Source organism: Halomonas sp. KM072 (assembly GCF_050710315.1).
Classification (GTDB): Bacteria; Pseudomonadota; Gammaproteobacteria; order Pseudomonadales; family Halomonadaceae; genus Vreelandella; species Vreelandella hamiltonii.
In genome coordinates, this window is the sequence record NZ_CP136132.1 from 914485 (window position 1) to 1363352 (window position 448868).

The following is a 448868-nucleotide window of genomic DNA, read 5'->3' on the forward strand; positions in this document are numbered from 1 at the left end:
TGTGGAGCAGACGTGGAAAATAGCCGCAAAAGGTACCACATATTGCCCCCCTCGGGCACTATTGGGCACGACTCGTGCTTGCTGCCAAGGGGTTGCGGTGATACCGTTTGCATCCGCACAGGGTTCCCGGTCTGCACTAGGTAACAACATCCATGTTCAAACGTTTGAGGGGGCTGTTTTCCAGCGATCTGTCGATCGACTTGGGTACGGCCAACACACTGATTTATGTACGCGGTCGTGGCATCGTGCTCGATGAACCGTCCGTAGTCGCCATCCGCCAATCCGGTAGCATGCGCAGCGTGGCTTCGGTCGGCGCCGACGCGAAGCGTATGCTCGGTCGCACGCCTGGCAATATCACGGCCATTCGACCCATGAAGGACGGCGTCATTGCCGACTTTACCGTTACCGAGCAGATGCTCCAGCACTTCATTCGCAAGGTGCATCAGAGCACGTTTCTGACGCCCAGCCCGCGTGTCCTGGTCTGCGTGCCCTGCATGTCGACTCAGGTAGAGCGCCGTGCCATCCGCGAGTCCGCCGAAGGGGCGGGTGCCCGCGAAGTCTTCCTGATCGAAGAGCCCATGGCTGCGGCCATCGGCGCAGGCTTGCCGGTAGAAGAAGCGCAGGGGTCGATGGTGGTGGACATTGGTGGCGGTACCACCGAGATCGCCATCATCTCGCTCAACGGGGTGGTCTATTCCGAATCGATCCGCGTAGGCGGTGACCGTTTTGACGAGGCGATCACCGCGTACGTGCGCCGCCATTACGGTAGCCTGATCGGCGAAGCCACGGCCGAGCGCATCAAGGAAGAGATCGGGTGTGCCTACCCGGGTGGCGAGCTGCGCGAGATCGACGTGCGCGGCCGTAACCTGGCGGAGGGCATCCCGCGCAGCTTCACGCTCAACTCCCACGAGATTCTCGAGGCGCTCCAGGAAACGCTGGGTTCTATCGTATCTGCCGTCAAGAGCGCGCTGGAACAGTCGCCCCCCGAGCTTGCCTCGGACATCGCCGAACGCGGCCTGGTGCTGACCGGCGGTGGCGCGCTGCTGCGTGACCTCGACAAGCTGATCGCCGAAGAGACGGGCCTGCCGGTCATCGTGGCCGAAGATCCGCTGACCTGCGTGGCGCGTGGCGGTGGCAAGGCGCTGGAGATGATTGACCAGCATACCTTTGAGTTACTGTCGAGCGATTGATCGCAGCGGTTTGACGCGGGGGATTGCCTATTAAACCGCTGTTTTCACACGGACCGTTACCCGGTTACCGGCTTTTCTTCTGTGTGCTGGCGGCAAGCGTGCTGATGTTTGTCGACCAGCGTTTCACGCGCATGGAAGATATTCGCGCCCAGATGACCATGGTCGTTGCCCCTATTCAGTGGGTGGTGAGCGTGCCCAGCGACGTCTTGAACTGGGGGGCGCTGGCGCTCTCTGACCAGCAAGCGCTGGTGGATGAGAATCGCCGCCTGCGTGAGCAGATACTGACGCTGTCCCATCGTGGGCAGCGGCTCGCCAACCTGACCGCCGAAAACGCCGAGCTGCGCACGCTGCTCAAGGCGGGCGAGCGTCGTGAGATTCCCTACATCACGGCTGAATTGCTGTCGCTGGACAACGACCCCTTTACCCATCAAATGGTCGTCGACCGAGGGCATCGTAACGGCGCCTATGTCGGACAGCCAGTGATCGATGCGTCTGGGTTGGTCGGTCAGGTGACCGCTGTGTCTGCCTACTCCAGCCGCGTGCTGCTGCTGGTGGATGCAAGTCATGCCTTGCCGGTTCAGGTCAATCGAAACGGCCTGCGTTTCATCGTGCAGGGCACCGGCCGTTATGGCAGCGTCAGCGTGTTGCACGTACCGGATACTGCCGACATTCGCGAAGGAGACTTGTTGACCACCTCCGGGTTGGCGGGTCGCTTTCCTCCTGGGTATCCCGTGGCCCGTGTCACCGAGGTGTACCATGACCCCGGCCAACCGTTTGCACGTGTCATGGCCGAGCCAGCCGCCCAGCTGCAACGCTCACGGCATTTCCTGATGCTCTTTCCACCACCCCGCGAAGAGTTCGACGCGTCTGACTGGGACGAGTCCATGGATATCTCGGCTCAGGCCGTGCATGCCGCTCAGCGTCTGGCTGAGTCTCATTCACAGGAGGCGCCTTGATGGCTAGGGCTCCCGTTGTGCCGCTGTTCGCCGTTTGGCTGAGCCTGCTGCTGGCGCTGTGCTTGCAGGTCATGCCGGTGGCGGATGGCTGGCAGGTGTTTCGCCCCGAATGGGTGGGCCTCATGCTCATCTACTGGAGCATGCGCTCACCGGACCGAGTCGGGGTCTTTCACGGCTTCGTGGTGGGCCTGCTGCTAGACCTGATCGAAGGGACCGCGCTGGGCCAACACGCGCTCATCTTGTCGCTGTTGGCGTTTCTGGCTGCCATGGTCTATCCACGTTTTCGCGCTTACTCGCTGGTGCAGCAGGCCGTGCTGGTGCTGGTGCTGCTGGGGCTGGTGCAGCTGGTCGAGCAGTGGTTGCGTACCTTGACCGGCGAGTTTTCGATCCACCTCTCTTTCTTGATTCCCTCGCTGATGAGTGCGCTGTTGTGGCCTTGGCTGGCCACCATGCTGGTGGCTCTGGAGCGGCGCATGATGAGCAGTGGAACATGAGCGAAGTGATTTCCGGCGCATCCTCCCCGCCGGTGCTCTGCCTGGCGTCTGCGTCGCCGCGTCGCAAGGCGCTGCTGGCGTCGATTGGCGTGCCTGTCAGCGTGCTGCCCAGCGATATCGATGAAACGCCGCTGGCCGATGAGTCGGCCTTGGCGTATGTGGAGCGACTGGCCATCGCCAAGGCCAGCGCGGCCATGGCCCGAACGCACTTGCCGGTGCTCGGGTCGGATACGGCAGTCGTGGTGGCGGGGGATATTCTTGGCAAGCCCCGAGACCAGCAACATGCCGCCGAGATGTTGAAACGGCTCTCGGGGGGCACGCATCAAGTACTGACCGCGGTGGCAGTGAGTGGGCCGCTGGGTATACTCTCATGTTGTGTCACGACTCATGTCACCATGCGCTCATTGAGCCGCGAGGAAATCGCCTGCTACTGGCAGACTGGTGAGCCTGTGGACAAAGCCGGTGGCTATGCCATACAAGGGCTTGCTTCGGTGTTCGTCGAAGAAATTCAGGGCAGTCACTCTGCCGTCGTGGGGCTGCCGCTATTTGAAACCACGCGCTTGCTTGTCCAGCAGGGAGTGCCCGTTTGGGCGGGCCGATATCCAACGTAGCGATTGGGCCCGCACTGGTACCTGGCGACGACCGCTGCGCTGGCAAGGAACCGGATATTCAATAAGGAATTGTGCATGAGCGGTGAAGTCCTTATCAATTTGACGCCCATGGAGACCCGCGTCGCGCTGGTGGAAAATGGCGTGTTGCAGGAGGCGCTCATCGAGCGTTCTCGTCGCCGTGGGATCGTGGGTAATATCTACAAAGGCAAAGTGGTTCGCGTACTGCCTGGCATGCAGGCTGCCTTTGTCGATATTGGCCTTGAACGCGCCGCTTTCATTCATGCCCATGAAGTGATGCCGCCCGGCACCCCTAGCGATGAGCAGCAGACCATCGGGCAGTTGCTGCACGAAGGCCAGGCCCTGGTCGTGCAGGTCACCAAGGACCCTATCGGCACGAAAGGGGCGCGGCTGACTACCCATCTCTCGATTCCTTCGCGTTACCTGGTCTACATGCCGGACTCGCCTCACCATGGCGTTTCCCAGCGTATCGAAGACGAACGCGAGCGTGAGCGGCTGAAAGCGCTGCTGGACAAGAGCATCGCAGAACAGACCATCGACGTGACGGGTGGCTTCATCGTGCGCACGGCGGCAGAAGGCGTGGGCGATGAAGAGCTGGCCAGCGACATGTATTTTCTGCTGCGCATCTGGCGCAAGGTCAGCGAGCGCAAGATCACCGCTTCCCCGCCCAGCGTGATCTACGACGACTTGCCGCTGTTCATGCGCACCCTGCGTGACGTCATGCGCGATGATATCGAAAAAGTACGCATCGACTCCCGGGAAAACTTCATCAAGCTGGTCGAGTTTGCCGAAGAGTTCATGCCCGACGCGGTGGACCGTATCGAGTACTACCCGGGCGAGCGACCGATTTTTGACCTCTACAGCGTCGAAGACGAGATTCAGAAAGCCCTGGGGCGCAAGGTGCAGCTCAAATCCGGTGGGTATCTGGTCATCGATCCTACCGAAGCCATGACGACCATCGACGTCAACACCGGTGGGTACGTCGGCCATCGCAATCTGGAAGAGACCATTTTCAAGACCAACCTGGAAGCCGCGACGGCCATTGCCCGTCAGTTACGGCTGCGCAACCTGGGCGGTATCATCATTATCGACTTCATCGACATGGTGGATGTCGAGCATCAGCGTCAGGTGCTTCGCGTATTGGAAAAGGCGCTGGAGCGTGACCATGCAAAAACCAAATGTACCGGGATAACCGAGCTGGGGCTGGTGCAGCTGACCCGCAAGCGTACGCGGGAAAGTCTCGAACAAACGCTGTGCGAGGCCTGTCCCACCTGCGCCGGCCGCGGTACCTTGAAGACCCCCGAAACCATCTGCTACGAAATCTTCCGCGAAATCCTGCGTGAAGAGCGTGCCTACAGCGCAGAAACCTACATGGTGCTGGCCTCTCAGCCGGTGGTGGATCGTTTGTTGGATGAAGAGTCGGCGGCCGTGGCTGATCTGGAAACCTTCATCAACAAGACCATTCGCTTTCAGGTCGAGCAGCACTACTCCCAAGAGCAGTACGATATCGTACTCATGTGATGGCTGCGTCAAGCTCCTTACTCCGCCTCTTGCTTCGCGTCGTACTGGTGACGCTGGCAGTACTGCTGGGCCTGCTGGCGTTACTGCTGGTGACGCTGCGCGTGGCCCTCAGCCAGAGCGATGCACTCGCGCCACGCATCGAAGCCGTGCTGGAAGCCAGAATCGGTGCGCCGGTGAGTATCGGGCAAGTATCGCTCTCGTTGGCGCGCAATGATCTGCGTTTCCTGCTCGAAGACCTGCGTATCGATACCCCTCAAGGCGACCCGCTGGCTGCCGTCGAGCGCGTGCATTTACGCCTGGATGGTTTGGCGAGCCTGCGCCATTGGGCACCCATTTTCAGCGATGCCCGCATGGCGGGCCTCGAGTTCCACCTCTATCAAACCCCTGGAACCACTTGGGGATGGCCGGCGCCCGCCAGGCTTCCCTTGGGCATGGCCCCGCAGCCGGATATCGATCTGGCGTTGATCGACGCCTGGGCAGGGTTGTTGCTCCGGCAGCGTCTATGGGTAGACAACAGCCGCGTGCTGCTGCATGGGCGTGAGCAGACGGTGCTGTTGCATGCACCGTCGCTGGTGCTGGATGGCGATGAGCGTCGGACGCGGCTCTCTGGCGAGCTGACGGTGGTGGAAGACCCCGACCAGCAAGCCGCGGCGCTGCCTGCCATCACCATGGGCGCCGAGATGCAGCCAGGTGCGCGTGGCTTGAGTGATTTTTCGGCCGCGCTGCAGATGAATATGCAGCTGGATCATCTGGTGGTGCTGGCAGCGCTGTTTCGACCCGAGCAGATGCCGTATCTGGAGCAGGCGGGCGGTCAGGTGCAGCTATGGGGACGCTGGCGAGAAGGGCGCCTTGAGGATGCCCGACTTGCGGTCGATATGCCCGAGCTGACCCTGCGCCGGGATGTGGAGTATGCCGTGCTGCGCAACATCCAGGCCTCCGGGCAGTGGCAGCGCAACGGGGAGGGCGGTGAAGCCTGGCTGAGCGGCAACGCAGAAAGCGTCGAGTGGGCACAGCCAGAGGGCATCAGTGACGGTCCTGCCCTACCTTACCACTGGTATCTGGCCCACGAGCCCGGCCGTTGGGAACTGCGCACCAGCGCCTTCGAACTGGCCTCGCTGGCCGCCTGGCGCGAGTACGCCCTGTTACCCGAGTCGCTGACGCGGGTGCTGCAAACCCTGGCCCCCAGAGGGCAGGTGCAGGGGCTGCGGCTAGGACAGCGTGAAGGGCGCTGGGGGGTCGATGCCGCGCTGACCAACGTCGCGGTCGACCCGTGGCAGCAGGCACCCGGTGGAGGCCCTCTGGATGCCTGGGTGCAGGCGCGTGACCTGCGTGGCCGGGTGACCTTCAGCAGTGCGGGCAGCAGCGAACTCTACTTCCCGCAGCTCTTCGAAGCGCCCATGCAGCTGGGGCATGCCGAGGGGGTGGTGGAGTGGGTCTACGATGGCCCACGTACCATGATCAGCGGGCGTGAGCTTAAAGTCGATTGGGATGGCGCCCGAATCGAGGGTGGCTTTGGCCTGATCACGGGGCAGCAGCGTGGTCAATTTGGTCTCGACCTCGCCTTCGAGAATGTCGATGCCGTGGAGCGCCCGTTAGGGCAATGGTTGCCGCTGGGTGTGTTGGGGCCGGAGTTGCGGGAATGGTTGCAAAAAGACATCGGTGGCCGAGTGCCGCAGGGGGCGCTCAAAATGAGTCTGCCGTTTGGAGAGCCCGGTAGCGCGCCGCCATTCTCTGCCACGCTGGCACTGCTGGTGCGCGAGGGCTACTTGCCGATAGCTGACGGTTGGCCGCTGCTGGAAGAGATCGATGGCCGCTTGATATGGCAGGGGGGAGAGCTGAAGGCGCAGGTGGCGAGTGCCCAGAGTCAAGGGGTCCAGCTGTCTGATGGAGCCGTCCAGCTGGGTGAAGACAACATGCTGCGGCTGTCGGGGCAATTGCACAGCGATGGTGCCTCGCTGTTGCGCTTTCTCAAGGCCATGCCAGAAGCGGGCGAGTTGCCGCTCGACGAGCTCAGCGCTGAAGGCGTGGTCGACGGCAGCCTGGCGGCGGTGGTGCCTTTGGAGCATCCAGAAGGGCTGTCGCTGGATATCAACGTGGTGCCTTCTCTGGAGGTCGTGCGCTACCCACCGATGCCTGTGTCACTGCGCCAGGTCGAAGGCGAGGTGAGCTGGCAGCAGTCGGGCGAGCAGCGGGCGCTGCTGGGCAATCTGCAGGGGCGTTGGCAAGGCGGGGGAATCCGCGCCGACTTTGATGAAGATCAGCAGCGGGTGCGGCTCAGTGGTGAGGTGGATAGCGCGGCGCTCTGGGCGCTGGCGGGCATGCCGGACACGGCACAAGAGGTGCTGCGCGGGCGCACGGCCTGGGAAGGCGTGGTGAACTGGGAAGACACCCCGACCTTGAGTGTGCAAAGCCAGCTGGTTGGGCTGAGCAGTCAGCTGCCCGAGCCGTTCGATAAACGCGCCGAGCAGCCCTGGCCGTTACGGGTGCGCGCTGATTTTTCCAGTGCCAGAGGAGAGGTGCGGATGGCTGATCTGCTGGCCATGCGTCTGGCGCTCAGAGAGCCAGAAGGTGTGATGGGCGAGGTCGCGCTGGGCAGCGTGGCACCGTTGGTGGAATGGCCCCAGCAGCCAGGCTGGAAAATCGATGCATCGCTAAACACCATTGACCCCTTGGCCTGGCAGCAGGCCTTGTCGCCGCTGTTCGACAAGGGGGCGGGGGGGGCGCCGACGTCCGGGGCGTTGCCGACCCTCGAAGCCGTGCTGAGGACGTCCTGTTTACGTTATCGAGACGAGTGTCTGGGCGCCATGACGGCGTCCGGCAGTGCCGAGGCGGACCGAGCGCAGCTGCAAATCAATGGTGAGCTGCTGTCGGGACGCGTGAGCTATCAGCCTCGCGAGGCTCGTCCGCTGGATGTGGTGGTGAGCTATCTGGCCGCTGACCGTCTGCTTGACCTGCCCGGTGAGGAGCAGGCCAACGTCGTCTCTGCACCAGACTCCTGGCTGGATGAGATCACCACCGAATACGCGGCTCCAGCCCCTATCCCCGAATGGCTGGCCTCCGTGCCCGACGGGCGATTGCGACTGGCCGAACTGAGTGTTGGCAATGGCGTTTACGGTCCTCTGACGGCGTATTGGCAAACGAACGATCAGCGTCTCTCGATTGCGCCGGTGGGGCTGACGTTGGGGCAGCTCTCGGCGCGTGGCGAGCTGCACTGGGAAGGTAATCCGGTGACCAGCCGCACGCGCGCTGACCTGACGATCCAGGGGGGAGATCTGGGCACTGCCCTGGAGCGTCTGGGGCAGCCCGTTGCCATGCGCAGCCGCACCACCAACGTGGCCGCCGAGCTTGCCTGGGCGGGGGCGCCCTGGCAGTTTGCGCTGGCCCGCGCAGGTGGGGAGCTGAGCACGGATATTCGTGACGGGCGCTTCGTGATGCTCGACTCGGCACCTGCTCGGCTGGTGGGGCTGCTCAACTTCGATAACATTCTGCGCAGACTGCGCTTTGATTTTTCGGATGTGACCGGGCAAGGGACGGCGTTCGATCGGGTGCATGGCACGGCAGACGTGGCCCAAGGGCAGCTGTTGCTGCGTGGCCCCCTACAAATTGATGCCCCTGCCACGACCTTTACGCTGACAGGAAATGTTAATCTCTTGCAGCGCGAACTCGATCAGCGTCTTGGCGTCACACTGCCAGTGAGCCAAAGTCTGCCTATCGCTGCAATCGCGGTGGGTGCTCCCATCGTCGGTGGGGCGCTCTTTATTGCCGACCGGCTCTTTGGTGACGCACTGGCCCAGGCCACCACCATTCATTATCGCGTGCGAGGTCCTTGGACCTCGCCGCAGGTTACTTTAGAAGGCCCTCAATGACCGCACACACAAGCGATATAGAGTCTGCAATTTCCATTTTGCTAACGCCGGGTGGTCTCGATCTGGAAGCCCTGGATACGGGCCTTGGCTACGCCATGGGGGCAGGCATCGATTATGCTGACCTTTACTTTCAGCGCACCTGGCAGGAGGGGTGGGTGCTGGAAGACGGTGAGGTCAAGGAAGCGAGTTACAACATCGATGGCGGGGTCGGTGTGCGGACGCTGGCCGGCGAAAAAACCGGCTTTGCCTACTCCAACCAGATTACTGCCGATGCTCTGATGGATACCGGACGCACCGCGTCGGGCATCGTGCGCAGTGGCAAGCAGTTGCCTGGCCAGCGTGTCGTGCCGGTAAGCGCAGCGGCGCGCTATGCAGGTATCGACCCGCTGGCAGGGCTGAGCGCCGAGGAGAAGGTGGCCATGCTGAAGCAGGCCGACCGCGTCGCGCGCGCTGCCGACCCCAGCATCAGCCAGGTCAGTGCCTCGCTGTCCGGCACCTACGAAGTCGTGCTGGTGCGCGCTAGCGACGGTACCCTGGCGGCGGACGTGCGACCGCTGGTACGTTTCAATGTCAGCGTGATCGCGGCCAAGAATGGCCGTCGGGAGCGGGGTAGCGCCGGTGGCGGTGGGCGCTACTCCATGGCTCGCCTGCGCGATGAGGGGGTGGCCGAGCGCTATGCCCAAGAGGCCGTGCGTCAGGCGCTTGTCAACCTGGAAGCGGTGGATGCACCTGCTGGACAGATGCCCGTGGTGCTTGGCGCTGGATGGCCTGGCATCCTCTTGCACGAGGCGGTCGGGCACGGCCTGGAGGGTGACTTCAATCGCAAGGGCAGCTCGGCCTTCGCCGGGCGAATGGGCCAGCGCGTGGCGGCCAAGGGCGTCACTGTGGTAGACGATGCCACGGTCATGGATAGCCGCGGGGCGCTCAGCGTCGATGACGAGGGCACGCCAGGCCAGTACACCCCTCTGATCGAGGATGGCATTCTTACCGGCTATATGCAGGACAAGCTGAATGCGCGATTGATGAATATGGCGCCAACCGGCAACGCGCGGCGTGAATCCTTTGCCCACCTGCCGATGCCGCGTATGACCAACACGGTGATGCTGGCCGGGCAGGATGCGCCGGAAGACATCATCAAAAGCGTCAAACGCGGCCTTTACGCGGTCAGCTTCGGTGGCGGGCAGGTAGATATCACGTCGGGCAAGTTCGTGTTTTCAGCCAGCGAAGCCTACCTGATCGAGGATGGGCGCATCACCTCGCCAGTCAAGGGCGCTACGCTGATCGGCAATGGCCCTGAGGCGATGGGACGAGTGTCCATGATTGGCCATGACCTGGCCATGGATACCGGGATTGGCGTATGCGGCAAGGAGGGCCAGGGCGTGCCGGTAGGCGTTGGGCAGCCTACCCTCAAGCTGGACGAGCTGACCGTCGGTGGCACGCAATCCGGCTAGTCAGACAGCGCAGCTCGTCATCGTTGGTGTGGGGGGGTCAGAGCGCCAGCGTATCGCGCAAGTGCTTGAACAGCTTGCGCGCGCTGGTCGGCGGTTTGCCCTGCTCACGCTCCTTGCGGGCGTTACGCACCAGCTGACGCAGGGTCTGGCGGTCGGCATCGGGGTAGTCGGCAAGGAACAGGTCGACGGCGTCGTCACCCTCGTCGACCAGCCGATCACGCCATTTTTCCAGACGATGGAAGGCATGGTCGCGCTGCTCTTTCTCTTGCTCGATGGCATCGAATACCCCCTGGATGGCGGCTAGATCCTCCTTGCGGATCAACTTGCCTACGTACTGCATGTGGCGGCGGCGGCCTTCATGGGAGCGGATGCGCGAGGTTTCCTCGATGGCCCGCAGCATGTCGTCAGACAGCGGAAAACGCGCTCGTTCGGCGGGTTTCATGGCAATCAAGGTTTCGCCAAGCGCCTGAAGAGCATGCATTTCACGCTTGAGCTGGGATTTACTGGGACGCTCTTCCTGCTCGTCAATATCGAGGGGCTCGGGGCGTTGCTTAGGCATACAGACACTCACTGATTTGGATTCGTCGGCAGCATTATATCAGGCTGCGACCATAACATTGATTCGCCAATGCAATTGAGGCGAAAAGGAGACCACATGGCACAGGCATTTGATGCAGCAGCGCAGCAGGCGCTACTGGCGCAGCGGGCGGAAGAAGCCCTTGGCCTGGCGAAAACGCTGGGCGCCGATGCCGCTGAAGTAGGCGCCAGTGTCGACCAGGGGGTGGGCGTCAGCGTACGACTCGGCGAGGTCGAGACCGTCGAGCTTTCCCGTGACCAGGGAATCGCCATTACGGTCTACGTTGGCCAGCGCAAGGGGAGCGCCTCTTCCACGGATGCCAGCAGCGCCTCGCTGCGCGCCACGGTGGAAAAGGCCCTGGCAATTGCGCGCTATACCGGCGAAGACCCTGCTGCCGGATTGGCAGACGCTGCGCTGATGGCGACCCGGTTGCCGGATCTCAAGGTGCACCACCCGTGGGCGCTCTCGACCGAGCAGGCCATCGAGCTGGCGCTGCGCTGTGAACAGGCGGGGCGCAGCGTGGACGGTATTCACCAGTCCGAAGGTGCCTCGTTGTCCAGTGGCGAGGGCGTGCGGGTCTACGCCAATAGCCATGGCTTTCTAGGTACCCAAAAGGGCAGCAGCCATTCGCTGTCCTGCATGCTGATCGCCCAGGATGACAAGGGTATGCAGCGCGACTATGACTACACGTCGGCGCGCAATCCCGTACAGCTGCGTGACCCGGAGGACGTCGGGCGCGAAGCGGCCGCACGCACCCTGCGGCGGCTGGGTGCGCGCAAGCCGCCCACCGGTACGTTTCCCGTGCTGTTCGACCCAACCCTGGCCGCAGGCCTGGTAGGCCACCTGATGGGCGCGTTGGCGGGCGGGGCGTTATATCGTGAAGCATCGTTCTTGTGTGATCGCCTGGGCAGCCCGCTTTTCCCGGAGTGGATGGGGCTGGAGGAGCGCCCCATGGAAGTCGGCGCCACGGCCAGCTCGCCCTTCGACGCCGAGGGTGTGCAGACCCGAGATAACCGTTTCATCGAGCAGGGCAGGATCGCCAGCTACATGCTGTCTGCCTACAGCGCGCGTCGCCTGGGTATGCAGTCGACGGGGAACGCTGGCGGAGCGCGTAACCTGCGTCTGTTGGCCCCGCTGACACCGCGTCACGAGCTGTTGCAGCAGATGGGGCGGGGTATTTGGGTCACCGAGCTGATGGGGCAGGGGGTCAATGCTGTGACGGGTGACTACTCTCGCGGTGCGGCCGGTTTCTGGGTGGAGAATGGCGAGGTACAGTACCCCATCGAAGAGTTCACCATTGCCAGCAATCTCAACACCATGTTCGCTGGCCTGATGGGGATTGGCGATGATACCGATACGCGTGGCAGCATTCATACCGGCAGCTGGCTGGTGGACGCCATGACGGTGGCGGGCAGCTGACGAGGGTTACTGATCCTCGTCGAAGCGGGCGTCGAACAGGGCCTGGATGGCATCGAGGGCCTGGTCGGCGTCTTCACCTTCTGCGGTAATGGTGAGTGACGTGCCGCAGGGGGCCGCCAGCATCAGCAGCGACATGATGTTGGCCGCATCGGCCTTTTGCTGCTGTTTGTACACGTGAATGCGGGCTGAAAACTGCTGGCCGCACTTGACCAGTTTGGTGGCGGCGCGGGCATGAAGGCCGCGTTGGTTGGTCAGCGTTAAGGTTCTTTCAGGCACTCTGGTTCCTTTTTGCCGAGTGATATCAGGGCGACGTCGTGTCGCTGGGAGGGGTGGAAGAAGCGGCATCGACGGTAGCGGGTAATTCGCTCAGCGTGTACTGCAAGCCCAATTCCCGGTGTCTGAGCTGAATAGCGCCAGTGCGCTTGACCAGCGATTGCGCCAGTTGCTCGACCATGTAGACAGAGCGATGCTGTCCGCCGGTACAGCCAATGGCCACGGTCATATAGCTGCGCTGACTGCTTTGGTAAGCAGGTAGCCATTTCTCCAGCCAGGCATGAATATCGTCACGCATGTCATCGACGATGGGGTAGCCTCTCAAGAAGGCCTTGATATTGGCGTCGCGTCCGGTGAACTGCCGCAAGCTGGGGTCCCAGTAGGGGTTGGGCAGGCAGCGCACGTCGAACACGATATCGGCATCCATGGGTACGCCCCGTTTGTAGCCGAAAGATTCGAACGTCAGGGTCAACTGGTCACGCCGCTGATGAGCAACCTGATCGGTGATGCGGCGGCGTAGGTCGTGTACCGAAAGACGCGACGTGTCGATCAGCAGGTCAGCCAGGTCCCGAATCTCGAGCAGGGTTTCTTCTTCTTTGTTGATGGCCTCTTCCAGGGTCATGTCGCTATCCCGCGTCAGCGGGTGGCGCCGACGGGTGGCCGAGTAGCGCTCCAGCAGAATGCGAGCGTCCGTGGTCAGGTAGATGACCTGAAAACGGATCTGACGCTGGCGTAGTTCTTCCAGCAGAGCAGGCAACTGTTCCAGTGCAGTAGGCAAGTTGCGCGCATCGATGCTGACGGCCAAATGAGTACGTCCGCCCTGTTGACGCAGTTCATCGACCAGCGAGCCCAGCAGCATGGCAGGCAGGTTGTCGATGGCGTAATAGCCAAGATCTTCCAGCGCCTGTAGGGCGATGGACTTACCGGACCCTGAACGGCCGCTAATGATCACCAGCTGCATAGCGCATCTCTCTTGGCTTGAGAAGGAATAGAGGGTTACCGTCGGCCTTGCTGCCCGGCAAAGGCTGCGCTAGGCAGCCTGCTCGCGAATCTTGTCGGTCAACAGCGTCAGCAGTTCACGCTGGCTGCTGACATTGCGCAATTGCTGGCGTGTGGCTGCGTCGTTCATGATCGTGGCGACCTGACCCAATAGCGCCAAATGCGTATCATCGGCTTCTTCGGGTACCAGCAGCACGAACACCAGATCGACGGGGTCACCATCGATGGCATCGAAGTCGACGGGTTCGGCCAGCTTGAGAAACCCAGCAATCGGCGTGCTGCAGTGAGGACTGCGTGCGTGGGGAATGGCCACGCCATTGCCGATGCCGGTACTGCCCAGCCGTTCACGGCCAATCAATCGACTGAAGACTTCCTGGCTATCCAGGCTGGGCGTGTTTTGAGCGATAAAGGTGCTGAAAAACTCCAGCACCCTTTTTTTGCTGCCCCCGGGCACGTCGTACAGCACGCGCTCCGGGGGGAGAATGGTTTCCAACATCATCGGGTTAACGCACGCCAGCGCCTTGGGCGCGGGCTTGTGCTTTTTCCTTGTGTTTTACGAGCTGACGGTCGATTTTGTCCGCCAGGGCGTCAATGGCTGCGTACATGTCGTTGTCCAGCGCTTCGGCATGAAGGTCGGCTCCTGCTGCGTGCAGGGTGCAGGCGGCTTGCTGGCGCTCCTTTTCAACAGATAAGGTGACCTGGACGGTCGTGATGTTGTCGTAGTGACGTTCAACGCGTTCCAGCTTTTCGTTTACGTAGTCACGCAAGGCGTCAGTCAGTTCAACGTGATGACCAGTGATGTTTACTTGCATTGACGTGCTCCTTATCCATCGGACTGTACTTCGATTGTAACCCTTTTTGGGCCATTGCAAAGCCCTCGTCGAGAGTTTGTTGGGCGAGAGCGTTTAACTAGCGTAAACGACGGCGCTCACTCGACGAAGGTATACCCATCGACTCACGGTACTTGGCCACGGTGCGGCGGGCCACGGTGATGCCGCCCGCTTCCAGCAGGGTGACCAGACGGCTGTCGGAGAGTGGCTTGCCCGGAGGCTCGTCCTGAATCAGTTTCTTGATGCGTGCTCGAATGGCCGTGCTGGAATGGCTGTCGCCACCTTCCTGGCCGCTGACTTGGCTGGAGAAGAAGTACTTGAGCTCGAACACCCCGCGCGGGGTATGAATGTATTTCTGGGTAGTGACCCGCGAGATGGTCGACTCATGCATCTCCACCGCTTCGGCGATATCGGCCAGAATCAGCGGTTTCATGGCTTCTTCGCCATGCTCCAGAAAGCCGATCTGCCGAGCAATGATCTCGCGCCCCACGCGCAGCAGGGTGTCATTGCGGCTCGAAAGGCTTTTGATCAGCCAGCGAGCCTCCTGGAGATGCTCTTTCAGAAACTGGTTGTCCTGGCTCTTGTCGGCGCGTTTGATCAGACTGGCGTAGTCGGGCTGAATACGCAGTCGAGGCAGCGCTTCCGGGTTGAGTTCCAGGTGCCAGCCCTCGTGATCGTGGCGTACCACCAGATCTGGCGTGACATAGCTGTCGTCGGTGATGCCGTAGGCGCTTCCAGGCCTGGGGTCAAGGCTGCGAATTAAACGGATGACATCGTCCAACTGCTCGTCGTCGAGGCTCAGGCGTCGCTTCAGCAAGCGCATGTCGTCCTTGCCAAGGGCTTCGAGAAACTGGCGTACCAGGCGTTTGGCAGGCATCAGCAGCGGGGTGTCTTCGGGCAGCGAGGCCAGCTGCAGCATCAGGCACTCCCGCAGGTCTCGGGCAAATACTCCGGTGGGTTCGAACTGCTGAAGGCGCAGCAGGGTGTTTTCGACCTCGCGCTGGCTCAGGCCGTCGTGGCCTTGTGCCTTGAGCCCCTCGCGAATGTCGTTGAGAGGCTGGGTCAGGTAGCCGTTGGCATCCAGCGCATCGATGAGGCTTTCGGCGATGGCATGTTCACGGGAGGAGAAGTCGGTCATGGCCAATTGCCAAAGCAGGTGACCGTGCAGGCTCTGCCCCGCCGCCTGACGCTCGAAGTCCGGGCCTTCGCTGCTGCCGCCCATGCTCCCCATGTCCTGGTACGTATCGGACCAGTCGCTGTCTACGGAAAGCTCGCTGGGGATGCTGTCTGCCCACTCGGCTTCCTGAGGCTCGCTGACGGCCTGTTCGCCAAACTCATCTTCCTGCTCGAGCATGGGGTTGGCATCCAGCGCCTGCTGAATTTCTTGACGAAGGTCCAGCGTCGATAGCTGAAGCAGCGCAATGGCCTGCTGCAGCTGAGGTGTCATGGTCAGCTGTGTGCCGATGCGCAGTTGAAGAGAAGCTTTCATGACCATCTGAGAACCACTCGTTAATCAGAAAGCTCCACCCTAGAGCGAGTCTGCGTTTGGTGCAAGTGCAATAAGCATGCCACTAAATAAAATGTCTTCGTGGGCCATTGTTTAAAGCCGGAAGTCGGCGCCCAGATAGACGTCACGTACCTTCTGGTTATTGAGGATTTCCTGGGGGTTTCCACTGGCGATGATGTGTCCGTCGCCAACTATGTAGGCAATATCGCAGATATCCAGGGTTTCACGCACGTTGTGGTCGGTGATGAGGACGCCAATATGACGCTTCTTGAGGGCGCGTATGATCGATTTGATATCGCCCACGGAAATGGGGTCGACGCCGGCAAATGGTTCATCCAGCAGAATGAAGGCAGGTTCGGTGGCCAGCGAGCGAGCGATTTCCACCCGCCGCCGCTCGCCGCCCGAGAGGCTCATGCCCAGGTTGTCGCGAATATGGGTGATGTGAAAATCTTCCAGCAGCGATTCGAGCTTGGCTTCTCGGCTGCTGCGGTCGAGCTCACGACGCGTTTCCAGAATGGCCATGATATTGTCGGCCACCGACAGTTTGCGAAAGATCGATGCTTCCTGAGGCAGGTAGCCGATGCCTGCCAGGGCACGTTCATGCATCGGCGCCCGGGTCAGGTCGAGATCGTCGATGCCCACTTTGCCAGCATCGGCCTTCACCAGGCCGACGATCATGTAGAACGAGGTGGTCTTGCCAGCGCCGTTGGGGCCTAGCAGGCCAACGACACTGCCTTGGGCAATTTCCAGGTTGATATCCTTGACCACGCGGCGGCGCTTGTAACTCTTGGCCAGATGCTGTGCATGGAGCGTCTTGACCGCTGCAGTGTCGGAGCTGATGGCTGTCACGAGGGGCTCTCTCTATTGCTCGGGCTGTAAAGTCATGCGGATGCGTTGCGGTGCGCTGCCGCTGACATCGGAGCGTGCTTGGACCACTCCGCGGTCGATGAAGTATTCGAGCCGTCCACCCTGGAAGCGATCCCCTTGCTGGGTCAGTTCGGCCTGGTCGATCAGCTCTACACGCCGCTCGGACACATGGTAGACGATGCGCCGCGCCCAGCCTTCCATGGGCGTCGTCTGGTCTTCCAGCTGGTTGCGCAGGTAGGCACGCTCGCCCGTGGCGACGGCCCGGGAGAGCTCGCCCGCCTCGTTGCGATGAATTTCGACACGCTCTCCGCGCAGCTGCATTTCACCTTGGCGAATGTCGACGTTGCCGGTATAGACCGCCGTGCCCGCACGTTGGTCCAGGTCCAGGCGGTCGGCTTCCACTTCAACGGGGGCCTGTTGTTGAGCGGCGGCAGGCAGCACGCCTACCACCATGGGAACGGCAAGGGCGAACAGTGCCGTACGAAGCAGGGCGTTCATGGCGACTCCTGAGAAGATTGGGGGGCGGGCGGATGCACGCCGCGCACGTTATCGATCAAACTGACACGGCTGTCGTCCAGCCAGACATCCATGCGTGAGGCTTCGATGCGTTGAGGTGGCTGCTGCAGTATCACAGGGGTGTCGCTCCAGGCATGACGCTCCAGTCCATCATAGTGCAGCAGGTCGGTATCCAGCTGCCAGCCTTCGTCCGGCGCCAGCAGGCGCGCGGATCCGGCCAGGGTCAGCGCCTGGGAGTCCATGTTCAAGGTGCCGGTGTCGGCAATGGCCAGCCATTCACGCTGCTCGCTGTCGAACAGGGTGGCGCGTGGTGACGTGACGTGGGTCATGGCCGCCTGCGGGGTATGTACCAGACGCGGTGCCACCAAGGATTGCTGAAGCGTACCGTCTTCACCGAACAGGGTGATTTCGGCATTTTCCAGCACGTGTCCGGGCTCTTGGGCCTGGGCCTCGGGGTCTACTTCGCGCTGTTGAGGGGCGCGTGGATCCAGCCACACCAACAGCCCACCCAGGGTGATGACCAGGCCCGACAGCCAGATGCGTTTTCTCACCCTGATGCCCATTCAGACGGAACCGTGCAGATAAGTGTCGAGTACGGCGTCCCAGTGCCCCTGGCTGGTGAGCAGCGTGTCACAGATTTCGCGCACGGCGCCATGCCCGCCCAGGCGATCGGTAATCCAGTCGGCGTGGGTGTGCATGTAGTCGGGGGCGTTGGGCACAGTGATGCCGACGCCGGAGCGCTTGATCGGCGCGAGGTCCGGGAGGTCGTCGCCACAGAACGCAACCTGTTCCAGGGTAATGTCTAACCGTTGGCATAGCCCGCGCAGGGTGGCGAGCTTGTCTTCACAGCCTTGGTAGACATGGCTGATGCCCAGCGCTGCGGCACGCTGGCTGACCATGGGAGAGTCACGGCCGGTAATCAGCGCGACGTGAATGCCGACCCGTTTCAGCAGCTTCAGCCCGTGGCCATCCTGGGTGTGAAAGGCCTTGATTTCGATGCCATCGGCCTGGAAGTACAGGCGTCCGTCGGTCAGCACGCCGTCCACGTCCAGGGCCAGCAGTTTTACACGGCGTATACGATCTAAAAGTGCGTCAGGTAGGGCCATAGAGTCTCCGTATCATCCATCATTGGATCATGGGTCAGATAACGCCGCTTGCCAGCAGGTCATGCATATGCAGAGCGCCAATCGGGCGCTGCTGTTCATCGACCACGGCCAGCGCCGTGATACGACTATCTTCCATTATACGCACGGCTTCGGCCGCCAGAACGTCGGGGCCAATGCGTTTGCCAGGCCGTGTCATGACGTCGTCCACCTTGACGTCGCGCAGGTCGTGAAACTGGTCCAGCGTGCGCCGCAGGTCGCCATCGGTATAGACACCGGCCAGCCGACCCTCATTGTCGATGACACAGGTAAAGCCGAGCCCCTGGCGGGTGATTTCCAGCAGGGCATCGCGCAGCGGGCTGCCCAGCGCCACCCGAGGCAGCCGCGCGCCGTCGTGCATCAGATCGCGTACCCTTAGCAGCAGGCGTTTGCCCAGGCTGCCGCCAGGATGCGAGAGCGCGAAATCTTCGGCCGTGAAACCGCGAGCTTCCAGCAGTGCGACGGCCAGCGCGTCACCCAGCGCAAGCGCCGCCGTCGTCGAGCTGGTGGGGGCCAGGTCCAGTGGGCAGGCTTCACGTTCGACGCCGCTGTCCAGGTGGGCCTCGGCATGCCGTGCCAGGGTCGAATCAGGGCGCCCCGTCATGCTGATCAAGGGAGTTCCCAGGCGCTTGAGCAGCGGCAGCAGAGCCGTGACTTCGCCGGTTTCGCCCGAGTTCGACAGGGCCAGTACCACATCGCCCCGGGTAATCATGCCGAGGTCGCCGTGGCTGGCTTCGCCGGGATGAACAAAGAAGGCGGGCGTGCCGGTACTGGCCAGGGTGGCCGCCAGTTTTCCGGCGATATGGCCGGATTTGCCCATGCCGGTCACCACCACACGACCCTTGCAAGCCAGGATCAGCTGGCAGGCGCGGTCGAAGCTCTCGTCCAGCTTGGCTTGCAGGCCGCCAATCGCGGCTTGCTCTATCTGCAGTGTCCGCAGTGCGCTTTCACGCAGTGAGCTGGGTGGGGTGGGGGGCTGGGGCATGGTCGGTCTCGTTCTCGTCATCACGGTTGATAGCCTTCAAGAATAACATCTTGCGGCGGCTTTTAGCCAAACCACTGGCAGGCCGTGGCCAGCAGGCAAGGTGCGCGTGGCTGTTCCTGTGGGTGGCGTTAGGATACGATGTTCGATAATATTTCGAAAACACTGTTTTTTAAACCGCCGATCCGGGCTCGACATGCCCGCGTCGGCGAGCGAACGAGGGGTGTGATGCCCATGACGGATATGCCCTTTATCCAGGTGGAGGATGTGTACTTTTCCCGCGGCGACCACGATATCTTTCGTGGCGTGAGCATGAGCATTCCGCGTGGGAAAGTCACTGCCATCATGGGGCCCAGCGGAACCGGCAAGACCACCCTGTTGAAATTGATCGGCGGGCAACTGGTGCCTGATCGGGGGCGCGTGCTGATCGATGGGCAGGACGTGCATCGGCTGTCTCGCAAGGCGCTGTTTGCGCTGCGCAAGCGAATGGGCATGCTGTTTCAGAGTGGCGCGCTGTTTTCCGATCTGGATGTCTTCGAGAACGTCGCTTTTCCACTACGCGTGCATACCGACCTGCCCGATACCATGATTCGTGACCTGGTGTTGATGAAGCTGCAGGCCGTGGGTCTGCGCGGAGCGCGCCACCTGTCGCCCGCCGAGCTTTCGGGTGGCATGGCCCGCCGCGTGGCGCTGGCACGGGCCGTGGCACTGGACCCGGAGCTGATTCTTTACGATGAGCCGTTCGTGGGCCAGGACCCCATTTCCATGGGCGTACTGGTGCAGCTCATAAAGCGCTTGAACCAGGCCATGTCGCTGACCTCCGTGGTGGTTTCCCATGACATCAAGGAAACCCTGAGCATTGCCGACTACCTCTACCTGATCGCCGATGGTCAGGTGGTGGCGCATGGCACGCCGGCGTCCCTGGATGTCAACGAGGACCCCAGAGTCAGTCAGTTCATGCATGGTGAGCCGGACGGCCCTGTGCCGTTTCACTATCCTGGCAACACCCTTTACCGAGACATTCTCGGTCACGATCCAGCAAGCGGGGCAGGGTAAATGCAGTCAAGACTCTTACAGTGGGTAGCGCCCATCACGCGATTGGGGCGCAAGGGATGCGAGATGGTGGAAGCGCTGGGGCGCGCGGCAGTGTTTCTCGCGCAGTCGGCGGTGGGCGTACCCTCCCGTGAAGGGTGGGCTCTGTGGCTTCGTCAAATGCATTTTGTCGGCGTGCTTTCTCTGGCCATCGTGCTGGTGTCCGGACTGTTCATCGGCATGGTGCTGGCGCTTCAGGGCTACACCATTCTGGTGGACTTTGGTGCCGAGCAGGCATTGGGGCAGATGGTGGCGCTGTCCTTGCTGCGAGAGCTGGCCCCGGTGGTGGCAGCGCTGCTTTTTGCAGGGCGGGCCGGCTCGGCGTTGACTGCCGAGATTGGTTTGATGAAGGCCACTGAACAGTTGACCAGCATGGAAATGATTGGCGTTGACCCGCTGCGTCGCGTAGTGGCCCCGAGGCTTTGGGCCGGATTCGTGGCGCTGCCGATCCTTACGGTGGGGTTCAGTGTGGTCGGTATCTGGGGCGGCTATCTGGTCGGCGTCGAGTGGCTGGGCGTTTTCGAAGGCTCTTACTGGAGCAACATGCAGTCCAGCGTCTCGTTCATCAACGATGTCGGTAACGGCATGATCAAGAGCCTGGTGTTTGCCCTGGTGGTGACCTGGATCGCCGTTTTCCAAGGGTATGATCTGATTCCCACGTCCGAAGGTATTTCTCGGGCGACCACCCGTACGGTGGTGTACTCATCGCTGGCGGTGCTGGGGCTGGATTTCGTTTTAACCGCCGTCATGTTCGGCGGCCTTCAATAGCTGGGGTGGTGTCATGAAGCGCAGTAAAACCATGGAGTTTGGCGTTGGTCTGTTCATGTTGGCGGGGATCATCGGCCTGGTCTTTCTGGGGCTGAGAGTCAGCGGTTTGACGCTTTCGGGCGCGTCTGACACGTTCCGCCTGGAAGCCAACTTCTCCAATATCGGCGGCCTCAAGCCGCGTGCCCGTGTCACCATGGCGGGCGTGACCGTTGGACGTGTCGAGGCCATCGAGCTGGACCGGGAGTGGTACGATGCACGCGTGGTGCTGAGCCTGAACAGTGACCTGGAAGGCCAGCTTTCGCAGGATACCACGGCGGCCATTCTGACGGCTGGGCTGCTGGGTGAGCAGTATATTGGTTTGAGTGTGGGCGGTGCCCCGGAGGTGCTGCAAGACGGTGACACGATTCGCGACACGCAATCGGCCCTGGTGCTGGAAGAACTTATTCAGCAGTTTGTGTCCAATATGGTCAGCAACTAAGCATCCATGGTGATGGTGCGTGATTACAGAGGTGTAACGATGCAAAAGATGGCAGCAACTTTTTCCCGCTGGTTTGCCCTGGCCCTGCTATTGATGGCTTTGCCTGCCTTGGCCAAGGCGCAGTCTCAGTCGCCCGAACAGATGATTCGCGACAACATCGAAGGGTTCATGGCGCAAATCGAAGGGCGTGAAGACTACTATGCCAACAATCTCGATGAGCTGAAGGCGCTGGTCAACGATAGCCTGGATGACATTGCCGATTTCCGTTATATCGGTGCCAGCGTTATGGGCAGCTATTTCCGCAATGCCACGCCAGAGCAGCGCAGCCGTTTTGCGGATGTCTTCCGCCAGACGCTGATCGATACCTACACGCGTGGTCTGGTGACCTTCGACTACGACGAGCTGCGTGTGTTGAGCCAACAGCGTGCCCAGCGTCACGAAGATCAGGCCAGCGTCGATATGGAAGTGGTGGCCAACAATGGTCAGGTCTACCCGGTCAGCTACAGCCTGCGCCTGGCCAATGGTGAATGGCGCGTGGTCAACGTGATCGTCAATGGTATCAACCTGGGCCTCACGTTCCGCAATCAGTTCGATCAGGCCATGCGTGAAAACAATCGCGATTACGATGCGGTCATTCGCGGCTGGTCGCCGGATATCGGCGTCGAAGAGCTGGAGCAAGGGGGCGATGCGTGAGCACGCTGCTCGACCGCCCGAATGTCTCACTGGCCGAGCAACCAGATGGGCTGGTGGTGTCCGGTGACTTGAGCATGAACGCCGCCGCCGATGTGGCGGCGGCAGGAGTAAGCTGGCTGCGAACCACCCGAGCCACGTCGGTTCAGTTCGACTTCAGCGGTGTCGATGGAGTCAGTAGTGCTGCCTTGAGCGTGATGTTCGAGTGGCTGAGAGCGAGCCAGGTCAGGCAGTTGCCGGTGAGCGCGATCGTGCTATCGCCGCCGCTCCAGCGTCTGGCGACGCTGGCAGAGCTGGAGCCCTTGATAGCTCAGCACAGCCCCGTACAGTAATCCTTCTCCATAAAGCAGCCTGCGGGCTGCTTTCTTCTACCCGTCATGCTGCCAACATCGCCAAGCGTGATGCTTTTCTTTATCATGTGGCCTTTCCGCACATTCTTTTCATGACCCCAAAGGAGTTTCCTGGCTTATGCAACCCAACGAGGTCAAAGCACTGCTTGAATCCCGCATCGATGGGTGTGAGTTTCACATCCAGGGAGAAGGCTGCAATTTTCAGGTTATTGCGGTTGGCGAAGCCTTTGAAGGTCTTTCACCCGTAAAGCGCCAGCAACTGGTCTACGCCGCGCTGAGTGATGAAATCGCGTCCGGTGCCCTCCACGCTATCAGCATCAAAACGTTTACCCCGACGCAGTGGCAAACTGCATCGCAAAGCGCTGAGTAACGGCCTGCCCATGGATAAGCTGATTATTACCGGCAACGGTTGCGTTGACGGAGAAGTGTGGGCCAGTGGCGCCAAGAACGCGGCGCTGCCCATTCTGTGTGCCAGCCTGTTGGCCGATGGCCCCGTCGTGATCGGCAATTTGCCGCACTTGCAGGATATCACCACGACGCTGGAGCTGTTGGGCCGGATGGGCGTCGAGCCCGTCATGGGCGAGAAGCTGAGCATTCAGTTGGATGGCTCTCAAGTGACCCAGTGCCATGCGCCTTACGAGCTGGTCAAGAAAATGCGCGCCTCGATCCTGGTGCTGGGCCCGTTGTTGGCGCACTTCGGCAAGGCCGACGTCTCGCTGCCTGGCGGGTGTGCGATTGGTTCGCGCCCGGTGGATCTGCATCTGCGTGGTCTGGAGGCCATGGGTGCCGAAATCCACGTGGAAGCGGGCTATATTCGTGCGCGCGTAGATGGACGCCTCAAGGGTGCCACGATCTTCTTCGATACGGTGACCGTGACAGGCACCGAGAACCTGCTGATGGCCGCGACCCTGGCCGATGGCCGTACCATTCTTGAAAATGCTGCTCGTGAGCCCGAGGTCGTGGACCTTGCCGAGTGCCTGATCAGGATGGGCGCGAAGATCAAGGGGCATGGCACCGATACCATCATCATCGATGGGGTGCCTTCCCTGCACGGCTGTGAACACGATGTGATGCCGGACCGTATCGAAACCGGAACGTTTCTGGTGGCGGCTGCCATGACCGGTGGGCGTGTCAAGGTCAAGCACACTCGCGCCGATATCCTCGAAGCGGTGTTGGCCAAGCTGGAAGAGGCCGGTGCCGAGATCACCAGTGGTGATGACTGGATCGCGCTGGATATGCACGGCAAGCGCCCCAAGGCCGTCAACATCCGCACGGCGCCGTATCCGGCATTTCCCACCGACATGCAGGCGCAGTTCGTGGCCATGAACGCGGTGGCAGAAGGGCACTCGCGTGTCGTGGAAACGATCTTCGAGAACCGCTTCATGCATGTGCAGGAGCTCAATCGCATGGGCGCCAATATCGTGCTGGAAGGTAACGCTGCGCTCATCCAGGGCGTCGACAAGCTGTCCGGTGCACCGGTCATGGCGACGGATCTGCGTGCCTCGGCGTCTCTGGTGATTGCGGCCATGATGGCCGAAGGCGAGACGCTGGTGGATCGTATTTATCATATCGATCGCGGTTATGAGTGTATCGAGGAAAAACTTCAGCTGCTGGGGGCGAAGATTCGTCGCATTCCCGGCTAAGCCATGTGACCAACCATTGGCCTTACATCATGAGTAAGCAATTGATCCTGGCCCTTTCGAAAGGGCGTATTCTGGACGAAACGCTGCCGCTGTTGGCAGATGCGGGCATAACGCCCGCAGAAGATTTGAGCAAGAGTCGCAAGCTGCTGTTCGATACCAACCTGCCGGATGTGAAACTGGTCATCATTCGCGCCACCGATGTGCCTACCTATGTGCAGTTAGGAGCTGCCGATGTGGGCGTGGCGGGCAAGGATGTGCTGCTGGAGCACGGTGCCGATGGGCTGTACGAGCCGCTGGATCTGGACATTGCTCGCTGCAAGCTGATGACGGCAGGCGTGACCGGGCAACCACCGGCACGAGCTCGTCGCCGGGTGGCGACCAAGTTCGTCAACGTGGCGCGCCGCTACTACGCCGAGCAGGGCATTCAGGCAGAGGTGATCAAGCTGTACGGTGCCATGGAGCTGGCGCCGTTGATGAACCTCGCCGATGAAATCGTCGATATCGTCGATACCGGCAATACGCTGCGTGCCAATGGCATGGAGCCAAGGGAATTGATTGCCCATATCAGTACCCGTCTGGTGGTCAACAAGGCGGCCATGACCATGAAGCATGATCGTATCAAGCCGCTGTTGGCGCGTTTGGAAAGTGCCGTAAAGCAACGTCAATTGCAGCCTGCCGAATGACACGAGGTTTGCCATGAGTGAGACAACCACTGCCACCATTGCTCGGCTCTCTACCACTGAGCCGGGCTTCCACCGTCAGCTGGATACGCTGCTGGACTGGGAGGGTGTGTCCGATAGCGCCGTGCAGGCCCGTGTCGATGAAATACTGGCGGACGTCAAACAGCGCGGTGATCAGGCCGTCATCGATGCCACCAACCGCTTCGATCGGCTGGCCGTCGATTCCATGGAGCAACTGCGCCTGTCGCCCGAGCAGTTGAAAACGGCGTATGAGGGCCTGCCGTCGGAACAGCGTGAAGCGCTGGCCGTGGCAGCGGAGCGCATTCGTCGCTACCACGAGCGGCAGAAGCCGGAGTCCTGGCAGTATCAAGAGGCCGATGGCACGGTGCTGGGGCAAAAGGTGACGCCACTGGATCGCGCTGGTATCTATGTGCCGGGCGGCAAGGCGGCCTATCCTTCTTCGGTGCTGATGAATGCGATACCCGCCCACGTGGCTGGCGTGCGTGAGATCGTCATGGTGGTGCCGACTCCTGACGGTGTGCTGAACGATCTGGTGCTGGCGGCGGCACACCTGGCCGGTGTCGATCACGTCTTCACCATCGGTGGGGCGCAGGCCGTTGCAGCATTGGCTTATGGCACCCAGAGCGTACCCCGTGTCGACAAGATCGTGGGCCCCGGCAACATTTACGTGGCCACCGCCAAGCGTGCGGTATTCGGGCAGGTAGGCATCGACATGATTGCCGGGCCGTCAGAAATCATGGTGGTCTCCGATGGGCAGACCGACCCTGATTGGTTGGCCATGGATCTATTCTCCCAGGCCGAGCATGATGAAGATGCCCAGGCGATTCTGGTCAGTTGGGACGCCGAGCATCTGGATGCCGTCGCGGCTTCCATCGAACGACTGCTGCCTACGCTGGAGCGCGAGGAGATTGCGCGTGCTTCGCTCAAGCGCCGGGGGGCGCTGATTCTCTGTCAGCACCCGGCTGACGCCGTCGAGATGATCAATCGCATAGCGCCGGAGCACCTGGAGCTCTCCGTGGCCGAGCCCGAGGTGTGGCTAGAGGAGATCCGCCATGCAGGCGCCATCTTCATGGGGCGTCATACGTCGGAGGCCTTGGGCGACTACTGCGCGGGTCCCAATCACGTGCTGCCGACGTCCGGCACGGCGCGTTTCTCGTCACCGCTGGGGGTTTATGACTTCCAGAAGCGCTCTTCGATCATTCACTGCTCTCCTGAAGGAGCGTCCGAACTGGGCAAAGTGGCGTCGATCCTCGCCCGAGGCGAATACCTGACGGCGCATGCACGCTCAGCCGAGTATCGTATTCGCAGCAAGTGAGGTATGGGTCGAGCGGCTTCAGGAGCCGCTCTGCCGATCTTCGGACGTCGCATTGGTGGGCACGGGGCGCTCGCCCACTTCCAGGGTGACTTCCATGCGCTCACCGCTGCGCACGATGGTCAGGGGAAGCTTGGTGCCCGGTGGGATAGAGGCAATCTCGCTCATGGTGGCACGAGCGTCCATGATGACCTGGTCGTCGATGGAAAGCAGCACATCGCCGGGCTGCAGCCCTGCCTCTGCTGCTGGCCCACCGCTGACCACGCCAGCCACGATGACGCCTTGGGGAGTGCGTAACCCAAACGAGGCGGCCAGTTCCCGCGATAACGCCTGAGCCTCGATGCCTAGCCAGCCGCGAATCACCCGGCCGCGGGTGACCAGTTCGTCGAGGATGCTGTGGGCAAGGTTGGCCGGAATGGCGAAACCGATGCCCTGTGAGCCTCCCGAGCGTGAAAAGATCGCCGTATTGATGCCCACCAGTGCGCCGTCAGGATTGACCAGCGCTCCGCCCGAGTTGCCCGGGTTGATGGCCGCGTCGGTTTGAATGAAATCTTCGTAGGCATTCAGCCCCAGGTGGCTGCGCCCCGTGGCGCTGATGATCCCCATGGTCACTGTCTGGCCAACCCCAAAGGGGTTGCCTATTGCCAGTGCCACATCGCCCACGGCCACCTCTTTCGAATCGGCCAGCTCGATCACGGGCAGGTTGTCCAGTTGAATGCGCAACACTGCCAGATCGCTTTCCGGGTCGGTGCCAATCACTTGGGCCAGGGTTTCTCGGCCATCGCGCAGCGCCACTTGTATCTGGTCGGCCCCGCTGATCACGTGGTGGTTGGTGAGCACGTAACCATCGTCGCTGACAATGACGCCAGAGCCCAGGCTGGAGAGCATGCGTTGATGGGTCGTCGCATCGTCGCCGCTGAAGAACTGCTGGAAGAATGGATCGGACATCAGCGGGTGCTGGTCCCGTGACACGATGCGCGACGAATAGATGTTGACCACCGCTGGCGCGGCCTGATTGACAGCGTTGGCGTAGCTGGCCGGACCCTGGCTGCGAGAGAGCGGTGCTGCCTGACGGATATCTGGGGCAGGGCGGTTGGCCGTTGGTTGGTTGCCAGTCGCGACCAGTGCAGGCTGTGGCTCGACGGTGGTGGGCGTCGCCTGACGAAACGGGTTGGGAATCTGCTGGGGGAAGGCCAGCAGAATGACTGCGGCCAGCAGAAGGCCCGTGGTAATGGGCCAGAGATAGGGCAGCACAAAGCGGTGCATGCAAGCATTCCTCAGCGGATGGCGGTCTTCAGCAGGTCGCGAGGTTCGCGATAACGTGCAGCGAGTTTACAATAGACGATATGGTAACACTTTACGCTGCGCTTCCCCACGGGGCAGCGGCAACTATTAAGGAGTCCGCGTGAACCATCGTGATCAACTCGTCGCTGCTTGTGACCACCAGCTCCGCGCTGGCCAATTCAAGGATTACACTATCAATGGCCTGCAAGTCGAAGGGCGGGAGGAAGTGCGGCGGGTCATGACCGGCGTGACGGCGTGCCAGGCGCTGCTCGATGAGGCGGTGGCCTGGCAGGCAGATATGGTGCTGGTTCATCACGGCTATTTCTGGAAGAACGAGCCAGTGGCGATTACCGGGATGAAGCAGAAGCGCATCAAGACGCTGATGGCCCACGATATGAGTTTGCTGGCGTATCACTTGCCTCTGGATGCCCATGCGGAGTTGGGCAATAACGCCGAATTGGCGCGGCGCCTGGGATGGAAGGTAGAGGGATGTCTGGACGGCGAGCTGGGCGAAGGATTGCTGTGGTCGGGGCGATTGGTGACACCTCAACCTCTGGCCGCGTTGGCGGAGCAGTTGAGCCATACCCTACAGCGTCAGGCGCTGGTCGTCGAGGCGCCGCTGGCGGGGCCAGTGGAGCGAATTGCCTGGTGTACCGGTGGGGCGCAGGACATGATCACGGCTGCCCACGAAGCAGGTGCTCAAGTATTCGTGTCAGGAGAGATTTCCGAGCGTACCACGCACCTGGCGCGCGAGCTGGGTATTCACTACATAGCGGCTGGGCACCATGCCACCGAGCGTTATGGGGTGCAGGCGCTGGGTGATTGGCTGTCTAGCCAGTTCGATGTCGAGCATCGTTTCGTGGATATCGACAACCCGGCCTGACTCGGAGAAAAGTGCACGCTGCCAGGGCGCTCAAAGGCGCCCTGGCGTGCGTAGATCAGTAGCGTGGGGGTTGCGCAAGCGTATCGCTGTCCGATTTCTGATGCTCTTTCAATCCGAACCCTTCGGAAAGCGTGCCGTTCTTGCCAGCGGCGTAATCGCGGGGCATGGCAAGGTCGGCATCGTTTTCTGCCGTGGCCGCTGCTTTATGATGGGAGGCCTTGACGCTGGTGAGCTGCCATTGAGCCGCCTCGTCGGCGATCTGCGCTTCGATCTGATTTGTCTCTTGGCGGATGCTGTCAAGGCGTTGCTGAATGCCGGTCAGGCTGCTGCCCATGGCTTTTTTCAGTTCCGCAATCTTGTGCTCGCGCTCCAGTAGCGTTTGCTTCAGCGCAGCCATGTCTTTCTCGCTCTTGCTGAACAGGCGATAGCAGGCAAGGCCAATGAGAAAGCCAACGACGAGACCTACAACGGCAAAAATGATTGGCGAGCTTGCTTCCACGGTATTCTCCCTGATAGTGGTGCGCGCCATGTCATCGATGGCATGGCGTCACCGATCGCATGGCTGCATGGTCAGCCCCATTATAGGCGCGTCACGGCTGGTTGGGTCAATCCGCTCATGCGCTTAGCGCTCAGTCGGCGTATAATTAGGCTCTTTTTATCGGTCAGGCCGGTGCTCGGCGGATGTGCAGGTGCGCGTCGATGCATACGCCTGGCTACGCGCTGCGGGAGCATTTTAATGTCATCAGTATCTGCACGTCAGGCGTCTGAACACCCCCATCGCTTGACGCCACTGGAGCGTTATCAGCAGGATTTGACGCGCAGTGACTTTCAATACGACCCGGCTCAGGAGCAGGCGGTCAAGCATCTTCAGCGTCTTTACGATGACCTGCTGTCGACCACCACCACCGTGCCCAAAGCAGTGGTCGCCAGTAAAGGCTTGAAGGCGAAGATGGCGGGGCTGCTGGGCAAGCGCAGCGAGCCAGACAAGCCCCCGGTGCCCCAGGTGAAGGGGCTCTACTTTTGGGGTGGGGTCGGACGTGGCAAGACCTACCTGGTGGATACGTTTTATGACGCCTTGCCCTTCCCTGAAAAAATGCGCACGCACTTTCATCGGTTCATGCAGCGGGTGCATAACGAGCTGACGCACTACAAGGGCGAGAAGAACCCGCTGACGCTGATTGCCGGCAAGTTTGCAACCGAAGCCAGGGTGATCTGCTTCGACGAATTTTTCGTCAAGGACATCACGGATGCCATGATCCTGGCCAATCTCATGGAGGCGCTGTTCGAGCGTGGTGTCGTGCTGGTGGCGACCTCCAATATCATCCCTGATGAGCTCTACAAGGATGGCCTGCAGCGCGCTCGGTTCCTGTCTGCCATCGAGCTGGTCAATCGCCACTGTGACGTCGTGAATGTGGACTCGGGGATCGATTATCGGTTGCGGGCGCTGGAGCGTGCGGAAATTTTCCATGCGCCGCTGGATGAGGCTGCTGACAAGGAGCTGGCGCGCAGCTTCAAGGAGATTGCCGGCCAGGCAGGAGAAGAGGGCGCGCCGCTGGAAATCAACCGCCGTGTGCTGAAAACGCGTCGACTGCATGAGGATGTCGTCTGGTTCGAATTTGCCGAACTGTGTGACGGGCCGCGTAGCCAGAACGACTATATCGAGCTTGCTCGAGAGTTTCATACCGTGCTGGTGGCCAATGTGCCGCGCATGGATGCCAAGCGCGACGACCAGGCGCGCCGCTTCATCAATATGGTGGACGAGTTTTATGATCGGGGCGTCAAGCTCTTGATGTCGGCAGAAGTGCCCGTCGAGTCGCTTTACAGTGACGGCAAGCTGACCTTCGAATTTCAGCGGACGCTGTCTCGCTTGCAGGAGATGCAGTCGCGGGAGTATCTGGCGCTGCCGCATAAACCCTGAGCGCCTCTGTAGCCTGGGTGCGATGCCAAGGGCGTGCGAGAAAAGTGAAGATGGCACTTAACTTGTCCACTCTCTTGCTGTAGAATGCCGCCTCGCTGTACGTTGTAGCCGTTTTCTGGCTGGCTGCAACCAAAAAGAATAGGGATGGTGCTTCGCTATCAAGTGGCGCAAGTTACCCAACACACTTAATCTGGTGATTTCATCCATGAAGACGTTCAGTGCTAAGCCGCAGTCCGTCCAGCGCGACTGGTATGTTGTCGACGCTACGGACAAAACGCTCGGTCGTCTGGCAACCGAGATTGCTCGCCGCCTGCGTGGCAAGCATAAGCCCGAATTTACCCCTCACGTTGATACCGGCGACTACATCGTTGTCATCAATGCCGAGAAAGTCCAGGTGACCGGTAACAAGGCGAAGGCCAAGACCTACTACCGCCACACTGGTTACCCGGGCGGTCTGCGCTCCATGACCTTCGACAAGATGCTGGACCACGCTCCCGAGCGCATCATCGAGTCGGCTGTCAAGGGCATGCTGCCGAAAGGCCCGCTGGGTCGCGCCATGTATTCCAAGTTGAAAGTGTACGCAGGTGCCGAGCATCCGCATGCTGCCCAGCAGCCGCTTGAACTGAACATCTGAGGAAATCTTCGCCATGACACAGCAGTATTACGGTACCGGGCGCCGCAAGACTTCCACCGCTCGTGTGTTCCTGAAGCCGGGCTCCGGCAAAATCACTGTCAACAACCGTGAACTCGACGAGTACTTTGGTCGCGTTACCGGCCGCATGGTTGTTCGTCAGCCCCTCGAGCTGACCGAGACCCTGAACCAGTTCGACGTGTATGTGACCGTCGAAGGTGGTGGTGGTTCTTCACAGGCTGGTGCTATCCGTCACGGCATCACGCGTGCCCTGATGAACTACAACGAAGACCTGCGCCCGACCCTGCGCGCTGCTGGCTACGTCACCCGTGACGCACGTCAAGTAGAGCGCAAGAAAGTCGGCCTGCGCAAGGCGCGTCGTCGTCCGCAGTTCTCCAAGCGTTAATTTTACGCTATGCGGCAAAAACGCCCAGGTCCAAGACCTGGGCGTTTTTTATTGGAATATCAAAAAACTATAGTACCTGTACCACCATGGTCCGGGGCGGTTGTTCTTGTGCAGAGCGCTTTGTTTTTTTAACATAGGGCGTATTTGATATTCGTCGCCGCAAGACGCCTTTGCGGCGAAACGGGTAAGCTGATGGGAGAAACCAGAAATGGCAGATAACGGCGTAAACAAAGGCCGGCGCCGTTTCCTCGTGGGCGCCACCTCCGTTGTGGGGGCGGTGGGCGCTGTCGGGGTTGCGGTCCCCTTTGTGGCATCCTGGCAGCCTAGTGCCAGTGCGTTGGCGGCCGGTGCGCCGGTTCGAGCTAACTTTTCCAAGCTCGAACCGGGGCAGCGTGTCACCATCGAGTGGCGTGGGCGGCCGGTATGGATCATCAACCGTACGCCTGAGATGGTCGAGCGTACAGAGAGCCTGGATCCGTCTCGCTTGCGGGATCCAGAGTCCACGGAGCAGCAGCAGCCTGCCTACATCACTGGCCCGTTGCGCTCTGTGCGCCCCGAGGTCGGTGTCATGGTTGGCGTGTGCACCCACCTGGGTTGCTCTCCGTTGTACCGTCCCGAGCCTGAGGCCGCAGTCACAGACAACTGGCCGGGCGGTTTCTTCTGTCCTTGCCATGGCTCGTACTTCGATCTCGCCGGACGCGTCTTCAATAACGTACCTGCACCCCTCAACCTTGAAGTGCCACCCTATCGTTTCGAGGGTGAGGACATCATCGTTGGTGAAGACGAGGAGGCCGCGTAATGGGTAATCCTAATCGAGTCAAGGCTGAACGCGGCATCATGCGCTGGGTGGACGACCGCTTCCCCGCAACGCAAATGATGCAAGACCACCTCACCAAGTACTACGCTCCGAAGAACTTCAACTTCCTCTACATCTTTGGTGTATTGGCGTTGCTGGTGCTGGTCAACCAGATTCTGACCGGTGTCTGGCTGACCATGAGCTACAACCCCACGTCGGAAGGCGCTTTCCGCTCTGTGGAATACATCATGCGTGACGTCGAGTACGGCTGGATCATCCGCTACATGCACTCGACAGGCGCCTCTGCCTTCTTTGTCGTCATTTACATGCATATGTTCCGTGCATTGATGTACGGATCATACAAGGCCCCGCGCGAGCTGGTCTGGATCTTCGGTATGGCCATCTATCTGCTGCTGATGGCAGAGGCTTTCATGGGCTATCTGTTGCCCTGGGGTCAGATGTCCTACTGGGGTGCTCAGGTCATCATCTCGCTGTTCGCGACCATTCCCGGCATTGGCCCGGATCTGGCGCAGTGGATTCGTGGTGACTTCCTGATTTCCGGAATCACGCTGAACCGCTTCTTTGCCCTGCACGTGGTGGCGCTGCCTATCGTGATCCTGGCACTGGTGGTGCTGCATATCATTGCACTGCACGAAGTCGGCTCCAATAACCCAGATGGCATCGAGATCAAGGAGAAGAAAGACGAAACCGGCAAACCGCTGGACGGCATTCCTTTCCATCCGTACTACACCGTGAAGGATCTGGTGGGTGTGGCGGTCTTCCTGTTCGTTTTTGCGGTGGTGCTGTTCTACTTCCCGGAAGGGGGTGGTTACTTCATCGAGCGTCCCAACTTCGAGCCTGCCAACCCGATGGTAACGCCTGATCACATTGCGCCGGTGTGGTACTTCACTCCGTTCTATGCCATCTTGCGGGCCATTACCTTCGACTTCCTGGGATTGCGTGCCGAGTTCCTGGGCGTGCTGGCCATGGGTGGCGCTATCGCTATTCTGTTCGTACTGCCCTGGTTGGATCGTAGTCCGGTCAAGTCCATGCGTTACAAAGGCTGGTTGTCGCGTATTGCGCTCATCATCTTTGCGATCAGCTTTGTGACCCTGGGTGTTCTGGGTGCCATTCCGGCGACTCCGCTGCGTACGCTGGTTGCCCAGATCTGTACGGTGCTCTACTTCGCCTTCTTCATTCTGATGCCGGTGTATACCAGTATCGAGAAGACTAAACCCGTTCCTGAAAGGGTGACTGGCTAATGAAAAAGCAACTGTTCGCACTGCTGTTCGCGCTGCTGCCTTTTATGGCGGTTGCAGCGCCAGGGCCCGATGTGCCTTACTCCATGACGCCGGATCTGCGTGATCAGGACTCTCTGCAGCGTGGTATGCAGCTTTACGTCAACTACTGCATGGGATGTCACTCGCTGGAGCATCAGCGCTTCTCCCGTGCAGCAAATGATCTGGGCATGCCGCAGGACCTGGTCGAAGAGAACCTGATTTTCTCTTCATCGCTGGGTTACAACGACCTGATGCACATCGCCATGCTGCCGGAAGATGGTGAAAGCTGGTTCGGCGCTGCGCCGCCCGATCTGACGCTGCATGGTCGTCTGCGCGGTCCCGACTGGATCTACTCCTACCTGCTGAGCTTCTACCGTGACCCGAGCCGTCCACTGGGCGTCAATAACGCGGTATTTGATCTGGTGGCCATGCCCAACGTGCTGGAGCCGCTGCAGGGTGTTCAGGAGATGGTCTGCTCGGAAACCGACCAGCCGGTAGCAGGGCAGTCGCCCGACCCGCTGTCTGGCAAGTACCAGTCTTGTGAAGTGCTGCAAGTCACTCAGCCAGGTTCCATGGAGCCTGCCGAGTTCGAGGAAGCCGTCTATGACCTGACCAACTTCCTGGCCTACGTCGGTGAGCCTTCCAAGCTGCAGGCTCAGGCACTGGCGCCCAAGGTGCTGATCTTCATCTTTATCTTTGGTGTGATCGCCTACCTGCTCAAGCGTGAGTACTGGCGGGATGTTCACTAAGCATTAGCCTATGCTTGGTGGGCGGGGCGCACGGCGAAAGCCGTGCGCCCTTTGTTTGTTTATGTGCCCCCAGGGGCTTTGCGTCGCTTTACCATAAAAGGCGGCGGGCGTGTTACTATCGTCTATTGTTTTGATGCGAGGATGCTTTCATGGGTGTTGTGGCCAAGCGGTCGTCAATGATCTTTTACTCAGGTAATGATGATCATTTCAGTCATCGTGTGCGCATTGTTCTGGCTGAAAAGGGAGTGGCGGTCGATATCGTCGATGTTGCTGAGGAACAGCCACCTGAAGAGTTAGCGGACCTCAACCCGTACAACAGTGTTCCCACGCTGCTGGATCGTGATCTGGTGCTCTATGAGTCCAAGGTCATGATGGAGTATCTGGATGAGCGCTTTCCTCATCCGCCGCTGTTGCCCGTCTACCCAGTGGCACGTGCTCAAAGTCGGCTGTGGATGCACCGTATCGAACGCGAATGGTGCCCGATGCTCGAGCTGATCCGCACGGGTGGCAAGAAAGAGGCAGACAAGGCGCGTAAAGAGCTGCGCGAAAGCCTGATCGGCATTTCGCCCATCTTCGAAGACATGCCGTATTTCATGAGCGAAGAGTTTACGCTGGTGGATTGCTGTCTGGCGCCCATCCTTTGGCGTCTGCCCGAGCTCAATATCGAGCTGCCGGAGAAGCAGGTGAAGCCGCTGCTGAGCTACATGTCGCGCGTATTCGAGCGTGAAGCGTTCAAGGCCTCCTTGAACGAGCGTGAAAAAGAGATGCGCGCCTGAATTCATATGGCCCCTAGCCTGATGGGCAGGGGCCTCACTTGTCAGGAGGAGGGAGACTTATGAAGTCGAGCCGTCCCTATCTCGCCCGAGCCTTGTACGAATGGCTTCTGGATAACGACCTAACGCCTTACCTGGTGGTGGATGCCACGCAGCCGGGCGTAGAAGTGCCGCGCCAGTTCGTTCAGAACGGTCAGATCGTACTCAATGCCGCGCCAACGGCAGTGCGTGACCTGTTCATGGAGAACCAGGCAATTGGTTTCAGCGCTCGCTTTGGGGGTCAGCCCATGCAGGTGATGATCCCCATCCCTGCGTTGATCGCTATCTACGCTCGTGAAAACGGGGCAGGCATGGTCTTTGGCCATGAGCCGGAACTGGATGCCGACGAGCTAGAGGGGGGTGAGGAGTCCTCAGCTGATGAAGCTGCACGACCCGAGCTGACCTTGACGGAAGCACCTTCCAAAGAGGCGTCGGATGCATCGACTGCGTCTGAAAAGCCCAAGAAGAAACCGGCTCTCAGAGTGGTCAAGTAGCCGGGCTTTTAGCCTGTTATGGCTAAATGGTTATATTAAAAAAGCCTCGCCAGTCACGCTGGCGAGGCTTTTTGTTGCCAGAATGATGCTCAGTTCAGGTAGTCGAAGACCTTGACGATGCGCTGAATGCCAGCCACGCCGGACGCCGCATTGACGATGCGGTCGGCCTCTTCGCGGGTGACCATGCCCATCAGGTACACGGTGGCATTCTCGGTAGTGACTTTCAGCTTGGAAGAGTCGATCTGGTCATTGGTGGCAAGGTGGCTGATGACATTGGTGGTCAACCAGGTGTCGGCCAGGCGCTGGCTGGCGGGCAGGTTGGCGGCAATGGTCAGTTCGTTGTGCAGCTGATTGACGCCGCGCAGGTTGGAGGCCACGTTGCCTGCCATGCTTTTCAGCTCGTCGCTGGGTACCTGCCCAACCAGCAGCAGGGTGCCGTTGTAGCTATGGGCGCGAATCCGCGCATCACCCAGCCGAGCATCGGCGCGTGACAGGGAGCGCTCCGCTTCGCGTTCGATGGTGGCATCGACGGCCTGGACATCGCTGCTGCGCTGGCCGTAGTTGGAGGGGTTGGAACCGCTGTTGTTGGCACAGCCACTGAGCAGAACCGCGCCGCACAGCGTAGCGACCAAGAGGGAGCGAGAAGAAAAACGTAGGGCCATTGAGATGACTCCTTTATCGATATAATTCGTTGACCTGAGCGCGCTGTCAGGCAGCGCCGCCAAACAGCTGTTCGTCAATTAAATCACACAGACAGTGAATGACCAGCAGATGGACTTCCTGTATGCGCGCCGTCGAGGTGGCGGGCACGCGTATTTCACAGTCATCCTGGCCAAGCAGCGACGCCATGTTGCCACCGTCACGCCCTGTGAGAGCCACCACCGTCATGTCGCGATCATGGGCTGCCTGGATGGCTTGAACGATATTGGCGGAGTTGCCGCTGGTCGAGATGGCCAGCAGGACATCGCCCGGTTGACCCAGCGCACGAATCTGTTTGGAAAATACTTCGTTGTAGCTGTAGTCGTTGGCGATGGAGGTGAGCGTCGACGTGTCGGTGGTCAATGCCAGCGCAGGCAGGCTGGGGCGCTCGCGCTCGAAGCGGTTGAGCAGTTCCGAAGAGAAGTGCTGGCTGTCGCCTGCGCTGCCGCCATTGCCGCAGGCCAGGATCTTGCCTTCGTTGACCAGGCACTGAACCATCATTTGGCTGGCCACTTCGATAAACGGTGGCAGCACCTCGCTGGCATAGGTCTTGGTATCAATGCTGGCATTGAAGTGGTTGAGAATGCGAGATTGAAAGTCCATCAGGGCTTCCCGGTTATAGAGTATTAATAAGCGTCAAAAGCCGCTTGTTCCCATTCGAACGTCAGCTCGGGTGGCATGCCTGTGATCGCTAGAATATCAAAGCGGCAAGGGCAGTCGAGGCCATGCCTTGCAACATAGAGCGTGGCGGCCTTTACCAGACGGCGACGTTTCTGTGTCGTCACGGTCTCCAGTGGATGCCCGTGCTCCGTGGTGGCGCGGTGTTTGACCTCGATGAACACCAGAATATCCCGATCATACATCACCAGGTCCAGTTCGCCGCCCTTCACATGGTGGTTGCTGCTCACCAGTCGAAGGCCTTGCTCCTGCAGCCATTGAGCGGCGATTCGCTCAATGGCTGCTCCTCGGTAGCGTGCGCTTTGCGGGCTACGGCTCATTGCCCAAGAGGCCTGGGATCAGGATGGGGGCGGGAGTGCCGTTCTGGAATTTTGCCCAAGGGAGTTCACGGTGAATGCGGCCGTCGCTGGCCAATGACATGCGACCGGTGCTGCCGTTAAGGCCATTGATGTCCGAGAGGTCCGACATGCGTTTGGCCAGCTCGTAGGCATCGACGCCCATGGCCATGAGGCGGAACATGGAGGCGTCGGACTCGTCGCGCAGCTGCTGGTAGGTAGCGTAGAAAGGCAGGACTTCTTCTCCGCCGACAGCCGCATCAGGAATCTGCCAGGGGATGTCCATGAACATGACGTCGTTGAGGTCCTGATCCAGGCGCGTTTGCCGACGGCCTTCGTGCAGGTGCGATGTGGCGTAGATCGGCAGGTCAGGGGCGTAGTAGTAATCCATGGTGGGCGGTACCTGGCGTGCATAGTCAGGTAGGGCGAGCAGGAACAGGGCGTCGATGTTACCCAGACGAGCCCGTTCGCCGCTGACATTCAGCGCTGTTTGTACCGCATTGGACACCGGGCTGCTCGGGTTGTAGCGCACGGCATTGGTGACTTCTCCGCCCAGACGCTGGTACTCGTTCCAGAAGGCTTCGCCTACTCGGCGGCCCCAGTCATTATCCGGCACCATGACGGCTACCTGGCGGTGCCCGTCCTGATAAGCACGGCGAGCTGCCTGGCGCGCTTCGTCTTCCGCTGACAGCCCATACTGCAGCAGGCGCTGGGCCTGGTTACTAGAGTTGTGCCCGTAGTTGAGCGCCAGCGTAGGAAGTGGAACGCTGTCGCGCTCCTCCAACTGGGTCACCTGCTCCTTGTCGAGTGGGCCGATCAGCAGCTGTGCGTTCATCTGCTCGGCACGGCTGTAGATTTCATCCAGAGAGTACTGAGAGGCGTCGATGAAGGTCAGCTGTACGCCATCATTGCTGATTTCATTGTGGCGACGCATGGCCGTGGTCAGCGTGCTGGCCACGCTGCTCAGAGGGCCGGATTCCGGCAGGGCCACGGCGATGCGTCGCACATCGGTGCCTTCCAGCTCCGGCAGTGCGACCTGTACCTCGTCAGGACGCTGATCCAGCGCTTCCTGGGCCCATTGACGGCGCTCTGCCAGCGTTTGCTGCTGGTTGGCTTGCATGGGCAGCTCATCATCCAGCACTTGCGTGGCGCGCAGGACCGCTTGCGGGTCGTTCATGCCGCGGGCCAGTTCCGAAAACAGCATGGCCCAGCGTAAACGGTCAGTATCGCCCAGCTGGGCTTCGTCGATGCTGCTGGCGGCTTCGAAGGCACTTTCTCGCTGGCCCTGGCGGGCCAGGATGTTGGCCGCTTCCAGGCGCGTTTGGGCAGCCTGTTCGGGAGCCTGCTGCTCTGCCTGGCTGAGCAGTCGTCCTGCGTCCTGATCGGGGGCTCGGTCAACGACGCTGGGCGGCTGCATGGCACACCCGGTGATGAGAAGTGCCATGAAGGCAGTGGCCAACAGGCCACGAAGTGACTGTTTCATGTATCCTTCCTTAGTTTCCATTTGCGCTGTCGCGGCCTATGAGCAGGTTGATCTCACGTTGAGTAAGCATAGCGCACCGTCAGGGCAAGCTATTAATAAATCGGGAGTCACGATGACACACCAACCTCCGGGCACATTGTACGTGGTTGCTACGCCAATTGGGAATTTGGACGATCTGTCGCCTCGCGCCGCTCGGATACTTGCCAGTGTGGCGCGCATCGCCGCCGAGGATACGCGCCATAGCGGACGTTTGTTGGCCCATCTGGGGGTCAATACCCCCATGATATCACTGCATGAGCATAACGAAGTGCAGCGCGTGGATAGCCTGGATCGTTATCTTGTGGCAGGGGAAGACATCGCTCTGATCAGTGATGCCGGCACGCCGCTGATCTGTGATCCGGGATTCGTGCTGGTGCGCGAGCTGCGTGCGCGTGGGCGTCATGTGGTGCCCTTGCCCGGTCCTTGTGCCTTGATCGCGGCGCTGTCGGCGGCTGGCCTGCCCACGGATCGCTTCACCTTTGGCGGTTTTTTGCCTGCCAAGTCCAGTGGCAGGCGCCAGGCGCTGGAGCGGTGGGTGGCCCGGGAGGAGACGCTGGTGTTTTACGAGTCGCCTCATCGTATCCTGGCGACGTTGGAGGCGCTGGCAGAGCAGATGCCCGAGCGCAGCGTGGTGCTGGCCAGGGAGCTGACCAAGACTTTCGAGACGTTTTTGCAGGGAACCCCTGCGCAGCTGCTGGAACAGATGGAGCAGGATGCCAATCAGGCGCGTGGTGAGTTCGTGATCGTCATTGCCGGAGCGGCGCCCGTCGAGCGGGGTGATGAGCAGTCCGTGGAGGCAGATGCTCTGCTGGCGGCGCTATTGGCCGAAGGGGTCGGGGTCAAGCAGGGAGCGGCGGTGGCGGCGCGATTGATGGGGGGGCGCAAGCAGCAGTGGTATGCCAGATTGCAGGCAATCAAAGGCGAGCATTGAGGCCAGGGCGGGGCGCTGGTATGCTTGCCGCCGGAGTTGGCCAGACAGTCGCCGCTAATATGCTCGCAAGAGCCGTTGGGGGAGGAAAGTCCGGGCTCCACAGGGCAGAGTGCCAGGTAACGCCTGGGCGGCGAGAGCCGACGGAAAGTGCAGCAGAGAGTAGACCGCCTAAGTTTCTGACATCAACCTCAGGAACCGGTAAGGGTGAAAGGGTGCGGTAAGAGCGCACCGCGCGCCTGGCAACAGTGCGTGGCATGGTAAACCCCACTCGGAGCAAGACCAAATAGGGACCCAATGGCGTGGCCCGCGCTGGGTCCGGGTAGGTTGCTTGAGCGCTGTGGTGACGCAGCGCCTAGAGGAATGACTGTCCACGACAGAACCCGGCTTATCGGCCGACTCCCCATTTCCATGAAAGGCGTGCAGGGCACGCCTTCCCAAATTTTGTGTGAGAGTAACATGCCTTCTGCCGACGCCGATCAGGTCGCTTCCCGTTTTCGTCATACCAGCGTGTTATTGGACGGGGCCGTCGATGCGTTGATCCATGATCCCGACGGTGTCTATCTGGACGGCACGTTCGGCCGCGGGGGGCACTCGCGTCTCATCCTGTCGCGGTTGAGTGAACAGGGCCGCTTGTTGGCCATGGACCGCGACCCACAGGCCATTGCCGCCGCTGCGGAAATCACCGACTCGCGTTTTGAGATCACTCGGCGTGAATTTGCGCGGTTGGCGGAATTCGCCCAAGAGCAGGGCGTCCATGGCCGGTTGTCGGGCATCCTGCTGGATATCGGCGTGTCGTCGCCGCAGTTGGACGATCCCGAGCGTGGTTTCAGCTTCATGCGCAATGGCCCGTTGGACATGCGCATGGACCCCACGCAAGGTGAGAGCGCTGCGAGCTTTCTGGCCCGTGCCAGCGAATCCGAGATAGCCAGCGTCTTCAAGACCTATGGCGAAGAGCGCTACGCCAGGCGGTTGGCCAATGCCGTGGTCAAGCGGCGCGTCGAGCAACCTTTCACGCACACCGTGGATCTGGCCGACGTCCTCAAGGCAGCCCATCCCGCCTGGGAAAAGGGCAAGCACCCGGCGACCAAGGCGTTTCAGGGGCTGCGTATTTACCTCAACGGCGAGCTGGAACAGCTGGATGGCGCTTTGGAGGCGGCCCTGGAGGCCTTGGCGCCGGGTGGGCATCTGGTGGTCATCAGCTTTCATTCGCTGGAAGACCGTCGCGTCAAGCACTTCATTCGCCACCATGTCCGCGGAGATACCCACTTGCCGCGCGGCGTTCCCATCCGTGATGATCAGTTGAATCGCCGTCTCGAGGCCTTGGGCAAGGGGAGCCGTCCCAGCGATGAAGAGGTGGATGCCAATCCCCGGGCCCGCAGTGCCGTCATGCGTGCCGCCCGTAAGCGAGCGTGATCATGAGTCTCGAGCGCTTCGAACGATGGCTATCCACGTTGCAGGCCGAGTGGCCATTTCAAGTGCGCCTGCGTCTCTGGCCGCTGGTGTTGATCGCGCTGTTTGTATTATGCCTGTTGACCGCCTTGTCGGTGGTGATGACCACCCACATGACTCGGGTACAGTTTGCCGAGTTGCAGCGTCTGGAGCAGGAGAAGAATCAGCTGCAAACCGAGTGGGGGCAGCTGTTATTGGAAGAGGGTGCCTGGTCGACACCGGCACGCATCGAGCAAATTGCCACGGAACGGCTAGAAATGCGTATTCCAGACGTCAACGATGTTGAGGTTATTCGTCCATGAGACGCGAAGGTCGGGGAGGGAAGTCCCGTCAATATCCCATTGCACCGCCCTTGGCTGGCGGTCGTTTCTTTTTCATCTTGCTGGTGGTAGGGCTGGCCTCTGCCATTCTGATTGGCCGTATCACGCTGCTCCAGGTCATCGACCGACCCTTTTTGCAAAGCCAAGGTGACGCGCGCACCCTGCGTCATGAAGCCATTCCAGCACACCGCGGCATGATCACCGACCGCAATGGGGAGCCATTGGCCATCTCCACGCCTGTGGTGACCCTGTGGGCCAATCCGCAAGAGCTGCCTGGCGATGCCATTCAGCGAGTCATGCTGGCCCAGGCGCTGGGGATGTCGTTGGATGATTTCGATGCCCGGGTCGCGCGCTTTGCCAGTCGAGAGTTCATGTATCTGCGTCGCCATATGACCCCGGAAGCTGCCCAGCGAGTGCTGGATCTGCGTACCCCCGGGGTGTATCAGCAGCGGGAGTACAAGCGCTATTACCCGGCAGGGGAAGTGGTGGCCCAACTGCTGGGCGTCACCAACGTCGATGACGTGGGCCAGGAGGGGCTGGAGCTTGCCTACCAGCCTTACCTGGCAGGTCACCCCGGCCAGCGGCGCGTCATCAAGGATCGGCGGGGTCGTTTGGTGCGTGAGCTGGGGGTGATCCGTGATGCCCAGCCAGGGGGCGAGCTGACGCTTTCCATCGACCAGCGCATTCAGTACATGGCCTATCGTGAGCTGCGCGCTGCCGTGACCGAACATGAGGCAGACGGCGGCGTGCTGGTCATGATGGATGCACGCACGGGCGAGGTGCTGGCCATGGCCAACCTGCCCTCCTACAACCCCAACAACCGCGCCGGACTCGACCCTCGGGGGCTGCGTAATCAGGCTCTGGTGGATGTCTTCGAGCCTGGCTCGGTCATGAAGCCACTGGCCATGGCAGCCATTCTCGAAAGCGGCGTGTTCGACCGCGATGTGGTGGTCGATACCTCACCTGGCTGGATGCGTATCGACCAGTTCACCATCCGTGATATCCGTAATTACGGGCAGTTGGATCTGGCGGGTATTCTGGAAAAGTCCTCCAATATCGGCATGTCGCGGCTGGCGCTTCAGCTCAGCGATACGGCGATCTGGGAAAAGTACAATCAGTTGGGCTTTGGGCAGGGACCGGGCACCGGTTTTCCTGGCGAGTCCACGGGCAGCCTCCCGGCGCCGGTGCGGTGGTCGCGCAGTGAGCGTGCGGCGCTCTCCTATGGCTATGGCTTATCGACTTCTGCGCTACAGATCGCCAGTGCCTACACGGCATTGGCCAACGGCGGTGAGCGCCTGCCGCCCTCGCTATTGAGGTTGTCCGAACCTCCTCCTGGTATTCCGGCTATTTCGCCCAGCGTTGCAGATGATCTTCTGGACGTGTTGGAAACGTCCGTGGGAGCCTACTCTGGTGGGCGGCGTGCGCGGGTCGAGGGCTATCGGGTGGGTGGCAAGACCGGTACGGTGCGCAAGAGCGGCCAGCAGGGTTACGCCACGGATGCCTACCGCAGCGTCTTTGCTGGCATTGCCCCTATCTCTGATCCGCGCATCGTCACGGTGGTGATGATCGATAACCCCCAGGCGGGGCAGTTTTATGGCGGGGCGGTGGCGGCCCCCGTATTTTCCAGTGTCACTGGCAACGCGCTACGTTTGCTGGATGTGCCGCCCGATCATGACGTTGAATAGCTTTCAAGGAGTAGGCATGACTGTGAGCCTCGACCAGTTTCGGGCCGCCCTGAAGGTGGTGTGGCCAGATGCCGGGTTGCCAGATCTACCGCCGCTGCCCGTGTCGCTCGATCTGGTGACCGATTCGCGCAAGGTGGCAGAAGGGAGTGTCTTCGTGGCGGTGCCCGGTAGTCAAGGGGATGGCCGCGAGTATGTCGAGCAAGCCCTGGAGAGAGGTGCCTCGCTGGTGCTGGCGCATACGCGGCAGGCCGAGTTGACGCTGCAGGGCAGGGTGCTTTCGTTGCCTCATCTGGCACTGCGGCTGGGTGAGCTGGGGCGCTCGCTTTATCAAGTGTCTGATGGCCTGGAGGTAATCGCAGTTACGGGAACCAACGGCAAAAGCTCGGTCACGCATTATATCGCGGCATTGAGTGAGCTCCTGGGCACTCCGGCTGGAGTGATAGGTACTCTGGGCGTTGGACGCCCGGGGCAGCTAATGGATACCGGGCTGACCACGCCCGGGCCGCTGGCGTTGCAGGCTACTCTGGGGCAGTTAGGCCGCCAAGGTGTCCAGCGCGTGGCGCTGGAGGCTTCCTCCCACGCGCTGGACCAGCACCGTCTGGAGTCAGTGAACGTGACGGTCGGCGTGTTCACCAATCTGACCCGAGATCATCTGGACTATCACGGCAGCATGGCGGCCTATGCTGCCGCCAAGGCCAAGCTGTTCCGTCGTCCTGAGCTGACCCTGGCGGTGGTCAACGGTGACGACCCCTTGGCTCGGCTGATGCTGGCAGGGTGCGAATCCCATGTGCGTGTGCTGGCGACGGGCAGCGATGAGGCGGTAACGCTGCGTATCCTCGATTGGCATCCGTTGGAAGCCGGTCAGCAGGCTCTGATTGCCACGCCCGAGGGCGAGAAGGCGCTCGAATTACCGCTGCTGGGGCGCTTCAACCTGGATAACGTGCTGCTGGCCATCAGCGTGTTGTACGGGCTGGGCGAGTCGCTGGACGCGCTATTCGAGGCGGCAGCCAAGTTGAGCCCGGTGCCGGGTCGTATGACGCGCTTTGGCGGGGGCGAAGCACCTTGTGTGGTGGTGGACTATGCCCACACGCCTGACGCGTTGCAAAATGCGCTGGAGGCTCTGCGTGATCACTTGGGGAATCAAGGAAAGCTCTGGTGCCTGTTTGGTTGTGGTGGTGAGCGCGATACCGGCAAGCGCGCGGAAATGGCCAAGGTAGCCGAGCGGCTGGCCGACCGTGTGGTGGTGACCGACGACAATCCTCGCCGTGAATCTGCCGCCCAGATTCGTCAGCAAATTTTGGCGGGTTTTCACGAGCTGCAGCGGGTGAAAGAGATTGGTGATCGGCGTCAGGCCATCCTGCATGCCGTGGCTCAGGCAGGTCCTCAGGATGTGGTGCTGGTGGCTGGCAAGGGCCATGAAGCTTATCAGGAAATCGAGGGCGTTCGACACGCCTACCAGGATGACGAGCAAGTGCAGCAGGCCATTCGGGCGCGAGGTGGTCGCTGATGTGGGCTCTTGACGAAGTGGCTGCGGCGCTGGGTATTCCGTTGGCAGACGATGCGACTGACGTGTCGATCAGCCAGGTAGTGACGGACACTCGCCAGATCGTGCCGGGTTGCCTGTTCATTGCCTTGAAAGGCCCACGCTTCGATGGCCACGATTTCGTCGAGCAAGCCCGAGAGCTGGGCGCCGTGGCGGCACTAGTGGAGCACCCCGTGGATAGTCCGCTGCCGCAATTGCGCTACCCGGATACTCGCTTGGGGCTGGGGCTGTTGGCGGGCGCATGGCGGCGACGCTTTACACTGCCGCTGGTGGCGGTCACGGGGAATAGCGGAAAAACCACGGTCAAGGAGATGGTGGCAGCCCTGTTGGCGCCACTCGGTGAGGTGTTGGCGACCATCGGCAACCTCAATAACGATATTGGGGCACCGCTGACGCTGTTGCGTCTTGGGTCACAGCACCAGGCGGGTGTCATCGAGCTGGGGGCCAATCATTTGGGTGAAATCGCCTGGACCGTTGGTTTGGCGGCCCCCAGGGTGGCCATCATCACCAACGTGACGGGCGCTCATGTAGGTGAGTTTGGTGGCATGGGGCAGATTGCCCAGGCTAAGAGCGAAATTCTGTCAGGGCTCGATCAGGATGGCGTGGCCGTCATCAATGCCGATGATCGCTACTTCCCTTTCTGGGCGGCCTGTGCGGCCCCCCGCCGAGTGGTCAGCTACGGGGTGCAGGGCAATGCGGACGTAAACGCTTCGGCTCTTTCCTGCGACTCACAGGGGCGTTATGCTTTCACGCTCGTTGTCGGAGGTGAGCCGTTGGGGCGCGTAACGCTACCCCTGGTCGGCAAGCATAACGTCAGTAACGCCTTGGCCGCCGCTGCCGCCGCCCTGGCGCTGAGCGTTCCTGCCCCGCAGGTCGTGGCTGGGCTGAATCGGTTGTCGGCATTGCAGGGCCGCTTGAGCGTGGTACCCGGCATTCGCGGCACGACGCTGCTGGACGACACCTACAATGCCAACCCTGGCGCGGTCAAGGCGGCTCTGGATGCCTTGGCGAGCTTTCCTGCCCCTCGCTGGTGCGCCCTGGGCGCGATGGGAGAGCTGGGAGATGAATCTGAACGGCTGCATGCCGACGTAGGAGCGTATGCTGCGTCGCTGGGGCTGGACATGCTGTTGACGGTTGGCGAGGCAGCCAAGGCTGCCTCGGATGCCTTTGGTCGCGGGCTGCACTTCGACGACCACGAGACGCTAGTGCGTCATGTTATTAATTCTCTGCCACCTGACGCCACGCTGCTGGCGAAAGGATCGCGCAGTGCCGGCATGGAAAGAGTCATTGCTGCGCTGCGTGCGGATGACACAAGGTAAGCGCCGTTCATGTTACTTCATTTGGCGAATTTTCTAGCTCAATTCCAAACTGCGTTTCAGGTATTCAACTATTTGACGCTGCGCGTCATTCTCGCTGCGCTCACCGCGCTGATGCTGTGCCTTTGGCTGGGGCCTTGGGTGATACGTCGCCTGGTCGAAGGGCAGATTGGCCAGGCCGTCCGAGACGACGGCCCACAGTCGCATCTTTCCAAGGCAGGTACGCCGACCATGGGCGGCGCCATGATCCTGCTGGCGATTGCGATCAGCACCTTGCTGTGGGGTGACCTGACCAACTATTACGTCTGGATCGTGCTGCTGGTGACGCTGGGCTTTGGCGCCATCGGGTGGGTCGACGATTATCGTAAAGTGGTCGAAAAGAACCCGCGAGGCCTGCCTGCACGTTGGAAGTATTTCTGGCAGTCGGTGGTCAGCCTGGGAGCCGCCATCATTCTGTACGCCACGGCCACCACGCCCGCCGAAACCAGCCTGCTCATTCCGCTGTTCAAGGATGTTGCGCTGCCGTTGGGCTTGTTCTACATCGTATTGAGCTACTTCGTCATCGTCGGTAGCTCCAATGCCGTCAACCTGACCGATGGCCTGGACGGTCTGGCCATCATGCCCACCGTGCTGGTGGCCATGGGGCTGGCGGTGTTTGCCTATGCCAGCGGCAATGCCGTATTTGCCAACTACCTGCATATTCCCTTCATTCAGGGAACCGGCGAGCTGGCCATTTTCTGTGCCACGATTGCCGGTGCTGGCCTCGGCTTTCTGTGGTTCAACACCTACCCCGCCCAGGTGTTCATGGGCGATGTGGGTGCGCTGGCGCTAGGGGCCGCCCTGGGCGTGGTGGCGGTCATCGTGCGCCAGGAGATCGTGCTATTCATCATGGGCGGTATTTTCGTGCTGGAAACCGTGTCGGTCATTCTGCAGGTCGGCTCCTACAAGCTGACGGGGCGACGTATCTTCCGCATGGCTCCGCTGCATCACCATTACGAACTCAAGGGATGGCCTGAGCCGCGCGTGATCGTGCGCTTCTGGATCATCACCGTTGTCCTCGTTCTGCTGGGACTGGCCACCCTGAAAGTGCGTTAGTCATTGGGTAGTCGTGTCAGGGTGGCCGTGTCAGGTTGGACAAGGCCGCTCTGGCTCAGGCACAAGGAGTCGTTCATGGTGAAGGTACCCCAGGGTGTTACCGTTGTTGTCGGGCTGGGCATTTCCGGTCAGGCGATCTGTCGCCACCTGGACCGCCATGGCGTGCCTTTCATGGTGGCCGATACCCGCGAGATGCCGCCTGGCCTCGCCGCGTTCCAGCAGCGTTATCCGGCGATTGATTGCCACTGTGGGCCGCTGAGCGAGCTGGATTTCAGCGATGCGTACGAGGTGGTGGTCAGTCCGGGCGTCGACCCGCATTCGGCAGGCCTCGATGGGCTGTTGGAGCGCGTCAATCCTGCCACTGGCGAGCCGATACTGGTAGGCGAAACGGCGCTGTTCAGGCGTCTGGTGCGTGCCCCGGTGGCGGCGATTACGGGTTCCAATGCCAAGTCCACGGTGACTACGCTATTAGGCGAAATGGCCAAGGCCTCGGGAGTGTACGCTGCCGTGGGGGGTAACCTGGGCACGGCGGCTCTGGATCTGTTGGCCGACCACCCCGATGCCGAGCTTTTCATCCTCGAACTCTCCAGCTTTCAACTGGAAACGACGCCTCGCCTGGGGGCGACGTCGGCTGCGTTTCTCAATCTATGCGATGATCATCTGGACCGTCATGGCGATCTTGCGGGTTACCGTGAGGCGAAGCAGCGCATTTTCATCGGGGCGGAGCACGCGGTGGTCAACGCCGATGACCCCATGACCTGGCCACTGGATGCCCTGGAGCGTGTCGAGCGTTTCGGGGTAGGTGTCCCGTCCGGCAGTGACTGGGGGTTGGCCGATATCGATGGACGCCGCTATTTGATGCACGGCGAGACGCCATGGCTGGCGGTGGATGAGCTGGCCATCACCGGGCAGCACAATCAGTTGAACGCGCTGGCAGCGCTGGCCATGGGCCAGGCGCTGGGCTTCGATCGTCAGGCCATGTGCGAGGTGTTGACCACGTTCAAGGGGCTGCCGCACCGTAGTGAAGCCGTTGCTGAGGTAAACGGGGTTCGCTGGGTCAACGACTCCAAAGGGACCAACGTCGGCGCGACCCTGGCAGCCATCAATGGTATTGGCGTCGCGCTCACAGGCAAGATCATCCTGCTGGCCGGTGGCGTGGGCAAAGGTGCCGACTTTACGCCGCTGGCCGCGCCGCTGGCGAGCTACGCAAAGGCCGCGCTACTCTATGGCGCAGACGCCGAGCGTCTCGACAGCGTGCTTGGCCCTTGCCTTCACACTCAGCGTGTCGAAACGCTGACACAGGCGATGGAAGCAGCATGGCACCTGGCCGAGCCAGGGGATTGTGTGTTGCTCTCGCCAGCGTGTGCCAGCCTGGACCAATTCGCCAACTACCAGGCGCGGGGCGACCTGTTTCGCGACTGGATCGAGCAGAAACAGCGTGAGAGTGCCCCATGAGCGACGAATCAATGAGTAGGGTGCAACGACTGCGTGAAGCGCTGGCAACCCGCCACCTGCCTTGCGATGTCTGGCTGATTGTCGCGGCGGTCGCGCTGGCGGGGCTGGGCTGGGTCATGGTCAGCTCCGCGTCGATAGGGCTACTGGAAAATAGCTATCACTATGCCCGCCAGCACGGCATCTTTCTGGTGCTGGCCATCATGGCATGCCTGTTCATGGTGTGTGTGCCGCTGGAGCTGTGGCGTCAGAACGCGGCATTGCTGCTGCTGTTCAGCATCTTCATGCTGGTCGTGGTGCTGGTCGTGGGTCAAGAGGTCAACGGCAGCAAGCGCTGGATTGCCCTGCCGGGGCCGCTTCCCAGCCTGCAAGTCTCGGAATTCGGCAAGCTGGGGCTGATCTTTTACATGGCAGCGTTCATGTCGCGCTTCACTTACGAATTGCGCCAGCGTGCTTTTACCATGTGGCGCCCCTTGGCGGTACTGACCATTCCTGCCTTCCTGCTGTTTCTTGCCCCGGATTTCGGCGGCATGGTGGTGTATGCCGTCTGTGTGATCGGCATGCTGATGATGAGTGGCGCTTCGCTGACGCTGTTGCTGGGCAGTGGGGGGGTACTGGGGTTTGGTGCCGTGATGATGGTCGTCATGGAGCCGTATCGACTGGCGCGCTGGACCAGCTTCCTGGACCCGTGGGCCGACCAGTTCGCCACCGGGTATCAGCTGACGCAGGCATTGATCGCGTTTGGGCGTGGTCATGTGACCGGCACCGGATTGGGCAACAGCGTGCAGAAGCTGCACTATCTCCCTGAAGCCCATACGGACTTCATTTTTGCGGTGGTGGCCGAAGAACTGGGCATGATTGGAGCGATTGCCGTGGTGCTGCTGTTCACCCTGTTCATCGTGCGGGCCATGTGGGTGGGCCGGCGAGCAGAGTTGGCCGGGCATCTGTTTGGTGCCTACGTGAGTTACGGAATCGGCTTTATCGTGGCGGCTCAGGCGTTTATCAATATGGCGGTGAGCGCTGGCTTGCTGCCGACCAAAGGGCTGACCCTGCCGCTGATCAGCTACGGGGGGTCCAGTCTGCTGGTCACTGGCATGATGGTGGGGCTGTTGCTCCGGGTGGATGCAGAAACTCGGCATCGCCCGCGCCGATTGTCGACGCCTTACCGTGCTCGCCGAGAGCCGCGGTTGACGTAATTATTCAAGGAGCTGTTTGTGGCGATACATGCGGGTCGACGGGTATTGGTCATGGCGGGAGGAACGGGAGGGCACGTCATTCCGGCGCTCTCGCTGGCGCGTGCCCTCCAGGCCCAAGGGGTGACCGTGGAGTGGTTGGGTAGCCCACGGGGAATTGAAAACCGGCTGGTGCCCGAGGCGGGCATTCTGCTGCATACCATTGCGATCAGTGGGTTGCGCGGCAATGGTGCCGCTGGTTGGCTCAAGGCACCGCTCAACCTGTCGCGCGCGGTGCTCCAGGCACGTGGTGTCATCAAGCGTTTCCAGCCGGATGTGGTGGTAGGGCTGGGTGGATTCGCCAGCGGGCCTGGCGGTCTGGCGGCCCGGCTATCGGGTATTCCGCTGGTCATTCATGAACAGAATGCCGTGGCAGGGCTGACCAACAAGGTGTTGTCGCGATTGGCGACGCGGACGTATGCCGCGTTCGAAAATGCGTTTGGCACGCGTGCCGAGGTGATCGGCAACCCGGTGCGTGATGATATCGCCGTGCTGGGCGAGCAGCCCCGCCAGGTGGCCGACATGCAGGGCAGGCCGCTGCGCCTGTTGGTGGTAGGCGGCTCCCTGGGCGCGGTAGCGTTGAACGAGCGCCTGCCTGTGGCCTTGGCTGCGCTGCCGCCGGAGCGACGTCCCGAGGTGCGTCACCAGGCTGGCAAGGAGCGCGATATCGCCACGGCAGAGGCCTATGCTCAACAGGCGGTGGTCGCCGAGGTTTCGCCGTTCATCGATGATATGGCCGCTGCTTATGCCTGGGCAGATCTGGTCGTTTGCCGAGCCGGTGCGCTGACGATTGCCGAACTGGCGGCGGCGGCCAAGCCCGCGTTGCTGGTGCCGTTTCCTTTTGCCGTGGATGACCATCAGCGGGTGAATGCCGAGGTGCTGGTCCGGGCGGGTGCGGCGCTATGTGTCGTACAGGCTGAGCTGACGGCTGACTATTTAAGTGAACTTTTGGACCAATTACTTTACCCAGAGACCCTGGCAGAGATGGCCGCCAAGGCGCGTCAAGCGGCGTCCTTGAACGCGACCGAGCGCCTGGCCCAAGGCTGCCTCTCGCTGGTGAAGCAAGGAGAAACTGCGTGACCGAGTCAGTCAACCATACGTCGCCGCAGCTGAGTGGCCCGAGCGGGCCGGGTATGCGCCGTATCCAGCGGCTTCATTTCGTCGGTATTGGCGGTGCCGGCATGTGCGGCATTGCCGAGGTGCTCGCTAACCAGGGGTACCAGGTCAGCGGCAGTGACATGAAAGCGTCCAGTGTGGTGGAGCGTTTGCGTCAGTGCGGCGTCGACGTGTTCATTGGGCACGCCAAGGAGAACGTGGAAGGGGCGGACGTCGTCGTCGTCTCCAGTGCCATCGATGAAGCCAACCCTGAAATTCGCTGGGCACATGACCACCGCGTGCCGGTGGTGCGGCGTGCGGAAATGCTCGCCGAGCTGATGCGCTTTCGTCACGGCATTGCCGTGGCCGGTACTCACGGCAAGACCACCACGACCAGCCTGACGGCTACCCTGTTGGCAGAGGGCGGCCTGGACCCAACTTTCGTGATCGGTGGCAAACTCACCAGCGCAGGCGCCAATGCTCGCCTGGGGGAGGGCGACTATCTGGTGGCCGAGGCCGACGAATCCGATGCGTCGTTTCTTCACCTTCAGCCCATGGTGTCGATCGTCACCAATATCGATGCTGACCACATGGCCACTTATGGGGGGGACTTCGAGCGTTTGAAAAATACCTTCATCGAGTTCTTGCACAATCTGCCTTTCTACGGCTTGGCGGTGCTGTGTATCGATGATCCCCACGTGCGCGGGCTGTGCGAGCGTATCAAGCGCCAGTTCGTGACCTACGGCTTCGATGAAGATGCCGATTACCGCATCGTGGATTTTAGTCAGCAGGCCGGGGAAGTCTCCTTCACGGCATTGCGGCCCGGTGGTGCGCCTCCGTTGGCCATTCGACTGGCCATGCCTGGCCGTCATAATGCCTTGAACGCCATGGCGGCCATCGTGGTGGCGACCGACGCCGGGGTCAGTGATGACGCCATCCAACGCGGTCTCATGGGGTTTGCGGGCGTAGGGCGGCGCTTTCAGGTCCATGGCCACTATCCGGCACCGGTCGGCGAAGGCGAGATCATGCTGGTCGACGATTACGGTCACCATCCGCGTGAAGTGGACATGGTCATTCAGGCGGTGCGTGCCGGCTGGCCCGAGCGCCGGCTGGTGATGCTCTACCAGCCCCACCGTTACAGCCGGACCCGCGATCTCTACGAAGACTTCGTACGCGTACTGTCTCAGGTGGATACGCTGGTGCTGCTCGACGTTTACAGCGCTGGCGAGGCGGTGCTGCCGGGTGCTGAAGGCAAGACCCTGGCAGGCTCCATCCGTCAACGTGGCGATGTCGATCCGCTGTTCGTGGAGCACAAGCACGAGCTGCCTGCCCTGCTCAACAACGTGCTGCGTCCAGGCGATATTCTGATTACCCAGGGCGCGGGCGATGTGGGTGGCATTTCACTGCGCCTTGCCCAAGCCAAGCTGGTCATGAAAGAGGTGGTGCTATGACATCAGGGAAAACGCAGCAGGCTGGCCTGGAGCGTGTCGTTGTGGTCTACGGCGGCATGTCGGCCGAGCGGGAGGTGTCGCTCAAGAGTGGTGCCGCCGTGTTGAGCGCCTTGCAGCGTCAAGGCGTGAATGCGCAGGGTTATGATCTCAAAGAGGGTGGGCTGGCGGGCCTCGAGCGCCTTGACCCCACCGTGGTGTTCATCGCACTGCATGGGCGTGGCGGTGAAGATGGTGCGCTGCAGGGGGCGTTGGAGTTGCTTGGTTTGCCTTACACCGGTAGTGGTGTACTGGCTTCGGCGTTGGGCATGGACAAGCAGCGTACCAAGCAGGTGTGGCAAGCCGTTGGCCTGCCCACGCCGGAGTGCATCATGCTGAATGCCGCTTCGGACTGGGAGGCAGTAGTAGCCCAGCTAGGACTACCCATGATGGTCAAGCCGGTCCACGAAGGCTCGACTCTGGGGATCAGTATCGTCCGCAGCCACGATGAGCTGAAAGCGGCCTATGCCCAGGCCGCCACTTTCGATGCCAGGGTCATGGCAGAGCGCTTCATCACGGGGGACGAGTACACCGTCGGCCTGCTGGGCGATGACGTGTTGCCTGCCATCCGTGTCGAGGTGCCGGGTGGGTTTTATGATTATGAAGCCAAGTATCTGACCAACACCACCCAGTACCATTTGCCCTGTGGCTTGTCGCCGCAAGACGAGCAGGCGTTGGCCGCGCTGTGCAAAGAGGCCTTCCTGGCCGTAGGCGGAGAGGGCTGGGGGCGTATCGATGTGATGCGTGATGCCGCGGGCGATTTCTGGCTGATCGAAGTGAATACCGTGCCCGGCATGACCGACCATAGCCTCGTGCCTCAGGCGGCGGCCCACGCCGGTATCGATTTCGACCAGCTGGTGATGCGTATTTTAACCACGGCACTGGCGCGCGATTCGTGACGGGGCATGGCATGAGTTTTTTATGAAGAAGCGCAATGCGTGGCTCGGTATCGTTCTACTGGCATTGCTGCTGGGGGCGGGGAGTCGAGCGCTATGGCTTTGGCTGGATCGCCCGATCGAGCGAGTGTCCATTCGAGGCGAGTGGGAGTATTTGAGCGCGGACTATCTGCGCTCACAGCTGGCCCCGCTGGTCCAGAATATCACTTGGCTGTCGGCAGATTTGGGCGAGCTGCGCCGCGATGCGCTGGAGATTGGTTGGCTGGATGAAGTGCGAATTTCCCGAGAGTGGCCCAACGCGCTGGTTTTCGAGTTGATAGAACAGACGCCGGTAGCCCGCTGGAATGACGGCTTCCTGCTTAACCCGCGAGGCGAACCCTTCTCCTATGCGCCTCTTGCCGCGCCCCCTGGGTTGCCCGATCTGGCGGGCCCTCAGGAAAGCAGTGCGGAAGTGCTGGCCTATTATCAGCGCTTGACGCCGCACTTTGCCGGGCTGTCGTTGACGCTGGCTCAGCTCCGCCTGGAGCCTCGTGGTGCCTGGCGACTTCAACTTGATCAAGGCACCTGGGTAATGTTGGGGCGTCGTCACCATGGCGAACGACTTGCCCGGCTGTCGGCCTCCTGGCAGCGTGAGCTGGGTAGCCTGGGCGAGCATATTCGCTATATCGACTTGCGCTATCCCAATGGTGTGGCGGTGGCGTGGCACGGTGAAACCGAGGTTCCGGAGGAGGAGGGCGAGTCACTATAAGGCGCAATGTGCAAAAAATCGGGTAAATGGGCAGGTCGGCCCGCTAAAAAACCCTTTTATGGGGTTTAAAATGCTTTCCAAGCCAATTATCGTTGGTTTGGGCTAGTCGTATTGTGGCTATTGTTTCTATACTATGTCTCAGACGATGCTGTGGGTCAGTATTTATTGTTCGGTCGCGGTTAGCGGCGCTATACAGTTTTAGTCAACTTATTTATTTTATCTTCGGGTTTTGCCTGCTTTTCGTTTAAGCGTTAAAAGGCGACCCCCGTTCTTATAAAACGACGACAAGGAGATTTACCGACTCATGGCAGGCTCACCCAACGCATCCAATATGGTTGTCGGGCTGGACATTGGAACGTCCAAGGTCGTCGCGATAGTCGGTCAACCCACCGATGATGGTGGGATTGAAATCGCCGGTATCGGTTCTCATCCTTCTCGCGGCATGAAGCGAGGAGTGGTCATCAATATCGAATCCACGGTGCAGTCGATTCAGCGTGCTGTCGAAGAGGCAGAGCTGATGGCGGGCTGCGATATCCACTCTGTCTATGTGGGTGTGGCAGGCAGCCATATCAGCTCCATGAATTCCGACGGCGTGGTGGCCATCAAGGAGCGCGAAGTCACTCCTTACGATATCGAACGGGTCATTGATTCCGCGCGGGCACGGGCCATTTCCGAAGGGCAGCGAGTGCTGCATGTATTGCCCCAGGAGTTTTCCATCGACGCCCAAGGGGGCATCCGCGAACCGTTGGGCATGTCCGGGGTTCGTCTGGAAGCTCAGGTGCATCTGGTCACGGCTGCCTTGAATGCCGTGCAGAACATCGAAAAGTGCGTGCGGCGGTGTGGTCTGGATGTGGATGCCATTATCCTGGAGCAATTGGCGTCCAGCATGGCAGTGCTTACCGAAGACGAGCGCGAGCTGGGAGTATGTATGGTCGATATCGGTGGAGGTACCACCGACATGGCCATCTTCAGTGAGGGCGCCATCCGCCATACGGCAGTGATTCCGATCGCCGGTGATCAGGTCACCAACGATATCGCCATGGCGCTGCGTACGCCCACTCAGCACGCGGAAGAAATCAAGGTAAAATACGCCTGCGCATTGACGCAGTTGGCGGCCAGCGATGAAATGATCAAAGTACCCAGCGTGGGTGATCGCGCGGCACGAGATCTGTCGCGCCAGGCACTGGCGGAAGTCGTGGAGCCTCGTTATGAAGAGCTCTTCACGCTGGTCAGAGACGAATTACGCCGCAGTGGCTATGAAGATATGGTAGCGGCGGGAGTGGTGCTTACCGGCGGCACTTCACGCATGGAAGGTGTCAGCGAATTGGCCGAAGAAATTTTTCACATGCCGGTTCGTATTGCCTGCCCACAAAATGTCAGAGGCTTGGCAGATGTGGTTCGCAATCCTATCTATGCGACGGGCGTTGGTTTGCTGCACTATGCACTGCAGGAAACGCGTCATGGGCAAGGCCTGGAAAGCCACGTGGGAAGTGCTGGGGGCCACAAGGGTCGCAGCGAGCTTGTCCGACGTGATATCAAGGATGGCCATTCGACGCTGGCAAGAATCAAAGGCTGGTTCAAAGGAAATTTCTGATAGGGCCGCGACGCGGTTCAGGAGACGGGGCTTATGTTCGAATTGGTAGATAACGCACCCTCGAGCAGTGCGGTCATTAAAGTAGTCGGTGTTGGCGGTGGCGGCGGTAATGCTGTCAACCACATGGTCGAGAGCAACATCGAAGGCGTCGAATTCATTTGCGCCAACACCGATGCACAGGCGCTCAAGCGAGTGTCGGCAAAAACGGTGCTTCAATTGGGGGGGGAAATCACCAAAGGGCTGGGCGCAGGCGCCAACCCTGAGGTGGGTCGTCAGGCCGCGATGGAAGATCGTGATCGTATTGCCGAGCTGCTCAGTGGCGCCGACATGGTCTTCATCACTGCCGGTATGGGCGGTGGCACGGGGACGGGAGGTGCTCCAGTGGTTGCCCAGGTCGCCAAAGAGCTGGGCATCCTGACGGTTGCCGTGGTCACCCGTCCCTTCCCGTTCGAAGGGCCAAAGCGTATGCGAGCGGCCGAGGAGGGCATGAAAGAGCTTTCCGAGCATGTCGACTCGTTGATCACCATCCCCAACGAAAAACTGTTGTCGGTGCTGGGCAAGAACGCGACCTTGCTGACGGCATTCAGCGCTGCCAACGACGTGCTGCTGGGGGCGGTGCAAGGCATTGCCGAGCTGATCACCAGCCCGGGCATCATCAACGTCGACTTTGCCGACGTGCGTACTGTCATGTCCGAAATGGGCATGGCGATGATGGGCACTGGCGGCGCCACTGGTGAGAACCGTGCCCGTGAAGCTGCAGAGAAAGCCATCCGCAGCCCGCTGCTGGAAGATATCGACCTGCACGGTGCCCGCGGTATTCTGGTCAACATCACGGCTGGCCCCGACCTATCCATTGGCGAGTTCAATGATGTCGGTGCCACGGTGCAGGAGTTCGCCTCTCAGGAAGCCACCATCGTCGTGGGTACTTCCATCGATATGGAAATGTCCGACGAGCTGCGCGTGACCGTTGTGGCGGCTGGCCTGGATGGCAGCAAGGCCAAGGCCGTGTCTCGCGAACCGGCACGCCGCTCTGCTGCAGATGCCGGTGGCTCCGACTACCGTAAATTGCAGCAGCCCACCGTCATGCGGCAACAGGCTACCGCGCGTGCCGAAGCGCCGGAAGCAGCAGCCAAGCCACGCCCTGAAAAACGTCGTTCGGCCGATGCCGATGACTATCTGGATATCCCTGCGTTCCTGCGCCGCCAGGCAGATTGATCTGCGCTATCAGGTTTATTGAGGCAGCAAACGAGAGTTTTATTGGTAAAACGCTCGTTTGCTGTTAAAGTGAACACTGTTTGATAACTTTTCTCCCCCTGCGGCTGGGTAGCGACTCGTTACACGCCGCCGATATTAGAGCTTGACCACTGCCCATGATCAGACAACGCACACTACAAAACGTCATCCGCGCCACTGGAGTGGGTCTGCACTCTGGCAAGAAAGTCCATCTGGCTTTGCGCCCGGCACCGGCCAACACGGGTATTGTGTTTGTCAGAACCGATCTGGACCCAGTGGTTCACGTTCCTGCCCGCGCCGAGCTGGTGGAAGACACTACCTTGTGCACGGCACTTTCCCATGAAGGCGTCAAGGTAGCCACCGTCGAGCACCTCATGTCTGCCTTTGCGGGCTTGGGTATCGACAATGCCTACGTGGATATCAGTGCCGCGGAAGTGCCGATCATGGATGGTAGCGCCAGCCCGTTCGTTTTCCTCATCCAGTCTGCAGGTATTCTCGAACAGGACGCGGCCAAGAAATTCATTCGCATCAAGCGTCGTGTGGCGGTCAGTGATGGTGACAAGGAAGCCGTATTCCTGCCCCATCAAGGCTTCAAGGTGTCATTTGCCATCGACTTCGACCATCCTGTCTTCGAGCAGCAGAAGCAGACGGCATTGATCGATTTTTCCACGACCTCGTTTGTCAAGGAAGTCTCTCGGGCCAGAACCTTTGGCTTCATGCGTGACCTGGAATACCTGCGCTCGAACAATCTGGCGCTGGGTGGCAGTCTCGACAACGCCATCGTGGTGGATGATTACCGTATCGTGAATGAAGGTGGTCTGCGCTACGAGGACGAATTCGTGAAGCACAAGGTGCTCGACGCCATCGGCGATCTGTATCAGCTTGGCTACAGCCTGATTGGCGAGTTCCGTGGCGTGAAATCCGGCCATGCCCTCAACAATCGTCTGTGCCGTGAGCTGATGGCGCAGCCCGATGCCTACGAAATCGTGACCTTCGAAGAAGAGAAGGCCGTTGCGCCTATCTCCTATGCGGCACCCGCCATGGCGTAACGTGGTTTTTGAAGCGCGCAGGTTGAAATTGGGGGAATGCCCCCCACTAATAATAAAGCACCGCCATGCGGTGCTTTATTGCGTTTGGCCTGGCAGTCAGGTGCATGACGTGCTCCGCAGGCGGCTCATGAAGAGCGCTGGGCATGCGAAGCAAGGCGCTCCAGGGCCTGCTTCAGCTTGGGGTGTTCGGTGTCTTCGGCGCACTCCATGAGGGTCGTGCCAGCGCTGGTAGAGAGAGTGCGCGCATAGCGTGCCGGTGGTGTCACGGTGCGCACGGGGCGTACTTTCAGCGTAAAGCCAGTGACCCCTGCAAAGCCGGGGAGTTGCTGCAGGAGGCTCAAAAGGCGCGGTTGCTCGTAGCGCAACCAGGTCAACCAGCTGGCCTGGCTGCTGATCAGGGTCAGTCGTCCATTGCTGAAGCCGCCGACGAACACATGCGCACGCATCTCTTCGGGCAAGTGGGCCCGAAGATGGGTCTGGGCTTGATCGATCAGGCGCGACTGACGCATCAGGTGGCCTGCGCCAGCGGACGCGTTCAGCAATTGGGTAATGGGCTGTGCGCGGGAACGCTTAACCTTTATACTCATTTACCTGATTCCTGGGGTGTTGCGGATAGTATCGTGCTGACGAGTGCGCGCAGCACCCATGTTTTTCGTCTATCGACAGAGCCTAACACGCTCAGGAGCCACGCCACAGCATGCCATCAACGCTCGATACATTATCTGCTCTGCCTCGGCGACATCGTCGCCATGGGCTGGCGCGTTGGTGGCTTGCGGGCCTGCTGGTGAGCTGTCTGCTGCCCGCCAGTTTACACCCTTCCGATCTGCGCAGCAGCGACCGGAGCGTGTGTATCTGCTTTTGGGTGCCCGCCATGCTGCGTGCCCAGTCGCAGTGGATCGCCAAAAAGCGCCGCGCGCTAAGGCGCTGGGTAGCACGCCAGCAGCGTCAACTTCCTGTTCTGAAAAGCTTTCTCTCTTTCTTTTCCGTCATGCTCCGCCAGACGATCGCTCTGGATATATGCTCTCCTCGGGGGCCGCCAGCCCGTTGACCTGCCGCTAGCGGTACGTTCATTTACCCGACGTTAATTGACCCTATGAAAGAGTGCGCCTGAAGAGGTCGCTCCTGTTGATGTGGATATTTCATGATTAATTCCTTGTTACGCAAAGTCGTTGGCTCCAAGAACGACCGTGAAGTCAAACGCATGCTCAAGAGCGTGCAGAGTGTCAACGTACTGGAAGAGACCCTGGTCGGCTTGAGCGATGGCGAGCTGCAGGCCAAGACGGCCGAGCTGCGCCAGCGTCTGGAGGCTGGGGAAAGCCTGGATAAACTGCTGCCTGAGGCCTTTGCGGTAGTGCGCGAAGCCGGCAAGCGAGTCATGGGCATGCGTCACTTCGATGTGCAGATGGTCGGTGGCATGACGCTGCACCGCGGCCGTATCGCCGAAATGAAAACCGGCGAGGGCAAGACCCTGGTGGGCACGCTGGCGGTATACCTGAATGCCTTGACGGGCAAAGGGGTACACGTGGTCACGGTGAACGACTATCTGGCTCGCCGTGATGCCGAGTGGATGCGCCCGCTGTATGAGTTCCTGGGGCTGTCGATAGGGGTGATTTTTGCTGGCCAGACCGGTGAAGAGAAGCGCCACGCCTACCAATGTGACATCACCTACGGCACCAACAACGAGTTTGGCTTCGACTACCTGCGCGACAACATGGCGTTCTCGCTGGAGGACAAGGTGCAGCGCGGTTTGCACTATGCCATTGTCGACGAAGTGGACTCCATCCTGATCGACGAAGCACGTACGCCGCTGATCATTTCCGGTGCGGTGGACGAGAACACCGAGCTGTACACCATCGTCAACCGTCTGGCCCAGCAGCTGGAGCAGGCGGAAGTATCCGAAGACGAAGACGCTCCTGTCGAAGGCGACTTCGTGCTGGACGAGAAGCAGAAGCAGGTCGAGCTCACCGAGCAAGGCCATAACAAGGTCGAGGAGTTGATGCGCGCCGAAGGCTTGCTGGGCGAAGGCGATTCGCTCTATGCGGCGCAAAACCTCAACCTGTTGCAGCACATGCACTCGGCGCTGCGGGCGCGGCACCTCTATCATCTTGACGTCGACTACATCGTCGCCGACGGGCAAGTGGTCATCGTCGATGAGCACACTGGGCGCACCATGCCTGGCCGCCGCTGGTCGGAAGGCCTGCACCAGGCGGTCGAGGCCAAAGAGGGCGTGACCGTTCAGCGTGAAAGCCAGACCCTGGCATCGACCACCTTCCAGAATTACTTCCGCCTTTATGAAAAACTGGCGGGCATGACCGGTACTGCAGATACCGAGGCCTTCGAGTTTCGTCAGATCTACGGCCTCGACGTTATCGTCATTCCCACCAACCGGCCTCTGGCACGCAAGGATCTCAACGACCTCGTCTACCTGAGTGCCGAAGAGAAGTACGAAGCGATCATCAAGGACGTCTCTGCCGAGACCGCGGCGGGTCGACCGGTGCTGGTCGGTACGGCTTCCATCGAGACCTCCGAATATCTGGCACGCCTGATGCGTGACGCGGGCCTCAAATTCAGCGTGCTCAATGCCAAGCAGCACCAGAGCGAAGCCGAAATCATTGCCCAGGCCGGGCGCCCCGGCGCCATCACCATTGCCACCAACATGGCCGGTCGTGGTACCGATATCATGCTGGGCGGCAACTGGGAGGCTGATGCCGCCAAGCTGCAGAACCCGACCCAGGCCCAGCTCGATGCCCTGAAAGCCGAATGGCAGGAGCGTCATGATGCGGTACTGGCAGCTGGCGGGCTGCACGTGATCGGTTCCGAACGCCACGAATCGCGTCGTATCGACAATCAGCTGCGTGGCCGTGCGGGCCGTCAGGGCGACCCTGGCTCCACGCGCTTCTTCCTCTCGCTGGAAGACAGCCTGATGCGACTGTTCGGCTCGGACCGAGTGAAGCGTTTGATGCAGGCGCTGGGTCTGGAGCGTGGCGAAGCCATCGAGCACAAGATGGTGTCCAACGCCGTCGAGCGTGCCCAGAAGAAAGTCGAGGGGCGCAACTTCGATATTCGTAAGCAGCTGCTCGAGTACGATGACGTCGCCAACGACCAGCGCCGCGTCATTTACGAGCAGCGTAACGAAATTCTCGCCTCTGACGACGTATCGAGCGCCGTGCTGGGTATTCGCGAGGAGGTGATGGAAGAGGCCATCAGCGCCTACGTGCCGCCGCAGAGCCTGGCCGAGCAGTGGGATCTGCATGGCCTGGAGTCGCATCTGAAAACCGAGTTCAATCTGGACGCACCGGTGGTTCAGTGGGCGGAAGAGGATGAGCGCTTCAGTGAAGAGAAGCTGCGTGAGCGCCTGCAGACCATGCATCGTGAAGCTTATGAAGCCAAGATTGCTACGGCGGGCGCGGCACTGATTCGTCGCTTCGAGAAGCAGGTCATGCTGCAGGTGTTGGATACGCGCTGGAAAGAACACCTGCAATCCATGGACCACCTGCGTCGCGGTATCCATCTGCGTGGCTACGCCCAGAAGAACCCCAAGCAGGAGTACAAGCGCGAGTCCTTCGAACTGTTCCAGCATCTGCTGACCAACATCAAGGCCGATGTCACCCGCATCCTGAGTCATGTCCAGGTGCGCCAACCAGAAGAAGTGGATGCGCTGGAGCAGAAGCGCCGCGAAGAGCTGGCGCGTGAGAAGGCCACGGCGGCCAGCCGCCACGATGCGCCCAGCGAAGATGGTGAGGCAGCCGCGCCTGGTGCCGATGGGCGCCCGCTGCGCCGTGAGGGGCCGAAAGTCGGCCGTAACGATCCGTGTATTTGTGGTTCCGGCAAGAAATACAAGCAGTGCTGCGGCAAACTAAGCTGATTATCGTTAGCGCACGTTAAGGAGAGAAACATGGCGGTGGGTAACCTTCCCTTTCCGGAGTTGCCACCCCTTGAAGGGGTGCGTCTGGGCACTGCAATGGCGGGCATCAAGAAGCCGGGCCGCCGCGATATGGTGGTGATCGAACTACCCGAAAGCGCCAGTGTGGCGGGCGTGTTTACCCGCAATGCGTTCTGCGCAGCGCCGGTCACCGTGGCCAAGGAGCACATGGCGCAGTGCCAGGCGGCGGGGAAGGCCCCTCGCTATTGGCTGATCAATACCGGTAATGCCAATGCGGGTACCGGCGATTCAGGGATGCAGGATGCTCGTGAGAGCTGTGAGGCACTGGCCGCGCAGGCAGGCGTTTCGGCGCAGCAGGTGCTGCCGTTTTCGACCGGTGTGATCGGTGAGCCGCTGCCCATGGCGCGGCTGTTGGCGGGTCTGCCGCCAGCGCTGGATACCCTGGCGGCGAGTAGTCAGGCTTGGCAACACGCCGGCGAAGGTATACTGACCACCGACACCCGCGCCAAAGGGGCAACGGTGACGCTAGCGCTGGGGGACCAGCAGGTCACCATCAACGGCATTACCAAAGGGTCGGGCATGATCAAGCCCAACATGGCCACCATGCTGGGGTTCGTGGTCACCGATGCGGCCATCGAGCAAACGCTGTTGGCAACCCTGCTGCGTGAGACCGTCGACCGGTCGTTCAACTGCATCACGGTGGATAGCGACACCTCCACCAACGACGCCTGCATGCTGGCGGCCACGGGTACCGGCGTTCGCATCGAAAGCGATGAGCAGGTGGCGATTTTCCGCAACGGCCTGCAGCGCGTGATGACCGAGCTGGCACAGGCCATCATTCGTGATGGCGAAGGAGCGACCAAGTTCGTCACTTTGCAGGTCGATGAGGCGCGTACCCGCCAGGAGGCACTGGATGTCGCCTTCACCGTCGCCCACTCGCCGCTGGTGAAAACCGCGCTGTATGCCTCGGATGCCAACTGGGGGCGTATTCTGGCCGCAGTGGGCCGTGCGCCAGTTGAGGCCTTCGACGTCAGCCGAGTGGTCATCGACCTCGGGGACGTGCGGCTGGTGGAGCAGGGCGGTCGCGCCAGCAGCTATACCGAGGCCGCTGGCAGTGCGGTCATGGCGCAGGAGGAGATCACCATTCGGATCACGCTGGGTCGTGGTGAGGAGGGGGCTACCGTGTGGACCTCTGACCTTTCCCATGACTATGTGTCCATCAATGCGGATTACCGCAGCTAGGCTGTGGCATCGTGCTCAACAAAGCCAGATAGCGCCGTACCTGTCCCGTGCGGCGCGCACAGAGTGGATTAGACGTAATGAGTGTAATGGTAAAACGACGGGTTCATGTCGCGGCAGCGGCCATCATCAGCGCTGATCAGAAGCACGTGCTGATCGCGCGTCGGCCGTCCAATGTCGATCATGGCGGCCTGTGGGAGTTTCCTGGCGGCAAGCTGGCGCCCTATGAAACGGGGCTGGAAGGTCTGAAGCGTGAGCTGCATGAAGAGCTGGGGGTAGAGATCGTGCGCGCCCAGCCTCTGATTCGTGTGCACCACGAGTACCCGGACAAGCACATTCTGCTGGACGTGTGGCAAGTGCATGAGTTTGCCGGTGAACCTTTCGGGCGTGAAGGTCAGGCCGTGCGCTGGGTACCCATGGACGAGCTGGTGAACTACCCGTTCCCCGCCGCCAATCTGCCCATCCTGCGCGCAGTGATGCTGCCTACCGAATACCTCATTACCGGTGAAGAGGCCGATGATGAGCGGTTTGCAGCGCTGCTGGAGCGCGCCCTGCGTGAGGATAGTGTTCGCCTGGTGCAGCTGCGGGCCAAGTCGCTGGATAAAGCGGCCTACCTGGCACGGGCAGAGCGTGCGTTGGCGCTGTGCCGCCAGTACGGCGCCAAGCTGCTGCTCAATGCCGAACCGGAAGTGCTGGAGCAGGTGGATGCCGACGGTATTCATCTCACCAGTGCGCGTCTGATGTCGCTGGACCGCCGCCCCATTGCCGAAAACAAGTGGCTCTCTGCCTCGACCCATGACCAGACGCAGCTGTCTCAAGCCGCCGTGCTGGGCTGCGATTTCGTGACGCTGTCACCCCTGCGTACCACGCCCTCCCACCCGGAAGTGGCCCCCATGGGGTGGCACGACTTCCAGCAGTTGGTCGAGCGGGCGGGCATGCCGGTGTTCGCGCTGGGTGGCATGACGCGCTTCGATGCCAACCATGCCCGGGCCGTGGGGGCTCAGGGGATCGCGTCGATCCGCGATTTCTGGAAGTGAGCCCGTGACGTCCGGCCCTGCTTGCTGGCAGGCGACGGGCGACATGGCGTGAGGAAGGGACGCCTCGTGATGCAAATGAAAACGCCTGCTCGGGTTACCCGGGCAGGCGTTTTTTTACGATGGCGGTGGTTGAAAGGACGCTTGGCTCAATCCCGGTAGCGGCGCGTCAGGTCACCGTAGGCATCGATACGGCGGTCGCGCAGATAAGGCCAGATGCGTCGCGTGTTTTCACTGCGCGCCATGTCCAGGGTCACCACCAGCTGCTCGCGCTGCTCGCCAGCGTGGGCCAGCAGTTCCCCCTGGGGGCCGCAGATGAAGCTGCCTCCCCAGAATTCGATACCAGCGCCGACGCCCGAGTGGTCGGCTTCGAAGCCCACCCGGTTGGCGACCAGTACCGGCAGGCCATTGGCGACGCCGTGGGCACGCTGAATCAGCGTCCAGGCTTCCTTCTGGCGAGCTTTTTCGGCAGGGTCGTCGCTGGGGTCCCAGCCAATCGCCGTGGGGTAGAGCAGCAGCTCCGCGCCCGCCAGTGCCATGAGTCGTGCGGCTTCCGGATACCACTGATCCCAACACACCAGGATGCCCAGGCGTCCCACCGAGGTGTCGATGGGGGTGAAACCATCGCCACGGGCGGCATCGGCATCGCCGGGGGTGAAGTAGAATTTCTCGTAGAAGCCGGGATCGTCGGGAATGTGCATCTTGCGATACTGGCCCACGCGACCCTGGGTGCGGTCATATACCACGGCGGTATTGTGGTAGAGGCCTGCGGCGCGCTTCTCGAACAGCGAGCCCACCAGCACGATATCCAGCTCTTTTGCCAGGTCGGCCAGGCGCTGCCCGGTGGGGCCATCCAGCGGCTCGGCCAGATCGAACAGCGCCGGGTCTTCGTATTGGCAGAAGTAGTGGGTAGCATGCAGCTCCTGCAGCAGTACCAGCTGGGCACCTTGACGGGCTGCTTCGCGAATACCGGCTTCGCTCTCTGCCAGGCTGCGCGCCTTGTCAGGCCAGGCAGCCTGTTGAATGACCGCAACGTTCAGCGTGTGTGACATGCCGTTCTCCTCAAGACGTTCACTTCAAGACATTAGCTTCAAGACATTATCTTCAAGACATGGAAACAATCGGGGCGAGTGTGCCTTTGGGTAGCTGCATGGTCAGGCAGTGCAGGCTGCCGTGCTGGCGAATCACGCTGACGCACTCGATCGGGATCAGCGTGTGCTCCGGAAACGCCGTGGCCAGGGCTTGCAGGGCGACCACGTCGGCGGGGTCACCATAGGTGGGCACCAGTACCGCCTCGTTGATGATCAGGAAGTTGGCGTAGGTGGCCGGCAGCCGGTGGCCATCTTCCGGATCGAAGCAGGCCTGTGGCCAGGGCAGGGCGATCAGGCGGTAGGGCTCGCCATTGCGCTGGCGGAATGCCTTGAGCTCCTGTTCCATGGCCTGCAGTGCCGGATAATGCGGATCTGTTGGATCGTCGCAGCGCACGTAGGCAATGGTGGTGGGGTCACAAAAGCGTGCCAGCGTGTCCACATGGCTGTCGGTATCGTCGCCTTCCAGGTGGCCATGAGCCAGCCACAGAAAGTGGTCCACGCCGAAATCTTCTGCCAGCCGGGCTTCCACATCGGCGCGGCTGAGGGTCGGGTTGCGGTTGGGGTTCAGCAAGCAGGCGTCGGTCGTCAACAGCGTGCCTTCGCCGTCGGTCTCGATGCCGCCCCCTTCCAGTACCATGGCCCGAGAGGCGACGGGGCAGGCCCATACTCCGGCGTCGGCCAGCCATTGGGTGAGCTGGTTGTCGTGCTCGGCAGGAAATTTGCCGCCCCAGCCGGTAAAGGTATAGTCCAGCAGCAGGGGCTGATCCTCTTCGTCCAGCACCGTGATGGGGCCGTGATCGCGCGCCCAGGTATCATCGGTGGGTGCGACAATCAGCTGCAGCTGCGCGTCGGGGATGCCATAAGCGCTGAACGTGGCGAGCAGGCGTTGCCGAGTCGCCTCATCCGGCACGCTGATGATGACGCGTTGAAAGCGTGCGGTGGCCAACACAATGCGCTCAAGGGTCGCTTCGATCCGCGATAGCATGGGCGCCCAGTCGCCGTCTGGGCGGGGCCAGGTCAACTGTAGGCCATCCTGTGGATGCCATTCGGGGAGCAAGCGATACGTCTTGATAGCCAATGTCACGGGTACTCGTGTCGAGGTAAGAGAGCTCGCCCAGGGGGCAAGAGGAACGGGCGCAATTTAGGGGGTTGCCACGCAACTTGCAAGCGTTACCGTGTGCCAGGGAACAGCCGCTGCTTTCGCCACTCTAAGGCTGCGTTTGTATATGCAGCCATGCTGAAAAAACCGTACCATGGACGCTCATTATTAAGGAATGAAGCCATGCTTGATCGTTTGCCTTTCCTGGTGGGGCTGCGCTATGTGCGCGCTAAACGCCGCAACCATTTTATTTCGTTCATTTCGCTGACCTCGATGCTTGGGTTGATGCTCGGCGTGGCGGTGTTGATTCTGGTGTTGTCGGTCATGAATGGCTTCGATCATGAGCTGCGCACGCGTATCCTCGGCATGGTGCCGCACACCAAGATCGAAGCGCAGGAGGGTCTGGTCGAATGGGAGGCGCTGGCCAACCGGCTGACGCAGCGCGACCGGGTGATTGGCGCGGCGCCCTACGTCGAGCAGCAGGGTATGTTCTCGTCGGGTGGGCGTAATCAGGGGGCCATGGTGAACGGCATCCACCCTGACTGGGAAGGCCAGGTGTCGATCATTGGCCAGCACATGCGGGAAGGTGAGCTGGCCGATCTGGTGCCCGGCGAGTGGAATGTGGTGCTGGGCTCCATGCTGGCCAGGCGTCTTGGCGTCGGGGTGGGTGACCGCGTCACGCTGCTGGTGCCCGAAGCGTCGATTACGCCCGCTGGGGTCTTTCCCCGGCTGAAGCGTTTTACGGTTAGTGGAATCTTCAGCGTGGGCGCGGATCTGGATGCCAATCTGGCCTATGCCAACATCGAAGACATGCAGACCCTGGCGCGCATGGGCGACGCCGTAGGCGGGCTGCGACTCGAGCTGGATGATCTGTTCGTGGCCGGGAGCGAAACCCAGGCCATCGTCAGGGAGCTGGGCTCGGGTTATCGTGGCACCGACTGGACGTTCTCCCACGGCAACCTGTTCCAGGCCATCCAGATGGAGAAGCGCATGATTGCACTGCTGCTGACGGTGATCATTGCGGTGGCGGCGTTCAACATTGTGTCCACCCTGGTTATGGTGGTGACCGACAAGCGTGCCGACATTGCCATCTTGCGCACCATCGGTGCCACACCACGCTCGATCATGGGTATTTTCATCGTCCAGGGGTTGGCCATCGGCTTGATCGGCATTGCCGTCGGGGTAGCGGTCGGCATTGCGCTGGCGCTGACCATTTCCGACATCATCGCCTGGTTCGAGAGTGCTTTCGGCATCCAGTTCCTCGATGCTGGGGTCTACTTCATCAGCGACTTGCCCTCGCGCTTGCAGTGGAGCGATGTGCGGGACATCGTGCTGGCCGCCTTCGGCCTGACGTTCCTCTCGACACTTTACCCTGCCTGGCGAGCAGCTCGGGTTCAACCGGCTGACGTACTGCGCTATGAATAAGGATGCTCTGATGACTTCGACGATTACTCAACCACCCGCCGTCATGCTGGAATGCCGTGGCCTGACACGGGTGTATAGCGAAGGGCCGCAGGATTTGACGGTGCTGGACCAGCTGGATCTGCAGGTACATGCCGGGGAGCGCGTGGCCATCGTGGGCAGCTCCGGTTCCGGCAAGACTACGCTGTTGAACCTGCTGGGGGGGCTGGATCGCCCCAGTGAGGGCAGCGTGGTGATCGCCGGCGAGCCGCTGTCGGACCTCAACGAAGCCGCACTTGGCAAGTTTCGCAATCGCTATATCGGTTTCGTTTACCAGTTCCACCACCTGCTGGCCGAGTTCACTGCCTTGGAGAATGCCGCGCTGCCGCTGATCATTCGCGGCCAGGCGAAAAAGGTCGCCGAACAGCGCGCCTTGCAACTGCTCGACCGGGTGGGGATGAAGGCGCGTGCCGACCACAAGCCTGGTGAGCTTTCGGGCGGCGAGCGCCAGCGTGTGGCCATTGCCAGGGCGCTGGTGACCGACCCGAGCCTGGTGTTGATGGATGAGCCCACTGGGAATCTCGATCAGACCACCGCCAGTACCATTCTGGACTTGATGGATGAGCTGGCCAAGGAGAGCGCCTGTGCCTTCGTGATCGTGACTCACGATGTGAGCCTGGCGGCTCATCAGGATCGGGTCATGAAGCTGGATGGTGGGCGGCTCGTCGAGCAGCTCCAGAGTTAATCGCTCAGGGGTTAATCGTCGAACTGCGATTCGATGCAGGCTCTGCGCCGTCGCCTTTTCAGGCGGCGGCGTTTCCAGTTATGGGAGACGTGCCAGCGCCAGATGAGCCGAATTGCGACGTTGGCGATGAGGGCCAGTGCGATGGCAATGATCAGTGAGCCCAGCAGGAGGGGCGGCAGGATGTCGTGCATCTGCTCGGCTATCCAGCGGGTCGAAATGCGTGATGGCGCCTCGCGTACCGGAGCGCCCAGCAAAAAAGTACCGATCCGGTAATTGATGTAGAAGATCAGCGGCATGGTCAGCGGATTGGTGACCCACACCAGACCCACCGACAGGGCCAGGTTGCAGCGAGCCAGCCGTGCTCCCAGCGCGGCCACGACCATTTGAAAAGGAATGGGCAGCATGGCACAAAAAAGCCCGACACTGAATGCGTTGGCAACGCTGCGTCGAGTGAGTAGCCACAAACCTGGGTCGGCAATCAACGGCGCCATGAAACGTAGCGATCGTTGGCGTCGGATGGTGTCCGGTTTAGGCATGTAGCGCTGCAGGAAACGGCGCGGCATGTCAGGTACTCTTGCTATTGGTGCAAGCTATTATCCACATAGTGCAGGGCATAGGCTACGTTACTGAGGCGAAGAGTCTCGGCCAGGGAGGTGGAATGGGGCGAGGGAGTGCGGTGCCAGCGGCCTTGGCTGCGCTGTTGGGCGGTGCGCTGGCAGGTTGGCTGGGGGCCGAGCGGGACGCCACCCTGGCGCTGGCACTGCTGATGGTGGCTGCCGTGATCGTGGCGACGATGCGCCCACGCTGGTGGATATGGCTGGCGCTGGTGGCACTGATGGTGCTGACCCTTCAGCAGGAGTGGGGCAAGCGACTGCCCGACGGCTTGAGCGGCCAGGACCTGACCCTGGAGGCCCGCGTGCTCCACGTGCAAAGAGAGGACGGCGGCAGCCAGCGTTTGAGGCTGGCGGTAGAAGCGTGCCGCTCGCCGGAGTCCCTGCTGCCCTGTGATCGGCTGAAGCAAGTGCGGGTCAACGCCTACTCGGCTTTTCCCTCGTCTGCCTCCCAGTCCAGTGCGGTTTACGCCGTTGGCGAGCGCTGGCAGCTGACCGTTCGGCTGCGCCCACCCAGAGGCTTTGCCAACCCCAACAGCTTTGACTATGCCCAGTGGCTATGGCGTGAAGGTATTCATGCCACTGGCTATGTACGCAACGACCCTGCGCCCGAACGTTTGTCGGAGGCGCCTTTCCAACTACGTCAGCAGGCGGTGGCCTACCTGGAGAGTACTGCGCCAGAGGCGCGTACCCAGCGCTGGCTGGCCGCGTTGACGCTGGGCGATAGCGACCAGCTGACGCAGCAGGACTGGGCGCTGTTGAATGCCACCGGCACCACGCACCTGGTGGTGATTTCCGGTTTGCACGTTGGCCTGGTGGCGTCCTTTGCGCTGCTGTTGGCCCGCTTGGCAGCACGGCTGATGACTCCCGGTGACTGGCGCCTGCGCGTCTGGCCCTGGTGGGTGGCGGGGGCGGCTGCCGTGGGCTATGCACTGCTGGCAGGGCTGGCACCTCCTGCCATGCGCGCCATGATCATGACCCTGCTGGGGCTATGGGTGTTGAGCGGGCGCCATGCGCCAGGCCCCTGGCAGGCCTGGTGGCTGGCCCTCGCCGTTATCGTGGTGGCCGACCCGCTCTCTCTATGGCGGCCCGGTTTGTGGCTGTCGTTCGTGGCGGTGGGCTGGCTGATCGTGATCTGGCAGGGGCGCCCTCGTCCTCGGGGTATCAAAGGCTGGTGCTGGGCGCTGCTGCGTTCCCAGCTGTTGCTGGCGCCGCTGATGGCGGCGGCGGTGCTGTTGGCATTTGGCCGAGTGGCGCCCGCGGCTCCGCTGGTCAATCTGTTGGCCGTCCCTTGGGTCAGCTCGATCATGGTGCCTTCGGCGCTGCTGGGGTGGCTACTCGCGCCGCTGCCGGGCATTGGACTGGCAGCCTGGTGGGTGTTCGCACAGGCGCTGGCGCTGTTCCATTATCTACTGGAGGCCTCGCTGGCCCTGGCACCGCTGTGGCAGCCACCGCCCGAGCACGTTTACCCGTTGGCACTGGCCTGGCTGCTGCTGGCGCTTGGCTGGGGATTGCCCGCCACGCCCAACGGGGTGCGCATACTGGTTACGCTATTGGCGCTGAGCGCTCCCTGGTGGCCAAGTGAACGCGTCGAAGAGCGTCGGCTGGTCGTCACCGTGCACGATGTGGGGCAGGGCCAGCTGGTCGAGCTGCGCAGCGCCGGTTATCGGATGCTTTACGATACGGGGCCGCGTTTTCGCAGCGGTTTCATGCCCTTGCAAACGCTCTGGCCGCCTGGTCAGGCCTTCGACCTGGTGGTGGTCAGCCATGCCGATACCGACCATGCAGGCGGTGTCGAAGCGTTGCGGGACGAGCATCAGGTGGCGGACTGGCGTGCCCCGCTGGACGAGCCGCTGATCGTTGCCAGCACGCCCTGTGAGCAGGGCCAGCAGTGGCAGCAGGAGGGGATCATCTATCGTTTCCTCTGGCCCCCGGCAGGACATCAGCAGCTCTCTTCCAATGACCGCTCCTGCGTGCTGGAAGTCCAGGTGGGAGAGCATCGGCTGCTGATCACCGGGGACGTGGGGCGTCAGGTGGAACGCCACTTGCTGCCCCTGTTGGCTGGTGACGTCACGGTGCTGGTGGCGGGCCATCACGGCAGTCACACCAGCTCCGGTGTGCAGTTCGTCCGTGAAGCGATGCCTCGGCATGCCATCTTCAGTGCCGGACGCGATAATGCCTTCCAGCACCCGGCCGATGAGGTGGTACGGCGCTTTCGCCATCAGCACAGCTGCCTGTGGAGTACCGCCCATGATGGCGCGGTGCGTATCCGCCTGGAACCGGGGGTGCCCGTGCAGATAGATACCCAGCGGCGTGTTCCCGGTGGCCAGAAGCGGTGTTGAAGCGAGCCACCATAGGGTAGAATCGCCCCCACTGCACACTACTGCCGGGAGCGCGTGTGACTGATTCAGGTTGGGTACTCTATAAACGTTTGTTGAGTTATGTGAAGCCACACTGGCGCGCTTTCTCGCTTGCCGTGATCGGGTTTCTGATTTACGCCGCGTCCAGCACCGCGCTGGCCGAGATGATGAAGCGCCTCATCGATGGCATTCAGCATCCCGATGCCGCGTTTCGGCTGTTTCTGCCCTTGTTCGTCGTGCTGATGTTCGCAGCCCGAGGGTTGGGCACTTTCCTCAGTACTTATTTCATGGCCTACGTGGGGCGCTACGTGATTCATACGCTGCGCTGTAACGTATTCGATCACATGCTGCATTTGCCGGGGCGGTTTTTCGATCACCACTCCAGCGGCCATCTGGTGTCACGGGTGACCTACCATGTCGAGCAGGTTGCCGGGGCGGCGACCAACGCGGTGACCATCATTCTCCGTGAAGGGCTCTTCGTGGTGGGTCTGATTGGCTACCTGTTCTGGACCAACTGGATGCTCACTCTGCTGTTCATGGGCGTGACGCCGTTGATTGCCGGTGTGGTGAGTTACGTCAGCAAGCGCTTTCGGCGCATCTCCAAGCGCATCCAGCACTCCATGGGCGATGTGACGCACGTGGCCTCGGAAGCCCTCTCGGGGTATCGCGTGGTGCGCACCCATGGTGCCGAAGCCTATGAAAAGCAGCGCTTCGAACGTGTCAGTGAAGAGAATCGTCGGCAAAGCATGAAAGAAGCCATGACCCGGGCGGTCAGCTCGCCGGTGATTCTGATGCTGGTGGCCATTTCCATGGCCCTGCTGGTATGGCTGGCCATGGCCCCTCGTTTGATGGCCAACATGACGCCCGGTGAATTCGTTGCCTTCATTACTGCCGCTGCGCTGATGATCAAACCAGTACGTCAGCTCACCGAAGTGAACAGTGAGATTCAGAAGGGCATTGCCGCTGCTGCCGAGCTGTTCGGTCTCATGGACCTGGCCCCGGAGCGTGACGAGGGCGACGTGGTGCCGAGCCGCTTGACTGGCGAGGTGGTCATCGACCATGTCAGCTTCCGCTACGCCGACGACCAGCCCAACGTGCTGCACGATATTCAGCTGCGCGTCGCCCCCGGCGAATTGGTGGCTATCGTGGGGCGCTCGGGAAGCGGCAAGTCTACCCTGGTGAGCCTGCTGCCACGCTTCTATCGACCCACCGAAGGCCAGATCCTGATCGATGGCATCGATGCCGACCGCTACGCGCTGGGGCCGCTGCGGCAGCAGATAGCGCTGGTTTCCCAGCAGGTCACCCTGTTCAATGCCACCATCGCCGACAATATCGCCTATGGCGTGGAAAATCCGGACATGGCCGCCGTGAAGGCTGCCGCAGAAGCCGCCTACGCCAGTGAGTTCATCGACAAACTGCCCGAAGGCTATCTCACCGTGGTAGGCGAAAATGGGGTCATGCTCTCGGGCGGGCAGCGCCAGCGGTTGGCGATTGCCCGAGCCATCTTCAAGGATGCTCCGATTCTGATTCTGGACGAGGCTACCTCGGCGCTGGATACCGAATCCGAACGCTATATCCAGAAAGCCCTGGAGCGGGTCTGTGAGGGGCGCACCACGCTGGTGATCGCCCACCGCCTGTCGACCATCGAGCGTGCCGACCGCATTCTGGTCATGGACCAGGGGCGTATCGTGGAGCAGGGCACCCATCAGGCGCTGCTGGAAAAGTCAGGTGCTTATGCGGCCCTGCACCAGCTTCAGTTTCAGGAGCACGAGTGAGCCTGGCGAAGCGCTGGCTCGACGCCGCCTACGGCGGAAGCCCGTGGCTGGCGCCGCTGTTTCCGTTAGGCAATTTATACCGTTATCTTATGCGTCGTCGAGCGCGTGAATACCGACGGGGGCACAAGCCCGTCTGGCGGGCGGAGGTGCCGGTGATCGTGGTGGGCAATATCACCCTGGGCGGCACCGGCAAGTCACCGCTGGTGGCCTGGTTGGGGCGCTGGCTGGTCGCGCAGGGCTACTCGCCAGGCATCGTGACCCGGGGGTATGGCGGCACCGCACCCCATTATCCGCTTCACGTCACGCCCACCACGGACCCCGCGCATAGCGGTGACGAACCGCTCATGCTGGTTCAGCAGACCGGACTGCCCGTCATCGCAGACCCGCAGCGGGTTCGGGGCGCCCGAGCGCTGGTCGAGATGGGCTGCGATGTCGTGATCAGCGATGACGGCTTGCAACACCTGGCACTGGGGCGCGATATTGAACTGGTGGTGGTCGATGGCAGCCGTGGGCTGGGCAACCAGCGCTGCCTGCCTGCAGGACCGCTGCGCGAAGGCGTTGCTCGCTTGCAACAAGTGGATGCGGTGATCGTCAATGGCACGCTGACGGCTCCCTTGCCGGTGCCTTCGGTGGCCATGCAACTGGTACCTCAAGGCTGGCGCAAGCTGGCCAGTGGCCAGCACTACCCGCTGGCTCCCTTGCCCTTTACGCTGCCAGCACATGCGCTGGCGGGGATCGGCAACCCGCAGCGCTTTTTCAAGACCCTCGAAACGCTGGGGGTCCATGGGGAACAGCACCCCTTGGCGGATCATCACGCTTTCGATGAGCGAACCTTCAAGCCCATGGCCTTCGGGCCGGTGGTCATGACGGCCAAGGATGCGGTCAAATGCCGTGAGCTGGCCCCGGCGGACAGCTGGGTGCTGGAGGTGGAAGCACGGCTTCCAGAAGAGTTTGAAGATTGGCTGGCTTCCAGGCTGGCAGAACTGACACAAAGGGGAAGCACCGATGGATAAGGAACTGTTGGCAATGCTGGTTTGCCCGCTCTGCAACGGCAAGCTGAAGTATCAGCGCGACGCACAGGAGCTGTGCTGCCACTATGATGGTCTGGCCTATCCCATCCGAGACGGGATTCCGGTGATGCTGCCTGAAGAAGCGCGGCAGATGGACGCCGATGAGAAACTGGCCACTTCACCTGGCCGTACCGGGGAGGTGTGATGGGCTCTGCGGCGCAATTCATCGCGGTCGTCCCGGCACGGTTCGGCTCTTCACGGCTGCCTGGCAAGCCGCTTCTGGATATCGCCGGTGAGCCCATGGTGGCCCACGTATGGCGCCGTGCCTGCGAGAGCCAGGCGCAGCGAGTCATCGTGGCCACTGACGACGAGCGTATCCGTGACGCCATGCAGGCCTACGGCGCGGAAGTGGTCATGACTCGGGCCGACCATCCCTCCGGCACGGACCGGCTGGCCGAAGTGGCCGAACAGCTCTCACTGGCGGGTGACACGCTGGTCGTCAACGTGCAGGGTGATGAGCCATTGATTCCTCCCGTGTTGATCGACCAGGTAGCCCAGCGGCTGGCAGACGATCCTGAGGCGGCCATGGCCACTTTGGCCGAGCCCATCGGCGATGTGGATACGCTATTCAACCCCAATGTGGTCAAGGTGGTGCGTTCACTGCAAGGGCGCGCGCTCTATTTTTCCCGAGCGCCGATCCCTTGGGACAGAGAGCAGTTCAAGACTCAGCCCGATTTGCTCACCACCGATGCCTGGCTGCGCCATATTGGCATCTACGCTTATCGTGCCAGCTTTCTGGCCACCTACCGTGATCTGACGGCGTCCAGCCTGGAGCAGTTGGAACAGCTCGAGCAGCTGCGTGTATTGCAGCACGGTCATGCCATTCAGGTGGCGCTGGCCGCGGCGGCGAACCCGGCGGGGGTCGATACCCCTGAGGACCTGACACGGGTACGCGCCTTGTTGACCTCATCGGAGGATCGTTCATGAAGCGCGTGCTGTTCGTCTGTTTAGGCAATATTTGCCGCTCGCCCACGGCGGAAGGCGTTTTTCAGCAGGCCGTGGTGCGAGCAGGGCTGGATGGCCGCGTCACCATCGACTCCTGCGGAGTAGGTGACTGGCACGTGGGGAAAGCCCCAGACCCCCGCTCCCAGGCGGCGGCGCGTCAACGAGGTATCGAGATTGGCCATCTTCGCGCTCGCCAATTGAAAGTCAGTGACTTCCACGAGTTCGACTACGTGCTGGGCATGGATCGCGAAAACCTCGCCGCCATGCGTGCTCTGCAACCGGCCAATAGTCAGGCCCAAGTAGGGCTGCTGCTCGATTACGCCGGGCTGCCGCAGAGCGATGTGCCTGACCCCTATTACGGTGGCGACGACGGGTTCGAGCAAGTGCTGGACTTGATCGAGCGTGCATCGCAGGGTCTGCTCGATGAGTTGCAGCGTGAACGCTAGCGCTGTCTCCCGTCCTGACGTCCTGATGGCATCCTGGGATCTGACCCAGGCCAATACGCTGCGCTTGCCCTGTGTGGCCGAACAGTGCGCGGCGCCGACCACGCTGGCGGCGTTGCAGGACGTGTTGCATCAGGCACGGCAGCAGCGGAGGCCGATGACGTTGCTCGGGGGGGGCAGTAACGTCCTGTTGCCGAGCCAGTTGTCAGGAGTGGTCATTCGTCCTTCGCTCCAGCAGTGGTGGTTGGAGCGGCGTGGCCGGGAGGTGTTGGCCTACGTAGGGGCGGGAGTGAATTGGCACGCACTGGTGATGGCGCTGGCGGCGCGTGGCCTGTGGGGCTGTGAGAATCTGGCGCTGATCCCCGGTGACTGTGGGGCCGCTCCGGTGCAGAACATAGGTGCCTATGGTGTCGAACTGGCCGACGTGCTGGCGGCGGTGCAGGTGGTCGAACTGGCCACTGGGGAAGTGCGCTGGCTGGATGCCGAGGCGTGTCAGTTTGGTTATCGAGACAGTCTCTTCAAACGTGAGTTGGCAGGCAAGGTGGTCATTACGCAGCTCGTCTTGCGGCTCTCGGAAACGCCCAATCCTCAATTGGGGTATGGCGACCTGGCCGCACGGGTGTCTGCCGCGCCTGACCCGCTGGAGGTGGCGCGTGCGGTCTGCGCCATTCGCCAGCAGAAACTGCCGGACCCCGCCGTGCTGGCCAATGCCGGCAGCTTCTTCAAGAACCCGCTCGTGAGCAGTGACCATGCCCAGCGGCTATTGAACGACTATCCTGGTATGCCGCATTTTCCCCAGCCCGATGGGCAGGTGAAACTGGCGGCCGGATGGCTGATCGACCAGTGTGGCCTGAAAGGGCACCGCCAGGGGGCGTTTGGCGTGCATCAGCATCAGGCGCTGGTGCTGGTGCACTTTGGTGGCGGTAATCGTGCAGAGCTGCTGGCGTTTGCGGATGTCGTTGCAGGTGCGGTCGCCGAGCGTTTTGGCGTCAGCCTGGAAGCGGAGCCACGAGTGATCTCCTGACGATAGCGCATAAAAAACCCCGCCGAGGCGGGGTTTTTTACGGCTGTCAGCATTACTCGGATGAGTTTTGCTGGGCCTGCTGCTTGCGCTGTTCACGCGGGTCGTTATGAGCCCGGCGGCGGCGACGACGTGGCTTGGAGGCCTCCTCGTCAGCGGCAGGCTCGCCACTGGCGTTGGCGTCGGCCGCTGCCTGAGGGGCTTCGGGGGCTTTCTCTGCTGCTGCGTTTTCTGCAGCAGGCGTCGAGCGCTCCTGAGTCGCTTCCGTGGGCGCTTGCTCCGCGTTGGCTGAAGGCGCTTCTTCTACCGGTGCGGCAGATGCTGGCTCCTCGGCCGTGGCGGGCTTTTCCTCAGTGGTGACGGAAGATGGCGCTTCAGTGGCTGCTGAGGTGTCTTCCGCGGCTACTACGGAAGACGCTTTTGAAGGTTCTTCTTCAACGGCCGCTGAGGATTTCTCTTCAACCACCGCAGAAGATTTCTCTTCAACCACCGCCGAAGACTCTTTCTCTACCGCCGCTGAGGGCTCTTTCTCAACCACTGCTGAGGGCTTCTCTTCAACCGCCGCTGAAGGCTCTTTCTCAACCGCCGCTGAGGGCTCTTTCTCAACCGCCGCTGAGGGCTCTTGATCAGCCGCCGAGGTTGGCTGTTCCTCACGTGGCGCTGTCGGCTCTTCTGTGGCTGCAGCGGGTTGCTCATGAGTGGCCGCCGGTGCCTGGGACTCTGTGGCGGATGCGTCGACGGCCCCGTTGTCGTCTCCGGACGCGTTGGCTTGCTTGGCCGCTTCGTCGCGAATGGCCGGTTGACGGCGCTGGCGCGTTGACTTGCGTGCCTTGTCGGCATTGCTGGCACGTGCGGTGGCAGTAGTGTCCTCGGCTGCGGTCTCTGCGGTGGCCTCCTGACGTGCTTCAGGACGCGTGTCTGCCGCTTCGCTGGGCGATTGAGTCGCCGTTTCTGACTCTGACGTGGCTTTCTTTGCAGGCGTTTCAGCGTCTGCCGCCGCTGGGGCAGGGGCTTCCTCGGGTGCCTGCTGGGCTTCTGCCTGGAGCTTCAACTGCTCGGCTTCGGCCTGTGGGCTCAGTGCCTGCTTGCGTGAACGCTGGCGCGGGTTGTTGCGCGTGCGCTTCGGTTTGCCGTCATCCTTTTGCGGCTCGTCCTGCTGAACGGCCTCCGAGCGGCTATCGTCGTGCTTGGGTTTGTTGTCGCGGGGTTTCTCGCGACGCTGCTCCGGCTGCGGGGCGCTGCTGGCAGCATCGTTCTGCGATGACTCCTTGGCAGTCTCTTTCTGACGCGTGTTGCGAGGCGTGCTTTCCTGAGCCCGGCTGTCGTCCTGCTGCGGATGACGACGACGGTTGCGGGTGCGGCTGGGGCCGCTGCGCTTGTCGTTGCTGTCGTCGTTGCGAGCAGCAGGTGCCTTGGTGGCATCGTTACGCTGGTCGCGTGAAGCGCTGTTTTCCTGGCGCTCCGGTGCTGAGCGCTCCTGAGACTGGCGCTCTTGCGCAGGCTTTTGACGACGCTCATTGCGCGGCGGGCGGCTTGGAGCTGCCGACTGCTCGGGCTTGCGGTTCGTCGAGCTGGCTTCCTGAGTGGCCGTCGTGCTGGCCTCATCGCCACCCAGCAGCTTGGCAAAACCGCGAATGAAGCGACCCAGTACGCTGGGCTGTTCTACGGGCGCCACGGCTGCGGCTGGTTTGGCGGGCGCTTCTTCGGTTTGCAGCGATTCGGGGGCCGGGGCGTTGTGAGCGATGCTCTTGACCGCGGCTTCTGCCCGCTGAGCCGGAGCCGCGAAGCTGGGAGGCGGCTCTTTGCCAATCTCGGTGTCCGTGGAGAGTTCGAAGCTCGACAGGGTGTGGCTGTCGTCTTCGTCCAGGTGGTCATCGCGCAGGCGTTGCACGTCGTAGTGCGGGGTGTCCATCTCCGGGCTGGGCAGGATGACCACGCGCACGCCTTGGCGTGATTCGATATCCGCCAGCACGCTGCGCTTTTCGTTGAGCAGATAAGTGGCGACCGGCACGGGCAGGATGGCGCGGATCTGGGCGCTACGCTCTTTCATGGCCTCTTCTTCGATCAGGCGCATGATGGAGAGCGACAGCGAGCGCACATCGCGGATGGTGCCCTGGCCGTTACAGCGGGGGCAGACCACGCCGCTGGTTTCGCCCAGCGAGGGGCGCAGACGCTGGCGCGACATTTCCATCAGTCCGAAGCGCGAAATGCGGCCGATCTGTACGCGGGCGCGGTCCAGTTTGAGCGCATCGCGCATGCGGTTTTCGACTTCACGCTGGTTGCGAGCCGGGCCCATGTCGATGAAATCGATGACCACGAGCCCGCCGATGTCGCGCAGCCGGAGCTGGCGAGCGATCTCATCGGCGGCTTCGGTGTTGGTCTGCAGGGCGGTCTCTTCGATATCGCTGCCACGGGTGGCGCGGGCCGAGTTGATGTCGATGGAGACCAGCGCTTCGGTGTGATCGATGACGATGGAGCCACCGGAAGGCAGTTTCACTTCCCGCTGGTAGGCCGTCTCGATCTGCGACTCGATCTGGAAGCGCGAGAACAGCGGCACTTCATCGGCATACAGCTTGATCTTTTGCTGGTAGGAAGGCATCACCTGGCGGATGAATGCCAGCGCCTCGGCGTGGATGTCGGGACTGTCGATCAACACCTCGCCAATATCCTGGCGCAGGTAGTCGCGCATGGCACGGATGATGACGTTGGATTCGCGGTAGATCAAAAAGGGCGCAGGGCGCTTGGCGGACTCGGTGGTGATCGATTCCCACACCTGCACCAGGTAGTCCAGGTCCCACTGCAGCTCTTCGGAGCTGCGGCCAATACCGGCGGTGCGTACGATCAGGCCCATCTTGTCGGGAACTGTCAGCTGGCCCATGGCATCCTTGAGCTGGCTGCGGTCATCGCCTTCGATACGCCGCGATATGCCACCTGCACGAGGGTTGTTGGGCATCAGTACCAAAAAGCGTCCGGCCAGGCTGATGAAGGTGGTCAGGGCGGCGCCCTTGTTGCCACGCTCTTCCTTGTCTACCTGAACGATGACTTCCTGGCCCTCTTTCAATACTTCCTTGATGTTGGGGCGGCCCGAAACATCCTTGATGAAGTATTCGCGAGAGATCTCTTTCAGCGGCAGAAAGCCGTGGCGCTCGGCGCCAAAGTCGACGAAGGCGGCTTCGAGTGAGGGTTCTACCCGGGTGATTTTGCCTCGGTAGATGTTGGCTTTCTTCTGTTCGCGTGCGCCGGACTCGATATCCAGATCGTAAAGGCGCTGTCCGTCTACCAGGGCGACCCGCAGCTCTTCGGGCTGGGTCGCATTAATAAGCATCCGTTTCATGTGGTCTCACGTAGCATGTCGTGCCGTCAAACGAAGAGTCGTCGACGAACCGCTGTGTGCTGCGTGCTTGTGCTCGGCGCATGGCTATGCTGACGCATCAAGCCGGGAAGGCATCGTAGCCGACCCGGCCAAATAGGGCGTTGAGTACGTGGCGGAGGCAGAACGTGTTTCGGTGGCTGTCACGTCCATCCGGCTCTGCTGACACCGCCTACACCTGGCATTCATCGATTCGTCAACGCCGACTGTCGGCACAGCGTTGATCTTTGCGCCCCGGCATGACAGCGCCTTGTGACGAATAAGGTAACTGCCTGGCAGGGGCGTAACGTTTTTTTGCCAGTCGTGGCTGGCGATATTCTTTTCGCTCTGCCGCGGTCAAGCGACAGAGTTGCTGCATTTCATTACGTAGGAAGCAGGCAATGCGTACACTGCCGAAGGCTTCGTTGCTCTGACCTGCATGTTGGTCGGGCAGGTGCCTAGGCTGACGTGACGGACAATTCGCTAGACGACAATTTGCCATGCAAGGCGGCTTATTGCGTTTCAGATCAGCAAGTCACGTTGGCCGATGAGCGTCTTGGAATATAACAGTAAAGAGAAGCGCCAGCAATTGACGCAATGGGGTAAGGTCTACGCTAGAATGCCGCTTTTCAATCAAGGTCACTGGCCATCATGTGGCGTGGATGACACGAGGAGTGCACGGTAATGTCCGAAGGGCGTGAAGTACAGTGGGTGGAAATCGCCCCGGAGCAGGCGGGTCAACGAATCGACAATTTTCTCATGACTCGATTGAAGGGCGCTCCACGGGCGCTGATCTATCGTATCGTGCGCAAGGGTGAAGTTCGAGTGAACAAGAAACGCGTGAAAGTGGACTATCGCCTGCAGGGTGGAGACCTCGTTCGCGTGCCGCCGTTGCGCCTGGCGCCCAGGGAGGCGGTCAAGGAGGTCAGCGATAACCTGCGCGACGTGTTGGTGGGTAGTGTCATCATGGAAGGGCCGGACTGGATGGTGTTGAACAAGCCTTCTGGCTTGGCGGTGCATGGTGGGAGTGGCGTCAAGATCGGTCTGATCGAGGCATTGCGTCAGGTGCGTGACGACTTGAGCTTTCTCGAGCTGGTCCATCGTCTGGATCGTGATACCTCTGGATGCCTGCTGTTGGCCAAGTCGCGTGAGGCGCTGGTGACCCTCAACGAGGCGCTCAAGAAACACGGTATGGACAAGCGCTACCTGGCGTTGGTGGCAGGGCGCTGGCCTGCCAGAAAGACCTATGAAAGTGCTCGGCTGGACCGTTTCGATGCTGGAAATGGCGAGCGCCGTGTGCGGGTGGATCCCAACGGCAAGGTGTCGCGTACTCACTTTTCCGTCGTGGAAACCTTCGAAAAAGTGACGCTCATCGAGGCCGAGCCGGTGACCGGGCGTACCCATCAGATTCGTGTGCACGCTGCTCATGCGGGGCACGCTTTGCTGGGCGATGACAAATACGCGACGCGTGAAAGCGAACTACTTTCCAGGCAGCTGGGTTTGGGGCGCTTGTTCCTGCATGCGCGCTCATTGACCTTTCCCGAGCCTGGCAACGGTCGTCCGGTGACGGTCAAGGCGCCGCTGCCTGAAGCGCTGGAAGAGACGCTGGCGCGTGCGCGTCAGCCAAGCAAGTAGGGGGAGCCTGGTGCGTTACGAACTGATCATCTTCGACTGGGATGGGACGCTGATGAATTCGGTGCCCAAGATCGTGTCGTGCATGCATGCCGCTGCGGCGGATGTACGCTGGCCGCCCCTGGAAGACAGCGCCATCGAAAACATCATTGGTCTTGGCCTGCCTGAAGCCATTGCAACGCTGTGTCCGGGTATCTCTCCGGAGCAGGCAGAGCGCTTGCGCCAGCGCTACTCGCATCACTTTGTGAGTGGCGACACGACGCCCATGCCTTTTTTCAACGGTGTCGAGGAGCAGTTGGCCAGGCTGCGCCAGCGTCCCCGGCAGCGGCTGGCCGTGGCCACGGGCAAGAGTCGTCGCGGCCTGGATCGTGTCTTTCGAGAAACCGATAGCGGCCAGTGGTTCGATGCCAGTCGTACCGCAGACGAAACCCGCTCCAAACCCCATCCGCAGATGCTGCTGGAGCTGCTCGCCGAGCTGAATACGCCGGTAGAGCGTGCGGTGATGGTGGGTGATACCGAATACGACCTGGAGATGGCGCGTGCCATCGGCATGGATCGTGTCGGTGTGACCTATGGGGTGCACTCTGCCGCGCGGCTGGCGGCGTGCCAGCCTGTGTGGATGGCGGATGACATTCCCGCGCTGTTCGAATGGTTGCATGGCTGACGCTGGGTGACAAAGGGGCTGAGTTCTGCATGGCTACTCTGTATAGCCACTTGTACATGGCCACTTTCAAGCTTGGGTCAGGAAGACAGACAGTATGAGAGACGTCGTATGAGGGGAATCGATATGAGGGAGATAGCATGAGCGACGACCAGCCACGCGATAGAGAGCGAAGCGTTCCCTCCCACGAAGCGTCGTCGGGAAGCGCGCAGGATCCATGGACACAGGGCCCGCAAGTCGCTGCGACCGAATCGAAAGCATCGGCCGCAGGTGAGCCGAGCGACGATGCCGAAACGCTGCGCGAACGTCAGCGTCTGGCTCAGCTGGAAATGATGGACCGCTGGATTGGTGGCGTCTTGACCGAGCAGCGCCGGGCGCGGCGGTGGAAGCTGTTTTTCCGTTTCGTCGTATTGACGCTGGTGCTGGTGTCGATCACCACGACGCTTTACCGCGTGTTCGTCGCAGAGCCGGCCTCAAGTGTGCCGGAGCAGCAGCATCTGGCGTTGGTCGAGGTGCAGGGCGTCATTGCCAGTGATGCGCCCGCCAATGCCGAACGCATCATTCGCGGCTTGAATCGTGCCTGGGAGAGCGAGAGCGCGGCGGCAGTCGTGCTGCATATCGACAGCCCCGGCGGGAGCCCGGTGCAATCCCAGCGCATCCACGCGGAAATCATGCGGCTGCGTGACCTGGGAGACAAACCCATCCTGGCGGTCATCGAAGACGTGGGGGCCAGCGGTGCCTACTATATCGCGTCGGCAGCGGATGAGATCATTGCCTCTCCCGCCAGCCTGGTGGGTTCCATAGGCGTCATCTACGCAGGCTTTGGTTTCCAGGAGGCGATCGGTCGGCTGGGCGTGGAGCGGCGTGTCATGACCGCTGGGGAGAACAAGGCGTTTCTTGATCCGTTCCAGCCGCTCGATGAGGAGGTGGTTCAGTTCTGGCAAACGGTGCTGGCGCAGACCCATGAGCAGTTCATAGCAGACGTCCGGGCCGGGAGAGGCGAGCGCTTGAGTGGCGATCCTGAGATTTTTTCCGGACTGGTATGGAGCGGTGAGCAGGCGCTGGCGCTGGGGCTGGTGGATGAGCTGGCCAGTCTCGAGCAAGTGGCGCGAGCGCGTATCGGAGAAGCCGAGTGGGAGAATTACACGCCTCGGCTGGACCCCTTCGAGCGCCTGACGCGTCGTTTCACCCAGGCGGCAGCGGAAGTGCTGGGGGTGGAAAGCGCCCGCTCGCCGCTGCGCTTCCAGGCCCCCTAGTGGTAAGCCTCCAGATCGTGACTATGCTGCACCGAGCGGGTCCAGGCCTGCCTGGCGCAGCATGTCGCAAAGAGCGATCAACGGCAGGCCGATGAGCGCATTGGGGTCGCGTCCTTCCAGGCGCTCGAACAGCGTGATGCCGAGGCCTTCCATGCGAAAGCTGCCCGCACTGTCCAGCGGTTGCTCCAGGGCGACATAGCGTTCGATTTCGGCATCGCGCAGGTGGCGAAACACGACATCGAACGTCTCGATATGCACCAGGTGGCGCTGCTGGCGTGTATCCAGTAGTGCCAGGCCTGTCAGGAAGCTGACGCGCTGGCCTGAAAAGCGTCTCAGGTTGGCGCAGGCGCGCTCGACGGTATGAGGCTTGCCCAGCACGTCGCCTTCGAACAGCGCAATTTGATCCGACCCGATGATGCAGTGTGCCGGAAACGATTCGGCGACGGCGTGTGCCTTGCTCAGCGATAGTCGATGCACCAGGGCTTCTGGTGTTTCATGGGGCAGCGGTGTCTCATCGATATCCGGCGATTGGCACTGATAGGGTAGCTGTAATCGGTCGAGCAGGGCTTGTCGCGAGCGTGAGCTGGAGGCCAGCACCAGCGTGGCATCGGGGGCGAGGGGCACGATACTCTCCTGTGAAGGGCAAGATTTGGGTGATCGAAAAGAAAAAACGCATCGCCGACAGTGTAGCGAAAAGCCCTGGCGCATGCCTGCAGAGGCTGTCTGCGAACAGAAACTGTCAAGAATTATGCCGCTGGCTTTGACACCGGCGGGGCGAGTGCCTATCATTGCGCGCCTATGTTGACCTCACAACTCCCCAGCCGGGTTGAGCCTTACAAGCTTGCAGCCCGCCGCGAACGACTCGAAGGCCTGGTAGCGTTGAACAAGCTGCCTCGTCTGGCTGAAGAAGCCGGTGACCAAACGGGTGACTGCCACGTCACTCTTGAGTTTGGTGTCGATGCCCAGGGCCGTCGCGAAATTCGTGGTTCCCTGAAAGCGACCTTGGCGCTGCCTTGTCGTCGTTGTCTGGTGCCGCTGAGCCAAGACGTGTCGAGTGAATTCCTTCTGGGAATGATTTCAGACGAAGCGTTGGCTGCCGAGCTGCCTGCCAGTCATGAGCCTGTGCTGGTGGAAAACGAACAGCTGGACTTGCTGACGGTAATCGAGGATGAGTTGATCCTCAGCTTGCCGCAGGTGGTCTATCACGATGAGACCGAATGCCATGTCTCGGCGGAGCAGCTGGTCAGCAAGACCGAAGGCGCAGCGGACGAGTCCGCTCCTGCCAAAAACCCTTTCGCGGTGCTCAATGCTTTGAAAAGCAGTGGCGCTTTGAAAGGCAAAAAGTAAGCATCACTTACCCTACATACCTTGGAGTAAACACCCATGGCAGTTCAACAGAATCGTAAAACTCGTTCCAAGCGCGGTATGCGTCGTAGCCACGATGCGCTGAGCGCCCCGACTCTGTCTCAGGACAAGGAAACCGGCACGACTCACCTGCGTCACCACGTTTCTCCGGACGGTTTCTACCGTGGTCGCAAGGTGGTTGAGGTTTAAGCCTCTCTCGACCTTTCGCGCGGCCAGTCAGCGTGAGTGCAGTGCGCCTGGCGATTGATGTCATGGGGGGTGACCAAGGCCCCCGTGCCATTGTCGAAGGCTCTGCGAGGGCAGTGGTGGAAAATCCTGTTCTCGAACTTGCTCTGTTTGGCCCGCATCAGCGCATTGTCGCTGAGCTTTCGCGCTTGCCGCAGCCCTTGGCTGCGGCAGTGTCACGTTTGGCGGTCATCGACGCGCCTGATAGCGTGGCGCCCGACGCTACCGCCGCCTGGGCGTTGCGCCGCGGCCAGCACACCAGCATGGCCTCCATGCTGCGCCATGTGTCGGCTGGGCACGCCGTTGCGGGGGTCAGCGCAGGCAATACCGGAGCGCTGGTGGCGCTTGCAAGGCGTGAGCTGGGCATGCTGGCGGGGTTTTCCAGGCCAGCGATCAGCACCGCCATTCCTGCACGATCAGGGGGGCGTTGCTATCTGCTTGATCTGGGTGCCAACGTCGATTCCCCCGCAGAACGGTTGGTAGATTTTGCCGTCATGGGGGCGGCCATGGCGCAATGCATGGACGGTATCGAACGTCCGCGCGTGGCGTTATTGAACGTTGGCTCGGAAGCCACCAAGGGCAGTGCCACGGTGCGCGAGGCAGATGCCTTGATTCGTCGTCATGCAGACCCTGGTTTCGATTATTGTGGCTATGCTGAGGGGGGTGATGTCTTTCAGGGCCAGCTGGACGTGGTCGTGTGTGATGGCTTTGTCGGCAATGTGATGCTCAAGGCAAGTGAAGGTTTGACTCGTATGCTGGTCGAGCGTGTTCAGATGGCGTTTGAATCGCGCCTCACTGGGCGGCTGGCAAGTCTACTGGCCAAGCCTGTACTCAAGCGCCTCAAGCAAGAGCTGGATCCGGTGCGCTATAACGGAGCCAGCCTGCTTGGGTTGAACCATATCGTGGTGAAAAGTCATGGCGGAGCCCAGGCAGACGGCTTTTATTATGCCATTTTGCGGGCACTGCATGAGGTGGAGCAGGCCCTGCCTGCCCAATTGGCAAAGCGTTTTTGCTGATGCCGCCGTGATTGTATGACAATAAACGATATATGACTTTGCGGGTTATTGGAGGCAGCAGGAAATGCCGACACCCGTTGTCAAACGGGGACAATAGCTACGCCTATCGCTCAATTGAGCAAATGCCTACAAGAGCAAAGGTGAACGACATGTTTCAACCCCTTGCCCTCATTTTTCCCGGGCAGGGCTCTCAGCAGCTTGGAATGCTGCGAGAGCTGGCCGAGCGCTACAGTGTAGTGGGAACGACCTTTGAGGAAGCGTCAGATGCGTTGGGCTACGATTTGTGGAAAGTAGTCCAGGAAGGACCTGAAGATGCATTGAACGCGACCGCGTGCACCCAGCCGGCGCTGCTGACCTCCAGCGTGGCCATCTGGCGTGTATGGCAGGAGTTGGAAGGGCCGCGCCCCAACATGATGGCAGGCCACAGTCTGGGCGAGTACAGTGCCATGGTGTGTGCCGGTGTCATGGGGTTTGCCGAGGGTGTGCAGCTGGTACGCCTGCGCGGTGAAGCCATGCAGCAGGCGGTGCCCGCTGGTCAGGGGGGGATGGCGGCCATCCTCGGGCTGGATGATCAGGCGGTAGAAAACGCCTGTGCGCAAGCAGCCCAGGGCGACGTGGTCGCTGCGGTCAACTACAATTCGCCTGGCCAGGTGGTCATCGCGGGCAGCAAGGCAGCCGTAGAGCGTGCTATCGTTGCCTGCCAGGAGGCCGGGGCCAAGCGTGCTCTGGCCCTGCCGGTCTCTGTGCCTTCGCACTGTGCGCTGATGAAGCCTGCGGCCGAGCAGTTGGCCGAGGCCATGCAGAAGATTGAACTGCGTGCACCTCGCTATACGGTGGTTCAGAATGTAGATGCCCAGGCGCATGCCGATATCGATACGCTGCGCACGCGGCTGATCGAACAGCTTTATCAGCCAGTGCGCTGGTCTGCCTGCGTCGAAGCGATGACCGAACAAGGGGCGAGCGTGTTTATCGAGTGTGGCCCTGGTAAGGTGCTGACCGGCTTGAACAAGCGGATCGTGCGCAGTGCCAAGGGGTTGGCGGTCAATGACCCGGATAGCCTGGATGCTGCGCTGGAGTTGGCTCGCGAAGCGTTGGCAGATGGTGCGTGACCAGCGGTTGTTTTCTGCTACCTTTGCTAGTTTGGTGAAAGGATAAACGTAATGACGCAAGAAAAACGAGTGGCGCTGGTCACTGGCGCCAGCCGAGGTATCGGACGAGCCATTGCTCACGAGCTGGGTCGCCAAGGGCGCATCGTGGTGGGAACCGCCACCAGTGAGTCGGGGGCCGAGAAAATCGATGCCGATCTCAAAGCCAATGGTATCGAAGGCGCTGGCCTGTGTCTGAACGTGACCGATCAGTCCAGCATCGATGAGGTGTTGAAGAGCATTACCGAGCGTTTCGGTGCGCCGACCATTCTGGTCAACAATGCCGGTATCACTCGTGATAACCTGCTCATGCGCATGAAGGAAGAGGAGTGGGATTCCGTCATGGATACCAACCTCAAGTCCGTCTATCGTGTCAGCAAGGCTTGTTTGCGCGGCATGACCAAGGCACGCTTTGGTCGTATCGTGTCGATCAGCTCGGTGGTGGCGACCATGGGCAACCTGGGGCAAGCCAACTACGCGGCTGCCAAGGCGGGCATGGAAGGGTTCAGTCGTGCACTGGCCCGTGAAGTTGCCTCGCGTGCGATCACGGTCAATGCCGTGGCACCGGGTTTCATCGCCACCGACATGACCGAAGCGCTGCCGGAGGCGCAGCACGAGATGCTGCTCAAGCAGATTCCGCTCGCTCGCCTGGGTGGGCCGGAAGAGATCGCCGCCGCAGTAGGGTTCTTGACCAGTGATGCTGCAGGTTATATCACGGGTGAAACCCTGCATGTCAACGGCGGTATGAATATGCGTTGATGGCCTTGAGACTGGCGGTTGCGTCAGCTTGAGGGCGTCTATAAACTACCCCGCAGCTTTTGGCTTGCGGTTTCCAAATAGCTGGTTATCTATAACGGCTAATGTGAACGACTGGAGTACGTTGATGAGTACTATTGAAGAGCGCGTTAAAAAAGTTGTGGCAGAGCGCCTGAACGTAAAAGAAGAAGATATCCAGAATAGCTCTTCTTTCACAGAAGACCTGGGTGCTGACTCTCTGGACACCGTTGAACTGGTGATGGCGTTGGAAGAGGAATTCGACACCGAAATTCCTGACGAAGAAGCCGAGAAGATCACCACGGTTCAGGAAGCCATCGACTACGTGAACGCCCACCAGTAAGGGCTCGGTCGACGCTGTGAACCAGGGTGGCAAGCTGTCCACCCATGTTAAAAAAGCCGTCCTGATATGGGGCGGCTTTTTTGCTTTGCGGTCACAATGAATATAACGTGCAATCTCCGTTATACTAGTCACCAATTTTGTGCTGCAAGATGACCCGGACGGGTCGTGTCACCAAGGATGCCTGGAGGAAAGCTGATGGCGCGAAGAAGGGTAGTGGTAACTGGGTTAGGCCTGGTGACCCCAGTGGGCAACAACGTGGCTGAATCGTGGGCGAATATCGTCGCCGGTAAAAGTGGAATCGCAGCCATCGAGCATTTCGATACCAGCGGTTTCAACACGCGGTTTGGTGGTTCGGTCAAGGACTTCGATATCAGCCCCTATCTGAACCCGAAAGATGCCCGCAAGATGGATCTATTCATTCAGTACGGCATGGCAGCCGGAGCCCAGGCCATTAAGGATTCTGGCATCGAGTGCACCGAAGAGAATGCCGAGCGGATTGGTGTGGCGGTAGGCTCGGGCATTGGCGGCCTGCCGATGATCGAGCAGAACCACAGTGCGCTGCTCAAGGGGGGCGCTCGTCGCGTGTCGCCGTTCTTCGTTCCGGGATCCATCATCAACATGATTTCCGGCAACATGGCCATTCAGCATGGCTTCAAGGGCCCCAATATCGCGATTACCACGGCCTGTACGTCGGGTACTCACAATATCGGCTACAGTGCGCGTACCATCGCCTATGGCGATGCCGACGTGATGGTGTGTGGTGGCGCGGAAATGGCCACCACGCCTTTGGGCCTGGGGGGCTTTTCGGCGGCGCGTGCCCTGTCCACTCGTAATGACGACCCGCAAGCGGCCAGCCGCCCTTGGGATCGGGATCGGGACGGTTTCGTGCTGTCCGATGGGGCAGGCATTCTGGTGCTGGAAGAGTATGAGCACGCCAAGGCACGCGGGGCGCATATCTATGCGGAGCTGGCGGGCTTTGGCATGAGTGATGATGCTTATCATATGACTGCCCCGCCGGAAGATGGCCGAGGCGCTGCGCTTTCCATGAGCAACGCCATCAAGGACGCGGGTATCGACCCCTCCGACGTGGATTATATCAATGCCCATGGTACCTCGACGGCCGCAGGCGATCTGGCCGAAAGTCGTGCCGTCGAGAAGGTGCTGGGGAGCGCTGCTCAAGACGTGGCGGTCAGTTCGACCAAGTCCATGATTGGCCACCTGCTGGGCGCGGCCGGTGCGGTCGAGGCGGTGTTCAGTATTCTGGCAATTCGTGACCAGGTGGCACCGCCCACCATCAACCTGGATAACCCCCAGGAGGGCTGTCGCCTCGACTACGTGCCCCACACTGCCCGCGACATGCGCATCGATATCACGCTCTCCAACTCCTTCGGGTTTGGTGGCACCAACGGTTCGCTGCTGTTCAAGCGGGTGTAGCGCGTCATGACCATGCCTTGGGTGCCGTTCGATGACCGAGGGCTGGCGTATGGGGATGGCCTGTTCGAAACGGTGCTGCTGCGTGAAGGACAGCCCGTGCTGTGGTCATACCATCAGGCAAGATTGGCCTTGGGGTGCCAGCGGCTTGGTATCCCGATGCCTGCTGATTCAGCACTTGCCGATACGTGGAAAACCCCAGTAGAGGCACCTCTGGAGGTGCTCAAGGTCATCGTGACCCGCGGCAGCGGGGGGCGTGGTTACGCGCTCCCCGATCAAGTAGCGCCAAGGCTGCTCAGTCGTAGAACGCCCTTTGCTGCCAGCCCCGAGCGCTGGCAGCAGGGGGTGCGCGTGCGCTTATGCCAACTGCGGCTGGGTCATCAGCCGCAGTTGGCGGGCATCAAGCACTTGAACCGCCTCGAAAACGTGCTTGCCCGCCGAGAATGGCGGGCAAGTGCCATTGCTGAAGGGCTGCTGCTCGATCACCGCGATAACGTCATCGAAGCGACCAGCATGAACCTCTTCTGGCAATCGGGTCAGGCGTTGTTCACGCCCTTCGTCGATGGCTGCGGCGTTGCAGGAGCGCTGCGGGCTGCGCTACTGGAGCTGGGGCATGTCAGGGAGAGCAAGCTGCCTGTGAGCGCGCTCTCCAGCGTCGAGCGCCTTTGGGTGGGCAACTCTGTGCAAGGCGTGTGGCCCGTACATCGGTTGGATGATCCGCAGGGCAGCATCTTGTGTACCTGGCCGGAGGTGCAAGGCCCCGACCCGTTACAGCGGGTGGCCCATCCGCTATTGGGCTATCCAGCCTGAATAGCCAACAACGACTTTGAAATCACTGAGGTGACATCGTGAAACGGTTTCTTATCGCCGTGGGGTTGATCATTGCACTAGGCGTTGCCGCAGTGGCTGGTGGCTACGCCTATTGGCAGCATCGTCTGGCGGCGCCTATTGCGCTGGATGAGCCCGCGCTTTACCAGGTGCCTGCCGGTGCCGGCTTCAATCAGGTGCTTCGTCAGTTGGAAGCGGAAGGCATTGTTCAGGCGCGCTGGCCCTTCCAACTGCTGGCGCGGCTGGAGCCCGAGCAAGTGTCGCGTCTGCGGGTAGGCGAATATCAGCTGGTGCCGGGCATGAGCGGTATGGAGTTGGTGGCACTGCTGGGCAGCAACAACGTGGTGACCTACCCGTTGACCATCCCGGAAGGGTGGACCTTCCGCCAGATGCGCGCTTTGCTGGACAGTGCCCCGAAGCTGGAAAATCGCACCGCCGAGATGAGCGATGACGAGGTCATGGCCTTATTGGGGCGTGAAGGCACGTTTCCTGAGGGCTGGTTCTTTCCGGATACCTACCGCTACCACCTGGGCATGAGCGATGTGGATATTCTGCGCCAGTCGCTGAGCCGCATGGAGCGAATCCTGGAAGAGATCTGGGAGCAGCGTGATGACGACCTGACCATCGATACCCCCTACGAGGCGTTGATCATGGCGTCGTTGATCGAACGCGAAACCGGTGCGCCGGAAGAGCGTCGTGAAATCGCCGGGGTATTCAAGCGTCGTATGGAGCAGGGCATGCGGCTGCAGACCGACCCGACCATCATCTATGGCATGGGCGAGCGTTATCAGGGGCGCATTACTCGCGCCGACATCCGCGAGGCAACCCCTTACAATACTTACGTGATCGATGGCCTTCCGCCCACGCCCATCGCCCTGCCGGGGCGCGCCTCGCTGGAGGCGGCGGTGAATCCGTTGCCGGGTGAAACGCTCTACTTCGTTTCCCGTGGCGATGGTACGCACCACTTTTCGCGCACCCTGCGCGAGCACAACAATGCGGTGAATCGCTATATTCGCAACCGCTGACACACAGATCATGGCGAGCATTATCATGGCGTATCTATTCCGTAAGGGGCAGCAATGAGCAAGCGTGGTCGTTTCATCACCCTGGAGGGTGGTGAGGGCGTCGGAAAATCTACCAACGTGGCGTTCGTGGAGGCCTGGCTGAAAGAGCAGGGGCTCGACGTAGTGCGAACCCGTGAGCCCGGCGGCACGCCGCGTGCCGAAGCCATTCGCGAGCTGCTGCTGGATCCTGCACCTCAGGAGCCGCTGAGCGTAGACGCTGAGCTACTGCTGGTCTTCGCGGCCCGAGCACAGCATCTGGCCGAAAAAATCGTACCGGCTCTGGAGCGCGGTGCCTGGGTAGTGTGTGACCGCTTCACCGACGCCACTTTTGCGTATCAGGGGGGCGGGCGTGGCATCGATCCGGCGCGCATTGCTCAGTTGGAGTGCTTCGTTCAGCAAGGGCTTTCGCCGGATTTGACGCTGCTGCTGGACATGCCCATCGAGACTGCCCGCCAACGCCTGGAAGGGCGGTTGCGTGATCTCAACACCCAGCGCGACCGTTTCGAGCAGGAGCATGCCGCGTTTTTCAGCGCCGTGCGTGATGCTTACCTGGCGCGGGCCCAGGCGGTACCGCAGCGCTTTGCCGTGGTCGATGCGGCACAGCCTCTCGAAGGCGTGCAGGCGGCCATTGCGCGCGTACTGGAAACACGGATGGCGCAATGGTCGTGAATGATGTCTTGCCGTGGCACCAGGCGACGTGGCGGCAGCTGGTGCGCCTGTCCGACAGCGGTCGCATGCCCCATGCGCTGCTGCTCAGCGGCGCCCATGGGGTGGGCAAGCAGCAGCTTGCCGAAGCGCTGATCGCACGCACGCTGTGCGCGCAGCCCGGTGACCAGGCGTGTGGTCATTGCCATGCCTGCCATATGCTGGCGTCAGGCTATCACCCCGACTTGCTGAGGGTGTCGCCGGAGGAGGGCAAGCGTCAAATTCGCATAGACCCCATTCGCGAGGTCAACCGTTTCGTGTCACAAACGGCGCAGCAGGGTGGCTACCGAGTCATCGTCGTGTCACCGGCGGAGGCCATGAACATCGCGGCGGCCAATGCGCTGCTCAAGAGCCTCGAGGAGCCAGGTGAAAAGACGCTGTTCATTCTGCTCTCCGATGTACCCTCTCGCACGCTGCCCACCATCCGTTCGCGCTGCCAACAGTGGGCGCTACCCAGCGTGGCATTCGACGAGTGCCGTGGCTGGCTGACTCAGCAGTTGGGCGGTGACGAGGCACACTTCTGGTGGCAAGTTTCAGGCGGACTGCCCTTGCTGGCGGTAGAGCTGGCGGCGCCGGAGGAGCGGGCGCTACGCCATCAGATTCATGACTGCTTCGAGCAGCTGGTCAGGGGTGCCGAACCGGTGGCGGAGGCGGCGAGGCTGGATCGTCAGGCGATCGATTCGATCTTGTGGTACGGTATCGCCTGGCTTGAAGACTTGATCCGGCTGGGGCTGTCGGGCGAGCAAAGCGCGTTGCACAATCCCGATCTTGCGCCATTGTATCGACAAGCCGTCAAGAATGGCCGGGTTCAGGACTGGTTTCGACTGCTCGATTATGCCCGCGAGCAACGTCGGCTACTGGCCGTGGGAGCCAACCCCAATCCGCAACTGGTGCTGGAGGCCTGGCTGGTACGTTGGTCGGCCCTGCTGCGCTCATGACAACGTGTTTCTGACGAGGTGGTGATGGCTGCTCAAAAAGCGCTTTCCTTGACCATACCGGATGTGCCTACGCTGCTCGCTGCCTATATGCCTTTTCTGGATCGCGGCGGGATCTTTGTCCCCACGTCTTCGCTCTATCGTCTCGGGCAGCCGGTGGTATTGCTGTTGACGCTGCCGGGAGAGACCGAACGCCTTTCTGTCAGCGGTCAGGTCATCTGGATTTCGCCCGAAGGTGTCAGCGGTCGGCGAATGCCGGGCATCGGGGTGCACTTCAGCCAACAGGATTATCCCGTTCGCGACCGGATCGAGACTTTGCTGGCCGGTCAGTTGGACAAGGCGCCGCCTTCGTTCACGTTGTAACATCGTCGTCACGCCACTCATCCCCTGCGAGATTTTCATGTTCGTTGATTCACACTGTCATCTGGACCGCCTATCCGAGCTTACTCATGGCGGCGACGTTGCTGCCACGCTGGCAGCAGCGCGTGCTGCTCACGTGCATCAGTTTCTGGCCATCTCGACCTCGCTGGAAGCGTTGCCTGGTCTGGCCGCCATCGCCAGAGAACATGAGGACGTGGTGATATCGGCAGGGCTGCATCCGCTGCACCAGGCTCCGGTAGAGCCCAGCGTGGAGCAGATCGTGGAGGCCGCCCAGCAGTACGACGTGGTGGCCATCGGGGAAACCGGGCTGGATTACCACTATCAGGAGAGCGTGCCTCAGGCCGTTCAGCATGAACGCTTCAAGCGTCACCTGATGGCCGCTGCCGAGCTGGAGCTGCCGGTCATCGTGCATACTCGAGAGGCCAAGGAGGACACCTTGGCCTTGCTGCGTGAATATGCCGATCCTCACGTCGGTGGGGTACTGCACTGCTTCACCGAAGATCTGGACATGGCTCGAGAGGCGGTCCGGCTCGGCTTTTACATTTCGCTGTCGGGAATCATCACGTTTCGTAATGCCGCGCCATTGCGAGAGTTGGCTCGACAACTGCCCCTCGACAGGCTGCTGATTGAAACCGATAGTCCCTATCTGGCCCCCGTGCCTCATCGAGGTAAGCCCAATGAGCCTGCCTGGGTCGTCGAAGTTGCCGAGTGCATTGCTCAGCAGCGCGGCATCACCACCGACGAGGTCGCCATGCAGACCACCGCCAATTTCTACCATCTGTTTCGTGGTGCCGTTCCCGATGCACCGCCTCATGTCAAAGAAGCGCTGGCCCAGTCGGGTCTGTTGGTATAGCGCTCGGCGCAGTTCAGGAGAAGGGCGATGACGCTGGATCGGCTACTGCAGCAACGGGGTGACGCGGCAGATATTCCCCCGCTGGATACCTGGCACCCTGCGCTGTCTGGCGACATGGATATCGTGATTCATCCAGACGGCACTTGGCAGCACGAGGGGCAGCCGTTTGCGCGTCCGGCGGTGGCGAAGCTGCTGGCAAGCCTGCTACGCCTGGACGATGAGGGGTACTGCCTGGTGACACCTGCAGAGCGCTGGCGCGTTCAAGTAGTGGACCGTCCGCTGCTGATCGTGGAAGCGGATTTCTACGATGATGCCTGGTGGTTCAAGACTCAGTTCGACGATGTGGTGCGGCTGGACCGCCAGCACCCGCTGACGCTGACCGCCACCCCCGACGGAGAGCTGGCCCCCGAGTGTGCGGTGCGCTTTGGCCTGGCCGCGCGCCTGCATCGCAACGTGTTCTATCGGCTGGTCGAGCAGGCCCAGATACACGAGCTGGCCGGTGGCCGAAGCGAATGCCGCCTCTACAGTGCGGGTGAATGGCATCGGTTGGGCATGTGGGATAACGGCGTGGCGGGTGAGGTATCGTGAAACTGACCGCCGAACAGCAGGCCGTCGTTCGTCATGGTGCCGGGCATGCGCGGGTCGCGGCGGTAGCAGGAGCCGGTAAGACGACCACCATGGCCGCACGCGTGCTGCACCTGTTGGCGCAGGGAGTCTCCCCACGGCGAATGCTGGTGCTGATGTTCAACCGCTCGGCCAAGGATGATTTTCAACGCCGCCTTGCCAAAATGGCACCGCAGGGGCAAGCCCTGCCGGATGTGCGTACCTTCCATTCGCTCGGGCATCGGCTCACGCAAAGTTTGTGCCGCTGGGGGGCGCTGGCGCCGCGGCGGCTGCTCTCTGCCGAGTGGCAGATGGAGCGTCTGCTGCGCCAGGCAAGCCTCAATGTACTGGACGATGCCGAGCAACGGGATGCCGCCCTGGAAGGGGACCGCCTGGAAGCGCTGGCCCATTTTTGTGCTCTCGTCAAAGCAGAAATGTTGCCTGCTGCCACGCTGTATGAGCAACTGAGCTACGAGCCTGACACCGATTACTTTCCGGCGGCCTTCGGCGAGGCCGAGCGCCTGCTGGAAGCCGAAGGCGTCATGACTTACGCGGACTTGCTCTACCGCCCGCTGCAAGCACTGGAGGCCGAGCCTGTTTTGCGTCAGCGGGTCGAAGGGTTCCTCGACCACGTCATCGTGGATGAATACCAGGATATCAATACCGTTCAGCAGCGGCTGCTGGCCGTGCTGGCAGGCCCTGATGCCAGCGTCATGGCAGTGGGAGATGCCAATCAGTGCATCTATGAATGGCGGGGTGCCAGGCCGGACACCATGCTGGAAAACTTTACCGCCACGTTCGGCACCGCCACGGATTATCCGCTCTCCACGACCTTTCGCCATGGGCACGCGCTGGCGCTGACGGCCAACCACGCCATCATGGCGAACCAGCGCCGCCCCGACCAGCTATGCCTGGCGGCTGCCCAGAATCCGAAGACTCAGGTCCGCGTGGGGCAGGGCAGCCGCCTGTTGCTGGATGCCTTGATGGACTGGCAGGCCCAGGGGCGGGCATTGAGTGATGCCAGCCTGCTGGTGCGCAGCTGGGCGCTTTCGGTGCCTTTTCAGCTGGCGCTGCTTCAGGCCGGGGTGCCTTTTCGGCTGCTGCGTGAGGATCGCTTCGTGTTTCGCCTGCCGCTGGTACAGGCATTGGCAGGCTATTTGAAGCTGTCTCGGCGGGCCGAACTGCTGCACGATCCCGAGCATCTGCTGCTGTTGCTGTCCCAGCCCACGCCCTTCGTGGCCCGTGAGCGCCTGCAGCGCCTGGCGTCTCAGCTGGCGGCCACCCAGCGCTGGCCAGAGCGAGATGACGCCGTGCTAGCAACGCTCAAACCCTTGCAGCGGCGTACGCTGAAAAAACGCTGGGAACTGTTGTGCGAGCTGCCGCGTTTGGCTGGCTGGCCGCCAGCTCGGCTGCTGCATCACGTGGTGGATACCATCGATGCCGAGAAAACCCTCAAGCGCGCGGCTGCTCGGCGCGATAAAGGCGAGGAAGACGTGCGTCTGCTGGACGTGTTGATCGAACAGGCGGAGAGCGTCCAGGATCCTGATGCCTTCATCGAGCTGCTGGAGCGCCCAGTGGAAAATCAGGCCCAGGGCGTGTTGATTACCACGGTGCATGGTGCCAAAGGTCTGGAGTGGCCGCTGGTGGCGGTGGCCGGCGTCAATGAAGAGGACTTTCCCCACTACAGCCGTGACAACCCGCTCAGCGATGAGCGTCTGGAAGAGGAGCGGCGACTGTTTTACGTGGCCATCACCCGCGCCAAAGAGCAGCTATTGGTGCTGCACGACGGTGGCGCTCATCGCCCCAGCCGGTTCATTGGTGAAAGCGCCTGGCAGGATGCCGTGCGTATTGCTGAATGCCTGCATGATGAGGGCGGTAGCGCCGAGGCGCTGGAGGTATCGTCGCCTAGCCTGGTGAGACGCTACCTCGACCGGTTGGGGCGCAGTGATATCGTTCTGGCCGCCGCGCAGCTCAAGGAAGCGCCTGCGGATTATCAAGTGACCATGTCGTTCTACCCGGGCCAGCGTCTGCGACATGCCGTGTTTGGGGAAGGGGAGGTGGCGGCCGTGGAGGGCAACCCGTCGGACCCCGTCATCGACGTGAGGTTCGTGCAAGCGGGGCGCCGACGGCTGATCGCACGACGTGCGCCCATCGAACATATTGAGACACCGGTGTCGCCAGTCTGACCAGCGCCACCGGTGTTGGGTAGGCTTACATGTTCGGATAGTTCGGGCCGCCACCGCCTTCGGGGGCTACCCAGGTGATGTTCTGGGCCGGGTCCTTGATATCGCAGGTCTTGCAGTGTACGCAGTTCTGGAAGTTGATCTGGAAGCGTGGCTGGCCCTGGTCATCCTCCACCACTTCATAGACACCCGCTGGGCAGTAGCGCTGTGCGGGCTCGGCGTATGTCGGCAGGTTGTCGCGAATCGGCAACGCCGGGTCAGCCAGGCGCAGGTGGCAGGGCTGGTCTTCCTCATGGTTGGTGTTCGAGAGAAATACCGAGGTGGACTTGTCGAAGGACAGCTTGCCGTCCGGCTTCGGATACTGAATCTTCTCGAATTCGGCCGCCGGTTTCAGGGCGCCGTGGTCGGTGGTGGTGTCGTGCACGTTGGGCAGCTTGTTGCCCAGCAGCTGGTTCGCGAAGTTATAAGCCCCGCCGCCGACCGTGCCATATTTATGGATGGCCGGACCAAAGCTGGCGCTCTCTTTCAGCTCCTGGTAAGCCCAGCTGGCCTCCCACAAGCGTTCGAAGCTGGCCAGGGTCTGCCCACCCTCGTCGCCGCCCTTGATGGCCTCGAAGACGCTTTCTGCCGCCACCATGCCTGATTTCATGGCAGTGTGCAGCCCCTTGATCTTGGCAAAGTTCAGCGTGCCCGCGTCACAACCAATCAGCAGGCCACCGGGGAAGGTCATCTTGGGCAGGCAGTTGAAGCCTCCCTTGGCAATCGCGCGCGCGCCATAAGCCACCCGCTTGCCGCCTTCCAGATATTGGCTGAGCACCGGGTGATGCTTCATGCGCTGGAATTCGTCGAAGGGCGAGAGCCACGGGTTCTGGTAGCCAAGATCCATGATCAGCCCCACCACGACCTGCTGGTTTTCGGCGTGATAGAGAAACCAGCCGCCGTGGGTCTTGCTGTCCAGCGGCCAGCCGGAGCCGTGAACTACCAGGCCGGGTTCGTGCTTCTCGGCGGGTACATCCCACAGCTCTTTCAGCCCGATGCCGTAGTGTTGGGGGTCTCGGCCAGCATCCAGCGAGAACTGCTTGATCAGACGTTTGCCTAGATGGCCTCTGGCACCCTCGGCAAAGAGCGTGTACTTGGCGCGCAGCTCCATGCCGGGCATATGGCCATCCTTGGGGGTGCCATCGGCACCGATGCCCATGTCACCAATCAGGATGCCGCGCACCACGTCATTCTCGATGATCACTTCCTGGGCGGCGAAGCCCGGAAATATCTCGACGCCCAGCGATTCCGCCTGCTCACCTAGCCAGCGGCACAGGTTGCCTGCGCTGATCACGTAGCGAGTCAGTTCACCCCCGGTGTTGTGCATGCTCTTGGGTACCAGCGCATTGGGGATTTTCTGCGCCTTTTCGGCATCCTTCAGCAAATAGACATCGTCGCGCGTGGCGGGCGTATTCAGGGGAGCGCCGCGCGCTTCCCAGTCGGGAAACAGCTCCGCCAGGGCACGGGGTTCGAATACCGCGCCAGACAGAATATGCGCTCCCACTTCAGACCCTTTCTCGACCACGCAAACGGTCAGCTCTTGCTCCGCTTCGTTGGCCTGCTGCATCAAACGGCAGGCGGCGGCCAAGCCAGAGGGGCCTGCGCCCACGATGACCACGTCAAAATCCATTACATCGCGTTCAACGGTTTCCACCTGGTTTCTCCTTATTCTCATAAGCGCCACCCACCGATGCTAGCGATTGAGCACTAGCTTATGAAAAGATGGCCTTAATTTAAAACGGTCGTTTGCTTCTGGTTGTCTCCCATGATAGGCATAATACCTGTGTCAGGTAACCCCTGCGATGGCAAAAGCGCACTTTACGGTAAAAGCCGCCAGCGACTACGACCAAGGCCGCAGTGATTAGGTGTTGTTGCATAAAGGTAGGCTGTGGCAAATTGATAGGGTTTTTCATTTACTAGCCTATCAAACGCTTGCATGAATTTTTTTACGCTGCCATCCGAGCAGCGTCTGTTCAGGTCAACGGCTGTCATCCAGGCCAAGCGAGGAACCTATGAAAGTATTGGTCGCGGTAAAACGCGTCATCGACTACAACGTCAAGATCCGCGTCAAGGCGGATCATTCCGATGTGGATCTGACCAACGTCAAGATGGCCATGAACCCCTTCTGCGAAATCGCCGTGGAAGAGGCCGTGCGCCTGAAAGAGAAGGGCGTGGCCACCGAGGTCGTGGCCGTGACCGTGGGCCCCAAGGCCGCCCAAGAGCAGCTGCGCACCGCGCTGGCGCTGGGGGCCGACCGCGCTATCCACATTGAAACCGACGAGCGCGCCGAATCGCTGGCGGTGGCCAAACTGCTGGCCAAGGTGGTGGATGAGGAGCAGCCTGGTCTGGTGATTCTTGGCAAGCAGGCCATCGACACCGACAATAACCAGACCGGCCAGATGCTGGCGGCGCTGACCAATCTGCCCCAAGGCACTTTCGCCTCGGAAGTCGCCATCGATGGCGACAAGGTGAACGTCACTCGTGAAATCGACGGCGGCCTGCAAACCGTCGCCCTCACGCTGCCCGCCATCGTCACCACCGACCTGCGCCTCAACGAGCCGCGCTACGCCAAGCTGCCGGACATCATGAAGGCCAAGAAAAAGCCGCTGGACGTCAAGACCCCCGCCGACTACGGCGTTGAAGTGGCCTCCAAGGTCACGCTGCTCAAAGTAGAATCCCCGGCGGAGCGTAAAGGCGGTATCAAAGTCGCCTCGGTGGACGAGCTGATCGACAAACTGAAAAACGAAGCCAAGGTGCTTTAAAAGGAGCTGATCTCATGAGCATTCTGGTACTTGCCGACCTGCATGAAGGTCAGTTGGCCAGCGCCACCGCCCACGTCGTGGCAGCCGCCCAGGCGATCGGTGGCGATATCGATGTACTGGTCGCCGGTGAAGGCGTCCAGGCCGCCGCCGAAGCCGCCGCGACACTCGACGGCGTGAGCAAGGTGCGCGTGGCAGACAACGCCGTCTACGCCCATCAGCTTGCCGAGCCCATGGGCGCGCTGCTGGTTGAGCTGGCGGGCGATTACACCCACGTGCTGACCAGCGCCTCCACCACCGGCAAGAACGTGCTGCCCCGGCTGGCCGCGCTGAAAGACGTCAGCCAACTGTCGGAAGTGATTGGCGTCGAGAGCGCCGACACCTTTCTGCGCCCGATCTACGCCGGTAACGCCATCGCCACGGTGAAAAGCGACGACCCGCTGAAAGTCATCACCGTGCGCACCACCGCCTTCGATGCGGTAGGCAGCGGCGGTAGCGCCAGCGTGGAAGCCGTGGACGTGGTCGTCGACAACGCCCAGTCCAGCTTTGTGAAGCAGGAGCTGGCACAAAGCGACCGCCCGGAACTCGGCGGTGCCAAGGTCGTGATCTCCGGCGGCCGCGGTATGGGCAATGGCGAGAACTTCAAACTGCTGGACGGCATTGCCGACAAGCTGGGCGCGGCCATCGGTGCGTCTCGTGCGGCGGTGGATGCCGGCTTCGTGCCCAACGACATGCAGGTGGGCCAGACCGGCAAGATCGTCGCGCCAGAGCTGTACATTGCGGTGGGTATTTCAGGCGCGATTCAGCACTTGGCGGGCATGAAAGACTCCAAGGTGATCGTCGCGATCAACAAGGACGAAGAGGCCCCGATCTTCCAGGTAGCCGACTACGGCCTGGTGGGCGATCTGTTCGAGATCCTGCCGGAGCTGGAGAGCAAGCTGTAAGCAGGAACGCCGTTTTACCAAAAGCCGACGTCGCAAGAGGTCGGCTTTTTTAATGGCGATGAATTCGATAAACTGAAAATAGTTGACTAAAGTACTGGGATAAAGAAGTCGTCGCGCTGGCAGAAAAATTGCGGGGGCGGCAGTTGAAAAGGGTGAAGCAAGACCGCACCTTAGGTAGTGAACGTTATAGAAGCCACTCAAGGAGAAGATAGCATGGCCCATACCCTTCCTGAATTACCGTACGCTTACGATGCACTCGAGCCGCACATCGATGCGATGACGATGGAGATCCACCACTCTCGTCACCACAACACCTACGTGACCAACCTGAACGGTGCCCTGGAAGGCACTGGTCTGGAAGATATGCCGGTAGAAGAGCTGGTTGCCAATCTGGATCGCGTGCCGGAAGAGAAGCGTCAGGCCGTGATCAACAACGGTGGTGGTCACGCCAACCACTCCATGTTCTGGCAGATGATGTCTCCCAATGGTGGCGGTCAGCCCCAGGGTGATGTTGCCAAGGCCATCGACGCCGAGCTGGGTGGCCTCGATGCGTTCAAGGACGCTTTCAAGAAAGCGGCGCTGGGCCGTTTTGGCAGCGGCTGGGCGTGGCTATCTGTCACACCCGAGAAGAAGCTGGTCGTCGAGAACACGCTCAACCAGGATAGCCCTCTGATGCATGGCAACACGCCGCTGCTGGGTCTGGATGTATGGGAGCACGCGTACTACCTCAAGTTCCAGAACAAGCGCCCCGACTATGTTGACGCATTCTTCAGCGTCGTGAACTGGGAAGACGTCGAGCGTCGCTACCAAGCTGCCAAGGCCTGATAATGGTCGAAAATTGCGCCTGAGCGCGTGATTTTGCAGCCAAAGCCGCCCCCTTTCAGGGGGCGGCTTTTTTTGTTTCTGGGTATAGCGCTGGGTATGGCTTGTCAATAACCTGTGGATGAAAAAATACCATATATGCTTGAATTGATTTTCTGGTGGTCTATATATAGTATGCGTGGAGAATTTCAGAGGGGTGGCGCCATTGCCATGCGTTACCCGAAAAGTGTCGCTATGAAAAGGAAAATAGCCATGGAAATCCAAATTTATAGCAAGCCTGCCTGCGTACAGTGCACCGCTACCTATCGTGCGCTGGACAAGCAGGGTTTGGAGTACACCGTGATCGACATTACGGAAGAGTCAGGCGCGCAGCAGCAGGTCGAAGCTCTGGGCTATCGTCAGTTGCCGGTCGTCGTGGTAGGTGAGGATCACTGGTCCGGCTTCCGCCCTGACCGTATCCAGGCGCTGGCGTAGCTCCGCTGCCATGCACACGGCCACGGTGGAAACCAGACAGGCGGGTACGCTGGTCTATTTTTCCACCAAGTCAGGCAATACCCACCGGTTTATCGAAAGGCTTGGCTTGAGTGCCCAGCGGCTGCCATTGAATCGTGAAGAGCCCACTCCACGCGTCACGCAGCCTTACATATTGGTGACGCCTACCTACGGCGGTGGCCATGCACAAGGCGCCGTACCGGGGCAGGTGATTCGCTTCTTGAACGATGAGCACAATCGGCACCTCATTCGAGGTGTCATTGCCTCGGGTAATACGAATTTTGGTGAAGCTTACGGGTTGGCAGGGCGCATCATCGCGCAAAAGTGCCAGGTACCGTTGCTTTATCGCTTTGAACTGTTTGGCACCGATGACGATGTCGCCAAGGTCCGCAAAGGAGTAGAAGAGTTTTGGAAACGTCAAGCTCAGTCTCTAACAACGTAGCGTCCACCAGCGCCGCTACCAAGAAGTCGGCAGAAGCGAAACGTCCTGCTGCGGGTACCACCGAAGCGCGTACGCTGGATTATCATGCGCTCAACGCGATGCTCAATCTGTACGGTGCCAACGGTGAACTGCAGTTGGACAAGGACCGCGAAGCAGCGCGTCAGTACTTCCTTCAGCACGTCAACCAGAACACGGTTTTCTTCCACTCGCTGGAAGAGAAGCTGGACTACCTGGTGGAAGAGGGCTATTACGAGGCCAACGTACTCGATCAGTACAGCTTCGAATTCATCAAGTCGCTGTTCGAGCAGGCGTATGCCTACAAGTTTCGCTTCCCCAGCTTCCTGGGTGCCTTCAAGTACTACACCAGCTATACGCTGAAGACCTTCGATGGCAAGCGTTACCTGGAGCGCTACGAAGATCGCGTGTGCATGGTTGCGCTGACGCTGGCTCGTGGGGATGAAGCGCTGGCCAAGTCGCTGGTGGATGAAGTGATCAGTGGTCGCTTCCAGCCAGCCACGCCGACTTTCCTGAACTGCGGCAAACAGCAGCGCGGTGAGCTGGTGTCATGCTTCCTGCTGCGTATCGAAGACAACATGGAGTCGATCGGTCGGTCGATCAACTCGGCGCTGCAGCTCTCCAAGCGTGGTGGGGGGGTGGCGTTCCTGCTGACCAACATCCGTGAGTCTGGCGCGCCGATCAAGCGTATCGAAAACCAGTCGTCGGGCATCATCCCCATCATGAAACTGCTGGAAGATGCGTTCTCTTACGCCAACCAGCTGGGGGCTCGTCAGGGTGCCGGGGCTGTGTACCTGAATGCTCACCACCCTGACATTCTGCGTTTCCTCGACACCAAGCGTGAAAATGCCGACGAAAAGATCCGCATCAAGACGCTTTCGCTGGGCGTGACCATTCCGGACATCACGTTCGAACTGGCCAAGCGCAACGACGACATGTACCTGTTCTCTCCCTACGATGTAGAACGGGTCTACGGGGTGCCGTTTGGCGATATCAGCGTCACCGAGAAGTACCATGAAATGGTGGCGGATGCGCGCATTCGCAAGCAGAAGATCAATGCTCGCGCCTTCTTCCAGACGCTGGCTGAGCTGCAGTTCGAGTCCGGTTACCCGTACATCATGTTCGAAGATACGGTCAATCGCGCCAACCCGATTGCCGGTCGCATCAACATGAGCAACCTCTGCTCCGAGATTCTGCAGGTCAACACGCCGACCGAGTATGACGACGACCTGGGATACCGCGACATCGGTCAGGACATCTCCTGCAACCTGGGCTCGATGAACATTGCCAAGGTCATGGATTCGGGCGATATCGGCACCAGCGTCGAGATCGCCATTCGCGGCCTGACTGCCGTGTCCGAAATGAGCAACCTGAGCAGCGTGCCCTCGATTGCCGAAGGGAATGCCAAGTCGCGTGCGATTGGTCTGGGGCAGATGAACCTGCACGGTTTCCTGGCGCGTGAGCACATCTATTACGGCTCGGAAGAGGGGTTGGATTTCACCAACCTGTACTTCTACTGCGTCGCGTTCCATGCCATTCGTGCCTCGAACCAGCTGGCCATCGAGCATGGCGCCACCTTCGCCGGTTTCGAAGACTCCACCTACGCGTCGGGCACGTTCTTCGACAAGTACACCGACCAGGCCTGGCTGCCGCGTACCGAAAAAGTACGCCAGCTGTTCGAACGCAGTGGTATTGCGCTGCCGACCCAGGAAGATTGGCAGGCCCTGAAGGCCTCGGTCATGGCGCACGGCCTGTACAACCGCAACCTGCAGGCAGTGCCGCCCACGGGCTCGATTTCCTATATCAACAACTCCACCTCCAGTATTCATCCGGTGGCGGCGAGAATCGAGATTCGTAAAGAAGGCAAGCTGGGGCGGGTCTATTATCCGGCGCCGTTCTTGAATGAAGAAAACTTCGATTATTTTCAGGATGCCTATGAAATTGGCCCCGAGAAAATCATCGATACTTATGCAGAAGCGTCGAAGCATGTGGATCAGGGGTTGTCACTGACACTGTTCTTCCCTGATACCGCTACCACTCGGGATATCAACAAGGCGCAGATCTATGCATGGCGGAAGGGCATCAAGACCCTTTACTACATTCGCTTGCGCCAAAGCGCGCTGGAAGGCACCGAGGTAGAAGGCTGTGTCTCCTGCACGCTGTAACGATATCCCCACTGGCATGTGATGACGTTTAGAAGAGAGCGCTGATGACAACGATGCAACGCCTGTCGCGGGTTAATGCGATCAACTGGAACCGTCTGCAGGACGATAAAGATCTGGAGGTGTGGAACCGCCTGACCAGCAACTTCTGGCTGCCGGAAAAAGTGCCGCTGTCCAACGACATTCAGTCGTGGAACACGCTGACTCAGCAGGAAAAGCAGCTGACCATCCGGGTCTTCACCGGCCTGACGCTGCTCGATACCATCCAGAGCAGCGTGGGTGCGCCGGTGCTGATGGAAGATGCGCGTACGCCCCACGAAGAAGCGGTGTATACCAACATTGCCTTCATGGAATCGGTGCATGCGCGCTCCTACAGCTCGATTTTCTCGACGCTGTGCGCGACCCGGGACGTGGACGATGCGTTCCGCTGGAGTGAGGAGAACCCGTCGCTCCAGCTGAAGTCCGAGCTGATCCTCAAGCGCTATCGCTCCGATGACCCGTTGATGCGCAAAGTGGCCAGCGTTTTCCTGGAGTCGTTCCTGTTCTACTCTGGCTTCTATCTGCCCATGTACTGGTCCAGCCATGCCAAGCTGACCAATACCGCTGACCTGATTCGTCTGATCATTCGTGACGAAGCGGTGCACGGTTACTACGTGGGCTACAAGTTCCAGCAGGCGCTGGCGGAGGCCACCCCGGAACGTCAGCAGGAAGTGAAGGATTATGCCTACGAGCTGCTGCTGGAGCTGTACGACAACGAAGTGCGCTACACCGAGTCGCTCTATGATGCGGTGGGCTTGACCGAAGACGTGAAGAAGTTCCTGCACTACAACGCCAACAAGGCGTTGATGAACCTCGGTTTCGAGCCGCTGTTCCCCAGCAGCGTCACGGACGTCGACCCGACGATCATGGCGGCGCTGTCCCCCAGCGCAGACGAGAACCACGACTTCTTCTCGGGGTCTGGCTCGTCCTACGTCATCGGCAAGGCCGTCGCTACCGAAGACGACGACTGGTCGTTCTGATCGGTCGATTAGTGTGCCACTCAGCGGGAGCCTCAGGGCTCCCGTTTTTTTATGGACGATGAAAAGATTTCGTTATTGAATGTTAATGATAAATATTGTCATTTCTTCTATTGATGGTAGGCTATGCACGCTAACGATTTAAACGCAAATCGTTCTTATATTTGGTGAGCCTTGGCGAGCTGGTGCAGATGCGCGCCGAGCAGTGATGGAGAGACGACGTGCTGAAAAGGCCTTTCTTTGCCTTGAGCGGATATTGGCTTGCTGGAATGCTGGCCAGTACATCGCTGATGGCGAGCGATGAAACGATGGATCAGGCGGCCCAGAGTGTCGAGGCCCAGCAAGTGCAATCTGAGCTGCAGCAGCAAATCGACAGGGCCGACGAAGCAACTCGAGAACAGTTGGAAGAACTGCGCCAACTGGAGCAGGAGACGCGGCAGATGAGCGCTTCCAATGCTGCCCTGAGCAGTCGCCTGGCCAGTGAGGCGGAGCGCCAGCAGCGGTTGGCCCAGGCGTTGGATACGCTGAGCGATACACGTGCTGCGCTGCCGGTCATCGAGCAGGATATGGCCGAACAGCTCACCCGATGGATCGAGTCGGATCTGCCTTTCCTGCGTGGCGAGCGTTTGGCACGGGTAGAAGGGGTAGAGGTATCCTCCCAGGAGAGCGCCGAACGGATTGCCGAGCTGCTCGAAGCCTGGCGTGCAGAGCTGGCATACGGCCGCCAGGTAGATAGCTGGCGGGGGCGTTTGCAACGCGACGGCGGGGCTCCTCGGGAAGTCGATTATCTGCGTATTGGGCGTATTGGCCTCTATTACCTGACGCCGGATGGCCGTGAGGGCGGCGTATGGGACCAGCAGCGCGGCGAATGGCTGGCGCTGGAAGAGCGTGCACGCCGAGAAGTGCGTAATGGCCTGCGTATTGCCGATGATCAGCGTACGCCTGAACTGCTGCAATTGCCGCTATCGATCACCGCCACAGGAGCGCCGTAATGAAACTATTCAGCTATCGGCGCGGCGTGCACAAGATGGCCTGCCTGCTGCTGGCCATGAGCGTTTGGGCGAGCGCCCCGGCCATCGCCCAAAGCAGTGATGTCACGACGCTACGTGATGCCCGCGAAGCAGCAGAGGCGCGAGACCAGGCGCGGCTGCAGTCGTTTCTGGAAGATCAGGACGCCCTGGCCGCGGCCCTGGAGGAAGCGCGCGCCGCGCACGCAGCCGCCGAGCAGGAGCAAGCTGCCCTGCAGGCGCAACAGCAAGAGCAGACCGAACAGGCCGAGGCTCTGGCTCAGCGTCAGGATGAGCAGGGGGAGGCCCTTGCGGCACTGTTGGCCGATCTGACACGGCACAGCGAGGAGTTGCGTAACGAATTGGGGGGTGAAAGCTGGCTGACGTTGACGCCTGACGCTTTGCCTCCGCGCCTCAACGACGTCGAGGTGCTGGAGCGTGAGCACCTGGAGAGCGTGGTAGACCGGCTGGCAGCCTTGACCATGAACACCGGGCAGGCCGAGCGTCTCGAGCTGCCCGTGGCAGACGGTGCGGGCGAGGTTGCGCCTCGTCAGGTGGTCCGTTTGGGGGATTTTGCCGCTTTCACGGAGTCGGCACTGCTCCGCAAAGGGCAGGATGACCAGAGCCTGGCCGAGCTGCCGCGTACGCCGTCGGAAATCCGCCGCCTGCTCGCCGCCTACCACCAAGGTGAGAGCCGTGAATTTGCCATCGACCCTACCCAGGGCAGCGTACTGCAGGCGTTGGCACAGCAGCCCAGTCTCTGGGAGCGTTTCCAGCAGGGGGGGTATGTCGGCTATGTGGTCGTGGTGCTGGGGGGTATCGGTCTGTTGGTGGCGCTGGCGCAATACCTCTATCTGCTGCTGGTGAGCGCACGGGTGCGTCGTCAACGCCGTCAGTTGGAACAGCCGCGAGCCGACAATCCGCTGGGCCGAGTGCTGCAGCGATTCAAGGACATGGACAAGCATCAAACGCCCGAAGCCCTCGAAGCCCGCCTGGATGAAGCGGTGCTGGCAGAGCTGCCGCGTATCGAGCGAGGCCAGCCCATCGTCAAACTGTTGGCCGCCATTGCGCCGCTGCTGGGCCTGTTGGGTACGGTGACGGGCATGATCGTCACCTTTCAGGCCATTACCGTGTTCGGTACCGGTGACCCGCAGCTCATGGCCGGGGGGATCAGTCAGGCGCTGGTGACGACGGTGTTGGGGCTGGTGACGGCGGTGCCGCTGCTGTTTGCACAAACGGCACTGTCCAGCCGAAGCCGGTTCATTACGCAAGTGATCGAAGGGGAGGCCAGTGCCACCCTGGCCGATCACCTGGAAGCGCAGTCTGCCCATCCCGGGCAAGCGGTGAACTGATATGCCGACGTTGCCCCTTTGGCTGGAGCCGGTGGAGCGGCTGTTGGACGCCGGTGGCGCGGTGCTGGTGGTGCTGGCGCTGGTGGCCGTGCTGGTGTTCGCCATGGCCATCGAACGCTGGTGGTACTACCGCATCAGCTGGCGACGTGCGCGGCGTCAGCTGGTGCACCGCTGGGCAGCACGTAGCGACCACCGCAGCTGGAGCGCACGGACGCTGCGTGATGTGTGGAGTGCGGCCCTGGTGGCCAAGCTGCGTCGGCCGCTGCCCTGGATCAAATTGCTGGTGGCGTTGTGCCCGCTGTTGGGTCTGCTGGGCACGGTCACCGGCATGATCACCGTGTTCGACAGCCTTTCCATGAGTGACACCCATCAGGCCAGAGCCATGGCCGATGGCGTGGCCCGAGCCACGCTACCCACATTGACAGGCATGGCCATTGCTGTGGTGGGCATGCTGTTTATCAGCCGTTTGGAGCACGTGATTCGCCGCGAAGACCAGCGTCTGCATGATCGCCTGGCACGTGCCCTGGAGGAAAATGATGCGTAGACGCCGTTCCATAGAGGCCGTCGAAGAGAGCAATGAAGTCAACCTGACCCCGATGCTGGATGTGGTCTTCATCATGCTGATCTTCTTTATCGTGACGACCAGCTTTATCAAGGAGAGTGGCGTAGAGATCGAGCGCCCGGAAGCGGCCGCCGCCACACAGCGTCCGGACGCCCAGGTGCTGATCGCGCTTACGCCGGAAGGAGCCGTCTGGGTGGATGGTCGTCCGGTCGATGCCCATCGCATCGGTCAGGAAGTGGCCGGCATGCTCAGTGGCGATGGCTCGGTGGTCATCCAGGCCGATAGAGCGTCCACCACTGGACTGCTGATCGAAGTGATGGATCGCCTGCAGCAGGCAGGTGTAGAGCAAGTGGCGGTGGCGGCTAGTCGGAGTGCGCCATGATACGCCACGGGTTCTCGCTGCTGGCTGGTGCTGCGCTGGCGATGGGGCTGTTCTGGATGCTGGCGCTGCTGGTGGCACCGCCGGAGCGCAGCGTCGACGAACCAGTCATGTCCATGGCCATGACCATGGTGGAAGCGCCTGAGCAGGCTGCCGAGCCGGAAGCGCCGCCGCCAGAGCCTGCCCAGGCGGCTCCTGCAGCTCCCCCTCCTGCACCAGCGCCTGCCCCTGCGCCGGTCGCGACGAGTCAGATTGTGCTGCCCGATCTGGCTTTGCCGGATGCACCGGTAGAGCCGCTGGAGTTGGAGAGTGAACTGCCGGAGCTGACCGAGGCAAGGCCAGAGCCGACGCCACAGCCACGTCCGGAGCCGCAGCCTGCGCCAGAACCCACGCCGGAGCCTGCCGCAGAGCCTGCGTCGCGCTCCGAGCCATCCACGGCACTCGCGACGGCCGAGCGTGAAGCGGCGCCTGCGGCAGAGCCCGCACCTTCCAATGAGCCGATGAGTGTCGGGCAGGTGGCGCCCACGAGTCGCGTCACTCCCACGTACCCCACCCGTGCCCAGCGGCGTGGCATGGAGGGTTTTGTCGAGGTGGAGTTCGTCATTCGGCGTGACGGCAGCGTCGATAGCGGAACGATTCGCGTCGTCAACGCCCAGCCGCGCCGCATGTTCGAGCAGGCGGCGGAGGAGGCCATTGCGCGCTGGCAATTCGAGCCGAGTCAGCAGCTGCGTCGTGCCACTCAGCGCATCGAATTTCAGTTGCGGTAAGCCCGTCGAGGGAGCGTTATGCAGCGTTTATTGGCAATGGCAGTGCTCTACGTGTGGAGCACTGTGGCGGTGGCGGATGTGCCACTGAGTGAAGATATCATTCTCGACCTGAACGGATTGCAGAGTCAGCTGGCGGCGCTGTCAGGCGCGGGTGAAGAGGATGAGTCGTTGGACGCGATCCTGAGTCGCGCGCGCGCCCAGGCCACCAGACTGGCCTCGGGCAATCGAGCCGATCAGTGGGCCAGCGCGCTATATCACCAATTGGCGGCCAGTGCGCTGGTGCGTCAAGAGGCGCCCGAGGCGGCAGCGGATGAGCTGGCCAGTGCCCGCCAGCGTACCAGCGTGCCGAACAGTCAGCGGCTGCGCTGGTTACGTGACGAAGCCTCCCTGCGCCGCGCGGCAGGTCAGCGCTCTCAGGCCATCGAGCTTTACGCGCAGTGGCTCGGCGAGTCGGCGGGCCATGAGCGCTACCTTGAGTCGGTTTGGGCGTTGGTGCGCCTATTGGCAGAAGAGGAGCGCTGGGAAGAGGCCCTCGAATGGCTCACCCCTCAGTTGGCGCCGGGCAGAGAGCTGAGTGATGCCCAGCAGGCGCTGGTCAACGTCGTGTTGCGCCATGCAGGCGAAGGCGAGCAGGCGCTGGCCTGGTTGCTGGAGAGCCTGAGCGAGCGCAGCAGCGCCGAAGAGTGGCGTCAGGCGGCTGGATTGGCGCAGCAGGCGGGACTGCTGGGCGCTGCTGCCGGTGTCTGGGAAGCGGCCTGGCAGATGGGCAAGTTCACTGCACCCGAGGATCGTTTGACCCTGATTCGGCTGCACCTGGCAGGCGGCACGCCAGCGCGTGCCGGTGAGCATCTGGAGGCAGCGCTGGAAGCAGGGGAGCTGCCTGATGATGAAGAGACGCTGCGCCTGCGAGCCACGGCCTGGCAGCAGGCCCGGCATGTCGAGCATGCCCTGAACGCTTGGCAGGCGCTGGCTGAAACCACTCGGGCGGCTGACGATTGGCGCCAGTATGGTCAGTTGGCCTACGCGTGGGGCAATGAGTCGCTGGCGAAAGAGGCGCTCTTGCGAGCGGCGGAGCTGGGCGACGAACAGGCCGAGCAGTGGCTTGGCTATTTCGATTGAGGGGGCTCAGGGGCTGAGCCGTGCCGCCCGAGTGGGCGGCAGCCAAGGAGCGGTCAGTCTGCCAGGGTCAGGGAAAAGTCGCTCCAGGTGGGCGCGTGATCCGAAGGTCGTTCCATGGCACGCAGGGGATAGTCGATACCTGCATCGGTGACTCGCTGTGCCAAGGGAGGCGAGACAAGGATGTAGTCGATGCGCAGCCCGCGCTTGGGTTCCTGGTCAAAGCCCTTCGAGCGGTAGTCGAACCAGCTGAACCATTCGCTGTTGTCGGGGTGGCAGAGCCGATAGCTGTCGCTGAGCCCCCACGCCTTGATGCCTGCCAGCCACTCCCGCTCGATGGGTTGAAAGCTGGCCTTGCCATCACGCAGCCAGCGCTTTCGGTTGGCTTCCCCAATGCCGATGTCCTGGTCTTCGGGTGAAATGTTGAAGTCACCCATGACGGCCAGATGCTCTTCCGAGGAGTGCTGCGTGGCCAGCAGATTGGCCAACTGCTGGTAAAAGCGCTCCTTGTGCGGAAATTTGGTGGGGTGATCGACGTTTTCGCCCTGGGGGAAGTAACCGTTCCACACGGTGACCGGCTGGCCGTCGGTGGTCAGCAGGCGCACGCCGATCATGCGTCGCTGGGCATCTTCCTCATCATCAGGAAAGCCGTAGAAGACCTGCTGAGGTTTCTGTCGGCAGAGCAAGGCCACACCGTAGTGGCCCTTTTGGCCATAATGAAAGGTGTGGTACCCCATGGCTTCCACGTCGGCCAAGGGAAACTCGCTATCCTGCACCTTGATTTCCTGCAGGCCGATCACATCAGGGCGATGGGTGTCGATGAGCGCTTGAAGCTGATGCAGCCTTGCCCGGATACCGTTGATATTGAAAGACACCAGACGCATCAGGAGGGCTCTCCCGAAGAGGAGTCGCTCCCCTTGTCAGGGTGGATGGCAATGTTCTGGCCACTTTGCTGGCGTGCCAGCTTGCGCACTGCCTGCAGTTTGCGCTGTTGCTGTTTCTTGGCCACGAAACGGCGTGATGAGGTCACCTGATCCGGGTTTTCATGGCGCCACTTTTTGTAATCCTTGCGGCGACCGGTGCGGATCGTCACCTTGTCTGCCAGTGAACGAGTCTTTTTCTTACGCGTCATCGTCGCGCTCCTTGGGTTAATTTATGCCTCATTCTAACAGGCAAGAGCGCTCCTTCGACAGCAGAGCGCGCTCTTATCGCCAAGCCCTGCTACAATGCGCGATTCGTGATGCCTAACCTCCACAGCAATGGACAGATACACAGCCTATGAGCGAGTCGGAACAGATCACAGCATCGGACCAGAACCGCAAGCCTAAACGCCGTCGTCGCAAGCCGCGTCGTCGTCAGTCGAACTGGGATCTTCGTCAGTTTCAGGTGCCCGCCGTTGCCGGCAAGTGGCGCTTCCATGACTTTGATCTGCCGCTGCCCTTGATGCGCGCTATTCATGCCCAAGGCTATGAATACTGCACTCCCATTCAGGCAGAGGCGCTACGCCACACGCTGTTGGGTGGCGACATTGTGGGCAAGGCCCAGACGGGTACTGGCAAGACCGCTGCCTTCCTGATTTCAGTGCTGGCCTACTTCCTGGAAGAGCCCGCGCCGGACGGTCAGAAGCCGGGGGCTCCCCGTGCGCTGATCATCGCCCCCACCCGCGAACTGGCGCTGCAGATCGAAAAAGACGCCAAGGCGCTCGCCCGCTTCACGTCGCTGAACGTGGCCAGCGTGGTCGGTGGCATGGATTACCAGAAACAGCGTGAGAGCCTCGGCAAGAAGCTCGATATTTTGGTGGCCACGCCTGGCCGTCTGCTCGACTTCCATCAGAAGCGCGATATCGACCTGTCCGAAACCGAAGTGCTGGTGCTCGATGAAGCGGATCGCATGCTTTCCATGGGGTTCATCCCGGATGTGAAGCGCATCATCCGCTATACCCCCAAGAAAGAGGAGCGTCAGACGTTCCTGTTTTCGGCCACCTTCACCGACGACATTCTCAATCTGGCCAGCCAGTGGACGCAGGAACCGGCCCATGTCGAGATCGAAGTCACGGTAGAGAATCAGGCCGATATCGACCAGCGCGTATACCTGGTGTCGGATGACGACAAGCAGCGCCTGTTGGTCAAGCTGCTGGAGCAGGAGAGCTTCGAACGGGTCATGGTGTTCGGCAACCGTCGGGATCTGGTACGCAAACTCGATGACCTGCTGAAAAAGGCAGGCGTGAGTGCCGCCATGCTGTCGGGTGACGTGCCCCAGAATCAGCGGATCAAGACGCTGGAAAGCTTCCGCGAAGGCGAGATCCAGGTGCTGGTGGCCACCGATGTGGCCGGTCGTGGCATCCATATCGAAGACGTCAGCCACGTGATCAACTACACCCTGCCGGAAGACCCGGAAGACTACGTGCACCGTATTGGCCGCACCGGTCGTGCCGGTGCCAAAGGGGTATCGATCAGCTTCGTGGGTGAAGAAGACGCCTTCTCGCTGCCGGAAATCGAGCGCTACATCAACGGCAAGCTGCCCTGCGAGCATCCGCCGGAAGGCATGCTGTAACGCACATGCTGGATAACGCGCTCAAGGCCGATATTCAGCAAGCGTACCGTAACGTGGTGGAGCAGTTAGCGCTGACCCCACGCTACGGTCAGCGGCTGATGATTGCCGAGATTGCCCGCACCCTGGGCGATATTCAGTGCGACAGCGATGGCAAGCGCACCAGCGACAGCCACGTCTGTGTGCTGGAAGCCGGTACCGGCACGGGCAAGACGCTGGCGTATCTGATTGCAGGCTTGCCCATTGCCAAGGCGAAGGGCAAGCGGCTGATCGTGTCCACGGCCACGGTGGCTCTGCAAGAGCAGGTGTTGCATCAGGACCTGCCCTCGCTGGCTGAGCACAGTGGCATCGCCTTTCGCTACGCGCTGGCCAAAGGGCGCGGGCGCTATGTGTGCGTGGCGCGGCTGGACCAGGCCCTTGAGGGCAGTGAGTCGAACCCGACCATGTCGCTGTTCGAGCACTCCCTGCAAAGCGATAGCAGCGACTATCAGGTGCTTGCCAGCGACCTTGCCGATGCCTATGGCAAAGGCGAGTGGCAGGGTGACCGTGATACCTGGCCTGACACCATCGATGATGCCCACTGGCGTCAGCTCACCGTCGATCACCGCCAGTGTACCGGGCGCCGCTGCGGCCATTTCGGTGCTTGCGCCTTCTTCCGCTCGCGCCGTGAGCTGGAAGATGCCGATGTCATCGTGGCCAACCACGATCTGGTACTGGCGGACCTGGCCCTGGGGGGCGGCGCCATTCTGCCGGACCCTGCCGACTGTATCTTCATCTTCGACGAAGGCCATCACCTGCCGGACAAGGCGCTGTCGCACTTTGCCCACCGCTTCGCGGTGCATGGCTGTCTGCGCTGGCTCAAGACCCTGCGCAGCAGCTTGACCGATCTTCACCAGGGGCTGGCGGTTCAGCCCATCGTGGCCCGGCTGCTGGCCAGCCTGCCTGAAGTGCTGCATGGCTTGGAGCCTGCCCTGGGGGACGTGTTCAGCCTAGGGCACCAGCTGGCCGGGCGCGAGCAGGGGCTGGCGGATGAAGAGCCCAGCCACCAGCAGCGTTTCGAGAAGGGCGAGGTGCCGGAAGCGCTGCGCGAGCAGGCGCGGCAGCTGCTGGTGATGTTTGCCACGCTATCGCGCAGCCTGGAAAGCATTGCCGATATTCTGCGTGAGAGCCTGGACCCGGACAAGCAGACGGGGCTGGACCGCGATCAGGCCGAAGCCTGGCTACCGCTGGTGGCGCTGCTGCATGGTCGCGCCCTGGAAGCCCACGCGCTCTGGCAGGCGTTCAGCGAGCAGGACCCGCCCAATGCGCCGCCCTGGGCGCGCTGGATCACGTTGAGTCGTGTGGCCGGGGAGCCCGAAATCGAGTTCTCCGCCAGCCCTGTCTCGGCGGCGCACACGCTGGCCAAGCATTTGTGGGGGCGCTGCCATGGTGCGGTGGTCACCTCCGCCACCTTGACGGCACTGGGGCGCTTCGAACGTATTCAGGAGCGCGCTGGCCTGGCCAGTCGCTATCGGTACCAGGCGCTGCCCAGCCCCTTCGATTATGCCAACGCGGTGCTGCGCGTGCCCGCGGAAGCCACGGACCCCAGCGACCGAGAGGCCCATGAGCGTGCCATCGTGCGCTGTGTCTCCCAGTTGGGGGGGGATGAAGCGGTGCTGGTGCTGTTTTCGTCCCGGGCCCAGCTCAGGGCGGTGGAAAAAGTGCTGCCAGCGGCCTTGAAAGAGCGCCTGTTGGCGCAGGATGCGCTGCCCAAGCGGGAGTTGATCGAACGGCATCGTGCTGCGGTCGATAGCGGCAAGGGGAGCATCATCTTCGGCTTGGCCAGCTTTGCAGAAGGCATCGACCTGCCTGGGGATTACCTGACTCATGTAGTCATCACTCGGTTACCCTTTGCGGTGCCCGATGACCCGGTGGGTGCCACGTTGGCCGAGTGGATCGAAAGCCAGGGCGGCAACTCTTTCATGCGTATCAGCGTGCCCGATGCTTCCATCAAGCTGGTGCAGGCCTGTGGTCGGTTGATCCGCAAGGAGAATGACCGGGGCGTGATCACGTTGCTGGACCGCCGCGTGATCACGCGGCGCTACGGTCAGGCGCTGCTGGATGCCTTGCCGCCCTTCAGGCGTGACATTCAGGCCTGAACTCGGCAGCGGGTGATGCTCATGAAAAACGCCCCGCCAGAGGGATCTGGCGGGGCGTCGACAGGTTGGCTTCAGGCAATACGTTTGGCCAGCACCGGAGCAAGCTTTTCGTTCATGCGCGTAAAGGTTTCGACGGTCGTGTCCCAGTCGATACAAGCGTCGGTGATCGAGACGCCGTACTGCAGTTGACTCAGGTCGGCGGGCACTTTCTGGGCACCCCAGCCAATGTTGGACTCGACCATCAGGCCGATGATGGAGCGGTTGCCTTCCAGAATCTGGTTGGTCACGTTTTCCAGTACCAAGGGCTGCAGGGCCGGGTCCTTGTTGGAGTTGGCGTGGGAACAGTCGATCATGATGTTGGCCGACAGCTTGGCCTTGCTCAGCTCTTTTTCGGCCAGCGCGACGCTGACGCTGTCGTAGTTGGGCTTGCCGTTGCCGCCGCGCAGTACCACGTGGCCATAAGCGTTGCCCCGGGTACGGATGATGGCGACTTGGCCGGCCTGGTTGATGCCCAGGAAGTTATGCGGGTTGGCGACCGACTGCAGGGCATTGATGGCGACATCCAGGCTGCCGTCGGTGCCGTTCTTGAAGCCGACCGGGCAGGAGAGGCCTGAGGCCATCTCGCGATGGGTTTGTGATTCGGTGGTACGGGCGCCAATGGCTGACCAGCTGATGCAGTCCTGCAGGTACTGTGGCGAGATCGGGTCCAGCGCTTCCGTGGCCAGGGGCAAGCCCATTTCGGCCAGGTCGACCAGCAGTTTACGGGCGATGTGCAGGCCTTCGTCGATTTCGAACGAGTCGTTCAGGTGGGGGTCGTTGATCAGTCCTTTCCAGCCCACGGTGGTGCGCGGCTTTTCGAAATAGACGCGCATCACGATGTACAGGCTATCGCTCACCTTGTCGGCCAGCGCGCGAAGGCGGCGGGCGTAATCCAGTGCGGCATCCACGTCGTGGATGGAGCAGGGGCCCACGACCACCAGCAGGCGCGGGTCGTTGCCATCCAGGATGTTCTGAATGACGCGACGGCCTTCCACAACGGAGCGCTCGGCGGCTTCGGTGAGGGGAATGGCCGACTTCAGAGCGTCGGGGGTGGTGAGAACATCCTGAGCGAGGACGTTGAGATTGCTAACCTGTTGATCAGACATCTTGCTACCTGTACATGCGCGATGGGCGAAAAGTGGTTACTACTATGGCGCGTCACGGTGGTAAAAATCAATTGTTACGGAACTTTGCATTAAGGAAAAATGTCAGCCACAGGGTTTCAAGAAAGGGGGTAAGCGCTTGATGCGCTGCTAAGAACGCGTAACATTGGATGACATTGGCGTTATGCCACCAAACGCCCTCCAGAACAGGTGAGCCACCAGGCCTCATGGGCCTCGAGCTCTCCATGACGATTAACCAATGCCCAAGGGACACTATGCTGCTTGCTGTGAAGGCCCGATCAACAGGGCGACAAGAATATGAAGCGGCCGGTGTGACACCGGCGCGGAAGGAGCGTGTGAATGGGCACTCGTGAAACGGACCAGCAGTTGGTTGAGCGTGCCCAGAAAGGCGATACACGCGCTTTCGATCTTTTGGTTAAGAAGTATCAGCACAAGATCATTGGCTTGATAGGACGCTACGTGCACGACCACGCCGAAGTGCAGGATGTGGCGCAGGAAGCCTTCATCAAGGCGTACCGTGCGTTGGGCAAGTTTCGTGCAGAAAGTGCTTTCTATACCTGGATGTACCGGATCGCCATCAATACGGCGAAGAACCACCTGGTATCCAGAGGGCGTCGTCCACCCGGCAGTGACCTGGATATCGTCGATGCCGAAATCGTCGATCAAAGCGGCCGCTTGGCCGACTCCGAGTCTCCCGAAGCTTCCATCGCGCGGGACCAGTTGGAAGCCGCTGTGTTCGAAGCCATCGAGCGCTTGCCGGATGACCTGCGCACGGCCATTACCCTGCGGGAGCTGGATGGGTTGGCCTACGAGGACATCGCGCAAATCATGCAGTGCCCGGTGGGTACGGTGCGTTCGCGTATTTTTCGTGCCAGGGAGGCGGTAGACGAGCATATCCGCCCGTTGGTCACCACGGCGCGCAACAGCCGTGAAGAGCCCTGAGCGTTGGGCCGCTGCCTGCGCATGGACACAAACATTTACGTTTTTACTTTTTTTGTGAACTGTCTGGCGAGTCAGGCGTCATAAGGGCTGCTAGCGTTATTGAGTTGAGCTGCCGAGCAGCCCAATCATGTTGCCTGCCAACTTGGCAATGGCGTTGTGCAGACGGTGATAGATAACCTGAGTCTTGGCCTGTGAGGTTTTGCGGCTAAAACACGCACTAGCCGTGTTGTCGTGAAGCTTCTTCCAACACAGTGTGAGGGTGTGAAGTATGAGTCAAAACACACGGGAGTCACTTTCCGCATTGATGGACGGTGAAAGTGATGAGCTGGAACTTCGCCGAGTGTTGAAATCACTACCTGACGACGCCGACGCGGCAGAGACTTGGCGCCGCTATCATCTGGCGCGCAGCATGATGCAGCGTGAGCGCGAAGTAGATGTCAGCGTCGACCTTTCGGCAGGCATCATGGCTCGACTGCATGACGAGCCGGTACCGATCACCGAGCCGGTCACGGCGGCGAATCATCGTACGGGTGGCATCTCGTTTGCCCGCGGTACTGGCGTGGCAGCGGCCGTATCACTGATGGTGATTACGGGCGTACAGTTCTTCAATAGCGGTACAGGGTCGAGCGGCCAGCCTGATGGCAACATTGCCGTTCAGCCCGGCGCTGGAGTGGGTGCGCAGGTACAACCGGTCAGTTTGTCTGGTGCCCAGACGGGAGCCTTGGCAGCCTCCGATATGCCGATGTTCGAGCCCACGCCGTTCCGGATCAATGGGCAGGCAGGCAATAGCGGCTTGATGAACGTCAGCGAAGCCGGTTTCGCGGCTCCGTCTGCGCCGCAAAGCGTCATGGCTCAGCAGCCAACGTCCATCGATATCGATCAACTGCGCCTGTTGCAGTCCTATCTGGAGCAGCACGCTCAAGGCGCCGCCAGTGGCGGTGGTGACAGCTGGATGCCGCTGATGCGTTCCTCGGTCACTGAGCCGTTGGGCCAACGTTGATGGCGGACAGGGTAGTCTGAGCATTATGGCGATGGACAAGTGCCGACAGTGGGGAATTCAGGCCGTCGCGTCTGCTGGGCTGGTAAGCCTATTCTCCTTCTCCATGCCGGTCATCGCAGAGCAGTCCGCTTTCAGCTGCGATGACCTCACTTCATTGACCGAGCCTGCCAGTGCTCAAGAGTGGCTGGTGCTCAGCAAACAGGCCGGTCATTGCTACGATTTCCAGGCCAGAGCCGTCTCCATCGATGCCTTGGGAGTGCGCACTCTGGCGCTTTCGCATCGTATCCGAGATGGCATTCGACAACAGGTCGTTCAACACCTGGATGGCCCTTCTGTCAGTGTTGAGCGTCAGTCGGCCGTGGGCTATCGCGCCCGCTTCATTCCTGAAGATCGAGAGACCGGCAGCGCAGCGGAAGCCTGGGCGGCTCACGTGGCCCATTATTACGAGATCGAGCTGCTCAACGATGATCGCGTGGCGGGCCGCGAAGCCGTGCAGCTCAAGTTCGTGCCTCAGGATGGTGAGCGCTATCAGCATGAGTGGTGGCTGGACAGAGAGACGGGGCTGCTGCTCAAGCATGTCATGCGCGATAGTCAATCGCGGGCGCTGGAAACGTTTCAGATCACACAACTACAGTCACCGGTGCTTTATGAGGGCGTGATTGCAAATCCTGCTTCGCCGGAGGAGCCTGTAGTGAATTGGCAGGCGGAGTGGCTGCCGGATGGTTTCGTTTCTCAGCCGGTCGAAACGAGTTCGTTGTCGAGTCAGCGTGTCTACAGCGACGGCTTGGCTTCGGTCAGCTTGTTTGCAGCGCCTGTGGAGCAGCAGGCGCTCTCGGAAGGTAGCCATCAGTTAGGCGTTTCTACGGCCACGGTATCGGTCGTGGAGGTCGATGATCAGCGTTGGCAGCTGGTAGGCGTTGGTGAGCTGCCAGCTGCTGTCATGCGCCGTATCGTTCAGTCCATCGTGATTCAGCCCTGATGTCATTGGCCGAGCCCACACCCTGTTCTGCGCTCTATCGCACTGGCCGAGTAACAGGGTATGTCGAAGGGCGATTGGTGGTGGATGTATCGGTGGCCAGTGAATGTGATGCCTGCGCCAAGGGGCGGGGTTGTGGCATGGGCCTGCTGGCGCGCCGCCAGCACCAGCGTGTCGAGGTGCGGCCTGAGTGTCTGGAAAGCCAATTGTCAGAGCGTTACCCTTTGGGCAGTGCGGTGACGCTGACGTTGGAACGGCAAGCCGTTGGCTATCTGGCGCTCTTGGTCTATGCCGCGCCTATGCTGCTGGCGCTGGTCGTGTCGGGGGCGATTGCCAGGGTGGCAGAGAGCCAATGGATCAGCGCGGGTGCCTTTTTTGGTACCTTGGCGTGCGCCTTGGTGGCGCTTAGATTTCTCATGCGCGGTGGGATGGAACGCTTCCGTCCGCGTTTGGTCAGTTAGTTGTCCTGTAGCTCGCTAAGAGTTGCACTTCCATGGTGTCGTCCCTGCTTGACTAGGAGCTGTTTCATGAAGCGCTTGGTTCTCCCCTCAACGTTATGGTTATGCCTGGTTGCGCTGTTCATGGTGGGTCAAAGTGCCCAGGCGCAAACCTTGCCCGATTTCACGGTGCTGGTAGAAGAAGCGGCGCCGGGCGTCGTCAACATTTCTACCACGCGCACGGTGCAGCGCAGCAGCTCGCCGTCGGCACAAGGGTTTGGTGGTCAGGAAATTCCCGAAATCTTCCGCCACTTTTTTGGTGACAGTTTTCCAGCGCCGCCCAGTGGTGGTCAGGGGCGTGGCCAGGAGCGACAGTCATTAGGCTCTGGCTTCATCATCAGTGAAGATGGCTACGTGATGACCAACGCCCACGTCGTGCAGGGTGCCGATGAAATTCTGGTGCGCCTCAACGACCGTCGCGAACTGCCCGCCGAGCTGATCGGCAGCGATGTGCAGACCGACGTTGCCTTGCTCAAGATCGATGCCAGCGACCTGCCGGTGCTCACGTTGGGGAATTCCGATGAGCTCAAGGTAGGGGAGTGGGTGGCGGCCATTGGCTCGCCTTTCGGCTTCGACCATTCGGTCACTGCGGGTATCGTCAGTGCCATCAACCGTACGCTGCCACAGGACGCTTACGTCCCCTTCATCCAGACCGACGTGGCCATCAATCCGGGTAACTCCGGTGGTCCACTGTTCAATCTGGAAGGTGAAGTCGTCGGTATCAATTCGCAGATCTTCACCCGTAGCGGTGGTTTCATGGGGCTGTCGTTCGCTATTCCGATCAACGTCGCCATGGACGTTGCCAGCCAACTTCGTGAAGATGGCCAGGTGAACCGTGGTTGGCTGGGCGTGATGATTCAGCCGGTGTCTCGCGATCTGGCCGAGTCGTTTGGTATGAGCGAGGCCATTGGTGCGCTGATTGCCGATCTGGACCCTGAGGGGCCCGCCGCGCAGGGTGGCCTGCAGGCTGGGGATGTGATTCTGGAGGTCAATGGCGAAGAGGTTGACCGCTCCAGCACGTTGCCGCGCCTTATTGGTCGTGTGGCGCCCGGTAGCGATGTAGAGCTTACCCTGATGCGCGATGGCGACCAGGTAACCGAAACCATCGAATTAGGTAGCTGGCCGGACGCCCAGGGCGCCGAGCAGGCCGCCAGCAGCGATAGCCAGATGCGACTAGGTGTCGCTGTGGCCGAAGTGGATGAAGCCACTCGCGAACGGCTCAATATCACAGGGGGTGTTGAAGTTCGTCAGGTAGAGCCAGACAGCGTTGCCGCTCAGGCCGGGCTTCGCCCGGGAGATATTCTGGTTAGCCTCGATCACCGCAGCGTTGCCTCTGCTGATGAGCTGGTGCGCATCGTCGAAGCCTTGCCCACCGACCGCGCTATTCCGCTGCGCCTGTATCGTGATGGTCGCTCGCTGTTCGTGGCGCTGCGTCTGGAATAATCACACCTTTCGTTCCTTCCAGTCCGGCGGTTCTCGCCGGACTGCTGTTCCTATCCCCCGCATATCGCTACAATAGCGCTTATCTTTTGACGAACTTTGGCAATGCAGTGGTGCGGTGCTCACGTGACGCCTTGTTGGCGCGGTCCCCAACACCATCGCTTGCGTACCAATAAGGCAGAACACACTCGATGTCTCATGACGTTTCCGGCGGAAAGCTCAAGCATATTCGCAATTTCTCCATCATCGCCCACATCGACAACTAGCTTCGCCGCACTACCTTACACTGCCCCGCACTACACCCCACCTGATAGCCGTAAAACCTCACCCTTTCGCAAGTCTGCGCCGCACTGAACAGCGCAGAGAATTACAGCAATGCACTAGAAATATGTACTTGCCCGTGTACATACTGTGCCCCTTCATCAAAATATGCTGGGGAGCATGTACACATGGCGTTAACTGACGCTTGGCTGAAATCCGTCTACCGGAAGACGCGTCCGCGCGCTATCGAAAAAGCCGACCGCGACGGAATGGGCGCCCGGATAACTCCGGCGGGCAAGGTGGTCTTCCAATTGCGGTTCCGGTACCAGGGCAAGGCCGCCCGTATGGACCTTGGCTCCTACCCGGCGATGAGCCTAAAAGAAGCCCGTGACGAGGCCATCAAGCGGCGGGGCCAGCTGGAGCAGGGTCATGATCCCAGAACGCAAAAGCGCGTCGAGCAGGCCGCGATTGCTACGGCGCACACGAACGAAACACTCATCCGGGAGTGGCACGAGCGGTACTGCAAACCGAACAAGGTCGGCGCCGCCGAGATCCTGCGCACCTTCGAGCTTCATGTGTTCCCAAAGCTGGGCCCGTTACCTGCGGATAGCACCGGGCTTGGGCAGTGGATGGATTTGCTTGAGCCGCTGGCCGACCTCAAGCCGAGAATTGCCGAGCGAGTGCTGGCCAACACGAAGCAGGCGCATAAATGGGCTGCCCGGCGCGGGCTCATTGAGAACCAACCCCTGGCCGCCATCAGTGCGAAAGACGATTTGATGGTGAATCGCAAGCGCACAGCGGGCAGGGCGCTGTCCGATCATGAGATATGGATTATGTGGCAGGCCATGGAGCGATCGCGCATGGCGACCCGCTCCAAACTGCTGGTGAAGCTGGTGCTGCTGTTTGGCTGTCGGCCTGGGGAGATAGCGCAAGCACGGAGAGAGGAGTTTGATTTTCAGCGGGGCGTCTGGACGATACCACCAGAGCGCCACAAAACCGGCAAGGCGACGGGGCGGCCGCTCAAACGACCAATCATTGATGAAATGGTGCCGCTGATTAAAGAGGCGATGACGCTATCTCATAATCCGGAGCTGGTGTTCAGTGGCGAAACATCAGCCAAACCGCTCGGACACAGCTCGATACTCAGCTACCCGTACAACATCATGGGCGTGGCCGAGAAACAGCTAAAGCAGTCTATGGCGCACTGGTCGATGTACGACCTGCGCAAGACAGCGAGGACGAACTGGTCAACGCTGGCCGAACCTCATGTGTGTGAACTCATGCTGGGCCATGTACTGCCAGGAGTGTGGCAGGTATACGACCGGCACGATTATCTGGAAGAGCAGGCCGATGCTTACCGAAAATGGTACGCTAGGGTAATGGGAATTGTTAGAGCCGATACGGCAGAGGAGGGGTGATGCTCAATGTCAATAAAGAAGCCCTGCGGATCGATAGAGAATGCTTTGGCCGAAATCTCGGCTCAGTCGATTACCGAAAAATGGTTTTCCGCCGGGTATTGATTCAGGTCGAGCGCTACCACATAGCCCGCCATAAGCTAAACGAAACCGCTCAAGATGCTGCAGGGTCTATGCGCGCCTTTAATCGCGCGACTAAAGCTCTCAAGCTAAAGATGCCCGCAAATATCGACGGCACAATACATTTTGGCGAATAGCGAATGATCCGCTGCATCATCGCCGCCTTCGCACTAATCCCCACGCTAACCCTGGCCGACTACGGCAGCGTGACTGTTGATGAGGTGACGAGCGTGCTCGACGGGGACACTATTCGCGTGACCGTCGACGAGTGGCCACCGGTGATAGGCCACCGCATACCCGTCAGAATCAGAGGCATCAACGCGCCAGAGCGCCGCAGCCGCTGCGACACCGAAGCAGAGAAAGAGCGGGAGCGAGAGCTGGCCGCAGATGCCCGCATCTATCTAGTCGAGCGACTGCGGGGCGCTGAGACGATAGAGCTACGCAATATGCAGCGTGATCCGTTTTTCCGCATTCTCGCCGAGGTGTGGGCTGATGGCGTAAACCTGGGCGATGAGATGCTAGAAGCGGGGCATGCGATCCCGTTCGAGACAGGGCAGGGCGGCAAGGCGTGGTGCGGGCTATAGAGGATGCCGTCCTTGGCACCCATGAATCCGTTCAAATCACACCTCCCTGTCATGACGCTTCCGACATGCTCAAAGCGGCGATCCTTGGCGTCATGCACGCACTGTAGCGCATGCTGCGCTGCATGAATGTAAGACATCGCCGATAGCATTTGTAAGAAATGGCTTACATACAATGAAAGCTAAGTAAGGTACGATCCTGACCGCAACACGAAAAAAACTACCAGGGATCATCATGAAAAAGCATTTAGCAACAGCCATCGCCGCCGCCTCTTTCGCGCTTGTTTCGTCTTCTGCGTTCGCCAACAGCGCGGGCACTGGTTACGTGGGTGGCCTTTTAAGCCATTACAGCTATGACGAATCCGGCGTTTCAGAGACGCTGAATCCGACGGGCATCACTGTTCGTGGCGGCTACTTTCTGGTCGATAACTTTGCCCTTGAGGCACGCTTGGGCACCGGTCTGAGCGACGATTCTGTCAACGGTCTCCCGGTGGACCTGGAGCTGGACCAGCTGTTTGGCGTTTATGCCGTCGGCCACCTGCCTGTCAACAACGCCTTCTCTTTCTACGGCATGCTGGGCTTCTCCTATGCGGAGGCCACTGTCTCAGCTCCGGGCGTTTCCGTTTCTGCCGATGACGACGGCTTCTCCTTCGGCGCTGGCGTACAGGTCAATTTCACGCCCCAAGTCTCTGGCCAGCTGGAATATGTCTCCTACCTGAATAAGTCGGATTACGATCTGAACGCGGCCAGCATTGGCTTGAGCTACAACTTCTAAGCCGCGGTAACTTAACAGCTTGCTTTAAGGCCGCCCGCAGGGGCGGCTTTTTTGGACACAAAAAAAACCGCTCAAGGCGGCCCGTATGCGTTTGTGTGGTGCTGCCCTAAATCAGCGCCGCTTCTCTAAACAGCTCGTCCACCCCCTCCGGTGTTAACCCTAGCGAGCCATACAGGTCGTTCACCCACGGCGCTGCCCGCTCAATCGTGGTGGCATACTCCCACTCGATCTCTGCCACCTGCCGCTGCTGCTCGTCCTCAATCGCCGCGATGGCATCGGTAACGCCAGCCAGCAAGCCATGCTTAGCCAGCACTAAGCGCGCTTGCCGTGGCGTAATGGCCGCGCTCGCTCGCCAGCGTTCTAGCTGCTCGATGCGCTGCTGTTCTTGCTCTTCTGGTGTCAACGGTGCGGGTGGCTCTGGGGCGTCGTCGGGGTGGTCATTGGTGGGTGGTTCCGGCATGCTCAGGCGTAGATCGATCCAGCGCCCTTCGGGAATATCCATCGGCTGGTCGGCCACGACGTCGCCCGTATCGGGGTCGATGCGCTTGGAGAACGTGCGCACGGTGATGGTGCCATCGTCTGCCTGTTCGGTGTCCACCACGCACAGGCGGTTGCCGTTGGCGTCCTGGGGCACTTCCACCGTCCAGCCCTGTGTCGCAAAACCCAATGAACCTGTGATTGTGTAAACGCCCTGGGCGGCGTGGGTGGCGGTTACGCCCTGAGCCTCGCCATTTGCAGCGCCCGTTCCGGCAGCGGTGAAATTGTGGCTTTCGTCGGTCGCGCTATCGGCGCTATTGGCGAGGCGGAAAATGGGCGAGGCTGCTTTGATGAAGCCGTTGCTGTCGACGGTGGTATTGCTGCTATCGCGCAGAATGACCCATGGTCGCCAAGTACGCGTGCCATCCCCGTTATCACCTCCAAAACGGTAAGCCATACCATCTGATCTGTAAGCAGTTGCATATTGAACACATTGTAAGCCAGTATAAACTCGCTGGGTCACGATCCACCAAAATACTGTTCCTGGTGGGAATGTGCCGGGATTGCTTGTGCTATATAAACCCACTGAACCAACTGGCTCTAAGTCAATATTTCGAGAGTTAGTCGGAGGATAATAAGAACCGAAAAAAGCTGCTGACGCTCGAATTGTTTGAGCGATATTCGAGACATAGTCTGGAAAATCCACCGGGTTTAATCCCGACGAAGTAAAAGTTGTCCGAGTCGCAACATTACCTAAACCTAAATTATTCCTTACAGTAGCGGCATTACCCACCGGCGCATTGGCAAGGTCGTTAATCAACGCCAGGTTGCCAAGCGTGCCGCTCTGCCCGACGTCGATGCCGCCTTTCAGCACGTTGATAAGATCTTGCGTCAGCCGCCCGACTTCGGCTAGCCATTCGTTTGTTTGATCGTAGTTCGTGGGTGCTGCCATTAGAGCAACTCCTTAAAGGCTTGATAGACCGCCTGCATGTCTGCGGGCGTGTTTTCGTTTCGAATACTTTCTTTGGCTTTAACGCGCGCTATCTCAATGCGCGTAATGCGTTGCTGCCAACGTTGGTGATTAGTCAAAACGGCTTGCCGGACGGCCTCGGCATCAACGCCCAAAGCCGCTGCCTCTGCGTTAATAAGCACGCCCCCACCCGCTTGCGCTTGGGCCAGTTTTTGCCGATACATCTCGGCCTGAGCGGGGTCAATACGTCGTGCCTCGGCGGCGGCTTTGTCGATAACCGCCAAGTAATGAACCTCTGCATCCTCCCGCCGCGCAAAGGTGCCCGCGTTAAGAGTGATCAATCGTCACCTCCAGTGTCGTGTCGATGAAATGCGGATGGCCGCGTAACGAAATGGCGTAGGTGCCCGGCAGGTCGTAATGGATGGTGAGCGGTCCACCGTCCGTAGTAGCCTGCTGCCCGTTCGTCATCACCACTAGACCTGCAGGCAGGCCATCCAGAGTGACTGTGAGGCCATGCACAATGGGCTGAGCGGTAACTTCGCGCTTGGCGTGTAGTGCCTTTGTAGCTACGTCTACGTAGTAACGGGCATCATCAACAGGGCCAGGAATGCGAATCGCTTTTTTAGGGGCTTTGGCGTTGAGAGGCTGAGAGACAATGCCAAAAATCGCGCCATCACTCTCATAGACGGCGTAATGGGCTTGCTTGGTCATAGCTACCTCTTAGTAGACTGAACGATGAGAGAGCGGTTTGACGATAATCGATAACTATTGCCGGTCATCAGCACTTGAAACTCGATTAATCGCGAGCCCGTCCAGCCGCTCACATCGCAGGCCCCAAACCAAGAATCATCCAAAGTGACGAAAGTAGTGCCCCGGTCAGGTTCTTGCTTGATCTTGCCGAAGCTGTAAACCACGCTACCGTTAATCAATACCCGAACCTGGGCGTTGATGCTGGCATTAGCCCCCGAGGCCGCCTCAAAGGCTGCGCCTAACAGCACCATTACCCGCCCCCCTTCTGCGTTGAAATTGAGGCTGGCAATCGTTCCCCAGGTATTGAAGGGCGTGGACAGGGCAGACGACGCCGTAAACGAGGAAGCGGTGGTCACGGCATTACCAGCTATTTTCAGCGTGCCTACTGAGGCGTTGCCCAGTTTCGCGCTATTGATGGCCGCGTTCTGAATATCTGCCGTACCAATGCTGACGTTTTGAATTTGCGCCCATTGCACTTCTAGCTGTTCCACAGCGATATAAGCCGCCTGCAGCTTATCGTTTTGAAACACTAGATTGCCGGTACTACTGCGCAGCTTGGTGATCGTCAGCGCATCGATAAACGCCTCGGGAATGATCACCCGGCCATCACTCACCACGAAAGCGGTCACCAGCTGGTTATTGACCGGGTTCAGAATGGCGAACTGATTGGCAATGCCGATGATCTGCGCCTGCCCGCCTGCTACCTGAATACCCACCACACCCCGAACGCCGTTGACATTCACCGTGGTTACTGCCTGGGCCACGGCACCAGTGTTGGGGTCGTAGACCGCCGCCAGCTCTTGGCGAACGCTGGCAGATTCCTGCTCGAACTCGATGCCCACCTGTGTAATCTGCTGCGCCAGGGCGCTCTCCGCGCCCACCCGCACCACGTTCTCAACGTCCACCACCGCATTTCCGAGCGCGTTTTGCACCTGCAGCGTGGCGTTTTTAATCGCTTGAGCGAGCGTATCGAGCGCGATGGTCTGGCTAACGTTCTCGATGCTGGCGGTGTTATCGCCCACGGTCGACGTCAGCGCGGTCACGCTGTTGGCGATGGCCTGCTGATCGTTGGCCAGTACCGCCAGATCCTCAGTCAGCGACGCCGTTTTGCCGTTGAACGTCACCTCGAACTGCGTGATCTGCTGAGCCAGCGCGAACTCCTCACTGACGCGTACGCTATGCTCCACATCAAGCACGGCATTACCGAGGGCGTTTTGAGCCTGCAGCACGCTTGCTTGGATCTGCTGTTCTAGTGCGGTGAGCTCACCATTGGCGATAGCGTCGCGGGCAGATTGTAAAGCTTCGGTGGCATCGGCCCGGGTGCTATCCACCGTGATCGTTAGGTCACCTACCGTGTCAGCCAGGCTATCTAAATCACTTTGGAATTGATCGGCAATGCCGCCCGGCTTATAGATCTCGTTTTCGAGGTAGGCGAATTCCTCATCAAAGTTGTTCGTTGTGACTACTTCCACTCGCAGGAATGGCGACGCGCCATAAGCATTCACACTCTGCACGAAGTAGTAGTAAGTCGTGGCGGCAGAAAGGCCGGTGTGTGTGAACGTCAGGCCCTCCCCCAGATAATCCGCCTGGGGCTGCGTCGCGGCTTCGGATTGCGTGACGTAAAAACGGTAGTGGCCACCGCCGAGTGATTCGCCTGGTGGCATCACTGGCACCAGGGTGATCTCACGGTTACCCACGGTAGTGATCACTCGGTCTGGTGTCGCAGGTACGTTCACCGCGAAGTTGATTACCGCCGGGCCAGACTGCCCCAACCGCCCACGCGCGCGCACTTCTGCTGTGTAGCTCCCCGCTTCTAGCCCGCCTACGTCGCAGCGCTCCACGCCCGCTGGCACTTGCGCGGCTTGCACGGCCACGCCTTCGCGCTTGATCACCACGTTGTAGTGCAGCGCGGCGTCTACCGGGTTCCACACCAAACGGCCTTGAATCACTTCGCCCACGTTTTGGAGCACGTACTGGAGGCCCGTAGGCGAGCCGATGCCACCCGTGGGTAGCTGGATGAAACCGAAGGGGTCAAAAGGCTGACCTACGGCGTCGTCGTAAATCGCCGGGTCTTCCTGTTCCAGCGTAACAATGCAGCCCTCGGTGCCGCTAAACTCCCAATTTACGACACGGAACTCGCCATCGATATTCAGCGAGGGAAGGTTGACACGAACAACACGCCCCGGGCGACAAGCATAGCCTCGGAAATTAAGCGGTATGCGCAGAGTGCCGCCCGCACGCTTGCGGCGAAGGGCGATGTTGGCTAGGCGCTGAGCCTGATAAGCAGAAGTGACGAAGCGCAGATCGAGGCTATCCTCGATAGGACCGCCATCTTCTAAAATCCAGTCCTGAATAGCGACCGGCGGGTAATCCGTCTCTGCCCAGCGCTGCTCAGGGTCGACAAACTTGCCGCGCATTGTATTAACGGCATCGGCACGACTCACTTCGGTTTGGCCGGAGACAGGGCCAATCACCATATCCTCATCAATAGTGAAGTCGAAGGGGCCGTAATAAGCCCCCACGAGAAGGCCAAACTTGCCGCCAATGCGTAGCAAGGTGCCCGAGCAAGCCATCTCTAAGTCAGCTAAAACACGGTCTTTGCGCTCATCGGCCTTAAAGCCGCCCGCCATGGTATAGCGGCGCTCTGTGCTGCCGTCTGGGTTTGTAATGACCTCGTCGCAAATGTTCGCCGCTTCGATGAACGACTCCCATAGAATCTCATCATCGGGCACGCCTAGCCGATTACGGATATACCAAAGCGTCACAAGGGCGACGTTATCGCTATAGCTGCTAGTCTCGGTGCGCGGGTCATACACATCATTACGCCCATGCACCTCAAATAGAGGTGTAGGCAAGCCAGAGCTAAAATAGTCGGGATCGTAGCGCAGGGTGAGCCTGACGGCAGATAGGCCGCGCCCGATCATGCTACTTTGCCAGCCAGGGGAGTTGGTCAGCAGATAAGTGTCTGCAGCCGCAGGCGTCTTTAGCAGCGCATAGCTAGCACGGCTGCCAGCCTCGCTGATCGGCGCTTGGTCAAGATAGACATTATCTAGACTGTGAATAGCGCCTTCGCTAATCGCAAATACCTGATAAAGCTCCTCACCTTCAGTTTGGTCGCCATCTTCCTCTTGCGCCCATAGCTGCAGCCCGCCAACCCCAATGTGACCAAAAACATAGCGAGCTGGCTCTTTAGAGCTGCGAATAATCTGCTTTAGCTCGCTAGCCGAATTACCAGCGCCGCCACTTGGCAGATCAGGCACGCCAAATAGCTTGCCGATGACCCTCTGAACAGGCTTTAAAACGGCATCAAAAACACCGGTTACTGCTCTCGTGACTGACTTAACCGCCTTTGACATTATCGACTCTCCAGCAAACCTCGGGATCCGCCGTCACGCGGCTAACACCATCATTCGTAGCCGCCCATATCGAGCCCGCCCACACCACGCCGACGCAGCGTCCGAACTCGGACGTAAACAACACCACATCGCCTCGCTGACGCATCGCAACCGGCACACGCTCAAAGTACGCATCCCACAGCGCCTCAAGGCTGCCGTGGGTGTTTTTCAGCACGCGCTTAGCGCCGGTTTCTGTTGAGTAGCGGCCCCGGTATTTCTCAATCGGGTCAACGTCACAGATCGCGATACAGCACGCCGCGGCGAACGTGCAGCAGTCGAACTCGCCCCATGAAAAAGGCCGCTCAGAGGCGGCCTGTATTTCGTGATGCAGTCGTGTTGTCCAATCGCGGTGTCGCATAGTCGATTAATCCGAATATTTGAAGGGAGGGGCGTTTTTGGCGCCACCCCAATAGATAGGCCACTCAGCAAGCTGAGCCACCACCGAGAAGAATCGATCACCTTGGCGCCGGGCCCGATGGTTCTCGTCCGTCCAGCGCTCAGTGCCGCCGCGCCGCCAGTCCACCATACGATCCGTCAGCTCCACGCTAATCGCGTTTTCGCCTTGATTCCCGCCGTAGCTCATACTTGCCGCATCCATGGTCCCGCTGAAAAGAATATCAGCCGCATAACTGCCATCCTCGTCATAAGCCACCAGCATCAGGCGCCCAGGCCGACCACGGCATCGGTCTTGCAGCGTATCGCGCATAACCTGGGCATCAATCCCTGATAGCGTCAACGTTACCGACATAGGTGATGAACTGTTGAGCTGTTCCGGTACGCTCTCAACATCGCCAAATTGGCCCACGCCCTCGTATGTTTGTCCGTTGATTACTAGCGGCCCGGTACCTGTGTGAAAACGAGCGACACCTTCCTTGAAGTCGAGCTCGCCTGCATAGGTGATGCGGACGGTGGGTCGTGACATGAGGTCAATAACGGAATCCGAAAAAGGGAAGTTGATCATTAGAACGCCTCCCGACATGAAAGCGATGCGCTGCCAATTATGCCTTGATAGGAGCTTTCGGCGCCTTCCTCGGTAAGTCGCATCACGGCATAGGGCGCTTGGTAGTTGATCGCCGTGCCATTAGCGGGCGGTACGCGAAGCCAAGGGGCAATGGGTATTACTGCTTGGCCCTCGGCGTTGCTCGTCACATCCTCTAGCACCTCCAGTAGTTGCCCACTGACCGTGATGTAATCACCTCGGCGCAAGACGGTTTTGCTCGGCGTCCAGTCGCGTGTTACTAGCTGTCCACCTGCTTGGCCTCCACCATTAACGACACCAATCCCGGCTGCAGGGGCAGGGCGCCGATTCCATGGATACAGCCGGAACGTTCCCATCATGCCGTGAAGCGAGTGGATAAAGGAGGACATGAGCCTAGCTTGCTGTTGATCAAGCAGGGGCAAGTCGATGCTGCACTCCCAATATCCACCAGGGTGCCCAGCAATCTGCTGGGAGTTGGTGAAGGGGGACGTGAACGCGAAATTGTTAGAGACGATATTCCAGCTCATGGAGCTTGGGATAATCTCGACGGGCCATTCAGACATTTAGCGTTCTCCGTAATGGGCCATTGCGCTCAAAGTCGCGCTGCGTTTGACGTATTGCCTCCTCAGCTCCCAGGCGCGCTTGGCGGCGCGTCTCGGCGGGATTGCTAGAGCCGCGCGCGTCGACGCTGATCTGGTAGGAGTTGGTAGTGGTGGTTCCTGTGGATGCTGGCGAGCGATAGGCGTCCATGCGATCACCGAGCGCAGGCGATGAGCCCACATAGCCACCATTCGCATAGCCCCGGTTCAACCCTTCAAGCATCGCCAGCACACCAGGGCGCTCGACCATCTCTTTACGCACGACGAACTCGCCCGCATGGACAATGCCCGCTGGGTCGTATTTGCCGCCTGGGCCAGTGTAGCCGCCATCGGCGAAGCCTGCCATTGCAAGCGTGCTGCTAAGCCCGTAAGTGGCCGACATGCCCGCCATCGCCGGGGCTGAGTTAGCGCCGAACGATGCAAGTGACACAGCGGCAGCAGCAGGGGCGTAAGCAGCAGCTATCGACGTGCCTGTTACGGCAGCGGAGGCAACAGCAGCGGCCTCGCTGGTCTTACCCACAGCCATTTGCACAGCCTGATAAGCCAGCCACTGCCCGGCCATTTGCCCGAGCGCATTAACTGTTGATCGAGCAATGCCTTCAGCCATGCCACGCAAAGCATCTCCGGTGCTCTGGCTATCGAACACCATCGACTCAAACGCATTACCAAAGCCGCGCTGGAATGACTCAGCGGTATTAGCGGCCATCTGATCGAAGTCGGTGAAGGCGTTAGAAGCGCTCTCCAGCCACTTGCCCCAGTAGTCCTGCTCCTGCCCGACGACTCCCGCCAGCGGATCGGTTGGAGCGCCCACGTCGCCGCGTGAGCCGATCTCGGCACCGAACCCCTGGCCGTATGCCTGCGATGCTGTTTGCGTGCTGAGCTGGGCCTGCTGTAGTCGGTTGAGGGCATCCAGGTAGCGCATGACGCCAATTTCGCCTTTGGCCCATGCGAGCGTTAGTAACTCCTGCTCCTCGCGGTAGGTGCGCTGCGCAGCCTCTACGGGGAATAGGCGGTCGGTGAGGGATTGGAGGGTTGAGGCGAAGCGGTCAGCCTCGCGCTCAGCGTCTTGCGCAGCCTTGCTCATCCGATCCACTGTGTCCGTAGTCGTCTCGCCACGCTCACCCAGCACAACTACTGCTTCGCCGGTCTGCTCAACAGTGCCGCCGAGCGATAGAAGGCGACGCGATAGCGCGGTCAGGCTCTCAATTTGTTGGTTGGTGGCGACTCGGTTTTCAATGGTCGTGCCAAGGTCGTCAAAGTACGCCTTGGCATTGCCCACAATACGGCCCAGGTGGTCATCGGTCAGCTGTTCAGCTGCTCGTCCAGCAGTCTCTACGGCGCTGTTTCGCACGGCGGATGCAACGCTGATCAGCTCGTTCTCTATCGCATTGGAGAAGTTGCTCGTCGAGAAATCCAGGTTCATCATTGCCTGGATGTCTTTCCAGAGCGCGTCGAACACCGTGCGGGCGTTGGAGCCCATGGTGGTAAATGCCGTAGTGATCGCGTCAGCGACGCCCATTACAACCGCCTGCTGGGCGTACCAGATGCCTACGGCGGTGTTGAATAGCGTCCGGTGGGCACCAAGCACGAGGTCGAGCGCGGTGACAAAGGCATCTTTGATACCGGTAGCCACGCTCTCGGCATCAATGCCCATATCACCTAGCCAGGCAATGACGTTATCGACGGCTTCACCCCAGTAGCCTTCGACGCGGGCGGTGACCTCTTGCCACGCACCCATAACCCAATCACTGACATCGGCGGTGGTGTCGCCAAATTCAACAACCGAGTCCTTGGCAGCGTAAAAGGCGCTGCCAAGAGCGGCAACGGCACTCACTCCTAGAACGACAGGGTTAAGCCGGGCGATGCGCGAGAACGCCGTAAGCGCAGCATTGGATGCCCATACGGCGGCAGAAAGACTGACGTATGCCGTCGTCATGCCCACCACGGCAGCCGTAGTGCCACGCACTGCCGCATCTGCTTCTTCCATGCTCGTCACAATGGGCGTGATGTTGTCTCGAACGGCATCGGCGGCGCCTACCATTAACCCTGCAAGCCCTTCGCTGACGCCAAAGGCGCGATCCATTGTGCCAACCAGCTCTAGCGCGCTATTCCCCATAAGGGTGAAGCCGTCTTCGATAGTGGCAGGCATTGAATCAGCTTCTTCGCGAAGTAGCTGCATTTGGCTTGTAAGAGCCCGAATAACCCTGTCAGTCGTCAGCGCGCCATCAGCGGCCATTTGCCGCAAAGCCAGCGTGGTAACGCCAAGGCCGTCGGCCAGCGCATCCACGATACGTCCGCCGTTTTCTACGACGGTGTTGAAGTTGTCGCCGCGCAGCTCCCCGAATGCAAAGGCTCGCGAAAGGGCCAGGAGCACCGATTGGGCTCGCTGCCCTCGCGTCGCTGACACAACTAGCGCGTTGTTCAAGCTGTCGCTCAGGTCTAGCTGCTGCTCTGTCGAATACCCCAGCTCTGTCAATGCGCTGGCATTATCCAGAAAAGCCACGGCTGTTTGGCTTAGGGATGAATAGGTACTGCGAGCGGTATCCGCCAAGCGGCTCATGGTGCGCTCGGCTTCTTGGGTGCTGCCCGATACCAATTTGACGCGGCTGTTGAGCTCTGACCATTCGTCGGCGTAGCTGGCAACCTGCCGCACGGAGAGCGCGCCGATCACCAGCCCCGCGACGCGGTTGAAGTTTTGCATCGAGCCTGCAGTAGATTCGGTTCTGCGCTCAACACTTTCCAGGCTTTTTTCGAAGGATTTGAGGCTTCGCTCACCTGAGCTCGAATCCACTATCAAAGACAGGCGAGAGGTGTAGGCCATGTTTTCCTCCAGGCATAAAAAACCCGCCTCAGCGGGCGGGTCATTGCGCGTCAGCAACTAACAAGACTGTTGCCACAAGCCAGCGAAATTCGGTGATACTTCTTCAAATATGACGCTGCGGCCAGAGATGATGAAGCGCTGATAACCACTCATTCCACCCAGTGCATTGCGAGCAGATACCTCGCCACACACATTTCGCCCTGAGCGTTGGGACACGTATATATTGCGAAAATCTGAGGATCGACCATCTCGTAGAGACTCACGAACCAGTCTTTGCGCCTGGACTACTGCCAGACGATCTTGAGATTCGCGGTCTCGCTGCGCTTGAATGCGCGCTGCTTCAAAGGCGGGATCTTGCGCACACTGCTGCCGTGCCACGCTGATCATGTCTGAGATACTAACCTTTGCCCCGGGGATTGCTGGGTTATCGCGCCAAATAGGCGCTAAATCGGCGTATCCTTTTTGCGATGCAACCCCGTTCAGCTGGTACGTCCACTGGCCAGATGTAAAGACGGCCGCTCCACCTTGCCTGCAATCTAAGCGCCCACTATCAACAGTGAACGGCCAGTCATCGCCATACTCCTCGCGAGTCACCAGAACGCCTCGCGTTTCATTAGTTACCTCTTGATCTTGAGCCGTATCATCAGTGGCAGGAGCTGCATCGAGGCTGGGCTGAGCCTCTTCCGAGGCAGCGTCATTTGCAGCGCCGCCAGACTCAGATAGGGTCATGCTGACGATACCAAAAGCAACAATGCCCACGATGGCCAAAGCCATTATTTTGTCCTCGCCACCACGCCCGAACTTCATCGCGAACCCCTGTTATGTACTGCCTGAGATTCGCTTAGCATAGCGTAGGTGCCCACCATGGGGTAGGGTATAGCGTCCATGCCCTGTACGTTTCCCCAGTCTGCCCAACTCCTAAGCATATTGATACGCTCCAAGCTCACCACAAGCAAAGGAGGCATCACCATGCAACAAGAATCAGCAGCAATAGAGGCTATCGGCAAAATTGAGAAAGCCTTGCCAAAAATACTAGAGAAAGCTGAGTTTGCCGATCCAAGCCTTAAAGGCGACATAGTCGCAATAGAGTATCAAATCAATGTGGCAATCAAGGACCTAGATAAGAGGCTCAAGGCACTGGAAAATCGTTAGGAGAAAGTGGCAAATTGCTTGCCATGCTCTTCGCCGTAAGGTTGGCTGTCGTCCCCAGAGGCGGCAGCCGCTGCATTCAACCAGGCGTACTTTGCTTCATCTGCTTTTAATTGCTCGTTTCGATAAGCGTCGTAAGTCTCTTGAGCCTTATTTGACTGCTCGTTAAATTCTTCGTACAGCTTTTGAATGTCTTGCATGATCATTTCTCCGGATTTATATCTTCGATTCAGAGGGCGGCTTTGGTTTTGCTAGGCTTTTTTTGCTGACTGTCTTTCCAGTGGATCCAGGCGTCGTCCATGGCGCATATCACGGCCACGGCCTCGTCGCTTTCGGCGGGCAGCTCCAGCTTTTCAATCAGATCGATGATATCTAGCGGCGGCAAGGGCAGGGGGATGCCGTGCGTGTGCGGCCTACCTCTCGCCGCGAGCCAATACGTGTCGAGCCAGAACAGGGTTCGCTCATCGGCGTCTGGCCTCTCGGCTTGTTTTGACATGCCAAGCTTGGCGGCAATGGCGGCCATTTTGGTTTCTTTCCCGGACGCCCGTAGGTCGTACTCCAGCACGGCTACCGCTTTTTTTTCTGAGTCGCGACGTCGTCTCGGTAGAAGTTTTCATTGCGACGCGCCTCAACCAGCAAACCGTCAGCCAGTTCAGGGTCGTCAATCAGCAGCTCGATAGCCGCTTCCCGAGAATAAGGCAGAGGATTACCCTCGATATCCATTACGTCGTCGCCCCAGCCGCGCAGGATGCCGTCAGCAATAATCTCGGCATTCGCGCGAATACGCTCCTCGCCTGTTTTCAGCGATGCCTTGCGCACTTCTTCAACTACGTCGAGAGCCTGAGCATTGCCAGCGCGCGCGATGATCCACTTGGCGCCACAAACTTCGACTGGCACGCCTTCATTCACTTTTTTACGGTCTACTCGACCAGCTTTATAGCCCATGGGTATCTCCTTCCGCTCCGCAATAAAAAAGGGCGCTCAAGGTCGCGGTTTTCCCTAGAGCGCCAAACTGGTTGATCGGGGTGCTACTGTATGAAAAGGGCCAGCAATTCCGGCAGCCGCCATGCAATCGCAAACATGGAGAGTGCGAGGCAGCAGGCGAAGAACGCGCTCACTGATCGCCACAATCCATATCGCTCGATACAGGTTTTCATAAGCTCCACCAATGAGCTAAAATTCATCTATGGTCTTCCTTGTCTGCTCAAGGACGAATCAAGAAGCCCCGGAGTGTTAGCGCACTTCGGGGCTTTGCTTTTGGTTATGTCGCGAGAACGCGAGTCACTTTTACGGGCGTTAGCTTCGCCGTAAAATCTAAAGTCACTTGCACGATCTCTTCATTACCTCCATCGGGTAGGGCGCCGTCGAGTTCGGCCTGAGGAATCTCAAACGTGTAGCTGTTGCCTGCGGCGTCTTCCAGCGGGAACACGATGCCCACAGCCTCGCGGGTCAGCATCTTTTTCCAGATTTGGTAGGAGGCTGCCGACCATGCCAGCGTGACCTGACCGGTGATATTGGCTCGCGTGGCAATCAGCGCGCCAGGACCGGCTCGACCTAGGCAGCGCTGTACCTGCATGGTGTTGTCGATCGTCATCGACAGGGCAGATACGCAGGCTTCGCCCGCCAGCGTTTGCCCGTTAATTAGGACGTCGCCGACTGAGGTGGCCGAACCCATTGGGACGGTCTCTGTGGGCGGGTTGATGGTATCGCCGGTCGTGGGGTTGGTGGTGCCGTCCTCGCTCTCCAGCGCCATGCCCGTGAAGGTGCAGGTGATCTTGCCTTCTTCGGGGATTTCCAACGCCAGCGTGCCGATATGCAGGCCTCGAAACGTGGCCCATACGCCAATGTCCTGATAGCCCTTGACGTGGGTGAAGGTGTGGCGAGAGCTGCCCACTTCGAGAACGTCAGCGGTCCAGTCGCCGTAAAAGGCGGCTTCGAGTAATTGGTCAAACGACACCGCCGAGAACTCAGCGCTCAAATCCCCTTGATAGTCGAGGGAGGTAATAATCGAGCCGCCCGCCATACGGTCAGCGCGAATCTCGTCACTAACTTCCGTGCTGACATTGGGAGTCATGCTGTTACCAGTGAGACGCAAGGTGTCCCAAGTGGGTGTTGCCGGAGTGGTGCCCGGCGTGGTTTCTGCCACTAGGTAGCTAATAATCTGCGAGCCTGAACTCATGGTGTTCTCCTATGGCCGTTTTGCAGGCATAAAAAAGCCCGCATTAGCGGGCCATTGGGGTGAAGTGTTTAGGTTAGCCAGCGCGCCATGGCAGGCTGACCAAATACATGTACCAGCCGCTTTCCGGCCCCACTCGCTGCACGCTTGCCGTTAGCAGCTCAAGGCCGCCGTCTCGGTAAAATTGAAAGTGCTCGGCAAGAGAGTCTGCGAGCAGGGCGGCAGGCCGAGACCCTTGTCGTTCCGGCGTAAAGACTTGGAACTGGGTCAAGCCTGTCCGGCGAACGCCTGGTGAAGCGCCTTTGTAGGGAGCGAAGCTATCACCATGCTGAATAGTGCAGCGCACCCATGACTCTTTGGCCTCAATGGCTGCTTTCAGTGCCGGAGACCGGGGCGCGCCGTCATACTCGACCGGTACGCCGTCCCAGGTGGCCAGTCGGCGCTCGATGGCTAGACGGATGGATTCAAACGTTGGGTTCATCGTCCGTAGCGCTCCCGCGTGTTGTTGTAGGCGATGGAGTAAACGCCATACGGCGCTTGCCCAGACCAGCCATCCTCGATGCGCTCGCCATAGGGGATGTTGGTCTGAATGGTGACCAGCTTGAACGGTGAGGGATTGGCCGCCAGGATCCGCTCGGCTTCGCGCATTGATTCGTCTGGCCCGTAATGGGGCACTTTTTCATGGTCGACGTCATCGATCGTCAGAAAGTGCGAGCCGCGGTAAGCGCCTTCATCAACGGGTGAGTGAATGATCAACTGCTGCAGGGCGTAGAGCACCATTTCAGCGCCTTGCTTGCTGAGCTGGCCTTCTACCTCCTGAATAAAGCCGCCCAGCGGCATGGACCAGCCACCTCTAGCCATTACGTCCTCCGAGCCTGAATGATCCAGGCGGCATCTGCCGGGTCTTTGCGAACGTCAACGACAGTCAGGCCGTTGATGACGTCATCGACCTGCGGCGCGTCCGGCGTATTCGTGACTTCGCCATTCTCGACCCGCCATATTTCGTTCTGCAGGGCCGTGATTTTGGTATCGGTGGCCAGAATGCGGCTGCCATCGATCTCGAACTGCCGGAATCCGCCGAAAACGCCGCGACCCTGATAGCCTATGGTGGTTTGGGGCGTGGTGCCGGTTTCGGGGTCATAGCCACCGGTAACCACCTCCCGGGTGCAGCTGAACGCGGTCACCGCATCAGCCAAGCCGTCGACATCATCGAACGCCTCGGCAATGTCGGCTTGAAGGTCGTCTCTAATTCCCATGCGCTTGCTCCCGGTCATGCTCTACAGCGTGCAGCGTCATCGATGCAAGAGCTGTCCGTTTGAGGCGGCGCATTATCGAGTCATCGCCAATCGGGCCAGCCATCAGCTCGCAGGCGCTCCGATAGCTCCGTTGGTAGTGATCGACCCAGCCAGCATGGCTTCGGATGCCAAGCAGTATTCGGTATCCGCTCATTCTCACAGCCTCTTGAGCATGCGCACGGATGCGCCAAACGGATTCAGCCACGGCTTGAGCAGGTCGTTCACGTAGGCCATATCGCCAAGAACAGCGCGGGAGCCATCGGCGTACTCGGTTTCGGACTCGACGCTATCAGCCTTGACCCGTTTGCGCTTCACGTTACCCCTGGTATCGGCGTACAAAGTGCCAGCCGCTGCCATCTTGGCGAGATACGCACCGGCGCGGGTGACGCGGTCGTCGTCAACGTCGACCGGAACGCCTTTCGCCGTGAGCCAATCGTTGGCCTGCTGAACGGCCAGCGGCTTAGCATCTTCCTCGGCCCAGTCACTGCCGAGAGTGGCGTCAACATCCTCGACGGTTATGAATTGGGCCATGGGTTACTCCTGAGCCTTGCGCGAGCGGCCACGCTTGGGCTTGTCGCTCTCTGCGGCCTCAGTAGGCGGCTCTGTGGGCTCGGGTTGGGTCTTGGGTACGGCCTTGGCCTGCTGACCGCTGACGGGCACGTTGGCGGCCTCGTAGGCAGCTGCAATGTGCGGGTAATCACCATCCAGAGTGACGCGAGTCACGCCAGCCTCTGGGCGGTCAAAAAATCGGGGGTTGCGGTAATGCTTACCGGCCTCAAAGCCTGTTCGTTTCTGCGTGTAAATCAGTTCCATGGTGCCTCCAGAGAAGAAGGGCGACCCGAAGGCCGCCCTTGTTACCGCTCAGATCAGAGGCTGACGACGTGGACGCCTGCGGTGTCCTTGATGTCGGTTGCGATCTGGCTCCAGTTCGCGCCGGTGCCGATGGCGGCATCGGTGGGCGACTTGACGGCAGTGTTCCAGGCGTAGCCCTTGAGGCCCAGGTTGAAGGTGTATTCAGCCTGGAAGATACGCTGGATGTTCTCGTTGCCGGTCTTCTCCTCGACGGTGGCGTAGTAGTCGCCGTTGTCCTCGACATTGGCGGCGCCTGAGGCCAGGCCCAGGGTGTGGTAGTGGTCGACACCAGCACCACCACCATCGGCCTCGAACAGAGCTGGGGCGTCGGTCATGACGAAGCGGCGACCGAAGCCGTCCTGAGTCACGCGGACAGTGCCGAACTCGAACAGCTGGTTGCCGTTGGTCAGGGCGCCGTCGTACACGTCGGACATGGGCTTGGAGTGCAGCACCCAAACCATGATATCCATCATGCGGTCGCCGAACTTGGCCGCGCCTTTGTTAAGGGCGTTGAGGGTCAGGGTGCCTGCGGTGGCGTCGTGACTGACATCGCTATTTCCAGACAGGGCAGTCTGAAGCGCCAGAATGGCGGTGTTCACCTCGTCAGCGATGACGCCACGCGCCACCTGCTCACCGATGACCACGCCAGCTTCCTCGGGGTTGCGCTGAATCCAGGCGAACTGCTGCGGCTCGAACTCGACCGGCGCAGTGCCGCCCGCGATCTTGACCGCGACGTGAGCCATCTGCTCCAGCTTGGTCGGGGTGACAGCACCGGAGCCGTAGGCGTCACGACGGCGCATTAGGTTACCGATGGCCTTGTAGGTAGCCTCATGGGCGAAATCGCCCACGTTGCCAGCCTGAGCCAGGGTCATGGCGCCGTTAGTGGCGCCGTTGAACAGTTCGATCTGCTGCCGGATGGTCTCGGTAGCGGCGCGGTACATGAAGTCATTGAAGACTTTCATATCAGAAAGTGCCATAGGGCGTTACCTCATTGCTTGCGTTTAAGGAGAGCCACCTTTTCAGCGGTGGTCTTGGCGTCCTTCCACGCCCTAGGCGCGTTGGAGCGACCACCCCCCGGCAGGTCCAGCCCCTCGGGCTGATGGAATAGATGGGGGGCAGCTTCTTTCAGCGATTCCACCCAAGCCTTTAGGGATAGAGGCTTGTCGTCGGCGTCTCGCTCGTTGGGGTCACGGGGCACAACCTGCCCTTCGTCGTTGACTTCGAACAGCGGTGAGGCGCGATTCACTGCGTCAGCCACCGCCTCGGCACGCATGCCCACGGCATCGGCTACGCGGTGCATCTCGTCGCTCATCACGCGGCCACGGAAGCGGTCAGCGAAGCTCTTGGCCTGCTCGGCTTCTAGCGTGGTTTCTTGCAGCTTGCGCTCGAACTCACTGCGCATACGCTCGGTGCGCTTGTCCAGCACCTCGTCAATCTTGCCATCGGCAATCAGGCGAGCCTCCTCGTTCTCGGCCAGTTGCGCCTCCAGCTTGCGGGCGCGCTCGGGGTCGATACCCTCGTACTTCTTGAGCTGGTCTTTCATCTTGCGCTGAGCGTCGAGCAGCTCATCACGCTTGGACTTGAGGCCGCCGACCTCTTTGTCGAGCGCCTCCTGGTGCTTGGCTGATAGCGCCTCCTTGAGGGCTGCCGCCTTGTCGTCGTCCAATTCCAGGCCGAGTTCTGCGAAGTCAATTTCAAACGGGGGCATGTCATGCTCCTAGAGCGGTTGGGTGGCCACCTAGCGGCCATACGAAAAAACCGCCACGTGGGCGGTTGATTGGATACTTGATTGGGCTACTCAATAGCGCCCAGCTTGATCTGTATGAGCATGCTGATCTCCCAGCCGGTCTTTGCCTGGATCAGGTCATGAGGCGTGGCAATACCCGCCCATCGTCGGAGCGAAGCGCGCCACCACTGGAGGAAATGAACATCGCAGGGTTCCATCCAGCCAGTTTAGCCGAATAGCTCAGCGAATGTCGCGGCGTCTCGCTGACGTAGCTGGTCAAGCGTTAGCTCGCCTTTGATTGGATCAACGAAGCGCTCGAGCGTATAGCCGCCATCGCGGTAGAGCCGGTATCGCTTGTCGCCCAGCCATTCTTTTTGAAACGCAGCATCCTGGCGACCGAACCAACCGGAGAACGTGGTGTTCGCTGACACCTGGCCCACCTCTAGCCCGACGTTCTCACGCTGCTTCTTGGTCATATCGCCGATGGAGCGATAATGCGGCCCGCGCGCCACGCGCTCGCCTGTCTCTGGGTCGATGCGGTAGCCGTTGCGCACCTTCATGGCCTTGACGTAAGGGCGCTGGCCCATCACATCACCGCCGAGAGACGGCGCGAGCTTGCAGCGACAGTTGATGTGTAAAGGGTCAACAGGGTGCGGCTTGTCGCGCTGGAAACGCTGGCCGTCCAGGGGGGCGCAGCGCTTGCAGGTGCGGGCCTCAAGTTGAGCCGTCCACACCAGCTCTGTCACGCCGAGGGCATCGTAGGTTTCCTCGTAGGCCACATGGCTGGCATGTGCCCTGGCGGTGCGAACGATGCGCTCTGCCTCGTTGCGCGTTGTCTGCAGCAGCCCATCCTTGAAACCTGCCGCTTTGGTGCCGCGCAGCGCCCGGACGATCTGCCCGTTGGCTTCACCCTCAGTGAACCCTTGGCGCAGCCGGTTGTATACCTGGCGGCGCGTGTTCTCGGGGATGCCTGCCAGCATGTCATCGACAAACTGACCCAATACCGGCTGCGTCATCACCGCCGTAGCAGCGGCGGCAGCCGGAGCGGCAGGCAGCGTGCCGTCTATCGCCTCAGCCAGCAGGTCGCGCATGTACCCCGCTTCCTGCGAAGCGAGCTGCTCGATCTCGTCAATGCTGAGCGTGCGGATGCGGTCGCCCAGCTTGTCCACCCATGCATCGAGCGCCTGCTTCAGCCCCTTGAGGCGACTAGTGTGATAGCGCCCCTGGGCGAACGCCTGTAATTCGGCAGGCGCCAGATTGTCGAGCCGGTCATTCAGTTCGCGGGCCAGTTCCGAGCCTGCCTCGTCGATGATGGTGTTAATCTTGTTGACGTGAGCCGTGCCGGTGCGGTGCAGGTAGGCCGTATGCTGGGCGATTGCCGCCACCAGCCTGCGCTGTGCCTCATCACGATCATTCGCCATCGCTCATTACCTGCCCATCCAGGCGTAGCGCCTCGTCTTTGTAATCACGATCCGGCACCTTGCCAGTGCGGATGTACTCCCAATAGCTCTCGTAGGAGATCACGCCAGCCAGGGCGGCGTTGAGCATCTGCGTGGCCATCTGGGCATTGATGTCGCCTGCCGAGAAGTCGGGTTTGACGCTGAACGTGTATTCACCGCGCTTGCCGACCAGGTCCATGGCGAAGGCGATGAATTGCTCCACGGCCTCGGCGGCAGTCATGGCAATGCTGTGCAGCGAGGCGTGCTGGTCGTCCTGGCGTGCGCGGCGAGCATCACCAGACTCGGCTTGCCGCCCCGCGTCGACCACGCGAGCACCTGCCTCCAGGGCGGCATTGCGCTGGTCGTGCATCGCCTGGCGGGTGGCCTCGATGCCGATGCCGGTGATTTCCAGATAGCCGAACTTGCCATCTGCCCCTGCCTGCCACAGCGTGCCGGGGCCGTGCAGCTTGAAGTCCACCTCCTGGTCAGACGATACCCATGCTTGCGGGTGCGCCGTCTTGTGCAGCGACTCGTAGTAGTCAGCACTGAGTTGGTACGCCTTGACGGCAGCCTGCGCCATGGTCAGTAGCGGCACTTCGTCCACGTCCGGCGCGTTGTCAGTCGAGCCAGCAAAGATGACCGGCAGGTAGCCGATAGGGCGGCCCATGGCGCGCGGCAGGACTTCCTCGATCAGCTCACCATTGGCATCCAGCAGGCGCTTGCGATAGCGCCCCTCGCTGAGATCCAGCACTCGATAGACTGTCTCGGTCTTGTGCTCAAACTCGTCTTCGCCTGGTTTGTCCCGCGCCTCCTCCAGCACGAGCAGCGACAGGTCTTGTCGGCCGGCCTGCTGCGTCTCCTTCCAGTTGATCGCGGACTCGGCAGGGTAGAGCGCGGCATAGGCGCGGCCATCGCTTGCCACGGAGGCGGCAATCACGACGCGCCCGGTGGTCAGTATCTCGCGCACGACGCGCAGATAGAGCTGTTGGATGCCAAAGCCGTCTGCTGTGGCCTCGGTGGCGAGGTACTCCATGCCGGAAGGCGCCTTGAACTCAGGCGTCAGGCGCGACACCAAGCCCATCATCGAGCGCAGCGCATCGGCGACCCAGCGCGGATACTCGGCGCGGTCTTTGTAGCTCTCATAGAGATAGGCCGCCTTGGAGCCCTGCTCGTTTTCGAGATGCTGCTGGCCGTCTGTCTTGGGTAGGTAGACGATTCCCTTGCCCTTGATGACGGATTCGCCTTCCAGGGCATCGCGCATCATCTGCCACTCGGGCAAATGCTTCTCGTAGTCGGGATGCAGCGTAGTGACGCCCATGTGCTTCTCCTAGCGGAATCCGGGGACGATGGTGGAGCCGGTGCGTGGTTTGTGTATGGGGAACATGCGATGAATGAAGTAGCCAGCAGCGTCCGGTGCGTGGTCGAGGCCCTGTGTTTTATCCGGCGCGCCATGCTTGTCGTATGCCTGCTGCTCAAGACATGACGTGTACTCAGGGCACCGTTTGACGTTGACCCGATAGCGGCGCTCGCCCTTGGCGTTGCTGAACGCCGAGCACATGGCCAGCACGCGATCACGCACGCTCGGGTTGGCATTGTCGACCTGTACCGAGAAGCCAGCTTGCCGGAGTAGCGCCAGGTCGTTGGTCGAGGCATCTACCGTCTTGCGCCCCTTGCCGGAAGCGTCCGGGTAGATCGTCAGCTTGTGATCGGAATAGCAGGCCTTGAGCAGGTCGATCATGGCAGGCGTGTCCAGCACGCCAGTCAGCTCCCCCACGGCAATCGGATCACCGTCGCGTATAACGTGGATCACAGCGCTCATGGCCTGGACGTTGAAGTCCATGCCCACGTGAAGATGCTCGCCGCGCTGCTCTACAGCATCGCTGTTATTCAACTCACGGCTAAATGTGTGGTAGACGGTGCCGCTGGTCAGGTTGACGAACTCACCCATGAGGTAGGCTTGCAGCAGGGCCTCCGGGTAAATCGCCCGAAGCGAGTCGATGTAGCCCTCGGGCAGATGCGTATTTGATTCCGTTGGCGCCTGGATGATCCGGTATCCAGGGCGCGGGTTTTGCTTCCACGTCTGGTAGACGAATCGGAATCCTTCGGGTGTCGTCGTGGTGCCGATTGTGTTTGGCTTGCCGTCCGGCTTCCGCTGACGATTACGCGACAGGATTCTTCGCCATACCTCGGCGGCATCCTTGGTCTTGAGCGTGTCCAGCTCGTCCACGTCAGCATCACCATGCTCATAACCGATAATCCGCTGCGGGGCATCCATCGACCTGAAAAAGATGTTGCTGTATCCCTCGATGCTGATGTAGTTCAACGGCGACTTGTAGAGCTTGTACGGTATATCCAGCCGCGTCAGCACCTCCTCAAAACGCGGGAAGGCGATCATGCGCACCAAGTCATAGGTGGGTTCGTAAAAGCCACGGTTGAGCTTTGGGTAGGCCAACTTTCCAATGATCGAGCGAAGCACTGCTGCCTCAGTTTTGCCCGCCCCAAACCCCGCCACCATTGCCGGAAACGGATCCTCTGCCGTGATGTAATCGAACTGCGGGCAAGAGGGCTCAATTTGAGGCATGCGGGTTCACTATCTCCACGTGGATTGGGCGGCTCTTGTCTCCAGCGCCGGTGTCGGCAAACATTCCCAGATGCCGGGCAATCTTCTCCAGCGCGCTGTTTTTGTCCCACAGCTTGATCTTGTGAACATGCTCAACCCCAGGGCGGCCTTCATCGTCGTATTCGCCCGACGGCCTGACAACGACCTCTACGGCAGATACTGCCGCGCCCAAGGCGTCCGACCACTCTTCCGGTCGGCGTAGGTTGCCGGTATTTGTGAATACTTCGCGAAGGTCAGCAAAACCAATTCGGGCCAGCTCTTGCAGCACGCGGTCCTGCGTGATTTCTGTCCGCTGCTCACGCTTTTTCATCCGCTCCTGAATTGCCGCCTGAATGCTAACGTTTGCTAACAGACGAGCAGCCGTTGCATTTGCTCCTTTTGCGCTATACCCAGCACGAATTGCCGCCTGGGTAGCATTAAGGTCAATCAGGTACTCATCAACAAACCGAGACTGCCGTGCTGTCAGCGCGACAGCCTCTTTGGCAGTCTTCTTGCTCATTAAATTATCTCCAGCCCATCACCCCATGCTTTCCATGCGTAATGGTCTTTGTGGTAGATGCCCACTGTAGGGCAGTAAATCCAGTTTCCGAGCAATACAACCCAATGCGAGTAATTGGCTCGAGGCTCAGGCCTAATGCGGCGGATGCCGTTTGTAGTCCTTCCGCGCTTGAGCGTGTAGCCAAGATGAGCAGCAACCTTTAAGAGGTCGGTGTATGTCGAGCCATTCGGTTCGCGATTTAGGCTAGCTCGCCATGCGTTGGCAACTTCCTCATAACTAAGACCAAGCAGAATGGCGAGGGCGGCGCAGCCACAGTCGTTTTCAGTACGCTGCCGCACCCAGTGAGACTGCGGGATGTTTTCTGTATCCGGGGCAGTCTTCTTGGACATGTGGTTACCTATTCAGTCAGCTAAGGAGTAGCCATCATCGAACGCCTTGGTGGGCGACCATGATGTAAAGCCGTCTTCGTACTCCACGTAGACGCCGGGATCTTCTTCGGAGCCTTGGAATCGATCAGCCCAACCGACTCGGGTGCGGAACGGCGCATAACCATCATCCTTCGGCGCAATCGTGGCAGAGCCGTCCTTATGGATCTCTACGCCAGCGATACGTAGCGCCCAGACCTGCTTATGGCTCTGGTACTTGGGCATTCTCATTTGAGGTTCCATGATCACTCCTGCTTCTGCGCTCGCTCGATGCGAGCCTCTAGCTCTAGGACGTATCGAATCAAATCGCCCTTTGAGTACGCCTTCAACGCCTTCTTGCGCGTCACTGGCTCCAGCTCTTGCGTAGTCCAATCAGCTGGCGGCGGGTAGTCGCGCGGCATTTCCATGTCGTTACCTCTCATTAATACACATTAGAGAGCGCCCCTTAAGGACGCTCTTTGATGCGCATCTACGTCTCTCGACGTGGTGACGGGTAGCGTAGCCCGCCTCGCAGATGGACCACCTCCTACCTCTCGGCATGAGTTAATCATCATCAATCAGCAGCCGTGTCGCGCTGTCCTGAACAATCAGGGCGGCAACGGCCATTGTCTCGGCTGTCGTGTCATCGCCGTAGTAGCAAATGACCTCGCCATCCCTGGTCTTGCCTATCACCACGCACTCCACTAAGTCGGCATTGACCGCATCTTGGAGCGTCTTGTCTGCACTGTTTCGGTGGAGCTTAGAGACCTTCGCCATCACACAGCTCCTGCAAAATGGCGCGCATATCCAGCGCCCAGTCAGTGATTCGTTTCTCGCGTTCAGCCAGGGCCCAATATGTCGAGCCATCCAGCGTACTGAGCTGGCTGGCTTGTATCTCGGGCAGGCTGGCCAGGGTGGGGATGCTGCAGCTAGTCGGCGTCGGGGCCGGAGGAGTGTTGGCGCAGCCGAGGATCCCCGAACACAGCAGGCCGAGTGCCAGCGCTTTGATGTTGATCGTTTTCACGCTGTGCATGTTGAGCTTCCTCTCTGGCCTTCTCTCGATTGGCGGTGATACGCTGCTCTTGCTCGCGGCGGGCGCGCTCTTGGCGGGCTGCTTGGGCGTTATCGTCGGCCTGTTTGCGGGCGCTGTTCCGCTGCTTGAGCAGCACGCCCAGCGCGCCGACCAGTAATGCAATGACTCCGGCGATGATCTCAAACATTGGGCTTCCTCCGCTGTCGCTCTTGCTCGACTGGCTGCTGGGGGATCAGGCGAGCCACCACACCAGCGACAGCCACCGCGGATGCCAACGCGGCATAGACCCACTCAGGGATGACACCCTCCCAATGCGGAAGCACGGGCTGCAGGCCGTAGAGCAGGGCGGCGATGACGCCCAGGCGCACCGACCACATGCAGTGGGCCTTTCGCCATTCGGGGATCAGGTTCATTGATACTTCTCCCAGTTGATGGCGGGCTGCCCGTCAGAGATCAGGCACGAATTAAGACGCCCTTGTACGCTCAGGACATGATGAAACATGGTCGCGTTTTCATCTTCTAGCTGCGTGAGGCGTTCGGCCTGCTGATCAATTACAGCAGTTGCTCGAGCGAGCTGTGCCCGAGACTCGACGGTTTGACTAATAACGATAGCGAGTAGGGCGACAGCTACCACAAACGCAACAGTCGATGCCCACGCCTGACGCTGGTAGTAACGCACCTTGCGACGAAGGGCGGTGAACTCTTCTTTGGTTGTCATTTGCCACCTCGATTATTCAAGATGTGGCGCGCCATTGCCTCAATCGCCGGGCGAAAGAAACGCACTCCCAGGAACCCAGTCACCACGCCGATAAAAATGGCCCAATCGTCAGCAATGCCCATGGTGACCATGATCGGTCTGGACGCCATGACGAAAACGCCGCATATCACCGCCTCTGCTACGTCCTTGCGGCTCAATTTTACTCGGTCGAGATACGCCCGAAGCAGCGCCATGAAGATCGCGACCACCCCGGCCACCAGCCAGGGGGCATTGACCTGCAGCCACAGGGCTAGCTCCCACGTCTTGTGGTCGTGAGGATCTGGGGGCATACGGCGCACTCTCTGCATGGTGGCTCACCTCTGCGAGCGCGGGGTTACGATTCGGTGTAGAAAACCTCTCGGGCATTGCCCGGGGAGTACCCTTCGAGATAGACGGAACGGACACGGCCAGCCGCTTCCGCTTTTGTGATCTTGCCGTCCTGGTTGGCGTCGAGTCCGCGATTCTGCGTATAGGCCCGTGTGCCATCGTTGAATAGCACCGTGCCGAGCGGGGCGCTGATGTACTTGGGCATCAGGATGGCCATGTACATATCTTCCAGCGTCTTCACGCGGCGATGCCAGCCGTACTTGGTGAAGTAGGCGTAAACGTATTCGAGCTGATCGACGGCAGTCATCCGGGCGAGGGCGTCGGTCGTGGTACCGAGGTCGCGGGCCGTGGCGGGCATGAACTGAATCAAGCCTGTTGCACCGCTGCCAGCTGCGTTGCGAATATCCGGACGGAACGTGCGACCGGTCTCAAACGCCATGCACCCCATCAGCTCGTCTGCGAGGTCAGGCCCCCAGTCCATGCGTTCGCAAATCTCGAACAACTTGTCGATGAACGCATCATCGACTCGGGCACCCCACGGCAGCATGAACGGCTGAGGGGTGTATGTGGCCTTGCCCACCTGGGGCACGTGGCGCAGGAAGGCAAAAGCCATAGGAACCTCGGAATAAAAAAGCCGCCAAGGGGAGGGCGGCAAAGACCGTAAACGGCCTAGGTAGGGAACTGAAACGAAAAAGCCCGCACGGTGGCGGGCTAGATCGGAAAGCAAAAAGCCCCGCACGATGGCGAGGCTTTGAATTAGGTGCTGATTAAGCGTAGCTGTCACAGCTTGGGAAATAATAGCTCCGTATTGCCCAGGGTGCAATCTTTCATGAGGCTTTTTGCATTCTGCGCTGAATGCCAAGCAGCGCTTCTATCTCAATCTGGCCCGCATCATCCAGCTCAAACGCTACGTTTTGGAGTAACTGCCAGGGCTTGGCCCACTGTTCGCCCCAGTGCTTGAGGTCAAGCGCCTGACCATGTTTTCCGCGCAGCCATTTGCCGATCTTCCAAGGCTCATCCAGCGTTCGGCCTTCCTCGCGTTGCTTGTGATCGAGCTTTTCCGGCACGTCATGCAGAATTACCCAGCAGCGCTCCATGGCCGCCAAGGCTACCCAGTAGAGCATTCGCTGACGCGCGGGCGACCACTTCGGGAATCCAGGCAGGTGCTTGGCGGCGATCTGCGAAACGGAGAGGGCGGCCATGGTGGCCGCTTTCTGCATGCTTGATGTGCTGAGCGTGCCCCGGCAGTTCAGAAAGTCACCGACCGACTGGCGTGGCACGTCCATTGCCTGAATGGCCCCGTGCACTGCCGCGTACTCGGCATTAGCGCCTGACCCTACGCCACCCTTGGCCGAGCAATCGACCATCACGCCAAGCTCGGCCATCTCCATAGTGATAGCACCCTGGCTGCGGAGTCCGTCATCGCGTGCCAGCACCCATGCTAGTCGTGCGTCGTTGGTAATCATGCTGCCCCCTGTGCTTTATGCTTTTCCGCTATCCGCCGTGCCTTGTTGCCGTCCGGCGCTTCGCCGATCTCGTCAGTGCCGTGATAGACCAGGAATAGGTCAACGCCGCCGCATGTGAACTTGCTGATTCGATATGCACCGCAATCGCTGACTATGCACCTGTCGTTGTTGTGGGTTTTCTGCTTCCACTTCACGCCGCCCCCTTAGCCATCAACTGGCGACCGTACTCCGCAATGCACACTGCATCAGCAATACCATCGTGCGGAACGCGCTTCTTGCCCGGAGTGAGGTCTACACCCGGGTAGGCGCGGCGAACGAATGACACGGCAGCGTCCTTGTCCTTGGTGGTGCCAGCCAGCACCACTTTTTTCCACGCCTGGGGCGTCACCAGCCGATAGGGGATGCCTAGCGCCTCACATACCCCGATCACCAGCCCGTAGCCCATGCCGAACTTGAACGTGCTGGATACGCCTTGCTTTGGCATGGCGTGAACTTTTTCGATGATGACGACCGACGGGCATAACTCGCGAAGCATTTCAGCCACGCCATGGCCGTCGATCTCTTTACCGGTTAAGGGCATGGGGCAACCACCGGCACCGCCGCTTGGTGCGATGTAGCTAATGCCGCCGCTTTGTCCAGGGTCTATGCCGATAATCATAGTTAGTCGCCCTCCGCTTCGTGGTGTCCGTTGGCGATCAGCTCGTCACATAGAACAAGCGCAGCCTTTTGAGTCTCTTCCTTCGCGTCCTGCCAAGCGTAAAAATCACCCTGCGCCTCGCTTATCTGAAAGCGCTCCATTGCAACACGCTCTGCATGCCGTGCCTTCGCCAGCCGCTGCCCGGCCTTGCTACTAATCGTGATCACTGCTCGTCCTCCATCGGCTCGCCCTGGTCATCCAGGTCTTTGAAAATGAACGCCGTGAACGCGATCAACAGCAGGGCGCCGATCAACAGCAGGGCGGGGATGGTCCATAGGGCGGTCATACAGCCTCCTTGGCTTCGATAAAGGCGAGGGCGTGCAATAGCTGCTCAGCATCGGCGCCGGTGAATTGCGACAGGCCAGCGCGCAGCGTTTGACGCAGCCAGTCAGGCTGCATGCGCTGAAGATCGGGCGAGGCGTGGACCTCGTTATGACATGATCGGCACAAAGGCATGGCGAAGCTGTCCGGCGCGGTCAGCCCCTGGCCAGACAGCCCCCAATGCAGGCCGATGACGTGGTGCGGGTCGCGACCTGGACCCTGGCAGTTGCAGCACGGCAGCGAGCGGACAAACGCGAGGTATGGCTCGCTACGCCATCGCTTGTCGGTGCTCTTCTTGCGCGCTGTCTTCCGCTTAATTGGCTTGCGGACCATGGGCGTCTTGGCGCGCAGGGGAGTTTTTCGCTTAAGCATCACGCGGCCTCCTCGAAGTTGATCTCGCACGACTGAGAGCAGCCATTAGACGCATCAAGATCAAAGCCAAAATCGAGCTGATCTTCGTATATCCGCGCATCATCTACCGCAGGTGCAAAACCTCCCTTGGAAGCCATCTCCCGCAGGTCTTGTGTGCTCATGTGCTGACGAAAGAACACGCGATCCTCATGCCCTGGGGGGTGAACATGACCATAAAGTTTTTCCATCCGGTCGTTAAAATCGAAGCGTTCTGGATTCTCCTGCATAATCGTTAGCAGCTTGCGCATGCTCTTTTTCCAACACGTAGCGCAATTGCCTTCGTAGCCTTTGAGTTGGAGCCGAAAGCTTTGCTCTGACCAATAGCGGTTAACCCTTGGTTTGGTCATCTCGACATCAGTGACCAGCGGGTAGAGGAAGCGCTTGCCGGTTGCCTTTTGATCAATCCGGTCGATTTCGTCTGCACGGATGCCGATAGCGGTGTCGTAGCTACCTGATTCCCAGCCAATAGAGCGCAGGTATTTAGTCATAGGCCGCGTCTTTAGCTCTCGCGTGCAATGCAGCCAGTCAGGGTTGGGGATGCCGTAGGCCTGGATGATGCTCTCGAACGGCTCGCCTTTGCGGCTTGCGGTAGCGTGATCAACGACGCGAAAGCCGCCTTCCTCGCGCTTTTCCGGATCAATATCGGCTTCCAGCCAAACGACATTCAGTCCAAACGCCTCATCGCAGCGCTGGACGAAACGAAGCGTTTCCTCATTCTCTTGCCCAGTATTCGCAAACAAGCATGCTATTTCGTCGTATTCATGCGCTTTATTGGCAAGCAGCCACTGAGCCATGAATCCGCTGGTTTCGCCCCCGCTGAACGAAATAAACAAACGTCTGCTCATACCACCGCCTCCCGATACTCGTCATATATGGCCAGCGCAGGCTCCGACCACTGGACGCCGTGCTGGCTGCCGAAGGCATAGATCAGCTCAATGAGCTGGGCGAACTCAGCCTTGCGCATCTTGCTTGTGCGCTTGCCCAGCATGACGAAGCCGCCGTTGATGCCGGGGGCCACGCGCTGCTCGCTATCGAGGCCAGCGGTGAGGATGTCTTTCCAGTCTTCTGGCGGCAGATAGCCCATGGCGCCGTTGATGGGCCACTGCACTTGGCGGGATACGTCGGTCAGCATCGGCCAGAGCTTGCGGTTTTGATCGAGCGTGCGCTTGCCGTCCTGATGACGAAGCGATACCTCCACCGGTGCGCGCTCGATGCCTCGCCCGATGGCGCTGGAAATGCGGGCCAAAGTGCCCTGCATGTCTTCGAAGGTGCGGATGGTGTACGTAAGCGCCTTACCCATGCTCCACCTCCTGTTCAGCCATTGCCCGCAGCGCGCCTTGTACGGCGCCACGGCTACAGCCCATGGTTGCGGCGATGCCGTCGAGGCTCGCGCCCTTGGCCCGCAGCTCTGTAATGCGGCCCCAATCCAGGCGACGGCGGGCAGGGCGGGCCAGCCCCAGGTAGTGCGCCTTTTGATAGACGCGGCTCGGCTTGACGCCCAGCTTTTGGGCGATCAGCTTGGGCCGCCATTTGGGGTCCGGGTAGGTCTCGGTCAAAAAGTCGAGGTCAGCGCGGGACCATGTTTCTACGAAGGTCATGCCGTACCTCCCATAAGCGCAGTTAGCCGAGAGCCAATCCAAGCCATGCAGGGAACAGCCATCGAGTTTCCAATCGCTTTATAGCGCGGGCCATCGGCGGCAGGTTTATTGCGGTAGGTGACTGCTGTATGACCTGGCTGAAAACCTTGGCGCCTTTCCTCTTCGGAAGGCATAAGGCGTCTTACTCGGCCATCTTTTTCAGCAATAGCGATGCCTCGGCAGTTGTTAATACCCGCCGTTCTTGTAGTGAGTGAAGTGTACCCCCGCGCTTTTTTAACAATTCCTTCAAGGTCGTTGCTTTGGCTCGCGGGCTCAAAAAGTACCGCTGCGGGATCGAAGTCTGCTCTAGCACTTGCGACAACGAACACACGGCGGCGTCGTTGGGCCACTCCGAAATATTGGGCGTCAAGAACCCGCCATGCGACTGCTCTTTGGGGTCCATACACACAACCAGCGTTCGTCCATTTCTTCCCTGAAGGCTGCAATTCGCAGTCTTCCCCAGCGAGCGCGCCAAGAAAACATCCGAAGGCGTTTTGCTTGTCGCTGAGGACGCCTGGGACGTTTTCCCAGACGATGACGGTTTCGGGGTTTCCGGCTCGAATTCGAACAGTGTCGATTGCATTGGCTAGCTCCACGTATTTCATTGTTAGCTGGCCACGCTCATCGGCCATACCTTCCCGCATCCCCGCTACGCTGAACGCTTGGCAGGGTGTACCGCCTACCAGCACGTCAGGTGCCTCAATTTCGCCCAGCAAGACACGGCGACCGATCTTGGTCATATCGCCCAGGTTCTTAACGTCCGGCCAGTGGTGAGCCAGTACCGCGCTAGGGAAGGCTTCAATTTCAGAGAACCATGCTGGCTTCATGCCTAACGGCTCCCAGGCTACTGATGCGGCTTCGATGCCGCTGCAAACGCTGCCGTATCTCATACCGCACCTCCAATCCAGGCCGTGAAGCGATCCATAAACCCAGGCTTAGCCATCTGCACTAGGTCGCTTGCCGTGTAGTAACGCTCGCCGCGTGAGGTGGTGCAGGGAACGGTGCCGCTTTCTAGCGCTTCATGCGGAACGATGCCCTGGTTGCGCAGCCATTTGAGCTGGTCGGGGGTGTAGTTGATAGAGGGGCTCATGCGACACCTCGCTGACGATCATCGGCCTGCTGCAGCAACTCCTGGCGGCGAATCTCCAGCTGGCGGCGGCGCTCCTCTTCGGCATCAGCCTTGGTTTGTCCGTCATCGTTCAGCATTTCCCGAAGCTGGCGGATATTGGCGTTTACCTTCGCTTTTTCTTCCTCGCTAGCGCCCTTGTCTGCTTCTTTGAAGCCATGCGGCGCGGGCAGTAGGCGCTCTACTTTCGGCGCTTCTAAGCGCCCCATCTTGACCGCCTCGCTGATAGCGTCCTGGCGGCGCTCAGGCGAGTAGCCTAGCGATACCGTCCACTTTGGCTTGCGACCCTCAGCCTTGGCTTGTGCAATCTCGCGCTCATACGCGCCAATGAACGCCATGCGAGCGCCTACCTTGTCGCCTAAATCCAGCACTGGTCGTGCAACGCCCATAGCAGCGGCCACTTCCTCAGTCCAGACGATGGTATCCATATCGTCTTCCCCGCTCAGGGCAAGCGCCCAGGCTTCATTGGGTGATAAAAACTCGTTAGCACTTGGCATCCGCTCAAGGATGGCGGCCAGGGTTATGCGGCCTGTCAGTTCAGAACGGCAGCGCGATAGAGCTTGCTCAATCTCTGTGCGCTGGTGTTCGCGCAGATCACGAATCATCAGCGTTGCAGCGGCTGGCTTGATCTCGCTACCCAGCACTTCGGCGGTGGCGTAGAGCTGTTCTAGCAGGGCTTCGGCATCGTGTTTGCTTAGCATCAGTCGTCTCCCCAGCCAGACGCCAGTAGGCGCTTAGCTTCGTCAACGTTGCTCAAGTTGGATTGCGTCGAATCCATCTGGCGGGCGCGGGTCTGCGTCATCTGGCTGCCGGTCTGCATTTGCATGGCGATGGTTTCGCAATCGTTGAGCAGCGCGCCCACGGGATGCCCCTTGGTCACGTAGAACTGCGAGTTCATGCTCAGGTAGTACGCGGCCACGCCGGGGGCGAGGCCTGCACCCACACGGTCCACCAGTTGGCTGAGCTGACCGGCGACCTTGGCATTCCAGATCGGCCACACGCTGTAGCGGCGGCGGTAGGTCACCGCGTAGTTCGCCCAGGGCTTGAAGGTTTTGCAGCCCTGATCCTTGGGGCCGGGCATGTCGGCAGGGATGGCGACGCGGGGCTCGTCACGCTGAGGCGAATCCTCGACCACCTCGCCGATCAGGTCGCGATCGGCGGGCGAAGCCCCCGGCGCAACTGGTTCACTGGATGGTTCAGTGGATGGTTCAAAGGACGGTTCGGGTGACACTGTGTCACCCCGTTCATGCACAGATGTCACCCCGTTAATGTCAGAATGACACCCCGTTGCTGCACCAGTGTCACCCCGTTGCTTACGGGATGACTTCCTGTCACCCCGCTTTTGAGGGAGGTCAGACATGATGATGTCGTAGACCACGGGGCGCTGATCGGCACGCTCGATATGAGCGGCAGCGATGGCTTGGTTGCCCATCTTGATGACGCCTGCCGACAGCAGATCGTTGATCTTGCGCGTGACTGTACGCCCCGTCAGGCCGGTGTATTCAGCCAGGGTGGCATTCGACGGGAAAGCGTGACGACCGTGCTTGTCGGCGTGGTTGGCCAGGCCCACGAGCACGAATCGAGCGCCGGAGTCGGTGACGATTTGCTGGTTCATCGCCCAGCTCATTGCTTCTACACTCATGCCGCCACCTCTTTAGACTGGCCATTCCAAAGGCTGTCAAGCCAGTTAATCCCCTTGGGCGTGAATTTAGCGGTGTTAAAGGCGTGCTCGTTTTCAGCCACACCGGTCTTAACCACAAAGCGGCCAGCGTCGATATGGTTCTGGTAGGGCATCCACTCGCCGGAAAGGCGGTACATGATCTTGTGGTCACTCAGGAAGGCGCGCAGCTCGCGCTCGTTGGCCTTGAGCAACTTGGCGACTTGGCGGAAGCCCTTATTGCCGCTATCGGCGCTAACGTAGCGATCAACGAACTCCACGGCGGGCTTGGCGGCTTCGATCTGAGCCTGCTGCTGTTCGATCTGCTCGGCTTGGTCGGCAGCGAGGCGGAGAGCTTCGGCCATTGACTGCGGCACTTGGAATGCAGGTTTTGCGGCACCGGTTTCTAAATCAAACCAGCGCTTGATAACGGCAGCGCGGCGCTTAACGTCATAGCCGGTCACCAGAACTTCGGTGTGGTAGCGATCAAGCAGGAACTCAGCGGTGTAACCACGCGGGTCTTTTACGTCGACCACATGACGCAAATCTGCGTCATCCCCAATCTGCTCAATCATCGTGCGAATGTCGCGGATAACATCGCCATGGCGCTTACCAGTCAGCTCCGCAATTTCGCGGCTGCTCATCGTGGGCTTGCTGTTTTGCTCGGTTGCGTTTACAGTTAGTTCATTCATTTTGTGAATCTCCAGTGAATGGCCCACAGGCTCCCCAGCTTCCGTGGGCTTTTTCATTACTTGACCGCCGCTAGGGTGGTCGTCCCGTTTTTGTGCATCGCCTCGATGCGGCTCATGACCGTGTTTGCCTTTACGGCCACCTCCTTCCGGTAGTTGCGGATTTCGGCCAGCTCCTTGTCACAGATCACACCGTCTGCCTTGGCGGTGCGGATCTTTGCCACAAAGCCAGCAATGACCTCGTGCTGGTCCATCAGCAATTCCTTGATTTCTTCCTCGATGTCGCTGAATTCTTGAGCGACAGGCGTGGCCACCATGCCCATCTCGTCCAGCAGCGCTTCCACCAAGCGCGGGTCTTTGGTGAATCGCGCCATCTGCCAGAACTTGCGCAACGAGATCGGGCGGTCGTTGTTCGGGTTGAGCTGATTCAGCAGGCCGTTGTAGGAGCAGCCCAGGTCATCAGCGAGGCGTTTGTGGCCGTAGTCCTCTGCCACCGCCTGAATCATTGCTGTCAATTTATCCATGTATGAAACTCGCTCTTTCTGGAACCTACCCAGGCTTTGCCGGGGCGCTAAGATAGGGGTGTGGTTAGGCGACTGATCGCTCGGCGAAAATGTCGGGCCGAAGATCCACGGCAGAGACGGCTCCAGAGCAAGCAGCCACGACAGACTGGACGCGGGCAGCAGGAACCTTGCCGGAGTCACACCATTGCTGAACGGCTTGCTGGCTTACGCCACAGGCTTTCGCCAAGGCGCTTTGGCTGCCGACTTGCTTTAATGCCTTTTCCAAGGCCTTTTTGGGCTTCATTGGCTTTACTCCAAGAATTTCTTGTAGAAAGGATAAACCCATGACAAGCACTTTACAAGCCGATCTTGTTTGCTCGCACACAAGCGATGCTTGTACGCTTCTAGAGGCGTACATCACTCCAAGAAGCACCTTGAGAAAGCCCATGGAATTTCACGAAAGACTTAGGAAGGCGCGAGAACGACGCGGCTTGACGCAGACGCAGCTCGGCGAAAAGATGGGCGTGTCACCTCAATCGGTTCAGCAGTGGGAATCTGGCGGCACTATGCCAAGACACAAGCGTGTCACCGATCTCGCTGAATGCCTCGGCGTCCGCTCTCAATGGCTAATGCTTGAGCAGGGGGAGATGTTGGAGGTTGCTGGCAGCGACGCCGTTCTTCATCCGACAGAGCTATATGAGGATGAAGCCCCACTGGCTACTGGAGAAATTGAGATTCCGTTTTTCCGAGAAGTGGAAATGGCTGCGGGGAACGGCAGGACGCAGGTAGTAGAGAATCATGGTCACAGCATGCGATTCAGCTTGCAGCGCCTAGCCAAGGCAAATGTGCAGCCCCAAAATGCGGCTTGCGCCACTATATCGGGCAATTCCATGGAGCCCGTCATCATGGATGGTTCTCCGATCGGTATTGATAAGGGATGCCGCCATATCATTGATGGCCGGATTTATGCTCTCGACCATGACGGAATGCTTCGGATCAAGAAGCTATATCGCTTGCCTCTCAATAGGATGCGCGTTGTTAGCGAAAACGACCTGGAGTTTCCCGAAGAGGTCTATTCCATGGATGACCCTGAAGCGCCAAGGATTATTGGCCGAGTCTTTTGGTGGGAAACCTTCGCCTAACCAGCCTTTCTTGTAATAACCGCCTTTTCTTGGCGGTTTTTTTTCGTCTGAAATTCATAGCCTTACAATCAAATCTTGTTTTATTGCTGGATTTGCTTGTTTTCACGCTTGCAATTACAAGTTTGTCTTGTATAGTTTGAGTCATGGCAGCGGCACTGACGCACAGCGAAACAGACAGCCCGGCCAGCGCTCTTTACATAATCTGCGATCCCCCGGTGCTTGGGCCAATGCATCCACCTACAGGCTAGGTGATTCCAGCGATACCCAAGCGGGGCGGCCCCTAACAGACGTGGGGAAGCGGTTGGCAACCGGGCGTAGCGAGCCCACGTTGGATAAAGACCACGCCGGGGTCAGTACCGGCTTAGCCCATTCGCAAGAGTGGGCATTCGGGAGCGCTCTAGCTCAGTGCGGGCATAGCGATTGAATCGCCGCTGCTAGCGCGGCGTGAAGTAGTCGGGTGATCGGCAGCACACAGGGCGCTCCACGAATTACACAGGAGGGCGTTATGAGCACGAAATCAAGAATATCGGTAGCAGTAGATGAGTCGGTAGCGGTATTCGCCACCAAAGAATCCATAGCGAAGCGGATTGATGAGCTGGCCAGTACGGCAGATCAGATCAGTAGCGATGATTTGCACGAGCTGGCCAACAGGGTGAGAAGCGAGCCGGTTATTGTTTCCTGAATCCCTTGCCGCTAGTGCCAAAGCCGCCAAGAAGGCTGTCACCAAGCTCTTTGGCGGCCGCATCTAAGTGATCAAGGCACGCTCGCTTGGTACCCATTTCCGATTGGCAGGCAGTGCAGGTTACCTGTTCGTCGTCATGATCGGGAATGTTGAACTCAGTATTTCCGCAGTCTGGGCAGCGCGCCGAGATTGTTGTCATCGTTTTTAGCTCCTGGTGTGTGGAAACTTCAGGATAGCTAAGACGCGGGAACTGCGACAGTGCCACTTAATGCCTGCCGCCTGGGCTGAGAATACAGGCGGCATCGGAATACTGCTTGCCCGCTACCAGGGAGGCGGCGGGAAGGCCCAGGCAGTATTTCGATGCAGTGAACGCCCATAGCTGGTGGGCTAAGCGGGTGAAGAGAGCCGATTAATACCGATTGGGACGCCTTTCGGATTACCCGTTAACTGGCTCGACCGGGATCAGCTCCGGCCACTGCATCACTCTCTGCACTTGCCCGGCACCCCGCCGGGCCTTTTTGGCAACTCACAAGAAATCCTTACCAGTTGGAATGCAGCTGCATCGGCTGCATTCCCGCGCTGCCTGGCACCCCATCCACAGTTGGCACTGCGATAGGTGCAGAGTCGCAGGCGGCGCGCCCAATTCTGAGAGAGGTGTTTATGAAAAATCTTGATACTCCAGATTCGCCATGCGAAGGCGGCGGTTTTTCAACTTGCGGTGATCGCGAGTTCCATTACGAAGGCATGACCAAGCGTGAACGCGCCTGCATTGACCTGCGCATACCCGAAAGCGGCGATGAAGAGCTTGATGCTCTGATTCGTAAGGCGCGACGGCAAGAGCTGGCGGCCAAGGCGATGCAGGGCTATCTGTCCATTCTTGCATGGTCAGACGGAGAGGGAGGTGGCTGCGCCTCGCCAGACGACCGAGAGGTTGGGCGCGAAAGCGCTTCGTACGCAGACGGTTTGATAGCCGAGTTGGAGCGCACCAATGACCAGCACTGAAACTGCCCGCCGCCACAACGACCCCGACACGTTTCACGCTAATGAGTGCGCGGCATCGCGTCTCTACGGCGCACGGATACGGGCAGACCACATGCGCGCCGAGATCGAGGACGCCAAGCGCCTCAAGGAGGTATGGGAGCTATGACCACACGCTACCTGATCCGCGAGAAGCGCGGAGACATCATCACGCCACGCCCTGACCTGGGCGTTTTTTTTGGCCTGCGTTTGGCCCGCACCACGGCCAAGCGCCTTGGCTACCCGCCCCAGTTAATCAAGAAGGTGACCCGATGAAGTGGAATAAAGCGAGCGAATCAACGCCTAACCAGGGCGAGCGCGTACTGCTGGCGATCGCTTACGAAGAATGCCCGGTAGTTGGTTACTGGGGCGAAGGTGAATACGAAGCCTGCACCGTCAATATGGATGTTGACTGCTGTGCATTCTGTTACGGCGGCATGGTTGATCGAGCTTTTAAAAGCAGTGACGTGACCCACTGGATGCAAATACCGGAGGTTCCCAATGAACAAGAAAACGCTTAGCGCAATCGCGCTGATGGTGCTCGGCCTGAGCATGGTGCTAGCCGCTAATTTAGATGCCGCTGACGAGCAAAGCCTGCACCTGCGCTACTGCAACGAGGTTGTGACGTGGGAGGTGGAGGCCGTGCAAGGCATACCGCCAGAGCATCGCACCGGCCATCCCGACTATCGCGGCATTGCTGCTGAGGCGTGCCCTGGTCTGCGGCCTGCACCGTAAGGAGAGCGATATGAATTTTAGATATTTTCGCATTACCGAAGGCCCGGTAGTCGATGAAGTGCGCCGCATACTCGCAGAGCGCAAAAAAATATCCGAGCTATTAACTCAGCTTGAGCGGCGCATAGGCGCCAAAGAATCGCGCATCTATAACCATAGTGGGAAGGTTGCTGGCTTTAAGTTTGAGCAAGCACCTGACGTTTACGTTTGGCGCAAACCAGACCGTGACGGCCTTTATATGCCCCGCAAAACCAGCCCTACAGGAAAGGCGCTGCACAAAGAGATTGAAGCGCTTCCGCGCCTACCGAGCATACAGAATGCGCTTACCTTGATCGACCTCCCGCCTCACTCGCCGCTTACGTTTGATAGCGGTCGCTGCTACTTCGCAAGCCTTTACGGCTTCCCTGCAAAAGGTGTGCTTTTCGTTCGCGTGCCTTGGCGGGATATAGATCCAGAGCTGATTGAAGAATATCGGCGCGATAAAGAGACCAGTCATTGCTTCAACGCCGAGTACGAACACGCCATGTGGACGCCCACTCCTGAAATGGTGGAAGTGAAGGAGTGGGAGGTGCTCAAAGAGATGGATAAGGATGCTAAGGAGGTATCGCCATGAACACAGCGCTGAGAGTTCCCGACCAAGCCGCCGTGCGGTACCCGCAGTTCTCGCCCGAAGCGGACATGACGCCGACCGAGCTATTCGAGAACGGCGACTACTGGGCGACCGACTCGCTCATGCGCTGGGCGCGCCAGGAAGAAAACGAGCAGTACATGCTCGACATTTTCGCCGAGCGCAACGCCAGCCACCACCGAGATAGCGCGATTGCGGCATGGGATGCCCAGGTGCGCAAGGGGGAATGGTCGTGAGCGATTGGAGAGTTACTGGCCGCGCTGGCTGGGATGAAGAAACTGGCGATGCCATCTACCACGTCACCAAGGGCAGCAAGAGCTTGAACGCGGCAGACCATTTGGAGCTGGAGGCGTTGCTGGTCGGCACTCAGGAGCGCAACGAGAGCGCCGAGCGTATGGCAGCCGCGCTATCGGAGCTGACCGTTCAGCTTGCTGCCAGCGATCAGGACGGAATGACAGAGCACAGCGACGCATTCTGCGAGGCCCGCGAAGCGCTGGGCGAGTGGCGAGCGCTGAACAAATAAAAGCCCGCTCCTGCGCGAACAGGTAGCGGGCCAGATCAACGTCGAGATCGATCAACGAGGAGTCTATATGAGCAACATCACCCGAAGCAACAACGGCGCAGGTTTTGCGCTGCAACCGTCAACGCTGAATGAGGCGTTTGAAATGGCCAACATGCTATCGGCCAGCCAGATGGTGCCCAAGCACTACCAAGGCAAGCCGCAAGACACGCTGGTCGCCATGATGATGGGGGCCGAGCTAGGCTTGAACCCCATCCAGGCTCTGCAGAACATCGCGGTCATCAACGGCAAGCCCGCCATCTACGGCGACGCGCTGCTCGCCCTGGTGCAGAGCCATCCGAAGTTTGGCGGCCACGAGGAGAGTTTCGACAACGCCACCATGACCGCTACCTGCACGGTTTGGCGCAAGCAGGACGCCAGCAAGCACACCGTGACGTTCAGCCAAGAGGACGCGCAGAAGGCCGGACTGTGGGGCAAGCAAGGGCCGTGGAGCCAATACCCAAAGCGCATGCTGATGTGGCGCGCACGCGGTTACGCCTTACGCGACAAGTTTGCCGACGCCCTGGGCGGCCTGATCACCGTCGAAGAAGCCCGCGACATTCCCGAAGAGCGCGAAATCAACCCGGTGCCAGCGGAGCAAGCGCAGCCCCAGGCACTGCCGCATTACCCCGCCGAGTCATTCGACAGCAACTTTCCGGCATGGCGTGACTTGATCGAGTCGGGCAAGAAGACGCCGGAACAGGTCATCAAGATGGTCAGCAGCAAAGCAGAACTGACCGCCGAGCAGAAAAACGCAATCCTCAACCTAGGCAGCCAGGAGGCCGCATGAACATCCATGACGTGGTTCAAGGTTCACACGAATGGGACGCGCTTCGCGCCTCTTGCTTTACTGCCAGCGAGGCCCCGGCAATGGCCGGAGTCAGCAAGTACCAGTCGCGCTCTGACCTGCTCAAGACGAAATACACAGGCGAGGTGCCGGAGGTAACGCCCGCGCAGCAGCGCATCTTCGACAGGGGCCATGCCGCCGAAGCCAGCGCACGCCCGATTGCCGAGCGCATCATTGGTGAGGAGTTATACCCCTGCACCGCAACGCACGATGACCACGAGTGGATGCTAGCCAGCTTCGATGGCTGCACCATGATGGAAACCGTGATCTGGGAACACAAGCTCATCAACGACGAGTTGCGCACCGCCACGGCTGAAACGCTGGCCGAGCATTACAAGGTGCAGATGGACCAGCAGCTAGCCGTCAGCGGTGCCGAGAAGTGCCTGTTTATGGCGAGTGACGGCACCGAAGACGACTGCAACTACTTCTGGTACACCACCACGCCGGAGCGCATCGCCGCGCTGTTCGCAGGCTGGGCGCAATTCAAGGCCGACCTAGAAGCCTACCAGCCCCAGGCGCAAACGGTCGCACCGCAAGGCGAAGCGCCAGACAAGCTGCCTACGCTCAGCATCCAGATGACCGGCGGCGTGCAAGCCAGCAACCTGCCCGACTTCAAAGCCAAAGCGCTGGCCATGATCGACGGCATCAAGACCGAGCTGGTCACCGACAAGGACTTTGCCGACGCCGACAGTACGGTGAAATGGCTGCAAAAAGGCGAAAAGCAGCTGGAAGAAAGCAAACAGCGCGCCCTTGAGCAGACCGCCACTATTGCCGAGCTGTTCGACACTATCGACGAGCTTCGCGAGACCATGCGCCAGAAGCGCCTGCACCTCGACAAGCTGGTGAAGGCTGAGAAAAACAATCGCCGCGTTGAGATTGAGCGCAAGGCTAAGGAGGCTTTTAGCGACTGGCTTGCATGCCTCAACCAAGTGGTGCCTGTTACGACAAGTCTGGACGTTGCCAACGCCATGAAAGGCAAAAAGACCCTCGCCACCCTGCAGGCCGCCGCCGATGATGAGGTAGCCCGGGCCAAGGTCGAAGCCCAGCAGGAAGCCCAGCGCCTGGCCGACAACAAGGCCCTGATCGAGAAGCACCAGGGCGACTACGCCTTCTTGTTCAACGATTGGCGCGACCTGATCCAGCGAGACGCCGAGTTCATCAAACTGCAGGTCGAGAACCGCATCGCCCACCACAAGCAGGAGGAGCAGAAGCGCCTCGACGCCGAGCGTGAACGCATCCGCCAGGAGGAAGCGGCCAAGGCGCAGCGTGAAGCCGCCGAGGCAGAAGCCAAGCGCCAAGCCGAGGAAGCAGAGAAACGCAAGCAAGAACCGCAGCCTGAACCAGAACCACTGCCCGCCGCTGCCGAGCATAAGCCGCTGGATACCAGCCGACTGAGCGCTGCCGCTGATTCCTACAGCAAGCAACCGGCAACAGCGTCGAAGCCGGAAACAGTCACGCTTAGCCGCGGCGAGTATGAGCAGCTTCTTGCCGACCAAGCCAAGCTGCGCGCCCTGGAGGCCATGGGCGTCGATAACTGGTCGGGCTATGAGCAAGCCATGCAGCAGCTTGCCGCTTAAACCTTCCCCCACCCCGGGGCCAATGGCCCCACCACCCCCACCGAGGTAACACGCAATGTCACACCCAACCGATGTGACCAGGTTCATTGAGGACTTGGATGGCGGCGTATTGGCTGAACGCCTGGGTACTGTTCTGAGCCACGCAGCAGCGGCGGCAACGAACAACCCGAAGAAGAAGGCCAAAGTGTCGATTGATCTGACAATCGAGAACATTGGCTCCGGAAGCAAGGTTGGCGTCAGCCATAAGCTGGCCTTCAAGATTCCGACCGAGCACGGCACGCAGTCGGAAGAACACACTACCGAAACGGTCATGTGCGTGAACACGGGCGGCGAAATGACGCTAGAGCCCAAGAACCAGTTCGACATGATCGGCCACCCCCACCGCGATAAAGACTCGCACCAGGAGAAGCACTGATGTCATTGACCAAAGACGCCCTGCAGCACCTTGAAGCCAGCCACAAAACCGGTACCGAAGCCGCCGAAGGCCACGCGCTGATCGTCGGCGAGGGCTTCAAGCTGGTGGATATGGAGAAGTACCAGGACCATCGCCGCCGATTCCGTGGCCAATTCAAAACCAAGGGGCTGAAAGACTTCATCGCCTATGTGGCAGGTCGCCAGAATGATGCCCCGGTCTTCATCGACCGCGACGCCATGGCGGCTTGCTCCTATCTGGATATCGGCGATAAGTCACTGCCTGGCCACTGCGACCACTCCGCCACGCTGAACCTGCCCAAGACACCGGAGTTCAGCGCCTACCTGAATGCTGACGGTAGCACTTTCGGGCAAGAGGAAATGGTCGAGCTGGTCGAAGACTGGGGCCACCTGCTGGCGTTTGAGAACAGCAAAGGGGAGGCGCTGGAGCGCGGCAAGGTCATTCATGCGTTCCGCAAGGTCAGCCTGGATGACCTGACCAGCATCGAAAGCGACAAGCAGGAGCACTCCAGCCGCGTGGGTGTGATGAATAGCGTCACCGTCAAGAATGCCGACCGCTTGCCCACGGTGATTTACTGGAAGCTCACCCCGTACGAGGGCCTGTCAGAGCGCACCCTGGCAATGCGCGTGTCCAGCAAGACCAAGGGCGGGCCATCGTTTGGGCTGCGCGCTATCGCACTGGACGCAGCCAAGGAAGAGATCGCCGCCGAGTTCGCCAAGCTGGTGACGGACGGCTTGCCGGAAAGCGAATGCTTGTTGGGCACCTTCCAGCCCTGACAGCAGCACCCAACCACAGAGGGCCTTCGGGCCCTTTCTTTTGGAGGCGACGAAATGCCCCGTGGACGGGATTGGACAACGCTGGAAGTGGCGGCGCTGCGCCGTGGCTATGCACGGGGCGTGAGCGCCAAAGAGATCGGGTCAAGCATGGGCCGAACAGCAAAGGCGGTGCGCGTCCAAGCGCAAAAGCTGGGCCTGGTACACAAGCACGCCGACCGCCGCGAATCGGTGCGGCTGTTTGAGGAGCGCCAAGGCAAGCCGCTGCTGGAGGTTGCGCAAGAGTACCGGCGCCGACGGCTATCCCGTGGCGACTTGGCGGCGGATATCGGCATTTATGGCCGGACGCTGCGCAGCCTGTTGCCAGCTGAGCTGTGGCAATCATGGCCACATTACACCGTGGGCCGCCGGTTTGCTGTTGAGCAGCGCAAGCACTAACGCCCCACCTGGGGCTTTTTACTATCTGGGAGGTGAGTATGAACATCGAATACCTAGAGTTCGTTAAGGGTAAAACGAAGCTGGATCAGCCCAGCGGCTTCACGCTTGACCATGACGCTATGGGGTTCGGCGGCATGCAGTTGATGGAATTCCAACGTCACATCGTTAAGTGGGCGCTAAGTCGTGGGCGCGCCGCTGTGTTCGCCAACACAGGGCTTGGCAAGACGGCCATGCAGGTTACATGGGCCGGGCACGTTGCTGAACATACCGGCAACCCGGTGTTGATTGCGGCGCCGCTGTGCGTGGCTCGCCAGACGGTTAGCGAGGCTGCCAAGTTTGGCGTGCACGTTGAATACGTCCGCGAAATGCCCGACGACCCGCAAGGCGTTTACGTCACCAATTACGAAATGCTGGACAACTTCGAGCCTGACGCTTTCGCAGGCATCGTGCTGGATGAATCCAGCATCCTGAAAAACCGCGACGGCAAGACGCGAACCCGCATCATCACTGAGTGGAAGCGATGCCCCTACCGGCTGTCCTGCACCGCAACACCAAGCCCGAACGATTACATGGAGCTGGGCAACCAGTCTGAGTTCCTCGGCATTATGGGCATGGATGAAATGCTAGCTATGTTCTTCACTCATGATGGCGGCGATACCGCTAAATGGCGGCTCAAAGGCCATGGCCGAAAGAAGTTTTGGCAGTGGCTAGCGTCTTGGGCGGTCACCATTCGGATGCCCTCGGATCTAGGCTTTGCCGACGACGGCTACATTCTGCCCGCACTTCACACGCATGAGCATCTAGTTACCTCGCAGTACGGCGACGACATGTTCACCAGCATCGCGCAGAGCCTTACCGAACGACGCCAGGCGAAGAAAGAAACTCTAGGCCAGCGCGTTGCCAAGGTGGCCGAAATAGTCGCTCAAGAGCCTAGCGAACCCTGGCTGATTTGGTGCCACACCAATGACGAAGCCGATCTGCTGCGCAAATCAATACATGACGCAGTGGAAATACGAGGCAGTGACAGTATCGAGCGCAAAGAGCAGGCCATTAACGGGTTTCTGGATGGCAGTATCCGCGTGCTGGTCACCAAGCCCTCTATCGCCGGAATGGGTCTAAACCTGCAGCACTGCGCCCGCATGGCATTCGTTGGCCTGGATGACTCCTTCGAGCAAATGTATCAGGCGGTACGCCGCTGCTGGCGTTTCGGTCAGTCCCGCGAAGTGCACAGCCACATCGTCAGCGCTGAAAGCCTGGGCGCGATTAAGCAGAACGTCGAGCGCAAAGAGGCGCAGATGGAGGAAATGCAGGCATCCATGGTGGAGCACATGGTGGGCATGATGCAGAAAACCGTATCAGCCGCCGCTATCGAGAAAACCGAATACGACCCACAGCACGAAATGATGCTGCCCGCATGGGTGGCCTAGCGAGGCGATCATGAAAGTATTAAATCAAGAGTTTGGGCCCGATTGGGCTATGTACAACGGGGATTGCGTCAGCGTGATCAGCGGCATGCCGGACGCGAGTATCGACTATACGATTTTTAGCCCGCCGTTCGCCTCGCTGTACACCTACAGCAACAGCGACTTTGATATGGGGAACGTTCAGAGCGACGAGGAATTCAGCGAACAGTTCCGTTTCCTGGTGCGTGAATTGATGCGGGTCACCAAGCCCGGACGCCTGCTTTCCTTCCATTGCATGAACCTGCCAGCCAGCAAGGTGCGCGATGGCTACATCGGCCTGAAAGATTTTCGTGGGGAGTTGATTAAGGCGTTTATCGACGAAGGATGGATCTTCCATAGCGAGGTTTGCATCTGGAAAGACCCGGTCACCGCTATGCAGCGCACTAAAGCGCTGGGACTGCTGCACAAGCAGATCAAGAAAGACTCGGCCTTGAGTCGCCAAGGAATCCCTGACTACTTGGTCACCATGCGCAAGCCGGGCGAGAACCCGGAGCCGGTCAGCCATACCAATGAAACCTTCCCGGTTGAGCGCTGGCAGCGCTACGCATCGCCGGTCTGGATGGATATTAACCCAAGCCGCACATTGCAATACCGAGAGGGGCGCGACCCTGACGACGAGCGCCATATTTGCCCATTGCAGCTAGATGTTATCGAGCGCGCCATTGATCTATGGACCAACCCTGGTGACACCGTGCTGAGCCCATTCGGCGGCATCGGCAGCGAGCCGGTCAGCGCGATCAAGATGGGTCGCAAGGCCATAGCGGTTGAGCTTAAAGGCAGCTACTGGGATCTAGCCGTTCGCAATCTTAAAGACGCTCAACAAGAGCCAATGGATATGTTTGCAGGAGCATAATTGTGCATGTATCCAGAAACCACACCGGCCACCGCTGCGGCGAATACCATCAGAAAGCCGTACTATCTGACGCCCAGGTTAGAGCCATGCGCCACGTCGCCAAGTGGCTATCGGGTGAAATTGAAGAAGGCTGCATCGGGCTTGACCTCGGCGGAGAGATATCAGGCCCCACCGGCTGCAGTGACGCTGACAGATGCCGAGTCGCTGGAGAGCGAATATTCAGTGAGGCAGCTCGTATTTGGGAATACAAGTTTGTGCTCGAGGCCCCGCAATGACCCACCAGCCCAAGGGCGGCATGTGCATGGCCTGCCGCCATACCTTCGATGACTGCAGCCGCCTGCCGTTTTCCACCATGCCCGCCATGAGCAAAAGCAAAAATCGCACAATCGTGCGCTGCACGGAGTTTGAGCATGCTCGATCAGCTACCCAACGCCCGCCGCATCGTCGCTGAATCAAGGCGGCGAAGGCTGTGGCGGTTATCGACACGACTGTTTAGAGACTATGGCCGCCAATGAGCGGTTTTTTTCATGCCTGGAGGGTTTATGTGCAAAACAATCTGGAAATTTACGCTACGCCCAATAATCGAGATTGAAATGCCAGAGGGCGCGCAAGTGCTTTCCGTGCACGAGCAGAACGGCGAGCTATGCATGTGGGCTCAAGTGCGGACGGAAAATCCAAGAGTTAAGCGGAAATTTTTCACTTTCGGCACTGGCCACATATTGCCTGATAACAAGCGGCTTAAATACGTGGGTACAGCGTTGCTAATAGATGAAGCACTGGTGCTCCATGTTTTCGAGGAGGATCTATGACAGAGCGTAAGCACTTGGGTCAAATGATGACGGCCAACTGCCCGGTATGCGGCGGCAACGTGGCGTCGGCGTGGATCAATGACGGCGAGACGCTGGACGAGCGCAAGCACATGGTCGGCGACTGGCACCTGCGCGGCTTGTCGATCGACACCATCGAGCGATACGAAGGCGACCCGCTACCGCCGCCGTGCACTGAGCGAGAAGCGCATCGAAAGGAGGCGGGCTCATGAGCACACTACACCAGATATCTCGGGCGCATATCGCAGAGTTAAAGGCTATGGCAGCTAAACGCTCCGATTACAGTACGCGAGTAGAAAAGCTCAACATGCTGCAAAAGGTGAAGGATGAGAATCGCAGCAACCGACGCCTCGGCACCCGTGTAGAGCGACGACTCAACAAGCTGCCGTTTGATCGAATACGGGCGATGGCCCGAGCAATGAACGAACGCTAACAGCCGCCCACGAGGCGGCTTTCTTTTGCCTGGGAGGAAGAAATGTCAGACCAATACGTAAGCACAAGCCAGCTATGCGAACGCTACGGCCGCAGCCGGGACACGCTGCTGCGCTGGCAGAAAAGCAAGGGGTTTCCCAAGCCCGTTATCCAGGGAGGACACGGCGCTGAATCCCGCTGGCGGGAAAGCGATGTTCAGGCGTGGGAGGAGCGGCAGCTTGCGGCATGACGCGCTGTCGCCGCACTCCATAGCACGCCAACCATTTGAACGGTACAATGGAGGAAATCGACACTGAACGCAGCCATGCAAAATCATTTATCGTACATGGCTGCGTACACACCCCGGATTAAATCGGCACATGACCACAGATAACGCTAGTAAGATCAAGAGCATAAGAAACTTCTCCATCATCGCCCACATCGACCACGGTAAATCGACGCTTTCCGATCGTTTGATTCAGACTTGTGGTGGCTTGTCCGAGCGTGAACTGAAGGAGCAGGTGCTCGACTCCATGGATATCGAGCGCGAGCGCGGCATTACCATCAAGGCGCAGTCGGTCACGCTGGACTACACCGCGGCCGATGGTCAGGTCTATCAGCTCAACTTCATCGATACGCCAGGGCATGTGGACTTCTCCTACGAAGTATCCCGCTCGCTGTACGCCTGTGAAGGGGCGCTGCTGGTAGTGGACGCCGCTCAGGGCGTCGAAGCTCAGTCGGTGGCCAACTGCTATACCGCCATCGAGCAGGGCCTGGAAGTCCTTCCGGTGCTCAACAAGATCGACCTGCCCCAGGCCGACCCGGACCGCGTTTCTCAGGAAGTGGAAGAAATCATCGGCTTGGATGCCACCGATGCCTGCCAGGTGTCGGCCAAGAGCGGTATTGGTATCGACGCACTGCTGGAGCGCCTGGTGCGTGACATTCCGCCCCCCAAAGGGGACCCGGACGCGCCCTTGCAGGCGCTGATCATCGATTCCTGGTTCGACAACTATCTCGGCGTCGTTTCGCTGGTGCGGCTGTTCGACGGTACGCTGCGCAAGGGTGACAAGATTCGCATCAAATCGACCGGGCGGGATTGGAACGCCACCGAAGTAGGCATCTTCACACCGCTGCGTAAAGAGACCAATATTCTGCGCGCGGGTGAGGTCGGTTTCGTGGTTGCCGGGATCAAGGAAATTCATGGTGCCCCGGTCGGTGATACCATCACCCACACCAAAACCCCCGATGTCGAACGCCTGCCGGGCTTCCAGAAGGTCAAGCCGCAGGTATACGCCGGTATGTTCCCGGTCAGCGCCGATGACTATGAAGACTTCCGCGATGCGCTGGAGAAATTGGCGCTGAACGATGCGTCGCTGGAGTACGAGCCGGAAAACTCGGATGCCCTGGGCTTCGGTTTCCGCGTGGGTTTCCTCGGCACCCTGCACATGGAAATCATCCAGGAGCGCCTGGAGCGCGAATACGACCTGGATCTGCTCACGACTGCACCCACGGTGGTGTATGAGCTGGGCATGAAAAATGGCGACATCAAATACGTCTCCAACCCCTCCAAACTGCCGGACATGGCCGACGTCGACGAGATGCGCGAGCCCATCGTGCGGGCCAGTATTCTGGTGCCCCAGGAGTACGTGGGCAACGTGATTGCCGAGTGCGAGCAGCGCCGTGGTACCCAGCTGGACATGCAGTTTCTGGGCAACCAGATTCAGCTCACTTATGAGCTGCCGATGTCGGAAGTGGTCATGGACTTCTTCGATCGCCTGAAGTCGATTTCTCGCGGTTACGCGTCGCTGGAGTATAACTTCGAGCGTTTTGAAGCCGCCAAGCTGGTGCGTCTGGACGTCTTGATCAATGGCGACAAGGTAGACGCGCTGGCGGTCATCATCCATCGGGATCATGCCCACACCCGCGGCCGTCTGCTGGTGGAGAAGATGAAAGAGCTGATTCCGCGGCAGATGTTCGACGTGGCCATCCAGGCTGCCATTGGCGGGCAGGTGGTTGCTCGTTCTACGGTGAAGGCTCTACGTAAAAACGTCACGGCTAAGTGTTACGGCGGCGACGTCAGCCGTAAGAAAAAACTGCTGGAAAAACAGAAAGCCGGTAAAAAACGGATGAAACAGGTGGGGCGTGTCGAAATTCCCCAGGATGCCTTCCTTGCTGTGCTCAAGGTCAACGACTAGGGACTCGACCTCACATGGATTTTTCATTATTACTGGTACTTGCCGTCGTACTCTCCGGGGCCATCTTTCTGCTGGATGTGCTGGTGCTGCGGCCCAAGCGCCGTGAGCGGGTGGCCACTGCCGAAGCCGCCACGGTAGACGGGCTGGACGATGCCAGCCGGGAAAAGCTTCTCAAGGAGCCCTGGCCGGTCGACTACTCTCGCTCTTTCTTTCCCGTGTTGCTGGTCGTACTGGTGGTGCGTAGCTTCATCGTCGAACCGTTCCAGATTCCCTCGGGTTCCATGAAGCCGACGCTGGAAGTAGGCGACTTCATCCTGGTGAACAAGTTTGCCTATGGCCTGCGCCTGCCCGTGGTGCACCACCGCTTTCTGGAAGTGGACGACCCGGAGCGTGGTGATGTCATGGTGTTTCGCTTCCCTGACGAGCCCTCGGTCAATTTCATCAAGCGCGTAGTGGGCCTGCCCGGCGACCGTGTTCGGTATGAAGGCAAGCAGCTCTATGTGAACGGCGAAGCAGTCAGCAAGGTGCTGGTCGAAGAAGGCCCGGCCTTGTCTCCCCAGCAGCTGTTGCTCGAAGAGCAGCTGGGTGAAGTGAGCCATTTCATTTATAACAATCCGCGTGATCCTGGCCCGCAAATGCGTGAGGTCGTGGTGCCGGAAGGGCACTATTTCACCATGGGCGATAACCGTGATCACTCCAACGATAGCCGCTACTGGGGCTTTGTTCCGGAAGAGAACATCGTCGGGCGCGCCTTTGCAGTCTGGATGCACTGGGATGGTGGTTTGCCCAGCTTCAGCAGTGTGCGGCGCATCGAATGAAGCACCTGCTAAGCAACAAGGTCAGCGTGGTTATTTTGTATAACGTCAATGACGTAGGAGCATCGTGAGCAATTCCTTAACCGCTTTTTGCCGACGAATCGGCCATACCTTTGGCGACCCAACGCTACTGGAACTGGCCATGACCCATCGCAGCTATGGTGGTCGCAACAATGAGCGCCTGGAATTTCTGGGTGACTCTATCGTCAACTTTGTCATTGCCGAAGCGCTGTTTCAGCGCTTCCCCCAGGCGCGTGAAGGCCAGCTTTCTCGCCTGCGCGCGCGTCTGGTCAAGGGGCAGACCTTGGCCGAGCTGGCCCGTGAAATGTCGTTTGGCGAGTGCCTGCGACTTGGCTCGGGAGAGATGAAAAGCGGCGGTCACCGCCGTGAATCCATCCTGGCCGATGCCGTCGAGGCCGTGATCGGGGCCATCTACCTGGATGCAGGTATGGACGCCGTGCGTGACCGAGTACTGGCCTGGTATGCGGAGAGGCTGGAAAACATCTCTCTTCAGGATACTCAGAAGGACCCCAAAACGCGCTTGCAAGAGTTTCTCCAGTCACGCCAGGCCGCGTTGCCTCGCTACGAAGTGGTCTCGGTCAAGGGCGAGGCGCATGCCCAGACGTTTACCGTGGAGTGCTATATCGATCTGTTGAGCGAGCATACCACTGGTAAAGGTCCTAGCCGCCGACATGCAGAGCAACAGGCGGCGGAAGAAGCTCTGTCCTATCTTGAACAACCCCCTGGAGACAAATCATGAGCCAAACCTGCGGATTCGTGGCCATCGTTGGCCGTCCCAACGTAGGCAAATCAACCCTCATGAACCGGATTCTGGGGCAAAAGATCTCGATTACCTCTCGGCGGCCGCAAACTACCCGCCATCAGGTGATGGGTATCAAGACCGTCGATGAGACGCAGTTCATTTACGTGGACACCCCGGGCATGCACATCATGTCCAAGGATCGCAACAAGGCGATCAACCGATTCATGAACCAGGCAGCCACCCAGGCGCTGCGTGACGTGGATTGTGTCGTCTTCATCATCGATCGTACGCGCTGGACCGAGGAAGACCAGGCGGTGCTCAAGCGTCTGGAGCATGTCACGGCGCCGGTGATTCTGGCAGTGAACAAGGTCGACCGCCTGCAGGACAAGGCCGACCTGCTGCCCTGGTTGGCGGAGGTGGGGGCACGGCGTGAATTTGCTGCCGTCATCCCCATTTCAGCGAAGCACGGCACGCAGGTCGAAGCGCTGGAAGATGAGGTGGCCAAACACCTGCCAGAAAGTATTCACTTCTTCCCTGAAGACCAGATTACCGACAAGAGTCTGCGCTTCATGGCCGCCGAGCTGGTGCGCGAAAAGGTCATGCGTCAGCTGGGCGACGAGCTGCCCTATCAGATGACCGTCGAGATCGAGGAGTTTCGCGAGACCGAGCGGGTGACCCATATCAGCGCGTTGATTTTGGTGGAGCGCCAGGGCCAAAAAGTGATTCTGATCGGTGAAAACGGCGATCGGATCAAGAGTATCGGCCGAGAGGCGCGGCTGGACATGGAGCGTGCCTTGGGCACCAAGGTCATGCTCAACCTGTGGGTCAAGGTCAAGCGAGGCTGGTCGGACGATGAGCGTGCCTTGAAGAGCCTGGGTTACGACCTGGATTGAGCGCGGCCATGACCCCCGAGCCTGCCTTTCTGTTGCACCGCAAGGCGTATCGGGAAACCAGCGCGCTGGTCGACCTGCTGACGCTCAACCACGGGCGCATCCGTGCGGTGGCTCAGGGCGGGCAGCGCCCCGGTTCGAAATCGCGCCAGCGTTTGCAACCCTTTACACCGCTGTTCATCGCTTGGCGCGGAGAGCGTGAGCTGAAGCGGCTGACCTTGATGGAGTCCCGGGGACAGACCGCGCTGCTGGCGGGTGAAGGGCTGTTGTGTGGCCTTTATGCCAATGAAATTGCCACCCGCTTGCTGCCGCTGGAACTGGCATCCGCGAATGTGTTTGCCTTTTACAGTGCGCTGCTGGAGGCGCTTCCGGTGCCCGCCGCGCGCGGGTTGGCGCTGAGACGCTATGAGTGGGCGCTACTGGAAGCCCTGGAAGCCACACCGCGCTTCTGCACGCCTCAAGGTGCCTCTCTGGACCCTCACGGGCGCTACCGATTCGAGGCGGCCAGTCGTGCATTCTTGCCCGCCGTGCGGGGGATCGACGGCCGCGCCTTGCGCTATATCGAGCAGGGTGACTGGGAATCAGAGAGCCTGGCCAGCGCCTTGAAAGCGCTCATGCGAGCAGCGCTGGCGCCCCACCTGGGGGCAGTGGCACTACGCTCGCGAGAGCTGATGATGGATTTGGCCCGTCGCCGTCAGCGCTAGGCGGGCCTCTCTCATACAAGCAATTCTCAGAGAAGTAATACTCAGACAAGCAATGATGGCCTCTGTGTGCCATCCAATGGAGAGTCACGATGCATCCTCCTCGTATTCTACTGGGTGTCAACATCGATCACGTCGCCACCCTGCGCCAAGCACGGGGCACCCGTTACCCGGACCCCGTTCAGGCAGCGCTGTTGGCCGAAGAGGCCGGTGCCGATGGCATCACGGTTCACCTGCGTGAAGACCGCCGTCATATCCAGCCCCGCGACGTACGCCTGCTGGCCGAGATGCTCAACACGCGCATGAACCTCGAAATGGCCGTGACCGAAGAGATGCTGGTCCTGGCCGAAGAAGTGCGGCCTGCCCACGTTTGCCTGGTGCCGGAAAAGCGCGAAGAGCTGACCACGGAAGGTGGCCTGGACGTGGTGGGTGGGTTCGAACAGATTGCCGCTGCCTGCCAGCGTCTGGCAGCCGCGGGCTGTGACGTATCGCTGTTCATCGATCCCGATGAGTCCCAGATCGACGCGGCCAAGCGCGCTGGAGCGCCCACCATCGAACTGCACACCGGTGCCTATGCCGAAGCTCGGCCGGGCAGCGAAACGGCCAACGCCGAGTATGACCGCCTGAGCTCGGCAGCGGTCCATGCCGTCTCGCTTGGGCTGGTGGTCAATGCCGGGCACGGGCTGCACTACCACAACGTGGAAGCCATTGCTGCCTTACCCGGTGTCAACGAGCTGAACATCGGTCACGCGATCATTGCGCGCGCCCTTTTTGTGGGCCTGAAAGAGGCCATTCAGGAAATGAAGCGGCTGATAATTGCTGGCCAGGAGGCGGGCCTGATGGCCGCGTTGGATGCCCATGAGCACGAGCACGCGCATGACGAGCATGATGGTCATCACGGCTGCTGCGGGCATTGAATGATCGTTGGCATCGGTTCTGATATTGCTCGCGTTGCTCGGTTTAGCCAGGCCCTGGAGCGCCACGGCGAGCGTTTTGCCGAACGCATTCTGGGCCAGCAAGAGCAGCAGGTATGGCGGGCCAAAGGCTGCCCGGTGGCTTATCTGGCCAAGCGCTTCGCGGCCAAGGAAGCCTTCGTGAAAGCCTTGGGCCTTGGCTTGCGCCAGGGCATGCAGTGGGGAGACATCCAGGTGCTTAACGACGCGCTGGGCAAGCCCGGATTACACCTGCATGGTGAGGCCCAGCGGCTCTTCGCAGCCAGCGGCGCCGCCACGGCGCACATTACCCTCAGTGACGAAGCCGAGTATGCTGTGGCATTCGTGGTGCTGGAGCGCTGATCGCCCCAATCACATGCCGTTTCTCCTTGTTTACTCCAGTAAGCCATCGCGGTATTGGGCAAGTCGCGTCATGGCGGCGTAAAGCTCTTCCAGCAGCGTATCGACATGGCGTAGCCCGCTGGTGCGTAGCCGAGTTTCCAGGGTTTCCACCAGCAGGGCCAACTCGGGTGCACCGCAGTAGCGGCTGGCCCCGTTCAGCCCGTGCACCCAGTCCAGCAGTTCGTTCAGTTCGTCTGCCTGGAAAGCCTCGCGCATTTGTCGTTCGTGCTCTTCCAGGCTGTCGATCAGCCTGACCAACTGCTGCTTGGCCAATGATGTCTTGCCGCCTGCCAAGCGCGTCCCCAGGGTGAGATCCACGGCAGGCAGGGCGCTGGGCAATGCCAAGGGTTCTGCCAAGGGTTCTGGTGTGGCCGGTGGGGTATCTGCCTCAGTAGAAGTTGGCGTGATGTCTTGATGCCCCGGGTCGGGCGTAATACCCAGAAACCGCTGCATGAGCTGCTGCAACTGTACGTCATTGATGGGTTTGATCAACACATCGTCCAGCCCTTCACTCAGCCACTGCTGGCGTTCGTTATTCAGTACGTGGGCGGTGACCGCGATGATGGGGCAGCGTGCCCAGCTGCCGTTGACGCGACGCAGCGCTTTGGTGGTTTCGATGCCGTTCATGTCGGGCATGCGAATATCCATCAGTACCATGTCGGCGGTATGCTGGCGCGCGAACTCCAATGCTTCTCTGCCGCTGGCAGCCAAGACGATGCGCAGCGTGCTGCTCTCCAGCATGGCCTTGAGCAGCTCACGGTTGGCAGTGTTGTCGTCAACGATCAGCAGCGTCAAAGGGGCGCCTTGGGCAGGCTTGTTGGCAAGCTCCAGGGGTTTTGGCTCCTGACCCGCTGGCAGTACCGTGGGCTGCAGCAAGCGTCGTACCATCGTGACCAGTTGGGCGCGGGTGAAGGGCTTGCAGAGCAGGTCACCGCCATGGGGAAGGTCCCAGTGGGGCAGTTCAAAGCTGGTGGTGTTGGCCAGAATGATGACTGGGCAGGGGGTCTGGGCAATGATGTTCTGCCAATAGCCCTTACGTTCGCCGCCAAAATCATCGTGTTCGAGGCTGACCATCAGCAGTGCCTCATTGCCGGCATCGATGAACGATACAGGGCGAGCGCCCCAGCGTTCCAGCAAGTGTTCCAGCACGTTTCGAGTGGGCAAGTGAGGTTCGTGCAAGCGCACGATCGGATTGTCCAGCACGAGTTCTGGAGGGCGCTCGTCTGCCTGATGGGCGAGCAGGGGGAGCGTAAACGAAAAAGTCGACCCTCTGCCCAACTCGCTTTCGACTCCAATCTCGCCGCCCATGCGTTGAATCAGCTGGCGGCAGATCGACAGGCCCAGACCGCTGCCTCCAAACTGTCGGGAGTGGCTGGGCTCTGCCTGAGAGAAGGCGCTGAACAGCTGCTGCTGGTGTTCGTCGCTCAATCCAATACCGGTATCACTGACGCTGATGTGCAGGACGACGTGCTGACCCTCCTGGTTGTCCAGCATGACGCGCACGATCACATCGCCCTCATTGGTGAATTTGAGGGCATTGCCCAGCAGGTTGTTCAGCACCTGATGGATGCGTAGCGGGTCACCGCATAGCGGGGTCGGCACGTCGTCATACACCATGGCGACCAGGTTGAGCTGCTTGCGCTGCGCTTCTGGGGCATGCAAGCCAATCACTTCATCGACCAGCGCCACGATATCCACGTCCACTTCTTCCAGTGTCAGGCGGTCTGCTTCCAGTTTCGAGAAATCCAGCACGTCGTTGACCAGCATCAGCAGGTTGTCACAGGCCCGGCGTACATGGTCCAGCCACTCCTTTTGGCGGTTGTCGAGCGACGATCGGCCCAGCAGCCGACAGAAACCGATGATGCCATTGAGCGGTGTACGTATCTCATGGCTCATGTTGGCCAGAAATTCAGACTTCACGGCGTTGGCTCGCAGCGCGCTGCGGTGTGCCAGATCAAGCTTGATGTTCTGCTCTTCGATGGTCTCCATGGATTCCTGGAGTTCACTGGTGGCTTGCTCGATCTGGCTCTGCATGTTGCGCCGGGCGTGCTGGAAATACTCCGCCAGCCGATTGATATGCTGGGCCAGTTGGCGCAGCTCGATGGGGTTGGCAGGAGTGATCTGCAGGCGGTCATCGCCTCTCGACAGTCGGTAAAGTGCCTGGCTGGCTTCTTCGATGGGGCGGGTGACATAGCGGCTGATGGCAAAGGCGATCAGAAACAGCAACAGGCCCAACAGCATGCCGCCCAGGCTGAGGCTGGCAATCAGCTTGTAGCGCTCCAGCACCAGCGTGCGGATATCCATCTCGGCTTCCAGCCAGCCATTGTTCGTGCGTCCACGACCGCTCAGTGACTCGCTGGTCAGCGGTACCTGAACGCGCCACAGATCGTCTTCCATGGCGATGGTCGTCGTTTCCGGGGCGTGCAGCCGAGCCGGGGGTGGCAGCGAGGTACCCATCACCAGCAGGCGATTGCCTTGTTCATCGAAGAGGGTGACGGCTCGTAGGTGGCGCTGCTCGAGCAGTTTTCCCGCGAGACTCTCCAGGCGTTGCGAGTCGCCATCGGCCATGGCCTGGCCCAGGCTGGGAGCCAACAGCTCGCCAGTACCGACCAGCCTTTCCTCGAGTACCGCACGGCCTGTGGCGTCGGCGTGAAAGACGAACAGAAACGCCATCATGGCATACACCAACAGTGGAAAACCCAGCAGGGCAAACAGCAGGCGCGTGTTTAAAGACATGAAAGAAGCTCATCGAATCCAGAAGGTTGCCTGTCCAGGCATGGGCAGCACCGATATAATGCAGCATAACGGTTACGATAAGGAATGTGTGATGAATTATCCCACGCTTGAAGATGTGGTCGGCAACACACCGCTGGTACGTCTGAAAAGAATCACGGCAGGCCGCAACAATACGCTGCTGGCCAAGCTGGAGGGCAACAACCCGGCAGGCTCGGTCAAGGACCGCCCAGCGCTGTCGATGCTCAGCGAAGCAGAAGCCCGTGGTGACATTCGTCCCGGTGATACGCTGATCGAGGCGACCTCGGGCAATACCGGCATTGCGCTGGCCATGGCGGCCGCCATCAAGGGTTACAAGATGGTGCTGGTCATGCCTGAAAATGCTTCCGCCGAGCGCAAGCAAGCCATGGCGGCCTATGGCGCCAGGCTCATCTCAGCGAGCAAGGAGGGGGGCATGGAAGAGGCACGCGATATCGCCGACGCCATGATTGCCCGAGGCGAGGGCAAGCCGCTCAACCAGTTTGCCAACCCGGACAACCCGCTGGCGCATTATCGCACCACCGGCCCGGAGGTGTGGCGGCAAACCGACGGTGAGATCACACACTTCGTCAGCTCCATGGGTACTACGGGCACCATCATGGGCGTGTCACGGTATCTCAAGGAGCAGAACCCGGCGGTGCAGATCGTCGGGCTGCAGCCGGCCGATGGCGCCAGTATTCCCGGCATTCGCCGCTGGCCCCAGGAGTACCTGCCCGCCATCTTCGAAGCGCCGAGAGTCGATGTCACGCTGGACATCGCCCAGCAGGAAGCCGAAGAGCACATGCGTCGCCTGGCCCGGGAAGAGGGTATTCTGGCAGGGGTTTCATCCGGCGGCAGCCTGGCAGGTGCGCTGCGCATCGCCGAACAAACCGAAAACGCGGTTATCGTGTTCGTTGTCTGTGACCGTGGTGATCGCTATCTCTCCACGGGCTTGTTCGCCCCGGAGGTATGAATGGCCATGTTGGGTAAGCGGCGGCCTCCACGCCCCGTCTCGGGCCATTCGGGCCTGGCACGCACGCCAAGTGGGCGAGCCGCAAAAGAGCAGACTGGCGAGCTCTCCGGTGCGCCGCTGGTCGTCGAGCGGCTGGCCCATGATGGCCGAGGGGTGGCTCACAACGCTGCCGGGAAGACCGTATTCATCGACCGGGTGCTGCCCGGCGAGGAAGTGGAGGTCGCGGTCCATGTGACCCGCAAACGCTTCGATGAGGCGCATGTCAAAGCTCTGTTGACTCCCTCGCCCCTGCGCGTGACGCCGCCCTGTGCCCACTTTGGCCAGTGCGGAGGGTGCGATTTGCAGCATATGGCACTCGACACCCAGCGCCACCACAAACGTGAGGTAGTCGCTGAGCTGCTGGCACGGCAGGGCCTGGCCCATGATGCCATCGGCTTGCTCCACGGGCAGACCACGGCGTATCGCCGTCGGGCGAGGCTGGGTGTCAAGGTGGATAGCCAGGGCAAGGTGCACCTGGGGTTTCGCGCCGCCAGCACGCATCGGCTGGTAGATATCGACACCTGTCCAGTGCTGGTGCCTGCCTTGCAGGCGCTCATTGCCCCTCTGCGAGCGCTGTTGGCGAGCCTGGAAGCCCCGCGCTCGGTCGGCCACCTCGAACTGCTGGCGACCCCGGATGCGACGGTCGTGCTGGTGCGTCAGTTGAAGGCACAGCCTGACGATGAGCTGCGCTGGCAGCGTTTCGCTGAGCAGCACCAGGTACATGTCGGTGCCTGGCTGGGGCGCGAAGCGCCCCAGCTGCACTGGTATGGTGCGCCACCTTTGCTGAGAGAGCGCTTTGACATGCAGGCGCTGGGCATCGACGCCAGTACATTGCCATCCAACCTGTCGCTTGACTTTGCGCCGGGAGATTTTTTGCAGGTCAATGCCGAGGTGAACCAGCAGATGGTGGCACAAGTGGTAGGCTGGTTGGTGCCCAAGCCCGGCATGGTGCTGCTGGATCTGTTTGCCGGTATCGGCAATTTCAGCCTGCCGTTGGCCGCTGCAGGCGCTCGCGTTCATGCGGTCGAAGGGAGCCAAGGCATGGTCGAACGGCTGCGCGACAATGCCCATAACGCCCGCGATGCCGATGCAGTCCTGGCGGTCAGCGCAGAACAAGCGGATCTCAGCAATGCCGAGTCCGTGGCCAAGGTGCTGCGGCAGCACCCTGTGGATGCGCTGGTGCTGGATCCGCCGCGTAGCGGTGCCGAGGCGGTGTGTCAGGCGCTGGGCCGCCATCGCCTTGCCCGGGTCGCGTATGTCTCCTGCGACCCGGCAACCCTGGCTCGCGATGCGGCACATCTTGTGCATGCAGGGTATGCTATCAAGCACGTTGTCGTGGCCGACATGTTCGTACATACGGCGCACATGGAAACGCTGATGCTGTTTGAATATACGGGCTAGCGTGCCATTTGCAGCAAGCCGCCACCCAAAAGGATGAGTCATTGTCATGGTGAAAGTGCGTGAAGACCAGCCGCTGACAGAAAGCGGAAAGGTGGACATACAACAATGGTTAACGCGCCTTCAGGAAGATGTGCGCCTGCGTGAGCCCGAGCGCCTGCTTCAGGCCTGCGAGCTGGCCGACCAGTTGGAGCGAGAAGCTCCCCGCACCCATCGTGTGTGGCTGTCGCCAGGTTCCAGTTTTCGCATGGGCCTGGAAATGGCCGATATTCTGGCCGATCTCAAGCTCGATCAAGCCACGCTGGAAGCTGCGGTGCTGTATCGCGCCGTGCGCGAAGGGTTGCTGAGCCTCGACGCGGTGACCAAGCGCTTTGGCGATGAAGTGGCGAAGCTGATCGATGGCGTACTGCAGATGGCCGCCATCAGCTACCCCTTGGCGCCCAACCATGGCATGAGCCAGCATAACCAGCAGGAAAACCTGCGCAAAATGCTGGTCAATATGGTGGGAGATGTACGGGTCGCGTTGATCAAGATTGCCGAGCGCACCTGCGCGCTGCGTCAGGTCAAGGACGCCCCCCGGGAAAAATGCCTGCAGGTGGCCAGGGAAGTGGCCGATATCTACGCGCCGCTGGCCCACCGCCTGGGCATTGGCCAGATCAAGTGGGAGCTGGAAGATCTTTCGTTCCGCTACCTGCATGAGGACGAGTACAAGGCGATTGCCAAGCTACTGGCAGAGAAGCGCCTGGACCGCGACCGCTATATTCACGATGTGGTCGAAACCCTCAAGACCCTCATGGAAGCCCAGCATATCCATCGTTACGATGTCAGTGGCCGGGCAAAGCATATCTACTCCATCTGGCGCAAGATGAAGCGCAAGCGGATCGATTTTTCCCAGGTCCACGACGTGCGCGCCGTGCGCATTCTGGTACCCGAAGTCACTGACTGCTACACCGTGCTGGGTATCGTCCACTCCCGCTGGCACCACGTGCCCAACGAGTTCGACGACTACATCGCCAACCCCAAGAAAAACGGTTATCAGTCGCTGCACACGGCGGTCATGGGGCCGGAAAACAAGGTGCTGGAAATTCAGATCCGCACCTTCGGTATGCACGACGAGGCCGAGCTTGGGGTGTGTGCCCACTGGCGCTACAAGGGCCACGATACCAATGCCAAGAGTCGCAGCTACGAAGAAAAGATCGCCTGGCTGCGGCAGGTGCTGGAGTGGCAGGACGAAGTGGGCGGCTTTGGCGACCTGCGTGAAGGCCTCTCCAGCGATGTCGCCCCTGACCGCATCTACGTCTTTACCCCGGATGGGCACGTTATCGACCTGCCGCGTATTGCCACGCCGATCGATTTTGCTTACCGGGTGCACACCGAAATTGGCCATCGCTGCCGAGGTGCCAAGGTTAACGGTCGCATCGTCCCGCTGAACTACAAGCTGAAAACCGGCCAGCAAATCGAGATTCTCACTGCCACCAAAGGCGGCCCCAGCCGCGACTGGCTCAACCCCAGCCTGGGCTACGTACGCACCTCGCGGGCGCGGGCCAAGATCCAGGCGTGGTTCAAGTATCAGGCCCGGGACCAGAACCTGAACGAAGGGCGCACGCTGTTTGAGCGTGAAATGCGCCGCCTGGATGTGGAAGGGCTCGACCTGCCAAAACTGGCCAAGGCGGTCAATTACCAGAACGCTGACGACATGTACGCCGCGCTGGGCGCCGGTGACCTGCGGATAGGCCAGGTACTGCATCAGGCGCAGCAGCTGTTTGGCGAGACCGATGACCAGGAGCAGTTGGACCGACTGCTGGCCAAGCCTCGCCGCCAGCCCAGCAAGGCCACCAAAAGCGACATTACCGTGCTGGGCGTGGGCAACTTGAAGACCAGCATGGCCAACTGCTGCCGACCGGTGCCCGGCGAGCCGATTGTCGGCTTCATCACGCAAGGTCGTGGGGTCACCGTGCACCGTCAGGACTGCACCAATATTCTCCAATTGCGCATGGAGGAGCCTCAGCGCATTATCGAAGTGGAATGGGGCGAGCGCGCCCATACCCGCTACCCGGTGACCATCGAGATTCAGGCCTGGGACCGTTCGGGTTTGCTGCGCGATGTCACGGGCCTGCTGGGCAATGAAAAGGTCAATGTACTGGCGGTCAACACGCTGACCGATACCGACGAGGGCATTGCCCGCCTGCGCATCACCCTGGAGGTGGATGGCCTGGAGTCCCTGGGAAGGCTGTTCTCGCGTATTCAGCAGTTGCCCAACGTGACCGAGGTGCGCCGCCTGCGTAACGCCGACCCCGAAAAAAGTGCCCGTAAAGGAGGGGCCTGATGCGCTACCGCCTGGAAGACCTGTTGACGCTGATGGCCGTGCTGCGTGACCCGCAGCAGGGCTGCCCGTGGGACGTCAAGCAGCACTGGGACACCATCGTGCCGCATACCCTGGAAGAAGCCTACGAAGTTGCCGATGCCATCGAGCGGCGTGCTTTCGATGAGCTGCCCGGAGAGCTGGGGGACCTGCTGTTTCAAGTGGTCTATTACGCCCAGTTCGCCGTCGAGGAGCAGCGCTTCGATTTCCACGATATCGTCCACACGTTGACGGAAAAGATGTTGCGTCGCCATCCGCATGTGTTTCCAGAGGGGACGCTGGCGTCTCGCCGCCCGCCTGGCATGAGCGCAGACGCCGTCAAAACCCAGCAGGTCAACAGCCGCTGGGAAGCGCTCAAGGCCGAAGAGCGCGCGCAGCGCAGCGTAGAAGAGGTATCGGTGCTCGACGATGTACCGCGTAACCTGCCTGCGCTGAGCAGGGCGACCAAACTCTCCAAGCGTGCCGCCCGAGTGGGTTTCGACTGGCCCGATGCCCGCGGCGTGCTGGACAAGATTCGTGAAGAGCTGGCAGAGGTCGAAGAGGCGCTGGCCGCTGGCGACCGCCAGCATGCGCACGAAGAAGTGGGTGACCTGCTGTTTGCGGTCACTAACCTGGCGCGTACCCTGGGGGCCGACCCTGAGCAGTGCCTGCGCCAGACCAACAGCAAATTCGAGCGCCGCTTTCGCCATGTCGAAGGCGCACTTGCCAGGGCCGAGCGACCACTGGGTCAGGCGACCCTGGAAGAAATGGAACACCACTGGCAAGCCGCGAAAGCCCAAGAACAACGCTAATATCTCACTATATCAACGCGACCCCGCAAGGAGGCCCCGCCAATGAGCCATGATCTACACGAGTCGCTGCGCGATAATGTCCGTATTCTGGGTGACAGTCTTGGGCGTACCATCGCCGATGACTTAGGCCAGTCGTTTGTCGATAAGATTGAAACCATTCGTGCCCACGCCAAGCGCGGTCGCCAGGGCGACTCGCTTCAACAGCGCCAGCTCATCGAGTATTTGCGTCAGCTACCCGAGCGCGACCTGCTGCCGGTCACCCGTGCCTTCAACCAGTTCCTGAACCTCGCCAACATCGCCGAGCAGCATTATCGCGCCCGGTTTCGTCGCGTGGAGGATTACAAACCAGGCACCCAGCCGGTACTGGGCGAGCTGCTCAGTCGCGCCCAGCAGGCGGGCAACTCCCCGCGCAAGCTGGTCGAAACCCTGGCCAACATGCGCGTGGAGCTAGTGCTCACTGCCCACCCCACCGAAGTCATTCGCCGCACCCTGATTCAGAAGTATGACGCCATCGACGAGTGCCTGATCGCCATTGAAAGCTCCGAGGATTACCCTGAGCGTGGCGCCCGCGCTCAGGGGCGGCTGGAAGAGCTGATCAGCCAGGCCTGGCACACCGACGAGATTCGTCACGAACGTCCCACTCCGGTGGATGAGGCCAAGTGGGGCTTTGCGGTCATCGAGAACTCCCTGTGGCAGGCGGTGCCCGATTTTCACCGCGACCTGGATAGCCTGTTGCTGGAAACGGTAGGCGAGCGCCTGCCGCTGGATGCGGCGCCCATTCGCTACGCCTCGTGGATGGGGGGTGATCGCGACGGCAACCCCAATGTCACGGCGAAGGTGACCCAGGAAGTGCTGCTGCTGGGCCGTTGGATGGCCGCCGATCTCTACCTGCGGGATCTGGAGCAGCTCAAGACCGAGCTTTCCATGTGGAAGGCCAACAGCGCCTTGAAGGCCGAAGTGGGCGATGTCGCCGAGCCTTACCGGGAGCTGCTCAAGCGGCTGCTGACTAAAATGGAAGCCACCCGCGACTGGGCGAAAGCGCAGTTGGATGGCCACAACTACGACGGCGGGCCGATCATTGAAACCCGCGACCAAATCTACGCGCCGCTGCTGGCCTGCTACCGCTCGCTGTGCGATGTGGGGCTGGACACCATCGCCAACGGCGCGCTGCTGGATACCCTGCGCCGCGTAGCTGTGTTCGGCGTTACGCTGACCAAGCTCGACCTTCGCCAGGAAGCCAGCCGCCACGCCCAGGTCATGGAAGAACTCACCAGCTCGCTGGGGCTAGGTCATTATCAGGAGTGGAGCGAAACCCAGCGTCAGGAGTTTTTGCTTTCCGAGCTGGCCTCGCGCCGTCCATTGATCCCGCGCCGCTGGGAGTGTTCCGCCGAATCACGAGAAGTGCTGGATACGTTCAAGGTGATTGCCCAGGAGCATGCCGAAGCGCTGGGCACCTATATCATCTCCATGGCAGGCGAGCCTTCGGATGTACTGACCGTGGCGCTGCTCATGAAAGAGGTGGGCGGCCAGGTGACGCTGCCCATCGCGCCGCTGTTCGAGACGCTCAACGACCTGGACCACGCCGGTGCTGTCATCGATCAGCTGCTGTCGCTGCCGGGTTACCGAGCGCTCACTCAGGACCGTCAGGAAGTCATGATCGGTTACTCCGACTCTGCCAAGGATGCCGGGCAGCTGGCGGCGGCCTGGGCGCAGTACCGCGCCCAGGAAGCCCTGGTCAACGTGTGCGAGAAGCACGGCGTGGATCTGACGCTGTTCCACGGCCGCGGCGGCACCGTGGGCCGCGGGGGCGGCCCGGCCCATGCGGCGATTCTCTCTCAGCCGCCAGGGTCGGTGAACGGCAGCCTGCGGGTAACCGAGCAGGGAGAGATGATTCGCTTCAAGTTCGGCCAGCCGGACATTGCGCTGCGCTCCATGGAGATCTACGCCTGCGCGGTGCTGGAAGCCACGCTGCTCCCGCCGCCTGCACCACAACCGCACTGGCGCGAAGAGATGGACCAGCTGGCCAAGGTTGCCCACGCGGCTTATGTGGGCGTGGTGCGTGAAGACCCGAATTTCGTCCCCTATTTCCGCGCGGTGACGCCCGAGGGCGCGCTGGGCAGGCTGCCCTTGGGTTCGCGGCCCGCCAAGCGTCGCCAGGATGGCGGCGTGGAAACGCTGCGGGCGATTCCCTGGATCTTTGCCTGGACGCAGATTCGCCTGATGCTGCCCGCCTGGTTGGGCAGCGGTGAGGCCTTTGCCCGACGCCTGGAGGAGCCGGGCGGCCTGGAAGTGCTGCAAGAGATGCGCACGCAGTGGCCATTCTTTGGCACCTATCTGGACATGCTGGAGATGTTGCTGGCCAAGGCCGATGTGGCCATTGCGGCTTATTACGAGCATCGCCTGGTCGACGAGCCTGCGCTGAAGGCGTTGGGCAAGCAGCTGCGAGAACGCTTTGCGCGGCTGGAGCTGGTGGTGCTGGACATTCTTCAGCAGGAGCGGCTGCTGGAGAATACGCCGCTGATCCGTCAGGCGATTGACGTGCGTAACCCTTACATCGACCCGCTGCACGGCCTGCAAGCCGAGCTTTTGCAGCGTAACCGCGATGCCGACGGCGCGATTAGCCCGGATCTCTCCCGCGCGTTAATGGTCACCATGGCGGGTATTGCGGCTGGCCTGCGTAACACCGGCTAAGCTGAAGACAGCCCACCAGCGCCGCTACCGATGGGTGGCGGCGCTTTTCTTTATGTCCAGTGTTGGAGGCAGAAACATGACCACAGACGCTCAGGCCGTGCTGGCATTCTGGTTTCAGGAGTTGTCGCCAGCCCAGTGGTTTAAGAAAGATGCCCAAATCGACCAACAGATTATCGATCGCTTTGGGCGCTACCCGCATCGCAATGCGGTCTTAGGCCGAACCTCGACTCCGGAAGAGGTCGAGTTCCTCAAGCAGCCCGGCTCCTCTTTTTAACGTTTATTTAGGCTACATGGCGTTTTATGTCGTTACGAAAATCTACCCGTATCAATAAATACATCAGCGAAAGCGGCCTCTGCTCCCGCCGGGAGGCGGACCGCTTTGTCGAGCAGGGCAATGTGTGGATCAACGGCCGCCGGGCAACCACTGGTGACCAAGTGGTCGCGGGGGATCGGGTAAAGGTCAACGGCCAGGAGATTGAGCCGCAGGAAGAGGAGGATTTAGTACTGATCGCGCTCAACAAACCGGTGGGGATTGTCAGCACCACGGAGTCGGCAGAAAAGGACAACATCGTCGAGTTCGTCAAGCACGGCACGCGTATCTTTCCCATCGGACGGCTGGACAAGGACTCCCAAGGCCTGATCTTTCTCACCAACAATGGCGATCTGGTCAACAAGATTCTGCGCGCCAACAATCATCACGAGAAAGAGTACGTGGTGACGGTGGATAAACCGATCACCGATGAGTTCATTGCCGGTATGCAGGGCGGCGTGCCGATCCTTGGGCAGATGACCAAAAAGTGTCAGGTGGTTAAAGAGTCCACCTTTGTGTTCAATATCACGCTAGTGCAGGGGCTCAACCGCCAAATTCGCCGTATGTGCGAATACTTTGGCTACGAGGTGACGCAACTGGTGCGTACGCGCATCATGAACGTCTCGCTGAAAGGGCTGGCGCTGGGGGATTGGCGTGACCTGACGCCCAAAGAGATCGAGACCATTGTTGCCCTCACCGAAACCTCAGATGTAGCGCCTGAGAAGAAAACATCTGAGCAGAAAGCACCTGAGAAGAAAAAAATCGCCCGACCCAACTACAGTGGCGGTAGAAGTAGCGCGCAGGATAAAAAGACGGCAGCAAAACGGGCCTCTTCAGGTGCCGGCGCGGGTAACAAAGCCCGCAAGGATCCCAAGGCAAAAGGGGCCGCTGCTGGTAAGTTAGGCGGCAAAGGAGCAGTGTCAGCGGGAAGACCGGCCACTAAAGGAAAGGGGAGGCCCGGGAGCCACTCTAGCGGCAAACCGGGCGCGCGTAAGGGCGCGATAAAGGGCGGACGCCCCAGCGGGGGTAAAGCTGCCTCCGGTAAGCCGCCTTCCCGGCGCAAGTAGTTCTCCATGACAGAGATGCCAACTTATATGAGTTACCTACTGGCGTGGTATGCGACGGCCAGCGTGATTACCTACGTTCTCTATGCGTGGGATAAGTGGGCCGCGATTAAACAGCGCCAGCGGGTGAGCGAGAAAACGCTGCACTGGCTGGCGCTGCTAGGCGGTTGGCCGGGGGCGTGGTGCGCGCAGCAGCAGCTGCGCCACAAGACCCAAAAAACCGCTTTTCGGCGAGTTTTCTGGGTCACGGTGGTGCTCAACCTGGCCTGTCTGGCGGCTGTTCTGGCGCTTACGCAACCTTGGCCGAGTTGAACAGGAAGTTGGCGATCAGTTCCTTGCCGCCTTCGGTGGCAAACGACTCCGGGTGAAACTGAATGCCGTGGATGGGGTAGTCGCGGTGCTTCACGCCCATCAGCTCGAACTCGCCTGCGGCCTGCCAGGCGCTGCGCTCGGCAAAATGCTCGGCGGTCAGCGCGCCGACCGTGGCGGTCACTTCCAGGCACTCGGGTAGGGTGGTGGCGTCGGCAATCAAGGAGTGGTAGCGCATCACTTCCAATTGGTCGGGGACGCCCTGGAACACCGAGCGGTCATCGTGGTGAATGGGGCTGATCTTGCCATGCATGGGCAGCGGTGCCTTGACGACCTTGCCACCAAAGACATGCACGATTCCCTGCATGCCCAGGCACACTCCCAGCAGTGGCGTCGTCTTGCCGAGTTTTTCGATGACCTCGGCACACACCCCGAAGTAGCGCGGGTCGTCCGGCGAGCCCGGCCCCGGCGAAATGATGATGCGGTCCGGGGCCATGGCCTCGATGGCCTTGAAGTCGATCTGGTTGTTCCGCTTCACCACGATCTCGAAATGCGGCAGCTCCCCGCGATTCTTTTCGGCAGTGAGAATTTCACCGATGAACTGGTAGAGGTTGTAGGTGAACGAGTCGTAGTTGTCGATGATCAGCACCTTCATGCGGGGCTCTCCGTTTCCGTGCTCATAAAGGGGGCTAGCGCCTTGCGGGTACCGGCGAATTTGCGGCGAATCTCTTCGTACTCATCCTCGGCGTTGCTGTCGTACACGTTGCCGCCACAGGTTTGCACGTAGGCGCGCTCGCCGTTGACAAACACCGTACGGATGGGGATCGCAAAGGTGCAGTCGCCGTTGAAGGAGAACTGACCCACCGCGCCGCCGTAGGGGCCGCGACCGTCGGTTTCCAGGTCGTCGATGATCTTCATGGCCTCGATCTTGGGAGCGCCGGTCAGCGTTCCGGCAGGAAAGTTGCTGGCCAGGGCGGAGAACATGTCTTCGCCTTCGGCGATGATGCCGACGATCTCGCTGGAGATGTGCTGTACATGGCTGAACCGCTTGATGTCCATCAGGCTGCGTACCTTCACCGTTCCAAACTGGGCCACGCGGCCGATGTCGTTGCGGTGCAGGTCCACGATCATATTGTGCTCGGCGATCTCCTTCGGGTCGTTGAGCAGTGCGCGGGCCAACTGCGTGTCTTCCTGGGGGGTCTGGCCACGGAGCGTGGTGCCCGCTAGCGGGAAGGTTTCCATTTCGCCCTGGCGCAAGCGAAACAGCAGTTCGGGGCTGGCGCCGATCAGCTTCTGTTCACCGAATTTGACGTAATACATCTGCGGTGACGGGTTGATGGTGCGCAGCTGGTCATAGAGCGCCAGGGTATCGCCCTGGATGCGAAAGCGCTTCTTGAATCCCACTTCACACTGGAACACCTTGCCGTCGATGATGTCCTGCTTCACTTTGGCCACGGCTTCGGCATGCTGGGTCTTGCTCATGGTGTCGCCCAGCGCGGTAATGCTGAGCGCCCCGGCAGGCTCGTCTGCTGCTTCGATCAGTGTCTGCAGAAAATCATAGCGGCTGTTGTCGTAGTAAAAGTAGGTGACTTCCCCGGTCATCTTGTCGAGGATCAAGCCATCCTTGTAAAGCCCGAAGCGGAAGGTATCGAAGTCGTTGCTGGCTTTCAGCGTCAGCGAAGGCTCGAAGTATTGCATGGCGTCGTAGCCCAGATAGCCGCTGAGGCCGCCGGCGTACTTGCGGGAAATGATGTTCTGCGGAATCAGACTGCGCAGCAGCTCGTAGGGGTTCTCGCTGGTGTATTGCTCGGCCTGACCGTCGCGGTTTTCGATGGTCAGCGTGTGGCCATTGGCGTACAGCGTATATTCGGGGTCGAAGCCAATGATCGAGTGGCGCGCCATATGGCTATCTTCGCCCAGCGACTCCAGCATGTAGCAGGTGTCGAAGCGGCGCTCGATTTTCTGAAACAGGGCGAAGAAGTCGCAGTCTGCCGCCAGCGTCACGTAGTGCGGTTTACGGGGCAGTGTAAACGGCGTTGGGCCAGTGGTGTTGGCCTGAGTGTGAGTGCTCATAAAGGGTCGTTCCGTGATGAAGATGACTGGTTCAGTGCGCGAGAGCCCCTGGATACCGTGGCAATACCGACCCCGAGGGTGTCGGCAATCTTGCGGTGGGGCACCCCTTCGTTGAGCAGCTTGAAAATCTGCAGACGCTTGCTGATTTCCTGGTACTCCGCTGGCGTCAGCAGGCTGGCCAGCGCAGCGTCCATGGCCTCGGGGGTCTCGATGGCCACCAGATGGCGTACCAGCTCAGCCTGATAGTGTGACGGAGAGAGGGTCATGAGTGAGTCACCAGCGGTCGATGAAAATCGTGTTAATGTACTAGTACGCTAGTACATTAACACGAATAAGCGCAGGGTCAAGAGACATCTCGGCTGGCAGCATCGAAAACCGGGATTAAAACGGCAGGTGTAGCGAAGCGCTGAGCATATTGAGGTGGCTGAGCGTGGGCGTGTCGATACGCTCGTACTCGAAACGGCTGATTAACCGGTTGACGGTCATGGTGGCGCCGAAGCCTTGCAGCAGCGCGGTGCCGCCATCATCGGCATGGGGCTGGTACGCTTCACCCCGCCACTCGGTGAAGCCGGATTTGGCATAAACGCTGACGGCGCCCATGCGCACGCCTGCCACCAGGGAGCCACCCAGGCTCAGGGTATCCATGAGCAGCGGGCTCACCTGGGACGTAATGGGGACTTCTTCACTTTCGCGATAGGCGATCTCGGCACCGATATCCAGCCGTGGCAGCCGTTCGGGGCTGAAGCCTGCGGTCAGCCGAAAGCCGGTGGTGTTGGTGTCGAGGCTGCTCAGGTCGCTGCCTTCCAGCACCACGCCGTTATCCAGCCGAATCCACTCACCGTCGGGCGCTGCATACGCCAGCAATACCGTGTCGTCACTCGCCAGGGCGGTGGCGAAGGGCGCAGCGCTCACCAGCGTCAGGAGCAGGGTGCTTGCCAGGCGGTTCATTGGCGTTCCTCTTGTCCTTGATCGTGACCTTATCGTTATGCAGGCGGGTCGCAGTTTATCGAGTCAACCGTTACAGGTTAGCAACGGGCGCTGATTTCCACCACGTTAATTGCCTGTTGAGCGAGATTTTCCAGCAGGTGCTTGCCCATGGCCAGAAAGCGCTCGCCAAATACCCACTGGGGCGAGACGACCGCAGGCTGGGCGGTCTGCTCCTTTTGGCGTTGACGCTGGCGCCACGCCAGGGCGGTCTGGCTCCAATCCTCGTGGTGTTGCAAGGTGAAGCCTTGCCGTTGCAGCAGGGTAGTCAATGCCTCCAGGCTGAGCAGGTGCGAATGTTCGGGCCCTTCCGCCCAGGGCACCGGGAAGCGCAGCGCTGCCTGGTTCGAGCCGCCCACCACTTCGTGCATCACCAGCTGCCCGCCGGGGCGCAGCACTCGGCGGCACTGGGCCAGCACGCTTTCCGGGTCAGGCATGTTCATCAGGCTGTGCTGAAACACCACCGCATCGAAGCTCGCGTCGGTAAACGGCAGAGCGCTGGCATTTCCCGTCACCCAACGCAATTTGCCGCCCATGGGGGTGGGCGTGAGTTGGCTGATGGCCCGGTTGAGCGCGCTGAAGCGGTGGGTGATATCCAGCCCGGTCATGTGCAGGCCCATGGCCGCGCCCTGGCGCATCAGCCCGCCCAGCCCGGCACCGATGTCCAGCACCTGGCTTTGCGGCTCGATCAGGGCCAACAGCCTGGCCGAGGCGGCCAAGCCACCGATATGCAGTTGGTCCAGTGGGGCGAGCTGGTGCAGCGTCGGACCCTCAGGATAATGGCTGCGCAACTGCTGGAGAATCTCCTGGTCGCGCAGCCCCTGATCGTAGTGATGCGCCAGGGGCTTTGCCATGGCGGCTACTTCTGCTCGTCCAGGCCCAGTTCTTCTATCGAGATTTCGCGCATCTTGAACTTCTGGATCTTGCCGGTGACGGTCATGGGAAACGCATCCACGAACTTGAAGTAGCGTGGGATCTTGAAGTGAGTGATCTTGCCCTTGCAGTATTCGCGCAGGTCTTCACCGGTGATCTCGCCCGCGGTGGCGTTGAGCTTCACCCAGGCGATCAGCTCTTCGCCATACTTCTTGTCGGGTACGCCGGTGACCTGGACTTCGGAAATGGCCGGGTGGGCGTACAGAAACTCTTCGATCTCTTTCGGGTAGACGTTTTCACCGCCGCGAATCACCATGTCCTTGATACGCCCCACGATCTGGATGTAGCCCTCGTCATCCATGGTGGCCAGGTCGCCGGTATGCATCCAGCCTGCCTCGTCGATGGCTTCGGCGGTGGCTTTGTCGTTGTTCCAGTACTTGAGCATCACGCTATAGCCACGGGTGCACAGCTCGCCGATTTCTCCACGGGGCAGAATGCCGCCATTGCCTGGGTCGACGATCTTGCTTTCCAGGTGGGGCTGGGTGCGGCCCACGGTGGAAACGCGCTTGTCGATGGTGTCGTTGGCGCCGGTCTGTGTCGATACCGGGCTGGTCTCGGTCATGCCGTAGGCAATCTGCACGCCCTTCATGTTCATCTTGTCGATGACCTGCTTCATGATTTCGGCAGGGCAGATGGAGCCAGCCATGATCCCGGTACGCAGCGAGGAAAAGTCGGTCGACGCAAAGTCGGGGTGTTCGAGCTCGGCAATGAACATGGTGGGCACACCGTAGAGGGCGGTGGCTTTCTGCTCATGGACGGCTTTCAGGACTTTACCGGGGTCGAAGCCTTCGTCCGGGTAGATCATGGCGGCCCCATGGGTCATGCAGCCCAGGTTGCCCATGACCATGCCGAAGCAGTGGTAGAGCGGCACGGGGATCACCAGCCGGTCGGCGCTGGTAAAGCCCATGCTCTCTGCCACGAAAAAGCCGTTGTTGAGAATGTTGTGGTGGGAGAGCGTGGCCCCCTTGGGAAACCCCGTGGTGCCGGAGGTGTATTGAATGTTGATCGGGTCGTCGAACTGCAGGGTGGCCTGCAGGTCGTCCACTTCGGTCTGGCTGACGGTGTCGGCCTGGCCAATGAAGTCGGCCCAGCGCCACATGCCGCTGTGCTTCTCGTCGCTGAGGTTGATGATGCACTGCAGCTGCGGCAGCTTATGGGAGTCCAGCGCCCCTTCGGCGCAGTGGTTCAGCTCGGGGGCCAGCTCGTACAGCATGGCGGTGTAGTTGGAGCTCTTGAACTGGTGGGCGGTGATCAAAAAGCGTGCACCGGATTGGTTGAGCGCGTACTCCAGCTCGTGAGTCCGGTAAGAGGGGTTGATGTTGACCAGAATGGCACCGATCTTGGCGGTGGCAAACTGGCTCAGCGTCCACTCACTGCAGTTGGGTGCCCAGATGCCGACCCGGTCGCCTTTCTTGACCCCCATGGCGAGCAGGGCCCTAGCGCAGCGATTCACCTCCCGCTGCAGTTCTCGGTAGCTCCAGTGAATGTTCTGGTGAAGTGCGATCAACGCGTCGTTGTCCGGGTATTGGGCGGCAATCTGGTCGAACTTGTCGCCAATGGTCATGCCCAGCAAGGGTTTGTCGGCGGTGCTGCTGGTGTAACTGGGCAGGGCGCTGGAAAGCGGTGCAGATGATGCCATGGTGAGTCTCTCCGAAATCTTTTTGTTGTCTGAACGGGAAGTGAAGCGTTTTTAATTATTAGGGCCGGGCCGTACTAGCCGGGAGTGCGCTGTGTGCACCCTCTGGCCAGCGCCACTTTGGCGCTGGGCTGGCGGCCCAACTGCCGCGTGATCCAGTCGCCGGTGTCGATCACCGCTTGCAGGTCGATGCCGGTCTCGATGCCGAGTCCTTGCAGCAGGTACAGCACGTCTTCCATGGCCACGTTGCCGGAGGCGCCCTTGGCATAGGGGCAGCCACCGAGCCCTGCCGTGGCGGCATCGATGACGCCGACGCCCTCTTCCAGCACGGCGTACAGGTTGGCGATGGCCATGCCGTAAGTGTCATGGAAGTGCGCGGCCAGCCGTTCGATGGGCACGTGTTGGGCGGTGGCTTCGATCATGCGTTTGGCGGCCAGCGGCGTGCCGGTACCGATGGTGTCCCCGAGGGAAATCTCGTAACAGCCCATGTCGTAGAGCGCTTTCGCCACCTCGGCGACTTTCTGCGGGGCGATGTCCCCTTCGTAGGGGCACCCCAGCACGCAGGAGACGTAGCCACGCACTCGCACGCCTGCCTCGTTGGCCCGTGCGAGCACCGGCTCAAAGCGTGCCAGCGACTCGGTGATCGAGCAGTTGATGTTCTTCTGCGAGAATGCTTCCGAGGCGGCGCCAAACACGGCGACCTCCTCGACGCCCACTTCCAGAGCGCCTTCCAGTCCCTTCAGGTTTGGCGTGAGGGCGGAATACACCACGCCGGGCTGGCGCTTGAGGCCGCGCATCACCTCGGCGGCATCGCCCATCTGCGGTACCCACTTGGGAGAAACGAAGCTGGCGGCTTCGATATGCCGCAGGCCGGCCGCTGCCAGGCGCTCGATCAGCGCGATCTTGGTGGCAGTGGGCACCAGGGTGCCCGGTTCGTTCTGCAGCCCGTCGCGAGGGGCCATTTCAAACAGCTTGATAGCCGTAGGCAGTGCCATGGAAAAGCTCCTATTCGCTGGGGGCAAAGTCGAGCAGCACGTCACCCTGGCTGACCGTGTCGCCTGCCTGGAAGTGGAACGTGGCCACGCTGCCGTGGGTCGGTGCCGTCATGGTGTGCTCCATTTTCATGGCCTCCATGACCATCAAGGGCATGCCTTTTTCTACCGTGGTGCCGGGTTCGACCAGCAGCGCCACGACGGTGCCGTGCATGGGGGCGGTAAGGGTCGCCTCGGTTTCCTGATGGCCGTGGTCGATGGCGTCGATACGCTGCCAGAGCAGGCGGGTTTCACCGCTGGGCTCGGCCATCACGACGACATTGCCATCCCGGTAGGCCTGCAGGCGACGACGATGGCCGTCGAGGGTCACCGCCACCGCATCGCCTGCCAGCGGTTGCAGGCTGGCGCTGAGCGTGTGCTCGCCGATGGTCAGCTGCCACTGGGCGTCCAGGTTCGTGCGTTTGCCCTCCACCACGACCAGGCTGTCACTCTCCGAGCCTTGTGCCGCGCTGGGGTCGCACAGCGTGATGCGGATGGTGTGCGGGGCATTGAGCCGGAAGCCGTCGTGGCGGTCCCAGGGCGAGTCGCTTTCGCACTCCTGGGCCAGCTGGTGCAGCCCGATCAGCGCAGCGCTGGCATAGTCCTGCGTGGTGTAGCGGCGTGGCGCGAACAGCGTCGCTTCATTGCGTTCGATGAAGCGCGTGTCCAGCTCGACGTTCTTGAAGCCGGGGTGATTGGCCAGCCGCTGCAGGAAGGCGCGGTTGGTCACCACTCCCTGCACATCCAGCGCGGCCAGCGCCCGGTTCAAGGTAGCCAGCGCGGCGTCGCGGTCGACACCGTGCACGATCAGCTTGGCCAGCATGGGGTCGTAGTGCATCGACACGCGATCGCCGCTCTCCACGCCGCTGTCCAGGCGCACCTGGTCGGCGGCCAAGCCCGCGCCTTCGGTGTCCAGTTCGAAGCGGCCCAGCAGGCCGGTGGCAGGCAAGAAGTCCTGCTCCGGGTCCTCGGCGTAGAGCCTCGCCTCGAAGCTGTGACCGGTGATGGTCAGCTCGTCCTGGCGACAGGGCAGCGGCTCGCCCATGGCGACTCGCAATTGCCACTCCACCAGATCCTGGCCGGTGATCATCTCGGTGACGGGGTGCTCCACCTGCAGGCGGGTGTTCATCTCCATGAAATAGAAAGCGCCGTCCTGACCTGGTGAAGAGTCCAGCAGAAACTCCACCGTGCCCGCGCCCACGTAGCCGATCTCCTTGGCAGCGCGTACGGCGGCGTCGCCCATGGCGGTGCGCAGTTCGGGCGTCATGCCAGGGGCGGGGGCTTCTTCGATGACTTTCTGGTGGCGACGCTGCACGCTGCAGTCGCGCTCGAAGAGGTACACGCCTTGGCCGTAGCGGTCACAAAAGACCTGCACCTCTACATGGCGGGGCTGCACCAGATACTTTTCGATCAGCATGCGGTCGTCGCCAAAGGCGGCTTTTGATTCCCGGCGGCAGCCGTCCAGCGCCGCCTTGAAGCCTTCACCGCTTTCGACCACGCGCATGCCCTTGCCGCCGCCGCCTGCGCTGGCTTTCAGCATCACCGGGTAGCCAATCTTGTCGGCTTCGGCGCGCAGCAGGGCGTCATCCTGGTCGTCGCCATGATAGCCCGGTACCAGCGGCACCCCCGCGTTGGCCATGCGTGCCTTGGCCGCCGATTTGTCGCCCATGGCGGCAATGGCGGAAGCGGGCGGGCCAACGAAGGTAATACCGGCCTGTTCCAGCGCTTTGACGAAGGTGCCGTTTTCGGACAGAAAGCCGTAACCGGGGTGAATGGCGCCGGTGCCGGTGCGTTGGGCGGCGTCGATCACTGCCTCGATGTTCAGGTAGCTTTCCCGGGCGGCCGCCGGGCCAAGACGCACGGCCTCGTCGGCTTCCCGCACATGGCGGGCGGTGGCATCGGCATCCGAGTAGACCGCCACGGTTTTCAGCCCCAGACGGCGGGCGGTGCGCATCACGCGGCAGGCAATTTCACCCCGGTTGGCTACCAGTAGGGTATCGAAGGGGGTCGGGGTAGGCGTCATGAGCGTGGCTCCGCAGCGTGTTTGTGTTCTTCAGGAGATGTCCAGGCGGGGCGGCGCTTGTCGAAAAAGCTGGCGAGGCCCTCTTGGCCCTCGTCGCTCACTCGCAGCTGGGCGATGACCTGGCAGGTGTGCTCGCGGGTGGCATCCGAGTCCGGGGCCTGGGCCACGCTGGCCAGCAGGGCTTTGGTTGCCCGCTGCGCCTGAGGAGAGCCCTTGGCCAGGGTGCCGATCATGGTATCGATGGCGTGATCCAGCGCATCGTGTGCGACTATCTGGTGGGCGAGCCCCAGCTGCAGCGCGGTAGGGGCATCCATGATTTCGGCGCTCAGCGCGTAGCGGCGCATCTGCCGTTGGCCAAGGGCGCGCTGGACGTAAGGGCTGATCACGGCCGGTGACAGGCCGATATTGACCTCCGACAGGCAAAACCGAGCCTTCTCGGAAGCGATGACGATGTCGCAGCAGGCGGCAAGCCCGACCGCGCCACCGAACGCGGCGCCCTGAACGCGGCACAGGGTGGGGCAGGGCAGCGTGTCGAGCCCGTGCATCAGCGCCGACAGCTTGCGGGAGTCGGCGAGGTTGTCTTCCAGGTCGTAATCGACCATGCGCTTCATCCAGTTCAGGTCAGCGCCTGCGGAGAAGCTTTTGCCTTCAGAGCCGAGCACCATCACCCGTACGTCCCCTGAGCTTGCCAAGTCGTGCAGCTTTTCCAGGTGCACGTTTAGCTCGGCAATCAGGCTATCGTCAAAGGCGTTATGCACCTCTGGGCGGTTTAAGGTTAGGCGAGCGATACCCGCCTCGATGACTAATGTTGAGTAAGCCATGATGTTCGCCCCTTACATCCGGAACACGCCGAAGCGCGTCTGTTTGATTTCTGCGTTCATGGCGGCGGCCAACGAGAGACCCAGCACGTCGCGGGTTTGCAGCGGGTCAATGACTCCGTCATCCCACAGGCGCGCGCTGGCGTAGTAGGGGTGGCCCTGGTGCTCGTACTGGTCGCGGGTGGGCTGTTTGAAGGCCTCTTCGTCTGCCTTGCTCCATTCCCGGCCTTCTCGTTCGTACTGCTCGCGCTTCACCTGGGAAAGTACGCCTGCTGCCTGCTCGCCGCCCATCACGGAAATACGCGCATTGGGCCACATGAACAGCAGATTGGGGTCGTAAGCGCGCCCACACATACCGTAGTTACCCGCGCCGAAGCTGCCGCCAATCAGCACGGTGTATTTCGGCACGTTGGCGCAGGCCACGGCGGTGACGAGTTTAGCGCCGTGCTTGGCAATGCCCTCGTGCTCGTACTTGGAGCCCACCATGAAGCCGGTGATGTTCTGCAGGAAGACCAGCGGAATCTTGCGCTGGGCACACAGTTCGATGAAGTGCGCGCCTTTCACGGCGCTTTCCGAAAACAGCACGCCGTTGTTGGCGACGATACCCACCGGGTAGCCGTGGATATGCGCAAAGCCGGTCACCAGGGTGTCGCCGTAGTAGCGCTTGAACTCATCGAAATCAGAGCCATCGACGATACGGCCGATCACTTCGCGCACGTCGTAAGGTTTTTTCAGATCGGTGCCGACGATGCCGTACAGCTCTGCGGGGTCGAGTCTTGGCGGCCTGGGGGGGTGCATGGCGAGCTGGCCACGCTTTTGCCAGTTGAGCCGGGACACGCAGGCCCGTGCCAGTTGCAGCGCATGGGCGTCGTTTTCGGCGTAGTGGTCGGCTACACCGCTCACTTTGGCGTGAACATCCGCACCGCCCAAGTCCTCGGCGCTGATGCTCTCGCCCGTGGCGGCTTTCACCAGCGGCGGGCCGCCCAGGAAAATCGTTCCCTGCTCTTTGACGATGATCGACTCATCCGCCATGGCAGGTACATACGCACCGCCAGCGGTACAGGAACCCATAACCACAGCAATTTGCGGGATGCCTTCAGCGGACATCGTGGCTTGGTTGTAGAAAATACGCCCGAAGTGGTCGCGGTCGGGGAAGACCTCGTCCTGGCGGGGCAGGAAAGCCCCGCCAGAATCCACCAGGTAGATGCACGGCAGGCGGTGCTTGCGGGCAATTTCCTGGGCACGCAGGTGCTTTTTCACCGTTAGCGGAAAATAGGTGCCGCCTTTTACCGTGGCATCGTTGGCCACGATCACGCACTCCACCCCCGATACCCGACCAATCCCGGTGACCACCCCGGCGGCGGGCACGTCGCTGTCGTAAACGTGATGGGCTGCCAGCGCAGAAAATTCCAGAAACGGCGAGCCTTCATCGATCAAGTGGTCGATACGGTCACGTACGAACAGCTTGCCACGGCTTTCGTGGCGGGTGCGGGCGTTGGCGCCGCCGCCCTGGGCGATGGCCGCGGTCAGCTCACGCAGCTTGTTCACTTCCCCCAGCATGGCGGCCTCGTTGGCCTGAAAAACATCGCTGCGCGGGTTGATCTGTGTCGAGAGTGTACTCATGGCGCAAACCTTCCTGAGTCGATTAATGGCTTTCGGTGAAGAGTTCGCGACCAATCAGCATGCGGCGAATTTCGCTGGTACCGGCGCCAATTTCGTAGAGCTTCGCATCGCGCAGCAGGCGGCCGGTGGGGTATTCGTTGATGTAGCCATTGCCGCCCAGTAGCTGGATGGCATCCAGCGCGACCTGGGTGGCTTTTTCAGCGCAGTAGAGGATGACACCAGCGGCATCTTTACGAGAAGTTTGGCCACGGTCGCAGGCGGCTGCGACGGCGTATAAATAAGCGCGGCAGGCGTTTAGCGTGGTGTACATATCCGCCACCTTGCCCTGCACCAGTTGGAACTCACCGATGGATTGATTGAACTGCTTACGCTCATGGATGTAAGGAATGACGATGTCCATGGCGGCTTGCATGATGCCGATGGGGCCGGCGGCCAGCACGGTGCGCTCGTAATCCAGCCCGCTCATCAATACCCGCACGCCCTTGCCTACCTCGCCCAGCACGTTCTCGGCGGGCACACGGCAGTCCTGAAACACCAGCTCGCAGGTGTTGGAGCCGCGCATGCCCAGCTTGTCGAGCTTCTGGGCGGTGGAGAAGCCGGGCATGCCTTTCTCGATGATGAACGCGGTGATGCCCTTGGAGCCTGCTTCCGGGTCGGTCTTGGCGTAGACCACCAGCACGTCGGCATCGGGGCCGTTGGTGATCCACATCTTGTTGCCGTTGAGCACGTAGTGGTCGCCATCTTCCTTGGCGCGCAGCTGCATCGACACCACATCGGAACCGGCACCCGGCTCCGACATGGCCAGCGCGCCCACGTGCTCACCGCTGATCAGTTTGGGCAGGTATTTGGCTTTCTGCTCGGCGGAGGCGTTGATCTTCAATTGGTTGACGCACAGGTTGGAGTGCGCGCCATAAGAGAGGGCCACCGACGCACTGGCACGGGAGATCTCTTCCATGGCAATGCAGTGCGCCAGATAGCCCATGCCGCTACCGCCATCCTCTTCCGGGACGGTAATGCCCAGTAGCCCCATGTCACCAAACTTCTGCCACAGGTCATTGGGGAACTCGTTGTTACGGTCGATCTCGGCGGCTCTGGGCGCTATTTCGCTGGCGGCAAACGCATTGACCTGTTCGCGCAGCATGTTCAGCTCGTCATCGAGGCCAAAATTCAGTTCTGTGTAGTGGGAAAACATGCTCAATCACCTTGTCATCGTTGCTTGTTGATTGTTAATGGACCGTGTCTGCTGGCGGTATTCGAGCGGCTTATTTGGAAGTGGCCGGGTGCTTCTCGTTCAACTCTTCCAGCGCCTGGCGGCAGCGGATTTCGGCACTCTCCAGCTCCAGTTGCACCATGGTGATGTCTTTCATCTGCTGCTCCAGCGCGGCCTTGCGTTCGCCGATCTTGCTGAGCATCAGGTGCAACTGCTTTTCACTGCCGCTGCGCGTTTCGTCCCACAGCTCGAACAGTTCGCGAATCTCGGCCAGTGAAAAGCCCAGCCGTTTGCCGCGTAGGGTCAGCTTCAGGCGTACGCGGTCCTTGCTGCTGTAAATGCGTGTTTGCCCACGGCGAGAAGGGTGCAGCAGCTCCTGGTCTTCATAAAAACGGATGCTGCGAGTGGTGACATCGAACTCGCTGGCCAACTCGCTGATCGTGTAGGTTTTGCTCATGGTCGTTATTCTCGTCGATAGGGGGATGTCCCTATGGAACACTGACCATGAGGCTAAAACAAGTTTACGTTAACGTAAAGTAGTGAGTGGCTATCGTTGGCAAGCGTTTAAAATTTGCAAGCTGTTGAAATTTAGCGATTTCAGCGTTTTAAAGCGCTGCGCTATCGTGGTGCGTAGACCAAAGTTGTAATTGTAATACCCGGTGCTGGGTTGCTAGTTTGCACCTACAGCTTACGTTCAGGTAAGGATGCGTTGTCGGTTACTCCGTCGCGCTTCCCACCCTACAAGAACAACAAGAGGCGTCCTACCTCATGCGTGCAGATGAAGTGACCCAGAGGCCAGTGCTCGAAACGCGAGGGCTGACCAAAGAGTTTCGCGGCTTTACGGCCGTGGATAACGTCAACCTACAGGTGCAGGAAGGGCATATCCACGCCCTGATCGGCCCCAATGGTGCCGGCAAAACCACGGTGTTCAACCTGCTCACCAAGTTCCTGCCTCCAACGCGCGGTGAAATTCTCTACCGTGGCCAGCCGATTACCAGCAAGAAATCCAATGAAATTGCCCAGCTGGGCCTGGTGCGCTCGTTTCAGATTTCGGCAGTGTTTGCGCACATGACGGCGCTGGAAAACGTGCGTGTTGCGCTGCAGCGCCAGTTGGGCACGTCGTTTCATTTCTGGAAGTCCGAAAAAACGCTGGATCACCTCAATGATCGTGCCCTGGCCTTGTTGGATGAAGTGGGGCTGCGTGAGTATGCCGATACATTGACGGTCGAAATGCCCTATGGCCGCAAGCGCGCCCTGGAGGTGGCGACCACTCTGGCGCTGGACCCCAGCATGATGCTGCTGGACGAGCCTACCCAGGGCATGGGTGCCGAAGACGTGGACCGCATCGTGGCGTTGATCAAGCGCGTTTCCCAGGGGCGTACCGTGCTGATGGTGGAGCATAACCTGAGCGTGGTCAGCCGCTTGTGTGACCGCATTACGGTATTGGCCCGAGGCGCGGTATTGGCGGAAGGCGACTACGGCAGCGTTTCCCGCAACCCGCTGGTACGTGAAGCCTATATGGGCAGCGAAGCTGCCAGTGAGGAGGCCGCCGTATGAAGACTGCAGAAGCCCTCGAACATCCGGTCGCAGAGACTCAAAGCCTGGAAATGCTCCGTGTGCAGGACCTGCACGCCTTCTATGGCGAGTCGCATATCCTTCATGGGGTCAATTTCAACGTCAAGCGGGGCGAGCTGGTGACGCTACTGGGTCGCAACGGTGCAGGGCGTAGTACCACGCTAAAGGCCATCATGAACATGGTGGGGCGCCGCACCGGCTCCATCGTCATCAATGGCAGCGAAACCCTGCGCATGAAGCCTCACCATATTCCTCGTCTGGGTATTGGCTATTGCCCTGAAGAGCGCGGCATCTTTGCCAGCCTGGACGTGCACGAAAACCTGCTGCTGCCGCCCACGGTGCGCTCCGGTGGAATGAGTCTGGATGAGATCTATGCCATGTTCCCCAATCTGTACGAGCGGCGCAAGAGTCAAGGAACTCGGCTCTCTGGCGGTGAACAGCAGATGCTGGCCATGGCGCGCATTCTGCGCACCGGTGCGCGGTTGCTGCTGCTCGACGAGATTACCGAAGGCTTGGCCCCGGTCATCGTGCAGAAGCTGGGCGAAGTGCTGGTGCAGCTGAAAGAGCGGGGCATGACCATCGTACTGGTCGAGCAGAACTTCCGTTTTGCCGCGCCGCTGGCCGACCGCCATTTCGTCATGGATCACGGCCAGATCGTCGAAGAGATCACGGCGGCGCAGCTGCCTTCGCGCCGCGAGCACTTGAACAGCATGCTGGGGGTATAGACACCGCACACAACGCATCCTTTGATTGCACTGCTCACGCTTCACTCAACCACAATCACAACCATTGAACGTCCGCATCACCACAGCGTCCGCATCACAACAACAAAGGCCCCAAGGGCCAGGAGACGAGCATGATCTTTACCAAGAAAACGCTGGCCGCCAGCATTGCCGTGGCTGCCACTGCCAGCATGATGGCGTCTGCCGCCCAAGCCGAGATCAGCGACGGCGAAGTGCGCATTGGCTATCTGGCCGATATGTCGGGCACCTACCGAGATCTGGCGGGCCCGGGCGGTCAAACGGCCATGGAAATGGCCGTGGCCGACTTCGGCGGTAGCGTCAACGGTGCCCCCATCGTGATTTTCAGCGCCGACGACCGCAATAGTGCGGACGTTGGCGCCAACACCGTGCGCGAGTGGATCGACCAGCGCAACGTGGACATGGTGGGCGGTCTGGTGGCTTCGTCGGTGACCATTGCGGTCACCAAGGTGCTGGAAGAGAACAACGGCCTGGGCATCGTGTCCGGGTCGGCAGCCTCCAGTATCACCAACGAGCACTGTACCCCCAACCATATTCATTGGGTCTACGACACTTATCCCCTGGCCAACGGTACCGCCAAGGCGGTCGTCGAGCAGGGCGGCGATACCTGGTTCATGCTGACCGCTGACTACGCTTTTGGTCATGCTCTGGAAGGCGACGTGACCCGAGTGGTGGCCGTCAATGGCGGTGAAATTGTCGGCGGCGTGCGTCACCCGTTCCCCACCAGCGACTTCTCCTCCTACATTCTTCAGGCGCAGGGTTCCGGTGCGAAAATCGTTGGCCTCGCCAATGCCGGTGCCGACACGGTCAACGCTATTACCACTGCCAGCCAGTTTGGTCTGACCCAAAGCGGCCAGCAATTAGCAGGCCTGCTGATCTTCCTCAACGACGTGCACGCGCTGGGCCTGGAAGCCACCCAAGGGCTGCTGCTGACCACTGGCTGGTACTGGGACATGGACGACGAGTCGCGTGAGTGGGCCGAGCGTTACTACGATCAAGTGGGTCGCATGCCGACCATGGTTCAGGCCGGTATCTACTCCAGCACCATGCATTACCTCAAGGCCGTAGAAGCTGCTGGTACCGATGACCCGGAGACCGTTCGTGCGCAAATGGCCGAGATGCCGGTAGAGGACTTCTTTGCCCGCAATGGCCGTATTCGTGAAGATGGCCGCATGGTTCACGACATGTACCTGGCCCAGGTGAAAACGCCGGAAGAGTCGACCGGTGAGTGGGACTTGTACAATATCCTCAGCACCATTCCCACCGAAGAAGCCTACCGCCCGCTCTCTGAAAGCCAGTGCTCGCTGGTGAACAACTGATCGGCACATCACGCTGAACAGCACCAGGCGGGCAGCCCCGCCTGGTGACAAGGAGAATCACACCATGACGATGATATTCGGCGTGCCACTGGCCGTCTTCATGGGCCAGCTAACGCTTGGGCTTGTGAATGGAGCCTTTTATGCGCTGCTTAGCTTGGGCCTAGCGGTTATCTTCGGGCTACTGAAGATCGTCAACTTTGCCCATGGGGCGCAGTACATGCTGGGCGCCTTCGCGGCGCTGCTGGGCTTTCGCTATCTGGGTATCAACTACTGGCTGGCCCTGGTGCTGGTGCCCGTAGTGGTGGGTGGTTTCGGCATGCTGATGGAGCGTTTTCTGCTGCGTCGCATTGCCCACCTGGACCACCTGTACGGATTGCTGCTGACGTTCGGGTTGGCGCTGATTTTTGAAGGCACTCTGGTGAACTTCTTCGGGGTTTCCGGGGCGCGTTACGCCACCCCGGAGATTCTGCAGGGTGGTCTCAACCTGGGCTTCATGTTCTTGCCCACCTATCGGGCCTGGGTGCTGGTGGCGGCATTGACCATGTGCTTGTTCACCTGGTTCATGATCGAGCGTACGCGGCTGGGCGCCTATCTGCGGGCCGGCACCGAAAACTCTCAATTGATGCAGGCGTTTGGCGTCAACGTTCCGTTGTTGATCACCTTGACCTACGGGTTCGGCGTGGGCCTGGCGGCCTTTGCCGGAGTGCTGGCAGCACCGCTTTACCCCGTTTCACCCACCATGGGTTCCAGCCTGCTGATCGTGGTGTTTGCGGTGGTGGTCATCGGCGGTATGGGCTCGATTCTGGGCGCTATCGTAACGGGATTGGGCATGGGAGTCATCGAAGGATTGACCAAGGTGTATTACCCCGAAGCCTCCAATACGGTCATTTTCCTGGTCATGATCCTGGTGCTCATGTTACGCCCCGCTGGGCTGTTCGGTAAGGAGGCTTAATCATGGCAACGTCGCATACTTCATCAGCCGTCGCGCTGCCTTCCGCCGTGCAGGAGCGTCAGCGTCGGGCCAGGCTGCGTCGCAACATGTTCTACCTTGCACTCATCGTCGTCGGGCTGGTGGCGCCTTTCGTCGCTTACCCCGTGTTCTTGATGAAAATTCTCTGCTTTGCCCTGTTTGCCTGCGCTTTCAACCTGCTGCTGGGGTATGCCGGGCTGCTGTCGTTTGGCCATGCGGCCTTTTTGGCAACGGGCGGTTACGTGACCGGGTATCTGCTGGCCAGCTACCCGGGGCTGACCCCGGAGCTGGGCATACTGGCAGGCACGCTGACCGCTACCCTGTTGGGGGCAGGTTTCGGGCTGCTGGCCATTCGCCGCCAGGGGATCTACTTCGCCATGGTCACGTTGGCGCTGGCTCAGGTGGTGTTCTTCGTGTTCGTGCAGGCCCCCTTTACAGGGGGAGAGGATGGCCTGCATGGGGTGCCGCGAGGGCACCTGTTCGGGTTCATCAGCCTGCGCAACAACCTGAGCATGTACTACTTCGTGTTTGCCGTGTTCCTGCTGGGCTTTGCTCTGATTCAGCGCACCGTGCACTCCCCTTATGGGCAGGTGCTCAAAGCCATCCGTGAGAACGAGCCCCGTGCAATCTCGTTGGGCTACAACGTCGATGCCTACAAGCTGCTGGCATTCGTCCTGTCGGCAGCGCTGGCCGGGCTAGCCGGGGCGACCAAGACCGTGGTGTTCCAGCTGGCGTCGCTTACCGATGCTCACTGGCACATGTCCGGCGAGGTGATTCTGATGACCCTGCTGGGCGGTGTGGGTACGCTGCTCGGGCCGGTAATGGGGGCGGGTCTGGTGGTCAGCCTGCAGCATATTCTGGCCCAATCGCCGCTGGGCAACTGGGTAAGCGTCATCCTGGGTATCATTTTCGTGGTGTGTGTGCTGAGCTTTCGCAGCGGTATCGTGGGCGAGCTGGCCAAGATATACCGCAAGAACTTCAAGTAGCGCCCGGGAAGGGCCGAGAAACTGCGTCTGTCTGTGGATTTGGGTGCCCTTGCGGCACCCTTTTTTATGGGTGAGACGGCAGCTGGCTTGAGGGGGCTTGGCTTGGGTAGGGTGGCGTTTCTACGCCAAAGGTCGTGGGGGATTCGGTTGCGCAAATCCGCCTAAAAATATAAGTTAACGTAAACGTCAACGTGACCGATAACGATAATATTCGGCGAGGCTTCTGACTGAGTTCAGGGGCTCGCCGCAGCGGAGACCGCCATGAATTTTGAGCTGAGTGAAGACCAGGTTGCCTTTGCCGATATGGCGCGTGGGTTTGCCCAGAACGAGCTGGAGCCCCATGCCGCTAAATGGGATGCCGAGGCTTTTTTTCCGGTGGACGTGATTCGCAAGGCAGGCGAGTTGGGGTTCTGCTCCCTGTATGCCCCGGAGCGCGTGGGCGGGCTGGGGCTTTCGCGGCTGGATGCCAGCATCATTTTCGAGCAGCTCTCCATGGGCTGTACCTCCACTACGGCATACCTCACCATCCACAACATGGTGACCTGGATGCTGGCGGATTTCGGCACGCCAGAAGCCGTGGAGCAGTGGGGCGAGCGATTGGCGACCGGTGAGCTGCTGGGCTCCTACTGCCTGACCGAGCCCAACGCGGGCTCCGACGCCGCATCGCTCAAGACCACCGCCCGGCGCGACGGTGAGCATTACGTGCTGAATGGCAGCAAGATGTTCATTTCCGGGGCAGGCAGTACCGATTTCCTGGTGGTAATGGCCCGTACCGGCGGCGAAGGGGCGGGCGGCGTGTCTGCCTTTGCCGTGGATGCCCAGAGTGACGGGATCAGCTACGGCCGCAAGGAAGACAAGATGGGTTGGAATAGCCAGCCCACCCGGATGATTACCTTCGAAGACGTGCGTGTGCCTGCCAGCCACCTGCTGGGTAAGGAAGGCGACGGCTTCAAGATCGCCATGAAGGGGTTGGACGGTGGACGCATCAATATTGCCACCTGCTCGATCGGCACCGCCCAGCAAGCGCTCAACAAAGCCCGTGAATACCTGCTGGAGCGCAAGCAGTTCGGCAAGCGACTAGCCGATTTCCAGGCTCTGCAGTTCCGTTTGGCCGACATGGTGACCGAGCTGGTGGCTGCCCGCCAACTGGTGCGCATGGCCGCGGCCAAGCTGGACGCTGGCCACCCGGATGCCACGGCCTATTGCGCCATGGCCAAGCGGTTTGCCACGGATGTAGGGTTCAAGGTGTGCGATGAAGCCTTGCAGCTTTACGGTGGCAATGGCTACATCAAGGAGTACCCCATGGAGCGCTACGTGCGTGACACCCGCGTACACCGCATTCTGGAAGGCACCAACGAGATCATGCGGCTGATCATATCCCGCCGTGTGCTGGCCGATGGCGCCGCCGAACTGTAGCCCCGACGCCCGAACTGATAAGGATGAGGCAATGAGTTGCGTACTGTTTGAAGAGCACACGACCCAGGACGGCCATGTGATCGGCGAGATCACGCTCAACGCCGAGCGTTCGCTGAATTCGCTGACCCTGGAGATGATCGACGCGCTGCTGCCCCGCTTGACCCAGTGGCAGGAGGATGAGCGTGTGGTGGCCATTCTGCTGGACAGCGCAGGCGAAAAAGCCTTCTGTGCAGGGGGCGACGTGGTCAATCTCTACAAAGCCATCACCGGCGATGGTGAGCCGGACTTCCCCGAACGTTTCTTCGAGCGCGAATATCGGCTCGATTATCTGATGCACACCTTCGCCAAGCCGATCATCTGCTGGGGGCATGGCATCGTGATGGGCGGTGGCATGGGGCTGCTCAGTGCCAGCAGCCACCGTATCGTCACTGAAACGTCGCGGCTGGCCATGCCGGAAGTGACCATTGGCCTGTACCCCGATGTGGGAGCCAGCTGGTTTCTCAATCGCCTGCCCAATGGCACCGGGCGTTTTCTGGCCATGACCGGTGGTCAGATCAATGCCCCCGATGCGCTGCATCTGGGGCTGGCAGATCGAGCAATTGCCAGCCACCACCGTGAGGCGTTGGCCCAGGCGCTGCTGGAAGCCCGCTGGGGAGAGGGGGAGCAAACCGATGCCCATGGCGTGGTCAACCGCGTGTTGCGCGAGTTGGAGCAGGCTTCTCAGGCGGCGTTTGCCGAGCTGGAAGCGCCTGTCTACAAGGCGTCTTCACTGATACGCGAGCTGATGGACCACGATACTGTCGAGCAGCAGGTGGCGGCGGTGCTGGGAGTCGACAGCGACGACCAGTGGTTCAGTAAAGCCCAGCGCACTCTGGCCCATGGCAGCCCGGTCTCTTTGCGGCTGATCGATGAGCAGCTCAAGCGCGCCCGGCACATGTCGCTGGCCGAAGTGTTCCGGTTCGAGCTGGCGCTTTCCGTGCAGTGCTGCCGCCATGAGGAGTTCCCCGAAGGCGTGCGTGCGCTACTGGTCGACAAGGACGGCCAGCCGCGCTGGCGTTTCCCGGACGTGGCCTCGGTGCCGCCCAGCTTCATGGAAGAGTTACTGACATCCCCCTGGGAGACCAGCCCTCTGGCAGATCTTCAATAACGCGCGCTGTCTCTTTCGAGAGCGCTATTCAATCGACTGCTGACCAATCTCAACAAGGATAACAATATGACCAGCGTAGCCTTCATCGGCCTGGGTAATATGGGCGGCCCCATGGCAGCCAATCTCGTGAAAGCCGGTTTTCAAGTGCGGGCCTTCGACCTGGCTGCCGAGGCCTTGGAAACCGCCCGTGCCCAGGGCTGCGACACTGCCGCCACCGCCCAGGCCGCGGCAGCCGATGCCGATTTCGTGATCTCCATGCTGCCAGCGGGCAAGCATGTGCGGGGGCTATACATGGAGGGCGACGCGCCGCTGTTCGACGTCATCAAGACGGGCGCCCTGGTGATCGACTGCTCGACCATCGACGCCGACACCGCGCGTCACGTCGCCGCCGCTGGCGCTGAAAAGGGCATCGGTTTCGTGGATGCGCCAGTCTCCGGTGGTGTGGGCGGTGCCCAGGCGGGCACGCTGACCTTCATCGTGGGCGGTTCGGATGCCCAGTTCACTCAGGCGCAGCCCGTGCTGCAGGCCATGGGCAAGAACATCTTCCACGCCGGAGACCACGGGGCAGGGCAGGTGGCCAAGGTATGCAACAACATGCTGCTCTCGATCCTCATGGCGGGCACCTGTGAAGCCATCAACATGGGCGTCAAGAATGGCCTGGACCCCGCCGTGCTGTCGGAAATCATGAAGCAGAGTTCCGGCGGCAACTGGGCGCTCAACGTCTACAATCCCTACCCGGGAGTCATGGAAAACGCTCCCGCCTCCAAAGGTTATCAGGGCGGCTTCCAGGTGGACCTGATGATCAAGGACCTGGGTCTGGCCATGGATGTCAGCCAGCAAAGCGCCGCTGCCATTCCCATGGGCTCCGCTGCCCGAGCGCTGTTCACCTTGCACAAGGCGGGTGGCAACGGCAAACTCGATTTCTCCAGCCTGCTCAAGCTGTATCAGGATAAAAGCGAGTAGTGAGTGGTAAAGAGTGAGGAGTGAGTCGTAAAAAGTGAGTCGTTACTCAACAACCGATTGAGCCAAACACAAGGACTGCCATGATTACACTTTGGGGCCGCAACAACTCCACCAACGTCAAGAAAGTGCTCTGGGCACTGGAAGAGCTGCAACTGCCGTACGAGCAAATCATGGCAGGCCTGCAACACGGGGTAAACGATACGCCGGAATACCTCGCCATGAACCCCAGTGGCCTGGTACCCCTGCTCAAGGATGACGTCACTCAAAGCCTGCTGTGGGAGTCCAACACCATTCTTCGCTACCTGGCGGCGCAGTACGGCCCTAACCCTTTATGGATCGAGGCGCCCGCCCAGCGGGCACGCATGGAAAAGTGGATGGACTGGTCAACCAGTCTGCTCACGCCTGCCCATCGCACCATTCTGATGGGCTATGTACGCACTCCACCCGAGCAGCGCGACAGTCAGATACTCGATCCCGCCATCGCCACGTGTGAAAAGCTCTTCGCTCAACTGGACACCACGTTGAGCCAACAGCCCTGGTTCTCCGGCGAAGACTTCGGCCTGGCCGATATCGCCATTGCCCCGTTCACCTATAACCTCTTCAACAGCGGCCTCACCTGGTCATCCTACCCCCATCTACAGCGCTGGACAGAGCAGCTCGCCGAACGCCCCGCGTACCGTAAGGTCGTGATGATTCCTGTAACGTGAAGGAAAGGGGGCGCAACTGCCGGGGCGGCTGTCGTCATGCTCAATCAATCTGTTGGCCGTTAGTACAGCACTCACTTTGGGTGCGTTTGTGGGAGGGCGCTTTAGCGCGCGACGATCAAACTACCCAAACCCAATTAAAACTCCGCCTCCAGCAACGCCAGCTCCTGATCCAACCCCTTCAACACCTCACACCCCAGCCCATGCCGTTCCGCGCTCTCAATCAATGGCCCCAAAATAGCGCCGCGCTCGGTAAGCCGCTTCGCCTCCACATCCTGCAACATCGAAGCCTTGTTATTTGCGGTGTTTTCTACCACCTGCCACACCAGCGCCAGCCAAGCGGCTTTCCCTTCATCACCGTTTGGCGGTGCAATACCTTCTTTTTCTAGAATCGTCGCCACTTCCTCTACCACAGCTATCACAAGGCCTGAGTAGGCATCGCCGCGCAGCGCTCCGTTACGCACGCCATGCAGGGCTACCAACGGGTTGATTGCCGCATTCACCGCTAATTTCTGCCATAGGCGGCTGCGAATATCACCTACCGCCGTGGCGGTAAATCCGGCGTTACTCAGCAGTGCTGCCAGGGTGGTCGCTAATGCTGTGTGCTGATTGTCCAAATCCCCCACAAACGTAGGCCCGCGACCAGCGTGGACGACACTGTCATCGCCGGTTACATAAGCGCCTTGCGTGGTTGTCGCGCACAGCACCGGACCTTGCCACGTTTGGCTGATGCGCGGCTGGGCATAAAAACCGTTTTGCCATAGCACCAGGGGAGTCGAGGAGGGCAGTACGCTGGCGACACTCGCAAGCGCCGCCTCGGCACCCATCGCTTTGGTAGTGATGTGCACGAAAACTGGCGGTGCCGCCGCACCAGCCGCCAATCGTTCAGCGGTGAACGAAGGTAAGTGTTGCGCACGTGTTTCGCCTTCCGGCGTGGTCAGTATTTGCTGCCCAGGCAGTGGGCGGCGGCCAATGACGGCCACCTCAGCAAGCGGTGCCAGTGAATGTGCCAACAAGCGGCCAATGGCCCCGGGGCCAAGAATCCAGTGGGTGTTCATGGTACAAGCCGTTATCGAGGGTGTGCGTCAAGCTTATCGTGTTGAGAGTCAGTATGGTGACTGAGTGCTGACGCGTATTGCCGAGGTATGTGAGCAGTCGTTGCGGCCGGGTGATGTCATCGGTCGCTTTGCCCAATACGACTGCCAGCGATGCGCAGCAGGTAGCCGAACGCTTCAAGCAGCGGGTAGCGGAACTGGCCAGTACGGGCGACATGGCATCGCTGCGCCCGAGCGTGACTATTGGTGTAGCCACTGCCCAGGATGGCCATAGTGAATTTGACGACCTGATCCAGCGCGCCGATGAGCTGTTATACGTGGGCAAGCGAGCAGGGCGTGATCGGGTAGTTTGCTAAATGCCAATCTCTGCCTTTTACAGACAATCAAGCCTGCCTGCTCCATTTTGGTTTGCTGTTGCATCGTTTGGGGCAGGCGTTTCTTTTTGAAACGAATCTGGCATCATTGATAATTATTCTTATGTTGATGTTGGCAACATATTCTATCGAGAGGGCTAGGCATGGCGTTGAGTACAAAGGGATGGGTCGCGACGGCAGCAGGCGTAGTGGTGGTTGGCGCTGGTGGGTATGTCGCAGCTCAGGCGATGGTGGGCAATCAGGTGGAGCAGGCGCTGGTCGATAGCTTCGCTGAGCTGGATCGGTCGGTCTCCTACGAGGTGCATGATGTGCAGATCGACAAGGGCCTCTTCGATACCCGAGCCACGGCCACGATCGCCATGCGCGGGTTCGAAGACGCCACGGCGGACGTCAACCTGTTCGTCAAGCACGGGGCGCTGAGCGCCGATATTACCGGCGATATCGTGCCCAATCAGGCGCTGGTGCAGGGCATCATCGATATCGACCTCAAGGCAACACGTTCCGCCATCGCAGGGCAACTGAGCGCCGCCGAGCTGGATGGCGTGGCGCTGGACGTACTGATCGACCAGCTGGTGGTGGCGCTCGATCGAGGTGCCGACGGGCATTGGCACCTGGATACCCGGGCTCAGGAGATCACCTACCATGGCGACAATGAAACCGTGCGCATGGCGACGCCACGGCTGATCCTGAACACTCGTCATCACGAAGGCGAACCCGTGCTGTTGCAGAGTCTCGACATACCGCGCACGGAAATATTCGTGGAAGGCGTGCGGGTCTACCTGGAGGGTATGGAGTCGGAGAGCGAGTCACGAGGGGAGACCATCGTCCACCAGAGCGGCCATTTCCGGATTGCCGAGATGGGCGTGGACGATACGTCCTTTGGTAGCCTGGCCTTCGAGGTGAGTGCCGACAACTGGGACCTGGAGGCGCTGCAAGCCTTTCAGGAAGCCTATGCGCCGCTCATGGCCATGCACCTGGACGCCGAAGAACGCGGCGTACCGGTGGGCGCCGAGCAAGAGCGTTTGCTGATGGCCGAGGCTCTGGAAAGCAGCTACGCCATGCTGGTTGCCAGCCCCACCATGGCCATCGACCCCCTGCAGGCCCATATCGTACTGCCCGACCTGGGCATCGACTTCAAGCCTCGCTTCACCACACACATGGCCTTCGACGGTCAGGACCTCGCCAAAGGAGCGCTCTACGGAGCCTTCTGGCCGGTTGGGCAGCCGTTACCCGAGGGCCTGATGAGCGAAGAGCAGATGATGAGCCCCTTCGAGGCTCAGGAGTATCTCAGCCGTCGCCTGAGCCTGGCGTTGACCGTAACCACACCTCCCGATCTGGTATTGGGCTTTATTCCGATGCCGTTTGCCGCCATGCTGGATAGCGAGGCGGAAGAGCAGGAAGTGCTTTGGCAAGAAGGAAGCCTGATGATCAATGGTCAGCCGATCATGTAATGGGGCACACCCGCTCTCCATGAATCTGGGTCTACGGAAGGAAATATCATGATGCTGACTGTGGTTATCGTGCTGGTGGTGGTGGCTCTGATCGCCGTCTATATGGTGTCGGTGTACAACCGACTGGTGTCGCTGCGCAACCGCTTTCAAAACAGCTTTGCGCAAATCGAGGTGCAGCTGAAGCGGCGTCACGACTTGATTCCCAACCTGGTGGAAACCGCCAAGGGCTACCTCAATCATGAGCGGGAAACGCTACAGGCGGTGATCGAAGCGCGTAACACCGCCGCCGCTGGCCTGAAAGCCGCCGCGGCCAACCCCGGCAGTGCCGAGGCCATTGCGCAGCTGGGAGGTGCAGAGGGCGCGTTGACTCAGGCCATGGGGCGGCTGAACGTGGTCATGGAGGCCTACCCGGACCTGAAAGCTTCGCAGAACATGCAGCAGCTGTCGGAAGAGCTGACCAGCACCGAAAACAAGGTGGCGTTTGCCCGTCAGGCGTTCAACGACGCGGTGATGCACTACAACACCTATCGCCAGAGTTTCCCGCCGATTGCCGTGGCGGGCATGCTGGGGCATGGGCAGGATGCCACGCTGCTGACCTTCGAAGACAGCGCCCAACTGCAAACGGCGCCGAGCGTCTCGTTCTAGACGTGATGCCCAGGCCCGGGTGACCACAGGGAGGCCAATGCCATGGATTTCTTTACCGCACAAGACCACGCCAGGCGCAATACGGGGCGTTGGGTGGTGCTGTTGCTCCTCGCCATCGTCTCGTTGATCGGCGTGACCACGCTAGTGGTGGCCATTGCGCTGTACATGATGGGCGCCAGCGGCAGTCAGGCTCAGTCGGTCGAGCAGGGGGTGTTGACCATGCTCTCCTGGGAGCTGCTGGTGGCGGTGGCTGTCGGCGTGCTGGCGCTGGTGGGGTTCGGGGGGCTGTACAAGCAGCGCCAGCTGCGTCGAGGCGGCCGTGTGGTGGCGGAAGCGCTGGGCGGCCGTCTGATCAACCTCGACACGCGCGATCACGACGAGCGGCGGATCCTGAATGTAGTCGAGGAGATGGCCATTGCCTCCGGGACGCCGGTGCCTGCGGTATACGTGCTGGAAGAGGAGGGGATCAACGCCTTTGCGGCCGGTTATCAGCCTGCCGATGCGGTGGTGGGCATTACCCGAGGTGCCATTCGGCAGCTCACCCGCGATGAGCTGCAGGGGGTGGTCGCCCATGAGTTCAGCCATATTCTGCACGGCGATATGCGTCTGAACATCCGGCTGGTAAGCCTGCTGCATGGCGTGCTGCTGATTGGTCTGGCAGGCGGCATGATGTTGCGCAGCTTGCGCTTTCGAAGAGTCAGCAACAACAAGCGCGACAACTCGGCGGCGATAGTGCTGGGCCTTGGGTTGGCGCTCACGTTGATCGGCTACGCGGGCACTTTCTTTGGCGGGCTGATCAAATCGGCGGTGAGCCGTCAGCGGGAGTATCTGGCCGATGCGGCAGCCGTGCAGTACACCCGCAACCCACAGGGGATAGGCGGCGCGCTGGTGAAAGTGGGTGCCCATGCCAAGGGCTCGCACCTCTTGGCGCCCCAGGCTGCCGAATTCAGCCACCTGTTTTTCAGTCAAGGAGTGTCGTCGGGGCTAAGCCAGCTCATGGCGACGCATCCGCCGCTCAAGTCGCGCATTCAGCGCGTTCTGCCCGACTGGCACGGTCGTTTCGAAGCCTTGCAGCCAGCGCCTTCGGAGCAAGAGCCCGACACCCCTGGTGCCGAGGCAGACAAACGCCCCCAGAACCACCGGATGGGCGGGATGCCCACGTCTCCCGAGGCGCTGTTCAGTATGGCGGCCATGCAGGTGGCGCTGGGGGCCATGGGGCAGCCCGATCCACGCCACTTGCAAAAGGCCCGCGACGTGATCGATGCCTTGCCCGCCACCCTGGTAGAGGCCGCCCATGACCCCTACAGTGCCAGGGCGCTGATCTACGCCATGCTGCTGAGCAACGATGATGCCGAACGCACACAGCAGTTGGCGGCGCTGGAGGCCGTGGCGCTGCCGGATGTGTTCGCCGCGCTGCACGCCCTGAAGGAGCAGGTGGCTCGGCTCGACGTACAGCTACGCCTGCCGCTGATCGAACTTGCCCTGCCTGCGCTCACCTCGCTTTCTACACAGCAGGCCCAGCACTTCAGGCTCTGCCTGGAGCGTTTGATCCATAGCGACGGCAAGGTCAGTCTGTTCGAGTGGACGCTCTACCAGCTGCTGCTGAGCCATCTGAGCGAGCGTCACGGCGGCGCCGAAACCCTGACGCTGGAACAGACCCAGGCCGAATGTCAGCGCCTGTTGGGCGTGTTGGCTGAGGCGGGAGTGGCGCCAGGGCAGGCGGGTGACGAGGCCGTGGCTGCCGCGCTGCGGGCTGCCCAGGCCTCGCTGCCCTTTACGTTGTCTTCCCTGCAAGACGCCGATGACATGCAGGCGCTCAGCCTGGCCGTAGAGCGCTTGCGCCGCTTGAAACCGCTGCATAAAGCCCGCTTGCTGAACGCCATGACCCGCTGTGTAGAACACAGCGGCGTGATTCGCGCCGCCGAGGCAGAGCTGTTCCGCGCGGTGGCCGATATGCTCGGCTGCCCAGTGCCGCCGCTGTTGGAAGAGCCCGACAGCGATACTCACTCCATGGGGTGAACGCCCATGCCCTCATCGCTCCTGCTGTTACTGGCCGATGCCGTGCTGCTGTTGCATGTGCTGTTCGTGGCCTTCGTGGTGCTGGGGCTACTGGCTATCTACCTGGGCGGCCTGCTGGGCTGGCACTGGGTACGCCACCGCTGGTTTCGGCTTGTTCATCTAGGCGCCATTGGTTATGTGGTCGTGCAAGCGTGGCTAGGAGCCGTCTGCCCGCTCACCACCCTGGAAATGGCGCTGCGTGCCGAAGCCGGTTCAGCCACTTACGCCGGTTCCTTCATTCAACACTGGCTCCAGCGGCTGCTCTACTACACGGCACCGGAGTGGGTGTTCGTGGCGGTATATACTCTGTTCGGTAGCCTGGTGCTGGCCAGCTGGTGGGTGGTGCGGCCCGTTGCCCGCCAGCGGGGCTGAGGTTTGCAGGGGCCTGCCCTAGCCCGTAATGCGTTGCAATCGTGCTGGCGGGGAACGCGAGGTGCGTTAGGCTGAGGGGTACGTACGCCGTTTCGCCAAAGGGCCTGCCAGGGCAGGCGTCTGCTGGAGAAAGGGCGATCATGCAGAGTGCCAAGCGTAAAGAGGTGCAGGATGACCAAACGACCAAATGGACAGGGTGACGCTTCGATAGCCACCGTTTCGTGCAAGACCGAGCTGCTGCTGCTGGCGGCGTTGGAGCGGGGCGGCAGCTGCCTGGAAACAGGGCGCTACTTGATCAGCTATCGAGACGGCCAAGTGGAAGAGGGCATCAAGGCGCTGCAAGCCCTTAACTTCCGTATTGCCGACGCGCGCGATTTCAGCGAGCAAGCGGTCAGCCTGGACGAAACCGGTGACGCCGAGGCGCTGGTATTTCCAGAGCTGGCCGTAGCCCTGGTGGGGGGCGATGCCTTGCAGCACCATGGCATGGACGTACTGGACAAGCTCGCGGTGAATAGCCCCATCGAGATCATCGAGCCCGAATATTTTGCCTTTTTGGAAAACTCGGAGTACTTGCGCGGTTTTCTGCGTGCCGCGACCACCATTGCCCGTGACATGGGGGTGGAGCTGGAGATGGAAAATGCCGTCGAAAAGCCAGAACAAGAGGGCCGCACCACCACCTGGGGGGTTGGCCCGTTGCCGAGTACCCGCCAGCCAATGGAGTGGGGCAGGTATCAAGGTCGCCGTGCTGGATACCGGGATGGACCTTGGCCACCCGGAGTTTGCGGGCCGTGAATTTGTCTCGCGCAGCTTTGTCGGCGAGCCGGTGCAGGACCTCAATGGGCATGGTACACACTGTATTGGAACCGCCTGCGGCCCGACGTCTCCCTGCGGTGATACCCCCCGTTACGGGGTTGCCTTCGATGCCCAGGTACTGGTGGGTAAAGTGTTGACCAACTCGGGCAGCAGTACGGGCGCAGGCGTGTTGGCAGGTTTGAACTGGGCGATTGCCAATCGCTGTGAAGTGATCTCCATGTCACTGGGCAGCCAGAGCCCGGTACAGGCCGCCTACACCCATGCCGGTGCGGCAGCGCTACGCAACGACTGCCTGGTGATGGCAGCGGCGGGCAATTCAACCCTGCCCACCGGCGCCCCGGCGAACTCGCCCACGGTGATGTCGGTGGCTTCCCTGGACCCCAACCTGTCGGTGTCCAGCTTCTCCAATCATGGCAAGATCGAGCTGGCTGCCCCCGGGCGCGACGTGTTGTCTGCCTGGCCTCGGCCGACCTGTCACAAGGCCATCAGCGGTACCAGCATGGCGACTCCGCACGTGGCGGGGTGTGCGGCCCTTTGGGCCCAGTCGGATGCTTCATTGCGAGGCCGAAAACTGTGGGATCAGTTAATAGCCTCTGCCCGGCCTTTGCCGCTATCGCAAGAGCAGGTAGGCGCGGGGCTGGTACAAGCCCCTTAGGCGGCGTGGTGCGCTGGCGGTCTTCTCCGGCCGTCCAGCGCATGCCCATCAACACGTGTGGCATTGATTTTCGGGAGATACCTTCAATGGCAACGGTAACGCTTTGGCTGATCACGATCTCCAGCGATCAGCCCATCCATGACATCGCCACGCGTCTCAGCGCCGAAGGGCTTACCGTCCGCGAGGTGCTGGAGGAGATCGGCTGTATTACCGGCGCCGCCGATGACGCTACCGTACAGCGGCTCAAGCGCGTGCAAGGCGTGGTAGACATCGCCCCGGATACGCCGATGGATGTGGGGCCACCAGGTACGGATGAGACGTGGTGATCATGGCTTTTTGCGAGCTCATCAATCGAATGTTGCCGATTTAGTCAGTCCGCCTTGAGCGCACTCGCTTCCCCGCCGTGCTACTGCGGCTCCCCGTACTTTTCTTGCTGCCCGTCTTGCTGCCGGTACTCTTGCGCCGTGCGTAGCTCTTTTTGCTGGTTCCGCTGCGTTTGGCGGGGCCTGCGGCTTCGCCTTGGGCGGTTTGCAGGCTGTGGCGCAGTTTGCTGGCATCGCTTTGGCGCAGCAGGGTGTGCAAGTCTTCCAGCAGGGCGTGTTGGAAGGCGTTGGGGTCGTCCTGGCGTTCGGAGATCGCGCGCAGGCGCTGCTCCCAGAGAGCGGTGCGTTCGGGAGTGCTGACGGCGCTGGGCAGGGCGGCGATGAGGGCGACGCCAAGCTGTGAGGCGCGCAGGGCTTTTTGCTGGCGTACCAGGTAGCCGCGCTGCACCAGGGTTTCGATGATGCCGGCTCGGGTGGCTTCGGTGCCCAGGCCGTCGGTGTCGCGCAGGGTGCGGCGCACTTCCGGGTCGTCCACGTAGCGGCCAATGTTCATCATTGCCTTGATCAGGCTGGCGTCGGTGAAGGGTTCTGGCGGTCGGGTCTCTTTCTCTTCCACACCTGCACCGAGGGCCTGACAGGCCTCGCCTTGGGTCAGTGGTGGTAGCGGCGGGGCCTCTTCTCGGGTGGTGAACAGCGGTTTCCAGCCGGGGTCGAGAATGCTCTGTCCCCGCGCGCGGAAGGCTTCGTTCAACAGGGTGAACTCGGCTTTGACCTCGAAGGTGCGCAGCGGGCGATAGAACTGTGCCATGACGTTGCGCACGATCAGTCGAAACACATGCCCTTCGGTGGCGGAAAGCTGGCTGAAATCGGCGGGCTTGCCGGTGGGGGCCAGGGCGTGGTGCGCCCCTACCTGTTTGTCATTCCAAGCTTTTGAACGCAGGGTAAAGTCGGCTCCCTGGAGCCACCCGCGCAGGGTGTCGTCGTGCTGGCAGGCGCTGGTCAGGGTTTGTCTGGCCAGCGGCAAATGCTCCTCGGGCAGGTAGCGGCAGTCGGAGCGGGGGTAGGTAATCAGCTTGTGCTGCTCATACAACCGCTGGCAAATATCCAGCACCATCTGTGCAGAGAGGCCATGACGACGGGCGGCATCTACTTGCAGCGCAGAGAGCGAGTAGGGCAGCGGCGAGGCCTGGCGCTTCTCCTGCTGGTCTAATGTGGTGAGCGTGCCGCGTGCGCCGGGCAGTTGAGCGGCCAAGGCATCGGCGGGGGTGCGGTCAATCAAGCGCCCTTGTTCATCCAGGGGCTGGTGCTCTTTGGGTGCCCACCAGGCGCGCAGCTGGCCCTGGGCCACCTGAAGGTCCACCCACAGCGGGTAAAAGGGGTGGGGCACAAAATCACGAATGGCGTTGTCGCGCCGCACGATGAGCCCGAGTACCGGGGTTTGCACACGGCCCACGGAAAGCACGCCGTCGTGGCCTGCCTGGCGGCCGGTGAGGGTCCAGGCGCGGGTCAGGTTGATGCCGTACAGCCAGTCGGCGCGAGCGCGTGCCTGGGCCGCTTCGAACAGCGGCTGGAACTCGCTGTTCGGCCGCAGGCTGGCCAGGGCGCGGCTGACGGCGGGTCGGTTGAGGTCACTGACCAGCAGCCGCTGTACCGGGCCACGATATTTCAGGTGTTCGATCACTTCCTGTACCAGCAGTTGGCCTTCGCGGTCCGGGTCGCCCGCGTGCACCACGCTGGTGGCTTGCTTGATCAGTTTGCGAATCACCGCCAGCTGGCCACGTGCCTTGGGGCGCGGAGCCAGCTGCCACTGCCGGGGCACGATGGGCAGCCTGTCCAACCGCCACTGCTTGTCGGCCGGGTCGTAGGCCTCCGGTGGGGCTTGCTCCAGCAGGTGGCCCAGGCACCAGGTCACGATGGTATCGCCGCATACAATCGCTCCGTCCTGGCGTTGGCCGCCGGGCAGGGCATCGGCAATGGCCCGCGCCAGGCTGGGTTTCTCGGCGATAATCAAGCGCATGGGGTGTGATCCTGGAGGCAGTGAAGAACGAAAGGGCATGGTAGCAGAAGTGGCCAACGGGTTAGAGTCCTGATACATGAAAATGTATACAGGTGTCGCGGACATGCGACGATGATTTTTTGCGTATAGTTTTTGTATAAAATTAGCTGATTGAGTAAGCTGGCTCAAAAGCATCCGAAAAGGCGATCTCCATGCGCGAACGCGGCAGAACACGACGTTTACTGGGGCTGGGTGCCCGCACCGGCGGTGCCCTGCTGAAGACTCGGCTGGGCGGCCAGGCAGATTGGCAGGCACTGGGCGAAGCGCTGTTCGAGGGGCTTTCCGAGTTGAAAGGCCCGGCCATGAAGCTGGCGCAGATCATGTCGCAGTGGGACGATTTGTTGCCGCCAGAGCTGGCCAACGAGCTGGCGCGCCTGCAGCGTCAGGCAGAGCCGATGCCGTGGCCCAAAATTCGCGAGGCGTTGGTGTTGCAGTACGGCGATATCGACAAGCACTTTCAAAGCATCGAAGAACGCCCGTTCGCCAGCGCCTCCATGGGCCAGGTGCACAAGGCCGTGACCCATGACGGTGAAACCGTGGTGCTCAAGGTGCAGTACCCCGGGCTTGCCGAGGTGCTGGAAAGCGACCTGAAGCAGGTCAAGCGGATCATGGCCCTGGGCCGCTGGTTCAAGGTGCCCCAGGCACGGCTGGATGCGCTGTTCGAGGAGTTGGCGGCAGGCCTGCGTGACGAGCTGGATTATCACGCCGAGGCCCAGGCGCTGGCGCGCTATCGCGAGCGCTACCTGAGCAACCCGGCGCTGGTGATCCCCGAGCCGTTGTTCGAGCTTTCCGGGCAGCATGTGCTGGCCATGCGCTACGTGGGCGGAACGCCGCTGCGTGAGCTGGAGAGCGTCGACGATGCTACCCGCCAGCAGATAGCCGTGGCGCTGGCCGACTGGATCACCGAAGAGCTGTTCACCTACCGCGAGCTGCATGCCGACCCCCACGCAGGCAACTTTGCCTGCGACGAGCAGGGCAGGCTGGTGATTTATGATCTGGGCGCCGTGATCCCGGTGCCGGAAGCGCGCCTGAAAGCCATGATGCAGCTTCTGGATGCCACCCTGGCACAGGACCCCATGGCCATGGACGATGCGCTGATGAAGATGGGCGGACGCCAGGGGCAGGGCGCTCCGCTGGCGCTCTACAAGGAGTCGGCAGAGTGCATCACGCCGCTGTTTGCGCCCGGCCAGCAGGACTTCAGCGATGTGCGTGTACACCGCCGACTGCGTGAGCTGACGCCCAAGGTATGGGCAGCCATGGACCGGCTGCAACCGCCAGCGGATACGTTGCTGCTTTCCCGAGCCCTGAACGGCCATTACTGGAATCTGGTAAGGCTGAAGGCGCGCCTCGACATGCATGAGCGCACGCAGCCACTGTTGGCCTGGGCGCGCACGCCCTGAGGGGGCATTCTCCCTGAGCGATTGTCGCTGCGGCAGCGTGGTCAGCCATGCTAGACTACGGCGCTTTGAAAACGCGTATTGAAGACAGTGGAGACGGCAATGCTGGCGGTATGGGTCGATCAACTGCTGGGATTTGCCTCTGGGGCACTCTCGGCCATCAGGCAGCAGGAGCACTACCCGGATTTCATGACCTGGGTGCGTGCCGAAGGCGCTGCATCCTTCAACGATAACGTGGCCACTGCGCAGGCGCTGGCGCCCATTTTATGGTCGCAGACGCCGCTGGAGCGGCTGAATTTCGCCAGCGAGCCGCTGGCCACCCCCGGGCGCAACGAGCCCTGCTGGTGTGATTCGGGCCGCAAGTACAAGCAGTGCTGCTACCGGGTCAGCTTCCCTACCGACATTCCCGAGCAGATGATGTGGATGCTCTCGCTGCGCGAGTGGAAAGGCGCCACCCTCAAGGCTGCCCTGGAGAGCCAGCAGGCACCGCCCCAGGCGCTGCTGGAAGCCGGGCTGATCGCGGCAGAAAGTGGCCAGACCGGCCGCGCCATGCAGATACTGGAGTCGCTGTTCGATGGCAGCGACTGGTCGCGGCTGCCCGAACAGGCCGAGCCCGCCTTCGAAATTCTGCTCGATATCTACCAGGAGCGCGGGTTCACCCGCAAACGCGCCGACCTGCTGGACGAAGTGATGGAGCGGGGGCCGCTGTTCTTGCGCGGCGTGGCCCTCGAGCGGCTATGCCTCATGCACCTGGATAACGACGATCTCGACAGCGCTCGCGGGGCCTTTGTCAAAGCCCAGCAGGCGCTGCCCGACTCGCCGACGCTGGCCTATATCGAAGCCATGCTGCTGCTCCACGAAGGCCATGAGCAAGAGGCCAAGGAACGAGCCGATTTCTGGTATCGTCGCCTGGCACGCCAGGGCGGGCTGGATGACGAGCAGCTCGATTTTCTCGCCGCCCTGGCCGATAACCCCGGGGCCACCCTGGCCGACCAGCTATTGAGCGCCGAAGAGGACATGGCCACGCCGCTGGTGGCCCTGCAGGCGCTGCTGGCTGCGCTGCCCACTGCGCCACTGTTGGCCCTTACCCGTGACGATGAGCGGGGTCGTTTGCTGTACACCACCACCGCCCGTGAAGAGACGCTGTTTGCCGCCTGGCATGAGCAGTTCCAGGTGCTGGTGGACGAAGACGTGGCGCTGGGTTTTCGGGAAGATCCCTGGGTCAACGCCATCGACTGGATGTCCGAGCTGTGCGCCCACCCAGAGTGGCTGGATGCCCCTCAGGTCGTGCAGGATTTGACGCTGGCGCTGACCAGCCGCTTTGGCAGCCTGCCGTGGATGGCACCCAGCCTGCTGGAGCCTCTGGCGCAGCGCCTCTCGCGCTGGCTGGAGCAGGCTCGGGCCGCTGGTGAAGGCAGCCTGTGCTGGGACGATGCCGACAATGCCATGCTGCTGCGCACCGGCTTGGCGCTGGTGGTGGGCATGGAGCGGGGCGCGCGGCAGCACTCTCGTGAGCTGGCCGAAGAGCTGCTGGCCATCGACCAGGAAGATAGCCTTGGGCTGCGTGAACTGGTGTTGGACCAGTTGCTGCGCGATGACCGCAACGAGGAAGCCCTGGCGTTGACCAACGAGCCGCAAAAAGACGACGGCTCGCTGGTGCTGGGACTCTTGATGGGACGCACGCTGGCGCTTTATCGCCTGGGCCACCAAGAGGCGGCTGAAGCGGCGCTGGCTGATGTGATGGCCCACAGCCGCCATGCGCTGGAATTGATCTGCGCGGAAAACCCGCGCCCCTCCATGCCCCATCCGGATGGCCAGGTCGATCCAGGCTCCCGGGCGGAAGCCTGGCAGTACCGCACCCTGATGCGTGACCAGTGGCGCACCACGCCAGGCGCACTGGCCTGGCTGGAGCGCCACCGCTAGCGGGAAGCGATATTGGGCGTGGGCACCAGCTGCTTGTCGCGGCTGATCCAGATGGCCAGCAGGATGGCGGGCAGGCCCAGCAGGGTGGCGACCACGAAGAAAGTGGCGTAGCCCTGCGCCGTGACCACCAGGCCGCCAAAGCCGCTCAGGAATTTGCCCGGCAGCGTCATCAAGGACGAGAACAGCGCATACTGGGTGGCGGTATAGGCCCGAGAGGTCAGGCTGGAAAGAAACGCAATGAACACTGCGCTGGCCAGGCCATTGGCCAGATTGTCACCAATGATGGTGATGACCAGCATCGGCACCTGGTTACCGATCAACGCCAGCACGGCAAACAGCAGGTTGGTCAGCGTGGCCGCCGCCGCGCCCAGAATCAGCACCGGGCCAATCCCGTAGCGGGCCACCAGCAATCCCCCCAGCAACCCACCGGTAATGCTCATGGCGATGCCGAAGATGTTGGTGACGCTGGCGATGGTGCCCAGCGAAAACCCGAGGTCGATGTACAGCGGGTTGGCCATGGAGCCCATGGCCAAATCACTGATGCGAAACACGCCGATAAATACCAGAATACCGAGTGCCTTCACCCCGTAGCGGCGAAAGAAATCGGTGAATGGGCAGATAATGGCCCCAATCGCCCAGGCGGTGATGCGCCGGAATACCTTGGGTTGACCCCGGCTGGCGCGGAGGAAGGCGCGCACCCTGGGCTCATGTATCAGCTGCACGCTCAGCGACGCGCGCTGAGGCTCGGGGCGAATCAATACCGTCAGCACCCCGATACCCACCAGCCCCGCCATGCTCAGGTAGGCGGCGCTCCAGGAAAAGGCAGACGCCACGTAAAGCGCGCCAGCGCCCGCTGCGATCAGTCCCCCGCGATAGCCAATGATATAGGTCGAGGCCATGGCTGCCTGAAGGTCGTCGTTGGCCGATTCGATCCGGTAGGCATCGATGGCGATGTCCTGGGTGGCCGAGCCAAACGCCACCAGCAGCGCAAAGGCCGCGACCCAACCCAGATTACCCACGGGGTCGAGCCCGGCCAGCCCCACCAGCCCTGCGGCAATCATCCCCTGTGCCAGCAGCATCCAGCCTCTACGTTGCCCGAAGGTGCGGGTCAGCAGGGGCAGGGCCAGCCGGTCGACCACCGGTGCCCAGAAGAACTTGATGGAGTAGAGCATGCCGATCCAGGCGAAGAAGCCAATGGCGGCGACTTCCACGCCATCGCTGCGTAGCCACGCCGAGAGGGTCGAAAATACCAGCAGAAAGGGCAGGCCAGCGGAAAAACCAAGAAACAGCATGGTGAGGACCGGCGCCTTGAGATAGATGGCAAGTGCCGCCAGCCAGCTACGCTGGGGGGGAGGGGTGGGCATGGGGTGTTTCGCTCCAAAAGAAAACCAGGGCGCAAGGCCCGCTAAAAACCGGTCGGTGGTAAACTGGGCCCGACATCCTATCAAGCCGACAGCTTACCGGAGAGGAGTTTTCCATGTCGATTACCGCCCATCAGGTCGTCACCTTGCACTATGTCCTCAGCGACGTGCTCAGCGATGGCAGTACCCGCGTGCTGGACGACTCCCGCGCGCGTGAACAGCCCCTGGAGTACCTGCATGGCCACGATAATATTTTGCCTGGCCTGGAGCGTGACCTGGAAGGGCGCTCTGCTGGCGATGAGCTGCGGGTCACCTTGACCCCGGCAGACGCTTATGGCGTTCGCAACGAAGCGCTGGTGCAAGAGGTAAGCCGAGCATCGTTTGGCAGCGCGGAGCTTACGCCGGGCAGCCGTTTTCAAACCGAAGGCGAGGCCGGTCCGCAGATCGTCACCGTACTGAGCATCGAAGGCGATACCGTCACGGTGGATACCAATCACCCGCTGGCCGGGCACACGCTGCGCTACCACGTGACGCTGCTGGACGTGCGCGAGGCGACCCGCGCCGAATTGGCCAAAGGCCATCCGCTGCCGCCGGGTACCGAACACAGCAAGGTCGAAGACCGCAAAGTGCTCTAAAACTGACCTATATCAAGTTCGCGACGCCCCAGGGAGGAGTGGTTTTCAAAGGTTGACCCAGGTCAGTGTTCCCCCGCTCGAAACCCGTACGATGGCTTCATACATCACGGCGGGAGGGGAACATCATGTACTGGGACGATGCAGTCATTTTCGGCTTGGTAACTGTCGCATTGGTGATCGCGTTTATGGTGGGCTGGGTTGGCTTCGTGGTGCGTGATCATCTACGCAAGGATGAACGCAAGAAGCCTTGATCCAGCAGGCTGTAGCAGTCGTCAGGGGAGGGGGTTTACATGCAAGTGTAAACTTCCTTTTGCCGGCCCACTGGGTCGGCTTTTTTTATGCCTGTGGTAAATCAGTTGACAGCCGTTGAAGTGTTTTGGCCTGATGCTCTGGTAAAGTGTGACCACTTGAACGCCTACCCTTACCAGGAACCGAACGGCCATGAACGCTGCGCTGCCACGTACTGCTGTAACGCCCCGCACTTCTTTGAAACCTCTCTGCAACATGGTACTGGGGCTGCTCCTTGCGCTATGTCTCCCGACCTTGGCCCAGGCGCAGGCGTTGAACCTGATCGATGGGGAAACCACCCAGAAAATCGCCATCAGTGATCTGCGTGAGCAGCCCAATACCACGTTTACCGTCTACGACCCTTATCAAGGGCGCGACGTGGAAATGCAGGGAATTCCGTTTCGTGAGTTTCTGGTGGAACACTTCGGGGCGGTACCCCCGCAACTGCACTTCACTGCCTGGGATGATTACGAAGTGACCCTGGGGGGCTGGGACAACCCGGTCTGGTATATGGTCACCGTGGAAGATGGTGAGCCACTGACGTTGCGCTCGCGGGGCCCTGTGCGTCTGGTGGAGCGTGAATACTCTGGCCGTGATACCGAAAACCTGCGTGAATTCAACGACTGGATCTGGATGATTCGCAGCATCGAGGCGCAGTGGTGAGTGCAACGTCACCAGGAGAGCCAAAGCGTCGCCCCCGCTACATGACGTGGCTCTCCTTGAGCTTGATGAGCTTCATGGGCCTGATGGTATTGATCGTCTATGAGTCTCGTTGGGTCTACCCGGAAATCCAGGCCTACTTCAGTCAAACCGGCAGCCTGACCGGGCAGCAGCTGGCGACTCGGGCGAGAGGCTACGTGCAGAGCGCCCAAGAGTCGCTGCTGGTGGCGACGTCTCCGCTGGACATCAGCGAGGCCAACCATGCGCTGGATCTCGCCTATGGGCTTTTCGATGTCAGTGTATACCGTCAGAACTACTCCTGTACCCTGCCCAGCTTGGCACTGGTCGACGAGATGACCGAACGCCTGGAACAACAGCAGATCGAACCCATCGATGCGGCTCATGCGCTGTTCATCGTCGTGGACTGTTTGACGCGCATTGAAATGCACCAGCTGGATCTGCGCGGTAGCGTCATCAATGACTTTTCCGAAAGCACCCGACGCCACAACCAGGTATTGACCTACTCCAGTCTGCTGATCTTCGTGCTGGGCCTGGTGTTTTGGGCGATGCATGAGCGGCAGCTGCGTCAGACGGAACACGCCACTGCCGAAAAGCTGGACTGGATGGCCCGCGCCATGCGCGACCCGCTCACGGGGGTCGGAAATCGCAGTGCACTGCATCAGGACGTGGTGAGTCGCGAGGGTGAGTCGCTGGGACTGATCCTGATCGACATCGATTTTTTCAAGCAGTACAACGATGCGCTGGGGCATCCTCAGGGCGACCGACTGTTGCGCCAACTGGCAAGCATGATCGAGCAGGCGCTGGGGCTGACGGCCCAGCTTTATCGATTGGGAGGCGATGAGTTTGCGGCGTTGCTACCGTGCCCTTCCAATAGCGTACTGGCACAGCAGTGCGAAGCGCTTCAGGCGGCGCTCGATGCGGCCGAGTACCCGCATCCCGCTCACCCGGATAAAAAGCGCGTGACGCTTAGCGTTGGCGCCACGCGTTTCATTGCCATGGCAACGGCCTTTGCCGGTGCCTACGAAGCGGCGGATAAAGCCCTGTACCAGGTCAAGACCGCCGGACGTGATGGCTGGCAGATGACTGCAGGCGCATGACGTCGGCATACATGGGGGCCAGGCGGCCCAGCATGTCGTTACGTGCGGCTAGCGGTATCCCTTCCTCCATCATGGCCTCGTTCAAACACTCTACTACTCGGTTGAAGTGAGCATCGGTGATGCCCATGGTCTGGTGAGCACGGTCCATGGGCGGGCCTTCGAGGCTCGAATGATCGCTTGGATTGGTGTCCACCAATGCTGGGCAAGATCAACCCTGAAAGGTAAAAAAGAGTAAACAATGGGGAAGTCGGTATGGGTATCTGGTGTCGGTGGGTCGCCTTGGCTAGAGTAATTTGAGAAACAGTGTTCGTTAACTTGAAGATCATCTTGACGAGGAGAACCACCATGTCCCATGAAACCGAAGAGGTGTTGCAGAAGCGCCGCTCGCGCCGCCAGGTACTGGCCAGCCTTGGGCTGGGTGCCGCAGCGCTTTATGTCGCCCCTACGTTCCTGTCGATGGGACAGGCAGAAGCGCGTGGTCGCCGCTCACGTCACAGCTACTCGCGGCCCAGCTACTCGCGGCCCAGCTATTCACGCCCTCGGCACAAGCATCATGCCCATCGTGATGAGCGTTACTACCGTCCCTATGATCGTCGCCGGGCTGGCTATTCACGCCCGCATCGATCCCGCTGGGAGCGTGATGGCGTCATCGAAATCCGCCTTAGTCGCGTGCTGCCCAGGTGGTAACCGGTCATGGCCATCCCTAATGAGCACGACTACCATCTGACCAGTATTGGCCCCTGCCTGCGCCTGGTAGAGGCGGAGGAGCTCTTGCCCGTGTTGCAGCAGGCGATGCCAGGCTGGCCCATCGAACGCTGCTCGGCGTTGCCGGAAATCCCCGAAATCTGCGTTTGGCAGCACCCCGACGGCTACTGGCAGGAAGCTCCCGCGCTGCCCCAAGGTGTCTTGTTGGACACTGATGTCGGCACTGCCTGTAGCGTCGTCGCCGATTTGGCCGGGGCGTTCCTGCATCGCCACCCTGAGCTGGTGGGCTTGCACTGTGGCTCGGTGGAGCTCAACGGGCAGCTGGTGATTTTTCCCGATGCCCACCGTGCTGGAAAAAGTACCTTGACCTCGGCATTTGCTGCCGCAGGCTGCCGTGTATTCGGGGATGATGTGCTGGCGCTCACTCCTGACGGTGAAGGCATCGCGCTTGGCGTGGCGCCGCGTTTGCGGTTACCGGTCCCGGAGGCCTTGTCGGTAGATTTTCAGCACTTCGTGGCCTGCCATCTTGGTCCTTTCGACGACCGTTACGGTTATCTGAACTTGTCGAGTTCCCAACTGGCAGCCCATGGCGACCGCTCCCCGCTGGGGGCCGTGCTGCTCATCGACCGAGACTCCACGTTGACGGCCCCCCAACTGACACGCCTGCAGCCCGGCGATGGCCTGTGGCAGTTGTTGCAACAGAACTTTGCCGAGCACGAGTCGGATCAGGCGCTGATGGATCGCTTCCTGCCGCTACTGCAGCGGCTACCGTGCTTTCTGCTGCGATACTCGGATGCTTATGAGGCAGCCCTGTGGCTGGCACAGTGCTGGGAGGGTCAGCCGTTCTCTGCAGATCGGCAGCAGGGGCAATCGGTGGCAAGTGCTGAACGGGCGGAGGTACCGGCGCTGCCCTTGGACGACGCCCGCTACTGGCACACCAGCCCGGCGGCCTTCGAGTGGTCGCTGGGCGATGAGCTGTTCGTGATTGGTCAGAACGGGGGTGATATTCATCGAATGAACGCGACCAGCCGCGCAGTATGGGCTCTATTGCAGCATGAGCCGATGAACCTGCAGGAATTGAGTGAGACGCTCGTGGCGTTCTTCGAAGGGGCGTCGCTGCTGCAGGTAACGCGTGACGTGGCACAGTTGCTGGCCAATCTGGCTAAGGCGGGCTTGCTGCACAGCGTTGAAGCAGAGGTTGACAGGGTGACTGAGTGACCGGCTAACGCCAATGGTCGCGCCAGGCCTTCAATACCCGCTCGGGGTACCAGGTTTGCCCGAGGCTGCCGTTGTAGCGAGCCAGAGCGCGGGTGAAGTCACCCCGCTCAACGGCAAGGTAGTGAGCCAGAATGGTGCTGCCGTAGCGCAGATTTCGGTTGGGTTCGGTCAGGTCGTCCATGGGCAGGCCCAGCTCGGCGACCCAGAAGGGCATGATCTGCATCAGCCCAACGGCCCCCGCCGAAGAAACGGCATCTGCCTTGAAGGCGCTCTCTACCTGAATCAGCGCCAGCACGAGGTCGGGGGGCAGGCCGGCCAGATGGGCCTCCTGATACACCCGCGTCAGCAAGGCCATCCGCATGTCTGGGTCATTCATGAAACGCGACAGTGGCGCATCCTGACGGGTGCGCCACTGTTGAAGTTTCCACTGGTGATAGGGCGTTTGCAGCGCGGCTGCATCGAGGGTCGAACGCAGCGGGGGCTCCGCTGCGTTTACCGTGAGGGCGCTGCTGAGTCCCAGCACTGCGAGCCCCAGCATCAGGGCTCGCACCAGGCCGTACCGCATGAGGGGCCGATCAGCCCTGTGCCAGGCCCGCTTTGTCACGCAGGAACTCGACGATCGTGTCGGCGGGTACCATGGTGGCGTCGCTGTCGCGGCGGCCCCTGTACTCCAGCTCGCCGTTGTCCAGACCACGGTCGCCGATCACCAGGCGGTGCGGCACGCCCATCAGTTCCAGGTCGGCGAACTTGACGCCGGGACGAGTGTCGCGGTCATCCAGCAGCACGTCCAGACCTGCCGCCGTGAGTGCCTGGTAGAGGCGCTCAGACTCTTCACGCACCCGCTGAGACTTGTGGGCGTTCATGGGCACCAGCGCTACCTGGAAAGGCGCGATGGCGTTGGGCCAGATGATGCCTGCATCGTCGTGGTTCTGCTCGATGGCAGCGGCGACCACACGGGTCACGCCAATGCCGTAGCAGCCCATGAACGGGTGGCTGGTCTTGCCGCTGTCGCCCAGTACGCTGGCATTCATGGCCTGGGAGTACTTCTGGCCCAGCTGGAACACATGACCCACTTCGATACCGCGTTTGATCAGCAGGGTGCCCTGACCATCCGGCGAGGGGTCGCCCTCTACCACGCTGCGCAGGTCGGCGACCTGGGGCAGGGGGGCGTCGCGCTCCCAGTTGATACCGAAGTAGTGCTTGCCATCGACGTTGGCGCCCGCGCCGAAGTCGCTCATCAGCGCCACGCTGCGGTCGATGATGATCGGCATGTCAAGGCCCACGGGGCCCAGGGAGCCCGGGCCGGCTCCTACCGCTGCACGAATCTCTTCTTCGCTGGCCATGGTCAGGGGTGCCTTGACCTGCGGCAGGTTCTCCGCCTTGACCTCGTTCAGCGCGTGATCGCCACGCACCAGCAAAGCAATCAGGCCACCTTCTGCGGCGTGGACCATCAGCGTCTTGAGGGTCTTTTCGATAGGCAGGTTGAACTGTTCGACCAGGGCGGCAATGGTCTTGGCATCGGGGGTGTCGACCAGACGCATCTCTTCGCTGGGCGCGCTGCGCTCTACCTGACTGCCCAACGGGGCGGGCAGGGCTTCGGCTTTTTCGATGTTGGCGGCGTAGTCGGAGGCGTTGGAGAAGACGATGTCGTCTTCGCCGGAGTCGGCCAGCACATGGAACTCATGAGAACCGGTGCCACCGATGGAGCCGTTATCGGCAATGACCGGGCGGAAGTCGAGCCCCAGACGCGTGAAGATGCGCGTGTAGGCATCGTACATGGCCTGGTAGGTCTCTTTCATCGACGCTTCATCGAGATGGAAAGAGTAGGCATCCTTCATGATGAACTCACGCGAGCGCATCACGCCGAAACGGGGGCGAATTTCATCGCGGAACTTGGTCTGAATCTGGTAGAAGTTCACCGGCAGCTGCTTGTAGCTGGAAATTTCCCGGCGCACCAGGTCAGTGATGACCTCTTCATGGGTGGGGCCCACGCAGTAGTCGCGGTCGTGGCGGTCCGTCAGGCGCAGCAGCTCGGGGCCGTACTGCTCCCAGCGGCCCGACTCCTGCCACAGGTCGGCGGGCTGTACGGCGGGCATCAGTACTTCCTGGGCTCCGGCGCGGTTCATCTCTTCACGCACGATGGCTTCGACCTTGCGCAGCGTGCGCAGGCCCAGCGGCAGCCAGGTATACAGGCCCGAGGTCAGACGGCGAATCATACCGGCGCGCAGCATTAACTGGTGGCTGATGACTTCAGCGTCGGCCGGGGTTTCTTTCAAGGTGGCGATCAATAGTTGGCTGGCGCGCATGGGCGTGAGCATTCCTTGGGTTGTCGATGGTGCTGAGTATGAGAAGCGCGTTGCGCTTAATCCAGCGTTGAAAGCGGCATTGTACGGCCAAGCGGGGAAGGCGGCAAAATCCTGTGTAGACGTCAGGGCGTGTGCTTAGCACGAAATATGCTAAACTCGACCCGTTTTGTAACGCGATAGCCTGCGCCTATAACAAGCGTGTCACTTCATACGATGGCTATCGTTACATTGAAAATTCCGAGGGAACCTCCATGCAGCAAGCAGTGCGCCGTTGGTTGACGGGGGCAGTCGTTGGTGTCTCCATTGTGGCATTGAGTGGGTGCGGTACGCTTTTCTATCCGGAACGCAAAGGCCAGCTGAGCGGTGATGTCGACCCCGTGGTCGCCATTGCCAATAGCGTTGGCCTGCTGTTCTTCATCGTGCCGGGCGTGATCGCCTATGCCGTGGACTTCTCCAACGGCACTATCTACCTGCCCAGCGAGAACAGTGCGTCCGTGGATATTCATCATCTCGACGATGCCATGGACGTGGCCTCGCTGGAGAAGTTGCTGTCCGACAAGGCCGGTCAGCCGGTAACGCTGGAGAACGAGCTGCTGGTCATCGAAGAGATGAGCAGTCTGGATGAAGCGCTGGCCATGGTGCGCATGTCCGGCGTGCTCGATGAAGAGCGCCTGGCCAACATGGAGCCAGCGGTGATGTAACCACCGTACACCGCTGGCCGATAGACGCCCTGCCATCCACGATGGCGGGGCGTTTTTTTAGCGATCCTTCTGGTGCGTGCGGGCGCTGAATGTGCTGATCTTGAGTACCACAAGCCCCGCCATCAGGCCCCAGAAAGCCCCGCCCAATCCCAGTAGCGTCACGCCGGAACCGGTGAGCAGGAAGGTCACGATGGCGGCATCGCGCTGTTCGCTCTTCTCGAAAGCGCCCGCGAGGCCCGTGCCCAGCGTGCTCAGCAGGGCAATGCCCGCCAGTGCCATCACCAGAACGCTAGGCAAGGCGCTGAACACCCCGGTCACGGTGGCTCCGAAGATGCCCATGGCAATATAGAAGACCCCGGCAGCCACCCCGGCGGTGTAGCGCCGCCTAGGGTTGGGATGGGCGTCTGGGCCCAGGCATACCGCCGCACTGATGGCCGCCATGTTGAGCGCATAGCCGCCAAACGGCGCCAGCAGCAGGGTGGCTCCACCGGTCCAGGTGATCAGCGGTGAGCTGTTGGGGCGATAGCCTGCGGCCCGCAAGACGGCGACGGCGGGCAGGTTCTGGGTCGCCATGGTGATGACGAACAGCGGAATGCCGATGCTGATCAGCGTCATCGGGTTGAATACCGGGGCGGTAAAGACCGGCAGCGTAGGCGCCAACGGGATCGGTTGGGTCGAGATCTGGCCTTGCCACAGGGCCAGCCCCACGCCCACCAGCAGGACTCCCGGCACCGCCAGTGAGGGCCAGCAGTGCCGCCCCGCGACCCAGGAGGCCAGCATGGCTAGCGGCAGCAGCCACTGGCTTTCCATGACGTTGAACAGCTCCAGCCCGAAACGCAGCAGAATGCCCGCCAGCAGGGCAGAGGCGATGGCGCCGGGAATATGACGCATCAAACGCTCGAACAGCCCGGTGACACCGCACAGCGTGATCAACAGCGCCGAAAACAGAAACGCGCCGATGGCCTCTTCGATGGGAATTCCCGGCAGGCTGGTGGCCAGGAAGGCGGCTCCCGGCGTCGACCAGGCGGTCAGCAGCGGCATGCGGTAACGCAGCGAAAGCCCCAGCGAGGTGATGCCCATGCCGATGCCCAGCGCCCATAGCCAGGAGCTGATCTGGGCCGTGGAGGCGCCCGCAGCGGCGGCGGCCTGAAAAATGATCGCGGCGGAGCTGGTATAGCCGATGATGACGGCGACGAAACCGGCAAGCAGCGTAGACAGGCTCATGTCCCGCCATAGATGAGGCGAGGCAGATGATGAAGAGGGCAGCGTCGTTGGCGTGTCCATGGGTGGCTCCCACGTGGTTATGTTGGTCGTGCGCTATAGCGCACGGATGGCCACGCTAACATTGTGCGTTATGACGCACAACCATTTTCTGGCATGATAGCCATTCGACCAACCCCGCTATCTGAACCCGACCGTCAGGAGAGTCGCATGGCTTTAACGCCGCATACCATTGCCGAGCATATTTCAGGAACGGTGAAGCAGCTGCGCAAGGAGCGGGGCTGGAGCCTCGATCGCGCGGCCAGTGAAACCGGGGTCAGCAAGGCGATGCTGGGGCAGATCGAACGTGGGGAGTCGAGCCCCACGGTGGCCACCTTATGGAAGATCGCCAGCGGGTTTCGGGTGTCGTTTTCTACCCTGTTCGACAGTGACAAGCCTGCGCTGGGCGAGCTGCATCGGGATGGGTGGGAGTCGGTGTGGGGGGATGACAGCACGGGCATGCAGGCACGCCTGCTGTTTCCCTACGACCCCCTGCTGGGGTTCGAGATGTTCCTGATCGAGTTGGGCCCAGGGGCCATGAGCGAATCCACCGCCCATGCCAGCGGCGTGGTGGAGCACATCGTGGTGGTGGAAGGCGAGATGGAGCTGCGCATCGACGAGCGCTGGCAAACCCTGGGTGTTGGCGAGGGGCTGCGCTTTTTCGCGGACCGGCCCCACGCCATGCGCAACAACGGTACGTCGCGGCTACGTTTTCACGATGTGATTCACTACCTGCCGGGGGCGGCCTCGGGGGCTTGAGCGCGTAGCCAATTCAGCTCTTCGGCCCAGATCTCGGGCTCGATGGTTTCGAGAATCATGGGAATACCATCGATGCGCGCATCCTGCATGATCGTGGTGAAGGCCGCCAGGCCAATGTTGCCTTGCCCCAGGCTGTGGTGCCGATCCACACGGCTGGCGAAGTCGCTTTTGGCATCGTTGAGATGCATGCCGCGCAGATACTCGAACCCCACCACGCTGCCCAGCTCGTCCAGCGTGGCGCGGGTCGCCTCGGCGCTGCGCAGGTCGTAGCCTGCGGCAAAGGCGTGGCAGGTGTCGATGCAAACGCCGACCCGGCGCTTGTCGTCCACCTGCTCGATGATGCTGGCCAGATGTTCGAAGCGCCAGCCCAGATTGGTGCCCTGGCCTGCGGTGTTTTCGATGACCGCGGTCACGCCCTGGGTGGCATCCAGAGCCAGATTGATGGATTCGGCGATGCGCGACAGGCAGTCGGCTTCGCTGATCTTGTTCAAATGGCTGCCGGGGTGAAAGTTCAGCAGCGTCAGCCCCAGCTGCTCGCAGCGCTGCATCTCATCGATGAAGGCTGCCCGCGACTTGTCGAGGCCTGCTGCATCTGGGTGCCCCAGGTTGATCAGGTAGCTGTCGTGGGGCAGGATCTGCGCTGGCGCGAAGCCATGGACGCGGCACGCCTGCTTGAAGGCTGAGATGGCCTCGTCAGTGAGCGGTTTGCCCTGCCACTGACGCTGATTTTTGGTAAACAGGGCAAACGCCGTCGCCCCGATCTCCACCGCGCGCTGCACGGCCTGATCAGCGCCACCGGCCGCGCTGACATGGGCACCAAGATACTTCATTGTCATCCTTCTTTTCGGTTGTCGAGATAGCGCTGGAAAGCGGCTGGTTCGTCGGTAATGGCACTGTTGATGCCCCAGGCCCAGCGGCTTTGAAACGCACTGGGGTCGTTGGCGGTATAACACAGGACCTGATAGCCATCGCGACGCATGGCAGCGGCCTGAGTGCGTTTCAGTCGGGGCCAGTGGGGGTGAATGCTGAACGCCTCGATGGCGGCACATTGAGTGCGCCACTCCTTGGGCAAGCTGCCGTAAAGCGCGCCCAGGGCGAGAGCTTCTCGGGGCGCATGCCGACGGCTGTGGGCCAGTGCGGCCCTGTCAAAAGAGGAGACGATGCAGCGCTCGGCAGGTAGCGCTGCCAGCAGCATGGGCAGCACCGCATCGACCAGGGCAATGGGGTCGCGCCCCTTGTTGACCTTGATTTCCAGATTGACGCCCATTTCCAGCTCATTCAGCAGCGCCAGCATGGCCTCTAGGCTGGCCATGCGTTCCCCCGCAAAGCGGTCGCCGAACCAGCTGCCCACATCCAGCGCCTGGGCCTGGCGCCAGGTCATGTTGGCCAGCTCGCCGCGCCCGTCCGAACAGCGGCTCACATCGCTGTCGTGCCAGATCACAGGCGTGCCATCCCCCAGCAGTTGAACATCCAGCTCAACCCAGCGAGCCCCCGCCTGATGAGCGGCGCGCACGGCGGTGAGGGTGTTTTCGGGGGCGGCCGCAGAGTAGCCGCGGTGGGCGATCAGTGTGGGTACTTCAATGGCAGGGTGGGTCATGGACGATCCGTCTTGTGGTGACCAGGCGTGTTATAAAATGGCCCTTAGTCTAGCATGTACCCGTGACAGGCGTGTGTCGGCCAGAGGGTTGGACGACTTGATTTCAGCGCCCCGACACGGTTGGATAGCGAACCCGTGCCGTCCCCGTCATGTGTTTTCATCAAACGGGGCTCAATGCGATCATTCACGGCAAACGATAATTCATAACAAGCGATACCCCATCGCCAATCACAGGAGTTTTTTGATGTCCAAGCGTATTCAATTTTCCACTACCGGTGGCTCCGACGTACTCGAGTGGGCCGAGGTCGAGCCTGTCGCACCGGCTGCCGGTGAAGTCCGTATCGCCAACAAGGCCGTTGGCCTGAACTTCATCGATATCTATTTCCGCACAGGCTTGTACCCGGCCCCCAGCATGCCTTCTGGCCTGGGCACCGAGGGCGCAGGCATCGTCGATGCGGTGGGTGAGGGCGTCACGCATCTCAAGGTAGGTGACCGCGTGGCGTATGCCCAGGGTCCGCTGGGCGCCTACGCCGAGCTGCACACGCTGCCCGCGGCCAAGGTGGTCAAGCTGCCGGATTTCATCGACTTCGAAACGGCGGCGGCCAGTATGCTGAAAGGCTTGACGGTGCAGTACCTGCTGCGTCAAACCCAGCCGCTCAAGGGCGGCGAGACCATTCTGTTCCACGCGGCGGCCGGGGGCGTAGGCTCGATTGCCTGCCAGTGGGCCAAGGCGCTGGGCGTGAAGCTGATCGGCACCGTCAGCTCTCAGGAGAAGGCTGACCTGGCCATGGCCAATGGCGCCTGGGCCACCATCAACTACACCGAAGAGAACGTCGTCGAGCGGGTGCGCGAGCTGACCAACGGTGAAATGTGTGATGTGGTGTACGACTCCGTGGGCAAGGACACCTGGGAGATGTCGCTGGATTGTCTCAAGCCGCGCTCGCTGATGGTCAGCTTTGGTAACGCGTCTGGCCCGGTGGATGGCGTCAATATCGGTATCCTGAATCAAAAGGGAGCGCTGTTCGTCACGCGTCCCAGCCTGAACGGCTATGCGGATACCCGCGAGCGGCTGGAAATGATGTGCGAAGAGTTCTTCGCCATGATCGAAAGCGGCAAGATTCGCATCGATGTCGCCAACCGCTATCCCTTACAGGAAGCAGGCAAGGCCCAGGATGCGCTGCAGAGCCGCAAGACGACCGGCTCGACCATTCTGCTGCCCTGAGTCGCTCGCCTGAGCCGGGGGCTAGTCCACGTCGACATAGGCCCCCAGCTGGCGCATGCGCCGCTCGAAGCTGGCCACGTTATCCACCAGCTGGTCGGGGCCGACGGCCACGCACTCGGCCAGAATCGCTTCGCTGAGCGTGATGGCCGAGAGCAGCGACGGAAAGAAGTGAGGCGTGGCGTTGGCGACGGTGAACGTCACGCTGGCGCCAGGCACCAGCGGTGAGCGCAGGGTGTCGGTGATCACGATGGCCTGCACGCCGTTGGCGCGGGCAATCTCCAGCGCTTTGACCGTTTCGGCGCAGTAAGGCTCGAAGCCGAAAGCCACCACCACGTCCTGTTCGTCGAAGGGCGCCAGCTCCGTCAGGAGCCCGCCCTCCTGTCCGCGAATCAGCGTCACGTCGGGCATGGCGATACGCCCCACGTAGGCAAAGTGGTAGGCGCAAGCAAAGGTATCGCGAAAGCCGATCACGGCCACCCGGCGAGCCGCCAGTATGCGCTCGGCGGCGTCTTTTACCCGCGCTTGGTTATCCGCCGTGAAGAGCCTGCCAATGTTGTCGAAAGCGGCATCACCCACCTCCACGAACAGCGCCTCTTGCGGGTTGCGCACCTGCTGCTTGAGCCGACTGGCACGGCCGCTCAGCTCGACCGGTGCGGCCTGCACCGCCGATTGAAAAACCTCCCGAAACGACTCGTAACTCTCGAAGCCCAGCCGCTTGGCCAGCCGAACCAGCGTGGAGGGCGTCACCGACGCGGCCTGGGCCGTTTTACGCACTGACTGAAACGCCATTTCCGTCGGGTGTTCCAACACATAGCTGGCCGCCCGTTTGAGCTGTGGGCTGAGCTTGGCGTAGTGCTCGGCCAGCTGCCGGTGGACGCTTTCCAGGTCGGGCGCAGGGCGGGTGGCGTGGTCAGGCATGGGGCTCTCTTTGATGAAGTGTAAAACGTTTGTGCCAATGATAAATGTTTTTGTCACGAATGTATTGATTATCCCCCAGCAGTGTCCTATCGTTCGGCAGTACGTTTGTTTCTCTTTTCCTATTTAAAGGAACAATCGTTTCCTTATTTGCTTTTTCCGAACGAGGTTACCAACAGCATCATGTCTGCCGACGCGCCCGCGCTGCCCACCTATGAAACGCTCCTGATCTCTCTGGATGAACACGTGCTGACCCTGCGGTTCAACCGACCCCACCGGCTGAACGCGGTGATTGAAACCCTTTATGAAGAGCTGCTCGACGCCCTGCGCTTTGCCCAGCACGCAGCGCAGGTAAGAGCGGTGATCCTGACCGGAGAGGGGCGCGCCTTTTGTGTCGGCGCGGACATGAAAGCCCATGGCAGCGCCCAGCGCTCGCTGTTTCAGCGGCGGGCTTATCTGCAGTTGGGCAATGATGCCTGTGAAGCCATCGACCAGCTGGGCAAGCCGGTGGTGGCGGCCGTGAATGGCTATGCCTTGGGAGCGGGGGCAGAAATGGCCGTGGCCTGTGATTTCATCGTCATGGCCGAGGACGCCCAGATCGGCTTCCCTGAAACCAGTATTGGCACCTGTGTCGGGGGCGGTGTTTCGAAGCGCCTGCCGCAGTGGGTGGGCCTGGGCCAAGCGCGCCGCCTGCTGTATCTGGGCGACCGCATCGATGGCGTGGAGGCCACTCGGATCGGTTTGGCGCTGGCCAACCATCCGGGAGCCGAGCTGATGGCCCAGGCCCAGGCGCTGGCTACTCGGCTGGCCGGGCAGGCGCCGGTCTCCATGGCGATGCTCAAGCCGCTGCTCAATCGCGCCAGCGAAACCAGCATGGAAAGCCAGCTTCAGCAGGAGCTGGACGCCGTGTTTACCTGCTCGATCACCGATGATTGGCAAGAAGGGGTCGATGCCTTTGCCGCACGACGTGCCCCGCGTTTTCAGGGCAAATGAGCCGGCTGCCACCTTGCCATCCTTTTATCGTCCGTTTTGCCCTACAGGTCACGTCATGCACCGCTTCAATGAATCACCCGGCTCCCGCAGCCCGCTGCACACACTGCTTTCCCCAACGGGTATCGCTATCGTCGGTGCCTCTGCCGACCCGACCAAGCGCGGCTACAAAGCCCTGCTGGGGTTGATCAAGGGCGGCTATGAGGGGGCGATCTACCCCATCAACCCCAAGGCGGAGCAGATCCTCGACATTCCGGCCTGGCCCTCACTGGCGGACATGCCGGGTACGCCGGAGCTGGCTCTGCTGTGTACCCCGGCTGCCAGCGTACCGGCGCTGATTGCCGAGTGTGGTCGTCAGGGGATCAAGGGCGCGGTAGTGCTGGCCAGCGGGTTCGGCGAAACCGGGGCGGCAGGGGCTGCCCTGGAGGAAGCGATGATGGCGGCGGCCGAGGCGCATGGGGTGCGCATCATCGGCCCCAACACCTCCGGTCTGTTCAACCTGCATCAGCGCATCAACCTGCTGGACCTGGCCAATGTCAGGGCAGGCGACATCGGTATCGTCTCGCAATCGGGCAATATGCTGCTGGCGCTGGCCCTGGAAGCACAGCATAACGGCCAGGTAGGATTCAGTAGCTATATTGGCCCCGGTAACCAAAGCGACATTGGTTTCAACGACTACCTGCGCTATCTCGGTGAGGACCCGCATACCCGAGTGGCGACCCTGTACGTGGAAGGGTTTCGGGATGGACGGCGCTTTCTGGACGTGGCCCGCCAGGTCACGGCGCACAAGCCGGTGGTGGTGTACAAATCCGGCGCCACCGAGCAGGGGCAAAAAGCGGCCAGCTCGCACACCGGCGCCCTGGCAGGCAGCTACCAGATGACGGTAGACCTGCTGCGTCAGGTGGGTGTCAGCGTGGTGCAGTACTCCGACGAGATCCTGCCGGTTGCCGAAGGCCTGGGGCAGTTGCAGCAGGCGCCCGGCAAGCGGGTCGCGGTGATTTCCGACGGCGGCGGCCAGGCCACCATCGCCGCCGACCGGCTCGCCGAAGCCGGGCTGAGCCTGGCGACGCTGGCACCGTCCACGCGTCACGCTCTGGAAGAGGTGCTGCTTCCTCAGGCGGCGCTGGACAACCCTGTGGATGTGGCGGGCTCCTCGGATGCCTGCCCGTCGCTGTTGGCTCGCTGTGTCGAGATCGTGATGGCCGACCTCGGCGTCGACAGCGTCTTCCTGGTGGGCATGTTGGGTGGCTACAGCCTGCGGTTTTCCGAGTCGCTGGCCGACGATGAGCTGCAGGGGGCAAAGCAACTGCTGGCGTTGGCCCAGGGCAGCGAAAAGCCGTTGGTGGTGTACAGCCTGTACGCGCCCATCAAGCCGCCTGCGCTACGCCACCTGCATGAATCAGGGCTGCCGGTGTATGCCTCCATCGAACACGCGGTCAGGGTGTTGGCGGCGCTGGGCGAGCGAGGCGAGTACCTGACGCAGGTTCGGCGCCTGGAGACGCCCTGGCAGCCCACGGCCAAGGGAGTCGCGCTGCTCGCCGGGGCCCGAGCGGAAGGGCGCGACCTGTTCGAGTTCGAAGCCAAGGCACTGTTGGCCGAACACGGCATTGCCGTGCCACCCCAGTGGTGGGTAAGCCAGGCCGATGAGCTGACATCGGTCATCGAACAGGCAGGCCAGCAGCCCTTGGCCATGAAGGTGGTGTCGCGGGACATTCTGCACAAGTCCGATGCGGGCGGCGTCAAGCTCCACCTGAGCGGGGAAGAGGCGCTGCGCGAGGCGTTCCAGGCCATCCAGCACAATGCCCATGCCTACGACCCCCGGGCCCGCTTCGAAGGCGTGCTGGTGAGCCCCATGGCCCAGCCAGGGGTCGAAGTGATCATCGGCATGTTCCGTGACCCGGTATTCGGGCCGGTGGTGATGTTTGGCCTGGGCGGCATTTTCGTGGAGGTGCTGGAAGACGTTGCCTTCCGGGCTCTGCCGCTGAGCGAGCGGGATGCCTACGCCATGGTGGAACAGATCAAGGCGCAGAAAGTCCTCGACGGCGTGCGCGGCGCTGCCGGTGTGGACAAACCGGCCCTGGTGGCTCTACTGATGCAGGTCTCGCGGCTGGTGGAGGCCTACCCCGAAATTCAGGAACTCGACTTGAACCCCGTGCTGGCCTATCCGCAGGGGCACCCTACCGGGTATGCCATCGTGGATGCCCGCATTATCGTGGAGCGCGACCAATGATGATGACGTTGCCCAGCTTGACCGATGCCACCCTGACGCTGCACGAGCGGGTCGCCACGCTGACCTTGAACCGCCATGACGTGCGCAACGCCTTGACCGGCACGGCACTGGTGGATGACATCCTGGCCACGGCTCGTTGGGTCAATGCTTGCCCAGAGGTATCGGTGCTGGTCATCACAGGAGCAGGCAGCGCCTTCTGTGCAGGCGGCAATGTCAAGGACATGGCCAACCGCAGCGGCGACTTCGCTGGCGACGTGGCAGAAGTCGCCGAGCGTTATCGTCAGGGTATTCAGCGCATGCCGCTGGCGCTTGCCCAGGTGGAAGTGCCGATCATTGCCGCCGTGAATGGTGCGGCCATCGGTGCCGGGTTCGACCTGGCCAATATGGCGGATTTACGTATTGCTTCCCGCAAGGCGAGCTTCGGCGAGACGTTTCTCAATCTGGGCATCATCCCCGGCGATGGCGGTGCCTGGTTCCTGCAGCGCCAGATCGGCTATCAGCGTGCTTTCGAACTGACCCTGTCAGGCCGCGTGATCGATGCCGACGAGGCGCTTGCCTACGGCGTCGTGCTAGAAGTGGTCGAGCCTGAACAGCTCATGGAGGCTACCATGGTCCATGCAGCGCGTCTGGCCAGCCAGCCCCCCAAGGCCACACGCCTGACCAAGCGGCTGATGAAAATGGCACCGGACATGGAGCTGAAAGCCTTTCTGGACGTTTGCGCCGTGTTCCAAGGGCTGTGCCATAACGAGCCCGAGCACCTGGAGGCCGTCGAACGCCTGCTGGCGCGCCTGCATCGCTCCTCCTGACGCTTGACCGGCACCTCCCCCTGATACGCCTCTAACGCTCGGTTTTGCCGAGCGTTTTGCGGTTCTCTGCGCAGTGAATAACGGTTGTCCAGAGGCTGTACGGCATGACTGCGATCGTCTAATGTAATGAGAAGATGGCGGAGGGAGTCGCGCCGCTGTAACGCTCAGGGAGATGGCACTCTATGTCCATGGAAAGTTTGGAGCTTGCGCCCAGCACGTTGGTCTTTGTGGTTCTTGGACTCACCCTGGCGGCGTTTGTCTGGGGGCGCTTTCGCTATGACCTGGTGGCCTTGGCGGCCTTGCTGGGCTCGGTCATGCTGGGGCTGGTACCCGCAGACGATGCGTTCATGGGTTTTGGCCACCCGGCGGTGATCACCGTTGCCGCCGTGCTGGTGCTGAGCCGTGGTTTCGAACGCTCGGGGGTGGTGGACGTCATTGCCAATCAGGTGCTCAAGGTCGGGGAGCGCCTGATGCTGCAGCTGCTGGTGCTGGTGCTGGTGGGCACGGTGGTGCTGTTGTCGGGGGTCATGAACAATGTCGGGGCATTGGCACTGCTGTTGCCGGTGGCCATGCGGCTGGCGCGAGAACACGATACGTCGCCCTCGCTGCTGTTGATGCCGCTGGCGTTTGGCTCGCTGCTGGGCGGCCTGACCACCCTGATCGGTACTCCGCCGAACATCATCATCTCGGCGTATCGTGGCAATATCACGGGCGAAAATTTCGGCATGTTCAGCTTTACGCCCGTGGGTGCTGCGGTGGCGTTGGTGGGTCTGGCCTTCATTGTGCTGGTGGGCTGGCGATTCACCCCCAAACGCAACGCCCAGTCGGCGGGTGATGACATGTTCGATACCGCCAATTACCTGGTCGAACTCAAGGTCAGCGAGGCCTCTAAAGCCAACGGACTGACGCTGCAACAGCTGCGCGACGAGTTGGAAGAGACCATTCCCGTGCTGGCGGTGGTACGCGACGATGACCGGCGGGCAGGCTACCGTTTCCACGGCGTGCTTCGTGAGGGTGACATCCTGCTGCTGGAAGCCGGCCCCGATGAGCTGAAGCTCCTGGAAGACAAGGTGGGCCTGAGCGCCATTGCCGAACCTGACGACGCCGAAGAAGACGAAAGCGACGAGCAAGCGGCGAAGGAGCGCCAGCCCGTCGATACCGAAGGGCTGCAGTTGATCGAGGCGGTGGTGCGCAACGACTCGATGATGGTCAATCGCAGCGTGCGCCAGCTGCGCCTGCATCATCAGTTTGGCCTGCATCTGGTGGCGGTGGCCCGTGACGGCGCCCGACTCAAGCAGCGGCTGCGTGACATTCGCTTTCAAACCGGCGACGTCCTGCTGCTGCAGGGCAGTGAAAACGAGATCGCCGACAGCCTGGCCACGCTGGGCTGCCTGCCGCTGGCCAACCGCGAGCTGAACCTGGGCCAGCCGCGCAAACTGCTGCTCTCTATCGGTATTTTCATGCTGGCCATTAGCGCCATGCTGCTGGATCTGCTGCCCGCTGCGGTGGCCATGAGTACGGCGGCGCTGGTGTCGCTGTTGATCGGTGTGCTGCCGCTGCGAGAGGGGTATCAGGCCATCGACGGGCCGGTGATCGTGCTGCTGGCGGCCATGCTGCCCGTGGGCGAAGCGCTGGAAACCAGCGGCGGGGCAGCGATCATTGCCAACGCGCTGCTGACCTTTGGGCTGGAGTGGCCGGTGATCGTCTCCTTGGCGGGGCTCTTTCTGCTCTCCATGCTGCTGTCGAACGTGGTCAATAATGCCGCTGCCGCGCTGCTGATGGCGCCCATTGCCGCCAGCCTGGCCAATGGATTCGACGTTTCCCTGGACCCCTTCCTGATGGTGGTGGCCGTCAGCGCCTCTTGTGCCTTCCTCACGCCTATCGGTCATCAGTCCAACACCCTGGTGCTGGGGCCAGGGGGCTACCGCTTTGGTGATTACTGGAAGCTGGGGTTGCCGCTTTCGCTGGTGGTGATGTGCGTGGCGATACCGATGATTCTGTGGGTCTGGCCACTATAAGCAATACCTCATCGGCTTTTGGCCATGTTCGCGTGATCGATTATCGAAAATTTTGCTAATCTATTACGCACATGGATCAATCAATAACGAACAGGCCGGGCTTATGAACCAGCAGTATCGCCAGGATGCCATTGTCGAGCTGGTGCGCCAGCATGGTTACATGAGCATCGAGCAACTGACCGAACATTTTGCGGTAACGCCCCAGACCATCCGGCGTGATCTGAATACCCTGGCCAATGATGGGCGCGTCCGGCGCGTGCATGGCGGTGTAGGGGTCGAGTCGAGCACGGTGAACACCGCCTACAGCACGCGCAAGACACTGCACCTGGAAGAGAAAGAGCGGATTGCCCGCTGCATGGCCCAGCATATTCCTCACCATGCTTCCCTGTTCATCAATATCGGTACCAGCAACGAAATGATTGCCCAGGCGCTGCTGGAGCACCAGGGGCTGGAAATCATCACCAACAACCTGAACGTGGCTGCCATCCTGCAGCACAAGGAAGACTTCACGGTGATCATCGCCGGGGGGCAGGTGCGTTCGCGGGATGGCGGCATCATCGGTGAAGCCACCATCGACTTCATCAATCAGTTCAAGGTGGATTACGGCATCATCGGTATCAGTGGTATCGATGAAGATGGTTCGCTGCTGGAGTTCGACTACCAGGAAGTGCGCGTGGCCCAGGCCATTATCGCCAACTCTCGTCGGGTGTATCTCGCTGCCGACTACTCGAAGTTTCACCGTAACCCGGTGGTGCGTCAGGGTAATCTATCGCAACTGGATGCACTGTTCACCGACCGTCGGCCGCCGGAGTCGATTACCCGTCTGCTTACCCAGCACGATGTGGCGCTGCACATCGCCTGACCCAGTGGGAAGAGCGACGCCACCTTGGCAAGTTTCATACTTGAGCATTGCGAGCCGCTGGCGTAGCCTTGGAGCATAATAAAACGAAACAAAACCGACAAAATCGAAAGAACCCTACAACAAAGTGAATACGATATGCCCTCCTTCATTCTTGCCATCGATCAAGGTACCACCAGCTCGCGTGCCATTCTCTTCGACCGCCAGGGCCAGGTAGCGGCCGTTGCCCAGCAGGAGTTTCCCCAGCACTTTCCCCAGGATGGTTGGATCGAGCACGACCCGGAGGATATCTGGGACTCCGTGGTGGCGACTTGCCGAGAGGTGCTGGCCAAGGCCCAGGTCAGTGCCGAACAGATAGACGGTGTCGGCATCACCAACCAGCGAGAAACCACGGTGGTATGGGATCGCGCCACGGGCAAGCCACTCTATAACGCCATTGTCTGGCAGGATCGGCGCACCTCCGAACGCTGTCAGGCGCTGCGGGACGCGGGCCATACCGAGGCGGTACAGGCCAAAACCGGGCTGCTGATCGACCCCTACTTCTCTGCCACCAAGCTGGCCTGGATACTCGATCAGGTCGAGGGCGCCCGCGAACGGGCGGCCAAGGGGGAGCTGGCCTTCGGTACCATCGACAGCTTCCTGATCTGGCGCTTGACCGAAGGCCAACAGCACGTGACCGATGCCACCAACGCCTCGCGCACGGCGCTGTTCAACATTCATGAGCAGCGTTGGGACGATGAGTTGCTGGCGCTGTTCGATGTGCCCGCCAACATGCTGCCAGGCGTGAAAGACTCCAGCGACGACTTTGGTACGGTGGCAGCCCACTGGCTGGGGGCTGCCTTGCCCATCGCCGGGGTTGCCGGGGACCAGCAGGCAGCCCTGGTTGGGCAAGCCTGCTTCAAGCCCGGCATGGGCAAAAGCACTTACGGCACGGGCTGTTTCATGATCGTGAATACCGGCGATACACCGTCGGTTTCCCGCAACCGCCTGCTGACCACCGTGGGTTACCGGATCAATGGCCAGCCCACCTACGCCATGGAGGGCAGTATCTTCGTGGCCGGGGCGACTGTGCAGTGGCTGCGTGACGGGCTGAACCTGTTTGCCGATGCCTCGGAAACCGAAGCCTTGGCCCAGAAAACCCGCAGCGGGCACAGCGTGTACCTGGTGCCTGCCTTTACCGGGTTGGGTGCCCCCCATTGGGACCCCAAGGCCCGCGGCGCCATTTTTGGCCTGACCCGAGACACCGGGATCGCCGAAATCGTCGCGGCCGGGCTGCAGGCGGTGTGTTACCAGACTCGAGACCTTCAGCTCTGCATGAACGATGACATGGATGCCGCGCCAGGCAACCTGCGTGTCGATGGCGGCATGGTGAAAAATAGCTGGGTGATGCAGTTTCTGGCCGACATGCTCAACGTGCAGGTGGATCGACCGACGATTCTGGAAACCACGGCGCTGGGGGCGGCGTATCTGGCTGGGCTGCGGCTGGGGTGGTACGCCACCCTGGAAGAGATAGAACAGCTGTGGCGCTGCGAGAAGAGCTTCACGCCCAGCATGGAGGAGGCGACTCGCGAACAGCTTTATCAGGGCTGGTTGGATGCCGTTTCCCGCGTGCGCTCCACGTAGCCTCTATATCGCGCCTATTTGCTGCCTGGATTCAAGCAATAAACGCTGCCCAAACAAGGGTGGCGTTTTTTTATTATGTTTTTTCAGTATTCAGGTTTTTGTTAGCACTCTTACTTGTTTTTCAAGTTTCATTTAAAACAGTCGTTTAACTGCGCTTGTGAAAGTAACCATCAGCACTTTCATGGTTTTGACGTTTCTGTAGTCAAGCTACAACCGCGCCTGCTGCCAAGGGTGCATTGTGAGTATTGCACCCGTGAACCATAGTGAAGTCATGGATCAGGGCGGTGTCTTGTTATCCCGATATGCCGCAGGGTTCCTTGCTACACACCGAGGCGCTGACGTTTTACCAAAGCGCCAAAGGCGAAGGTCTTGTAACGCTTGTGACCGTTTCGCAGTTACCGAACTGGGCACTTACCCGGCCCAGCATGAGTAGCAATGTCATCATTCTTCATTAATAAGATGGCTGCTTGATTACCACACTTCGTGAACCGTAACAGGCAGCGGCTGAGCATACCATGAGGGACTTACCATGAACTGCATCGAATTGAGCCAACAAGCTGACCGTATCGCTAGCGCTTTCAGTAAACAGGATCTGGCCAAACTGGTCCTGGCGCTAAAAGGCAATCGCGAGTCGCTGCAACACGCGGTCGAGGTTATCGACACCATCGACAGCCGACTGGGGTGTACCCTGGAAGAGGCCTGGGATGAAGTGCTGGCCGGCGACTCTCAACTGGCGGTGGTACACGACGAGTAGGTCGTCACTCGCTTGCTGAACTGATTGGCCCCCTGCCAGTGATGGCAGGGGGCTTTTTATTGGGCGTGCACCGCAAGCGGGGTTTTTACGCCAGGCTGGCGGGTTCGCTGGGGGGGCGAGAGGTATCGCGGTTTTCCGCAAAGTAGGTGGCCAGGCGTGCCTCGGCCTCTTCACCGAACAGCACGCGGCAGGCTTCTTGCAACCCGCTGGAGTGGCGTAGCTGCTCGTGATGAACCACCATCGACACCTTGGCACGCCGACGCAGAAAATCTTCCAGTTGGGTGATCATTTCATGGTCTCGGGCATGCTCGATTTCACAGCGGATGTACTCGGTGCCTTCGATGAGAATATCGGCCTCCGAAGGGTCCTGGCGGATTTTTTCCAGCATCGGGATGGCCTGTTCGGCGTAGCGTCGCCACAGCCGAGAGGAGAGCGGCTCGGAGGAGGTGGCTGCCGTCATGGCGTCCAGATTCATGCGCTTGGCCTGGTCCATGAACTGCTGCTTGACCGGCTCGGGCGGCTCACCGTACCAGTGAAAGCTGGGGTCGGGCAGGGTAACGCCCAGTTTCATGACTTCATCGGCAATTTCATCGCCCACGTTCAGGCAGTCGGTCAGCTTGCCGCCAAAGATGCTGATATGCGCGCTTTCCGGGTTGGTATCGATGACGTGCTTGCGTGACAGCTGCAGAAAGTCTCGGTCGCTGCCTTGTTCGGCCTTGATGGCCAGCGGCCGCACGCCGCAGCGGGTGGAGATGATGTCATCCTGGGTCAGCGGTTTGTCCAGTGTCAGTCGCTTGTTGATGTTTTCCAGCACGAAGGCGATGTCGTCTGCCGTGACATCGACCTCAGGGTTTTCCATGTGCGTATCGGTGGTGCCGATACAGGTACGATTGCCCATGGGGATCACGAAGAACAGACGGCCATCATCGGCAAAGAAGGCCAGTACGCGCTTGGTCGCCGTGAGCTGGGGCACGATGAGGTGAATGCCCTTGGAGTACAAGTGCTGATGAGTGGTCTTCTGGCCCGTCAGGGCATTGTGCTGGTCTACCCACGGCCCGGCGGCGTTGATCAACACTTTGGAACGAATATTGAAGGTCGTGCCGTCCATGACGTTGCGGGCGCGGGTGACCCAGTGCTCGCCATCGCGTTCGGCGCCCAGCGACTCGACGTAATTGGCGGCGACGGCACCGTAGTTCAACGCATGGCGCACGAAGTTGAAGACGAAGCGGGCATCGTTGTCGTGCAGGTAGGCATCGGAATACTCGAACCCGCCCACGGCATCCTTGATATCGATGATGGGCTCTTCCTGCTTGAGTTTCCTGGGAGACAGCAGGCGGGGCAGGCGTGTAAAGCCATTGCCCATCAGCCAGTACAGCCAGGTACCCGCCCACAGATAGCGAGGCGAGTGCCGAAAACCTTGGGTGATGGTGGTCAAAAAGCGAATTTCTTCCACCGTCGAAGGGTAGCTCTTGATCAGGTGGTTACGGCTCTTGCAGAGCTTGCGCACCAGGGCAAAGTCCTTGCTTTCCATATACTTGATTCCCCCCCAAACCAGGTTGGAGGAGTGCATGCTGGTACTGCCAGCGAAGTCACCACGGTCAATCAGGGCCACTTTGGCGCCTTTGCCTGCCAGCGCCGCAGCGGTGGCTGCACCATTGATGCCACCACCAATGATCAGTGCGTCAAAGTCATCGGTGTGCAATTTCTCTACATTACGGTTACGCAGTTTCATGGCGGATCCACTTATCAAGAAAAAGCCCCAGGTTGGCACGCGGTCGTCACTGACGCCTGAAACGATGGGCGGGCTTGCGCCCGCCCAGGGGCTCAGCGAGTGCCTGCGGCCATCCAGGCTTCCATCATTTCGTCGTAGGGCACGGTGGTACCCTGCGGCATTTCATCGTCGAGCTTTGGTTTGGGCGCGCCGTCCTGATCCAGCCAGTACTGGGGGTCACGCTCTTCGTTGAGTACCGGGGCATAGCTGTCGAACACATTGGCCCGAGCCAGGCGATTCATGGTGTTGTCCATGTCGGTCGCCAGCTTGTCCAGACCTTCCTGGGGCGTGACTTCACCGCTCATGACCGGTGCCAGGTTTTGCCACCACAGCGGTGCCATGCGCGGATAGTCAGGCACGTTGGTGCCGGTCGGCGTCCAGTTGGACTCGTTAGGACTGCGGTAGAACTCCACCAGGCCGCCGAGTTTGGGGGCCATTTCGGTCATCTGGTCCGAGAAGATGTCGGATTCCCGAATGGGCGTGAGGCCGTGCATCAGTTTTTCCAGCGAGGTGGTTTTGGCCACGGTGAACTGGGCGAACAGCCAGGCCGCCGTACGACGGTCTTCGGGCGTGGAGTCGAAGAAGGTCCAGGCACCTACGTCCTGATAACCCACTTTCATGCCTTCTTCCCAATACGGGCCCGTGGGCGAAGGTGCCATGCGCCACAGCGGGTTGCCTTCGTCATCGGTCACGGCCACGGAGGGGTCGGTCATGTCGGCAGTGAAGGCGGTATACCAGAAGATTTGCTGGGCAATGTGACCCTGCGCAGGCACCGGCCCGGCTTCACCGAACGTCATGCCCTGGGCTTCGGCAGGCGCAAAGTCACGCAGCCAATCCACGGCTTTCTGCATGGCAAATACCGACGCCGGTGAGTTGGTGGCACCACCGCGGCTGACGCTGGCGCCCACCGGCTGGCTCTCCTCGTTCACGCGGATGCCCCAGTCGTCGACGGGATTACCAAACGGCACCCCTGGGCTGCCCATGCCGGCCATCGACAGCCAGGAGTCGTGGAAGCGCCAGCCCAACGAGGGGTCGCGGCGACCATAATCCATGTGGCCATACACTTTGGTGCCATCGATCTCGCCCACGTGGACGGTAAAGAACTCGGCGATATCCTCGTAGGCCGTCCAGTTGGTGGGAACGCCCAGGTCGTAACCGTAGATGTCCCGGAACTGTTCCTGCAGGTCTTCACGCTGGAACCAGTCATAGCGGAACCAGTAAAGGTTGGCGAACTGTTGGGTCGGCAGTTGGTAGACGCTGCCATCAGGCCCGGTGCCGTACTGCAGGCCGATGAAATCGTCCAGGTCCAGCGTAGGCAGGGTGTAGTCTGCCCATTCGTTGGCCATGGCCTCGGTCAGGTTGATGGTGGTGCCGTAACGGATATGCGTGCCGATGGAGTCGGTATCGTTGACGAAACCGTCATAGATGCTGTTGCCGGACTGCATCTGGTTCTGCATCGTGTCCACCACATCGCCTTCGCCGATGATGTTGTGGGTGATGTTGATGCCGGTCAGCTCGCTGAACGCCGGGGCCAGCACTTCGCTTTCGTAGACGTGGGTCGTCAGACCCTCGGCGACGGTCTGAATGTTCATGCCTCGGAACGGCTCGGCAGCCTTGGCGAACCACAGCAGCTCCTCTATCTGCTCCTCGCGGCTCAGGGTTGAGTTCTGGAAGTGCTCATCGACCAGCCGTTCGGCGATGGCGCGTGCTTCCTGGTCGTCGGCCATGAGGGCCCCCGAGGCCAGCAGCAGGCTGGCAGCGAGGGTAGTGAGTTTGAAGTTGTTATTACGCATGTTGACCTCGTTTTGTTGTGCTCTTCCCTGATAACGTGAGCATCCTTGGTACCGCGGTAGTACGCCGAGACCGCCCGGTAGGCGCTCAGCCCCAGCGCATCAACACCAGCAGCCAAACCGCTGATAGTGCCAGTGCAATCCAGATCGAGAGCGTGGTGAAGCCAATCACGCCCAGGTGAATGAACGCTGCCGACAGCAGACCGATGAACAGCCGGTCGCCCCGCGTGGTACTGATGGGGAGAAAGCCCTTGCGTTCGATGGTGGGCGAGAGAATCTCCCACAGAGTCATCCCCGCCAGCATGGCAGCGATCGATGAAAAGAAAATGGCAGTAGGGGTGGTCCATACCATCCAGGACATGGCCGTTGCTCCTTCAGGTGCGACCCAGGGCAAAGCCCTTGGCGATATGTTTACGGACGAAATAGACCACCAGGATGCCCGGCACGATGGTCAGCACGCCGGCCGCGGCCAGGGTGCCCCAATCGATGCCCGATGCGGTGGACGTACGAGTCATGATCATGCCGATTGGCTGAGCATCCGTGGCGGTCAGGGTGCGGGCCAGCAGCAGCTCTACCCAGGAGAACATGAACAGGAAAAACAGCGTCACGCCGATGCCCGAACGAATCATCGGCAGGAAAATGGTCACGAAGAAGCGCGGAAAACTGTAGCCATCGATGTAGGCCGTTTCGTCGATCTCCTTGGGGACGCTGCTCATGAAGCCTTCCAGAATCCAGATGGCCAGCGGGATGTTGAACAGACAGTGGGCCAGCGCGACGGCAATGTGGGTGTCGAACAGGCCTACCGAGTAGTAGAGCTGAAAGTAGGGCAGCAAAAACACCGCGGGTGGTGCCATCAGATTGGTGAGCAGCCAGAAGAACAGGTGCTTGTCACCGATGAAACGATAGCGGCTGAACGCGTAGGCGGCCGGTAGTGCCACGCAGATGGTGATCAGCATGTTCAGCGACACATAGGCCATCGAATTGACGTAGCCCATGTACCAGCTGGGATTGTTGAAAATCCGCAGGTAGTTATCGAACGTCAGATTCTGTGGCCACAGGGTCATCGAGCCGAGGATTTCGCTGTTGGTCTGCAGCGACATGTTGATCAGCCAGTAGATGGGCAGGATCATCAGGAACAGATACAGGCCCAGCAGCAGGCGCGAGCGCCAGCGGCTGCGAGCGTTGCGACGACGGCGCTGTGCCGGGGTGGTGCGGCTGAAGATGGTATTGAATTTCTCGCCCTGCTGGGCATTGTCCAGACGGTACATGTCATGCCCCCCCTTGGGTGTTCTTGTCTTTTTGCATGTGCATGATGGTGGTGTAGAACACCCAGCTCACCAGCAGGATCACCAGGAAGTAGATGATCGAAAAGGCCGCCGATGGTCCAAGGTCCTGCTGGCCAATGGCCATGGTGGCCAGCGACTGGCTCAGGAAGGTGGTCGAGCTGCCTGGGCCACCGCCAGTCAGCACGAAGGGTTCGGCATAGATCATGAACGAATGCATGAAGCGCAGCAGCACCGCGATCACCAGCACGTTGGTCAATTTGGGCAGCTGGATATAGCGGAAGATGGCCCATTTGGAAGCGCGGTCGATACGGGCCGCCTGATAGTAGGCTTCCGGGATCGAGCGCAGGCCGCTGTAGCAGAGCATGGCCACCAGCGGTGTCCAGTGCCACACATCCATCAGAATGATGGTGGCCCAGGCATCACTGGCGTTGCGGGTAATGTTGTAGTTCAAGCCCAGCTCACGCAGGCCCCAGCCCATCAGGCCGATGTCGCCCCGGGTGAAGATCTGCCAGATGCTGCCCACCACGTTCCATGGGATCAGCAGCGGTAGCGTGATCAGTATCAGTACCGCCGACGCCTGCCAGCCGCGCTTGGGCATGATCAGCGCAATCCCGATGCCCAAGGGCACCTGAATGGCCAGGATGGTCAGAGAAAACAGAATCTGGCGCACGAAAGCTGCCCGCAGCGCCGAGTCGTTGAGGATGCTTTCAAACCATTCGGTGCCGGTGAAGAAGCGCGCATTGGGGCCCAGCACGTCCTGCACAGAATAGTTGACCACGGTCATCAGCGGGATGATGGCGGAAAACGCCACCAGCACCAGCATCGGCAACACCAGCAGCCAGGCACGGTTGTTATAGACTTTATTGTTCATGGCCGATCTCCACCCGGTATTCGTCTACGTACAGGCCCATATGCGCTTGAGGTAATAGCGCGTGCGCCTTGTCACCTGTCACGGCATGACCTTCGGGCAGCCGTGCCTTGAAGTGCTCGCCGTTGAGGGTAAAACTCAGCAGGGAGTAGGTGCCCAGGTCCTGAATGTTCAGCACGTCGATGGGCAGCGAGTTCTCGACCGGAGTGTTGCTGACACTGATGAACTCCGGCCGAATGCCCAATTTGACATTGCTGGAAGGGGCGGCTGCAATCTGCGCGCGAAGCGCGGGGCTTACCGGCATGACCTGCTCGCCAAACAGCACCTGATCGTTGTGGTGAGTCACCGACATGAAGTTCATGCCGGGGCTGCCGATGAAGTAGCCCACGAACGTATGGGCGGGCGTTTCGAACAGCTCCCGGGGCGTACCGAATTGAACCACCTGGCCGTCGTACATCACGGCGATCTTGTCGGCGAAGGTGGACGCCTCCAACTGATCGTGGGTGACGTAAATCATGGTGATGTTGAAGCGCTCGTGGATTTCCTTGAGCTTGCGGCGCAGTTTCCACTTCAGCTGCGGGTCGATGACCGTGAGCGGTTCATCGAACAGAATCGCAGAGACGTCATCGCGTACCAGCCCGCGGCCCATGGAAACTTTCTGCTTTTCGTCGGCGGTGAGGTTTTTGGCCTTGCGGGACAGCAGCGGCGTCAGATCGAGAATATCGGCGACTTCTCGCACCTTGGGGTCTACCCGATATTCGGGGGTGTTCATGTTGCGTAGTGGAAAGGCCAGGTTGTCGTACACCGTCATGGTGTCGTAGATCACCGGGAACTGAAACACCTGGGCAATGTTGCGCTCTTCAGGAGGCAGCTCATTGACCCGTTGACCATCGAACAGCACGGCACCTTCGGAAGGTTCCAGCAGCCCGGAAATGATGTTCAGCAGGGTGGACTTGCCGCAGCCGGAAGGGCCAAGCAGGGCGTAGGCGCCCCCCTGGTGCCACACGTGATCCATCTGGCGTATGGCGTAATCCTCAGGGCCGGAAGGTTGTTTCGTATAGCTATGGGCGAGCCCCTGTAGCGTGATTTCAGCCATGAGTCACACCTCCCTGGGCCGATGCGGGAACGTGCACCGTGTTGCCTTGCTTGTCGAAGGCATACAGCTGGTGGGTCGGGAAAAAGACCTGGATGGCGTCGTTGACATTGAACTCGTGAATGCCCGCCAGGTGCAGCACCAGAGGGAAGCGCTCGTGGTGAACGTGCAGGAAGGTTTCCGAACCGCTGATTTCGGCCACGTCCACACGAACGTCCAGCGCCAGATCGTTGGCCGAGCGCCGCTCCAGGGTAATGTGCGACGCGCGCACGCCAAAGTCGTAGTCGCCGGCGGGCAGCCGTTGCAGGTCTGGGTCGCAGGGAAAGTGCAGGGATTGATCGAAGGTGATATCGGCGCTGGTCAGCTTCCCGGGCACGATGTTGATGGGTGGCTCCGAGAACATCTCGGCAGTGTGACGGCCATTGGGCTGCCGATAGACCCGTTCGGTGGGGCCATACTGCAACAGGCGCCCTTCGTGCAGCACGGCGGTGTTGCCGCCCAGGGCCAGCGCTTCGTTGGGCTCGGTGGTGGCGTACACGGCAATGCAGTTGCGCGCCTTGAACAGCTCGCGCAGTTCGTCGCGCAGCTCTTCACGCAGCTTGTAGTCGAGGTTGACGAGTGGCTCGTCGAACAGGATCAGGTCGGCATCCTTGACCAGCGCACGGCCCATGGCGGTGCGCTGCTGCTGTCCCCCGGAAAGCTCCTGGGGGTAGCGCTCCAGCAAATGCTCGATATGTAACATTTCCGCAATGCTTTCGACCCGCCGTTTGATCTCCTGGGAGGGCGTCTTGGCCAGCTTCAGCGGTGAGGCGATGTTGTCGCGCACCGTCAGGCTGGGGTAGTTGATGAACTGTTGGTACACCATGGAAACGTTGCGCTTGCGTACCGAAACGCCGGTGACATCCTTGCCATCCATGTAAATGCGCCCGCGGGTGGGTTGTTCCAGGCCGGCCATCAAGCGCATCAGCGTGGTCTTGCCTGCGAGGGTCCTGCCCAGCAGCACGTTGAAAGAGCCCGGTTCCAGTGCCAGATCGATCCCCGTGATATGAGGGTCACCGCCGACGACGTGGTCGATGTTTTGCAGATGTAAGGACATGCCGATCTCGTTAGCGTCGTTGTTATGGATATTGCTATGGATATTGCTATGGATATTGCTATGGATATTGCTATTCGTGTTGTTATAGCTGTTGTCATGAACAGGTAGTGCGAAAACGAGTGTGTCTATCGCGCGGGCAGATCGGTCGAGCAGCTTGTTCTCTGTTTTTCTACTGTTCTAGGCCACCGACCAAGGCGATATTTTCATTAACGAAAGGCTAGTTGATCATTTTCGAACGTGCAACGCTTTTTTGGGTGCTCATATATTCGCTTTTAGGCGTAGAGAGCCCATCACAATATATGAGCTGTGGGTGTGGGAAGGGAGAGGAGGGGGAACAGAAGTTGGGGTAGTGCCGAAGGAAAGCAAAATGGCGCTGTACGTTTCGTTTTTGAACTCTGGAAGGCAATAAACGAAAAAACCGGCCTGTGTCAGGCCGGTTTCATTCACGTTCAAGCGTCGTTTACTTGATGCTGGTTTCTGCTTGCGGCGTGGCCTTGGCAGGCGCCGCGTTGTGGTCGATCAGCGTCGCCTTGTTGTTGGCAAAGGCATCATAGGCGAAGTCATCCACGGTGAGCATTTCGAGCACTTCGGCCTCGAAGGTGCGCATGAACGTGGCGTCGTCCTCGTTGATCAGCCCTTTCTCCAGCGCGGCTTCCACGCGTGCTTCCGGGTGGAGCGCCGTTTGCGGCAGCTCGCCCTTGGCATAGGCCTTGTTCACCGTGCGGTAGATGTCCTCGGCGCGCTCGTACTCTTGCAGCAGGGCATTGTAGCGGGCCAGCGGATTGCGCTCGGCGCCGTCATCCTTGTCCCAGGTGTTGCTCAGCAGCTTGCTGCGCAGGGCACTCTGGGTGGAGACGCGATGAGCGATGTCGCGGGCCAGGTCGTCATGGGGCTTGTTCCAGCGGCGGCCCGTCGGCATGACGACCACTTTCAGCACCTTGCCCAGGGCGCGGTTGGGCAGGTTGTCGAAGATCTCGACAAACGCCTGTTCAGCGCGGTTGAGCAGGAACTGCAGGCTGTAGTGCAGCAACGCTTCTTCGCCTTCTACCTTGTTGCCGGTGTGCCACTGCTTGAGCACCATGGACGCCAGATAGAGGTTGGAGAGAATGTCGCCCAGTCGTGCCGAGAGCATTTCGCGCTTCTTCAGCGTGGAGCCCAGGCTGGCCATGGCTGCGTCGGCGCAGAGGCCAAAGCCGGCCGACAGGCGCGCGATGTCCTGCGCATAGCCAACGGCCGGACCGCTGAACGGCACGCTGGGCTTGCCGAGGCCGAAGCCCAGCGTGAAGGCGCGGGCCGCGTTGCCGAAAATCAGGCCCGCATGACCAAAGAACGCCTTGTCGAATGCTTTTGCGTCGTTGGCATCCTTGGCGGCCAGCTCCTCCAGCACGTAGGGGTGGCAGCGGATGGCGCCCTGACCAAAGATCATCAGGTTGCGGGTCATGATGTTGGCCCCTTCCACGGTGATCGCGACGGGGTTGGCGCTATAGCCGATGCCCAGGTAGTTGCGTGGGCCGAGGGTCACGGCCTTGCCGCCGTGAACGTCCATGGCATCGCTGAGCAGCACGCGCTGGAACTCGGTCAGCTGACTTTTCAGAATGGCCGAGGGGACGGCGGGCTTTTCGCCGTGGTCGATCAGGTTGGCGGTCTGGTATACCGTGGCGGCAGAGATGTAGGCCAGCGAGGCCATGCGAGCCAGCGGCTCCTGTACGCCTTCCATTTCGGCAACCGGCACGTTGAACTGACGACGTACCCGTGTAAAGCCGCCGCTCCAGCCCAGCGCATAGCGGGCGGTACCGGTGGCGCCCGAAGGCAGCGTGATGCAGCGGCCAATCGACAGGCACTCCACCAGCATCCGCCAGCCCTGACCGATCATGTCCGGGCCGCCGATGATGGTGTCCAGCGGTACGAAAACGTCCTTGCCCTTGATCGGGCCATTCATGAAGGGGCTGCCGATGGGGTGGTGGCGGCGGCCAATCTCCATGCCCTGTGTGTCACGCGGGATCAAGGCCAGCGTAATGCCACGGTCTTCTTCGTCGCCCAGCAGCTTTTCCGGGTCGAACAGGCGGAATGCCAGGCCCACCACAGTGGCAATCGGCGCCAGGGTGATCCAGCGTTTCTCGAAATTGAGGCGCACCCCGACCACTTCCTGGCCATCGATGACCTGCTTGCAGACCACGCCGGTATCCGGCAGCGAGGTGGCGTCGGAGCCTGCGCGGGGGCCGGTCAGGCCAAAACAGGGGATTTCACGGCCATCGGCCAGGCGCGGCAGGTAGTGATCCTTCTGTGCCTGGGTGCCGTACTTGAGCAGCAGCTCACCGGGGCCCAGGGAGTTGGGGACACCGACGGTCACCATCAGCGTTTCGTTGGCGGAAAGCTTCTGCAGTACCATGGATTGCGCCTTGGCAGAGAAGCCCAGACCACCATACTCCTTCGGGATGATCATGCCGAAGAAGCCTTCCTTCTTCAGGTAATCCCACAGTTCCTGGGGCAGGTCGGCACGCTCCTTGGCGATGTCCCAGGCGTTGCACATGCCAGCCGCCTTGGCGCACTGCACATCCAGAAAGGCCTGCTCTTCTTCGCTCAGCCCGTCATCCTTGAAATCCAGCAGCGACTGCCACTGGGGCTTGCCGGAAAACAGCTCTCCATCCCAGGAGACGCTGCCCGCTTCCAGCGCGGTGCGCTCGGTGGCAGACACCTTGGGGGCCACTTTCTTGAAGGTGGCAAAGATGCGTGGGGTCAACCAGAGGCGACGCAGGGCGGGCAAGCCGGCCACGGCCACGGCCAAAGCGCCGATCAGCAGCAGGGTGCCCGTTACGGGGGCGCCCAGCACGATGCCGACCAGGCCCAGTACGCCCAGCAGGGCCAGGGCAGGAGGTGCGCCTGCCTCGCGGCGCATCACCACCAGCAGGCCAGCCACGGCCAGCACGATGAGTAGTAGGGTGAGCATGGGGTTCTCCATAGATGGATGGTCTTGAAGGTATTTAAACGTATGTTTGAATATTCGCAGAATCGCTTGGCACTGTGCAAGCGTTTCGGCCTTATACGTTCGCTCTATACCCTTCACTGTAGCTCAGTTGCGGCATAAAAAAACGCCATGGCGAATACCATGGCGCGGGTTGCTGGATCAGCGTGTACAGGTTGGCTCAGGCCTGCGGGGCGGGCGTTCCTTTATCGACCGCTCCTTTGGCAGGTGCCCCATTGGCAATGTAGTAATCGACCTGGGCGCGGGGCAGGGGCTCGCGACCGCGAATGCGATCAGCGATCTTTTCGGCCAGCATGAGGGTGGGTGCATTCAGGTTACCGGTAGGAATCACCGGGAACAGTGAAGCATCCACTACTCGTAGCCCTTCCAGGCCGTGCACGCGGCCCTGGGCATCGGTGACGGCCATGGCGTCTTCGCCCATCCGGCAGCTACCGCAGGGGTGGTAGGCGGTTTCGGCGTGCTGCTTGACGAAGCTGTCCAGCTCGGCATCGCTTTGTACCTCGGGGCCGGGGGCAATTTCACGCCCACGGTAGGCGTCGAAGGCGGGCTGGGCGATGATGTCGCGGGTCAGGCGTATGGCATCACGGAACTCCTGCCAGTCCTTCTCCTTGGCCATGTAGTTGAACAGGATGCTGGGCGCGGCGTGGGGGTCTTTGGAAGTCAGCCGGATGCGGCCACGGCTCTCGGAGCGCATGGAACCGACGTGGGCCTGGAAGCCGTGGGCCTCTACCGCGCTTTTGCCGTTGTAGCTGATGGCGATGGGCAGGAAATGGTATTGCAGGTTGGGCCACTCCTCCCCGTCGTTGGAGCGGATGAACCCGCAGGATTCGAACTGGTTGCTGGCCCCAATGCCGGTTCCCTTGAACAGCCACTCGGCACCAATCTTCGGCTGGTTGTACCATTTCAGCGCCGGGTAGAGGGAGATGGGCTCCTTGCACTCGTACTGAATGTACATCTCCAGATGATCCTGGAGGTTTTCGCCGACGCCGGGCAGTTCATGCACCACGGGGATGCCCAGCTCTTTCAGCCACTCCGGGTTGCCCACCCCTGAACGCTGCAGAATCTGCGGCGAGGCAATGGCACCGCCACACAGCAGCACTTCACGACGTGCTCGGGCCTGCGTTGGTTGGCCCTTCCGTTCGTAGCGGACGCCCACGGCACGCTTGCCCTCGAACTCGATCACGTCCGTGACGGCATGGGTTTCGATGGTCAGGTTGCTGCGCTGTTTGGCGGTATCCAGGTAGCCACGGGCCGTGGACGCGCGCCGCCCCTTGGGCGTGACGAAGCGGTCCATGGGGCCAAACCCTTCCTGCTGATAGCCGTTGACGTCTTCGGTTTCTGGGTAGCCCGCTTGCTTGGCCGCTTCGATGAAGGTTCGGTACAGCGGGTTGTTATCCGCCTTGGGCGTGGTGATGCTTACCGGGCCACCGCTGCCATGATACTCATTGGCACCGATGTCACGGTTTTCGCACTTCTTGAAGTAGGGCAGGCAGCTCAGGTAATCCCACTCTTCGAGCCCGGGCTGCTTGGCCCAGTGGTCGTAATCAAGGGCATTGCCGCGAATGTAGCACATGCCGTTGATCAAGGAAGACCCGCCCAGCCCCTTGCCTCGTCCGCACTCCATGCGGCGGTTGTCCATATGCGGTTCTGGGTCGGTTTCGAACGCCCAGTTGTAGCGTTTACCCTGTAGTGGAAACGCCAGTGCGGCGGGCATCTGGGTGCGAAAATCGAAGCGGTAGTCCGGGCCGCCTGCTTCCAGCAGCAGCACGCTGACATCGCTGTCTTCGGTCAGGCGCGTGGCCAGCACGTTGCCTGCTGAGCCAGCGCCAATGACGATATAATCAAATTCACGTACTTGCGACATTCGTTTACCTTGGCAAAGACGACATGAAGAGCATCAAACGGTGGCGGTGGGTGCCTTAAAACACCGATTCAAACGGGCCCATCTCGATCTGTACGGACTTGGTCTGGGTGTAGTGATTGAGCGTCTCGACGCCGTTCTCGCGACCAATGCCCGACTCCTTGTAACCGCCTACCGGCATCTCCGACGGCGACTCACCCCAGGTGTTGATCCAGCAGATGCCGGCTTCCAGCTGGTGAATCACTCGGTGGGCGCGGTTGAGGCTCTCGGTGAACACCCCGGCCGCCAGCCCGTACAGGGTGTCGTTGGCGCGGCGAATCACCTCGTCTTCATCATCGAAGGCAAGCACCGACATGACCGGGCCGAAAATCTCCTCTTTCACGATCCGCATGTCGTCGGTGCAGTCGGTGAACACCGTGGGGGCCGCCCATGCGCCGTTGGCCCATGGGCCGCTATTCCACTGTTCGCCACCGGCCAGTACGCGGGCTCCTTGCTCTTTGCCCAGGGCGATGTAGGAGAGCACTTTCTCCTGATGCTCGAAGCTGACCAGCGGGCCAAAATTGATGCTGGGGTCCATGGGGTCACCGGCCTTGATGCGCGCCACGCGCTCGACCAGCTTGGCTTCGAAGGCTTCCTTGACGCTGCGCTCGACGAAGACACGGGTACCGTTGGTGCAGATTTGGCCACTCGAATAGAAGTTGGCCATCATGGCGGCATCGGCGGCGCGGTCCAGGTCGGCATCGGCAAACACGATCAGCGGCGATTTGCCGCCCAGCTCCATGGTCACGTCCTTGAGCGTGGAGCCACCGGCAGCGGCCATGACTTTCTTGCCGGTGCCCACTTCGCCAGTGAAGGATACCTTGGCAATGCCGGGGTGCTCGGTGAGCATGGCGCCGACTTTTCCGTCGCCTTGAACGACGTTGAAGACGCCATCTGGCAGGCCTGCCTCGGTGAAGATTTCGGCGAGTTTCATCACCGTCAGCGGCGTGACCTCGCTGGGCTTGAAGACCACGGCGTTACCCGCCGCCAGCGCAGGCGCGGCTTTCCAGCAGGCAATCTGAATGGGGTAGTTCCAGGCGCCGATGGCACCGATCACACCCAGCGGTTCCCGGCGGGTATAAACGAACGAGCTTTCGCGCAGCGGTATCTGGCTGCCCTCGATGGCGGGGGCCAAGCCTGCGTAATACTCCAGCGCATCGGCGCCGGTGACGATATCGACGTTGGCGGTTTCGCTGATGGGCTTGCCGGTGTTGCGGGTTTCCAGCTCGGCGAGCTCGTCGTTGCGTTCGCGTAGCAGTGCCACCGCGCGCAGCAGAATGCGTGAGCGTTCCATACCGGTCATGGCTGCCCAGACCCGCTGGCCTTGCTGCGAGGTGCGTACGGCCTCGTCGAGATCGCCCTGGCTTGCCTGGCCAACGGTGGCGAGCAGAGAGCCATCGTAGGGGTTGGTGACAGTGAAGGTGTCACCTGACGTCGCCGCGACCGTGCGGCCATTGATATACAGAGGCAGTGTGTCCTGATGGGCCATGGGGTTCTCCTTAATATGATGCGTCAGCGGTGGTGTGCTTCAGGCAGCCGTGGTGGGCCAGCAGTTGATCCAGATAGGCGTGAGCCAGTTGCCGTGCTTCCAGCGCATCGAGCCCTTCCGGCGCCAGGGCGCCGCGTAGCCAAAGACCATCGATCATGGCAGCCAGCCCGCGCGCGGCGTTGCGCGCATCGCGATGCGGCATGACGCGCCGGAACTGATGACACAGGTTGGCATATAGCCGACGGTCGTTGACGTGCTGTAGACGCTGCAGCACGGGCTTGTGCATGCTGCTGGCCCAGAAGGCTAACCACGTTTTGGCGGCGGGTCCGGTGACCTGGGTGCGATCAAAGTTGCCTTCAATAATGGCGCCAATGTGCGCACGCGGTGAATCGTCTTCTAACGCATGGCGCCGCGCGGCGACGGCATCGCTTAAGTCCGTCAAAATTTGTCGCATCGTGGCTTCGAGCAGGCCATCTTTACCGCCAAAGTAGTGGCTGATAATGCCTGCGGAAACCCCCGCGTGACGGGCGATGCGCATCACCGTCGCTTCGGCAAGGCCAACCTCATCAATGGCCGCCATGGTGGCCTTGATTAACTGCTGGCGGCGTATTGGTTCCATTCCCACCTTAGGCACAGCTATCTCCTAATGACGTTGAATGCCCATTGACTCCTAACCTTGAAAAGCAGGAGTAGGCATGGTTACCTGAGTATGATGGCATTTTTTTATTGAACGTTCAATCAATAAAAGTGTGCCTGATCGCTTCTCACCTCTGCATCAGTACGGTTTGCAGAGCGTGTGTCAATAAAACAGATCATGAGAGAAGAGCTTTATGAAACAAGTAACAACGCGTCGTTTGGGTACTTTATTTGTCACCGCTTTTTTACCCGTCGCGGCTTTTGCTAATGAATGCAGTAGCGTTCGTTTTGCTGAGGTGGGTTGGACTGATATTACGGCGACCACAGCGCTGGCCAGCGAAGTACTCGAAGCGCTTGGCTACGAGTTGCGTGTAGATACCGTCTCGGTTCCCATCGCTTACGCAGGTATGCGTAATAACGATTTTGATGTGTTTTTGGGTAACTGGATGCCGTCGATGGCCTCTATCAGTGACCCCTATATTGAGCGTGGAGAAGTGGAGCGCTTAGTCGCCAACCTTGAAGACGCTAAATATACCTTGGCGGTGCCTCAGTATGTGTATGACGCTGGCGTGACTTCTGTTAACGATTTAGCCGAGCACGCAGAGCAGTTTGAGCAACGCATTCACGGCATTGAAGCAGGTAATGACGGTAACGAACTCATCCAGCAGATGATTGATGATGACGCCTATGGGCTAGGTGACTGGCAAGTAATCGACTCCAGCGAGGCGGGCATGCTGGCCGAGTTGAGCGCTCGGGTTCCCAATGAAAAGTGGATGGTTTTCCTGGGTTGGGAGCCGCACCCCATGAACACCAATTTCGAGATGGCGTACCTGTCTGATGCAGACGACTACTTTGGCCCGAATCTCGGAGGCGCGACGGTCTATACTAATACTCGCACTGGTTTCGTCGAGTCCTGCCCAAACGTCGGTGAGTTGCTGAGCAACATGACGTTCACGCTGGAGATGGAAAACCAGCTGATGAGCGCCATCATGGACGAGGGGGTCGAGCCTCGCGAAGCGGCGCGTGACTACCTGAGTGCACATCCCGATGTATTGGAGGCGTGGTTGGAAGGCGTGACGACGCGTGATGGCGGCGATGCACTACCTGCCGTACAATCGGCGTTGTAAGCGCGTGCGTTGAGCGCATGAAAAGGCAGGCCATTTCGGCTTGCCTTTTGCCGCTAATATAGGCATACTCTGCACCCGCTGATGTCGGAAAGGCTACGTAGCTCAGTTGGTTAGAGCACATCACTCATAATGATGGGGTCCCCTGTTCAAATCAGGGCGTAGCCACCAATCAGCAATCAGTATGCATTCAAACGCATACGATCATGGTGGCCCCTTAGGTCCTCCCGCAACGCTAAACTGCGAACCCCGCCAGGCCCGGAAGGGAGCAACGGTAGTGGTGGCTGCGTGTGCCGGGATGTGGCTTTTGGGGCCGCCTCCATTTCTAGCCTTTCCTGCGCGACGTCACATAGTCTAATTAATTTCTATCGATGAGTCGGCCGTAAGGTTGGCTGCAATCATATCGTTGCACCTCAATGATTTATGAGATCTTCAATGCCCCTGACCGTGGGCATCCACTTTTCTGTTGACCGATGTCGAGGTCGGGGAAAAGTAACTGGTGTTTTCTATTTAAGTTAAGTTGTAGCAGCCCTAGGGTTAATGGTGAGTTGAAAATGTGGGAACTTCGGGTGCCCCGCTAGGGAGAGAGGGCGACTACTTAATCTGCTGTTCGGTGAAGCGCTGCATGATGGTGAGCGTCTTATCGCTGACGTGATGCTCCATCCCTTCGGCATCAATTCTTGCCGTGCTGTCATCTACGCCGAGCGCCCGTAAAAAGTGCAATACAATGTCGTGCCGGGCGCGGGAGGTTTCGGCCATTTTCTGGCCTTCTTCGGTCAAAAACAGCGAGCGGTAAGGCTGGCTGGTGACGAGCCCCAGCTCGTTGAGTCGCCGAATCATCTTCGACACGGTGGCCTGGCTGACGGCCATGCGATTGGCGATGTCTGCTGCTCGGGCCTCACCGCGGTGTCGCAACAGATCACCGATCAGCTCCACGTAATCTTCGATGAGCTCGGTTTCATGAGCGTTGCGCACGGTTTCATACTGCTGAGCGTGCTGCTCCACTGGCGGTAGGGCGTCACCGCTTTTCTCACATGAGGCAGGAGCGCGCCGCGGGTCGTGATCACTCATTGGCAATATTTATCAAGGTTAGTGGCATCGTTGATTGGTGATGGTAGCGCATTTGAACGGATAATTGTTAGCCAAGGCTAAACTATTTGCACTTGGCTTTTTCTTTGAGCTACAGTGATATCATATGTGAGTTTACACGGGAGCAGTTGGCGATGGCGAAATCTTACGGATGGATGTTGATGGGGGCTTCCCTGGCCTTCGGTGCGAGCACGTCCTCGGCGTATGCCAATGAGCTGTTGCATCCGCCCATCAACGTGGCCGTCACTTTTTCGGTGCTGGGCGATCTGGTGCAGCGGGTAGCGGGTGACGATGCCGAAGTGACCGTGCTGACGCCCATCAACGCTGAAGTGCATGAGTGGGAGCTGACGCCGGATAATTTTGCGGCCCTCGAGAAGGCCGATATCGTCTTCTACAACGGTTACCAGCTGGAGCAGTGGATGCGCCAGGTGGAAGCCACGGTATCGCAAGGCGTGCCCGTGCTGGCCGTGGCCGAGGACTCGGGCCATCCCACGCAGTCGATTGCGATAGGCGACATGGAAGGCGATATCGACCCGCATCTGTGGATGGACCCGCGTGCCGCCAGCGCCTACGTGCAGGCCATTGCCAATGCCCTGGAAGAGCGCTTGCCGCAGCAGGCCGAAGAGATTCACCAGCGTGCCAGCGCGCTGGAAGACGAGCTGCACGCACTGTATGTCGAACTGCAAGAGACCCTTGAGGCAATTCCCGAGGAACGGCGTGTGCTGCTGTCCAGCGAGGCGGCGTTTCTCTACTTTGCCGATGCCTTTCACTTCAAGCACGATGGCATCTGGGGCACCAATGCCGAAACCGAAGGCTCTCCACGCCAGCTGATGCGCATCATCGATTTGATCAATGAGCGTCAGCCCGCCGCACTGTTCTGGGAAAGCACCATTTCTGACCGCCATGTGACCAGCATCGCCCGTGATACGGGGCTGCCGGTGGCAGGCCCACTTTACGTGGACTCACTCAGCGAGCCGGACGGTGTGGCGGGTGACTACTTTGCCATGCAGCGCCACAATGCCGAACTGCTGCGCCGTTATCTGGGTGTCGAGTAGGCCAACATGAACAGTGCTTCGTCACTACCTCCGGCTGCCATTGAGGTGTCGGGGGTCTATGCCGCCTATCAACGCCAGCCGGTGCTCGAAAACATTCAGCTGAGATTGCCGGCGGGGCGTTGGACGGCTATCGTCGGGCCGAACGGGGCCGGCAAGTCGACGCTGTTTCATGTGCTGACCGGTAGCATGAAGCCGCTGCGTGGCCAGGTGATGGCGTTCGGAGAGCCCATTCAGCGGCGCCGCAAAGCTGGTGGTATCGCCTATATGGCGCAACGTGAAGCGATCGAGTGGGACTTTCCCATCTCGGTATGGGACACCGTAATGACGGCTCGCTACGGCCACATGCGCCATGACCCTCTATGGCGGCGTCTGCTGCCTGGGCGTTGGCAGGCTCCGAGCCACCGTGACGTCGTGAGCAAGGCGCTGCAGGACGTGAATATGCTGGACATGGCCGAGCGTCCCATTGGGGCGCTGTCGGGCGGCCAGAAAAAACGTGTGTTGTTGGCCAGGGCGCTGGCCCAGCAGGCCAGTATCCTGTTGTTGGACGAACCGCTGGCGGGCGTCGACCCGCCCAGCGAGCAGCTGATTCTCGATGTGCTCAAGCGGGAGCGAGAAGCGGGCAGGACCATTGTCATGGTGACCCATGACATGCCGGGAGCGCGCCGCTATGTGGACCATGTGGTGCTGATCAACCGCTTCATCCGCGGGGCGGGGTCCCCGGATGAAATGCTCAGCGACCGCAGGCTGGCCGAACTGGCGGTGAGCGCCCAGCCAGCGCCAGATTCTTTTACCTTGCAACAGACCAGTGCTCCTGCTTTGATGCCTCAATAACGGTCAATTTCAACATGTTAGATACACTGGATAGCATGGCCAGCGTGCTGATCGCTGGCCTGCTGGCGGCGCTGATGGTGCCCATCAATCTGTTACCCGACGCCATTTCCGATGCGTTTCAGTACGCCTTCATGCAGCGTGCGCTGCTGACCTCGATGCTGGTGGGCGCCATCTGTGGTCTGCTCTCCTGCTATGTGGTGCTCAAGCGCTGGTCACTGCTTGGGGATGCGATTTCCCATGCGGTCTTGCCTGGCGTGGCGATTGCCTACCTGCTGGGGCTGCCGTTTTTCATCGGGGCTTTCGTGACGGGGGCGCTGACGTCGTTGGGTATCGGTGCCATCGAGCGCCATACCCGCATCAAGTCGGATGCAGCCATGGGTATCATGTTCACTGGCGCTTTTGCGCTGGGCATCGTGCTGATCAGCAAGATGGCCTCCAGCACGCACCTGATGCATATCCTGTTCGGCAACGTGCTGGGCGTACAGCAGTCGGCGCTGATGCTCACGCTGGCCGCCAGCGTCGTGGCGCTGCTGGTGATATGGCTCGCCTTCAGGCCGCTGATGCTCTACGCCTTCGACCCCACGCAGGCCCAGGCGCTGGGGTTCAATACCAGCGTCATTCATTACGGCCTGATTCTGCTGCTGACCCTGACCATCGTGGCAAGCCTGGAAACCGTAGGCATCATTCTGGTCGTTGCGATGCTGATCACCCCTGGCGCCACCGCCCACCTGCTGACCGACCGCTTCACAACGATGCTGTTGATTTCGACCAGCGTCGGTGTGGGCTCGGCGGTACTGGGGCTATGGCTCTCTTATGCCTTCGACGTGGCTTCGGGAGGCACCATCGTCCTGGTCGCCACCAGCTGCTTCTTCCTGGCGCTGCTGTTTTCTCCTCGGCACGGGGTATTGATGCGCCACTGGCGGCATCGCCGTATCGCGTGACGCGCGCCTCAGTAGGACGCCGGATTCAGTTCGGCGTCTGCTTCTTCGAGCGCTTCGGGAGTGCCCAGCAACACCAGCACATCGCCCGGCTGTAGCGTGGTGGCTGGTTCAGGATAACGGATGCGCTCCTGACCTCTCACCAGGGCCGTGACCACCACCCTTGGCGCTTGCAGTGGGCAATTGCCGAGCGGCTGGCCGACATAACGGCTATCAGCATCCAGCACCAGTGAGTGCAAGCGCTCGATTCTGTCGTCATTTTCTTCGCTCAACCGCTCCAGGCTCCCTCTGAACAGCTCCTTGAGCATGGGGTAGCGATTGATGCGCTGCTCCTGAAGGCGCTGAGTCACACGCCACATGGGGACATTCAGGGTCAGCAGCGAATGCATCGACATGATCATGCCGCTTTCCAATGTTTCAGGGATGACTTCGGTAGCGCCAGCGGCGCGTAACTCCTCCGTGCCACTGTCGTCATGGGTGCGTACCACGATGGGCAAGGTAGGGACGGTGTCGTGCACGTAGCGAAGTGTCTGCAAGGTGGCAGTGCGGTCATCATGACTGATGATCAACAGGTTCGAGCGGCTCAGGCCGATACTCTCCAGCACGGTGGGGTCCGATGCATCGCCGTAGAAGACCGGATGTCCTGCCAAGCGAGCCTCTTTGACGATGGTCGGGTCCATGTCCAGTGCCACGAAATCGATCGACTCGCTCTCCAGGAACCGGCTGATCACCTGGCCTGTGCGTCCATAACCACAGATGATCACATGCTGTGCATAGTCAACCGCAGGAGGGGTGCCCTGGGCGGTTTCCTCTGCAGAGCCAGGACGCTTTCTAAATAGCCAGGCGGCCAGCGGTTGGTTGTAGCGAATCAGAAAAGGCGCGGCGATCATCGAGAACAGCACTGATGTCAGCGCGATTTGTGCTGGCGCTGCCGCGATGGTGTTGTGGTCCAGGCCAATGGCCAGCAGCGCAAAGCCAAATTCACCCCCCACCGCCAGGGTCAGACCAGTGCGCAGAGCCGTTTGAGCATCGATACCCGAGTACCGCACCAGCGCTGCCACGATCAACGTCTTGATGGCGAGCAGGGCCACGGCGCCCAGCAGGGCCTGATGCCAAATGGAGGGCAGCAGCGCAGGCTCCACGAGCATGCCGATGCCGATGAAGAACAAGCCAAGCAAAACGTCACGAAATGGGCGTATGGTGGTTTCCACCTGATGGCGAAACTCTGTTTCGCCCAATACCATACCGGCCAGGAAGGCGCCAAACGCCATGGAAAGTCCCAGTGAATCCGTTGTCCAGGCGGCAATCAGCGACACGAACAGCACGGTCAGGGTAAACAGTTCCGCCGAGCGGCGGCTGGCTACCAGGTGAAACAGCGGTTTCAGCAGATAGCGGCCAGACACCAGCACGATGACAAACGCGGCCACTGCCTTGGCCATGGCAATGCCCAGTGCTCCGGCAATTTCCGAAGCCGCTGCGGTGCCCAGCACGGGTATCAAGATCACGAAGGGAACCGCCGTTATGTCCTGAAAGACCGACATGGTGGTGCCCAGGCGGCCGTGGCGGGTCTGACTTTCCCCTTGCTCCATCAGCTGTTTGCTGATGATGGTGGTCGAGGACTGGGTGAATACGGCACCAACGATGAAGGCCGCCACCGGGGGCAGGCCGATGGCCCATCCCAGCAGCGTGAACGCTGCCGTCGTCACGACGACTTGCGCCGTGCCCAGGCCGAGAATGGTGTGCCGCAGGGCATAGATTTGGGGCAACGGAAAGCTGAGGCCAATCGTGAACAGCAGAAACACGATCCCGAATTCGGCAATCGCCTGAATATAGGTGGTATCAATGGCAGGCCCTGCCGTATGAGAGCCAAGAATGACCCCCACCAACAGATAAGCCAGGCTGGGCGGGATTCTGAAGCGCTGAAAGAGCAGTACCACGAAAACCGTGACACCCAACAGCAAGAGTGTCTGGACGAGCGCTTGTTCTACCATGCAAGGTGCATCCTTGAATAATCAACATCATTTGGCCAACGATGCACTCTTTATGCCACTAATGGGCCAATTTGCCCATGTCGAAGGTCATGAGATGATCGGGTTTCGTGGGGCCTCGATCAGCATAGCCGACTCCCCATCAACAGCAGGCCCGCATCCAGCGACTGCCACCCCCACCAGGCAAGGGCAGTTCCCCCAGCGATGGCCAGCGCCCCCAGCAGCGCTAGCGAAAGAGTCTGTGGTGTCATGGTGTCACCTGCGTGGGAGTGGTGCGTGCCAGCGGTTTTTCGCTGATGAACCAGTGCAAGGCGGCGGCCACCACGGAGAGCACGATGGCGATTTGCCAGACGGTATCGTAGTGACCGGTCATGTCATAAAGGTAGCCGCCTAGCCAGACGCCCATGAACGACCCCAACTGGTGGAACAGAAACACGATGCCGCCCAGCATGGAGAGGTGTTTGACGCCAAACACCGACGCCACGATGCCGTTGGTCAGCGGCACGGTCGAGAGCCACAGCAAGCCCATGGCGACACCAAACGCGTAAGCACTATAAGCGCTCAGTGGCGCGACCAGAAACGCGGTGATGACCACGCCTCGGATCAGGTATAGCCAGCTGAGCAAGCGCGGCTTGGACCAGATTCCTCCCATCCAGCCTGCCGTATAGGTGCCCACGATGTTGAACAGCCCCACCAGGGCCAGAACGGTGGTACCCACTTGCACGGCAAGCCCGTTATCGAACAGGTAGCCCGGCAAGTGCACGGCAATGAACACCACCTGAAACCCGCACACGAAAAAGCCCAGGCAGAGCAGCCAGAAGCCTTTTTGCCCGGCGGCTTCGTTGAGCGCGTCGCGCAGGCTCAGGTCGCCCAGCGCATGGGGGCGTGGGCGATCCTTGAGCATGGCGCCCAGCGGAATCATCACGGCGGCAATCATGCCCATGGCCAGCAGGGCCGCCGACCAGCCCAGCCACTCGATCAGCCCCAGCGTGCCCGGCAGCATGGCGAACTGGCCAAACGAGCCCGCCGCACTGACGATCCCCATTGCCATGCTGCGCTTTTCGGCGGGTACCGCTCGGCCAACAGCGCCCAGGATCACCGAGAAGGTCGTGCCAGAGAGGCCGATCCCGATCAGCAGACCAGCGCTCAGGGTCATTCCCAGCGCGCTGGTGGAAAGACTCATGAAGCACAGCCCCAGCACGTAGAGCACGCCCCCGGCCACGATGATTCTGGCCGCGCCGAAGCGGTCTGCCAGCGCGCCGGTGAAAGGCTGTGCCAGGCCCCACATCAAATTCTGAATGGCCAGTGCCAGGGCAAAGACCCCGCGCCCCCAGCCAAGCTCACTGCTCATGGGTTCGAGGAACAACCCGAAACCGTGGCGCAGCCCCATCGCCGTAGAGATGATGAGGCTGGCCAGAAGGATCAGCAGCAGGGAGGAGTGTCGTGTAAGGGCCATGACGGGTCTCGTTGTTGTTCGCTAGTTAACACGTTAACCAACTATCGCATGGCTTACGCGGCTTTAGAAGCTTCCAAACAGCGTGCCCAGCGTAATCACGCTGATCAACGCAAAAATCGGCAGCACGATAGTGACCATGGCCACATTGGCATAGGACTGGCGGTGCGTCAGCCCGCAAATGGCCAGCAGCGTAATCACTGCCCCCGAGTGGGGAAGCGTGTCCATGCCACCCGCGGCCAGGGCGGCGACACGGTGCATCAGTTCGGGATTGATGCCCGCCTGCTGCGCCATGGCCAGGTATTCATCACCCAGGGTTTGCAAGGCAATCGACAGGCCGCCCGAAGAGGAGCCGGTAATGCCTGCCAGCACGCTCATGGCCAAGGCTTCGGAAATCAGCGGGTTGCCGGAAACGTTGAGCACGGCATCACGGATGATCATGAAGCCTGCCAGGCTGGCAATCACTGCCCCATAGCCCACTTCGGAGGCGGTATTGAAAATCGGCAGCAGCGAGCCAAAGCAGCCCTGGTTGATGGTGTTTTTCAGATCCTTCCAATGGTTCCAGCGGGTAATGATCAGCCATGCCGAGGCGCTCAGCAGCGAGATCAGGATCGCCCACAGGCCAGTCTGGCGGCTGGGGGTGATGTTCTCGAAGGCGTCGCTGATATAGCTCAGATCCATCGCGGGGAAAACGCCATAGGTAAACAGCGCGTTCAGGCCGATGACCATGATCAGAGGAATCAAGGCTACTGCCAAGGGGAGCGTGGGGGCGGGCGTGTCGTCCTGCTGGGGGTCGACTTCACGCTCGGTGTGCGTGCCGTAGCCTTCGCCGTTGGCGGCTGCCTTGCGAACCCTGGACTGCAGATAGTAGGTGCCCAGGCCCAGCATGATAAGCCCGGCAATGATGCCCAATCCGGGAGCCGCAAAGCTGTTGGTGCCAAAGTAAGGAATGGGAATGGCATTCTGAATGGCTGGGGTGCCCGGCAGGGCCGTCATGGTAAAGGTAAAGGAACCCAGCGCGATGGACGCAGGTATGAGCCGCTTGGGTACATTGGCCTGACGGAAGAGCTCACGGCTGATGGGGTAGATGGCAAAGGCCACCACGAACAGTGACACGCCACCGTAGGTCAGTACGGCACAGGCCATGACCACGGTCAGCACCACGTGATGCGTGCCCAGCCGCTTGACGATACCGTTGGAAATGGACTGCGCGGCACCGGAGTCGGCCATCAGTTGGCCGAACAGGGCGCCTAGCAGGAACAGCGGAAAGAACTGAATGACGTAGTTACCCAGCGCCCGCATGAAGGTGTCGGTGTAAATGGGCAGCAGCAGGCCGCCATCACCGGAAAGCAGGACTGCCAGCGACGCCATGAGCGGTGCCAACAGCAGCACTGATATGCCTCTGTAAGCCAGCAACATCAGCAGTATCAGGGAAATGAGAATGGCGAAAATGCCCATGCAGGCTCCTAAGACATTGTTAAATTAGCAGTGTCGGTCAACGATGAAGGTCGCGATACTAGGAGGATTGTTGCATAGCAGCAAGAGCGCTGTGACTAAAGTCTTAGCCGCTGCGCCAGTGTGCTTGGGGATCAGATAAGCCTGATGAAGGGCGCGCTATCTGCTAAAATCCGCCGCCTGGTTTTAAAGGCATGGTTTAAAAACCTGGTTTTAAGGGCCTGGTTTCAAGAACTTGGTTTTAAGAACCTGATGAAGACTTCGTATCAAAGACCTTCCATTAGCTCTGGATATTTCCATGAATGCAGTCATTCTTGCAGTGCTCGTGATGGTGACGCTGTCACTTCTTCGTGTATCGGTGGTGTTTGCCCTGGTGGTGGGGGCCCTGGTAGGAGGGCTAGCGGGTGGACTGTCGCTGGATGACACGCTCAGCGCTTTCAATGATGGCGTAGGCGGCGGTGCCCAGGTGGCGTTGGCCTACGCCACGCTGGGGGCCTTTGCGGTCGCTATTTCTCGCTCTGGCCTGCCGGATTTGCTGGCCACGCGGTTGATCAAGCTGCTGGGTAAAGAGGCGACGGCAGCGCATCAGGCGCGGGTGAAAATGCTGTTGCTGGGCGCCGTGTTGCTGGTGGCGATTTCTTCTCAAAACGCCATCCCGGTGCATATTGCGTTCATTCCCGTCCTGATTCCGCCGCTGCTGGTGGTCATGAACCGCTTGCAGCTGGACCGCCGCGCGGTTGCCTGTGCGCTGACCTTTGGTCTGACAGCACCCTATATGCTTTTGCCAGTGGGCTTCGGGGCCATCTTCCTGAACGACATATTGTTGGCCAATCTGAACAGCGCAGGCGCGGCGGCGGGACTCGACATCACTCGGAGCATGGTGCCCATGGCCATGGCCATCCCCGTGGGCGGAATGGCCATCGGGCTGGTCGTCGCCCTGCTGTTCAGCTATCGCGGTCAGCGCCACTACGCCGCCAAGCCGCTGGCCGCACCTGCGGGTGAGCAGGCGCATACGCCTGCCGAGCCTCATATGCTGGGGTTGGTCATGTCGGGGGTCGCCATCGTGGCTGCGCTGGGTCTGCAGCTGTATACCGGTTCCATGATCGTGGGCGGCCTGGTGGGCATTGGCCTGCTGTCATTGGGGGGGATTTTCAAATGGCGTGAGGCCGATGATCTGTTCACCAGCGGCATGCGCATGATGGCACTCATCGGTTTCATCATGATTTCAGCGGCAGGATTTGCCGAAGTGATGAAAGCCACGGGGGATATCGAGGCCCTGGTGGCGGGCGCCTTCGAGCTGTTTGGTGACAATCGCGGCCTGGCTGCGCTGGTCATGCTGCTGGTGGGGCTGTTCATCACGCTGGGCATCGGTTCATCGTTTTCTACCATTCCGATCATTGCCGCCATTTTCGTCCCGCTGGCCATTCAATTCGGGTTTTCGCCCATGGCCACCGTGGCCTTGGTGGGCACCGCGGCGGCATTGGGCGATGCTGGCTCACCGGCATCGGACTCCACTTTGGGGCCCACTGCCGGCCTGAACGTGGACGGCCAGCATGACCATATGTGGGATAGCGTCGTGCCGACCTTCCTTCACTATAACCTTCCGCTGATTGCGTTTGGTTGGCTGGCGGCCATGTCGCTTTGATCTGCGCATCATCCGAAAAAGGCTGCCAAATGGCGGCCTTTTTTTGTCTGGCGGTTGGCGTACGCGGCTTACTGTTTGGGCAGGTGTGCCTCGAAGGCGCTCAGTAGCCCGCGGAGTAGCGATAATTCCTTGCGGCTTGGCTGGGCACGTGAGAACAGTGCCTGCAACTGCTCTTCGGTGCGTGCGTGAGGCTGGGTCAAAAAACCGCTCTCGTGCATGAGCCGACCCAGGTGTTCCTGGAAGTAGCCAAACTGTTCGCGACTGGGCGGCGCCGCTTCCAGGGGCCGTTGATAGACGAAATCACTGTCGTCGCGCCGTCGCCAGGCGCGATGCACTTCATAGGCAAGAATCTGCACGGCTTGCGAGAGATTCAAAATGCCGTAATCCGGATTGGCCGGTATGCTGACCTGGTGGGTGCAGCAGCGGATCTCGTCATTGGTCAGGCCAGAGCGCTCGCGGCCAAACACCAACGCCACGGGAGCTTGATGGGCATTGACGATGACCTGACGTGCCATGTCGTCCGGCTCGTCGAAGTGGGGGAGCGGCATGCTGCGTAATCGGGCACTGGCCCCGACCACTTGAACGCAGTCCTGCAGGGCGTCTTCCAGGGTGCTGACGCAGCGCGCGTTGTCCAGCACATCGGTAGCGCCCGCCGCCAGTCGAGTGGCCTCTTCGTCAGGAAAAGCGCGTGGGTTGACCAGCACCAGCTGGGTCAGGCCCATGGTTTTCATGGCGCGGGCGGTGGCGCCAATATTGCCGGGATGAAAGGTGTGTACCAGCACGATACGAATATTGGAAAGCACGGGACGTCGAACCTGAAAGCTGCCAAGAAGAAAGGGGATGGTAACACGCAAAGAACCCCGCCGAAGCGGGGTTCTGAAGGACGTATTACGTCAGAGCGAGGTGGGGCTGTCGGGTAGCAGCAGTGCATTACTGCACCGCCGCCCCCTAAGAACCGTACGTGCGAGTTTCCCCGCATACGGCTCAAGCCTTTATAAGCCTCCCAGATGAGAGACCGGTGACCTTTTCTCCTGTTGCGAATGCCACTGACGATGACAGTTAGGGTGCAACAACACCAAGTTACTCAGCTCGTCACCGCCACCCTTATGCCGTTCCACCACGTGGTGAATGTTCCACTTGGTTTCCCAAGTGATTAAGCCACGGCACATTGGGCAGCGCTTACCTTGCCGCTTCCATAGCGTTTGCAGTTTCTTACGACCTTTCGTTGACGCTTCCCAAGAGCGCTCCAGCCTGCTCTCGAAATACTGCTCGTCTCTAGGGTCATAAGGGTTTGCTTCCGCCCTGATCTTGGTATGTCGCACAATCGGGATGTCCTTGCTGCTCTGCAACCGTACGGGCTTACCGGGCATTAAGGTACTTTGGAAAATCCAGTTCTCGCTTTTCGCCGAATGAAAATATTTCTTCTTCACCCAGCGCTTTTGGCGATTACTGTGTCGTCGACAACTCCAACGCCATAATAGCTTCCAAACACGGTAGTCCACATAGCCAAACGTTTCCTTGGCCACGACGTGACGGTGATAATTCGCCCATCCCAGCAGTACCGGGTTGAGTTGGTGAATCAACACATCCTGTCGTGACATGCAGTTGCGTCTGACGATGTCCTTGATCTTCTTTAGGTGTCGTTGCAGGTTCTTACGGCTGGGCTTAATCAACAGCTTGCCGTTGTACTTCCGCAGGTTCTGCCCGAGAAAATCAAAACCTTCTGCGATGTGCGTCACCACGGTCTTGCTGGCTGACAACGTAAGCCCACGTTCTGCCATAAAGGCAGAAACGACAGGCAGTACTTCATTTTCCAACAGCTCTTTCGAGATGCCAGTAATGATGAAGTCGTCGGCATAACGCACATAGTTCACCTTGGTCTTGTAGCTTGCTTTGGTATTTTTCTTCCCGAAATGGGATTCCAACACCTTTTCAAGCCCATCAAGCGCCAGGTTGGCTAATACCGGAGAGATGATCCCGCCCTGGGGCGTTCCTGCCTCTGTCGGATACAGACGGTGAGACTCCATGAATCCCGCTTTCAGCCACTTCTTGAGCACTTGCTTGTCCATCGGGACATTAGCCAGCAGCCAGTCGTGACTGATATTGTCAAAGCACCCCTTGATATCGCCTTCCAGCACCCATTCAGCAGAATGCTTACGGCTCAAATTGATAAAGCATTGCTCTATCGCATCGGCCGTTGAGCGCCATGGACGAAAACCATAGCTGTTACGGTCAGCCACCGTTTCCGATACCGGTTCGAGCGCCAGCAAATAGAGTGCTTGCATGGCCCGATCCCGCATCGTCGGTATCCCTAGTGGGCGGCGTGAACCGTCCGGTTTGGGAATATAGACACGGCGTAATGGAGCAGGGCGGTAGCCCTTACTTTTTAGCCTGCCTAACGCTAACCACTTGGCTTGTGGAGTGCTCCATAATTCACCATCAACACCGGGCGTTTTCTTGCCCCGGTTTTCAGTAACACGTCTGACGGCCGATGCTCTGGCCGCCAGCGAGTGGGTCAGCAGTCGTTGCAAAGCTTTCACCTTGCGCCAACGTTGATCCCGAGTCGCCTTCGCGATCCGCACTTGTAGCCCTCTCACCTTTCTGTCGACGGCAGACCAGTTAATGGTGTGCCAGCTGTCAGGCGGGTGGGAGAACGCAGGTACTTGTTTAAAACCAGTACTCATCTTGCTGTCCTCCGAATGAATGCCGATAAGACGCCCTTCGGAGAACAGATACATTGATCCCTTGCGGGAGTATATGTGCTCCCGCAGGGGTGAGATAAGGCCGCTAACTTGCTCGGCTATCTCTTCGTAATATCAGCATGATTGAGCGCTTTAGAGCGCTATCACGCGATTAAAGACCAGCTGGACGTAGGCCCCGTTTCCGGTAGAGGAACGTTTAACCTCTTATCTGCCCCATTACAGGGCGGCATTCGCTTTTTCCAGCCTCCTAAACCCGCACCATTAACAGCTCGCCTCACGGCTTGCCTGCCCGGTAGGGCAATAGTACGGGGTTTCCGAGTTCCGCATCATGGACACGGATCACTTAGACCCTGCCAGTACACCGTAGGTCTGTTGGTAACGTATCCCCAGATGTAAGAGGGATAACCGACCCAATACCTTTTGGTCAGAGCGTGTCAGTAGCTTACGCTCCTTGCGGCTGACGGTGCTTGTTAGCAGTTCACTTACGTTGGTCATATGATCCAGCCTAGCCTCTCACCCGCATGCTACTAGCGGGATCTTCAATGGACCTCACGGCCGCATTAAACCCCAAGAGGGGGAGTACATTGTCAGGACGCTTGGCACCTCACCGTTACCGGCGACGCACTGCCCCTAGGCTACTGCTGGTTACACAGCAGGTTCCGCTTATATCGTTACCGCTACATACGGTTTAGATACATGGAACCATCCAGAATACGGCTTCGCACCGGATAGGCAGCTTAGCCAAATAATAGACACGAATATCCCCGCTACATCACATCCCCAAAAATGAGAATGTTTCAGCGTGTACGAATATCGCCAAAGCGAAAGGTACGAGCAGACTCATACCGGAAATAGGGGGATTTACCCTAAGGTAATACCCGATATCCGGACTGAGACAGCCCGAATATCGGGTTTATTAAAAATGCTTCTTGCGCGGTTGTGGTCACTAACGTTATGTTAGTGACCACTTCGTCTGTAGACCGCTAGGCAAGCTACCTATACGACTCTCGTCGCACGTCGGGTAGCAGCAGTGCATTACTGCACCGCCGCCCCCTAAGAACCGTACGTGCGAGTTTCCCCGCATACGGCTCAAGCCTTTATAAGCCTCCCAGATGAGAGACCGGTGACCTTTTCTCCTGTTGCGAATGCCACTGACGATGACAGTTAGGGTGCAACAACACCAAGTTACTCAGCTCGTCACCGCCACCCTTATGCCGTTCCACCACGTGGTGAATGTTCCACTTGGTTTCCCAAGTGATTAAGCCACGGCACATTGGGCAGCGCTTACCTTGCCGCTTCCATAGCGTTTGCAGTTTCTTACGACCTTTCGTTGACGCTTCCCAAGAGCGCTCCAGCCTGCTCTCGAAATACTGCTCGTCTCTAGGGTCATAAGGGTTTGCTTCCGCCCTGATCTTGGTATGTCGCACAATCGGGATGTCCTTGCTGCTCTGCAACCGTACGGGCTTACCGGGCATTAAGGTACTTTGGAAAATCCAGTTCTCGCTTTTCGCCGAATGAAAATATTTCTTCTTCACCCAGCGCTTTTGGCGATTACTGTGTCGTCGACAACTCCAACGCCATAATAGCTTCCAAACACGGTAGTCCACATAGCCAAACGTTTCCTTGGCCACGACGTGACGGTGATAATTCGCCCATCCCAGCAGTACCGGGTTGAGTTGGTGAATCAACACATCCTGTCGTGACATGCAGTTGCGTCTGACGATGTCCTTGATCTTCTTTAGGTGTCGTTGCAGGTTCTTACGGCTGGGCTTAATCAACAGCTTGCCGTTGTACTTCCGCAGGTTCTGCCCGAGAAAATCAAAACCTTCTGCGATGTGCGTCACCACGGTCTTGCTGGCTGACAACGTAAGCCCACGTTCTGCCATAAAGGCAGAAACGACAGGCAGTACTTCATTTTCCAACAGCTCTTTCGAGATGCCAGTAATGATGAAGTCGTCGGCATAACGCACATAGTTCACCTTGGTCTTGTAGCTTGCTTTGGTATTTTTCTTCCCGAAATGGGATTCCAACACCTTTTCAAGCCCATCAAGCGCCAGGTTGGCTAATACCGGAGAGATGATCCCGCCCTGGGGCGTTCCTGCCTCTGTCGGATACAGACGGTGAGACTCCATGAATCCCGCTTTCAGCCACTTCTTGAGCACTTGCTTGTCCATCGGGACATTAGCCAGCAGCCAGTCGTGACTGATATTGTCAAAGCACCCCTTGATATCGCCTTCCAGCACCCATTCAGCAGAATGCTTACGGCTCAAATTGATAAAGCATTGCTCTATCGCATCGGCCGTTGAGCGCCATGGACGAAAACCATAGCTGTTACGGTCAGCCACCGTTTCCGATACCGGTTCGAGCGCCAGCAAATAGAGTGCTTGCATGGCCCGATCCCGCATCGTCGGTATCCCTAGTGGGCGGCGTGAACCGTCCGGTTTGGGAATATAGACACGGCGTAATGGAGCAGGGCGGTAGCCCTTACTTTTTAGCCTGCCTAACGCTAACCACTTGGCTTGTGGAGTGCTCCATAATTCACCATCAACACCGGGCGTTTTCTTGCCCCGGTTTTCAGTAACACGTCTGACGGCCGATGCTCTGGCCGCCAGCGAGTGGGTCAGCAGTCGTTGCAAAGCTTTCACCTTGCGCCAACGTTGATCCCGAGTCGCCTTCGCGATCCGCACTTGTAGCCCTCTCACCTTTCTGTCGACGGCAGACCAGTTAATGGTGTGCCAGCTGTCAGGCGGGTGGGAGAACGCAGGTACTTGTTTAAAACCAGTACTCATCTTGCTGTCCTCCGAATGAATGCCGATAAGACGCCCTTCGGAGAACAGATACATTGATCCCTTGCGGGAGTATATGTGCTCCCGCAGGGGTGAGATAAGGCCGCTAACTTGCTCGGCTATCTCTTCGTAATATCAGCATGATTGAGCGCTTTAGAGCGCTATCACGCGATTAAAGACCAGCTGGACGTAGGCCCCGTTTCCGGTAGAGGAACGTTTAACCTCTTATCTGCCCCATTACAGGGCGGCATTCGCTTTTTCCAGCCTCCTAAACCCGCACCATTAACAGCTCGCCTCACGGCTTGCCTGCCCGGTAGGGCAATAGTACGGGGTTTCCGAGTTCCGCATCATGGACACGGATCACTTAGACCCTGCCAGTACACCGTAGGTCTGTTGGTAACGTATCCCCAGATGTAAGAGGGATAACCGACCCAATACCTTTTGGTCAGAGCGTGTCAGTAGCTTACGCTCCTTGCGGCTGACGGTGCTTGTTAGCAGTTCACTTACGTTGGTCATATGATCCAGCCTAGCCTCTCACCCGCATGCTACTAGCGGGATCTTCAATGGACCTCACGGCCGCATTAAACCCCAAGAGGGGGAGTACATTGTCAGGACGCTTGGCACCTCACCGTTACCGGCGACGCACTGCCCCTAGGCTACTGCTGGTTACACAGCAGGTTCCGCTTATATCGTTACCGCTACATACGGTTTAGATACATGGAACCATCCAGAATACGGCTTCGCACCGGATAGGCAGCTTAGCCAAATAATAGACACGAATATCCCCGCTACATCACATCCCCAAAAATGAGAATGTTTCAGCGTGTACGAATATCGCCAAAGCGAAAGGTACGAGCAGACTCATACCGGAAATAGGGGGATTTACCCTAAGGTAATACCCGATATCCGGACTGAGACAGCCCGAATATCGGGTTTATTAAAAATGCTTCTTGCGCGGTTGTGGTCACTAACGTTATGTTAGTGACCACTTCGTCTGTAGACCGCTAGGCAAGCTACCTATACGACTCTCGTCGCACTACATCATGCCGCCCATGCCACCCATTCCGCCCATGCCACCCATGTCCGGGGCAGCTTCTTTCTCTTCCGGGTCGTCGGCGATCATGCACTCGGTGGTGATCATCAGGCCCGCAACGGAACCGGCAGACTGCAGCGCAGTACGGGTCACTTTCGCAGGGTCGAGTACACCCATTTCGAACAGGTCGCCGTATTCGCCGGTCTGGGCGTTGTAGCCGAAGTTTCCTTCGCCATCTTTCACACGGTTGATGACCACCGCAGACTCTTCACCGGCGTTGGTAACGATCTGACGCAGCGGCGCCTGCATGGCACGCAGGGCCATGTTGATGCCGTGGTTCTGGTCTTCGTTGTCACCGGTCAGGCCTTGTACCTTGGCCATGACGCGTACCAGCGCCGTGCCGCCACCAGGTACCACGCCTTCTTCGACGGCAGCGCGAGTAGAGTGCAGCGCGTCTTCGACACGTGCTTTCTTCTCTTTCATTTCGACTTCGGTAGCTGCGCCTACGCGGATAACGGCAACGCCGCCTGCCAACTTGGCAACGCGCTCTTGCAGCTTCTCTTTGTCGTAGTCGGAGGAGGTGTCTTCGATTTGCGCGCGGATCTGATTGACGCGTGCTTCGATGTCACCTTCTGCACCAGCACCGTCGATGATGGTGGTGTTCTCTTTGGTCATGGTGATGCGTTTGGCAGTACCCAGGTGATCCAGGTTTGCCTGCTCGAGGGTCAGACCGACTTCCTCGGAGATGACCGTGCCGTTGGTCAGGATGGCGATATCCTGCAGCATGGCCTTGCGACGATCACCAAAGCCGGGTGCCTTGGCAGCCGCTACCTTGACGATGCCGCGCATGTTGTTGACTACCAGCGTGGCAAGCGCTTCGCCTTCGATGTCTTCGGCGATGATGGCCAGCGGCTTGCCTTGCTTGGCAACACCTTCCAGCACCGGCAGCAGCTCGCGGATGTTGGAGATTTTCTTGTCGACCAGCAGGATGTAGGGGTCTTCCAGCTCGACCGCCATGGTGTCCTGATTGGTGACGAAGTAGGGAGAGAGGTAGCCACGGTCGAACTGCATGCCTTCGACGACTTCCAGCTCGTCTTCGAAGCCGCGACCTTCGTCAACGGTGATGACGCCTTCTTTACCTACTTTCTCCATCGCTTCGGCAATGATCTCGCCAATGCGCTTGTCGCCGTTGGCAGAGATGGTGCCTACTTGAGCGATGGATTTGGTGTCGGTGCAGGGCACGGACATGGCCTGAATTTCCTTGACGGCAGCGGTGACCGCCTGGTCGATGCCGCGCTTCAGGTCCATCGGGTTCATGCCAGCCGTCACGCCTTTCAGGCCTTCTGCAACGATGGCTTGGGCCAGCACGGTAGCGGTAGTGGTGCCGTCACCTGCGGCATCAGACGTCTTGGAAGCGACTTCCTTGACCATCTGAGCGCCCATGTTCTCGAACTTGTCTTTCAGTTCGATCTCTTTGGCGACGGAAACACCGTCTTTGGTGACGGTCGGGGCGCCGAAGGACTTGTCCAGCACCACGTTGCGGCCTTTCGGGCCCAGCGTGACCTTGACGGCGTTTGCCAGGATATCTACACCACGCGCCATGCGTTTACGAGCGTCATCAGAGAACTTAACTTGCTTAGCAGCCATGTTCGTTACTTCCTAAATTGAAATTGAACGATGAACGTAAATGGGTAGCCGAGGCGTTTTAGCCTTCAACGACCGCCAGGATATCGGCTTCACTCATGATCAGAACTTCTTCGCCGTCGATCTTCTGCTTCTCGACGCCGTAGCCGTCCTTGAAAATCACCGTGTCACCCACTTTGACATCCAGCGGGCGAACGTCGCCGCTTTCAAGAATGCGACCATTACCAACTGCCAGGATTTCGCCACGCGTGGGCTTTTCCTGTGCATTGCCCGGAAGCACGATGCCGCCAGCGGTTTTCTGCTCTTCTTCCACGCGACGGATCACAACGCGATCGTGCAAAGGACGGATATTCATGCTCACGTTCTCCTGAGTAGTGTCAAAGCCCCTTGGGGCCATTAGCTTGAAGGAATTTCCGTGGGCAGCACCCGCGGAAAGCGAAGGCCTGTTGCCTTCATGTCAATGGTAACGCCATCAGGCATTACCGAAGTTGTGTGCTGACTCAAAAGTGGGGGCTGGTCACTGCCTTTCAAGGGGGGCGCCATAAAAAAATTGCGGATTATCAGTGCGCCTGGCCCGCTTCTGTTCACTGCCTGCGAGAAGACTCATCCTTGCTGATGAAGTCTCCTTCCAGCGGCCCCTCCGAGGAGGTCGAGCCAGGCTCGTGCTGATGGGGTGGCTCGCGCTCTGGGGCTGGGCCTTGACGGGTGGCCAGCGAGGCCTTGACGCCTAGCCAGGCCATCAGCTTCAACAGTAGCTGCCGTGCGCTGGGCAGCAGGCACGCAATGCCCAGTGCATCCGAGAGAAAACCGGGCGCCAACAGCAGGGCGCCACCGAAAATCAGGGCTGCACCTGTGAGCACTTCCTGGGAGGGGATTTCTCCCATCTGCATACGCTGGCGAGCACGCGCCAGGGTGGAGACTCCTTCCTTGCGAATCAAGTGCAGCCCGATAAACCCCGTGCCTAGCACCAGTGCCAGCGTCGCCAGAAGCCCGATCCGGCTTCCCACGGTAAAAAGAAGCACAAAGTCCAGTAGCGTGAACAGGGAAATAAAGAGAAGAATGGGCATGACCGACTCCAGAACAGACGTAATGAGTCAATATGGTGTCAGAATTATAAAAAACAATCTGCATTGTCTGCAGTGAGCGCAAGCGTTGGCCGAGTCGATTTTTTGCTGACGGCTATCTATGCTGCAATGCACAACCCCTGGTTTCGAAAAGGAGAGACGCATGCAGTTGAATGAGCAAGTGGTGGCGATTACCGGAGGCGCCCGCGGGTTGGGGTTTGCCATGGCAAAACATCTGGGCGCACAAGGGGCGCGTCTTGCCCTTCTCGACATGAGCGGTGAAGCGTTGGACGAGGCCGTCTCGAACTTGGCGGCGGCCGGTATCGAAGCGCAGGCGTTCGTGACCAATGTGGCAGATGAAGCCTCGGTGCAGCAGTCTTTTGCCGACATTGCCAAGCGCATGGGTGCGGTGAGTGGCTGTGTCAATAACGCCGGTATTACCGATGACAGCCTGCTGGTGAAAGCCAAAGAGGGGGTGGTGGAAAAGCGCATGTCGCTGTCTTCCTGGCAGCGAGTGCTGGATGTCAATCTGACAGGCGTTTTCTTGTGTGGCCGAGAAGCGGTCACCCAGATGATCGAGGCTGGTCAGCCGGGTGTTATCGTCAATATTTCGAGCATTTCACGTGCGGGCAACATGGGACAGAGCAACTATGCGGCTGCCAAGGCGGGCGTACACGCGCTGACGGTGACCTGGGGCAAGGAGCTGGCCCGCTATGGTATTCGCACCGGTACCGTGGCACCGGGGTTTATCGAAACCGACATGACGGCCTCCATGAGACCCGACATGCTGGAACGTATTGCCAGCAGCGTGCCGTTGAAGCAGCTGGGGCAGCCCGAACATATCGCACGCAGCGTCGCGTTCATTTTCGAAAATGACTACTTCACGGCCCGGATCATCGAGTGCGATGGGGGGTTGAGGCTGTAAAAATCGCGACTTTGGGGCTTTGACTGGCGTGGTCAGCGCCCCAAGGGCTCCAGGAACATCTAGAAGTGAAAATAGTTGCGATGTATTTCACGCTGAAAATACATCTCGAGGCGCAGCGTCATGGCCCAGCGAGGGTCGTAACTGTCTTCTCGCTGGAAATGCAGCTCCGGTATGACATCGCCAAACAGGATGCCCTTGTGAATGTCTCTGCGGTAACGCGTCTGCAGATAGTAGTTGGTCATGTGCGGATTGGAGGCGCTTTCGCCTATCGCCAGGGCCGAGTAGCGAAGTGCGCTGCGTCGGTTGAGACCCTGATTCAGTTCAGCAACTTCGCTGAATTCCAGCGTATCTTCCTCTTCCCGCCACTGTACCGTGCTGATGAAACGCAGGTGGAGATCGTCTGCCAAGGGGCGGCCAATGTCCCAAGAGGTACGTGCTGAGTAGCCTTCATTATTGAACCAGGAAACGCGGTTGTAGGACTCAAGCTGCCAAGGCCCGTCGCCTATATCCCACAGCCGTTCACTGGTGAATCGGACGTAGGGGTCCAGTGGCATGCGCAGCCTTATACCTGCACCCACCCGGTTGCTCCAGTTTTCGCGTTTGTCACGCCGTTCCAGCCAATCAAACCCAAAGGTGGAGGTGCTGCGATCACGCTGGTCGTTATACAGACGGCCTGATCCCTGGTCTGCCAGAGTGCCTTGAGACTCTTCAGGATCACTCTCGATAATCAGTCGCAGGCGATCTTCCGTGGTCGGCAGGTCAATCCGGTAGCGCAGGCTGATGTCGCCACTGGTGCCGTCACCCTCCATCCAGTCCAGCTCTTGCCCCAGTCGTAAGTAAGAGTCGTTGTGCGCCGTAGCCGAGTCGTCGCCGCCAAAAAAGGCATCGATGTTGCGAGAGGTGTTATCTACCCAGTCTCCAACGCGGGCACGAAAGGGTTCAACCCGCTCTTCGGTCCACTCGGGCAAATCGCTGTCCGTTTCATCAGCAAGCAGACAAGTGGGCGTAAGCCTCACGCTCAAGCACATGGTGGCAACGGTGAATCTCATCATCGGCTTCCCTGTTCATTATCGATCGAGTGCCTCATTGCGCTTTGTGCAGCTCAATCTCTTTTGCCCACTCTACAACGCGTTGGCGGTCACGGCGACTGTTCATGCGCTGCGTATCCAGGTGAACCGGCACCAGTTGGCGTGTTGGCTCTGCCTGGAGCGAGAGGTGGAAGCGTCTGGCAGCCCCTACCGGCATGTCCTCCGAGCCATAAATGGCGATGACGCGTATCTCCAGCGTCAGCGTCTGCTCATGCAGTAATGCGTCATCCAGCTTCCAGTAGCGCGCCAGTTGCTGGACGATCGAGCCAAACGTTTGAATATGCAGGTAGTCGCCAGAGGGCAAGGGGCCTTGATGGTTGCGGTAGCAAGCTTCGTTTTCCTCGCCACTTTGCTGCTGGTACTCGACGATATCCAGCGGGTAGGAACCTTCTGGAGTGTGCAGCACCGCCACGAGGTGCTGGATATAAATCGCCTCGCTGCTCATGTTGCTGATCAGGCAAAGCGCGTCGGTGCCTACTCCCTTGCCACGATTGATGATGATGCGGGGTCGGCGTTGGCGAACATAGCCGTTGTAGAGCAGCTGTGCGTAGAAAAGCCAGACGAACAGAGTGCACACGCTGGCCACGGCAGAGATGGCCTGGGCGTGATCATTGAGCCATTGCATGGGACGAGATCCTTCTCAAGTGCAATTATGGGACAACGGAAAAGATAACCTGAGACGTGCTGTGTTCCATTCACCAGCATAGAGGCTAAAAACAAAAAAATTCGGTTAGCATAATGCTACCGAATTTTTGATCTTGCGCTGGTGGCAAAGAGTGCCACACGGCAAGTTGTGATTGGTGCGGATGGGGAGACTCGAACTCCCACACCTTACGGCACTAGAACCTAAATCTAGCGTGTCTACCAATTCCACCACATCCGCAGAAGACGCTGCGTATACTACCAATAAACGTATGAATGTCAATGCAATCATCCTGTTTTAAACCAGTTGGCAGAGGAGGTGGCTATGCGAATGGTTCAGTACGTGAACCAGTGGTTGTCGCGCCAATTGCCGGGCTACTGTGCGTTTTGCCTATCGGCGGATTGCGGTGAGCAGGGGTGGTGCGCGCAGTGCTTTCGGGAGCTGCCCTGGAACACGTCGGCATGCCCGCAATGTGCCGAACCCTTGCTCGCTGGTGGGGGTGGACGCTGTGGCCACTGCCTGGTAGTGGCCCCTGCCTTTACGCATACAACGGCGGCACTACGCTACCAGGAGGGTGTGGCGGAACTGGTGCATGACTTCAAGTTTCATGGTTCCGCGCGAGCGGGAATGCTGCTGGTCGAGCTGATGCTCTCGACGCCTCCAGTGCAACTAGGGGGCGCGTTGCTGCCGGTGCCCATGCATCCTTCCAAGGCGCGCGAGCGAGGCTTCAACCAGGCCCAGTGGCTGGCCAGGCAATTGGGCAAGCGGCTACGCCTACCGGTGCTGGGGGCTGAGTGTCACAAGCGGCTGCCCTCGCAACGGTCACTGAATCGAGCCGAGCGTCAACGTAATCTCACGGGAGCCTACCGCGTGGCGGGGCCACTGCCAGAATGGGTCATCATCATCGATGACGTGGTCACGACGGGTGCCACGGGGCATGCGCTGGCGTTGGCGGCTCTGGCGGCGGGTGCCACGCGTGTGGACGTGTGGGCGGCGTCTCGCACGCCGCTGGAGAAGAGTTGATATACTGGCTGGCCCAATGAAAGGAGTGATCCATGGCGCACCCGTTTAGCAGCCTGTCGCCCGGCCTGGTGATGTCGGCCATCGAGTCGGTGGGTATCTGGCCCGCAGGCGAGCCCTTTGCCTTGAACAGTTATGAAAACCGCGTGCTGATGTTCCGCGACGAAGAGGGCGAGCGCTGGGTGGTCAAGTTTTACAGACCCGGACGTTGGGCGGATGCCGCGATTCAGGAGGAGCATGACTTCTTGAAGGAGCTAGCGCTGGCCGGTGTCCCTGTGATCGCGCCATGGTGCTCAGCTGATGGCGCCTCATTGCATTATTTCCAGACTTTCCGCTTTGCGCTTTTCCCCCAATGTGCAGGCCAGGCGCCAGAGCTCGATAACCCGGCACACCTGTTTGCCTTGGGAAATGTCTTGGGGCGCTTGCATGACGTTGCCGCTCGCCAGCGGTTTCAGCATCGGGAGAGTTTGTCGCTGACGGATGGCGTTACCGATGCCGCTCAGCGAGTCCTGGCAAGCCCACATTTGGACAAGTACCAGTCCCGGGCCTACCAAGCCGTGGTGGAAAAGTTGATGGGGCACTTGGAGCGCGTGCAGCTAAGCCCCGACGCCTATCTGCGGGCTCATGGTGACTGCCATCTGGGTAATATCCTGGGGCGGGATGATGACTTTACGCTGGTGGATTTCGATGACTGCCTGATGGCGCCCGCCATCCAGGATGTCTGGATGCTGCTGCCTGTAGACGACCCTGAGCTGTGGCGTGGGCAGCTGGGTGAGTTGATCGAAGGATATGAAGAGGTAAGGGCATTCCCTGAGCATGAGTTGGCGTTGATCGAGCCATTGCGCGCCTATCGCTTGATTCGTCACGCGGCCTGGCTGGTATCGCGCTGGGATGATCCGGCTTTTCCTGCTGCTTTTCCCTGGGTGACAGAGCGAGGGTACTGGGATCAGCACATTCGTCTGCTCGAACAGCAGGGCCTGCAGCTGGAATCGCCTTTGTGGCTTGCCGGAGGCAACCGATAAGCTGACCTGTCATTGTCAGGCCAGCTTGTTCAGGCAGCGGCTGGCGCCAGGCTTATTGATTGCCTGCGGGTGCCTGGTCTGGGTCGGGGCGTTCGCTGGGAATAGGGTTGGCGACGCCATCTCCATTGGCCTGCCGACGCGTTGCATTGATCTCGGCGGAGGGGTTGTCCTGCGCATCAATGCTTACGCTCTCGTCTAGCGTCAGTAAAAAGCGCTGGCCGGGAGTAAGCTCGCAGTTACCCGACGGGCACTCTATCCCGTATTGCCCATCCATCGCGTAGGCGCTGGCGGCAAACGCTCCTGAATAGATAGCGCTTTCACTGCCTTCGGTCTCGATGCAAGTAGCATCTTGCGTGGTGATACGTATCCGCTCGCCGCTCAGTTGGGCAGTAGCCACCATCAGGCAATACTCTGGCAGCTCGTGTGAGCTACCCTCGGCCTGGGCAGGGTGAAGGAGAATGTCGTTGTGACGAGCGTGCTGGCTATCGAAGCGCAGGGATTCGACCACCTCTACGCCCACGCTGGCACCACTGGGCAGCGTCAGTTTGGGTTCTGCTGCAAGCACGGGGGTGATGATCGCTGTGCCCATCAAGGCCGTTAGCCAATAGGCTGATGATTTAAATGACATAATTGGATCTCAAATAGTGCACCCGCCTATTTGGCAGGAAAATTGTGCCTTTATAATAGCACAGCACCGATAAGCACGAAGGGGGGTGCGTGTCACTCTGCCACAGCCACTTCATGTGCGTTAGAATAGGCAGTTGCATTACTGCGTTGTACATAATTTATTTTAAGGTATATTTTCTGTATAAGTTTTTGCTCGCGGCGGGTAAGGCAGTCATAGGGCTGACCCATGAAAGGGCTTTGATGTCTGTGCCGAGCCATTCGTGGCGAGACAGATTCCCCAAGGCGATCCAGTAAAAGCGAACACGCACCGAATGAAGAGGCCTAACATGACCGACGAAATCGCCCAGCATTACCGTCAAATTATTACTGCCCTGGGAGAGAATCCTGATCGCGAGGGGTTGCGTGATACACCCAAACGCGCTGCCAAGGCCATGCAGTTTTTGAATGCGGGTTACCAGCAGTCGTTGGAAGAGCTGGTCAATGGCGCTGTCTTCGCGTCGCAAACCGATGAAATGGTGCTGGTGAAAGATATCGAGCTCTACTCCATGTGTGAGCACCATCTGCTGCCTTTCATTGGCAAATGTCACATCGCCTATCTGCCGAGCGGTAAGGTGCTGGGGCTGTCCAAGTTTGCACGTATCGTGGATATGTATGCACGTCGCATGCAAATCCAGGAAAATCTGACCCGTGAAATTGCCGAAGCGGTGCAGCAGGTCACTCAGGCCAAAGGGGTGGCCGTCGTGGTCGAAGCTCGCCATCTGTGCATGATGATGCGTGGCGTCGAGAAGCAGAATTCGAGCATGACGTCGTCGGTCATGCTGGGGGGCTTCCGCACCAACCAGGCAACACGGCAAGAGTTTTTGACGCTCATCAGCTAAGGTCGATACGCACTCAGTTAAGGTACGATACGTACAAGGATTCCTGACGAGAACTTGGTCAAGAATGCCATTTCGTCTTAGCATGAAGAGGTCAATGAGCCTGCAAGGCCATCCTCTGGTCAGGAGTTTGTCATGGAAGCGCTGAGAGAAACACAGCTTTACTGCCCGTTTGCCTATATTGACGGCAGTTGGGTAGCCGCCGACAGCGGCGAGCAAATCAAGGTGGTGAACCCCGCTACGGGTGAGCTCGTAGGGGATATGCCCAAGCTGGGCAAGGCAGAAACCGAGCGTGCCATCGATGCTGCGTACGCTGCACTGCCTGCCTGGCGCGGAATGACAGCGCAAGAGCGTGCCGACGTGTTGATGAAGTGGCACGATCTGATGATGGAGCATCAGCAGGATCTTGCCATGCTGATGACCTATGAGCAGGGCAAGCCGATCAAGGAAGCCGCCGGCGAGATTGCCTATGCGGCCAGTTTTTTACGCTGGTTCGCCGAAGAAGCGCGTCGAATCTACGGCGAAACCATTCCTGCAGCCAAAGCCAATCAGCGTATCGTGGTGACCAAGCAGCCCGTGGGCGTTGTCGGTGCCATTACACCGTGGAATTTTCCGGCGGCGATGATCACCCGTAAAGCCGGTGCTGCCTTGGCGGCGGGCTGTACCATCGTCGTGAAGCCTGCCAGCCAGACACCGTTCTCGGCGACCGCCTTGGCACTGTTGGCAGAGCGGGCGGGCGTGCCGCGCGGTGTGTTCAACGTCGTGCCTGGGCGTGCGGCGGATATTGCCGAGGCGCTCACTCACTCTTCCAAGGTGCGCAAGATCACCTTTACAGGCTCGACCGAGGTGGGCAGCCAGTTGATGGCTCAAGCCGCTGAGCACGTTCAGAAGATTTCCCTGGAATTAGGTGGCAACGCGCCCTTTATCGTGTTTGAAGACGCCGACCTGGACGCTGCCGTCGAAGGCGCCATGGCCGCCAAGTTCCGTAATGCGGGGCAGACGTGTGTCTGTACCAACCGCTTTCTGGTGCAGTCCAGCGTCATCAATGCGTTCTGCGAGAAGCTGGCCGTGGCCATGAACAGCGAGCTGAAAGTCGGTGATGGGACGCGAGAAGGGGTCAATATTGGCCCCCTGATCGATGAAAATGGCGTCAAAAAAGTCAGTGAACACGTTCAGGACGCCATCGACAAGGGCGCCGAGCTGTTGTTAGGGGGCCACCCACATCCATTGGGGGGGAATTTCTTCACGCCCACGTTGGTCAGCTTTGCCAACGACAGCATGAAAGTGGCCCAGGAAGAGACGTTCGGCCCCTTGGCAGCGGTGTTCCCCTTCGATGAAGAGGAGACGGCGGTCGAAATGGCCAACGATACCCAGTATGGTCTGGCCGCGTATTTTTATTCGCGTGATCTGGCCAGGGTGTGGCGCGTGGCCGAAGCACTCGAGTATGGCATGGTGGGGATCAATACTGGGCTGATTTCAAACGCAGCAGCGCCCTTTGGTGGCGTCAAGGCATCCGGCCTGGGGCGTGAAGGGGGGCATCAGGGGCTGGAGGAGTACCTGGAAACCAAGTACCTGTGCATCGACCTGGGTTGACCCTCAACCCCCCCCTGCGAAGTGCTTCGCAGGGGGGGGTAAAGGCTTAGTGGCGGAAGTGGCGCATGCCGGTGAAGACCATGGCAATGCCCGCTTCGTTGGCCGCATCGATGACTTCCTGGTCACGCATTGACCCACCTGGCTGAATCACCGCAGTGATGCCAGCCGCCGCGGCGGCATCGATGCCATCGCGGAACGGGAAAAAGGCATCCGACGCCATGACGGAGCCAGGCACCGTGAGCCCTTCATCGGCAGCCTTGATACCCGCAATTTTGGCGGAGTAGACGCGGCTCATCTGACCCGCCCCCACGCCAATCGTCTGCCCAGCCTTGGCATACACGATCGCGTTGGACTTGACGAACTTGGCCACGCGCCAGGCAAACGCCAGATCACGCAACTCTTGCTCGGTGGGCGCACGCTCGCTGACCACCGTCAGCTCCGCTTCAGTGACCATACCCTCGTCGCGCTCCTGGACCAATAACCCGCCATTGACGCGCTTGAAGTCGTAGGCAGCCTGAGGTTGGCCTGGCCAATGTGCGCTGACATCCAGCAGACGCACGTTCTGTTTTTCAGCCACGATAGCGGCCGCTTCATCGCTTACCCCGGGGGCAATGATGACTTCCACGAACTGACGATCAACGATGGCGCGGGCAGTGGCGGCATCCAGGGCGACGTTGAAGGCGATAATACCGCCAAAGGCGCTGGTAGGATCGGTGGCAAACGCTTTGTCGTACGCTTCCAGAGCGTTGGCGCCCACCGCTACCCCGCAGGGGTTGGCGTGCTTGACGATGACGCAGGCGGTGTCATCGAAAGCCTTGACGCACTCGAAAGCGGCATCGGTATCGGCCACGTTGTTGAAAGAGAGTGGCTTGCCTTGAAGCATGCGAGCGGTAGACACGCTGGGCTCGCTGGCCTCGGGGTCGACGTAGAAAGCTGCCTGCTGGTGCGGGTTTTCACCGTAGCGCATGTCCTGCTTCTTGTGCAGTTGCAGGTTGAACGTGCGCGAGAAGGCGGTTTCTTCGCTGGCCACTTTGCGGCCCAGGTAGTCGGCAATGGCGCCGTCATAACCCGCCGTGTGTTCGAAGGCCTTGACGGCCAGGTCGAAACGCGTCGGCTGAGTCACCTGGCCGCCATGCTCGGCCAGCTCGTTCAACACGCGGGAGTAGTCGTCCGCGTTGACGACGATAGTGGTGTAGGCATGGTTCTTGGCGCAGGCACGCACCATGGTAGGGCCACCAATGTCGATATTCTCGATGGCGTCTTCCAGCGTGCAATCCGGTTTGGCGATGGTGGCAGCGAACGGGTAGAGGTTCACCACGACCATGTCGATGGGGCTGATATCGTTATCGGCCATCACGGCGTCGTCCTGACCTCGACGGGCCAGAATGCCACCATGGATTTTGGGGTGCAGGGTCTTGACCCGGCCGTCCATGATTTCTGGAAAACCGGTATGTTCGGAGACTTCGGTCACGGGGACGTCGTTCTCTTGCAACAGTCGGTAGGTGCCGCCGGTCGAGAGCAGTTCGACGCCATGTTTCACGAGGCCCTGTGCGAACTCGACAATGCCGGTTTTATCGGAGACGCTCAGCAGGGCGCGGCGGACGGGGGTAGCGGTGCTATCAGCCATGGGAGTGCTCATGTATCAGGTCTAGGGTTGGAACAGCCAGGTTTAAAAACGGCAACGCCCCTTAAGGGGCGTCACGATCGATCAGTCCATACAGCTTGAGCTTTTTGCGCAGCGTGCCGCGGTTCAGGCCCAGCACGTCGGCGGCACGGGTCTGGTTGCCGTCGGTGTGCTCCAGCACGCAGGCCAGTAACGGCGCCTCCACTTCGGCCATCACCATGGCATACAGGTCCGATGCCTGACCTCCATCAAGGTGCTCGAAGTAGCGACGCATGGCCGTTTCGACGGCTTCCCGCAGCGGTTGAGGCTGGGCCGTGGTCGCTGGGTCCGCCAGGGTGCCCGCCAGTGGTGATGAACTTTCGCTTGAGAGCAGGTCGCGTTCAGTCATGCGGCATGGGTTCCTTTGGCTAGCAAATGCTGGGAGGCGCTATGGGTCATGGCGTCATCAATCCATTGAAACTGCGCATCGGGTGATGCGAGCGCATTGAACTGCTGCTTCAAGCTGCGCTGCTCGGTTTGGGTAAAGCGTGTGTCTTCATCGAGGTACCAGCCCACATGTTTGCGTGCAATGCGCACGCCCATGGTGTCGCCGTAGAACGCGTGCAGGGCGTGCAGGTGCTCGGTCAACACTTGGTGGCGCTCTGCCAGCTCAGGGGCGGGCAAGTGCTCGCCATGGGTCAGGTAGTGAGTGATCTGCTGGAAGATCCACGGGTTGCCCTGGGCACCACGACCAATCATGACCGCATCGGCACCGGTATGGCGCAGCACGCGGGCCGCCTTCTCTGGCGAAGTGATGTCGCCATTGGCAATGACGGGAATGGTGAGTCGTGACTTGATCTCGGCGATGGTGTCGTATTCGGCTTCGCCCGTGTAGCGCTGCTGGCGGTGGCGCCCATGGACGGCCAGTGCCTGTATGCCTGCCGACTCGGCCAGTTGGGCAATCCGCAGGCCATTGTTGGAGTCGGCGCACCAGCCCGTGCGAATCTTGAGCGTCACGGGAATATCGACGGCACTGACCACCGCATCGAGAATCTCGGCCACCAGGGCTTCATCGCGCAGCAGCGCTGAGCCTGCGGCCTTGTTGCACACTTTCTTGGCGGGGCAGCCCATGTTGATGTCGATGATCTGCGCGCCCAGTTCGGCATTCAGGCGGGCTGCTTCGGCCAGCATCTGCGCATCGCCACCGGCAATTTGTACCACCCTGGGCGCCGGTTCGCCTTGATGATCCATACGCAGCTGCGATTTGCGCGTGTGCCAGAGCGAAGGATCGGACGTGACCATTTCACCCACCACCCAGCCCGCCCCCAGGCGCCGGCACAGCTGCCGGAAAGGGCGATCGGTGACACCTGCCATGGGCGCAAGTATCACGGGGTTGGGCAGTTGATAAGGCCCAATCGCAGGGGGCTGGATAGTCATCATGGTCATGGCGGTGCACTTTGATAGGCATGAAAACGACGAATAGCGCGTTTCAAGGGAGCGTATGATACGCCTACTCGCCGCAGTAATGAAGGAAAGCGCAGCAAATTATGCGGGTCTCCAGCCGGTCAAGCGTACCCAGCCTTCACGCAGAGTCGGCTCTTCCATGATAAGTCCTTGGGCTTCATATGCTTCCAGTACGTCGTTGGCCTGCTTGGCAAGAATGCCCGAGAGCGCAATGTGGCCTCCGGGTGCCACGTGGCTGGCAATCATGCCCGACAGTTCGACCAGCGGGCCGGCCAGAATGTTGGCCGTCACGATAGGGTAGGTCTGGTCATCGGCCAGTTGCTCAGGGTAGTAAAGTGACAAGGCCTGTTCGGCAATACCGTTGCGCTCCGCATTGTCGCGACTGGCTTGCAGCGCCTGCGGATCGATGTCGGTTCCGTCGGCGCTGGACGCCCCCAGTTTCAGGGCAGCAATGGCCAGAATGCCTGAGCCGCAGCCCACGTCCAGCACGCGCTGGTTGGTCAGAACGCCTTGTACGGCCAGGTGGTCGAGCCATTCCAGGCAGAGTGCGGTGGTGGGGTGCGTGCCGGTACCAAAGGCCAGGCCAGGGTCCAGAATCAGGTTGACCGCCTCTGCTTCGGGGGGCTCCAGCCAGCTGGGCACGATCCACAGCCGCTGGCCCATGCGCAGGGGGGTGAAGTCATCCATCCATTCCCGCTCCCAGTCCCGGTCGGCCAGCAGCTCGTACTCGATGGTGGGGCAGGGTTCACCGGGCATGTGTTCTGCCCAGGCGGCCTCGATACGCTCCAGCATTTCGCTGATGCCATCGAGGTCATCATACAGTCCCGTCAATACGGTATCTTGCCAGAGTGGCGTGGTGCCTCGTTCTGGTTCGAAGACAGGGTCGTCGTGGGCATCCTGGAGGCCGATGGCCGTAGCACCCTCGTCCAGCAGCAGCTCTTCAAGAAGCTCGGCCTGCTCAGGAGCAACGTGCGCTTTTAATTGCAGCCAGGGCATGAGAAGTCTCCACGGGGTCAGTGAATGGTCATGAAACGCTCACGGGGTGGCAATCGCCACCCCGCGTAGACAACCTGGCGTTACTCCGATGAGAAGGCGTCAGGTTTGCAAGCATCAGGTCACTACCTAGCTGCTCAGCTTCTTTTCCAGGTAATGGATGTTGACGCCGCCCTGGCGGAAGTAGCTATCTCGAACCAGGTCTTTCTGCAGGTCGATATTGGTCTTGATGCCTTCCACCAGCAGTTCGTCCAGCGCATTGCGCATGCGGGTCAGCGCGATGTCGCGATCGGCGCCCCATGTGATCAGCTTGCCGATCAGCGAATCGTAATGCGGTGGAACGGTGTAGCCCGTGTAAAGATGCGAGTCCATGCGAACGCCCAGGCCGCCGGGAGCGTGGAACAGCGTTACTTTGCCGGGAGATGGCATGAACGTACGGGCGTCTTCGGCATTGATGCGGCATTCGAAGGCATGCCCATTGAGCTGAACGTCTTCCTGGCGAATCGACAGAGGCATGCCGGCGGCGATGCGCAGCTGCTCCTTGACGATATCCACGCCGGTGACCATCTCGGTCACGGGGTGCTCTACCTGGACCCGAGTGTTCATCTCGATGAAGAAGAACTCACCCTCTTCGTAAAGGAACTCGAAGGTGCCGGCGCCACGATAATTGATCTCGATACAGGCCTGACGGCAGGCTTCCAGAACCTTTGCGCGTGCCTCGGGGTCGAGGCCCGGCGCAGGGGCCTCTTCGAGCACCTTTTGGTGGCGGCGCTGCAGGGAGCAGTCCCTGTCGAACAGGTGAATCGCGTTACCTTGGCCATCGGCAAGCACTTGCACTTCGACATGGCGAGGCTTCTCGAGAAACTTCTCCATATAGACCGTGCCGTCACCAAAAGCAGCATGCGCTTCGGTGCGGGTCACGGTAATGGCAGACAACAGGTGCCCTTCGGTATGCACCACGCGCATGCCACGCCCGCCGCCGCCCGCCGCGGCCTTGATGATCACCGGGTAGCCAATGCGGCGCGCTGTGGCGATGTTGGTGGCATCGTCATCGCCCAGTGGGCCATCCGAACCGGGAACCGTCGGTACGCCTGCTGCCTTCATGGCCTCGATGGCGCTGACCTTGTCGCCCATCAGGCGAATGGTCTCTGCGCGGGGGCCGATAAAGGTAAAGCCAGAGCGTTCTACCTGCTCGGCGAAGTTGGCGTTCTCGGAAAGGAAGCCATAGCCCGGGTGAATTGCGCTCGAATCCGTCACCTCAGCGGCGCTGATCAAGGCTGGGATGTTCAAGTAGGATTGCGCGGAAGCAGCAGGGCCGATGCAGACGGCTTCGTCTGCCAGGCGAACGTGCATCAGCTCGCGGTCGGCTTTGGAGTGAACCGCTACGGTCTTGATGCCTAGCTCTTTACACGCTCGCAAGATGCGTAGGGCTATCTCGCCGCGGTTCGCGATAAGTACCTTGTCCAGCATGGGAGAGTCCACCCGTATCGTAATGAAAGATTAAGCGAGGACGATCATGGGCTGATCGAATTCCACCGGCTCGCCATCTTCCACCAGAATGGCTTCGACCACGCCATCACGGTCGGCTTCGATCTGGTTCATCATTTTCATGGCTTCGACGATGCACACGGTGTCGCCTTGCTTCACGGTGTCGCCAACTTCAACGAAGGCCTTGGCGCCTGGGGCCGGACTGCGGTAGAAAGTGCCGACCATGGGGGAGTTGACGGCTTCACCGCGATAGCTGGCACCTTGGGGTTCCGCTTCGGCGCTGGGGGCGCTTGGCGCGGCAGCCTGTGGCGCGTATGCGGGCTGGGCGTATTGCGGCATGGGCTGTGGCTGCCAGCTGACTCCATTCGGATGGCGGCTGATACGAACCGATTCTTCGCCTTCCTGAATTTCGATTTCGCTGATGTTGGACTCTTCCAGCAGCTCGATCAGCTTTTTGACCTTACGAATATCCATCTATATAGCCCCAAACGTTAATCAATAAAACACAGCGCAGCAGGTCGAACCTGCCTGCTTGCGTGCGGCGCAGTAAACCTGATTTTAAAACGAGGAGAACGCTGCACGATGGCGAACGTTACCCTTGTGTAAACGCTAAAAGATGAGCTTTTTAGCAAATATGGCTGCGGAGTTTGCCGAAAAAGTAGCGCACTGTCCAGTGATCGCCTCAGCCATGACGAATTTTGCGACTTAAACGACCGTTTGACGACGTTGGCGACATAGCCTTAAAAAAATGGCCAGCGCACCGTACTGCGCTGGCCATGTCATTCAGCCTAGTGCAAGGCTAACCTTGCTGCCACCGCTTGAGTGAATCGAGATGCTGCGCCAGTGCTTGTGCCGTGACTTCGCCCTGTATACGTGCGTCGCGCACTTCTTCGCCTTGATGAAAGAACAGCAGGCTGGGCGGGCCAAACAGGTCGAAATGATTCAATAGCTCTCTGCTGTTTGCGTTGGTATTGGTAACATCGACTGCGACACGCTGAAAATCGTTCAATTGCGCGGCCACCTGCGGGTTGGGATAGACGTCTCGTTCCATCAACTTGCAGGATATGCACCAATCGGCAGTGAAGTGCACGAATACCGGCTGGTCGGATTGAGCGGCTTGTGCCAGTTGGGATTGTAGTTCGCTCAGCGTACTGACCGTTTCAAAGGCCAGTGGCGTTTCGGCTGACGAGGTTGAGCTGCTGCCTAGCATCAATGGGCGTAGCGGATTGGTGCCGCCCTGAGCCGCTCCCAGCACCAGGGCTATCCCCCAGGCCAGCAGCATCAGGCCCAGGGTCTGGCGCGCCTTGGCCCAGCCCGAGGTGTGCTGGAGTGTCAAGGCGCCCAGCGTCAGGGCGGTACCGATGGCCAGGGCTGCCCAGAGCAGCAGGGCAAGAGAGGGGGCAACGAGACGTTCGATCATCCAGATGGCGACCCCCAGCATCAGCAGGCCAAACGCGACCTTGACGCCGTTCATCCAGGCGCCCGAACGCGGTAGCAGCGTCGTGCCAAAGGTGCCGACCAGCAGTAACGGCACGCCCATGCCCAGGCCCAGTGCAAAGAGGGCTGCGCCGCCCACCATGGCATCGCCCGTGGATGATATGAACACCAGGGCGCCCGCCAGTGGCGCCGTAACGCACGGTGAAACCACCAGTACCGAGAGCGCTCCCGCCAGGGCCAGGCCTGCCGGGCCGCTGCGTTGGGCTCGCGCCTGCCAGGCGTCGACGGTGTTGGCCACTCGGGGAGAAACGCGTAGATCGAAGGCGCCGAACATGGCCAGCGCAAAGAGGGTGAACAGCAGTGCAAAGGTGATGAGCACCGGCGCCGACTGAAGATGTGCCTGCAGGTTCAAGCCTGCGCCAAACAGCCCCATCAGCACGCCCACCAGCGCATAGGTGCTGGCCATGCCCAGCACGTAGCTGGCTGACAGCACGAAAGCACGGGGCCTAGTCGGGTTTTGCCCTACCACGGTGGAGGAAAGAATAGGAATCATGGGCAGCACGCAGGGCGTAAAGGTCAGGCCGATTCCCGCCATAAAGAACAGCCCGAGCATCAAGGGCAGGCTGGCCTCGCTCATCAGGTTGCGAAAACGGCTGTCCTCGCTTTGTGGGGCAGTAAAGCCGGTGGGTTGAGCGATGGAGGATTGAGCATCGCCTGACGATGCGGTATTGACAGGATCAGCCGCCCCCTGGTGTTCACTCCATTGGGCGAACTGGCTGGGGGGGGACGCTTGCGGAGCTTCCAGCGTTACCCGCTCTGGCGGGTAGCAAAGTCCGGCATCGGCACACCCTTGAAACGTCAGCTCGATATGGGCCGGGCCAGAATGGGGCGCGGAAAAGGGTACTTCGAACACCAGGGTGTCGCGAAAGATATAGACGTCGCCCATGAACTCATCGTTGGTGAACGTGCCCTCGGCGATGATGGGGGCTTCCAGGCGGAGATCGTCCTGCAGGCTGGCAACCGCGAGCTGGTGCCGATAAAGATAGTACTCATCGGCAATGTCGATGCCGATATACAGCGTTTCTGCGTCATGCCAGGCGCTGGGTTGGAACGCCTCCATGACAGGCAGAAAATCGCTTTGATTACTGGACGAAAACCATTGGCCTTGCGCCAGCAATGGCAAGCAGGCCAGTAGGCAAAAAAGAGAGAAGCGTTTGAGCAGTAACACGAGATTTCCTTACGCAGCGGTGTCGAGGCAACAATAGCACGCAGAATACCGTAACCGTTCGCCCAAGCGTAGCGGCTGCGGTGACGTGACGCGCTACTTCATGTTCGCTTAACCCAGTATGCAAAAGGCCGCCCGAAGGCGGCCTTGGACGAATCATGGCAGAACGTTTGCCATTTGAACGTCGACTCAGGACTTCTTGTAAGCCGCCACCGATTTTTCGATGGCCTTGCGAGCGGCTTCAACCCCTTCCCATGACTCTACCTTGACCCATTTGCCTTTCTCCAGGTCCTTGTAGTTCTCGAAGAAGTGGGCAATCTGCTGGCGCAGCAGTTCCGGCAGGTCGGTGACTTCCTGAACGTCGTCATAGAGCGAGGAGAGCTTGGCGTGAGGAACACATACCAGCTTGGCGTCTTCACCTGCCTCGTCGGTCATGTTCAGGATGCCTACCGGGCGGGCGCGAATGACGCTGCCGGGAGCGACCGGGTAGGGGGTCACCACGAGTGCGTCGAGGGGGTCGCCGTCATCTGCCAGGGTGTGAGGGATGAAGCCGTAGTTGGCCGGGTAAAACATGGGGGTGGCCATGAAACGGTCAACCAACAGCGCACCCATATCCTTGTCGATTTCGTATTTGATAGGCGCGTGGTTGGCAGGAATTTCGATCGCCACATAGATATCGTTGGGCAGATCCTTTCCAGCGGGGATGTTATCGAAGTTCATCTTGAGTTCCTTGGCTTGGCTTATCTATTGCGATTGAGGCAGATGTCACACAATTGATGCATTGCATTAATAGGGCAGAATTATACGAACATGACTGCCAGATTACCAATGCGACATAGGTGTTTGACGTTGATGAAGATAGGGAATGGAGTGCCCTTTGATGGCCGACGCGACGTTTGGTGGGCATCGTTTCGGCGTCGCAGCGTGTATCATGTCGCCGTGTGATCGTGGCAAGACCTTTATGTCCAGGAGGATGAGTTGGCGCACGCCCAGTTGCTAATCAGTTATGGCCAGGCTTTCGTGGCCCCGCAGCGCCGCCAGCATCGCAGCTCCATGTCGGTACGCCTGCCGGATGAGCCCGTATTGAAGGCGAAGGGCGGCTGTGCCGTCATCAGTGACTCGCTGTCGCGCAATACCATGGCCAAGCAGGCAGGCGATCTGAGCGTTCGTGGATTCCTGGCCGATTATTACTCGACCCCCGAGCACTGGGATACCAAGACCTCTGCCACGCGGGTCTTGAGAGCGCTCAACAGCTGGTGTTACAGCCAGAGCCAGCACGTCAAGGAAGGCGGTTTTGTATCATCGATGTCTGCGCTGGTGTTTCTGGGCCGCGAAGGGCATCTGTTTCATATGGGCGACACGCTGGTCTTCCGTCTGCGAGGGGCCGAGTTCGAACAGTTGACCCGTGACCATGTGACCGACGTGGGAGGCTATCGCTATCCCTCTCGGGCCTTGGGCATGGATGGCAGCCTGGATATCGATTACACCCACCTGCCGCTCAAACAGGGTGATTTTTTCGTCTTTACCACCCAAGCCGTGCGCGGCACGCTCATGCCGTCTGACTATGTGCGCTTGATTCGTGAAGATGCCAGCGATCTCGATGCGGCCTGTGAGCGCCTGGCCAGCGAGGCCAAGCAGCGCGCCCAGGAGCGAGGTTATGGGGGAGAGCAGTTCTGTTTTCAGATTCTGCGTGTCGATGAGCTGCCGGAAGAACCCAGTGATACGCCCAGCATGCTGTATGGGGACTTGCCCATCCCCCCGGAACTGGCGGTAGGCGAGCGGCTGGATGGCCTCGAAATACAGGCGGTGCTGTCGCGAAACGCGCAGTCCAGGGTCTACCGCGTACGCGATGTGCACAGCGACCGTATCATGGTCATGAAGGCGCCCAGCCCGGAGCTTTCGCTGCGCAATGCCTATCTGGAACACTTCCTGCTGCAGCAGTGGGTAGTGGAGCGGGTCAACTCCCCCTTCGTGGTCAAGGTCATGGAGCTGTCGCGTCCTCGCCGCTATCTCTACTATCTCATGCAGAACGTGGAAGGCGAGACGCTGCGTGAGTGGGCGCAGCGCCACCCTCAAGCCAGCTTGAACCAGCGTCTGGACATTGCCAACCAGCTGGGCAAGGCGGTACAGGCGCTGCACCACCGAGATATCATTCATCAGCAAATCAACCCGGATAACGTACTGATCGACCAGCACGGTAAAGTCGTGCTGACCGACTTCAGCGCCTGCCACATGCGCGAGGTGGATGGCCATCGCCAATCCGGCGACCTGCTGCGGCAGGTGGGGCTTTGCGAGCATACGGCGCCTGAGTATGCGCTGGGCGACACCATTGGCCGCCGCAGCGACCAGTATTCGCTGGCTTCTACCGTTTACTGGTTACTGACCGGCGAGCTGCCATACCTGTTGACGCCTAACCGCCTGCGCAGCCATACCGATCTTGAAGAGCTGGCCTATCGCAGCGCGCGTACAACCAATCCTGAGATTACCCCGGAGCTGGATGAGGCGCTGCGTCGAGCCCTGGACCCCCAGCGAGCGCTGCGTTTTCGTCGCATGTCGGAGTTTCTCTACGCACTGCGTGTGCCCTTGGGGCGTTTGCCGGTACGCGAAGAGTCGCGTCCAGAAGCTCGGCGGTTCTGGCAGGGGGTAGCGGGCATACTTCTGCTGCTGTTGGTGCTCTCCTGGCTGTTGCGCTAGATCAAAACGCAGAAGGGATGGCCTGGGCCATCCCTTCTAGCGCGACTGCGGGCCGTTCAGGCCGTATTACAGCGTGAACTTGGGCAGTTTCTGCGCCACTTTCGTCAGCTTCAGCTTGGCGACTTTGGGCAGGCCATTTTCGAAGGGCGGGAAGTCTTCGCCTTGAATCAGCGGGGACAGGTAGTCGCGGCACTGCTGAGTGATGTCGAAGCCACTTTCGCTGATGAAGTCACGTGGCATGAACTTTTCCTGGTTGGCAATTTGCGCCAGGGGAGCAGAGATCACGTCCCATTGGTATGGGGTCTGAGAGATACGACGAATCGCCGGCATCATGGAGTTCTTGCCTGCCAGTGCCAGCGTCACGGCCTCGCGGCCCACGGCATAAGCCTGTTCCACATCGGTTTTGGAGGCCAGGTGACGCGCCGCGCGCTGCAGGTAGTCGGCCACGGCCCAGTGGTACTTGTAACCCAGGTCCTGCTTGATCATGCCCGCCAAGGTGGGCGCTACGCCGCCTAGTTGGCGATGGCCGAAGGCGTCGGTATTGCCTGCATCGGCCAGGAAAGTGCCGTCTTCGTAGCGCGCTCCTTCGGAGACCACGATGACGCAGTAGCCGTACTTCTTGACGCTCTCATCGACTCTGGCCATGACCGCTTTGCGGTTGAATGCCACCTCGGGGAAGATGATCAGGTGAGGCGGTTCACCTTCGCCTTCCCCTGCCAGGCCACCTGCTGCCGCAATCCAGCCTGCATGACGCCCCATGACTTCGAGCACGAACACCTTGGTTGAAGTGGCGCACATCGAGGCGATGTCCAGAGACGCTTCGCGGGTAGAAGTGGCAATGTACTTGGCCACGCTACCAAAGCCTGGGCTGTTGTCGGTGATGGGCAAATCGTTGTCGACGGTTTTCGGTACGTGAATCGCGGTCAGCGGGTAGCCCATTTTTTCGGATAGCTGAGACACCTTGAGACACGTGTCGGCGCTATCACCTCCGCCGTTGTAGAAGAAGTAGCGGATGTCGTGGGCCTTGAAGACCTCGATCAAGCGCTCGTACTGGGTGCGATGAGTATCGATATCCTTGAGCTTGTAGCGACACGAGCCAAAAGCACCGCCCGGCGTATGGCGCAGGGCAGCAATGGCGTCGTCGCTCTCCTGGCTGACGTCGATCAGGTCTTCGGTCAGGGCGCCGATGATGCCGTTATGGCCGGCATACACCTTGCCGATCTGGTCGGGGGCTTGCCGACACGCTTCGATCACGCCGCAGGCGCTGGCATTGATGACGGCGGTAACGCCACCGGACTGGGCGTAAAAGGCATTGTGCAGGGCCATGGAACGTTTCATCTCCTGAACGAGTATCGTGTGACTAGCTAAATGAGCTTTCGGGTTTATCAATAAATGCTGCGGAGTTTAGCCTAAAGCCGTTGCCACTGCATTACACGCAGGGCAAGGCTGCTGGAGCTACTCCTCGCCTGTGTCCATGGCTTGCTCTTTCAAAGCCAGCCGCCAGCCGCCCAGATCCTTGTAGCGATTGACCATGGCGCAGAACAGTTCGGCGGTGCGCTCGGTATCATAACGGGCGGAGTGAGCCGATTTGTTGTCGAATTCGATACCCGCCGCCCGGCAGGCGCGTGCCAGCACGGTCTGGCCGTAAACGAAACCTGCCAGGGTCGCCGTATCGAAGCTCGAGAACGGGTGAAACGGGTTGCGCTTGACACCGCACCGATTGGCGGCTGCGTTCAGAAACCCTTGATCGAAAGCCGCGTTGTGGCCGACCAGGATGGCGCGAGAGCAGCCATGCGCCTTGATGGACTTGCGGATGGGGCGAAAGATTTCTCCCAGCGCCTCGGACTCGCTCAAGGCAACCTGGCGGCGCAGCGGGTCATCCAGATTGATGCCCGTGAAATCGAGAGCCGATTGCTCCACATTGGCCCCTTCAAAGGGGTGAATGTGGTACGCATAGGTGGCGTCGGGTAGTAGATTGCCTTCCGGGTCCATGGTGAGCGTCACAGCGGCAATTTCCAGTACGGCATCCGTCTGGGCATTGAACCCACCCGTTTCCAGGTCAATGACCACCGGCAGGTAACTGCGAAAACGCTGGGCCATCAGATCGCGGGCAATTGCCTCGCTCATGCAGCTCTCCTTAGTAAAGCGAGTAATCGAACACAGTGGCGGTCATGAGGAGTCGCCACGAATGTGCTGATTCTAGCAGCTTTGGGACCGAGGCGTCGTTGACGGTATTCGCTGGGCATCGAGAGCGCTATACTGGACGCCAGGTGTAATGGATAGCGCCCGAGCGTGCTGTCGATTCTGGTGAGCTGTGTTCTTATTCAAGAGGAGCAAAGAATGTCCGATGTCAAAAAGGTTGTGCTGGCATATTCAGGCGGCCTGGACACATCCGTTATCGTCAAGTGGTTGCAAGAGACCTACAACTGCGAGGTAGTGACCTTCACTGCCGACATCGGTCAAGGTGAGGAAGTCGAGCCCGCGCGTGCCAAGGCCCAGGCGCTGGGTGTCAAGGAAATCTACATCGAAGACCTGCGTGAAGAGTTCGTGCGCGATTACGTCTTCCCCATGTTCCGTGCCAACACCATCTACGAAGGCGAGTACCTGCTGGGTACCTCCATTGCTCGCCCGCTGATTGCCAAGCGGTTGATCGAAATCGCCAACGAAACCGGCGCCGACGCCATTTCCCACGGTGCGACCGGCAAGGGCAACGACCAGGTGCGTTTCGAGCTGGGCGGCTATGCGCTCAAGCCGGGCGTCAAGGTCATCGCGCCCTGGCGCGAGTGGGACCTCACTTCCCGCGAGAAGCTGATGGCCTACTGCGAAGAGCACAATATCCCGGTGGATTTCTCCAACAAGAAGAAGAAATCTCCGTACTCCATGGATGCCAACCTGCTGCACATTTCCTACGAAGGCGGCATTCTGGAAGATCCGTGGGCCGAAGCCGAAGAAGACATGTGGCGCTGGAGCGTTTCACCGGAAGCCGCCCCTGAACAGCCCACCTACGTCGAGCTGACCTTCGAGCAAGGCGATATCGTGGCCATCGACGGCGAGACGTTGAAGCCCCATGAAGTCCTTGAAAAACTCAACAAGCTGGGCGGCGACAACGGTATCGGCCGTCTGGATATCGTCGAAAACCGCTATGTGGGCATGAAGTCTCGCGGCTGCTACGAAACTCCCGGAGGCACGATCATGCTGCGTGCCCACCGTGCCATCGAGTCGCTGACGCTGGACCGTGAAGAAGCACACCTGAAAGATCAGCTGATGCCCAAGTACGCCGAAGTGATCTACAACGGCTACTGGTGGAGCCCCGAGCGTCGCATGCTGCAGGCGGCCATTGACGAAACGCAGAAAAACGTTTCAGGCGTCGTGCGCATGAAGCTCTACAAGGGCAATGCTACGGTGGTGGGTCGCAAATCCGAGCAGTCGCTGTTCGACGAGTCCATTGCCACGTTCGAAGACGATGCCGGTGCCTACAATCAGAAAGATGCCGAAGGCTTCATCAAGCTGAACGCACTGCGCCTGCGCATTGCGGCCGGCAAAGGTCGCCAGCAAAGCTAGTCTCTTCCCTTGTGACCAACCCGGTGGGTTGGTCACTCTTTCCTGGAGTGGTCATGTTTAAAAAACTACTTGCGGGCCTGTTTGGGTCAAGCGATGAGCGTAAAAGCGTGTCGGGCACCAAGGCGGCAGAGCCTGTCGCCTACAAAGAGTACCTGATCATTTCCCAGCCGGATGACCAGAGTGGCCAGTACCGTGTCAGCGGTGTGATTCGTAAAGCCGTTGCGGGTGATAGCGTTCAAGAGCATCGTTTCGAGCGTTCCGACATGCTGCCGGGGCGTGATGCCTGCGACGCGCTGATGGTCAGCAAGGCGCAGCGCTTCATCGATGAGGTGGGGGACGCGATGTTCGAACCGGACCCCCGTCGTGAAAGCGGTACCTCTAGCTAAGCTGTGAATCCATCAAGGCACGCGCTTCAGCGGCCGCTTTCAGCATGAACTCTGCGGGCACGCTCGTCAGGACGGCGCCCTGCTCACAGGCCGCTATATCCACCAGCAGTTGCCCCAGTGCGCCGGCATAGCTTGCCAGCGCCTTGTGTATGCTCTGGCTCAGGGGCAGCTCCTGCAACATGACCTCCAGTTCAATCCCTAGAATGACCGGCATGCGCGAAAACAGCCCGACGATAAAGGCTTCTTCTGCGTCCAGCCCACGTTGCTCCGCCAAGGCCTCACAGGCAAAGGCACGCGTCAGCCCATTGATCAGGTTGACCTTGCTGGCCGGATTGTTGCCTGGGTTTCGACCCGCTCCGCCAGCAAGGTGTAGCCTTGACGATGGAGAGACGTAATCATGTCGATGGGCAATCCCACCGAGATATCGAATTTGACAAAAGAGAGGCGTTACTTGAAGGTTAGGGTGGGTAACTCGATCGACATCCGAGTGCCACCCAAGGGCGAGGCCTCTGCCCACAATTTCCCCCCGAGATGCTGAACGATGGCACGGCTGATGGGTAATCCCAGCCCACTGCCTTTGGGTCGCTGTGGGCTGGAGTGTCCGTTGCGCTGCAACTGATAGAACTTTTCGAAAACATGCTCCCTTTCTTCTTCGGGAATGCCTGGCCCATTATCGTCCACGCTCAGACGAAAATGATCTTCGTAGGCTTCTACGCTTAGCACTATCTCGGGATGGGTATGATGCGTAAACTTGCGCGCATTTTCCAGCAGGTTGATGATCACTTGTTCCAGTCGGTCGGGGTCGGCTTCCACCATGGCAGTCTCGGGTTGCACCTCCAGCCGGAAGGTCAAGGCTGCTTCTTGATGCAAGCGGGCCAGTGCGTCGCTGCTTTGTCTGGCCAATGCCACCAAGTCGACGGGTTTCGGCGACATGGTCAGACGACCGCTTTCCAAGCGTGCCAAGTCGAGTATTTCCTCGATCAGCCGGGAAAGTCGTTCGCTTTCCTGCACCATGATGGCCAAAAATTGATGGCGCTTGTCATCGCTGATATCCGGCGTGTCGCGCAATATTTCGGCAAACGAGCGAATCGACGTCAGCGGTGTTCGCAGCTCATGGCTGACCATGGCCACGAACTCATCTTTCATCCGGTCCAGCTCGCGCAGCCGTTCATTGGCACTGCGCAATTCCTGGCCCACGCGGGCCAACTCCTGGGATTTCTGCTCGAGGCGACGGTTGTACTCCAGCGTCTGTGACGTGGTATCCAGAATGCTCAGCACCGAGGCAACGTCCAGCGCTTCACCGCGCAGCACCGAATTGATCAACACGCTGGCGGAGGCACTGCCCAGCGAGCCTGCCAGCGCCTGCTCGGCCCGCGTGATCAGCGCGCTGGAGGCCGGCTGTGTTTTATTCAGCGGCCCATGTTGGGTAAACACGCGCTCAGTGGCCGTACTGCCCAGGTAGCGAATGAGCAGGGCGTGTAGGGCGCCTTCGGTGGTTTCCCCCCGCCACAGAGAGGTCGTGTGCAGGTCCGGGTGCATGGCGCCGGTGAAGAGCGCTGCCTGAGTCTGTTCCAGCGGCGTGGGCCGGGTAAACAGAGACACACCCACCAGCAGTCCCACATTGCACAGCATGCTCCAGAACAGTGAGTGGGTATAAATGTCCCAGCCGGTCAGGCCCAGCAGGGCATAGGGCGACAGCCACGCTAGCCCCCAGGGGCCCTGGGTGATCAGCGCGCTATCCAGCCATCCCGATTGAGCAAAGCCCGGCAGCAGCAGGGTGTAGAACCAGACGATAAAGCCTGCTACCAGAGCCGCGGCCGCCCCTTGGCGGGTGGCGCCGCGCCAGTAAAGGCCAATTAGCAGCGCGGGGGCAAATTGAGCGACGCCCGCAAACGAGACCAGTCCAATGGTGACCAGGCTGTAAGTGTCGCCAATCAGCGCGTGGTAGAGATACCCCATCAGCAGAATCACGACGATGGCGATACGGCGTATCCCCAGCAGCCAATCGGCCAGCTTGCCGTGGCTGCCGATATAGAGCCCTTTGACCTTGAGCAACAGCGGCATGACCAGTTGGTTGCTCACCATGGTGGAGAGCGCGATGGTTTCCACGATCACCATCCCCGTGGCCGCGGACAGCCCACCGATGAACACCAGTAAGGGCAGGCCCTCGAGACCTGCGGAGAGAGGCAGCGTCAGCACGAAGCTGTCCGGGTCTCCGGCATCCAGCAGCAGCCCCGCCAGGGCAATGGGAATCACGAACAGGTTGATCAGCAGCATGTAGAGCGGAAACAGCCAGCTGGCGCGAATCAGGTGCTGCTCATCGACGTTCTCGACGACCAGTACCTGGAACTGACGTGGCAGGGTCAAAAAAGCCAGAAACGCGAGCAGCAGCATGCCCACCCAGCCGGTGGCCCCGCCGGGTACACTCTCCAGCCGCATGGCGTTGGCCAGCTCCGGCATGGCCGCGGCCTGCGCGAACAGGGCGGCAGGCCCCTCGAACAGCACGAAGGTGACGAAGATACCCACCGCCAGGAACGCCACCAGCTTGACCAGCGACTCGACCGCAATGGCCGCGACCATGCCCTCGTGGCGCTCGCTGGCATCCAGATGCCGAGTGCCGAACAGAATGATGAACACGGCCAGTACCATGGCGATCCAGAACGAACGATCACTCCAGAACCGCTCGGTGGCCAGGGTCGCGTCGGCACTCAACGGGTAATTCATCAGCACCGCATGGCTGACCGTGATCGCCTTGAGCTGCAGCGCGATATAAGGCGTGATGGTGATCAAGGCCATAAGGGCCACCAGGGCACCCAGCAAAGAGCTCTTTCCGTAACGGGCACTGATGAAGTCGGCAATGGAGGTGATCCGCTGCTGAGCCGCAATGCGCACCATCTTGCGCAGCGTGAAAGGCGCCAACAGCATGGCCAGCGTTGGCCCCAGATAGATCAGTAAGAAGCTAGGGCCAAACTGAGCGGCTCGGCCCACGCTGCCGTAAAAGGTCCAGGCGGTACAGTAGACCGCAATGGAGAGCGCATACACCGTGGGCGAGCCAATCAGCGAGCGCCCCTGTTCGGCGCGGCGGTCTCCCCAGGCGGCCACCATGAACAGCAGCGCCAAGTAGCTGAAGGCAGCCCCAATCACCACCAGGTCGGTACGCATGCTCATCGTCGTCCGGGCGTTTCCACCAGCCAGGCGGTCATGCCGATCAGCGCGCCCCAGACCACGAACAGGTAGAGCGGCAGCCAACCCAATGAGGAGGGCAAACGGTCCATGATCAGCAGGGCGGGCGGACAAAACAGCAGCAAGGCCAGTATGATCAAGGCGATCAATCTTTCCTGACGTCGGGAGAGCGGGCGGGAGGTTTTCATGAGGCGCTGGCATCCTCACGGTCGAAGGCATTGGCCTGCAGGGCTAGCAGTTCCTCAAGGGTATCGATGCCTCTTGCCTCTAACCGGGGCAGCAGCGCCAACCACAGCTCCGCCGTGACGCGGGCATCGCCCAGCGCCGTATGCCGCGTGCCGGGCGGGAAGTGCAGATCGTAGCGCTTGGCCAGAGTGTCCAGGTCGTGGCCATCCAGCGCCTCATCCAGTGCTCTGGAGATCAACAGCGTATCGAGCACCGGCATGTCAAAGCGAACGCCATGGCCGCTGATGGCCAGCATGTCGAAGGCGGCGTTGTGGGCCAGCAAGACCGCATTGTCCACATAGGCGCTGAACAAGGTCAGCACGCTGTCCAGTGTGGCAGCCCCCGCCACATCGGCATCGGTAATGCCGTGGATGACCGTACTGGCCGCCGGAATGGGGCGTTGGGGGTCGACGTAATGGTTGAAAGCGTCACTGGCCAACAGCCGCCCATTGACGATACGGCAGGCCCCCAGGCTGATCACCGTGTCGCCTCGACGCAGCTCCAGGCCGGTGGTTTCCGTGTCGAAGGAGACGATATCCAGGTTGCGCAGCCGACGACTGGCCAGCGCATCATCCGGGGCGGGCAGCTGGGCAATGCCGAAGTCATGAAACTCGGGCCGTGGCGGGGCGGGTTCACGGGGGGCGTCGGTACGCTCCAGGGTGGGTAGCGGCATGCGCAAACGCGCGTGGCGCTTGTCGCTGTCGGCAACGCTCCAGATATCGGCGGCGTGCTGGCGCAAAATGTCGGCCACCGATGGCCCCAGCGGCAGCGCCGTCAGCCGTTCTTCACGCCAGCGTACCAGCTCGCTCTCGGGCACGGGAGCACCTTGCCAGATCAGGTCGACGTAAACGCGTTTCTGATGATGACTCAGCTCGCCCTCGAAGCCGCCGCTGGGCAAGTGGCTGTGTAAATAGCGCACCAGGGAGTCGAACAGCTCGATCAAGGCTGGGGCATCGCCCTTGAACCAGGCAGGCATGCCAATGGGGGTGATCAGCCGGTGGGCAGGGTCCAGTCGCTCATCCAGGGATTGCCAGAAGTCATTGGACCACATGGGCCGCAAGCGCTCGCCGTGGTACTGCATGTCCTCGAGAAGCGTGGCCATTCTGGCGACCTGCTGGTTCAGGCCATGGCTCTCTTCCTGAATGACCTGCTCCAGGCGTTCTCGGAGTGCAGGGTCCTGGGGCAGGTTGGCCAGTTGCCGCATGACGTCCGCCGCACTGCCCAGGCTGGCAGAGTGTTGGCGTAGCGATGGCAGCAGACTGCCCAGGTCGGCGCGCACGCCCATCTCGTTGTTCCAAGCCGTGGTGGCATCGCTGCACGTGACAAGGGTTTCTTTTTCGCTGCCGGGCACGCGTCGAATCACCACTTTCAGCCAGCGCTGTTCGCAGGGGGCCAGCAGTTCCCTGGGAGAGCCATCGTCCGGCAACTGGGCCAGCGCATGTTCAAGGCCAACGGTGGGCAGCAGCGTGTCGAGGCGTTTGCCAAGCCCCAGCCCCGTGTGCCCGGCAAAAAAATCCTCGGCGGCCTGGTTGAACAGCATGACCCGGCGGTGGCGGTCGCAGAGCAGCAGTGGCGTTTCCAGCACCTGCAGCAGGGTTTCCAGCTCCTGACGTATGCGGGTTGCGCTACGCGCACCCTCTGCATGAGCGGTGGCCAGTCGCCCTCGGTCGGCGCGCCAGCTCTGGCTGAGGCGCCGCAAATCGGGGCCGAGCCCCTTCAGCCAGCCTTCGGGGGTGTTTTCGTCCTGGGCATCCGGATTGGCTACCCAGCGTGCCAACTGGGCCTGAAGGTGGCGCAGCGGGGTGAACAGCATGCGTTCGAGCAGCAGTCCGACCAGAAAAATCGTCATGCCGCCAGAGAAGCTGCCCAACCACAGCGCGGCGCGGGCAATTCCCGACAGGTCCAGTTGAGCATCGAGCCAGGCGGCAAAAATAGCCCCGCCAAGCAGGCTGATGCCGCTCAACAGCAGCCATACGCCCATGAGTCGCTGGCGTTTGGGTAACCCTTTACCGGTCATGGCGTTCGCTCACCCAACAGGGATTTGACCTTTTCCACCAGTTGCTGAGTGGAAAAGGGTTTGGTTACGTAGTCGTCTGCTCCCAGCGCCAGACCTTTCTCACGCTCTACTTCGCGGCCGTGGGCGGTCAGCATGATGACTGGCAGCCGCTGGGTCGTTGTTTGTTGTTCACGCTGGCGCAGCTGCTCGAGCACTTCGAAGCCACTGATGCCGGGCAGGCTGATATCCAATAACAGCAGGTCGGGGGAGGCATCTTCCAGACGTAAAAGTGCGCTTTCTCCATCCTCGGCAGTCACTACTTCGAGTCCGGCATGGGACATCAAGAACTCCAGAGACAGGACAATATTGGGTTCATCGTCGACCACTAAGACTTTGGCCATGGAGGGCTCCTGATAACGCAACGTTATTATTGGTTCTTGAAGAAGTTTAGGTAGCCAAGCCGAGCCCGCCAAGACGACCTTCGATGAGTATTGCCATGACGCCTACAACTTTCGCAGTGGTTTAAAGCCATAAAAGGGCTTTTTCATGGACTTGCCAGACGTCTCATACCACTATGAAAACGCTCGAAGTGAGCAAGCGAGTAAGCCCAACAATAAAGCATCACCATTAAAGGAGCTGCGCTTATGAGTGCTATTTTCTTGCTGGTGGTGGGTCTTGGTGCAATGGCATTGGGGTACTTTATTTACTCCAGGTTCATTGCTCAAAAGATCTACCAACTCGATCCTGACTTTAAAACCCCTGCCCATGAGTTCGAAGATGGCGTCGATTATGTGCCTACCAATCGGTTCGTGTTGTGGGGGCACCACTTTACCTCGGTGGCGGGTGCCGCACCCATCGTCGGGCCGGCCATCGCAGTGATCTGGGGCTGGGCACCGGCCTTCATGTGGGTGGTGTTCGGCACCATATTCTTTGCCGGGATTCATGATTTCGGCGCCATCTGGGCCAGTGTGCGCAACAAGGCAAAATCGGTGGGGGCGCTCACTGGAGATGTCGTTGGCAAGCGTGCCCGCAGCATCTTCATGATCGTCATCTTTCTGGTGCTGCTCATGGTCAACGCGGTGTTCGCGGTGGTCATTGCCGGTCTCATGATGAATTTCTCCAGCGCGGTCGTGCCGGTGTGGGGGGCCATCCTCGTGGCACTGATCATCGGCCAATTGATCTACCGTCGGGTCATGAGCTTGCCCGTTGTATCGGTACTGGGGGTCATTGCACTCTATGCCCTGATCTTCATTGGCCCTTCGGTGCCGATCCAGATGCCCTCGGAAGTGGCGGGTATGTCGGGTAACGCGGTGTGGATCCTGATCCTGTTTGCCTACGCTGCCATCGCTTCCTTGCTGCCCGTCTGGATGCTGCTGCAACCCCGTGACTATATCAATGGTCTGCAGCTGTTCATCGGTCTGCTGGTGCTGTACGGCGCCTTGGTGTTGCTGAACCCGACTCTGGTAGCACCGGCGTTCAACAGCGATGTGCCTGCGGGTACGCCATCGCTCATTCCTTTGTTGTTCGTGACCATTGCCTGTGGGGCAATCTCTGGCTTCCATGGATTGGTGTCTTCGGGGACCACTTCCAAACAGCTCAACAAGGAGACCGACGCGCGGTTCGTGGGCTATTTCGGCGCGGTAGGCGAAGGCATGTTGGCCTTGGCGGCGATTCTGGCAGCCACGGCAGGCTTTGCAACGCTGGGTGACTGGCAGGCCATGTACAGTGCCTTTGGCCAGGGGGGCGTCAACGCCTTTGTGGAAGGCGGAGCCTACATCATCCATAACGGCCTGGGGCTGCCTGAAGTGACGGCGGTGACGCTGCTGACGGTCATGGCGGCGCTGTTTGCCGGGACTACCATGGATACCGGGCTGCGGTTGCAGCGCTATATTTTCCAGGAGTGGGGCGATATCTATCAGCAGCCGTGGATGAAGAAACCTGCCATTGCCACCGGTCTGGCCGTGGGTAGCTGCCTGTTGCTGGCGTTTGGCGCCGGTGGGGCCGACGGCTCGGGTGGGCTGATCATCTGGCCGCTGTTTGGGACCACCAACCAGTTGCTGGCAGGCCTGACATTGCTGGTGATCACCGTGATGCTGGTGCGCCTGAAGCGGCCCATGTGGTACACCCTGGCACCGCTGTGTTTCCTGCTGGTGATGACGATCCTGGCGCTGCTGCTGCAGCTGCGCACCTTCTGGAATCAGGGCAACATGTTCCTGCTGGTACTGGACATCGTCGTTCTGATTGCGGCCATCATGGTGGCCATGGAGTGTGCGGCCGCGCTGAAGCGCTCGCGTTCCGAAGTCGCCGAGCAGCAGCCTTAGCCGCTGCAAAACCCTGGAGAAATCCCATGAGCGATGATCTGCATTCCGGGTCGTCGCGTCGAGAAACGCTCAGGGCCTGGCTCGACCAGGCCCGCTTCTTTACCGAAGAGGTGTACAGCGCCCGCTACCGGGGCGCCATCGCCAGAGCACGACGCGATGAAGACGACCTGTTCATGCTGCTGGTGTTTGCCGAAATGATGGGCCTGCAGAATCCTGCTGCTTATTACACGCTTGAGCTGCAGCCATTGCTGCTCGAACGCTTCCATGACTGGCATCGGCGCATGGGCATGGAGCACTCCCCACTGGATCACTTCCGCTGCTGTTGAGGCATTTGCCCAGCGGTAGCCCGCACATCAGGACAGACCATGCACGCTGTATTGAAACGACGCCTGCTATGGGTAGGTGGCAAAGGGGGCGTTGGCAAGACCACCGTGGCGGCCTCATTGGCCGTGCTGGCCGCCAGCCGAGGCAAACGGGTGCTGGTGGTCTCCACCGACCCCGCTCATAGCCTGGGCGATGTGTTCGACAGGCAGTTGGGCGATACGCCTCGCCGCCTGTTGCCCAACCTGGATGCCATGGAGATCGACCCCGACCGTGAAGTGGAAGCACACCTTGCCCGCGTCGTGGCCCAGATGCGGCGTTATGCAGCGCCAGAAATGATGCAGGAGCTGGAGCGGCAGATGCGCCTGACACGTCAGTCTCCCGGCACCCAGGAGGCCGCCTTGCTGGAGCGGCTGGCTCGTCTGATGGTGGACGATGAGGCCCCCTATGACGTGATCATTTTCGATACGGCGCCCACGGGGCATACCCTAAGGCTGCTGACCCTGCCCGAGGCCATGGCCGCGTGGACCGACGGGCTGCTGGCCCATAACCGCAAATCCGCTGAGTTGGGCAAGGTGCTGGAGCATCTGACCCCCAAGCGAGGCAGGGACGTGGCCACGCCCTTTGACGACCCCACCCAAGACCCGCTGGAAGACCTGGATGAACGCACCCGCGACGTGGCCAGCACGCTGATCGAGCGCCGCCGCCTGTTTCACCAGGCACGACGGCGTATCGAGGATAAAAGCGCCTGCAGCTTCTTGTTCGTCATGACCCCCGAGCGGCTGCCGATCCTGGAAACCGATCGTGCGGTGAAAGCACTGGAGGAGGTGGGTATCCCGGTGGCGGGGGTGCTCATCAATCGGGTGATTCCCGCAGACGCCGACGGCGAGTTCCTGGCAGCCAGGCGGCAGCAGGAGGCCACTTATCTGGCGCGCATCGAACAACATTTTCGCCACCTGCCGCGCCCCGTGCTACCTTGGCTGCCGACGGATGTACAAGGTATTGAGGTGCTGGAGCAGTTGGCTGCCCAGCTTGAACAGCAAGGATTTTGATGCGGGTATTACTGCTTTCCGCCTACGAGGCGGTCAGCCATCGTTACTGGGCAAACAGTTTGATGGCTGAACTGACGGATGTGGAATGGACATTGCTGAGCTTGCCACCGCGCCATTTTGCCTGGCGCATACGCGGTAATCCGCTGAGCTGGTGGTTGAAGGAACACGCTACCCTCAGCCAGCGCTTCGATGTGGTGCTGGCCACCTCCATGGTGGATATGGCCACGCTGGTCGGGCTTTTTCCGCACCTGGGCCAGGCCCGCAAGATCGTCTATTTCCACGAGAACCAGTTTGCCTACCCGGAGTCCAGCGAGCAGGTGCCCCAGGTCGAAGCCAAAATGGTCAATCTCTACGCGGCCCTGGCGGCGGATACCCTGGTATTCAACACCGTCTATAACCGCGATTCCTTTTTTACTGGCGTCAGGCAATTTCTGAAAAAAATGCCCGAGAACCTGCCGGCCGCCGCGCCGTTGGAGCGGCTGAGGCGTTCGGCAAAAGTGCTGCCGGTGCCCTTGCAGCCGCTGGCGCAGCGGCCCGACGTTGCACCGCCACCTCGCCGAATCGTCTGGAACCACCGCTGGGAGTACGACAAGAACCCCGAGGACTTCTTTGCGGTGTTGTTCAGGCTGAGTGAGGAGGGCGTGCCTTTCGAACTTGCCGTCATGGGCCAACGGTTTCGCGACGAGCCCGCCATCTTTGCCGAGGCGCAGGTGCGGCTGGCGCAGCATCTCGTCTGTTGGGGGCCTCAGCCAGAGGAGCAGTATCAAGCGCTGTTGAACGGCGGTGGTATCGTCGTGTCGACCACCTGGCATGAGTTTCAGGGGCTGGCCATCATGGAGGCTGCCCAGCGTGGCGCGTGGCCGCTGGTGCCGGACAGACTCTGCTTTCCGGAACTCTATCCTGATGCCTACCGTTACGATGGGACACGGGAGGGGCTCTATCGGCGCCTTGCCGCGTGGTTACAAGGTGCGGTGGCCGCCCCTGAGCGGCTGGATACGTCGCCTTGGGAGTGGTCCCAGTGGCGTGAGGCGTATCGTCAGTTGTTGGACTGAAGCAGGTCAAGACGCCTGGTAGGCCAGTGCACCACGGCCGTGTGAGGTCGCATCTTGCTGGCCAGCTCAGGATGACGCTGGCCGATCACCTGTGCGGCAAAGCGCGACAGGAACTGGGATTTCAGCTCTGCCCGCGCGCGATCGACGCCGCTGTGTTGATAAGGGGTCGAGGCCAGCAGCATGAAGCCATCGTCTGGAATGCGGCCATGGAGCATGTTGGCGGCGATGATATCCGCCGCCGTGCCAATGGGTTCTGCCAGGTCGGGCCCGTAGGGACCGATGATCAGTGCAGTATTGGGCAGGTGAAGAAAATCGAAACCTCGGCCAATGCAAATGACCCATTCACGGTGTTCGATATCCAGCGCCCGGGCGGTGCCATACAGGCTAGTGACATGGGCCAGGTTACCTTCCAGCAGCGGTAGCAGGTCACTGCGTATGTCGTCAGGCATATCCGGGCAGACGGCGGCGAGACGGATGGCCAGGGCATCTGCCGGTTGGCCTACCCAGTCGCGAATGTCCAGGACCGCTCCTGCCTTGCCATGAATCACCAGCGCGTCGCTATCCGTTTCAAAGCCACACACCAGCGGGTACACCTGCTGGTGGTCCTTGCCAAACAGTCTGCCCGCCTGCTCGGCAATGCCGTATGCGTGAGCCCGGGCGGCCGCCGTATCGCAGCCGAAGCCTGCACAGCCCCGCTGCTGCTGTCCGGCGGAGTAGTGATAAGTTATGCACATCAAGGTGCCGCGCCCCTGCTGCGCTGCCGCCAGCACCGAATCGGTGAGCAGCTCACCCAGGTAAGGCCAGCCCAGGTCGAAAATACCCCCCAGGTTGCGAAACGGCGTGATGATGCCCAGCGGGGTGCGGGTGGCATGGGGAAGGTGGATACGGCCATCCATGCACTTCATCACCAGAAGTGAAGTAGGGTGCTGCGCCAGATAGCGCTGCCGTGCCAGCCACGCGTCAGGACTGCAGAAGTGCTCTGCGTGCTGGCGGGAGAGAGCCAGCAGCGCGTCGATTCGCTCGTGGATAGGGCGCTGGTGAAGCCGTAGGGCAGAGCGGCTGCTGGTACTTGAGATGGTACTGTGGTCTGTGCTGGGCATGGACAGCTCCCTGGGGCGGCCCAAACGTTCAAGCCAGCTCGGTTTTGTCTTTATAGTCGCAGAGATCCTCGATGATACAGCTACCGCAGCGTGGCTTGCGAGCGATACAGGTATAGCGGCCATGCAGGATCAGCCAGTGATGGGCGTCCTGCTTGAAAGCCTTGGGCACATGGCGCAACAGCTTCTGCTCCACTTCGACCACGTCCTTGCCCTTGGCGATGCCCGTCCGGTTGGAGACTCGGAAGATATGCGTGTCCACGGCGATGGTGGGCTGCCCAAAGGCGGTATTGAGAATGACGTTGGCGGTCTTGCGCCCGACACCCGGCAAGGCTTCCAGCGCCTGACGGGTTTGCGGCACGTCGCTGCCATGCTGGTTCACCAGAATATGGCAGGTCTTCATCAGGTTTTCAGCCTTGGTGTTGAACAGGCCGATGGTCTTGATGTACTCCTTGAGTCCCTCGATGCCCAGCGCGATGATCGCTTCGGGGGTGTTGGCCACCGGAAACAGTCGGTCGGTGGCTTTGTTGACACCCACGTCAGTGGCCTGTGCCGAGAGCAGTACCGCAGCCAGCAGCTCGAAGGGGGTGCTCCAGTTCAGCTCGGTGGTGGGGTGCGGATTTTCCGCCTGCAGGCGGGCAAAAATCTCCTGTCGTTTCTGGGCATTCATGAACGTTTCTCCAGACTATTTGATGATGCCAGTGACCCGGACGCGGCGTTCGCTGCGCTCGTGGGTGGGGGAGGGCTGTGCCTTGCGCTGGCGCTGGTCGAGGACATTCTTGAGCGCGATCAGCAGGCCCGCAACGAAAAAGGCCCCTGGCGGCAACATGAAAAACAGAAACTGATAGTCGTCCATCACCGTTATCTGCCACTCGGCGGCCCTGGGGCCCAGCAGCAGATGCATGTTGTGGAACAGCGTCCCTTGGCCCAGCAGCTCTCTGATCGCTCCCAGCAAGACCAGCACCCAGCCGAACCCGAGCCCCATCATGAACCCGTCCAGCGCCGCAGGAAGTACCGGCTGGCGCGAGGCAAACGCATCGGCACGTCCCAGGATGGCGCAGTTGGTCACGATCAATGGGATGAAAATGCCCAGAATTTGATAGAGCGAATAGGCAAAGGCGGCCATCAACAGCTCGGCGCAGGTCACGAAGGCGGCAATGATCATCACGAAGGCGGGTAGCCGCACCGCGCTGGGCACCTGATGGCGAATCAACGAGATGGTCGTACTCGCCCCGACCATGACCAGCAGGGTGGCCAGCGCCAGCCCTAGTGCATTGACCACGCTGGCGCTCACGGCCAGCAGCGGGCAGAGCCCCAGTAGTTGCACCAGGGCCGGGTTGTTGCGCCAGAGCCCTTCCTGGGTCAGCTGTTGCCATGGGGTCATGTCTCGGGCTCCTCGATGGTGATGGGCAAACGGACCTCATGGGCATAGCGCAGGGCATCGTGAACGGCATTAATAACCGCGCTTGGGGTGATGGTGGCCCCGGTGAAGCCATCGAACGCGCCGCCCTGTTGTCGCACCGCCCAGCTTTCGGGGGGTAGACTGTGGCGTGTCAAGCCATCGAAGCGAGTGATCCAGTCGCTGCGCTGGCGTTCGATGGCATCGCCTAGCCCTGGCGTTTCCTGGTGCCGAGTGACCCGAACGCCGCTGATACGGCCCTCATGGTCAATCCCCACCAGCAGGTGAATGGCACCACTGTAGCCCTGGTGGGTGATGACTGGCAGAACGACGGCAGCCTCGTCTGGGTGGTGAACATACCAGCCGTGTGTGGGCGCGCGGTGGCCCAGCCGCTCGGGCTCAGGCAGCTCGAAGGTGTCTTCCAGCAGCGATGCCTGTGAGTCCGTGACCAGCGAGGCAGGCAGCACTGCCTGCAGCTGGCGATATTGATAGGCCAGCTGGTGCTGCTCGATGCGTTCGGCGGTCAGCGCGCGAGTCAATGCTACGCTGCCTGCCGTTACCAGCGCAAAGGTGCCCAGCGCCAGCGCCCCACGCCACATGGCCTGATAGAGCGTCATGGGCGCCTCGCCGGGGGGCGGTGCCCTGTGGGGCGACGCTCTGTGGGGCGATGCCCTGTAGGAACAGGAGCGCTGTAAAGATCCAGCAGCGGCACGCACAGGTTCATCAGCAGCACGGCAAAGGCGACGGCATCCGGATAGCCGCCGAAGGTGCGGATGATCATGACCAACACCCCGATGCCGATGCCGAACAACAGCTTGCCGCGCCGACTGGTCGCCGCCGACACCGGGTCCGTGGCAATGAAGAAGGCACCAAACAGGGCAGCCCCCATGGTCAGATGAAACAGCGGAGAGGCGTAGTGGTCGCTGTCCAGGCCGTAGAGCAGTGCCGCTATCAGTGCCATGCTACCCAGCATGGCAACCGGAATATGCCAACTGATCACTCGTTTGAACAACAGCAGCAACCCGCCTGCCAGCCACGCCAGCGCGATCATGCGCCAGGCCTGTACCGTGTCTTCCAGCGCAGCCGCCGCCCAGAACTCATCTGCCCCTGTCAGTCCTTTATGCTTGAAGGCATCCAATGGCGTGGCGCCACTCAGCGCGTCCAGCTCGGCAGCGGAGAAGGTGCCGCTGACCTGGGCCCAGAGTGTCGCCATCGACCCTGCCTGGTGCGGCACTGGCCACAGTGTCATATAAGTTGGAAACGAGACCAGCAGCAGGGCGTAACCCACCATGGCCGGATTGAACGGGTTGTGCCCCAGCCCTCCATACAGCTGCTTGGCGACCACCACCGCGGCGATGGCCCCTACCGCCAGCAGCCACCAGGGGCTACCGGGGGGCAGCGAGGCGCCCAGCAGAACGCCCGTCAGCAGGGCACTGCCGTCGGTCAAGGTAGCAACCACGCGGCGACGGCGCAGGGCGAGTATGGCGGCCTCCGCCAGCATGGCAACGCCGGCGGCCACTGCCACGTTGGTCAGCACCCCCAGCCCAAAATAGAAGGTCATGGCCAGTAGCCCTGGCAGGGTCGCCAGGATGACCCAGCGCATGATCGATGCCGAGGAAGGGGCAAGGCCCAGCGTCGAGGCTTGGAGCATGCTCATGGTGTCGTTTGCTCCCGTTCGCGGGCTCTGGCATCGGCCAGTCGGGCATCCGCGGCGAGCAGGTTTTCCTGGGCAGTGGCCAGCTGCATCTCCAAATCCTCCTGGGATTGTTGAGGGTCTTCTGCCACGGCGCGAGCCAGCGCTTTCTCGGCTTTTTTGACCGCCGCCCTGGCCGCGGTCTGTGCGATGCGCAAGCTGCGCAGGTCAACGGCTGGCAGCTCTGCGGCGCGGGGCTCGGCACCCGATGACGACGGCTGACGCTGCTGGGCAAGCCGCGCCTGGCGGCGAGCCTGCTTCTCCGCCTCTTCCCGGGCCAGCCTGGCCTGGCGGAACTCGAAGCGGTGGCGAGCGTGCTCTGCCTTGGCGGTTTCGATACGCTTCAAGCGGATCCGCTGTTTGGCCGTGCGGTATTCCGCCACCAGCGGGATATGGCTGGGGCATACGAAACTGCAGGCGCCGCATTCGATGCAGTCGAACAGGTGCTGTTTTTCCAGAGCCGCGTCATGGCCACTTTGCGCGTGCCAATGCAGCTGCTGGGGCAGCAGCTGCACCGGGCAGACGGTTTCGCAGGCACCGCAGCGAATACAGGGGGAAGCGTCTGGCGCCGGGGGCAGTTCCTGGCGGGTGGCGGCAATCAGGCAGTTGGTGGTTTTGATGACCGGAACGTCCAGCGATGCCAGCGCTCTCCCCATCATGGGCCCACCCACCACCACTTGATGCAGGGCATCCGGCGCCAGCCCCGCCTGCTGAAGCAGACCCTCTATCGGGGTGCCCAGACGTACCCAGTAGTTGCCTGGCCGTTCGATGGCCTCGCCTGTCAGGGTGACGATGCGCTCGACCAACGGTGTGCCCTCACAGATGGCCTGCTGTGCCGCCAGCAGCGTCCCCGGGTTGTGACACAGAACGCCCACATCCGCTGGCAGGCCGCCGCTGGGCACGTCTCTGCCCAGCAGCTTTTTGATCAGCTGTCGCTCGCCCCCGCAGGGGTAGCGGGTTTCGATCACCTCGAGCGTCACCGGAATCGGTGATGGCACCTGGGGCAGCGCCGCCTGCAGGGCTTGGCATGCCTCGGGCTTGTTATCCTCGATACCCACGACGATACGCGACGCAGCACACAGGGTGGCCAAAATTGCCGCGCCTTCCAGCACCTGGGCGGCATAGTGGCGCAGCGTCATGTCGTCGGCGGTGATGTAGGGCTCGCACTCGGCAGCATTGACCACCAGCGTATCGATGGGTTGTTGCAGGCTGACCTGTGCTTTGACGTGAGTCGGAAAGCCAGCCCCGCCCAGCCCTGCCAGGCCGCTGTCGTCCAAGCGTGACACCAGCGCTGAAGGCTCCGCCCGCCGCCAGTCAAGCGGCGCCAGCCGCTGCCACGCATCGTCGCCATCGCCTACGATCGTCACCGACTGAGGGCTGACCTCACGCACGGTGCCGCTCAGGCTGGCATGCACATTGGCCGATACCAGCCCACCTTTACGGGCCACCACAGTGCCCACCTTAACGCGCTCGCCTGCGGCCACGCAGGGCAGGGCGGGCTTGCCGACATGTTGATCGAGGGGCAACACCACTCGAGCAGGCAGTGGGGCCACCCTCAGCGGCGCGGTGAGTGAGCGCTGCTTGCGCTCGGGCGGATAAATGCCGCCGGGAAAATCATGACGGGACATGAGCACTCCCTGGCGTTGCGCGGTCGCTGATAATGGGCTCCCACTGACTCAACGGCTTGCGTCGTGGCAGCATGTCGATGCAGTCCACCGGGCAAGGGGCGACGCATAAATCGCAGCCGGTACATTCGTCTTCGATGACCGTGTGCATCTGTTTGGCCGCGCCGATGATGGCATCCACCGGGCAGGCCTGAATGCATTTGGTGCAGCCAATGCACTCGGCTTCGCGGATGAAGGCCACGCGATCTTCGCTGGGGGCTTCGCCATCCAGGGGCGCTGGCTCGCGACCCAGCAGCTCGGCCAGGGCCACTACCGTGGCGTCACCGCCTGGCGGGCACTTGTTGATGGCATCGCCCTGGTTGATCGCTTCGGCGTAAGGGCGGCAGCCGGGGTAGCCGCACTGGCCACACTGGGTTTGTGGCAGTAGCGCATTGATTTGCTCCACCAGGGGATTTTCATCCCCCTTGAAGCGCGCGCTGGCCAAACCCAGCAGCGCCCCGAACAGCAGGCCCAGAGTGGTCAATGCGCCAACGGCGCTGGCGACCCCCCACCATGACAATGATTCGCCCATTACGATGCCCCCTGCACCAGGCCGGAAAAGCCCAGAAACGCCAGCGACATCAGGCTGGCGGTCACCATGGCAATGGCGGCGCCCTGGAACGGTTTCGGTATGTCGGCACCGGCCAGCCGCTCACGCATGGCGGCGAACAGCACCAGCACCAGCGAGAAACCTACTGCCGCGCCCAGGCCATAGAGGGTGGTGTGGAAAAAGCTCAGTTCGCGGTTGAGCGACAATAGCGCCACCCCGAGCACGGCGCAGTTGGTGGTGATCAGGGGCAGGAAAATACCCAGCACTTGATGCAGCAACGGGCTCAGCTGGCGCACCATGATCTCGGTGAACTGTACGACGGCAGCAATGACCACGATAAAACTGATCGTTCGCAGGTAGGTAATGTCCAGCGGTACCAGCAGGCCGTGGTACACCACGTAGCTGGCCGCCGAGGCCAGGGTAAGCACGAAGGTGGTGGCCAGAGACATGCCCATGGCCGACTCCAGCTTGTTGGAGACACCCATGAAAGGGCATAAGCCAAGAAACTGGACCAGCACGAAATTATTGACCAGCGCGGTGCTGATCAGGATGACAAACAGTTCGTTCATGGCGGCGTATTGTGCGTGGAACTGGCGTCGCTGGCTAGCGGAGATGCAAATCGAACGGCGCGGTGCCGGCCTTGCGCCTTGGCCAAGTACAGCGCCTGGTCGGCGGTGCTCATGACGGCGCTTGGCTGAGCCGTCTGGCTATCCTGCAGCGAGCCCACGCCCACGCTGATGGTGACTCAGCGCCCCCAGTGCCAGCATGGCGCACAGCAATACGCTGCCCAGCAGGGCAAGAAAGCGAAAACGCAATGACAAAGGCCAGCGTTGAACCATGGGTGCACTCAGTCCTGTTGTCGCGATGAAGGTAGCGTCGTGAAGCCCTTCACTCTCCTTGACTTTCATTTTCCTCAAACAGCAAGGGGCAGGCGGTTGGCCATGCCCCTTGCTGGCGTCTGCTGCGCGACTGATCAGGCCAGGCTCAGGTGACTCGCTGACCGGGCTCCGCGCCAGAGTCGGGAGACAGAAGATAGATGCCATCGTTATTAGCGGAAGCCAACACCATACCTTCTGACAGGCCGAAGCGCATTTTTCTCGGAGCCAGGTTGGCGACCATGACGGTCAGTCGTCCTTCCAGCGCTTCTGGAGAATAGGCCGAGCGAATGCCGGAAAAGACGTTGCGGGTCTCGCCGCCCAGGTCGAGGGTCAGCTGCAGCAGCTTGTCTGCGCCTTCCACGTACTGTGCCTTGGCGATACGCGCAATCCGCAGGTCGACTTTGGCGAAATCGTCGAAGCTGATCTCTGCGGCGATGGGATCCTCGGCCAGCGGGCCTTTGGGCGTATTCTTGAGTTTCTGCTCTTCCACCAGATCCTCCTTGGAAGCATCGATCATGGCGTCGATCCTGTCTCGCTCTACCCGGGTCATCAGCGGTTTGAATTTGTTGATGGCGTGGTTCACCAGTACGCTCTGGCGGCTTTCCCAATCGAGGGTATCCAGCGCCAGAAACTCGCGGGCTTGCTCCGCCATGCTCGGCACCACCGGCGCCAGATAGACCATCAGCTGGCGGAACAGGTTGATGCTCACCGAGCAGATTTCCAGCACTTCCTGTTCGCGTCCGTCCTGCTTGGCGAGTGCCCAGGGCTCTTTTTCAGCGATATAGGCATTGGCTTCATCGGCCAATTCCATAATCTTGCGAATGGCGCGGCTAAACTCACGCGCTTCAAAGTCGGCGGCGATATCCTCACCGGCCGAGATGAAGCGGGCAACCATGGCCGGTTCAGCGCAATGTTCGGAGAGCGTTCCGCCGCCGAGCTTTTTGACGAAGCCTGCACAGCGGCTGGCGATGTTCACGACCTTGCCGACCAGATCCGAGTTCACGCGCGCGGCAAAGTCATCGAGGTTCAGGTCAAGGTCGTCGACCTTGGAGGTCAGCTTGGCGGCAAAGTAGTAGCGCAGATACTCGGGGTTGAGGTGTTCGGCATAGGTGGCAGCCTTGATGAAGGTGCCACGGGACTTGGACATCTTGGCACCATCCACGGTCAGGAAGCCGTGACAGTTGACCGCCGTGGGCGTACGGAACTCTGCCCCATGGAGCATGGCCGGCCAGAACAGGGCGTGGAAGTAGACGATATCCTTGCCGATGAAATGGTAGACCTCCGCGTTGGAGTTCGGCTGCCAGAAGCTGTCGAAGTCGATGCCCTGGCGGTCACACAGGTTCTTGAAGCTGGCCAGGTAGCCGATGGGGGCATCCAGCCAGACATAGAAATATTTGCCGGGCGCATCCGGGATCTCAAAGCCGAAATAGGGCGCGTCCCGAGAAATGTCCCACTCATTGAAGCCGGATTCGAACCACTCCATCAGCTTGTTGCGAATCTGGGGCTGAACGTGACCGTCGTTGATCCACTGTTGCAAGAACTCGGCGAAGTCCGGCAGCTTGAAGAAGTAGTGGGTCGAGCTACGCACCTCGGGCGTGGCGCCGGAAATGGCGGACACCGGATTGATCAGATCAGCGGGGGTATAAGTAGCGCCGCACTTCTCGCAGTTATCCCCGTACTGATCGTCAGCATGGCATTTGGGGCAGGTGCCCTTGATAAAGCGATCCGCCAGGAACAGGCCTTTCTGGGGATCGTACATCTGCTCGATGTCGCGGGTCGCAATATGGCCCTTGTCGCGCAGACGCTTGTAGATCAGTTCGCTGTAGTGACGATTCTCTTCGGAGTGGGTGGAGTGATAGTTGTCAAAGCCTACGCCAAAGCGAGCAAAGTCTTGCTGATGGTCCTGAGAGACTCTTTCGATCAGCGCTTCCGGGGAGATGCCTTCCTGCTCGGCTCGCAACATGATGGCCGTACCATGGGCGTCGTCGGCGCATACGTAGTAGCACTGCTGGCCACGGCTTTTCTGAAAACGTACCCAGATGTCGGTCTGGATGTACTCAAGCAGATGACCCAGGTGGATGGCACCGTTGGCATAGGGCAGTGCGCTGGTCACCAGAATGTTGCGTGGAGCAGTGTTGGACATGGTGAAGGTTGATTCCGTCTAGGCAAAAAAAATAAATGGAGTGAGATAAACGTGTGTCGCCACCTGGCATGCAGCCAGCGACAACTAGTACAGCGCCTGCTCTTCCTGAACCACTTCGCGCAGCAGTTCCAAAAACAGCTTGTCGGCATCGGAGTGCTCGGCAGGGTCTTCAGGGATGTGCACGCTGGTGGTGTCGGAAATTTCATTGGCAATGCGCGCCATGATGGCGGGGCTGCTACCTTCCGACAGCTGCTGACGGGCGATGGTCAGCGACTGCTCGAGAATTTTGGGATCCTGAAGAAGCTTGCGAATGAATCCACGCAGTTCGTTGATAATACGAGTTTTTTGGATTTCTGATGCGGACATGGGAATCTCCTTAAGACCACGCCAGGGCAGGTGCCCTGGCGAGACCAATGAATGCCTTGACCATAGCACTTTTTTGCATGTTGAGCATGCAAAGTCACATGACCTGCCTAACACGACCGATGAGCAACCGGATTACAGGCTCAGCCTGCCAGCCTTGTGCTTGACGGGGTTGGCATACTGCTCCAGCCAATAGGGTCGCAGTGCTTCCGGAACCTCGGCAAGCCGCGCCTTGAAGCGTTCGCGGTCCTGGCGGGTGATCGACTTGCGGGCCACCAGCTCGGGTGCTTCGCCCAGCGCTTCCAGGGCCAGGTAGTGGCTCGGGAACAGCCGATAGCCACCGATGACCTGACGGTCGATCTCGGCGGCGACTTCATCAGGGGTCTCCATGTCCGAGCCTACCGGGCTGCCAAAGCGCAGCTGAACGCGACCTTTGGAGCCGGTGATGCCGGAGACGATGGAGCGGATGTCTTCGAATTCGCTTTTGGCATAGCGGCCGTGGGTTGCGATGTCGTGCAGTTCCTGAGCTTTTTGCACGTCACAAGGGTCGTATTCATAGCTGATGGATACAGGCACCAGCTTGAGTTCCGCTACTGCTTCACCAAAGACGATGTCGCGCTCGGCAAGCCGTTTGGCCATGATCAACATCTTGATGATGGCGGGGTCGGTACGGTCGATGCCGTTCTTGGCGCGACCTTCCCGCTGGGCCATCCAGATGGAGTGGTTGTCGTCGGTGATCGAGTGGCGAATGTAGCCGGACAGCTGCTGGTAGGCGGCCAGCATGGCACGTTTTCCCCTGGCGCTGCGCGGCACGATGAAACTCTTGTTCAGGCGCATCAAGTCCGTGACGTAGGGCTTCTTCAGCAGGTTGTCGCCAATCGCGATACGCACGGTGTCACGACCCGCCTGGTAGAGCGCATAGTTGACGAATGCTGGGTCCAGCGAAATGTCGCGGTGGTTGCCGATAAAGAGATAAGCACTGTGCTCGTCGAGCTTGTCCAGGCCTGAAACGTCAAAGGCAGTGGTGGTGGTGCGTATCATCCGTTCCATGTAACGGGCAATGCGCATCTGAAATTCATGCACACTGGTTACGCCCTTGACCTCACGACGCACCGCATGACCGGCCAGCGCCCTGGCCAGGGGTGGAGCCCATTTGGCCATGCGTGGCAGGCGAAAGCGGGTCAAAGCGTCCAGCAGCTCAGTGTCGCGAGAGAGCCGGGCAATAACTTCAGGAACCTCATGATCCATATAGGGCCGAATGTCGGCCCAGGGGTCACTCGTGTCGTCAGCGTGAGGAGCGTTATTGTGTTGAGTCATGCGATCCGTAACGTGTCAGCAAGTAAATGAACGATTCACCGAGAAGGTAGGGGGTTGCCCATCATTAGGTGCCAGATAGCGCACTCGGTTCCCGCTGGGCTTCGCCGCCCAGCCACGCCATGAGACGGCGAATGTCCTCGGACAGCGACTGAGCCATCAAGATGAAATCGGTTTCCAGGCGTGCCAGAGCGTCGTCTCCATCATCGGCATGGTCGGCCTCTTCGATCAATGCATCGCCGAAACGCAGAGATTTCAGAGCAAGGTCATCGTGAAGCACGAAGCTCAGGCGGCCCTCTATCTGCATGGCCAGCTTGCTCGCCTGACGGCCGCTTTCGAGCAGCTGCTGTATTTCGTCGCTATCCAGATCCACCTGTCGGGCGCGCAGTACGCCATCATCGCCTTTCGCCTTCAGCTCGACCTGGTCGCCCAGTTGCAGGTCGGCGGGGCGGCTGGCGGGGTCGCCCAGCCAGGTCGTCATGGCGCGTATTGGAAGCGTCTGGCTGCTGAGTGGCGTTGCCTTGAGGCTGCCCAGGGTTTCCCGCAGCAGGTCCAGCACGTCTTCGGCGCGGGTGCGCGAGCTGGCATTGATGCCGATCAGCTGGTGCTGGGTGTCCCACCAGAGGTCGATTTTCTGGCTGCGCACGAACGCGCGGGGCATCAGCTCTTCAGTGACTTGCTCCTTGAGAGCGGTCTTTTCCTTGCGCGTCACCTTGCGTCCTTCGCTGGCTTCGATGTCGGCGACTTTCTCATCGACTTCTTCCTTGACCACCGAGGCAGGCAACAGACGTTCCTGGCGCAGTGCCGACAGCAGCCGATGTCCCTGGATCTCGTGCAGGCGCTGCCCGCCGCCCAGACGGCCTGCGGGCGCGGTCCAGCCTAGTCGGCGAGCATCCGCACTGCCCAATGGCTTGGCGGCGTGTTCATCCAGCGCGTTGGCCAGGGTGTGGCTGTCGAGCTCGGGCGCGCCGTGCAGGCGATATAGATGCAGGTGCTTGAACCACATGTCACCAATCCTGTTTAAAAGGTGGCACATTATGTCGAAAGCAGCTCTTTCCTGCCAGCACTCTGGCGTTCCGTCATGTTGTTGCGCTAGTTTTAAACTTGTGTTTGATTTGTGTGGAGGCACGCTGTCTGTCGCCGGCAGGTGCCTGCACCTGCTGATCACTGTCATCAATAAAAGAGGTTGCCATGTCTGAAGCGATTTCCAGCGTTACCATGCGGGTGCGAGGCTACCACCTGGACGGCTACGGCCACGTCAACAATGCGCGCTACCTGGAGTTCATGGAGGAGGGGCGTTGGGCATTTTTCGATGAGCACCCGCAATTGATGAAGCAGCTGCATCAGGCGAAGCGGGCGTTCGTCGTGGTGAATCTGAATATCGATTACCGTGCGGCAGCCTTGCAGGGAGATGACTTGACGGTTCAGACCGGCATCATCGACGTGAATGAGCGCAGCGCGCTTTGTCATCACCGCATCGTGCGTCAGGATGGCAGCGTGGTCGCCCAGGCGGATCTGACCTTCGTGCTGCTGGACATGCAGCAAAATCGCGCGGCGACCATCGAGGGTGACGTGCGTGAAGCGCTTATGGGGCTACAGGTCGGCAAAGAGGCCTTTTTGGCTTAAATAGCAATGGAGGTGTCACCGACTGCCCTTGATGCGTATGCAGTGGTATGATGTGAGCGACTCTGCGCGCCGCCTTGATGGTTAGCTAAAGGCGGCATTTTCAAGCGCTTTCAACTCTCGCAGTGCCAATGCAGTGCAAAGGATCTGACTTTCATGGGTGACATCGCCAGAGAAATCTTGCCCGTCAATATTGAAGACGAGCTCAAGCAGTCGTACCTCGACTATGCGATGAGTGTCATTATTGGTCGTGCGCTCCCCGATGTGCGCGACGGCCTCAAGCCGGTTCATCGCCGTGTGCTGTTTGCCATGCATGAGCTGGGGAATGACTGGAACAAACCGTACAAGAAGTCGGCGCGTGTCGTCGGCGATGTCATCGGTAAGTACCACCCCCACGGTGACAGTGCGGTGTATGACACCATCGTTCGCATGGCGCAGCACTTCTCCATGCGCCACGTGCTGGTCGATGGTCAGGGTAACTTTGGTTCCATCGATGGCGATAACGCGGCTGCCATGCGGTATACCGAGGTGCGCATGGCGCGTCTGGCCCACGAGCTGCTGGCGGATCTCGAAAAAGATACCGTCGATTGGGTCGATAACTACGACGGCACCGAACGTATCCCCGAGGTGCTGCCCACCAAAGTGCCGAACCTGCTGATCAACGGCTCATCGGGCATTGCCGTGGGCATGGCCACCAACATTCCTCCCCATAACATGCGGGAAGTGATCGATGGTTGCCTGGCGCTGATCGACGACTATACCTTGACCGTTGATGACCTCATGCAGTACATCCCCGGGCCTGATTTCCCCACCGGCGGCATCATCAATGGTCGTGCCGGCATTCTGGATGCCTACCGCACCGGGCGTGGACGCATCTACGTGCGCGCTTGTCACACCATCGAACACGATGACAAGACCGGGCGTGATCACATCATCGTCACCGAGCTGCCTTATCAGGTGAACAAGGCACGGTTGATCGAAAAGATCGCCGAGCTAGTCAAAGAGAAAAAGATCGAGGGCATTGCCGAACTGCGCGACGAGTCCGACAAGGATGGCTTGCGTGTGGTGATCGAAGTCAAGCGCGGTGAGTCTGGCGAGGTCGTGGTCAATAACCTGTTTGCCCAGACCCAGCTTCAGAACGTCTTCGGTATCAACATGGTGGCGCTGGAAAATGGCCAGCCGCGCACGCTCAATCTGAAAGAGATGCTCGAGGCGTTCATCCGTCATCGTCGGGAAGTCGTCACGCGGCGTACTCTGTTCGAACTCAAGAAAGCGCGTGAGCGCGGTCATCTGCTGGAAGGCCTGGCCGTCGCCATCTCGAACATCGATGAAGTCATCGAGCTGATCAAGGCATCGCCCAATGCCGCCGAAGCCCGCGAGAAGCTGCTGGACAAGGTATGGCAGCCGGGCCAGGTGACGGCCATGCTGGAGCGTGCCGGTGCCACCTCCTGCAAGCCCGAAGACCTGGATGAAGGGTTTGGACTGAACCCCTCGGCCACCGAGTATCGCCTTTCGCCTGCACAGGCTCAGGCGATTCTGGAACTGCGTCTGCATCGCTTGACCGGCCTCGAAACCGAAAAGCTGCTGGATGAGTACCTGTCGATTCTCGAAAAGATTGCCGAGTTCACAGAAATTCTTGCCTCTGCCGACCGCCTCATGGAAGTGATTCGGGAAGAGCTGCATGCGGTGCGCGACCAGTTTGGCGATGACCGTCGCACGGAAATTCAGGCCAGCCACCTGGACCTGTCCATCGAAGACCTGATTGCCGAAGAAGACATGGTGGTCACGGTGTCACGTTCGGGCTACGCCAAGACGCAGCCGCTTTCGGACTATCAGGCTCAGCGTCGGGGTGGTCGCGGTAAGTCCGCCACGGCCATGAAGGACGAGGACGTCATCGAGCATCTGCTGGTTGCCTCGACCCATGACACGGTGCTGCTGTTCTCCAATCGTGGCAAGGTGTATTGGCTGAAGGTGTATGAGATGCCCAACGCCAGCCGTGGTTCCCGCGGCAAGCCGTTGGTGAACATGCTGCCGCTGGAAGAGGGCGAGTCGGTCAACGCCATCCTGCCTGTGCGTGATTACGACCCCGAGCACTACATTTTCTTCGCCACCGCCAACGGTACCGTCAAGCGCACCAGTCTCGAGCAGTTCTCTCGCCCGCGCAGCGTGGGCTTGATTGCCATCGATCTGGAAGAGGGCGACCGCCTGGTGGGGGCTGCGATTACTTCGGGCAGCGACCACGTCATGCTGCTCTCCTCCAATGGCAAGGCGATTCGTTTCGAGGAAGGCAACGTGCGCGCCATGGGCCGTACCGCTCGCGGTGTGCGCGGCATGCGCCTGCTGGACGACGCGGAAGTGATCAGCCTGATCATTCCCAAGAGCCAGCAAATCGATGCCGAAGCGGACGCCGATGCCGAGCAGGAAGCCCCGGCAGATGCCGCCGAGCTGGCGCAGAGCGATGGTCAGATCTACATCCTCACCGCCAGTGTGAAGGGCTATGGCAAGCGCACGCGCCTGGAAGAGTTCCCGCTGCGTGGTCGCGGTGGGCAGGGCGTGATTGCCATGCAGACCAGCGAACGCAACGGCGCCCTGGTGGCGGCCATGCAAGTGTATGACAGCGATGAAATGATGCTGATCACCGACCGTGGCACGCTGGTGCGCACGCGGGTGGAAGAAGTGTCGATCACGTCGCGTAATACCCAGGGCGTGATGCTGATTCGCCTGGGCAAAGAAGAGCAGCTGGTGAAAACCGTGCGTGTCGATGAGCCCGAAGATACGGGAGCGCCCGAGGCGGTCGAGCCAGACGAACAAGACAATGGCGCACAGGAACCGGGAACCGATGACACGTCATTATAATTTTTGCGCAGGGCCCGCAGCCCTGCCTGTTGCCGTACTGGAGCGCGCTCGCAGTGAGCTGCTCGACTATCAGGGGCGCGGTTTGTCGGTGATGGAAATGAGTCATCGCAGCGATGAGTTCATTGCCATTGCCGAGCAGGCAGAAGCCGATCTGCGGTCTCTGCTGGGCATCCCTGATCAGTACAAGGTGCTGTTTCTGCAGGGCGGTGCCAGCATGCAGTTTGCCATGCTTCCCATGAACCTGCTGGGTGGGGGTGGTAGTGCCAACTTCATCCAGACGGGCATTTGGGGCAAGAAGGCGCTGAGCGAAGCCAAGCGGCTCGGTTTTGCCTGCCATGTGGCGGGCAGCAGCGAGTCCAATGGACATCTGGCGGTGCCTGACGAAGCTTCCCTGTCGCTCAGCAGCGACGCGGCCTACCTGCATTACACCTCCAATGAAACCATTGGCGGGCTGGAGTTCGACTACGTGCCAGACGTCACCCGTGCCGATGGCAGCGACGTGCCCCTGGTCTGCGACATGTCCTCCAATATCTTGTCGGGGCCTGTCGATGTCAGCGACTTCGGGGTGATTTATGCCGGGGCGCAGAAGAACATCGGTCCGGCGGGATTGACCATCGTGATCGTCCGCGATGATCTGTTGGGCAAGGCGCCTGCAAGCGTCCCTTCGCTGTTCGACTACCAGATGCTGGCTGACGCAGGGTCGATGGTGAATACCCCGCCTACCTATGCCTGGTACCTCTCGGGCCTGGTGTTTCAGTGGTTGAAAAACGACATTGGCGGGCTGGACGCCATGGACCGCATGAACCAGCGCAAGGCGCAAAAACTTTACGCGGCCATCGATGGCAGTGAGTTCTACAGCAATCCTATCGCCACAGCCAATCGGTCGCGCATGAACGTGCCGTTCGTGCTGGCGGATGACCGGCTGGAAGGTGCCTTCCTCAAGGAGGCCGACGAGGCCGGGTTGCTGAATCTCAAGGGTCACCGCAGCGTCGGCGGCATGCGTGCCAGCTTGTATAACGCGGTGCCGGAAGATGCGGTGGATGCGTTAATTGCCTTCATGGCAGATTTCGAACAACGAAGAGGCTAACCCCCATGTCCGATACGCCGATCAATCTCGACGACTTGCGTCAACGTATCGACCAGCTGGATGGCGATATTCTGCGTTTGATCAGTGAGCGGGCCAACTGTGCCCAGCAGGTGGCTCATGTCAAGCTGGCTCAGGACAAGGATGCGGTGTTCTACCGTCCGGAGCGCGAAGCCCAGGTGCTGCGTCGTATCATGGCGTTGAACAAGGGGCCTTTGGACTCAGAAGAAATGGCGCGGCTGTTTCGCGAAATCATGTCTGCCTGCCTGGCGCTGGAGCAGCCGGTCAAGGTTGCCTACCTGGGGCCTGAAGGCACCTTCACCCAGCAGGCCGCGTTGAAGCATTTCGGTGAAAGCGCCGTCAGCCTGCCGATGGCAGCCATCGATGAAGTATTCCGGGAAGTGGAGGCGGGGGCCGTCAACTATGGCGTCGTTCCCGTCGAGAACTCCACCGAAGGGGTGGTCAATCACACCCTCGACACGTTCATGGACTCTTCCATCAGGATTTGTGGTGAAGTGGTGCTGCGCATTCACCACCATCTCTTGATCAGTGAAACCACGCGTCAAGAGAAGGTGTCACGCATCTATTCGCACCCTCAGTCGTTCGGTCAGTGCCGCAAGTGGCTGGATGCTCACTACCCTCATGCCGAGCGGGTGCCGGTCTCTTCCAACGCCGAAGCCGCCAAGCTGGTGAAAACCGAGTGGCACAGCGCCGCAATTGCCGGCGACATGGCCGCCAAGCTGTATGGCCTCGAGCGCATTGCCGACAAAATCGAAGACCGACCGGATAACTCCACGCGCTTCCTGATCATTGGCAATCAGGACGTGCCCATGTCGGGCGAAGACAAGACCTCCATCGTCGTGGCAATGCGTAACCAGCCCGGTGCGCTGCACGACTTGCTGGAGCCCTTCCATCGCCACAAGATCGATCTGACGCGTATCGAAACGCGGCCCTCGCGCACCGGTGTGTGGAACTACGTCTTCTTCATCGACTTCAAGGGCCATCGTGACGAGCCCCAGGTGGCTGCGGTGCTGGAAGAAGTTCGCCTTCGCGCCTCTGAACTGCGGGTGCTGGGTTCCTACCCTCAGGGTGTGCTGTGACGGTTCCACCTTCTCTTGCACCTCGGGTGGCGTGTGTCGAGCCGCGCATTCTGATTGTCGGCCTTGGCCTGATTGGCGGCTCCTTGGCCGCCGCATTGCGTGCCTCGGGCTACGCTGGCCAGATCATCGCCTGCGACCCCAATGAGCAGGAAGTGGCATTGGGCATCGAGCTGGGGCTGGTGGATGCCGGCGGTGTCGAGCTTGCCAACTGCTTGAAAGACGTTTCCATGGTCGTGCTGGCGGTGCCGGTGCTGGCCATGGAAAGCGTGATGAGCACGCTGTCGCGTTCTCTCGATCAGGCGGCTCCCGATGTCGTGATCACCGATGTCGGCAGTACCAAGGCCACCATACGTGACTGCGCCGAGCGCGTATTCGGCCGTGTCATGCCCAATATCGTGCTGGGTCATCCTATTGCGGGCTCCGAGAAAAGCGGTGTGGCAGCCGCCAATCCATCGCTGTACGTCAATCACAAGGTGATCCTGACGCCGGAGCCGGATGTCGACCCGGTAGCGCTGGCGCGAGTAGAAACCCTGTGGAGAGCCTGCGGCGCCGACGTGCTGCAAATGAGCGTCGAGCGCCATGATCAGGTGCTGGCGCGCACCAGTCACTTGCCCCACTTGCTGGCGTTTTCACTGGTGGACACGCTGGCGCGGCAGGACGAGCGGCTGGATATCTTCCGCTATGCTGCGGGCGGGTTTCGTGATTTTACCCGTATTGCAGGCAGTGATCCGGTCATGTGGCGCGACATTTTCGTGGCCAATCGTGACGCCGTGCTCTCTTCTCTGGATGATTTCGAGGCGGGGCTCAAGCGGCTGCGTCAGGCGGTGGAAAGTGCCGACAGCGATGCGATGATTGCCACCTTCGACCGGGCCAGTCATGCTCGCCACTATTTTGATACGTTATTGAATAAAACCAGTTATCAGGCGGAATATCATATGCAACCACACGGTCAAGTGACTTATCGCGTGCAGCCAGGCGGCCAGGCGCAGGGGCGTTTGCGGGTGCCAGGCGATAAATCCATGTCTCACCGCTCGATCATGCTTGGCGCGTTGGCCGAAGGGGTGACCGAGGTCAAAGGCTTCCTGGAAGGCGAAGATAGTCTGGCCACCTTGCAGGCCTTTCGTGAAATGGGGGTGGCCATCGAAGGCCCGCACCAGGGGCGTGTGACCATTCATGGGGTTGGTATGCACGGCCTCAAGGCGCCGGCAGGCCCGCTGTATGTAGGTAACTCTGGCACCGCCATGCGCTTGTTTGCCGGGCTGCTGGCGGGTCAGGTGTTCGATAGCGAATTGACCGGTGATGAGTCACTCACCAAGCGCCCCATGGGGCGTGTGGCAGACCCGCTGCGCCTGATGGGAGCGACCATCGATACGGCAGAGGGTGGACGTCCGCCATTGAAAATTCATGGCGGCGCTGCGCTGAAAGGCATTCATTATGATATGCCCATGGCCAGTGCTCAGGTGAAGTCGTGCCTGCTGCTGGCAGGGCTCTACGCCGAGGGAGAGACCCGCGTGCGCGAGCCAGCACCGACCCGCGATCATACCGAGCGGATGCTCAACGGGTTTGGCTATGCCGTTTCTCGCGAGGGCGACACTTGCTGGCTGCAGGGAGGCGGTCAACTGACGGCGGGACCGATTGACGTACCCTCCGACATCTCTTCGGCTACCTTCTTCCTGGTCGCCGCGGCCATTACCCCAGGTTCCGATATCACGCTGGAGCACGTGGGTATCAACCCGACGCGTATCGGTGTCATCAATATTCTGACCCTGATGGGCGCTGACCTGACGCTTGAAAACCAGCGCGAGGTAGGCGGCGAGCCCGTGGCAGACATCCGTATTCGCCATGCGCCGCTGAAGGGTATCGATATTCCTGTCGATCAAGTGCCGCTCGCCATCGATGAGTTCCCGGCGCTGTTCATTGCGGCGGCCAATGCACAAGGCACCACGCGGCTGCGCGGAGCTGAAGAGCTGCGCGTCAAAGAGTCGGATCGTATTCAGGCCATGGCAGATGGTTTGGCGACTCTGGGGGTCGAGCATACGGTCGTGGAAGACGGCATCGACATCATCGGTAACGGTGACGAGAGCGTGCCGAGTTACGGCGGTGGCCGCATCGATAGCCTCGGTGATCACCGCATTGCCATGGCGTTTGCGATTGCCTCCCTGCGCGCGGGTGCCGAGATCGTCATCGACGATTGCGCCAACGTGGCGACATCCTTCCCTGACTTCGTTGCGCTGGCTCAGCGTATCGGGATGCGTGTCGAGGTGGAGGGCCCCCATGGCCGCTAACGTACCTGTGCTGACGATCGATGGCCCCGGCGGTGCCGGTAAAGGCACGATCAGCAGTCTGGTGGCTGAGCGACTGGGCTGGCATCTGCTGGACAGCGGTGCGCTCTATCGGTTGACGGCCCAGGCGGCCGTCAAGCATCACGTGGCGCTGGATGACGAAGCGGCGCTGGCCGATATTGCGGCAACTCTGGACGTTGCTTTCCCGGTGGAAGAGGGTCAGCCACGTACGCTGCTGGAAGGCGAAGACGTCAGTCGGCTCATTCGTACCGAGCAAGCGGGCGAGAGTGCTTCCCAGGTGGCCGCATTGCCGCAGGTGCGCGCAGCGCTACTTCAGCGGCAACGGGATTTCTGTCAATTCCCCGGCCTGGTGGCGGATGGGCGCGATATGGGCACGGTGGTGTTTCCAGAGGCGCCGCTGAAGATTTTTTTGACCGCCAGTGCGGAGGAAAGGGCGCGTAGACGGCATCTGCAGTTGCAGGAATCAGGGGTGGATGCTAGTCTGTCGAGTCTTTTGAAGGAGATTCAGGCACGCGATGCACGCGACACGCAGCGCAGTGTGGCTCCGCTCAAGCCGGCAGATGATGCCATTACGCTTGACACCACGCGCCTGAGTATACCGGAAGTGGTTGATCAACTGACCGAACTGCTTGCCCTACGGGGCATGCTTGACGGCGCTTGATTCTCCCTTGCGGCGTTTTTGGAAAGGTGTCACGACGTGGCAGGGCGACAGTAATATCTTAGTGAGCCCGGTCAGGTCCAACCAGCGCTAACGCCTCCAGAAGCTGAATGACATTAGGCCCGTACTCGCTGGTGGTACGGAGAAGGCAGTTATGCCTCAACAACGTTGATCACGTAGGAAAACCATGAGCGAAAGCTTTGCTGAACTGTTTGAACAGTCCCTTAACGACATCAACATGGAGCCGGGCGCCATCGTTGCGGCTCAAGTTGTCGACATCGACGGTGACTGGGTTACCGTTAACGCTGGTCTGAAATCCGAAGGTCAGATCCCTGCGGCACAATTCCGTGACGAGAATGGTGAGCTGACCATCGCGATCGGTGACGATGTGCACGTTGCGCTGGAAGCCGTGGAAGATGGCTTCGGCGAAACTCGCCTGTCCCGTGAAAAAGCCAAGCGCGCAGAAGCTTGGAAGATTCTGGAAGCGGCCTTCGAGAAAGACGAAATCATCAAAGGCGTGATCAACGGTAAAGTCAAAGGCGGCTTCACTGTCGACGTCGACTCCATCCGTGCCTTCCTGCCGGGCTCTCTGGTTGACGTTCGTCCGGTTCGCGACACTGCGCACCTGGAAAACAAAGAGCTGGACTTCAAAGTCATCAAGCTGGATCCGAAGCGTAACAACGTCGTTGTTTCGCGTCGCGCCGTGCTTGAAGCCGAAAACAGCGCCGAGCGTGAAGCACTGCTGGCGACGCTGCAAGAAGGTCAGCAAATCAAGGGTATCGTCAAGAACCTGACCGACTACGGTGCTTTCGTAGATCTGGGCGGTGTCGATGGCCTGCTGCACATCACCGACATGGCGTGGAAGCGTATCAAGCATCCGTCTGAAATCGTTGCCGTTGGCGACGAGATCAACGTCAAAGTGCTGAAGTTCGACCGTGAGCGCAACCGCGTTTCTCTGGGTCTGAAGCAGCTGGGTGAAGACCCGTGGGTCAACATCAAAGAGCGCTACCCGGAAGGCATGAAAGTGCAGGCAGTAGTCACTAACCTGACCGATTACGGCTGCTTCGCCGAGCTGGAAGAAGGCGTCGAAGGTCTGGTTCACGTGTCTGAAATGGACTGGACCAACAAGAACATCCATCCGTCTAAAGTCGTTCAAGTGGGCGATGATGTTGACGTCATGGTGCTCGATATCGACGAAGAGCGTCGTCGTATCTCCCTGGGTATCAAGCAGTGCACTGCTAACCCGTGGGAAACCTTCAACGCCGAGTACAACAAGGGCGATCGCGTTTCTGGTACCATCAAGTCCATCACGGACTTCGGTATCTTCATCGGCCTTGAAGGCGGTATCGACGGTCTGGTTCACCTGTCCGACATCTCCTGGACAGAAACAGGCGAAGAAGCCGTTCGCAACTTCAAGAAAGGCGACGAAGCAGAAGCCGTTATCCTGTCCATCGACCCCGAGCGCGAGCGCATCTCTCTGGGTATCAAGCAGATGGATTCCGATCCGGTTGCCGAATACCTGTCCGTCAATGACAAGGGCAGCATCGTGACGGGTCGCGTCGTGGAAGTTGACGCCAAAGAAGCTCACATCGAGCTGGCTACCGACGTCATCGCGATTCTGAAAGCCTCTGAAATCAGTGCTGATCGCGTTGAAGACGCGCGTAACGTGCTGAGCGAAGGCGATAGCGTCGAAGCGCGTATCGTCAGCGTTGACCGCAAGAGCCGTCAGATTGCTCTGTCCGTGAAAGCCAAAGAGCAGGATGACACGCGTCAGAACATGAAGAAACTGCGTGAGCAAGAGCCGGAAGCTGCCGGTGGTCCGACCACGATTGGTGATCTGATCAAGCAGCAAATGGGTCAAGACTAATTTAGTCCTGTCTCGAAAAACGCCGCCCTTGGGGCGGCGTTTTTGTTTCTGTGGTTTTAAAATACGTTGTGATTAAGCGTTGCAGGCGTTGCTATTAACCCGGCAATAAAATAGCTATGATGCGGCGTATCGAATTGACGGGGCTTTGAAGTATTTCGCGACTCGCCTCGGGAGCTTCTGAAGCTTCCGAAGGTGAGACATCGCCTTCCTCTTCAGCTGGTCTCTGCTGCGCGCCGGAGTACCGCTATGCACGCCGGCTTTGAGGTCGCAGTTCAGATACTCATCGGGGTTCAATTCCGGCGAGTAGGGTGGAAGGTAGAACACTTCAATCTCATCCCGATGCTCCGCCAGCCAGGCCTTGACGATCTTGGCGTGATGGACCTTGAGGTTGTCCAGGATCAGGAAGACCTTCCGCTTGGCATCACGAATCAAGCGCTTCATGAAGTCGATCAGAATTTGCGCATTCATGGTGCCGTCGAAAAACCGGAACCGTACCTTGCCCTGGTTAGTGACGGCGGAAATGAGATTGATCGTCGCTCTTCTCGCATTGAGCCGGAGGATGGGGGTGACGCCTTGAGGTGAGTAGCCACGCACATGCTGGCTATCGCTACGCAACCCGGTCTCATCGCCCCAGTAAATCTCGGCATCTTCGGCCTTGGCTCGGGCATGAATGGTTGGGTAGTCCTCCTCCAGCCAGCGCTTTACTTCGGCTGGACGCTGCTCATAGGCCTGCTTCTTGGGCTTCTGAACAGTGAACCCCCAGCGTTTCAGATATTCGCCAATGGTGCGAATTGGCACCCACTTCCCGGTTTCCAGCTTGATCAACTCCTGTACGGCCTTGCGTGTCCACAGGGCATACTGAAGCTTCAACTGGTCAGGTGTCTTGTCGACCAACATGGCCTGGAGTCGACTTTCTTCATCAGGGGTGAGCTGGCGGCCAGAGCCCTCTCTTCGCCCACGAACCTGGGCGAGCAAGGCCTTTAGACCGCCTTCACGGTATTTCGTAAGCCACCGGCCGACGGTGAGGGGGTGAACGCCAACCTCCTTGGCGATCTCTTTGTTCTTCATCCCACGCTTGGAAAGGCGAACCGCAAGTTTTCGCTTTTCTTCCTGAGCGGCGGGATGGAGTGTGCGAGCATCTTCTCTGTTCATGCCGGCATTATAGCATAGCTATTTGGATGCCGGGTTAATATAAAAGGGGTTTGCAATTGTCATGGCGCCTTTAAATAGCGCAAGAGTGTATAAAATTGTTTAGTAAAGGCGCTAAAATCAACTAGACTATTGTCAATCAGCGGATTTAAGGTAATAATGTGTCCGCATCCTGAAATAGTCGGTGTTGAGTTTCCCGGCTCAGTGCCAAGGTGGTTATTTTCATTCTAAAAGGACCTCCCATGTCTTTGTTAAATGATTACATTCAAAAAGAACAGCAGCTTAAGCAGCTTCAGGAAGAACTGCAGCACTTGGAAAACGACCAGCGTCTGAAAAGTGAGCTCGAGTTTAAAGCCAAGCTGGAAGCGTTAATGACCGAGTTCGGCAAGCGCCCTGGCGATGTCATCGCTCTGCTGGACCCCGCTGCTGACCAGCGTGGCGCTCCCAAGGCACCGGCGGCTGCTACTCGCCGCAAGCGCCGCCTGAAGATCTACAAGAACCCGAACACGGGTGAAGTGATCGAAACTCGCGGTGGTAATCACAAAGGCCTGCGCAGCTGGAAAGACGAGCACGGCGATGATACCGTCGAGTCTTGGCTTGTTCGTCTGGAAGATTAAGTTTCTCGACCGGCATTTCTTCCCAGAAGTGCCGGTTTTGTTTTAGCGGTATCGCAGTGTTGCCATCGAGGCCAGGTAATGCTCTCCATAACTTCCCCGCCTCTTTCGTGCATCGTCGTACAGTGACTATGTAAGGCGTTGCAAGGGTACCTTGAGTTCCAAGTGCTCCTTGCGCCACAGCACATGAGGTGCGCCCCCGCTAATGTGATAAAGGCTCTGGTGATAGTGCAATTGACACAGTGTTGCCGTCAACGCATCAGCGAGCTCGCTAAAATCATCAAATAGCGTTACCGCATAGTGTTGTGACGGAATATCGATACGTCGATATTCTACGGGTAGGGCTACGCTATCGGTGCCTGTCTGGTTTTCGAGATGCAGACCGATATCGGTGCGTAATTTATACTGCTTAGTCGTACTGTTGAGCGCAGAGATCTTGTCTGCCAGCAGGTCGGGGAGAGCCACAGCGGGCGTAGAACCGCCGAGCTGAGCTTCCAGGCAGGAGAGATGGTTGGAATGGCGCTTGCGGTTGCCCAAGCCGCTAATGGCGTGTGCCGCTTTGTAGATACGCATATAGACGGCTTGACGAGGGCTGCCTTGCTTTATATCCGTGGTAAATGACTTTGCCGGGGGGATCAGGTGATGCATATCGTTGACAGCTTGGCGATAATGTCTGGGAGACAGCTGGTAGCGTCGTTGAAAAGCGCGTGAAAAGGAAGAATGATTCACATAGCCGCACTGCGCGGCGATATGCGCTATATTTTGCTGGGTCAACGACAGCAGCACTGCTGCACGCTCCAGTCTCCGCTGCTCTCGGTACGCTCGGGGCGACATGCTGAAGCATTGGCGGAATTGACGCCGCACCTGTGATGCTGAATATCCCAAGTGACTGGCAAGATCTTCGATACTCAGTGGTTGATCAAGCGAGTCTTGCAGCCAGATCTCAGCTCGCGACATTGCATTGAACACTATCTGGCCTCCTATGCGTGGTTCAAACAGGTAGCTTGTGACTGACCTGTCAGTGCACTCTCCCGGTGCGTATGGGTACTCATGACCTGGTAGGCCATCTCTGGTGGCAGTATGTGCCAGGACATGGAGATAGACAGAGTGGCTGTTCCTTGCCGACGATGACGTAAAAGGTATTAGCTTAAATCACCTGTTCGGTTAATCATTGTTACCGATGGTGAGGTCTTCGCGCTGCTGTCTTTATGCTTCCAAGCGGTAGCAAAGGCAAGTTTGCACTTCAAGAATACGCGTTTGTGCACAGTTTTTGATTAAAATGGCCTGTTCTCAGGTTTGTCGACCATTTTTCGTAAGGTGTAGATGAAACATCAATGAAATATCACAAGGTTTCTAAACAGCTGGATGAGCGTGAGAAGCTGCGCAAGTTTCGTGAGCTGGATGACGCCTTTGCCCAAGCACTGCGTCAGTTGGAAGATCCTGATAGTGACTTTGATATTCCAACAGGGCCCCCTGTACGCTCTTTAGCGGCGCTTGAGGCTGATGATCAGGCTGAGCGGCAGAAGGAACAAGATCTGCTGTTCAGCCAGCGCTTCAAGGCCTTGCTGAAGGAGTATGATTTATCAGAGGGTGGAGTAAGCGAACTGATACAGACGCTATTGGCCTACGGACTATGGGAGGTGGATCGCATGCCCGCCCAAAGTGGCAGTGGGCACTAACGGTAGCGATATACCCGCAAGCTGGGTAGAAATACGTCACTCTCCAGCTTTTCATCCCGACGCTTTGCCCGCGTACGCTGCGCGGGCGGCTCTAGGGGCGGCATTTTAATATGTGGCAAGCGATTTTCAGGGGCGGGAACAATAAGCGGCATGGCAATATTTAATGCGCGCCGGGTATGGCCGTCCTCTAGTGGTTCTGTAAAAAACAGGTTGCCGCGCATGAGCGGGGCTTGGTTTTGTACCTGTGCTAGCGGTTCGCTGCCTGGTATTCCCGCTAGTCTACGTAGCTGAATGCGGATATGTGGCGAGTCGGTATCTAACTGCAAGAGTTTTTGCTCTGCTTCTTGTACGGTAATTTTTTTTATTGAGCGGCCACTGCTATACCAAGCAAAGCGAACGCGCGATACCGGTGCCGGGGCAATAGGAAGGTGCCGCCAACACTGCTTAAGGTGCAAGCGCGCCAAGCCACCCTGACGCAGCACGTTATCCACGTCTGGGTGGCGTTGAGGCAAGCGGTGTTTGGCTTGGCTGAGTGTATTTGGCTGTGCCTGTTTAATATGCTGAAGCAGGTCGCTAATGTGTGCTTTAGCGCGGTTAACCGCCGTAAACTTTTCAAGTAATTCATCATCTGCTGCGATAAGCGCAATGTAGTTACGCGTCTCGCGCCCATCTTGGCCCTGTTGATGCCACATATCGAGCAGGGCTTGGCGTAGCCAAGACCTACCCCCAGGGTAGGACTGAAAGTGCCATGTGGCTGATTGCTGCTGCTCATAATAAGTGGCTGCATGATCTATAGCTGCCATCAAGTCATCGAAACGGGCATCCAGCTCATGCAGCAAGTGGTAAACGGGCAAGGCATTATCGTTCATGGTAGAACACTCATGGGCTAAGAGAGCGGGGCGTCTCTATCCGCTTGGGCAAGCAGCGTGTCCAAATCGGCTTCATCCATCGCGGATTCGCCCGAAATGCGGTGAGACTCTTCCGCCCAAGCGCCTAGGTCAAGCAGCTGGCATCGTTTGCTGCAAAAAGGGCGGTAGGCGCTCTCTGGGCTCCAGACGACTGGCTTGCTGCATTGAGGGCAAGCGACCTCTAGCGGTGCATCGTTAGCGGGTGTTGGCATAGAACTCTCCTTGAGCTAGAGGTATTTATTTCGGTAGTGCTGATCAAGCTGCGTTACCTGTTGCATCATCGAAGCATGGTCTCCGCTGTTATCAATAACATCATTGGCCTTAGTAAGGCGCTCTTCACGGGGAAGCTGGGCGGCGAGAATAGCATGCACTTGAGCCTCGCTCACGTCGTCTCGCGCACGTGTCCGCGAAAGCTGCAGCTCAACGGGCACATCGACTACAACGGTGCGATCCACCAGTTTGTCTTGGCCTGACTCAAATAACAACGGCGATACCAGCAGCACATAAGGTGATTGGCGCTGTAAGCGCTCTAGATGTACGAGAATGCGTTCGCGCACGCGAGGATGGGTCACCGACTCCAGCCATTTGCGCTCGGCAGGGTTGTCAAACACAATGCTGCGCAAAGCTGCACGGTTTAATGTGCCATCAGCGTGTAGTACATCATTTCCGAAGTGTTCGCTGATAGCCGCTAGCGCCGGTTCGCCAGGCATGACGACTTCCCTGGCCACATCGTCGGCGTCTACCCAGCCGATTCCCAGCGAACCAAACGCCCGAGCAACGGTAGACTTACCGGAACCGATACCGCCTGTTAACCCAACAATCATGGCTGTTCCCTAAATAGTGGCGCTGCTCATCGTCATGGGCATAGATAATAGCTGGCCACAGTAAGATGGACGAAATGACCAATGCTAATATAGCAGTGACGTATAGAGCGCCATCAGCTCATCGCCCGCTAATAAGCAAACCCAACCCGCCAGGGCTAGAAAAGGGCCAAAAGGCAGCGGCTGGCCGCGCAAATGAGGGGAGCTTGCTTGCGCCGCCAGGCCAACAAGGGCACCAATGCCTGCTGAAACGATCAACAGTAATGGCAGCATGGGCCAACCGACCCAGGCGCCTAACGCCGCTAGCAGCTTAAAATCGCCAAACCCCATACCCTCTTTGCCCGTTAATAGCTTAAACAGCCAGTAAAAGCTCCAGAGGATTAAGTAGCCAGCCATGGCACCGATTACCGCGCTGGGCAACATAATGGGCTGAAAGAGCAGCTGATAGAGCAAGCCCGCCCAGAGCAAGGGCAGGGTTAACATATCCGGCAGCAAATACGTACGAAAATCGATAACCGCCAGCGCCAAAAGTGTTAAGCAGGCCGCATAAATAAACAGTGCGCTTGCTGTTGTGCCATAAAGCGCCACAACGGCCACCGCTAATAGCCCGCCCATCAGTTCAACCAGTGGGTACTGTGCACTAATGGGAGATTGGCAGTTTGCGCACTTACCGCGCCGTTTTAACCAGCCAAGCAGCGGTAAGTTATCATGCCACGCAATCGGATGCTCGCAGCGCGGGCACATCGAACCAGGGGTTGCGAGATTAAAGCGGGGCGCTGTTTCTACCGGAAACTCCAGCGAAGCTAGGGCTTCATTGCGCCAGCGCCTCATCAGCATGACCGGTAGGCGAGTAATCACCACATTTAAAAAGCTGCCAAAACAAAGCCCGAGTAGAAGAGCAGGCGCCCACTCGAGCGGTGAAGGGAGATACATAAATATCCTTTTTAATTGCCTGAAAATAGGAGAGGCCACCGAGGGCAGCGCATGTAGAAAACGGCTATAACGCAGAGCCTAAATTGAAAATTGGCAAGTACATGGACACGACAACACCGCCGACTAATAAGCCCAGCACAACGATAATAACGGGTTCCATTAACGATGTGAGTGCATCCACTTTGTTATCAACTTCCTCTTCGTAATAATCTGCCACTCGATTCAGCATGGCATCTAAAGAGCCTGCCTCCTCACCGATACTGACCATTTGAACCGCCAGGGCTGGAAAACGATTTGTCATGCGCATCGCAAAATGTAATTGCTGCCCCGTCGCCACGTCTTGGCGAGTTTGCACCACGGCGTGTTCGTAAACCTTATTGCCGGTTGCTCCGGCGGCTGTGTCTAACCCTTCTACCAGTGGGACACCGGAAGAAAATGTGGTGGCCAATGTGCGAGAAAAACGCGCAACCGCAGATTTATGCATGATGTCGCCGATAATCGGTAATCGAAGTAGTAATGCATGCATGCGGTAAGCGATATTTGGTGAACGCTGGATGCCTTGTTTAAGCAAGAATATGGCCGCTACCAGCGCGCCAAATGCTGTTAGCCAGTACTGTTGGGCAAGCTTCGATAGATTTACCGTCATTTGCGTAAGCGCAGGTAGTTCCGCCCCGAAGCTTTGAAACATGCTTTCAAATTCAGGGACCACTTTCACCAGAAGCAGCATGGTAACCGCTATGCCAATCGCCATGACCGCAGTGGGATACCACAGCGCCTTTTTAACACGTGCTTTCAGGGATTCTACTTTCTCTTTATAGGTTGCAACGCGATCCAGCATTTGATCTAGGGAGCCTGCTTGTTCACCAGCATCTACCAAGTTAACAAACAGGCGATCAAAATGTTTTGGGTGTTGGCGAAGTGCATCCGAGAAGCTAGAGCCAGAAGACACATCGCTCATCATTTGCTGTATCAGGGCCACCATGGCCGGTTTTTTTAGGCTTTCAGCGACTACTTGAAGCGCTTGTAAAAGTGGGATGCCTGCTCGAATCATGGTGGCCATTTGGCGCGCAAACACCATGATGTCGTTAGGGTTGATGCGGCCGTTGCCGCCAATGCTGCCTTTTTTACTGATACGCCGAATATCAATATTTTGTTTGGCGAGTTCGGCGGTGACTTCCGCTTTGCTACGGCCGATCATTTCGCCGCTTAACGTTCTGTTTTGGGGGCCTTTGCCTATCCACTTCCAGCGCGATAACTTGATGGCGGGAGTTTGGCGCCTACGAGCACGTTTAGCCATGCCTTACTCCTTACTTACGCGGTTAATCTCTTCAAGGCTGGTGATACCTTGCATGACTTTTAATAGGCCGCTGCGATGGAGACTGGGATAGCCCTCCCTGCGGGCCTGCTGGTCAATTTCTAGCGAATTAGCATCGCGCATGATGAGCTGACGCATCGATTCTGTAATGGGAACAACTTCATAGATACCAATCCGTCCTTTGTAACCTTGGGTGCAGTGTTTACAACCCACGGCTTTATATAGGGTGGCTTGGTTAATCTCCTCATTGTTTAGCCCCTCTTTTTGAAGCGCCTTACGCGGTATTTCAATGGGTTCTTTGCAATGGTGGCAAAGTTTACGCGCTAAGCGCTGTGCAATAATTAAACTAACGGCGCTTGCAATGTTGAAGGACGAAACGCCCATATTGGCTAATCGTGTGAGTGTTTCGGCTGCCGAGTTAGTATGCACCGTAGAGAGCACCAAGTGGCCGGTTTGGGCAGCTTTTACCGTAATGTCCGCTGTTTCCAGGTCGCGTATTTCTCCCACCATCACAACGTCCGGGTCCTGGCGAAGGAAGGCGCGCAGGGCGCTGGCAAAGTCGAGGCCGATCTTGGGTAGAATGTTTACCTGGTTAATGCCATCTACTTTAATTTCTACGGGGTCTTCAGCCGTACAAATATTGCGCTCTACTTTATTAAGGATATTAATCCCCGTATAAAGCGAAACAGTTTTACCGCTGCCGGTCGGCCCCGTCACCAAAATCATGCCCTGGGGCTGTTTAAGCGTATGTTCATACAGAGCGCGCTGCTCATCGGTGAAACCTAACTGCTCAATGCCTAGCTGAGCCGCCGTAGGGTCTAAAATCCGCAGCACCAGCTTTTCACCGTATACCGTAGGTAGCGAGTTAACCCGAAAATCGAGAGAGCGCGTTCGCGAGAGCTTGAGTTTTATCGCGCCATCCTGGGGTAGACGGCGCTCCGAAATATCCAGCCGAGCCATAATTTTAAGGCGAGCCGCAATACGGTGGCGCATGGTAAAGGGCGGTCTAGCAACTTCAATCAGCATGCCATCAACGCGAAAACGGACGCGGTAGAGCGTTTCATAAGGCTCGAAATGAATATCAGAGGCCCTTTGGCGAATGGCGTCTAATAAAATCTTATTAACAAACTTAACGATGGGCGCATCTTCGCTACTCTGCGACGCTTCCTCAAGAGGAACTTCGTTGCCGTCACTGTTTTGTACAATGTTTAACGAACTCACCGCGTCGTCAATGCCCTCTAGCTCATCCAACATGCCGCGTTCGTTCTGGGCGAGATAGTTATTAAGTGCAACGGTGATTTGATCCACCGGAGCAAGCACACCTTCTATGCTTAATCCTGTGGCAAACTGGAGCTCATCTAGCTGGGTAAGCGTTGCTGGATAAGGCACTGCGACGGTTAGGCGGTGGCCATGGCGGGCCAGGGGCAGCACATTAAGATTTTGTAATACTTTAACGGGGTAGTCGGCGGCGGGTGGCAGCGTAGTAAGGCGCAGCGCCTCAAGGTCGATAACCGGAAGACCATACTCCCATCCCGCTGCTACGGTAGCTGCAACAGGGTCGGCCAGCCCGCTTTCAATAACGTGTTGAAGCAGCGAAATTTCGAGGTCAGAGGCCGTCGACTGTGCGGTGGCCGCTTGTGCATCGCTTAACACACCGTGTTTAACCAACCGCTGGGCAATGCCGCGCAGGCCGCCGTGAGCTGTCGCGTGGCTAAGTGTCGATTCAAAAGAGGGTTTAGACATGCACGCCCTATGGTAGCAAAGTGGTCAGAATGCGCATACTTGTACCATACTAAGGTGCTGGCGGCACCACGCTTTTCTAAGCGCACGCGTTCGTACAAATGAACGAAGCAGTGGGCCAAATGTAGTTGAAAAAACACTGTGCGTAAGCTAATGTAACTAATGTACATGAATTTTGCTTGGCAATACCTGCCAAGCAAAATCTCCAAGGAGATTTTTAGATGCAAACAACTGCAAAAAACGCGTTTCGCAACCTCAAGCAGGGCGGTTTCACGCTGATTGAGCTGATGATCGTCGTCGCGATCATCGGCGTATTGGCATCCATCGCCGTGCCGCAGTATCAGAACTACACCGCCCGCGCGCAGGCAAGTGAAGGGCTTTCCGTAACGGCAGGTATGCGTGCCGATATCGCTGAGCAATATTCACTTTCTGGTAGCATGCCAGTAACAGATGATGTTGATGAAATAGGGGGGGCTTCTGAAGCTGCTGGACGATATGTGCAGTCGGTTTCTTACACCTTTGCTGATCCTACCGGAACCATTGCTGTTACTTTCACTGATGATAGCTCCCTGAATGGCGGAATAATGAACCTTACGACTGATAATCCTCAGGATGGTTGGGTATGTTCAGCTGGAACTGATATGGAAGATAACCAGCTACCAGCCGGCTGTAAAGACTAATATTAACTAATAAAGAAATTGTAAAAGGGGCTGTTTTGACAGCCCCTTTCTTTGGGAGGAAAATGGTATGAAAGGAACTCAACGCGGTTTCACCTTAATTGAGCTAATGATTGTGGTGGCTATTATTGGCGTTTTGGCCTCTATTGCTATTCCGCAATATCAAAACTACACCGCACGTGCGCAAGTATCAGAAGCCTTCAATTTAGCCTCCGCTTACAAAACCGCCATAAGTGAATACTATTCGGTGAGAGGTCAGTTCCCTGAGAGTAATGAAGATATAGGTATGCCAACTGATGACAGTCGAAGTGGCAATAGTGGTGAAACTAGTGAGGACCGCTATGTTGGCTACATCGGTGTTTGGCCGGCCGCTGGTGATTATACTGCACGCGTTGTGATGGAGATGAGCGATAACGCGAATAGCGCGATAGCCGGAAAATGGGTTGTGATGGAGTCTCAGTTCTCTGAAGGAGCAATTCAGTGGAGTTGCCGGACAACCACAGGAGCAGGTAATGCCATGGATGAAAAATACCTACCTGGCTCGTGCCGCGATCAAAAAGATTAATGCCACATGCGTAAAATAAATCAGTTGGGTTAGTGGTCCTGTATGTCAGCAAAACAAAATGGTATTGATGAGAAGTATCTTCCTGGAAGCTGTCGGGATAGCGCCTCAACTGATTTTTGATCTTCACCATTTCCTGCGCATTGTTGTTCTAAACTAAAGCTCCCTGATCACAGTGGAGCTTTTTTATGAGCCGTTTACTACATCAACTCTTGATCGGCGCTAGCGCGCTGTTGCTAAGCAGTGCCGCGTTGGCCCAACCCGCCCATGCACCAGCTCACGGCGCCCGTGATAACGCTTCCCAGGCAGAGCGCCACCGAGCCGGTGAGGGCGGCCACCGTGAAAGTGGTTCCCGCCGTTCCCATAGCGATGGTTATGTGGATTTGCCGCGCATTAACGAGCGCGAACTGTTGCGCTTGCTGCGCCGCCACGATGCCCCCCGTGCGGAACCGTTACCCCCTGGTATTCAGCGCAATTTAGAGCGGGGTAAGCCCTTGCCGCCCGGCATTGCTAAGCGCTTTGATGGCCCCATTGCCCGTGAGCTGCCCCGTTACCCGGGATACGAGTGGGAGCGTGTTGGCGCTGATGTGGTGTTAATTGAAGCCGCCACCCGTGTGGTGGTCGATGTGTTGGTGGATGCTTTGCGCTAAGCCGTTCCCATGTGTTGGGGCGTTATGGTAATGCCATGGATCAACGCTTATGCTGAGAAATAACAAACACCCCACTGAGGAGCGAACATGGCGGTTTATACCCTGGAAGCGCGGCTGGCACTGGCCATAGAGATTGCCGAAGAGGCTGGGCAGATGATTCGTAATGCCCGAGAGCAGCAAGGGTTTAGCCAGCGGCTGAAAGGAGGGATCGAGCTAGTTACTGATGTGGACGTTGCCGTCGACACGCTCATTAGCCAGCGCCTGGAGGAGTACTTCCCAGAAGAAGCAAGGTTAAGCGAGGAGCTAAGCCCGGAGCATGCGCTGCATACCCCCACCGAGCAGCTCTGGGTTGTGGATCCGATTGATGGCACCGTTAATTTTGCCCAGGGCCTGCGCCATGTGGCGGTATCAATCGGCTGGATGGAGCAGGGGGTAGGTAAAGTAGGCGTGATACATGCGCCGTTTTTAGGTGAAACCTTTAGTGCAGCAGAGGGCCTAGGCGCATTCTGCAATCAGCAGCCGATTCAGCCGAGCGGCGCTGAGACCCTTGAAAGCACGCTGGTAGGTACCGGCTTTCCCTATCAAAAAGAGCAGCGTAAAAAACTTCTGCCACGCTTAGAAGCAGTACTCACAGGCTGTCAGGATGTCCGGCGTAATGGTTCAGCGGCTCTGGATTTGTGTGATGTGGCCTGCGGTCGTTTAGATGCCTACTACGAAAGCGTATCGCCCTGGGATTTTGTGGCGGGTTGGGTCATTGCTCGCGAAGCAGGCGCGCGGGTGGGGCATTTAAGCGAGGTGCCTGACGGTGTACCGGCAGACCTCTACCCGGAGCAGTTGCTAGCAACTACCCCCAAGGTTTACGACGCCATGGCGTCCTTATTAAAAGCAGCCGACCACGCTTAGTGGCAAGCGATTGAAAAGAAAGCGCAAAAAGTGCTTTTCATTTGGCGTATAAAACGCTAGTATACGCACCGTCTTGAGGCAAATGCCAAACAGACATCGGAGTGTGGCGCAGCTTGGTAGCGCGTTGCAATGGGGTTGCAAAGGTCGCAGGTTCGAATCCTGTCACTCCGACCAATATCGAAAAAGCCGCTGCATTCATTGCAGCGGCTTTTTTCGTTGGTTCATGTTGGTGTCTCTTGATATACGTCAAGTTTTGAACGGTGGAAATCATTCTGTGCAGCCGGGTATGGTATGCTCTTGGGCAGGTGGAAGGTCTACTCAAGCGCATCGATCAGGAGGCAGGGATGAGTCGCACAGGCAAGCAGGCTGCAACGCCCGAGGCATGGCATGGGCTATCGGTAGACGAAGCGTTGGCGCAACAGTCGGCGACCCGTGAAGGCTTGAGCCGCGAAGAAGCAGCGGCGCGTTTGGCTCAGTATGGAGAAAACCGCCTGGAGCAGGCCCAGGGGCGCCCCTGGTACAAGCGGTTGCTGTCGCAGTTTGCCAATATCCTGATGCTGATTCTGGTGGTCGCGGCGGTGGCCAGCTTTCTGCTGGGCCACATGGTCGATGCGGCTGCCATCGTGGGCGTGGTGCTGATCATCGCCTTGATTGGCTTTTTCCAGGAAGGCAAGGCCGAGCAGGCGCTGGACAGTATTCGCAACATGCTGTCTCCCCAGGCAAACGTGCTGCGCGATGGCCAGCGTACCACGGTGCCTGCCGAGGCGCTGGTGCCGGGGGATATCGTGCTGTTCGAGAGCGGGGATCGCGTGCCTGCGGATGTTCGGTTGCTGGAAGTACGGCGCTTGAAAACCGATGAGGCTGCCCTGACCGGTGAGTCGGTGCCCGTCGATAAGCAGCCCGCGCCGCTGGCCCACGATACCGAGCTGGCCGAGCGTTCGAACATGGCGTTTGCCAGCACGCTGGTCGTGCAGGGAAATGCCCGTGGCTTGGTGGTGGCGACCGGAGGGCGCTCGGAAATTGGCAAGATTTCCGAATTGCTGCGCAGTGTCGAGCAGATCAAGACGCCATTGCTACAGCAGTTGGATAGAGCTGGCCGAGTGCTGGCGGTGTTTATCCTGCTGGCCGCTGGGATCACGGCGCTGCTGGGTACCTGGCTGCATCAGCAGCCCTTGGGCGAGATGTTCATGGCGGCCGTAGGCCTGGCGGTAGCGGCCATTCCCGAAGGCCTGCCTGCGATTGTAACCATTGGCCTGGCGCTGGGCGTTCAGCGCATGGCCAGGCGGCGGGCCATCATCCGGCGGCTGCCCGCCGTGGAAACGCTGGGTTCGATTTCCACCATTTTCTCCGACAAGACCGGCACGCTGACCCGTAATGAGATGACAGCCCAGGCCATCTGGCTGCAGGATGCCCGTTTCACGCTCGAGGGTATCGGCTTTGCCCCGCACGGCAAGCTATGCCGGGAAGGAGCGGCCGCCGAGGAGCAGTGCAATGGACGGGCCCATGAGCCTGCCTTGCAGCGTTGCCTGTTGGCCAGCGTGCTGTGCAACGATGCCGAGTTGCACCAGGAAGATGAACGCTATCGAATCTTTGGCGACCCCACCGAAGGGGCGCTGGTGGTGGCTGCCGAGAAAGCGGGGCTCGACCACCTGGCGTTGCGCCAGCAGTACCCGCGTCTCGATGCGATTCCTTTTGAGTCAGAGCACAAGTACATGGCCACGCTGCATGACCTTGAGGGTGGGCGGCGGCTGCTGGTCAAGGGTGCGCCGGATCGCATTATCGAAATGAGCAGCCATGTGATCACCGATGAAGGCGAAGCCCCGCTGGTGGCCAGCGAGTGGGAGGCGCATATCGAAGCGCTGTCATCGAGAGGCTTGCGGGTGCTGGCGATTGCCGAGAAGGCAATGGAAGAAGACGCTGAGCTCGACCACCCTCATGTGCAGTCGGGGTTGCGCCTGCTGGGGTTGATAGGGCTGTTGGACCCGCCCCGTGAAGAGGCCATCGAGGCGGTGAAACGCTGCCAGCGCGCCGGTATTCGCCCGGTGATGATCACCGGAGACCATGCTGCCACCGCCCTGGCCATTGCCCGGCAGTTGGGATTTCAGCACACCGAGCGGGCCTTGACCGGGCGTGAAATGGAGGCCATGACCGATGAGCAGCTCGAAGCGATCATTCTGGAAGTAGATGTGTTTGCTCGGGCGTCGCCAGAACACAAGCTGCGGCTGGTCAAGGCCATGCAGGCGCGTGGAGGCGTGTGCGCCATGACGGGTGATGGGGTCAACGATGGCCCGGCGCTCAAGCGGGCAGATGTGGGTGTCGCCATGGGCATTCAAGGAACGGAAGCGGCCAAGGATGCCTCGCAAATGGTGCTGGCCGACGACAACTTCGCCACCATCGTCCACGCCATCGAAGAGGGGCGTAAGGTTTACGACAACATCCGCAAGACGATTACCTTCATTTTGCCCACCAACGGTGCTCAGGGGCTGGCCATCATGCTGGCCGTGCTGGCGGGCACGAGCCTGCCGGTGACTCCGCTGCAGGCGCTGTGGGTGAACATGGTGGTGGCCATTACGCTGGGCCTGGCGCTGGCATTCGAATCCGGTGAGCAGGACCTGATGCAGCGGCCGCCCCGGAACCCCAAAGCGCCGCTGCTGGATCTCTTTCTGCTTTGGCGGGTGGTGTTCGTATCGCTACTGCTGCTGATGGGCGTATTCGGTATGTTCAACTGGATTCTGGGGCAGGGGGGTAGCGAAGCGCTGGCTCGCACGGGCGCGGTCAACATGCTGGTGGCGGGCAGTGCCGCTTACCTGATCAACAGCCGCTATTTGCTCAACAGCACGCTGACCTGGGAAGGCGTGTTTGGCAGTCGACCGGTATGGCTTGCCATCGGGTTGGTCCTGCTGCTGCAACTGGGGTTTACCTATGTACCCTTCATGCAGTTCGTGCTGGTCAGCGAGGGGCTTTCTGCTCACCACTGGCTTGCCATCCTGGCGGGAAGCGTGGCCGTGTATGGTGTGGTCGAGGTGGAGAAAAGCATCTTGCGCCGGAGGAGGTGAGTGCCACCGCCTGCCATGGGCAGGCAGCGGCAACGTCAGAGCGTTAAGAGGTGTTCAGTCACTCTGGGCTTTATGGTCGGCAAGGGCCGCTGTCACGGCTTCTTGCCACTGTCCTTCGGTAATGCCCCAGTGGTCGGCCTGGTCCTTGTCAGGACTGCCCGCCGCCGCCGCGTTCAGTTCTTCCGGGGAATAACTTTCATAACAGTGTTTGGCAAAGGCTTTGGCTTTGCCATCGCTCAACTGGTTGATCATTTCCATGGGTCGCTCCTTTCCTTGGTGCTGAAGTCAGAGATAAAGAGTCAAGAAGTATACATGACATGAATGCCGAGTACGGTTCGGCAACGATCACGCACCAGTATAGACTAGGCCATCAATGCATCCACGACGATCTTGATGGCAATCGTGGCCAACAGGCACATGATGAGCCTGTCGAACCAGCGATGCGGCAGGCGTTTGCCCAGCATGGCGCCCAGGGGCATGGCTGCCAGAATGACCAGCAGGGCAGCCAGGCTGTACAACGAGCGCTCCCAGGTGAGAATCCCGGCGCTGAGCAGGGCCGGGATCTGTACCAGCGTGATCGCCACGAAGAACACCGAAATCGAGCCGATGAACACCGGGCGCTCCAGGCGCATCGCGTTAAGAAAGGTCACCGACGCCGGGGCGGACATGCCCGCCGCACCTTGCAGCACGCCTGCCACCAGCCCCACCGGCAACACGATGCGCTGCGCCAGTGGGAAAGGCAGCGTAAAGCTGCGGTTGGCCAGCTTGATGGCCAGGTAGAGCACGATGGCAGTCGCCACGCCCAGCGACAGCAGCGTGGGCGACAGTACCACCAGCCCCCAGGTGCCGATCACGATGCCCAGCCCACCGGAGAGGCCGAACCAGAGCAGAAAGCGATGCGGCAGCAGATGGTGGCGGTACTGCCAGACCTGCAGGGCATTGCTGAACAGGTTCGGGGCCACCAGCACGGCAATGGCCAGCTTGACGTCGTACAGCATGGTCAGCACGGGAATGACGATGACCGGTACGCCAGAGCCGATGGCGCCCTTGATGATTCCCGCGGCCATCAGCGTCAGAAAGGCAACGATCATGCGGCGTTACTCAGATGACTTGAGTACATGGGCTTGCTTGAGCACATGGGATTACTTGAGCACATAGCAGGGCGTGTAGGGCTGTCCGTCCAGTTTCATGCGGCCCTGGGCCACGAAAGAGCCGAGCAGGTCGTCCAGCCGCTGCATCAGCTCGGGCTCTGCGGTCAGTTCGAAAGGCCCGTGGGCCTCGATGGCCCGAATGCCCGGCTCTTTCACGTTACCTGCCACGATGCCCGAAAAAGCGCGGCGCAGGTTGGCTGCCAGCTCGTGGGTGGGCTGCTGGCGGTGCAGCGCCAGGCTGCGCATGGCTTCGTGGGTAGGCTCGAAGGGTGCCTGGAACTCGCGGGCAATGGTCAGGCGCCAGTTGTAGTAGAACGCATCCTGGTGCTGGCGGCGGAACTCGCTGACCTGGTGGATGCCATCGCGCATCTTGCGCGCCACGGCCGCCGGGTCCCCGGTGATGATGGTGTAGAAGCGGCGGATCTCTTCACCCAGGGTGTAGACCAGAAACTCGTCGATCTTCTCGAAGTAGGCGGCGGAGCTGGCGGGGCCGGTGAAGATCAGCGGGAAGGGAATGTCCTGGTTGCCGGGGTGCAATAGAATGCCCAGCAGGTAAAGGATCTCTTCGGCGGTACCCACGCCACCGGGGAACACGATGATGCCATGGCCCAGGCGCACGAAGGCTTCCAGGCGCTTTTCGATGTCCGGCATCACCACCAGCTCATTGACGATCGGGTTGGGAGCTTCAGCAGCGATGATGCCAGGCTCGGAAATGCCCAGGTAGCGGCCTTCCTTGCGGCGCTGCTTGGCATGCGCGACGTTGGCACCTTTCATGGGGCCTTTCATGGCCCCCGGGCCGCAGCCGGTGCAAATGTCCAGATCGCGAAGACCCAGGTGATAGCCGACGTCCTTGGTGTATTCGTACTCTTCACGGGAGATCGAGTGGCCGCCCCAGCACACTACCAGGCTCGGGTCGCGGCCCGGCTTCAGCGTGCCCGCCTTGCGCAGAATGTGAAACACGGCATTGGTGGTGCCTTCGCCCGTGCTGAGATCGAAGCGATTATGATGCTGGATCTCGTTATAGACGTAGACGATGTCGCGGATGATTGACGACAGGTGCTCACGAATGCCGCGTATCATGCGTCCGTCAACGAAGGCTTCCGCTGGCGCGTTGGTGAGCTTCAGGCGTATGCCGCGATCCTGCTGCAGCACTTCGATGTCGAAATCCTTGTAGGCTTCGAGAAGGGCCAGGCTGTCATCGGTAGGGCTGCCGCAGTTGAGCACGGCGAGGGCGCAGCGGCGCAACAAGTCATGCAACCCGCTTTTCGAGGTGCTCTTGAGGCGATTGACCTCATGCTGAGACAGTACTTCCAGGCTGCCTTCGGGAGAAATGATGCTGGAAATGGTGGCGCGGGGTGCTGAAGGTTGCGTCATTGTATGGACTATCCCTGAGTATGATCATGACCAATCGGCATACTAGCATGCTGCTCCCTGGCGTTCAGCTGCCTTGCCCTGCTACGGGCATCCGTGCCCGAGGCGGTCGTTTTTTATGCTAGGCTAGAGGCTTGGCGCCGGTAGACATCCATTCCAGGCGCCCTGATGATCCTCACTGTGACAGTGACCGTTAATGATGAAGTTGCCGGGAACCCATGTTCAACGCTCAATACTTTCGTACCTTTATCACACTGGTGGAAACGGGCAGTTTCACGCGCACCGCGCGACGCCTGGAGATGACGCAGCCGGGCGTCAGCCAGCACGTCAGAAAGCTGGAAACCTATCTGGATAAAGCGCTGATCGAGCGTCACGGGCGCAGTTTTACGCTGACCGAGTCTGGTCGTCGCGCTTACGACTATGCGTTGAAGCTGTTCGCCGAACATGAGCAGTTCAGGCATGGGCTGGACGATGATTCGCTGGACAGCGGCGAGTGCCGCATTGCCTCCCCAGGCAGCGTCGGGCTGATGTTCTACCCCTACATCCTGGGGCAGCAGCAGATGCACCCCAGCCTGACCGTCAACTACAGCTTTGCCTTCAATCATGAAATCGTCAACGACCTGTTGGAAGGGCGTTACGATATCGGCATCGTCACCGAGCAGCTCAATCATACCGAGCTTGCCTGCACCGTCTGGCACAAGGAGCCCTTGTGTCTGGTGGTACCCGCCGACTTCGCGGGCAGTACCCTGGCCGAACTGATGGGGTTGGGCTTCATCAATTACTACGATGGCATCAATCACGCCAACGCGCTGCTACGGGCCAACTTCCCCGACGAGTTTCGCTCCATGACGCATTTTCGCCATCAGGGGTTTACCAACGAAGTCAGCATGGTGCTGGACGCCGTGGCCCGGGGGCTCGGCTTTACCGTCGTGTCACGGCTGGTATTGGAAACTTCTCCCTGGCAGCGCCAGGTGAAGCCGCTGCCACTGTCGCAGGTCATTCACGAAGTGCTCTATCTGCTGCGGCGCAAGGATTCCGTGTTGCCCAAGCGTTACGAGAAGCTGCTCAAGGGCTTCCATGACCAGCGGCTACAAGAAACGACGCCTCTGGAACCCTGAACAGGGCCCCAGAGGCGTGTGAGGGGGGCTTGCCTAGCGGCGGTATTCGTCAATGCTGGGGCACGAGCACACCAGTTGGCGATCACCAAAGACGTTATCCACTCGGTTGACCGACGGCCAGTACTTGGCGGCGGCGACGGCTTCGCTGGGGAAAGCCCCTAGCTGGCGGTCATAGGGGCGCTGCCAGTCGCTGTCCATGACGTCGGCCTGGGTATGCGGCGCATTGACCAGCGGGTTGTTGTCCAGCGGCCACTCTCCATTCTCGACGCGCGCGATCTCTTCACGAATGGCAATCATCGCGTCGCAGAAGCGGTCGATCTCGTAGAGTGATTCGGACTCGGTAGGCTCGATCATCAGCGTGCCGGGTACCGGGAACGACATGGTCGGCGCATGGAAGCCATAGTCCATCAGTCGCTTGGCGATATCTTCTTCACTGATACCCGAGGCGCTCTTGAGCGGGCGGATGTCGATGATGCACTCGTGGGCCACATAGCCGTTCTGGCCGCGATAGAGAATCGGGTAGGACGGCGCCAGCCGTTTGGCGATGTAGTTGGCGTTGAGAATGGCGATCTCCGTTGCCTCGCGCAGCCCCCGCGCGCCCATCATTTTGATGTACGCCCAGGAGATGGGCAGGATCGAGGCGCTGCCAAAGGCGGCAGCAGAGACTGCGCCACCGGGCTGTACGCCATCGATGGGCGTGACCACGTGGTTGGAAACGTAAGGAGCCAGATGCGCCTTGACGCCAATGGGGCCCATGCCCGGACCGCCACCCCCGTGAGGAATGCAGAAGGTCTTGTGCAGGTTGAGGTGCGATACATCCCCGCCGAAGTCGCCTGGGCGTGTCAGCCCCACCTGGGCGTTCATGTTGGCACCGTCCACGTAGACCTGGCCACCGTGCCGGTGAATCACCTCGCACACCTGACGAACGTGGGACTCGAACACGCCGTGGGTAGACGGGTAGGTAATCATCACCGCCGAGAGCCGCTCGCTGTACTGCTCGGCCTTCTGGGTCAGGTCGGTCAGGTCGATGTTGCCGTTGGCGTCGCACTCGACCACCACCACCTCCATGCTCAGCATGGCGGCAGATGCCGGGTTGGTGCCGTGGGCAGAGCTGGGAATCAGGCACACATCCCGGTGGGCTTCCCCTTGGGCGGCCTGGTAGCGGCGAATGGCCAGCAGGCCGGCATATTCGCCCTGAGCGCCAGAGTTGGGCTGCATGGAGATATGGTCATAGCCGGTCACTTCCACCAGGAAAGCGGCCAGCTCGTCGATCATCTGATGATAGCCCGCCACCTGGTCGCGAGGCGCAAAGGGGTGCAGATGCGCGAAGGCAGGCCAAGAGACCGGAATCATCTCGCTGGTGGCGTTGAGCTTCATGGTGCATGAGCCCAGCGGAATCATGGCATGGGCCAGGGAGAGGTCCTTGTTCTCCAGGCGTTTCAGGTAGCGCAGCATTTCGGTTTCGCTGCGGTAACGCGTGAACGTCGGATGGCTCAGGAAGTCGCTTTCCCGCTGGTAGTCTGCCGGAATGCCTGCCAGCTTGCCTTCCACCACTTGCTCGTCGAGGGCGGCGACGGAAAGACCGTGCTCATCGCCGAGCAGGACATCGAACAGGGTCGCGACGTCATGGGCCGTCGTGGTTTCATCGAGGCTGATGCCGACATCGCCATTGGCGAAATAGTGCAGGTTGATGTCATGGGTCATGGCGCGGCCATGAATCTTGCCTGCATCGACCTGGGTAAGGCGCAGCGTATCGAACCAGCTATCGTTGGCCAGCTGCACACCCGCCTGTTGCAGGCCGGTGGCCAGCAGCGTGGTCAGACGGTGAACGCGGCCAGCGATTTTGCGCAGCCCCTCGGCACCGTGATAAGTGGCATAGAAACCGGCAATGTTGGCCAGCAGCGCCTGGGCGGTACAAATGTTGGAAGTGGCCTTCTCGCGACGAATGTGCTGTTCGCGGGTCTGCATGGCCATGCGCAGCGCGGTCTTGCCGCGGCTGTCTTTTGAAACGCCGATGATGCGGCCCGGAATGGAACGCTTGAGCTTGTCGGAGGTGGCAAAAAACGCCGCGTGAGGGCCACCGAAGCCCATGGGCACGCCAAAGCGCTGCGAACTGCCCACCACGATGTCGGCACCAAAGATACCGGGCTCTTTCAGCAGTACCAGGCTCAGCAGATCCGTGGCGACACAGGTCATGATGCCGTTCTGGTTGGCTTTGGCGAGCAGCGGGGCGAGGTCGGTGATGTTGCCGCTGGCGGACGGGTACTGAACCAGCGCGCCGAACACCTCCTCGTCTGCCAGTTGCTCCGCCGGTGCAATCTTCAGTTCGAAGCCAAAGAATTCCGCGCGGGTCCTGATGACGTCCAGGGTTTGCGGGAAGACGTCTTCGGCCACGAAAAAGGTGTTGGACTTGCTCTTCTTGTTGCCGCGTTTGCACAGCGCCATGGCCTCGGCGGCGGCGGTGGCCTCATCCAGCAGGGAAGCGTTGGCAAGCTCCATGCCGGTGAGATCCATGACCACCTGCTGGAAATTCAGCAGACCTTCCAGGCGCCCCTGAGAAATCTCGGGCTGGTAAGGCGTGTAGGCGGTGTACCAGCCTGGGTTTTCCAGCACGTTACGCTGGATCACGGCGGGCATATGAGTGTTGTAATAACCCTGGCCAATGTAGCTTTTGGCCACGCGGTTCTGGCGTGCCAGCTGGCTCAGGTAATCCAGGGCTTCTGCTTCACTGCGGGGGGCGTCCAGTGCCAGTTCGCGGCCCAAGCGAATATCGCTTGGCACGGTCTGCTCGATCAGATCTTCCATACGCTGCAAATCGAGCGCTTTTAGCATGATGGCGACATCGTCGGGGCTAGGCCCGTTATGGCGTTTGATAAAAGCATCGTGGTCGGCCAGTTCGGCCAAACGGCGTGTTTCAAAAGGCATGGGAAGGTTCCGAACGTGATGAGTAAACCGTGGGGGCTCAGGGCAGCCTGTTCTGCGTGGTTGTGGTGCCGCTCGTACAACCCGTGGGAGGTTGTGCTGCCGCGTGATGCATCAGGGTGTTAACGTGAACGCCTGCACGGAGGCAGGCGTTCGGGTGAAGCAGAATCAATCGTCGGTGCTGAGCGACGCCTGGTAGGCATCGGCATCCAGCAGGCCTTCCAGGGCCTGACCGTCAACGCGTACCTTCATGATCCAGCCACCTTCGTAAGGGGCTTCATTGACTGTTTCAGGCGCATCTTCCAGCGCTTCATTGACCTCGATCACTTCGCCATCCACCGGCGAGTAGAGATCAGAAGCAGCCTTGACCGATTCGATCACGCCAAACTCTTTGCCCTTGCTGAGGCTCTGACCGACCTCCGGCAGCTCGACGAAGACCACATCGCCGAGCGCTTGTTGGGCGTGGTCGGTAATGCCGACGGTAACGGTACCGTCCTGATGATCCAGTACCCATTCGTGGCTGGCAGCGTAGCGCAAATTAGCTGGAAGATTGCTCATGAAGGTTCCCTTGTTAAACAGTGGAGTGAACGACAGCATACTAGCGTTTGTCGTTCAGCTTGGCGACTGTTGGGCACGGGCTGTCTGGCGTGCCATGAGCGTATGGTACCTTGTTTCCGATTGGAAACAAGTTTCTCTTGAGTGTCAAAATGAGAAAAAAACGCATGTCATTCACGGCATGGCAAGGCAGGCTGGTTTTCCAAAAAAAGAGGCTTTCTCTGCCTTTTGGCGACATGACCATGGATGTACACCAGTAAAATGGTATAAAACATGCCAATCTTGCGTTTTTCCAGCGTGCAGTCAGCGCTATGGTAGGCATGCGTGAGGGTGTTCTTCCGTGAGCGTCATGGGTGGGAGAGCGACAGGACCTTTATAATAAATTTACTAATCCTTCGGTTAAGGAGAGTCGTGTGGAAATGTTGACGAGCCTATTGGGCGCAATTAACGGCGTGGTGTGGGGGCCGTTGATGCTGGTGTTGCTGCTGGGGGTGGGTATCTACCTGCAAATTGGCTTGAAACTGATGCCGATACGCAAGCTCGGCATGGGTTTCAAGCTAATGTGGCAAGGCCGCGATGTAAAACCTGCCGACAAGAGCGCTTCGAAAGCCAGCGATGAAGGCGAGATTTCGCCTTTCAATGCGCTGATGACAGCGCTCTCTGCCACCATTGGCACAGGTAATATTGCCGGTGTCGCGACGGCCATCGCGCTGGGTGGCCCAGGTGCGGTTTTCTGGATGTGGATTACTGCGTTAGTGGGCATGGCGACGAAATTCGCCGAGGCGGTTCTGGCGGTGCGTTACCGTGAAACCGACAGCACCGGTCACCACATTGGTGGGCCGATGTTCTATATCAAGAACGGCCTGGGCAAGAAGTGGCTATGGCTGGGCGGCCTGTTTTCATTCTTTGGTGCCGTGGCTGCCTTTGGCATTGGTAATACCGTGCAGTCAAACTCGGTGGCGGATGCCATGGATGCCACCTTTGGCGTTCCCCATTGGCTGACGGGGGTGATCATCATGGTACTGGCCGGGGCGGTGATTCTTGGTGGTATCAAGCGTATTGCCAAGGTGGCAGGCAAGCTGGTGCCGATCATGGGGATTGCCTATGTCGCCGCTGGGCTGCTGGTACTGATCGTCAATGCCGGACAAATTGGCGAGGCTTTTGGACTGATTTTCTACTATGCCTTCAACCCGATTGCCGCTGCCGGTGGCTTTGCCGGTGCTGCCGTCATGGCGGCCATTCGTTTTGGCGTGGCGCGGGGCATCTTCTCCAACGAAGCGGGCCTCGGTAGTGCGCCCATCGCCCATGCGGCGGCACAGACCCGCAACCCGGTTCGTCAGGGCTTGATCGCCATGCTGGGTACGTTCATCGACACGATCATCGTATGTACCATCACCGCGCTGGTCATTCTGACCTCTACAGTATGGATCGATGGCGAAGCAGGGGCCTCTCTGACCGCGCTCTCCTTCGATGCAGCCTTGCCGGGCTTTGGTAATCAGATCGTCGCCGTGGCGCTGGCCATCTTTGCCTTTACCACCATTCTGGGCTGGTCGTTCTACGGCGAGAAGTGCTGCCAGTTCCTGTTTGGCACGCGCTCCATCATGCTGTACCGCGTGCTGTTCGTCTTGGCCATCCCGCTGGGTGCCATCGCGCAACTGGGCTTCATCTGGCTGATGGCCGATACCTTCAACGCGATGATGGCCATTCCCAACCTGATTGCGCTGGCGCTGCTGTCGCCGGTTGTGTTTAAACTCACTCGGGATTATTTTGCGGGTAAGGACATCCTGCCGGGTGAAGCCCTGGATCACGATAAATAAGCGCCTTTCACAGGCGGGAAGATAAGATCCACCAGAGCCGGGAAGCCTTTAAGGCTTCCCGTTTCTCTTTTGACCATTGAGGAAACCCATGACCGAACTTAAACGTACGCCGCTGCATTCACTGCACACCCAGCTAGGCGCGAAAATGGTGCCCTTTGCGGGCTACGAGATGCCCGTACAGTACCCGTTGGGGGTGAAAAAGGAGCACGAGCATACGCGCCAGCAGTGCGGCCTGTTTGACGTATCGCACATGGGGCAGATTCTGGTGTCCGGCGACGGTGTGGCAGACGCGCTGGAGACGTTGATTCCCGCCGATCTGGTGGGGCTGAAGGTCGGCCAGCAGCGCTATGGCCTGTTTACCGGGACCGAGGGCGGAATCATCGATGACCTGATGGTGGTGAATGCCGGAGATCACTTCTATCTGGTGGTCAATGCGGCCTGCAAGGATCAGGATATTGCTCATCTACGCACCAACCTGGGTTCTACTCACCAGATCGATGTGCTGGATCGAGGTTTGCTGGCGCTGCAAGGGCCCCAGGCGCGTGATGTCATGCAGCGCCTGTGCCCCGCGGCCTGCGACATGACGTTCATGCAACATGGTCGTTTCAGCCTGGCCGGTCACGAGGTGTGGATCAGCCGCAGCGGTTATACCGGAGAGGATGGCTTCGAGATTTCCGTGGCCGCAGAGGCGAGCCAGGCGTTGGCCGAAGCGCTACTCGCCGAACCGGAAGTGGGGGCGATTGGCCTGGGGGCACGGGATTCCCTGCGCCTTGAGGCGGGACTGTGCCTTTACGGTCACGACATGGACATGACCACCACGCCGGTAGAGGCCAGTTTGATCTGGGCCATCGGCAAGCCGCGCCGGCATGGGGGAGAGCGCCCGGCAGGCTTCCCGGGGGCGGATATCATTCTGCATCAGGTGGATGCCAAGGATCATTCCCGCAAGCGGGTCGGTCTGGTGGGGGAAGGGCGTGCCCCTGTGCGTGAGGGCGTCACGCTGGTGGATGAGTCAGGCCAGGAGATCGGTCAGGTAACCTCCGGCGGGTTTGGCCCCAGCGTCGGCAAGCCCGTGGCCATGGGCTACGTGGAACGGCAATGGGAAGCGCCGGGCACGACGGTGTTTGCGCTGGTTCGGGGTAAATCGCTGCCCATGACAGTCACGCCAATGCCTTTCGTGGAACCAGGCTACTATCGAGGGTGAGGTACTTCTGTGCAAGCCCCCAAAAGCGGGGGCTTGCTCGATACCTTCTATCTCGATACCTTCTATCTCGATACCTTCTATCTCAACACCTGTCGCGGGTCGATGGGCTTGCCGCCCTGGCGCAGGTCGAAGAGCAGATCATAGCGCTGCGTTGAGGCGCTTTGGCCAACTTCGCACAGGGCATCGCCAGTGCTGACCTGCTGGCCGACGTTGACCAGCAGCCGCTCGCAAAGCGCATATACGCTTTGCAGGTTGTCTGCATGATGTACGATCACCACCTCACCCAACTGGCGCATGCCATCGGCAAAGCGCACTTCTCCAGGCGCCACGGCCTTGGCCTTGGCACCAGCCTGGGTGGCCAGCAACATCGGTTGCAGCGTGCCACGGCTATCGGCACCAAAGCGCCGCACGACCCGGTAATCTTCCAGCGGCCATGGCCAACGGCGTGCCGAGGCGGGCAGGCTGGCGCTGGGCGTTGCCGCAGGCGTCGCGGGTGCTGCCGATGAGCCGCTCGACCCGCCACTGCTGGCTGCAACGGCTCTGCCACTGCCGCTCAACGGTACGCTGATGATCTGGCCCACCCGCAATGCGGTAGCGGGGGTGCCGGGGTTGGCGCTCTGGATCCTTCCTGTGGTCGTGCCGAAATGGCGTGCAATGCCAGAATAGGTATCACCAGCGCGTACCTGATAGCGGTAAGGTCCGCCTGAGGGCGCACGCTCCTGCTGGGTGGGTATCAACAGCCGTTGGCCGACGTTCAGGCGTCGCGCATCGACGCCCGGATTGAAGCGCTCCAAGCGTTCGATGGGGACATTGGCGCGAGCGGCCAACTGCCCCAAGGTGTCTCCGCGGCCCACTTCGATCCAGCCACCGCTCAACGTGCTGGCGCTGCTGCTTGCCGGGGCGCGTTGGCTGGTTGCGGGGGTCGAGCTGGCACAGCCCGCCAGCAGGCTGACGACCAGGCAAGCGCTCAACCAGTGCCCTAGTCGTGGTCGCTGAGAGTGTCCAGCAACGCGTCTTTTTCCTGCCACAGTGAATTGATCCATGCGTGGAAGCGTTCCTTGTGCTGCGAATCTTCGTGGTAGTTGGCATTTTGCATCCACTCCGGGATATCAATCTGCCTGGCTTCGAGGGTAATCGGGGCTTCTTTTCCACACAGAAAGCCCATGAACGTCGGGGTTGGATTGGTATAGCTGATGGTGACATCAAGGATACCATCCAATTGGTTACCCAGCAGGCTAAGTACTTGCCCGACGCCGCCTGCCTTGGGACGCAACAAGTGACGATAAGGGCTCTGCTGTGCATCACGCTTGAGCGGCGTGAAGCGAGTGCCTTCCACAAAATTGAAAATCGAAATGGGGGCGTGCCGTGCACGGCGGCAAATTCGCTCGGTGGATTCTCTGTCGATCGTGGCCAGCTTTGGGTTTCTGGTAATCTGCTCGCGGGTAAAACGTCGCATGAAAGGAAATTCCAGCGCCCAGAAAGCCAGCCCCACAATCGGAATCCAGATCAGTTGATGCTTGAGAAAAAAACGCGGCATCGGGATGCGATGATGGAGCGCCATGAACAGAATGAAAATATCGGTCCAACTGCGGTGATTGGAAATGACTAGCCACCACTGCTCGGGCGTGAGGTTGTCGGGCACCTGAATGGACACCTGCGGCTTCAACCATAGGCGCATCCACCATAGGTTGACGCCTATCCAGTTCAAGGCCACCGCGCACAGCCCTTTCAGCAACCACTCCTTGGCCTTTCGGCCAGGTGCCATTACTTTGAGCAGCGTCAGAATAATCAGGGGCACACCCCAAACCAGTGTGTTCAGCGTCAGCAGCAAGATGCTGACACCCCCTTTGATAATTGGCATACCGCGGTCCTTGATCTACTGATACTACGCACAAAGCGATACTACGCACAAAGCAACTGCCAAGGCCCCTGATGTGGAAGGCGTGCCAAGACGACTCTACGCATGTGAAGACAAATGCTAATGGAACAAGCGCGAGCTGCCCAGCATAACTTTGCCATGAAGGGCGTTGTCAGTGCCGCGTCAGCCTGGGAGTTTTAACGTTTTCGATGAGGACGTTACGCAGCGCATGAGCCGCGACGGAGAGCTCCTGATGGGTCAAGATGCCCACTCGACAGGCAATGCGGGGCTCGGTCAGTGGCAGGCAGTGGGCACCTAGCTCGTCCATTTGTTGAATACACATGGAGGGCACGGCGCTGACGCCCAGACCCGCAGCGACCATGCGCCCCACGGTCGACAGCTGATGGCTTTCGAAGGCGACGGGCAGTTCGATACCTTGAATAGCTAATTCCTGTTCCAGCAGGCGCCGTACCATGGAAGGGCGTTGTAGGGTGATCACGTCGTGGCGCAGCAGCTCTTGCCAATCCAGGCTTTGCCGATGGGCCAACGGGGAGTCGAGGGGGACGACGGCCACGAACTGATCTTCGAAGAGTGGCGTAAAGCTCAAGCTGCCAGCGCCTTCGGGGGCGAACGCAATGCCCAGCTCGACTTGCCTGGAGCGCACCATGTCCATCACTTCTTCATTGATGACATCGTGCACGGTGACGTTGATCTTGGGATAGCGCTGACGGAACTTGACCAGCGCGCCGGGCAGCAAGTTGCAGGCAAACGACGGCATGGCGGCCACGCTCAGCCGTCCCAGCTGCAGGGTAAAGCGTTGCCGCAAGCGTTCTTCGGTGTTGTCCCACTGGGCCAGCAGGTGCTTGGCCAGCGGAAACAGCGACTCCCCCTCGGGTGTGAGACGAACGCTACGCGTGCTGCGAATCAGCAGCTTGCCGCCCAGTGAGTCTTCGAGCCCTTTGATGGCCAGGCTGAGCGCGGGTTGGGAAAGATGCAGGCGTTCGCATGCCTGAGTAAAGCTGAGTGTTTGGGCCACGGCCAGAAAGGCCCTGAGCTGCTTGACGGTCATGAGAACTCTTTATAAGTTATTAAAATAAATTGATAAGAAAAACAAACTTAACAAATATATCACCAGACACAACACTGACTCTATCGAAGCAACTGCATCCAGCGCGCAGCTTTTGTGCCAGACTGGTCAGCAACCACGTAACCAACAATATCTGATAACGTTTTACCAACCACGTGAGGCAACACAATGGCAGGATTCGACAAGCGTGTATCTTCCTATGAAGAAGCAATGGAAGGCCTGGAAAGCGGCATGACCGTGATTGCAGGTGGCTTTGGCCTGTGTGGCATTCCCGAGAACCTGATTGCCGAAATCAAACGCCGTGCGGTCAATGACCTGACCGTGGTGTCCAACAACTGTGGTGTCGATGGCTTTGGGCTGGGTATCCTCCTCGAAGACCGTCAGATCAGCAAGATCATCGCGTCCTATGTAGGCGAAAACGCATTGTTCGAGCAACAGATGCTGAACAATGAAATCGAAGTGGTGCTGACACCGCAAGGTACGCTGGCAGAGAAGATGCGCGCAGGCGGAGCGGGCATCCCGGCGTTCTTTACAGCCACCGGGTACGGTACGCCGATCGGTGAAGGCAAGGAAGTGCGTGAGTTCGACGGTCGTCACTATATCCTCGAAGAGGCTATCAAGGGTGACTTCGCCATCGTCAAAGGGTGGAAAGCCGATCGTTACGGCAACGTCATGTACCGCCACACCGCCCAGAACTTCAACCCCATGGCCGCTACTGCCGGCAAGATCACCGTCGTAGAAGTAGAGGAGATCGTTGAGCCAGGCGAACTGGAGCCCAGTCAGATCCATACGCCGGGTATTTATGTGGATCGCATCATTCAGGGCACGTTCGAGAAACGTATCGAACAGCGCACCGTGCGCAGCTAATCAACGACAAGAGGTGGCACCATGGCTTTGACACGCGAACAAATGGCACAGCGAGTGGCTCGTGAACTCCAGGACGGGTTCTATGTGAATCTGGGAATCGGCATTCCCACGCTGGTGGCCAACTATATCCCCGACGGCATGGATGTCATGCTGCAGTCGGAAAACGGCTTGCTGGGCATGGGGCGCTTTCCTACCGAGGAAGAAGTCGACCCTGACATGATCAATGCGGGCAAGCAGACCGTGACAGCACGACCTGGCGCGGCCATTTTCTCTTCAGCCGAATCCTTTGCGATGATCCGTGGCGGGCACGTGGATTTGACCGTGCTCGGCGCTTTCGAGGTAGACCAGGAAGGCAATATCGCGTCCTGGATGATTCCGGGAAAGCTCATCAAGGGCATGGGCGGTGCCATGGACCTGGTGGCGGGTGCCGATAACATCATTTGTACCATGACCCACGCTTCCAAGCATGGTGAGTCCAAACTGCTGGAAAAATGCTCGCTGCCGTTGACCGGGGCTGGCTGCATCAATCGAGTGCTGACTGACCTGGCTTACCTTGAAATCAAGGACGGAGCGTTCATTCTCAAGGAGCGTGCGCCCGGCGTCAGCGTCGAGGAGATCGTCGAAAAGACAGCTGGCAAGCTGATCGTTCCCGATCATGTGCCTGAAATGACCTTCGACGCATGACATGAGTGGCGTGGGTCAGTGAGACTCACGCCATTTCGCAGCGGGCATGGAAGGGCAGCAGGATTTCCGCCAGCCGCTTGTGGTCGTCTTCCACATGGCGCTGTGTCAGCGACAGCCCTCCGAGGCAAAGGCGGTGTTCGTCCCCATCGCTGAACACGATTTTTTGTGGCATGGCGGGGTAGAAACGATGATTCAGCAGGCTGGAGACCGAGAAAACCCCGTTTTGCTGGCTATCGAGGGCGTACAGGCCGACATGCTCCAACTGCAGGCCCAGCGAGTCCAGCGAGGCATTCAGCGTGGCGCAATCGAACCCGGCGTGGTGAAGCCGTGGCCCCATTACCGCCAGCCAGGCGGCCAGTGGATGGGCGGTATGCAGCTGTTGGTAGAGCGTCCAGCTGGGCATGGGCCATGGTCGGCCGCGAGACAGCAGATTGTGGCCCTTGCAGTCGGTTGGATGGCTCTGCCGTATCAAGGCGGTGAGTGCTTCTCTGGGAGCTTTGGAGAGCGTGCCCACCTGGAGTTCGGCAAGCACTAGCCAACTGCTGTCATCGTTAGGTGCCAGCAAATGAATCAGGAGCCCTTTGTCTGCCATGGCATAGTGGCCAACGGAACGATAGCCCATCCGTGCCAAGGGTATGCTCAGGGCATTGATGGCAAAAGGCCCGTGGTTGATCGTCACCAGCGTCAGGTATTCGGCGCTGGCGCTGATGGGCCATAGTCGGAGCGCCCCGATATCCGGATGATTATGGATATAGTCCAGCCAAAGCTGTTGTAAAAACTCCTCGCGCTGCATCGCCATTCCTCGCCGCCTGCTGACCTGAGTGAATCGAACACGATCATCGAACGCTCAGTATAGGCAAGCGAGTAGACGCTGTTTCAACGCGGATTAACGGAGGTTTTAACGCCGAAGCGGCGAGGCCGGGCTAAGAAGCCAGCAGCTGCTTGTCGCGGACGAACTGGTCGAACTCGGTGTAACCGCCGATGTGCTGTTGGTCGATGAAGACCTGCGGGACGGTATGAATGGGTTTGCCAGCCGTTTTGGCGATATCTTCCTTGGTGACGCCTTCGGATGGCATGTCGACGTAGCGATAGCCTTCGATCTTGCCGTTGCTTTCCAGGTGTTCGGCAAGATGTTTGGCGCGTACGCAAAAAGGGCAGGACATACGCCCAAAAATAACCACGAACATGGTAATGACTCCGTTGAATAAGGTATGACTTGTGCAGTAGCGCCCATTTTGGCGTAGCCCGGCGTGTTTCGCCAATAGCAGCACACTACGCTATCCATAAAGCCCTACAATGGACGTCACGCGATTCGTGCATTTACAGGAGCACTCTCATGCAAGTCTTGCAGGCCCACGACTATGGCTATCTGGCCGAGTTGGCGACCAGCTACCGAGACGCATCGTTACCGGCGCTGAAAAAGGAGGCCCATTACAACCCGCGATTGAGTGTGGATGCGCTGTGCTTTCAATACAGCGACCTGCGGATCAGCGGCGCCAGCACGCTGGTAGGCGCGCTGATCACCCCGTGTGCATTATGGATGCTGGTGGTGCCCGAACAGGCAATGCTGCCGGCCCCTCTGGAAGAGTCTCACGTGGTCTCCTTGCCATCGGGCCGTTATCGCATGACGCTCAAGCGCTTGCCGAATGGTATCGAGTTCTATCAGCGCTGCATTCTGGATGACCTGAGTGAGCTTGAGAGTCTGCAAGAGGCGTCTCGGCTTGCCCAGCGTATGATGGAGCAGTTGATGTCATCTGCCACTCTCTGAATTTACTTGGCAGAAGGCAGAAGCCCGAGACAGCACCTATAGTTTTAAGTGTTTATATCTTCATTTCAGACACATCGATAAAAGGAAGCCTGCATGTCAGCAGATAAAGCGTCAACGCCCCGTGTTGCAGTCGTCACCGGTACCAGCAGTGGTATCGGTGCCGCTGTGGTCAAGCATTTTTGCGAGCAGGGCCACCAGGTCTTGGCAGTGGATTTCAACGAGGCGGGTCAGGAGGTGGCCGACCAGGCCGGAGCGGCGTTCTACAAGGCCGATTTGACCGACCCGGACGCCTGCCGTGGTGCCATTGCCGACGCCGTGAAGCGCTTTGGTGGCGTGGATATCCTGGTGAACAATGCTGGCATCCAGCACGTCGCGGCCATCGAGTCGTTCCCCGAAGAGAAGTGGCGGCAAATCATCGACCTGATGTTGACCGCGCCTTTCCTGCTGACCCAGGCTGCCTGGCCGCACATGCGTCAGAGGGGGTGGGGGCGGGTCATCAATATCGCTTCTATCCATGCCCAGGTGGCGTCTCCTGGCAAGGCGGCCTACATCAGTGCCAAACATGGCATGATCGGTCTGACCAAGACGGCGGCCCTAGAAGGGGGCGAGCAGGGCATCACGGCCAATGCCATTTGCCCGGCCTACGTCAAGACGCCGCTGGTCGACAATCAGATTGCCGACCAGGCAAAGCTCAATAACATGGATGAGCAGGAAGTGATCGAGAAGATCATGTTGAAAAACGCGGCGGTGAAACGCCTGATCGAGCCTTCCGAAGTGGCCCAGCTAGTCGCTTATCTGGCGTCGGATGCCGCTGGCGCGGTGACCGGTGCCAGCTGGAACATCGACCTGGGCTGGACTGCCCACTAACGGCTAATGGCTAACGGCGTACCGGGCGCTTCTGCAGCTTGCGCTGAAGCGTCCGGCGATGCATGCCAAGGGCTCTTGCCGTAGCCGAAATGTTGCCATCGTGCTCCTGTAGCACTTTCTGGATGTGTTCCCAGGTAATGCGGTTGATCGAGGGCGGGTTGTCGGCCAGCTCCACGTTGGGGTCGGCCTCCGGATGTTCGAAGGCTGCCATGACGTCATCGGCGTCGGCGGGTTTGCACAGGTAGTTGATGGCTCCCAGCTTGATGGCTTCGACGGCGGTGGCAATGCTGGAGTACCCGGTCAGTACAACGATACGGCAACCCGGCACGGTATTGAGCAGCTCGGGCAGCAGTTTGAGCCCCGAGCTGTGCTCGAGCTTCAAATCCAGCGTGGCCATGGTGGGCAGGAACTGCGCGGCGGTCGCCATGGCCTGGTCGGCGTCATGGGCTACCATCACGTCGAAGCCACGGCGCGTCAGCGCGCGGCTCAGTACGTGACAGAACATTTCATCATCATCCACGATCAACAGGCGCTGGTCTTGGTTCTGCATGGCATCCTCGATGGTCTGACTTGGCACTGATGGCAGGCTAGCCCGGTGCGGAGCAGCGTGGCAGCGTCACTTCCGTCAGTGTTCCCCCTTCCGGGTGATTATACAGGCTTACACCACCACCAAACCGATTGATCGTGGCGTGAGTCAGGAAAAGCCCGATGCCCATCCCCTTGCTCTTGGTCGATACGAAGGTATCACCCAGCTGGTCGGCTATCGACATCGCAATGCCGGGGCCATGGTCGCGGATATCGATCACGACGCTCTCGTCCTGCCAATCCAGGCGAATGGCGATGTGCTCGGGGTTGGCATCGGCGGCGTTGTTGAGCAGGTTGGTGAGGGCCTGGTCGAGGGTGGCATCTACCGCAATCCATGGTCGTCCCCGCCGCTCGGCCACGTCGAAATGGTGGTTGACGTCAGGACGGATCACCAGCCAGCGTTGGACCACGCCTGCCAGCCATACTTCGGCGTCGAGGATCTCCGGCTCGGCCATGCGCCGCCGGTCGGCGTTGTTGACCAGATGCTGCAGCCGCGATTTGCAGATGTCCACCTGCTGGCGCAGAAGCGCGATGTCATCGGCAAGCGCCGACTCCTGGGCTGTGTCAGCCTGCATCTCTTTCAGCAGCACGGCCATGGTCGACAGCGGAGTACCCAGCTCATGGGCCGTGCCGGCGGCCTGGGTGGCCACTGCCAGCACCTGCTCGTTGCGCAGTGCGGCTTCCCGGGTGCGCGATAGCGCTTTGTCTCGGCTGCGTAGGGCATGAGCCATCTTGTAGATAAAAAAGGTCACGAGCCCTGCCGACAGGCCAAAGTTGAGCCACATGCCCAGTACATGCAGGCTTAAAGGGCCGTCACTGCTGATATGCCCCAGCTGCGGTATGGGGTGGTAGAAAAACATCAGGAAGGTGTAGCCGCCCATGGCACAGGCGGCAATGATCCAGGCGTGTCGCCACGGCAGTGTGGCAGCGGCAATGGTCACCGGCACCAGGTAGTAGGTGATGAAAGGGTTGGTAGACCCCCCGGAAAAATAGAACAGCAGCGTCAGCCCGGTGATATCTGCCAGCAGGTGGGCCAGATACTCGATATGGGTGACCGCTCTGGGGCGGCCCAGCCGCCACCAGGTGGCAATGTTCAGCATGCCCATGGCGATGACTACGCTGACCACCGCTGTGACCGGCAGATTGAACGCCAGCAGTTCGATGCCGACGATGATCGCCATCAGAAAGCCCGTCCAGGTGATCCCCCGGACGATGGTCAGCCGGACCAGGTTGCGGTTGGGCGTGGAGAGCGGCAGGGGCAGAGCGGTAGCCATGGACGATTACTTGTTCGATGTCTTGACGCTATGAATCACGAACTTGATGAATAGCGTCATGACGAAGGTTAACCAACCCGCTGATGCCAGCAGGTTGAACAGCAGTATTTTGGGTGGCAGCCAGGCAGTGCCCAACAGCGTTTCCAGCAGGATATGGAAAAACATGGCCAGCAACAGGGGCAGGGCCAATGTGTGCATCCACATGTCGGTGCGCCGCTTGCGAATGTGGTAGCGCATCAGCAGATAGCGCAGCGGTCGGTGTGCCCAACTGAACAGCAGCAGTGCGCCCACCACGAACAACATGGCCAGCGTAGGCTCGGTACTCTGCTGATACATGGAAATGGAGATCGACCAGGCAAGGCCCAGCCACACCAACCCCTCTATGCTGGCAATGACATCCGCATAGCGTCGTACGTTCTGCATAAACAACAGCATCCTTGATCTTACAACGTGGCGTCATGATACGACACTTGGCTGGGCCTGTGGGGGTCGTGTGCAGATTTATCCCACGGGGCGATTGGGTATACTGTGCAGCCGTGACACCCCTCTTTCACTTTCAAGACAGGACTTGCCGTGGACGCTATCACGATCACTCGCCCCGACGATTGGCACCTTCACCTTCGCGACGACGAGGCGCTGAATGCGGTGGTAGGCCATACCGCAGCCCAGATGGGGCGGGCCATCATCATGCCCAACCTCAAGCCGCCGGTGACGACGACCGAGCAGGCCATGGCCTATCGTGAACGTATCCTGGCGGCCTTGCCGGAAGGTAGCGCGTTCGAGCCGCTGATGGTGTTGTACCTCACCGACACAACGCCCGCAGAAGAGATCGAACGTGCTGTCGCCAGCGGTGTGGTCAAAGCGGTCAAGCTCTATCCGGCGGGGGCAACGACCAACTCGGCTTCCGGCGTCACCGATATCGCTCATTGCGACGCAGCCATTGCCACCATGGCGCGGCTGGGAATGCCGCTGCTGGTGCATGGCGAAGTGACCGACCATGACATCGACATCTTCGATCGTGAAGCCGTGTTCATCGAGCGCGTCATGAAACCTCTGTTGGCTCGTCACCCGACGTTGAAGGTCGTGTTCGAACACATCACGACGCAGCAAGCCGCTGAATTCGTCGCTGACGCGTCGGACAATGTCGCAGCGACCATCACCGCTCACCACCTGTTGTTCAATCGTAACCAGATGCTGGCCGGTGGTATTCGTCCTCACTACTACTGCCTGCCAATCCTGAAGCGTGAGCAGCATCGTCAGGCGCTGTTGAAAGCGGCCACCAGCGGCAGTGCGAAATTCTTTCTGGGAACCGACAGCGCTCCTCACGCCAAGGGCGACAAGGAATCAAGCTGCGGCTGCGCCGGCGCCTATACGGCACCTGCCGCTATCGAGCTTTACGCGATGGCGTTCGAGTCGGTTGGGGCACTGGACAAGCTGGAGGCATTCGCCAGCCTGAACGGGCCGCGTTTTTATGGGCTGGCGCCCAATGCCGATACGGTTACTCTGGTGCGCCGGGAGTGGCAGCTGCCGGAAAGCTACCCTTATGCTGCAGGGCAGACCATCGTGCCTTTGCAGGCGGGTGAAACCCTGGCGTGGCAAATGGAGGGGTAAGAGGTGAACCCCCATCGCCTGGCGGCGATGGGGTTTTCAGAGTCATTCGCTGGCCAGCTTCGACAGCATCTGATTGACCATGCGTGAAGAGTGGTCGGCGGCCACTTCCAGAAACTGCTCGAAGGATAGGTGGTTGTCACCGCTGCCCGGGATATCGGACAGAGCGCGAATCACCACGAAGGGGCAGCCATACAGATGACAGGTCTGGGCAATGGCGGCACCTTCCATCTCGACCGCCAGCATGGTGGGGAACTGGGCGCGGGTCTTGGCTACCCGCTCCGGGTCGGCCATGAACGAATCGCCGGTGGCAACCATGCCTTCTTTCACTGTCACTTCGCCGAGGGCGGCAATGGCGCTGCGTGCCACGCTGCGCAGGTGTTCACTGGCCTGGTAGGCCTCGGGCATGCCGGGCACCTGTCCCAGGGCATAGCCAAAGACCGTGGCATCCACGTCATGGTGGCGCACTTCATCCGAAATGATCACGTCGCCAATGGCCAAGTCCGTGGCAAAACCGCCTGCAGACCCGGTGTTGATGATGGCCTCTGGCTGGTAGCGCTCCAGCAGAATGGCGGTACCGACGGCGGCGTTCACCTTGCCGATGCCGGATTGGAGAATGACGACTTCCAGCCCATGTAATGTGCCGGTGTGAAATACGAAGCCTGCGTGCTCGGCACGCTCAGCATCCGCCAGTTGGCTGGCCAGGATGTTCACTTCTTGCGCCATGGCGCCGATGATACCAATACGTTGCACCGTGATGTTCTCCGCAGGTCAATGAGGCAGGGAGCTGCCAGTGTCTAGAGCGTGTCCGGGTTCAGCGCTGCTGGTCGTGGCGTTCAGCGGCTTCCAGCGTGTTTTCGAGCAGAGTGGCCACCGTCATGGGGCCAACGCCGCCAGGCACGGGAGTGATGTGGCTGGCGCGCTCGGCTGCCGCGCTAAAGTCCACGTCGCCGACCAGGCTGCCATCCTCTTGGCGGTTGATGCCCACATCGATGACCACCGCGCCGGGTTTGATCCACTCACCCTTCACGATGCCGGGTTTGCCCACGGCGACGACCACCAGGTCTGCACGGCTGACGTGACTTGCCAGGTCGCGTGTGAAGCGGTGGCAGACCGTTGTCGTACAGCCTGCCAGCATCAGCTCCAGGGCCATGGGGCGGCCCACGATGTTTGATGCGCCAACGATCGTGGCGTCCATGCCGCGCACGGCAATGCCGCTTTGTGCCAGCATGGTCATGATGCCTTTGGGCGTGCAGGGGCGCAGGGAGGGCAGCCGTTGCGCCAAGCGTCCCAGGTTGTAGGGGTGGAAACCATCTACGTCCTTGTCGGGACGGATGCGCTCCAGGATGGGCCTGGCATCGAGGTGTGCCGGTAGCGGTAGCTGTACCAGAATGCCATCGACGCTGGGGTCGGCGTTGAGTTCGTCTACCAAGGCTTCCAGGGCAGATTGCGTAGTATCGGCGGGCAGGGCATGTTGAAACGAAAGAATGCCTGCCTGCTCACAGGCGCGGTGCTTGTTGTTGACATAGACATGTGAGGCAGGGTCCTCGCCGACCACGACCACGGCTAGTCCGGGTGCACGCACACCTTCCTGCTGACGCGCCTGGATTCGGGCGGCAACGCGTTGACGGACATGCGCGGCGATGGCTTTGCCATCGATGAGTTGGGCGGTCATGTAGTGAGATCCCTATTGAAGATGGAGAAGCTAATAAAGGATACGGCTCGGTAACCGAGCAATTCGGCTGCGCAATTTTCGCATGGCAGGGCGGTCAGGCAAAGCATCTATCGAATCAAACACTTTATGTGTTGACATTAGAATCAGAAATAGTAATATATGCCTCGCTTGAGACGGGACACGCAGCAGCGGTCAAGGCAAGTATCGGGATGTAGCGCAGTCTGGTAGCGCGCCTGCTTTGGGAGCAGGATGTCGGGGGTTCGAATCCCTCCATCCCGACCATTTACTTGAAGCCGATTACTTGAAGTCAAAAGTAACACTGCCTTCCAAGCTTTGGTTGTGGTCAAGTGCTCATCGGTATCTCTGGATACATTATGTGCGCCTATAGCTCAACCGGATAGAGCAACGGCCTTCTAAGCCGTAGGTTGCGGGTTCGAGTCCTGCTGGGCGTGCCATCAAGAAGACGGTCTCGTTTTTTCCAGTCGGTATTATCAAGCATTTGTTTTGTCATGGTGGATGTAGCTCAGTGGTAGAGCCCCGGATTGTGGCTCCGGTGGTCGTGGGTTCGATCCCCATCATCCACCCCATCGACAAGACGTTCTGCAGTACCCAGGTTGTGGTGGATGTAGCTCAGTGGTAGAGCCCCGGATTGTGGCTCCGGTGGTCGTGGGTTCGATCCCCATCATCCACCCCATTAACCTGATTGTCTCTCCCTCGAAGTTCTACTCTCATACCAACTCCTTTATGTCTTTTGCCAATTCTCTATGGTCAAGCTGTACGTGATCATCTTGGCATGACTTTGATGTTATTCCCTTCTGCACGTGTTATTTCCGTTGGCTTGCCCAGCAGATAGCCTTGTGCATAGTCGATGCCCAGTGTGCGCAATTTATCCAGGGTCTCTTGCGTCTCCACGAATTCAGCGACCGTTTCGATATGCAGCGCTTTGCCTACCGCATGAATCGCTTCGACCATTGCGCAGTCGATGGGGTCGTGGTGCAGGTTGCGGATGAAGCGGCCATCGATCTTGAGATAGTCGACCGATAGCTGTTTGAGGTAGCCAAACGACGAGAGTCCCGTACCGAAATCATCCAGAGCGAATTGGCAGCCCAACGATTTCAGTGTCTGAATCAGCTCGCTGACTTTCGAGAGCTGGGCGATGGCGGCGCTTTCGGTAATTTCGAAGCACAAGCTGCCTTCAGGCAGCTTGGCGGCACGTACCTGCCGAATCAAGTCGTTGCAGAAATCGCTATCGGATAACGAGTCGCCGGACAGGTTGATGCCCCAGTGGCCAATGGCGTCGGGCTCCGCGCTGCGATAGCGGTCGCTCAGCCAGGCGAGCGTGTTGCGAATGACCCAGCGGTCGATACGTGGCATGAAGTGATAGCGTTGTGCCGCGGGTAAAAAGCTTCCGGGGGCAATCAACTGGCCATGCTCTTCCAGGCGTATCAAAATCTCCTGATAGCCTTTGTTTCGCGTGCATACCGGGTGAACCGGTTGCGCGAACAGACGGAAAGTGTCGTTATCCAGTGCATTTTGCAAGCGCTGTACCCACTGCAGCTCTCCGTGCCTCTCCAGCAGCAGGCGGTCGTCGGGCTGGTAGCAGTGAATCCGGTTGCGGCCTGCCTCCTTGGCGCTATAGCAGGCGGCATCGGCTGCGTGGAGTGTTTCCGCCAGACGCCGAGGTTGCGTCGGAGTAATGGCAACGAGCCCGATACTGACACCGATGCCGAAGGTGTGCTCTTGCCAGGCAAAGCGAAACTGCTCGATGTCGCTGCGCAGCGCTTCGCAAATCAATTTGGCTTTTTCCAGGGGGCAGTCGGGCAGCAGCAGCGCAAACTCGTCGCCTCCCAAGCGTGCCACGGTATCGCTGTTGCGGACATGCGCTTTCAGCTTGCGAGCCACCTGCCGGAGCAGTTCGTCACCCGCCTGATGACCACAGGTATCATTGACGATCTTGAATTGGTCGAGATCCAGGTAGCATAGGGCATGGTCGCTTTCCGTCTGTGTCAGCAGCTTGGCAAGGAGGGCCTCGAAGGCGCGTCGATTGACAAGCTCGGTCAGGTTGTCGTGGGACGCTTGATAGCTGAGTTGTGCGGAGAGCTTGCGCGTCAGGCTGACATCCTGAAAGACCACGACGGCACCCAGAGTAATGCCGCTGCGCGAGCGAATAGGCGAGGCGCTGTGCTGGATGGGGTAGCGCTTTCCATTGCGGTTCAGCAGCATGCCGGGGTCGGTGTATTGCAGTGGGCGGTGCTGGGTCAGGACATGACGGGCCGGATTGTTGATTGGTTCGTCGCTATGTTCGTCACGCAGCTGATAGATACGGTGAATCGGTTTGTTCAGGGCTTCGCTGGCGTCCCAGCCGGTCAAGCGCTGCGCTTCGCTGTTCATGAAGGTAATGTTGCCACTGGCATCGCAGGTGATCACTCCGTCGCCAATGGAGGCGAGCGTGGTGCGGGCAAGGTCGCGCTCTCGATTCAGCTGCTCTTGCAGCAGTTTTCGCTCGGTGATGTCCCGCACCATGCCTGAACGTTCCGAGTGTGACCCCGCAGCCCCCTCGCTGACCTGGATTTCGAGATAGCGCACTTGCTGGTCTTCGGTGCGTCGCTTGATTTCCAGACGTGTGCCGGGGGGCAATGGCCGATGAGGAAGCAGCGTGGTAATGGGTTGCCCGACGAGCTGCTGTGCCTGAACGCCGAACAGTGCTTCAGCGCCGGGGTTGAGGCTGGTGAGCGTGCCATCTGCCTGCCAGGTCAAGACGCCGTCACGCAAATTACGCAGCATGACTCGGGTATGGCCTACGGCGCGCTCAAGCGCGGCGGATACTCGATTGTAGCTGGCAGCGATTTCCCCTACCTCGGTAAACGGGTCGGCGTCGATGCGCTGGCGCATGTCCCCCTGGCGCTCATGCTGGCGCATGTGTTCCAGAAGTTGATGCAGTTCGTTCCGGGCGCCGTGTTCTGCCAGGTTGAGCCCCATTTTCTCTGCCTCCGGTGAAACCCGCAGAGGCATGATGCGCTTGCTCGCTTGCAGCAGGAGCCAGGCGACGCCAAAGCTCCATGCGCCGCACACGATCACGCCCATGAGCTGAACATGAAACTGCTCCCAGCGGCTCAGCGAGGTTCCCAGCGCCTCCAGGTTAGCCACCCAGGGCAGTGCCAGCGTGCCCCAGATGCCGGTGACCAAGTGGGCGGGAATGGCGCCTACGGCATCATCGATGCGTTTTTTGAGCAGCCACTCACTGGCCGCCACCATCAGCACGCCGCTAATGCTGCCCAGCATGAAGGCCGCGTGCAGCGACAGGGCATGAGCGCCTGCCGTGACTGCGACAAGGCCGGCAATGGCACCGTTGATGGCATACATCACATCGGCATAGCGGCGAATGCGCCAGCCCATCAGCATGGACGACAGAATGCCGCCAGCCGCCCCCAGCAGCGTGTTGGCGATGATGCCGGGAATGGCGCTATTCATGGCCAGGGTGCTGCCGCCATTGAAGCCAAACCAGCCCAGAATCATGAACAGTGCGCCCAGCATGGCCAGCGGCAGGTTGCCCGCCGGGAACGGGTTGGCATGAACGCCATCGCGAAAGCGCCCGGTGCGGGGGCCGATCACCAGGACGGCGGCCAGGGCCACCCAGCCGCCCACGCTATGCACTACCGTTGCTCCGGCAAAGTCGACGAATCCACGAGCGGCCAGCCAGCCAGGCGTGCCACCGAGTAAGCCTCCCCACGCCCAGTGGCCAAACACTGGGTAGATCAATAGTGCTATCCAGAAGGCTGTCCATAGGTAGCCCAGGAAAGGCATGCGCTCCGCCACTGCGCCCGCCACGATAGTGGCTGCGGTGGCGCAGAACATGGCTTGAAAGATGAACACGGTCATCAGCCAGGCGTTGCTGGCCTCCATTTCCCAGCCGAATAACGACAGTCCTAGCCAACCCCCCTGTGAAACACCGAACATCATGCCAAAGCCGATCAGCCAGAAAACCGTCACCGAAACCGCGAAGTCGGCCAGGTTTTTCATGGCGACGTTGATGGCGTTCTTGGTACGGGTAGTGCCGGCTTCCAGGCACAGAAAGCCTGCCTGCATGACGAACACCATGGCGGCGGCCCAAAGGACCCATAAAGTGTCGAGAAGCCTTGTTTCCAGCATCACTGTCATCTGCTTCTCCTTGTCGCTGCATGGTGCGGCGTATGCGCTAATTTGGTGCTTTGTCGGAAGGTGAAGGAATCACCGTCGAGTGACGAGGCAGGCAGCCCCGTCAGCGTGACGAGCCCTTCAAGCACTGCTAACGTGAATGAAGCAATTGTCGTGCCGTGGCTAGTGGACTCATCCTTATTTTTTATTTCTACGTTAATAAAAACTGAAATGACGATTTAAAACAGTATTTATGACTGTGTAATTGCTGTTTGATTGGTGATATTTTTCAATATGTTGCGGCACTGCCAGGACGGGCTGGTAGTGGCATCATCTTTCAATGAGGAGTGCATCAAAATGGCGCGTCAAACAGTGGTTTTAGGGGCAGGGATGGTCGGCGTCAGTATCGCCTGGCAACTGCAAAAGCGCGGTTTTCAGGTCACCTTGATCGATCGCCGCCAGCCTGGTCGTGAAACCTCGTTCGGTAACGCGGGCATCATCCAGCGTGAGGCGGTACGGCCGTATCCGTTTCCTCGCGATATGAAAACCATTTTGAGCGTGCTGCCCAACCGTCGTGTCGATATTCGCTATCGGCCCACCGGCATGGTCAAGGCGGCCTCTCCGCTGCTCAGTTATTGGCATCATTCGTCGTCGCGGCTCTACAAGAAGATCGTCCCGGAGTACGCGTCGCTGATTCAGCTGTGCCTCGACGCCCACGCGCCGATGATCGAAGCGGCAGGTGCCGATGCGTTGGTACGTCGTGAGGGCTGGCTGGAGATATATCGAACGCCCGAAAAGCTGGCCAAGCGTGTCAAGGAAGCTGAAGAGGCCCGCGATCTCTATGGTGTGCAGTTTGCGGTGCTCGACCGCCAGGGGATTGCCGAAAAAGAGCCCCAACTGGGAGAGCAGATCATCGGGGCCATCCATTGGCTGGACCCCTGGACCGTTGCTGATCCCGGTGGTCTGGTAGCGGCCTACGCCGAGTCGTTCGTGGCTTTGGGTGGCCAGCTGGTACAGGCGGACATCACCAACGTCAGCCAGCAGGGGGCGCAATGGCAGGTGAGCACCGCCACCGACACTTTCACGGCAGATGACGTAGTGATGGCGCTAGGGCCCTGGGCGGGAGAATGGATGAAGCCGCTGGGCTACCACTTCCCGACATTCGTCAAGCGTGGCTACCATATGCACTACGCCACACAGCCCGATACCAAGCTGCATTACTGGCTGATGGATGCGGAAGTCGGTTATCTTCTGGCCCCCATGAATGCAGGCGTGCGGCTGACCACGGGAGCGGAGCTGGATCGTCTGGAATCGCCTGCCGACGAAGAGCAGCTAGGGGCTGCAGAAAGCGTGGCGCGAACCATTTTTCCGCTGGCCGAACGCAAGGACGAACGTGCCTGGAAGGGCGCGCGTCCTTGCCTGCCGGACATGAAGCCGGTAATTGGCCCTGCACCACGCCATCCTGGCCTGTGGCTGGCGTTCGGGCATGGTCACCAGGGCTTTACGCTGGGGCCTGCTACTGGCCAGCTGCTGGCCGACATGATGGAAGATAAACCGACAGCCATCGATATGGCGCCGTTCCGCGCGGACCGCTTCTAGATGTCAGGTCGCTTTCCGGTTTGCTTGGCGTCTGGAAGGGATGTTTGCTAGGCTGTAGATGAAATTCCGCCAGATGGAGGTTCCGCAATGGATGTCGCGGTCAGTAATACGGTCAGCACTGCGCTTTACATGAACCAGGCGCAAACGGTCGAGCAGGCGCAAATGCAAATGTTCAGAGATGCGCTGGAGCAGCAAGCCGATCAGGTCACGGAAGTATTGGCTTCGGCCGATGCGGCAGCACAGCCTGAGCTTGCTCAGGAAGGTAGCGTCGGTACGCAGATCAACACCTTCGCCTGAAGCTCTCGCTTTTTGATCCCCAAACGCCGACCTTGTCGGCGTTTTTTGCTTTGGTATGCCGCAGGCAGGGAGTTGCGTTACCATAGGCGCACCCCGCCACTGGTCTGGCGCTTATTTGGTTATTACGCAGTCCCCCTATTTAGAGAACTCCATGTCTGACGCTCAATTAGCGCGCGAAGCAGAGCTACGCCGCACCTTTGCCATTATTTCGCACCCTGATGCTGGTAAAACGACCATCACCGAAAAAATGCTGCTGTTCGGAAATGCCATTCAGATGGCCGGTTCGGTGAAAAGCAAGCGCAATGATCGCCATGCGACGTCCGACTGGATGAAGATGGAGCAGGAGCGGGGCATCTCGGTGACGACGTCGGTCATGCAGTTCCCCTACGGCGGACGCATCGTCAACCTGCTGGACACTCCAGGACACGAGGACTTCTCGGAAGACACGTACCGCACCCTGACCGCCGTCGACTCCGCACTGATGGTCATCGATGGGGCCAAGGGTGTCGAAGATCGCACCATCAAACTGATGGAAGTGTGTCGACTGCGTACCACGCCCATCCTCACCTTTGTGAACAAGATGGACCGCGATATTCGTGACCCCATCGAAGTCATGGATGAAGTGGAGACGGTGCTCAACATCCAATGCGCCCCGATGACCTGGCCCATTGGCATGGGGCGGCACTTCAAGGGTGTCTATCATCTCTACAACGACGTGATTCACCTCTATACCCAGGGGCAGGGCAGCCGTATCCCTGACGACAAGCGTATCGAAGGGTTGGACAACCCGGAGGTGGATGCCTTTCTGGGCGAAGAGCAGGCCGAAGAGCTGCGCATGGAAGTCGATCTGGTGCGCGGCGCTTCCCATGAGTTCGACCTGGAAGCCTATCGTCGTGGCGAGCTGACCCCGGTCTATTTCGGTACCGCCATGGGTAACTTCGGCGTGCGTGAAATGCTGGACGGCTTCGTCGAGTACGCGCCATCGCCGCAGCCCCGCGAGACCGATACTCGAGAAGTCACGGCCAAGGACGATCGCTTTACCGGTTTCGTTTTCAAGATCCAGGCCAACATGGACCCGAACCACCGTGACCGCATTGCCTTTCTGCGGGTGTGTTCCGGCAAGTACGAAAAGAACATGAAGATGCGCCATGTGCGCATTGGCAAGGACGTCAAGATTGCCGATGCGCTGACCTTCATGGCCTCGGACCGCTCCCACGTGGAGGAGGCCTGGCCCGGCGATATCATCGGCTTGCACAACCACGGCACCATTCAGATTGGTGACACCTTTACCGTGGGTGAAGACATGCGCTTCATGGGCATCCCGCACTTTGCGCCGGAGCTGTTCAAGCGCGTGCGCCTGAAAGACCCGCTGAAGATGAAAGCACTTCAGAAAGGCCTGCAGCAGCTATCGGAGGAAGGGGCTACTCAGGTCTTCATGCCGGTGGATAACAATGACCTGATTCTTGGCGCAGTAGGTACGCTGCAGTTCGACGTCGTTGCACACCGCTTGAAGGAAGAGTACAAGGTCGACTGTCTCTACGAAGGCGTCAATGTGCAGACGGCTCGCTGGGTCTATTGTGACGATGCGAAGATGCTGGAAGAGTTCAAGCGCAAGGCAAGTGCCAACCTGGCAATCGACGGCGGTGGCTACCTGACCTATATCGCCCCGACCCGGGTCAATCTGCAAATGACCCAGGAGCGCTGGCCGGATATCCGTTTCCAGCCGACCCGAGAGCACTAACTTCAAGACTCGCCTCAAGACGCCTACCCAAACGAGAGCGCTTGCCATGCTCATTGACGCCCACTGCCACCTGGATGCCGCGGAGTTCGATGAAGACCGAAAGGCCGTCATCGCCGCAGCCAGGGCCGTGGGCGTCAAGGGTTTCATCGTGCCTGCCACGGTTCGCCAGCGCTGGCAGCAGGTGCTGGCGCTGGGCGAGAGCGAAGGGGTCAGCATCTGCCTCGGACTTCACCCCTATTTCATTGCCCAGCATCACGCCGATGACCTGGCGGCGCTGGAGGCGCTGGTCAAGCAGCAGCTGGCCTGCCCGGAAACCGCCCTGGTGGCGATTGGCGAGTGTGGTATCGATGGCCGCTTCAGCGAGAGTCTCACGCAGCAGTGGGAATATTTCGATGCCCAGCTCGGTATCGCGAGCCGTTGTCAGCTTCCCCCCGTCGTGCACTGTGTGAAGGCCAACGATGACGTGGCCAAGCGGCTTCATCAATGGGCACTGGCGAGGCCCGGCATGATCCATGCCTTTGCCGGTTCCTACCAGCAGGCCGCAAGGCTTCTGGATGCGGGGTTTGTACTGGGGCTGGGAGGCGCCGTCACCTACGCTCGTGCTCAACGCCTGCATCGTGTGGTGGCCTCATTGCCGGATGACGGGTTCGTGCTGGAAACCGATAGCCCTGATATGCCGCTGAGTGGCTTCCAAGGGCAGCGCAATGAACCTTCGCGCGTGAAGCACGTCGCTGAGCAGGTGGCTAAGCTGCGTCAGCAATCGCTGGAACACGTCGCAGCGCTGAGCAGTGCCAACGCTGCGCGCATTTTTGGCCTGTGAGTGCCGTCTCGCTGGCGTTAGCTCAATTGAGCCGCTAGTGCCTCAGGGTCCAGGCGCTCAATGGGGTAAGGCAGCGCGTGCAGGCTCACTGGCTGCGCTTGCCAGTAGACGGAGATCTGCTCCTCCGCCACTTTGGTATTCATGACCGCCAGCAACTCTATCTGCTGCTCGTCACTGAACGCGCTGTTGACGACTTCACCCAAGGCTTTCCCTTCCTGATCCACCAGGCTGTCGCCTATCTGGGGTAATGCGCTGGCGCTCACGTGCGCATACACCAGGCGTTTTTTGACCTGGCCGCGAAAGTGCGCCCGAGCGACAACTTCTTGCCCGGTATAGCAGCCCTTTTTGAAGCTGATGCCGCCCAGTGCTTCCCAGTTGAGCATTTGTGGCAGGAAGTGATCCTGCTGTGCCGCCGTCAACCAGGCGAGGCCGCTACGGATATCCGCCAGCTGCCAGGCTTGCTGTTGCGCCTCTTGCGAAACATGCTCTGGGGGTGTGGTTTCCAGCATCAGCAGCCAGCGGGCAGTACCCGGCATGCGCAGGGCGGTGCCCGAAGGGCTGGTATGGTGGGCATAGGCTTGATCGGGCAACGTCACGCCTGCCTGCTCCAGTAGCGTGGCGTCGGGGGCGCTGCTGCCCACGAATGTCACGGACGTGGCAATCGTCAGCTCGGTCTTGTAGAAAGCGGCAAATTTTTTGAGGTGGTTGGCCAGAGACTCGGCCAGCGAGGCGTCGAGAACCAGCCGATAGTGCTGTGGCGCCAGGCGCAGCAGCTGGGCATTGGCCAGCATGCGCCCTTTGGGAGTGCAAAAGCAGGTCAGGGGGGCGAAATGTCCATTGGCGAGGCCGACCTGGGCGCTGGTTTGACCCTGGAGAAATTTTTCGGCATCAGGGCCCGTGACGTCCAGCGCTGCCAGGTGCGTCAAATAAACGGTACCGGTGAAAGGGTGAGTTTCGGCGGTGGCCATGGTCTCTCCTGAAGATGAATGCTGCGCGATATGAAGTGAAAGGCGCGGCAATAGGTTACGCTAGGTGCGGGCAGTGGGCTGCAATTGCAAGCGCACTTTCGCGTGCTAAACTTCAATTCCGCGTATCGGCCTTGCACAAGAATTTTGCGTCGTATCGCCGATCGATCTTGCTAGCATATACTTAACAAGACTCATTAACACATAAAAGGGCAACGCATGGCAGTGCAATCACTCAGTTTCCAAGGGGTTTCCAACGCTGATCAGGTCAACAAGATCACCACGGCATTGATGATGCTGGATGGGGTGGACAGCGCCGAAGTAGGGCGTCATGGCGCCGAAGTGGAAGGGCGTGCCAAGCGTGACGCGCTGATCCAGGCGGTCGAACGGCTCAAGCTACCTGTCAAGGTGTCGTGAATGCATCCGCCTATCGTGGTGATCAGTGAGCGCAACCGGGCGTTTCGTCAGCGTATCGAGGTCAATGGCCTGGAAGACCTCTACGCAGACGTACCCGCAGTGGTGGGTGGCGATGAAAGTGCGCCGGACCCTCACGACTATTTCGATATCGCTTTGGGAACCTGCAAGGCCATTACCGTACAAATGTATGCCAAGCGCAAGCAGTGGCCGTTGGAAGGCATTACGGTCACGGTGCAGCGAGACGACCAGGATGAAAAGAAGGGCGTTTACCGGCTGGCCGTTCAGCTCGAACTGCACGGTATCAGCGACCCTGAGCAGAAAGCCAAGCTGGAAGAGATCAGCCACCGATGCCCCATTCAGCGGTTGATGACCCAGGCCACCATCGAGATCACCACTCGCACCGAGTGACCATCCCAGGAGCCATGATGAGCAAGGAATTTCGTCTGCAGTCAAAATTCAAGCCTGCGGGCGACCAGCCCACCGCGATCCGCAGCCTGGTAAGCGGCCTGGAGTCGGGCCTTGCCCACCAGACGCTGCTGGGCGTTACCGGCTCCGGCAAGACCTTCACCATGGCCAACGTGGTGCAGCAGCTACAGCGGCCGACCATCGTCATGGCGCCCAACAAGACGCTGGCGGCCCAGCTGTATGGCGAATTCAAGTCGTTCTTTCCCGACAACGCCGTCGAATATTTCGTCTCCTACTACGACTACTATCAGCCGGAAGCATACGTGCCTTCCTCGGACACGTTCATTGAAAAAGATGCCTCGATCAATGATCACATCGAGCAGATGCGGCTGTCCGCCACCAAGGCGCTGCTGGAAAGGCGTGATGCCTTGATCGTCGTGTCGGTATCGGCGATCTATGGTCTGGGTGACCCGGATCAATACCTGAAAATGCGCCTGCACTTTACCCGCGGCGAGCTGATCGATCAGCGTGCCTTCCTGCGCCGATTGGCGGAGCTGCAGTACACGCGCAACGACATGGATTTTCGTCGCGGCACCTACCGTGTGCGTGGTGATGTAATCGATATCTTTCCGGCGGACGCCGACGAAGAGGCCGTACGGGTCGAGCTCTTCGACGACGAGATCGATTCCATCCGCCTGTTTGACCCGCTGACAGGGGATATACGTGGCCAGGTGCCGCGCATGACGATCTACCCGAAGTCGCACTATGTCACCCCCAGGGAAACCATCCTGGAGGCCATCGATGCCATCAAGGGGGAGCTGAAAGAGCGGCTCGAGTGGCTGAGAAAGCATGAGCGGCTGGTGGAAGCCCAGCGCCTGGAACAGCGCACTCTCTACGACATCGAAATGATGCTGGAGCTGGGTTACTGCAACGGCATCGAAAACTACTCGCGCTACTTGTCTGGCCGTGCTCCTGGCGAGCCGCCGCCGACATTTTTCGATTACCTGCCCGACGATGCGCTGCTCTTCATCGATGAGTCCCACGTCAGCGTGCCCCAGGTGGGTGGCATGTACAAAGGTGACCGCTCCCGCAAGGAAACGCTGGTGGAGTACGGCTTTCGCCTGCCTTCCGCGCTGGACAACCGGCCGATGAAGTTCGAAGAGTGGGAGTCGATTTCGCCACAGACCATCTTCGTCTCGGCCACCCCGGGGCCTTATGAAGCAGAGCATGCCGGTCAGGTGGTCGAACAGGTGGTGCGCCCCACGGGGCTGCTCGACCCGCAAATCGAAGTGCGTCCTGCCAGCACCCAGGTCGACGATCTGCTGTCCGAAATCGGCTTGCGCACCGCGGTGGGCGAGCGCGTGCTGGTGACCACGCTGACCAAGCGTATGGCCGAGGATTTGACCGACTATCTCGACGAACACGATATTCGGGTGCGCTATCTGCACTCCGATATCGATACTGTCGAGCGGGTGGAAATCATCCGCGATCTACGGCTGGGCAAGTTCGATGTGCTGGTGGGGATCAACCTGCTGCGTGAAGGGCTTGATATTCCGGAAGTATCGCTGGTCGCCATTCTGGATGCAGACAAGGAAGGTTTCCTGCGTGCCGAGCGTTCGTTGATTCAGACCATTGGCCGCGCGGCACGTAATGCCAACGGCAAAGCGATTCTCTACGGTGATCGGATTACCGACTCGATGCGCAAGGCCATCGATGAAACCGAGCGCCGCCGCGCCAAGCAGATGGCCCATAACGAAGAGCATGGCATCACGCCGACCACCGTGACGCGTTCGGTGGCCGACATTCTCGAAGCCGCCCAAACGCCCGGCAAGAAGAGCTCCCGCCGACGTGGCAACGAGCGCAAGGTGGCCGAGCCTGAGGGTAGCTATGACGTGGCGTCCATGAGTCGCCAAGACCTGCTGGCGGCCATCAGCAAGTTGGAAGACGCCATGTTCGAGGCCGCCCAGAACCTGGAGTTCGAAGAGGCGGCGAGATTGCGTGATCAGGTGCACCGCATGAAAGAACAGCAGCTGGCGCTGGGGTAGGCGATGCCTGAAGGCCCTGAAATCCGGCGAGCTGCGGATCGTATCGAAAAGCAGCTCGCGGGGAAGACGCTGGAAACTGTCTGTCAGACCAAAGCGTTAACCCCTGCATGGAGGGAAGCACCTGTAGTGGCTGCCGGGATTGTTTCAATACGGTATACTTCCCGCACACTTAGACGGCCGAGAAGGTCGCACTTAGCACGATAACCGAGGAGCTGTTCATCCATGACCGTGATTCGCCAGGACGACGTGATTCAAAGCGTTGCCGATGCTCTGCAGTACATCTCTTACTATCACCCCAAGGATTTTATCGATGCCATGGCAGCCGCTTATGAGCGCGAAGAGAATCCGGCAGCCAAGGATGCCATTGCTCAGATCCTGATCAACTCACGGATGTGCGCCACGGGCCATCGCCCCATCTGCCAGGACACCGGTATCGTGACGGTATTCGTGCATGTCGGTATGAACGTGACTTGGGAAGCGGATCTCAGCCTGGATGACATGATCAACGAAGGCGTGCGCCGGGCCTATCAACTGCCCGATAACGTTCTGCGTGCATCGGTTCTGGCCGACCCGGATGGCAAGCGCCAAAACACCAAGGACAATACGCCCGCCATCATCCATCACAAGATCGTGCCTGGCGACAAGGTCGATATTCACGTGGCAGCGAAGGGCGGCGGTAGCGAGGCAAAATCGAAGTTTGCCATGCTCAACCCTTCCGACAGCGTGGTGGATTGGGTCATGGAACAGTTGCCCAAGATGGGCGCTGGCTGGTGCCCGCCCGGCATGCTCGGTATCGGGATTGGTGGAACCGCCGAAAAGGCCATGGAAATCGCCAAGGAAGCGCTCCTTGATCCTATCGACATCCAAGACCTTCAGGCACGTGGCCCCAGCAACCGGGCAGAAGAGCTGCGTCTGGAGCTGTTCGACAAGATCAACAAGAGTGGTATCGGTGCCCAGGGGCTGGGCGGCTTGACCACGGTGCTGGATATCAAGGTCAAGGATTATCCCACCCATGCGGCCAACAAGCCGGTGGCCATCATTCCCAACTGTGCGGCGACGCGTCATGCGCACTTCACTCTGGATGGTTCCGGTGCCGTCTCGTTGCCAGCTCCCAAGCTGGAAGATTGGCCGGAAATCACTCGTGAAGCGGGTGATAACGTCAAGCGCGTGAATCTCGATACGGTCACTCCCGAAGAGGTCAGCACCTGGCAGCCAGGCGACACGCTGCTGCTCAACGGTAAACTGCTGACCGGACGCGATGCGGCGCACAAGCGTATGGTCGACATGATCTCCAAAGGTGAGCCGCTGCCGGTAGACATGAAAGGTCGCTTCATCTACTACGTCGGGCCCGTAGACCCGGTAGGTGATGAAGTCGTGGGGCCAGCAGGGCCAACGACCGCCACTCGTATGGACAAGTTCACCCGTACCATGCTGGAAGAGACCGGTCTGCTGGGGATGGTGGGCAAGGCCGAGCGTGGCCAGGCGGCCATCGACGCGATTCGCGACAACCAGGCCGTCTATCTGATGGCGGTCGGGGGCTCTGCCTATCTGGTGGCCCAGGCCATCAAGAAGTCTCGTGTAGTAGGCTTCGAGGACCTTGGAATGGAAGCCATCTATGAGTTCGAAGTGGAAGACATGCCGGTCACGGTCGCCGTCGATAGCCAGGGCACGTCGGTGCACCAGACGGGGCCTGCCAAGTGGAAAGAAATCATTGCCCAAAAGGCCTGATGGCCGATTGGCAGCCTGTGTGACCAGATGAGTGATCGGAAGCCCCGTGCCAGGCGGGGCTTCTCCGCATGGTCGCTATAGAAAACAGCAAGATGTCCTGATGATGACGAGGAAGCGTTAATGGCCTCATGGCTGCTAGGCACGGCGATCATGATGATCCACGTTCTGGGGATGGTCTCGGCAGTAATGGCGTTGATGTCCAGTCGAACATCCCAGGGTGCCGTCGCGTGGATCATTTCACTGCTGACCTTTCCCTATATTGCTTTACCCGCCTACTGGTTTTTTGGACGCCCCCGCTTCTATGGCTATGTGACCGCACGCGGTGCAAGAGATACGGTGCTTCGCAGAGTCTTGGTGCGCTATCGTCACAACATCAAGCCCCACGTGGTCGAGTCCACCAATACCGATATCAAGGCCGTGGAGCAGCTGGCGATGATGCCGCTGACCCGAGGCAATCACCCACAGCTGCTGATCGATGGGCAAGCAACGTTCGACAGCTTGTTCGAAGGCATCGCGCAGGCTCGGCACTATCTGTTGCTGCAGTTTTTCATCGTGCGGGATGATGCGCTGGGACGTGAGTTGCAGCAGCACCTCGTAGGCGCGGCCCAGCGCGGTGTGCGTGTCTATTTTCTCTACGATGAAATTGGCAGCCGCAAGCTGAGAGACAGTTATTTCAAAGAGCTGAAACAGGCTGGTGTCGAAGTGACCCCGTTTCGATCGTCGCGCGGCATCAAACACCGCTTCCAGCTCAACTTCCGCAACCACCGCAAGATTGCCGTGGTGGATGGGGAGCAGGGGTGGGTAGGCGGCTTCAATGTCGGCACAGAGTATCTGGGGCAGAGCAAGAAGCATGGCCCTTGGCGTGATACTCATCTGTTACTGCACGGTCCTAGCGTTCTCGGCCTCCAGGAAGCGTTCTGGGAGGATTGGCACTGGGCCACAGGGGAAGTGATTACGCTGAACTGGCACGCGGCACCCGCCGCGGGGCATGACCAACAAGTGGTCATCGTGCCGTCGGGGCCAGCGGACAAGCAGGACACGGCAGGGCTGCTGGTGCAGCAGCTGATTCACAGTGCCAACGAACGTTTCTGGGTCACCAGCCCGTATTTCGTGCCCGACCAAGGCGTTCAGGATTCATTGAGACTGGCGGCCATGCGCGGTGTAGATGTGCGTGTGATGATCCCGGAGCGGCCGGATCACTTGCTGGTTTTCCTGTCGGCGTTCTCGTTCTTACCCGACATGCTCAAGGCGGGCGTGAAAATATACCGTTATCAACCTGGCTTTCTACATCAAAAAGTCATGCTTATCGACAACAGCTCGTCTGCTATCGGTACGGTCAATCTGGATAATCGCTCGTTCAGATTGAATTTCGAGATTACCGCCTTCATACCCAGCGCTGATTTTACCCGACAGGTGGCCGAGATGCTGGAAGCCGATTTCGCCCAGTGCCGACGCGTTACCCTCGATGAAGTCAGCCAGCGGCCAATGTGGAAAAAAGTCGTCTCCCGCGCCGCGTACCTGATGTCACCCGTCCAGTAGCCGCTGGGCCAGCCGCGATCACAAAGAACCAATAAACAAAGGGAGTGTTGGGTGAATCTTGAAACAAAATGGTTAGAAGATTTTGTGGCACTGGCCAACACGCGCAGTTTTTCTGCGTCTGCCAGGCAGCGCCATGTGACCCAACCTGCCTTTAGTCGTCGCATCAGGGCGCTGGAACAAGCGGTGGGAGTCACTTTGGTGGACCGCTCGACGACACCCATAGGACTCACCTCGGAAGGCCAGCTTTTTTTGGTCACTGCGCGCAACCTGGTAGAGCAACTCAATGAATCACTCAGCCATTTGCGTGGCCTTTCGATTGCCAATGAGGCGCTGGACATCGTGGCCGCACACTCCTTGGCGCTGAGTTTTTATCCGCCCTGGATCTCGCGGCTGCAGAAGGGTTTGGGCGAACTGCCGACGCGGTTGGTGGCCATGAATGTGGGCGAGGCGATTCACGTTCTGCGGGAAGGCAACTGTGACCTCATGCTGGCTTACTATGACCCGTTTGCTACCATGCAGCTGGACGCCGAAGTGTTCCCGTCTTTTTCGATTGGCAAGGTCAAGATGTTGCCCGTGTCGCTCCCTGATGAGCAGGGCAAGTCGCTGTTCTCGCTGCAGCGTGATCAGTCGATTCCCTACCTGGCCTACACGCAGGGTGCTTTCCTGGGGCGTAGCGTGCGCATGCTGCTGAAGAACGATCCGCTACGCATGAAGCTGCGTACGGTGTACGAAACGGCCATGGCCGAGGGCCTGAAGGGCATGGTGTTGCAAGGAGTCGGCGTGGCCTGGATTCCCGATTTCTGCATCCGTGAAGAGCTGAAGTGCGGTCGGCTGGTTCGGGCAGGAGATGAGGGGTGGGATATTCCGCTGGAAATCCGTTTGTATCGTTGCTCGCTGGTGCACAAGCCCGGGGTAGAGCGCCTGTGGCGGCAAATGATGAAGCTGCCGCGCGATTTTCTGCAGGGCTAAACGCCGCCCAGGTTGGCCGGTAGCCCTAGAAAGTTTTGAATGATGAAGAAGTGGTCTTCAAACAGACTTTCCGGCTCCAGGTCGGCCAACGCCACCCAGTGGGCATGCTCGCCGCCTCTGACCGGCTTCAGGCGAGGTAGCTGCTGGTCGGGGGTCAGCGCAAAATAGAAAGCTTCGGCGAGCGTTCGCCCTCGCCAACTGCGGTGTGGCTCATCGAACAGACGCTGGCCGCGTAGCGAGCCCTTCAGCACCGGTTCCGGCACTTTGAGCCGCAAGCGTTCGCGCAGCTCGCGCAGGCAGGCATCCAGCAAGCGTTCGTGAGGGTTGATGAAGCCGCCGGGCAGAGCGAACAGCCCCTTGCCAGGGGCGGCTGTGCGCTTCACCAGCAATACGTGGCCAGATTGCACCACCACGGCATTTACCGTCACGAAGATGGGCGGGTAAGGGGCTTTTGCCCAGGCCTGGCGATACTGGTCCAGCAAGTGCTGCTCCTCCAGCAACTGATGATAAGCACCACCCTTGCAGAACTGTCCTACGCTTCTGACCACCCCCGGGGGAAGATCATGATAAGCACCAGTGCTCAGATAGTCGCCGGTGGCGTCAGGGGAGCGAAACAGCCGCTCTCGAATCTGGCTGGCTGAAATGCCTTCCACCAGCGGAACGCTGACCGATTCCCACTGAGGAAACAGCGAAAGGTAGTAGCTCGATTGGCCACGGCTGGCTCCGATCAGTCCGATACGTGGCAGACGAGCCTTGGCGGGGGTAGCCAGGTCACGTACCTTGCGTTGCACATCCCGCACCCAGACATCGTCATTGTAAAGGGCATCCAGCAGGGGCGTGATTTCCAGGCGGCGGTTCTCGGCTTCGTCGAATCCAGAACGGATCATGGCTTGGCGTTCATTGAAGTGCCAGGGATTGCGTAACGAACGCGCTTGCCATGAAGAGCCGACCATGACGATGACCTGACGCGCCTGTTTGAGCGCTTCGCGGATGATGGCCAAATGCCCCAGATGTGGCGGCTGAAAACGACCAATGAAGACTAGGCAGTCAAACTCATGGTTCGAAGGGGGGAGGGCAGCATCCGGTGTCATGGGGTGTCCTTGCGCGCTGGTCAGTTGGCCATCAGGCGTGGCCATTATGGTCAGTGAGTCACTTCTGTGCAATGCATCAAACCCTGCGCTCAACGGTTTCATTCGGTATGCTTACCTATTGATAGTGATAGTGGCGTTATAAAAAAGGACGCTGGGAATGGTTTTAAAGGGAATAACTATGCTGAAGCGCACGCTCGTTTTCTGGTGGAACGTGGTACAAGATGCGATCTCTCTATGGCTGGAGCGCAATGCCTTCAGCTACGCTGGTTCGCTGGCGTTCTATACGCTTTTTTCGCTGGCTCCGACGATCATCATTGCTGTCACCGTGATCGGGGTGGTGCTGGGGGAAGATGCTGCTCAAGGGCAAATCGTGGCGCAGCTTCAAGGCACGTTAGGAGCCGAGGCTGCCCAGGCGGTGGAACAGGCGGTTGCCCAGTCGCGTATCGAAGAGTCCGGGCTTCTGCCTACTGTCTTAGGGGTGGTTGCACTCCTGGTGGGTGCCACCACGGTCTTTGCTCAGATGCAGTTTTCACTCAATACCATCTGGGGCGTCACGGCCAAGCCTACCAGCAACAGCGCCTTCATTTTCATCAAGACGCGCCTGCTGTCGCTGACCGTCGTGCTTTCGATTGGCTTCATTCTGCTCGTTTCTCTGGTGCTGGGCGTCTTTCTGCGCAGCATGCTGCACGCCACCAGTGACCTGCTGCCCATTGCGACCATCGTCACCACCACTGCCGAGTCGCTCATTTCGCTGGCCATGGTGACCTTGCTGTTTGCCACTATCTTCAAAGTGCTGCCCGATGTGGTATTGCGTTGGCAGGACGTGCTGATCGGCGCGCTGGTGACGGCGATTCTGTTCACGATAGGCCGCAGCCTGATCGCCATCTATCTGGCCTATACGGCCACCGCATCTACCTATGGTGCCGCGGGCTCGGTAGTGATGATCCTGCTGTGGGTCTACTACAGTTCCTTGATACTGTTGTTCGGTGCATCGTTTACCCGTTCGCTGCTGCTGCGCCGAGGGTGCCCTCTGGTGCCCCGCAACAGTGCGGTATTGGTACGCCAAGAATTGCTTTGATGAACAGGAGGTTGCCATTGTCGCAGTGCTGTCTGCGTGGAATGGTGCCTGGGAAGGTTCAAGGGACCAGGGTGACCCACGTATCAATGGAACCCCTGGCCCTGCATCACGCTTCTGGTCATTTTGCGACGTTTTGACGTATTACCGCCTCAGGCGGACTGCTCTGCCTGCCAGTCAGTGATGTTTTTCGCCGACAGCAAGACGATGTTCTGACGCGCTTCGGGGGTGATCCAGGCGTTATGCGGCGTGACGATCAAATTGAGCGGCTCTCCTGCTGCCAAGGCATCCAGCAGCGCATGCCCCTGGCGGGGTGGTTCAGCGGGCAGCACGTCAATGGCCAGCCCGCCTAGCGCTCCTTTGCGCAACGCCTCCAGAGCGGCCTCTTCGTCGATGATGCCGCCGCGCGCGCAGTTGACCAGCAGCAGTGAAGGCTTGGCCTTGGCCAAACGCGTTTGATTGATCAAGTGTCGTGTATCGTCGTTCAGGGGGCAGTGCAGGCTGATGACATCGGCGTGGGGCAGCAGGTCGTCCAGGGCCGGGCGCTTATCGGTGGCTTCGTTGCCAGGCCGCGCGGCGAAGGTTACTTGCATGCCGAAGGCCTCGGCCAGACGAGCGACTTCCGAGCCCAGTTCGCCACTGCCTACCATGACCAGTTGCTTGCCAGCCAGCTGCAGCGTCGGGTGGTTCTGAAGGCAGAAGAAATCACTTTTCTGCCAAGCTCCTGCGGCGATATCTGCCTGATAGCGCGGCAGGCGATTGGCCAGCGACAGCATCAGCATCAGCGTGTGCTGAGAGACACTGGCCGTGCCGTAGGCGGAGACGTTCTTGACGACGATGCCATGAGCCTTGGCTGCGTCAAGATCGATATTGTTCAATCCCGTAGCCAAGACGCAGATCAGCCGTAGCGAAGGCAGCTGCGACAACGTGTCGGCGTCCAGTGTGACCTTGTTGACGATCGCGATATCCGCGTTCTTCAGGCGGTCGCGGGCCTGCTCTGGGGTGCTTTGTTGATAGGTTTCCAGGTGATCGACGGCCTCACGAATCGGCGTCAGGTCGATATGAGGGCCCAGGCTTTCTGCATCCAGCATTACCGCATGAGGCATGTTGTTTTCTCCATTGGCTGCCAAGTGGCGCTTGGCCTTGCCCGGCAGGGGGCACAAAAGGGTATAATGTTTGCGCTATCAACCGCAGTCTTGGAATTTATCCCAGCAGGCCACATATTGTCAGCTCGGCGACCTAGTCGTTCGCCACTTTTCTGTAAATATCAGTCTGTTGACGTTGTGCTTTTCAGGAGCCATCAACATGCCTATCTATGAGTACGAGTGCAAGGCCTGCGGCCATCGCATGGAAAAACTACAGAAAGTCAGCGCTGATCCGCTGACTCAATGCCCCGCTTGCCAGCAGGATGACCTCGAACGACTGGTGTCTGCGGCAGGCTTTCGTCTGGCCGGTGGCGGCTGGTACGAAACCGATTTCAAAACCGGTAGCAAAAAGAACCTTGCTGCTGGCGGTGGCCCGGCTGGCTCTTCGTCCAGCGACACCAGCACGCCATCCCCCAGCAAAGGCGCCGCGGCTTAGCCGCGGCGGTCAGCCGAGGTAGTTGGCGACCCCTTACATAGTCACGCAACAGAACAGGAAGAGACATGCGCAGCCATTATTGCGGCCAGCTGAACGAAACATTGGTGGATCAAACGGTCACCGTCTGCGGTTGGGTACATCGCCGTCGTGATCACGGTGGGGTTATCTTTCTCGACATGCGCGACCGCGATGGGATTGCGCAATTCGTCGTCGACCCCGATACCGCCGAGGCGTTTGCTAATGCCGACCGTGCGCGCAGTGAATATGTTCTGCGTATTACAGGGCGTGTTCGCCTGCGTCCCGAAGGCACTCAGAACCCCAATATGCCGACTGGCATGATCGAAGTGCTGGCCAAGGAAGTCGAGGTGCTCAACACTGCCCTCACGCCGCCTTTCCAGCTGGACGAGCATGGCAAGGTGGGTGAAGAGGTGCGCTTGAAGCATCGTTACATCGACCTGCGCCGCCCGGACATGATCGAGAAGCTGCGCCTGCGTTCGCGTATTTCGCACAGCGTTCGTGCGTTTCTCGAAGGCCAGGGGTTTCTGGACATCGAAACGCCCATCCTGACCCGCGCGACACCGGAAGGTGCCCGCGACTATCTGGTGCCGAGCCGCACCCATGCGGGTAGTTTTTTTGCACTGCCGCAGTCGCCGCAGCTGTTCAAGCAGCTGCTGATGGTGGCGGGCTTTGACCGCTACTACCAGATTGCCAAGTGCTTCCGTGACGAAGACCTGCGTGCCGACCGTCAGCCAGAGTTTACCCAGATCGATATCGAGGCCTCGTTCGTCGAGGAAAACGATATCATGGGCATCACCGAAGCCATGATCCGCCAACTGTTCCAGGAAGTGCTGGATGTCGAGCTGCCGGAGTTCCCGCGCATGACTTGGCAGGAAGCCATGGATCGCTTTGGCTCCGACAAACCGGACCTGCGCATTCCGTTGGAGCTGACGGATGTCGATGACCTGATGCAGCAGGTGGATTTCAAGGTGTTCTCTGGTCCTGCCAGCGCGGAAGATGGCCGTGTAGCTGCCTTGCGTGTGCCGGGTGGAGCCAAGCTGTCGCGCAAAGAGATCGATGAATACACCAAATTCGTCGGTATCTACGGCGCCAAGGGGCTGGCCTGGATCAAAGTCAACGAGCGCGCCAAAGGGCTGGAAGGCCTGCAGTCGCCCATCGTCAAGTTCATGGAGAACGTCGTCGAGGAACTGCTCGATCGCGTGGGTGCAGAAGATGGCGACATCATCTTCTTCGGTGCCGACAAAACGCGCATCGTCAACGAAGCCATCGGCGCACTGCGTGTCAAGCTGGGTGCTGATCTGGCCATGTATACCCAGCCCTGGGCACCGCTCTGGGTGGTCGATTTCCCGATGTTCGAAGCCGATGATCAAGGCCGACTGAGCCCGCTGCACCACCCCTTCACGGCGCCTTCCTGCACGCCGGAAGAGCTCAAGGCCAACCCGGCCGCCGCGCTATCGCGTGCTTACGACATGGTATTGAACGGTACCGAGCTGGGCGGTGGTTCCATTCGTATCCATGATCAGTCCATGCAAAGCACCGTGTTCGACATTCTCGGGATTGGCCAGGAGGAAGCGCAGGAGAAATTCGGCTTCCTGCTGGATGCCTTGCAGTACGGTGCACCGCCCCATGGTGGTTTGGCTTTCGGTCTGGATCGCCTGGTCATGCTGATGGTCGGTGCCAAAACCATCCGTGAAGTGATCGCCTTCCCGAAAACGCAAAGCGCTGGCTGCTTGATGACCGACGCCCCCGGCGAAGTCAGCCCCGAGCAGCTCAAGGAGCTGAGCATTCGACTGCGCCAAAAGGCCAAGGCAGAGACCACAGGCGAGTAAACGCTCTGTCGTCTGCCAGAGGTAGCCAACACCGACGCTCTGCGTCGGTGTTTTGTTATGTGTCACCTTATCTGCCATCGCGTTACCAGGAGTCAGTACATGGAAGGACATCAGTCCGTGGCAGTCGTTCGGATCATGGGTATCGACCCTGGGTCACGGATTACCGGCTACGGCGTCATTGACCTGATCGGCATGAAGCCTCGCTATGTGGCCAGCGGCTGTATACGTACCTCTGATGGGGTGCTGGAGCAGCGTTTGGCGCAGATCTATGCCGGGCTCGGGGAAGTGATCGGCCTGTATCGACCTGAAGCAGTCGCGGTAGAGCGTGTGTTCATGGCCAAGAATGCCGACTCGGCGCTAAAGCTGGGCCAAGCCCGAGGCGCCGCGCTGGTATGCCTGGCCAACCATGGGCTGAGTATTTCCGAGTATGCGGCTCGGCATATCAAGCAGGCCGTCACAGGGCATGGGGGTGCCGAGAAAACACAGGTACAGCACATGGTGACGACGCTGTTGCAGTTGACCGCCACGCCTCAAGCCGATGCGGCCGACGCGCTGGCCATTGCCTTGACCCACGCGTTCGCCGGAAGTGGTCGAGTGCCCCCCGCGGCCAAGCAGGGCAAACGGCGCTCTACGGGGCGTTGGCGGCTATAGTCGTTACTGGTCATCTGTACAGAGTCGCTTTATAGTGGCTTACCGTTTTCACTACCCGCGAGCACCCCTATGATTGGTCGGTTAACTGGTTTATTGATCGAGAAGCATCCCCCCTGGATCGTGGTGGATGTCCAAGGCGTTGGCTACGAACTGGAAGCCTCCATGAACACGCTGGTGGCGCTGCCTGCGCCAGGTGAAAACGTCTCGTTATATACGCACTTGACCATTCGCGACGATGCCCATTTGCTGTATGGCTTCGGCCGTGAGCATGAGCGTGCGCTGTTTCGCGCCTTGATCAAGGTCAGTGGTGTAGGCCCCAAACTGGCGCTGGCGATTCTTTCGGGGATGGATGAGGACGCCTTCATGCGCTGCGTGCGTGACGATGACAGCAAGGCATTGACCCGTTTGCCTGGGGTGGGCAAAAAGACGGCCGAACGGCTGATCATCGACATGCGTGATCGCTTTCCCGACTGGGAGCAGAGCCACGCCCCGTTGGCCCTGGAGGCCACCAGTGGCCGTCCAGCCCCGCGCGACAGTTTGGCCGATGCAGAGGCAGCGCTGGTCAGCCTCGGCTACAAGCTGACCGAAGCTGCTAAAATGCTGGCCGATGTAGATCCTAATCAATCCACCGAAGCGTTGGTCAAGGCGGCGCTGACTCAGCGCATGAGTGGCTGAGCGCAACGCAAACCCCACTTGATACACCGCGTGCCGGACCTTGTGTCTCTCCGGCGTTGATCAGATCCAGTAGAAGAGTTGCCATGCTAGAACATGACCGATTGATCGCCGCTGAACCGGAGCATGGGGAAGTGCGCATCGATCACGCCATTCGGCCCAAGCGCCTTCGGGACTACATTGGCCAGCCCCGAGTCCGTGAGCAGCTGGAAATCTTTATTGGCGCGGCCAGATTGCGGGAAGAGAGCCTCGACCACACGCTGGTGTTTGGCCCACCAGGCCTTGGCAAGACCACGCTGGCCAATATCATCGCCACCGAAATGGGGGTCGGCCTGAAGTCGACTTCCGGGCCGGTGCTCGAGCGGGCCGGGGATCTGGCTGCGATGCTGACCAACCTGGAGCCGGGTGACGTTCTGTTCATCGATGAGATACATCGCCTATCCCCCGTGGTGGAAGAAGTCCTCTATCCCGCCATGGAAGATTTTCAGCTCGACATCATGATTGGTGAAGGGCCTGCGGCGCGCTCCATCAAGCTCGACCTGCCGCGCTTTACGCTGGTGGGAGCGACCACGCGAGCAGGGCTGCTGACCTCGCCGCTGCGCGATCGCTTCGGTATCGTCCAGCGTCTGGAGTTCTACAACCTCGAAGAGCTGACGGAAATCGTCGCTCGTTCGGCACGCCTGCTAGGCGTGGAAACCAGTCGAGAAGGTGCGGTGGAGGTTGCCCGCCGCTCGCGGGGAACGCCTCGCATTGCCAACCGCCTGCTGCGTCGCGTCCGTGACTATGCCGAGATCAAGGGCAACGGGGTGGTCGATGTAACGCTCGCCGATGCAGCCCTGAACATGCTCAACGTCGACCATCATGGCCTGGACCATATGGATCGCCGCCTGCTGCTGGCCATGATCGACAAGTTCGACGGTGGGCCGGTCGGGGTCGATTCGCTGTCGGCGGCGATTGGCGAGGAGCGCGATACCATCGAGGACGTGATCGAACCTTACCTGATTCAACAGGGCCTGATGATGCGTACGCCACGTGGTCGGGTGGTGACGCGTCAGGCGTGGCAACACTTCGAGCGTATAGCGCCCGACAGTGCCATGAATGCAGAAGGGGAGCGGCGGCCATGAACGATGGTTTTGCGATGCCAGTGCGCGTTTACATAGAAGATACTGACGCGGGCGGTATTGTCTACTACGTTAACTATCTGAAGTTTATGGAACGCGCCCGCAGTGAATGGTTGAGAGAATTGGGGCTGAATCAGCAAACGCTGCTAGACGAAGGGACGCAGCTAGTGGTATACCGCATTGCCTGCCGCTATGCCAAGCCAGCACGTCTCGATGATGCGCTGACCGTAACGGCCACCATGGTCAATCAAGGCCGTTGTCGAATGACATTCGAGCAGCAGGTGTGGCGAGACAAGGAACTCTTGTGCGCTGCCACAGTCGAGATAGCCTGTTTGAGCGCTGATACCTTACGGCCCAAAGCGTGGCCTGGATCGCTCGATCTTTCTGTGTCGGCTCACTAGCCGACCCTCAGTGTGATCTCGTGCTAGCTAAACCCGGTGAAATGACCACCGCTACCCATGTCGCCATGTCGACGCCAATAGATTGAAGAGGGCAACTGTGAACGATAACACCATGTCCATACCCCACTTGATAATGAGTGCCAGCACCGTCGTGCAGCTCGTCATGTTACTGCTGGTGGTGGGGTCGATCCTCTCTTGGGTGGTGATTTTCCAGCGCAGCATGGCATTGCGTCGTGCCAAGCAGGAGTACAATCAATTCGAAGAGTCATTCTGGTCGGGTGTCGACCTCAATGAGCTGTACCGCGAAATTCCTGCCGATGACCCACGCCACGGCGCGGAGCATATCTTCCAGTCCGGCTTTCGCGAGTTCAACCGTCTGATGCCCAAGACGCGTAACGTCGACACGATCCTCGAAGGCGTTCAGCGCAGCATGCGCGTTGCCTGGTCGCGGGAAGAGGATCGCCTTACCCAGCACCTGATTTTTCTGGCCACCGTGGCATCGGTCAGCCCTTACGTCGGCCTGTTTGGTACTGTGTGGGGCATCATGGGCTCCTTCCAGTCGCTTTCCATGACCCAGCAAGCCACTTTGGCCACCGTGGCGCCCTGGATTGCTGAAGCCCTGATCGCCACCGCCATGGGCCTTCTGGCAGCGATTCCTGCTGTTATCTTCTATAATCGCCTTTCCAACGAAGCCTCTCGCCTGTTGGGCAAGTACGAAAATTTTGCTGAAGAATTCCATGCGATCCTGCATCGCAACTTGCAAGGTCGTGACGGCAAGCCCGATGCCCGCTAAAGGAGTTCGTCATGCAAGGTTCGTTTAATCGCGGCGGCAAGAAAAAGCCCATGGGGGAGATCAATGTCGTCCCCTTCATCGATGTCATGCTGGTGCTGCTGGTCATTTTCATGATCACGGCCCCCATGTTGACGCAAGGCGTACAGGTGGATTTGCCGCAGGTCACTTCGGAACCTATCGAGACTCAAGAAGACAGTGATCCGATCATCATTTCGGTGGATCGTGACGGTGGCTACTTCATCACCTTGGGTGAAGACACCAGCAATGTCTCTTTGGAGCAGATTTCCGAACGCGTCATTGCCATTCTCCAACGGCGACCTGGCACCCCTGTCATGGTCAGGGGCGACCGTAGCGTGCCTTATGGCCAGGTCGTCATGTTGATGAGCACCCTGCAACGCTCTGGTGTGGCGAACGTTGGGCTGCTCTCAGAGCCGCCGCAAGATGGCTAAGGGCGAGTCACCGATGGCAGTGAAACCACCACGCGACCCCCAGGATGTCGGCTACACATTGCCGACGGTTCTGGCGATTGGCGTGCATCTCGTCGTGATTGCGTTCACGCTGATTCGGCTACCCAGCACGCCTGCAGAGCCCGACTCCTCATCGATCGTGCAGGCCACTTTTGTCAGCACGGAAACCTTTACCGATCAGGCGCAGCAGGTTACCGAGCAGCAGGCCGCGCTGAACAGTGCGACCGAGCCGGCCCAGAGCGAGCCAGCACCTGAAGCACCTAGCCCCGCAGAGCAGGCAGCTGAAGCAGAGGCTGCCGCGTCGGCACAGCGCGAGGCAGAAGCCGCAGCCCGTGCAGAGCAGCAGGCCCGTGATCTGGCCGAAGCCCAGGCCGAGGCCGAAGCAGAGGCCCAGCGGCGCGAACAGGAAGCTCAGCGGGCAGCAGAAGAGCAGGCCGCTGAGCAGCGCGCCCGGGAAGAAGCAGAAGCCCAACGCCAAGCCGAGGCGGAAGCCCAGCGGGAAGCCGAAGCAGAAGCCCAGCGCCAGCGGGAAGCCGAAGCAGAAGCCCAACGCCAGCGGGAAGCCGAAGCAGAAGCCCAGCGCCAGCGGGAAGCCGAAGCAGAAGCCCAGCGCCAGCGGGAAGCCGAAGCAGAAGCCCAACGCCAGCGGGAGGCTGAAGCAGAAGCCCAACGCCAGCGGGAAGCCGAAGCAGAAGCCCAACGCCAGCGGGAAGCCGAAGCAGAAGCCCAACGCCAGCGGGAAGCCGAAGCAGAAGCCCAACGTCAGCGTGAGGCTGAGGAGCGACGTGCTGCCGAAGCGGCAGAAGCGGCCATGCAGCGCCAGTTGGCGGGTGAAGCCGAAGCGGCTGCCAATGCTCAGCAGGCCCAGCAGGCGGCAAACAGCTTTATCAACATCGTGCGGCGAGCCGTTGAGCAGGCCTGGGTCATTCCGCCGGGAGCAAGCAACTCGATGAGTGCTACCATACAGGTAAGGCTTGGACCATCGGGCGAACTGCTTGCCACATCGGTGGTCACTTCAAGTGGCGACAGTGCCTTTGACCGGTCGGCAATGCAGGCGGTCGAACATGCAGCGCCGTTTGGCGAGTTACGCGACTTGCCAGCGGATCAGCAGCGCAATTTACGTCAATTTAATCTGCGATTTACCCCGGGGGATGTTCGCTGATGCAAACGTTGAGCAAAGTGTGGCTTTTTTGCGTACTGCTATTGATCAGCAGTGTGGCAAGCGCAAACCTGACCATTGAAATAACCCGTGGCAGTGACCGTGCGCTGCCCATTGGCGTGGTCCCGTTCGAGGGAGGCGAAGGCTTCCCGGAAGACGTGGCTCAGATCATCCAGGACAACCTCGAGGGCAGCGGCTTCTTTTCACCGCTGGATAGAGGCGCCATGTTCGAGCGCCCCAGCCAGGCCAGCGACGTTCAGTTCGGCACCTGGCGTTCCTTGGATGTCCGCTATCTGGTAGTAGGCCGAGCGCGCCAATCGGGCAGTGGCTATGAGCTGCAGTTCGACCTGATGGATATCAGTGGTCAGCGTCCTATCCTGAGTGAAACCGTCACCGCCAACAGTAATGATCTGCGTGGTGCGGCGCACTATATCAGCGATGAGATCTTCGAAGCGATCACGGATATTCGTGGCGCATTCTCCACGCGCATTGCTTATGTGACTGCGCAAGGCGTGGGCGACAACATGCAGTTCGGCCTCTACGTGGCCGATGCCGATGGCCGCAGAAGCCAGCAAGTGCTGACCTCTGACCAGCCCATCATGTCGCCAGCATGGTCACCGGATGGACGTAAACTGGCGTATGTGTCTTTCGAGTCTGGCCAGGCCGCCATCTACATTCAGGACGTGGCCACCGGCCAGCGTGTGCAGGCGACGTCGTTCGACGGCATCAATGGCGCGCCTACCTGGTCGCCCGATGGCCGTCGCATTGCCATGTCGCTGTCAAAGGATGGTCAGCCTGAAATCTACATTCTGGATGTGGCCAACCGCTCCGTGGAACGTGTCACCCAAAGCAACAGCATCGACACCGAGCCAGCATGGTCACCCGATGGCCGCAGCCTGATTTTTACTTCTGACCGCAGCGGTGGGCCGCAGATTTATCAATATTCGCTGGGTAGTGGCGAAACTAATCGCATTACGTTCACAGGTAACTATAATGCCCGTGCCCGCTTCTCTCCCGACGGTGAAGAGATCTTCTTCATCCATCGTTCAAGCCGGGGTTATCAGGTTGCCAAGCAGGATCTTGGGGGTGGTCGCTTAGTGGTCTTGAGCGAATCGACAAGAGATGAATCTCCTAGTGTTGCACCGAACGGTACCATGGTAATCTTCGCTACCCAGCAGGGTAGTGCGGGTGTGCTCAGTGCCGTTTCAGCCGATGGCCGTTCATCGTTCAGGCTGCCAGCAGCACAAGGCGAAGTGCGTGACCCTGCATGGTCACCTTTTTTAAATTAACGAATGAACAGCACTAAACTCTGTTTTCAGGCAAGGAGTCTGATTATGCAACTTAAGCCGTTGGCTCGCTCATTGGCAGTAGCGTTATCTATCGTAGTTATCGCTGGCTGTTCCAGCACCGGCGGATCCCAGGACGGGGACGCCTACGGCAGCCAGTCTGGCAGCAGCGTAGGGTCTGGCACGTCGGGCGCAGGTGCGGGTGGTCAGTATGGTTCCACCACTGGCTCGGGTGCTGGTCAGCAAGCCGACTCGCGTATTCCCGAAGTGCGTACCATCTACTTCGATTTTGACCGCGATACCATCAAGAGCGAATATGAGTCCGTCGTCATGGCCCACGCTCGCTACCTGCGTGCCAACCCGAACGCACGCGTCGTTCTGCATGGCCACACCGACGAGCGCGGTACGCGTGAATACAACATGGCCCTTGGCGAGCGTCGTGCCGGAGCCGTGCAGCGCTTCCTGAACATTCAGGGCGTTTCTCCTTCACAGATGAGCGTTGTCAGCTACGGTGAAGAGCGTCCGGCAGTGAGCGGTCAGAGCGAAAGCGCTTACTCTCAGAACCGTCGCGTAGTCTTCAACTACTGATAGCGTTGGCGTGCCTGTCATCAGGCACGCCAATGGCCTTTCGGAGCTATCAATGAATCACAGTCTCAAACGCTATTTTGAGAGGCTGTGCGGTGCGGGAGCCTTGGTGCTCCCGCTGTCCGTATTGCCCTTATCCCTGTTTACTGCCTCCGCCGTTGCTCAGCAGCCGCTGGTGCAAGATCTCTCTTCTGGTTCTTCGGGTTTCTACCAACAGACGCAGCGTCAGGAGTCCTCGGGTGGCAACCTGGTGCTGTTCAATCAGGTTCAAGAGCACCAGCAGGAAATCCAGCAGTTGCGGGGGCAGATCGAAGAGCTGCGTCACCAGTTGGAACAGCTGCGTAGACAGTCTCAGCAGCAGTATCTGGATATCGAAGACCGCCTGATGAGCAGCGGACCCAGTCAGATCGAGCAGTCCACCCCCCAAGTCGAACCGGAAGTTGCCGAGCAGGTGGCCCAGGCCCCATCGACCCGCAACGTCAGTGACGACGCTCAGGCCGATTACCAGGCTGCCTTTGCTCATGTGCAGGCGCGCCAGTTTGGCGATGCCATTGCGGCTTTCGAATCGTTCGTGGCCGACCACCCGGACAGCAGCCTGACTGCCAATGGCCATTACTGGCTGGGCGAACTGTACGCGGCAGAAGGTGAGTTGGACGCGGCAGATCAGGCCTTTACACGTGTCATCGAGCAATACAGTGGCAGCTCCAAAGTGCCTGATGCGCTTTACAAGCTGGGACTGGTCAAGGCGCGTAAAGGGGACGCGGCACGCAGTCGTGAGCTGTTGGAGCAAGTGCGTGACGACTACCCGCAAACCAGCGCTGCTGGCCTTGCCAATGATTTTCTCCGTCAATCAGCCGGTTAATCGGCTTTCTTGGATCAAGGAATCCTCATGAACTGCAAAATCGACTATCAACCAGCGCCTGGCTTGCTTGAAAACCGCGTCGTGTTGGTAACCGGTGCGGGCGATGGCATAGGGCGTGTTGCAGCGCTTGAGTATGCCAAACATGGGGCAACCGTGATTTTGCTTGGTCGTACCATTGCCAAGCTGGAGCGCGTTTACGATGAAATCGAAGCTCAAGGCGGTCCTCAGCCAGCCATTTTCCCGTTGAACTTCGAAGGCGCTACGTTAAAAGACTTCCACGACATGGCCGAGACGTTGAACAACGAGTTCGGTCGGCTGGATGGTTTGTTGCACAATGCAGGGCTGTTGGGCCGAATCACCCCCTTCGAGCAGTACAATCCCGAGCTGTGGGAACAGGTCATGCAGGTGAACATCAACGGCCCCATCTGGATGACGCAGGCGCTATTGCCGCTGCTGCAGGCGTCTGATGACGCGTCGGTGATCTTTACCTCCTCTAGCGTCGGTCGTAAAGGTCGTGCTTATTGGGGCGCCTACTCGGTCTCCAAGTTTGCCACCGAAGGGTTCATGGAAGTACTGGCAGACGAGCTCGAGAATCAGCCGCATGTGCGGGTGAACACGCTCAATCCTGGTGCCACGCGAACCCAGATGCGGCGTTCGGCCTATCCTGGCGAAGACCCGCTGACGCTGCGCACGCCAGAAGAGATCATGCCCACCTACCTATGGCTGATGGGCCCGGACAGCCAAGGGGTCAGCGGCCAGAAGTACGATGCCCAGCCACCGCGTAGTTGATATGCCTGAAGGATGCAGCAAGTGCGCCATCGGCCCCATGGGCCGATGAGCATGTCACTGGGAGCGGTGGTCGTCTAACGCGGCCACCAGCTCCTCGCACGTCGCAAACCAGACATCGGCAGGCCACTGCTGGTAGTCGTCCTCTTCGCTGATGTAGCCATAGCCCACCGCTACGGCCAGCATGCCAGCCGCTCGCGCTGCCTGCATGTCCCTGACATGATCGCCTATGTACCAACAACGCTCGGGCGCTACGCCCAACCGCTTGGCAGCTTCCCATAGAGGCTCGGGTGCGGGTTTCTTGACGCTCAGGTCATCGGCACACAGCAGTGCCCCAGGTGTGAGTTCCAAGGCATCCAATAACGGAACGGTATAGCGCCTTGGTTTGTTGGTGACGATTCCCCAAGGGCGAGCGCGTTCTTGCCAGGCATGCAGCCACACGTCCAGCGGAGAAAACAGGCGGCTGTGTACGGCGACTTTCTGCTCGTAGGCATCGAGTAGAAAGTCACGCGCCTGCTCATGCTCGTTACTGCCGCTGTCAAGACTCAGAGCCAGCGTGACCAGAGCACTGCCACCATTGGAGACCTGCCCGCGAATCTGTTCGAAGGGCAGGGCCGCGAGGCCATGGTGGGCTCTCAAGGCATTGGTGGCGGCGGCCAGATCCGGCGCTGTGTCCACCAGCGTGCCATCCAGGTCGAAGATCACGGCGTGGGGGGCAGAAGGGCGCATCTATTCGCTCACCTTGCGACAGTGCATCATGTAGTTGACCGATACGTCATGGGCCACCAGGCGGTAGTGTCGTGTCAGCGGGTTATAGGTCAAACCGCTCTGCTCACGCACTTCCAGCGAGGCGCTACGCGCCCAGTGGGCCATTTCGGAGGGGCGAATGAATTTTGCATAGTCGTGGGTGCCACGGGGAAGTAGCTTGAGCAGGTATTCGGCACCGACGATAGCGAAGGCGTAGGACTTGGGCGTACGGTTCAGCGTAGAAAAGAAAACGTGGCCGCCTGGCCGTACCAGTCGACTGCAGGCACGGATGATAGAAGCCGGGTCTGGCACGTGCTCCAGCATCTCCATGCAGGTGACCACATCGAACGTGCCAGGCTGCTGGGCAGCCAGTGCTTCGACACTGATGTGCTGGTAGTCGATAGCCACACCACTCTCTTCAGCGTGCAGTCTGGCCACTCCCAGCGGTGCTTCGCCCATGTCGATACCGGTCACGCGTGCGCCACGGTGCGCCATGGCTTCGCTCAAGATGCCGCCCCCGCAACCTACATCCAGCACTTGTTTGCCTGCCAGGCCAGCGCGAGCATCAATGAAGTCCAGCCGCAAAGGGTTGATGTCGTGCAGTGGCTTGAACTCACTGTGAGGGTCCCACCAGCGGCTGGCAAGTGCTTCAAATTTGGCAACTTCTGCCGCATCAACGTTGCCCTGTAGGCGGTCAGTGGTGCTATCCTGAAGAGTCGATGACATGGTATGGCTCCCTGAGCAAGTCGGCAATAAAGCGGAGAGGGCAATGCCTTGCCCATCACCCTTCTATCGTTGAGTATGGGAGTATTCTAACCACTCCCGGAGCGGAACGCATGAAAAGGAGCGAGGCATGATGCCCAACCCCCTATTTTATCGACGGTTGTTTGCCATGGAGAGCCTTTGAATGCGGGTATTACTGCACGGTAGCGAGCTGAGTGCCGCCACGGCGGCTGCCGCCCTCGCCTGGGTAGGTCATCAGGTGGACTGGCTGTTGCACGAAGACATGCCCTGGTCATCGTTGGCTCAGGTCGACTGGCTGCGCCGTGAGCCTTCGCTCATGGCGCAGCTGGAACAGGCTTTGGCGTCGGGGCAACTGCGCGTCATCGAAACACTCGACTCGTCTCACGCGCCCGATGTGGTCTGGCTGGCTCTGTCACCTAGCCAACGTGATTCTGCGCGCCATCTGCTCAACAGTTCCACGTTTGCGGATTATCAAGGCGGCGTGCTGATCAATAACTCGACTTTCCCTGTGGGTGAAACCGAGCGCCTTCATGCGTTGATGGGCCATCAGCATAGCCGTGTGGCGCTGCCTGACACGTTGGAAGAAGGCCGGGCATGGTCCGCTTTCACTCGGCCGGTGCGTTGGCTACTGGGCTGTGATGATGCTCACGGTGAGCAGGTCACGCGTGAGTTGTTGCGGGCCTTCAATCGCCGCACCGAAGTGTTTCAGCGTATGCCCTGTCGAGCGGCTGAACTGACCAAGCTGGCCATCAATGGTATGTTGGCCACGCGTATCAGCTACATGAATGAAGTTGCTGGCTTGGCGGATACCCTGGGTGTGGACGTGGAGCATGTGCGCCAGGGGATGGGGGCGGATAGCCGAATCGGTTTCGAATATCTCTATCCCGGCTGTGGTTTTGGTGGCCCCAATTTCTCCCGTGATCTGATGGGCCTGGCCGATGTTCAATCGGCGCATGGCCGTTACTCCGCTTTGCTGGAGCAGGTCATGGATATCAACGAGCAAAAGAAAGAGACCTTGTTCAGAAAATTGTGGGCGTTTTTCGATGGTAACCTGGCGGGCAAGACGATTGCCGTGTGGGGGGCTGCCTTCAAGCCAGGAACGGCACGAATCGACCACGCCCCTGTGCTGACACTGCTGGAAGCCCTTTGGGCGCAGGGCGTAACGGTCAAGGTGCATGACCCGGCAGCGCTGCCGGCCCTGCATGAAGCCGTCGGCCAGCGCGATGACTTGATTACCGTCCAAGGCGACCCTTACCTGGCGTGCCAAGGGGCAGATGCCTTGATGCTGGTGACGGAATGGAAGACCTACTGGAACCCGGATTGGCATCGCCTGGCGACGCTGCTGGGCGAAAAACTGGTACTGGATGGCCGCAATATTTATGACCCTGCTTTTGTTGCCAGCTGTGGCCTACACTACCGGGGAATTGGACGTCGCGCCGACCCGATGTTGCCCTAAGGAAAAATCATGTCTGACGCCACCTCATCACCTCGTATCGTGCCGGATGTCGACCAGAGCTTCACTGCGCAGCACTTGCGGCATCGCAAAGGCCCCAGGCTCTGGCCGTTATGGTGTTTCCTGATGTTGCTCGTCGTGGCCTTGGCTGGGGCATCGGTGCTGTTGTGGTACGAGCGTGAAGAGCTCCTGCGACAAGTCAACCGGGTGAGTGGCGAGGTCTCCAATCTTCATGCAAGATTGGACTCGGGTGACACCGATACCCAGGATGAGATAGCCTTTGTACAGGCTCAAATGGCCACACTGTTCCAGGAGCAGGAGCAACTTGCCATTGCGCTCTCCACCACGCGTGAAGAGTTGTATGGCCTGCTCACTGACCATGAGGCCAGTGCCTCAAGTGATGCGCTGAACTCCGTCGCTCAGCAGTTCGAGCGTCTGGAGGAGCAAGCTGCCATGCGAGACAACCAACTGGCAGCGATTCGTGCCTCGCTGAATGCGCTGGAGCAGGTAGGGACTTCCGGTAGACAAAATCTGCTTGAAGAGGTGTCTTATCTGGAACAGTCCTTCGGCCAACGACTCGAGCAGCTGGAGCAGCAACTGGCCAGCGAGCAGGCTGTCTTGGCCGAGCAGCAGCAGTGGCGTGATACCATGGAGCAACAGCTTGCCCAGCTCTCTGAAGCGCTGGAGGATGACACCACCGCCACGTTTGCAAGCCAGTCCGAGCTGGCGTCACTGGAAGCCGAGTGGTCGCAGCGGTTGGCGACCCTCGAAAGCGATGTGCGACAGGTGCGGCAAGCCCAACTGGCCTTTAGCGCACAAATGGAGATGCTGCGTAACTAGCACGCCACACGCCGATAATTTGGGGTTAGGGATAAAGACGCATGGGAAGACAACGGCAATGGCCTGGCATGGTGCGCATGGCTTGTGCACTACCGTTATTGGCGGCTTCGGTGTCGGTATGGGGGCTGGAAGCCAACATCAGCGGTGTCGATCAGCAAGTGCGTAACAATATCGATGCCTATCTGGAAAACATCGACGCCGAGCAGTACACCGATGTGCGCTTGGAAGGTGAAATTCGCCAGCGCACTCAGGAAGCCATGCGGGTATATGGCTATTACCAGCCCGAGGTGCGTGTCTCTCTCGAAGAGACTCCGATTGCCGTTCGTATCGAGCCTGGGCCACGGGTGAAGATAGACGTACTCGAGATCAACGTCACTGGCGATGCGGCGGATGACCCCCCCTTCCAGGAAGCGCTAGACGACTTCCCGCTCAAAGTGGGAGACCCTTTGCGTCACGCACCCTGGGATCGACTGCGCAACCAGTTTTCCGGGCTGGCCATCGAGCGTGGCTATTTCGACTGGGGGTTTTCGGACCGCCGTATGGAAGTACGTCCCTACCTGGAAAGTGCCAGACTCTACATGGGGTTCGATAGCGGGCCTCGCTACCAGTTCGGCAACACGCTGATTACCGGTAGTCACATCGACCCTGAACGCCTGCGACAGATGCAGACATTCGACGAAGGCGACCCTTACCTGGCGGAGTCCCTGGCCCTCTACAACCAGCGCCTGGCCGAAACCGGCTGGTTCAGCTCGGTGTCGGTGCGACCACGCCTTGAAACCGCTCGGGAACTGATCATTGCGCCGCCAACGGGAGGCTCCCCCTGGTGGAGCGAAGCCGTGGCCTCACAGCCTGTTCGGCCGCGTATCAGCGGTGCGGCACTGGCCAGCGCGCTGAGTCTTCATAGCCGCGACGATACGCGCCTTCCTGTTGATGTCAACGTGCAACCCGCCGACCGCCATCAGTACGAGGTGGGGATAGGGTTTGCCACCGATGTAGGCCCCAGGCTGCGCTTTGGCTGGCGTCAGCCGTGGATCAATCCGTTGGGCCACAGTCTGGAACACAATCTCTACCTCTCAGCGCCGGAACAGCGCTTCACCGGGGTGTATAACATCCCGCTAGAAGACCCGATCCGCGATAACTATCGCCTCCAGTACGGCGTGCGCAATATCGATGACAGCGATACCCGCTCACTGCAGGGTACGGTCGAGGTAGCGCGTCGCTGGGAGTTCGAGAACCGCTGGGTGCAAACGCTTTACTTCAGAACCACCTATGAGGACTTTACCCAAGGGGGCCAGGCCGACCAGGTATGGCTTTTCTATCCCGGCATTCAATGGTCGCGCACACGGACTCGCCCCCAGCGCTTTCCCCTCTGGGGGGATCGCCAGCAGCTGTCACTGGAATACTCCGACAGTGCCTGGGGCTCCGATGCCGACTTTGCCCGTCTGACGGGAGACACCGAATGGATTCGTATGCTGGGCAGCGACAACCGCTTCGTGGCTCGCCTGAGCATCGGGGCTATCGAAACCGATGACTTCGACAAGCTGCCCCCATCGCTGCGCTTTTTTGCCGGTGGGGATCGCAGCGTGCGCGGTTACTCCTACGAAAGCCTATCGCCCCGTAATGAGCAGGGTCGTTTGCGCGGCGGTCAGCAGATACTGACGTCCACCCTGGAATATCAGCGCCGTGTGACAGGCGACTGGTGGGGCGCTACCTTCATCGACAGCGGTGATGCATTCGATAACTGGGGCCCCGAAGAGCTGAAAACCGGGGCAGGGGTAGGTGTGCGCTGGGTATCGCCGGTGGGCCCAATACGTTTTGATGTTGCGCACCCGTTCGACAACGACGATGACTACCGAGTGCACTTTTCGATCGGACCAGAATTCTAGGAGAGCTCTTTGGCCAAGGTTGATGTAACGACACCCCCAAACCGCGAGATGCTCTCTACCCGGCGTCGTCTGTGGCTGACGCTGTGGAGTCTGCTGAGGCTGGCCATATGGCTACCCCTTTGGGTGCTGGGCCTGGTAGCGCTGCTGCTGGGGACGGCGCTTTCCCCCTGGGGGACAGGGCAGCTGTTTTCGCAAGGCGAGCAGCGTGGCTGGTTCAGCTACGAGCAGCAAGAAGGCGCGCTGCTGGAGAGCTTCCGACTTCAGGGCTTCCACTTGGCGATGGGCGGCACCCGGGTGACCCTGGATCAGGTGGAGCTTGTCTGGGCAGATGACTGCCTGCTATCGGGAAGGCTATGCCTGGAAAGGTTGCATCTTTCAGGTGCCGATATCCGCCTGACTGCCAGCGATGCACCTGAAGAGCGCGACAGTGAATCGGCACCGCTCTCGCGCATTCATCTGCCATTCCCCATAGAACTGCGCGATATCGATCTCAGCGACGTTCAGCTGCACTTGGCCGATGGCACTCATGTGGCTTGGGAGCGCTTTACTACCTCCATCTCCGCCGCGCAGCAACAGGTCATCATCGAACCGACCCGCCTCGAACGCTTAGCCGTTCATCTGCCGCTGTCTCCAGGTGGGCAGCTTACGGAGGATATCGACACTCCGCTGACAGCCGTCGGTATCGATAGTGCCATCCAAGTGAATCAGCCCCACGACGAGGAGCCAATAGCGGGTTCCCCGGCACCGCGTGAACGGCTGTCGCTGCCTGCCATCGAGCTACCCATCGATGTGGCGATCACGTCGCTGTTGGTCACCGATGTCAGCGTGGCCGGTGCGTTCACCTATGACGTGGAGCGAGTACTGCTGGCCGGACATGCTGAGCGTGACAACGTGGTGCTTTCTGCGCTTGAAGTGGATACCCAAGATGCCACGGCACGATTGATGGCGGAGGTAACGCTGGCAGACGATTACCCGTTGGAGGCCGAGTTGCAAAGCGTACTCCTGTTGCCGGAACTCTTCCCGGCCTTGAGCGGAGAAACGCTGACGCTAAGGCTTTCTGGCTCGCTGGCGGACCTGTCGGCGGAGCTGGATGTGTCTGGGCAGATCAACGCGACCCTGGCGGCCGAGGCAGATGTCCTCGCGCCTGATGTGCCCTTTACCGCGCGTTTGCAAAGCGAACGCGTCGAGTGGCCGTTGGAAAGCATGGAGCGTGATGCAGATAACACCTACGTGGCGCAGGCGTTGGATTTGACCATCAACGGCAACTTGGATGCCTACGACGTCAGACTGCTGGTCGATACCCAGGCACCTCAAGTGCCGGGTACCTCCATCGACTTGACCGGCGAGGGTGACATGACTTCCTTTCGCTGGGCGCCTTTGAATCTGCGTATCGAAGAGAGCCGCTTGACCAGCGAGGGCCAAGTGAACTGGGCCGACGCACTGCGCATCGATGCCAATGTGCAATTGAGTAACCTGGATCCCTCGCTATTCGTCGATCAGCTGGAAGGCAACCTGAATGGGCGCATTACTGCCAGTGTTCAGCAGCAGGGAGAGCGTTGGGACATCGCTCTCCCTGAGCTGGCCATCGACGGTGAGCTGCAAGAGTATCCGCTGACGCTGACGGCCGCGCTGGAGGCCAATAGCGATCTGGAAGTCGATATCGAACGACTGCTGTTCACCCAGGGTAACAACCGCTTGACGGCTTCCGGCCAAGTGAGTGAACAAGCCATGTCGCTGCAGGCGGATATTGCGCTCACCGAACTGCAAACGCTGCATCCGGAGCTGGCAGGGCGCCTCAATGGTGATCTGCGTGCCACCGGTAGCTTCAGCGCACCCGCGCTGGTCGCAAGGCTGACCGGCAACCAGCTGAGATTTGTAGAGAATCGTATCGACAACCTGGGTCTGGCAGCCAATGTACAAGGGATAGATGATCCCTCCTTGCGTATCGAACTCGATGCTCAAAACGTCAATGCTGGTGGTCAGGCCTTATCCAATCTGGCCATCAATCTGAACGGGCGCTTGTCCCAGCACACCCTGAACGTCACTGTCGACGGTGCGCCAGGCAACGTGCTCAGCGCCGCATCGCTCGCCCTGAGCGGGCGCTTCAATCAGGCCGCCGAGCAGTATCAAGCCCGGCTGATGCCGCTGGAGCTGGACAGTGAGGCGGGCAGTATTCGCCTCGAAGCGCCGCTGGATATCGGCTACAACCTGGCCAATGGCCAGGCGCGGCTGTCGCCATTCTGCTTGCGGCGGCTGGAAGGTGGCCTGATCTGCTCGGATGACCCCATGACAGCGTCGGCAGAGCAAGGGCAGGCCAGCCTCCGGCTCAGCGAAGTTCCCATGGAAATGCTCGAGCCTTTCCTGCCCGAAGAGTGGAGCTTCGAAGGTGCCACGACCGCTGAGCTGGCGGCCAGCTGGCGTCAGGGTGGCGCGCGCTGGCAAGCCAACGTGCAGGTACTCAGTGAGCTGGCGATCACCGCCATCAACGATTACGGCCAGCCGGTGGCCCTGCCGGTGTTGAGCCTGGATACCCAAATCGAGGCCAATCAATCACAGGCGGATGCCAACCTGCTGTTCTCGCTGTCCGAGGCCGGAGAAATGACGCTCAACGTCTCCGTCAACGACCCTCTGGGGCAGGGTGCTTTAGCGGGTGAGCTGCGGGCCAACAATGTCTCTCTGGAACCCTATCGTCCGATGATGCTGGGCATGGACCGCCTGGAGGGGGCATTGAATGGCAACGTTCAGATTGCCGGTGGCACTCAGCAACCCGACCTGCAGGGTCAGCTCGCCCTACGTGGCCTACGTGTACACGGCCCAGATATTCCGGTGGATGTACAGGATGGTGAAATCAGCATCACTTTCGACGGCGAACAAGGCGATATCGACGGCTTCGTGGCCGCGGAAAGAGGGCGGCTGAATATCACTGGCGAGGCTTACTGGCCGGCCAGCGATGCGTGGCGGATTGGTGTGGACCTCAATGCCACTCAGGAGCCCCTGCTGGTGATACTGCCCCAGTTCGGCCGCCTGGAAGCTGCGCCGGATATTCGTGTGCGTATCACTCCAGAGAGTTTGCAGGTCAGAGGCAATGTCGATTTGCCCTGGGCGCGGCTGGAAATAGGCGATCTGCCCTCGTCGGCCACGTCACCCAGCCCCGATGAGATCATCATTACCGAGCGTGATGATCGAGAAGCCGAACAGGCGCGCCAGCGCGCCATCGAGGCGGGTGAAGATCCCAGCGCCGCACAGGAATTGGCGGCCACGGGCATGGCCATCGATGTCCTGATTACCTTGACATTGGGTCGCGACATGCAGATTTCCGCCTACGGTCTGGAGTCTGGCTTGGGAGGTAGCCTGGAAATACGCCAGGAGAGCGGTGTGCTGCAACTGTTTGGTGATGTGAATCTGGTCGATGGCCGTTTCCAGGCCTTTGGGCAGGACTTGCTGATACGGCGTGGACAACTGCTGTTCAGCGGTCCTCCCGGTTTACCCGTGCTGGATTTCGAAGCGATTCGTAACCCGGAGATCACCGAGGACGAGGTCATTGCCGGGCTGCGGGTCTCGGGCAATGCCGAAGAGCCGAACGTGTTGATCTTTTCCGAGCCTTCCATGGACGAGGCCCGTGCGCTTTCGTATCTGTTGCGTGGTCGTGCTCCCGACGCCTCGGGTGGCGGTATCGATAGTGCTTTGACCACGGCACTGATCGGTATGTCGTTGGGTCGGACCGGTGGGGCTGTCGGATCTCTGGGGCAGGCCTTCGGGATCGATGACCTGACGCTGGATACCACGGGGGCTGGCGATGAAAGTCAGGTTGCCGTCAGTGGTCAATTGACCGATGACCTGCGCATCAGCTACGGGGTAGGCATTTTCTCACCCATCGCTGAGCTGACGCTGCGCTACACCCTGTGGCGGAACTTGTACCTCCAGGCGGTGTCTGGTGCGAATCAAGCGGTTGACCTGATTTACACCTTTACCCGCTCGGGCGATCCTTACGTCTATCCGCAGCAATAGGAGAACATCGATGTCGTTTTTTACATCTCGCCAGACGGCACCCGAAGGCCGCCGCACGCCTATCGAGACCAGTGAGGTGCATACCGTGACGGGGGCGTCGCTACATCCGCCATTTCCAGCTGGCTGCGAGGAAATCGTGCTGGGGATGGGCTGCTTCTGGGGCGTGGAGCGTCTTTTCTGGCGGCAGCCCGGTGTGGTCGTCACGGCTGCAGGTTATGCGGGCGGTACCACTCCCAACCCCACTTATCAGGAGACCTGTGCCGGGCTTACCGGTCATACGGAAGTCGTGCGGGTCGTTTATGATCCGAGTGTGATCGGGCTGGAGATGCTGCTGCAGATTTTCTGGGAAGAGCACGATCCCACTCAAGGAAATCGCCAGGGTAACGATATCGGCAGCCAGTACCGTTCAGCGATCTTCACCACCACGGAGCAGCAGTTGGCGCGTGCCCAGCAGAGTGCAGCCGCGTTTCAACAGGCGCTGGAAGCCGCGGGCAAAGGGCGTATCACCACCGAAATCAAACCGCTGGATACGTTCTACTATGCCGAGGCGTATCACCAGCAGTACCTCGATAAAAATCCCGGCGGCTACTGCGGGTTGAAGGGTACGGGTGTGACCTGTGCCATTGGCTAGCCCACGATATCCGTTTGAACAGGAAACTAACGATGCGGCAGCGTAGACGCAATGATGTATGGCACAGCAGCCTGGCAGGGTGCGTACTTTTGATGATGGGCTCCATGGCTCAAGCCAGCCCGTCGGATATGCCGACCTCGGCAGAGGGCACGCCTTTTGCCAGCGAACGAGACGCCGTCATTTGGCGTCAGGATGAGCTTAAGGATCTGGAGCGGCTACTGCGTCAGCTGCGTTTTGACCTGGTCAATAATCGTGATGCTCGTGGGGCCGAACCTCGCCTGGAGGAGCTGCAGCAGAAAGCCACGCAAGCGCACTTCTTGCCTGCCTTCATTGAGGGTACCCATGGGCGTGGCTCCGATGCACGGCCTGAAATATGGCAGGAGTGGGAAGACTTCTCGGCGGGTTTCGTTGACCTGGAAGAAAAAGTAGCCGACCTGGTGGAGGCCGCACAGCAGGAGGATTACCGTGCCGCTACGCGGGCCTTTTCGGACGTGAGTCTCAGCTGCCGGAGCTGCCACCGCGCTTATCGCTACAACTAGCGCGATGGCCTATGCTCAATCGCCCGACTGAACGCGGTCGATGCGGTAGAGGGTCTCGACCTGTTCGAGCCCACTGATGGTGCAATCGAGGTCCTTCACTCGGCCATCGTCCAGGCCATATACCCAACCATGCACCGAGATCTCTTGGCCACGCTGCCAGGCGCGCTGGAGGATCTTGGTGCGACACAGGCTGTTCACTTGCGCCTGTACGTTGAGTTCACACATTCGATCGATTTGCGCGTCGAGAGGCAGAGCTTCAAGCGTTTGGCGGTGCTGGTTGTACTGCTCACGCACCGAGTGCAGCCAGTAGTCCACGACGCCGCACTCGCCTCCGGTGACGGCGGCCTTGATGCCCCCGCAGCCGTAGTGGCCAACGATCATGATATGACTGACCTTGAGGACGTCGACGGCATACTGCACCACCGACAGGGCGTTCATGTCGGTATGGTGCAAAAGATTCGCGACGTTGCGGTGAACGAACACTTCGCCAGGCGGCAACGCGATGATCTGATTGGCCGGTACGCGGCTATCGGAGCAGCCAATCCACAAGTAGTCTGGCTTTTGTTGGCTCGAGAGGCGCTTGAAATAATCAGGGTCTTCCTGACACATCCGCTCGGCCCAGGCGCGGTTGTTTTCCAGCAGCGTGGCAATTTTATCGGACAATTGAGTCTCCCAGGAGCACGAGTTCCATCGTAGAAGCAGCATGCCGATGCTGCCGAGGGCGTACAGAGTAACGAGTTTTATGCGTCTCGTCAGTTCCAGATCAATCGGGGGTTGCCTATCAAGTGCGGCAGCTTCAAGCAAGGAGTAGAAGCAACCATGTCAGAAACGATGTCAGACACCGGGTCAGCCAAAACGGCGCATGATTACGATTTACTGGTGATTGGGGCGGGATCGGGGGGGGTGCGTGCCGCGCGCATGGCCGCCGCGACGGGCGCTCGGGTAGCGGTAGCTGAGGATCGTTACCTGGGTGGCACCTGCGTCAACGTGGGCTGTGTGCCCAAGAAGCTTTACTCCTACGCTGCGCATTTTCACGATAGCTTTGACGATGCGGCAGGTTTTGGCTGGCAAATGAGTGCGCCACCGACCTTTGACTGGGCCACCTTGCGCGACAACAAGACCAGCGAAATCAAGCGTCTCAATGGCATTTACCAGCGTATGCTGGAAGGTGCGGGCGTCACGCTGCTCAATGGCCGTGCACGGTTGGCAGGGCCGCACCAGGTTGTGTTGACCCAAGAGGGTCAGGAAACCACTTACAGTGCCGAGAAGATCCTGCTGGCGACGGGCGGTTGGCCATGGGTGCCCGAGTTTCCGGGCAGCGAACTGGCGCTCACCTCCAATCAGGTGTTTGATCTCGAACGCTTCCCTGAGCGTTTCCTGGTGCTGGGGGGCGGCTATATCGCGGTGGAGTTTGCCAGCATCTTCAATGGGCTGGGGAGCGACACCCACCTCATTTATCGCGGTGAGATGTTCCTGAAAGGGTTCGATCAGGAAGTCCGGGAGTTCACCCGCGCGGAAATGGCCAAGAAAGGCGTCAATCTTCATTTTGGTGTCAACATCGCTCGTATCGATGCGCTGGAGTGTGGCGCGCTCCGAGTGGAGCTGACCAACAGAGACGTATTGGAAGTCGATGCCGTGCTGGCAGCGACGGGTCGAAAGTCCAATACGGCAGGACTGGGACTCGAGGCGCTGCAGATCGAGCTTGATGCAGACGGCAAAGTACCGGTAGACGCTCGATTCCAGACCCGTGTGCCCTCCGTTCTAGCGCTGGGAGATTTGACCGCGGGCCCAGAACTGACGCCTGTCGCGCTGGCAGAAGCCATGCAGCTGGTCGACATCCACTTCCATCAGCGGCCCCCGCGGCCACTGGATTACCACACGATACCGACCGCTGTTTTCTGTCATCCCAATATCGGCACGGTAGGGCTCTCCGAAGAAGCCGCCAGAGAGCAGTTCGACGGCATTCGAGTCTATCGCACCGATTTCAAGCCCATGAAGCACACGCTTTCGGGGAGCGATGAGCGTGTGTTGATGAAGTTGATCGTCGACGATGCGACTGACGTCGTGGTGGGGGCTCATATGGTAGGTGAAGAGGCGGGGGAGCTGATCCAGGGTGTTGCCATTGCCGTGCGCGCAGGGCTGACCAAGGAAGACTTCGATCGTACCGTGGGCATTCACCCCACGGCGGCAGAAGAGTTCGTCACGCTAAGGACTCCCTCACGCTACTGAGCGTCGGCTTAGCCAGGGGCATTAGTGTCAAAAAAAGAGGCGAGCGGAAGCTTGCCTCTTTTTTTGTCTCGCGCATACGCGTGGGTGTTCTAGACTCAGTGAATCGTGATCGTGCAGGCCAGTCCTGTGAGCGGCAGGGCCACTTTGATAATCCTGGATTATGGAAAACCTTCGGATAAATAATATGATTTTTGAATTGCTCATAATCAGCTGTTATAATGAAGCTCAAATTCGCTACAGCGAAGCATAACCATGAGTACGCCTATCAAGCCTTTTACACCCTCAGCAGAACTCGCCAGACCCACCGTGGCCGATGCCGTCGTGGGCCATGCCGAAGCGCCGCTGTTCATTCGCAAGCCCAATGCCGATGACGGTTGGGGCATCTATGAGCTGGTCAAGGCGTGCCCGCCGCTGGATGTCAATTCCGCATATGCCTATCTTTTGCTGGCGACCCAGTTTCGAGATACCTGTGCGGTGGCCACCAACGAAGAGGGTGAGATCGTCGGCTTCGTCTCAGGTTATGTGAAAGACAATGCCCCTGATACCTACTTCCTGTGGCAAGTCGCCGTAGGCGAGAAAGCGCGTGGTACAGGGCTTGCACGGCGGCTGGTAGAGGCGATCATGTCGCGTCCTGAACTGGATGACGTGCATCACCTCGAAACCACCATCACCCCTGACAATCAGGCATCCTGGGGGCTCTTTCGCCGCTTGGCTGCCCGCTGGCAGGCCCCGTTGAACAGCCGTGAATACTTTTCGACCGAGCAGCTCGGTGGAGAGCACGATCCGGAAAACCTGGTAAGAATCGGCCCGTTTCAAACTGGCAGTCTCTGACAGCTTTCAAGGTTAACGGTTTTCCCGCTTGTGTTGCCCCGGCTGCCACTTTTTGCCGATCAGGCCAACCAGACCCGACTGATAAGGAGGTCGCTTATGCAGACCCAGACGCTCGAACGCATGGAATCCAATGTTCGTACCTATTCACGTTCTTTTCCTGTCGTCTTCAAAAAGGCCCAGAACGCACGCCTGACCGATGAGAATGGACGTGAGTACATCGATTTTCTTGCCGGTGCCGGAACGCTCAACTACGGTCATAACAACCCGCACTTGAAGCAGGCAATGATTGACTATCTGGCTACGGATGGTGTCGTACATGGCCTGGACATGTGGACCAGCGCCAAGCGTGACTACCTCGAAACGCTGGAAAATGTGATCCTCAAGCCACGGGGTCTGGACTACAAGGTGCATCTGCCTGGGCCTACCGGCACCAACGCAGTGGAAGCGGCCATTCGCCTGGCCCGTGTTGCTAAAGGTCGCCATAACATTGTGACCTTCACCAACGGCTTCCACGGTGTCACCATGGGCGCACTGGCCACCACCGGTAATCGCAAGTTCCGCGAAGCCACCGGCGGTATTCCCACTCAGGGCGCCAGCTTCCTGCCGTTCGATGGCTACATGGGCGAGCACGCCAATACGCTGGACTACTTCGAGAAGCTGCTCAACGACAAGTCGGGTGGGCTCGATGTTCCGGCCGGCGTCATCGTCGAGACCGTGCAGGGGGAGGGCGGTATCAACGTGGCGGGCCTGGAGTGGCTCAAGCGCCTGGAACAGATTTGCCGTGCCCACGACATACTGCTCATCGTGGACGACATTCAGGCAGGTTGTGGCCGTACCGGCAAATTCTTCAGCTTCGAGCATGCAGGCATCACGCCAGACATCGTGACCAACTCCAAGTCGCTGTCAGGTTTTGGCTTGCCGTTCGCCCACGTATTGATGCGCCCGGAGCTCGACAAGTGGAAGCCAGGCCAATACAACGGTACGTTCCGTGGTTTCAATCTCGCCATGGTGACTGCCACGGCGGCGCTGAAAAAATACTGGTCCAACGATGCGTTCGAACGCGACGTTCAGCGTAAAGCGCGTATCGTCGAAGAACGTTTCAAGGCCCTGGCAGCGCTGCTCAGCGAGAACGGCATGCCTGCTACAGAGCGCGGTCGTGGCCTGATGCGTGGTATCGATGTGGTCTCGGGTGAGATTGCCGACAAGATCACCAGCACGGCTTTCGAGGAGGGTCTGATCATCGAAACCAGTGGCCAGGATGGCGAAGTGGTCAAATGTCTGTGCCCGCTGACTATTCCGGATGCCGACCTGCTCGAAGCGCTGGATATTCTGGAAGCGTCGGTCAAGAAAGTCATCAACGCTTAATGGAACGGCAGCCGCCTTGACTGCCACGTTATGGAGTACGCCCATGATCGTTCGTAATATCGAAGAAGCTCGCAAGACCGACCGTCTCGTCACGGCCGAAAACGGCAACTGGGATAGCACGCGCCTGGTATTGGCCAATGACGGCGGCAATTTCTCGTTCCATATCACGCGCATCTTTGAAGGGACCGAGACTCATATTCACTACAAGCACCACTACGAATCCGTCTACTGCATCGAAGGCGAAGGCGAGGTGGAAACCCTGGCAGATGGCAAGATCTGGCCCATCAAGCCAGGTGACATCTACATCCTCGACCAGCACGATGAGCACTTGCTGCGTGCCCACAAGACCATGCACTTGGCCTGTGTGTTCACGCCGCCGATTACCGGCAACGAAGTGCACCGTGAAGATGGATCCTACGCACCCGCTGACGACTGATCGTCGGACGTAGGTGTTTGCGGCCTGGCCTGGTGCCAGGCCGCTTTGCGTCAGTCGTCGGTTGGCGCCACTTGCAGTTCTGCCTATGAGCGTTCATCCACGTCTTTTCAGACACATAAGTTCGCATAATATATATTATGTTAAATAGGGTGCCACAAACACCTTGCGAGCCCATGAAAAGCCACCGTGACGTTGGACAAGCAGATACCCTTCTCCTTATCATTCGTGCTCTTATTGTTTAAGGATATCCCTCGTTATGCGCTCAGGTGTTCTATGGCTAATGGCCGGTTTGTCGATGTCGCTTGCAGGCTGCGCAGTGACACAGCCCGAATCGAATGAGCCCCCGCCACTAAGCGAGGCGTCGTTCAACACGCGTATCCTTGAACTCGAATCCAACTTGCAGCAACAGTGTCAGGCTTCTTCGGCGCTCAACGAACAGCAGCTTGCCCAGCAGCGCATGCTGACCGCCGACGTGCGCGAAGTGGGAAGCCTCCTGCGTCTGCTGCGTGACGATGTCGCCAATCTCGAAGCACGTGGTGAGGAGCCCGTGATCATTCGTGAAGAGTGTCCGACAGAGGCCATCGAAGACGGCAAGACGCTGCTTGGGCGCAGCGAATGGGTCGGCTTTCCCGGCATCGGTACGTACCTCAAGGCCCGAGTGGATTCTGGCGCGAATACTTCCTCGCTGTCCGCCTCGGACATCACGCGCTTTGAGCGTGACGGTGAAAACTGGGTGCGCTTCAAGCTGGCACTCAATGAAGACGATGTGGTCGTAGATCGCGTTCGGGACGAGTGGATCGAGGCGCCCATCCAGCGTCGTGTCAGAATCGTGCAAGCTTCTGGGGAAGAGTCGCGTCCGGTGATCTCGCTGCTGATGACTCTGGGGCCGATCCGCGAGAACGTCGAGTTCACCCTGAACGACCGTACCCATCTGGATTTTCCGGTGCTGCTGGGTCGCCGCTTCATGATGGACATTGCCACCATCGACGTGGCAGAAACCTACCTTCATGAACGCCCTGAGTTTCCAGGCGGTGAACCTTCTGAGCAGGCGGCTGATGATGAAGCGGTCGATCAAGACGATACCGAAGAGTAATATCACTCCCCTGCCGCTTTACGCTGAAAGGAATCATCATGTCCCGGTTACCATTTTATTTTATCGTTGGGTTGCTGCTGTTGGCGGGTATTGCCACCAGTGTGCATAGGCATCTGCAGTTCGAAATACCCTGGTTTCCGGGTGAACAGCGGCAGGTATGGGAAATCGAAGCCGTCATCAATTTCAATGCGCAGAACGGGCCGGTGCAGGTAGACTTCGCGCTGCCTTCTCATCAGGCGGGTTACCGCGTATTGACTGAAAATACTGCGTCTTCCGGCTATGGATTGGCGTACCAGGCCGATGAGATGGGTCGTCAGGCGCAGTGGACCATTCGTGACGCGGCCGGTAGTCAGCAGCTTTACTACTCCGTGCAGATGCTGGTATCCCCCGACGCTCGCTCTCCCATTCAAACGCCACCAGGGATCCCCAGCATTACCCCTTGGGAAAGCCCCTATGACACGGCCGCCAGCCAGCTCATCGAGCGTGCCTGGGCGCGTAGCGCCAACAACGCGACCTTTGCCCGCGAGCTCATCCTCGACATCACTGGCGAACGCCAAGGGGAAAATGCCCGTCTATTGCTGACCCAGATGCAGCCCTCTGCGCTGATCGTGCGCCTGCTCAACCAGGCGGGCGTTCAGGCCCGTGAAGTGAGTGGCCTGCTGCTCGAGGATGGACGGCGTCGCCAGAACCTGAGTAGCTGGATCCAGGTATTCGACCAGACCGCCGAAGAGTGGGCGTTGTTCAATCCTGCCACCGGCGAGCGCGGTCGCCCTGAGAACCTGCTGCTCTGGGAAACCGGCGGGCGTGCCGTGCTCGAAGTACAGGGCGGTACCAACTCGCGAGTATCGTTCTCCATGCTGACCCACAATCAGCCCGCATCAGCGGCGGTTCGCAACCACTACTCCGATGATACGCTGCTCAACTTCTCGATCCACAGCCTGCCCCTGGAAGAACAAGCGCTGTTCCAGACGATTCTGCTGATCCCGATTGGCGCGCTGGTGGTGGTCTTCTTGCGCGTGCTGGTGGGTGTGAAAACGTCGGGCACCTTCATGCCCGTGCTGATTGCCCTGGCCTTTATCCAGACCACCCTGCTAACTGGCCTGATCGGTTTCCTGCTGATCGTCAGCGTTGGTCTGATCATCCGCAACTACCTTTCCTACCTCAACCTGCTGCTGGTGGCGAGGGTGTCGGCGGTGATCATCACGGTCATCGCGATCATCTCCATCTTTACGGTACTCGCCTACCGCATGGGCCTGAGTGCGGGCCTGACGGTGACCTTCTTCCCGATGATCATTCTTGCCTGGACCATCGAACGCATGTCGATCCTCTGGGAAGAGGAAGGCCCCAAGCAAGTACTGATCCAGGGCGGCGGCAGCCTGCTCACGGCGGTGCTGGCTTACCTGGCCATGAACAACCCTTGGGTGCGCCACATCACCTTCAACTTCCTTGGCGTACAGCTGATCCTGATGGCGTTCATTCTGCTGCTGGGCAACTACACCGGCTATCGCCTGCTGGAACTGCGTCGCTTCAAACCCATCACCGATGACGAGAAGCCCTCATGAGTTGGTTCGAAAACTGGACCTGGCCGACCAGGCTGAGGGATAAAGGCATCATTGGCATGAATCGGCGCAATATTCGTTATATCGGCCGATATAACGCGCGCCATCTTTATCCGCTGGTGGATGACAAGCTCAAGACCAAGCTGCTGGCCGAGCAGTACGGCATTACCACGCCCAAACTGATCGGTACCGTGACCACGCAATTCGGCGTCAAGCACATGAGCGAGATGCTGGTAGGTCACCATGGTTTCGTCATCAAGCCCGCCAAAGGCAGCGGCGGCAAGGGAATACTGGTGATCGAGCGGGTCGAGGATGGCCTGTTCTTCAAGCCCAGCGGTGCTTCCTTGACCATGGAAGATATCGAGCGACATGTCTCGAACCTGCTCTCGGGGCTCTATTCGTTGGGGGGCTCCCCTGACGTCGCGGTCATCGAAACGCTGATCAACTTCGACGAGAGCCTGCTGGAGTATACCTACGAAGGCGTGCCGGACATTCGCGTCATCGTGTTCAAGGGGTATCCGGTCATGGCCATGATGCGCCTGTCCACGGCGGCCTCGGATGGCAAGGCCAACCTCCACCAGGGAGCAGTGGGTGTAGGGCTGAACATCGCCACGGGAGCCGCGCTGCGCGGTGTGCAATTCGACCGCCCCTGCTTCAGCCACCCGGACACCGGGCATGATCTGGCCAGCCTGGTGGTACCTCAGTGGGAAACGCTGCTGCACCTCGCAGCGGGCTGCTATGAAATGACCGGGCTTGGGTACCTCGGCACCGATATGGTGCTGGATCGGGAGCATGGCCCCATGCTTCTGGAGCTGAACGCGCGCCCTGGCCTGGCCATCCAGATGACCAATGGCGAAGGCCTGCGCCGCCGCCTGGACTTGATCGAACGGCAGCCAGATAACGTTCCCGTTGCCAAGCGGGTTGCGTTTGCCCAGCATCACTTTGCGCGACGAAGCGAGCTGTTGGAAACGCCTGACACCTCTTCGGCAAGCGCGTAGACTAGGCCCATGATGTTCAACGAGCTGTCCAATGACTGAAGCCAACACGTTACTGCAACAAGCCGAGTCTCAGTGCCACACTCGCGGCGTACGCTTTACCCCTATCCGCCGCCGGGTGCTGGAGCTGATCGCCGAAAATGGTGGCGGCCTGAAAGCCTACGACCTGCTGGATCAGCTCTCCACGGAGCATGCCGCCGCACGGCCACCGACGGTGTATCGGGCGCTGGAGTTCCTGATCGACCAGGGCCTGGTGCATCGTATCGAGTCGCAGAACGCTTACGTTGCCTGCGCCTGCCCGGAGCACGTCCACGGCTTTCAGCTGTTGATTTGCCGTCAGTGTGGCTATGTGGAAGAGCTTCATCTGGACGAAATCAGCGACCAGCTGGCTGCGCTGGCCAAGCGCCAGGGCTTTCATGTAGAGCGCCAGACCATCGAGCTTCAGGGCTTGTGCCAGGCGTGCCGACCTGCGAGTAACGCGTGATGTCCACAGTCAACCAGTACGACGGCGATCTGTTCAAGTCGCTGGAGTCCGCCTCCCCTTCAGACACGCTGCCCGATGTGGCGACCATCCTGGCATCGGTGCGCTTTAACTCGGATGGCCTGCTGCCTGCCATAGCACAGCAGCACGACAGCGGCGAAGTGCTCATGATGGCCTGGATGAACCGGGAAGCGCTGGAAGAAACGCTCACTACCCAACGAGTATGCTACTACTCTCGCTCCCGTCAGGCGCTCTGGCGCAAGGGTGAGACGTCCGGCCAGCAGCAGCATCTGAAAAGCGCTGCGCTGGATTGCGATGGCGATACGCTGCTGCTGCAGGTAGACCAGACGGGGCCCGCGTGTCATACCGGCAGGCGCAGCTGTTTTTACGTGGCGGTGGATGCCCACAAGGCTGCCATCACCAGCGAGCCCTTGATCGACCCCGCCACGCTGTATGGCAAAAAAAGCCCTTGAAGGCACCCTCTTGAAAGCGCTGAAGGTGGTAAAGAACGCGTTGATCAAGGGAGTGTCACTATTGATGGTCGGTCTGGTTCGGCTTTATCAATATACGATCAGCCCGCTCTTGGGCCCCCGCTGTCGCTACTGGCCCAGCTGCTCGTCCTATGCCATCGAAGCCATCCAGGTGCATGGCCCTTTCAAAGGGGGCTGGATGGCGCTCAAGCGCATCCTGCGCTGCCACCCCGGCAGCGCGGGGGGCATGGACCCGGTGCCGGGCGGCCGCAGCGAGCAGCTTTGCAAGGAATATGATGGCTGCTGCTCAGGCCCCTCCTCCAAACCTTCAGAGCATTAGCAAATTGCTTATCTAATGCTGCTTAGCCACCTGATAGATGCGCTCCAGCATGGCATGCAGGCCGTTGCTCCGGGTGGGTGACAGGTGCTTGTTCAATCCCAGATCTGCCAGAAAATGCGGCTCCGTCTGCTGGATTTCCTCTGCCGTGCGCTCGCTGTAAATGCGCAGCAGCACCGCGATAAGCCCAGAGACGATGGCGGCGTCGGACTTGGCTTTGAAGATCAAGCGGCCACTCTGCTCTTCATGGCACATCCACACGTTTGACTGGCAGCCTTGAATCTTGAATTCGTCGGTGATTTTGTCAGCGGGAAACGCCGGGAGCTGCTTCCCCATATCGATGATGTACTGGTAGCGATCCATCCAGTTATCGAACATTTCAAACTCTTCGACCAGCTCTTGTTGGGCGAGCTCGGCACCGGAAGTGGTCATGGTGGTTCCTTTTCAGGGTAAGTGTGTTGAAGGCCAACATTATAACGGTTCAAGGCTGTTCTGGGGGTGCTGTTTTCAAGCGATGCCGCTGCTGCTGCTCATGCCACTCATGGGCTTCGGTGTGCAGGTAGCGGCTGGTGGTATCCAGTCTTGAGTGGCGGGCGTTTTCTGCCAGGTAGCGCAGGCTGACACCCGCCTGGGCTTGATGGGTAATCGAAGTGTGGCGTAGCCAGTGGGGCGTAGCCATGCGTAGCGCATCGATATACTCCCTCTTGCCCCCTTCTGCTTCAAGGGCCATAGCCGCATCACCGAAGGCCTCCTTGATCAAACGATAGAGCTGGTTGTCGCTGATGCCGCGCTGCTTGTCCAGCGCGCGGATCAGCGGGCCATGTTCGCTAACACCGTGCAGGCCCACTAAGCCCAGCGCCTGGCGCCACTGTTGCAGGCATGCCTGCATGTCCTCGGGCAGCGGTATGCGCGCTTGCTTGCCGCCCTTGCCAATCACATGCCACCACCAGCGCCCTTCACTGACCCGAAAATCGTCCATGGTGGCGTTGGCCATCTCATGGATACGCGGCGCCAGTAGGTAGGCAAAGCCGAAAATGAAGCGATGCCGCGCATGTTCATAGCGGCCGCGTGCATCCTCGGGCATGGGCCGTGTATTCAGCCACGCCCATAGCCAGTCCCACAGCGGTCGCTCCAGATAGCGTTCGATACGTTGGGTCTGATTATTGAGGCGGCGCGATTTGTCGCGCATCAGCACGAATGGGTTGTGGCCTACCCACCCTGCTTCCACGAGCCAGCCAAACAGCCCTTGCAGGATGACGAGGGTCTGGCGTCGGCTTGCCGGTGACAGCCCGCCGCGAAACGGCCGCCACGCCGGGTGGTGGCGTGGTTTGGAAGGTCCTACCCACATCTCCCTGGGCTGCGGGTTTTCCAGAAATGCCTCGTAGTCCCGCATCGTTTCACGGTTCACCTCCCTTAGCCCGCGCCCCTGACTGGCCAGCCAGAGCAACAGCCGCTCCGCTTCACGACGATAGCTCTTCAGGGTTTGCGGGCTGTCCTGGTACTCCGCCAGCCAATGCGCAACGGCCTGATGGTCGCTATCGGCCGACACATGGAGCGTTGCTGAATCGGTGGTTGTTAGCCTGCTTCCGATATCGGGAAACACGTCGCCACTGCCCTTCCGCTCGGCCATATCCAGCCCGTTGGCGAAGGTCACAAGGTGCGTTGAGTCGTAGAGCGGCAAAGGTGGCTGGGTCATGGTGGTAACTCGCGCTATCAGAGCGCTCAGCATCGCCTTTTTGATACATAAATTCAAGATAATATGGGTAATCTTGAATTTATGGCCTTTAAAATAAATAATATTACATTTTATGTAATACGTAATAATTGAGTTGAGTCTGTTTTTACACGACAATGGCGCACAGCAAATATCCATCCTGAACATTTCAGGCGCGGCTCACTTCAAGGATTCAAACAGGCATGGCTCGGAACGGCATTCAGTACAGTGATGTACAGCAGGCAATCGATACGCTGCTGTCTCGTGGCGACACTCCAAGCGTGCAGCGCATACGCGATGTACTGGGAACTGGCAGCTTCACCACCATCAGCGAACATTTCCGCACCTGGCGGGCGGCGCGTGAGCAGAATCGTGACGTGCCCCCACCCAAGGGCGTCCCGGAAGTGGTGGCCAATGTGGCGAGTGAACTATGGAGTGAAGCGCAGGAGCTGGCCAACGAGGCACTGTCGCACTATCGCGAAGATGCCAACAGGCAAGTAGAAAGCGCTCAGCAGGAAGCCGCCGAAGCACGCCAGCAGGCCGCCAATGCCGAACAGCGAGAAAGCGCCTTGGCCGAGCACCTTCGCCACACCGAGCAGCGCCTGGAACAGCTGCATCGTGAACTGGCAGAGTATCAGGCCCGCGAGCGGCATTGGCAGCAGCAGGCTCAGCAGGCCACAGAGCATGCCGAGCAGCACCTGGCTGACCTGCAAGGCGCCCAGCGCGCCCTGAAGGCTGCCGAGGAGGACTTTACTATGCAACTGGAGGCTAGGCAGCAGGCATGGGAGGAGCGCCTCGCACAGGAGGAGCAGCGCAACGAAGCCGCCGAGGCGCGTTTGATGGCGTTGCTGGATACCCTGCGTCAGGAGCGTGCCAACGAAGAGAAAGCGCTGCAGAAACGCCTGCAGCAGTGGGAAAAGCGTAGCGAGATGCTGGAGCAGGAGCTGCGCAATAAAAACGAGACGGTCAGCCGTTTGCAGGTGGACAACGGCAAGCTCGAGCAGCAGCTGCAAACGCATCAGGGGCACCGGGAAACACTGGAGGTGGCACTGGAAACCGCTCAGCGCAATCTTGATCAGGCAAGGCAAGCGTTAGCGGCGGAGCAGCAGCAGTCGACAGCGCGTGAAGAGTGGCAGCAGCAGCTATGGCAGCGGATGGAAGCCATGCAGGCACAGCTGGCAGCACTGCCGGAGGCCGTGACCTTTAAGTCACAGGAATAAGCCTTACGGCTGGCCCGATGCGAGAGACGTAACAAGAGAAATCTTACAAGAGAAACCCAATGCAAAACGCCACCTCCAAGGAGGTGGCGCTCGCCAGCGGTTAGGTCATCCCTTGTCGGGAGCACCGCTCTCTTCAGGCACCTCCCAGCTACCCTCTTCTGTCCAAGGGTCGTTTTCCGGGAACTCCTCGATATTGATTTCCGGCTCATCGTAATCCGGCTGGTAGCGCAGGTCATAATGCGCTGCCCTGACCATCGATACCATGAGCAGTACGGCAATGACCAGCAGCGGCAGACCGCTGACGATACTGGCAGTTTGCAGCGTGTGCAGGCCGCCCAGAAATAGCAAGGACATGGGTAACAACGACAGCGTAAAGGCCCAGAACAGTCGGTGCCAGCGGGCGGGCTCCTTGTCCAGCTTCTTTTCGGCGGCAGACGACAGGATGTAGGCAATCGAGTCGAAGGTCGTGGCAGTGAATATGGACAGCAGCACCACGACCAGCAGCTTGACCAGCCAGGCAAACGGAAGCTCTCCCAATACAGCAAAGAAGGCAGCGTTGGCGGATTGTTCATTCATGACCTGGATGACATCCAATGCGCCTGAAAGCTGCAGATAGAGGCCGTAGTTGCCCAGAATCATGAAAAATAGCGCACAGCCCATGGAGCCGAAAAAGATCGACCCGGCCACCATGGTCTTGATGCGCCGGCCTTTCGAAATCCGCGCGATGAACAAGCCCACCGTAGGAGCGAATACCAGCCACCAGGCCCAATAGAAAATGGTCCACGACTGATGAAAGCCGGTTGCTTCGAAGCCGCTCAAACTGCCGAAAGGTTCGGTCCAGGTAGCCATGCGAACGATATTGCTGAGCATCAGGCCGATCGAGTTCAGGCCGGTATCGAGGATGAACACCGTGGGCCCCATGATCAGGATGAAGAGTAGCAGCCCCAACCCCAGCCACATATTGATGTCCGACAGAACCTCGATGCCACCCTTCAAGCCGCGCCAGGCGCTGACGGCAAACAGGGCTGTCGTGCCCAACAGAACCAGCACCTGGCTCAGCGCGTTGGGCGTGAAGCCCAGCAGCTCGCCCACCCCTTCATTGACCAGCGGCACCAGAATGCCCAGCGACGTGGCACCGCCACCCAGCATGCCGAAGATGAACAGCACGTCGATGATGTTGCCCAGCCAGCTTCTGGCCAGCTTTTCACCCAGCACTGGGCGAATGGCTTCGCTGATTCTCAAGACCTTATGCTTGCGTACGTGCAGGAAGTACGCCATGGGTAGCGCAGGCACCAGGTAGATCGACCAGGCGATAGGCCCCCAGTGAAACATGCCGTAGGTGGCTGCCCAGGCCGTCGCCTCTTCCGAGAAAGGCTCGAGATGAAATGGCGGTGCTTGCAGGTAGTACATCCACTCCACCATCCCCCAGAACACTACCGAGCCACCGATACCTGCGGCAAAGAGCATTGCACCCCAGGAAAACAGCGAGAATTCGGGTTCGGTATCCACATCCCCCAGCTTGATCTGGCCAATGTCGCTGAACACGATGTAAAACATGAAGCCCAGAGAAGCCAGTCCCATGGCCAGGTAGAGCATACCGAAGTTGGTGGTGACGAAGCCTTGCGCCGCCATGACCCATACGCGTCCCATGTCTGGAAACAGCACCAGAGGGATCGTGACGGCCAGCAGCAGGCCCAGTGAACCAAAGAAGATGGGTTTATGAATGTTGGAAAAAGCGGATGACGTTTTGATGATCGATGCTCCCTGTTGTCGTTTCTCCTCTACAACAGTTATACACCCTGGGTCTGTTTCTCGCTATTTGCTGGCTAATATTTTTTAAACCGTACCGCTATCTTGCCGTTGCAAGGTCATGAACAAGAGAGCCCGACAGTGGTCTGCCGGGCTCTAACCGCTTGCTACATACATTCAGACAAACAAATCAGCCTGGATTCAGCCCCTTTTCATGGGGCGACGCTATTTTTCAGCGGTAGTAGGCGTTGCTGGTATCGGTGTGGTCGGTGACGTCACGAATACCCGCCAGCTCGGGGATGCGCTCCAGCAGCGTTTTTTCGACGCCATCCTTGAGGGTCAGGTCGACCGCGGCACAGCCCTGGCAACCGCCACCAAAGGCCAGAATGGCCATTTTGTCTTCGGTCAGCTCGACCAGCTTGATCTCACCGCCGTGGGCCGCCAGCCCGGGATTGATCTCGCTGTACAGGATATAGTTGATGCGATCTTCCAGCGGGCTGTCCGCATTGACCTTGGGCATCTTGGCGTTGGGTGCCTTGATGGTCAGCTGCCCACCCATACGGTCGGCATTGAAGTCCACCACGGCCTCTTCAAGAAACGCCAGGCTGTTCTTGTCGAGAAACACGTTGATCTTGTCAAGCTCGAGCTTGACGTCGGTGGGCTCTTCTTCACCCGGGCGGCAGTATGCCAGGCAGGTTTCTGCATAAGGCGTGCCCGGTTGGGTAATGAAAATACGCACGGCAATGCCTTCGACGTTCTGCTTTTCCAGCAGCTCGGCGAGGTAGCCCTGTGCGCTATCAGTGATGTCAATGCCCGGCGCTTCGATAGTCGTGGTCATAAGGGATGTTATCCTCCCGTGGTAGTGGCGTTGCCACTTCACATGTCATTTGTGCCTATGGTAAGCAAAACCACGTTGCGACACAATCCCGACCGTTTTAGTCGGCTATTGGGCGAGCGGCATGGCTTACTTGCTGCCCTTGCGAGCACCCTTTGGTATGATAAGCGCCGCTCACCCATGACGACGACAACAAGAATATCCTTTTCGACCGAGACGCTGGAGAACTTCCCCTGCCATGGCCGCTAGTGATTTGACTGCATCCCTTACCCAACGCCTGACCCAACGCATCCTGATTCTGGATGGCGGCATGGGTACCATGCTGCAGAATGCCCAGCTCAGTGAAGAGGATTTTCGTGGCGAGCGTTTTCACGACTGGCCTTCAGATCTCAAGGGCAACAACGACCTGCTGGCCCTGACCTGCCCCGACGTGGTGGCCCGCATCCACCGCGACTACCTGCTGGCAGGCGCCGATATTCTCGAAACCAACACCTTCAACAGCACACGACTTTCCCAGGCCGACTATGGCATGGAAGACTTGGTGCCCGAGCTGAACAGGGAGTCTGCCCGGCTGGCCAGAGAGGTGTGTGATGCCGTGGCCGCGGAAACCGACATCCCCCGCTACGTGGCAGGCGTGCTGGGGCCTACCTCGCGTACCGCATCGCTGTCGCCGGACGTCAACGACCCCGCCAAGCGCAACGTGACCTTCGACGAGCTGCGTGAGAATTATTACGAAGCCGCCAACGCGCTGATCGAGGGTGGTGCCGATCTGATCATGATCGAGACCATTTTCGACACGCTCAATGCCAAGGCCGCCATTTACGCCCTTGAAGAGCTTTACGAAGATCTGGGCCGTCGTTTGCCGATCATGATTTCGGGGACCATCACCGATGCGTCCGGGCGCACCCTGTCAGGGCAGACCACCGAAGCCTTCTGGAACTCCATTCGTCATGCCCAGCCCCTCTCGGTGGGCCTCAACTGTGCGCTGGGGGCCGAAGAGCTGCGCCCTTACCTGGAAGAGCTGGCCACCAAGGCCGATACCTTCGTGTCGGCACACCCCAATGCGGGCTTGCCGAACGAGTTCGGCGAGTACGACCAGACGCCAGAAGAGATGGCGGCCATCGTGGGCGAGTTTGCCCAGAGCGGTCTGGTCAACATCATTGGCGGCTGCTGTGGCTCGACGCCGGAACATATCCGTGCCATTGCCGAGGCCGTTCACAGCATGGCGCCCCGTCAGGTGCCCGAGCGCCGTCGTGCCTGCCGCCTGGCGGGCCTGGAGCCTTACAACATCGAGGCCGACTCGCTGTTCGTCAACGTGGGTGAGCGTACCAACGTGACCGGCTCGGCCCGCTTCAAACGCCTGATCGTCGAAGAGGACTTCACCACGGCGCTGGAAGTGGCGCTGGAGCAGGTCGAGAGTGGCGCGCAAATCATCGACATCAACATGGACGAAGGCATGTTGGAGTCGCAGGAAGCCATGGTGCGCTTCCTCAACCTGATTGCCGGGGAGCCTGACATTGCCCGGGTGCCCATCATGATCGACTCCTCCAAGTGGGACATCATCGAGGCGGGCTTGAAGTGCGTGCAAGGCAAGGCGGTGGTCAACTCCATCTCGCTCAAAGAGGGTGAAGCGGCGTTCCGCGAACAGGCCACCAAATGTCGTCGTTTTGGTGCGGCGATCGTCGTGATGGCCTTCGACGAAGAGGGCCAGGCCGATACCTTCGCCCGCAAGGTGGAAATCTGTGAACGCGCCTACCGCCTGCTGGTGGACGAGATAGGCTTCCCGGCGGAAGACATCATCTTCGACCCGAACATCTTCGCCATCGCCACCGGCATCGAGGAGCACAACAACTACGCCGTCGATTTCATCGAGGCCACCCAGTGGATCCGTGAGCACCTGCCCCATGCGATGATTTCAGGTGGCGTCTCCAACGTGTCGTTCTCGTTCCGTGGCAACAACCCGGTGCGGGAAGCCATCCACTCGGTGTTCCTCTACCACGCGATTCGCGCCGGGCTCACCATGGGCATCGTCAACGCTGGCCAGCTGGCGGTTTATGATGACCTGCCCGCCGAACTGCGTGACGCCGTCGAAGACGTGGTGCTCAACCGCCGTGATGATGGCACCGAGCGGTTGCTGGACATTGCCGACAAGTACAAGGGAGATGGCAGCGGCGCAGCCAAGAAGGAAGATCTGGAGTGGCGCAGCTGGCCGGTCAACAAGCGCATCGAGCATGCGCTGGTCAAAGGCGTGACGGCGTTCATCGAGGAAGATACCGAAGAGGCCCGCGCCCAGGCTGAACGCCCCATCGAGGTCATCGAAGGACCGCTGATGGATGGCATGAACGTGGTCGGCGACCTGTTTGGCGCGGGCAAGATGTTCCTGCCCCAGGTGGTCAAGTCGGCCCGCGTCATGAAGCAGGCGGTGGCCTATCTGATCCCGTTCATCGAAGCGGAGAAAAGCGCCGAGACCCAGGCCAAGGGCAAGATCGTGATGGCCACGGTCAAGGGCGATGTCCACGATATCGGCAAGAACATCGTCGGCGTGGTGCTGCAGTGTAACAACTACGAAGTGATCGACCTGGGCGTCATGGTGCCCACCGAGAAAATTCTCCAGGCCGCCATTGACCACAATGCCGATATCATCGGCCTATCGGGTCTGATCACGCCTTCGCTGGATGAAATGGTCCATGTGGCCAAAGAGATGCAGCGACGCGGCATGAACCTGCCGCTGCTGATCGGCGGTGCGACGACCTCCAAGGCGCATACCGCCGTCAAGATAGAGCCCCAGTACGACCACCCGGTCATCTACGTCACCGACGCCTCCCGCGCCGTGGGCGTGGCCGGCAAGCTGCTGGCGCCCAACCTCAAGGCGGCCTACGTCGCCGAGATTCGTGAAGAGTACGAAAAGGTCCGCGAGCGCAACGCCAAGCGTCGTCCCAAAGCCGCCGACCTGGACTACACCCAGGCTCGCAAGCGGCGCTTCCGCACCGACTGGGCTACGCATACCCCTGTGGCCCCCCGGCAGCCGGGTTTGATGACCTTCGACGATTACAACCTGAACGAGCTGGTGGAGCGCATCGACTGGACGCCCTTCTTCATGAGCTGGCAACTGGCCGGCAAATACCCGAAGATTCTCGACGACGAGATCGTGGGTGAAGCGGCGCGCAGCTTGTTTGCCGATGCGCAGGTGATGCTGCGCAAGCTGATCGATGAAAAACGCGTGCAGGCGCGGGGTGTGATTGGCCTGTGGCCTGCCAACAGCGTGGACGACGATGTCATCGAAGTCTATGCCGACGAATCCCGCACCCAGGTCGTCGAGCGTCTGCATCATATACGTCAACAGACCACCAAAGGCCGTGACGGCATCTGTTACAGCCTGGCTGATTTCATCGCCCCCAAGGAGAGCGGCAAGGCTGACTGGATCGGGGGCTTTGCGGTCACCACGGGCCATGGTGTGGATGAGCTTTCCAAAGCCTATGAAGCGGCGGGAGATGACTACAATGCCATCCTGGTGCAGGCCCTGACCGATCGTTTGGCGGAGGCCTTTGCCGAGCGTATCCATGAGCGGGTACGCAAGGAGTTCTGGGGCTACGTGCCGGAAGAGACGCTGGACAACGAGGCCTTGATCGCCGAGAAGTACCAAGGCATCCGCCCTGCCCCCGGCTATCCTGCCTGCCCTGATCACACCGAAAAAGCCACGCTGTTCCGGCTGTTGGAAGCCGAAAAGAATACCGGGCTCGTGCTGACCGAGAATTTTGCCATGTGGCCAGCGGCGGCGGTGTCCGGCTGGTACTTTGCCCATCCGCAGTCGAAGTACTTCTCCACCGGCAAGATTACCCGTGACCAGGTCGATGCGCTGGCGCAGCGCAAACAGATGTCGCTGGAAGAAATGGAGCGCTGGTTGGCGCCCGTGCTCTCCTACGATCCGAGCTGATGTCGCCGGTTCGTCGTCAGAGCAAGGTCATGCGCCTTGCTCTCCCGGTCATGCTGGGCATGCTGTCTCAGAGTGTGCTCAACCTGGTGGATGCCGCGCTGGTGGGCCACTTGGGGGAGGAGGCTCTGGCGGGCGTGGGGCTGGGTGGCTACGCCATGTTCATGATGACGGCACTGGTGTTCGGCCTCTCGTCAAGCGTGCAATCCCAGACCGCGCACGCTTTCGGAGAAGGCCGCACCGCGCCCACGGCCTTGCAGGCCGGGCTGCTCATCAGCCTGGGGATAGGGGTTCCCTTGACCGCCTTGGCGTGGTGGCAAGCCCCCGGGTGGATACAGCTGATCGCTCCCGCCGATGATGTCTCGCAGGTAGCCGTCGACTACTTTCGCTGGCGAGTGCTGTCGCTTGCGGTGATCGCCATGACCCTCTGCCTGAGGGGCTACTGGAACGGGCTTCAGCACACCCACCTGTATTTGCGTATTGTCGTGGCGGTGCATCTGGTCAACGTGCTGCTCAGCGCAGGGCTGATTTACGGGTTGGCAGGTTTGCCTGCGCTGGGCACCAACGGCGCGGCCATGGGCACCAGCCTTTCACTGCTGCTGGGCCTGCTGGCCTGGGCCTGGGTAACGCTGCGGGCGCGCATCACGTGGCAGCCCTTGCCGTTGGCGGCCCTACTGCAAACCGTCCGGCTGGCCTTCCCCCACTCCCTTCAACAGCTCTGGTTTGCCGCGGGCTATGTGGTGCTGTTCTGGCTGCTGGGGCGGTTGGGTACCTCCAGCGTGGCGGTAGGCCATGTGCTGGTGAACCTCTCTCTGCTGCTGATTCTGCCTGGCGTAGGTATTGGCGTGGCTGCCATGAGCCTGGTGGGCGAAGCCCTGGGGCGTGACGATCAGCGCGAGGCACATCGCTGGGGGCTGGACGCCCTTCGCGTCGCGGCCATGATGTTGAGTATACTGGCGCTCCCCATGCTGCTGTTTCCCGCGCAGATTCTGGGGATCTTTTTTACAGATCCGGCGCTGCTCGAACTTGGGACACTGCCGCTACGCATTACCGCTGTGATGATCGTGCTGGATGCGGCTGCCCTGGTGCTGGCCCAGGCGTTGATGGGAGCGGGCGCACAACGTACCGTGATGCTGTTGACGCTGGGCATGCAGTGGCTGGTATTTCTGCCCTTGGCCTGGTGGGTCGGCATTGTCATGGGCTACGGGCTGGTCGGCGTATGGCTGAGCCAGCTATGCTACCGGCTGCTCAATTCCGGCAGTTTTTTATGGGTATGGCAGCGGCGACGCTGGCTGGCCCACGGCCTCAAGGCGAATGCCTGAGCGCAAACGCATTAATAGCATTTAACGATAAAAAGATAATTATATATTCTTTTGTAGAATATGACGCCCGCGTTAAGGTGGCGGCACAATACCGTCCGTCCCGACGTGACCATTTCGCTTTTAGCAGGATCGTGCCACATGTACCGTTATGATATTCACGACCAGACGCTGGTCGATGAGCGCGTCGCTCAGTTCCGCGACCAGATGGAACGCTACCGCGCAGGGCGTTTGGGAGAAGAAGAGTTCCGCCCCCTGCGGTTGCAGAACGGGCTCTACATTCAAAAGCATGCCCCGATGCTGCGCATTGCCATTCCCTACGGCATGCTGGCGGGCTATCAGCTGCGCGCGCTGGCGGAGATCACCCGTCGCTACGACCGCGGCTATGGCCACTTCACCACGCGCCAGAACCTTCAACTGAACTGGCCCGCCCTGGAAGACGTGCCGGACATCCTGGCAGAACTGGCCAAGGTGCAGATGCACGCCATCCAGACCAGTGGCAACTGTATCCGTAATACCACCAGCGACCAGTTTGCGGGTATCGCCAACGATGAAGTTGAAGACCCGCGCCCTTGGTGCGAGCTGATTCGCCAATGGTCGACGCTGCACCCCGAATTCGCTTACCTGCCGCGTAAGTTCAAGATCGCCGTCACCGGCGCCGCTCAGGACCGTGCAGCCATTCAAGTGCATGATATTGGGCTGCGCCTGTGGCGCAACGATGAAGGTGAGCTGCGCATTTCGGTACTGGCAGGCGGTGGCCTGGGGCGTACGCCGATGATTGGTGACGTGGTCCGCCATGACCTGCCCTGGCAGCACCTGCTGACCTACCTGGAAGCCTGCGTGCGGGTATACAACCAGTTTGGCCGCCGCGACAACAAGTTCAAGGCGCGCATCAAGATCCTGGTCAAGGCGCTGGGTATCGAAGAGTTCCGTCGCCGCGTCGATGAAGAGTGGGCCCACCTGAAGGATGGCTCGCAAACGCTGAACCAGGCCGCCGTGGATGCCGCCAAGGTGCACTTCCCGGAGCCCGAGCGCCGCCCTGTCAGCGAGAGCGCCATCGACGCCTACGAACAGCTGCGCGGTGAAAACCGCAGTTTTGCGCGTTTCGTCACCAACAACGTGACCGACCACAAAGTGCCGGGCTACAAGGCCGTGACGCTTTCGCTCAAGCGCCGTGAGCACGCGCCTGGCGACGTGACCGCCGACCAGATGGACGCCGTTGCCGACCTGGCAGACCGTTACAGCTTCGGTGAAGTACGTGTTACCCATGAGCAGAACCTGGTGCTTTCGGACGTGCCCGTCGACGAGATCGAAGCACTCTGGAACGAGCTGGACGCGCTGGGCATGGCCAACCCCACGGTAGGCACGCTCAACGACATCATCTGCTGCCCCGGCGGTGATTACTGTGGCCTTGCCAATGCGGTGTCGATCCCCATCGCCCAGGCGCTCCAGGAACGTTTCGAGGACCTCGACTTCCTTTACGACCTGGGGCCGCTGGACCTGAACATCTCCGGCTGCATGAACGCCTGTGGCCACCACCACGTTGGCCATATCGGCATTCTGGGCGTCGACAAGAAAGGCGAAGAGTATTACCAGATCTCGATTGGCGGTAACGCCACCGATGATGCTTCGTTAGGCAAGATTCTCGGCCCCTCCTTCTTCCGCGAAGACGTGCCGGGTGTGGTCGAGAAAGTGCTGGAAGTGTACGTGGCCGAGCGCCACGAAGACGAGCGCTTCCTGGATACCTACCGTCGCATTGGCCTGAAACCCTTCAAGGAGCGTGTTTATGCCCAGCAATGACACTCAAGCCGAAGCGCTGTCACAGGCACCGGTGCACGTGGATCACCTGATCGAAGAGGGTGAATTGGCCGCAGAGAATGCCTGGTGCGTTTCCTACGATGCCGACGCGCTGCCCGAGCAGCGACCTGCGTTCGTGCCGCTGGCGCTCTGGCTGGCAAACAAGGAAGATGCGGAACTGGCCCCCCTGCTGGCCAGTGATACCGAGCTGAACGCCGAGCTGGCCAGCACGCTCGATAAAGCACCTGCCGTTGCCGTCGATTTCCCTGCCTTTACCGATGGCCGTGGTTACACCATTGCCCGCCTGCTGCGGGAGCGTTACGGCTTCACGGGGGAAATTCGTGCAGTGGGTGACGTGCTGGTCGACCAGCTCGATTACATGCGCCGCTGCGGGTTTTCGACCATGGCCCTGCGGGATGATCAGCACCCAGAAGACGCCCTGCGTGCCCTCAACGCCTTCAGCGTTCGCTACCAGACGGACGTCGAAGAGCGTCAGGCGCTGTTCGAGAAGCGTTTGACCGCTAGCCACTAGGCGCGGCCATCCGTTAAAAAAACGCCGACCGGGGCAGTCCCGGTCGGCGTTTTTGCGTTCAGCCTCGCCGTTTCTGCTGGCGCTCTCGATTGTGGGCTTTGGCGCGATCGCTCTTGCGCAGCATCACCCAGGTGGCGCCCAACCCGCCCTCCGACGGCTGGGCGGAGACATACGCCTGCACTTCGTCGAACTGGGTCAACCACTTGGCGATATATGAGCGTAATACGTTGGCTGGGCTATCCAGCTCGCGGCCACGGCCATGCACGATCAGCACCGAGCGCAAGTCGTGGGCATAGGCCTCCTGAATAAACGGAAACAGCATGCGCCGACACTCCGCCAAAGGTCTGCGCAGCAGGTGAAGCTGAGCTTGAACGCTGTAACCGCCGTGCTTCAACTTATCGACCACGCCTTGCTGGGCCCCCTCGCGGCGAAACTCGATGGGGTCGAAAGGAGGCAGCAGATCGACAAAATCATCGGATAGAAAATTGCGCTCATCGAAGCGCTGAGCGGCGCTCTCACGTCTGGCCAGCTGCGCCTCGGAGGGCGTTTGACGCCGAGGGCCTGTATCGGCACGGTTTCGCTTGGCCAACGGCGTTACCTCGCCGACCAGCGAACGGAAATCCAACTCATCCCGAAGTGACTGACTCATATCAGGCTCCTTTCGTCAGCTATCAAAGTGCCACGCTATCTTCTACCATCGTAGCAAACCCCGCGATATTGCTTAAGACTTGTCTTGTTTCGTCACGCCGTTCAAGCTGAGAGATTTGCAACCTGAGGAGTCATGCCCATGGTTTGGGTCAAACGCGGGCTGTGGCTCATAGCGCTACTGCTGATCGGCATGGCCGGGTGGCTGTGGCTGACCATGCTGAGCCCCTGGTTTTATGAACGCCCCGATACCGTGGCCGAGATCGAACCGCGCACGCATCAGGTGTTCGTCTACGGCACGCTGCGCTACTGGCCGGTGCGCTGGGTGGTCATGGGTGCGTCCGGCAATCCAAGCGAAGCACGGCTACCGGGCTTCGAACGCCGGGGCCTCGACTTGTCGCCCAACCCGGCGGCCCACGTGGAGGGGCAGCTGTTGACCGTGACGGCAGATCAGTTGGAAAGGCTGGACCGCTACGAACGGCTGGGAGTGCGCTATAACCGCATCAAACAGCCGCTGGCCAACGGGCAGCAGGCCTGGGTATACGTGCGCTTGCCAACCCTCGGGCAGCGTTGGCTTGCCCCTCCTGTCGACCTGGCCGCTCTGGTAACATACCCACATCTTTGACGACGCCGCCAACCCCAGGCAGCGTCCTTACCTACTTCAGGCCCCTTCAGGAGCGACCATGAGCAGCGATGCTACCCCTTATGTATTGATTCTCTACTACTCTCGCTCAGGCGCGACGGCAGAGATGGCACGACAGCTGGCCGCAGGCGTGGAAAGCGTGGCAGGCATCGAAGCGCGCCTGCGCACGGTGCCGCCAGTATCGACCACCTGCGAGGCCGTCGACCCCGAGATTCCGCAAGAAGGCGCGGTTTACGCCACGCTGGACGATGTACGCCACTGCAGCGCGCTGGCATTGGGCAGCCCGACCCGCTTTGGCAACATGGCCGCCCCTTTGAAGTACTTCCTGGACAGCACCAGCAACCTCTGGATGAATGGTGCACTGATCGATAAACCCGCCTGTGCCTTCACCTCGACCTCCAGCCTTCACGGTGGCCAGGAGAGCACGCTGCTGAGCATGCTGGTGCCCCTGCTGCACCATGGCATGGTGTACGCAGGCGTACCCTACAGCGAAACCGAGCTGCTGAGCACCCAAACCGGCGGAACCCCCTACGGGGCGAGCCACGTGGCTGGGGCTCGCAGTGACCGTCCGGTGGATGCCGACGAACGTGCGCTGTGCCGAGCACAAGGTAAGCGCATTGCCCGGCTGGCCCTGGCACTCGAAGCAATGCGCTGCAAGGAGGCATCATGAGGCAGTGGCTGGATGGTCTGGAACAGCGCCATGGGCTGGATACGTTGACCCGTTACTCTCGCCAACTGGTACTGGGGAGTTTCGCGCTACTGCTGCTGTTGGTCATCTATCGCGGGTTTTTCATTCAAGGGGACGACTTCAACTGGCGGCCGGTGGTGGCATTCATTCTGCCGCTGATACTGTTTCTGCCCTCGATCATTGGCCAGCGTGCACGCGGCCATGCCTGGTTGGCCTTCGTCAGTCTGCTCTATTTCACCCAAGGGGTCATGCTGGCCACGCTGCCAGGGCAAGGTCTACGCGGCGTGCTGGAAGCCATCGTGGCACTGGCGCTATTCACCGGCTGCATGGGCTACGCGCGTTTCCGTAGCCGTCAGCAGCACCTGAAAGGCTGATCTTACGCAAACCACAGCCAACCACTGATACCCGCCGCCACCAGCAGCGCGCCGACGGCACACAGCCGCTGGGTAGCCGCCGAGTGAACGGCGGGTGCTTCATCCACGGGCGGCCGGGCAAAGCGTTTTACGCCAGTGACCATGGCGGCCATCAGCCCTTCCCCCTTGGCACCATGCAGCGCCACCCCGGCCACATGCACGCCGATCAATATCAACAGCAAATCACTGTTCAGGGCGTGCAGCCTGGCGAGATCGCGGCTCAGGTCACGTTCGACCCAGCCGTTCAGCGGCCCCTGAAAAAAGATGTCGTCACTCAGGAACAGGCCACTGAGGGCTTGAAATCCCAGACTCAACAGCAGCAGCACGACCATCCAGCCGCCCAACGGGTTGTGGCTGGCATAGCGAGGCTCCTGGCGCTTCATCAGCGCGCGGACATAGTCGGTGGTACGCGTCGGTGAGTAGAGAAAGGTCGAGAAACGAGCGTAGCGGCTGCCCACTAGGCCCCACAGTACGCGGAAGACGACCAGTCCCAGAATCACGTAGCCCGCCTGCGCATGCACCTCGATGGGAAACAGAAACGGCGCTCCGTCGGTTTTGGTCGTGTAAAAGGCCAGGGCGACGGCGACCAGCAAGGCCAAGTGGCACAGCCGTATCAGCACATCCCACACTGCAATGTGTCTTGTCTGCTTCTGCATTCCCCGTTCCTCTGTCATGGTGCTGGCAAGGTGTCTCATTATCCACGTTGGTATCACAGTCACAAGCGTCGGCATCGGAGCGAGCCATGATCAATGCTTGAGCTTTACGCACAGACCAGCGAACATAACCTGCATACAACTGATGAAAGCAAGGGAGATCCGCTCATGACACGTAACATTGCCGATGTCAGGCGCGACTATGAAGGTGGACGTCTGGAAGAGGCTGCCGCCCCCAGCGACCCGTTTGTGCTGTTCGATGAGTGGTTCAGCCTTGCCCTGGAACAGGAAGGCCAGGATGGCAACGCCATGACCCTGGCCACGGTAGACAGCCAGGGGCGCCCCCATGCCCGCGTGGTACTGCTCAAGGGCTTCGATGCCCAGGGCATGGTGTTTTTTACCAACTACCACAGCCACAAAGGCAGCGAGCTCAACAACGTGCCTTACGCGGCACTCACCTTCTGGTGGCCGTCGCTGTCACGGCAGGTGCGTATCGAAGGGCCTGTCCAGCAGGTTCCGGCGGCAGAGTCAGACGAGTATTTTGCCAGCCGTCCTCGCGGCAGCCAGCTGGGCGCCTGGATCGCCACCCAGAGCGTGGTGATTCCTGACCGCAACTGGATCGAGGAGCGTCAGAAGCGCTTCGAGCAGGCGTATGAGGGCCAGACGATTCCGCGCCCGATTCACTGGGGAGGTTACCGGGTCAATCCTGAAATGATTGAATTCTGGCAAGGGCAGCCAAGCCGCCTGCACGACCGCCTGCGCTACGAGCGCCGCGACGCTGGCGAGTGGAGCCGCTTCCGCCTGGCGCCCTGACATGGCATTCCATGTCACCTTGCCTGAGGAAGCCGCTCCTCAGGCAGTACCCGCCTTTAATCCGGTAAACTCTCCAGGCGATGGCGCTGCCATTCGCTATCCGGCTCGTTGAGCCTCAGCACCGCATCGATCACCTGCTCCTCCATGTTATAGCGGCAGCGGAACCCCAAATGCTTCATCAGCGCCCGCATGGGGTGGTTGTCCACCATGATCTTGCCGATCATTTCCAGGGTGCCGATGCTGGTGCAGTAATCGATCATTTTCTTCATCAGCAGGCTACCGATCCCCAAGCCCTGCAAATCATCGCGAATGATGATCGAAAACTCGGTGCGAATATTGTCGGGGTCGTTCCACACCCGCACCACTCCCAGCATCTCCTTGCTGCCATCGTCGTGCTGATGCTCGGCAATAAAGGCCATCTGCCGATCATAGTTGATGTGCGAGAGAATCGAGAGGTCACGCTGTGTCAGGCTGGACTTGTTGTGGAAATAGCGAAAACGGATGCTCTCTTCCGACAGCTGCCGGTGAAAGGCGGTGATCAGCGGCGCATCTTCTGCCCGAATTGGCCGTATTTCCACCTGCCAACCGTTTTTCAGGGAGACCCATTCCCGCAGCTCTTCCGGGTACGGCATGATGGCGAACCGCGCGGGAGTGCCCAAATCCATGGCAAAATCCACCGCCAGCATGCCGTCACGGTTGAGCAACAGCGGGTTGAGCTCCAGGCCGCGCAGATCGGTCAGGTCGGAGGCCATCTGTGACAGCTTGACCAGCAGTTGGCAGAGCCGCTGGATGTCCCGCTCGGGGTCGGCAGAGTGTTCACGGATCAGCGAGGCAGCATGGGTGCGGCCAACCACATCCGAGGCCAGGCTCATGTTCAGCGGTGGCAGCGCCACCTGCCGGTCCGCCAGCACGTTGACCTTGTAGCCCCCAATGCCAAACACGATCAGCGGGCCGAACACCGGGTCTCGGGTGATGCCGGCACATATCTGCATGGAGTGCTTGCCCCGCTGCATGGGCTGAAGGCAGTACTCACGCACGCTGTGCTCGGGAAATTTCTCGCGGACCTTGTCTCCCAATTGGCGCACGCCATCGGCCACCTGCTGAGCGCTTTCGAGGTCCTGCAGCAGGCCTGCCGAAATCTTGTGGGGATGCTTTCGATAACGATAAGGCCGACAGTTGCCGTCGTGAATCACTTTCAACGCCTTGGGGCCCGGGAAGCGCTCTGCTACCTGCAAGGCTTCTTCCGGCGACTGAAGGTAGGCACTTTCTGCCGTGGGGATGCCGTAGGCTTCCAGTACCTGGGCGGTTTCCGAGTGGGTCAGCGTTTGCCGCCCCTGCTCCTTGGCGTGTTTGATCAGGGCGCGGCACTCGGCGCGAATCGCCGGGCTGGTGGAAAACGGTAGACTGGGTGGAATTTCATGCAGCAGCGCCTGCACCCGCTGATAGTCGACCATGTGCATGAAAGCCTTGACCGCTTTTTCCGGTGACGTATAGGTAGGAATCCCCGCCAGATTACAGACATGGCGGGCGTTGAGAGCCTCCTTGAGCCCCATCCAACTGGTCAGCAGGTTGCGCTTGAAGGATTTGCGGTGATCGATCAGCGCCTGGGCAGTGGTCACCGAAGGTGCAAGCCGAGTGGGGGCGTGAACCACCAGTACCGCATCGACATTGGGGTCTGCAGTGACGATTTGCAGCGCCTCGACGAAGCGCTCCGGTGTGGCGTTGCCCCCCAGGTCTACCGGGTTTTCCCCCGGCTTGCTCATGTCGACCTGGCTCTTGTGCAGAGCCGCCTGGGTGTCGGCGTCGAACTCGGCCAGCGTTCCTCCGGCACTGATCAGCTTGTCGATGGCCAGCATGGCAGGGCCCAGGCCGTTGGACACGATGGCCAGGCGGTCTCCCCGCAGTGGCTTCATGCGCGACAGCGTTTCCAACGCATCCAGCATCTCATCCGAATCATTCACTCGCACTACCCCTGCCCTGGCAAAGGCAGCATCGAACACCACGTCACGATTGGCGATACCTGGCGTAGGTGGCATGCCGGAAATATCCGATTGCGGGGTTCGGCCACTCTTGATCGCCACCACCAGTCGATTGCGCGAGGCATCCCGCACGGAGGTCATGAAGTGCTGGGCGTCGGTGACCCGTTCGAGGTGCAGCAGGATGGCCTGGGCCGGTGAGTACTGGTTCACGTAGTCGATCAAATCCGGCAGCAGCACATCGACGCTGTCACCCACGGTAATCAGATGGGAAAAGCCCACGTCCCGCCCCGCCGCCCAGTCAATCATCGCATTGGCCAGCATGCCGGACTGGCCCAGATACGCGACTCGCCCGGCCTTGATGGGTTGGCTGGCATAAGAAGCGTTGAGCTTTTTGCCAGGCACGATCAGGCCCATGCACTCCGGGCCCAGCACTCGGATGCCGGATTCCCGAGCGGCCTGCAGCATGCGTTGACGAATCGACCCCTTGTCGCCCTCCTCGCGGTCCAGATAGGCGCCGCCTGACAGCACCAGCGCGGCCTTGGCGCCGAACTTGCCCAGCTTGCGGATCAAACGAGGCACGCCCTCGATAGGCGAGCAGATGACACACAGGTCAGGGACTTCCGGCAGCTCGTCGACATTTCTGACGCATTTGACTCCAAACACGCTGTCGTAGCCCCTCAGGTTCACCGCCCATAGCGCACCTTTGAAGCCCGCCTCCTGCACGTTGCTCAACACGAGCCCACCCAGCGATTCAGGCTTTTCAGACGCTCCAAATACGGCAATGGAGCGAGGCTCGAAAAAATGGTGCAGAA

446 protein-coding genes, 7 tRNA genes, 2 other RNA genes and 1 pseudogene (1 of these 456 running past the window's edge) are annotated in these 448868 nt (G+C 59.9%); 265 read left to right on the plus strand and 191 right to left on the minus strand.

The window, feature by feature from the left end; all coding sequences use genetic code 11:
* Window positions 1-152: 152 nt before the first annotated feature.
* The 7 genes from RVM26_RS04115 (at window position 153) to tldD (ending at window position 10107) form a co-directional block, all read left to right on the plus strand.
* Complete coding sequence (locus tag RVM26_RS04115) at window positions 153-1190, plus strand: rod shape-determining protein (protein WP_039177500.1); 1038 nt, start codon at window positions 153-155, stop codon at window positions 1188-1190.
* Window positions 1191-1213: 23 nt separating this feature from the next.
* The gene (gene mreC / locus RVM26_RS04120; RefSeq protein WP_287805360.1) at window positions 1214-2146 is read left to right on the plus strand and encodes a rod shape-determining protein MreC; all 933 of its coding nucleotides are present in this window, start codon (window positions 1214-1216) and stop codon (window positions 2144-2146) included.
* The gene (gene mreD / locus RVM26_RS04125; protein WP_144983537.1) at window positions 2146-2640 is read left to right on the plus strand and encodes a rod shape-determining protein MreD; all 495 of its coding nucleotides are present in this window, start codon (window positions 2146-2148) and stop codon (window positions 2638-2640) included. Before mreC ends, mreD begins: the two co-directional genes overlap by 1 nt.
* Window positions 2637-3251, plus strand: a complete 615-nt coding sequence (locus tag RVM26_RS04130) for a Maf family protein (RefSeq protein WP_287805365.1) — start codon at window positions 2637-2639, stop codon at window positions 3249-3251. Before mreD ends, RVM26_RS04130 begins: the two co-directional genes overlap by 4 nt.
* A gap of 75 nt (window positions 3252-3326) precedes the next feature.
* A complete protein-coding gene (rng, locus tag RVM26_RS04135) occupies window positions 3327-4790 on the plus strand; it encodes an Rne/Rng family ribonuclease (protein WP_498940982.1) in 1464 nt (487 codons plus the stop codon).
* Complete coding sequence (locus RVM26_RS04140; protein WP_498940983.1) at window positions 4790-8656, plus strand: YhdP family phospholipid transporter; 3867 nt, start codon at window positions 4790-4792, stop codon at window positions 8654-8656. The genes rng and RVM26_RS04140 overlap by 1 nt, the downstream gene beginning before the upstream one ends.
* Window positions 8653-10107 (plus strand): metalloprotease PmbA/TldD family protein, encoded by a 1455-nt coding sequence (tldD, locus tag RVM26_RS04145; protein ID WP_498940985.1) that lies wholly within the window; start codon window positions 8653-8655, stop codon window positions 10105-10107. The genes RVM26_RS04140 and tldD overlap by 4 nt, the downstream gene beginning before the upstream one ends.
* 37 nt (window positions 10108-10144) lie before the next feature.
* Here the strand turns inward: tldD and yjgA are convergent, their stop codons facing one another.
* The gene (gene yjgA / locus RVM26_RS04150) at window positions 10145-10666 is read right to left on the minus strand and encodes a ribosome biogenesis factor YjgA (RefSeq protein WP_016913474.1); all 522 of its coding nucleotides are present in this window, start codon (window positions 10664-10666) and stop codon (window positions 10145-10147) included.
* 96 nt (window positions 10667-10762) lie between these two features.
* Here yjgA and pmbA point away from each other — a divergent pair, with 96 nt between their 5' ends.
* Window positions 10763-12103: a metalloprotease PmbA gene (gene pmbA, locus RVM26_RS04155; RefSeq protein ID WP_039177481.1), complete on the plus strand. Its 1341-nt coding sequence runs from the start codon at window positions 10763-10765 to the stop codon at window positions 12101-12103.
* A gap of 6 nt (window positions 12104-12109) precedes the next feature.
* Here pmbA and RVM26_RS04160 read toward each other — a convergent pair whose 3' ends face one another.
* The 10 genes from RVM26_RS04160 to RVM26_RS04205 form a co-directional block, all read right to left on the minus strand.
* Window positions 12110-12379, minus strand: a complete 270-nt coding sequence (locus RVM26_RS04160; RefSeq protein WP_039177479.1) for an HPr family phosphocarrier protein — start codon at window positions 12377-12379, stop codon at window positions 12110-12112.
* Window positions 12380-12404: 25 nt separating this feature from the next.
* Window positions 12405-13337, minus strand: coding sequence for a RapZ family nucleotide-binding protein (gene rapZ, locus RVM26_RS04165; protein WP_498940989.1), 933 nt, complete (start codon window positions 13335-13337; stop codon window positions 12405-12407).
* A 69-nt stretch (window positions 13338-13406) separates the two neighbouring features.
* On the minus strand, window positions 13407-13874 hold the full coding sequence (ptsN, locus tag RVM26_RS04170; RefSeq protein ID WP_498940991.1) for a PTS sugar transporter subunit IIA: 468 nt from the start codon (window positions 13872-13874) through the stop codon (window positions 13407-13409).
* Between the two features lie 4 nt (window positions 13875-13878).
* Complete coding sequence (hpf, locus tag RVM26_RS04175; protein ID WP_027335376.1) at window positions 13879-14187, minus strand: ribosome hibernation-promoting factor, HPF/YfiA family; 309 nt, start codon at window positions 14185-14187, stop codon at window positions 13879-13881.
* A 97-nt stretch (window positions 14188-14284) separates the two neighbouring features.
* Window positions 14285-15700, minus strand: a complete 1416-nt coding sequence (locus RVM26_RS04180; RefSeq protein WP_081137013.1) for an RNA polymerase factor sigma-54 — start codon at window positions 15698-15700, stop codon at window positions 14285-14287.
* Between the two features lie 105 nt (window positions 15701-15805).
* Entirely contained in the window at window positions 15806-16552 is a 747-nt protein-coding gene (lptB, locus tag RVM26_RS04185) for an LPS export ABC transporter ATP-binding protein (protein ID WP_498941705.1), read from the minus strand.
* Window positions 16553-16573: 21 nt separating this feature from the next.
* The gene (lptA, locus tag RVM26_RS04190; protein ID WP_039177461.1) at window positions 16574-17077 is read right to left on the minus strand and encodes a lipopolysaccharide transport periplasmic protein LptA; all 504 of its coding nucleotides are present in this window, start codon (window positions 17075-17077) and stop codon (window positions 16574-16576) included.
* Entirely contained in the window at window positions 17074-17658 is a 585-nt protein-coding gene (gene lptC, locus RVM26_RS04195; protein ID WP_498940994.1) for an LPS export ABC transporter periplasmic protein LptC, read from the minus strand. Before lptC ends, lptA begins: the two co-directional genes overlap by 4 nt.
* The gene (locus tag RVM26_RS04200; RefSeq protein ID WP_039177455.1) at window positions 17659-18201 is read right to left on the minus strand and encodes a KdsC family phosphatase; all 543 of its coding nucleotides are present in this window, start codon (window positions 18199-18201) and stop codon (window positions 17659-17661) included.
* 34 nt (window positions 18202-18235) lie between these two features.
* On the minus strand, window positions 18236-19222 hold the full coding sequence (locus RVM26_RS04205; protein ID WP_498940997.1) for a KpsF/GutQ family sugar-phosphate isomerase: 987 nt from the start codon (window positions 19220-19222) through the stop codon (window positions 18236-18238).
* A gap of 231 nt (window positions 19223-19453) precedes the next feature.
* Here RVM26_RS04205 and RVM26_RS04210 point away from each other — a divergent pair, with 231 nt between their 5' ends.
* The 9 genes from RVM26_RS04210 (at window position 19454) to hisD (ending at window position 26256) form a co-directional block, all read left to right on the plus strand.
* The gene (locus RVM26_RS04210; protein ID WP_040460708.1) at window positions 19454-20275 is read left to right on the plus strand and encodes an ABC transporter ATP-binding protein; all 822 of its coding nucleotides are present in this window, start codon (window positions 19454-19456) and stop codon (window positions 20273-20275) included.
* Window positions 20276-21079, plus strand: a complete 804-nt coding sequence (gene mlaE, locus RVM26_RS04215; RefSeq protein ID WP_039177449.1) for a lipid asymmetry maintenance ABC transporter permease subunit MlaE — start codon at window positions 20276-20278, stop codon at window positions 21077-21079.
* Between the two features lie 13 nt (window positions 21080-21092).
* Window positions 21093-21557, plus strand: a complete 465-nt coding sequence (gene mlaD, locus RVM26_RS04220) for an outer membrane lipid asymmetry maintenance protein MlaD (protein WP_016913488.1) — start codon at window positions 21093-21095, stop codon at window positions 21555-21557.
* A 39-nt stretch (window positions 21558-21596) separates the two neighbouring features.
* Window positions 21597-22250 carry an MlaC/ttg2D family ABC transporter substrate-binding protein gene (locus RVM26_RS04225; protein WP_193461181.1) on the plus strand — a complete coding sequence of 218 codons (654 nt, stop codon included), beginning with the start codon at window positions 21597-21599 and terminating at the stop codon, window positions 22248-22250.
* The gene (locus tag RVM26_RS04230; protein ID WP_287805396.1) at window positions 22247-22579 is read left to right on the plus strand and encodes an STAS domain-containing protein; all 333 of its coding nucleotides are present in this window, start codon (window positions 22247-22249) and stop codon (window positions 22577-22579) included. The genes RVM26_RS04225 and RVM26_RS04230 overlap by 4 nt, the downstream gene beginning before the upstream one ends.
* 136 nt (window positions 22580-22715) lie before the next feature.
* The gene (locus tag RVM26_RS04235; RefSeq protein ID WP_016913491.1) at window positions 22716-22967 is read left to right on the plus strand and encodes a BolA family protein; all 252 of its coding nucleotides are present in this window, start codon (window positions 22716-22718) and stop codon (window positions 22965-22967) included.
* 10 nt (window positions 22968-22977) lie between these two features.
* Window positions 22978-24240 (plus strand): UDP-N-acetylglucosamine 1-carboxyvinyltransferase, encoded by a 1263-nt coding sequence (murA, locus tag RVM26_RS04240; RefSeq protein WP_498941002.1) that lies wholly within the window; start codon window positions 22978-22980, stop codon window positions 24238-24240.
* Window positions 24241-24269: 29 nt separating this feature from the next.
* On the plus strand, window positions 24270-24923 hold the full coding sequence (gene hisG / locus RVM26_RS04245) for an ATP phosphoribosyltransferase (RefSeq protein WP_193461182.1): 654 nt from the start codon (window positions 24270-24272) through the stop codon (window positions 24921-24923).
* Between the two features lie 13 nt (window positions 24924-24936).
* The gene (gene hisD / locus RVM26_RS04250) at window positions 24937-26256 is read left to right on the plus strand and encodes a histidinol dehydrogenase (protein WP_498941007.1); all 1320 of its coding nucleotides are present in this window, start codon (window positions 24937-24939) and stop codon (window positions 26254-26256) included.
* 18 nt (window positions 26257-26274) lie between these two features.
* Here the strand turns inward: hisD and RVM26_RS04255 are convergent, their stop codons facing one another.
* Entirely contained in the window at window positions 26275-27519 is a 1245-nt protein-coding gene (locus RVM26_RS04255; RefSeq protein ID WP_096923169.1) for a S1C family serine protease, read from the minus strand.
* Window positions 27520-27658: 139 nt separating this feature from the next.
* Between RVM26_RS04255 and RVM26_RS04260 the strand changes: the two genes are divergently transcribed.
* Window positions 27659-28420, plus strand: coding sequence for a Nif3-like dinuclear metal center hexameric protein (locus RVM26_RS04260; protein WP_498941010.1), 762 nt, complete (start codon window positions 27659-27661; stop codon window positions 28418-28420).
* A gap of 55 nt (window positions 28421-28475) precedes the next feature.
* Here the strand turns inward: RVM26_RS04260 and RVM26_RS04265 are convergent, their stop codons facing one another.
* Entirely contained in the window at window positions 28476-28919 is a 444-nt protein-coding gene (locus RVM26_RS04265; protein ID WP_498941011.1) for a Z-ring associated ZapG family protein, read from the minus strand.
* 237 nt (window positions 28920-29156) lie between these two features.
* Between RVM26_RS04265 and zapE the strand changes: the two genes are divergently transcribed.
* From zapE to RVM26_RS04305, 8 genes are all read left to right on the plus strand, one after another.
* Window positions 29157-30338, plus strand: coding sequence for an AFG1/ZapE family ATPase (zapE, locus tag RVM26_RS04270; RefSeq protein ID WP_498941013.1), 1182 nt, complete (start codon window positions 29157-29159; stop codon window positions 30336-30338).
* 205 nt (window positions 30339-30543) lie between these two features.
* Window positions 30544-30972, plus strand: coding sequence for a 50S ribosomal protein L13 (gene rplM / locus RVM26_RS04275; RefSeq protein WP_016913499.1), 429 nt, complete (start codon window positions 30544-30546; stop codon window positions 30970-30972).
* Window positions 30973-30985: 13 nt separating this feature from the next.
* Window positions 30986-31375, plus strand: a complete 390-nt coding sequence (rpsI, locus tag RVM26_RS04280) for a 30S ribosomal protein S9 (RefSeq protein ID WP_016913500.1) — start codon at window positions 30986-30988, stop codon at window positions 31373-31375.
* A gap of 208 nt (window positions 31376-31583) precedes the next feature.
* Window positions 31584-32174 carry a ubiquinol-cytochrome c reductase iron-sulfur subunit gene (gene petA / locus RVM26_RS04285; RefSeq protein WP_498941017.1) on the plus strand — a complete coding sequence of 197 codons (591 nt, stop codon included), beginning with the start codon at window positions 31584-31586 and terminating at the stop codon, window positions 32172-32174.
* On the plus strand, window positions 32174-33433 hold the full coding sequence (locus tag RVM26_RS04290; protein WP_498941019.1) for a cytochrome b: 1260 nt from the start codon (window positions 32174-32176) through the stop codon (window positions 33431-33433). Before petA ends, RVM26_RS04290 begins: the two co-directional genes overlap by 1 nt.
* Window positions 33433-34200 (plus strand): cytochrome c1, encoded by a 768-nt coding sequence (locus RVM26_RS04295; protein ID WP_498941021.1) that lies wholly within the window; start codon window positions 33433-33435, stop codon window positions 34198-34200. The genes RVM26_RS04290 and RVM26_RS04295 overlap by 1 nt, the downstream gene beginning before the upstream one ends.
* A 149-nt stretch (window positions 34201-34349) precedes the next feature.
* Window positions 34350-34976, plus strand: a complete 627-nt coding sequence (gene sspA, locus RVM26_RS04300) for a stringent starvation protein SspA (protein WP_498941023.1) — start codon at window positions 34350-34352, stop codon at window positions 34974-34976.
* Window positions 34977-35035: 59 nt separating this feature from the next.
* A complete protein-coding gene (locus tag RVM26_RS04305; RefSeq protein ID WP_039177413.1) occupies window positions 35036-35506 on the plus strand; it encodes a ClpXP protease specificity-enhancing factor in 471 nt (156 codons plus the stop codon).
* An 89-nt stretch (window positions 35507-35595) separates the two neighbouring features.
* On the opposite strand, the gene RVM26_RS04310 is transcribed toward RVM26_RS04305, so the two are convergent.
* The 4 genes from RVM26_RS04310 to RVM26_RS04325 are packed head-to-tail and all read right to left on the minus strand — an operon-like array spanning window position 35596 to window position 38701.
* Window positions 35596-36168, minus strand: coding sequence for a BON domain-containing protein (locus RVM26_RS04310; protein WP_498941025.1), 573 nt, complete (start codon window positions 36166-36168; stop codon window positions 35596-35598).
* Window positions 36169-36214: 46 nt separating this feature from the next.
* Window positions 36215-36808, minus strand: coding sequence for a phosphoheptose isomerase (locus RVM26_RS04315; RefSeq protein WP_016913507.1), 594 nt, complete (start codon window positions 36806-36808; stop codon window positions 36215-36217).
* Window positions 36809-36831: 23 nt separating this feature from the next.
* A complete protein-coding gene (locus RVM26_RS04320) occupies window positions 36832-37203 on the minus strand; it encodes a YraN family protein (protein ID WP_498941027.1) in 372 nt (123 codons plus the stop codon).
* Window positions 37193-38701 carry a penicillin-binding protein activator gene (locus RVM26_RS04325; RefSeq protein ID WP_016913509.1) on the minus strand — a complete coding sequence of 503 codons (1509 nt, stop codon included), beginning with the start codon at window positions 38699-38701 and terminating at the stop codon, window positions 37193-37195. Before RVM26_RS04325 ends, RVM26_RS04320 begins: the two co-directional genes overlap by 11 nt.
* Before the next feature lie 112 nt (window positions 38702-38813).
* Between RVM26_RS04325 and rsmI the strand changes: the two genes are divergently transcribed.
* From rsmI to lpxC, 17 genes are all read left to right on the plus strand, one after another.
* The gene (gene rsmI / locus RVM26_RS04330) at window positions 38814-39671 is read left to right on the plus strand and encodes a 16S rRNA (cytidine(1402)-2'-O)-methyltransferase (RefSeq protein ID WP_100730783.1); all 858 of its coding nucleotides are present in this window, start codon (window positions 38814-38816) and stop codon (window positions 39669-39671) included.
* Between the two features lie 32 nt (window positions 39672-39703).
* Window positions 39704-40075, plus strand: an RNA gene (gene rnpB / locus RVM26_RS04335) — RNase P RNA component class A.
* Between the two features lie 52 nt (window positions 40076-40127).
* The gene (gene rsmH / locus RVM26_RS04340) at window positions 40128-41084 is read left to right on the plus strand and encodes a 16S rRNA (cytosine(1402)-N(4))-methyltransferase RsmH (protein ID WP_193461195.1); all 957 of its coding nucleotides are present in this window, start codon (window positions 40128-40130) and stop codon (window positions 41082-41084) included.
* 2 nt (window positions 41085-41086) lie between these two features.
* The gene (ftsL, locus tag RVM26_RS04345) at window positions 41087-41422 is read left to right on the plus strand and encodes a cell division protein FtsL (protein ID WP_016913512.1); all 336 of its coding nucleotides are present in this window, start codon (window positions 41087-41089) and stop codon (window positions 41420-41422) included.
* Entirely contained in the window at window positions 41419-43125 is a 1707-nt protein-coding gene (locus tag RVM26_RS04350; protein ID WP_193461197.1) for a peptidoglycan D,D-transpeptidase FtsI family protein, read from the plus strand. Before ftsL ends, RVM26_RS04350 begins: the two co-directional genes overlap by 4 nt.
* A 16-nt stretch (window positions 43126-43141) precedes the next feature.
* Entirely contained in the window at window positions 43142-44632 is a 1491-nt protein-coding gene (locus RVM26_RS04355) for a Mur ligase family protein (protein ID WP_498941031.1), read from the plus strand.
* Entirely contained in the window at window positions 44632-45987 is a 1356-nt protein-coding gene (locus RVM26_RS04360; RefSeq protein WP_498941033.1) for a UDP-N-acetylmuramoyl-tripeptide--D-alanyl-D-alanine ligase, read from the plus strand. The genes RVM26_RS04355 and RVM26_RS04360 overlap by 1 nt, the downstream gene beginning before the upstream one ends.
* A gap of 9 nt (window positions 45988-45996) precedes the next feature.
* A complete protein-coding gene (gene mraY, locus RVM26_RS04365; RefSeq protein WP_498941035.1) occupies window positions 45997-47079 on the plus strand; it encodes a phospho-N-acetylmuramoyl-pentapeptide-transferase in 1083 nt (360 codons plus the stop codon).
* A gap of 75 nt (window positions 47080-47154) precedes the next feature.
* Window positions 47155-48534 (plus strand): Mur ligase family protein, encoded by a 1380-nt coding sequence (gene murD, locus RVM26_RS04370; RefSeq protein ID WP_498941037.1) that lies wholly within the window; start codon window positions 47155-47157, stop codon window positions 48532-48534.
* An 11-nt stretch (window positions 48535-48545) separates the two neighbouring features.
* Window positions 48546-49727 carry a putative lipid II flippase FtsW gene (gene ftsW / locus RVM26_RS04375; RefSeq protein WP_287805455.1) on the plus strand — a complete coding sequence of 394 codons (1182 nt, stop codon included), beginning with the start codon at window positions 48546-48548 and terminating at the stop codon, window positions 49725-49727.
* A gap of 51 nt (window positions 49728-49778) precedes the next feature.
* Window positions 49779-50843, plus strand: a complete 1065-nt coding sequence (murG, locus tag RVM26_RS04380) for an undecaprenyldiphospho-muramoylpentapeptide beta-N-acetylglucosaminyltransferase (protein WP_498941706.1) — start codon at window positions 49779-49781, stop codon at window positions 50841-50843.
* A gap of 53 nt (window positions 50844-50896) precedes the next feature.
* Window positions 50897-52309, plus strand: a complete 1413-nt coding sequence (gene murC, locus RVM26_RS04385) for a UDP-N-acetylmuramate--L-alanine ligase (RefSeq protein WP_498941707.1) — start codon at window positions 50897-50899, stop codon at window positions 52307-52309.
* Complete coding sequence (locus RVM26_RS04390) at window positions 52306-53244, plus strand: D-alanine--D-alanine ligase (RefSeq protein WP_287805444.1); 939 nt, start codon at window positions 52306-52308, stop codon at window positions 53242-53244. The genes murC and RVM26_RS04390 overlap by 4 nt, the downstream gene beginning before the upstream one ends.
* A 22-nt stretch (window positions 53245-53266) precedes the next feature.
* On the plus strand, window positions 53267-53989 hold the full coding sequence (locus RVM26_RS04395; RefSeq protein ID WP_498941039.1) for a cell division protein FtsQ/DivIB: 723 nt from the start codon (window positions 53267-53269) through the stop codon (window positions 53987-53989).
* A gap of 304 nt (window positions 53990-54293) precedes the next feature.
* A complete protein-coding gene (gene ftsA, locus RVM26_RS04400) occupies window positions 54294-55583 on the plus strand; it encodes a cell division protein FtsA (protein ID WP_498941041.1) in 1290 nt (429 codons plus the stop codon).
* A 33-nt stretch (window positions 55584-55616) separates the two neighbouring features.
* On the plus strand, window positions 55617-56798 hold the full coding sequence (ftsZ, locus tag RVM26_RS04405) for a cell division protein FtsZ (protein WP_039177365.1): 1182 nt from the start codon (window positions 55617-55619) through the stop codon (window positions 56796-56798).
* 155 nt (window positions 56799-56953) lie between these two features.
* Complete coding sequence (lpxC, locus tag RVM26_RS04410; protein WP_039177362.1) at window positions 56954-57865, plus strand: UDP-3-O-acyl-N-acetylglucosamine deacetylase; 912 nt, start codon at window positions 56954-56956, stop codon at window positions 57863-57865.
* 125 nt (window positions 57866-57990) lie between these two features.
* Here the strand turns inward: lpxC and RVM26_RS04415 are convergent, their stop codons facing one another.
* Window positions 57991-58452, minus strand: a complete 462-nt coding sequence (locus tag RVM26_RS04415) for a DUF721 domain-containing protein (RefSeq protein WP_498941044.1) — start codon at window positions 58450-58452, stop codon at window positions 57991-57993.
* Between the two features lie 110 nt (window positions 58453-58562).
* On the opposite strand from RVM26_RS04415, the gene RVM26_RS04420 reads away from it, so the two are divergent.
* The 4 genes from RVM26_RS04420 (at window position 58563) to RVM26_RS04435 (ending at window position 64024) form a co-directional block, all read left to right on the plus strand.
* A complete protein-coding gene (locus tag RVM26_RS04420; protein ID WP_287805769.1) occupies window positions 58563-58913 on the plus strand; it encodes a hypothetical protein in 351 nt (116 codons plus the stop codon).
* Window positions 58914-59006: 93 nt separating this feature from the next.
* On the plus strand, window positions 59007-61730 hold the full coding sequence (gene secA / locus RVM26_RS04425; protein ID WP_498941046.1) for a preprotein translocase subunit SecA: 2724 nt from the start codon (window positions 59007-59009) through the stop codon (window positions 61728-61730).
* 30 nt (window positions 61731-61760) lie between these two features.
* Window positions 61761-62990, plus strand: a complete 1230-nt coding sequence (argJ, locus tag RVM26_RS04430) for a bifunctional glutamate N-acetyltransferase/amino-acid acetyltransferase ArgJ (RefSeq protein ID WP_016913529.1) — start codon at window positions 61761-61763, stop codon at window positions 62988-62990.
* Between the two features lie 77 nt (window positions 62991-63067).
* Entirely contained in the window at window positions 63068-64024 is a 957-nt protein-coding gene (locus tag RVM26_RS04435) for a Nudix family hydrolase (RefSeq protein ID WP_254893795.1), read from the plus strand.
* 146 nt (window positions 64025-64170) lie between these two features.
* Here RVM26_RS04435 and RVM26_RS04440 read toward each other — a convergent pair whose 3' ends face one another.
* Window positions 64171-65073, minus strand: a complete 903-nt coding sequence (locus RVM26_RS04440; RefSeq protein ID WP_498941049.1) for a carbon-nitrogen hydrolase — start codon at window positions 65071-65073, stop codon at window positions 64171-64173.
* Window positions 65074-65125: 52 nt separating this feature from the next.
* Window positions 65126-66196 (minus strand): agmatine deiminase family protein, encoded by a 1071-nt coding sequence (locus tag RVM26_RS04445; RefSeq protein ID WP_498941051.1) that lies wholly within the window; start codon window positions 66194-66196, stop codon window positions 65126-65128.
* Between the two features lie 198 nt (window positions 66197-66394).
* Between RVM26_RS04445 and RVM26_RS04450 the strand changes: the two genes are divergently transcribed.
* On the plus strand, window positions 66395-67636 hold the full coding sequence (locus RVM26_RS04450) for an ABC transporter permease (protein ID WP_498941053.1): 1242 nt from the start codon (window positions 66395-66397) through the stop codon (window positions 67634-67636).
* A 10-nt stretch (window positions 67637-67646) separates the two neighbouring features.
* Window positions 67647-68357, plus strand: a complete 711-nt coding sequence (locus RVM26_RS04455) for an ABC transporter ATP-binding protein (protein WP_016913534.1) — start codon at window positions 67647-67649, stop codon at window positions 68355-68357.
* An 11-nt stretch (window positions 68358-68368) separates the two neighbouring features.
* Here the strand turns inward: RVM26_RS04455 and RVM26_RS04460 are convergent, their stop codons facing one another.
* The gene (locus RVM26_RS04460) at window positions 68369-68920 is read right to left on the minus strand and encodes a DUF2062 domain-containing protein (RefSeq protein WP_498941055.1); all 552 of its coding nucleotides are present in this window, start codon (window positions 68918-68920) and stop codon (window positions 68369-68371) included.
* A gap of 95 nt (window positions 68921-69015) precedes the next feature.
* Here RVM26_RS04460 and RVM26_RS04465 point away from each other — a divergent pair, with 95 nt between their 5' ends.
* The 7 genes from RVM26_RS04465 to murB are packed head-to-tail and all read left to right on the plus strand — an operon-like array spanning window position 69016 to window position 76585.
* Window positions 69016-71310, plus strand: a complete 2295-nt coding sequence (locus RVM26_RS04465; RefSeq protein WP_498941058.1) for a ComEC/Rec2 family competence protein — start codon at window positions 69016-69018, stop codon at window positions 71308-71310.
* A 56-nt stretch (window positions 71311-71366) separates the two neighbouring features.
* Window positions 71367-73103 (plus strand): lipid A export permease/ATP-binding protein MsbA, encoded by a 1737-nt coding sequence (gene msbA, locus RVM26_RS04470; RefSeq protein WP_498941060.1) that lies wholly within the window; start codon window positions 71367-71369, stop codon window positions 73101-73103.
* Complete coding sequence (gene lpxK / locus RVM26_RS04475) at window positions 73100-74116, plus strand: tetraacyldisaccharide 4'-kinase (RefSeq protein ID WP_498941061.1); 1017 nt, start codon at window positions 73100-73102, stop codon at window positions 74114-74116. The genes msbA and lpxK overlap by 4 nt, the downstream gene beginning before the upstream one ends.
* Window positions 74109-74318 (plus strand): Trm112 family protein, encoded by a 210-nt coding sequence (locus RVM26_RS04480; protein WP_026001654.1) that lies wholly within the window; start codon window positions 74109-74111, stop codon window positions 74316-74318. The genes lpxK and RVM26_RS04480 overlap by 8 nt, the downstream gene beginning before the upstream one ends.
* On the plus strand, window positions 74318-75100 hold the full coding sequence (kdsB, locus tag RVM26_RS04485; protein ID WP_287805741.1) for a 3-deoxy-manno-octulosonate cytidylyltransferase: 783 nt from the start codon (window positions 74318-74320) through the stop codon (window positions 75098-75100). The genes RVM26_RS04480 and kdsB overlap by 1 nt, the downstream gene beginning before the upstream one ends.
* Entirely contained in the window at window positions 75097-75564 is a 468-nt protein-coding gene (locus tag RVM26_RS04490) for a low molecular weight protein-tyrosine-phosphatase (RefSeq protein WP_287805738.1), read from the plus strand. Before kdsB ends, RVM26_RS04490 begins: the two co-directional genes overlap by 4 nt.
* 25 nt (window positions 75565-75589) lie before the next feature.
* Window positions 75590-76585 carry a UDP-N-acetylmuramate dehydrogenase gene (gene murB, locus RVM26_RS04495; RefSeq protein ID WP_498941708.1) on the plus strand — a complete coding sequence of 332 codons (996 nt, stop codon included), beginning with the start codon at window positions 75590-75592 and terminating at the stop codon, window positions 76583-76585.
* Between the two features lie 52 nt (window positions 76586-76637).
* On the opposite strand, the gene rne is transcribed toward murB, so the two are convergent.
* Entirely contained in the window at window positions 76638-79916 is a 3279-nt protein-coding gene (gene rne, locus RVM26_RS04500) for a ribonuclease E domain-containing protein (protein WP_498941063.1), read from the minus strand.
* A 699-nt stretch (window positions 79917-80615) separates the two neighbouring features.
* On the opposite strand from rne, the gene RVM26_RS04505 reads away from it, so the two are divergent.
* From RVM26_RS04505 to sppA, 3 genes are all read left to right on the plus strand, one after another.
* On the plus strand, window positions 80616-81566 hold the full coding sequence (locus tag RVM26_RS04505) for an RluA family pseudouridine synthase (RefSeq protein ID WP_287805732.1): 951 nt from the start codon (window positions 80616-80618) through the stop codon (window positions 81564-81566).
* 10 nt (window positions 81567-81576) lie between these two features.
* Window positions 81577-82227: an HAD family hydrolase gene (locus RVM26_RS04510; protein WP_287805729.1), complete on the plus strand. Its 651-nt coding sequence runs from the start codon at window positions 81577-81579 to the stop codon at window positions 82225-82227.
* 137 nt (window positions 82228-82364) lie between these two features.
* A complete protein-coding gene (gene sppA, locus RVM26_RS04515; protein ID WP_287805726.1) occupies window positions 82365-83480 on the plus strand; it encodes a signal peptide peptidase SppA in 1116 nt (371 codons plus the stop codon).
* 21 nt (window positions 83481-83501) lie between these two features.
* Here the strand turns inward: sppA and RVM26_RS04520 are convergent, their stop codons facing one another.
* Window positions 83502-84104, minus strand: a complete 603-nt coding sequence (locus tag RVM26_RS04520; protein ID WP_287805723.1) for a Maf family protein — start codon at window positions 84102-84104, stop codon at window positions 83502-83504.
* A gap of 174 nt (window positions 84105-84278) precedes the next feature.
* Here RVM26_RS04520 and RVM26_RS04525 point away from each other — a divergent pair, with 174 nt between their 5' ends.
* From RVM26_RS04525 to RVM26_RS04595, 15 genes are all read left to right on the plus strand, one after another.
* On the plus strand, window positions 84279-84827 hold the full coding sequence (locus tag RVM26_RS04525; protein ID WP_039177300.1) for a YceD family protein: 549 nt from the start codon (window positions 84279-84281) through the stop codon (window positions 84825-84827).
* A 36-nt stretch (window positions 84828-84863) separates the two neighbouring features.
* On the plus strand, window positions 84864-85034 hold the full coding sequence (gene rpmF / locus RVM26_RS04530) for a 50S ribosomal protein L32 (protein ID WP_009099300.1): 171 nt from the start codon (window positions 84864-84866) through the stop codon (window positions 85032-85034).
* Between the two features lie 41 nt (window positions 85035-85075).
* On the plus strand, window positions 85076-86086 hold the full coding sequence (gene plsX, locus RVM26_RS04535; protein ID WP_287805779.1) for a phosphate acyltransferase PlsX: 1011 nt from the start codon (window positions 85076-85078) through the stop codon (window positions 86084-86086).
* Between the two features lie 149 nt (window positions 86087-86235).
* A complete protein-coding gene (fabD, locus tag RVM26_RS04540) occupies window positions 86236-87195 on the plus strand; it encodes an ACP S-malonyltransferase (protein WP_287805718.1) in 960 nt (319 codons plus the stop codon).
* Window positions 87196-87246: 51 nt separating this feature from the next.
* Window positions 87247-87990, plus strand: coding sequence for a 3-oxoacyl-ACP reductase FabG (gene fabG / locus RVM26_RS04545; RefSeq protein ID WP_039177293.1), 744 nt, complete (start codon window positions 87247-87249; stop codon window positions 87988-87990).
* A 124-nt stretch (window positions 87991-88114) separates the two neighbouring features.
* On the plus strand, window positions 88115-88348 hold the full coding sequence (gene acpP / locus RVM26_RS04550) for an acyl carrier protein (RefSeq protein ID WP_008956801.1): 234 nt from the start codon (window positions 88115-88117) through the stop codon (window positions 88346-88348).
* A 195-nt stretch (window positions 88349-88543) separates the two neighbouring features.
* On the plus strand, window positions 88544-89782 hold the full coding sequence (gene fabF, locus RVM26_RS04555) for a beta-ketoacyl-ACP synthase II (RefSeq protein ID WP_039177283.1): 1239 nt from the start codon (window positions 88544-88546) through the stop codon (window positions 89780-89782).
* 6 nt (window positions 89783-89788) lie between these two features.
* Window positions 89789-90589, plus strand: coding sequence for an aminotransferase class IV (gene pabC / locus RVM26_RS04560; protein WP_498941068.1), 801 nt, complete (start codon window positions 89789-89791; stop codon window positions 90587-90589).
* Window positions 90590-90624: 35 nt separating this feature from the next.
* On the plus strand, window positions 90625-91632 hold the full coding sequence (mltG, locus tag RVM26_RS04565; RefSeq protein ID WP_498941709.1) for an endolytic transglycosylase MltG: 1008 nt from the start codon (window positions 90625-90627) through the stop codon (window positions 91630-91632).
* Window positions 91633-91686: 54 nt separating this feature from the next.
* Window positions 91687-92340 (plus strand): dTMP kinase, encoded by a 654-nt coding sequence (tmk, locus tag RVM26_RS04570; RefSeq protein ID WP_287805713.1) that lies wholly within the window; start codon window positions 91687-91689, stop codon window positions 92338-92340.
* A complete protein-coding gene (locus RVM26_RS04575) occupies window positions 92331-93314 on the plus strand; it encodes a DNA polymerase III subunit delta' (protein ID WP_039177270.1) in 984 nt (327 codons plus the stop codon). The genes tmk and RVM26_RS04575 overlap by 10 nt, the downstream gene beginning before the upstream one ends.
* Window positions 93315-93338: 24 nt before the next feature.
* A complete protein-coding gene (locus tag RVM26_RS04580; RefSeq protein WP_039177267.1) occupies window positions 93339-93674 on the plus strand; it encodes a PilZ domain-containing protein in 336 nt (111 codons plus the stop codon).
* Window positions 93675-93711: 37 nt separating this feature from the next.
* A complete protein-coding gene (locus tag RVM26_RS04585) occupies window positions 93712-94545 on the plus strand; it encodes a TatD family hydrolase (protein ID WP_287805708.1) in 834 nt (277 codons plus the stop codon).
* Between the two features lie 27 nt (window positions 94546-94572).
* Entirely contained in the window at window positions 94573-95133 is a 561-nt protein-coding gene (locus tag RVM26_RS04590; RefSeq protein WP_498941071.1) for a DUF1285 domain-containing protein, read from the plus strand.
* A complete protein-coding gene (locus RVM26_RS04595) occupies window positions 95130-97334 on the plus strand; it encodes an ATP-dependent helicase (protein ID WP_498941073.1) in 2205 nt (734 codons plus the stop codon). Before RVM26_RS04590 ends, RVM26_RS04595 begins: the two co-directional genes overlap by 4 nt.
* Before the next feature lie 25 nt (window positions 97335-97359).
* Here RVM26_RS04595 and RVM26_RS04600 read toward each other — a convergent pair whose 3' ends face one another.
* Window positions 97360-99024, minus strand: coding sequence for an electron transfer flavoprotein-ubiquinone oxidoreductase (locus RVM26_RS04600; RefSeq protein WP_498941075.1), 1665 nt, complete (start codon window positions 99022-99024; stop codon window positions 97360-97362).
* A gap of 358 nt (window positions 99025-99382) precedes the next feature.
* Here RVM26_RS04600 and RVM26_RS04605 point away from each other — a divergent pair, with 358 nt between their 5' ends.
* The 13 genes from RVM26_RS04605 to RVM26_RS04665 all read left to right on the plus strand — a co-directional run bounded on the left by RVM26_RS04605 (window position 99383) and on the right by RVM26_RS04665 (window position 111208).
* A complete protein-coding gene (locus RVM26_RS04605; RefSeq protein ID WP_498941076.1) occupies window positions 99383-100132 on the plus strand; it encodes an electron transfer flavoprotein subunit beta/FixA family protein in 750 nt (249 codons plus the stop codon).
* Between the two features lie 14 nt (window positions 100133-100146).
* The gene (locus RVM26_RS04610; protein ID WP_498941078.1) at window positions 100147-101073 is read left to right on the plus strand and encodes an electron transfer flavoprotein subunit alpha/FixB family protein; all 927 of its coding nucleotides are present in this window, start codon (window positions 100147-100149) and stop codon (window positions 101071-101073) included.
* Window positions 101074-101286: 213 nt separating this feature from the next.
* Complete coding sequence (locus tag RVM26_RS04615) at window positions 101287-101898, plus strand: superoxide dismutase (protein ID WP_039177232.1); 612 nt, start codon at window positions 101287-101289, stop codon at window positions 101896-101898.
* A 249-nt stretch (window positions 101899-102147) separates the two neighbouring features.
* Window positions 102148-102369 (plus strand): glutaredoxin-like protein NrdH, encoded by a 222-nt coding sequence (gene nrdH / locus RVM26_RS04620; RefSeq protein ID WP_039177227.1) that lies wholly within the window; start codon window positions 102148-102150, stop codon window positions 102367-102369.
* A 10-nt stretch (window positions 102370-102379) separates the two neighbouring features.
* Window positions 102380-102829, plus strand: coding sequence for a class Ib ribonucleoside-diphosphate reductase assembly flavoprotein NrdI (nrdI, locus tag RVM26_RS04625; RefSeq protein WP_052196365.1), 450 nt, complete (start codon window positions 102380-102382; stop codon window positions 102827-102829).
* On the plus strand, window positions 102796-105009 hold the full coding sequence (nrdE, locus tag RVM26_RS04630; RefSeq protein ID WP_084123752.1) for a class 1b ribonucleoside-diphosphate reductase subunit alpha: 2214 nt from the start codon (window positions 102796-102798) through the stop codon (window positions 105007-105009). Before nrdI ends, nrdE begins: the two co-directional genes overlap by 34 nt.
* Window positions 105010-105053: 44 nt before the next feature.
* Window positions 105054-106025 carry a class 1b ribonucleoside-diphosphate reductase subunit beta gene (gene nrdF / locus RVM26_RS04635; RefSeq protein ID WP_039177224.1) on the plus strand — a complete coding sequence of 324 codons (972 nt, stop codon included), beginning with the start codon at window positions 105054-105056 and terminating at the stop codon, window positions 106023-106025.
* 218 nt (window positions 106026-106243) lie between these two features.
* Window positions 106244-107014 (plus strand): DUF3450 domain-containing protein, encoded by a 771-nt coding sequence (locus tag RVM26_RS04640; protein WP_498941083.1) that lies wholly within the window; start codon window positions 106244-106246, stop codon window positions 107012-107014.
* Window positions 107014-108381 (plus strand): MotA/TolQ/ExbB proton channel family protein, encoded by a 1368-nt coding sequence (locus RVM26_RS04645; RefSeq protein ID WP_498941084.1) that lies wholly within the window; start codon window positions 107014-107016, stop codon window positions 108379-108381. Before RVM26_RS04640 ends, RVM26_RS04645 begins: the two co-directional genes overlap by 1 nt.
* 1 nt (window position 108382) lies before the next feature.
* Entirely contained in the window at window positions 108383-108925 is a 543-nt protein-coding gene (locus RVM26_RS04650; RefSeq protein ID WP_039177218.1) for a MotA/TolQ/ExbB proton channel family protein, read from the plus strand.
* Window positions 108918-109325, plus strand: coding sequence for an ExbD/TolR family protein (locus RVM26_RS04655; RefSeq protein WP_498941087.1), 408 nt, complete (start codon window positions 108918-108920; stop codon window positions 109323-109325). The genes RVM26_RS04650 and RVM26_RS04655 overlap by 8 nt, the downstream gene beginning before the upstream one ends.
* Complete coding sequence (locus tag RVM26_RS04660) at window positions 109322-110089, plus strand: energy transducer TonB (RefSeq protein ID WP_498941088.1); 768 nt, start codon at window positions 109322-109324, stop codon at window positions 110087-110089. Before RVM26_RS04655 ends, RVM26_RS04660 begins: the two co-directional genes overlap by 4 nt.
* A gap of 18 nt (window positions 110090-110107) precedes the next feature.
* Window positions 110108-111208 carry a hypothetical protein gene (locus tag RVM26_RS04665; protein ID WP_498941090.1) on the plus strand — a complete coding sequence of 367 codons (1101 nt, stop codon included), beginning with the start codon at window positions 110108-110110 and terminating at the stop codon, window positions 111206-111208.
* A gap of 53 nt (window positions 111209-111261) precedes the next feature.
* On the opposite strand, the gene xthA is transcribed toward RVM26_RS04665, so the two are convergent.
* Together xthA and RVM26_RS04675 are read right to left on the minus strand one after the other, a co-directional pair.
* Complete coding sequence (gene xthA / locus RVM26_RS04670; protein WP_039177208.1) at window positions 111262-112089, minus strand: exodeoxyribonuclease III; 828 nt, start codon at window positions 112087-112089, stop codon at window positions 111262-111264.
* Window positions 112089-112337 carry a hypothetical protein gene (locus tag RVM26_RS04675; RefSeq protein WP_016913576.1) on the minus strand — a complete coding sequence of 83 codons (249 nt, stop codon included), beginning with the start codon at window positions 112335-112337 and terminating at the stop codon, window positions 112089-112091. Before RVM26_RS04675 ends, xthA begins: the two co-directional genes overlap by 1 nt.
* A gap of 146 nt (window positions 112338-112483) precedes the next feature.
* Between RVM26_RS04675 and rhlB the strand changes: the two genes are divergently transcribed.
* Together rhlB and dinG are read left to right on the plus strand one after the other, a co-directional pair.
* Window positions 112484-113758, plus strand: a complete 1275-nt coding sequence (rhlB, locus tag RVM26_RS04680) for an ATP-dependent RNA helicase RhlB (RefSeq protein WP_039177199.1) — start codon at window positions 112484-112486, stop codon at window positions 113756-113758.
* A gap of 5 nt (window positions 113759-113763) precedes the next feature.
* A complete protein-coding gene (gene dinG, locus RVM26_RS04685; protein ID WP_498941092.1) occupies window positions 113764-115893 on the plus strand; it encodes an ATP-dependent DNA helicase DinG in 2130 nt (709 codons plus the stop codon).
* A 71-nt stretch (window positions 115894-115964) separates the two neighbouring features.
* Here dinG and RVM26_RS04690 read toward each other — a convergent pair whose 3' ends face one another.
* Window positions 115965-117038, minus strand: coding sequence for a 3-deoxy-7-phosphoheptulonate synthase (locus tag RVM26_RS04690; RefSeq protein ID WP_039177196.1), 1074 nt, complete (start codon window positions 117036-117038; stop codon window positions 115965-115967).
* 357 nt (window positions 117039-117395) lie between these two features.
* On the opposite strand from RVM26_RS04690, the gene rpoE reads away from it, so the two are divergent.
* The 9 genes from rpoE (at window position 117396) to RVM26_RS04735 (ending at window position 125063) form a co-directional block, all read left to right on the plus strand.
* Window positions 117396-117998 (plus strand): RNA polymerase sigma factor RpoE, encoded by a 603-nt coding sequence (rpoE, locus tag RVM26_RS04695; protein WP_039177195.1) that lies wholly within the window; start codon window positions 117396-117398, stop codon window positions 117996-117998.
* A gap of 268 nt (window positions 117999-118266) precedes the next feature.
* Window positions 118267-118998: a sigma-E factor negative regulatory protein gene (locus RVM26_RS04700; RefSeq protein ID WP_498941094.1), complete on the plus strand. Its 732-nt coding sequence runs from the start codon at window positions 118267-118269 to the stop codon at window positions 118996-118998.
* 25 nt (window positions 118999-119023) lie between these two features.
* Complete coding sequence (locus RVM26_RS04705) at window positions 119024-119977, plus strand: MucB/RseB C-terminal domain-containing protein (RefSeq protein ID WP_498941097.1); 954 nt, start codon at window positions 119024-119026, stop codon at window positions 119975-119977.
* Window positions 119977-120435, plus strand: a complete 459-nt coding sequence (locus RVM26_RS04710; RefSeq protein WP_498941098.1) for a SoxR reducing system RseC family protein — start codon at window positions 119977-119979, stop codon at window positions 120433-120435. The genes RVM26_RS04705 and RVM26_RS04710 overlap by 1 nt, the downstream gene beginning before the upstream one ends.
* Before the next feature lie 66 nt (window positions 120436-120501).
* A complete protein-coding gene (locus RVM26_RS04715) occupies window positions 120502-121914 on the plus strand; it encodes a DegQ family serine endoprotease (protein WP_498941101.1) in 1413 nt (470 codons plus the stop codon).
* A 446-nt stretch (window positions 121915-122360) separates the two neighbouring features.
* Window positions 122361-123590, plus strand: a complete 1230-nt coding sequence (locus RVM26_RS04720; RefSeq protein WP_498941103.1) for a tyrosine-type recombinase/integrase — start codon at window positions 122361-122363, stop codon at window positions 123588-123590.
* On the plus strand, window positions 123590-123844 hold the full coding sequence (locus RVM26_RS04725) for a hypothetical protein (protein WP_498941105.1): 255 nt from the start codon (window positions 123590-123592) through the stop codon (window positions 123842-123844). Before RVM26_RS04720 ends, RVM26_RS04725 begins: the two co-directional genes overlap by 1 nt.
* A 3-nt stretch (window positions 123845-123847) precedes the next feature.
* The gene (locus tag RVM26_RS04730; RefSeq protein WP_498941107.1) at window positions 123848-124291 is read left to right on the plus strand and encodes a thermonuclease family protein; all 444 of its coding nucleotides are present in this window, start codon (window positions 123848-123850) and stop codon (window positions 124289-124291) included.
* 232 nt (window positions 124292-124523) lie between these two features.
* A complete protein-coding gene (locus tag RVM26_RS04735; protein ID WP_498941109.1) occupies window positions 124524-125063 on the plus strand; it encodes a porin family protein in 540 nt (179 codons plus the stop codon).
* 106 nt (window positions 125064-125169) lie between these two features.
* Here RVM26_RS04735 and RVM26_RS04740 read toward each other — a convergent pair whose 3' ends face one another.
* The 9 genes from RVM26_RS04740 to RVM26_RS04780 form a co-directional block, all read right to left on the minus strand.
* Complete coding sequence (locus tag RVM26_RS04740; RefSeq protein ID WP_498941110.1) at window positions 125170-125997, minus strand: phage tail fiber protein; 828 nt, start codon at window positions 125995-125997, stop codon at window positions 125170-125172.
* Window positions 125998-126491: 494 nt separating this feature from the next.
* A complete protein-coding gene (locus tag RVM26_RS04745; protein WP_498941112.1) occupies window positions 126492-126851 on the minus strand; it encodes a hypothetical protein in 360 nt (119 codons plus the stop codon).
* Complete coding sequence (locus tag RVM26_RS04750) at window positions 126838-127221, minus strand: hypothetical protein (RefSeq protein ID WP_498941113.1); 384 nt, start codon at window positions 127219-127221, stop codon at window positions 126838-126840. The genes RVM26_RS04745 and RVM26_RS04750 overlap by 14 nt, the downstream gene beginning before the upstream one ends.
* 2 nt (window positions 127222-127223) lie before the next feature.
* On the minus strand, window positions 127224-130520 hold the full coding sequence (locus RVM26_RS04755) for a phage tail protein (protein WP_498941115.1): 3297 nt from the start codon (window positions 130518-130520) through the stop codon (window positions 127224-127226).
* 79 nt (window positions 130521-130599) lie between these two features.
* Entirely contained in the window at window positions 130600-131013 is a 414-nt protein-coding gene (locus RVM26_RS04760) for a DUF6950 family protein (RefSeq protein WP_498941117.1), read from the minus strand.
* A gap of 6 nt (window positions 131014-131019) precedes the next feature.
* Entirely contained in the window at window positions 131020-131616 is a 597-nt protein-coding gene (locus tag RVM26_RS04765; protein ID WP_339119210.1) for a hypothetical protein, read from the minus strand.
* Complete coding sequence (locus RVM26_RS04770; RefSeq protein ID WP_498941120.1) at window positions 131616-132197, minus strand: hypothetical protein; 582 nt, start codon at window positions 132195-132197, stop codon at window positions 131616-131618. Before RVM26_RS04770 ends, RVM26_RS04765 begins: the two co-directional genes overlap by 1 nt.
* Window positions 132190-135054 carry a tape measure protein gene (locus tag RVM26_RS04775; RefSeq protein WP_498941122.1) on the minus strand — a complete coding sequence of 955 codons (2865 nt, stop codon included), beginning with the start codon at window positions 135052-135054 and terminating at the stop codon, window positions 132190-132192. Before RVM26_RS04775 ends, RVM26_RS04770 begins: the two co-directional genes overlap by 8 nt.
* A gap of 57 nt (window positions 135055-135111) precedes the next feature.
* Window positions 135112-135861 carry a YebY family protein gene (locus tag RVM26_RS04780; RefSeq protein WP_498941124.1) on the minus strand — a complete coding sequence of 250 codons (750 nt, stop codon included), beginning with the start codon at window positions 135859-135861 and terminating at the stop codon, window positions 135112-135114.
* A gap of 162 nt (window positions 135862-136023) precedes the next feature.
* Here RVM26_RS04780 and RVM26_RS04785 point away from each other — a divergent pair, with 162 nt between their 5' ends.
* Window positions 136024-136206, plus strand: coding sequence for a hypothetical protein (locus RVM26_RS04785; RefSeq protein ID WP_498941126.1), 183 nt, complete (start codon window positions 136024-136026; stop codon window positions 136204-136206).
* On the opposite strand, the gene RVM26_RS04790 is transcribed toward RVM26_RS04785, so the two are convergent.
* From RVM26_RS04790 to RVM26_RS04980, 39 genes are all read right to left on the minus strand, one after another.
* Window positions 136203-136403: a hypothetical protein gene (locus tag RVM26_RS04790; RefSeq protein WP_498941128.1), complete on the minus strand. Its 201-nt coding sequence runs from the start codon at window positions 136401-136403 to the stop codon at window positions 136203-136205. The genes RVM26_RS04785 and RVM26_RS04790 overlap by 4 nt on opposite strands.
* A 29-nt stretch (window positions 136404-136432) precedes the next feature.
* Entirely contained in the window at window positions 136433-136726 is a 294-nt protein-coding gene (locus RVM26_RS04795) for a hypothetical protein (RefSeq protein WP_498941130.1), read from the minus strand.
* Window positions 136727-136770: 44 nt separating this feature from the next.
* Window positions 136771-137148 (minus strand): phage-derived protein YdaY family protein, encoded by a 378-nt coding sequence (locus tag RVM26_RS04800; RefSeq protein ID WP_339119202.1) that lies wholly within the window; start codon window positions 137146-137148, stop codon window positions 136771-136773.
* A 316-nt stretch (window positions 137149-137464) separates the two neighbouring features.
* Window positions 137465-138382, minus strand: coding sequence for a phage tail tube protein (locus RVM26_RS04805; protein ID WP_498941132.1), 918 nt, complete (start codon window positions 138380-138382; stop codon window positions 137465-137467).
* Window positions 138383-138455: 73 nt separating this feature from the next.
* On the minus strand, window positions 138456-138860 hold the full coding sequence (locus RVM26_RS04810) for a phage tail terminator-like protein (protein ID WP_498941134.1): 405 nt from the start codon (window positions 138858-138860) through the stop codon (window positions 138456-138458).
* Window positions 138857-139240: a hypothetical protein gene (locus RVM26_RS04815; protein WP_058577991.1), complete on the minus strand. Its 384-nt coding sequence runs from the start codon at window positions 139238-139240 to the stop codon at window positions 138857-138859. The genes RVM26_RS04810 and RVM26_RS04815 overlap by 4 nt, the downstream gene beginning before the upstream one ends.
* The gene (locus tag RVM26_RS04820) at window positions 139240-139635 is read right to left on the minus strand and encodes a hypothetical protein (protein ID WP_498941137.1); all 396 of its coding nucleotides are present in this window, start codon (window positions 139633-139635) and stop codon (window positions 139240-139242) included. Before RVM26_RS04820 ends, RVM26_RS04815 begins: the two co-directional genes overlap by 1 nt.
* Before the next feature lie 195 nt (window positions 139636-139830).
* Window positions 139831-140205: a hypothetical protein gene (locus tag RVM26_RS04825; RefSeq protein WP_498941139.1), complete on the minus strand. Its 375-nt coding sequence runs from the start codon at window positions 140203-140205 to the stop codon at window positions 139831-139833.
* Between the two features lie 3 nt (window positions 140206-140208).
* Entirely contained in the window at window positions 140209-140487 is a 279-nt protein-coding gene (locus RVM26_RS04830; protein WP_498941141.1) for a hypothetical protein, read from the minus strand.
* Between the two features lie 53 nt (window positions 140488-140540).
* Entirely contained in the window at window positions 140541-141503 is a 963-nt protein-coding gene (locus RVM26_RS04835; RefSeq protein ID WP_498941143.1) for a major capsid protein, read from the minus strand.
* A gap of 11 nt (window positions 141504-141514) precedes the next feature.
* Complete coding sequence (locus tag RVM26_RS04840; protein WP_498941146.1) at window positions 141515-142234, minus strand: hypothetical protein; 720 nt, start codon at window positions 142232-142234, stop codon at window positions 141515-141517.
* Window positions 142235-142479: 245 nt separating this feature from the next.
* Entirely contained in the window at window positions 142480-143673 is a 1194-nt protein-coding gene (locus RVM26_RS04845; RefSeq protein WP_498941148.1) for a structural protein, read from the minus strand.
* Complete coding sequence (locus tag RVM26_RS04850; RefSeq protein WP_498941151.1) at window positions 143663-145009, minus strand: DUF4055 domain-containing protein; 1347 nt, start codon at window positions 145007-145009, stop codon at window positions 143663-143665. The genes RVM26_RS04845 and RVM26_RS04850 overlap by 11 nt, the downstream gene beginning before the upstream one ends.
* Window positions 145010-145018: 9 nt before the next feature.
* Window positions 145019-146272 carry a terminase large subunit domain-containing protein gene (locus tag RVM26_RS04855; protein ID WP_498941152.1) on the minus strand — a complete coding sequence of 418 codons (1254 nt, stop codon included), beginning with the start codon at window positions 146270-146272 and terminating at the stop codon, window positions 145019-145021.
* A complete protein-coding gene (locus tag RVM26_RS04860) occupies window positions 146259-146810 on the minus strand; it encodes a terminase small subunit (protein ID WP_498941155.1) in 552 nt (183 codons plus the stop codon). Before RVM26_RS04860 ends, RVM26_RS04855 begins: the two co-directional genes overlap by 14 nt.
* A complete protein-coding gene (locus RVM26_RS04865) occupies window positions 146810-147199 on the minus strand; it encodes a cysteine peptidase family C39 domain-containing protein (RefSeq protein ID WP_498941158.1) in 390 nt (129 codons plus the stop codon). The genes RVM26_RS04860 and RVM26_RS04865 overlap by 1 nt, the downstream gene beginning before the upstream one ends.
* A gap of 12 nt (window positions 147200-147211) precedes the next feature.
* The gene (locus tag RVM26_RS04870; RefSeq protein ID WP_498941160.1) at window positions 147212-147478 is read right to left on the minus strand and encodes a hypothetical protein; all 267 of its coding nucleotides are present in this window, start codon (window positions 147476-147478) and stop codon (window positions 147212-147214) included.
* 300 nt (window positions 147479-147778) lie between these two features.
* Window positions 147779-147991, minus strand: a complete 213-nt coding sequence (locus tag RVM26_RS04875) for a hypothetical protein (RefSeq protein ID WP_498941162.1) — start codon at window positions 147989-147991, stop codon at window positions 147779-147781.
* 152 nt (window positions 147992-148143) lie between these two features.
* Entirely contained in the window at window positions 148144-148434 is a 291-nt protein-coding gene (locus RVM26_RS04880; RefSeq protein ID WP_498941164.1) for a hypothetical protein, read from the minus strand.
* Entirely contained in the window at window positions 148427-148660 is a 234-nt protein-coding gene (locus RVM26_RS04885) for a DUF7940 domain-containing protein (RefSeq protein ID WP_498941166.1), read from the minus strand. Before RVM26_RS04885 ends, RVM26_RS04880 begins: the two co-directional genes overlap by 8 nt.
* Window positions 148657-148965 (minus strand): hypothetical protein, encoded by a 309-nt coding sequence (locus RVM26_RS04890; RefSeq protein ID WP_498941168.1) that lies wholly within the window; start codon window positions 148963-148965, stop codon window positions 148657-148659. The genes RVM26_RS04885 and RVM26_RS04890 overlap by 4 nt, the downstream gene beginning before the upstream one ends.
* The gene (locus tag RVM26_RS04895) at window positions 148962-149294 is read right to left on the minus strand and encodes a phage holin family protein (RefSeq protein ID WP_498941170.1); all 333 of its coding nucleotides are present in this window, start codon (window positions 149292-149294) and stop codon (window positions 148962-148964) included. The genes RVM26_RS04890 and RVM26_RS04895 overlap by 4 nt, the downstream gene beginning before the upstream one ends.
* Before the next feature lie 44 nt (window positions 149295-149338).
* A complete protein-coding gene (locus RVM26_RS04900; protein ID WP_498941171.1) occupies window positions 149339-149944 on the minus strand; it encodes a lysozyme family protein in 606 nt (201 codons plus the stop codon).
* Between the two features lie 214 nt (window positions 149945-150158).
* Window positions 150159-150797 (minus strand): hypothetical protein, encoded by a 639-nt coding sequence (locus RVM26_RS04905; RefSeq protein WP_498941173.1) that lies wholly within the window; start codon window positions 150795-150797, stop codon window positions 150159-150161.
* Window positions 150794-150991: a hypothetical protein gene (locus RVM26_RS04910; RefSeq protein WP_498941175.1), complete on the minus strand. Its 198-nt coding sequence runs from the start codon at window positions 150989-150991 to the stop codon at window positions 150794-150796. Before RVM26_RS04910 ends, RVM26_RS04905 begins: the two co-directional genes overlap by 4 nt.
* Entirely contained in the window at window positions 150988-151455 is a 468-nt protein-coding gene (locus RVM26_RS04915; RefSeq protein WP_498941177.1) for a RuvC family protein, read from the minus strand. Before RVM26_RS04915 ends, RVM26_RS04910 begins: the two co-directional genes overlap by 4 nt.
* A gap of 2 nt (window positions 151456-151457) precedes the next feature.
* Entirely contained in the window at window positions 151458-151661 is a 204-nt protein-coding gene (locus RVM26_RS04920) for a hypothetical protein (RefSeq protein WP_498941179.1), read from the minus strand.
* Entirely contained in the window at window positions 151658-151780 is a 123-nt protein-coding gene (locus tag RVM26_RS04925) for a hypothetical protein (protein WP_498941181.1), read from the minus strand. Before RVM26_RS04925 ends, RVM26_RS04920 begins: the two co-directional genes overlap by 4 nt.
* On the minus strand, window positions 151777-152187 hold the full coding sequence (locus RVM26_RS04930; RefSeq protein WP_498941183.1) for a DUF968 domain-containing protein: 411 nt from the start codon (window positions 152185-152187) through the stop codon (window positions 151777-151779). Before RVM26_RS04930 ends, RVM26_RS04925 begins: the two co-directional genes overlap by 4 nt.
* Complete coding sequence (locus tag RVM26_RS04935) at window positions 152187-153071, minus strand: adenine nucleotide alpha hydrolase family protein (RefSeq protein WP_498941185.1); 885 nt, start codon at window positions 153069-153071, stop codon at window positions 152187-152189. Before RVM26_RS04935 ends, RVM26_RS04930 begins: the two co-directional genes overlap by 1 nt.
* Window positions 153068-153526 carry a NinB/YbcN family protein gene (locus tag RVM26_RS04940; protein ID WP_498941187.1) on the minus strand — a complete coding sequence of 153 codons (459 nt, stop codon included), beginning with the start codon at window positions 153524-153526 and terminating at the stop codon, window positions 153068-153070. Before RVM26_RS04940 ends, RVM26_RS04935 begins: the two co-directional genes overlap by 4 nt.
* Window positions 153519-153824 (minus strand): hypothetical protein, encoded by a 306-nt coding sequence (locus RVM26_RS04945; RefSeq protein WP_498941189.1) that lies wholly within the window; start codon window positions 153822-153824, stop codon window positions 153519-153521. Before RVM26_RS04945 ends, RVM26_RS04940 begins: the two co-directional genes overlap by 8 nt.
* Window positions 153821-154753 (minus strand): DNA cytosine methyltransferase, encoded by a 933-nt coding sequence (locus RVM26_RS04950; RefSeq protein WP_498941191.1) that lies wholly within the window; start codon window positions 154751-154753, stop codon window positions 153821-153823. The genes RVM26_RS04945 and RVM26_RS04950 overlap by 4 nt, the downstream gene beginning before the upstream one ends.
* Window positions 154750-154953 (minus strand): hypothetical protein, encoded by a 204-nt coding sequence (locus tag RVM26_RS04955; protein WP_498941192.1) that lies wholly within the window; start codon window positions 154951-154953, stop codon window positions 154750-154752. Before RVM26_RS04955 ends, RVM26_RS04950 begins: the two co-directional genes overlap by 4 nt.
* Window positions 154950-155690 (minus strand): hypothetical protein, encoded by a 741-nt coding sequence (locus tag RVM26_RS04960; protein ID WP_498941194.1) that lies wholly within the window; start codon window positions 155688-155690, stop codon window positions 154950-154952. Before RVM26_RS04960 ends, RVM26_RS04955 begins: the two co-directional genes overlap by 4 nt.
* Window positions 155690-156631 (minus strand): helix-turn-helix domain-containing protein, encoded by a 942-nt coding sequence (locus RVM26_RS04965; RefSeq protein WP_498941195.1) that lies wholly within the window; start codon window positions 156629-156631, stop codon window positions 155690-155692. Before RVM26_RS04965 ends, RVM26_RS04960 begins: the two co-directional genes overlap by 1 nt.
* Window positions 156628-157338 (minus strand): phage antirepressor KilAC domain-containing protein, encoded by a 711-nt coding sequence (locus RVM26_RS04970; RefSeq protein ID WP_498941197.1) that lies wholly within the window; start codon window positions 157336-157338, stop codon window positions 156628-156630. Before RVM26_RS04970 ends, RVM26_RS04965 begins: the two co-directional genes overlap by 4 nt.
* Before the next feature lie 56 nt (window positions 157339-157394).
* A complete protein-coding gene (locus RVM26_RS04975) occupies window positions 157395-157859 on the minus strand; it encodes a phage regulatory CII family protein (RefSeq protein ID WP_498941199.1) in 465 nt (154 codons plus the stop codon).
* Between the two features lie 64 nt (window positions 157860-157923).
* Complete coding sequence (locus tag RVM26_RS04980) at window positions 157924-158286, minus strand: transcriptional regulator (RefSeq protein ID WP_498941200.1); 363 nt, start codon at window positions 158284-158286, stop codon at window positions 157924-157926.
* Between RVM26_RS04980 and RVM26_RS04985 the strand changes: the two genes are divergently transcribed.
* Together RVM26_RS04985 and RVM26_RS04990 are read left to right on the plus strand one after the other, a co-directional pair.
* A complete protein-coding gene (locus RVM26_RS04985; protein ID WP_498941202.1) occupies window positions 158285-158980 on the plus strand; it encodes an XRE family transcriptional regulator in 696 nt (231 codons plus the stop codon). The genes RVM26_RS04980 and RVM26_RS04985 overlap by 2 nt on opposite strands.
* 505 nt (window positions 158981-159485) lie before the next feature.
* Window positions 159486-159662: a hypothetical protein gene (locus RVM26_RS04990; protein ID WP_498941204.1), complete on the plus strand. Its 177-nt coding sequence runs from the start codon at window positions 159486-159488 to the stop codon at window positions 159660-159662.
* Here RVM26_RS04990 and RVM26_RS04995 read toward each other — a convergent pair.
* Window positions 159649-159861, minus strand: a complete 213-nt coding sequence (locus tag RVM26_RS04995; RefSeq protein WP_498941206.1) for a hypothetical protein — start codon at window positions 159859-159861, stop codon at window positions 159649-159651. The genes RVM26_RS04990 and RVM26_RS04995 overlap by 14 nt on opposite strands.
* Window positions 159862-160322: 461 nt before the next feature.
* On the opposite strand from RVM26_RS04995, the gene RVM26_RS05000 reads away from it, so the two are divergent.
* The 26 genes from RVM26_RS05000 (at window position 160323) to acpS (ending at window position 176879) form a co-directional block, all read left to right on the plus strand.
* A complete protein-coding gene (locus RVM26_RS05000) occupies window positions 160323-160664 on the plus strand; it encodes a hypothetical protein (RefSeq protein ID WP_498941208.1) in 342 nt (113 codons plus the stop codon).
* Window positions 160651-160809, plus strand: coding sequence for a hypothetical protein (locus RVM26_RS05005; RefSeq protein ID WP_498941210.1), 159 nt, complete (start codon window positions 160651-160653; stop codon window positions 160807-160809). Before RVM26_RS05000 ends, RVM26_RS05005 begins: the two co-directional genes overlap by 14 nt.
* Window positions 160806-160955, plus strand: a complete 150-nt coding sequence (locus tag RVM26_RS05010; RefSeq protein WP_498941212.1) for a hypothetical protein — start codon at window positions 160806-160808, stop codon at window positions 160953-160955. Before RVM26_RS05005 ends, RVM26_RS05010 begins: the two co-directional genes overlap by 4 nt.
* Window positions 160952-161200, plus strand: a complete 249-nt coding sequence (locus RVM26_RS05015) for a DUF551 domain-containing protein (protein WP_498941214.1) — start codon at window positions 160952-160954, stop codon at window positions 161198-161200. The genes RVM26_RS05010 and RVM26_RS05015 overlap by 4 nt, the downstream gene beginning before the upstream one ends.
* Window positions 161181-161414 (plus strand): hypothetical protein, encoded by a 234-nt coding sequence (locus RVM26_RS05020; RefSeq protein ID WP_498941216.1) that lies wholly within the window; start codon window positions 161181-161183, stop codon window positions 161412-161414. Before RVM26_RS05015 ends, RVM26_RS05020 begins: the two co-directional genes overlap by 20 nt.
* 10 nt (window positions 161415-161424) lie before the next feature.
* Window positions 161425-162024, plus strand: a complete 600-nt coding sequence (locus RVM26_RS05025; RefSeq protein ID WP_498941217.1) for a hypothetical protein — start codon at window positions 161425-161427, stop codon at window positions 162022-162024.
* Window positions 162021-162275: a hypothetical protein gene (locus RVM26_RS05030; protein ID WP_498941219.1), complete on the plus strand. Its 255-nt coding sequence runs from the start codon at window positions 162021-162023 to the stop codon at window positions 162273-162275. Before RVM26_RS05025 ends, RVM26_RS05030 begins: the two co-directional genes overlap by 4 nt.
* A complete protein-coding gene (locus RVM26_RS05035; RefSeq protein ID WP_498941221.1) occupies window positions 162272-162562 on the plus strand; it encodes a hypothetical protein in 291 nt (96 codons plus the stop codon). The genes RVM26_RS05030 and RVM26_RS05035 overlap by 4 nt, the downstream gene beginning before the upstream one ends.
* A 67-nt stretch (window positions 162563-162629) precedes the next feature.
* Window positions 162630-163388 (plus strand): recombinase family protein, encoded by a 759-nt coding sequence (locus tag RVM26_RS05040; RefSeq protein WP_498941223.1) that lies wholly within the window; start codon window positions 162630-162632, stop codon window positions 163386-163388.
* A complete protein-coding gene (locus tag RVM26_RS05045) occupies window positions 163385-165022 on the plus strand; it encodes a lambda-exonuclease family protein (protein ID WP_498941225.1) in 1638 nt (545 codons plus the stop codon). Before RVM26_RS05040 ends, RVM26_RS05045 begins: the two co-directional genes overlap by 4 nt.
* 55 nt (window positions 165023-165077) lie before the next feature.
* Window positions 165078-165437, plus strand: a complete 360-nt coding sequence (locus tag RVM26_RS05050; RefSeq protein ID WP_498941227.1) for a YfdP family phage-associated protein — start codon at window positions 165078-165080, stop codon at window positions 165435-165437.
* A complete protein-coding gene (locus RVM26_RS05055) occupies window positions 165437-166231 on the plus strand; it encodes a DUF2303 family protein (protein ID WP_498941229.1) in 795 nt (264 codons plus the stop codon). Before RVM26_RS05050 ends, RVM26_RS05055 begins: the two co-directional genes overlap by 1 nt.
* 54 nt (window positions 166232-166285) lie before the next feature.
* A complete protein-coding gene (locus tag RVM26_RS05060) occupies window positions 166286-166666 on the plus strand; it encodes a hypothetical protein (protein ID WP_498941231.1) in 381 nt (126 codons plus the stop codon).
* Between the two features lie 38 nt (window positions 166667-166704).
* A complete protein-coding gene (locus tag RVM26_RS05065; protein ID WP_498941233.1) occupies window positions 166705-168093 on the plus strand; it encodes a DEAD/DEAH box helicase in 1389 nt (462 codons plus the stop codon).
* A 10-nt stretch (window positions 168094-168103) separates the two neighbouring features.
* On the plus strand, window positions 168104-168982 hold the full coding sequence (locus RVM26_RS05070; RefSeq protein WP_498941234.1) for a DNA-methyltransferase: 879 nt from the start codon (window positions 168104-168106) through the stop codon (window positions 168980-168982).
* 542 nt (window positions 168983-169524) lie between these two features.
* Entirely contained in the window at window positions 169525-169791 is a 267-nt protein-coding gene (locus RVM26_RS05075) for a DUF7352 domain-containing protein (protein WP_498941236.1), read from the plus strand.
* Complete coding sequence (locus RVM26_RS05080) at window positions 169788-170021, plus strand: hypothetical protein (RefSeq protein WP_498941238.1); 234 nt, start codon at window positions 169788-169790, stop codon at window positions 170019-170021. The genes RVM26_RS05075 and RVM26_RS05080 overlap by 4 nt, the downstream gene beginning before the upstream one ends.
* Window positions 170018-170242, plus strand: a complete 225-nt coding sequence (locus RVM26_RS05085) for a hypothetical protein (protein WP_498941239.1) — start codon at window positions 170018-170020, stop codon at window positions 170240-170242. The genes RVM26_RS05080 and RVM26_RS05085 overlap by 4 nt, the downstream gene beginning before the upstream one ends.
* A gap of 42 nt (window positions 170243-170284) precedes the next feature.
* Complete coding sequence (locus RVM26_RS05090) at window positions 170285-170470, plus strand: helix-turn-helix transcriptional regulator (RefSeq protein ID WP_058578047.1); 186 nt, start codon at window positions 170285-170287, stop codon at window positions 170468-170470.
* A gap of 130 nt (window positions 170471-170600) precedes the next feature.
* Complete coding sequence (gene lepA, locus RVM26_RS05095; protein ID WP_498941241.1) at window positions 170601-172415, plus strand: elongation factor 4; 1815 nt, start codon at window positions 170601-170603, stop codon at window positions 172413-172415.
* A gap of 14 nt (window positions 172416-172429) precedes the next feature.
* Window positions 172430-173233 (plus strand): signal peptidase I, encoded by an 804-nt coding sequence (gene lepB / locus RVM26_RS05100; protein WP_039177182.1) that lies wholly within the window; start codon window positions 172430-172432, stop codon window positions 173231-173233.
* Window positions 173234-173297: 64 nt separating this feature from the next.
* Entirely contained in the window at window positions 173298-173990 is a 693-nt protein-coding gene (gene rnc, locus RVM26_RS05105) for a ribonuclease III (protein WP_039177180.1), read from the plus strand.
* Complete coding sequence (era, locus tag RVM26_RS05110) at window positions 173987-174886, plus strand: GTPase Era (RefSeq protein WP_039177179.1); 900 nt, start codon at window positions 173987-173989, stop codon at window positions 174884-174886. The genes rnc and era overlap by 4 nt, the downstream gene beginning before the upstream one ends.
* Window positions 174887-174894: 8 nt before the next feature.
* On the plus strand, window positions 174895-175587 hold the full coding sequence (recO, locus tag RVM26_RS05115; RefSeq protein WP_287808413.1) for a DNA repair protein RecO: 693 nt from the start codon (window positions 174895-174897) through the stop codon (window positions 175585-175587).
* 89 nt (window positions 175588-175676) lie between these two features.
* Entirely contained in the window at window positions 175677-176501 is an 825-nt protein-coding gene (gene pdxJ, locus RVM26_RS05120; RefSeq protein ID WP_287808412.1) for a pyridoxine 5'-phosphate synthase, read from the plus strand.
* Window positions 176502-176879, plus strand: coding sequence for a holo-ACP synthase (gene acpS / locus RVM26_RS05125; RefSeq protein ID WP_096923133.1), 378 nt, complete (start codon window positions 176502-176504; stop codon window positions 176877-176879).
* A gap of 30 nt (window positions 176880-176909) precedes the next feature.
* Here acpS and RVM26_RS05130 read toward each other — a convergent pair whose 3' ends face one another.
* A complete protein-coding gene (locus tag RVM26_RS05130) occupies window positions 176910-179654 on the minus strand; it encodes an ATP-binding protein (protein ID WP_287808410.1) in 2745 nt (914 codons plus the stop codon).
* A gap of 91 nt (window positions 179655-179745) precedes the next feature.
* On the opposite strand from RVM26_RS05130, the gene cysM reads away from it, so the two are divergent.
* The 8 genes and pseudogenes from cysM (at window position 179746) to RVM26_RS05170 (ending at window position 189609) form a co-directional block, all read left to right on the plus strand.
* Window positions 179746-180642 (plus strand): cysteine synthase CysM, encoded by an 897-nt coding sequence (gene cysM / locus RVM26_RS05135; RefSeq protein WP_287808409.1) that lies wholly within the window; start codon window positions 179746-179748, stop codon window positions 180640-180642.
* Window positions 180643-182082, plus strand: coding sequence for a TRAM domain-containing protein (locus RVM26_RS05140; protein ID WP_287808408.1), 1440 nt, complete (start codon window positions 180643-180645; stop codon window positions 182080-182082).
* Window positions 182083-182128: 46 nt separating this feature from the next.
* Entirely contained in the window at window positions 182129-184405 is a 2277-nt protein-coding gene (relA, locus tag RVM26_RS05145) for a RelA/SpoT family protein (RefSeq protein ID WP_498941246.1), read from the plus strand.
* Complete coding sequence (mazG, locus tag RVM26_RS05150) at window positions 184405-185232, plus strand: nucleoside triphosphate pyrophosphohydrolase (protein ID WP_498941248.1); 828 nt, start codon at window positions 184405-184407, stop codon at window positions 185230-185232. Before relA ends, mazG begins: the two co-directional genes overlap by 1 nt.
* Before the next feature lie 42 nt (window positions 185233-185274).
* Window positions 185275-187923: a phosphoenolpyruvate carboxylase gene (gene ppc, locus RVM26_RS05155; RefSeq protein WP_498941250.1), complete on the plus strand. Its 2649-nt coding sequence runs from the start codon at window positions 185275-185277 to the stop codon at window positions 187921-187923.
* Between the two features lie 169 nt (window positions 187924-188092).
* Window positions 188093-188197: pseudogene (locus tag RVM26_RS05160) on the plus strand (DUF924 family protein); the annotation flags it as partial.
* Window positions 188198-188223: 26 nt separating this feature from the next.
* The gene (gene rluF / locus RVM26_RS05165) at window positions 188224-189300 is read left to right on the plus strand and encodes a 23S rRNA pseudouridine(2604) synthase RluF (RefSeq protein ID WP_287808404.1); all 1077 of its coding nucleotides are present in this window, start codon (window positions 188224-188226) and stop codon (window positions 189298-189300) included.
* A 6-nt stretch (window positions 189301-189306) separates the two neighbouring features.
* Window positions 189307-189609, plus strand: a complete 303-nt coding sequence (locus RVM26_RS05170; protein WP_287808403.1) for a DUF1294 domain-containing protein — start codon at window positions 189307-189309, stop codon at window positions 189607-189609.
* Here RVM26_RS05170 and RVM26_RS05175 read toward each other — a convergent pair.
* From RVM26_RS05175 to RVM26_RS05230, 12 genes are all read right to left on the minus strand, one after another.
* The gene (locus RVM26_RS05175) at window positions 189587-190261 is read right to left on the minus strand and encodes an anthranilate synthase component II (protein ID WP_096923128.1); all 675 of its coding nucleotides are present in this window, start codon (window positions 190259-190261) and stop codon (window positions 189587-189589) included. The genes RVM26_RS05170 and RVM26_RS05175 overlap by 23 nt on opposite strands.
* Window positions 190258-191679: an anthranilate synthase component I family protein gene (locus tag RVM26_RS05180; RefSeq protein ID WP_498941253.1), complete on the minus strand. Its 1422-nt coding sequence runs from the start codon at window positions 191677-191679 to the stop codon at window positions 190258-190260. The genes RVM26_RS05175 and RVM26_RS05180 overlap by 4 nt, the downstream gene beginning before the upstream one ends.
* Window positions 191676-191945, minus strand: a complete 270-nt coding sequence (locus RVM26_RS05185; protein ID WP_016913604.1) for a Trp family transcriptional regulator — start codon at window positions 191943-191945, stop codon at window positions 191676-191678. The genes RVM26_RS05180 and RVM26_RS05185 overlap by 4 nt, the downstream gene beginning before the upstream one ends.
* A gap of 115 nt (window positions 191946-192060) precedes the next feature.
* Complete coding sequence (locus tag RVM26_RS05190; protein WP_498941255.1) at window positions 192061-192627, minus strand: hypothetical protein; 567 nt, start codon at window positions 192625-192627, stop codon at window positions 192061-192063.
* A gap of 77 nt (window positions 192628-192704) precedes the next feature.
* Complete coding sequence (locus RVM26_RS05195; RefSeq protein ID WP_081137159.1) at window positions 192705-193517, minus strand: class I SAM-dependent methyltransferase; 813 nt, start codon at window positions 193515-193517, stop codon at window positions 192705-192707.
* A gap of 5 nt (window positions 193518-193522) precedes the next feature.
* Window positions 193523-195235 carry an AMP-binding protein gene (locus tag RVM26_RS05200; RefSeq protein WP_498941258.1) on the minus strand — a complete coding sequence of 571 codons (1713 nt, stop codon included), beginning with the start codon at window positions 195233-195235 and terminating at the stop codon, window positions 193523-193525.
* Between the two features lie 74 nt (window positions 195236-195309).
* Entirely contained in the window at window positions 195310-196227 is a 918-nt protein-coding gene (locus RVM26_RS05205; RefSeq protein WP_498941260.1) for a hydroxymethylglutaryl-CoA lyase, read from the minus strand.
* Between the two features lie 10 nt (window positions 196228-196237).
* Window positions 196238-198286 (minus strand): acetyl/propionyl/methylcrotonyl-CoA carboxylase subunit alpha, encoded by a 2049-nt coding sequence (locus RVM26_RS05210; protein WP_498941262.1) that lies wholly within the window; start codon window positions 198284-198286, stop codon window positions 196238-196240.
* Entirely contained in the window at window positions 198283-199107 is an 825-nt protein-coding gene (locus RVM26_RS05215; RefSeq protein ID WP_287808397.1) for an enoyl-CoA hydratase-related protein, read from the minus strand. Before RVM26_RS05215 ends, RVM26_RS05210 begins: the two co-directional genes overlap by 4 nt.
* 12 nt (window positions 199108-199119) lie before the next feature.
* Window positions 199120-200727 (minus strand): carboxyl transferase domain-containing protein, encoded by a 1608-nt coding sequence (locus RVM26_RS05220; protein ID WP_287808396.1) that lies wholly within the window; start codon window positions 200725-200727, stop codon window positions 199120-199122.
* 22 nt (window positions 200728-200749) lie between these two features.
* Complete coding sequence (locus RVM26_RS05225) at window positions 200750-201919, minus strand: isovaleryl-CoA dehydrogenase (RefSeq protein ID WP_498941264.1); 1170 nt, start codon at window positions 201917-201919, stop codon at window positions 200750-200752.
* Window positions 201920-201989: 70 nt separating this feature from the next.
* Window positions 201990-202394 carry a MerR family transcriptional regulator gene (locus tag RVM26_RS05230; RefSeq protein ID WP_039177116.1) on the minus strand — a complete coding sequence of 135 codons (405 nt, stop codon included), beginning with the start codon at window positions 202392-202394 and terminating at the stop codon, window positions 201990-201992.
* Between the two features lie 311 nt (window positions 202395-202705).
* On the opposite strand from RVM26_RS05230, the gene RVM26_RS05235 reads away from it, so the two are divergent.
* From RVM26_RS05235 to RVM26_RS05275, 9 genes are all read left to right on the plus strand, one after another.
* Window positions 202706-203494: an ABC transporter ATP-binding protein gene (locus tag RVM26_RS05235; RefSeq protein ID WP_498941267.1), complete on the plus strand. Its 789-nt coding sequence runs from the start codon at window positions 202706-202708 to the stop codon at window positions 203492-203494.
* Window positions 203491-204237 carry an ABC transporter ATP-binding protein gene (locus tag RVM26_RS05240; RefSeq protein ID WP_039177107.1) on the plus strand — a complete coding sequence of 249 codons (747 nt, stop codon included), beginning with the start codon at window positions 203491-203493 and terminating at the stop codon, window positions 204235-204237. Before RVM26_RS05235 ends, RVM26_RS05240 begins: the two co-directional genes overlap by 4 nt.
* A gap of 131 nt (window positions 204238-204368) precedes the next feature.
* The gene (locus RVM26_RS05245; protein ID WP_498941269.1) at window positions 204369-205592 is read left to right on the plus strand and encodes an ABC transporter substrate-binding protein; all 1224 of its coding nucleotides are present in this window, start codon (window positions 204369-204371) and stop codon (window positions 205590-205592) included.
* Window positions 205593-205656: 64 nt separating this feature from the next.
* Window positions 205657-206544 (plus strand): branched-chain amino acid ABC transporter permease, encoded by an 888-nt coding sequence (locus tag RVM26_RS05250; protein WP_039177102.1) that lies wholly within the window; start codon window positions 205657-205659, stop codon window positions 206542-206544.
* Window positions 206545-206546: 2 nt separating this feature from the next.
* Complete coding sequence (locus RVM26_RS05255) at window positions 206547-207548, plus strand: branched-chain amino acid ABC transporter permease (RefSeq protein WP_498941271.1); 1002 nt, start codon at window positions 206547-206549, stop codon at window positions 207546-207548.
* Between the two features lie 261 nt (window positions 207549-207809).
* Window positions 207810-208964: an acyl-CoA dehydrogenase family protein gene (locus RVM26_RS05260; protein WP_039177097.1), complete on the plus strand. Its 1155-nt coding sequence runs from the start codon at window positions 207810-207812 to the stop codon at window positions 208962-208964.
* A 31-nt stretch (window positions 208965-208995) separates the two neighbouring features.
* Window positions 208996-210111, plus strand: coding sequence for an enoyl-CoA hydratase/isomerase family protein (locus RVM26_RS05265; RefSeq protein WP_498941273.1), 1116 nt, complete (start codon window positions 208996-208998; stop codon window positions 210109-210111).
* Between the two features lie 66 nt (window positions 210112-210177).
* Entirely contained in the window at window positions 210178-211074 is an 897-nt protein-coding gene (gene mmsB, locus RVM26_RS05270; RefSeq protein ID WP_498941275.1) for an HIBADH family dehydrogenase, read from the plus strand.
* A gap of 80 nt (window positions 211075-211154) precedes the next feature.
* Window positions 211155-211781: a glutathione S-transferase family protein gene (locus RVM26_RS05275; RefSeq protein ID WP_498941277.1), complete on the plus strand. Its 627-nt coding sequence runs from the start codon at window positions 211155-211157 to the stop codon at window positions 211779-211781.
* Window positions 211782-211915: 134 nt separating this feature from the next.
* Here RVM26_RS05275 and RVM26_RS05280 read toward each other — a convergent pair whose 3' ends face one another.
* Window positions 211916-212836: a ketopantoate reductase family protein gene (locus tag RVM26_RS05280; RefSeq protein ID WP_498941279.1), complete on the minus strand. Its 921-nt coding sequence runs from the start codon at window positions 212834-212836 to the stop codon at window positions 211916-211918.
* A 113-nt stretch (window positions 212837-212949) separates the two neighbouring features.
* Between RVM26_RS05280 and RVM26_RS05285 the strand changes: the two genes are divergently transcribed.
* The 8 genes from RVM26_RS05285 to RVM26_RS05320 all read left to right on the plus strand — a co-directional run bounded on the left by RVM26_RS05285 (window position 212950) and on the right by RVM26_RS05320 (window position 219527).
* Window positions 212950-213189, plus strand: a complete 240-nt coding sequence (locus tag RVM26_RS05285; RefSeq protein ID WP_498941281.1) for a nucleotidyl cyclase domain-containing protein — start codon at window positions 212950-212952, stop codon at window positions 213187-213189.
* A 161-nt stretch (window positions 213190-213350) separates the two neighbouring features.
* Window positions 213351-214658, plus strand: coding sequence for a YdgA family protein (locus tag RVM26_RS05290; protein WP_498941283.1), 1308 nt, complete (start codon window positions 213351-213353; stop codon window positions 214656-214658).
* Between the two features lie 48 nt (window positions 214659-214706).
* Entirely contained in the window at window positions 214707-215303 is a 597-nt protein-coding gene (locus tag RVM26_RS05295) for a LemA family protein (protein WP_039178383.1), read from the plus strand.
* Between the two features lie 42 nt (window positions 215304-215345).
* Complete coding sequence (locus RVM26_RS05300; RefSeq protein ID WP_287808387.1) at window positions 215346-217322, plus strand: M48 family metallopeptidase; 1977 nt, start codon at window positions 215346-215348, stop codon at window positions 217320-217322.
* A gap of 6 nt (window positions 217323-217328) precedes the next feature.
* Window positions 217329-217733 (plus strand): DUF2784 domain-containing protein, encoded by a 405-nt coding sequence (locus RVM26_RS05305; RefSeq protein WP_287808386.1) that lies wholly within the window; start codon window positions 217329-217331, stop codon window positions 217731-217733.
* A 171-nt stretch (window positions 217734-217904) separates the two neighbouring features.
* The gene (locus tag RVM26_RS05310; protein ID WP_498941286.1) at window positions 217905-218525 is read left to right on the plus strand and encodes a hypothetical protein; all 621 of its coding nucleotides are present in this window, start codon (window positions 217905-217907) and stop codon (window positions 218523-218525) included.
* On the plus strand, window positions 218491-219201 hold the full coding sequence (locus RVM26_RS05315; RefSeq protein WP_287808384.1) for a S8 family serine peptidase: 711 nt from the start codon (window positions 218491-218493) through the stop codon (window positions 219199-219201). The genes RVM26_RS05310 and RVM26_RS05315 overlap by 35 nt, the downstream gene beginning before the upstream one ends.
* A gap of 86 nt (window positions 219202-219287) precedes the next feature.
* Window positions 219288-219527 (plus strand): hypothetical protein, encoded by a 240-nt coding sequence (locus RVM26_RS05320; RefSeq protein WP_498941288.1) that lies wholly within the window; start codon window positions 219288-219290, stop codon window positions 219525-219527.
* A gap of 40 nt (window positions 219528-219567) precedes the next feature.
* Here RVM26_RS05320 and RVM26_RS05325 read toward each other — a convergent pair whose 3' ends face one another.
* A complete protein-coding gene (locus tag RVM26_RS05325; RefSeq protein WP_287808381.1) occupies window positions 219568-221541 on the minus strand; it encodes a DNA topoisomerase III in 1974 nt (657 codons plus the stop codon).
* A gap of 191 nt (window positions 221542-221732) precedes the next feature.
* Between RVM26_RS05325 and RVM26_RS05330 the strand changes: the two genes are divergently transcribed.
* Window positions 221733-222980: an ABC1 kinase family protein gene (locus tag RVM26_RS05330; RefSeq protein WP_287808379.1), complete on the plus strand. Its 1248-nt coding sequence runs from the start codon at window positions 221733-221735 to the stop codon at window positions 222978-222980.
* 99 nt (window positions 222981-223079) lie between these two features.
* On the plus strand, window positions 223080-224900 hold the full coding sequence (locus RVM26_RS05335) for an SEC-C metal-binding domain-containing protein (RefSeq protein ID WP_498941291.1): 1821 nt from the start codon (window positions 223080-223082) through the stop codon (window positions 224898-224900).
* Here the strand turns inward: RVM26_RS05335 and RVM26_RS05340 are convergent.
* The gene (locus RVM26_RS05340; RefSeq protein WP_498941292.1) at window positions 224897-226264 is read right to left on the minus strand and encodes an MFS transporter; all 1368 of its coding nucleotides are present in this window, start codon (window positions 226262-226264) and stop codon (window positions 224897-224899) included. The two genes, RVM26_RS05335 and RVM26_RS05340, sit on opposite strands and share 4 nt — an antisense overlap.
* A gap of 113 nt (window positions 226265-226377) precedes the next feature.
* On the opposite strand from RVM26_RS05340, the gene RVM26_RS05345 reads away from it, so the two are divergent.
* From RVM26_RS05345 to RVM26_RS05360, 4 genes are all read left to right on the plus strand, one after another.
* A complete protein-coding gene (locus RVM26_RS05345; RefSeq protein ID WP_498941294.1) occupies window positions 226378-226896 on the plus strand; it encodes an FKBP-type peptidyl-prolyl cis-trans isomerase in 519 nt (172 codons plus the stop codon).
* Window positions 226897-227021: 125 nt separating this feature from the next.
* Entirely contained in the window at window positions 227022-227147 is a 126-nt protein-coding gene (ccoM, locus tag RVM26_RS05350; protein ID WP_016913649.1) for a cytochrome c oxidase subunit CcoM, read from the plus strand.
* A gap of 190 nt (window positions 227148-227337) precedes the next feature.
* Complete coding sequence (locus tag RVM26_RS05355; RefSeq protein ID WP_498941296.1) at window positions 227338-227847, plus strand: hypothetical protein; 510 nt, start codon at window positions 227338-227340, stop codon at window positions 227845-227847.
* Window positions 227848-227888: 41 nt separating this feature from the next.
* Entirely contained in the window at window positions 227889-228962 is a 1074-nt protein-coding gene (locus tag RVM26_RS05360) for a GGDEF domain-containing protein (RefSeq protein WP_498941710.1), read from the plus strand.
* On the opposite strand, the gene RVM26_RS05365 is transcribed toward RVM26_RS05360, so the two are convergent.
* Window positions 228916-229155, minus strand: coding sequence for a globin family protein (locus RVM26_RS05365; RefSeq protein ID WP_498941298.1), 240 nt, complete (start codon window positions 229153-229155; stop codon window positions 228916-228918). The genes RVM26_RS05360 and RVM26_RS05365 overlap by 47 nt on opposite strands.
* A 152-nt stretch (window positions 229156-229307) precedes the next feature.
* Here RVM26_RS05365 and RVM26_RS05370 point away from each other — a divergent pair, with 152 nt between their 5' ends.
* Together RVM26_RS05370 and RVM26_RS05375 are read left to right on the plus strand one after the other, a co-directional pair.
* Entirely contained in the window at window positions 229308-229649 is a 342-nt protein-coding gene (locus tag RVM26_RS05370; RefSeq protein WP_287804333.1) for a hypothetical protein, read from the plus strand.
* A gap of 6 nt (window positions 229650-229655) precedes the next feature.
* Window positions 229656-230885 carry a PqqD family protein gene (locus RVM26_RS05375; RefSeq protein ID WP_287804335.1) on the plus strand — a complete coding sequence of 410 codons (1230 nt, stop codon included), beginning with the start codon at window positions 229656-229658 and terminating at the stop codon, window positions 230883-230885.
* Window positions 230886-230889: 4 nt separating this feature from the next.
* Here RVM26_RS05375 and RVM26_RS05380 read toward each other — a convergent pair whose 3' ends face one another.
* Window positions 230890-231423 carry a transglycosylase SLT domain-containing protein gene (locus RVM26_RS05380; RefSeq protein WP_287804337.1) on the minus strand — a complete coding sequence of 178 codons (534 nt, stop codon included), beginning with the start codon at window positions 231421-231423 and terminating at the stop codon, window positions 230890-230892.
* A 37-nt stretch (window positions 231424-231460) separates the two neighbouring features.
* The gene (locus RVM26_RS05385) at window positions 231461-233191 is read right to left on the minus strand and encodes a proline--tRNA ligase (protein ID WP_498941300.1); all 1731 of its coding nucleotides are present in this window, start codon (window positions 233189-233191) and stop codon (window positions 231461-231463) included.
* A gap of 251 nt (window positions 233192-233442) precedes the next feature.
* On the opposite strand from RVM26_RS05385, the gene RVM26_RS05390 reads away from it, so the two are divergent.
* Window positions 233443-233892 carry a hypothetical protein gene (locus tag RVM26_RS05390; protein ID WP_081194035.1) on the plus strand — a complete coding sequence of 150 codons (450 nt, stop codon included), beginning with the start codon at window positions 233443-233445 and terminating at the stop codon, window positions 233890-233892.
* 57 nt (window positions 233893-233949) lie between these two features.
* Here RVM26_RS05390 and RVM26_RS05395 read toward each other — a convergent pair whose 3' ends face one another.
* Window positions 233950-235176, minus strand: coding sequence for a benzoate/H(+) symporter BenE family transporter (locus RVM26_RS05395; protein ID WP_498941303.1), 1227 nt, complete (start codon window positions 235174-235176; stop codon window positions 233950-233952).
* Window positions 235177-235323: 147 nt separating this feature from the next.
* On the opposite strand from RVM26_RS05395, the gene RVM26_RS05400 reads away from it, so the two are divergent.
* On the plus strand, window positions 235324-235911 hold the full coding sequence (locus RVM26_RS05400) for a helix-turn-helix domain-containing protein (protein WP_287804344.1): 588 nt from the start codon (window positions 235324-235326) through the stop codon (window positions 235909-235911).
* On the opposite strand, the gene nfo is transcribed toward RVM26_RS05400, so the two are convergent.
* Complete coding sequence (gene nfo / locus RVM26_RS05405) at window positions 235881-236741, minus strand: deoxyribonuclease IV (RefSeq protein WP_498941305.1); 861 nt, start codon at window positions 236739-236741, stop codon at window positions 235881-235883. The genes RVM26_RS05400 and nfo overlap by 31 nt on opposite strands.
* Before the next feature lie 2 nt (window positions 236742-236743).
* Window positions 236744-237508 carry a PI-PLC domain-containing protein gene (locus RVM26_RS05410; protein WP_498941307.1) on the minus strand — a complete coding sequence of 255 codons (765 nt, stop codon included), beginning with the start codon at window positions 237506-237508 and terminating at the stop codon, window positions 236744-236746.
* A 244-nt stretch (window positions 237509-237752) separates the two neighbouring features.
* Between RVM26_RS05410 and RVM26_RS05415 the strand changes: the two genes are divergently transcribed.
* A complete protein-coding gene (locus RVM26_RS05415; protein ID WP_039178320.1) occupies window positions 237753-238730 on the plus strand; it encodes an NADPH:quinone reductase in 978 nt (325 codons plus the stop codon).
* Between the two features lie 21 nt (window positions 238731-238751).
* Here the strand turns inward: RVM26_RS05415 and RVM26_RS05420 are convergent, their stop codons facing one another.
* A complete protein-coding gene (locus tag RVM26_RS05420; RefSeq protein ID WP_218314883.1) occupies window positions 238752-239648 on the minus strand; it encodes a MurR/RpiR family transcriptional regulator in 897 nt (298 codons plus the stop codon).
* A gap of 180 nt (window positions 239649-239828) precedes the next feature.
* Between RVM26_RS05420 and RVM26_RS05425 the strand changes: the two genes are divergently transcribed.
* From RVM26_RS05425 to RVM26_RS05455, 7 genes are all read left to right on the plus strand, one after another.
* Window positions 239829-240638, plus strand: a complete 810-nt coding sequence (locus RVM26_RS05425; RefSeq protein WP_039178479.1) for an enoyl-CoA hydratase/isomerase family protein — start codon at window positions 239829-239831, stop codon at window positions 240636-240638.
* A gap of 55 nt (window positions 240639-240693) precedes the next feature.
* Window positions 240694-242865 (plus strand): acetate--CoA ligase family protein, encoded by a 2172-nt coding sequence (locus RVM26_RS05430; RefSeq protein ID WP_498941310.1) that lies wholly within the window; start codon window positions 240694-240696, stop codon window positions 242863-242865.
* Window positions 242862-243671, plus strand: a complete 810-nt coding sequence (locus RVM26_RS05435) for an enoyl-CoA hydratase-related protein (protein WP_287804355.1) — start codon at window positions 242862-242864, stop codon at window positions 243669-243671. The genes RVM26_RS05430 and RVM26_RS05435 overlap by 4 nt, the downstream gene beginning before the upstream one ends.
* Window positions 243672-243853: 182 nt before the next feature.
* Entirely contained in the window at window positions 243854-245689 is a 1836-nt protein-coding gene (locus tag RVM26_RS05440; RefSeq protein WP_498941312.1) for an SLC13 family permease, read from the plus strand.
* Window positions 245690-245792: 103 nt separating this feature from the next.
* A complete protein-coding gene (locus tag RVM26_RS05445) occupies window positions 245793-246551 on the plus strand; it encodes a DeoR/GlpR family transcriptional regulator (RefSeq protein WP_016913669.1) in 759 nt (252 codons plus the stop codon).
* A gap of 135 nt (window positions 246552-246686) precedes the next feature.
* A complete protein-coding gene (glpK, locus tag RVM26_RS05450) occupies window positions 246687-248171 on the plus strand; it encodes an FGGY family carbohydrate kinase (RefSeq protein WP_498941314.1) in 1485 nt (494 codons plus the stop codon).
* Window positions 248172-248700: 529 nt separating this feature from the next.
* Window positions 248701-248925: a hypothetical protein gene (locus RVM26_RS05455; RefSeq protein WP_039178304.1), complete on the plus strand. Its 225-nt coding sequence runs from the start codon at window positions 248701-248703 to the stop codon at window positions 248923-248925.
* A gap of 85 nt (window positions 248926-249010) precedes the next feature.
* Here RVM26_RS05455 and RVM26_RS05460 read toward each other — a convergent pair whose 3' ends face one another.
* The 11 genes from RVM26_RS05460 to betI form a co-directional block, all read right to left on the minus strand.
* On the minus strand, window positions 249011-250657 hold the full coding sequence (locus tag RVM26_RS05460) for a glycerol-3-phosphate dehydrogenase/oxidase (protein ID WP_189463999.1): 1647 nt from the start codon (window positions 250655-250657) through the stop codon (window positions 249011-249013).
* Between the two features lie 92 nt (window positions 250658-250749).
* Window positions 250750-252489 carry an ABC transporter substrate-binding protein gene (locus tag RVM26_RS05465; RefSeq protein ID WP_498941317.1) on the minus strand — a complete coding sequence of 580 codons (1740 nt, stop codon included), beginning with the start codon at window positions 252487-252489 and terminating at the stop codon, window positions 250750-250752.
* 85 nt (window positions 252490-252574) lie between these two features.
* Window positions 252575-252847, minus strand: a complete 273-nt coding sequence (locus RVM26_RS05470; RefSeq protein ID WP_039178296.1) for a DUF2160 domain-containing protein — start codon at window positions 252845-252847, stop codon at window positions 252575-252577.
* Between the two features lie 13 nt (window positions 252848-252860).
* Entirely contained in the window at window positions 252861-253754 is an 894-nt protein-coding gene (locus tag RVM26_RS05475; protein ID WP_039178294.1) for a carbohydrate ABC transporter permease, read from the minus strand.
* 1 nt (window position 253755) lies between these two features.
* Window positions 253756-254643 (minus strand): carbohydrate ABC transporter permease, encoded by an 888-nt coding sequence (locus RVM26_RS05480; RefSeq protein WP_039178292.1) that lies wholly within the window; start codon window positions 254641-254643, stop codon window positions 253756-253758.
* Window positions 254633-255736, minus strand: a complete 1104-nt coding sequence (locus RVM26_RS05485; protein WP_498941320.1) for an ABC transporter ATP-binding protein — start codon at window positions 255734-255736, stop codon at window positions 254633-254635. The genes RVM26_RS05480 and RVM26_RS05485 overlap by 11 nt, the downstream gene beginning before the upstream one ends.
* Window positions 255729-256829, minus strand: a complete 1101-nt coding sequence (locus tag RVM26_RS05490; RefSeq protein ID WP_498941322.1) for an ABC transporter ATP-binding protein — start codon at window positions 256827-256829, stop codon at window positions 255729-255731. Before RVM26_RS05490 ends, RVM26_RS05485 begins: the two co-directional genes overlap by 8 nt.
* A gap of 460 nt (window positions 256830-257289) precedes the next feature.
* Window positions 257290-259776: an acyl-CoA dehydrogenase gene (locus tag RVM26_RS05495; RefSeq protein ID WP_498941324.1), complete on the minus strand. Its 2487-nt coding sequence runs from the start codon at window positions 259774-259776 to the stop codon at window positions 257290-257292.
* Between the two features lie 196 nt (window positions 259777-259972).
* Window positions 259973-261676 (minus strand): choline dehydrogenase, encoded by a 1704-nt coding sequence (betA, locus tag RVM26_RS05500; protein WP_081191881.1) that lies wholly within the window; start codon window positions 261674-261676, stop codon window positions 259973-259975.
* Window positions 261677-261731: 55 nt separating this feature from the next.
* Window positions 261732-263201, minus strand: coding sequence for a betaine-aldehyde dehydrogenase (gene betB, locus RVM26_RS05505; RefSeq protein WP_498941326.1), 1470 nt, complete (start codon window positions 263199-263201; stop codon window positions 261732-261734).
* Window positions 263202-263211: 10 nt separating this feature from the next.
* A complete protein-coding gene (gene betI / locus RVM26_RS05510; RefSeq protein WP_498941328.1) occupies window positions 263212-263820 on the minus strand; it encodes a transcriptional regulator BetI in 609 nt (202 codons plus the stop codon).
* 211 nt (window positions 263821-264031) lie between these two features.
* Here betI and RVM26_RS05515 point away from each other — a divergent pair, with 211 nt between their 5' ends.
* The 3 genes from RVM26_RS05515 to ffs all read left to right on the plus strand — a co-directional run bounded on the left by RVM26_RS05515 (window position 264032) and on the right by ffs (window position 265274).
* A complete protein-coding gene (locus RVM26_RS05515) occupies window positions 264032-264964 on the plus strand; it encodes a choline ABC transporter substrate-binding protein (RefSeq protein WP_287804376.1) in 933 nt (310 codons plus the stop codon).
* 91 nt (window positions 264965-265055) lie between these two features.
* Window positions 265056-265132 (plus strand) — tRNA-Met (locus RVM26_RS05520).
* Between the two features lie 45 nt (window positions 265133-265177).
* Window positions 265178-265274: signal recognition particle sRNA small type (ffs, locus tag RVM26_RS05525), an RNA gene on the plus strand.
* Window positions 265275-265555: 281 nt separating this feature from the next.
* Here ffs and mntR read toward each other — a convergent pair.
* The gene (gene mntR / locus RVM26_RS05530; protein WP_498941330.1) at window positions 265556-266032 is read right to left on the minus strand and encodes a manganese-binding transcriptional regulator MntR; all 477 of its coding nucleotides are present in this window, start codon (window positions 266030-266032) and stop codon (window positions 265556-265558) included.
* Between the two features lie 152 nt (window positions 266033-266184).
* Between mntR and RVM26_RS05535 the strand changes: the two genes are divergently transcribed.
* From RVM26_RS05535 to RVM26_RS05545, 3 genes are read left to right on the plus strand one after another with little or no spacing between them, the layout of a single operon-like run.
* Window positions 266185-267105 (plus strand): metal ABC transporter substrate-binding protein, encoded by a 921-nt coding sequence (locus RVM26_RS05535; RefSeq protein WP_498941332.1) that lies wholly within the window; start codon window positions 266185-266187, stop codon window positions 267103-267105.
* A gap of 6 nt (window positions 267106-267111) precedes the next feature.
* The gene (locus RVM26_RS05540) at window positions 267112-267936 is read left to right on the plus strand and encodes a metal ABC transporter ATP-binding protein (protein ID WP_227407988.1); all 825 of its coding nucleotides are present in this window, start codon (window positions 267112-267114) and stop codon (window positions 267934-267936) included.
* A 14-nt stretch (window positions 267937-267950) separates the two neighbouring features.
* A complete protein-coding gene (locus RVM26_RS05545) occupies window positions 267951-268877 on the plus strand; it encodes a metal ABC transporter permease (protein WP_186299127.1) in 927 nt (308 codons plus the stop codon).
* 8 nt (window positions 268878-268885) lie between these two features.
* Here the strand turns inward: RVM26_RS05545 and RVM26_RS05550 are convergent, their stop codons facing one another.
* From RVM26_RS05550 to RVM26_RS05565, 4 genes are all read right to left on the minus strand, one after another.
* A complete protein-coding gene (locus tag RVM26_RS05550) occupies window positions 268886-270865 on the minus strand; it encodes a monovalent cation:proton antiporter family protein (protein WP_498941335.1) in 1980 nt (659 codons plus the stop codon).
* 119 nt (window positions 270866-270984) lie between these two features.
* Window positions 270985-271113, minus strand: coding sequence for a hypothetical protein (locus RVM26_RS05555; RefSeq protein WP_260851395.1), 129 nt, complete (start codon window positions 271111-271113; stop codon window positions 270985-270987).
* Entirely contained in the window at window positions 271110-272318 is a 1209-nt protein-coding gene (locus tag RVM26_RS05560; protein ID WP_218314919.1) for an MFS transporter, read from the minus strand. Before RVM26_RS05560 ends, RVM26_RS05555 begins: the two co-directional genes overlap by 4 nt.
* Window positions 272319-272381: 63 nt before the next feature.
* Window positions 272382-273773 (minus strand): GntP family permease, encoded by a 1392-nt coding sequence (locus RVM26_RS05565; RefSeq protein ID WP_498941338.1) that lies wholly within the window; start codon window positions 273771-273773, stop codon window positions 272382-272384.
* 295 nt (window positions 273774-274068) lie between these two features.
* Here RVM26_RS05565 and RVM26_RS05570 point away from each other — a divergent pair, with 295 nt between their 5' ends.
* Window positions 274069-275415, plus strand: a complete 1347-nt coding sequence (locus RVM26_RS05570; protein WP_039178232.1) for a Na+/H+ antiporter family protein — start codon at window positions 274069-274071, stop codon at window positions 275413-275415.
* A gap of 68 nt (window positions 275416-275483) precedes the next feature.
* Here the strand turns inward: RVM26_RS05570 and RVM26_RS05575 are convergent, their stop codons facing one another.
* The 6 genes from RVM26_RS05575 to RVM26_RS05600 form a co-directional block, all read right to left on the minus strand.
* Complete coding sequence (locus RVM26_RS05575; protein ID WP_016913701.1) at window positions 275484-276218, minus strand: RNA methyltransferase; 735 nt, start codon at window positions 276216-276218, stop codon at window positions 275484-275486.
* Window positions 276219-276407: 189 nt separating this feature from the next.
* Window positions 276408-278153 carry a group II intron reverse transcriptase/maturase gene (gene ltrA, locus RVM26_RS05580; protein ID WP_498941340.1) on the minus strand — a complete coding sequence of 582 codons (1746 nt, stop codon included), beginning with the start codon at window positions 278151-278153 and terminating at the stop codon, window positions 276408-276410.
* A 1061-nt stretch (window positions 278154-279214) separates the two neighbouring features.
* Window positions 279215-280960: a group II intron reverse transcriptase/maturase gene (ltrA, locus tag RVM26_RS05585; protein ID WP_498941340.1), complete on the minus strand. Its 1746-nt coding sequence runs from the start codon at window positions 280958-280960 to the stop codon at window positions 279215-279217.
* Between the two features lie 979 nt (window positions 280961-281939).
* Window positions 281940-283583, minus strand: coding sequence for a chaperonin GroEL (gene groL / locus RVM26_RS05590; RefSeq protein WP_016913702.1), 1644 nt, complete (start codon window positions 283581-283583; stop codon window positions 281940-281942).
* A gap of 58 nt (window positions 283584-283641) precedes the next feature.
* On the minus strand, window positions 283642-283935 hold the full coding sequence (locus tag RVM26_RS05595) for a co-chaperone GroES (protein ID WP_016913703.1): 294 nt from the start codon (window positions 283933-283935) through the stop codon (window positions 283642-283644).
* Window positions 283936-284164: 229 nt separating this feature from the next.
* The gene (locus RVM26_RS05600) at window positions 284165-284647 is read right to left on the minus strand and encodes an FxsA family protein (RefSeq protein WP_498941343.1); all 483 of its coding nucleotides are present in this window, start codon (window positions 284645-284647) and stop codon (window positions 284165-284167) included.
* Between the two features lie 160 nt (window positions 284648-284807).
* On the opposite strand from RVM26_RS05600, the gene RVM26_RS05605 reads away from it, so the two are divergent.
* On the plus strand, window positions 284808-285569 hold the full coding sequence (locus RVM26_RS05605) for an SDR family oxidoreductase (RefSeq protein WP_039178218.1): 762 nt from the start codon (window positions 284808-284810) through the stop codon (window positions 285567-285569).
* 59 nt (window positions 285570-285628) lie between these two features.
* On the opposite strand, the gene RVM26_RS05610 is transcribed toward RVM26_RS05605, so the two are convergent.
* The 3 genes from RVM26_RS05610 to RVM26_RS05620 form a co-directional block, all read right to left on the minus strand.
* Window positions 285629-286618: a hypothetical protein gene (locus RVM26_RS05610; RefSeq protein WP_498941711.1), complete on the minus strand. Its 990-nt coding sequence runs from the start codon at window positions 286616-286618 to the stop codon at window positions 285629-285631.
* A 34-nt stretch (window positions 286619-286652) separates the two neighbouring features.
* Entirely contained in the window at window positions 286653-287282 is a 630-nt protein-coding gene (locus tag RVM26_RS05615; protein WP_498941345.1) for a hypothetical protein, read from the minus strand.
* 173 nt (window positions 287283-287455) lie between these two features.
* Window positions 287456-287540 (minus strand) — tRNA-Leu (locus RVM26_RS05620).
* Between the two features lie 84 nt (window positions 287541-287624).
* Here RVM26_RS05620 and RVM26_RS05625 point away from each other — a divergent pair.
* Window positions 287625-288323: a double zinc ribbon domain-containing protein gene (locus tag RVM26_RS05625; RefSeq protein WP_498941347.1), complete on the plus strand. Its 699-nt coding sequence runs from the start codon at window positions 287625-287627 to the stop codon at window positions 288321-288323.
* A gap of 32 nt (window positions 288324-288355) precedes the next feature.
* Entirely contained in the window at window positions 288356-289342 is a 987-nt protein-coding gene (locus RVM26_RS05630; protein ID WP_498941349.1) for a stress response kinase A, read from the plus strand.
* Window positions 289343-289394: 52 nt separating this feature from the next.
* On the opposite strand, the gene RVM26_RS05635 is transcribed toward RVM26_RS05630, so the two are convergent.
* Window positions 289395-289970 carry a hypothetical protein gene (locus tag RVM26_RS05635; protein ID WP_498941351.1) on the minus strand — a complete coding sequence of 192 codons (576 nt, stop codon included), beginning with the start codon at window positions 289968-289970 and terminating at the stop codon, window positions 289395-289397.
* Between the two features lie 325 nt (window positions 289971-290295).
* On the opposite strand from RVM26_RS05635, the gene folE reads away from it, so the two are divergent.
* Together folE and RVM26_RS05645 are read left to right on the plus strand one after the other, a co-directional pair.
* Complete coding sequence (gene folE / locus RVM26_RS05640; protein WP_016913712.1) at window positions 290296-290847, plus strand: GTP cyclohydrolase I FolE; 552 nt, start codon at window positions 290296-290298, stop codon at window positions 290845-290847.
* Between the two features lie 132 nt (window positions 290848-290979).
* Window positions 290980-292437: an NAD-dependent succinate-semialdehyde dehydrogenase gene (locus tag RVM26_RS05645; protein ID WP_498941352.1), complete on the plus strand. Its 1458-nt coding sequence runs from the start codon at window positions 290980-290982 to the stop codon at window positions 292435-292437.
* 46 nt (window positions 292438-292483) lie between these two features.
* Here RVM26_RS05645 and purH read toward each other — a convergent pair whose 3' ends face one another.
* The 8 genes from purH to ppa form a co-directional block, all read right to left on the minus strand.
* Window positions 292484-294064 (minus strand): bifunctional phosphoribosylaminoimidazolecarboxamide formyltransferase/inosine monophosphate cyclohydrolase, encoded by a 1581-nt coding sequence (gene purH, locus RVM26_RS05650; RefSeq protein ID WP_498941354.1) that lies wholly within the window; start codon window positions 294062-294064, stop codon window positions 292484-292486.
* Between the two features lie 61 nt (window positions 294065-294125).
* Entirely contained in the window at window positions 294126-294449 is a 324-nt protein-coding gene (gene fis, locus RVM26_RS05655; protein WP_016913715.1) for a DNA-binding transcriptional regulator Fis, read from the minus strand.
* Window positions 294446-295486, minus strand: coding sequence for a tRNA dihydrouridine synthase (gene dusB / locus RVM26_RS05660; protein ID WP_498941357.1), 1041 nt, complete (start codon window positions 295484-295486; stop codon window positions 294446-294448). Before dusB ends, fis begins: the two co-directional genes overlap by 4 nt.
* A gap of 99 nt (window positions 295487-295585) precedes the next feature.
* Complete coding sequence (gene prmA, locus RVM26_RS05665) at window positions 295586-296500, minus strand: 50S ribosomal protein L11 methyltransferase (protein WP_144982652.1); 915 nt, start codon at window positions 296498-296500, stop codon at window positions 295586-295588.
* Between the two features lie 126 nt (window positions 296501-296626).
* Window positions 296627-297967: an acetyl-CoA carboxylase biotin carboxylase subunit gene (gene accC, locus RVM26_RS05670; protein WP_498941359.1), complete on the minus strand. Its 1341-nt coding sequence runs from the start codon at window positions 297965-297967 to the stop codon at window positions 296627-296629.
* 30 nt (window positions 297968-297997) lie between these two features.
* Window positions 297998-298459 (minus strand): acetyl-CoA carboxylase biotin carboxyl carrier protein, encoded by a 462-nt coding sequence (gene accB / locus RVM26_RS05675; RefSeq protein WP_039178182.1) that lies wholly within the window; start codon window positions 298457-298459, stop codon window positions 297998-298000.
* Between the two features lie 325 nt (window positions 298460-298784).
* A complete protein-coding gene (dsbD, locus tag RVM26_RS05680; protein ID WP_498941361.1) occupies window positions 298785-300650 on the minus strand; it encodes a protein-disulfide reductase DsbD in 1866 nt (621 codons plus the stop codon).
* 186 nt (window positions 300651-300836) lie between these two features.
* Window positions 300837-301367 carry an inorganic diphosphatase gene (gene ppa, locus RVM26_RS05685; RefSeq protein ID WP_039178176.1) on the minus strand — a complete coding sequence of 177 codons (531 nt, stop codon included), beginning with the start codon at window positions 301365-301367 and terminating at the stop codon, window positions 300837-300839.
* Between the two features lie 258 nt (window positions 301368-301625).
* Between ppa and RVM26_RS05690 the strand changes: the two genes are divergently transcribed.
* A complete protein-coding gene (locus RVM26_RS05690; RefSeq protein WP_039178470.1) occupies window positions 301626-303341 on the plus strand; it encodes a bifunctional protein-serine/threonine kinase/phosphatase in 1716 nt (571 codons plus the stop codon).
* 66 nt (window positions 303342-303407) lie between these two features.
* Here the strand turns inward: RVM26_RS05690 and RVM26_RS05695 are convergent, their stop codons facing one another.
* A complete protein-coding gene (locus RVM26_RS05695) occupies window positions 303408-304667 on the minus strand; it encodes a 6-phosphofructokinase (protein WP_498941364.1) in 1260 nt (419 codons plus the stop codon).
* A 129-nt stretch (window positions 304668-304796) separates the two neighbouring features.
* The gene (gene rnt, locus RVM26_RS05700; RefSeq protein WP_498941365.1) at window positions 304797-305468 is read right to left on the minus strand and encodes a ribonuclease T; all 672 of its coding nucleotides are present in this window, start codon (window positions 305466-305468) and stop codon (window positions 304797-304799) included.
* A gap of 213 nt (window positions 305469-305681) precedes the next feature.
* On the opposite strand from rnt, the gene RVM26_RS05705 reads away from it, so the two are divergent.
* Together RVM26_RS05705 and RVM26_RS05710 are read left to right on the plus strand one after the other, a co-directional pair.
* Window positions 305682-306902, plus strand: a complete 1221-nt coding sequence (locus tag RVM26_RS05705) for an argininosuccinate synthase (protein ID WP_096923063.1) — start codon at window positions 305682-305684, stop codon at window positions 306900-306902.
* A gap of 53 nt (window positions 306903-306955) precedes the next feature.
* Window positions 306956-307288: an HlyU family transcriptional regulator gene (locus RVM26_RS05710; RefSeq protein ID WP_498941367.1), complete on the plus strand. Its 333-nt coding sequence runs from the start codon at window positions 306956-306958 to the stop codon at window positions 307286-307288.
* Here the strand turns inward: RVM26_RS05710 and RVM26_RS05715 are convergent.
* The 5 genes from RVM26_RS05715 to RVM26_RS05735 all read right to left on the minus strand — a co-directional run bounded on the left by RVM26_RS05715 (window position 307281) and on the right by RVM26_RS05735 (window position 313093).
* On the minus strand, window positions 307281-307562 hold the full coding sequence (locus tag RVM26_RS05715) for a hypothetical protein (protein ID WP_498941369.1): 282 nt from the start codon (window positions 307560-307562) through the stop codon (window positions 307281-307283). The genes RVM26_RS05710 and RVM26_RS05715 overlap by 8 nt on opposite strands.
* Window positions 307563-307735: 173 nt before the next feature.
* Window positions 307736-310450 carry an ATP-binding protein gene (locus tag RVM26_RS05720; protein WP_498941712.1) on the minus strand — a complete coding sequence of 905 codons (2715 nt, stop codon included), beginning with the start codon at window positions 310448-310450 and terminating at the stop codon, window positions 307736-307738.
* Window positions 310451-310452: 2 nt separating this feature from the next.
* A complete protein-coding gene (locus RVM26_RS05725) occupies window positions 310453-310659 on the minus strand; it encodes a hypothetical protein (RefSeq protein ID WP_039178157.1) in 207 nt (68 codons plus the stop codon).
* On the minus strand, window positions 310656-312713 hold the full coding sequence (locus RVM26_RS05730) for a 3'-5' exonuclease (protein ID WP_498941371.1): 2058 nt from the start codon (window positions 312711-312713) through the stop codon (window positions 310656-310658). Before RVM26_RS05730 ends, RVM26_RS05725 begins: the two co-directional genes overlap by 4 nt.
* Window positions 312710-313093 carry a response regulator transcription factor gene (locus RVM26_RS05735; RefSeq protein WP_287807634.1) on the minus strand — a complete coding sequence of 128 codons (384 nt, stop codon included), beginning with the start codon at window positions 313091-313093 and terminating at the stop codon, window positions 312710-312712. The genes RVM26_RS05730 and RVM26_RS05735 overlap by 4 nt, the downstream gene beginning before the upstream one ends.
* A 243-nt stretch (window positions 313094-313336) precedes the next feature.
* On the opposite strand from RVM26_RS05735, the gene RVM26_RS05740 reads away from it, so the two are divergent.
* Genes RVM26_RS05740 through RVM26_RS05755 form a run of 4 tightly spaced genes read left to right on the plus strand, consistent with a single transcriptional unit; the run spans window position 313337 to window position 317438 of the window.
* Window positions 313337-315013 (plus strand): carbon starvation CstA family protein, encoded by a 1677-nt coding sequence (locus tag RVM26_RS05740; RefSeq protein ID WP_498941373.1) that lies wholly within the window; start codon window positions 313337-313339, stop codon window positions 315011-315013.
* Window positions 315014-315039: 26 nt separating this feature from the next.
* On the plus strand, window positions 315040-315339 hold the full coding sequence (locus RVM26_RS05745) for a cory-CC-star protein (protein WP_016913733.1): 300 nt from the start codon (window positions 315040-315042) through the stop codon (window positions 315337-315339).
* 39 nt (window positions 315340-315378) lie between these two features.
* The gene (locus tag RVM26_RS05750) at window positions 315379-316386 is read left to right on the plus strand and encodes an ArsA family ATPase (RefSeq protein ID WP_287807629.1); all 1008 of its coding nucleotides are present in this window, start codon (window positions 315379-315381) and stop codon (window positions 316384-316386) included.
* On the plus strand, window positions 316386-317438 hold the full coding sequence (locus RVM26_RS05755) for a tRNA-queuosine alpha-mannosyltransferase domain-containing protein (RefSeq protein ID WP_498941376.1): 1053 nt from the start codon (window positions 316386-316388) through the stop codon (window positions 317436-317438). The genes RVM26_RS05750 and RVM26_RS05755 overlap by 1 nt, the downstream gene beginning before the upstream one ends.
* Here RVM26_RS05755 and RVM26_RS05760 read toward each other — a convergent pair.
* The 14 genes from RVM26_RS05760 to RVM26_RS05825 all read right to left on the minus strand — a co-directional run bounded on the left by RVM26_RS05760 (window position 317423) and on the right by RVM26_RS05825 (window position 329545).
* On the minus strand, window positions 317423-318538 hold the full coding sequence (locus RVM26_RS05760) for a hypothetical protein (RefSeq protein ID WP_498941377.1): 1116 nt from the start codon (window positions 318536-318538) through the stop codon (window positions 317423-317425). The two genes, RVM26_RS05755 and RVM26_RS05760, sit on opposite strands and share 16 nt — an antisense overlap.
* A 28-nt stretch (window positions 318539-318566) precedes the next feature.
* Window positions 318567-319205 carry an endonuclease III gene (nth, locus tag RVM26_RS05765; protein ID WP_039178135.1) on the minus strand — a complete coding sequence of 213 codons (639 nt, stop codon included), beginning with the start codon at window positions 319203-319205 and terminating at the stop codon, window positions 318567-318569.
* A 15-nt stretch (window positions 319206-319220) separates the two neighbouring features.
* A complete protein-coding gene (locus tag RVM26_RS05770) occupies window positions 319221-319919 on the minus strand; it encodes an electron transport complex subunit E (RefSeq protein ID WP_287807621.1) in 699 nt (232 codons plus the stop codon).
* A complete protein-coding gene (locus RVM26_RS05775; RefSeq protein WP_287807619.1) occupies window positions 319916-320551 on the minus strand; it encodes an RnfABCDGE type electron transport complex subunit G in 636 nt (211 codons plus the stop codon). The genes RVM26_RS05770 and RVM26_RS05775 overlap by 4 nt, the downstream gene beginning before the upstream one ends.
* A complete protein-coding gene (locus RVM26_RS05780) occupies window positions 320548-321591 on the minus strand; it encodes an RnfABCDGE type electron transport complex subunit D (protein WP_498941378.1) in 1044 nt (347 codons plus the stop codon). The genes RVM26_RS05775 and RVM26_RS05780 overlap by 4 nt, the downstream gene beginning before the upstream one ends.
* On the minus strand, window positions 321588-323255 hold the full coding sequence (gene rsxC / locus RVM26_RS05785) for an RnfC family protein (protein WP_498941379.1): 1668 nt from the start codon (window positions 323253-323255) through the stop codon (window positions 321588-321590). The genes RVM26_RS05780 and rsxC overlap by 4 nt, the downstream gene beginning before the upstream one ends.
* A complete protein-coding gene (gene rsxB, locus RVM26_RS05790) occupies window positions 323242-323823 on the minus strand; it encodes an electron transport complex subunit RsxB (RefSeq protein ID WP_498941380.1) in 582 nt (193 codons plus the stop codon). The genes rsxC and rsxB overlap by 14 nt, the downstream gene beginning before the upstream one ends.
* Complete coding sequence (gene rsxA / locus RVM26_RS05795) at window positions 323823-324410, minus strand: electron transport complex protein RnfA (RefSeq protein ID WP_498941381.1); 588 nt, start codon at window positions 324408-324410, stop codon at window positions 323823-323825. The genes rsxB and rsxA overlap by 1 nt, the downstream gene beginning before the upstream one ends.
* Window positions 324407-324574 (minus strand): hypothetical protein, encoded by a 168-nt coding sequence (locus tag RVM26_RS05800; protein WP_498941382.1) that lies wholly within the window; start codon window positions 324572-324574, stop codon window positions 324407-324409. Before RVM26_RS05800 ends, rsxA begins: the two co-directional genes overlap by 4 nt.
* Window positions 324549-324680 (minus strand): hypothetical protein, encoded by a 132-nt coding sequence (locus tag RVM26_RS05805; protein WP_498941383.1) that lies wholly within the window; start codon window positions 324678-324680, stop codon window positions 324549-324551. Before RVM26_RS05805 ends, RVM26_RS05800 begins: the two co-directional genes overlap by 26 nt.
* Before the next feature lie 145 nt (window positions 324681-324825).
* On the minus strand, window positions 324826-326862 hold the full coding sequence (metG, locus tag RVM26_RS05810; RefSeq protein ID WP_498941384.1) for a methionine--tRNA ligase: 2037 nt from the start codon (window positions 326860-326862) through the stop codon (window positions 324826-324828).
* Window positions 326863-326946: 84 nt separating this feature from the next.
* The gene (locus RVM26_RS05815; RefSeq protein ID WP_039178116.1) at window positions 326947-327228 is read right to left on the minus strand and encodes a hypothetical protein; all 282 of its coding nucleotides are present in this window, start codon (window positions 327226-327228) and stop codon (window positions 326947-326949) included.
* A 132-nt stretch (window positions 327229-327360) separates the two neighbouring features.
* On the minus strand, window positions 327361-328542 hold the full coding sequence (locus RVM26_RS05820) for a 1-acyl-sn-glycerol-3-phosphate acyltransferase (protein WP_096923047.1): 1182 nt from the start codon (window positions 328540-328542) through the stop codon (window positions 327361-327363).
* 64 nt (window positions 328543-328606) lie between these two features.
* Entirely contained in the window at window positions 328607-329545 is a 939-nt protein-coding gene (locus tag RVM26_RS05825) for a recombination-associated protein RdgC (protein ID WP_287807604.1), read from the minus strand.
* A 185-nt stretch (window positions 329546-329730) separates the two neighbouring features.
* On the opposite strand from RVM26_RS05825, the gene RVM26_RS05830 reads away from it, so the two are divergent.
* The 7 genes from RVM26_RS05830 (at window position 329731) to rpsA (ending at window position 340030) form a co-directional block, all read left to right on the plus strand.
* The gene (locus tag RVM26_RS05830) at window positions 329731-330165 is read left to right on the plus strand and encodes an acyl-CoA thioesterase (RefSeq protein ID WP_016913749.1); all 435 of its coding nucleotides are present in this window, start codon (window positions 329731-329733) and stop codon (window positions 330163-330165) included.
* 153 nt (window positions 330166-330318) lie between these two features.
* Window positions 330319-333018 (plus strand): DNA gyrase subunit A, encoded by a 2700-nt coding sequence (gene gyrA / locus RVM26_RS05835; RefSeq protein ID WP_039178108.1) that lies wholly within the window; start codon window positions 330319-330321, stop codon window positions 333016-333018.
* Window positions 333002-334105: a 3-phosphoserine/phosphohydroxythreonine transaminase gene (gene serC / locus RVM26_RS05840; RefSeq protein ID WP_287807597.1), complete on the plus strand. Its 1104-nt coding sequence runs from the start codon at window positions 333002-333004 to the stop codon at window positions 334103-334105. The genes gyrA and serC overlap by 17 nt, the downstream gene beginning before the upstream one ends.
* Before the next feature lie 5 nt (window positions 334106-334110).
* Complete coding sequence (gene pheA / locus RVM26_RS05845; RefSeq protein ID WP_039178103.1) at window positions 334111-335202, plus strand: prephenate dehydratase; 1092 nt, start codon at window positions 334111-334113, stop codon at window positions 335200-335202.
* Window positions 335199-337487, plus strand: coding sequence for a bifunctional prephenate dehydrogenase/3-phosphoshikimate 1-carboxyvinyltransferase (locus RVM26_RS05850; protein WP_498941385.1), 2289 nt, complete (start codon window positions 335199-335201; stop codon window positions 337485-337487). Before pheA ends, RVM26_RS05850 begins: the two co-directional genes overlap by 4 nt.
* Window positions 337477-338166: a (d)CMP kinase gene (gene cmk / locus RVM26_RS05855; RefSeq protein ID WP_287807592.1), complete on the plus strand. Its 690-nt coding sequence runs from the start codon at window positions 337477-337479 to the stop codon at window positions 338164-338166. Before RVM26_RS05850 ends, cmk begins: the two co-directional genes overlap by 11 nt.
* A gap of 184 nt (window positions 338167-338350) precedes the next feature.
* Complete coding sequence (rpsA, locus tag RVM26_RS05860) at window positions 338351-340030, plus strand: 30S ribosomal protein S1 (RefSeq protein ID WP_039178097.1); 1680 nt, start codon at window positions 338351-338353, stop codon at window positions 340028-340030.
* Window positions 340031-340144: 114 nt separating this feature from the next.
* Here the strand turns inward: rpsA and RVM26_RS05865 are convergent, their stop codons facing one another.
* The gene (locus tag RVM26_RS05865) at window positions 340145-341182 is read right to left on the minus strand and encodes an IS630 family transposase (protein WP_287804249.1); all 1038 of its coding nucleotides are present in this window, start codon (window positions 341180-341182) and stop codon (window positions 340145-340147) included.
* Between the two features lie 239 nt (window positions 341183-341421).
* Here RVM26_RS05865 and RVM26_RS05870 point away from each other — a divergent pair, with 239 nt between their 5' ends.
* The gene (locus tag RVM26_RS05870; RefSeq protein WP_498941386.1) at window positions 341422-341796 is read left to right on the plus strand and encodes a DNA binding protein; all 375 of its coding nucleotides are present in this window, start codon (window positions 341422-341424) and stop codon (window positions 341794-341796) included.
* Between the two features lie 126 nt (window positions 341797-341922).
* On the opposite strand, the gene RVM26_RS05875 is transcribed toward RVM26_RS05870, so the two are convergent.
* Window positions 341923-342762 (minus strand): helix-turn-helix transcriptional regulator, encoded by an 840-nt coding sequence (locus RVM26_RS05875; protein WP_039178094.1) that lies wholly within the window; start codon window positions 342760-342762, stop codon window positions 341923-341925.
* 365 nt (window positions 342763-343127) lie between these two features.
* Here RVM26_RS05875 and RVM26_RS05880 point away from each other — a divergent pair, with 365 nt between their 5' ends.
* Window positions 343128-343472 (plus strand): hypothetical protein, encoded by a 345-nt coding sequence (locus tag RVM26_RS05880; protein WP_498941387.1) that lies wholly within the window; start codon window positions 343128-343130, stop codon window positions 343470-343472.
* Here the strand turns inward: RVM26_RS05880 and RVM26_RS05885 are convergent.
* The 6 genes from RVM26_RS05885 to pilB form a co-directional block, all read right to left on the minus strand.
* Window positions 343469-344341 (minus strand): DNA replication terminus site-binding protein, encoded by an 873-nt coding sequence (locus tag RVM26_RS05885; protein WP_498941388.1) that lies wholly within the window; start codon window positions 344339-344341, stop codon window positions 343469-343471. The genes RVM26_RS05880 and RVM26_RS05885 overlap by 4 nt on opposite strands.
* Window positions 344342-344358: 17 nt before the next feature.
* Complete coding sequence (gene yacG / locus RVM26_RS05890; RefSeq protein WP_498941389.1) at window positions 344359-344592, minus strand: DNA gyrase inhibitor YacG; 234 nt, start codon at window positions 344590-344592, stop codon at window positions 344359-344361.
* Window positions 344593-344607: 15 nt separating this feature from the next.
* Window positions 344608-345204, minus strand: a complete 597-nt coding sequence (gene coaE, locus RVM26_RS05895; RefSeq protein WP_273681895.1) for a dephospho-CoA kinase — start codon at window positions 345202-345204, stop codon at window positions 344608-344610.
* 84 nt (window positions 345205-345288) lie between these two features.
* Complete coding sequence (locus RVM26_RS05900; RefSeq protein WP_498941390.1) at window positions 345289-346134, minus strand: prepilin peptidase; 846 nt, start codon at window positions 346132-346134, stop codon at window positions 345289-345291.
* Window positions 346135-346198: 64 nt separating this feature from the next.
* Complete coding sequence (locus RVM26_RS05905; RefSeq protein WP_498941391.1) at window positions 346199-347431, minus strand: type II secretion system F family protein; 1233 nt, start codon at window positions 347429-347431, stop codon at window positions 346199-346201.
* 3 nt (window positions 347432-347434) lie between these two features.
* Window positions 347435-349192 (minus strand): type IV-A pilus assembly ATPase PilB, encoded by a 1758-nt coding sequence (gene pilB, locus RVM26_RS05910; RefSeq protein WP_498941392.1) that lies wholly within the window; start codon window positions 349190-349192, stop codon window positions 347435-347437.
* Window positions 349193-349410: 218 nt separating this feature from the next.
* Between pilB and RVM26_RS05915 the strand changes: the two genes are divergently transcribed.
* The 6 genes from RVM26_RS05915 (at window position 349411) to RVM26_RS05940 (ending at window position 355037) form a co-directional block, all read left to right on the plus strand.
* The gene (locus RVM26_RS05915; protein ID WP_498941393.1) at window positions 349411-349869 is read left to right on the plus strand and encodes a pilin; all 459 of its coding nucleotides are present in this window, start codon (window positions 349411-349413) and stop codon (window positions 349867-349869) included.
* 67 nt (window positions 349870-349936) lie between these two features.
* A complete protein-coding gene (locus RVM26_RS05920) occupies window positions 349937-350431 on the plus strand; it encodes a pilin (RefSeq protein ID WP_498941394.1) in 495 nt (164 codons plus the stop codon).
* A gap of 185 nt (window positions 350432-350616) precedes the next feature.
* Window positions 350617-351078 (plus strand): anti-virulence regulator CigR family protein, encoded by a 462-nt coding sequence (locus RVM26_RS05925; protein WP_498941395.1) that lies wholly within the window; start codon window positions 350617-350619, stop codon window positions 351076-351078.
* 87 nt (window positions 351079-351165) lie between these two features.
* Window positions 351166-351981, plus strand: a complete 816-nt coding sequence (locus RVM26_RS05930) for an inositol monophosphatase family protein (protein ID WP_498941396.1) — start codon at window positions 351166-351168, stop codon at window positions 351979-351981.
* 97 nt (window positions 351982-352078) lie between these two features.
* Window positions 352079-352155 (plus strand) — tRNA-Pro (locus RVM26_RS05935).
* Window positions 352156-352325: 170 nt separating this feature from the next.
* A complete protein-coding gene (locus RVM26_RS05940; protein ID WP_498941397.1) occupies window positions 352326-355037 on the plus strand; it encodes a cation-translocating P-type ATPase in 2712 nt (903 codons plus the stop codon).
* Between the two features lie 54 nt (window positions 355038-355091).
* On the opposite strand, the gene RVM26_RS05945 is transcribed toward RVM26_RS05940, so the two are convergent.
* The 3 genes from RVM26_RS05945 to ppnN form a co-directional block, all read right to left on the minus strand.
* Window positions 355092-355295, minus strand: coding sequence for a hypothetical protein (locus RVM26_RS05945; protein ID WP_498941398.1), 204 nt, complete (start codon window positions 355293-355295; stop codon window positions 355092-355094).
* 104 nt (window positions 355296-355399) lie between these two features.
* Complete coding sequence (locus tag RVM26_RS05950; RefSeq protein WP_498941399.1) at window positions 355400-356128, minus strand: sulfite exporter TauE/SafE family protein; 729 nt, start codon at window positions 356126-356128, stop codon at window positions 355400-355402.
* Between the two features lie 51 nt (window positions 356129-356179).
* A complete protein-coding gene (gene ppnN / locus RVM26_RS05955) occupies window positions 356180-357562 on the minus strand; it encodes a nucleotide 5'-monophosphate nucleosidase PpnN (RefSeq protein WP_039178066.1) in 1383 nt (460 codons plus the stop codon).
* Between the two features lie 215 nt (window positions 357563-357777).
* Here ppnN and RVM26_RS05960 point away from each other — a divergent pair, with 215 nt between their 5' ends.
* Window positions 357778-358677, plus strand: coding sequence for a LysR family transcriptional regulator (locus RVM26_RS05960; RefSeq protein WP_039178064.1), 900 nt, complete (start codon window positions 357778-357780; stop codon window positions 358675-358677).
* 33 nt (window positions 358678-358710) lie between these two features.
* Here the strand turns inward: RVM26_RS05960 and gcvP are convergent, their stop codons facing one another.
* Window positions 358711-361602, minus strand: coding sequence for an aminomethyl-transferring glycine dehydrogenase (gcvP, locus tag RVM26_RS05965; RefSeq protein WP_498941400.1), 2892 nt, complete (start codon window positions 361600-361602; stop codon window positions 358711-358713).
* 165 nt (window positions 361603-361767) lie between these two features.
* The gene (gene gcvH / locus RVM26_RS05970) at window positions 361768-362157 is read right to left on the minus strand and encodes a glycine cleavage system protein GcvH (protein ID WP_039178059.1); all 390 of its coding nucleotides are present in this window, start codon (window positions 362155-362157) and stop codon (window positions 361768-361770) included.
* A 410-nt stretch (window positions 362158-362567) separates the two neighbouring features.
* Between gcvH and RVM26_RS05975 the strand changes: the two genes are divergently transcribed.
* Entirely contained in the window at window positions 362568-363971 is a 1404-nt protein-coding gene (locus tag RVM26_RS05975; protein ID WP_039178057.1) for an alanine/glycine:cation symporter family protein, read from the plus strand.
* 88 nt (window positions 363972-364059) lie between these two features.
* Window positions 364060-365172: a glycine cleavage system aminomethyltransferase GcvT gene (gcvT, locus tag RVM26_RS05980; RefSeq protein WP_498941401.1), complete on the plus strand. Its 1113-nt coding sequence runs from the start codon at window positions 364060-364062 to the stop codon at window positions 365170-365172.
* 77 nt (window positions 365173-365249) lie between these two features.
* Here gcvT and RVM26_RS05985 read toward each other — a convergent pair whose 3' ends face one another.
* From RVM26_RS05985 to RVM26_RS05995, 3 genes are all read right to left on the minus strand, one after another.
* On the minus strand, window positions 365250-366032 hold the full coding sequence (locus RVM26_RS05985; protein WP_287808572.1) for a LysM peptidoglycan-binding domain-containing protein: 783 nt from the start codon (window positions 366030-366032) through the stop codon (window positions 365250-365252).
* Window positions 366033-366151: 119 nt separating this feature from the next.
* Window positions 366152-367033 (minus strand): acyltransferase, encoded by an 882-nt coding sequence (gene yihG / locus RVM26_RS05990; RefSeq protein ID WP_498941402.1) that lies wholly within the window; start codon window positions 367031-367033, stop codon window positions 366152-366154.
* A gap of 169 nt (window positions 367034-367202) precedes the next feature.
* Entirely contained in the window at window positions 367203-368099 is an 897-nt protein-coding gene (locus RVM26_RS05995; protein ID WP_287808560.1) for a LysR family transcriptional regulator, read from the minus strand.
* A gap of 186 nt (window positions 368100-368285) precedes the next feature.
* Between RVM26_RS05995 and RVM26_RS06000 the strand changes: the two genes are divergently transcribed.
* Both RVM26_RS06000 and RVM26_RS06005 read left to right on the plus strand, forming a co-directional pair.
* Window positions 368286-368984 carry a CoA transferase subunit A gene (locus RVM26_RS06000; RefSeq protein ID WP_039178046.1) on the plus strand — a complete coding sequence of 233 codons (699 nt, stop codon included), beginning with the start codon at window positions 368286-368288 and terminating at the stop codon, window positions 368982-368984.
* Between the two features lie 21 nt (window positions 368985-369005).
* A complete protein-coding gene (locus RVM26_RS06005; RefSeq protein ID WP_039178044.1) occupies window positions 369006-369668 on the plus strand; it encodes a CoA transferase subunit B in 663 nt (220 codons plus the stop codon).
* 25 nt (window positions 369669-369693) lie between these two features.
* Here the strand turns inward: RVM26_RS06005 and RVM26_RS06010 are convergent, their stop codons facing one another.
* Together RVM26_RS06010 and RVM26_RS06015 are read right to left on the minus strand one after the other, a co-directional pair.
* A complete protein-coding gene (locus tag RVM26_RS06010; RefSeq protein WP_096923023.1) occupies window positions 369694-370461 on the minus strand; it encodes a VOC family protein in 768 nt (255 codons plus the stop codon).
* Window positions 370462-370591: 130 nt separating this feature from the next.
* Window positions 370592-370855 carry a GrxA family glutaredoxin gene (locus RVM26_RS06015; protein ID WP_039178039.1) on the minus strand — a complete coding sequence of 88 codons (264 nt, stop codon included), beginning with the start codon at window positions 370853-370855 and terminating at the stop codon, window positions 370592-370594.
* Between the two features lie 149 nt (window positions 370856-371004).
* Here RVM26_RS06015 and hybE point away from each other — a divergent pair, with 149 nt between their 5' ends.
* Entirely contained in the window at window positions 371005-371436 is a 432-nt protein-coding gene (hybE, locus tag RVM26_RS06020) for a [NiFe]-hydrogenase assembly chaperone HybE (RefSeq protein ID WP_498941403.1), read from the plus strand.
* 93 nt (window positions 371437-371529) lie between these two features.
* The gene (locus tag RVM26_RS06025; RefSeq protein WP_189463032.1) at window positions 371530-372303 is read left to right on the plus strand and encodes a 3-hydroxybutyrate dehydrogenase; all 774 of its coding nucleotides are present in this window, start codon (window positions 371530-371532) and stop codon (window positions 372301-372303) included.
* A 10-nt stretch (window positions 372304-372313) separates the two neighbouring features.
* On the opposite strand, the gene RVM26_RS06030 is transcribed toward RVM26_RS06025, so the two are convergent.
* The 3 genes from RVM26_RS06030 to RVM26_RS06040 are packed head-to-tail and all read right to left on the minus strand — an operon-like array spanning window position 372314 to window position 374585.
* Complete coding sequence (locus tag RVM26_RS06030) at window positions 372314-372853, minus strand: response regulator transcription factor (RefSeq protein ID WP_189463033.1); 540 nt, start codon at window positions 372851-372853, stop codon at window positions 372314-372316.
* 37 nt (window positions 372854-372890) lie between these two features.
* Complete coding sequence (locus tag RVM26_RS06035) at window positions 372891-374162, minus strand: ATP-binding protein (protein WP_287808565.1); 1272 nt, start codon at window positions 374160-374162, stop codon at window positions 372891-372893.
* A 6-nt stretch (window positions 374163-374168) separates the two neighbouring features.
* A complete protein-coding gene (locus tag RVM26_RS06040; RefSeq protein WP_189463035.1) occupies window positions 374169-374585 on the minus strand; it encodes a hypothetical protein in 417 nt (138 codons plus the stop codon).
* Window positions 374586-374735: 150 nt separating this feature from the next.
* Between RVM26_RS06040 and pyrC the strand changes: the two genes are divergently transcribed.
* Window positions 374736-375773 (plus strand): dihydroorotase, encoded by a 1038-nt coding sequence (gene pyrC / locus RVM26_RS06045; protein WP_039178028.1) that lies wholly within the window; start codon window positions 374736-374738, stop codon window positions 375771-375773.
* A gap of 42 nt (window positions 375774-375815) precedes the next feature.
* On the opposite strand, the gene mtnN is transcribed toward pyrC, so the two are convergent.
* Both mtnN and folD read right to left on the minus strand, forming a co-directional pair.
* A complete protein-coding gene (gene mtnN / locus RVM26_RS06050; protein ID WP_287808569.1) occupies window positions 375816-376523 on the minus strand; it encodes a 5'-methylthioadenosine/S-adenosylhomocysteine nucleosidase in 708 nt (235 codons plus the stop codon).
* A 61-nt stretch (window positions 376524-376584) separates the two neighbouring features.
* Window positions 376585-377445: a bifunctional methylenetetrahydrofolate dehydrogenase/methenyltetrahydrofolate cyclohydrolase FolD gene (gene folD, locus RVM26_RS06055; protein WP_096923019.1), complete on the minus strand. Its 861-nt coding sequence runs from the start codon at window positions 377443-377445 to the stop codon at window positions 376585-376587.
* Between the two features lie 205 nt (window positions 377446-377650).
* On the opposite strand from folD, the gene RVM26_RS06060 reads away from it, so the two are divergent.
* From RVM26_RS06060 to RVM26_RS06075, 4 genes are all read left to right on the plus strand, one after another.
* Window positions 377651-377727: transfer RNA gene (locus RVM26_RS06060), tRNA-Pro, on the plus strand.
* A 96-nt stretch (window positions 377728-377823) separates the two neighbouring features.
* A tRNA-Arg gene (locus RVM26_RS06065) sits at window positions 377824-377900 on the plus strand.
* A 57-nt stretch (window positions 377901-377957) separates the two neighbouring features.
* Window positions 377958-378032: transfer RNA gene (locus RVM26_RS06070), tRNA-His, on the plus strand.
* A gap of 32 nt (window positions 378033-378064) precedes the next feature.
* Window positions 378065-378139: transfer RNA gene (locus RVM26_RS06075), tRNA-His, on the plus strand.
* Window positions 378140-378228: 89 nt separating this feature from the next.
* Here RVM26_RS06075 and amt read toward each other — a convergent pair.
* Window positions 378229-381603: an ammonium transporter gene (gene amt / locus RVM26_RS06080; RefSeq protein WP_498941404.1), complete on the minus strand. Its 3375-nt coding sequence runs from the start codon at window positions 381601-381603 to the stop codon at window positions 378229-378231.
* Window positions 381604-381936: 333 nt separating this feature from the next.
* Between amt and RVM26_RS06085 the strand changes: the two genes are divergently transcribed.
* The 4 genes from RVM26_RS06085 (at window position 381937) to RVM26_RS06100 (ending at window position 386036) form a co-directional block, all read left to right on the plus strand.
* Window positions 381937-383178 (plus strand): NAD(P)/FAD-dependent oxidoreductase, encoded by a 1242-nt coding sequence (locus RVM26_RS06085; protein WP_498941405.1) that lies wholly within the window; start codon window positions 381937-381939, stop codon window positions 383176-383178.
* An 87-nt stretch (window positions 383179-383265) separates the two neighbouring features.
* Window positions 383266-383475 (plus strand): putative motility protein, encoded by a 210-nt coding sequence (locus tag RVM26_RS06090; protein ID WP_039178020.1) that lies wholly within the window; start codon window positions 383266-383268, stop codon window positions 383473-383475.
* 151 nt (window positions 383476-383626) lie between these two features.
* Window positions 383627-385216, plus strand: a complete 1590-nt coding sequence (locus RVM26_RS06095) for a peptide chain release factor 3 (protein WP_287804521.1) — start codon at window positions 383627-383629, stop codon at window positions 385214-385216.
* 46 nt (window positions 385217-385262) lie between these two features.
* Window positions 385263-386036 carry a TatD family hydrolase gene (locus RVM26_RS06100; protein ID WP_498941406.1) on the plus strand — a complete coding sequence of 258 codons (774 nt, stop codon included), beginning with the start codon at window positions 385263-385265 and terminating at the stop codon, window positions 386034-386036.
* 17 nt (window positions 386037-386053) lie between these two features.
* Here RVM26_RS06100 and ygfZ read toward each other — a convergent pair whose 3' ends face one another.
* A complete protein-coding gene (ygfZ, locus tag RVM26_RS06105; protein ID WP_287804517.1) occupies window positions 386054-387004 on the minus strand; it encodes a CAF17-like 4Fe-4S cluster assembly/insertion protein YgfZ in 951 nt (316 codons plus the stop codon).
* A gap of 216 nt (window positions 387005-387220) precedes the next feature.
* Between ygfZ and RVM26_RS06110 the strand changes: the two genes are divergently transcribed.
* From RVM26_RS06110 to RVM26_RS06135, 6 genes are all read left to right on the plus strand, one after another.
* The gene (locus RVM26_RS06110; RefSeq protein ID WP_498941407.1) at window positions 387221-387418 is read left to right on the plus strand and encodes a hypothetical protein; all 198 of its coding nucleotides are present in this window, start codon (window positions 387221-387223) and stop codon (window positions 387416-387418) included.
* A complete protein-coding gene (locus RVM26_RS06115; protein ID WP_039178011.1) occupies window positions 387419-387826 on the plus strand; it encodes an OsmC family protein in 408 nt (135 codons plus the stop codon).
* 17 nt (window positions 387827-387843) lie between these two features.
* Window positions 387844-389868 (plus strand): excinuclease ABC subunit UvrB, encoded by a 2025-nt coding sequence (gene uvrB / locus RVM26_RS06120; RefSeq protein ID WP_039178009.1) that lies wholly within the window; start codon window positions 387844-387846, stop codon window positions 389866-389868.
* 222 nt (window positions 389869-390090) lie between these two features.
* Window positions 390091-391596 carry a fumarate hydratase gene (locus RVM26_RS06125; protein ID WP_039178005.1) on the plus strand — a complete coding sequence of 502 codons (1506 nt, stop codon included), beginning with the start codon at window positions 390091-390093 and terminating at the stop codon, window positions 391594-391596.
* Between the two features lie 120 nt (window positions 391597-391716).
* Window positions 391717-393135: a cardiolipin synthase gene (cls, locus tag RVM26_RS06130; RefSeq protein ID WP_498941408.1), complete on the plus strand. Its 1419-nt coding sequence runs from the start codon at window positions 391717-391719 to the stop codon at window positions 393133-393135.
* Window positions 393136-393186: 51 nt separating this feature from the next.
* A complete protein-coding gene (locus RVM26_RS06135) occupies window positions 393187-394104 on the plus strand; it encodes a LysR family protein (RefSeq protein ID WP_498941409.1) in 918 nt (305 codons plus the stop codon).
* Here the strand turns inward: RVM26_RS06135 and RVM26_RS06140 are convergent.
* On the minus strand, window positions 394101-395195 hold the full coding sequence (locus tag RVM26_RS06140; protein ID WP_498941410.1) for a bifunctional nicotinamide-nucleotide adenylyltransferase/Nudix hydroxylase: 1095 nt from the start codon (window positions 395193-395195) through the stop codon (window positions 394101-394103). The genes RVM26_RS06135 and RVM26_RS06140 overlap by 4 nt on opposite strands.
* A 178-nt stretch (window positions 395196-395373) precedes the next feature.
* On the opposite strand from RVM26_RS06140, the gene RVM26_RS06145 reads away from it, so the two are divergent.
* On the plus strand, window positions 395374-396273 hold the full coding sequence (locus tag RVM26_RS06145; RefSeq protein ID WP_498941411.1) for a YihY/virulence factor BrkB family protein: 900 nt from the start codon (window positions 395374-395376) through the stop codon (window positions 396271-396273).
* Window positions 396274-396422: 149 nt separating this feature from the next.
* Here the strand turns inward: RVM26_RS06145 and RVM26_RS06150 are convergent, their stop codons facing one another.
* Window positions 396423-397376, minus strand: a complete 954-nt coding sequence (locus tag RVM26_RS06150; RefSeq protein WP_498941412.1) for a D-2-hydroxyacid dehydrogenase — start codon at window positions 397374-397376, stop codon at window positions 396423-396425.
* A 199-nt stretch (window positions 397377-397575) separates the two neighbouring features.
* On the opposite strand from RVM26_RS06150, the gene RVM26_RS06155 reads away from it, so the two are divergent.
* From RVM26_RS06155 to RVM26_RS06215, 13 genes are all read left to right on the plus strand, one after another.
* Window positions 397576-397851: an FmdB family zinc ribbon protein gene (locus RVM26_RS06155; RefSeq protein ID WP_498941413.1), complete on the plus strand. Its 276-nt coding sequence runs from the start codon at window positions 397576-397578 to the stop codon at window positions 397849-397851.
* Between the two features lie 65 nt (window positions 397852-397916).
* Window positions 397917-399698: an aspartate--tRNA ligase gene (gene aspS / locus RVM26_RS06160; RefSeq protein ID WP_039177993.1), complete on the plus strand. Its 1782-nt coding sequence runs from the start codon at window positions 397917-397919 to the stop codon at window positions 399696-399698.
* A 99-nt stretch (window positions 399699-399797) separates the two neighbouring features.
* Window positions 399798-400349: a crossover junction endodeoxyribonuclease RuvC gene (ruvC, locus tag RVM26_RS06165; RefSeq protein WP_287808816.1), complete on the plus strand. Its 552-nt coding sequence runs from the start codon at window positions 399798-399800 to the stop codon at window positions 400347-400349.
* Between the two features lie 69 nt (window positions 400350-400418).
* Window positions 400419-401024, plus strand: coding sequence for a Holliday junction branch migration protein RuvA (gene ruvA, locus RVM26_RS06170; protein ID WP_287808815.1), 606 nt, complete (start codon window positions 400419-400421; stop codon window positions 401022-401024).
* 83 nt (window positions 401025-401107) lie between these two features.
* Complete coding sequence (gene ruvB, locus RVM26_RS06175) at window positions 401108-402145, plus strand: Holliday junction branch migration DNA helicase RuvB (RefSeq protein ID WP_498941414.1); 1038 nt, start codon at window positions 401108-401110, stop codon at window positions 402143-402145.
* Window positions 402142-402543, plus strand: a complete 402-nt coding sequence (ybgC, locus tag RVM26_RS06180; RefSeq protein WP_498941415.1) for a tol-pal system-associated acyl-CoA thioesterase — start codon at window positions 402142-402144, stop codon at window positions 402541-402543. The genes ruvB and ybgC overlap by 4 nt, the downstream gene beginning before the upstream one ends.
* Before the next feature lie 112 nt (window positions 402544-402655).
* On the plus strand, window positions 402656-403336 hold the full coding sequence (gene tolQ / locus RVM26_RS06185) for a protein TolQ (RefSeq protein WP_498941416.1): 681 nt from the start codon (window positions 402656-402658) through the stop codon (window positions 403334-403336).
* Window positions 403337-403347: 11 nt separating this feature from the next.
* Window positions 403348-403785 (plus strand): protein TolR, encoded by a 438-nt coding sequence (gene tolR / locus RVM26_RS06190; RefSeq protein WP_016913818.1) that lies wholly within the window; start codon window positions 403348-403350, stop codon window positions 403783-403785.
* A gap of 13 nt (window positions 403786-403798) precedes the next feature.
* Window positions 403799-404965 carry an energy transducer TonB gene (gene tolA, locus RVM26_RS06195; protein ID WP_498941417.1) on the plus strand — a complete coding sequence of 389 codons (1167 nt, stop codon included), beginning with the start codon at window positions 403799-403801 and terminating at the stop codon, window positions 404963-404965.
* Window positions 404965-406251 carry a Tol-Pal system protein TolB gene (gene tolB, locus RVM26_RS06200; protein ID WP_498941418.1) on the plus strand — a complete coding sequence of 429 codons (1287 nt, stop codon included), beginning with the start codon at window positions 404965-404967 and terminating at the stop codon, window positions 406249-406251. The genes tolA and tolB overlap by 1 nt, the downstream gene beginning before the upstream one ends.
* A 45-nt stretch (window positions 406252-406296) precedes the next feature.
* A complete protein-coding gene (gene pal / locus RVM26_RS06205; protein ID WP_039177975.1) occupies window positions 406297-406836 on the plus strand; it encodes a peptidoglycan-associated lipoprotein Pal in 540 nt (179 codons plus the stop codon).
* Between the two features lie 52 nt (window positions 406837-406888).
* The gene (ybgF, locus tag RVM26_RS06210; protein ID WP_287807304.1) at window positions 406889-407695 is read left to right on the plus strand and encodes a tol-pal system protein YbgF; all 807 of its coding nucleotides are present in this window, start codon (window positions 406889-406891) and stop codon (window positions 407693-407695) included.
* Window positions 407696-407722: 27 nt separating this feature from the next.
* Entirely contained in the window at window positions 407723-408484 is a 762-nt protein-coding gene (locus RVM26_RS06215) for a YciK family oxidoreductase (RefSeq protein ID WP_287807303.1), read from the plus strand.
* Window positions 408485-408538: 54 nt separating this feature from the next.
* Here RVM26_RS06215 and RVM26_RS06220 read toward each other — a convergent pair whose 3' ends face one another.
* Both RVM26_RS06220 and ubiG read right to left on the minus strand, forming a co-directional pair.
* The gene (locus RVM26_RS06220) at window positions 408539-409210 is read right to left on the minus strand and encodes an HAD family hydrolase (protein ID WP_498941419.1); all 672 of its coding nucleotides are present in this window, start codon (window positions 409208-409210) and stop codon (window positions 408539-408541) included.
* On the minus strand, window positions 409211-409954 hold the full coding sequence (gene ubiG, locus RVM26_RS06225; RefSeq protein ID WP_039177965.1) for a bifunctional 2-polyprenyl-6-hydroxyphenol methylase/3-demethylubiquinol 3-O-methyltransferase UbiG: 744 nt from the start codon (window positions 409952-409954) through the stop codon (window positions 409211-409213). It abuts the gene before it with no gap.
* 181 nt (window positions 409955-410135) lie between these two features.
* On the opposite strand from ubiG, the gene RVM26_RS06230 reads away from it, so the two are divergent.
* The 6 genes from RVM26_RS06230 to RVM26_RS06255 are packed head-to-tail and all read left to right on the plus strand — an operon-like array spanning window position 410136 to window position 419329.
* Window positions 410136-411428, plus strand: coding sequence for a nucleotide sugar dehydrogenase (locus tag RVM26_RS06230; RefSeq protein WP_287807297.1), 1293 nt, complete (start codon window positions 410136-410138; stop codon window positions 411426-411428).
* A 9-nt stretch (window positions 411429-411437) separates the two neighbouring features.
* Window positions 411438-412265: a hypothetical protein gene (locus tag RVM26_RS06235; RefSeq protein WP_287807295.1), complete on the plus strand. Its 828-nt coding sequence runs from the start codon at window positions 411438-411440 to the stop codon at window positions 412263-412265.
* 41 nt (window positions 412266-412306) lie between these two features.
* The gene (tamA, locus tag RVM26_RS06240) at window positions 412307-414151 is read left to right on the plus strand and encodes an autotransporter assembly complex protein TamA (RefSeq protein WP_498941420.1); all 1845 of its coding nucleotides are present in this window, start codon (window positions 412307-412309) and stop codon (window positions 414149-414151) included.
* Window positions 414152-414199: 48 nt separating this feature from the next.
* Window positions 414200-418159 (plus strand): translocation/assembly module TamB domain-containing protein, encoded by a 3960-nt coding sequence (tamB, locus tag RVM26_RS06245; protein WP_498941713.1) that lies wholly within the window; start codon window positions 414200-414202, stop codon window positions 418157-418159.
* A gap of 10 nt (window positions 418160-418169) precedes the next feature.
* Window positions 418170-418790, plus strand: a complete 621-nt coding sequence (msrA, locus tag RVM26_RS06250) for a peptide-methionine (S)-S-oxide reductase (protein WP_498941421.1) — start codon at window positions 418170-418172, stop codon at window positions 418788-418790.
* Between the two features lie 32 nt (window positions 418791-418822).
* Window positions 418823-419329, plus strand: coding sequence for a c-type cytochrome (locus RVM26_RS06255; RefSeq protein ID WP_144982794.1), 507 nt, complete (start codon window positions 418823-418825; stop codon window positions 419327-419329).
* Between the two features lie 15 nt (window positions 419330-419344).
* Here the strand turns inward: RVM26_RS06255 and can are convergent, their stop codons facing one another.
* Window positions 419345-419992: a carbonate dehydratase gene (can, locus tag RVM26_RS06260; RefSeq protein WP_287805334.1), complete on the minus strand. Its 648-nt coding sequence runs from the start codon at window positions 419990-419992 to the stop codon at window positions 419345-419347.
* Window positions 419993-420148: 156 nt separating this feature from the next.
* Here can and gorA point away from each other — a divergent pair, with 156 nt between their 5' ends.
* The 10 genes from gorA to yidD all read left to right on the plus strand — a co-directional run bounded on the left by gorA (window position 420149) and on the right by yidD (window position 429128).
* Window positions 420149-421558, plus strand: a complete 1410-nt coding sequence (gorA, locus tag RVM26_RS06265) for a glutathione-disulfide reductase (protein ID WP_287805331.1) — start codon at window positions 420149-420151, stop codon at window positions 421556-421558.
* A gap of 252 nt (window positions 421559-421810) precedes the next feature.
* Entirely contained in the window at window positions 421811-422389 is a 579-nt protein-coding gene (gene ectA / locus RVM26_RS06270) for a diaminobutyrate acetyltransferase (RefSeq protein WP_039177953.1), read from the plus strand.
* A 96-nt stretch (window positions 422390-422485) separates the two neighbouring features.
* A complete protein-coding gene (gene ectB / locus RVM26_RS06275; RefSeq protein ID WP_498941422.1) occupies window positions 422486-423754 on the plus strand; it encodes an aspartate aminotransferase family protein in 1269 nt (422 codons plus the stop codon).
* Between the two features lie 43 nt (window positions 423755-423797).
* On the plus strand, window positions 423798-424190 hold the full coding sequence (locus RVM26_RS06280; protein ID WP_016913836.1) for an ectoine synthase: 393 nt from the start codon (window positions 423798-423800) through the stop codon (window positions 424188-424190).
* Between the two features lie 256 nt (window positions 424191-424446).
* Window positions 424447-425283: an ATP-dependent zinc protease family protein gene (locus RVM26_RS06285; protein WP_498941423.1), complete on the plus strand. Its 837-nt coding sequence runs from the start codon at window positions 424447-424449 to the stop codon at window positions 425281-425283.
* 38 nt (window positions 425284-425321) lie between these two features.
* A complete protein-coding gene (locus RVM26_RS06290; protein WP_039177946.1) occupies window positions 425322-426845 on the plus strand; it encodes an inactive transglutaminase family protein in 1524 nt (507 codons plus the stop codon).
* The gene (locus RVM26_RS06295; RefSeq protein WP_498941424.1) at window positions 426842-427840 is read left to right on the plus strand and encodes an ATP-grasp domain-containing protein; all 999 of its coding nucleotides are present in this window, start codon (window positions 426842-426844) and stop codon (window positions 427838-427840) included. Before RVM26_RS06290 ends, RVM26_RS06295 begins: the two co-directional genes overlap by 4 nt.
* 31 nt (window positions 427841-427871) lie before the next feature.
* Window positions 427872-428321 (plus strand): transcriptional repressor, encoded by a 450-nt coding sequence (locus RVM26_RS06300; RefSeq protein ID WP_039177943.1) that lies wholly within the window; start codon window positions 427872-427874, stop codon window positions 428319-428321.
* Window positions 428321-428791, plus strand: coding sequence for a phosphoribosyl-AMP cyclohydrolase (gene hisI / locus RVM26_RS06305; protein ID WP_016913841.1), 471 nt, complete (start codon window positions 428321-428323; stop codon window positions 428789-428791). Before RVM26_RS06300 ends, hisI begins: the two co-directional genes overlap by 1 nt.
* Before the next feature lie 64 nt (window positions 428792-428855).
* Window positions 428856-429128: a membrane protein insertion efficiency factor YidD gene (yidD, locus tag RVM26_RS06310; protein WP_498941714.1), complete on the plus strand. Its 273-nt coding sequence runs from the start codon at window positions 428856-428858 to the stop codon at window positions 429126-429128.
* Between the two features lie 12 nt (window positions 429129-429140).
* Here the strand turns inward: yidD and RVM26_RS06315 are convergent, their stop codons facing one another.
* Window positions 429141-429557: a SufE family protein gene (locus RVM26_RS06315; protein ID WP_498941425.1), complete on the minus strand. Its 417-nt coding sequence runs from the start codon at window positions 429555-429557 to the stop codon at window positions 429141-429143.
* Window positions 429558-429606: 49 nt separating this feature from the next.
* Window positions 429607-430821, minus strand: a complete 1215-nt coding sequence (locus RVM26_RS06320) for a tyrosine-type recombinase/integrase (protein WP_498941426.1) — start codon at window positions 430819-430821, stop codon at window positions 429607-429609.
* A gap of 221 nt (window positions 430822-431042) precedes the next feature.
* Between RVM26_RS06320 and RVM26_RS06325 the strand changes: the two genes are divergently transcribed.
* Window positions 431043-432059, plus strand: a complete 1017-nt coding sequence (locus tag RVM26_RS06325; protein ID WP_498941427.1) for a DNA-binding protein — start codon at window positions 431043-431045, stop codon at window positions 432057-432059.
* Between the two features lie 105 nt (window positions 432060-432164).
* Here the strand turns inward: RVM26_RS06325 and RVM26_RS06330 are convergent, their stop codons facing one another.
* Both RVM26_RS06330 and nfuA read right to left on the minus strand, forming a co-directional pair.
* Window positions 432165-433853, minus strand: a complete 1689-nt coding sequence (locus RVM26_RS06330) for a BCCT family transporter (RefSeq protein WP_498941715.1) — start codon at window positions 433851-433853, stop codon at window positions 432165-432167.
* Window positions 433854-434040: 187 nt separating this feature from the next.
* Entirely contained in the window at window positions 434041-434646 is a 606-nt protein-coding gene (gene nfuA, locus RVM26_RS06335; protein WP_016913846.1) for a Fe-S biogenesis protein NfuA, read from the minus strand.
* A gap of 235 nt (window positions 434647-434881) precedes the next feature.
* On the opposite strand from nfuA, the gene metH reads away from it, so the two are divergent.
* The 4 genes from metH to RVM26_RS06355 all read left to right on the plus strand — a co-directional run bounded on the left by metH (window position 434882) and on the right by RVM26_RS06355 (window position 442222).
* Window positions 434882-438577: a methionine synthase gene (gene metH / locus RVM26_RS06340; protein WP_498941428.1), complete on the plus strand. Its 3696-nt coding sequence runs from the start codon at window positions 434882-434884 to the stop codon at window positions 438575-438577.
* 29 nt (window positions 438578-438606) lie between these two features.
* Entirely contained in the window at window positions 438607-439896 is a 1290-nt protein-coding gene (locus RVM26_RS06345; protein ID WP_498941429.1) for an MATE family efflux transporter, read from the plus strand.
* Window positions 439897-440034: 138 nt separating this feature from the next.
* Complete coding sequence (locus RVM26_RS06350) at window positions 440035-441693, plus strand: nitrite/sulfite reductase (RefSeq protein WP_498941430.1); 1659 nt, start codon at window positions 440035-440037, stop codon at window positions 441691-441693.
* The gene (locus RVM26_RS06355) at window positions 441680-442222 is read left to right on the plus strand and encodes a DUF934 domain-containing protein (RefSeq protein ID WP_498941431.1); all 543 of its coding nucleotides are present in this window, start codon (window positions 441680-441682) and stop codon (window positions 442220-442222) included. The genes RVM26_RS06350 and RVM26_RS06355 overlap by 14 nt, the downstream gene beginning before the upstream one ends.
* 58 nt (window positions 442223-442280) lie before the next feature.
* Here the strand turns inward: RVM26_RS06355 and smrA are convergent, their stop codons facing one another.
* Window positions 442281-442871, minus strand: coding sequence for a Smr/MutS family protein (smrA, locus tag RVM26_RS06360; RefSeq protein WP_498941432.1), 591 nt, complete (start codon window positions 442869-442871; stop codon window positions 442281-442283).
* A gap of 138 nt (window positions 442872-443009) precedes the next feature.
* Between smrA and RVM26_RS06365 the strand changes: the two genes are divergently transcribed.
* The 3 genes from RVM26_RS06365 to RVM26_RS06375 are packed head-to-tail and all read left to right on the plus strand — an operon-like array spanning window position 443010 to window position 444572.
* Window positions 443010-443492 (plus strand): gamma-glutamylcyclotransferase family protein, encoded by a 483-nt coding sequence (locus RVM26_RS06365; protein WP_498941433.1) that lies wholly within the window; start codon window positions 443010-443012, stop codon window positions 443490-443492.
* Window positions 443493-443550: 58 nt separating this feature from the next.
* Window positions 443551-444180, plus strand: a complete 630-nt coding sequence (wrbA, locus tag RVM26_RS06370; RefSeq protein ID WP_498941434.1) for an NADPH-dependent FMN reductase family protein — start codon at window positions 443551-443553, stop codon at window positions 444178-444180.
* A complete protein-coding gene (locus RVM26_RS06375) occupies window positions 444177-444572 on the plus strand; it encodes a DUF2069 domain-containing protein (RefSeq protein ID WP_039177918.1) in 396 nt (131 codons plus the stop codon). Before wrbA ends, RVM26_RS06375 begins: the two co-directional genes overlap by 4 nt.
* A gap of 2 nt (window positions 444573-444574) precedes the next feature.
* Here RVM26_RS06375 and RVM26_RS06380 read toward each other — a convergent pair whose 3' ends face one another.
* Window positions 444575-445267, minus strand: a complete 693-nt coding sequence (locus tag RVM26_RS06380; RefSeq protein WP_498941435.1) for a cytochrome b/b6 domain-containing protein — start codon at window positions 445265-445267, stop codon at window positions 444575-444577.
* A 165-nt stretch (window positions 445268-445432) separates the two neighbouring features.
* On the opposite strand from RVM26_RS06380, the gene pdxH reads away from it, so the two are divergent.
* Window positions 445433-446077 (plus strand): pyridoxamine 5'-phosphate oxidase, encoded by a 645-nt coding sequence (gene pdxH, locus RVM26_RS06385; RefSeq protein ID WP_081193347.1) that lies wholly within the window; start codon window positions 445433-445435, stop codon window positions 446075-446077.
* A gap of 56 nt (window positions 446078-446133) precedes the next feature.
* On the opposite strand, the gene RVM26_RS06390 is transcribed toward pdxH, so the two are convergent.
* On the minus strand, window positions 446134-448868 hold the 3' portion of the coding sequence (locus RVM26_RS06390; RefSeq protein ID WP_498941436.1) for a bifunctional acetate--CoA ligase family protein/GNAT family N-acetyltransferase. 13 nt of this gene lie beyond the right edge of the window; the window shows 2735 of its 2748 coding nt (coding positions 14-2748); the start codon falls outside the window, past its right edge; the stop codon is at window positions 446134-446136.

Coding starts and splice junctions, on each gene's coding strand:
- RVM26_RS04115 (WP_039177500.1), top strand. CDS start 153: ATGTTCAAACGTTTGAGGGGGCTGTTTTCCAGCGATCTGTCGATCGAC.
- mreD (WP_144983537.1), top strand. CDS start 2,146: ATGGCTAGGGCTCCCGTTGTGCCGCTGTTCGCCGTTTGGCTGAGCCTG.
- RVM26_RS04130 (WP_287805365.1), top strand. CDS start 2,637: ATGAGCGAAGTGATTTCCGGCGCATCCTCCCCGCCGGTGCTCTGCCTG.
- rng (WP_498940982.1), top strand. CDS start 3,327: ATGAGCGGTGAAGTCCTTATCAATTTGACGCCCATGGAGACCCGCGTC.
- RVM26_RS04140 (WP_498940983.1), top strand. CDS start 4,790: ATGGCTGCGTCAAGCTCCTTACTCCGCCTCTTGCTTCGCGTCGTACTG.
- tldD (WP_498940985.1), top strand. CDS start 8,653: ATGACCGCACACACAAGCGATATAGAGTCTGCAATTTCCATTTTGCTA.
- yjgA (WP_016913474.1), bottom strand. CDS start 10,666: ATGCCTAAGCAACGCCCCGAGCCCCTCGATATTGACGAGCAGGAAGAG.
- pmbA (WP_039177481.1), top strand. CDS start 10,763: ATGGCACAGGCATTTGATGCAGCAGCGCAGCAGGCGCTACTGGCGCAG.
- rapZ (WP_498940989.1), bottom strand. CDS start 13,337: ATGCAGCTGGTGATCATTAGCGGCCGTTCAGGGTCCGGTAAGTCCATC.
- ptsN (WP_498940991.1), bottom strand. CDS start 13,874: ATGATGTTGGAAACCATTCTCCCCCCGGAGCGCGTGCTGTACGACGTG.
- hpf (WP_027335376.1), bottom strand. CDS start 14,187: ATGCAAGTAAACATCACTGGTCATCACGTTGAACTGACTGACGCCTTG.
- RVM26_RS04180 (WP_081137013.1), bottom strand. CDS start 15,700: ATGGTCATGAAAGCTTCTCTTCAACTGCGCATCGGCACACAGCTGACC.
- lptA (WP_039177461.1), bottom strand. CDS start 17,077: ATGAACGCCCTGCTTCGTACGGCACTGTTCGCCCTTGCCGTTCCCATG.
- lptC (WP_498940994.1), bottom strand. CDS start 17,658: ATGGGCATCAGGGTGAGAAAACGCATCTGGCTGTCGGGCCTGGTCATC.
- RVM26_RS04200 (WP_039177455.1), bottom strand. CDS start 18,201: ATGGCCCTACCTGACGCACTTTTAGATCGTATACGCCGTGTAAAACTG.
- RVM26_RS04205 (WP_498940997.1), bottom strand. CDS start 19,222: ATGCCCCAGCCCCCCACCCCACCCAGCTCACTGCGTGAAAGCGCACTG.
- RVM26_RS04210 (WP_040460708.1), top strand. CDS start 19,454: ATGACGGATATGCCCTTTATCCAGGTGGAGGATGTGTACTTTTCCCGC.
- mlaE (WP_039177449.1), top strand. CDS start 20,276: ATGCAGTCAAGACTCTTACAGTGGGTAGCGCCCATCACGCGATTGGGG.
- mlaD (WP_016913488.1), top strand. CDS start 21,093: ATGAAGCGCAGTAAAACCATGGAGTTTGGCGTTGGTCTGTTCATGTTG.
- RVM26_RS04225 (WP_193461181.1), top strand. CDS start 21,597: ATGCAAAAGATGGCAGCAACTTTTTCCCGCTGGTTTGCCCTGGCCCTG.
- RVM26_RS04235 (WP_016913491.1), top strand. CDS start 22,716: ATGCAACCCAACGAGGTCAAAGCACTGCTTGAATCCCGCATCGATGGG.
- murA (WP_498941002.1), top strand. CDS start 22,978: ATGGATAAGCTGATTATTACCGGCAACGGTTGCGTTGACGGAGAAGTG.
- hisG (WP_193461182.1), top strand. CDS start 24,270: ATGAGTAAGCAATTGATCCTGGCCCTTTCGAAAGGGCGTATTCTGGAC.
- hisD (WP_498941007.1), top strand. CDS start 24,937: ATGAGTGAGACAACCACTGCCACCATTGCTCGGCTCTCTACCACTGAG.
- RVM26_RS04255 (WP_096923169.1), bottom strand. CDS start 27,519: ATGCACCGCTTTGTGCTGCCCTATCTCTGGCCCATTACCACGGGCCTT.
- zapE (WP_498941013.1), top strand. CDS start 29,157: ATGTCATCAGTATCTGCACGTCAGGCGTCTGAACACCCCCATCGCTTG.
- rplM (WP_016913499.1), top strand. CDS start 30,544: ATGAAGACGTTCAGTGCTAAGCCGCAGTCCGTCCAGCGCGACTGGTAT.
- rpsI (WP_016913500.1), top strand. CDS start 30,986: ATGACACAGCAGTATTACGGTACCGGGCGCCGCAAGACTTCCACCGCT.
- petA (WP_498941017.1), top strand. CDS start 31,584: ATGGCAGATAACGGCGTAAACAAAGGCCGGCGCCGTTTCCTCGTGGGC.
- RVM26_RS04290 (WP_498941019.1), top strand. CDS start 32,174: ATGGGTAATCCTAATCGAGTCAAGGCTGAACGCGGCATCATGCGCTGG.
- RVM26_RS04295 (WP_498941021.1), top strand. CDS start 33,433: ATGAAAAAGCAACTGTTCGCACTGCTGTTCGCGCTGCTGCCTTTTATG.
- sspA (WP_498941023.1), top strand. CDS start 34,350: ATGGGTGTTGTGGCCAAGCGGTCGTCAATGATCTTTTACTCAGGTAAT.
- RVM26_RS04305 (WP_039177413.1), top strand. CDS start 35,036: ATGAAGTCGAGCCGTCCCTATCTCGCCCGAGCCTTGTACGAATGGCTT.
- RVM26_RS04310 (WP_498941025.1), bottom strand. CDS start 36,168: ATGGCCCTACGTTTTTCTTCTCGCTCCCTCTTGGTCGCTACGCTGTGC.
- RVM26_RS04315 (WP_016913507.1), bottom strand. CDS start 36,808: ATGGACTTTCAATCTCGCATTCTCAACCACTTCAATGCCAGCATTGAT.
- RVM26_RS04320 (WP_498941027.1), bottom strand. CDS start 37,203: ATGAGCCGTAGCCCGCAAAGCGCACGCTACCGAGGAGCAGCCATTGAG.
- RVM26_RS04325 (WP_016913509.1), bottom strand. CDS start 38,701: ATGAAACAGTCACTTCGTGGCCTGTTGGCCACTGCCTTCATGGCACTT.
- rsmI (WP_100730783.1), top strand. CDS start 38,814: ATGACACACCAACCTCCGGGCACATTGTACGTGGTTGCTACGCCAATT.
- rsmH (WP_193461195.1), top strand. CDS start 40,128: ATGCCTTCTGCCGACGCCGATCAGGTCGCTTCCCGTTTTCGTCATACC.
- ftsL (WP_016913512.1), top strand. CDS start 41,087: ATGAGTCTCGAGCGCTTCGAACGATGGCTATCCACGTTGCAGGCCGAG.
- RVM26_RS04350 (WP_193461197.1), top strand. CDS start 41,419: ATGAGACGCGAAGGTCGGGGAGGGAAGTCCCGTCAATATCCCATTGCA.
- RVM26_RS04355 (WP_498941031.1), top strand. CDS start 43,142: ATGACTGTGAGCCTCGACCAGTTTCGGGCCGCCCTGAAGGTGGTGTGG.
- RVM26_RS04360 (WP_498941033.1), top strand. CDS start 44,632: ATGTGGGCTCTTGACGAAGTGGCTGCGGCGCTGGGTATTCCGTTGGCA.
- mraY (WP_498941035.1), top strand. CDS start 45,997: ATGTTACTTCATTTGGCGAATTTTCTAGCTCAATTCCAAACTGCGTTT.
- murD (WP_498941037.1), top strand. CDS start 47,155: ATGGTGAAGGTACCCCAGGGTGTTACCGTTGTTGTCGGGCTGGGCATT.
- ftsW (WP_287805455.1), top strand. CDS start 48,546: ATGAGTAGGGTGCAACGACTGCGTGAAGCGCTGGCAACCCGCCACCTG.
- murG (WP_498941706.1), top strand. CDS start 49,779: ATGGCGGGAGGAACGGGAGGGCACGTCATTCCGGCGCTCTCGCTGGCG.
- murC (WP_498941707.1), top strand. CDS start 50,897: ATGCGCCGTATCCAGCGGCTTCATTTCGTCGGTATTGGCGGTGCCGGC.
- RVM26_RS04390 (WP_287805444.1), top strand. CDS start 52,306: ATGACATCAGGGAAAACGCAGCAGGCTGGCCTGGAGCGTGTCGTTGTG.
- RVM26_RS04395 (WP_498941039.1), top strand. CDS start 53,267: ATGAAGAAGCGCAATGCGTGGCTCGGTATCGTTCTACTGGCATTGCTG.
- ftsA (WP_498941041.1), top strand. CDS start 54,294: ATGGCAGGCTCACCCAACGCATCCAATATGGTTGTCGGGCTGGACATT.
- ftsZ (WP_039177365.1), top strand. CDS start 55,617: ATGTTCGAATTGGTAGATAACGCACCCTCGAGCAGTGCGGTCATTAAA.
- lpxC (WP_039177362.1), top strand. CDS start 56,954: ATGATCAGACAACGCACACTACAAAACGTCATCCGCGCCACTGGAGTG.
- RVM26_RS04415 (WP_498941044.1), bottom strand. CDS start 58,452: ATGAGTATAAAGGTTAAGCGTTCCCGCGCACAGCCCATTACCCAATTG.
- RVM26_RS04420 (WP_287805769.1), top strand. CDS start 58,563: ATGCCATCAACGCTCGATACATTATCTGCTCTGCCTCGGCGACATCGT.
- secA (WP_498941046.1), top strand. CDS start 59,007: ATGATTAATTCCTTGTTACGCAAAGTCGTTGGCTCCAAGAACGACCGT.
- argJ (WP_016913529.1), top strand. CDS start 61,761: ATGGCGGTGGGTAACCTTCCCTTTCCGGAGTTGCCACCCCTTGAAGGG.
- RVM26_RS04435 (WP_254893795.1), top strand. CDS start 63,068: ATGAGTGTAATGGTAAAACGACGGGTTCATGTCGCGGCAGCGGCCATC.
- RVM26_RS04440 (WP_498941049.1), bottom strand. CDS start 65,073: ATGTCACACACGCTGAACGTTGCGGTCATTCAACAGGCTGCCTGGCCT.
- RVM26_RS04450 (WP_498941053.1), top strand. CDS start 66,395: ATGCTTGATCGTTTGCCTTTCCTGGTGGGGCTGCGCTATGTGCGCGCT.
- RVM26_RS04455 (WP_016913534.1), top strand. CDS start 67,647: ATGACTTCGACGATTACTCAACCACCCGCCGTCATGCTGGAATGCCGT.
- RVM26_RS04460 (WP_498941055.1), bottom strand. CDS start 68,920: ATGCCGCGCCGTTTCCTGCAGCGCTACATGCCTAAACCGGACACCATC.
- RVM26_RS04465 (WP_498941058.1), top strand. CDS start 69,016: ATGGGGCGAGGGAGTGCGGTGCCAGCGGCCTTGGCTGCGCTGTTGGGC.
- RVM26_RS04480 (WP_026001654.1), top strand. CDS start 74,109: ATGGATAAGGAACTGTTGGCAATGCTGGTTTGCCCGCTCTGCAACGGC.
- kdsB (WP_287805741.1), top strand. CDS start 74,318: ATGGGCTCTGCGGCGCAATTCATCGCGGTCGTCCCGGCACGGTTCGGC.
- RVM26_RS04490 (WP_287805738.1), top strand. CDS start 75,097: ATGAAGCGCGTGCTGTTCGTCTGTTTAGGCAATATTTGCCGCTCGCCC.
- murB (WP_498941708.1), top strand. CDS start 75,590: ATGGCATCCTGGGATCTGACCCAGGCCAATACGCTGCGCTTGCCCTGT.
- rne (WP_498941063.1), bottom strand. CDS start 79,916: ATGAAACGGATGCTTATTAATGCGACCCAGCCCGAAGAGCTGCGGGTC.
- RVM26_RS04505 (WP_287805732.1), top strand. CDS start 80,616: ATGTCCGAAGGGCGTGAAGTACAGTGGGTGGAAATCGCCCCGGAGCAG.
- sppA (WP_287805726.1), top strand. CDS start 82,365: ATGAGCGACGACCAGCCACGCGATAGAGAGCGAAGCGTTCCCTCCCAC.
- RVM26_RS04525 (WP_039177300.1), top strand. CDS start 84,279: ATGTTGACCTCACAACTCCCCAGCCGGGTTGAGCCTTACAAGCTTGCA.
- rpmF (WP_009099300.1), top strand. CDS start 84,864: ATGGCAGTTCAACAGAATCGTAAAACTCGTTCCAAGCGCGGTATGCGT.
- fabD (WP_287805718.1), top strand. CDS start 86,236: ATGTTTCAACCCCTTGCCCTCATTTTTCCCGGGCAGGGCTCTCAGCAG.
- fabG (WP_039177293.1), top strand. CDS start 87,247: ATGACGCAAGAAAAACGAGTGGCGCTGGTCACTGGCGCCAGCCGAGGT.
- acpP (WP_008956801.1), top strand. CDS start 88,115: ATGAGTACTATTGAAGAGCGCGTTAAAAAAGTTGTGGCAGAGCGCCTG.
- fabF (WP_039177283.1), top strand. CDS start 88,544: ATGGCGCGAAGAAGGGTAGTGGTAACTGGGTTAGGCCTGGTGACCCCA.
- pabC (WP_498941068.1), top strand. CDS start 89,789: ATGACCATGCCTTGGGTGCCGTTCGATGACCGAGGGCTGGCGTATGGG.
- tmk (WP_287805713.1), top strand. CDS start 91,687: ATGAGCAAGCGTGGTCGTTTCATCACCCTGGAGGGTGGTGAGGGCGTC.
- RVM26_RS04575 (WP_039177270.1), top strand. CDS start 92,331: ATGGTCGTGAATGATGTCTTGCCGTGGCACCAGGCGACGTGGCGGCAG.
- RVM26_RS04580 (WP_039177267.1), top strand. CDS start 93,339: ATGGCTGCTCAAAAAGCGCTTTCCTTGACCATACCGGATGTGCCTACG.
- RVM26_RS04585 (WP_287805708.1), top strand. CDS start 93,712: ATGTTCGTTGATTCACACTGTCATCTGGACCGCCTATCCGAGCTTACT.
- RVM26_RS04590 (WP_498941071.1), top strand. CDS start 94,573: ATGACGCTGGATCGGCTACTGCAGCAACGGGGTGACGCGGCAGATATT.
- RVM26_RS04605 (WP_498941076.1), top strand. CDS start 99,383: ATGAAAGTATTGGTCGCGGTAAAACGCGTCATCGACTACAACGTCAAG.
- RVM26_RS04610 (WP_498941078.1), top strand. CDS start 100,147: ATGAGCATTCTGGTACTTGCCGACCTGCATGAAGGTCAGTTGGCCAGC.
- RVM26_RS04615 (WP_039177232.1), top strand. CDS start 101,287: ATGGCCCATACCCTTCCTGAATTACCGTACGCTTACGATGCACTCGAG.
- nrdH (WP_039177227.1), top strand. CDS start 102,148: ATGGAAATCCAAATTTATAGCAAGCCTGCCTGCGTACAGTGCACCGCT.
- nrdI (WP_052196365.1), top strand. CDS start 102,380: ATGCACACGGCCACGGTGGAAACCAGACAGGCGGGTACGCTGGTCTAT.
- nrdF (WP_039177224.1), top strand. CDS start 105,054: ATGACAACGATGCAACGCCTGTCGCGGGTTAATGCGATCAACTGGAAC.
- RVM26_RS04645 (WP_498941084.1), top strand. CDS start 107,014: ATGAAACTATTCAGCTATCGGCGCGGCGTGCACAAGATGGCCTGCCTG.
- RVM26_RS04650 (WP_039177218.1), top strand. CDS start 108,383: ATGCCGACGTTGCCCCTTTGGCTGGAGCCGGTGGAGCGGCTGTTGGAC.
- RVM26_RS04655 (WP_498941087.1), top strand. CDS start 108,918: ATGCGTAGACGCCGTTCCATAGAGGCCGTCGAAGAGAGCAATGAAGTC.
- RVM26_RS04660 (WP_498941088.1), top strand. CDS start 109,322: ATGATACGCCACGGGTTCTCGCTGCTGGCTGGTGCTGCGCTGGCGATG.
- RVM26_RS04665 (WP_498941090.1), top strand. CDS start 110,108: ATGCAGCGTTTATTGGCAATGGCAGTGCTCTACGTGTGGAGCACTGTG.
- xthA (WP_039177208.1), bottom strand. CDS start 112,089: ATGCGTCTGGTGTCTTTCAATATCAACGGTATCCGGGCAAGGCTGCAT.
- RVM26_RS04675 (WP_016913576.1), bottom strand. CDS start 112,337: ATGACGCGTAAGAAAAAGACTCGTTCACTGGCAGACAAGGTGACGATC.
- rhlB (WP_039177199.1), top strand. CDS start 112,484: ATGAGCGAGTCGGAACAGATCACAGCATCGGACCAGAACCGCAAGCCT.
- dinG (WP_498941092.1), top strand. CDS start 113,764: ATGCTGGATAACGCGCTCAAGGCCGATATTCAGCAAGCGTACCGTAAC.
- RVM26_RS04690 (WP_039177196.1), bottom strand. CDS start 117,038: ATGTCTGATCAACAGGTTAGCAATCTCAACGTCCTCGCTCAGGATGTT.
- rpoE (WP_039177195.1), top strand. CDS start 117,396: ATGGGCACTCGTGAAACGGACCAGCAGTTGGTTGAGCGTGCCCAGAAA.
- RVM26_RS04700 (WP_498941094.1), top strand. CDS start 118,267: ATGAGTCAAAACACACGGGAGTCACTTTCCGCATTGATGGACGGTGAA.
- RVM26_RS04705 (WP_498941097.1), top strand. CDS start 119,024: ATGGCGATGGACAAGTGCCGACAGTGGGGAATTCAGGCCGTCGCGTCT.
- RVM26_RS04710 (WP_498941098.1), top strand. CDS start 119,977: ATGTCATTGGCCGAGCCCACACCCTGTTCTGCGCTCTATCGCACTGGC.
- RVM26_RS04715 (WP_498941101.1), top strand. CDS start 120,502: ATGAAGCGCTTGGTTCTCCCCTCAACGTTATGGTTATGCCTGGTTGCG.
- RVM26_RS04720 (WP_498941103.1), top strand. CDS start 122,361: ATGGCGTTAACTGACGCTTGGCTGAAATCCGTCTACCGGAAGACGCGT.
- RVM26_RS04725 (WP_498941105.1), top strand. CDS start 123,590: ATGCTCAATGTCAATAAAGAAGCCCTGCGGATCGATAGAGAATGCTTT.
- RVM26_RS04730 (WP_498941107.1), top strand. CDS start 123,848: ATGATCCGCTGCATCATCGCCGCCTTCGCACTAATCCCCACGCTAACC.
- RVM26_RS04735 (WP_498941109.1), top strand. CDS start 124,524: ATGAAAAAGCATTTAGCAACAGCCATCGCCGCCGCCTCTTTCGCGCTT.
- RVM26_RS04740 (WP_498941110.1), bottom strand. CDS start 125,997: ATGGCTTACCGTTTTGGAGGTGATAACGGGGATGGCACGCGTACTTGG.
- RVM26_RS04750 (WP_498941113.1), bottom strand. CDS start 127,221: ATGACCAAGCAAGCCCATTACGCCGTCTATGAGAGTGATGGCGCGATT.
- RVM26_RS04760 (WP_498941117.1), bottom strand. CDS start 131,013: ATGCGACACCGCGATTGGACAACACGACTGCATCACGAAATACAGGCC.
- RVM26_RS04765 (WP_339119210.1), bottom strand. CDS start 131,616: ATGATCAACTTCCCTTTTTCGGATTCCGTTATTGACCTCATGTCACGA.
- RVM26_RS04770 (WP_498941120.1), bottom strand. CDS start 132,197: ATGTCTGAATGGCCCGTCGAGATTATCCCAAGCTCCATGAGCTGGAAT.
- RVM26_RS04775 (WP_498941122.1), bottom strand. CDS start 135,054: ATGGCCTACACCTCTCGCCTGTCTTTGATAGTGGATTCGAGCTCAGGT.
- RVM26_RS04780 (WP_498941124.1), bottom strand. CDS start 135,861: ATGAAGTTCGGGCGTGGTGGCGAGGACAAAATAATGGCTTTGGCCATC.
- RVM26_RS04785 (WP_498941126.1), top strand. CDS start 136,024: ATGCAACAAGAATCAGCAGCAATAGAGGCTATCGGCAAAATTGAGAAA.
- RVM26_RS04790 (WP_498941128.1), bottom strand. CDS start 136,403: ATGCAAGACATTCAAAAGCTGTACGAAGAATTTAACGAGCAGTCAAAT.
- RVM26_RS04795 (WP_498941130.1), bottom strand. CDS start 136,726: ATGGCCGCCATTGCCGCCAAGCTTGGCATGTCAAAACAAGCCGAGAGG.
- RVM26_RS04800 (WP_339119202.1), bottom strand. CDS start 137,148: ATGGGCTATAAAGCTGGTCGAGTAGACCGTAAAAAAGTGAATGAAGGC.
- RVM26_RS04805 (WP_498941132.1), bottom strand. CDS start 138,382: ATGAGTTCAGGCTCGCAGATTATTAGCTACCTAGTGGCAGAAACCACG.
- RVM26_RS04810 (WP_498941134.1), bottom strand. CDS start 138,860: ATGAACCCAACGTTTGAATCCATCCGTCTAGCCATCGAGCGCCGACTG.
- RVM26_RS04815 (WP_058577991.1), bottom strand. CDS start 139,240: ATGGCTAGAGGTGGCTGGTCCATGCCGCTGGGCGGCTTTATTCAGGAG.
- RVM26_RS04820 (WP_498941137.1), bottom strand. CDS start 139,635: ATGGGAATTAGAGACGACCTTCAAGCCGACATTGCCGAGGCGTTCGAT.
- RVM26_RS04825 (WP_498941139.1), bottom strand. CDS start 140,205: ATGGCCCAATTCATAACCGTCGAGGATGTTGACGCCACTCTCGGCAGT.
- RVM26_RS04830 (WP_498941141.1), bottom strand. CDS start 140,487: ATGGAACTGATTTACACGCAGAAACGAACAGGCTTTGAGGCCGGTAAG.
- RVM26_RS04835 (WP_498941143.1), bottom strand. CDS start 141,503: ATGGCACTTTCTGATATGAAAGTCTTCAATGACTTCATGTACCGCGCC.
- RVM26_RS04840 (WP_498941146.1), bottom strand. CDS start 142,234: ATGCCCCCGTTTGAAATTGACTTCGCAGAACTCGGCCTGGAATTGGAC.
- RVM26_RS04845 (WP_498941148.1), bottom strand. CDS start 143,673: ATGGCGAATGATCGTGATGAGGCACAGCGCAGGCTGGTGGCGGCAATC.
- RVM26_RS04850 (WP_498941151.1), bottom strand. CDS start 145,009: ATGGGCGTCACTACGCTGCATCCCGACTACGAGAAGCATTTGCCCGAG.
- RVM26_RS04855 (WP_498941152.1), bottom strand. CDS start 146,272: ATGCCTCAAATTGAGCCCTCTTGCCCGCAGTTCGATTACATCACGGCA.
- RVM26_RS04860 (WP_498941155.1), bottom strand. CDS start 146,810: ATGAGCAAGAAGACTGCCAAAGAGGCTGTCGCGCTGACAGCACGGCAG.
- RVM26_RS04865 (WP_498941158.1), bottom strand. CDS start 147,199: ATGTCCAAGAAGACTGCCCCGGATACAGAAAACATCCCGCAGTCTCAC.
- RVM26_RS04870 (WP_498941160.1), bottom strand. CDS start 147,478: ATGGAACCTCAAATGAGAATGCCCAAGTACCAGAGCCATAAGCAGGTC.
- RVM26_RS04875 (WP_498941162.1), bottom strand. CDS start 147,991: ATGGCGAAGGTCTCTAAGCTCCACCGAAACAGTGCAGACAAGACGCTC.
- RVM26_RS04880 (WP_498941164.1), bottom strand. CDS start 148,434: ATGTTTGAGATCATCGCCGGAGTCATTGCATTACTGGTCGGCGCGCTG.
- RVM26_RS04885 (WP_498941166.1), bottom strand. CDS start 148,660: ATGAACCTGATCCCCGAATGGCGAAAGGCCCACTGCATGTGGTCGGTG.
- RVM26_RS04890 (WP_498941168.1), bottom strand. CDS start 148,965: ATGACAACCAAAGAAGAGTTCACCGCCCTTCGTCGCAAGGTGCGTTAC.
- RVM26_RS04895 (WP_498941170.1), bottom strand. CDS start 149,294: ATGCCCCCAGATCCTCACGACCACAAGACGTGGGAGCTAGCCCTGTGG.
- RVM26_RS04900 (WP_498941171.1), bottom strand. CDS start 149,944: ATGGCTTTTGCCTTCCTGCGCCACGTGCCCCAGGTGGGCAAGGCCACA.
- RVM26_RS04905 (WP_498941173.1), bottom strand. CDS start 150,797: ATGATTACCAACGACGCACGACTAGCATGGGTGCTGGCACGCGATGAC.
- RVM26_RS04915 (WP_498941177.1), bottom strand. CDS start 151,455: ATGATTATCGGCATAGACCCTGGACAAAGCGGCGGCATTAGCTACATC.
- RVM26_RS04925 (WP_498941181.1), bottom strand. CDS start 151,780: ATGACCGCCCTATGGACCATCCCCGCCCTGCTGTTGATCGGCGCCCTG.
- RVM26_RS04930 (WP_498941183.1), bottom strand. CDS start 152,187: ATGCTTAAGCGAAAAACTCCCCTGCGCGCCAAGACGCCCATGGTCCGC.
- RVM26_RS04935 (WP_498941185.1), bottom strand. CDS start 153,071: ATGAGCAGACGTTTGTTTATTTCGTTCAGCGGGGGCGAAACCAGCGGA.
- RVM26_RS04940 (WP_498941187.1), bottom strand. CDS start 153,526: ATGGGTAAGGCGCTTACGTACACCATCCGCACCTTCGAAGACATGCAG.
- RVM26_RS04945 (WP_498941189.1), bottom strand. CDS start 153,824: ATGACCTTCGTAGAAACATGGTCCCGCGCTGACCTCGACTTTTTGACC.
- RVM26_RS04950 (WP_498941191.1), bottom strand. CDS start 154,753: ATGAGATACGGCAGCGTTTGCAGCGGCATCGAAGCCGCATCAGTAGCC.
- RVM26_RS04955 (WP_498941192.1), bottom strand. CDS start 154,953: ATGAGCCCCTCTATCAACTACACCCCCGACCAGCTCAAATGGCTGCGC.
- RVM26_RS04960 (WP_498941194.1), bottom strand. CDS start 155,690: ATGCTAAGCAAACACGATGCCGAAGCCCTGCTAGAACAGCTCTACGCC.
- RVM26_RS04965 (WP_498941195.1), bottom strand. CDS start 156,631: ATGAGTGTAGAAGCAATGAGCTGGGCGATGAACCAGCAAATCGTCACC.
- RVM26_RS04970 (WP_498941197.1), bottom strand. CDS start 157,338: ATGAATGAACTAACTGTAAACGCAACCGAGCAAAACAGCAAGCCCACG.
- RVM26_RS04975 (WP_498941199.1), bottom strand. CDS start 157,859: ATGGATAAATTGACAGCAATGATTCAGGCGGTGGCAGAGGACTACGGC.
- RVM26_RS04985 (WP_498941202.1), top strand. CDS start 158,285: ATGGAATTTCACGAAAGACTTAGGAAGGCGCGAGAACGACGCGGCTTG.
- RVM26_RS04980 (WP_498941200.1), bottom strand. CDS start 158,286: ATGGGCTTTCTCAAGGTGCTTCTTGGAGTGATGTACGCCTCTAGAAGC.
- RVM26_RS04990 (WP_498941204.1), top strand. CDS start 159,486: ATGAGCACGAAATCAAGAATATCGGTAGCAGTAGATGAGTCGGTAGCG.
- RVM26_RS04995 (WP_498941206.1), bottom strand. CDS start 159,861: ATGACAACAATCTCGGCGCGCTGCCCAGACTGCGGAAATACTGAGTTC.
- RVM26_RS05000 (WP_498941208.1), top strand. CDS start 160,323: ATGAAAAATCTTGATACTCCAGATTCGCCATGCGAAGGCGGCGGTTTT.
- RVM26_RS05005 (WP_498941210.1), top strand. CDS start 160,651: ATGACCAGCACTGAAACTGCCCGCCGCCACAACGACCCCGACACGTTT.
- RVM26_RS05010 (WP_498941212.1), top strand. CDS start 160,806: ATGACCACACGCTACCTGATCCGCGAGAAGCGCGGAGACATCATCACG.
- RVM26_RS05015 (WP_498941214.1), top strand. CDS start 160,952: ATGAAGTGGAATAAAGCGAGCGAATCAACGCCTAACCAGGGCGAGCGC.
- RVM26_RS05020 (WP_498941216.1), top strand. CDS start 161,181: ATGAACAAGAAAACGCTTAGCGCAATCGCGCTGATGGTGCTCGGCCTG.
- RVM26_RS05025 (WP_498941217.1), top strand. CDS start 161,425: ATGAATTTTAGATATTTTCGCATTACCGAAGGCCCGGTAGTCGATGAA.
- RVM26_RS05030 (WP_498941219.1), top strand. CDS start 162,021: ATGAACACAGCGCTGAGAGTTCCCGACCAAGCCGCCGTGCGGTACCCG.
- RVM26_RS05040 (WP_498941223.1), top strand. CDS start 162,630: ATGAGCAACATCACCCGAAGCAACAACGGCGCAGGTTTTGCGCTGCAA.
- RVM26_RS05045 (WP_498941225.1), top strand. CDS start 163,385: ATGAACATCCATGACGTGGTTCAAGGTTCACACGAATGGGACGCGCTT.
- RVM26_RS05050 (WP_498941227.1), top strand. CDS start 165,078: ATGTCACACCCAACCGATGTGACCAGGTTCATTGAGGACTTGGATGGC.
- RVM26_RS05055 (WP_498941229.1), top strand. CDS start 165,437: ATGTCATTGACCAAAGACGCCCTGCAGCACCTTGAAGCCAGCCACAAA.
- RVM26_RS05060 (WP_498941231.1), top strand. CDS start 166,286: ATGCCCCGTGGACGGGATTGGACAACGCTGGAAGTGGCGGCGCTGCGC.
- RVM26_RS05065 (WP_498941233.1), top strand. CDS start 166,705: ATGAACATCGAATACCTAGAGTTCGTTAAGGGTAAAACGAAGCTGGAT.
- RVM26_RS05070 (WP_498941234.1), top strand. CDS start 168,104: ATGAAAGTATTAAATCAAGAGTTTGGGCCCGATTGGGCTATGTACAAC.
- RVM26_RS05075 (WP_498941236.1), top strand. CDS start 169,525: ATGTGCAAAACAATCTGGAAATTTACGCTACGCCCAATAATCGAGATT.
- RVM26_RS05080 (WP_498941238.1), top strand. CDS start 169,788: ATGACAGAGCGTAAGCACTTGGGTCAAATGATGACGGCCAACTGCCCG.
- RVM26_RS05085 (WP_498941239.1), top strand. CDS start 170,018: ATGAGCACACTACACCAGATATCTCGGGCGCATATCGCAGAGTTAAAG.
- RVM26_RS05090 (WP_058578047.1), top strand. CDS start 170,285: ATGTCAGACCAATACGTAAGCACAAGCCAGCTATGCGAACGCTACGGC.
- lepA (WP_498941241.1), top strand. CDS start 170,601: ATGACCACAGATAACGCTAGTAAGATCAAGAGCATAAGAAACTTCTCC.
- lepB (WP_039177182.1), top strand. CDS start 172,430: ATGGATTTTTCATTATTACTGGTACTTGCCGTCGTACTCTCCGGGGCC.
- era (WP_039177179.1), top strand. CDS start 173,987: ATGAGCCAAACCTGCGGATTCGTGGCCATCGTTGGCCGTCCCAACGTA.
- recO (WP_287808413.1), top strand. CDS start 174,895: ATGACCCCCGAGCCTGCCTTTCTGTTGCACCGCAAGGCGTATCGGGAA.
- pdxJ (WP_287808412.1), top strand. CDS start 175,677: ATGCATCCTCCTCGTATTCTACTGGGTGTCAACATCGATCACGTCGCC.
- acpS (WP_096923133.1), top strand. CDS start 176,502: ATGATCGTTGGCATCGGTTCTGATATTGCTCGCGTTGCTCGGTTTAGC.
- RVM26_RS05130 (WP_287808410.1), bottom strand. CDS start 179,654: ATGTCTTTAAACACGCGCCTGCTGTTTGCCCTGCTGGGTTTTCCACTG.
- cysM (WP_287808409.1), top strand. CDS start 179,746: ATGAATTATCCCACGCTTGAAGATGTGGTCGGCAACACACCGCTGGTA.
- RVM26_RS05140 (WP_287808408.1), top strand. CDS start 180,643: ATGGCCATGTTGGGTAAGCGGCGGCCTCCACGCCCCGTCTCGGGCCAT.
- relA (WP_498941246.1), top strand. CDS start 182,129: ATGGTGAAAGTGCGTGAAGACCAGCCGCTGACAGAAAGCGGAAAGGTG.
- mazG (WP_498941248.1), top strand. CDS start 184,405: ATGCGCTACCGCCTGGAAGACCTGTTGACGCTGATGGCCGTGCTGCGT.
- ppc (WP_498941250.1), top strand. CDS start 185,275: ATGAGCCATGATCTACACGAGTCGCTGCGCGATAATGTCCGTATTCTG.
- rluF (WP_287808404.1), top strand. CDS start 188,224: ATGTCGTTACGAAAATCTACCCGTATCAATAAATACATCAGCGAAAGC.
- RVM26_RS05170 (WP_287808403.1), top strand. CDS start 189,307: ATGACAGAGATGCCAACTTATATGAGTTACCTACTGGCGTGGTATGCG.
- RVM26_RS05175 (WP_096923128.1), bottom strand. CDS start 190,261: ATGAAGGTGCTGATCATCGACAACTACGACTCGTTCACCTACAACCTC.
- RVM26_RS05180 (WP_498941253.1), bottom strand. CDS start 191,679: ATGAGCACTCACACTCAGGCCAACACCACTGGCCCAACGCCGTTTACA.
- RVM26_RS05185 (WP_016913604.1), bottom strand. CDS start 191,945: ATGACCCTCTCTCCGTCACACTATCAGGCTGAGCTGGTACGCCATCTG.
- RVM26_RS05190 (WP_498941255.1), bottom strand. CDS start 192,627: ATGAACCGCCTGGCAAGCACCCTGCTCCTGACGCTGGTGAGCGCTGCG.
- RVM26_RS05195 (WP_081137159.1), bottom strand. CDS start 193,517: ATGGCAAAGCCCCTGGCGCATCACTACGATCAGGGGCTGCGCGACCAG.
- RVM26_RS05200 (WP_498941258.1), bottom strand. CDS start 195,235: ATGGCATCATCTGCACCGCTTTCCAGCGCCCTGCCCAGTTACACCAGC.
- RVM26_RS05205 (WP_498941260.1), bottom strand. CDS start 196,227: ATGGCACTGCCTACGGCTATCAAGCTGTTTGAAATGGCCCCTCGCGAC.
- RVM26_RS05210 (WP_498941262.1), bottom strand. CDS start 198,286: ATGACGCCTACCCCGACCCCCTTCGATACCCTACTGGTAGCCAACCGG.
- RVM26_RS05215 (WP_287808397.1), bottom strand. CDS start 199,107: ATGGCTTACTCAACATTAGTCATCGAGGCGGGTATCGCTCGCCTAACC.
- RVM26_RS05220 (WP_287808396.1), bottom strand. CDS start 200,727: ATGAGTACACTCTCGACACAGATCAACCCGCGCAGCGATGTTTTTCAG.
- RVM26_RS05225 (WP_498941264.1), bottom strand. CDS start 201,919: ATGTTTTCCCACTACACAGAACTGAATTTTGGCCTCGATGACGAGCTG.
- RVM26_RS05230 (WP_039177116.1), bottom strand. CDS start 202,394: ATGAGCAAAACCTACACGATCAGCGAGTTGGCCAGCGAGTTCGATGTC.
- RVM26_RS05235 (WP_498941267.1), top strand. CDS start 202,706: ATGCGTGCAGATGAAGTGACCCAGAGGCCAGTGCTCGAAACGCGAGGG.
- RVM26_RS05240 (WP_039177107.1), top strand. CDS start 203,491: ATGAAGACTGCAGAAGCCCTCGAACATCCGGTCGCAGAGACTCAAAGC.
- RVM26_RS05245 (WP_498941269.1), top strand. CDS start 204,369: ATGATCTTTACCAAGAAAACGCTGGCCGCCAGCATTGCCGTGGCTGCC.
- RVM26_RS05250 (WP_039177102.1), top strand. CDS start 205,657: ATGACGATGATATTCGGCGTGCCACTGGCCGTCTTCATGGGCCAGCTA.
- RVM26_RS05255 (WP_498941271.1), top strand. CDS start 206,547: ATGGCAACGTCGCATACTTCATCAGCCGTCGCGCTGCCTTCCGCCGTG.
- RVM26_RS05260 (WP_039177097.1), top strand. CDS start 207,810: ATGAATTTTGAGCTGAGTGAAGACCAGGTTGCCTTTGCCGATATGGCG.
- RVM26_RS05265 (WP_498941273.1), top strand. CDS start 208,996: ATGAGTTGCGTACTGTTTGAAGAGCACACGACCCAGGACGGCCATGTG.
- mmsB (WP_498941275.1), top strand. CDS start 210,178: ATGACCAGCGTAGCCTTCATCGGCCTGGGTAATATGGGCGGCCCCATG.
- RVM26_RS05275 (WP_498941277.1), top strand. CDS start 211,155: ATGATTACACTTTGGGGCCGCAACAACTCCACCAACGTCAAGAAAGTG.
- RVM26_RS05280 (WP_498941279.1), bottom strand. CDS start 212,836: ATGAACACCCACTGGATTCTTGGCCCCGGGGCCATTGGCCGCTTGTTG.
- RVM26_RS05285 (WP_498941281.1), top strand. CDS start 212,950: ATGTCATCGGTCGCTTTGCCCAATACGACTGCCAGCGATGCGCAGCAG.
- RVM26_RS05290 (WP_498941283.1), top strand. CDS start 213,351: ATGGCGTTGAGTACAAAGGGATGGGTCGCGACGGCAGCAGGCGTAGTG.
- RVM26_RS05295 (WP_039178383.1), top strand. CDS start 214,707: ATGATGCTGACTGTGGTTATCGTGCTGGTGGTGGTGGCTCTGATCGCC.
- RVM26_RS05300 (WP_287808387.1), top strand. CDS start 215,346: ATGGATTTCTTTACCGCACAAGACCACGCCAGGCGCAATACGGGGCGT.
- RVM26_RS05305 (WP_287808386.1), top strand. CDS start 217,329: ATGCCCTCATCGCTCCTGCTGTTACTGGCCGATGCCGTGCTGCTGTTG.
- RVM26_RS05310 (WP_498941286.1), top strand. CDS start 217,905: ATGACCAAACGACCAAATGGACAGGGTGACGCTTCGATAGCCACCGTT.
- RVM26_RS05315 (WP_287808384.1), top strand. CDS start 218,491: ATGGACCTTGGCCACCCGGAGTTTGCGGGCCGTGAATTTGTCTCGCGC.
- RVM26_RS05320 (WP_498941288.1), top strand. CDS start 219,288: ATGGCAACGGTAACGCTTTGGCTGATCACGATCTCCAGCGATCAGCCC.
- RVM26_RS05325 (WP_287808381.1), bottom strand. CDS start 221,541: ATGCGCTTGATTATCGCCGAGAAACCCAGCCTGGCGCGGGCCATTGCC.
- RVM26_RS05330 (WP_287808379.1), top strand. CDS start 221,733: ATGCGCGAACGCGGCAGAACACGACGTTTACTGGGGCTGGGTGCCCGC.
- RVM26_RS05335 (WP_498941291.1), top strand. CDS start 223,080: ATGCTGGCGGTATGGGTCGATCAACTGCTGGGATTTGCCTCTGGGGCA.
- RVM26_RS05340 (WP_498941292.1), bottom strand. CDS start 226,264: ATGCCCACCCCTCCCCCCCAGCGTAGCTGGCTGGCGGCACTTGCCATC.
- RVM26_RS05345 (WP_498941294.1), top strand. CDS start 226,378: ATGTCGATTACCGCCCATCAGGTCGTCACCTTGCACTATGTCCTCAGC.
- ccoM (WP_016913649.1), top strand. CDS start 227,022: ATGTACTGGGACGATGCAGTCATTTTCGGCTTGGTAACTGTCGCATTG.
- RVM26_RS05355 (WP_498941296.1), top strand. CDS start 227,338: ATGAACGCTGCGCTGCCACGTACTGCTGTAACGCCCCGCACTTCTTTG.
- RVM26_RS05360 (WP_498941710.1), top strand. CDS start 227,889: ATGACGTGGCTCTCCTTGAGCTTGATGAGCTTCATGGGCCTGATGGTA.
- RVM26_RS05370 (WP_287804333.1), top strand. CDS start 229,308: ATGTCCCATGAAACCGAAGAGGTGTTGCAGAAGCGCCGCTCGCGCCGC.
- RVM26_RS05375 (WP_287804335.1), top strand. CDS start 229,656: ATGGCCATCCCTAATGAGCACGACTACCATCTGACCAGTATTGGCCCC.
- RVM26_RS05380 (WP_287804337.1), bottom strand. CDS start 231,423: ATGCTGGGGCTCGCAGTGCTGGGACTCAGCAGCGCCCTCACGGTAAAC.
- RVM26_RS05385 (WP_498941300.1), bottom strand. CDS start 233,191: ATGCGCGCCAGCCAACTATTGATCGCCACCTTGAAAGAAACCCCGGCC.
- RVM26_RS05390 (WP_081194035.1), top strand. CDS start 233,443: ATGCAGCAAGCAGTGCGCCGTTGGTTGACGGGGGCAGTCGTTGGTGTC.
- RVM26_RS05395 (WP_498941303.1), bottom strand. CDS start 235,176: ATGGACACGCCAACGACGCTGCCCTCTTCATCATCTGCCTCGCCTCAT.
- RVM26_RS05400 (WP_287804344.1), top strand. CDS start 235,324: ATGGCTTTAACGCCGCATACCATTGCCGAGCATATTTCAGGAACGGTG.
- nfo (WP_498941305.1), bottom strand. CDS start 236,741: ATGAAGTATCTTGGTGCCCATGTCAGCGCGGCCGGTGGCGCTGATCAG.
- RVM26_RS05410 (WP_498941307.1), bottom strand. CDS start 237,508: ATGACCCACCCTGCCATTGAAGTACCCACACTGATCGCCCACCGCGGC.
- RVM26_RS05415 (WP_039178320.1), top strand. CDS start 237,753: ATGTCCAAGCGTATTCAATTTTCCACTACCGGTGGCTCCGACGTACTC.
- RVM26_RS05420 (WP_218314883.1), bottom strand. CDS start 239,648: ATGCCTGACCACGCCACCCGCCCTGCGCCCGACCTGGAAAGCGTCCAC.
- RVM26_RS05425 (WP_039178479.1), top strand. CDS start 239,829: ATGTCTGCCGACGCGCCCGCGCTGCCCACCTATGAAACGCTCCTGATC.
- RVM26_RS05430 (WP_498941310.1), top strand. CDS start 240,694: ATGCACCGCTTCAATGAATCACCCGGCTCCCGCAGCCCGCTGCACACA.
- RVM26_RS05435 (WP_287804355.1), top strand. CDS start 242,862: ATGATGATGACGTTGCCCAGCTTGACCGATGCCACCCTGACGCTGCAC.
- RVM26_RS05440 (WP_498941312.1), top strand. CDS start 243,854: ATGTCCATGGAAAGTTTGGAGCTTGCGCCCAGCACGTTGGTCTTTGTG.
- RVM26_RS05445 (WP_016913669.1), top strand. CDS start 245,793: ATGAACCAGCAGTATCGCCAGGATGCCATTGTCGAGCTGGTGCGCCAG.
- glpK (WP_498941314.1), top strand. CDS start 246,687: ATGCCCTCCTTCATTCTTGCCATCGATCAAGGTACCACCAGCTCGCGT.
- RVM26_RS05455 (WP_039178304.1), top strand. CDS start 248,701: ATGAACTGCATCGAATTGAGCCAACAAGCTGACCGTATCGCTAGCGCT.
- RVM26_RS05460 (WP_189463999.1), bottom strand. CDS start 250,657: ATGAAACTGCGTAACCGTAATGTAGAGAAATTGCACACCGATGACTTT.
- RVM26_RS05465 (WP_498941317.1), bottom strand. CDS start 252,489: ATGCGTAATAACAACTTCAAACTCACTACCCTCGCTGCCAGCCTGCTG.
- RVM26_RS05470 (WP_039178296.1), bottom strand. CDS start 252,847: ATGTCCTGGATGGTATGGACCACCCCTACTGCCATTTTCTTTTCATCG.
- RVM26_RS05475 (WP_039178294.1), bottom strand. CDS start 253,754: ATGTACCGTCTGGACAATGCCCAGCAGGGCGAGAAATTCAATACCATC.
- RVM26_RS05480 (WP_039178292.1), bottom strand. CDS start 254,643: ATGAACAATAAAGTCTATAACAACCGTGCCTGGCTGCTGGTGTTGCCG.
- RVM26_RS05485 (WP_498941320.1), bottom strand. CDS start 255,736: ATGGCTGAAATCACGCTACAGGGGCTCGCCCATAGCTATACGAAACAA.
- RVM26_RS05490 (WP_498941322.1), bottom strand. CDS start 256,829: ATGTCCTTACATCTGCAAAACATCGACCACGTCGTCGGCGGTGACCCT.
- RVM26_RS05495 (WP_498941324.1), bottom strand. CDS start 259,776: ATGCTCACCCTACTACTCATCGTGCTGGCCGTGGCTGGCCTGCTGGTG.
- betA (WP_081191881.1), bottom strand. CDS start 261,676: ATGTCGCAAGTACGTGAATTTGATTATATCGTCATTGGCGCTGGCTCA.
- betB (WP_498941326.1), bottom strand. CDS start 263,201: ATGGCCCATCAGGACACACTGCCTCTGTATATCAATGGCCGCACGGTC.
- betI (WP_498941328.1), bottom strand. CDS start 263,820: ATGGAACCAATACGCCGCCAGCAGTTAATCAAGGCCACCATGGCGGCC.
- RVM26_RS05515 (WP_287804376.1), top strand. CDS start 264,032: ATGAAACAAGTAACAACGCGTCGTTTGGGTACTTTATTTGTCACCGCT.
- mntR (WP_498941330.1), bottom strand. CDS start 266,032: ATGAGTGATCACGACCCGCGGCGCGCTCCTGCCTCATGTGAGAAAAGC.
- RVM26_RS05535 (WP_498941332.1), top strand. CDS start 266,185: ATGGCGAAATCTTACGGATGGATGTTGATGGGGGCTTCCCTGGCCTTC.
- RVM26_RS05540 (WP_227407988.1), top strand. CDS start 267,112: ATGAACAGTGCTTCGTCACTACCTCCGGCTGCCATTGAGGTGTCGGGG.
- RVM26_RS05545 (WP_186299127.1), top strand. CDS start 267,951: ATGTTAGATACACTGGATAGCATGGCCAGCGTGCTGATCGCTGGCCTG.
- RVM26_RS05550 (WP_498941335.1), bottom strand. CDS start 270,865: ATGGTAGAACAAGCGCTCGTCCAGACACTCTTGCTGTTGGGTGTCACG.
- RVM26_RS05555 (WP_260851395.1), bottom strand. CDS start 271,113: ATGACACCACAGACTCTTTCGCTAGCGCTGCTGGGGGCGCTGGCCATC.
- RVM26_RS05560 (WP_218314919.1), bottom strand. CDS start 272,318: ATGGCCCTTACACGACACTCCTCCCTGCTGCTGATCCTTCTGGCCAGC.
- RVM26_RS05565 (WP_498941338.1), bottom strand. CDS start 273,773: ATGGGCATTTTCGCCATTCTCATTTCCCTGATACTGCTGATGTTGCTG.
- RVM26_RS05570 (WP_039178232.1), top strand. CDS start 274,069: ATGAATGCAGTCATTCTTGCAGTGCTCGTGATGGTGACGCTGTCACTT.
- ltrA (WP_498941340.1), bottom strand. CDS start 278,153: ATGTATCTGTTCTCCGAAGGGCGTCTTATCGGCATTCATTCGGAGGAC.
- ltrA (WP_498941340.1), bottom strand. CDS start 280,960: ATGTATCTGTTCTCCGAAGGGCGTCTTATCGGCATTCATTCGGAGGAC.
- groL (WP_016913702.1), bottom strand. CDS start 283,583: ATGGCTGCTAAGCAAGTTAAGTTCTCTGATGACGCTCGTAAACGCATG.
- RVM26_RS05595 (WP_016913703.1), bottom strand. CDS start 283,935: ATGAATATCCGTCCTTTGCACGATCGCGTTGTGATCCGTCGCGTGGAA.
- RVM26_RS05600 (WP_498941343.1), bottom strand. CDS start 284,647: ATGCCCATTCTTCTCTTTATTTCCCTGTTCACGCTACTGGACTTTGTG.
- RVM26_RS05605 (WP_039178218.1), top strand. CDS start 284,808: ATGCAGTTGAATGAGCAAGTGGTGGCGATTACCGGAGGCGCCCGCGGG.
- RVM26_RS05610 (WP_498941711.1), bottom strand. CDS start 286,618: ATGAGATTCACCGTTGCCACCATGTGCTTGAGCGTGAGGCTTACGCCC.
- RVM26_RS05615 (WP_498941345.1), bottom strand. CDS start 287,282: ATGCAATGGCTCAATGATCACGCCCAGGCCATCTCTGCCGTGGCCAGC.
- RVM26_RS05625 (WP_498941347.1), top strand. CDS start 287,625: ATGCGAATGGTTCAGTACGTGAACCAGTGGTTGTCGCGCCAATTGCCG.
- RVM26_RS05630 (WP_498941349.1), top strand. CDS start 288,356: ATGGCGCACCCGTTTAGCAGCCTGTCGCCCGGCCTGGTGATGTCGGCC.
- RVM26_RS05635 (WP_498941351.1), bottom strand. CDS start 289,970: ATGTCATTTAAATCATCAGCCTATTGGCTAACGGCCTTGATGGGCACA.
- folE (WP_016913712.1), top strand. CDS start 290,296: ATGACCGACGAAATCGCCCAGCATTACCGTCAAATTATTACTGCCCTG.
- RVM26_RS05645 (WP_498941352.1), top strand. CDS start 290,980: ATGGAAGCGCTGAGAGAAACACAGCTTTACTGCCCGTTTGCCTATATT.
- purH (WP_498941354.1), bottom strand. CDS start 294,064: ATGGCTGATAGCACCGCTACCCCCGTCCGCCGCGCCCTGCTGAGCGTC.
- fis (WP_016913715.1), bottom strand. CDS start 294,449: ATGACTGAACGCGACCTGCTCTCAAGCGAAAGTTCATCACCACTGGCG.
- dusB (WP_498941357.1), bottom strand. CDS start 295,486: ATGACCATGATGACTATCCAGCCCCCTGCGATTGGGCCTTATCAACTG.
- prmA (WP_144982652.1), bottom strand. CDS start 296,500: ATGCCCTGGCTGCAATTAAAAGCGCACGTTGCTCCTGAGCAGGCCGAG.
- accC (WP_498941359.1), bottom strand. CDS start 297,967: ATGCTGGACAAGGTACTTATCGCGAACCGCGGCGAGATAGCCCTACGC.
- accB (WP_039178182.1), bottom strand. CDS start 298,459: ATGGATATTCGTAAGGTCAAAAAGCTGATCGAGCTGCTGGAAGAGTCC.
- ppa (WP_039178176.1), bottom strand. CDS start 301,367: ATGAACTTCGATAACATCCCCGCTGGAAAGGATCTGCCCAACGATATC.
- RVM26_RS05695 (WP_498941364.1), bottom strand. CDS start 304,667: ATGGCCCTGCACAATGCCTTTTACGCCCAGTCCGGTGGCGTTACCGCC.
- rnt (WP_498941365.1), bottom strand. CDS start 305,468: ATGAGCGAGGCAATTGCCCGCGATCTGATGGCCCAGCGTTTTCGCAGT.
- RVM26_RS05705 (WP_096923063.1), top strand. CDS start 305,682: ATGTCCGATGTCAAAAAGGTTGTGCTGGCATATTCAGGCGGCCTGGAC.
- RVM26_RS05710 (WP_498941367.1), top strand. CDS start 306,956: ATGTTTAAAAAACTACTTGCGGGCCTGTTTGGGTCAAGCGATGAGCGT.
- RVM26_RS05720 (WP_498941712.1), bottom strand. CDS start 310,450: ATGCGTACCGACCTGGTGGTGATTGGGGCTGCCTTCAGCTACTTGGCG.
- RVM26_RS05725 (WP_039178157.1), bottom strand. CDS start 310,659: ATGAAAACCTCCCGCCCGCTCTCCCGACGTCAGGAAAGATTGATCGCC.
- RVM26_RS05730 (WP_498941371.1), bottom strand. CDS start 312,713: ATGACCGGTAAAGGGTTACCCAAACGCCAGCGACTCATGGGCGTATGG.
- RVM26_RS05735 (WP_287807634.1), bottom strand. CDS start 313,093: ATGGCCAAAGTCTTAGTGGTCGACGATGAACCCAATATTGTCCTGTCT.
- RVM26_RS05740 (WP_498941373.1), top strand. CDS start 313,337: ATGAGTGCTATTTTCTTGCTGGTGGTGGGTCTTGGTGCAATGGCATTG.
- RVM26_RS05745 (WP_016913733.1), top strand. CDS start 315,040: ATGAGCGATGATCTGCATTCCGGGTCGTCGCGTCGAGAAACGCTCAGG.
- RVM26_RS05750 (WP_287807629.1), top strand. CDS start 315,379: ATGCACGCTGTATTGAAACGACGCCTGCTATGGGTAGGTGGCAAAGGG.
- RVM26_RS05755 (WP_498941376.1), top strand. CDS start 316,386: ATGCGGGTATTACTGCTTTCCGCCTACGAGGCGGTCAGCCATCGTTAC.
- RVM26_RS05760 (WP_498941377.1), bottom strand. CDS start 318,538: ATGCCCAGCACAGACCACAGTACCATCTCAAGTACCAGCAGCCGCTCT.
- nth (WP_039178135.1), bottom strand. CDS start 319,205: ATGAATGCCCAGAAACGACAGGAGATTTTTGCCCGCCTGCAGGCGGAA.
- RVM26_RS05770 (WP_287807621.1), bottom strand. CDS start 319,919: ATGACCCCATGGCAACAGCTGACCCAGGAAGGGCTCTGGCGCAACAAC.
- RVM26_RS05775 (WP_287807619.1), bottom strand. CDS start 320,551: ATGACGCTCTATCAGGCCATGTGGCGTGGGGCGCTGGCGCTGGGCACC.
- RVM26_RS05780 (WP_498941378.1), bottom strand. CDS start 321,591: ATGAGCATGCTCCAAGCCTCGACGCTGGGCCTTGCCCCTTCCTCGGCA.
- rsxC (WP_498941379.1), bottom strand. CDS start 323,255: ATGTCCCGTCATGATTTTCCCGGCGGCATTTATCCGCCCGAGCGCAAG.
- rsxB (WP_498941380.1), bottom strand. CDS start 323,823: ATGGGCGAATCATTGTCATGGTGGGGGGTCGCCAGCGCCGTTGGCGCA.
- rsxA (WP_498941381.1), bottom strand. CDS start 324,410: ATGAACGAACTGTTTGTCATCCTGATCAGCACCGCGCTGGTCAATAAT.
- RVM26_RS05805 (WP_498941383.1), bottom strand. CDS start 324,680: ATGGTTCAACGCTGGCCTTTGTCATTGCGTTTTCGCTTTCTTGCCCTG.
- metG (WP_498941384.1), bottom strand. CDS start 326,862: ATGTCCAACACTGCTCCACGCAACATTCTGGTGACCAGCGCACTGCCC.
- RVM26_RS05815 (WP_039178116.1), bottom strand. CDS start 327,228: ATGTCCGCATCAGAAATCCAAAAAACTCGTATTATCAACGAACTGCGT.
- RVM26_RS05820 (WP_096923047.1), bottom strand. CDS start 328,542: ATGACTCAACACAATAACGCTCCTCACGCTGACGACACGAGTGACCCC.
- RVM26_RS05825 (WP_287807604.1), bottom strand. CDS start 329,545: ATGTGGTTCAAGCACCTGCATCTATATCGCCTGCACGGCGCGCCCGAG.
- RVM26_RS05830 (WP_016913749.1), top strand. CDS start 329,731: ATGTCTGAAGCGATTTCCAGCGTTACCATGCGGGTGCGAGGCTACCAC.
- gyrA (WP_039178108.1), top strand. CDS start 330,319: ATGGGTGACATCGCCAGAGAAATCTTGCCCGTCAATATTGAAGACGAG.
- serC (WP_287807597.1), top strand. CDS start 333,002: ATGACACGTCATTATAATTTTTGCGCAGGGCCCGCAGCCCTGCCTGTT.
- pheA (WP_039178103.1), top strand. CDS start 334,111: ATGTCCGATACGCCGATCAATCTCGACGACTTGCGTCAACGTATCGAC.
- cmk (WP_287807592.1), top strand. CDS start 337,477: ATGGCCGCTAACGTACCTGTGCTGACGATCGATGGCCCCGGCGGTGCC.
- rpsA (WP_039178097.1), top strand. CDS start 338,351: ATGAGCGAAAGCTTTGCTGAACTGTTTGAACAGTCCCTTAACGACATC.
- RVM26_RS05865 (WP_287804249.1), bottom strand. CDS start 341,182: ATGAACAGAGAAGATGCTCGCACACTCCATCCCGCCGCTCAGGAAGAA.
- RVM26_RS05870 (WP_498941386.1), top strand. CDS start 341,422: ATGTCTTTGTTAAATGATTACATTCAAAAAGAACAGCAGCTTAAGCAG.
- RVM26_RS05880 (WP_498941387.1), top strand. CDS start 343,128: ATGAAATATCACAAGGTTTCTAAACAGCTGGATGAGCGTGAGAAGCTG.
- RVM26_RS05885 (WP_498941388.1), bottom strand. CDS start 344,341: ATGAACGATAATGCCTTGCCCGTTTACCACTTGCTGCATGAGCTGGAT.
- yacG (WP_498941389.1), bottom strand. CDS start 344,592: ATGCCAACACCCGCTAACGATGCACCGCTAGAGGTCGCTTGCCCTCAA.
- coaE (WP_273681895.1), bottom strand. CDS start 345,204: ATGATTGTTGGGTTAACAGGCGGTATCGGTTCCGGTAAGTCTACCGTT.
- RVM26_RS05900 (WP_498941390.1), bottom strand. CDS start 346,134: ATGTATCTCCCTTCACCGCTCGAGTGGGCGCCTGCTCTTCTACTCGGG.
- RVM26_RS05905 (WP_498941391.1), bottom strand. CDS start 347,431: ATGGCTAAACGTGCTCGTAGGCGCCAAACTCCCGCCATCAAGTTATCG.
- pilB (WP_498941392.1), bottom strand. CDS start 349,192: ATGTCTAAACCCTCTTTTGAATCGACACTTAGCCACGCGACAGCTCAC.
- RVM26_RS05915 (WP_498941393.1), top strand. CDS start 349,411: ATGCAAACAACTGCAAAAAACGCGTTTCGCAACCTCAAGCAGGGCGGT.
- RVM26_RS05920 (WP_498941394.1), top strand. CDS start 349,937: ATGAAAGGAACTCAACGCGGTTTCACCTTAATTGAGCTAATGATTGTG.
- RVM26_RS05925 (WP_498941395.1), top strand. CDS start 350,617: ATGAGCCGTTTACTACATCAACTCTTGATCGGCGCTAGCGCGCTGTTG.
- RVM26_RS05930 (WP_498941396.1), top strand. CDS start 351,166: ATGGCGGTTTATACCCTGGAAGCGCGGCTGGCACTGGCCATAGAGATT.
- RVM26_RS05940 (WP_498941397.1), top strand. CDS start 352,326: ATGAGTCGCACAGGCAAGCAGGCTGCAACGCCCGAGGCATGGCATGGG.
- RVM26_RS05945 (WP_498941398.1), bottom strand. CDS start 355,295: ATGGAAATGATCAACCAGTTGAGCGATGGCAAAGCCAAAGCCTTTGCC.
- RVM26_RS05950 (WP_498941399.1), bottom strand. CDS start 356,128: ATGATCGTTGCCTTTCTGACGCTGATGGCCGCGGGAATCATCAAGGGC.
- ppnN (WP_039178066.1), bottom strand. CDS start 357,562: ATGACGCAACCTTCAGCACCCCGCGCCACCATTTCCAGCATCATTTCT.
- RVM26_RS05960 (WP_039178064.1), top strand. CDS start 357,778: ATGTTCAACGCTCAATACTTTCGTACCTTTATCACACTGGTGGAAACG.
- gcvP (WP_498941400.1), bottom strand. CDS start 361,602: ATGCCTTTTGAAACACGCCGTTTGGCCGAACTGGCCGACCACGATGCT.
- gcvH (WP_039178059.1), bottom strand. CDS start 362,157: ATGAGCAATCTTCCAGCTAATTTGCGCTACGCTGCCAGCCACGAATGG.
- gcvT (WP_498941401.1), top strand. CDS start 364,060: ATGACCGAACTTAAACGTACGCCGCTGCATTCACTGCACACCCAGCTA.
- yihG (WP_498941402.1), bottom strand. CDS start 367,033: ATGCCAATTATCAAAGGGGGTGTCAGCATCTTGCTGCTGACGCTGAAC.
- RVM26_RS05995 (WP_287808560.1), bottom strand. CDS start 368,099: ATGACCGTCAAGCAGCTCAGGGCCTTTCTGGCCGTGGCCCAAACACTC.
- RVM26_RS06000 (WP_039178046.1), top strand. CDS start 368,286: ATGGCAGGATTCGACAAGCGTGTATCTTCCTATGAAGAAGCAATGGAA.
- RVM26_RS06005 (WP_039178044.1), top strand. CDS start 369,006: ATGGCTTTGACACGCGAACAAATGGCACAGCGAGTGGCTCGTGAACTC.
- RVM26_RS06010 (WP_096923023.1), bottom strand. CDS start 370,461: ATGCAGCGCGAGGAGTTTTTACAACAGCTTTGGCTGGACTATATCCAT.
- RVM26_RS06015 (WP_039178039.1), bottom strand. CDS start 370,855: ATGTTCGTGGTTATTTTTGGGCGTATGTCCTGCCCTTTTTGCGTACGC.
- hybE (WP_498941403.1), top strand. CDS start 371,005: ATGCAAGTCTTGCAGGCCCACGACTATGGCTATCTGGCCGAGTTGGCG.
- RVM26_RS06025 (WP_189463032.1), top strand. CDS start 371,530: ATGTCAGCAGATAAAGCGTCAACGCCCCGTGTTGCAGTCGTCACCGGT.
- RVM26_RS06030 (WP_189463033.1), bottom strand. CDS start 372,853: ATGCAGAACCAAGACCAGCGCCTGTTGATCGTGGATGATGATGAAATG.
- RVM26_RS06035 (WP_287808565.1), bottom strand. CDS start 374,162: ATGGCTACCGCTCTGCCCCTGCCGCTCTCCACGCCCAACCGCAACCTG.
- RVM26_RS06040 (WP_189463035.1), bottom strand. CDS start 374,585: ATGCAGAACGTACGACGCTATGCGGATGTCATTGCCAGCATAGAGGGG.
- folD (WP_096923019.1), bottom strand. CDS start 377,445: ATGACCGCCCAACTCATCGATGGCAAAGCCATCGCCGCGCATGTCCGT.
- amt (WP_498941404.1), bottom strand. CDS start 381,603: ATGACAGTGATGCTGGAAACAAGGCTTCTCGACACTTTATGGGTCCTT.
- RVM26_RS06085 (WP_498941405.1), top strand. CDS start 381,937: ATGGCGCGTCAAACAGTGGTTTTAGGGGCAGGGATGGTCGGCGTCAGT.
- RVM26_RS06090 (WP_039178020.1), top strand. CDS start 383,266: ATGGATGTCGCGGTCAGTAATACGGTCAGCACTGCGCTTTACATGAAC.
- RVM26_RS06095 (WP_287804521.1), top strand. CDS start 383,627: ATGTCTGACGCTCAATTAGCGCGCGAAGCAGAGCTACGCCGCACCTTT.
- RVM26_RS06100 (WP_498941406.1), top strand. CDS start 385,263: ATGCTCATTGACGCCCACTGCCACCTGGATGCCGCGGAGTTCGATGAA.
- ygfZ (WP_287804517.1), bottom strand. CDS start 387,004: ATGGCCACCGCCGAAACTCACCCTTTCACCGGTACCGTTTATTTGACG.
- RVM26_RS06110 (WP_498941407.1), top strand. CDS start 387,221: ATGGCAGTGCAATCACTCAGTTTCCAAGGGGTTTCCAACGCTGATCAG.
- RVM26_RS06115 (WP_039178011.1), top strand. CDS start 387,419: ATGCATCCGCCTATCGTGGTGATCAGTGAGCGCAACCGGGCGTTTCGT.
- uvrB (WP_039178009.1), top strand. CDS start 387,844: ATGAGCAAGGAATTTCGTCTGCAGTCAAAATTCAAGCCTGCGGGCGAC.
- RVM26_RS06125 (WP_039178005.1), top strand. CDS start 390,091: ATGACCGTGATTCGCCAGGACGACGTGATTCAAAGCGTTGCCGATGCT.
- cls (WP_498941408.1), top strand. CDS start 391,717: ATGGCCTCATGGCTGCTAGGCACGGCGATCATGATGATCCACGTTCTG.
- RVM26_RS06140 (WP_498941410.1), bottom strand. CDS start 395,195: ATGACACCGGATGCTGCCCTCCCCCCTTCGAACCATGAGTTTGACTGC.
- RVM26_RS06145 (WP_498941411.1), top strand. CDS start 395,374: ATGCTGAAGCGCACGCTCGTTTTCTGGTGGAACGTGGTACAAGATGCG.
- RVM26_RS06150 (WP_498941412.1), bottom strand. CDS start 397,376: ATGCCTCATGCGGTAATGCTGGATGCAGAAAGCCTGGGCCCTCATATC.
- RVM26_RS06155 (WP_498941413.1), top strand. CDS start 397,576: ATGCCTATCTATGAGTACGAGTGCAAGGCCTGCGGCCATCGCATGGAA.
- aspS (WP_039177993.1), top strand. CDS start 397,917: ATGCGCAGCCATTATTGCGGCCAGCTGAACGAAACATTGGTGGATCAA.
- ruvC (WP_287808816.1), top strand. CDS start 399,798: ATGGAAGGACATCAGTCCGTGGCAGTCGTTCGGATCATGGGTATCGAC.
- ruvA (WP_287808815.1), top strand. CDS start 400,419: ATGATTGGTCGGTTAACTGGTTTATTGATCGAGAAGCATCCCCCCTGG.
- ruvB (WP_498941414.1), top strand. CDS start 401,108: ATGCTAGAACATGACCGATTGATCGCCGCTGAACCGGAGCATGGGGAA.
- ybgC (WP_498941415.1), top strand. CDS start 402,142: ATGAACGATGGTTTTGCGATGCCAGTGCGCGTTTACATAGAAGATACT.
- tolQ (WP_498941416.1), top strand. CDS start 402,656: ATGTCCATACCCCACTTGATAATGAGTGCCAGCACCGTCGTGCAGCTC.
- tolR (WP_016913818.1), top strand. CDS start 403,348: ATGCAAGGTTCGTTTAATCGCGGCGGCAAGAAAAAGCCCATGGGGGAG.
- tolA (WP_498941417.1), top strand. CDS start 403,799: ATGGCAGTGAAACCACCACGCGACCCCCAGGATGTCGGCTACACATTG.
- tolB (WP_498941418.1), top strand. CDS start 404,965: ATGCAAACGTTGAGCAAAGTGTGGCTTTTTTGCGTACTGCTATTGATC.
- pal (WP_039177975.1), top strand. CDS start 406,297: ATGCAACTTAAGCCGTTGGCTCGCTCATTGGCAGTAGCGTTATCTATC.
- ybgF (WP_287807304.1), top strand. CDS start 406,889: ATGAATCACAGTCTCAAACGCTATTTTGAGAGGCTGTGCGGTGCGGGA.
- RVM26_RS06215 (WP_287807303.1), top strand. CDS start 407,723: ATGAACTGCAAAATCGACTATCAACCAGCGCCTGGCTTGCTTGAAAAC.
- RVM26_RS06220 (WP_498941419.1), bottom strand. CDS start 409,210: ATGCGCCCTTCTGCCCCCCACGCCGTGATCTTCGACCTGGATGGCACG.
- ubiG (WP_039177965.1), bottom strand. CDS start 409,954: ATGTCATCGACTCTTCAGGATAGCACCACTGACCGCCTACAGGGCAAC.
- RVM26_RS06230 (WP_287807297.1), top strand. CDS start 410,136: ATGCGGGTATTACTGCACGGTAGCGAGCTGAGTGCCGCCACGGCGGCT.
- RVM26_RS06235 (WP_287807295.1), top strand. CDS start 411,438: ATGTCTGACGCCACCTCATCACCTCGTATCGTGCCGGATGTCGACCAG.
- tamA (WP_498941420.1), top strand. CDS start 412,307: ATGGGAAGACAACGGCAATGGCCTGGCATGGTGCGCATGGCTTGTGCA.
- tamB (WP_498941713.1), top strand. CDS start 414,200: ATGCTCTCTACCCGGCGTCGTCTGTGGCTGACGCTGTGGAGTCTGCTG.
- msrA (WP_498941421.1), top strand. CDS start 418,170: ATGTCGTTTTTTACATCTCGCCAGACGGCACCCGAAGGCCGCCGCACG.
- RVM26_RS06255 (WP_144982794.1), top strand. CDS start 418,823: ATGCGGCAGCGTAGACGCAATGATGTATGGCACAGCAGCCTGGCAGGG.
- gorA (WP_287805331.1), top strand. CDS start 420,149: ATGTCAGAAACGATGTCAGACACCGGGTCAGCCAAAACGGCGCATGAT.
- ectA (WP_039177953.1), top strand. CDS start 421,811: ATGAGTACGCCTATCAAGCCTTTTACACCCTCAGCAGAACTCGCCAGA.
- ectB (WP_498941422.1), top strand. CDS start 422,486: ATGCAGACCCAGACGCTCGAACGCATGGAATCCAATGTTCGTACCTAT.
- RVM26_RS06280 (WP_016913836.1), top strand. CDS start 423,798: ATGATCGTTCGTAATATCGAAGAAGCTCGCAAGACCGACCGTCTCGTC.
- RVM26_RS06285 (WP_498941423.1), top strand. CDS start 424,447: ATGCGCTCAGGTGTTCTATGGCTAATGGCCGGTTTGTCGATGTCGCTT.
- RVM26_RS06290 (WP_039177946.1), top strand. CDS start 425,322: ATGTCCCGGTTACCATTTTATTTTATCGTTGGGTTGCTGCTGTTGGCG.
- RVM26_RS06295 (WP_498941424.1), top strand. CDS start 426,842: ATGAGTTGGTTCGAAAACTGGACCTGGCCGACCAGGCTGAGGGATAAA.
- RVM26_RS06300 (WP_039177943.1), top strand. CDS start 427,872: ATGACTGAAGCCAACACGTTACTGCAACAAGCCGAGTCTCAGTGCCAC.
- hisI (WP_016913841.1), top strand. CDS start 428,321: ATGTCCACAGTCAACCAGTACGACGGCGATCTGTTCAAGTCGCTGGAG.
- yidD (WP_498941714.1), top strand. CDS start 428,856: ATGGTCGGTCTGGTTCGGCTTTATCAATATACGATCAGCCCGCTCTTG.
- RVM26_RS06315 (WP_498941425.1), bottom strand. CDS start 429,557: ATGACCACTTCCGGTGCCGAGCTCGCCCAACAAGAGCTGGTCGAAGAG.
- RVM26_RS06320 (WP_498941426.1), bottom strand. CDS start 430,821: ATGACCCAGCCACCTTTGCCGCTCTACGACTCAACGCACCTTGTGACC.
- RVM26_RS06325 (WP_498941427.1), top strand. CDS start 431,043: ATGGCTCGGAACGGCATTCAGTACAGTGATGTACAGCAGGCAATCGAT.
- nfuA (WP_016913846.1), bottom strand. CDS start 434,646: ATGACCACGACTATCGAAGCGCCGGGCATTGACATCACTGATAGCGCA.
- metH (WP_498941428.1), top strand. CDS start 434,882: ATGGCCGCTAGTGATTTGACTGCATCCCTTACCCAACGCCTGACCCAA.
- RVM26_RS06345 (WP_498941429.1), top strand. CDS start 438,607: ATGCGCCTTGCTCTCCCGGTCATGCTGGGCATGCTGTCTCAGAGTGTG.
- RVM26_RS06350 (WP_498941430.1), top strand. CDS start 440,035: ATGTACCGTTATGATATTCACGACCAGACGCTGGTCGATGAGCGCGTC.
- RVM26_RS06355 (WP_498941431.1), top strand. CDS start 441,680: ATGCCCAGCAATGACACTCAAGCCGAAGCGCTGTCACAGGCACCGGTG.
- smrA (WP_498941432.1), bottom strand. CDS start 442,871: ATGAGTCAGTCACTTCGGGATGAGTTGGATTTCCGTTCGCTGGTCGGC.
- RVM26_RS06365 (WP_498941433.1), top strand. CDS start 443,010: ATGGTTTGGGTCAAACGCGGGCTGTGGCTCATAGCGCTACTGCTGATC.
- wrbA (WP_498941434.1), top strand. CDS start 443,551: ATGAGCAGCGATGCTACCCCTTATGTATTGATTCTCTACTACTCTCGC.
- RVM26_RS06375 (WP_039177918.1), top strand. CDS start 444,177: ATGAGGCAGTGGCTGGATGGTCTGGAACAGCGCCATGGGCTGGATACG.
- RVM26_RS06380 (WP_498941435.1), bottom strand. CDS start 445,267: ATGCAGAAGCAGACAAGACACATTGCAGTGTGGGATGTGCTGATACGG.
- pdxH (WP_081193347.1), top strand. CDS start 445,433: ATGACACGTAACATTGCCGATGTCAGGCGCGACTATGAAGGTGGACGT.